363 protein-coding genes, 1 tRNA gene, 5 pseudogenes and 2 riboswitches (2 of these 371 running past the window's edge) are annotated in these 461,373 nt (G+C 51.7%); of the genes and pseudogenes, 90 read left to right on the top strand and 279 right to left on the bottom strand.

Annotated features, from left to right (window positions below; all coding sequences use genetic code 11):
- From NSU14_RS22395 to NSU14_RS22455, 13 genes are all read right to left on the bottom strand, one after another.
- Window positions 1-311, bottom strand: the 5' end (the start) of a protein-coding gene (locus NSU14_RS22395) for an endo-1,4-beta-xylanase (protein ID WP_340947370.1). Its footprint begins 3,730 nt before the window's first position; only the first 311 of its 4,041 coding nucleotides appear in the window; its start codon is at window positions 309-311; its stop codon lies beyond the left edge, outside the window.
- A 647-nt stretch (window positions 312-958) separates the two neighbouring features.
- Window positions 959-2,344 (bottom strand): MATE family efflux transporter, encoded by a 1,386-nt coding sequence (locus NSU14_RS22400; protein WP_042134954.1) that lies wholly within the window; start codon window positions 2,342-2,344, stop codon window positions 959-961.
- Between the two features lie 178 nt (window positions 2,345-2,522).
- On the bottom strand, window positions 2,523-3,944 hold the full coding sequence (locus NSU14_RS22405; RefSeq protein WP_039295561.1) for a flotillin family protein: 1,422 nt from the start codon (window positions 3,942-3,944) through the stop codon (window positions 2,523-2,525).
- A gap of 22 nt (window positions 3,945-3,966) precedes the next feature.
- The gene (locus NSU14_RS22410; protein WP_340947371.1) at window positions 3,967-4,485 is read right to left on the bottom strand and encodes a hypothetical protein; all 519 of its coding nucleotides are present in this window, start codon (window positions 4,483-4,485) and stop codon (window positions 3,967-3,969) included.
- A gap of 184 nt (window positions 4,486-4,669) precedes the next feature.
- A riboswitch (cyclic di-AMP (ydaO/yuaA leader) is annotated at window positions 4,670-4,856 on the bottom strand.
- A 272-nt stretch (window positions 4,857-5,128) separates the two neighbouring features.
- The gene (locus NSU14_RS22415) at window positions 5,129-7,531 is read right to left on the bottom strand and encodes a glycoside hydrolase family 88/105 protein (protein WP_340947372.1); all 2,403 of its coding nucleotides are present in this window, start codon (window positions 7,529-7,531) and stop codon (window positions 5,129-5,131) included.
- On the bottom strand, window positions 7,528-8,724 hold the full coding sequence (locus NSU14_RS22420; RefSeq protein WP_256703765.1) for a hypothetical protein: 1,197 nt from the start codon (window positions 8,722-8,724) through the stop codon (window positions 7,528-7,530). Before NSU14_RS22420 ends, NSU14_RS22415 begins: the two co-directional genes overlap by 4 nt.
- A gap of 107 nt (window positions 8,725-8,831) precedes the next feature.
- Entirely contained in the window at window positions 8,832-9,632 is an 801-nt protein-coding gene (locus NSU14_RS22425; RefSeq protein WP_076242585.1) for a polysaccharide deacetylase family protein, read from the bottom strand.
- A 571-nt stretch (window positions 9,633-10,203) separates the two neighbouring features.
- Window positions 10,204-10,899, bottom strand: coding sequence for a DUF1961 family protein (locus NSU14_RS22430; protein ID WP_179093413.1), 696 nt, complete (start codon window positions 10,897-10,899; stop codon window positions 10,204-10,206).
- Complete coding sequence (locus NSU14_RS22435) at window positions 10,896-13,763, bottom strand: exo-rhamnogalacturonan lyase family protein (RefSeq protein WP_256703740.1); 2,868 nt, start codon at window positions 13,761-13,763, stop codon at window positions 10,896-10,898. Before NSU14_RS22435 ends, NSU14_RS22430 begins: the two co-directional genes overlap by 4 nt.
- Window positions 13,764-13,882: 119 nt before the next feature.
- Complete coding sequence (locus tag NSU14_RS22440; RefSeq protein WP_076242584.1) at window positions 13,883-16,249, bottom strand: helix-turn-helix domain-containing protein; 2,367 nt, start codon at window positions 16,247-16,249, stop codon at window positions 13,883-13,885.
- An 89-nt stretch (window positions 16,250-16,338) separates the two neighbouring features.
- Complete coding sequence (locus NSU14_RS22445) at window positions 16,339-17,946, bottom strand: extracellular solute-binding protein (RefSeq protein ID WP_042134944.1); 1,608 nt, start codon at window positions 17,944-17,946, stop codon at window positions 16,339-16,341.
- 34 nt (window positions 17,947-17,980) lie between these two features.
- The gene (locus tag NSU14_RS22450; RefSeq protein WP_039306771.1) at window positions 17,981-18,865 is read right to left on the bottom strand and encodes a carbohydrate ABC transporter permease; all 885 of its coding nucleotides are present in this window, start codon (window positions 18,863-18,865) and stop codon (window positions 17,981-17,983) included.
- Window positions 18,866-18,881: 16 nt separating this feature from the next.
- Window positions 18,882-19,850, bottom strand: a complete 969-nt coding sequence (locus tag NSU14_RS22455) for an ABC transporter permease (protein WP_039306775.1) — start codon at window positions 19,848-19,850, stop codon at window positions 18,882-18,884.
- A 244-nt stretch (window positions 19,851-20,094) separates the two neighbouring features.
- Between NSU14_RS22455 and NSU14_RS22460 the strand changes: the two genes are divergently transcribed.
- Entirely contained in the window at window positions 20,095-22,083 is a 1,989-nt protein-coding gene (locus tag NSU14_RS22460) for a beta-galactosidase (RefSeq protein WP_340947373.1), read from the top strand.
- 510 nt (window positions 22,084-22,593) lie between these two features.
- Here NSU14_RS22460 and NSU14_RS22465 read toward each other — a convergent pair.
- A complete protein-coding gene (locus NSU14_RS22465; RefSeq protein WP_083705136.1) occupies window positions 22,594-23,709 on the bottom strand; it encodes a methyl-accepting chemotaxis protein in 1,116 nt (371 codons plus the stop codon).
- 17 nt (window positions 23,710-23,726) lie between these two features.
- A complete protein-coding gene (locus tag NSU14_RS22470; RefSeq protein WP_340947374.1) occupies window positions 23,727-24,758 on the bottom strand; it encodes an FIST signal transduction protein in 1,032 nt (343 codons plus the stop codon).
- 297 nt (window positions 24,759-25,055) lie between these two features.
- Between NSU14_RS22470 and NSU14_RS22475 the strand changes: the two genes are divergently transcribed.
- A complete protein-coding gene (locus tag NSU14_RS22475) occupies window positions 25,056-25,241 on the top strand; it encodes a hypothetical protein (protein WP_076242580.1) in 186 nt (61 codons plus the stop codon).
- Window positions 25,242-26,964: 1,723 nt separating this feature from the next.
- On the opposite strand, the gene tyrS is transcribed toward NSU14_RS22475, so the two are convergent.
- The 4 genes from tyrS to licT all read right to left on the bottom strand — a co-directional run bounded on the left by tyrS (window position 26,965) and on the right by licT (window position 33,521).
- Window positions 26,965-28,224: a tyrosine--tRNA ligase gene (tyrS, locus tag NSU14_RS22480; protein WP_039306839.1), complete on the bottom strand. Its 1,260-nt coding sequence runs from the start codon at window positions 28,222-28,224 to the stop codon at window positions 26,965-26,967.
- Window positions 28,225-28,650: 426 nt separating this feature from the next.
- Window positions 28,651-30,105: a 6-phospho-beta-glucosidase gene (gene ascB / locus NSU14_RS22485; RefSeq protein WP_340947375.1), complete on the bottom strand. Its 1,455-nt coding sequence runs from the start codon at window positions 30,103-30,105 to the stop codon at window positions 28,651-28,653.
- A gap of 545 nt (window positions 30,106-30,650) precedes the next feature.
- The gene (locus NSU14_RS22490) at window positions 30,651-32,558 is read right to left on the bottom strand and encodes a beta-glucoside-specific PTS transporter subunit IIABC (RefSeq protein ID WP_042134934.1); all 1,908 of its coding nucleotides are present in this window, start codon (window positions 32,556-32,558) and stop codon (window positions 30,651-30,653) included.
- Window positions 32,559-32,687: 129 nt separating this feature from the next.
- Window positions 32,688-33,521 (bottom strand): BglG family transcription antiterminator LicT, encoded by an 834-nt coding sequence (licT, locus tag NSU14_RS22495; RefSeq protein WP_042134932.1) that lies wholly within the window; start codon window positions 33,519-33,521, stop codon window positions 32,688-32,690.
- Between the two features lie 346 nt (window positions 33,522-33,867).
- Between licT and NSU14_RS22500 the strand changes: the two genes are divergently transcribed.
- Window positions 33,868-34,722 carry a CPBP family intramembrane glutamic endopeptidase gene (locus NSU14_RS22500; protein ID WP_340947376.1) on the top strand — a complete coding sequence of 285 codons (855 nt, stop codon included), beginning with the start codon at window positions 33,868-33,870 and terminating at the stop codon, window positions 34,720-34,722.
- A 67-nt stretch (window positions 34,723-34,789) separates the two neighbouring features.
- On the opposite strand, the gene NSU14_RS22505 is transcribed toward NSU14_RS22500, so the two are convergent.
- Window positions 34,790-35,899 (bottom strand): M14 family zinc carboxypeptidase, encoded by a 1,110-nt coding sequence (locus tag NSU14_RS22505; RefSeq protein ID WP_340947377.1) that lies wholly within the window; start codon window positions 35,897-35,899, stop codon window positions 34,790-34,792.
- A 19-nt stretch (window positions 35,900-35,918) separates the two neighbouring features.
- Entirely contained in the window at window positions 35,919-36,125 is a 207-nt protein-coding gene (locus NSU14_RS22510) for a DUF2278 family protein (RefSeq protein WP_336102535.1), read from the bottom strand.
- A 424-nt stretch (window positions 36,126-36,549) separates the two neighbouring features.
- On the opposite strand from NSU14_RS22510, the gene NSU14_RS22515 reads away from it, so the two are divergent.
- Together NSU14_RS22515 and NSU14_RS22520 are read left to right on the top strand one after the other, a co-directional pair.
- Window positions 36,550-38,418 (top strand): S8 family peptidase, encoded by a 1,869-nt coding sequence (locus NSU14_RS22515; RefSeq protein WP_340947378.1) that lies wholly within the window; start codon window positions 36,550-36,552, stop codon window positions 38,416-38,418.
- Between the two features lie 203 nt (window positions 38,419-38,621).
- The gene (locus NSU14_RS22520; RefSeq protein WP_042134926.1) at window positions 38,622-39,203 is read left to right on the top strand and encodes an LOG family protein; all 582 of its coding nucleotides are present in this window, start codon (window positions 38,622-38,624) and stop codon (window positions 39,201-39,203) included.
- A gap of 141 nt (window positions 39,204-39,344) precedes the next feature.
- Here NSU14_RS22520 and NSU14_RS22525 read toward each other — a convergent pair whose 3' ends face one another.
- Complete coding sequence (locus NSU14_RS22525) at window positions 39,345-40,373, bottom strand: oxidoreductase (protein ID WP_340947379.1); 1,029 nt, start codon at window positions 40,371-40,373, stop codon at window positions 39,345-39,347.
- Window positions 40,374-40,589: 216 nt separating this feature from the next.
- Here NSU14_RS22525 and NSU14_RS22530 point away from each other — a divergent pair, with 216 nt between their 5' ends.
- Both NSU14_RS22530 and NSU14_RS22535 read left to right on the top strand, forming a co-directional pair.
- On the top strand, window positions 40,590-41,555 hold the full coding sequence (locus NSU14_RS22530; protein ID WP_340947380.1) for an AraC family transcriptional regulator: 966 nt from the start codon (window positions 40,590-40,592) through the stop codon (window positions 41,553-41,555).
- A 123-nt stretch (window positions 41,556-41,678) separates the two neighbouring features.
- Entirely contained in the window at window positions 41,679-43,184 is a 1,506-nt protein-coding gene (locus NSU14_RS22535) for an amidase (protein WP_042134919.1), read from the top strand.
- 713 nt (window positions 43,185-43,897) lie between these two features.
- Here NSU14_RS22535 and NSU14_RS22540 read toward each other — a convergent pair.
- Window positions 43,898-44,353, bottom strand: a complete 456-nt coding sequence (locus NSU14_RS22540; protein ID WP_042134916.1) for a GNAT family N-acetyltransferase — start codon at window positions 44,351-44,353, stop codon at window positions 43,898-43,900.
- 215 nt (window positions 44,354-44,568) lie between these two features.
- Here NSU14_RS22540 and NSU14_RS22545 point away from each other — a divergent pair, with 215 nt between their 5' ends.
- Window positions 44,569-44,838 (top strand): NUDIX domain-containing protein, encoded by a 270-nt coding sequence (locus NSU14_RS22545; RefSeq protein WP_081969890.1) that lies wholly within the window; start codon window positions 44,569-44,571, stop codon window positions 44,836-44,838.
- Between the two features lie 96 nt (window positions 44,839-44,934).
- Here NSU14_RS22545 and NSU14_RS22550 read toward each other — a convergent pair whose 3' ends face one another.
- The 10 genes from NSU14_RS22550 to NSU14_RS22595 all read right to left on the bottom strand — a co-directional run bounded on the left by NSU14_RS22550 (window position 44,935) and on the right by NSU14_RS22595 (window position 54,320).
- Entirely contained in the window at window positions 44,935-45,840 is a 906-nt protein-coding gene (locus NSU14_RS22550; RefSeq protein ID WP_256703738.1) for an ABC transporter ATP-binding protein, read from the bottom strand.
- A 29-nt stretch (window positions 45,841-45,869) separates the two neighbouring features.
- A complete protein-coding gene (locus NSU14_RS22555; RefSeq protein WP_042134913.1) occupies window positions 45,870-47,012 on the bottom strand; it encodes a taurine ABC transporter substrate-binding protein in 1,143 nt (380 codons plus the stop codon).
- A 37-nt stretch (window positions 47,013-47,049) separates the two neighbouring features.
- Window positions 47,050-47,949 carry an ABC transporter permease gene (locus NSU14_RS22560; protein ID WP_336102529.1) on the bottom strand — a complete coding sequence of 300 codons (900 nt, stop codon included), beginning with the start codon at window positions 47,947-47,949 and terminating at the stop codon, window positions 47,050-47,052.
- 145 nt (window positions 47,950-48,094) lie between these two features.
- Window positions 48,095-48,409: a DMT family transporter gene (locus NSU14_RS22565; protein ID WP_076242570.1), complete on the bottom strand. Its 315-nt coding sequence runs from the start codon at window positions 48,407-48,409 to the stop codon at window positions 48,095-48,097.
- Window positions 48,409-48,912, bottom strand: a complete 504-nt coding sequence (locus NSU14_RS22570) for a DMT family transporter (protein WP_340947381.1) — start codon at window positions 48,910-48,912, stop codon at window positions 48,409-48,411. Before NSU14_RS22570 ends, NSU14_RS22565 begins: the two co-directional genes overlap by 1 nt.
- A gap of 22 nt (window positions 48,913-48,934) precedes the next feature.
- Window positions 48,935-49,843 carry a LysR family transcriptional regulator gene (locus tag NSU14_RS22575; RefSeq protein WP_340947382.1) on the bottom strand — a complete coding sequence of 303 codons (909 nt, stop codon included), beginning with the start codon at window positions 49,841-49,843 and terminating at the stop codon, window positions 48,935-48,937.
- A gap of 110 nt (window positions 49,844-49,953) precedes the next feature.
- Complete coding sequence (locus NSU14_RS22580; protein WP_052421732.1) at window positions 49,954-50,298, bottom strand: thioredoxin family protein; 345 nt, start codon at window positions 50,296-50,298, stop codon at window positions 49,954-49,956.
- A gap of 2 nt (window positions 50,299-50,300) precedes the next feature.
- Window positions 50,301-52,415 (bottom strand): alkaline phosphatase family protein, encoded by a 2,115-nt coding sequence (locus NSU14_RS22585; RefSeq protein ID WP_340947383.1) that lies wholly within the window; start codon window positions 52,413-52,415, stop codon window positions 50,301-50,303.
- Window positions 52,416-52,695: 280 nt separating this feature from the next.
- Window positions 52,696-53,553 carry an AraC family transcriptional regulator gene (locus NSU14_RS22590; protein WP_340947384.1) on the bottom strand — a complete coding sequence of 286 codons (858 nt, stop codon included), beginning with the start codon at window positions 53,551-53,553 and terminating at the stop codon, window positions 52,696-52,698.
- Window positions 53,554-53,591: 38 nt separating this feature from the next.
- Window positions 53,592-54,320 carry a DsbA family protein gene (locus NSU14_RS22595; RefSeq protein ID WP_340947385.1) on the bottom strand — a complete coding sequence of 243 codons (729 nt, stop codon included), beginning with the start codon at window positions 54,318-54,320 and terminating at the stop codon, window positions 53,592-53,594.
- Window positions 54,321-54,618: 298 nt separating this feature from the next.
- Here NSU14_RS22595 and NSU14_RS22600 point away from each other — a divergent pair, with 298 nt between their 5' ends.
- Window positions 54,619-57,318 carry a glycosyl hydrolase family 95 catalytic domain-containing protein gene (locus tag NSU14_RS22600; protein ID WP_340947386.1) on the top strand — a complete coding sequence of 900 codons (2,700 nt, stop codon included), beginning with the start codon at window positions 54,619-54,621 and terminating at the stop codon, window positions 57,316-57,318.
- 502 nt (window positions 57,319-57,820) lie between these two features.
- Here NSU14_RS22600 and NSU14_RS22605 read toward each other — a convergent pair.
- From NSU14_RS22605 to NSU14_RS22645, 9 genes are all read right to left on the bottom strand, one after another.
- Window positions 57,821-60,160 (bottom strand): glycoside hydrolase family 95 protein, encoded by a 2,340-nt coding sequence (locus NSU14_RS22605; RefSeq protein WP_340947387.1) that lies wholly within the window; start codon window positions 60,158-60,160, stop codon window positions 57,821-57,823.
- A 61-nt stretch (window positions 60,161-60,221) separates the two neighbouring features.
- On the bottom strand, window positions 60,222-62,012 hold the full coding sequence (locus NSU14_RS22610; protein WP_340947388.1) for an alpha-1,3-galactosidase-related protein: 1,791 nt from the start codon (window positions 62,010-62,012) through the stop codon (window positions 60,222-60,224).
- Between the two features lie 67 nt (window positions 62,013-62,079).
- Entirely contained in the window at window positions 62,080-63,366 is a 1,287-nt protein-coding gene (locus NSU14_RS22615; protein ID WP_340947389.1) for an SGNH/GDSL hydrolase family protein, read from the bottom strand.
- A gap of 215 nt (window positions 63,367-63,581) precedes the next feature.
- The gene (locus NSU14_RS22620) at window positions 63,582-65,261 is read right to left on the bottom strand and encodes an extracellular solute-binding protein (protein WP_042134903.1); all 1,680 of its coding nucleotides are present in this window, start codon (window positions 65,259-65,261) and stop codon (window positions 63,582-63,584) included.
- A 94-nt stretch (window positions 65,262-65,355) separates the two neighbouring features.
- Window positions 65,356-66,261, bottom strand: coding sequence for a carbohydrate ABC transporter permease (locus NSU14_RS22625; protein WP_042134901.1), 906 nt, complete (start codon window positions 66,259-66,261; stop codon window positions 65,356-65,358).
- Between the two features lie 15 nt (window positions 66,262-66,276).
- Window positions 66,277-67,161: an ABC transporter permease gene (locus NSU14_RS22630; protein ID WP_039307795.1), complete on the bottom strand. Its 885-nt coding sequence runs from the start codon at window positions 67,159-67,161 to the stop codon at window positions 66,277-66,279.
- Window positions 67,162-68,185: 1,024 nt separating this feature from the next.
- Entirely contained in the window at window positions 68,186-70,477 is a 2,292-nt protein-coding gene (locus NSU14_RS22635) for a helix-turn-helix domain-containing protein (protein ID WP_340947390.1), read from the bottom strand.
- A 257-nt stretch (window positions 70,478-70,734) separates the two neighbouring features.
- Window positions 70,735-74,688 carry a X2-like carbohydrate binding domain-containing protein gene (locus NSU14_RS22640; RefSeq protein ID WP_083705134.1) on the bottom strand — a complete coding sequence of 1,318 codons (3,954 nt, stop codon included), beginning with the start codon at window positions 74,686-74,688 and terminating at the stop codon, window positions 70,735-70,737.
- Between the two features lie 707 nt (window positions 74,689-75,395).
- Entirely contained in the window at window positions 75,396-75,896 is a 501-nt protein-coding gene (locus tag NSU14_RS22645; RefSeq protein WP_076242562.1) for a MarR family winged helix-turn-helix transcriptional regulator, read from the bottom strand.
- Between the two features lie 206 nt (window positions 75,897-76,102).
- On the opposite strand from NSU14_RS22645, the gene NSU14_RS22650 reads away from it, so the two are divergent.
- A complete protein-coding gene (locus tag NSU14_RS22650; protein ID WP_076242561.1) occupies window positions 76,103-77,737 on the top strand; it encodes an MDR family MFS transporter in 1,635 nt (544 codons plus the stop codon).
- A gap of 99 nt (window positions 77,738-77,836) precedes the next feature.
- Here the strand turns inward: NSU14_RS22650 and NSU14_RS22655 are convergent, their stop codons facing one another.
- Window positions 77,837-78,304, bottom strand: a complete 468-nt coding sequence (locus tag NSU14_RS22655; RefSeq protein WP_042134894.1) for a MarR family winged helix-turn-helix transcriptional regulator — start codon at window positions 78,302-78,304, stop codon at window positions 77,837-77,839.
- 82 nt (window positions 78,305-78,386) lie between these two features.
- On the bottom strand, window positions 78,387-78,821 hold the full coding sequence (locus NSU14_RS22660) for a MarR family winged helix-turn-helix transcriptional regulator (protein ID WP_042134892.1): 435 nt from the start codon (window positions 78,819-78,821) through the stop codon (window positions 78,387-78,389).
- Between the two features lie 118 nt (window positions 78,822-78,939).
- Here NSU14_RS22660 and NSU14_RS22665 point away from each other — a divergent pair, with 118 nt between their 5' ends.
- Window positions 78,940-79,395 carry a CBS domain-containing protein gene (locus NSU14_RS22665; protein ID WP_039309990.1) on the top strand — a complete coding sequence of 152 codons (456 nt, stop codon included), beginning with the start codon at window positions 78,940-78,942 and terminating at the stop codon, window positions 79,393-79,395.
- A 74-nt stretch (window positions 79,396-79,469) separates the two neighbouring features.
- Here NSU14_RS22665 and NSU14_RS22670 read toward each other — a convergent pair whose 3' ends face one another.
- Window positions 79,470-80,069, bottom strand: a complete 600-nt coding sequence (locus NSU14_RS22670) for a TetR/AcrR family transcriptional regulator (protein WP_076242560.1) — start codon at window positions 80,067-80,069, stop codon at window positions 79,470-79,472.
- Window positions 80,070-80,244: 175 nt separating this feature from the next.
- On the opposite strand from NSU14_RS22670, the gene NSU14_RS22675 reads away from it, so the two are divergent.
- The 3 genes from NSU14_RS22675 to NSU14_RS22685 all read left to right on the top strand — a co-directional run bounded on the left by NSU14_RS22675 (window position 80,245) and on the right by NSU14_RS22685 (window position 83,273).
- The gene (locus NSU14_RS22675) at window positions 80,245-81,132 is read left to right on the top strand and encodes an ABC transporter ATP-binding protein (RefSeq protein ID WP_042134887.1); all 888 of its coding nucleotides are present in this window, start codon (window positions 80,245-80,247) and stop codon (window positions 81,130-81,132) included.
- Window positions 81,129-81,941, top strand: coding sequence for an ABC transporter permease subunit (locus NSU14_RS22680; RefSeq protein ID WP_042134885.1), 813 nt, complete (start codon window positions 81,129-81,131; stop codon window positions 81,939-81,941). The genes NSU14_RS22675 and NSU14_RS22680 overlap by 4 nt, the downstream gene beginning before the upstream one ends.
- Before the next feature lie 126 nt (window positions 81,942-82,067).
- Entirely contained in the window at window positions 82,068-83,273 is a 1,206-nt protein-coding gene (locus NSU14_RS22685; RefSeq protein WP_340947391.1) for an ROK family protein, read from the top strand.
- Between the two features lie 328 nt (window positions 83,274-83,601).
- Here the strand turns inward: NSU14_RS22685 and NSU14_RS22690 are convergent, their stop codons facing one another.
- On the bottom strand, window positions 83,602-84,369 hold the full coding sequence (locus tag NSU14_RS22690) for a nucleotidyltransferase domain-containing protein (RefSeq protein WP_340947392.1): 768 nt from the start codon (window positions 84,367-84,369) through the stop codon (window positions 83,602-83,604).
- A gap of 361 nt (window positions 84,370-84,730) precedes the next feature.
- Here NSU14_RS22690 and NSU14_RS22695 point away from each other — a divergent pair, with 361 nt between their 5' ends.
- Entirely contained in the window at window positions 84,731-85,939 is a 1,209-nt protein-coding gene (locus tag NSU14_RS22695) for an IS110 family transposase (RefSeq protein WP_042138433.1), read from the top strand.
- An 864-nt stretch (window positions 85,940-86,803) separates the two neighbouring features.
- Here the strand turns inward: NSU14_RS22695 and NSU14_RS22700 are convergent.
- From NSU14_RS22700 to NSU14_RS22730, 7 genes are all read right to left on the bottom strand, one after another.
- Window positions 86,804-87,802, bottom strand: coding sequence for an SGNH/GDSL hydrolase family protein (locus tag NSU14_RS22700; protein ID WP_340947393.1), 999 nt, complete (start codon window positions 87,800-87,802; stop codon window positions 86,804-86,806).
- Window positions 87,799-89,220, bottom strand: coding sequence for an FAD-dependent oxidoreductase (locus NSU14_RS22705; RefSeq protein WP_445670059.1), 1,422 nt, complete (start codon window positions 89,218-89,220; stop codon window positions 87,799-87,801). The genes NSU14_RS22700 and NSU14_RS22705 overlap by 4 nt, the downstream gene beginning before the upstream one ends.
- Window positions 89,221-89,248: 28 nt before the next feature.
- Window positions 89,249-90,259 (bottom strand): glycoside hydrolase family 130 protein, encoded by a 1,011-nt coding sequence (locus NSU14_RS22710; protein ID WP_081969888.1) that lies wholly within the window; start codon window positions 90,257-90,259, stop codon window positions 89,249-89,251.
- Between the two features lie 36 nt (window positions 90,260-90,295).
- A complete protein-coding gene (locus tag NSU14_RS22715) occupies window positions 90,296-91,198 on the bottom strand; it encodes a carbohydrate ABC transporter permease (RefSeq protein WP_340947394.1) in 903 nt (300 codons plus the stop codon).
- Between the two features lie 13 nt (window positions 91,199-91,211).
- Window positions 91,212-92,111 (bottom strand): carbohydrate ABC transporter permease, encoded by a 900-nt coding sequence (locus NSU14_RS22720; RefSeq protein ID WP_042134871.1) that lies wholly within the window; start codon window positions 92,109-92,111, stop codon window positions 91,212-91,214.
- Window positions 92,112-92,180: 69 nt separating this feature from the next.
- Window positions 92,181-93,602 (bottom strand): ABC transporter substrate-binding protein, encoded by a 1,422-nt coding sequence (locus NSU14_RS22725; protein WP_340947395.1) that lies wholly within the window; start codon window positions 93,600-93,602, stop codon window positions 92,181-92,183.
- A gap of 132 nt (window positions 93,603-93,734) precedes the next feature.
- Window positions 93,735-94,970 (bottom strand): glycoside hydrolase family 130 protein, encoded by a 1,236-nt coding sequence (locus NSU14_RS22730; protein ID WP_336103676.1) that lies wholly within the window; start codon window positions 94,968-94,970, stop codon window positions 93,735-93,737.
- A gap of 231 nt (window positions 94,971-95,201) precedes the next feature.
- Here NSU14_RS22730 and NSU14_RS22735 point away from each other — a divergent pair, with 231 nt between their 5' ends.
- Window positions 95,202-96,713: an FAD-dependent oxidoreductase gene (locus tag NSU14_RS22735; protein WP_340947396.1), complete on the top strand. Its 1,512-nt coding sequence runs from the start codon at window positions 95,202-95,204 to the stop codon at window positions 96,711-96,713.
- Here the strand turns inward: NSU14_RS22735 and NSU14_RS22740 are convergent.
- The 7 genes from NSU14_RS22740 to NSU14_RS22770 all read right to left on the bottom strand — a co-directional run bounded on the left by NSU14_RS22740 (window position 96,710) and on the right by NSU14_RS22770 (window position 104,967).
- Entirely contained in the window at window positions 96,710-97,552 is an 843-nt protein-coding gene (locus tag NSU14_RS22740) for an AraC family transcriptional regulator (protein WP_171718779.1), read from the bottom strand. The two genes, NSU14_RS22735 and NSU14_RS22740, sit on opposite strands and share 4 nt — an antisense overlap.
- Window positions 97,549-99,186: a response regulator gene (locus NSU14_RS22745; protein WP_042134864.1), complete on the bottom strand. Its 1,638-nt coding sequence runs from the start codon at window positions 99,184-99,186 to the stop codon at window positions 97,549-97,551. Before NSU14_RS22745 ends, NSU14_RS22740 begins: the two co-directional genes overlap by 4 nt.
- Window positions 99,176-100,930: a cache domain-containing sensor histidine kinase gene (locus NSU14_RS22750; protein WP_336103673.1), complete on the bottom strand. Its 1,755-nt coding sequence runs from the start codon at window positions 100,928-100,930 to the stop codon at window positions 99,176-99,178. The genes NSU14_RS22745 and NSU14_RS22750 overlap by 11 nt, the downstream gene beginning before the upstream one ends.
- An 843-nt stretch (window positions 100,931-101,773) precedes the next feature.
- Complete coding sequence (locus NSU14_RS22755; protein WP_340947397.1) at window positions 101,774-101,965, bottom strand: hypothetical protein; 192 nt, start codon at window positions 101,963-101,965, stop codon at window positions 101,774-101,776.
- A gap of 18 nt (window positions 101,966-101,983) precedes the next feature.
- Window positions 101,984-102,118, bottom strand: coding sequence for a hypothetical protein (locus NSU14_RS22760; RefSeq protein WP_340947398.1), 135 nt, complete (start codon window positions 102,116-102,118; stop codon window positions 101,984-101,986).
- Window positions 102,119-102,632: 514 nt separating this feature from the next.
- Window positions 102,633-103,301: an SGNH/GDSL hydrolase family protein gene (locus tag NSU14_RS22765; protein WP_336103671.1), complete on the bottom strand. Its 669-nt coding sequence runs from the start codon at window positions 103,299-103,301 to the stop codon at window positions 102,633-102,635.
- A gap of 55 nt (window positions 103,302-103,356) precedes the next feature.
- Window positions 103,357-104,967 (bottom strand): GAF domain-containing hybrid sensor histidine kinase/response regulator, encoded by a 1,611-nt coding sequence (locus NSU14_RS22770; protein ID WP_042134855.1) that lies wholly within the window; start codon window positions 104,965-104,967, stop codon window positions 103,357-103,359.
- A gap of 298 nt (window positions 104,968-105,265) precedes the next feature.
- Here NSU14_RS22770 and NSU14_RS22775 point away from each other — a divergent pair.
- Window positions 105,266-105,587: pseudogene (locus NSU14_RS22775) on the top strand (aldo/keto reductase); the annotation flags it as partial.
- 140 nt (window positions 105,588-105,727) lie between these two features.
- Here NSU14_RS22775 and NSU14_RS22780 read toward each other — a convergent pair.
- Both NSU14_RS22780 and NSU14_RS22785 read right to left on the bottom strand, forming a co-directional pair.
- Entirely contained in the window at window positions 105,728-107,065 is a 1,338-nt protein-coding gene (locus NSU14_RS22780; protein ID WP_042140876.1) for a hypothetical protein, read from the bottom strand.
- Window positions 107,066-107,272: 207 nt separating this feature from the next.
- Entirely contained in the window at window positions 107,273-110,026 is a 2,754-nt protein-coding gene (locus NSU14_RS22785; RefSeq protein ID WP_340947399.1) for a YhgE/Pip domain-containing protein, read from the bottom strand.
- Between the two features lie 266 nt (window positions 110,027-110,292).
- Here NSU14_RS22785 and NSU14_RS22790 point away from each other — a divergent pair, with 266 nt between their 5' ends.
- The 3 genes from NSU14_RS22790 (at window position 110,293) to NSU14_RS22800 (ending at window position 114,879) form a co-directional block, all read left to right on the top strand.
- The gene (locus tag NSU14_RS22790; protein WP_042134849.1) at window positions 110,293-110,820 is read left to right on the top strand and encodes a hypothetical protein; all 528 of its coding nucleotides are present in this window, start codon (window positions 110,293-110,295) and stop codon (window positions 110,818-110,820) included.
- A gap of 631 nt (window positions 110,821-111,451) precedes the next feature.
- Window positions 111,452-114,055, top strand: coding sequence for a beta-L-arabinofuranosidase domain-containing protein (locus tag NSU14_RS22795; protein ID WP_340947400.1), 2,604 nt, complete (start codon window positions 111,452-111,454; stop codon window positions 114,053-114,055).
- A 368-nt stretch (window positions 114,056-114,423) separates the two neighbouring features.
- On the top strand, window positions 114,424-114,879 hold the full coding sequence (locus tag NSU14_RS22800; RefSeq protein WP_340947401.1) for a hypothetical protein: 456 nt from the start codon (window positions 114,424-114,426) through the stop codon (window positions 114,877-114,879).
- Window positions 114,880-115,019: 140 nt separating this feature from the next.
- Here NSU14_RS22800 and NSU14_RS22805 read toward each other — a convergent pair whose 3' ends face one another.
- From NSU14_RS22805 to NSU14_RS22820, 4 genes are all read right to left on the bottom strand, one after another.
- Window positions 115,020-116,897, bottom strand: coding sequence for a beta-L-arabinofuranosidase domain-containing protein (locus NSU14_RS22805; protein ID WP_340947402.1), 1,878 nt, complete (start codon window positions 116,895-116,897; stop codon window positions 115,020-115,022).
- 15 nt (window positions 116,898-116,912) lie between these two features.
- Entirely contained in the window at window positions 116,913-117,818 is a 906-nt protein-coding gene (locus NSU14_RS22810; protein WP_340947403.1) for a carbohydrate ABC transporter permease, read from the bottom strand.
- 27 nt (window positions 117,819-117,845) lie between these two features.
- On the bottom strand, window positions 117,846-118,802 hold the full coding sequence (locus tag NSU14_RS22815) for an ABC transporter permease (protein WP_042134843.1): 957 nt from the start codon (window positions 118,800-118,802) through the stop codon (window positions 117,846-117,848).
- Between the two features lie 111 nt (window positions 118,803-118,913).
- Window positions 118,914-120,548 (bottom strand): extracellular solute-binding protein, encoded by a 1,635-nt coding sequence (locus tag NSU14_RS22820; protein ID WP_076242545.1) that lies wholly within the window; start codon window positions 120,546-120,548, stop codon window positions 118,914-118,916.
- Between the two features lie 453 nt (window positions 120,549-121,001).
- Between NSU14_RS22820 and NSU14_RS22825 the strand changes: the two genes are divergently transcribed.
- From NSU14_RS22825 to NSU14_RS22835, 3 genes are all read left to right on the top strand, one after another.
- Window positions 121,002-121,856 (top strand): AraC family transcriptional regulator, encoded by an 855-nt coding sequence (locus NSU14_RS22825; RefSeq protein ID WP_042134839.1) that lies wholly within the window; start codon window positions 121,002-121,004, stop codon window positions 121,854-121,856.
- A gap of 141 nt (window positions 121,857-121,997) precedes the next feature.
- Entirely contained in the window at window positions 121,998-122,594 is a 597-nt protein-coding gene (locus NSU14_RS22830; protein ID WP_340947404.1) for an RNA polymerase sigma factor, read from the top strand.
- Window positions 122,533-123,858 carry a DUF4179 domain-containing protein gene (locus NSU14_RS22835; RefSeq protein ID WP_340947405.1) on the top strand — a complete coding sequence of 442 codons (1,326 nt, stop codon included), beginning with the start codon at window positions 122,533-122,535 and terminating at the stop codon, window positions 123,856-123,858. Before NSU14_RS22830 ends, NSU14_RS22835 begins: the two co-directional genes overlap by 62 nt.
- 744 nt (window positions 123,859-124,602) lie before the next feature.
- Here the strand turns inward: NSU14_RS22835 and NSU14_RS22840 are convergent.
- The 11 genes from NSU14_RS22840 to arfA (NSU14_RS22890) all read right to left on the bottom strand — a co-directional run bounded on the left by NSU14_RS22840 (window position 124,603) and on the right by arfA (NSU14_RS22890) (window position 138,735).
- Window positions 124,603-125,565 (bottom strand): glycoside hydrolase family 43 protein, encoded by a 963-nt coding sequence (locus NSU14_RS22840; protein ID WP_042134833.1) that lies wholly within the window; start codon window positions 125,563-125,565, stop codon window positions 124,603-124,605.
- 65 nt (window positions 125,566-125,630) lie between these two features.
- Window positions 125,631-126,464 carry a carbohydrate ABC transporter permease gene (locus NSU14_RS22845; RefSeq protein ID WP_042134832.1) on the bottom strand — a complete coding sequence of 278 codons (834 nt, stop codon included), beginning with the start codon at window positions 126,462-126,464 and terminating at the stop codon, window positions 125,631-125,633.
- Between the two features lies 1 nt (window position 126,465).
- Window positions 126,466-127,359, bottom strand: coding sequence for a carbohydrate ABC transporter permease (locus tag NSU14_RS22850; RefSeq protein ID WP_039310521.1), 894 nt, complete (start codon window positions 127,357-127,359; stop codon window positions 126,466-126,468).
- 193 nt (window positions 127,360-127,552) lie between these two features.
- A complete protein-coding gene (locus tag NSU14_RS22855; protein WP_042134829.1) occupies window positions 127,553-128,884 on the bottom strand; it encodes an ABC transporter substrate-binding protein in 1,332 nt (443 codons plus the stop codon).
- A gap of 64 nt (window positions 128,885-128,948) precedes the next feature.
- On the bottom strand, window positions 128,949-130,472 hold the full coding sequence (gene arfA / locus NSU14_RS22860) for an arabinosylfuranosidase ArfA (RefSeq protein WP_340947406.1): 1,524 nt from the start codon (window positions 130,470-130,472) through the stop codon (window positions 128,949-128,951).
- Window positions 130,473-131,163: 691 nt separating this feature from the next.
- Complete coding sequence (locus NSU14_RS22865; RefSeq protein WP_340948980.1) at window positions 131,164-132,126, bottom strand: glycoside hydrolase family 43 protein; 963 nt, start codon at window positions 132,124-132,126, stop codon at window positions 131,164-131,166.
- 312 nt (window positions 132,127-132,438) lie between these two features.
- The gene (locus NSU14_RS22870) at window positions 132,439-133,917 is read right to left on the bottom strand and encodes an alpha-N-arabinofuranosidase (RefSeq protein ID WP_340947407.1); all 1,479 of its coding nucleotides are present in this window, start codon (window positions 133,915-133,917) and stop codon (window positions 132,439-132,441) included.
- Window positions 133,918-133,949: 32 nt separating this feature from the next.
- On the bottom strand, window positions 133,950-134,864 hold the full coding sequence (locus NSU14_RS22875; protein WP_340947408.1) for a carbohydrate ABC transporter permease: 915 nt from the start codon (window positions 134,862-134,864) through the stop codon (window positions 133,950-133,952).
- Between the two features lie 54 nt (window positions 134,865-134,918).
- The gene (locus NSU14_RS22880) at window positions 134,919-135,797 is read right to left on the bottom strand and encodes a carbohydrate ABC transporter permease (protein WP_171718997.1); all 879 of its coding nucleotides are present in this window, start codon (window positions 135,795-135,797) and stop codon (window positions 134,919-134,921) included.
- 77 nt (window positions 135,798-135,874) lie between these two features.
- Window positions 135,875-137,122 carry an extracellular solute-binding protein gene (locus NSU14_RS22885; RefSeq protein WP_340947409.1) on the bottom strand — a complete coding sequence of 416 codons (1,248 nt, stop codon included), beginning with the start codon at window positions 137,120-137,122 and terminating at the stop codon, window positions 135,875-135,877.
- Between the two features lie 95 nt (window positions 137,123-137,217).
- Window positions 137,218-138,735, bottom strand: coding sequence for an arabinosylfuranosidase ArfA (arfA, locus tag NSU14_RS22890; protein ID WP_340947410.1), 1,518 nt, complete (start codon window positions 138,733-138,735; stop codon window positions 137,218-137,220).
- Between the two features lie 367 nt (window positions 138,736-139,102).
- Between arfA (NSU14_RS22890) and NSU14_RS22895 the strand changes: the two genes are divergently transcribed.
- Complete coding sequence (locus NSU14_RS22895; protein ID WP_042134824.1) at window positions 139,103-140,062, top strand: ArsR/SmtB family transcription factor; 960 nt, start codon at window positions 139,103-139,105, stop codon at window positions 140,060-140,062.
- Window positions 140,063-140,223: 161 nt separating this feature from the next.
- Window positions 140,224-140,382 (top strand): hypothetical protein, encoded by a 159-nt coding sequence (locus tag NSU14_RS22900; RefSeq protein WP_019912516.1) that lies wholly within the window; start codon window positions 140,224-140,226, stop codon window positions 140,380-140,382.
- A gap of 120 nt (window positions 140,383-140,502) precedes the next feature.
- On the opposite strand, the gene NSU14_RS22905 is transcribed toward NSU14_RS22900, so the two are convergent.
- The 12 genes from NSU14_RS22905 to NSU14_RS22960 form a co-directional block, all read right to left on the bottom strand.
- Window positions 140,503-141,273: a class I SAM-dependent DNA methyltransferase gene (locus tag NSU14_RS22905; protein ID WP_042134823.1), complete on the bottom strand. Its 771-nt coding sequence runs from the start codon at window positions 141,271-141,273 to the stop codon at window positions 140,503-140,505.
- A gap of 22 nt (window positions 141,274-141,295) precedes the next feature.
- Window positions 141,296-142,213 carry a CvfB family protein gene (locus NSU14_RS22910; RefSeq protein WP_039308300.1) on the bottom strand — a complete coding sequence of 306 codons (918 nt, stop codon included), beginning with the start codon at window positions 142,211-142,213 and terminating at the stop codon, window positions 141,296-141,298.
- Window positions 142,210-142,557, bottom strand: coding sequence for a ribosome silencing factor (gene rsfS / locus NSU14_RS22915; RefSeq protein ID WP_340947411.1), 348 nt, complete (start codon window positions 142,555-142,557; stop codon window positions 142,210-142,212). Before rsfS ends, NSU14_RS22910 begins: the two co-directional genes overlap by 4 nt.
- Window positions 142,554-143,132, bottom strand: coding sequence for a bis(5'-nucleosyl)-tetraphosphatase (symmetrical) YqeK (yqeK, locus tag NSU14_RS22920; protein ID WP_340947412.1), 579 nt, complete (start codon window positions 143,130-143,132; stop codon window positions 142,554-142,556). Before yqeK ends, rsfS begins: the two co-directional genes overlap by 4 nt.
- The gene (locus NSU14_RS22925; protein ID WP_042134817.1) at window positions 143,104-143,706 is read right to left on the bottom strand and encodes a nicotinate-nucleotide adenylyltransferase; all 603 of its coding nucleotides are present in this window, start codon (window positions 143,704-143,706) and stop codon (window positions 143,104-143,106) included. Before NSU14_RS22925 ends, yqeK begins: the two co-directional genes overlap by 29 nt.
- An 80-nt stretch (window positions 143,707-143,786) precedes the next feature.
- Complete coding sequence (gene yhbY, locus NSU14_RS22930; RefSeq protein WP_036697934.1) at window positions 143,787-144,080, bottom strand: ribosome assembly RNA-binding protein YhbY; 294 nt, start codon at window positions 144,078-144,080, stop codon at window positions 143,787-143,789.
- A 37-nt stretch (window positions 144,081-144,117) separates the two neighbouring features.
- The gene (aroE, locus tag NSU14_RS22935; protein ID WP_340947413.1) at window positions 144,118-145,014 is read right to left on the bottom strand and encodes a shikimate dehydrogenase; all 897 of its coding nucleotides are present in this window, start codon (window positions 145,012-145,014) and stop codon (window positions 144,118-144,120) included.
- 40 nt (window positions 145,015-145,054) lie between these two features.
- Window positions 145,055-146,185 (bottom strand): ribosome biogenesis GTPase YqeH, encoded by a 1,131-nt coding sequence (gene yqeH / locus NSU14_RS22940; RefSeq protein WP_076242540.1) that lies wholly within the window; start codon window positions 146,183-146,185, stop codon window positions 145,055-145,057.
- Window positions 146,185-146,709, bottom strand: coding sequence for a YqeG family HAD IIIA-type phosphatase (locus NSU14_RS22945; protein WP_042140875.1), 525 nt, complete (start codon window positions 146,707-146,709; stop codon window positions 146,185-146,187). The genes yqeH and NSU14_RS22945 overlap by 1 nt, the downstream gene beginning before the upstream one ends.
- Window positions 146,710-146,804: 95 nt before the next feature.
- Window positions 146,805-149,042, bottom strand: a complete 2,238-nt coding sequence (locus tag NSU14_RS22950; protein WP_340947414.1) for a transglutaminase-like domain-containing protein — start codon at window positions 149,040-149,042, stop codon at window positions 146,805-146,807.
- Entirely contained in the window at window positions 149,039-150,289 is a 1,251-nt protein-coding gene (locus NSU14_RS22955) for a DUF58 domain-containing protein (RefSeq protein WP_340947415.1), read from the bottom strand. Before NSU14_RS22955 ends, NSU14_RS22950 begins: the two co-directional genes overlap by 4 nt.
- Window position 150,290: 1 nt before the next feature.
- A complete protein-coding gene (locus NSU14_RS22960) occupies window positions 150,291-151,247 on the bottom strand; it encodes an AAA family ATPase (RefSeq protein ID WP_042134806.1) in 957 nt (318 codons plus the stop codon).
- Between the two features lie 451 nt (window positions 151,248-151,698).
- Between NSU14_RS22960 and NSU14_RS22965 the strand changes: the two genes are divergently transcribed.
- Window positions 151,699-151,905: a hypothetical protein gene (locus NSU14_RS22965; RefSeq protein WP_340947416.1), complete on the top strand. Its 207-nt coding sequence runs from the start codon at window positions 151,699-151,701 to the stop codon at window positions 151,903-151,905.
- Between the two features lie 634 nt (window positions 151,906-152,539).
- Here NSU14_RS22965 and spoVAE read toward each other — a convergent pair.
- From spoVAE to NSU14_RS22985, 4 genes are all read right to left on the bottom strand, one after another.
- Entirely contained in the window at window positions 152,540-152,890 is a 351-nt protein-coding gene (gene spoVAE, locus NSU14_RS22970) for a stage V sporulation protein AE (RefSeq protein ID WP_042134802.1), read from the bottom strand.
- Window positions 152,887-153,921, bottom strand: coding sequence for a stage V sporulation protein AD (spoVAD, locus tag NSU14_RS22975; RefSeq protein WP_340947417.1), 1,035 nt, complete (start codon window positions 153,919-153,921; stop codon window positions 152,887-152,889). Before spoVAD ends, spoVAE begins: the two co-directional genes overlap by 4 nt.
- Before the next feature lie 3 nt (window positions 153,922-153,924).
- On the bottom strand, window positions 153,925-154,422 hold the full coding sequence (spoVAC, locus tag NSU14_RS22980; RefSeq protein ID WP_042134798.1) for a stage V sporulation protein AC: 498 nt from the start codon (window positions 154,420-154,422) through the stop codon (window positions 153,925-153,927).
- Window positions 154,423-154,555: 133 nt separating this feature from the next.
- Window positions 154,556-154,726: a hypothetical protein gene (locus NSU14_RS22985; protein ID WP_156118565.1), complete on the bottom strand. Its 171-nt coding sequence runs from the start codon at window positions 154,724-154,726 to the stop codon at window positions 154,556-154,558.
- A 334-nt stretch (window positions 154,727-155,060) separates the two neighbouring features.
- On the opposite strand from NSU14_RS22985, the gene NSU14_RS22990 reads away from it, so the two are divergent.
- Window positions 155,061-156,134 (top strand): M42 family metallopeptidase, encoded by a 1,074-nt coding sequence (locus tag NSU14_RS22990; protein WP_340947418.1) that lies wholly within the window; start codon window positions 155,061-155,063, stop codon window positions 156,132-156,134.
- A 157-nt stretch (window positions 156,135-156,291) separates the two neighbouring features.
- On the opposite strand, the gene NSU14_RS22995 is transcribed toward NSU14_RS22990, so the two are convergent.
- The 8 genes from NSU14_RS22995 to NSU14_RS23030 form a co-directional block, all read right to left on the bottom strand.
- On the bottom strand, window positions 156,292-157,437 hold the full coding sequence (locus NSU14_RS22995) for a mannitol-1-phosphate 5-dehydrogenase (RefSeq protein WP_340947419.1): 1,146 nt from the start codon (window positions 157,435-157,437) through the stop codon (window positions 156,292-156,294).
- Window positions 157,437-157,871 (bottom strand): PTS sugar transporter subunit IIA, encoded by a 435-nt coding sequence (locus NSU14_RS23000; RefSeq protein ID WP_042211347.1) that lies wholly within the window; start codon window positions 157,869-157,871, stop codon window positions 157,437-157,439. The genes NSU14_RS22995 and NSU14_RS23000 overlap by 1 nt, the downstream gene beginning before the upstream one ends.
- A gap of 21 nt (window positions 157,872-157,892) precedes the next feature.
- Window positions 157,893-159,959 (bottom strand): BglG family transcription antiterminator, encoded by a 2,067-nt coding sequence (locus tag NSU14_RS23005; protein ID WP_340947420.1) that lies wholly within the window; start codon window positions 159,957-159,959, stop codon window positions 157,893-157,895.
- Between the two features lie 202 nt (window positions 159,960-160,161).
- A complete protein-coding gene (locus NSU14_RS23010; RefSeq protein WP_340947421.1) occupies window positions 160,162-161,604 on the bottom strand; it encodes a PTS mannitol transporter subunit IICB in 1,443 nt (480 codons plus the stop codon).
- Window positions 161,605-162,395: 791 nt separating this feature from the next.
- Entirely contained in the window at window positions 162,396-163,259 is an 864-nt protein-coding gene (locus tag NSU14_RS23015) for an aldo/keto reductase (RefSeq protein WP_042134789.1), read from the bottom strand.
- Window positions 163,260-163,382: 123 nt separating this feature from the next.
- Entirely contained in the window at window positions 163,383-163,697 is a 315-nt protein-coding gene (locus NSU14_RS23020) for a DMT family transporter (RefSeq protein WP_042134787.1), read from the bottom strand.
- Between the two features lies 1 nt (window position 163,698).
- Window positions 163,699-164,064 (bottom strand): DMT family transporter, encoded by a 366-nt coding sequence (locus NSU14_RS23025; protein WP_076242534.1) that lies wholly within the window; start codon window positions 164,062-164,064, stop codon window positions 163,699-163,701.
- Window positions 164,065-164,121: 57 nt separating this feature from the next.
- Window positions 164,122-164,234: riboswitch (guanidine-I (ykkC/yxkD leader) on the bottom strand.
- An 82-nt stretch (window positions 164,235-164,316) separates the two neighbouring features.
- Entirely contained in the window at window positions 164,317-166,599 is a 2,283-nt protein-coding gene (locus NSU14_RS23030; protein WP_340947422.1) for a glycoside hydrolase family 3 C-terminal domain-containing protein, read from the bottom strand.
- Window positions 166,600-166,719: 120 nt separating this feature from the next.
- On the opposite strand from NSU14_RS23030, the gene NSU14_RS23035 reads away from it, so the two are divergent.
- A complete protein-coding gene (locus NSU14_RS23035) occupies window positions 166,720-168,021 on the top strand; it encodes a helix-turn-helix domain-containing protein (RefSeq protein WP_340947423.1) in 1,302 nt (433 codons plus the stop codon).
- A 148-nt stretch (window positions 168,022-168,169) separates the two neighbouring features.
- On the top strand, window positions 168,170-168,565 hold the full coding sequence (locus tag NSU14_RS23040) for a hypothetical protein (protein ID WP_042134780.1): 396 nt from the start codon (window positions 168,170-168,172) through the stop codon (window positions 168,563-168,565).
- Window positions 168,566-168,673: 108 nt separating this feature from the next.
- Here NSU14_RS23040 and NSU14_RS23045 read toward each other — a convergent pair whose 3' ends face one another.
- The 3 genes from NSU14_RS23045 to NSU14_RS23055 all read right to left on the bottom strand — a co-directional run bounded on the left by NSU14_RS23045 (window position 168,674) and on the right by NSU14_RS23055 (window position 173,543).
- Window positions 168,674-169,114, bottom strand: coding sequence for a DUF5680 domain-containing protein (locus tag NSU14_RS23045; protein ID WP_197074341.1), 441 nt, complete (start codon window positions 169,112-169,114; stop codon window positions 168,674-168,676).
- 514 nt (window positions 169,115-169,628) lie between these two features.
- Window positions 169,629-172,451 carry a glycoside hydrolase family 3 protein gene (locus NSU14_RS23050; RefSeq protein WP_340947424.1) on the bottom strand — a complete coding sequence of 941 codons (2,823 nt, stop codon included), beginning with the start codon at window positions 172,449-172,451 and terminating at the stop codon, window positions 169,629-169,631.
- Window positions 172,452-172,631: 180 nt separating this feature from the next.
- Window positions 172,632-173,543, bottom strand: a complete 912-nt coding sequence (locus tag NSU14_RS23055) for a helix-turn-helix domain-containing protein (protein WP_179093411.1) — start codon at window positions 173,541-173,543, stop codon at window positions 172,632-172,634.
- 136 nt (window positions 173,544-173,679) lie between these two features.
- Here NSU14_RS23055 and NSU14_RS23060 point away from each other — a divergent pair, with 136 nt between their 5' ends.
- Both NSU14_RS23060 and NSU14_RS23065 read left to right on the top strand, forming a co-directional pair.
- Window positions 173,680-174,897, top strand: coding sequence for a sugar efflux transporter (locus tag NSU14_RS23060; protein WP_076242529.1), 1,218 nt, complete (start codon window positions 173,680-173,682; stop codon window positions 174,895-174,897).
- 14 nt (window positions 174,898-174,911) lie between these two features.
- Window positions 174,912-175,331 carry a response regulator gene (locus tag NSU14_RS23065; RefSeq protein ID WP_076242528.1) on the top strand — a complete coding sequence of 140 codons (420 nt, stop codon included), beginning with the start codon at window positions 174,912-174,914 and terminating at the stop codon, window positions 175,329-175,331.
- 77 nt (window positions 175,332-175,408) lie between these two features.
- Here NSU14_RS23065 and NSU14_RS23070 read toward each other — a convergent pair whose 3' ends face one another.
- From NSU14_RS23070 to NSU14_RS23090, 5 genes are all read right to left on the bottom strand, one after another.
- A complete protein-coding gene (locus tag NSU14_RS23070; protein ID WP_076242527.1) occupies window positions 175,409-176,107 on the bottom strand; it encodes an SDR family oxidoreductase in 699 nt (232 codons plus the stop codon).
- A 30-nt stretch (window positions 176,108-176,137) separates the two neighbouring features.
- Window positions 176,138-176,593 carry a VOC family protein gene (locus NSU14_RS23075; RefSeq protein ID WP_042140871.1) on the bottom strand — a complete coding sequence of 152 codons (456 nt, stop codon included), beginning with the start codon at window positions 176,591-176,593 and terminating at the stop codon, window positions 176,138-176,140.
- A 489-nt stretch (window positions 176,594-177,082) separates the two neighbouring features.
- Complete coding sequence (locus NSU14_RS23080; RefSeq protein WP_445670060.1) at window positions 177,083-177,274, bottom strand: hypothetical protein; 192 nt, start codon at window positions 177,272-177,274, stop codon at window positions 177,083-177,085.
- 79 nt (window positions 177,275-177,353) lie between these two features.
- A complete protein-coding gene (locus tag NSU14_RS23085; protein WP_231575309.1) occupies window positions 177,354-178,115 on the bottom strand; it encodes a metallophosphoesterase in 762 nt (253 codons plus the stop codon).
- A gap of 162 nt (window positions 178,116-178,277) precedes the next feature.
- Window positions 178,278-178,859 (bottom strand): TetR/AcrR family transcriptional regulator, encoded by a 582-nt coding sequence (locus NSU14_RS23090; RefSeq protein ID WP_076242526.1) that lies wholly within the window; start codon window positions 178,857-178,859, stop codon window positions 178,278-178,280.
- A gap of 234 nt (window positions 178,860-179,093) precedes the next feature.
- Here NSU14_RS23090 and NSU14_RS23095 point away from each other — a divergent pair, with 234 nt between their 5' ends.
- Both NSU14_RS23095 and NSU14_RS23100 read left to right on the top strand, forming a co-directional pair.
- On the top strand, window positions 179,094-180,584 hold the full coding sequence (locus NSU14_RS23095; RefSeq protein WP_042134765.1) for a DHA2 family efflux MFS transporter permease subunit: 1,491 nt from the start codon (window positions 179,094-179,096) through the stop codon (window positions 180,582-180,584).
- A gap of 166 nt (window positions 180,585-180,750) precedes the next feature.
- Window positions 180,751-181,041 carry a hypothetical protein gene (locus NSU14_RS23100; RefSeq protein WP_039308497.1) on the top strand — a complete coding sequence of 97 codons (291 nt, stop codon included), beginning with the start codon at window positions 180,751-180,753 and terminating at the stop codon, window positions 181,039-181,041.
- A 39-nt stretch (window positions 181,042-181,080) separates the two neighbouring features.
- Here the strand turns inward: NSU14_RS23100 and NSU14_RS23105 are convergent, their stop codons facing one another.
- Both NSU14_RS23105 and NSU14_RS23110 read right to left on the bottom strand, forming a co-directional pair.
- On the bottom strand, window positions 181,081-181,422 hold the full coding sequence (locus NSU14_RS23105; RefSeq protein ID WP_039308499.1) for a hypothetical protein: 342 nt from the start codon (window positions 181,420-181,422) through the stop codon (window positions 181,081-181,083).
- A 160-nt stretch (window positions 181,423-181,582) separates the two neighbouring features.
- A complete protein-coding gene (locus NSU14_RS23110) occupies window positions 181,583-183,961 on the bottom strand; it encodes an ABC transporter ATP-binding protein/permease (protein ID WP_340947425.1) in 2,379 nt (792 codons plus the stop codon).
- 249 nt (window positions 183,962-184,210) lie between these two features.
- Between NSU14_RS23110 and NSU14_RS23115 the strand changes: the two genes are divergently transcribed.
- Both NSU14_RS23115 and NSU14_RS23120 read left to right on the top strand, forming a co-directional pair.
- Window positions 184,211-184,885, top strand: a complete 675-nt coding sequence (locus NSU14_RS23115; RefSeq protein ID WP_076242524.1) for a response regulator transcription factor — start codon at window positions 184,211-184,213, stop codon at window positions 184,883-184,885.
- A complete protein-coding gene (locus tag NSU14_RS23120; protein WP_042134756.1) occupies window positions 184,882-185,925 on the top strand; it encodes a HAMP domain-containing sensor histidine kinase in 1,044 nt (347 codons plus the stop codon). Before NSU14_RS23115 ends, NSU14_RS23120 begins: the two co-directional genes overlap by 4 nt.
- A 746-nt stretch (window positions 185,926-186,671) precedes the next feature.
- Here the strand turns inward: NSU14_RS23120 and NSU14_RS23125 are convergent.
- The 15 genes from NSU14_RS23125 to NSU14_RS23195 form a co-directional block, all read right to left on the bottom strand.
- Window positions 186,672-187,352: a hypothetical protein gene (locus NSU14_RS23125; RefSeq protein WP_340947426.1), complete on the bottom strand. Its 681-nt coding sequence runs from the start codon at window positions 187,350-187,352 to the stop codon at window positions 186,672-186,674.
- A gap of 246 nt (window positions 187,353-187,598) precedes the next feature.
- Window positions 187,599-188,801: an S-layer homology domain-containing protein gene (locus NSU14_RS23130; protein WP_076242522.1), complete on the bottom strand. Its 1,203-nt coding sequence runs from the start codon at window positions 188,799-188,801 to the stop codon at window positions 187,599-187,601.
- Window positions 188,802-189,066: 265 nt separating this feature from the next.
- Window positions 189,067-189,459 carry a DUF4073 domain-containing protein gene (locus NSU14_RS23135; RefSeq protein WP_340947427.1) on the bottom strand — a complete coding sequence of 131 codons (393 nt, stop codon included), beginning with the start codon at window positions 189,457-189,459 and terminating at the stop codon, window positions 189,067-189,069.
- 326 nt (window positions 189,460-189,785) lie between these two features.
- The gene (locus tag NSU14_RS23140; RefSeq protein ID WP_340947428.1) at window positions 189,786-190,868 is read right to left on the bottom strand and encodes a Gfo/Idh/MocA family protein; all 1,083 of its coding nucleotides are present in this window, start codon (window positions 190,866-190,868) and stop codon (window positions 189,786-189,788) included.
- Window positions 190,869-190,884: 16 nt separating this feature from the next.
- Window positions 190,885-191,988 carry a Gfo/Idh/MocA family protein gene (locus NSU14_RS23145; RefSeq protein ID WP_340947429.1) on the bottom strand — a complete coding sequence of 368 codons (1,104 nt, stop codon included), beginning with the start codon at window positions 191,986-191,988 and terminating at the stop codon, window positions 190,885-190,887.
- A 46-nt stretch (window positions 191,989-192,034) separates the two neighbouring features.
- The gene (locus NSU14_RS23150; RefSeq protein ID WP_336102923.1) at window positions 192,035-193,639 is read right to left on the bottom strand and encodes a response regulator; all 1,605 of its coding nucleotides are present in this window, start codon (window positions 193,637-193,639) and stop codon (window positions 192,035-192,037) included.
- Between the two features lie 95 nt (window positions 193,640-193,734).
- Window positions 193,735-195,489 carry a sensor histidine kinase gene (locus NSU14_RS23155; RefSeq protein ID WP_340947430.1) on the bottom strand — a complete coding sequence of 585 codons (1,755 nt, stop codon included), beginning with the start codon at window positions 195,487-195,489 and terminating at the stop codon, window positions 193,735-193,737.
- 101 nt (window positions 195,490-195,590) lie between these two features.
- On the bottom strand, window positions 195,591-196,436 hold the full coding sequence (locus NSU14_RS23160; protein WP_042134741.1) for a carbohydrate ABC transporter permease: 846 nt from the start codon (window positions 196,434-196,436) through the stop codon (window positions 195,591-195,593).
- Window positions 196,433-197,395, bottom strand: a complete 963-nt coding sequence (locus NSU14_RS23165; protein ID WP_042134739.1) for a carbohydrate ABC transporter permease — start codon at window positions 197,393-197,395, stop codon at window positions 196,433-196,435. Before NSU14_RS23165 ends, NSU14_RS23160 begins: the two co-directional genes overlap by 4 nt.
- 206 nt (window positions 197,396-197,601) lie before the next feature.
- A complete protein-coding gene (locus NSU14_RS23170; protein WP_336102132.1) occupies window positions 197,602-198,945 on the bottom strand; it encodes an ABC transporter substrate-binding protein in 1,344 nt (447 codons plus the stop codon).
- A 245-nt stretch (window positions 198,946-199,190) separates the two neighbouring features.
- A complete protein-coding gene (locus NSU14_RS23175; RefSeq protein ID WP_336102133.1) occupies window positions 199,191-200,066 on the bottom strand; it encodes a hypothetical protein in 876 nt (291 codons plus the stop codon).
- A gap of 31 nt (window positions 200,067-200,097) precedes the next feature.
- The gene (locus NSU14_RS23180) at window positions 200,098-201,231 is read right to left on the bottom strand and encodes a DUF4367 domain-containing protein (RefSeq protein WP_340947431.1); all 1,134 of its coding nucleotides are present in this window, start codon (window positions 201,229-201,231) and stop codon (window positions 200,098-200,100) included.
- Window positions 201,213-201,770, bottom strand: a complete 558-nt coding sequence (locus NSU14_RS23185; RefSeq protein WP_340947432.1) for an RNA polymerase sigma factor — start codon at window positions 201,768-201,770, stop codon at window positions 201,213-201,215. Before NSU14_RS23185 ends, NSU14_RS23180 begins: the two co-directional genes overlap by 19 nt.
- A 666-nt stretch (window positions 201,771-202,436) precedes the next feature.
- The gene (locus NSU14_RS23190) at window positions 202,437-203,144 is read right to left on the bottom strand and encodes a DNA alkylation repair protein (protein ID WP_042134730.1); all 708 of its coding nucleotides are present in this window, start codon (window positions 203,142-203,144) and stop codon (window positions 202,437-202,439) included.
- A 107-nt stretch (window positions 203,145-203,251) separates the two neighbouring features.
- Window positions 203,252-204,157 (bottom strand): ArsR/SmtB family transcription factor, encoded by a 906-nt coding sequence (locus NSU14_RS23195; protein ID WP_340948981.1) that lies wholly within the window; start codon window positions 204,155-204,157, stop codon window positions 203,252-203,254.
- Window positions 204,158-204,323: 166 nt separating this feature from the next.
- On the opposite strand from NSU14_RS23195, the gene NSU14_RS23200 reads away from it, so the two are divergent.
- The gene (locus NSU14_RS23200) at window positions 204,324-205,814 is read left to right on the top strand and encodes a glycoside hydrolase family 43 protein (protein WP_340947433.1); all 1,491 of its coding nucleotides are present in this window, start codon (window positions 204,324-204,326) and stop codon (window positions 205,812-205,814) included.
- 157 nt (window positions 205,815-205,971) lie between these two features.
- On the opposite strand, the gene NSU14_RS23205 is transcribed toward NSU14_RS23200, so the two are convergent.
- Genes NSU14_RS23205 through mobB form a run of 3 tightly spaced genes read right to left on the bottom strand, consistent with a single transcriptional unit; the run spans window position 205,972 to window position 207,668 of the window.
- On the bottom strand, window positions 205,972-206,457 hold the full coding sequence (locus NSU14_RS23205) for a molybdenum cofactor biosynthesis protein MoaE (RefSeq protein ID WP_042134724.1): 486 nt from the start codon (window positions 206,455-206,457) through the stop codon (window positions 205,972-205,974).
- A 4-nt stretch (window positions 206,458-206,461) separates the two neighbouring features.
- The gene (gene mobA / locus NSU14_RS23210; protein ID WP_052421725.1) at window positions 206,462-207,076 is read right to left on the bottom strand and encodes a molybdenum cofactor guanylyltransferase; all 615 of its coding nucleotides are present in this window, start codon (window positions 207,074-207,076) and stop codon (window positions 206,462-206,464) included.
- A gap of 37 nt (window positions 207,077-207,113) precedes the next feature.
- Complete coding sequence (gene mobB / locus NSU14_RS23215; protein WP_231575403.1) at window positions 207,114-207,668, bottom strand: molybdopterin-guanine dinucleotide biosynthesis protein B; 555 nt, start codon at window positions 207,666-207,668, stop codon at window positions 207,114-207,116.
- Window positions 207,669-207,837: 169 nt separating this feature from the next.
- Between mobB and NSU14_RS23220 the strand changes: the two genes are divergently transcribed.
- Window positions 207,838-208,551: a YwiC-like family protein gene (locus tag NSU14_RS23220; protein ID WP_076242513.1), complete on the top strand. Its 714-nt coding sequence runs from the start codon at window positions 207,838-207,840 to the stop codon at window positions 208,549-208,551.
- 86 nt (window positions 208,552-208,637) lie between these two features.
- Here NSU14_RS23220 and ilvB (NSU14_RS23225) read toward each other — a convergent pair whose 3' ends face one another.
- From ilvB (NSU14_RS23225) to NSU14_RS23280, 12 genes are all read right to left on the bottom strand, one after another.
- Window positions 208,638-210,314 carry a biosynthetic-type acetolactate synthase large subunit gene (gene ilvB, locus NSU14_RS23225; RefSeq protein WP_076242512.1) on the bottom strand — a complete coding sequence of 559 codons (1,677 nt, stop codon included), beginning with the start codon at window positions 210,312-210,314 and terminating at the stop codon, window positions 208,638-208,640.
- 84 nt (window positions 210,315-210,398) lie between these two features.
- The gene (gene moaA, locus NSU14_RS23230) at window positions 210,399-211,415 is read right to left on the bottom strand and encodes a GTP 3',8-cyclase MoaA (protein WP_340947434.1); all 1,017 of its coding nucleotides are present in this window, start codon (window positions 211,413-211,415) and stop codon (window positions 210,399-210,401) included.
- A 24-nt stretch (window positions 211,416-211,439) separates the two neighbouring features.
- Window positions 211,440-212,690, bottom strand: a complete 1,251-nt coding sequence (locus NSU14_RS23235; RefSeq protein WP_340947435.1) for a molybdopterin molybdotransferase MoeA — start codon at window positions 212,688-212,690, stop codon at window positions 211,440-211,442.
- A gap of 94 nt (window positions 212,691-212,784) precedes the next feature.
- A complete protein-coding gene (locus NSU14_RS23240) occupies window positions 212,785-214,275 on the bottom strand; it encodes an MFS transporter (RefSeq protein WP_336102140.1) in 1,491 nt (496 codons plus the stop codon).
- A 579-nt stretch (window positions 214,276-214,854) separates the two neighbouring features.
- Window positions 214,855-215,382 (bottom strand): hemerythrin domain-containing protein, encoded by a 528-nt coding sequence (locus NSU14_RS23245; protein ID WP_340947436.1) that lies wholly within the window; start codon window positions 215,380-215,382, stop codon window positions 214,855-214,857.
- 23 nt (window positions 215,383-215,405) lie between these two features.
- Window positions 215,406-216,053 (bottom strand): response regulator transcription factor, encoded by a 648-nt coding sequence (locus NSU14_RS23250; protein WP_039308190.1) that lies wholly within the window; start codon window positions 216,051-216,053, stop codon window positions 215,406-215,408.
- Between the two features lie 28 nt (window positions 216,054-216,081).
- Window positions 216,082-217,125 (bottom strand): PAS domain-containing sensor histidine kinase, encoded by a 1,044-nt coding sequence (locus NSU14_RS23255; RefSeq protein ID WP_042134710.1) that lies wholly within the window; start codon window positions 217,123-217,125, stop codon window positions 216,082-216,084.
- Window positions 217,125-217,583, bottom strand: a complete 459-nt coding sequence (locus tag NSU14_RS23260; protein ID WP_042134708.1) for a GAF domain-containing protein — start codon at window positions 217,581-217,583, stop codon at window positions 217,125-217,127. Before NSU14_RS23260 ends, NSU14_RS23255 begins: the two co-directional genes overlap by 1 nt.
- A 50-nt stretch (window positions 217,584-217,633) precedes the next feature.
- Entirely contained in the window at window positions 217,634-218,320 is a 687-nt protein-coding gene (gene narI / locus NSU14_RS23265; protein ID WP_340947437.1) for a respiratory nitrate reductase subunit gamma, read from the bottom strand.
- A complete protein-coding gene (gene narJ / locus NSU14_RS23270; RefSeq protein ID WP_039308160.1) occupies window positions 218,317-218,883 on the bottom strand; it encodes a nitrate reductase molybdenum cofactor assembly chaperone in 567 nt (188 codons plus the stop codon). The genes narI and narJ overlap by 4 nt, the downstream gene beginning before the upstream one ends.
- On the bottom strand, window positions 218,876-220,447 hold the full coding sequence (narH, locus tag NSU14_RS23275; protein WP_340947438.1) for a nitrate reductase subunit beta: 1,572 nt from the start codon (window positions 220,445-220,447) through the stop codon (window positions 218,876-218,878). The genes narJ and narH overlap by 8 nt, the downstream gene beginning before the upstream one ends.
- A complete protein-coding gene (locus NSU14_RS23280; RefSeq protein ID WP_340947439.1) occupies window positions 220,437-224,111 on the bottom strand; it encodes a nitrate reductase subunit alpha in 3,675 nt (1,224 codons plus the stop codon). The genes narH and NSU14_RS23280 overlap by 11 nt, the downstream gene beginning before the upstream one ends.
- A 289-nt stretch (window positions 224,112-224,400) precedes the next feature.
- Between NSU14_RS23280 and NSU14_RS23285 the strand changes: the two genes are divergently transcribed.
- Entirely contained in the window at window positions 224,401-224,817 is a 417-nt protein-coding gene (locus NSU14_RS23285) for a hypothetical protein (RefSeq protein WP_340947440.1), read from the top strand.
- On the opposite strand, the gene NSU14_RS23290 is transcribed toward NSU14_RS23285, so the two are convergent.
- Window positions 224,726-225,262, bottom strand: a complete 537-nt coding sequence (locus tag NSU14_RS23290) for an RrF2 family transcriptional regulator (protein WP_336102143.1) — start codon at window positions 225,260-225,262, stop codon at window positions 224,726-224,728. The genes NSU14_RS23285 and NSU14_RS23290 overlap by 92 nt on opposite strands.
- Window positions 225,263-225,684: 422 nt before the next feature.
- Between NSU14_RS23290 and hmpA the strand changes: the two genes are divergently transcribed.
- Window positions 225,685-226,866, top strand: a complete 1,182-nt coding sequence (hmpA, locus tag NSU14_RS23295) for an NO-inducible flavohemoprotein (protein WP_076242833.1) — start codon at window positions 225,685-225,687, stop codon at window positions 226,864-226,866.
- A gap of 93 nt (window positions 226,867-226,959) precedes the next feature.
- Here hmpA and NSU14_RS23300 read toward each other — a convergent pair whose 3' ends face one another.
- The 5 genes from NSU14_RS23300 to NSU14_RS23320 all read right to left on the bottom strand — a co-directional run bounded on the left by NSU14_RS23300 (window position 226,960) and on the right by NSU14_RS23320 (window position 236,582).
- Window positions 226,960-227,358: a DUF488 domain-containing protein gene (locus NSU14_RS23300; protein ID WP_042134697.1), complete on the bottom strand. Its 399-nt coding sequence runs from the start codon at window positions 227,356-227,358 to the stop codon at window positions 226,960-226,962.
- 146 nt (window positions 227,359-227,504) lie between these two features.
- Window positions 227,505-228,791, bottom strand: coding sequence for a cellulase-like family protein (locus NSU14_RS23305; RefSeq protein ID WP_076242503.1), 1,287 nt, complete (start codon window positions 228,789-228,791; stop codon window positions 227,505-227,507).
- Window positions 228,792-228,822: 31 nt separating this feature from the next.
- Window positions 228,823-231,183, bottom strand: coding sequence for a beta-galactosidase (locus NSU14_RS23310; protein WP_340947441.1), 2,361 nt, complete (start codon window positions 231,181-231,183; stop codon window positions 228,823-228,825).
- 16 nt (window positions 231,184-231,199) lie between these two features.
- Complete coding sequence (locus NSU14_RS23315; RefSeq protein WP_340947442.1) at window positions 231,200-233,161, bottom strand: glycoside hydrolase family 2 protein; 1,962 nt, start codon at window positions 233,159-233,161, stop codon at window positions 231,200-231,202.
- Window positions 233,162-233,198: 37 nt separating this feature from the next.
- The gene (locus tag NSU14_RS23320) at window positions 233,199-236,582 is read right to left on the bottom strand and encodes a tetratricopeptide repeat protein (RefSeq protein ID WP_340947443.1); all 3,384 of its coding nucleotides are present in this window, start codon (window positions 236,580-236,582) and stop codon (window positions 233,199-233,201) included.
- A 417-nt stretch (window positions 236,583-236,999) separates the two neighbouring features.
- On the opposite strand from NSU14_RS23320, the gene NSU14_RS23325 reads away from it, so the two are divergent.
- The gene (locus tag NSU14_RS23325) at window positions 237,000-237,902 is read left to right on the top strand and encodes an AraC family transcriptional regulator (protein WP_340947444.1); all 903 of its coding nucleotides are present in this window, start codon (window positions 237,000-237,002) and stop codon (window positions 237,900-237,902) included.
- A 72-nt stretch (window positions 237,903-237,974) separates the two neighbouring features.
- Window positions 237,975-238,991: an alpha/beta hydrolase gene (locus NSU14_RS23330; protein WP_340947445.1), complete on the top strand. Its 1,017-nt coding sequence runs from the start codon at window positions 237,975-237,977 to the stop codon at window positions 238,989-238,991.
- Window positions 238,992-239,077: 86 nt separating this feature from the next.
- Here the strand turns inward: NSU14_RS23330 and NSU14_RS23335 are convergent, their stop codons facing one another.
- Window positions 239,078-240,787: an ABC transporter substrate-binding protein gene (locus NSU14_RS23335; protein WP_340947446.1), complete on the bottom strand. Its 1,710-nt coding sequence runs from the start codon at window positions 240,785-240,787 to the stop codon at window positions 239,078-239,080.
- Window positions 240,788-240,915: 128 nt separating this feature from the next.
- Here NSU14_RS23335 and NSU14_RS23340 point away from each other — a divergent pair, with 128 nt between their 5' ends.
- Window positions 240,916-241,776 carry a helix-turn-helix domain-containing protein gene (locus tag NSU14_RS23340; protein WP_042134682.1) on the top strand — a complete coding sequence of 287 codons (861 nt, stop codon included), beginning with the start codon at window positions 240,916-240,918 and terminating at the stop codon, window positions 241,774-241,776.
- A gap of 57 nt (window positions 241,777-241,833) precedes the next feature.
- Window positions 241,834-242,778, top strand: a complete 945-nt coding sequence (locus NSU14_RS23345; RefSeq protein WP_340947447.1) for an NAD(P)-dependent oxidoreductase — start codon at window positions 241,834-241,836, stop codon at window positions 242,776-242,778.
- A 92-nt stretch (window positions 242,779-242,870) separates the two neighbouring features.
- Here the strand turns inward: NSU14_RS23345 and NSU14_RS23350 are convergent, their stop codons facing one another.
- Window positions 242,871-244,394 (bottom strand): glycoside hydrolase family 43 protein, encoded by a 1,524-nt coding sequence (locus NSU14_RS23350; protein WP_340947448.1) that lies wholly within the window; start codon window positions 244,392-244,394, stop codon window positions 242,871-242,873.
- A 430-nt stretch (window positions 244,395-244,824) separates the two neighbouring features.
- On the opposite strand from NSU14_RS23350, the gene NSU14_RS23355 reads away from it, so the two are divergent.
- Entirely contained in the window at window positions 244,825-245,358 is a 534-nt protein-coding gene (locus NSU14_RS23355; protein WP_340947449.1) for a hypothetical protein, read from the top strand.
- Window positions 245,351-245,824, top strand: coding sequence for a hypothetical protein (locus NSU14_RS23360; protein ID WP_340947450.1), 474 nt, complete (start codon window positions 245,351-245,353; stop codon window positions 245,822-245,824). The genes NSU14_RS23355 and NSU14_RS23360 overlap by 8 nt, the downstream gene beginning before the upstream one ends.
- Before the next feature lie 22 nt (window positions 245,825-245,846).
- Here the strand turns inward: NSU14_RS23360 and NSU14_RS23365 are convergent, their stop codons facing one another.
- From NSU14_RS23365 to NSU14_RS23395, 7 genes are all read right to left on the bottom strand, one after another.
- Window positions 245,847-246,482 carry a serine/threonine-protein kinase gene (locus NSU14_RS23365; RefSeq protein WP_340947451.1) on the bottom strand — a complete coding sequence of 212 codons (636 nt, stop codon included), beginning with the start codon at window positions 246,480-246,482 and terminating at the stop codon, window positions 245,847-245,849.
- Between the two features lie 163 nt (window positions 246,483-246,645).
- Entirely contained in the window at window positions 246,646-247,866 is a 1,221-nt protein-coding gene (locus NSU14_RS23370) for a copper amine oxidase N-terminal domain-containing protein (RefSeq protein ID WP_340947452.1), read from the bottom strand.
- 127 nt (window positions 247,867-247,993) lie between these two features.
- Window positions 247,994-249,205, bottom strand: a complete 1,212-nt coding sequence (locus tag NSU14_RS23375; RefSeq protein ID WP_340947453.1) for a sensor histidine kinase — start codon at window positions 249,203-249,205, stop codon at window positions 247,994-247,996.
- 555 nt (window positions 249,206-249,760) lie between these two features.
- On the bottom strand, window positions 249,761-250,051 hold the full coding sequence (locus tag NSU14_RS23380; protein ID WP_042134669.1) for a hypothetical protein: 291 nt from the start codon (window positions 250,049-250,051) through the stop codon (window positions 249,761-249,763).
- A 407-nt stretch (window positions 250,052-250,458) separates the two neighbouring features.
- Window positions 250,459-256,173 carry a HAMP domain-containing protein gene (locus tag NSU14_RS23385; protein ID WP_340947454.1) on the bottom strand — a complete coding sequence of 1,905 codons (5,715 nt, stop codon included), beginning with the start codon at window positions 256,171-256,173 and terminating at the stop codon, window positions 250,459-250,461.
- Between the two features lie 17 nt (window positions 256,174-256,190).
- Complete coding sequence (locus NSU14_RS23390) at window positions 256,191-257,393, bottom strand: ATP-binding protein (RefSeq protein WP_340947455.1); 1,203 nt, start codon at window positions 257,391-257,393, stop codon at window positions 256,191-256,193.
- A 235-nt stretch (window positions 257,394-257,628) separates the two neighbouring features.
- Window positions 257,629-258,699: an SGNH/GDSL hydrolase family protein gene (locus NSU14_RS23395; RefSeq protein ID WP_042134651.1), complete on the bottom strand. Its 1,071-nt coding sequence runs from the start codon at window positions 258,697-258,699 to the stop codon at window positions 257,629-257,631.
- Between the two features lie 295 nt (window positions 258,700-258,994).
- Here NSU14_RS23395 and NSU14_RS23400 point away from each other — a divergent pair, with 295 nt between their 5' ends.
- Entirely contained in the window at window positions 258,995-260,917 is a 1,923-nt protein-coding gene (locus NSU14_RS23400) for an ATP-dependent DNA helicase (protein WP_340947456.1), read from the top strand.
- A gap of 11 nt (window positions 260,918-260,928) precedes the next feature.
- Here the strand turns inward: NSU14_RS23400 and NSU14_RS23405 are convergent, their stop codons facing one another.
- On the bottom strand, window positions 260,929-262,209 hold the full coding sequence (locus NSU14_RS23405; RefSeq protein WP_336101651.1) for an MFS transporter: 1,281 nt from the start codon (window positions 262,207-262,209) through the stop codon (window positions 260,929-260,931).
- 231 nt (window positions 262,210-262,440) lie between these two features.
- Between NSU14_RS23405 and NSU14_RS23410 the strand changes: the two genes are divergently transcribed.
- Window positions 262,441-262,962, top strand: coding sequence for a DUF3231 family protein (locus NSU14_RS23410; protein WP_042134645.1), 522 nt, complete (start codon window positions 262,441-262,443; stop codon window positions 262,960-262,962).
- A gap of 116 nt (window positions 262,963-263,078) precedes the next feature.
- A complete protein-coding gene (locus tag NSU14_RS23415) occupies window positions 263,079-263,711 on the top strand; it encodes a LysE family transporter (protein ID WP_042140865.1) in 633 nt (210 codons plus the stop codon).
- On the opposite strand, the gene NSU14_RS23420 is transcribed toward NSU14_RS23415, so the two are convergent.
- Complete coding sequence (locus NSU14_RS23420; protein ID WP_340947457.1) at window positions 263,708-265,114, bottom strand: amino acid permease; 1,407 nt, start codon at window positions 265,112-265,114, stop codon at window positions 263,708-263,710. The genes NSU14_RS23415 and NSU14_RS23420 overlap by 4 nt on opposite strands.
- Before the next feature lie 68 nt (window positions 265,115-265,182).
- Entirely contained in the window at window positions 265,183-265,635 is a 453-nt protein-coding gene (locus tag NSU14_RS23425) for a MarR family winged helix-turn-helix transcriptional regulator (protein ID WP_042134644.1), read from the bottom strand.
- Window positions 265,636-265,787: 152 nt separating this feature from the next.
- On the opposite strand from NSU14_RS23425, the gene NSU14_RS23430 reads away from it, so the two are divergent.
- Window positions 265,788-266,243: a GNAT family N-acetyltransferase gene (locus tag NSU14_RS23430; protein WP_042134642.1), complete on the top strand. Its 456-nt coding sequence runs from the start codon at window positions 265,788-265,790 to the stop codon at window positions 266,241-266,243.
- Window positions 266,244-266,502: 259 nt separating this feature from the next.
- Here NSU14_RS23430 and NSU14_RS23435 read toward each other — a convergent pair whose 3' ends face one another.
- The 7 genes from NSU14_RS23435 to NSU14_RS23465 form a co-directional block, all read right to left on the bottom strand.
- Window positions 266,503-268,134 (bottom strand): ABC transporter substrate-binding protein, encoded by a 1,632-nt coding sequence (locus NSU14_RS23435; protein ID WP_340947458.1) that lies wholly within the window; start codon window positions 268,132-268,134, stop codon window positions 266,503-266,505.
- 59 nt (window positions 268,135-268,193) lie between these two features.
- The gene (locus NSU14_RS23440; protein WP_042134639.1) at window positions 268,194-269,093 is read right to left on the bottom strand and encodes a carbohydrate ABC transporter permease; all 900 of its coding nucleotides are present in this window, start codon (window positions 269,091-269,093) and stop codon (window positions 268,194-268,196) included.
- Window positions 269,094-269,107: 14 nt separating this feature from the next.
- Window positions 269,108-270,064, bottom strand: coding sequence for an ABC transporter permease (locus tag NSU14_RS23445; RefSeq protein WP_042134638.1), 957 nt, complete (start codon window positions 270,062-270,064; stop codon window positions 269,108-269,110).
- A gap of 230 nt (window positions 270,065-270,294) precedes the next feature.
- Window positions 270,295-272,562, bottom strand: coding sequence for a helix-turn-helix domain-containing protein (locus NSU14_RS23450; RefSeq protein WP_076242483.1), 2,268 nt, complete (start codon window positions 272,560-272,562; stop codon window positions 270,295-270,297).
- A gap of 211 nt (window positions 272,563-272,773) precedes the next feature.
- Window positions 272,774-273,265: a hypothetical protein gene (locus tag NSU14_RS23455; protein ID WP_231575306.1), complete on the bottom strand. Its 492-nt coding sequence runs from the start codon at window positions 273,263-273,265 to the stop codon at window positions 272,774-272,776.
- Window positions 273,249-273,794 (bottom strand): PadR family transcriptional regulator, encoded by a 546-nt coding sequence (locus NSU14_RS23460; RefSeq protein ID WP_340947459.1) that lies wholly within the window; start codon window positions 273,792-273,794, stop codon window positions 273,249-273,251. Before NSU14_RS23460 ends, NSU14_RS23455 begins: the two co-directional genes overlap by 17 nt.
- Window positions 273,795-274,196: 402 nt before the next feature.
- A complete protein-coding gene (locus NSU14_RS23465) occupies window positions 274,197-275,246 on the bottom strand; it encodes an NAD(P)-dependent alcohol dehydrogenase (protein ID WP_039301254.1) in 1,050 nt (349 codons plus the stop codon).
- Between the two features lie 120 nt (window positions 275,247-275,366).
- On the opposite strand from NSU14_RS23465, the gene NSU14_RS23470 reads away from it, so the two are divergent.
- Window positions 275,367-275,774, top strand: a complete 408-nt coding sequence (locus NSU14_RS23470) for a MerR family transcriptional regulator (RefSeq protein ID WP_042134627.1) — start codon at window positions 275,367-275,369, stop codon at window positions 275,772-275,774.
- A 274-nt stretch (window positions 275,775-276,048) separates the two neighbouring features.
- On the opposite strand, the gene NSU14_RS23475 is transcribed toward NSU14_RS23470, so the two are convergent.
- From NSU14_RS23475 to NSU14_RS23490, 4 genes are all read right to left on the bottom strand, one after another.
- Window positions 276,049-276,714 carry a YczE/YyaS/YitT family protein gene (locus tag NSU14_RS23475; protein WP_042134625.1) on the bottom strand — a complete coding sequence of 222 codons (666 nt, stop codon included), beginning with the start codon at window positions 276,712-276,714 and terminating at the stop codon, window positions 276,049-276,051.
- 5 nt (window positions 276,715-276,719) lie between these two features.
- Window positions 276,720-279,374, bottom strand: a complete 2,655-nt coding sequence (locus NSU14_RS23480; protein ID WP_340947460.1) for a glycoside hydrolase family 28 protein — start codon at window positions 279,372-279,374, stop codon at window positions 276,720-276,722.
- 96 nt (window positions 279,375-279,470) lie between these two features.
- Window positions 279,471-279,887 carry a LytR/AlgR family response regulator transcription factor gene (locus NSU14_RS23485; protein WP_336102361.1) on the bottom strand — a complete coding sequence of 139 codons (417 nt, stop codon included), beginning with the start codon at window positions 279,885-279,887 and terminating at the stop codon, window positions 279,471-279,473.
- A gap of 25 nt (window positions 279,888-279,912) precedes the next feature.
- Window positions 279,913-282,996, bottom strand: coding sequence for an ATP-binding protein (locus NSU14_RS23490; protein ID WP_076242476.1), 3,084 nt, complete (start codon window positions 282,994-282,996; stop codon window positions 279,913-279,915).
- Between the two features lie 297 nt (window positions 282,997-283,293).
- Here NSU14_RS23490 and NSU14_RS36035 point away from each other — a divergent pair, with 297 nt between their 5' ends.
- Window positions 283,294-283,575 carry an S-layer homology domain-containing protein gene (locus NSU14_RS36035; RefSeq protein WP_076242475.1) on the top strand — a complete coding sequence of 94 codons (282 nt, stop codon included), beginning with the start codon at window positions 283,294-283,296 and terminating at the stop codon, window positions 283,573-283,575.
- Window positions 283,576-283,662: 87 nt separating this feature from the next.
- Here the strand turns inward: NSU14_RS36035 and NSU14_RS23495 are convergent, their stop codons facing one another.
- The 16 genes from NSU14_RS23495 to NSU14_RS23570 form a co-directional block, all read right to left on the bottom strand.
- Complete coding sequence (locus tag NSU14_RS23495; RefSeq protein ID WP_076242474.1) at window positions 283,663-284,856, bottom strand: MFS transporter; 1,194 nt, start codon at window positions 284,854-284,856, stop codon at window positions 283,663-283,665.
- A gap of 71 nt (window positions 284,857-284,927) precedes the next feature.
- The gene (locus tag NSU14_RS23500) at window positions 284,928-286,142 is read right to left on the bottom strand and encodes a M24 family metallopeptidase (RefSeq protein ID WP_076242473.1); all 1,215 of its coding nucleotides are present in this window, start codon (window positions 286,140-286,142) and stop codon (window positions 284,928-284,930) included.
- Between the two features lie 5 nt (window positions 286,143-286,147).
- A complete protein-coding gene (locus NSU14_RS23505; RefSeq protein ID WP_076242472.1) occupies window positions 286,148-286,981 on the bottom strand; it encodes an ABC transporter permease in 834 nt (277 codons plus the stop codon).
- Window positions 286,974-287,891, bottom strand: coding sequence for an ABC transporter permease (locus tag NSU14_RS23510; RefSeq protein ID WP_076242471.1), 918 nt, complete (start codon window positions 287,889-287,891; stop codon window positions 286,974-286,976). Before NSU14_RS23510 ends, NSU14_RS23505 begins: the two co-directional genes overlap by 8 nt.
- Window positions 287,888-289,015 carry an ABC transporter ATP-binding protein gene (locus NSU14_RS23515; protein ID WP_076242470.1) on the bottom strand — a complete coding sequence of 376 codons (1,128 nt, stop codon included), beginning with the start codon at window positions 289,013-289,015 and terminating at the stop codon, window positions 287,888-287,890. The genes NSU14_RS23510 and NSU14_RS23515 overlap by 4 nt, the downstream gene beginning before the upstream one ends.
- Window positions 289,016-289,057: 42 nt before the next feature.
- Window positions 289,058-290,212 carry an ABC transporter substrate-binding protein gene (locus NSU14_RS23520; protein WP_076242469.1) on the bottom strand — a complete coding sequence of 385 codons (1,155 nt, stop codon included), beginning with the start codon at window positions 290,210-290,212 and terminating at the stop codon, window positions 289,058-289,060.
- A 73-nt stretch (window positions 290,213-290,285) separates the two neighbouring features.
- Window positions 290,286-292,259, bottom strand: coding sequence for a hydantoinase B/oxoprolinase family protein (locus NSU14_RS23525; RefSeq protein ID WP_076242468.1), 1,974 nt, complete (start codon window positions 292,257-292,259; stop codon window positions 290,286-290,288).
- Window positions 292,259-294,301, bottom strand: a complete 2,043-nt coding sequence (locus NSU14_RS23530; protein WP_340947461.1) for a hydantoinase/oxoprolinase family protein — start codon at window positions 294,299-294,301, stop codon at window positions 292,259-292,261. Before NSU14_RS23530 ends, NSU14_RS23525 begins: the two co-directional genes overlap by 1 nt.
- A 26-nt stretch (window positions 294,302-294,327) precedes the next feature.
- Complete coding sequence (locus NSU14_RS23535; protein ID WP_340947462.1) at window positions 294,328-295,071, bottom strand: FCD domain-containing protein; 744 nt, start codon at window positions 295,069-295,071, stop codon at window positions 294,328-294,330.
- Window positions 295,072-295,263: 192 nt separating this feature from the next.
- On the bottom strand, window positions 295,264-295,572 hold the full coding sequence (locus tag NSU14_RS23540) for a TetR/AcrR family transcriptional regulator (RefSeq protein WP_340947463.1): 309 nt from the start codon (window positions 295,570-295,572) through the stop codon (window positions 295,264-295,266).
- 68 nt (window positions 295,573-295,640) lie between these two features.
- The gene (locus NSU14_RS23545; protein WP_042134618.1) at window positions 295,641-296,720 is read right to left on the bottom strand and encodes an alkene reductase; all 1,080 of its coding nucleotides are present in this window, start codon (window positions 296,718-296,720) and stop codon (window positions 295,641-295,643) included.
- Between the two features lie 42 nt (window positions 296,721-296,762).
- Window positions 296,763-297,461: an SDR family oxidoreductase gene (locus NSU14_RS23550; RefSeq protein WP_042134616.1), complete on the bottom strand. Its 699-nt coding sequence runs from the start codon at window positions 297,459-297,461 to the stop codon at window positions 296,763-296,765.
- Between the two features lie 150 nt (window positions 297,462-297,611).
- A complete protein-coding gene (locus NSU14_RS23555) occupies window positions 297,612-298,190 on the bottom strand; it encodes a TetR/AcrR family transcriptional regulator (protein WP_042134614.1) in 579 nt (192 codons plus the stop codon).
- Window positions 298,191-298,297: 107 nt separating this feature from the next.
- Window positions 298,298-299,074, bottom strand: coding sequence for an SDR family oxidoreductase (locus NSU14_RS23560; protein WP_340947464.1), 777 nt, complete (start codon window positions 299,072-299,074; stop codon window positions 298,298-298,300).
- The gene (locus NSU14_RS23565) at window positions 299,071-300,081 is read right to left on the bottom strand and encodes an NADP-dependent oxidoreductase (RefSeq protein ID WP_076242464.1); all 1,011 of its coding nucleotides are present in this window, start codon (window positions 300,079-300,081) and stop codon (window positions 299,071-299,073) included. The genes NSU14_RS23560 and NSU14_RS23565 overlap by 4 nt, the downstream gene beginning before the upstream one ends.
- A 13-nt stretch (window positions 300,082-300,094) precedes the next feature.
- Window positions 300,095-301,096 (bottom strand): NADP-dependent oxidoreductase, encoded by a 1,002-nt coding sequence (locus NSU14_RS23570; RefSeq protein WP_340947465.1) that lies wholly within the window; start codon window positions 301,094-301,096, stop codon window positions 300,095-300,097.
- A gap of 187 nt (window positions 301,097-301,283) precedes the next feature.
- Here NSU14_RS23570 and NSU14_RS23575 point away from each other — a divergent pair, with 187 nt between their 5' ends.
- Window positions 301,284-301,832: a TetR/AcrR family transcriptional regulator gene (locus NSU14_RS23575; protein WP_340947466.1), complete on the top strand. Its 549-nt coding sequence runs from the start codon at window positions 301,284-301,286 to the stop codon at window positions 301,830-301,832.
- Between the two features lie 135 nt (window positions 301,833-301,967).
- On the opposite strand, the pseudogene NSU14_RS23580 reads toward NSU14_RS23575, so the two are convergent.
- Window positions 301,968-302,234: pseudogene (locus NSU14_RS23580) on the bottom strand (RNA polymerase subunit sigma-70); the annotation flags it as partial.
- A gap of 699 nt (window positions 302,235-302,933) precedes the next feature.
- On the opposite strand from NSU14_RS23580, the gene NSU14_RS23585 reads away from it, so the two are divergent.
- Complete coding sequence (locus NSU14_RS23585; protein WP_340947467.1) at window positions 302,934-305,615, top strand: amidase family protein; 2,682 nt, start codon at window positions 302,934-302,936, stop codon at window positions 305,613-305,615.
- 558 nt (window positions 305,616-306,173) lie between these two features.
- Here NSU14_RS23585 and NSU14_RS23590 read toward each other — a convergent pair.
- Window positions 306,174-308,498, bottom strand: coding sequence for a helix-turn-helix domain-containing protein (locus tag NSU14_RS23590; RefSeq protein ID WP_076242461.1), 2,325 nt, complete (start codon window positions 308,496-308,498; stop codon window positions 306,174-306,176).
- Window positions 308,499-308,721: 223 nt separating this feature from the next.
- On the opposite strand from NSU14_RS23590, the gene NSU14_RS23595 reads away from it, so the two are divergent.
- The 6 genes from NSU14_RS23595 (at window position 308,722) to NSU14_RS23620 (ending at window position 315,571) form a co-directional block, all read left to right on the top strand.
- Window positions 308,722-309,657: an ABC transporter permease gene (locus NSU14_RS23595; RefSeq protein WP_042134593.1), complete on the top strand. Its 936-nt coding sequence runs from the start codon at window positions 308,722-308,724 to the stop codon at window positions 309,655-309,657.
- 16 nt (window positions 309,658-309,673) lie between these two features.
- Window positions 309,674-310,546 (top strand): carbohydrate ABC transporter permease, encoded by an 873-nt coding sequence (locus NSU14_RS23600; protein ID WP_076242460.1) that lies wholly within the window; start codon window positions 309,674-309,676, stop codon window positions 310,544-310,546.
- A gap of 58 nt (window positions 310,547-310,604) precedes the next feature.
- Window positions 310,605-312,164: an extracellular solute-binding protein gene (locus NSU14_RS23605; protein WP_083705122.1), complete on the top strand. Its 1,560-nt coding sequence runs from the start codon at window positions 310,605-310,607 to the stop codon at window positions 312,162-312,164.
- Window positions 312,165-312,194: 30 nt separating this feature from the next.
- Window positions 312,195-313,148 (top strand): MTP-1 family protein, encoded by a 954-nt coding sequence (locus tag NSU14_RS23610; protein ID WP_256703734.1) that lies wholly within the window; start codon window positions 312,195-312,197, stop codon window positions 313,146-313,148.
- Window positions 313,149-313,182: 34 nt separating this feature from the next.
- Window positions 313,183-314,193: a glycoside hydrolase family 130 protein gene (locus NSU14_RS23615; protein WP_076242459.1), complete on the top strand. Its 1,011-nt coding sequence runs from the start codon at window positions 313,183-313,185 to the stop codon at window positions 314,191-314,193.
- Between the two features lie 427 nt (window positions 314,194-314,620).
- Window positions 314,621-315,571: an NAD(P)H-dependent flavin oxidoreductase gene (locus NSU14_RS23620; protein WP_042134586.1), complete on the top strand. Its 951-nt coding sequence runs from the start codon at window positions 314,621-314,623 to the stop codon at window positions 315,569-315,571.
- Between the two features lie 236 nt (window positions 315,572-315,807).
- Here NSU14_RS23620 and NSU14_RS23625 read toward each other — a convergent pair whose 3' ends face one another.
- A complete protein-coding gene (locus NSU14_RS23625; protein ID WP_076242458.1) occupies window positions 315,808-318,891 on the bottom strand; it encodes a glycoside hydrolase family 2 in 3,084 nt (1,027 codons plus the stop codon).
- Window positions 318,892-319,030: 139 nt separating this feature from the next.
- Between NSU14_RS23625 and NSU14_RS23630 the strand changes: the two genes are divergently transcribed.
- Window positions 319,031-319,879: a helix-turn-helix domain-containing protein gene (locus tag NSU14_RS23630; protein ID WP_340947468.1), complete on the top strand. Its 849-nt coding sequence runs from the start codon at window positions 319,031-319,033 to the stop codon at window positions 319,877-319,879.
- An 87-nt stretch (window positions 319,880-319,966) separates the two neighbouring features.
- On the opposite strand, the pseudogene NSU14_RS23635 reads toward NSU14_RS23630, so the two are convergent.
- From NSU14_RS23635 to NSU14_RS23700, 14 genes and pseudogenes are all read right to left on the bottom strand, one after another.
- Window positions 319,967-320,356, bottom strand: a pseudogene (locus tag NSU14_RS23635) (sigma-70 family RNA polymerase sigma factor); the annotation flags it as partial.
- A 496-nt stretch (window positions 320,357-320,852) separates the two neighbouring features.
- Window positions 320,853-323,549, bottom strand: coding sequence for a right-handed parallel beta-helix repeat-containing protein (locus NSU14_RS23640; RefSeq protein WP_340947469.1), 2,697 nt, complete (start codon window positions 323,547-323,549; stop codon window positions 320,853-320,855).
- Window positions 323,550-323,855: 306 nt separating this feature from the next.
- Window positions 323,856-324,050, bottom strand: a pseudogene (locus NSU14_RS23645) (IS200/IS605 family transposase); the annotation flags it as partial.
- Window positions 324,044-324,214, bottom strand: a pseudogene (locus NSU14_RS23650) (IS3 family transposase); the annotation flags it as partial. The pseudogenes NSU14_RS23645 and NSU14_RS23650, both read right to left, overlap by 7 nt.
- A 921-nt stretch (window positions 324,215-325,135) precedes the next feature.
- Window positions 325,136-325,837, bottom strand: coding sequence for an RNA polymerase sporulation sigma factor SigK (gene sigK / locus NSU14_RS23655; RefSeq protein ID WP_038587424.1), 702 nt, complete (start codon window positions 325,835-325,837; stop codon window positions 325,136-325,138).
- Window positions 325,838-325,967: 130 nt separating this feature from the next.
- A complete protein-coding gene (locus NSU14_RS23660; protein ID WP_340947470.1) occupies window positions 325,968-329,201 on the bottom strand; it encodes a DEAD/DEAH box helicase in 3,234 nt (1,077 codons plus the stop codon).
- Window positions 329,202-329,257: 56 nt separating this feature from the next.
- A complete protein-coding gene (locus NSU14_RS23665) occupies window positions 329,258-330,067 on the bottom strand; it encodes a protein phosphatase 2C domain-containing protein (RefSeq protein WP_340947471.1) in 810 nt (269 codons plus the stop codon).
- Between the two features lie 137 nt (window positions 330,068-330,204).
- Complete coding sequence (locus tag NSU14_RS23670; protein ID WP_042134567.1) at window positions 330,205-331,485, bottom strand: glycoside hydrolase family 27 protein; 1,281 nt, start codon at window positions 331,483-331,485, stop codon at window positions 330,205-330,207.
- A 128-nt stretch (window positions 331,486-331,613) separates the two neighbouring features.
- Window positions 331,614-332,219, bottom strand: a complete 606-nt coding sequence (locus NSU14_RS23675) for a pentapeptide repeat-containing protein (protein ID WP_076242455.1) — start codon at window positions 332,217-332,219, stop codon at window positions 331,614-331,616.
- A 150-nt stretch (window positions 332,220-332,369) separates the two neighbouring features.
- A complete protein-coding gene (locus NSU14_RS23680; protein ID WP_340947472.1) occupies window positions 332,370-332,714 on the bottom strand; it encodes a hypothetical protein in 345 nt (114 codons plus the stop codon).
- A complete protein-coding gene (gene uvrA, locus NSU14_RS23685) occupies window positions 332,711-335,578 on the bottom strand; it encodes an excinuclease ABC subunit UvrA (RefSeq protein WP_340947473.1) in 2,868 nt (955 codons plus the stop codon). Before uvrA ends, NSU14_RS23680 begins: the two co-directional genes overlap by 4 nt.
- Before the next feature lie 242 nt (window positions 335,579-335,820).
- Window positions 335,821-336,597, bottom strand: coding sequence for a hypothetical protein (locus NSU14_RS23690; protein WP_156118558.1), 777 nt, complete (start codon window positions 336,595-336,597; stop codon window positions 335,821-335,823).
- Between the two features lie 196 nt (window positions 336,598-336,793).
- Window positions 336,794-337,204 carry a flagellar basal body rod protein FlgB gene (gene flgB, locus NSU14_RS23695; RefSeq protein ID WP_340947474.1) on the bottom strand — a complete coding sequence of 137 codons (411 nt, stop codon included), beginning with the start codon at window positions 337,202-337,204 and terminating at the stop codon, window positions 336,794-336,796.
- Window positions 337,205-337,353: 149 nt separating this feature from the next.
- Window positions 337,354-337,983, bottom strand: a complete 630-nt coding sequence (locus NSU14_RS23700; RefSeq protein WP_039301156.1) for a YfbR-like 5'-deoxynucleotidase — start codon at window positions 337,981-337,983, stop codon at window positions 337,354-337,356.
- Between the two features lie 303 nt (window positions 337,984-338,286).
- On the opposite strand from NSU14_RS23700, the gene NSU14_RS23705 reads away from it, so the two are divergent.
- Both NSU14_RS23705 and NSU14_RS23710 read left to right on the top strand, forming a co-directional pair.
- Window positions 338,287-338,505, top strand: a complete 219-nt coding sequence (locus tag NSU14_RS23705) for a PspC domain-containing protein (protein ID WP_042134555.1) — start codon at window positions 338,287-338,289, stop codon at window positions 338,503-338,505.
- A gap of 48 nt (window positions 338,506-338,553) precedes the next feature.
- Entirely contained in the window at window positions 338,554-339,228 is a 675-nt protein-coding gene (locus NSU14_RS23710) for a PspA/IM30 family protein (protein WP_340947475.1), read from the top strand.
- Between the two features lie 89 nt (window positions 339,229-339,317).
- Here NSU14_RS23710 and NSU14_RS23715 read toward each other — a convergent pair whose 3' ends face one another.
- The 7 genes from NSU14_RS23715 to NSU14_RS23745 form a co-directional block, all read right to left on the bottom strand.
- Window positions 339,318-340,946, bottom strand: a complete 1,629-nt coding sequence (locus NSU14_RS23715) for a glycoside hydrolase family 13 protein (RefSeq protein WP_340947476.1) — start codon at window positions 340,944-340,946, stop codon at window positions 339,318-339,320.
- 5 nt (window positions 340,947-340,951) lie between these two features.
- Window positions 340,952-342,691 (bottom strand): glycoside hydrolase family 66 protein, encoded by a 1,740-nt coding sequence (locus NSU14_RS23720; RefSeq protein ID WP_340947477.1) that lies wholly within the window; start codon window positions 342,689-342,691, stop codon window positions 340,952-340,954.
- 24 nt (window positions 342,692-342,715) lie between these two features.
- On the bottom strand, window positions 342,716-344,290 hold the full coding sequence (locus NSU14_RS23725; protein WP_340947478.1) for an ABC transporter substrate-binding protein: 1,575 nt from the start codon (window positions 344,288-344,290) through the stop codon (window positions 342,716-342,718).
- 83 nt (window positions 344,291-344,373) lie between these two features.
- Window positions 344,374-345,252: a carbohydrate ABC transporter permease gene (locus NSU14_RS23730; protein WP_076242447.1), complete on the bottom strand. Its 879-nt coding sequence runs from the start codon at window positions 345,250-345,252 to the stop codon at window positions 344,374-344,376.
- 12 nt (window positions 345,253-345,264) lie between these two features.
- Window positions 345,265-346,194, bottom strand: a complete 930-nt coding sequence (locus NSU14_RS23735) for an ABC transporter permease (RefSeq protein ID WP_042134547.1) — start codon at window positions 346,192-346,194, stop codon at window positions 345,265-345,267.
- 75 nt (window positions 346,195-346,269) lie between these two features.
- Window positions 346,270-347,898 (bottom strand): response regulator transcription factor, encoded by a 1,629-nt coding sequence (locus tag NSU14_RS23740; protein WP_340947479.1) that lies wholly within the window; start codon window positions 347,896-347,898, stop codon window positions 346,270-346,272.
- Window positions 347,899-347,901: 3 nt separating this feature from the next.
- Window positions 347,902-349,653 carry a cache domain-containing sensor histidine kinase gene (locus tag NSU14_RS23745; protein WP_340947480.1) on the bottom strand — a complete coding sequence of 584 codons (1,752 nt, stop codon included), beginning with the start codon at window positions 349,651-349,653 and terminating at the stop codon, window positions 347,902-347,904.
- Between the two features lie 380 nt (window positions 349,654-350,033).
- Here NSU14_RS23745 and NSU14_RS23750 point away from each other — a divergent pair, with 380 nt between their 5' ends.
- On the top strand, window positions 350,034-351,038 hold the full coding sequence (locus tag NSU14_RS23750; protein ID WP_042134541.1) for a LacI family DNA-binding transcriptional regulator: 1,005 nt from the start codon (window positions 350,034-350,036) through the stop codon (window positions 351,036-351,038).
- 96 nt (window positions 351,039-351,134) lie between these two features.
- Here NSU14_RS23750 and NSU14_RS23755 read toward each other — a convergent pair whose 3' ends face one another.
- From NSU14_RS23755 to NSU14_RS23810, 12 genes are all read right to left on the bottom strand, one after another.
- On the bottom strand, window positions 351,135-352,373 hold the full coding sequence (locus NSU14_RS23755; RefSeq protein ID WP_083705119.1) for a M20 metallopeptidase family protein: 1,239 nt from the start codon (window positions 352,371-352,373) through the stop codon (window positions 351,135-351,137).
- 5 nt (window positions 352,374-352,378) lie between these two features.
- On the bottom strand, window positions 352,379-353,716 hold the full coding sequence (locus tag NSU14_RS23760; protein WP_340947481.1) for an LLM class flavin-dependent oxidoreductase: 1,338 nt from the start codon (window positions 353,714-353,716) through the stop codon (window positions 352,379-352,381).
- 29 nt (window positions 353,717-353,745) lie between these two features.
- A complete protein-coding gene (locus NSU14_RS23765) occupies window positions 353,746-354,237 on the bottom strand; it encodes a DinB family protein (protein WP_340947482.1) in 492 nt (163 codons plus the stop codon).
- Complete coding sequence (solA, locus tag NSU14_RS23770) at window positions 354,238-355,386, bottom strand: N-methyl-L-tryptophan oxidase (RefSeq protein WP_340948982.1); 1,149 nt, start codon at window positions 355,384-355,386, stop codon at window positions 354,238-354,240.
- Between the two features lie 22 nt (window positions 355,387-355,408).
- Entirely contained in the window at window positions 355,409-356,608 is a 1,200-nt protein-coding gene (locus NSU14_RS23775; protein ID WP_340947483.1) for an amidohydrolase, read from the bottom strand.
- Complete coding sequence (locus tag NSU14_RS23780; protein WP_076242443.1) at window positions 356,605-357,627, bottom strand: LLM class flavin-dependent oxidoreductase; 1,023 nt, start codon at window positions 357,625-357,627, stop codon at window positions 356,605-356,607. The genes NSU14_RS23775 and NSU14_RS23780 overlap by 4 nt, the downstream gene beginning before the upstream one ends.
- A gap of 11 nt (window positions 357,628-357,638) precedes the next feature.
- Complete coding sequence (locus tag NSU14_RS23785) at window positions 357,639-358,391, bottom strand: amino acid ABC transporter ATP-binding protein (protein ID WP_039301123.1); 753 nt, start codon at window positions 358,389-358,391, stop codon at window positions 357,639-357,641.
- Window positions 358,388-359,098 carry an amino acid ABC transporter permease gene (locus tag NSU14_RS23790; RefSeq protein ID WP_171716848.1) on the bottom strand — a complete coding sequence of 237 codons (711 nt, stop codon included), beginning with the start codon at window positions 359,096-359,098 and terminating at the stop codon, window positions 358,388-358,390. The genes NSU14_RS23785 and NSU14_RS23790 overlap by 4 nt, the downstream gene beginning before the upstream one ends.
- Complete coding sequence (locus NSU14_RS23795; protein ID WP_039301115.1) at window positions 359,098-359,880, bottom strand: amino acid ABC transporter permease; 783 nt, start codon at window positions 359,878-359,880, stop codon at window positions 359,098-359,100. Before NSU14_RS23795 ends, NSU14_RS23790 begins: the two co-directional genes overlap by 1 nt.
- A 35-nt stretch (window positions 359,881-359,915) precedes the next feature.
- Entirely contained in the window at window positions 359,916-360,797 is an 882-nt protein-coding gene (locus tag NSU14_RS23800; RefSeq protein WP_340947484.1) for a transporter substrate-binding domain-containing protein, read from the bottom strand.
- Window positions 360,794-361,318, bottom strand: a complete 525-nt coding sequence (locus tag NSU14_RS23805) for a GNAT family N-acetyltransferase (RefSeq protein ID WP_336102094.1) — start codon at window positions 361,316-361,318, stop codon at window positions 360,794-360,796. The genes NSU14_RS23800 and NSU14_RS23805 overlap by 4 nt, the downstream gene beginning before the upstream one ends.
- Window positions 361,319-361,429: 111 nt before the next feature.
- Entirely contained in the window at window positions 361,430-362,326 is an 897-nt protein-coding gene (locus NSU14_RS23810; protein WP_340947485.1) for a LysR family transcriptional regulator, read from the bottom strand.
- 280 nt (window positions 362,327-362,606) lie between these two features.
- Here NSU14_RS23810 and NSU14_RS23815 point away from each other — a divergent pair, with 280 nt between their 5' ends.
- Window positions 362,607-363,167 carry a GNAT family N-acetyltransferase gene (locus NSU14_RS23815; protein ID WP_340947486.1) on the top strand — a complete coding sequence of 187 codons (561 nt, stop codon included), beginning with the start codon at window positions 362,607-362,609 and terminating at the stop codon, window positions 363,165-363,167.
- Window positions 363,168-364,014: 847 nt separating this feature from the next.
- Here the strand turns inward: NSU14_RS23815 and NSU14_RS23820 are convergent.
- Entirely contained in the window at window positions 364,015-365,421 is a 1,407-nt protein-coding gene (locus NSU14_RS23820) for a VWA domain-containing protein (RefSeq protein ID WP_081969869.1), read from the bottom strand.
- 142 nt (window positions 365,422-365,563) lie between these two features.
- On the opposite strand from NSU14_RS23820, the gene NSU14_RS23825 reads away from it, so the two are divergent.
- Window positions 365,564-366,961 carry a TerD family protein gene (locus NSU14_RS23825; RefSeq protein WP_081969868.1) on the top strand — a complete coding sequence of 466 codons (1,398 nt, stop codon included), beginning with the start codon at window positions 365,564-365,566 and terminating at the stop codon, window positions 366,959-366,961.
- 92 nt (window positions 366,962-367,053) lie between these two features.
- On the opposite strand, the gene NSU14_RS23830 is transcribed toward NSU14_RS23825, so the two are convergent.
- Both NSU14_RS23830 and NSU14_RS23835 read right to left on the bottom strand, forming a co-directional pair.
- Window positions 367,054-368,010 (bottom strand): 3'-5' exoribonuclease YhaM family protein, encoded by a 957-nt coding sequence (locus NSU14_RS23830; RefSeq protein WP_039301406.1) that lies wholly within the window; start codon window positions 368,008-368,010, stop codon window positions 367,054-367,056.
- A 205-nt stretch (window positions 368,011-368,215) separates the two neighbouring features.
- Window positions 368,216-370,519 carry an FMN-binding protein gene (locus NSU14_RS23835; RefSeq protein ID WP_340947487.1) on the bottom strand — a complete coding sequence of 768 codons (2,304 nt, stop codon included), beginning with the start codon at window positions 370,517-370,519 and terminating at the stop codon, window positions 368,216-368,218.
- Window positions 370,520-371,006: 487 nt separating this feature from the next.
- Here NSU14_RS23835 and hemH point away from each other — a divergent pair, with 487 nt between their 5' ends.
- The gene (gene hemH / locus NSU14_RS23840; protein WP_042134527.1) at window positions 371,007-372,068 is read left to right on the top strand and encodes a ferrochelatase; all 1,062 of its coding nucleotides are present in this window, start codon (window positions 371,007-371,009) and stop codon (window positions 372,066-372,068) included.
- Between the two features lie 599 nt (window positions 372,069-372,667).
- Here the strand turns inward: hemH and NSU14_RS23845 are convergent.
- From NSU14_RS23845 to ggt, 15 genes are all read right to left on the bottom strand, one after another.
- Window positions 372,668-373,120, bottom strand: coding sequence for an IDEAL domain-containing protein (locus tag NSU14_RS23845; protein ID WP_042134526.1), 453 nt, complete (start codon window positions 373,118-373,120; stop codon window positions 372,668-372,670).
- Between the two features lie 343 nt (window positions 373,121-373,463).
- Window positions 373,464-375,272: an adenine deaminase gene (locus tag NSU14_RS23850; RefSeq protein ID WP_340947488.1), complete on the bottom strand. Its 1,809-nt coding sequence runs from the start codon at window positions 375,270-375,272 to the stop codon at window positions 373,464-373,466.
- A 246-nt stretch (window positions 375,273-375,518) separates the two neighbouring features.
- Window positions 375,519-376,751, bottom strand: a complete 1,233-nt coding sequence (locus tag NSU14_RS23855) for a pyridoxal-phosphate-dependent aminotransferase family protein (RefSeq protein ID WP_340947489.1) — start codon at window positions 376,749-376,751, stop codon at window positions 375,519-375,521.
- Window positions 376,752-376,852: 101 nt separating this feature from the next.
- The gene (locus tag NSU14_RS23860; RefSeq protein WP_179093651.1) at window positions 376,853-378,187 is read right to left on the bottom strand and encodes a Zn-dependent hydrolase; all 1,335 of its coding nucleotides are present in this window, start codon (window positions 378,185-378,187) and stop codon (window positions 376,853-376,855) included.
- Window positions 378,151-379,545 (bottom strand): allantoinase, encoded by a 1,395-nt coding sequence (locus NSU14_RS23865; RefSeq protein WP_340947490.1) that lies wholly within the window; start codon window positions 379,543-379,545, stop codon window positions 378,151-378,153. Before NSU14_RS23865 ends, NSU14_RS23860 begins: the two co-directional genes overlap by 37 nt.
- A gap of 72 nt (window positions 379,546-379,617) precedes the next feature.
- On the bottom strand, window positions 379,618-379,995 hold the full coding sequence (gene uraH / locus NSU14_RS23870) for a hydroxyisourate hydrolase (protein WP_336101801.1): 378 nt from the start codon (window positions 379,993-379,995) through the stop codon (window positions 379,618-379,620).
- A gap of 241 nt (window positions 379,996-380,236) precedes the next feature.
- Window positions 380,237-380,755 carry a 2-oxo-4-hydroxy-4-carboxy-5-ureidoimidazoline decarboxylase gene (uraD, locus tag NSU14_RS23875; RefSeq protein ID WP_231575304.1) on the bottom strand — a complete coding sequence of 173 codons (519 nt, stop codon included), beginning with the start codon at window positions 380,753-380,755 and terminating at the stop codon, window positions 380,237-380,239.
- A 259-nt stretch (window positions 380,756-381,014) separates the two neighbouring features.
- The gene (locus tag NSU14_RS23880; protein ID WP_042134515.1) at window positions 381,015-381,944 is read right to left on the bottom strand and encodes an ABC transporter permease; all 930 of its coding nucleotides are present in this window, start codon (window positions 381,942-381,944) and stop codon (window positions 381,015-381,017) included.
- A gap of 30 nt (window positions 381,945-381,974) precedes the next feature.
- Entirely contained in the window at window positions 381,975-383,090 is a 1,116-nt protein-coding gene (locus tag NSU14_RS23885; RefSeq protein WP_144026223.1) for an ABC transporter permease, read from the bottom strand.
- On the bottom strand, window positions 383,087-384,619 hold the full coding sequence (locus NSU14_RS23890) for an ABC transporter ATP-binding protein (protein WP_042134514.1): 1,533 nt from the start codon (window positions 384,617-384,619) through the stop codon (window positions 383,087-383,089). Before NSU14_RS23890 ends, NSU14_RS23885 begins: the two co-directional genes overlap by 4 nt.
- A gap of 107 nt (window positions 384,620-384,726) precedes the next feature.
- Window positions 384,727-385,902, bottom strand: a complete 1,176-nt coding sequence (locus tag NSU14_RS23895) for a BMP family ABC transporter substrate-binding protein (protein WP_076248665.1) — start codon at window positions 385,900-385,902, stop codon at window positions 384,727-384,729.
- Between the two features lie 218 nt (window positions 385,903-386,120).
- Window positions 386,121-386,741 (bottom strand): NTP transferase domain-containing protein, encoded by a 621-nt coding sequence (locus tag NSU14_RS23900; protein WP_076248667.1) that lies wholly within the window; start codon window positions 386,739-386,741, stop codon window positions 386,121-386,123.
- 41 nt (window positions 386,742-386,782) lie between these two features.
- On the bottom strand, window positions 386,783-388,357 hold the full coding sequence (locus tag NSU14_RS23905; RefSeq protein WP_340947491.1) for a PucR family transcriptional regulator: 1,575 nt from the start codon (window positions 388,355-388,357) through the stop codon (window positions 386,783-386,785).
- A gap of 704 nt (window positions 388,358-389,061) precedes the next feature.
- Window positions 389,062-390,402: an amidase family protein gene (locus NSU14_RS23910; RefSeq protein WP_340947492.1), complete on the bottom strand. Its 1,341-nt coding sequence runs from the start codon at window positions 390,400-390,402 to the stop codon at window positions 389,062-389,064.
- A 65-nt stretch (window positions 390,403-390,467) separates the two neighbouring features.
- Complete coding sequence (gene ggt, locus NSU14_RS23915) at window positions 390,468-392,012, bottom strand: gamma-glutamyltransferase (RefSeq protein ID WP_340948983.1); 1,545 nt, start codon at window positions 392,010-392,012, stop codon at window positions 390,468-390,470.
- Between the two features lie 281 nt (window positions 392,013-392,293).
- Between ggt and NSU14_RS23920 the strand changes: the two genes are divergently transcribed.
- Window positions 392,294-392,872 (top strand): chromate transporter, encoded by a 579-nt coding sequence (locus NSU14_RS23920; RefSeq protein ID WP_340947493.1) that lies wholly within the window; start codon window positions 392,294-392,296, stop codon window positions 392,870-392,872.
- On the top strand, window positions 392,872-393,411 hold the full coding sequence (locus NSU14_RS23925; protein ID WP_076248675.1) for a chromate transporter: 540 nt from the start codon (window positions 392,872-392,874) through the stop codon (window positions 393,409-393,411). The genes NSU14_RS23920 and NSU14_RS23925 overlap by 1 nt, the downstream gene beginning before the upstream one ends.
- A gap of 46 nt (window positions 393,412-393,457) precedes the next feature.
- On the opposite strand, the gene NSU14_RS23930 is transcribed toward NSU14_RS23925, so the two are convergent.
- Entirely contained in the window at window positions 393,458-393,835 is a 378-nt protein-coding gene (locus tag NSU14_RS23930) for a PH domain-containing protein (RefSeq protein ID WP_039301572.1), read from the bottom strand.
- Between the two features lie 427 nt (window positions 393,836-394,262).
- Here NSU14_RS23930 and abc-f point away from each other — a divergent pair, with 427 nt between their 5' ends.
- Complete coding sequence (abc-f, locus tag NSU14_RS23935; protein WP_340947494.1) at window positions 394,263-396,200, top strand: ribosomal protection-like ABC-F family protein; 1,938 nt, start codon at window positions 394,263-394,265, stop codon at window positions 396,198-396,200.
- Between the two features lie 70 nt (window positions 396,201-396,270).
- The gene (locus tag NSU14_RS23940) at window positions 396,271-396,744 is read left to right on the top strand and encodes an ASCH domain-containing protein (protein WP_231575303.1); all 474 of its coding nucleotides are present in this window, start codon (window positions 396,271-396,273) and stop codon (window positions 396,742-396,744) included.
- A 98-nt stretch (window positions 396,745-396,842) separates the two neighbouring features.
- On the opposite strand, the gene NSU14_RS23945 is transcribed toward NSU14_RS23940, so the two are convergent.
- The 4 genes from NSU14_RS23945 to NSU14_RS23960 all read right to left on the bottom strand — a co-directional run bounded on the left by NSU14_RS23945 (window position 396,843) and on the right by NSU14_RS23960 (window position 399,378).
- The gene (locus tag NSU14_RS23945) at window positions 396,843-396,998 is read right to left on the bottom strand and encodes a hypothetical protein (protein ID WP_156122990.1); all 156 of its coding nucleotides are present in this window, start codon (window positions 396,996-396,998) and stop codon (window positions 396,843-396,845) included.
- Window positions 396,999-397,198: 200 nt separating this feature from the next.
- Window positions 397,199-397,816, bottom strand: coding sequence for an NUDIX hydrolase (locus NSU14_RS23950; RefSeq protein ID WP_340947495.1), 618 nt, complete (start codon window positions 397,814-397,816; stop codon window positions 397,199-397,201).
- Between the two features lie 84 nt (window positions 397,817-397,900).
- Entirely contained in the window at window positions 397,901-398,851 is a 951-nt protein-coding gene (locus NSU14_RS23955) for a TRM11 family SAM-dependent methyltransferase (RefSeq protein ID WP_340948984.1), read from the bottom strand.
- Between the two features lie 44 nt (window positions 398,852-398,895).
- A complete protein-coding gene (locus tag NSU14_RS23960) occupies window positions 398,896-399,378 on the bottom strand; it encodes a winged helix-turn-helix transcriptional regulator (RefSeq protein ID WP_076248681.1) in 483 nt (160 codons plus the stop codon).
- 114 nt (window positions 399,379-399,492) lie between these two features.
- On the opposite strand from NSU14_RS23960, the gene NSU14_RS23965 reads away from it, so the two are divergent.
- Window positions 399,493-400,173, top strand: coding sequence for an SDR family NAD(P)-dependent oxidoreductase (locus NSU14_RS23965; RefSeq protein WP_042134503.1), 681 nt, complete (start codon window positions 399,493-399,495; stop codon window positions 400,171-400,173).
- A 157-nt stretch (window positions 400,174-400,330) separates the two neighbouring features.
- Window positions 400,331-401,686 carry a dipeptidase gene (locus NSU14_RS23970; RefSeq protein ID WP_042134502.1) on the top strand — a complete coding sequence of 452 codons (1,356 nt, stop codon included), beginning with the start codon at window positions 400,331-400,333 and terminating at the stop codon, window positions 401,684-401,686.
- 196 nt (window positions 401,687-401,882) lie between these two features.
- Here NSU14_RS23970 and NSU14_RS23975 read toward each other — a convergent pair.
- The 3 genes from NSU14_RS23975 to NSU14_RS23985 form a co-directional block, all read right to left on the bottom strand.
- Window positions 401,883-401,956 (bottom strand) — tRNA-Gly (locus NSU14_RS23975).
- A 77-nt stretch (window positions 401,957-402,033) separates the two neighbouring features.
- Window positions 402,034-404,157, bottom strand: coding sequence for a putative bifunctional diguanylate cyclase/phosphodiesterase (locus NSU14_RS23980; RefSeq protein ID WP_340947496.1), 2,124 nt, complete (start codon window positions 404,155-404,157; stop codon window positions 402,034-402,036).
- A gap of 188 nt (window positions 404,158-404,345) precedes the next feature.
- A complete protein-coding gene (locus NSU14_RS23985; protein ID WP_179093653.1) occupies window positions 404,346-405,305 on the bottom strand; it encodes an aldolase catalytic domain-containing protein in 960 nt (319 codons plus the stop codon).
- A 250-nt stretch (window positions 405,306-405,555) separates the two neighbouring features.
- Between NSU14_RS23985 and NSU14_RS23990 the strand changes: the two genes are divergently transcribed.
- The 4 genes from NSU14_RS23990 to NSU14_RS24005 all read left to right on the top strand — a co-directional run bounded on the left by NSU14_RS23990 (window position 405,556) and on the right by NSU14_RS24005 (window position 408,273).
- Window positions 405,556-405,798 carry a FeoA family protein gene (locus NSU14_RS23990; RefSeq protein ID WP_042134498.1) on the top strand — a complete coding sequence of 81 codons (243 nt, stop codon included), beginning with the start codon at window positions 405,556-405,558 and terminating at the stop codon, window positions 405,796-405,798.
- The gene (gene feoB, locus NSU14_RS23995; protein WP_042134496.1) at window positions 405,795-407,807 is read left to right on the top strand and encodes a ferrous iron transport protein B; all 2,013 of its coding nucleotides are present in this window, start codon (window positions 405,795-405,797) and stop codon (window positions 407,805-407,807) included. The genes NSU14_RS23990 and feoB overlap by 4 nt, the downstream gene beginning before the upstream one ends.
- Before the next feature lie 43 nt (window positions 407,808-407,850).
- Window positions 407,851-408,033 (top strand): FeoB-associated Cys-rich membrane protein, encoded by a 183-nt coding sequence (locus NSU14_RS24000; protein WP_039301473.1) that lies wholly within the window; start codon window positions 407,851-407,853, stop codon window positions 408,031-408,033.
- A gap of 108 nt (window positions 408,034-408,141) precedes the next feature.
- Window positions 408,142-408,273, top strand: a complete 132-nt coding sequence (locus NSU14_RS24005) for a hypothetical protein (RefSeq protein WP_256704057.1) — start codon at window positions 408,142-408,144, stop codon at window positions 408,271-408,273.
- Window positions 408,274-408,385: 112 nt separating this feature from the next.
- Here NSU14_RS24005 and NSU14_RS24010 read toward each other — a convergent pair whose 3' ends face one another.
- The 5 genes from NSU14_RS24010 to leuB form a co-directional block, all read right to left on the bottom strand.
- Complete coding sequence (locus NSU14_RS24010) at window positions 408,386-409,930, bottom strand: leucyl aminopeptidase (protein ID WP_340947498.1); 1,545 nt, start codon at window positions 409,928-409,930, stop codon at window positions 408,386-408,388.
- A 145-nt stretch (window positions 409,931-410,075) separates the two neighbouring features.
- Window positions 410,076-411,179 carry an ATP-binding protein gene (locus tag NSU14_RS24015; RefSeq protein WP_042134493.1) on the bottom strand — a complete coding sequence of 368 codons (1,104 nt, stop codon included), beginning with the start codon at window positions 411,177-411,179 and terminating at the stop codon, window positions 410,076-410,078.
- Window positions 411,180-411,511: 332 nt separating this feature from the next.
- Window positions 411,512-411,919, bottom strand: coding sequence for a hypothetical protein (locus NSU14_RS24020; protein WP_039301477.1), 408 nt, complete (start codon window positions 411,917-411,919; stop codon window positions 411,512-411,514).
- 229 nt (window positions 411,920-412,148) lie between these two features.
- Complete coding sequence (locus NSU14_RS24025; protein ID WP_039301479.1) at window positions 412,149-412,688, bottom strand: peroxiredoxin; 540 nt, start codon at window positions 412,686-412,688, stop codon at window positions 412,149-412,151.
- Window positions 412,689-412,926: 238 nt separating this feature from the next.
- Window positions 412,927-414,009: a 3-isopropylmalate dehydrogenase gene (gene leuB, locus NSU14_RS24030; protein ID WP_039301483.1), complete on the bottom strand. Its 1,083-nt coding sequence runs from the start codon at window positions 414,007-414,009 to the stop codon at window positions 412,927-412,929.
- A 255-nt stretch (window positions 414,010-414,264) separates the two neighbouring features.
- Between leuB and NSU14_RS24035 the strand changes: the two genes are divergently transcribed.
- Complete coding sequence (locus NSU14_RS24035) at window positions 414,265-415,245, top strand: aldo/keto reductase (protein ID WP_042134491.1); 981 nt, start codon at window positions 414,265-414,267, stop codon at window positions 415,243-415,245.
- A 102-nt stretch (window positions 415,246-415,347) separates the two neighbouring features.
- Here the strand turns inward: NSU14_RS24035 and NSU14_RS24040 are convergent, their stop codons facing one another.
- The 4 genes from NSU14_RS24040 to NSU14_RS24055 all read right to left on the bottom strand — a co-directional run bounded on the left by NSU14_RS24040 (window position 415,348) and on the right by NSU14_RS24055 (window position 418,151).
- Complete coding sequence (locus tag NSU14_RS24040; protein ID WP_336101810.1) at window positions 415,348-416,436, bottom strand: DUF4097 family beta strand repeat-containing protein; 1,089 nt, start codon at window positions 416,434-416,436, stop codon at window positions 415,348-415,350.
- 19 nt (window positions 416,437-416,455) lie between these two features.
- Complete coding sequence (locus NSU14_RS24045) at window positions 416,456-416,953, bottom strand: hypothetical protein (RefSeq protein WP_039301491.1); 498 nt, start codon at window positions 416,951-416,953, stop codon at window positions 416,456-416,458.
- A gap of 194 nt (window positions 416,954-417,147) precedes the next feature.
- The gene (locus tag NSU14_RS24050) at window positions 417,148-417,612 is read right to left on the bottom strand and encodes a zf-HC2 domain-containing protein (protein WP_042134489.1); all 465 of its coding nucleotides are present in this window, start codon (window positions 417,610-417,612) and stop codon (window positions 417,148-417,150) included.
- Entirely contained in the window at window positions 417,609-418,151 is a 543-nt protein-coding gene (locus NSU14_RS24055; protein WP_076248693.1) for an RNA polymerase sigma factor, read from the bottom strand. The genes NSU14_RS24050 and NSU14_RS24055 overlap by 4 nt, the downstream gene beginning before the upstream one ends.
- A gap of 272 nt (window positions 418,152-418,423) precedes the next feature.
- On the opposite strand from NSU14_RS24055, the gene NSU14_RS24060 reads away from it, so the two are divergent.
- The gene (locus NSU14_RS24060; RefSeq protein WP_081969863.1) at window positions 418,424-419,569 is read left to right on the top strand and encodes a response regulator; all 1,146 of its coding nucleotides are present in this window, start codon (window positions 418,424-418,426) and stop codon (window positions 419,567-419,569) included.
- A gap of 108 nt (window positions 419,570-419,677) precedes the next feature.
- Here the strand turns inward: NSU14_RS24060 and NSU14_RS24065 are convergent, their stop codons facing one another.
- From NSU14_RS24065 to ilvB (NSU14_RS24085), 5 genes are all read right to left on the bottom strand, one after another.
- Window positions 419,678-426,031 carry a SpaA isopeptide-forming pilin-related protein gene (locus tag NSU14_RS24065; protein WP_340947499.1) on the bottom strand — a complete coding sequence of 2,118 codons (6,354 nt, stop codon included), beginning with the start codon at window positions 426,029-426,031 and terminating at the stop codon, window positions 419,678-419,680.
- 357 nt (window positions 426,032-426,388) lie between these two features.
- Window positions 426,389-427,930 carry a 2-isopropylmalate synthase gene (locus NSU14_RS24070; protein ID WP_340947500.1) on the bottom strand — a complete coding sequence of 514 codons (1,542 nt, stop codon included), beginning with the start codon at window positions 427,928-427,930 and terminating at the stop codon, window positions 426,389-426,391.
- Window positions 427,931-428,035: 105 nt separating this feature from the next.
- Window positions 428,036-429,028 carry a ketol-acid reductoisomerase gene (gene ilvC, locus NSU14_RS24075; RefSeq protein ID WP_039301500.1) on the bottom strand — a complete coding sequence of 331 codons (993 nt, stop codon included), beginning with the start codon at window positions 429,026-429,028 and terminating at the stop codon, window positions 428,036-428,038.
- 182 nt (window positions 429,029-429,210) lie between these two features.
- The gene (ilvN, locus tag NSU14_RS24080) at window positions 429,211-429,690 is read right to left on the bottom strand and encodes an acetolactate synthase small subunit (RefSeq protein ID WP_039301592.1); all 480 of its coding nucleotides are present in this window, start codon (window positions 429,688-429,690) and stop codon (window positions 429,211-429,213) included.
- 5 nt (window positions 429,691-429,695) lie between these two features.
- On the bottom strand, window positions 429,696-431,447 hold the full coding sequence (gene ilvB / locus NSU14_RS24085; RefSeq protein ID WP_039301503.1) for a biosynthetic-type acetolactate synthase large subunit: 1,752 nt from the start codon (window positions 431,445-431,447) through the stop codon (window positions 429,696-429,698).
- A gap of 621 nt (window positions 431,448-432,068) precedes the next feature.
- Between ilvB (NSU14_RS24085) and NSU14_RS24090 the strand changes: the two genes are divergently transcribed.
- Window positions 432,069-432,515 carry a GNAT family N-acetyltransferase gene (locus NSU14_RS24090; protein WP_039301506.1) on the top strand — a complete coding sequence of 149 codons (447 nt, stop codon included), beginning with the start codon at window positions 432,069-432,071 and terminating at the stop codon, window positions 432,513-432,515.
- Between the two features lie 22 nt (window positions 432,516-432,537).
- On the opposite strand, the gene NSU14_RS24095 is transcribed toward NSU14_RS24090, so the two are convergent.
- From NSU14_RS24095 to NSU14_RS24115, 5 genes are all read right to left on the bottom strand, one after another.
- Window positions 432,538-432,891: a hypothetical protein gene (locus NSU14_RS24095; RefSeq protein WP_340947501.1), complete on the bottom strand. Its 354-nt coding sequence runs from the start codon at window positions 432,889-432,891 to the stop codon at window positions 432,538-432,540.
- Between the two features lie 175 nt (window positions 432,892-433,066).
- Entirely contained in the window at window positions 433,067-434,017 is a 951-nt protein-coding gene (locus NSU14_RS24100) for an ABC transporter permease (protein WP_042134484.1), read from the bottom strand.
- Window positions 434,018-435,094 carry an ABC transporter permease gene (locus NSU14_RS24105; RefSeq protein WP_039301514.1) on the bottom strand — a complete coding sequence of 359 codons (1,077 nt, stop codon included), beginning with the start codon at window positions 435,092-435,094 and terminating at the stop codon, window positions 434,018-434,020.
- On the bottom strand, window positions 435,087-436,625 hold the full coding sequence (locus NSU14_RS24110) for an ABC transporter ATP-binding protein (RefSeq protein ID WP_076248943.1): 1,539 nt from the start codon (window positions 436,623-436,625) through the stop codon (window positions 435,087-435,089). The genes NSU14_RS24105 and NSU14_RS24110 overlap by 8 nt, the downstream gene beginning before the upstream one ends.
- Window positions 436,626-436,803: 178 nt before the next feature.
- On the bottom strand, window positions 436,804-437,883 hold the full coding sequence (locus NSU14_RS24115; RefSeq protein WP_042134482.1) for a BMP family lipoprotein: 1,080 nt from the start codon (window positions 437,881-437,883) through the stop codon (window positions 436,804-436,806).
- A gap of 305 nt (window positions 437,884-438,188) precedes the next feature.
- Between NSU14_RS24115 and NSU14_RS24120 the strand changes: the two genes are divergently transcribed.
- Complete coding sequence (locus NSU14_RS24120; protein WP_039301523.1) at window positions 438,189-438,731, top strand: acyl-CoA thioesterase; 543 nt, start codon at window positions 438,189-438,191, stop codon at window positions 438,729-438,731.
- A 118-nt stretch (window positions 438,732-438,849) separates the two neighbouring features.
- Here NSU14_RS24120 and rplT read toward each other — a convergent pair whose 3' ends face one another.
- The 4 genes from rplT to NSU14_RS24140 form a co-directional block, all read right to left on the bottom strand.
- Window positions 438,850-439,209, bottom strand: a complete 360-nt coding sequence (rplT, locus tag NSU14_RS24125; protein ID WP_036649386.1) for a 50S ribosomal protein L20 — start codon at window positions 439,207-439,209, stop codon at window positions 438,850-438,852.
- A 31-nt stretch (window positions 439,210-439,240) separates the two neighbouring features.
- On the bottom strand, window positions 439,241-439,441 hold the full coding sequence (rpmI, locus tag NSU14_RS24130; protein WP_036696104.1) for a 50S ribosomal protein L35: 201 nt from the start codon (window positions 439,439-439,441) through the stop codon (window positions 439,241-439,243).
- A gap of 57 nt (window positions 439,442-439,498) precedes the next feature.
- On the bottom strand, window positions 439,499-439,996 hold the full coding sequence (gene infC, locus NSU14_RS24135; protein ID WP_039301536.1) for a translation initiation factor IF-3: 498 nt from the start codon (window positions 439,994-439,996) through the stop codon (window positions 439,499-439,501).
- Window positions 439,997-440,283: 287 nt separating this feature from the next.
- Window positions 440,284-441,522, bottom strand: coding sequence for a glycosyltransferase family 2 protein (locus NSU14_RS24140; protein ID WP_042134481.1), 1,239 nt, complete (start codon window positions 441,520-441,522; stop codon window positions 440,284-440,286).
- Window positions 441,523-441,930: 408 nt separating this feature from the next.
- Between NSU14_RS24140 and NSU14_RS24145 the strand changes: the two genes are divergently transcribed.
- Both NSU14_RS24145 and NSU14_RS24150 read left to right on the top strand, forming a co-directional pair.
- Complete coding sequence (locus tag NSU14_RS24145) at window positions 441,931-442,458, top strand: phosphatase PAP2 family protein (protein WP_340947502.1); 528 nt, start codon at window positions 441,931-441,933, stop codon at window positions 442,456-442,458.
- Between the two features lie 54 nt (window positions 442,459-442,512).
- Window positions 442,513-443,628 (top strand): MGDG synthase family glycosyltransferase, encoded by a 1,116-nt coding sequence (locus tag NSU14_RS24150; RefSeq protein WP_340947503.1) that lies wholly within the window; start codon window positions 442,513-442,515, stop codon window positions 443,626-443,628.
- A 133-nt stretch (window positions 443,629-443,761) separates the two neighbouring features.
- Here NSU14_RS24150 and trmB read toward each other — a convergent pair whose 3' ends face one another.
- Window positions 443,762-444,478, bottom strand: coding sequence for a tRNA (guanosine(46)-N7)-methyltransferase TrmB (gene trmB / locus NSU14_RS24155; protein WP_042134479.1), 717 nt, complete (start codon window positions 444,476-444,478; stop codon window positions 443,762-443,764).
- A 333-nt stretch (window positions 444,479-444,811) separates the two neighbouring features.
- Window positions 444,812-444,994, bottom strand: a complete 183-nt coding sequence (locus NSU14_RS24160) for a hypothetical protein (RefSeq protein ID WP_039301551.1) — start codon at window positions 444,992-444,994, stop codon at window positions 444,812-444,814.
- Window positions 444,995-445,238: 244 nt separating this feature from the next.
- On the opposite strand from NSU14_RS24160, the gene NSU14_RS24165 reads away from it, so the two are divergent.
- The 5 genes from NSU14_RS24165 to NSU14_RS24185 all read left to right on the top strand — a co-directional run bounded on the left by NSU14_RS24165 (window position 445,239) and on the right by NSU14_RS24185 (window position 449,558).
- Window positions 445,239-446,195, top strand: coding sequence for a TIGR01212 family radical SAM protein (locus tag NSU14_RS24165; protein ID WP_039301554.1), 957 nt, complete (start codon window positions 445,239-445,241; stop codon window positions 446,193-446,195).
- On the top strand, window positions 446,195-446,800 hold the full coding sequence (locus NSU14_RS24170; protein ID WP_076248946.1) for a tRNA (mnm(5)s(2)U34)-methyltransferase: 606 nt from the start codon (window positions 446,195-446,197) through the stop codon (window positions 446,798-446,800). The genes NSU14_RS24165 and NSU14_RS24170 overlap by 1 nt, the downstream gene beginning before the upstream one ends.
- Entirely contained in the window at window positions 446,801-447,226 is a 426-nt protein-coding gene (locus NSU14_RS24175; protein ID WP_340947504.1) for a VOC family protein, read from the top strand. It abuts the gene before it with no gap.
- Between the two features lie 312 nt (window positions 447,227-447,538).
- Window positions 447,539-448,507 carry a type I phosphomannose isomerase catalytic subunit gene (locus NSU14_RS24180; RefSeq protein ID WP_336102974.1) on the top strand — a complete coding sequence of 323 codons (969 nt, stop codon included), beginning with the start codon at window positions 447,539-447,541 and terminating at the stop codon, window positions 448,505-448,507.
- 88 nt (window positions 448,508-448,595) lie between these two features.
- The gene (locus NSU14_RS24185; protein WP_076242440.1) at window positions 448,596-449,558 is read left to right on the top strand and encodes an alpha/beta fold hydrolase; all 963 of its coding nucleotides are present in this window, start codon (window positions 448,596-448,598) and stop codon (window positions 449,556-449,558) included.
- A gap of 558 nt (window positions 449,559-450,116) precedes the next feature.
- Here the strand turns inward: NSU14_RS24185 and NSU14_RS24190 are convergent.
- From NSU14_RS24190 to recQ, 6 genes are all read right to left on the bottom strand, one after another.
- A complete protein-coding gene (locus NSU14_RS24190; RefSeq protein WP_340947505.1) occupies window positions 450,117-450,980 on the bottom strand; it encodes a hypothetical protein in 864 nt (287 codons plus the stop codon).
- 291 nt (window positions 450,981-451,271) lie between these two features.
- Window positions 451,272-451,829 (bottom strand): histidine phosphatase family protein, encoded by a 558-nt coding sequence (locus NSU14_RS24195; protein ID WP_340947507.1) that lies wholly within the window; start codon window positions 451,827-451,829, stop codon window positions 451,272-451,274.
- 157 nt (window positions 451,830-451,986) lie between these two features.
- The gene (locus tag NSU14_RS24200) at window positions 451,987-452,610 is read right to left on the bottom strand and encodes a nucleotidyltransferase family protein (RefSeq protein ID WP_256703733.1); all 624 of its coding nucleotides are present in this window, start codon (window positions 452,608-452,610) and stop codon (window positions 451,987-451,989) included.
- Window positions 452,567-453,100: a GNAT family N-acetyltransferase gene (locus NSU14_RS24205; RefSeq protein ID WP_340947508.1), complete on the bottom strand. Its 534-nt coding sequence runs from the start codon at window positions 453,098-453,100 to the stop codon at window positions 452,567-452,569. Before NSU14_RS24205 ends, NSU14_RS24200 begins: the two co-directional genes overlap by 44 nt.
- Window positions 453,101-453,544: 444 nt before the next feature.
- Window positions 453,545-455,563 carry a B12-binding domain-containing radical SAM protein gene (locus NSU14_RS24210; RefSeq protein WP_340947509.1) on the bottom strand — a complete coding sequence of 673 codons (2,019 nt, stop codon included), beginning with the start codon at window positions 455,561-455,563 and terminating at the stop codon, window positions 453,545-453,547.
- Window positions 455,564-455,578: 15 nt separating this feature from the next.
- Window positions 455,579-457,405 carry a DNA helicase RecQ gene (gene recQ, locus NSU14_RS24215; RefSeq protein WP_340947510.1) on the bottom strand — a complete coding sequence of 609 codons (1,827 nt, stop codon included), beginning with the start codon at window positions 457,403-457,405 and terminating at the stop codon, window positions 455,579-455,581.
- 187 nt (window positions 457,406-457,592) lie between these two features.
- Between recQ and NSU14_RS24220 the strand changes: the two genes are divergently transcribed.
- The 3 genes in view from NSU14_RS24220 to NSU14_RS24230 are tightly spaced (each overlapping or abutting the next) and all read left to right on the top strand, a layout consistent with a single transcriptional unit that may run on beyond the window.
- Window positions 457,593-459,242 carry a spore germination protein gene (locus NSU14_RS24220; protein WP_083705118.1) on the top strand — a complete coding sequence of 550 codons (1,650 nt, stop codon included), beginning with the start codon at window positions 457,593-457,595 and terminating at the stop codon, window positions 459,240-459,242.
- Window positions 459,190-460,287 (top strand): GerAB/ArcD/ProY family transporter, encoded by a 1,098-nt coding sequence (locus NSU14_RS24225; protein WP_042134469.1) that lies wholly within the window; start codon window positions 459,190-459,192, stop codon window positions 460,285-460,287. The genes NSU14_RS24220 and NSU14_RS24225 overlap by 53 nt, the downstream gene beginning before the upstream one ends.
- Window positions 460,284-461,373 carry the 5' portion of a Ger(x)C family spore germination protein gene (locus NSU14_RS24230; protein WP_042134468.1) on the top strand. It continues 137 nt past the right edge of the window, so only the first 1,090 of its 1,227 coding nucleotides appear in the window; the start codon lies at window positions 460,284-460,286; its stop codon lies off the right edge, out of view. Before NSU14_RS24225 ends, NSU14_RS24230 begins: the two co-directional genes overlap by 4 nt.

The raw sequence follows: 461,373 nt of genomic DNA on the forward strand, positions 1-461,373 counted from the left end.
GTGACGGTGTATGTGTGCCCGTTCTTGAGGCCGACATCCGAGAATTTGAAATCAACCGCATCCCAGTTATTTACCCGGTTGTTTACGTATAACGCTGCTCCATCGGCATTTCCGTCAAAAGGAACTCCCGTGACTGCACTGAGGCTGGCGCCTCCGGATTGGACTGCCTTGCCTGTGCCGCCCGCAAAGCTTTCGTGGTATACCTTGGCCGGGGCCTCTGCTGCCTGAGCAGCCGGAATATACCCGCCTGCCGGAAGAAGCAGGACGGCTGCAAGTAATACGAGAGAGACTTGCTTGATTATTCGCTTCATGTATTGCACTCCTCTGTATGAATTTGGGTTTCTTTTGAGTTAAGCGCTTACAGTTATGTGAAAGCTGCCCCCCTTCTCAACCCAAATCGTAGCATAATGCAAAAAAAGCGTCTTACCCGAAACTAAAGATTGTACCGTGCTTTTTATAGTTCATTTCACTGGAGTGTCAGAACTAAGAAGCACCTGTCTGCCACTTTATAAGCCGGATGCTATAGAGGCCGGATTAATAGCAGTTGGATTTACTACACTTGCTGATGAGCGAATGTCCCCCTGCTTAATCAGCAGTTGAATAAACAGCACTTAAATCACTCCATTTCATCCAAAGTAGTGAAAACTACCCCTATTAGATGTTGTTTTTCCACTTGCTTCCGCACATCGCTCAGAAATTGACGAATTAAGATACGTTTTTCCACTTGCTGGCCTGAAGAAGCCACTCCTCACTCCTACCGGAGAACACTTGGACAGCCCGACGCGGCTCGACATCATATCGCGCCAGCCTTCACTTCATTACACCACGTGCAGGGAATCTGCACGCGATACAAAAAACGCAGAGCAGCGCCACTTAATAACGGGCAACGCTGCTCTGTTGTCTTACATTTATGGGAAAACTACTTACGGGACAGCCTTTAGATCAGCAGCCACAGCGTTCATATCAGCTTATGCGCAAACCATTTGTCGCCTCTGAAGCGCCATAGAAACACAAATCCCCGGACGGCCCACTCGCAGTTCATCGCCAGCCAGACCCCCAGCACACCGTAGCCTAGGACGATCCCGAGAATGTAACCGAATACGACCCGGAACAGCCACATCGACAGCATGGAGGTGATAGAGGTGAAGCGGGAATCCCCCGCTGCCCGCAGCGCGGACGGCAGAATGAAGCTGACCGCCCACAGCGGAATCTGGGCAATAGCATTCACCAGCAGGACTACAAACAAGTCGTCAATGATCTCAGGAGGCGGAGAGAAGATTGACACCAGCGGATGGAACAGCGGCATCAGGAGCAGGGCGACCAAGGCATACGAGGCTGAACCGATCCAGAGGAAGGACTTGATGAATTTTCTGGCATCTGCCACATCCCCCCGCCCGATGCTTTGGCCGACCACCGTCACGATCGTCAGAGACAACGCACTGGCCGGTATCTGAAACACCATCGCCAGCGAGCCGGCAATAGCATTGGTCGCAATCGCATAGGTGCCCATACTAACAATAAAAATCTGGGTCAGCAGCTTGCCGCCATTGAAGAACATCTGCTCAGCTGCAAATGGAACGCCGATGAACATAATTCTGCGCAGCATAGAGACCGGAACATGGAACAGGTCGCGGACCCGCACACGCAGTACCGTGTCAATCTTGAACAGGTACACCAGGGCAAAGATCATGCCCGCATACCGCGCAATATTGACCGCCAGCGTCATCCCCAGCACACCCATGTGCAGCAGGTTAATGAAGACTACGTTCAGGAGTACGTACAGCAGATTCATGATCAGCGACAGCATCAGCGAAGCCCGCGTCCTGCCGACGCCGCGCAGCGCACCGCACACCGCCTGAACCACGGCGATCCCCAGATAAGAAATACTGCTGCCGATCATGTAGATCCGGGCATTATCCAGCACATCGGCGGAAGCTGTTCCGAACAGCAGGTTCAGTATCGGCGTGTGGAAGCCCATGAGCAGAAGTCCGATTCCCACGGCGATCAGCGATACCGAGGTAACCGAACCCGCCGTAGCCTGGGATACCATCCGGTCGTTGCCGCTGCCTTTGTACTGCGCAACGACCACTGTCCCGCCGGTAGCAATGGCAACGAATACGTTGATCAGGAATATATTCAGTGAATCTACCATATTCACCGCACTGACCGCCGCCATGCCGGATGAGCTGATCATCGCAGTGTTTACCAGATTAAGCCCGATGATGAAAGCCTGGTCAATCAGGATCGGAATAAATAAAGCTACAATTTGCCGGTAATCCATCCCTTCCCCGGAAAGGTACTTCTCCAGCCATTTTTTGGCCGGCAGTCGAGCCTGAAGCTGCATAAATATATCACATTCTTTTCTGTAGAATAATTGCGAGCAGACAGTACATTCCTTCCAGTTTACTACAAATCCAGCTTCACGTCTGTGACCAGTGAGAAAAACCGGCACACAAAAAAGCAATAAATCCGCAATTCTCCATTAACGAAAGAACGGCGGCTTTATTGCTGCTGTATATGAATTACTGCTCTTTATCCCGGCCAAGCAGTCCGCTGAGCGCTTCGGTCACATTCATACCGGTAAGCGTCTGGGTCAACTCAGGAACCTGGGCCATTATTTTGGCAATATCACCGGTAATTTTGTTCACGCCTGAGGTAGCTCCATCCTGGGAAATCACTGTAATCTTATCCACCTTGGCGAGCGGGGAAGCAATTTTCTCAGCCAGCTCCGGCAGGATTTTCAGGAATTCCACGGTAAGCGCAGCTTGTGTGAACTGTTTGTACGCTTCGGCTTTCTTCTCCAAGGCTCCCGCTTCCGCCGCTCCGGCCAGCTGGACAATCTCCGCATTCGCTCTCCCTTTCGCCAGCTCAGCTTCCGCCGTGGCCAGTCCGCGCTTGGTCGTTGTCGCTGCCTCGGCTTCCGCCTCAAGAATCTGCCGCTGCTTGGCGGCTTCCGCTCTCATGACCGTAGCCTGGTTCTCCGCCTGGGCAGGCTTGATCACCGTTGCCTCCAGCTCCCGCTGTCTCAGCTCGACTTCAATTTCCCGGACTGTGCGGTTGGCCTCCGCTTCCATCTGCGTGATTTTGACCTGTTCGGTAACGAGCGATTGCTTAATTTTGTTCTGCTGCAATTCATACGCAAGATCCGCCTGTGCCTTCTTCACTTCTGTCTCCAGCTTGAAATCCGCCTGCTTGATGTTCAGTTCCTTCTCAAACAGGGATTCCTTCGCGCGGGCGGCGGTTCCCGCTTCAATGGTGGCCTGATGCGCATTGGCTTTGGCAATGGAGGATTCCTTCTCCGCCTCGGCCTGCTTGATCTGAATGTCGCGTTCCGCTTCCGCCTTGGCAATGCTGGCATCGCGGCGGATGCGCTCAATTTCCGGAACCCCCATATTGTCGATATACCCTTTGTCATCCGTAATTTTCTTGATGGTGAAGCTGACGACCTCAAGCCCCATCTTGTCGAGGTCCTCCGAGCAGGTCTCCCTCATCTTGCTGTTGATTTCATCAGGCGTCTTTAGGATGGATTCCACCGTCAATTGCCCGATTAAGCCGCGCAGGTGGCCCTCCACCGAATGCAGGATAATCGTCTCGCGGTCTTCTTCCGGCCGGTCGATGAACTGCTCACTGGCCGTCAGAATAGCGGTGGGATCGCTTTTGATTTTTATCTGGGCGACCGCCTCCAGGTTGAGCTTGATGCCCTGCCGGGAGAACATCGCCTGCGCCGGAATGACATCGAAGCTCATCAGCATCATCGAGATGGTCTTATTGTTCTGGAAGCCGGGGATGACGAACGTACCGCCGCCCTGCACCACTCTTTTACCGCCGAGACCGTATACAATCATCGCCTGATTGGGCGGGACTTTTTTATAAGCGGTCACGATACTGAACAAAGCCAGCAGAATAACAACAACAATGCCCGAGATTAAATAAAGAATAACCATTTGGTCCGACACTCCCCGTCATTTATAATTCTCCGAATTCCCTCTCGAAGAGGGTTACTTCCGCCATTCCCTTATCCACCTTCAAAATAATCACCCTGTCGCCCCTCACAAGCTGCTGGCCGCTTGCTGCCCTCACTCCAATGGAGCGCATCGTTCCGTGCAGCACATATTTCATTTCCCCGGCTGTCCCATCTGCTGCAGGTACACTGATGTATCCAAGCTGCCCTGCCTGCTCATAATCCAATTCATTCATGCTGCTGTCATACCGGGTCATCACCCGGGCCAACACTGCATACATCAGACAACCTGTCAGCAAGGCAATCATGGTGCAGATCAGCACTACTGCATGCACGCCCATTCCGCTGAAGCGGATAAGCACATAACCGGAGCCGCCCCAGACTGTGACAAACACCATCAGCGGGAGTATAGGCACAAAGCCCGGCCCCCCGGCGTCACCGCCCCCCGCATGCAGATGACCCGTCAGGCCATGTCCGTGAAGTCCGCCGCTGAGGAGCAGGAGCAGTCCGACCCAGAAGCACACGATAAATATAGTTAAGATAACGATCACCTCCTTAGGCAGTTCAGATCACATTATAAATAGACTTTTACCGTTGTTATATGAATTGTTATTTTTGATTCAGACCGTCTCCCCCTGCTGCCTGCACAGCAAAAAGACCACAGCAGCAGCAGGGCTCTCCGTGGTCGGTTAATCGATCATGGCGCTCATCCTCTCTCTTCGAGGCTTACGGGGTTAGCTGACGGATTCGGGCAGCGAGATTGCCCTACCTTGCCGGAGCACCGTTACAGCATGCAGCAAGGATTCACCCCAGGCGTGCGGCCGCTATCTGTGCAAAAGCCGTAATCACCGTTGGTTCCCCCGTTCCCATTACTGGAATTCAGCCATTTGAGAACAGTTAAATTTCATTCGGTTGTTGATTTGAATCTTACGCCTGCAGCCATTTAATGTAAAACGCTACGGTTGACAAAAGAAGCCAAAAATGCCGTCCCTGCATGAATGAAGGCGCATTCTTTGCTTTCGCTCTTAAGCGGCCGATGATTTACTCCTTCTTGCTCCGATTCTCTGGAGCAGTGCTGTTCCATAGCAAAGAGGCTGTCTAGTAAGCAGTGAATCCGCTTGCTAGACAGCCCCGGCCGGCAAATATTATCAATACAGTATAATTTCATTATCGTTTCTGTGCTTCCAGCTCCCGCATAAGCTCCAGCGCTTCAATACCGGCCAGCAGTACTATGCCAATTCCGTGAGTATCGTTGAGCTGCCAGGTGAGCTGCTCCTTGTAATAGAGCTTATTGAAGGAGTAGCCTGATCCCCGGCAGACGCCGTAGACATTCCCCTGCTTGTCGATGCAGTATTCGGCAAGGGCGTGCCAGCCGCGTATTGCTGCAGCGGCGTAGGGTTGCGGCTTGAGCAGCCAGCCTCTGCGTACCCCTCTCGCGAAGGCATACACGAACATTGAAGAGCAGGATGCCTCCGCATAGGTTTCAGCATCCGTCAGAACTTGATGCCATAGCCCTGCTGCATCCTGTAGCCGCAGATACCCTTCACACAGCTCCCGGAAATAATCCAGCAGCTCCGGCTGCTGCGGGTGCTGCTCCGGCAGAATCTCCAGCAGCTCGGTCAGTGAGAACAGCACCCAGCCGTTGCCTCTGCCCCAAGGCACACCGTTCGGCTTGCCGAATTTATAGTCATAGACATGGTGCATAATGCCAAGCTCCGGCTGGAACAGCCGCGCGCGGTAATGCAGAAACTGGGCCACGGCGTCATCCAGATAGGCAGCATTGCCGGTCAGCTGATAGTACCGGACCAGAAAAGGGGTGCTCATATACAAATCATCACACCACATTGTTCCCTGCATGAAATCGGTCGTGCCCCGGGTGCGGTAGAGCGCACCCGCCTCGTCACGGGACTGTGTCCCTTGAATGTAACGGGCAATGTATTCTGCCGCCCCGGCTGCTCCAGGCAGCGGCTGCACGCTGTGCGCTGCCAGCATCGCCGCACCGAATGAGCCGCAATCATCCAGGGAGTCGATTAGCGCCAGCTGCTGATTAATTCCCGGAGCGCCGTAACGGCCCGTGTCCCAGAGTGAATATTCATGAAGCCGTGTGCACTGCTCAATATGGCCTCTGGTATAAGCGGTGTAATGGGAATCATCCAGCACTGTCCCTGTGCACAGCAGCCCGTATAACGTCACGCCCAGCGGATAATTCCAGCGTCCGTACAGCGTGCTCTCCAGATACGGCCTGACCGCTCCGCCGGGGCGGTCTACCCGCCAGAAGCAGCTCTCCGCCCCTTCCCCAAAGGGAGTATCCATCATAGCCGCCGCAGCAGCCTCCGGTGCAGCCGATGCAAGGAAGGTCCCCAGATACAGCCAGGGTCCTGCCTGCCCTTCCACAGGATGCGGCAAGACCAGGCTCACGGTGTCCGCTTCCGCTTCTCCCCCTGCGTCCGCCGCTTCCAGCCGGAAGCCCCAGTCCGGGCCATCGCAGACGGCCTCGACCAGCAGATCATGGCTGCCGAAGCCCAGCGGCAGCACACATTCAAGCCCGGCACTCCCCCCGGGCTGGATGGCGGCAAGCCTGCCATCCACATAGACCCGGAGTGCCGCCACGTCCCGGCTGCGGAGGCTCAGCCGGGTGTCAGTGAAGCCCGGCGCTGTCACCGCCAGCCGGCTCCAGGCCAGCGCCTTCGCGCCGGGAACCTCGCCGAAGATACGCGCGAGATTCCCGGCGCAAGCCACGGTATCCGGCCATCCGGCCTGCGGATACCAGGCACAGCGGGACGCGAGCGCCGCTTCGGCCGCGCCGCTGCGGAATGCGCTTTGCAGCGGCTCCGCCTGGAGTGCTGCTGTTCCTCCTTGAGGAACGCCGGCGCGCTCGCACTCCGGCTGCAGCATCCATCTGCTCTGCTGCGGCGCGCTGTAAATCCAGCCCTCACAGCCGCTGCGCCCGGCTGTCGGGGCCAGGAAATGCAGCGGTGCGCCTTTCACGCTGCCCGTGCCGAAGATGCCGCCGCAGCCCGTGCCGACTGCGGTAAATTCCAGCAGCACATGGTTCCAGCCCTGGCTTAGCCCGGTCCGGAAGTAGGCCCTGCGGTCCGGAAATACATCGTCGTTCAGATTGGACTGGAACACGGCGGAGCCATTGACATAGACCGTTACCGGACCGAAGCAGCTGACAGCCAGCGGGATATCGCTCTCTGCTTCGCTCCACAGCTTGCCCCAGACATAGACAAATTCCCCGTCCTGCAGCTCCGGCAGCCGTTCCTTCAGATTCATCTCATACCGGCAGTCGGATAGCCGCGGAAAGCTGTCCTCCAGATGCACCCGGTACACCGGAGGCTGCGGCGGATTGGCACCGATATAGCGATTGGCTACGATCGCAAGCACGGATTCGGTATGCTCTCCAGCCGTACGCACGATAGAATTCTGCGGATCAAAATATGCCGGAACACCAGCCTCCACAGTCTTGCTGTTCTTCACAGTCCCGCCAGCCTCCACAGTATGCCCGCTCTTCGCTGCCTCACCACTCTTCACCGTCACCCTTCCATTGCCTGCCTCACCGCCTATCACAACGCCACCTCACCGCCGGGATAGAGGGTGGAGCTGTACAGCCGCTTGGGCTGCGGCAGCTGCCGCCCGGGATGCACCGCCTGCAGCGGGAGCGGTTCGCCGGCATAGACGGCCGCAAGCTCATCCGTATAAATAATGACCTGCTCGGTCCCGCTGCCCAGCAGGTCCCCATGCACGGCGTATCCCTGCTCGGCAAACCGGGCAACGATATTCATATAGCCGTCATAGAGCGCGGGAAGCACAGCTTCGCCCCGGCGGTAAGCCAGAATATAATCCGGCGCATCCTTCCAGAAATGACTTACGGCTTCAACGATCGTCAGCCAGCCGTCCGTGGTGCGCTCTTCCTTCCACAGCTCCTGACCGGACTGGTCCAGCAGAAACATCGCATCTTTACCGCGCAGGCCCTTGCCGTCATCTTCACGGACCATACGGTCGAGACCGGCAATCTGCAGACCCGGCAGGTCGGGACGGAACCGTCCGAGCGCCAGATGCTGCGATTCAATGGAGCCTTCATACCGCCACAGCTCATGCCCGTCACGGTCATACATCACCGTCACACTGCCGCCGATCACCAGCTCCGGCACTCCGTCTCCATTCACATCGCCGACCCACAGACAATCCGCATGATCCTCCAGATCATGGCAGCTCCACAGCCGGTTTCCGTCCGCATCCAGCAGATCATATCCGGCCATGATCTCATCACGCCCGTCTCCGTCAAGATCGAACACCCACGGATAATGCCCCACATTGCCCTGATGGGTCCAGAGCAATTCGAAGCTGGAGTTCAGTGCCCACAGCTGATGATAGCGGTCTTTGAGGATAATGTCGGAAGGATGTCCGCTGCCCTTCAGGTCGGCAATAATGATACAGTCATGGGCTTCCTTGGCCGGTAGCGGATGGACCGACTTGACCTTGCCCGTCGCCCCCTCCAGAATCTGCAGCCGGTCATCCATCACACACAGCACCTCAAGCGCGCCGTCTCCGTCAATATCGAAGATTTGGGCCGGATAATCCGACCCTGAGCTGCCTGCACCATTATCCGGCTTCCCGGTCTGCCACAACAGACGGCCCTCCAGATCATAGGCAGTCAGGCACTGCACCTGATGCGGAATATAACGGACATCCTGGCGGTTATCCGGCTGAACCAGCAGCAGCTCTGCCCTGCCGTCCCCGTCCAGATCACCGAGCAGCATTTTACATCTTGGACCGGCGGCTGAAATATCGATTCCGGCCAGCCGGTGCAGCGATTGATTCGTTTTTTTCACAGTAATTCCTCCTTATCTCTATCCCAGTCCTGTAATCAGCCTAACTCCACAGTCTGTCCTCCAGGCACCCCGACCACAGTTCCGGCAACCTCCAGCCAGACGGCAGCAGCTCCCGGATTGTATACAAAATCCCGTGCGGCAGAAAAAATCAGCCCCCGGCAGGCCTTCATATAATGAACCAGCTCCAGGTTGCTCACATACCAGATGTCGTCCCGGCCGCCGGCCATGGCACAGAAGCGCTCCATCAGCTCCCAGTTGTTATCATTGTCGAATTCGTAGCTATGGCCCCACACATACATCAGATAGAGATACTGGCGCTTATGCAGTCCTATAAAAGTCTCCCCGTGGGCAAGCAAATCCCGGTTATGGTGACAGGTGGCCTGCCACTCCAGCCAGTCCTCCGGGAGGGCGAAACCGCCGCTGCTCTGGACAGTACGGGCATATTCGATGCCCAGATGGGGCAGCAGCCCCTTGATCTCTGCCGTATAGGACCCGTTCGGATAAGACATTCCGCGGACCGGCTGGCGGATTAGCCCTTCCAGTACTTTGCGGTCCTCCATAATATCCTCAACGATATACTCCTGCGGGCAGCGTGCCAGGGTCGGATGGCTCCGCGTATGCGCGCTGACTTCATGACCGCGGTACAAGGCGGCGACTTCCTCTGCCCGAATGCGGTCCCCTTCTCCAAGCAGTCCCGAATTCAGGTGAAAGCTACCCTTGATTCCGTGCATGTTGAACAGGCCGACCAGCCGTTCATCTGCCCGTCTGCCGTCGTCATAGCTCATCGTCAGCGCCTTATGCCGGCCTTGCGGATAGCAGTAATACACTCCAGACATTACGGTTAAGCCTCCTTTACATATGAAAATGAAGATCTATATAAGACACACTTAGGATCTGAACTATATGGCTTGAACTTGTAAAAGACTTCCTCTGCAGAACCTTGCGCTAGCAGGTCTGTTGAGTGTAATAATGAGGAGCAGATAGCAGTTATAGAATGATGGCCAGTTGATGGACGCCCCCCCTTGCGGAGCAAGGATTTCGTCCATGCAGCAAGTCAGATTCTTAAGCTCACTCTATATAGTTGTATTTCCTGCACTTAAAAGACGGCAAAACACGGGTTTTGCCGGGTTAACTGTATTCTGTACAATTAAAAATGGCGAAACGTCTTCTTTTCCAAATATGAGTACTTTTAACTGCATGAAATACAATTAAAGCTCTCGCAGTGCAATAATCGATCGCTTTAGTTGCACAAAATACAGTTAAAGCTTAGGCCCTAAGGGAGCGTCACAGAAAGCCAGCATTTCAAGCAAGGAACCCGGTGCTAATACGAAAGATTACCGGTTCAATCCTCCTGCAGTGCGAAATTTCCCCTATCGCCTCTTTTTTTCTTTTCGTTCCGCCGGGCAATCAAGGAGCATAGACAACCAGATCACTATACTCTGCAATCAGCGGTGCCATTTGCCGGAAGCCGATTCTGCCGCCTGCCAGCAGCGGGCCGAAGGACGAACCGTCATCCACCCAGTGCAGCAGCGGCAATCCGTCCACGGCAAAGGTCACCGCAGGACCCTGCTTCACGACCAGCATGCGGTAGGCTCCGGTCATATCGGCAACATCCGGCAACGGATCAGCGCCTTGCGCGACAAGGTGGAAGCCGTAGCTTTTGCGCAGATTGCAGGTGTGAAAGGACCGCTCCTCTTCCCACATCCGGCGGAAATATGAGATGTGGAAAGCATTCATCTCCCCATGATGGTACTGGTCATACTCCCCCGTGCGGACCGGCAGGGACGGATCAAACAGATCCTTGCCCCCGGCGCCGACAGCAGCGAAGAACAAAATAGCCAGTCCGGGTTCCCGCAGCGGGCGGAACTTCCACGATACCGCAAGCTCCGCCGGACAAACCTCCGGGCACCAGAAGACCACATTCGCCTGCTGCCCTTCTTTTGCATCCCGTTTACTCTCCAGCCTTAAACGTCCCTGCGGAAAGGTAACTATGCCGTCGCCTTCCATCCGGAAACCTTCCACATGCCCGGGTCCTTCCAAAGTATTGCGGTAGATCTCCCGCCAGCCTTCCGGAATCAGCGTCAAGTCCTGCTGCGCAGTCACTCAGCCGCCACCGCCTTTCCGGCATCCGCCTCTGCTCCTGCTCCCCGCTCCGGAAGAGCTTCAGCAATCAGCTCCAGGGCAATGATCGTGTTCAGCGACCACTGCGAAGCTTCATTCGTATTCATCCAGCCGATCTCATGGAGCGGTTCCAGGTAAGTAACCAGCGTCTGCTCTGCCTGAAGGTCAACGGCTCCGAACGGATTCTCCAGCAGGATGTTCCAGCAGCGTTCAGCAGTAGCCCGGTCATCCTTGTACCATGCGCCATAGGCAGCAATAGCCACACTCAGCACCGGATGCTCAAACCGCAGCCTGCCTGTAATCGCTCCTCTGGTAATGACATCCTTCTCTTCCTGAGGCAGGTTGTAGAACACGCCGAATTCCGCGAGCATATCCTCCCACTCCGGGTCCTCCAGCATCATCGCCAGCTCGAACCATACCTGCGGCCCGCCCATGCTGATCGCCAGATGCCGTCCCCAGTTGTCATCACCCATAGCGCTCAGAATTCCCGTCTTAGGGTCGTAGCCATAGGTTGGACCGGAGATCAGCCGCAGATTGGCCGCTTTGATACAGTTGATTCCCATTATGATTTTGTCGCGGTACGCCGTATCTTCATACCGTTCCCAGCGGGTCATCCAGTTGGAGCTGAACGCCGCCCAATCCGGACCTACCCGCACATGGGTCGGAAATTCATCCTTCGGAAAATAAGCCCGCATCGGGTCCAGCGTCACCGTGGAATAATCCGCATCCTTCACACTGTCCATGATGTCGCCGGTCCGCTCATCGCCGGTCAGATAATAGTAGTAGCGGTGCAGTCCGGCCATAGCTATCCGTGCTTCCTTGCAGCCGCAGCCCCAGTGCACGACATTATGCCGTGAGCCAAGGCCCGCATATTCCCCGAAATGATAAACATCCACCTCGCTGGTATGCCGGGTCATCGCTTCCGCCATACGGAATAGATCTGCGCGCCCGGTCCGCAGGAAGCTGAGCCACAGCCACATATTCGGCACCAGCTCGGCATTCTGCCAGGCGCAGCCGCCCAGATCGTAATTCCAGACATGGCGGACCGGATCATAGCTGTGCATGAAGTCGCCATAATCCCAGAAGCCGTACCATTTCCGCTGCCCGATCTCCGACTGGTAAAAGGAGAGGATGCCGTCCAGCCGGTCCTCCAGGCAGGCCTTGGCCGGTGTGCTCCGGTCCGGCAGGCTCCACAGGCCGAACGCCCGGCTGCGGTGATAATACTCCGGAGCGCAGACCAGCAGCGCCGGTTCATCCGCTTCCTGCTGCATCTGCAGCAGCTGTGCAGTTCCCGGCGTTTCCGCGGTGCACCACAAGGTCAGCTCGTTGGTGCCCGCAATACCGTACGGTGTAGCACGCAGTTCATCTGCGCCTTCGTAGGAGGACTCCACATGCGTCTTCGTATCGTAGTGGCGCAGGTCCATGGCCGGAACCTCCGGCGACCAGAACCAGACCGTTAACGCTGCTTCACTGCCGGAGGTGCCGGTAATCTCCAGCCCTGACGGGTGCTTACGCCAGAAGTTCTTCACTCCGGCGGCCAGACCGCCGCATTCCGAGCCGACATAGCTTAGCCCTCCTGCCCGCCGGCCTTCTGCCCCCTTAATCCAGGTGCAGCCCGCCCCTGTCCGCTTATGGATTACATAATGCTCGGACGAATCCTGAACGAGCTTGAAGCTGTCCCATACTGCAGAATCCTGAAGCAGTCCCGTGAAATAAGCATCCTCCCCCGGGTCAAACTGCTGGAGCTTTCCTTCCAGCTGCCCGGCGAACATGACGGCGTATTTGCCTTTGGTCCTGCGGGTATGAAGCGTCTTGGGCGACTCGCTGAAGATTCCTTCACTGCCACCCAGCCGGACATGGCGGTTGTACAACGGACCGCTTAGCGGCACCTTGAACACGATGCCCAGCCCCTTAATGAAATCCTGCTGCGGATTGCCGTCATAATGAAAGGTATGCACCAGCCGGATGGAATCCAGCCCGGCATAGAAGTATAGCCGCAAAGTATAAGGAAGCCATTCTCTGGCTCCCCTCACACTTCTATGCCTGCCTTCCAGCCGAACCACAGCACGCAGCGGTCCGGCTTCTTCCAGGCTTGCCCTGCGGGTCACGCCTGTAAAGCGTTCCTGCCGCAGTGTTAGCTCACCGCTGAGCGTATCGCGCTGCTCGCGGAGGCAGACCAGCTCACTTCCGCTGCACAGGAGCTGCTCTGAGCGGCAACCCTGCTGCTCCAAGCCAGCATCCGCGCCCATACCTGCACCTGCAATCGCACCTGTATCTGCGCCCACATCTGCACCTGCACCCGCACCTGCATCCGCCCCAACATCTGCACCTGCACCCGCACCTGTATCCGCGCCAACATCTGCACCTGCACCCGCAGACAACGCCGCACTTTCAACAGCCTCCGCAGCTCCGGAATATCCATGATCGCTGCCGGAACCTCCGGATTCCTCCGGAGCCCGGCGGATAATCCGGGAGATTGGTCCCGCCCCCCGCTTGCCCACGGTACACAGGATGGTGCCGGTATCGACAATATAGGCTTCTTCTGTTTCTTGAACGGACACCTGCAGGGCTGCCGGCATATCCCCCGGCACTGCAGACCGCTCCAGCGTATAACCCTCCGTACTCCCGTCGGGGCATACGGCCGAATGAAACGACCACTTGATGCTGCCGTCCGGCCAATAGGCGGCAGGGCGGCTCTGCAGCGGCAGACTGGAACCTTCCCCCGTCCCGTTAAGACATAGGGCGGACAGGTCCCCGCGCTTCAGTTCTCCCTTGGACCAGGGTACGCCCCAGGTAACCCCCGCAGCAGCAGCTGGCTGATTCAACCAGCGTAATTGTATTGGCATGGCTGAGGACAAAACGGTCATCTCCTTATGTGACATCACCGATCACAGAGACTAATGATCCGAGCCGGAGAAAGCTGCTTATTCGTGTACGGCAAATGAGAAGCCCTTTGGTACCTGTCTCACCTGATTCCGTTCTCCTTCTCCCCTTCATGCCGGCTCAGTTCACGGTAGCGTGTCGGAGTGATGTCCTCCTGTTTTTTGAATATCCGGTTAAAATAGCTCTGCTGATAGCCGACCTGCTGGGCGACATCGTTCATTTTCAGATCCGTATCGCGCAGCAGCTCCTTGGCTTTGTCCAGCCGCAGCTCTGTTAAATAATCAATAAAATTAATTCCGGTTACCCGTTTAAAGGACTTGCTGAGCAGAAAAGGGCTGGTTCCCGTATAATCCGCACAGCTGTCCAGCGAAATATTGTCCATATAATGCTGCTGAATGTACAGCATGGCCTGTTCAACCGTCCGCCGGATGCCGGCGTCAGAACGTTCGCACAGCTCCTTCAGGAAGGGGGCCACCACATGCCCGCGGAACCACGAGAGGATCAGGCCCGGCTCATGAATCTGTGACAGGCTTGCATACAGGTTCTTGCCCTTGAACAGCTGATTCGGGGCAATCCCTGCCTCAAGCACCGCATGCAGGATCGCGCCGAGCAGATGCAGCATTCCCTGCTGCACGTCAATGACCTTCGCGCCGCCCTCGGACAGCGTCTTCAGGAACTCCTCCAGCAGCCGGTCCGCCTCTTCCGCTTCGCCGGTACGCAGCGCCTGAATCAGGCCGCGCTCCAGCGCGAACGAATACTGCGGCAGCTGCGTGCCTTGCCCTTCCCGTTCCAGCTGCTCCAGGCTGATCACCTGGTTCCCGCCTCCATATCTGCGGTGACTGGCTGCCTGCTTCGCCGCTTCGAACGAGCGCGGAATGCCGGAGATGCTGTTCACCTCTGCACTGTACGCTACAGTTGCCTGCAGCTTAAGCATCCGGTTGATCGTGGCTGCCAGTTCTTCACCGAAAGCCTGAACCCGCTCCGGCTCCGGGCCGCTTCCCTGCTCAATCAGCAGAATGCCCGACGTAAGGTCATGCAGATTAACGGTCTCAGCCCGCCCGAAATGCTCAGCAGCCAGTTCGCCGATAATGTTCACCGCCGCGAAGGACACCAGGCTCTCGTCACCGCTGCGGAACTTGGCCTCCAGGCTGGAGATTCCTGTAAGCTGAATATACAGCACTACAAAAACGCAATTGTCCACTTCCCACTTGTATTGCTTCATCCGGCTAAGCAGATCCTGTTCGGAATAGGCATACAGATAACCCTGGAACAATTGATGCAGAAAGCTCTGCTGCACATGCGGAAGCTGCTCCGAAAGCGTGTATTGGAGGGCATGCCGCTGCCCGTGAAGATTCTGCCAGTGCCGCTCAATCAGCGTCATCTCGTCCACCCGGCCCCCGGAGGCCGCATGCTCGGGAAGCAGCGTCTGCAGCAGGCGGCGGACAGGCGAGTAGATTTTGCGGGAAGCAATCCAGGAGAGGACTGCCGCAAGCAGCAGCGCGCACAAGCTGACCAGGATGATCATCCGGGATAACCCCACCACCGGTGAAGTCACACTGGATATCGGAGAAGCCGACACATACATCCATTCATTCGCAATCCGGGAGAAATCGCCGTAGGTCACCGCGAAAGTAACTCCGTCCCAGTCATACAGGAACGATGTGCTGTCTTTAATGCCTCTGTCTGCTATCGCCTTCTGCAGCGCAGTAACAAACGGTGTGGCTGCATCGATCCCGTTCCCGGAGATGAACAGGCCCCCGGACTTTTGCTGCATGAATACTTCCCCCGTGTTGTACGGGGTCATGGTCCGCAGCATGGCGGATACCTTCTCTGTGTCCATCCGCAGCAGCAGTGCCCCGAAGGGCTCCAGGCTTCCGCCGGGAATATGATGCACCAGTGTCAGCTCCTTCTGCTCCGGCTTGGCCGGATCAAACGCCCATTCCGTCCAATAGGTGCTGCGCTCCTGCTCCAGCAGCTTCCCGTACACTGCATCTTCTTCGGGCGCCAGTGTCCCGTATTCCGTGCCGAACAGCACCGGCTGATCGCCCGCCAGGTACAGCTCCACCTGCCGCGCCATCGAATTCGAGCCCTGCATGACCACCAGGGTTTTGGTAATATCCCAGGCCCGTTCATGATTCAGGGTGAAATCCATGTTGCTCAGGCTGTAGTCGAACTTCGGCTCGAACGCCCAGTGGGCCAGCATCAGCTCCAGATTGGACAGCTGGTCATTAATGTTGTCCGCACGCTGCTCGATCTGGCGGTTATGCATACCCAGCAGCTCCTTCTCCAGATTGCCCCCTGCCATAAAGTACACCAGAGACCCGATGATCAGGCCGGGGATAGACGAAACGATCAGCACAATAATGAGATTATTGCGGTAATACCGGCCCTTCCGGCCGGTACGCCCCCCTGTATATCCCTTTCGTTCCCCTGCCGTTCCATTCTCCATATCATTCACCAGCCGAATCCATAGTTTAGAGTTGCAGCCTTACGGCTATAACGGGTATAAACCGGCTGGTGCCTGGAGCAGTGCCGGACTTACTTGCCCGTCTTCGAGTACAGTTCGTTCATTTCATTCACAAGCTCGTCCCCGCCTGTCTTCCGCCATACCTCAAAAGCTGACTTCAAGCCTGCTTCGTCAATCTGGCCGACAATGAACTTAATGCGCGCATCATTGATTACATTATCCAGCTGCGAGCCTTTTTGCGTATATACTGCAGAGATCAGCGCTTCGGCAGGATTGGTCACAATCGTCGCTTCATTAGCCTTCTGTACCTCTGTCTGCTTCAACCGCAGGGCAGTCTGCTTCACCAGCTTCGCCTTGTCCTCCGGAATGAACGGCAGCATCTGGTTGAGACCTTCCACTTCCGATTCCAGCAGAACCGTATCGCCTGAGCGTTCAATATATCCGTCCACCAGATTATAATGGACACCTTCAATTCCGTAGTTCAGCATCGTCTGCAGATCCTCTTCGTTGAGCCGGTCCAGGAAGGTCAGCACCTGCTTCAGCTCTGCTTCAGTCTTGACCGACGACTTCGGTATAGCCAGCATGCCGGAGAAACCGGAAGTCGGAAGGGTATGCAGTGCTCCGTCCGTTCCTGTCACACCGCCGATGACATCCATATAATGACGGTCAGGCTCATCCGTGCCTTCCTTCTGGAGTGCAGCATGAATCTTGTCATCGAGCCGTGCCCCGTTGTCCACCACATCGACAATGACACCGGCCTTGTTGTTGACCACCGGATCATTCCACTTCGAGCTGTCCATCACCGCGAAGTCGGAGTTGATCAGCTGCTCATCATACAGCTTTTTCATAAACTTAAGCGCTTCCAAGTACTGCGGATATTCATGCTCAGGAACCAGCTTGCCATCCTGTACGCCCCATTTGTTCGGGGAACCGAACCACAGCTTGATTGTATCGAAGCCGCTGGCCCATCCGCCGGTCCACTTCACCAGCACCATGCCGTAGGTATCCGCCTGACCGTTGCCGTCAGGGTCCTGTTCTTTGAACGCTTTTAGCATATTGTAGAAATCATCCACGGTCTGCGGAGCTTCAAGCCCCAGCTTCTCCAGCCAGTCCTTGCGGAAAACCACGCCGTTGCGGCCCAGCGCCCGTCCTCTGTAGATTCCATAGTTCTTGCCGTCGATGGCTGAGTTGCTCAGAATAACTTCCTTCGCTCCGCTCAGATTCGGATAATCCTTCAGGTACGGACCTACCTCCCAGAAAGCGCCCGATCTTGCCGCATTCACGAAACTTGAGGCTTTGACATCGCCCACATAGATAATGTCAGGCAGCTTGCCGGAAGCCAGCGTGATATTAAATTTGTCGGTATAGGAAGCGTTCGGCACCCATTCGAAATGGATCTTGGTGTTCGTCAGCTCCTCGAGCTTAGCGGCAACCGGACTGCCGTCCTTCGGATAATTCGTTTTGAAAATCGGCAGCATCAGCGTCAGATCCAGCGGTTCTGCAGCTTCAGCTCCGCCAGGCGCATTTCCTTCACTTGAGGCAGATTCCTTCTGCCCTGCAGCATTATTCTCCTTATTGCCGGCACAGCCGGTGAATACACTTAAAATCATAATAGCAGCTAGTAACATAAACAACCATCGTTTCAAATGTATGGAACCTTCTTTACGCGCAATCTTCATTACTTAGCCTCCCTTTGTATGTTGGCATACCCTTTTACCCTTTAACCGAACCGAGCATCACCCCTTTGGCAAAGTGTTTTTGCAGAAACGGATAGACGCACATAATCGGCAGTGTGCCGACCACGATAACTGCCATTTTGATCGACTGCTCAGGCGGCTGTACGAAATTCGGGTCCATCGAGCTGAGATCACCAGCTGCCGACTGGGACAGCATAACGATCTGGCGCAGCATCACCTGCAGCGGCCACTTGGACGGATCATTAATGTAGAGCAGCGCCGAGAAGAAGTTATTCCAATGCCCGACCGCATAAAAGAGAGTGAACGTCGCCAGCACGGGCTTGGAGAGCGGCAGTACGATTTTCCACAGCAGCCCCAGCTCGGTACAGCCGTCGATGCGGGCTGCCTCCTCAATCTCGACCGGAAGCTCCTGGAAGAAGTTTTTGACGATAATCAGATTGAAGGCGCTGATCGCACCCGGAAGAATTAACGCATTCAGCGTATCCAGCAGCTGCAGCTCGCGGATCACCAGATAGGTGGGAATCATCCCGCCCCCGAACAGCATGGTGAAAATAACCAGATTGAGGATTACATTGCGGCCCATCAGATAACGTTTGGCCATCGGATACGCCATGGTTACTGTGAAAAACAGATTGACCGCCGTACCGATCACCGTCACATACAGCGATACCCCGATACTTCTTACAATGGTATCCGTGGAGAAAATGAACCGGTAGGCATCAAACGAGATCGTAGTCGGAATCAGAAAGACAGCGCGTTTCGTAATTTCCGCCTCGGTTGCGAATGAACCGGAGACCACGAACAGAAACGGCAGGATTGCGGCAATTCCGATAACTCCCAATACAAAATAATTAAATACGTCAAACGTAATCTCTCCGGGGCTCTTATAATGTTTAGCCACGCACACAGCCTCCCTCTCAATAAAGTCCCGATTCGCCCGATTTCTTGGCGAGCCAGTTGGTGCCGAGCACCAGTACAACCCCTATCACCGATTTGAACAGTCCGACTGCGGTGCTGTAGCTGAACGCCCCCTGTGTGATCCCTAGTGCATATACGTAGGTATCAAACACCTCGGCCACCTCACGGTTCAGCGCATTCATCATCAGATAAATCTGCTCAAACCCATTATCCAGAATGGTTCCCATCCGCAGAATCAGCAGAATGACAATGGTGCTGCGGATCGCCGGCAGCGTAATATGCCAGGTCTGGCGCCAGCGGCTGGCCCCGTCTACTACGGCTGCTTCATATTGCTCAACATCAACACCGGCCAGCGCCGCCAGGAAGATAATCGTCCCCCAGCCGCATTCCTTCCAGATGGTCTGCAGGATGATCAGCGGGCGGAACCAGTCGGGGCTGGCCAGGAAATCGATCTTGCTCCCGGTCACGGAGTACAGGAATTCGTTGACAGCACCGCCCTGTGTAGTCAGGAATACATACGATATACTGGCGACGATGACCATGGATATGAAATGCGGTACATAAATCATCGTCTGAATCGTCCTTTTATAGAAGGACAGCCGGACTTCATTCAGCAGCAGGGCAAGTATGATCGGGGCCGGAAAAAAGAACACCAGATTATACAGCGACAACACGAGTGTATTGCGCAGCAGCATGAAGAAGTCAGGATTCTGGAAAAACGTGCGGAAATGCTCAAGACCGACCCAATCGCTTTTCCAGAAGCCCAGAAAGGGCTGATAATCTTTAAACGCGAGCAGCACTCCCCACATGGGTACATATTTAAATACGAGAAAATACAGGAGTCCCGGGGTCAGCAGGATGTAGAGCCATTTGTCCCGCTTCAGACGTCTGAAGCGCAGCTCCCGCCTGCTGCGGTAGGTTGCAGCAGCATGTATATCTGCTGTCCCTATTGCCGCTCCTTGCTTCATTACATTCACCTCCACATAGATAAGCAGCCTTGCGTTGCCGTGCCTTGGCTGCGCTTCCTATTATGGTTTCAGCAGATTTTTCCGGCAATCGGACTTTTTGGACAGGGGCCTGTCCTGCCCTGATCCGCTCCGCTACAATAAAGTGCAAAGCCGGCAAAACTTTACTATTGCCTGCTGCACGGGGGGCAACTATGATGCCGGGAGACCAAAACGCTCATAATGGGCTCCCCGGGAGGTAAAGCAAGTGAATCATAAGCTATATTACGGCGCTGCATGGTACCCCGAGCTCTGGGGGGAAGCTGAACGGAAGCATGACCTTCAGCTTATGAAGGAAACCGGCATCAATCTCGTCCGGATGGGTGAGTTCATCTGGTCGGAGCTGGAGCCGGAGGAAGGCTCCATTGATATCCGGCCCTTCGCTGAGCATATCCGGCAGCTGCATGCCTACGGCATCGACACCATAATGTGCACCCCGACGGCCACTCCGCCGGTCTGGCTGACACACGGGCACCCGGAACGCCTGGTCATCAGGGCGGACGGGGCGGTTATGGGCCATGGGTCCAGGCAGCATGTCTGCACGAATCACCCTTATTTCCGGCAGCGGGCTGCGATAATCACCGAACAGCTGGCAAAAGAGCTGGGGCAGCTGCCGGGTCTGGTCGCCTGGCAGCTCGATAATGAACTCAAGGCACATGTGTCAGAATGCATGTGCGGGACCTGCAAGTCACTATGGCATGAGTGGCTGAAGAGCCGCTACGGCAATATCGGGAAGCTGAATGAAGCCTGGGGAACGGGAGTCTGGAGCCAGACCTATCAGCAATTTGATCAGGTGCCGCAGCCGGTGGCTACTCCCTTCCTGCATAACTCATCTCTTGTAACCCTGTACCGCCTGTTTCAGATGGAGACAACCGCCGGATTCGCGGCTGAGCAGGCAGCGGTTCTCCGCCGCTATTCGCCAGCTCCCATAACCCATAACAGCAGCGTCGCTTTCCACGTGGACAATGAACAGCTGTTCCGGGAGCTCGATTTCGCCTCGTACGACACCTATGCCTCCCAGACCAATAAGCACGCCTATCTGCTGAACTGTGATCTCTGGCGTAATATCAAGCCCGGACGGGATTTCTGGCTGCTGGAGACCAGCCCGGCCTATGCCGGTTCGCTCATGAGCTACGGCGAACCCCATCCGGACGGCTATCTCACCGCTGAGGCTGTGTCTGCCTATGCGTTGGGGGCAGGAGCCTTCTGCTATTGGCTGTGGCGGCAGCAGCGCACCGGCAGCGAGCAGACGCACAGCTCCATCGTCAGCGCCTGGGGGCAGCCTGCGCTCGGCTATGACAATGTGCGGGAAGCCTCCGCAGCGCGTCTGCTGATCGAGCCGCACCTGCTGGCTACCCGGCCGGTGCAGGCCGAGGTCGCAATTACCTACTCGGACCGGACCAAGGCGTACCTGGCGACGGAGCCGCACCGGAAGCTAAGCTACCGCTCCCTGCTGGGGGACTACTACAAGCGGGTACTCGATATGGGCATACACCGTGACCTGCTGCCCGAAGGCGGAGAGCTTAGCGGCTACAAGCTGCTGTTCACCCCTTTTGTGCATTATCTGTCACCGGAATATATGCAGAAGGCTCTCAGCTTTGCAGAGGCTGGCGGCATCTGGATCGCCGGTCCGCTGAGCGGAGGCCGCACAGCCGACCATACCCTGCATACCGATGCTGCACTGGGCGGGTTGGAGCGCATCGCCGGGGTAAACACCAGATATGTCTACCCGATGGAGGGAACGGGCAGCATTGGCGAGGCCTTCGGCCTCTCCGCACCGCTGTCCCTGTGGAGCGCGGTCTTCGAGCCGCTGCCGGGCGGTGCAACCGTGACCGGCAGGATCACGGCAGGCCGGACGCCGGGCCTGGCCTTCCTGACCGAGCAGCCCTATGGCCGAGGAGCCATCGTAATGCTCGGCTCCCTGCCCTCCGGAGAAGCGGGGGACAAGCTGCTGTGCGCGCTGATCGATCATTATGCAGCCCGGGCCGGTGTGACTCTGCGGAGCGATGTCACCGCGGGGACGGTCGTCTGTCCAAGACACGGAGCGTCCGGTGAACTATGGACGATCGTGAACATGGACGGACTCGGAGGCAGTGTAACCCTGCCGCGGGGCGGACAGGATGTGCTGAGCGGTGAGCACGTGCCAGCCGGTCCGCTGACGGTCGGTGCTTACGGGTACAGACTTATTGCGTTGTAGGCAAGAGGTGCCAAATGGGAGGGGGAGAATTCATCCGGGCTGGAGCTGCTCCTATCTGAAACCGGCAGTAAGCAGCAGAGTTTACTGCCACTCCTCAGCCTCCTCAGCCTCCTCAGCCTCCTCAGGCCCAGGCCCTAATCGCACATCAGCTGCTCTGGCGGACTCACAATCCGCTAATCGGGCCCATCAGGCTGAATTGCGGGATAAGCGGACTCAGATTCCGTTAATGGGCCAGCTGGCCATCATTTTGGGCACGAATGAACAGGATAGGTGATTCTCAGTCCGCTTCGGCCTCAATATTAGGGTTTTCCGGGAAATAAGCGCTTTTCAGTCCACTTCACTCTGCTGACGACCACTTGCTCCAGCACACTGTACCTTATCTTCGCAATCCTCTGCCTGATAACCAAAAAGGCCAGCCAGAAGGTTCTGGCTGACCTAATCATACGAAAGACTACACCACAGCATTCCCTCTGCAGGTTGTAGTCTTTTTTATCGGATACCTGCTTCTGCTTATACGCCCATCTTCTGTGCTTCATCAAGCTGCTGCAGCTGCTCTATCTGGTGCAGATGATTAAGCAGCTGCTGATAGTGATCGGCTTTTTTCTGGACGGTAAGCACCATCTTCTGGAACTGCCCTGCATCCTGTCCCGATTTCTCCAGAATGCGCAGGAGATCGCCATTGATCTGCTCCACATCCTCCATGCTGCTCTCCTGCGACTCCTGAATCTTCTCCAGATGCTGGAACACCTCTTCCTCCGCCTCCACGATCTCGTTCATATATACCGTGGACTGGCTGATCTTCGCATTCGTCTCTGTCATCGCTGTTGTCCCGTCACCGGACTTGCTGTGTAGCTGCTCCATCACCTGGGTCATCCCCGAAAGGGAGCCCATGATCTCCTTCACATGACTGCGCGTGCTGTCGGCCAGCTTGCGGATTTCTGTGGCAACCACCGAGAAGCCCCGTCCGTGCTCTCCGGCCCGCGCCGCCTCGATCGCTGCATTCAGCGACAACAGATTCGTCTGCTCAGCAATATCCGTAATGATCTTCGCCAGCTGCTCGATGCTCCGGAAATGCCCCCGCAGGTCCTCATTCAAGGTGACAAATTCAGTAAATACCGCCGAAGCCTTCTGCATTTCAGCCGAGATCTGGATATTGGACTCTTTGGCGAATTCAATTTTATTGGAGGAAAAAGAGAGGCTGCCATACATTTCATTGATGAGATCTTCGGTCTGCCCGCTGTTGGTCTTCAGATGCTCCAGCAGCTGCTGGGTCCCGCCGATCTGGCTGATCAGCTCACCGCTGCCCGCCCGTAAAGCCGCAAACTCCTCTACCAGCTGTGCCTCTTCCTTGAGAATCTCGTCAGTTTCGCGGCGGATCTGTCCTGCCAGGGTATAGGCGTGCATCCCATAGGATTCAGTGGCCGAAGCGGGGGCAGCGTCAGCTATCCCGCCAGTATTCTCTGGAGGCTCAGGAGCATTTGCCGCTGTTCCAGCTGTCTTTAGCGTCCCGGCTGATGGTCCGGAGCTGTCCGTTTTTTCAAGAACGGCTAGTGTATTATGACTTTGAACACCTCCGGCAGAGGTGCTTTTGCCCCATGAAGTGCGTAATCTGGTTATCCACTGCATAATCAATCTACTCTCCCTTATTCAACCAGCAGCAGAATCATGGTCTGGTTGGCATGCTTTTTATAATATTGCTCTCCGTAGCTGATGAAACCTGTAGTGTTGCCGCAGAATCCGAGCATCGTCCTGTCAAAATCCGCCCACAGACCGTCCCGGATGAAGAGCTGATCCCGCAGCGTACAGTTAATGTTGAGCACAAAGGATGGCTTGTACGGGCTCCCGCCCAGCGTCTCCTCCAGCACAGCAAGCGGATCCGCCGCGCTCAGCACCTCCACATAAGTACTAGACATAACCTGGCTGTAAAATGTGACAGAGCCATCCGGGTTAATTGTCATCGGTGAGGCGATGATCAGATCGTCTTCGTATCTTTTGCCCAGCGGGCTGCTCAGGAAATGCTCTGCCAGGTCCGCCTCCGGGACACCAAGCACGCGCGCATATTCTTCCGCAGCAGGACGTCCGTTGAAGGAATACACCGTTCTGCCGAACACATCGGCTTCTGTCACCAGCAGCGTTGTCCCGGTGGGAACATAAATATTTTCTTTAACCAGTGCGGTACGGCCCGGCATATTGAAAAAAATTCCCAGGTTCCGCACCCGGCGGCTTCCTATGTAAATATAAGTCTCTCCATGCTCATCATCCGCTGCACTTCCCCCGATAATCTTGAATTCCGGGGCAATGAAAAACAGCGAGGAGAGGAGCGTCTCCTCCATCGCGCCTGTACCGTCACATAGCAGCAGCAGAAAGGCATTTGCGTTGCCTTGGACTTTGTGATATGAGGCACGTAGTATATTGCCGCTAAGCACGGGCGGATGCAGGATCTCCACAATATCGGCTATCCCTGATTCGTATTCGAACCCTGTGACTACGCCGCTGCGGTAGCCCTGCGGGGTATATTCACCTTTGGTCGAGCACAATACCGCCCGGGAGGGTGCATACCGGGACAATTCGCTGACTGCCGCAGCGGAAGCGAACAGCACCAAGCCTCTGCTGCTATCGAGTTGTTCCAGATGCCGCCTGGCTTCGCCCGGTGTGTTAAAAGATAAAGCTTTCATTATGTATATCAACCTTCCTTCGCGGGATCTCTCCCTGCAAACGTTACTGAAAAATTAAGCTTTAATTTTCAATACTTCTTATGGTAAAACCAGAACCGGGCCTACTGTCTGTGAATAATGTCGCAATTCCATCGGCAAAGCCTTATTTCCGGCGCAAAAATACTGCTTTCACGGATGACTAAGGTTGAGCCGCTCACAGAAAGGCTGTATCATGAACATACTGTAGATACGATTGAACGATGGATACGATGCCCAGAGCCGGGCATCACATTAGTAATAGAAAGGAAGTGTGAGACCATGACTTATTCACAGCGTTCCAGTCACCCTGCTGCCGCATCGGACTACACCTATCTGGAATACCAGATCGAATTAGCTGCAGAAGAATTGGCGGTGGTATTAAAGGCGCAAGACGAAGCCCGGGCAGAGGCTATCCGCGAGAAAATTGCCAAACTCGAAGACGAGCTGGCGCTGCTTGAGGATTAAACCTGATTACATCTGATTACGCCGATTACACCTGATTACACCTGACTAAGCCTGACTAAGCCGATTATTTTAGTACCGTCACTTCTCGATTCTATCTCTAACAATAGATCATGTGATAATGATTATCAATGACAAAAAGATGTAGATTCCAGCAGCGCCGCAGTAGGCACCTGATTTCTCAAGCAAACCGATAGTCATTCGGTGCCGGGCTTCCGGCTGCTGCGGGGAATATGGGGTTGTTCTGGGTGTGCTAGGGTGTGATGGGTAGGTGCTGGGTACGCTGAGTGAGTGCGGGATGGGTGCTGGGTGAGTGCTGGGTAGGTGCTGGGTGGGTGCTGGGCGTTGTGTGTGTTGGGCGTTGTGTGTGTTGGGCGTTTTGTGTGTTGGGCGTTTTGTGTGTGCTGAGTGCTGGGTGCGTGCTGAACGTTGTGTGTGCTGGGCGTTTTGTGTGTGCTGAGTGCTGGGTGCGTGCTGAACGTTGTGTGTGCTGGGCGTTTTGTGTGTGCTGAGTGCTGGGTGCGTGCTGAACGTTGTGTGTGCTGGGCGTTTTGTGTGTTGGGCGTTTTGTGTGTGCTGAGTGCTGGGTGCGTGCTGAGCGTTGTGTGTGCTGGGCGTTGTGTGTGTTGGGCGTTTTGTGTGTGCTGAGTGCTGGGGGCGTGCTGAGCGTTATTCCGAGCGTTCTGCCCGGCAGCGAATGAGTTTTTGAGCAAAGATTACACTTTACAGCCTTGTCCAGGCAGAAATGTTGTACGTATTACAACTCTGCCCCCTAGTTTCCAAGGAGTTTGAGGAGATTGTTGTATGAAACACAACAATTGTCAGGCTAAGCCGCCGGAAAGAAAGGAAATGTTGCATTTCATACAACAATTCTCAATTTGAGGCAGACATAGGAAGAAAATGTTGTATTTTGTGCAGGATTCTCGTCCAGCAGGCACTGTCCGCCCGGCGAGTCCAACCAATTATCCCCACAAGAGCGGGGCTTTTGCTCGCTGACTACCTCGCTGACTACTGTTCACTTCGCTCACTACCACACTGCTGGTTACCTCCTCACTAGCACGCTAACCACTGGTTACTTGTCCACTACCACACTGACTACTGTTTACTTCGTACCACGCTGACTACTGATTACCTCGCTCACTACACCACGCTAACTATTGATTATCTCGCTCACTACCACACCGAACACTGGTTACCTCATCCCTACCACACTGACTACTGGTTACCTCCTCCTTACCACGCTGACAACTGATTACCTCGCTTACTACCACACTGACTACTGGTTACCATGCTCACTACCACACTGACAACTGATCACCTTCTGATTACCACACTGATCACTGATTACCTCGCTCACTACCACACTGACTACCGGTTACCTCCTCACCACATCGCTGACTACCGGTTACCTCCTCACCACATCGCTGACTACGATTACCTCACTCACTACCACACTGTCTACTGATCATCTCGCTCACCCCACACTCACTTCCTTGCGACTATTGGTTACCTCACTAACTACCACGCTGACAACTCAGGTACTTTGCAGGCACCCTAAAACAAATAAATCACCTTATAAAAAAGAGGCTATCCCCGTCATTGCTGACACAGCGGGATAGCCTCTTATGGTTTACCTATTTACCTATTTGCCGATTTACTATTTACCTGTTTACTTGCTTACCTATTTACCTGTTTACCTAAGGACTTCCCAGCCAGCAGCTAGGGCTTAGCCCAATTTCACCAGGCTGTAGTTCTTCTTGCCTTTGCGGACGATGATGAATTTGCCGCCGATGGCAAGCTCAGCGGTAATCTCTGTCTCCAGCTCGTTGACACGTTCGCCGTTAATGGAGATTGCACCTTTGGTAATATCCTCACGCGCCTGGCGTTTGGATGGCTCAATGCCCAGGTCGACCAGCCAGTCGACAATGTTCTTCGACTCCTTAGTGGCGGTGAAGGTCGGCATTTCCTTGAAGCCTTCTTCGATTTCATCGGCAGTCAGGGAGCTGATATCCCCGCTAAACAGCGCTGCGCTGATGCGTTTAGCCTGCTCCAGCAGCTCTTCGCTGTGGACGAAGCGGGTCATTTCCTCGGCAAGTGTTTTTTGGGCCTCGCGTTTATGCGGCTCCGTCGCCACCTTCTCGGCAAGCGCCTCAATTTCCTCCTTGCTCAGGAAGGTGAAGTATTTCAGGTATTTCACCACGTCGCGGTCATCGGTGTTCGCCCAGAACTGGTAGAACTCGTAAGGTGTGGTCTGCTTCGGATCCAGCCAGATGGCGCCGCCGGCGGATTTGCCGAACTTGGTACCGTCTGCCTTGAGCATCAGCGGGATGGTCAGGCCGAAGGCTTTGGCTTCGTTGCCTTCTTTTTTACGGATCAGATCCAGGCCGCTGGTGATATTGCCCCACTGGTCCGAACCGCCGATCTGCAGCTGCACATCCTCATGCTGGTATAGATGCAGGTAATCCATGGACTGCAGGATCTGGTAGGAGAACTCGGTGAACGAGATTCCGCTGTCCAGGCGGCTGGAGACTACGTCCTTAGCCAGCATCGTATTGATGCTGAAGTTCTTGCCGATGTCGCGCAGGAATTCGATGACGTTCATGTCCTTGGTCCAGTCGTAGTTGTTAACCATCCGCACCTGATTGTCGCCTTCAGTAATGAACAGCTTCTTCATCTGGGCCGTCAGCGCATCCACATTCTCCTGTACCTGCTCCAGCGTCTGCAGGGAGCGCTCGCTCTGGCGTCCGCTCGGATCACCAATCGTTCCGGTAGCCCCGCCGATCAGAATGACCGGACGGTGTCCGGCAAGCTGGAAGCGTCTAAGCATCATAAAAGGAATCAAGTGGCCGATATGCATAGTGTTGCCTGTAGGGTCCACGCCGCAGTACAGCGATACAGCCTTACTATTCGTTAATTCACGCAGCCCGTCCGCATCTGTCTGCTGGTTAATGGCGTCGCGCCACAGCAACTCGTCGATAATGTTCAACATGTACAGCCCCTTTGGTTTGTTTTGTGTGTAATTGGTATGCATTGAAAAGCAGCCAGCTTAACGGGTGACTCCGCAATCTCTGAATTTGGGCAACAAAAAATCGCCCCTTGTCTATTCAGACACAGGGACGATTATCATTAACCGTGTTACCACCCAAATTGCACAGACATCACATTCAAACATGTCCGTACCACTCTTCCGCGAGTTATCGTTCGCTTAGCTCCGCTTGGCATTACCCAAGATACTCCCGAGGTGTAATTCGCAGTCCATTGTATATACCGGGTTCCATCAACCCCCGGCTTTCTGGGAACAGGGACAAGTCTGCTACTGGCTCGTTCAACGTATACCAACTATAAGATTACAGAAAGTATAGCCGCTTCTAAAATTGTTGTCAATGCAGAGGCAGCGCCAGCCAGGAACGGCCTACTCCAAATCCGCTCCATTGCTGGCAATTGCCTTCTGGTACCAGTAGAAGCTCTTCTTCTTCTTCCGGTCAAGCGTTCCGTTTCCGTCATCGTCCTGGTCCACATAGATCACGCCGTAACGCTTGGACATCTCCGAAGTCGACGCGCTGATAATATCAATCGCCCCCCAGGCGGTGTAGCCCATGACTTCGACTCCGTCCAGAACCGCTTCCTTGACCTGGGTAATATGCTTGCGCAAATAATCGATCCGGTAATCATCCTGGATGGAACCATCCTCTTCGACCTTATCCTTTGCACCCAGCCCGTTCTCCACCACAAACAGCGGAAGCTGGTAACGGTCGTACAGCTCTTTGAGCACAATCCGCAGGCCAATCGGGTCCAGCTGCCAGCCCCATTCGGTAATCTTCAGGTTCGGATTCTTCACGGTGCTGAACAGATTGCCGCCGGTAACACCATATTTCTCAGGAGTAACTGTGGAAATAAGCGACGTATAGTAGCTGAAGGAAATGAAGTCCACCGTGTTCTCACGCAGCAGCTGCTCATCGCCATGTTCAGTCACAAGCTGAATATGATTGTCGGCAAAATAACGCTTCATGAACGGAGGATAGCTTCCCCGCGCCTGCACATCGGTATGCATCAGGTTGAGCTGATTATCGATCTGGGCCTGCAGCACATCCTCCGGATCACTGGTCGCCGGATAATGGATCATACGCGCGAGCATGCAGCCGATGCGGAATTCCGGATTAATCTCCCGCCCTTTGCGGGTCGCGAGGCTGCTGGCGACGAATTGATGATGCAGCGCCTGATAGGACGCCTCGCGGATGTTATCCACCGTATCCTCTACTACCCCGCCGCCGGTAAACGGCTCGATGATGGTCGTATTGATCTCATTGAACGTCAGCCAATATTTCACTTTGTCGCGGTATCTGTTCATGACAGTCTCAGCATATTTCTCATAAAACGCAATCACCGCGCGGTTCCTCCAGCCCCCGTAATTCAGCACCAGCGACATCGGCATCTCATAGTGGGAGAGGGTAACCAGCGGCTCAATGCCATATTTGCGCATCTCGTCGAACATGTCATCGTAGAATTGCAGGCCTTTCTCGTTAGGCTCGGCATCGTCCCCATTCGGGAAGATCCGTGACCAGTTGATCGACATGCGGAACACTTTGAAGCCCAGCTCGCCGAACAAGGCGATATCCTCTTTGAACCGGTGATAGAAATCAATCCCATACCGTTTCGGGTAGCCCTCCGCTGAGGCATGCTGCATTCCGCGCTCGATCGTTTCACTGGTGACATGCATCAGCTCTTTGAGGTTGGTGTAATCTTTTTTCTTATAGTATGGCACCATATCTGCCGTGGACAATCCCTTACCGTCTGCGTCAAAAGCACCCTCTGCCTGGTTTGCGGCGATTGCTCCGCCCCATAGGAAGCCGTCTGGAAAAGTGGTCATTTTGTCATCTCCTCATTTTTTGAAAATCGAATGCTAAAAGGCGGGCCGTAACTGCGGGAAAGTTTGGACTTTCGGCCGCTGTTATGTTTGGATTTCCTGAATTATTCCGCTGTCAGCGGTAGAAATCCAAACATAGCTTATGCTTCCGATGCGAGCTTTCCTGCGGAAAGCTTTCAGGCGGACGCTATCGCTCCTACAGTTCCAAACTTCCCTCCGTTACTAATAGCCTTTTGTTAGGATGAAGCGGATTCGGAGGTGACAAAATTCTAAGCCAACCCGATCGCTTCGTTCCGAAATCACTAAGCTCAAACTCAGGCTAAGACCGGAGCTGGCGCCTAGCAAATAACTTAGGCTAAGCTCCAAATCGAAGGTCAAAACTAAGATCCAAAGCAAAGATCAAAATTGAAGACCAAAAACTAAACCCAAAAACTAAGACCAAAAACTAAGACCAAAAACTAAAACCGAAAACTAAAACCAAAATCGAAAGTCCAAATCGAAGATCCAAGCTAAAGATCCAAGCTACGATCAAAGCTAAACCGGCAACCTTACAGCTCAGCCTTCAGCACCGGCTCACCGAAAGCAACCTCGCCCAGCTTAAGCGGCAGAATCTGCTTGTAATCGGCCGTATTAGTCACGACCATAGCGGTCGTAATATCATAATTCTGGGCAATTTGCGCCAGATCGAAGGTAAGCAGCTTGTCGCCGGCCTGAATCGGATCACCGGCCTGCACATGCGCTTCGAAGAATTGGCCGCGCAGCTTCACGGTGTTAATCCCAACGTGGATCAGGAGTTCCATGCCGTCAGTATTGCGGATAACCATAGCATGCTTGGTTTTGAAGACATTCATTACGGTACCGCTGACTGGAGATACGAGCTCGCCGACCGTAGGGACGAAGGCTATGCCTTTACCCATCAGCTCATCGCCGAAGGTAGGGTCATTGACCTCTTTTAACGGAATCGCCTTACCGGTCATTGGTGCATAAGCTGTGCTGTCTGCGGTAGCGGATGCCGGTTCTACCTCAACCTCTACCGGTGCGGGAGCTGCCGGGGTCACATCTGCCGGTTTAGCGGCGATACTGCCGGAAATCTGCTCCGCATCATCAGCCTCTTCCTGGAAGCCAAGTAACACTGTAACAACCGCTGCAACTACAAAGGCAATGACCATCCCGCCGAAAGCGTACCAGAAGGTCTGTCCAACCAATCCCGGCAGACCCGGGATACCGCCGTTACCAGCCAGGGCGTATGCCTTGGCGCCGAACGCCAGCGCGAAGCCGCCGCCTGCCGCACTACCAATCATCGCCGCGATGAACGGCTTTTTGTATTTCATATTGACACCGTACATGGCCGGCTCAGTAACACCCATAAGTGCGGTGAAGCTGGTGGACAGGGCAACGGATTTCAGTTTCTTGTCTTTAGCCCGGAAGAATACGCCCAGAGTAGCGCCCGCCTGACCCATATTGGAAATGAAGGTCAGCGGCAGGAACTTATCGAAGCCGAGTGTAGCCAGATTGCTGATAATAACCGGAACCAGTGCGTAGTGCATACCCGTCATAACAATCAGGGACATCGCCCCGCCAAGCACGATCCCGGAGATCAGGCCGCCTTCATTCAGCAGCCAGTTAATGCCGCCGGACAATCCGTCTCCGACGAAGGTTCCCAGAGGTCCAATCGCAATCAGCGTGACCGGAACCATCACCAGGAGGGAGATCAGCGGAACGAGTAGCAGCTTGAGAGAGGGTATGATGAAGCGGTCCACTGTTTTTTCCACGTAAGAAAGAATCCAGATTGCGAGCAGAATCGGAATTACGGAAGATCCGTAGGAGACCGCTGTTACCGGAATACTGAGGAAGGATACGGGGTTACCGCTGGACAATAGTGCGCCCATATCCGGATACATCAGCGCCGCGCCGACACCAACTGCTATATACGGGTTACTGCCGAATTTACGCGCTGCGCTGAAGGAGATCAGCATCGGCAGGAAGTAGAATACGCCATCGCCAATCGCAGACAGGATACGGTACGTGTCTGTTCCCGCTGACAGCCATTCCAGGGTCACGAATAGAGCGAGCAGCCCCTTCAGGATACCGGCAGCCGTGATTGCGGGCAGCATCGGTGCGAATACACCGGCGATTGTCTCAAAAATCTTCAGAATCACATTCTGTTTCTTCCCGTCCGCCTGCTTATTTCCTTCCGCTGTCTGCTTGAGCGCCGGGTACTCTTTAACCATTTCGTCGTATACCTTAGGCACATCATTGCCGATAATGACCTGGAATTGCTCGCCCGAGATGTTGGTGCCCATTACCATATCCAGCTTTTTGAGCGCGGCCTGATCCGCTTTATTGTTGTCCTTCAGCTCGAAGCGCAGACGCGTTACACAGTGGTACACCGACTTCACATTGGATACTCCGCCCACCGACTTGACGATTTGCTGTGCTGTTTCCTGATGTTTCATTCGTCTTTCCCCCTAAATTGTAGGTCATAAAATCTAATAAAAAAACCCGAATGAACACGTGCATACGTAAAGAAGTGCATGCCGGTTTTCATTCGGGTTTTGCCTGATTGAACAGTAACAAGCCCCTTGTTATTTGGTTTTCATCAGCCTCTCCAGATGCAGTGTCAGATAGAGCTGCTCGGAATGGGTCATGACGTACTCGTAGTTCTTCAGGATAAAAGATTCAATCTTACGGATGCATTTGAAGGTGTCCGGATAATTCTTCTTAACCACCTTGTACAAATACTCCTCGGTATCGTCATGGCTGGTATGGGTGATGACCCGCTGGCAAAAATATTTGAGATGCGTAATGAATCTGAAATAGTTGACGCTGTCCTCGTCCAAATCCACGCCAAAATGATATTTGATAATGTTCATAATCTCCTGCAGCAGCTGCATCAGATGCGTCACATCGTTCATCGAATCATTGACTTCGGCATTGATGAAATGCAGCGCGATATTGCAGATCTCATCCTTGGGAAAATCAATCCCCAGCCGCTCCCGCAGAATCGTCAGCGCTTCCTTCGCCACATCGTACTCGGCTTTGTAGAAATGCTGTACCTCCCAGGATAACGGGTTGCGGACAATCTGCTCCCGCTCCATCCGCTGCACAGCGAAATGGATATGATCCGACAGCGATACATAAATCCCGTCACTGATCTGCTTATTCAGCTGCATGCGCGCCAGACTTACAATATCATCTGTCACCTGCAGGATTTCAACCGGCATTTCCGTAACAATCGCCTTGAAGCGCTCATAGATGGAGGAATCCTGAAGGCGGAAGACTTTCTCAATCCGTGCCTCGTCAATGGGGTCCCCTGCCCGGAACTGGAAACCGATACCCCGGCCGAGGATAAGCAGCTCCTGATCCTTGTCATCTACGGTGCTGACGATATTATTGTTGAAAATCTGTTTGATTATCACTTTCAGCCCACCTGCTTTTGAGGAATAAAAAAGGGCAAAACAACAACGGAAACGAATCAATCATTCCCATTGTGGTTTTGCCCGCATTACCGGTAACAAGCCTCGGAAACAATTTAACATAAGCTGAAAACGGTGTCAACCGTCAGTATCAGAAATCAGCTTTGCTAATTATGCCCATAGCAGCGCTCTTTTTATGACTTGCAGGATTATGGCAGTGCAGCGGTGTGACTTCAATACTTCTGTGACTGTTGTGACTTCTGTGACAGTGAATCCTTTTCATAGCCAATATAGTAATAGTGAGGGATTTACTGGTAAATATTTCTTCATCCAAAGGAGTGTAACTTAGGTGCAGCTTAAGACAGGGGAACATGCAGGGATTTTTACAGGAAAACGTATTTCAGTCAGGTTTATCGTTGGCCTTATTATTCTGGAGATTATTTTCGCGATGACAGTGAACCTCCTTTTCTTTGAAAAGGGGACCTTCGATGACATTAACCGGCTGACCCACGGGTGGATAAATGCCACGTTATGCGCGGGGCTGCTCGGTCTCATGGTAATTGTCATTATTTATTTATGGGCAATGGTCCGGATTCCGCTGCGGGATCTGGGACTGAGACGGGAGAAGCTGCTGGCCGGATGCCTATGGACATTTGTGTTCTGGATGGCTGTCAATGTAATGAGCGCCTGCATCAATCTCATTGCCGGTACAGCACTTACATGGAATCATGACCTTGCCGACTTTCCAAATCTGTTTCTGGGCGCTTTGCTCGGGCAATTGTTCGGCAATGCCTTGCTGGAAGAGATCATCTTCCGCGGCTTCCTTTTTGTGCAGATCCATCATTGGTTGTCTGGAACGGGTAAGCCTTCTTCCCGCATAGTTAAGGCGCTGCTCATCTCGCAAACGGTCTTCGCCCTCATGCATATCCCGAACCGGATTTACGGCGGACTTAGCGGAATGGAATTTGTGTATGATTTTATCCAGCTGGTTATTCTCGGGATGCTGTTTGCACTCCTCTATGTCCTGACCCGGAATCTGTTCATCGTAGTCGGCGTCCACTCGCTGCTGAATGTGAATCTGGTGATCTGGACTAACAGCTACGCCACAACGGCTTCGCTTACCTGTATGGGCTTTGCCATCGGAATTCTTCTGCTGCTGCGGAGAAAGAAGGTACATAACCGGAAATCCGTAATACATTATTGACGGTTTAACTGTAAAAAAAGCAAGACCCTGTTTGCGGACTGAGCCGCAGGGTCTTGCTTAATGGGTTCTAATCACCCGGGCGAACAGGCTCTAGTGCATTTATCTGGGATACCGCGTAAGTCAGCTCCGTCAACGCAGAACTTAAATCAGCAATGATAAGCTGCATCTCCTCATAAGGAGGGACAAACGTGGTACCGAATTCAAAGGTGTAGCTGTAAATCTTAGGCTTGGAAGGGTCGCTTAAATGACGGCTGTAGGCATAATCCTGTGTCGTTCCGCTGGTATAATACAACTGGGCTGACTCTTCAACCTTGTAGGATTTGCCCCGTACGGCTTGTAAAGCTCCGTTCATCCGGTTCCCTAGATCACGCTCCAGCTTCTCATCCTGCGGCGCAATGTATTCTTTGTAGCGGCCCCTCATAAACTCAGTAGTTCCACGCATTCCGTCATACTGATGATTCAAGAAATTCTGGCCGGGGTCAGTGGTTTGGTTATTATCATCCCCCCAGTTGTACATAATTTTCTCTCCAAAGCTGTGAATATCCACATAAAAACGGATTTGTTGGTACGTATCCAGAAGATACTTGATGTTTTGCGATTCCGGCTCGGAGAAGGGGGCTGGACCAAGGTAAATCAGACTGTTTTTATCTGCTGAGGTACCGATTGTACTCCCCCACAAGAAATCAAAATTCCGGTTCAAATCAACGCCCATCGGTCTCCCGTTCTCATCAGGCCGGCGGTTCTTCCGCCACCAGAAGCCATTACCCGCCAGCTGATCATTCAATGAATCCTGACCATGGTTTTCCTGACAATACACCTTGCCATCCGGATTAACCTCCGGAAAGATAATCAGGTCCACAGATTCCAGCGCCTGCTTAATTTGCTCATAGGCAAAGCTTTTGTTGCCATACTGGATGGGCTGTCTGCTTATATAGGCTTGGGTGAGCTTGGTTAACAAGTTAATGCAAATGTCAGAACCACCCCACTCACGCGCATGCACATTGCCAGTAATAAGAATGGCCGGTTTCATTCTGGCTTGTTGTGGAGCGGCACTGAGCATAACCGCACGGCATGTCCGTCCCTCCCACGTCCGGTTAGGAAGAGTGATCAGCGAGACCAGCCCGGGGTTTTGCCGGCTAAGCTGCAGCAATGTGTTATCGATTTCGTCCACAGTCATATAACCGCCCCGCACCGACTCAGCTGTGAAATTCGCGGCATTTATCTCCGACCAGGTATAACAGCTCTGAAGGCTGCTCTCTGGATTGAACGTTGATGGCCAATTTGTATTCTCTGCCGTCAGCCTTGACTACTGCATGATAATGCGGGGTGCTGTCACCTGTGGGTGGTGCAGGTATTCCTCTGATGATCTTTCCTTTTAACACTCCGTATGGATTCAGCGGCATAATAATCGCTCCTTTTTAGTGTGTAGTTTGTGTTGTATGTGCTTGCTTCAACCGCTCAAGTGCCCATTTGGTTATGGACCTATCCTGCTCAAGCAGCAGCTTAGCCTCTTTGAACAGAGTAATGAATTGTTGATGCTTACTGTTTATATTTTCTCTGGTACCTCCAAAAAGGAATGGAGCTGTTATGTGAAAACGTTCACTCAATGATACTTACTTTTATTTACATATTTGTTTGTTTGTCATTATCTACTTATGTATTTAATCAGAATGACCGTGTATAAAGGGCCATAATTTTCATGCTGTACTCATCACACCCTTTATGACGTCTCTGCTTGAATATAATGGATTTTATAAAAATTCAAATTAGTGAAAGTATATGGACGTTGTATTTTCCAGCACACTAGCCAGCTAAAGGAGACATGACATGAAACTCAAAGAAACCACGAATGAAATCCCCGCTAACCTTGATCCAAGACTGCAGCGGGTCATTGCTTTCAATCAAAGTGAACACAAAGAGGCTCATCCGCATTTGTTCAACGCAGAATCAGCGGAGACAGCGGATGCCCGTGAAATCGCGGTTATCGCCAAGGTAAAGGATATTGAGGCGTGGAAAAATCTGTCCGGAGTCCGGCAAATTGCCGACCTGGGCAGCGTGCCTGAGGAGCAGGAGAATGTACGGCTCGTCACCGCCCGGATTGCCGCAGACCAAATTGAGCAGATCCGCAAATCACCGGCCGTAATGAGCTTGAAGGCATCACAATTGTTAAAGCCCCAGCTCTTTAAGACCATTGAAGAAACTAAAGCCCGGGCGGATTTGCTGAATCAAAATACTAAAAGCAACGGCGGGAAAGGTGTCGTCATCGGGATTGTGGATTATGGATGTGACTTTACCCATAAGAACTTCATCCATTCAGACGGGACAAGCCGTATTCTTAGCTACTGGGATCAGACGCTTCCTGATTCCAGTAATAGCGAGTTTGGATACGGCAAAGTCTTTTCTCAAGCGCAATTAAGCCGTGCTCTGCAAACAGATGCTCCGTTCGCGGCGTTACACCTTCCTGACCCTAAAGATGATATTGAAGATTGGCACGGAACCCACGTTATGGATACTGCTGCGGGCAACGGTAACGGAACCAATACACCCGGTCCTGCCCCTCAGGCAGATATCGTATTTGTGCAATTGAATGCCGAGGATGTTCCATGGTCGGGACCGGACGCGGTAAAAGGAGATTTCGGGAGTTCGGCGCATCTGCTGGAGGCTCTGCAATACATCTATAAGCTCGCCGGAAACCGGCCGTGTGTCACCAATATAAGCCTGGGCACCAATGGCGGACCGCATGACGGCACTTCTCTGGTTGAGGTAGGATTCGATACACTCCTTACTGCTGCTAACAATCGGGCCATCGTATTGGCCGCCAGCAACTCTTATACCCATGGTATACACGCCAGTGGCATAATCCGCCAGAATGAGGTGAAGGATCTCCGCTGGATCGTGGAACAGTCAGACCGTACCTCTAATGAAATCGAGCTTTGGTACGATGCAGCAGATGAATTCTCCTGCCAGTTAATTACTCCGGATGGGGAGAACCTCGGTGAGGTTAAGCTCGGCACGACTCACCAGGCGGTCGGGAACCGGAATGAAATCCTGATCTTCATCTCCCACCGGAAACAAGATCCGAACAACGGTGACAACGTCATCAATATCTTCATGGAGAGAGGTTTACCGGCCGGTGCATGGACACTTAGACTGCGCGGAGAGAATATCCGGTCGGGGAAATATCATGCCTGGATTGAACGGGATGATTTTGGCCAGTCCCATTTTGAAAAACCACTGGATAATACCCATACCCTCGGTTCAATCTGCTGCGGCAAAAAAACAATCGTTGTCGGTTCATACAGCGCCAAAGAAGCAGGCACACCACTTTCCTTCTTCTCCAGCGCCGGCCCGACACGGGACGGAAGACAAAAGCCCGAGATCAGCGCACCTGGAGGAAATGAAACCCAAGATGAACCTGTGAAATTCAAAGTTATGGCCGCTAAATCGGGATCAATAGATGGTGTTACTCCTATGATGGGCACCAGCATGGCGGCCCCGGCAGTAACCGGCATTATTGCCCTGATGCTCGCAGAAGCGTTGGCCCACGGCATTTCTTTATCCAGTGAAGAAATTCACGAGATTCTCCGCAAATCCGCAAGACCTATGTCGGGCAGCTGGCATGACCGTTATGGCTTTGGACGCATCGATGCTGCTAAAGCCGTACAATTAGTCGCCGAATTAACGCCCGTCCATTAAGCTCATCCGCAAGGGGGCCAACAACTTCTGTTGGCTCCTGTTGTACATAAGACTCTTATGTAAATTGAATGTAATCCAGAGTTTAAACATTAAGTATATCCTTCTACCACACGACATCGTGTGGTATCTTTGATGTAGATACAGGTGCAATATCATACATGAAGCTATTTCTAGATACTTAGGCAAAGGAGAGTCAGCATAATATGAAGAGTATCGCTGTTTTTTGCGGTTCGAATGACGGCGCTTCGCCCGTATACAAAGAGTATGCTGTTGCTCTGGGCAAAGAGCTGGCTGCACGGGGCATCACGCTGATCTATGGCGGAGCTACTGTCGGCTTAATGGGCGCTATTGCAGATAGCGTCATGCAGGCGGGGGGACGCGTGATCGGGGTTCTGCCCCATTTTCTCAAGAAAAGAGAAATCGAGCATACCCGTCTGACCGAACTGATTATGGTGGACTCCATGCACGAACGGAAGCTGAAGATGTCTGAGCTTGCCGACGGATTCATTGCCATGCCGGGCGGGCCGGGCACGATGGAGGAGTATTTCGAGATCTTCACGTGGGCGCAGCTCGGTCTGCACCAGAAGCCCTGCGGGCTGCTGAACGTCAACGGTTATTACGATCCGCTGATTGCCCTGTTCGGCAACATGGTCCAGGAGAAGTTCATGCAGGAGAAACAGCATTCCATCATGCTGAACGATACGACTGCGGAGGGAATTCTGCAGCAACTCGCTGATTATACCCCGCCTCCGGTGAAGAAATATCTTACGGATGAGCGGACTTGATGGACACATAGTGTTATTGAGCATAGTAAACCCCCTGCGCGAGCCTCTCTGCAGGGGGTTTGTTCTACCGTTCCATATACCGAGATACCGGGTAAGCGCCGCTGTCTGAATCTCAAGCGCCCGGTCAATACCCCGCTGTCATTATTGCTCTCCCTTAATTGTGAAATCCACATTCGTCAGCTGCTCACTCAGACTCCAGAGGCGCTCCGCCGCTTCAGGGTCGACTGCGTGCGGCATCACGCCAAGTGCCAATGAGCCTATACGGCGGGCAGCCTCGTTACGGGTGACAGCTTCGGTATTCTCCACCAGCGGGGCAATATCGCAGTTCTCACAGTAGACGCCGCCCATCCCTTCCAGCTGCGGGCTTACCGCGCACCAGACACTGCTCGCTGCCCCCTGCTGTGCTGTTTTGAGATTCCGCGAAGGATCTAGAATAGGGTTGCCAGCTCCGTCAATCACACCGGCGGCTTGAAGTTCCTGGAAGGACAGATGCTCCCCGAGGCCCGTACCGGCGATGCTGCCCGGATGAACGGAGAAGGCGCGCACACCTTCGTCCCTGCCGCGCTTGTCCAGCGCCAGCGCGAACAGAATATTGGCCGTCTTCGACTGGCCGTAGGCGGACATGCGGTCATAGCTGCGGTGTACGAAGTTCGGATCTTCAAATAAGACCGGGGATTGCCGGTGTCCCCATGAAGATACCGAGACGACTCTAGCCCCCTCGGCCTGACGCAGAGCGGGCCATAGACGGGCCGTCAGCTGAAAGTGTCCCAGATGATTGGTAGAGAAGTGAGACTCGTATCCCCTCTTATCGCGCACCAGGGGAGCAGCCATAATACCCGCACTGTTAATCAGTATATGCAGCGGCTGGCCTGTGGCAAGAAACAGTGCTGCGAAATCATCAATGGAGCACGGGTCCATCAGATCCATCCGCTCAATTCTGACATTGTCTATTCCGGCAAGTGCAGCTCCCGCTCTGGCGGTATCCCGCGCCGGGACAAGGACCTCTGCACCGGCGGAAGCCAGTGCGCGCACCGTTTCGAGCCCAATCCCGGAGTACCCGCCGGTAATAATGGCAGTGACGCCGCTGAGGTTTGTGCCGTGCAGAATCTCCTCGGCAGTTGTGGAGGCTCCAAAACCGGAGCCGATAGGTTGTTGCTGGTTAACTGTCATGATCCATGACCTCCTTGAATAACATCTCAAGGCTATTATCGCTTGCCCGCCATGGACATAATAGACCGTTTCTGCCTAAAACTTGCCTAAAGCTGCAATCGATCTTTTACCACCCCATTCTGCCTATTGCTTCCGTACAAGTTACGGCTATACTGTACACTAACAGTACAGGCTAGAGAGAACTGAACCTATATAAACAGGAAGGCGGGATGTACAATGACAGAGCAACAGCTCGAGACCCGCGCCGCTTCTGGACAGAGTACCGGTAATCATCAGGAGCAGATCGCCGGGATCATCGCGCAGACTGAGAAAATCACCCTTGCGGACGGACGCCATCCCACTGTGATCCCGTATCTTTCGATTTCCCGCAACTGCCGGATAACCCCGCTGATTCCAAGTGTCTTAACGCCTTCCTTTTGTCTGATCCAACAAGGCATGAAGAAGCTGCACTACGGCTCAACCAGTCTTGAATATCTGCCGGGAGACTACATGGTGTCCATGATCCATCTCCCTGCCTTCGCGCAAATTGCCGGGGTCTCCAGGGAAATGCCTTATATCGGTCTTCGCATTGACATCACTACACAGGAAATCGCCTCTGTAATGACGCAGGCTGGAATCAGCATAAAGCCCAGAAACAAGAAGGTGAATAATGCCGCCTTTATTGGCAAAGCCGACTCCAGCCTTCTGGAGGTGTTCAGCCGGCTGCTGAAGCTCACAGGCAACGGCAGTCCCCGGGAAGCCGTCTATCTGTCCGGACTCATCAAGCATGAGCTGATCTTCAATTTGCTGAACGGCGATTACGGGCATTTGTTCCTGCAGGAGGTGCTCTTTGACCAGAAAGCCGGAGGTATCGGCCAGGCCATCGAATGGATTCACCAGAATTACAGCCGCTCCTTCACCGTCCATGAGCTTGCTGATGCCAATAATATGAGCGTGTCCGGCATGCACCATAAGTTCAAAGCCATTACGGCAATGGGACCGTTGCAGTATCAGAAGCAGCTGCGCCTCCAGGAGGCCAGACGGCTCATGCTGAGCGGTTCCATGGGTGCCACGGCTGCTGCCATGGAAGTAGGCTATGAGAGTGCCTCGCAGTTCAGCCGCGAATACCGCAGACTGTTCGGCCTCCCGCCGCTCAAGGATATCCGGGCTGTGCGAAGAAGCATCGACCCAGGTGAATTCTAGCAGCCGATTGGGAAGTCTGACGCTCCCGAAGTATACTAGAGATGCTGGTCCCAACTATTACTATCCGCAGACGCATCTATAGCGATTATAGCCTGCACACCCTGCCAGAAAGAGGTTGTTCAAATGTCGTTGTCTTCTTATTCCGCTCATGATGCTCTGGGGCTTGCCGCCCTTGTCAAGGCACGTGAAGTCTCACCCCGCGAGCTCGTGGAAACCGCCTTTGCCCGGCTCGATGAAATGAATCCGCTGCTGAATGCAGTAGTCCGCACCCGGCGGGAGGCAGCGCTGAAGGAAGCGGATGAGATGCCGGTTCTTGATGATGACACTTCCCGGCCGTTTGCCGGCGTGCCCTACCTGCTGAAGGATATCTCCCAGGCGATCGGCGGAGAACCGCTGACTTCGGGTGCCCTGCTCATGAAGGACAATATTGCCAAGCGGGACTCCAATTACGTAGCCCGTATCCGCCGCGGCGGCTTCATACCGCTGGGACACACGAATACCCCGGAATTCGGCCTCAAAAATATTACCGAGCCCCTGCTCCACGGCCCGGCGCGTAATCCGTGGAACCCCGCCTATTCCCCCGGCGGTTCCAGCGGTGGTGCTGCTGCGGCCGTTGCCGCAGGGATCGTTCCGGCCGCCGGAGCCAGTGACGGCGGCGGCTCCATCCGCATACCGGCCTCGTTCACCGGCCTGTTCGGACTGAAGCCGACGCGCGGGCGCACGCCGGTCGGCCCTGGCGTCGGCCGCCAGTGGCAGGGCGCGTCGATCGACTTCGCCCTGACGCGGACTGTGCGCGACAGTGCCGCGATGCTTGATCTGCTGCAGGTGGTGCAGCCGGAAGCTGCTTTTCAGACCCCGCTGTATCCGGGGGTCTATCTGGATGATCTGCTGAAGCCTGCGCAGCGGAAGCTGCGAATTGCGTACACTACAGCTTCGCCGGTGGGTACACCGGTATCGGAAGAAGCTGTACAAGCTGTGATGAACACTGTAAAGTGGCTGGAATCGGAAGGCTATGCAGTCGAGGAAAAGCTGAGTCCGGTTAACGGGGTCAGACTGATGGATAACTACTATACAATGAATGCCGGAGAGGTATCGGCAATGTTCCTGTCGCTCGAGAGCGGTATGGGCCGTACGATTGCGGCAAGCGAAGTGGATATTGTTACCTGGGTGCTGGCCGAAGCTGGTAAACAGGTCTCAGCTGCAGAATTCGTACACAGTCTGCATGAATGGGATGTGGCCGCCGCGCAGATGGCGGCGCTGATGGACCGGTTCGACCTGTACATCACGCCTGCGAATGCGGATTCCGCACCGAAGATCGGAGAGCTGACCCAGACGCCTGAGGAGATTCAGCAGCTGCTGGAAGTCAGCAGTCTGTCCAAAGACGCTCAGCGGCGGATGATCTACGAGATGTTCGAGCCCAGCCTAGCCTATACGCCTTTCACCCAGCTGGCGAATCTGACCGGTCAGCCGGCGATGAGTGTTCCTGTGCATCTCACACCAGAGGGGCTGCCGATCGGAGTTCAGGTCATGGCCTCCAAAGGCCGCGAGGACCTGCTGCTTCAGCTGGCCGCTTGTCTGGAACAATCACCGCTGTGGGTGGGAATGAAGGGGAACCCGTTGTTTGCCTGATATGTATTTGCTGAGGCTGTGTGTGTAAAGCTGGACGAGATGCAGACTGACTGCGGCTGCGTGCGATGTACGCTGGCGGAACGAGGGCTATACGACTAATAAGTGGAATAACAACACTTAATTCCCTCGAAATTTGCGAATATGAGATTTTAGTTGGATAAACGACACTTAATTCCATGCATATTGGCTGATATGAGCATATTGGGCACAATTAAGTGTCATAAATCCACCTAATTCCGATTCAGCAGATGGCGCGAAAAATTAAGTGTCATAAATCCACTTATTACAGCTTCCGGCTGTAATTTATCATAGTTCTGTCTATGAACGGATTAGCTGAGTATTATGAATATGCAGATTAGCCTAGACGCAGCTTCAGGTTGCTCACTGTGCATATGAATTGAAAGGTTACTCTTAATAGCAAAGGGTGTCCCGGCAGGAATACTTTACATTTCATAATTCACATCATCATGTAGGCTTGCCTGCCGGAACAACCTTATAATTGAAGCACTTAGCGGGGCCGCTGCCTGCGCAGGGGTTACGCCAAAAAGCACATAAGAATAACAAGGAATCCAGCAGGCCATCCCGCTGCTCCCGGACCGCGAAATATGCTTTTTAACATCTGCTTCATTACATATACTTCCTCTCACGCTCATTGTCTTGGTGCCAGCAACGCTCATTCAAAAGAATGACCGGGCAGGCTTCCCTGTTCTCCATCACTTCACCGCCAGCCGCAGACATCTCATATTAGAGTACTCATAGCCCGCCGCTTCATAAAAATGCAGCGCCCGCGCATTCTCCGCATCGGCCAGCAGGGTGATCCGCAGAAATCCGTGCTCTTTGGCGTAAGCCACTATGCCGTCCATGAAGAAGCGGCCGCTGCCCTGCCTCCGCTCTTCAGCTGCTACAATGAAATCCTCCAGCATAATTACCGGCCCGCCTTCAAACGTGCTGAACGCAAACACCAGATTCACCATACCGGTCACCTTATCTCCCTGTTTGAGCAGCAGTAATTGACCGCGTTCCGGATGCGCCAGAATCAGCCGCAGTCCCGCCCTCTGCTTGTCCAGGTTAGCCGCACCGGCGAAGTCCTGCTCCATTTCAAACAGCTCCTGCAGCAGCAGGCACATTTCTTCCAGATGCTCTGTCCCGGCTTTGGCTATTGTCAGCATAGTCCCGTTTCATCTCCATTTCCATTTTATTGGGATTGGCTTAAGGCTCTGATGATGCTGAAAATAGCGTGATGATTAATCGCTTGCCCCTATCATAAATGATTCCTGCCATAATCAACTGTGACTTTTCCCCTGTGAACAAGAAGGCCGCTAAACGATACTGTATGTGAGATTCTTGCAAGAAGCAGCCTACTACGAATAAAAGGACTGAGATCATGACCAGAAGTATTATTGTTACAGGCGGAGCCATTATTAAAGATAAATACGGCCGGATATTATTACAACAACGGTCTGATTACGGGGATTGGGGATTGCCCGGCGGGGGAATGGAGGCCGGAGAAACGATTGAAGAGACCATGATTAGAGAAGTTAAAGAAGAAACCGGACTTGAGGTCAATCACTATAATCTACTCTCCATTTATACAGGAGCAAGAATGATGTACACCTATCCTGATGGAAATGAAGTTGTGTTTGTCATGATCTGAAAGAAAAGGCCATAGGAATTCTAAGAACCTGATCATGTTCTATAAAATAACAGCAGGCGCCATGGACTTTGTTGTGTCCATGGCGCCTGCTGTTTCCTACGGCGCATCCATCCGCGACACCAGATACTCGCGCAGGCTGCTGTACTCCCCGCCGCTGCGGATGTCAGCGAAGGAGCGGCTGACGCTGCCTTCAGTGAGCGGATTGGCGAAGTCCTCGACAATTCTGCCCGGTCCGGGATGCATGACAATCAGGCGGCTGGACAGCAGCAGTGCCTCATCCACATCATGGGTAATGAAGAACATGCATTTCCCGGTCTTGCGCCAGATCTCCCGCAGGTGAATCTGCATATTCTCGCGGGTCAGGGCGTCCAGCGCGCTGAACGGCTCGTCGAGCAGGACGATCTCCGGCTCGGCAGCCAGAGTGCGGGCGATGGCCGCCCGCTGCTTCATGCCTCCGGAGAGCTGGTGGGGATACAGCCTGGCTGAAGCCGTAAGGCCCATCAGCTCCAGGAAATAAGCGACACGCTCCCTCCGCTCAGCCTTGGGCTGGTTCTTCATCCGCAGCCCGAACTCAATGTTACGGGCTAGCGTCAGCCAGGGAAAAAGGTTCGCCTGCTGGAACACCACGCCGACCTCGGAATCCGGCCGGGTATGGCGTTTGCCGTTAATGGCGATGCTGCCCTGCGAAGGCTTCAGGTACCCGGCGATAATGTTCAGCAAGGAGGTTTTGCCGCAGCCCGAAGGTCCAAGGACTACAACGAATTCGCCCGGTGTCAGCTGCAGATTAACCTCCTGCAGCACCTGCCTTGCTGTGGCCCCTCTGCCATAGGTGAGGCCGATGCTCTCCAGCAGGATACCCTGTCCGCTGCCGTTGGAGGTTACCGGTACTGCAGCAGCTCCGGCCATACCGGAAGCCGCCCCCCTGCGTCCGCTCTCCCCGTAATTCCCGGCACTCAGTACACCTGTACCACCGGGACCGTCCAGTTTTTCTTCCAAGATCATCGCGCCATCGCCTCCTTGTCATTGCTGGTCTAATTACCGGTATACAAATCGCTCCGCAAAGCCTGCTGGTAGACCGAGAGGTCCGGTGAATCGGTGATCGACTTCTGCTCTACAAGGAAATCACCCGTGTCCTTCAGCAGCTGTCCGAATGCGCCCGGCTGATCCGGCGTGCCCATATATTCAGGGGCTGATTGCTGCGAGGCATCCAGCACGATAATTTCATTCATCGCCTTAAGGGTGGCTTCGGCGCTAAGTCCAAGCTCAGCAGACATCGCTTCCGCCGACTCCTGCGGGTGATCCCGGTAATATTTCACCGCTTCATCCAGCACAGCGATATAGCCCTTAACGGCATTCGGATACTTCCCGATGAAATCCTTGTGCACCACGCCGAACTCTCCGGTAATGCCGCCTTTGGCCGCCACATCGGCTGAGGTGATGATGACCTTGCCGCCATCCTCCACCAGCTTCGACTGGCTCGGCTGCCAGGTATAAGCGCCGTCGATATCGCCTCTCTGCCAGGCGGCAACGATGTCGGGAGCCTGCATATCAAGTATGGTAATGGATGCAGGATCAATGTTCTCCTGCTTCAGTGCCGACAGCAGGCTGAAATGCGAGGTGGAGCCGAAGGTGGTAGCGATCTTGTGGCCTTTGAGCTCGGCGAGGGAGCTGATTCCGGCAGCACTCTTGACTACCAGCGCCTCACTCTCGCCGATGACATCATGAATATAATAGATTTGATCCGGCAGACCTTGGGCCACACCGGAAGCTCCCGGAGGGGTACCCAGCAGGCCGAAGTCGATTCCGCCGCTGGCAATCGCCACGTTCACGTCGCGGCCGGAATCGAACTTGAGCCAGGATATTTTGATATCGGGATATTTCTTCTCCAGCAGGTCGAGGGACTTGGCCAGCAGCTCTCCGTTCGGTGAGACCTGATAGCCTATGCGGATTTCCGTCGGCAACTCTTCCGCCGCGGCAGGTGCGGGCGTAGCTTCCTCAGCCACCGCCGCAGCTGCCTCCGTAGCGTTGGCGTTCTCTGTGGCAGCCGCCGCTTTCGCTGTATTGCCGCTGTTCCCGCTATTGCTGGCAGAATTGCCGCAGCCGGATATCACCACCAGCAAAGCGAATATTGCCAGAAGGGTCCCTAAGCGAAACTTTGAATGAAGCTGTTTCATATATTTTCTACTCTCCTTTTATGAAAACCATAGTTATTCATTGCTCCGTCCAAGGCGATACACGCCGGATTAAACTGCGGATAATCAGATCAATCACGATGGCGATCAGTGCCATGAGGATAATGCCCAGATACATAATATCGCTGCGCAGGAACTTGCTCGCATCCAGCACCAGCCAGCCGACTCCCGATACTGCAGCCACCATCTCCGCAGCTACCAGCGTGGAATAGCTTACCCCGACTGCGGTCCGCAGTCCGGTTAACAGCTCCGGCAGCACCGAGGGAAAGATCACGAAGGCATACAGCTTCCAGCCCCGTGCGCCCAGCGATCTGGCCCCGTTGATCCGGTCCGGACTCAGCCGCTGCACACTGAACACAGCCGTAATGAAGAGCGGAGCGAAAGCCCCGAGAAACAGCAGCAGCACCTTCGACACATCTGTAATGCCAAACCAGAGAATGAGCAAAGTGTAGTAGGCAAGCGGCGGCAGCGGCCGGTAGAATTCGATAAAAGGATCAATAACCGCACGCAGCACCCGGTAACGGCCGCATAGAATCCCCAGCGGCACAGCCGTAACAAAGGCTGCGGCGAGCGCCAGAAACAGCCTGCGCATGCTGGTGCCGATATGGTTCAGCAGCGTTTGGCCTTTGTACCCTTCATGCAGAACATCGGTGAAGGCTGCCCATACGGTCTGCGGCTCCGGCAGGAACAGCGGATTCACCCACTCTCTGGCACTGACCAGCCACCACAGCAGCAGTACGGCCAGCAGGGAAGCCACCGAAATTCCCCGGTACAGCCATTCTTTGGACCAGCCTGCTGCTGCAGGCGGTAACGCGGATGCCGTTGATTCAGCCGGATTCCGGCCGTTGCCCTTTGGTTCGCTAACGCTGATACTCTGCCCTTCCTCAGGACGCGCTGCCTTCGGTGTATTGCTCTGCATGTTGCGGGTCTCCTCTCTCTTGCCGGCATACAAAAAGGCCTGACTCCGGCAAGCAGGGCAGTTTCCGCCCTTGCTCCGGCTAATCAGGCCTCCGGCTGTCCGGTAGGCTTGTACCTGAATTTATGAATTTATTATTCTGAACCCGTTACGATGTCAGCCTTAAGCCGATCATGCCGATAATAATGATGGCCAGGCATATCAGTTTGGACGGTCTAAGCGATTCTCTATACACCATGGCCCCCAGCACGACCGCTCCGCAGGAGCCGATGCCCGTCCACACGGCATAGGCCGTCCCGACAGGTATCGTCATTACCGAGCGCGACAGGCAATAGAAGCTAAGTGCAAGGGCGGCAACTGCGGCAACAGAGGGCCAGAGATGCCGGAATCCCCGGGAATATTTTAATAGAGGAACACTGGCGACCTCCGACAATCCGGCAATGATCAGGAGCAGCCAGCCCACTAGCGCAGGCCTCCTTGTTCACGGTCTGCCGGGGACGTCGTTGACAATGGCAGGAAGTGCCCTTTCTTCAGTGCCCGGCCAGGCTCACCGCCCCGAAGCGCTGCATCTGCTTCACCGCCGCCTTCCTGCGCCTCACTCTCATCCCCAGCCGTCAGCTTCAGGCCGATCATGCCACAGAGCAGCAGCAGAATGAAGAAGATCCGCCAGAACCCGGCGGGCTCGTTCAGCAGCAGCATTCCGGCAGCGGCAGTGCCTGCCGCCCCGATGCCGGTAAATACGGTATATGCGGTTCCAACAGGCAGCCGCATCATGGCTTTTACATATAAGGTATAGCTTATTCCAATGCAGCACAGGACAAGCAGGCTCGGCCAGAACAAGCGGAAGCCTTGACTGTATTTCAGCCCGGTGGCCCAGAAGATATCCACCAGTCCTCCGGCAACAACATAGAACCAGGCCGACATGCTGCGGTCCTGCAATGCAGAAGTCTGTTTCAGTACATTCATATCTGTGCTTCTCCTTATCCGTCTAGCCGATGAACTGGAGCATGGAGCTGAAGGATTTGATCGTTTCCATCATTTCTTTCTCCATTAAGGAGAGATGGTGCCGCTTCGTCCAGGCCAGGACAATCGACACATCCAGCTCCGTATCGGCAATATCGAGCGGCACAATGCTGCCCTTGTTCAGGAAATAATCACTCATGAATTTCGGGGCAAAAGCGGCGCACAGGTTCTGGCCGATCACATTCTCCAGCATCGGAAAGCTGTCCAGCCGGTAGGCTACGTTGTAGTCTCCGTGCTTCTGCAGCAGCTCGGACACCCAGCAGTCGGTAGCGAACTCCGTATTATACAGAACCAGCGGCTGGGCCAGCGCTTCCTGCAAGGGAACTGCCCCCCGGCCTGCCAATTCTGAATCCTTGCTGACAAGCAGCACCAGCCGGTCGCGGAACAGCTCTTTGATGCAGAGATCCTTCTCCTCTTGTTGTCCGCAGGTCTTCATGACGACACCGAAGTCCGCCTTGCCGGCCGCAATGTCGCGCAGATTATTGTTCGATTCCCCGACCTTCATCAGCACATTGACACCCGGATGCCTATATTTGAACGTAGTTAGCGCATTGACCATGATCGTGTTGCTGATGAACGGCTCCACCGCAAGATGGATACTCCCGGTCATGGCCTGCGTATTCTCCTCAGCCAGTGCCTTGATGTCTTCCAGCAGGTCGATAGCTTCCATCGCCTTCTGGATTACAGCCCGACCGACATCGGTCGGCTGAACCCCCTGGTTAGTCCGCTTAAACAGCAGAATGCCGAGTTCAACCTCAAGCTTGGACACCGATGAGCTCAGCGCAGGCTGGGAAATGTAGGAGCGCTCGGCAGCCGTCGATATGGAGCCCGTTTGGGCTATCGCCACAATATGATAGAGCTGTTCCAGACGCATGGCTTCTCCCTCTTGATTCTTAATAGCCTCATTATATAACTATAAAACCAATGTGACTACTAGGAAAAAAAGTCTGCTTCATCTCCTGATGCGTCCTGCTGCGCCGGTGTTCAAGGCACCCATTGCTCCAGCTGCTCCACCAGTACCGGAAGCGGGTGATACCCGCCGAGACGCAGCTTGACCTCGCCGTCCAGGAACAGCACCAGCTGCGGGATGCCCCGCAGGCGCAGACTCTGAAACAACAGCCGGTATTTGCCGGCATCTACGCCATACACATTCATCCGGCCCTGGAAATCATGGGCTATGGCCTCGGCTACCGGGAACAGCTGCCTGCAGATTTTGCAGCGCCGGGAGCCGAAGAAGACAAGTACAGGACCTTCACTGCCGAAAGCGAGCGCTTCGAATTCACTGTCCGTAATATGGGAGACCGGCCTGCGCGGAATTTCCGGGCGCATGCTTACACTCCGCCCCCCGCACCTGCTGTCACTGGCTCTCCCGCCTCTGCGGGTTTTCCTGCCGCCGGGATCTCTTCCTCCGCAGAACCGGCCAGAATCTGATAGATGATCCCGCCCTCAGCATTCTCCGGTACCGGGGACCCGGTAAGATGGCAGATGGTCGGCACGATATCAACGACTTTGACTTTGCGGCCGATGACTTCCCCGCTCTTCACCCCGGCTCCCAGGGCAATAAACAAAGCTCTCATGGAGTACCCCAGCAGAGTGTGGTTGCTGAGGCCGTTACCGTGGCAGCGGGTGAAGTCAGGCTCAAGGATGTAGAAAATATCGCCGGAGTTCTCTCCGCCAAGACCCACTACTTCCATGTCATTGCGGTTCAGCGCGAAGCTGATGACTCTTCTGCCTGTCTTGGGATCACGGTAACTGTACAGATCATCGATGATCTTCGCTACCGTGCTGTCATAGTCTGCCGGATCAACAATTCCCTGTGGATCACGGCCTTTTACATTGAGATAAATGAAGGTAGCGCGCTGAGCAACAGCTGTCGTCCGGCTCCAGTCAATCTCATAGCTGCCTCCGTTTTCCTTAAGCTGCGTGTACCCGAGGTCACCGAGAATGCCGACGTTGATCCCCCACATGTCGCCGATCAGCGGATGATCAGTCTCGGGGTTCTTCGCGACTCCCGCATGGTCGGAGACAATAAAGGCCGCCGTCCCGCCGTCCAGCCGGTCCAAGAGAGCGCTGATGAAGCGGTCGCTGATCTCATAGATTTTATAGATAATCTCCTGATAACGTTCATACTCCGCAGACGCAGCGGGCAGCGTATGGTCCAGGTAGAAATGATTGAACATATCAATACCGTGCATGTGAGTGTAGAACAAATCCCACTCATTGTTATCCAGCAGATGATTGATCGCATCCACATGCCAGCTGTACATTTCCTCAATCGATTCCAGCAGCACCTGATCCGCCTGCGGATTCAGACGGCTGTAATTGGAGGGCTGTAGCATCGGGCCGACTTTGCTGTATAGCTCCTCCCCGATATTTTGCGGATAAAAGTATTTGCCCGTCTTCAAATCGAGCACATATGAGGCGTAGAACTTAAAGCTGTTACCGGCGGGGTCCAGCTCCAGCACACGGATTTTGTAGGCGACTGGAATGTCCGCGCCCTCAATGCTGTAGGTGTCATAGATCCAGCCGCTCCATTCTCCGGGTCCGGCTTCACCGAGAGGCACCGCTGCCGTTTTGGAGGCATAAATCTGAACCCGGCTGTAATCCCCTTGATCATCGGCAACCAGCAGACCGTACCGTCTGGCCTGCCCGTTATTTACCGGAACCGCGAACTCACGCGCTCCTGCCGGAGCAGAAGTCCAGCCTTCAGCCGGTCTCAGCGGCGTATAAATCTGATCCGCAGTCGGCACATCTGCAGACAACTCTCCATCCTGGGTCGTTGTGACCAGCCCCGGCTGGGTATAGCCATAGCCTTCGTAAGTATCCTTGCTGATCTCGGCCTTCTGCGACGTTTCTTCTCCTTCAAACCGGCAGTTGGCCCCGGTATTATCCACGACATGGGGGATTTCAATTAGCTCGGCATATTCCGCGCGGCCTTCATATACTTTCTCATAGTCAATGTAACCGCGCAGATTGGTGTAGATGCTCGTTCCGTCCACATAGATTGCATCCTCCACCTGCGGCGGCCAGGACGTTGGATAGTTGAAAATAATGCTCTTTTTGCCCGCCCGTGCATAAGCCTGCCAGATCGTCTCCGCCTTCAGCAGCCCCGAGTCAAAGCCATAATCCAGCACATCCAGCTCATTGCCGAGCGTATGGTTCCAGAAGCAGGTAATGCCGTGGGTCGCCGGATACGCGCCCGTAGCAATGGATGCCCAGTTCGGCGGCGTTATCGCCGGAAGCACGCTCTGCATACCCAGATCGCTGGTGGTTACACCGGCATCGAGCGCTCTTTTGAAGCCCGGAAGCTTGCCTTCTGCCACATATTTGCGGATGACTGCCGGATCTGCGCCGTCAAGACCCAGCAGCATTACCTTCTTCGCTTTGCTGTTATTGTTGTTGCTGTTGTTGCTGCTGCCGTGAGCACCGTCTTTGCCGTTTGCCATAACCTCACTCCGTCCAGGGATTTTTAGATATTCCTATGAGATAACTAGGAATTAATCTCTGTGGTCATTATAGACGGCAGCCAGTGCGCTTGTTAAATAGACGTTGCTTATACGGGTATAAGCGGCGCTTATCCCCGCAGAACAAGTGGAAACGGCTTTGCCGACCTTATAAAGGGCGGGATCGTTTCAGCGGGATCGTTTCAAAGCGAAATATCCCGCCCCATTACAGGGGCAGGATATCCTCTGGACTCGCTATTCCGCTTCAGTCCGGAAGCTTAGCTCAGCGCGTGCGGAACTCCCGTGGAGTCTGGCCGGTCTGGCGGTGGAAGAGGCGGGAGAAGTAATGGAGTGAGCTGAAGTGGTATTTCTCGGCAATCTCAGTAATACTCAGCGGGCTATGCAGCAGGTCTTCCTTGGCCCGGTTGACCCGGAAGCGGTTCATATACTCCACAGGTGAGGCCCCGGTAGATTTGCGGAACAGCTCGAAGAAATGCCCCCGGCTCAGCTGAAGACTGCTGTAATATGCCTCCAGCGGCTTCGGTACATCATGCAGCAGATCCTGCTCCATCTGCTCGAGCAGTGAGCTGATCCTCCGGTCCGGTATGGGCTGGCCGCTCAGCAGCAGATGGAGCAGATCATCAATAAACTCCTGGAAATGACGCTGAATCGTCAGATTGCGGATGAAGGTCTGCTCATTATCGAACTCGCCTGCCTTATAGAACTTCTGAAACCGCTCTGTCCACCCGCGCAGCAGCCCCACATCCATGGACAGCGGAAGCGGATACGGGAAAAGAGGTCCCAGCAGCTCCTCCTTCAGTTGCTCCGGCTTATAGCAGATCGGGCAGGACCAGTCGAAGACACCCTCCCGGTCCACATGATGCCAATCGAAATAGCAGCACAGATGAACCATGGGTTCGGCAGCATCAGCACGCCATTCATGAAGCTGCCCGGGCGGGAGATGGATCAGCATTCCCGGACTGACCCGGTGGGCATGTCCCCCTGTTAACAGTGTCCCGTAACCTTCGCTGATCAGGTAAACCGAGCTCATATAGCAGATTCGCGGGGAGCTGGATTGCCCTTTGGCAAAGGGATAGCGGGTAGCCAGATAGACGTAAGGATGTATCGCGGAAAAGTTCATACGCTCCTCCTCCCCTCCTTCCTCCCTTTCGTTGGTGGTTACTCTGTAACGTTCGAAGCCTGCGCGGCTTCAATGGCGGCTGCCAGCTCTTCGTAAGATGAACCCGGCAGCAATTGGCCGTTCACCATAAACTTCGGTGTCCCGTTTACCCCGTAATTCCCTGCGGTTTTGAAATCCTCCTTGACCGGAAGCATGTAAGTACGCGCCTGCAAATCCTTCGCGAAGCGTTCATAATCAATACCGCTGATGTTGTCCTTCACGAAATTAAGCATAAACTGCGGGGTAGCCCAAATCTTCGTCTCATCCCCCTGATGGTCGTACAGCTTGCTCATGAATTCCCAGAATTTATCGTTGTCCTGGGCAAATACCGCTTCACCCGCGCTAGCTGCCATAATCGAATCCCGGTCGATGAAGGCGAAGTTAATGAAGAACAGCTCTGCCTTGCCGGTATCTATGAATTCCTGTTTGAACTGTTCAAAATAGGTCTCCTTCCACTTCTTGCAGGCAGGACACTTGAAATCGGCGAATTCAATCACCTTGGCTTTGGCTGTGGTGCTGCCGAGATGCGGCTGCTTCTCATATTTCAGGCCATTCGCATCGAAGTCTCCGCGGATTTCCGTATAATTGGGCAGTCCGTCCAGCCCGCCCGCCGCCCTGGTCTGGTTAAGGAACGCTACGGATACAGCCAGCACCATCACACAGATTACGATGACCGGAACTGCGAAACCGGAACTTTTCTTTGTTTGTTTTACCTTCGATTTAGCCATTGCTGTTTATCCCCCTAGATAAAATTAACACCGCTTATTGATAGCGCTTTCTATGCTGAATATAAGCTGGAGGATATTTCAGCGTAAAGGTACACTTGCGGCAGCAGGGTACCTTTCCCCCGTTCAGACCGGGCGTGACAGTCCAGCGTTAATTCACCCGCCGATCGTGCAACAACCGGACCCTCCGCTAAATACTTTCCTGCGGGATTCGCCTACGATTTATGTCAGGTAAACCCTATAGACGGTTTAGTACATTTAGAAAAACAGGTCAATACAGCTTGGAGGAGGCATAACTAAGATGAAAAAAACTAAGGTATCATCGGTGACGGAGGGTGCGGAGGCGGCGAAGGCGGAGGTGGAGACGATTGAGGCGGAAGTGATGGTGGAGCTCGAGATGGCTGGGGCGGTAGCTGCGGTGACGGAGATGGTGGAGGCGGTATCATCGGTGATGGAGGCAGACCCTATGGTGGTGGAGGAAACTGTGGAGGTGATTGGAGCGGTGACTGAGATGGCAGAGGCGGTAGCGGCGACGGAACCGGGACCAGCAGCAGGTTATGCAGCGGCAGGTAGTCTGCTTCATGCCCAAGAGCAGGCGGGGCGGCATAATATTACCTTCAGCGGTCCGGCGGCGGATTTCTTCGAAGGGGCGCTGCTGGGCAACGGCGGGCTTGGTGTGGTGGTGACCACCCGGCCGGATGCGGTTATACTGCACTTCGGACACAACAATGTCTGGGATATCCGGATTGCCGAGCATCATGCGGAGGAGATTCTGACCTTCCAGGAAGTGTACGACCGCTTCGCTTCGCTTCCCGCTAATCTCGGCCAGCTTACGGACAACCCGTGGTACCGCGAATACTGCGAAATGGCCGGAGACAACTACAGCAAGCCCTACCCGCGCCCGATGCCCTGCGGCTCGCTGCTGCTCCGGTATGACCGGCGCCGCGCGGAGGTACTCGGCCACACGGTGCATATTGGCGACGGACGCTGCACGGTTGATTTCCTGATCAACGGCAAACCGGCGGTGTTCGAGCTGTTTGTGGAGGCGGAGCAGGACCGGGTGTGGATGTCGGTAACAGATACGGCGACCGGTTCGCAGGTTCCGCTGTTCCATGAGGCCAGGCTCATCCCCGATCCCAAGACACCGCAGGAGTTCCCTCCGGCGTCTTGGGAAAACGATGCTGGTGCTGGCCTGATGTCTTTTACACAAATTCTGCCGCACATGGAGTTCCCCGCTTCGCCTTACCTTCCGCATGAGCGGGACAAGGCGTTCCGGCTGGCGTTTTGGCTGCCTGGAGCAGAATTCATTGGCAGCGGCAGCATTGCCCGTCTGGATAGCTCAGGGAAATCCGGCGGATTTCTGGCCTGCGCAGAATTGCGGGAGGGACCGGCAGCGGAGATAGCGACTTTAGCTGACACAGGAACTGTAATCGGTGCTCAACCTGGACCTAGCGCATCTGCCAGGATGAACGCGCCGACACGCGCCGGTTACGACCACGCGCTGGCGCAGACCCGGGAAGCATGGCGGGAATACTGGGGGCATTCCTTCATCGCCTTGGAGGATGAATTCCTGGAGCAGATCTGGTACCGCAATCTCTACTTCCTGAACTGCTCCGTCAAAGCGGGAATAACCTGCCCCGGCCTGTTCGCCAACTGGAGCTACGGCTCCATCGGAGCGGATTGGCACGGAGATTATCATATGAACTACAACACCCAGCAGCCATTCTGGGTGACGTTCTCCAGCAACCATCTGGAGAAGCATCTGCCCTACGCAGACATGGTGGATCATGTACTGCCGGTCAGCCGCAAATGGGCACGCGAATATTACAGACTGCCCGGCGCCTATTTTCCGCATTCTGCCTACCCTGTAGAAATGAGCATGATGCCTTACCCTGTTCCGCATTGGGGCTGGGAAATATGCGAGACTCCATGGACTGTACAGAGTTTATGGTGGCATTATCAATATTCAATGGATGAGGAATTCCTGCGCAGCCGCGCCTTCATGCCTATGAAGGAAGCCGTCCTGTTCATGACGGCTTATATGAAACGTCCCGAAGCTTATGGTCAGCCCTGGAAGGACGGCTGCTATCATATTTTCCCGACGGTGGTGCCTGAGTTGTATGAGATCACGCCGGGATTCGCCCGCAACAGCGATTGCCTGATCGATCTGACGCTGACCAAATTTATCTTCCGGGCATTCATCAGTGCCTGTACCGTTCTGGGTGAGATTGAAGCAGAAGGAGCCCTGCTGACTGAAGTACAGGATATCCTGAATCACTTTCCGGAGTATCCGGAAGCCGAATCCGCTTCGGGCCGTGTATTTGTATCCGTAGCTGGCGAAAATCCGGACACCATCTACAATGTTCCGGTTCCGCTGACCACTGTCTTCCCCGGCGAAGAACACGGTCTGCATTCTCCTCCGGCAGAGTATCAGACGGCGGTGAATACTTACCGCAATCATCTCAATGAAGGCGGCAATGAGCTGGTGTTCCAGCCCCTGGCCGGGGCACGGCTCGGTATCCTTGATCTGGAGCGGTTCAAGCGGCAGATCCGGTACTGCCTATTGCCTAACGGCACCTGCACAAATAAAGTGCTGATGAGCGGCGGACGCTACTCCGATACGGACGACTTCAGCTTCATGGCGCGCATGGGCATCTGGTTTGAGAATTTCGCACTGCCCGCCGTTATCAACGAATGCCTGCTCCAGAGTTATAACGGCGTGCTGCGCTTTTTCCCCAACTGGCCGGAGCATGACAGCGCAGAATTCCGCAGCCTGCGCGCGGTAGGCGGCTTCCTCGTCAGTGCGTCCATCCGGGCAGGTGAAGTGCAGCAAATCGAGGTGTTCAGTGAAGCAGGAGCTCCGTTATCCTTCTATATTCCTTGGGAGCAAGGGGCCGAATGTACCCGTTCCTCCGGGGAGATGCAGACCTTCACAGGTATGGCCGCGGATATGCAGACTTCTGCCGGGGAAATTATCCGCATCGTTAAAGCGGGGGGATAGCTCCTAAACAAATCAATCGCCAGAGAACAAACTAGGAAAAGCCACTTTGGCAACTTGCTTGCTGAGGATTTGCAATGACTGGATTACGGTATATGCGGCAGGCTTAATCTTAGTTGCACTTTGTACAACTATATTAACTGATTTAGAACGGATTATCCGTTTAGTTGTATTCCGTACAATTAAACTGCCGTACTTAGGTGGTATTTACCGATTCGGACAAATTTAGTTGTACAGACTACAGTTATAAGAGGCGAGCAGCCCTTTTCGCCTTTTTTAGTTGTACATTATACAACTATCACGGAATTCCCCGTTGGAACTGAATACTCAAATTGCTGCATGTATGAAATGTTTGAATGAACTCACTACTCTAGCTCTGATGTAGTACGATTCAGTCGACAGTTCCATAGCGCCATAGTCCCCTAAGGCTTCATTCCCGCCAAGAACACACGGTTATCGTGCAAAAGCAGCAAATAAGCGGGGGCGGATTTCGCCCCCGCCTTCCTTATGCCAACAGCTCCAGCCGGCTGCCCAATTTGTAGCTTCCGCCTGCTTCCGCCTGGAAGTCTGTTCGTACATCACCCCATCGCACCGTCACCGTTCCCGGAGAAAAGGTACGGACCTCGGCTGCAGTCAGCTGGCCGTTATCCCAGGCAACATCCACTTCCGCATTACCCTTGGCCCGCAGGCCGGATACCGCTCCAGTGCTCCATGCCGCAGGAAGAGCAGGCAGCAGATGAATCTCTCCCGCGTGGCTCTGCAGCAGCATCTCAGCAATCAGTGCTGTACCGCCGAAATTCCCGTCGATGACGAAAATATTGCTCTCCGCTCCGGCAATGCCCGATTTGGAGTAGGTAAACAGATTATCAAAGCACAGGCCGCCAATCAGGTGAGAAATATGCTTATAGGCATTCTCCCCGTCATGCAGCCGGGCAAACCCGAGTCCGAACAAAGCCGCCGTAAACTCCACATCCTCCAGCTCGTTCTGTTGCATCCGGTTCTCCAGCGTAACTCTGGCTGCCCTGCTGAGTTCCGGTGTCCGGCCGGGAGTAATCTGATTGCCGGGGTACAGCGCGAACAGATGAGACAGATGCCGGTGCTCCGGCTGGGCTTCCTCATAATCCTCCAGCCACTCCTGCAGCTGCCCCTTCCTACCGATCTGGAGCGGCGGCAACTTAGCGGCAGCCGCCTGAAGCGTCTGCCGGAACGCTTCATCCCGGTCCAGAAGCGCTGCCGCCATCAGGCAGAATTCAAACAGCTCCCGGACCAGAATCTGGTCCATCGCCGGACCCATGGACAGCTGCTGTGCTCCTTCCCCGGCATGACCGGGATAGAAGCTGTTCTCCGGTGAATTCGCCGGTCCGGTAACCAGCCAGCCATGCTTGGGGTGGATACACATGTAATCGAGGAAGAATACGGCCGCCTCTTTGAGCACCGGATAGGCCTGGCGCGCCAGGAACTCACGGTCCAGACTATATTCATAATGCTGTATCAGATGTGTGGCAAGCCATAGTCCGCCTGTAACATTAAGTCCCCATGAAGTCTCCCAGCCGGGAAGCGTAAACCCCCAGATGTTCGAAAATACATGCGCAACCCAGCCCTTGCTGCCGTACAGATGGCCTGCAGTTGATTTTCCCGCCTGTGCCAGCTCTTCAACATAGCGCATCAGCGGAAGATGGCTGTCCCCCAAATTCGTAATCTCCGTAGGGTAATAATTCATCTGGGTGTTGACGTCCAGATGATAGTCACAGCTCCAGCCCATCCGGCAGGCTTCCCCGTCATTCCAGATCCCCTGCAGATGCATAGGCAGCGGCGAATCCGCCCGTGAACCGGCGATCGTCAGGTAACGCCCGTACTGCAGGAACAGCGCGAACAGCTGCGGATCATCCCCGCCACCCCGGGCCAGGGATTGAATACGCTGACCGGTAGGGAGATCCGCCTTATCTGAGCGCCCCAGGTGAATATTCACCTTGTCATACTGGCTGCGGTAATCGGCAATATGCTCTTCTCGCAGCAGTTCATAGCCCTTGCCTGCCGCCTGATCAATGGTGCTGCGGCTTTCTGATTCCCAGTCCGCATCTGTACGGCGGTAATTCGTGCTGACGGCGAAGTAAATCCAGGCTTCATCCGCTCCGCTGACAGTCAATAGGCCGTCACCGCTATGAATCGAACCGCCGGATATCACCACCTTGACCCATCCTTTGGCATAGACTCCGCAAGTGCCGTTGCTGTGTATATTTTCTGTTGCCTGGCTCTTGAATTCCAGCATATCGCCTTCCACGGCTGTCGCTCTAAACTGCCCCGTCCCGTTCACCAGACTGAGCGAAAAGGACACTGTACCCGGCAGTCCGCCCCAGATCCTTGACGCTACCAGATCACCCGCATGCGAGGCAAAAACCTCACGGTGCAGCGTTGAACTCTTACCCTGATGCACCGCTCCGGCCACCGCATTCGTCAGATCCAGCTCCCGCCGGAATTGTCCGCCATCTCCTGATTCCTGCTCCCGGTTCTGCATCTGCTCTGCAAAATCAATCACCACCTCGCATAGTCCGAGGTTCGTGCCGAAATTCTGCTTCTTAGGCTGCAGATGCCGCTTAGCCAGACGGTCGCCCCCTTCGTAATCCCCGCTGAAGAAATGCTGGCGCATTTCTTCCAGCGCAGCCTTACCCCCTCCGGAGGAAGGTACCGGGTCGCTCTGCCCCGACCAGTAGGTGACCTCGCTCATACTCCATACTTCGCGGTGTGGAGCAGCCATCACGACTGCCCCTAATCTGCCGTTCCCCAGAGGCAATCCCTGGGCCCAGCTCACTGCCGGCTCAGAATACCATAATTTGAAATCATTCATACCGCATTCTCCTGTCTGTCATAATCTGCCCGCCTCCAGCAGGTTCAAGGCACGCTTACATTCACTGTTCCTCTATGCAAAAAGAATTCGCTGTCACGTCTACCCCGCTACAGGCTGTAAGCCGGACAGCATTCTCAAGGCTTGAGAACCTTTCCTTGTCCATGCTCTTGTCCTTGTCCTTGTCCATTTTCCTGTTTCGATCTCCCGCATCTGCCGCCGCAACAACCACACGGTTATGTCTGAACGTTAAGCCCTGCGTGCTTCTGGCACCGAGAACGGGGGCATCCCCAGTCTCAAAGTGGTTGTGCTCTATGCATATATTCCGGTGCACAGGTGCCCTGCTGTCCGCTTCCTTATTCTCCGGGGCTATGTGGATGACCGGAGCTTCACTGCTGCCGCAGGCAATAAACTGGTTCCCGGCAATGGTCATGTCCCTGACCACACCGGACTCATACCAGGACTCTACATCGGCAGCAACCAGTATGGCGCTCATCTGCATCCGTTCGAATACGTTATCCCGGATTACTGTTCTGCGCCGCGTAGCCGCCAGAATCCCTCTGGTCGGAATCCGCGAGAAAACATTCCCCCTGATCTCCACCTCAGGAGTCCAGGTGACATTCTCAATGACATCATTTCCGCCGATGCCCGGCGGAACCGGCCTTTCCAGCGTTAACTCCAGTTCGCGCGGATTCAGCTGCCGGACACCGGCAACCCGGCTGGCTGCATAAGCTGTCAGGGATTCCGCACGGACGAACTCAATCTCATCGCCCGGGTGAAAGGCCATGAACCCATACGTTTGCGGATGCATAAAGCGGACCCTCAACGTGTTTCCGGCAGACTGCCCGGCAATCCGCAGATAGGTGCCGTGCACATTGATTGCATCATCATGTGCCCCGCTAAAGCGGCTGTCTTCGATCAGAAGCTGTCCCCTGCAGCCGGACAGATGAATGAAATCGGCGAATCCGGCCACAGTCCGCCCGGTTTCAGGGCGCGGCGACAGATCCAGCTGCCGGAAGAGAAGATCCCGGCTGAACTGGCCCACGATCCCCAGCCCATGCATGAAATGCACACCTGCGTTCTGAAACGTCACGCCGGAGCACTCCGTGATGAAGATTCCGGCCTGATCCCGGATGCCGTCCCGTACCTGCAGGACATTCCCCGGGGTAGCCTCCGGCCGGAAACCGAAACAGAATCGCAGCCTGTGAGGGCCGATCTCTTCGACCTGCCGGGCCTCTGCCAGCCAGTTCTCCGTCCGCCAGGTTATGTTCTGCACGGGATCATAAACCTGCATCGGGCCTTCACGGAACCGCCAACCCTCGCCTGTCCAGTCCAGCCTGCCGCCGATCAGCTCATACCGAGAATCCGGGTGCACGGTGACTTCGCAGAAGTCTGCACCGCATTGCTCCACGGTCATCTCGGCTACTGTAGGCTGGACATAATCCAGATGCAGGTTGCGGATCTCCATGTCCGTGCAGCCGTCCAGAATCAGCATCGTCTGCTTCCCGTGGAAGAGGAACAGCGAGCCGTTCCCGTCCAGTGTCAGCTGACGCCGCCCCTTCAGCAGCAGCCCTGCGGTTTTGGTCACATCGGGAAGCTCTTCCTCGCTGGCCGTGTTGGTAATGTAATAAGGAACCCGGAGCGCGGCGTCCGGGTAGAAATGATAGCAGCCCTGCGGGCAGTCCAGCAGCACCGGTCCTTCCAGCCTGCCTGCGGCTTCTATTGCCCGCCGCATCGCAGGCTGGGCATCCCCGTCCGAATCCGGAACGGCGCCGAAATCAGTCAGCCGTAGCACAGTCCGGTGAACCGGCTGATCATCGTCTACGGGATGAACTTCGTGATGAATATCAAACACCTCCCGGATGAATAGTTATGAAGCAGACGGCTCATGAGTTGCCGGACTGCTCAGTTGCGGTGCTGCATCAGTTGTGCAGTAGCTTAAGTACCCGCAGACCGGTCCCGGTACTCCGGCTGTCCTTGTGCCCTGTATTGCGGACAGTAATCTGCAGAATACCGCGCTCCGCTTGAATCGGGAACAACGCCAGGATTGGACGGTAAGCATTCAGGCACCAGTCATCGAACAGATTGACTTCAGCGTAAGGCCCGCCGTTCAGCGAATATTCCACAATACCCGAGTCCGGCCCGTACAGCAGCACCAGTCCGGCACCTTGTCCCGTCACCGTGAAGCTGAATTCTGCCTGCGGATCATCAGTATAGGCATGCTCTGTAGAGAACCGCCAATTCATCAGCGGCTCCCCGGGCTCCAGCTCCTGGGTGCGGAAGCCTGCGGAATAGGCGGCGGCACTGTAATCCAGCAATCCGCCGTACTCGTAATTCCGGCTATCCAGCGGAGCGGGCAGTGCCGCTTCCTTTATCAGCTGCACCGTCTCTTGCGCTTCTGCTTCCTCTCCAGGTACTCCTGCTTTACGCCCCGTTTCCTTTTTCAGCACCGCCGTCTCTTGCACTTCCGCTTCCTCTCCAGGTACTGCTGCTTCCCGCCCCGCTTCCTTTTTCAGCACCGCCGTCTCTTGCACTCCTGCTTCGTCTCCACGCACCGCCCCCACTTCCGGCCCTGCCTCCTCCAGCCATCCCGGCTGATTGCCGCCTTTCCCAATCGCCTGCTGCAAGTACTCCTGCACCAAGCCGGCATAAAGCGCATGCCCCGCATCGAGCGGATGGTATCCGTCCGGAGCGAACTTCTTCCAATCCAGCTCACCCGTGTGGATCATGGTGTACACCTTTGCCGCACAGTCAATCGACGGGATGCCATAATGATCAGCCACCTCCTCATGCACGGCGATATTGAAAGGCTTGTAGCCGGTCAGATTCTTGTCGGCTGCCGTGTACACGAAGATCAGCTCCGTCTCCGGTGACAGCCGCCGGCACTGGCGGACAATTCCTTCCATACCGCGAATGGACTCCCCGCGGTCCTCCCCGTCATTCACGCTGAATTCAACAAACAGCAGGTCTATCTCCCCGTGGTGCAGCACATGCTCCTGCAGCCTGTGTGCACCGAAGGTGGAGGTAGTCCCGCCGACTCCGGCATTGATGCAGCGCACGGGATGGCCTGCGTATAACCGTTGCAGGTAAGCACCGGTCAACGCGCGCCAGCTGGTCGTATCCGCATCCGAAGCGCCTGCCCCCTCCGTAATCGAGCCGCCCAGAAAAGCGGCTGTAAGCGGGGCATTCCCCGCAAGCTTACTTTTCATCCCTGGCAGCCCCCGGCGCGGCGTAATACTTGGATTTACTCCGCTGTTCTTGCAGCCCATGAGTTCACCTCCAGAAGCCATAAATGGATACGTCCTTATGCCCTTTTATTTGTCCTTTAGTTCAGCTTGCATACCTACAAACAGCAATGCCGGCCAAAGAGGCCGGCATCCGTTTTGCAGCGGTTAGGCCGCCCGCGTTTCCGCGCTATCCGGCTTTATTTCGCTGACACATCATAAGCCTTCTGCAGAATCTCCAGATAGCGGTCCAGCTTCAGGTCTTTAAGACCTTTTACATAAGCATCCCAGTCCTTGTTCAGATCCTTGTTGCCCGTAATGAACTGCAGCTCGTTCTGCTCAATGTAGTTTCTGAGGTTCGTCTGCAGCATGCTGGCTTCGTCGATGTCACTCGGGTCAATCCAGATCGACCAGAGCGGGAACAGGTCCTTCGGTTCATGGCCCTCATACAGCAGCGTAGCATCATAGAGTCTGCGTTCATATCCGTTGGAAGCATAGATATCTGTTCCCTGGACAAAAGTATCGCGGTACTCCTTCGGCATATAGAAGTGGCCCATTCCGCTCCAGCCCGCATTGCGCGGCGCTTCGCCTTCTGCCATCGGAATCTGCTTGATCACCGGCTTCGAATCCTTGCCGAGTGCCACATCGCCTTCACCCGGATCGGTCCAGTCAATGCCTTTCATTCCGCTGGCCGAGTTGGTCTGGCCTTCCGGGGTGAACATATAATCGACCATTTTGATCAAAGCAATCTGTGCTTCTTCACTCGCTTTGTTGGTAATGACAAACTTGGCTCCCGGCGATACACCGCCTGCATCATGGGTGGCGAACGATACGCCGGAAGGACCGGTAAGCGGAGCAAGCGGGTTGTAATGCGCTGAACGCGTGTTGCCCGGGTCAATATTGATGAAGATGGCAGGGTGCATGCCCGCACCGGCGCCAAGAATTTCCGCATCGGCGTTCTCGCCGATTTTTTTGAACGCTTCAGCATTCTGGGTAAAAGCCCCCGGATCAATCAACCCGGCATCGAACAGGGATTTGATATAGGTCAGGCCCTCTTTCCATTCCGGCTTGATGGCTGCCGATTCGACCTTGCCGTCCGGTGTCAGGTTGAGGTAATTGCGGTCATCGTCATAGACGAAGCTGTTCATCAGATAAGGAATAATACGTACACCGAAATCTTCAGTGGAACCGCTCAGTGGCACTTCATCGGCCTTGCCGTTGCCGTTCGGGTCCTGTGTCTTGAAGGCTTCCAGCATCTGCTTGAACTCTTCAGTAGTTTTCGGTTCTTCCAGATTCAGCTTTTTAAGCCATTCGGTGTTGATCCACATTTTATTCGGATAAGAGCAGTGGAAGCATTCCGTGTAAGCACCCAGCCCGTAAATATTGCCGTCCGGCGCTGTGTTCAGCGTCTTCAGTGCAGGTGTTTTTTCCATTGCTGCCTTAATGTTCGGTGCATACTTGTCAATCAGATCATTCAGCGGCACAAGAACGCCCTGCTGGCCGTATTTCAGCACATCGCCCTGCGAGAATTCATCAATATAAGCGGTGAGCAGATAAGCATCGGGATAGTCGCCACTGGCCAGCGAGATCTGTCGTTTCTCTTTGGCCCCGTCGGACGGGTTGATCTGCCAGTCGAACTTAATATTGAATTTGTCCTGAAGGAAGGTGGTGAATTTATTGGTTGGAATATCAATGCCCGATTCCTGGACAGCAAAGACGCTGACTTCAACAGGTGCTGCCGCAGCCGGTGTATTTCCGCTTGCATTCCCGCTGGTGGCCTGGGCGCCCGAAGGGCTGTCTGTATTTTTGCCCGAGCATCCGCTGATCACAACTGTAAGTACCGTTACCAGCATTAACAAACTAATAAGGCTTTTCTTCAAAATCAATCACTCCCTTTTTTTGAGTTGAACAGGGTGGATATTTCTTGCTGCCGGCTGATGAACTCACCCCCTTTGCAGGTGTACATGCCAGGCCTCAGCCCTTAACGGACCCGACCAGCATCCCTTGAACGAAATAACGCTGCACAAAAGGATAAATCACCAGCACAGGCAGCGTAGCCACAACAATCAGCGCATATTTCAGAAGCTCCGCCATCTGCTGCCGTTCCACCATCGCCATTGCATCCATCGCTCCGGAGCTGTTGTTCTGGATAATAATACTGCGCAGCACCAGCTGAAGCGGGAACAGATCCGCCGTCTTCAGATAGATTAGTGCGTCGAAATAGGAGTTCCACTGGCCTACGGCATACATCAGCACCAGCACCGCAAGGATCGGCTTGGATAACGGAAGCACTACACTGCGGATGAACCGCATGTCACTGCAGCCGTCAATCTCGCTGGCTTCAAGGAGCTCCTCTGGAATTGAGGCCTGGAAGAAAGAACGGGCGATGATCACCTGCCACACCCAGATGGCATTTGGAATCAGGAGCGCCCAGCGGGTATCGATCAGGTGCATCTGCCGGACCACCATATAGGTGGGGATCAGCCCGCCGCTGAAGATCATCGTGAACGTAATTACCATCATTAACGCATTCCGTCCAAAAAACGCTTTGCGCGACAAAGGGTAAGCAATCATTACCGTCAGCGTTACGCTGATCAGTGTGCCAGCCGCCGTATAAAAAATTGAATTGGCATAACCGGAAACAATCTCATGCGTGCTGAACAGCACCTTGAACGCCTTGAAGGAAATATCGACGGGCCAGAGCCACACACGGCCGGAGGTTACAGCCGCCGGGCTGCTGATGGAGCTGCTGATAATGAAGATAAGCGGGTACAGGACGGCTATCACCACAAGGATGAGCACCGCATAGACCACAGTGAGGAAGATCCGGTCACCGGTGGATTCTTTGATTTTTTGGGAAACTGCTGCCGAAGCGGCCATACGAGCACTCCTTTCCTACCAGATGCTGTTGTTCGTGATTCGTTTGGCCAAGCCGTTAACCGTAAGCAGCAGGACCAGATTAATTAAGGAATTGAATAAGCCGACGGCGGTGGCGAAGCTGTAATTGGCATTCAGCAGACCGATCCGGTACACATACGTAGCGATGATCTCGGAATTGACGATATTCAGCGGATTCTGCAGCAGATATACCTTTTCGAAACCGATCGCCATCACATTGCCTACATTTAGAATAAGGATAATCACAATTGTCGGCACGATGCCCGGAAGGTCGATGTGGCGGATTTTCTGGAACCGTGAAGCTCCGTCCACCTTGGCTGCCTCGTACAGCGTAGGGTCGATGCCGGCCAGGGCGGCCAGATAGATGACGGCGCTATAGCCTGCGGTCTGCCAAATATCGGACCAGACATAAATCGAGCGGAACATGCCGGGCTCCCCGAGGAAATTCACCGACTCCAGCCCGAAGAAATTCAGGGCAATATTGGCGAAGCCGAGGCGCGGAGCGAGAAACAGCATAATAATCGATACCATGACCACCGTCGAGATAAAATAAGGTGCGAAGGAGACCAGCTGGACAAACCGTTTGAACCGTCCGCCGCGGATTTCGTTGATCATCAGTGCCAGCAGGATGGGAATCGGGAACCCCGCCAGCAGCAGGAAGCCGCTCAGCAGAATGGTATTCTTCACCAGCGTCCAGAACATCGGATTCTCGAAAAAGAGTTCAAAGTTCCTGAAGCCTACCCATGGACTGCCCCATATGCCTTTGATGACGTTATAATCCTTGAACGCCAGAACCGCATTCGCCATCGGATAATACTTGAAGATCAGAAAAAACAGCAGAGGTGGAATGACCAGCAGATGGAGCTGCCAGTGCTTCAGCATGCTTTTTCCGGCGTTTGACAGCCAGCTCTGGCCTTTCCTCCGGGGCGCCGGCTTGTTATTTAATATCAGATTCTTCTCCAGATTAATCCCCCCTAAAGTTGTGCCAGCGTTTATTGCGTTGGTTTGTGCCCATGATTGTACCTCGTGCAAAAATCGCTGCGGAAGCGTGTGATTGGTTTCTGTGTGGCTTCGTTAGTTCATTTTGCGTAAAACTTGCTGCGGAAGCAGGTACTTGGTTGTGCTAAGTTGCTTCACTTGGATTGCTTCAAGCAGAACTTGCTGCGGAAGCAGGTGTTTAAGTTTGACTGGCTAAATTGTGTGATAGCGCTTTCTCCACGACTCGATCATAAGGTCCTGCGGCGGGTCTTGAACAGGTACATTTCCGTATTTTGCGTACAGTTCACCCGGATTCCGGGGTCCATTGCATACGCTTACATCCCGCATTCCGCTTATACCTTGTCCAAATCAGGGGCACTTCTGCCCCTCATTCCCTCATCCCGCCTACTTTTGGCGGATTCAGGGGCACTTCTGCCCCTCAATTCCTCGTCTCGCCCACTTTTGGCGGATTCAGGGGCACTTCTGCCCCTCGTTTCCTCATCCCGCCTACTTTTGGCGGATTTAAAGGGATTTTTCCCTCTCATTCTCCCGTCTCGCCCACTTTCCGGCACATTTAAGGGGATTTATCCCTCTGATTCTCCCGTCTCGCCCACTTTCCGGCGCATTTAAGGGGATTTATCCCTCTGATTCTCCCATCCCGCCTACTTCCGGCGCATTCAAAGGGATTATCCCTCTTACCCTCCCGTCCCGCCCACTTTCCGGCGCATTTAAAGGCAGCTGCTATTTCCGGCTAACTCAACTTGGTACTAATTTAAAATGAGAAAATTTGTTTTATCAACATTTATCTGAATGGTGTTCTTTTCCTAATGGTGTTCTTTTCTAAACGATGTACTTTACCAGACAATAAAAAACGGCCGCGCGTCCGGACCATGGACAGCTGCAGCCGCTTAAGCATGTGAAATCAATACTATTCGCCATGCGATTGTCGGTAGGTGCTCGGCGAAATGCCCGTCAGCCGCTTGAACGCCCGCCGGAAAGAATGTGAGCTGTTGTAGCCGACTCTGGCCGCGATCTCATCCACCGTGTACCGGCTCTCTCTCAGCAGGATTGCCGCCTCATCCATCCGCACCTTAATCAGGTGATCCGAATAATTCACCCCCGTCACTTCCTTGAACAGCTGCGAGATATATTTCTCGGGCCGCTCCACATGCTCGGCGACGCGGTACAGGGTGAGCTCGGTATCGGCGTACATTTCTGCAGTATACTGGTACATCTGCTTGATGATCTGGGTGTGCGCATCCTTCTTTTTGTTGGTGATGAATCCGCATAGCTCTCCGGTCAGCTCAAGGAATTCCGTCTGGATTCTCTCCAGCGGCGCCGAGGTGTCAATGTCGATAATCTGCCGTTTGACGCTCTCCCCCAGCGGGGACTGCATGAATATTTTTTGATCCAGCAGCTTGAGGAAGGTGCCCTTCATCTCCCCGATCAGCTGATGCTTCATTTCCATAGACAGCTCGCGGGGCCCCAGATTCTGTGCAAAAGTAGCCTCCATAATCCGCTCCGCCTCGGCCAGCTCGCCGGCGCGGATCGTACTGATCAGACGCTGCTCCGTCTCCAGAGGATAATAATAGGTCGTATTCTCAATCTGCACCTCCTGATGGCGCAAGACTCCTTTACGGTTCGTATATACGGCATATTCCAGCGCCTGTCTGGCCTGCTCGAAGGACTGGCTAACCTCAGTAACCGACGAGAAATACTCCCCGAAGCCGCCCTGCACCGAAATGCGGTATTCCTCAAACACCCGCTGAACCCCCTGATCCATCAGGCGTTCCATCTCATCTTCCTTGAGTGCCGGCCCCCTGTCAGCTGTGCTGGAGAGGAACAAAATGACTATTTTGTCAGAGCCCATATCCGTCATCGGGAGCGGACCCGCCAGCTCGGCAAATGTCTGCTTCAGCAGGAGCCGGGCCGCATTCAGCTCATTGAGAATTTCAACGCTGTCCATACCGGTATACCCTTTAATCTGCAGAATTCCCGCATACCCGGTTCCTTCACCCAGTCCGATATCCGCCTGCTCTGCTGCCGTGACAATCTCTTCCCTGGATTCGAATTCCCCGGCGATCAGCCGTTTGAGAAAAGCATCCCGGACCAGCGGCAGCTGGCGGTTCAGCTCGGTCTCCAACAGCTTGTTCTTCGTTATCATGTCGGCGATATTCCCGCTCAGGAAGTCGAATTCATTGCGCTCCGGACTGTCCTCCTTGCCGAACTGCTCCTTCATCACGGCCAGCAGACGGTTAATCGGCATACTGTTTCTGTAGGCAAGCACAAGCCCGGCCAGCAGACCGAGGAATAGGGCGCCAGCCGTAATCAGCCAGGTCATATGCTTAATTTTATTGGCGTTCTCCATCAGCACACTGCGGGGAATCCCCGCCTGGTACACCCAGCCATTCGTGCCGGAGCGGGTCGTTATGACGAGATCATCCCTGTAGAACTGGCTTACCTTATCCGCGTCAAAAAAGGGATCAGCAGCCAGCTTATCCACGTAAGCATTATTTTGCCCCTGCAGCACTATGGTATTGCCGTCCGCATCGCTGATATGCACCCAGCCGCCGTCACGCTCGGTCAGCCCGGACAGCAGACTGGCGATAATCTTCTCGTCAATATTAACCACCACGACAGCCGGCGAAGAATTATTGAAGCTATCCAGCGGCAGGGACTGCATATAGGTGATTACCGAGGTAGGTGTACCCTTACTCACAAAAGCGCTCAGCGGCTTAATCTCACTCCGGTGCGTACGGTCCAGAATCTCCTTTTTCCACTCCTCCAGCGGGAGATCCTTGTAGTGATAGATCTCGTAATAATGATCCGGGCGGTAGGAGGAGCCGGCAGTCAGCACCAGATCATAATTGGCCAGATAAATATAATAGTCCTGCAAAAAATCATTCGTCTGTCCGAAGGTCAGGACATTGCGCATCGCTCTCCAGATCCCGAACACATTCGTTTCACGGCCTTGTTCATTCATCAGAACATTCAGTTCCTGATTAATGGCCAGCTGCCGGGTAAGCCCTTCAACCTCAGCCATGCGGCGCTCCAGAATCTCCTGGCTTTTCTCCAGCTGGGTCACGCTGTTCTCAATCGAAATGGACTGGGTTACAGAGATTGAGGTGTGGTACGACATATAGCCCCCAATGCTGGGAATAATTAAGATGACCAGATAGGAGATCAGAAATCTGCGGAACACCTTGGAGTACTTGGGCATGGTAAGATTCTCCCCTCTATTGGTAGCGCTATCATAATATTAGCTTAAAACAATTTGCCGTCCAGTCAAGCTTTTGTCCTGCGCCTCCGCACGGTGGCAATCGGGAATTTAATAAAAAGCAGCGATGCAGGCCGGCATCACTGCTTTTTATTAGTAATTCCGATCTCGCTGCAGACAACTGCCGCCCGGCGCGAGATTCGCGCGAGCGGCAGTGCAAGCGGATGATTAACATTAGTCAGATGTTAGAAATCCAGGAATCAGGAGCCGCTGAACTGCTCACCGCCTCCGTCTGCAGGCTTCCAGGCATGATTCACCGAAGCCTCCATGATATCGGCATAAGCCCAGTGGGTAAGCGGAACATCCCGCCACGGGGTAACTGCCATCCCGCGCAATGGTCCTCTGCCGGTAAGTCTGTTAATCACCGTAACCGCCTCTGCCCGCGTTAACGGATTGCCGGGCTTGAAGCTGCCGTCGCTGTAGCCGCTCAGTATTCCGGCACCCTGCGCCTTCAGGATGGCTGCCTCTGCCCAGTGCCCGGCAATATCCGGGAATCCGCGGCCTGCCGCCGTGTCTGCCGGGTCTGCCGGTATCAGTACGGCTGCAAGACTCGCCATCTCGGCACGGGTAATCAGCTGCCCGGGCCTGAAGCTGCCGTCACTATAGCCGGTCATCACCCCGGCTTCGGCCACAGCAGATATCGCCGCTGCTGCCCAGTAATCTGCGCTTACATCGCTATACGATGCCGCTGATCCGCCGGCCTCCGGTGTGATGGCTGCGAAGAGCAGCGATGCCATCTCGGCGCGGGTAATCTTCTGGTTCGGCTTAAATAAGCCGTCCGGATACCCTTTGGCATATGCAGCATGCTGCCCCTCCACCATGCCCGGCGTAGAATAAGGAGCCACTGCTGGAGACGGTGTAGGCGTCCCGGTCACTGCAGGCGAAGCGGTTGCAGCCGGAGCCGGATTACCTCCGGTTTGCGCAGTGGCTCCAGGCTGTGGTGTGGCTGTAGCTTCCGGCGTTGCAGCAGGTTCCGGTGTTGCACTTGGAGCCGGTGTTGCCGTCGGCTCTTCCCCCGGACCCTCGTCAGCAGCCGGCAAGGTGATTCTTACCTGATCGGCCAGCATAAGACTGCCTGATTTCATCACAGCCTTCAGCACATGCGGTCCTGCCTCCAGTCCCGTAATCACGGCAATACTCTGCAGGATCTGCCGGTTCGCGCTATAGGCGCTGGCAGTCTGCTGCAGTTCACCGTCCACGTACAGCTCAATGTCGCCCAGTTCCGGGCCTGTTGGCCCTACAAGCGAAATCCCGCTACCCGTGAAGGCATATTCGAAATAGTCTCCATCCTTCTCCGTGTAGTGCACATCATTCTGATAATCACCGCTGAATTCAAAGATCAGCGTAAGTGTTCCAGCCGGCTGAGCGGCCAGATAGGACTTCGCAAGCGTGACTGTACTGCCGGAGAGCGTATAATCCGTATCCTCTACCAACGTGTAAGACCCTTGGCGGATGCCGCCGAACAGTCCCGGCTGCCGGAGCAGCGTCACGTCTATATCCGCCTGAGCCGCAGCTGCCTTGTCGAAGACAGCTTCCACAGGATTAACGAGGTCGGGAATTTCCACCTTCAGCATATCCAATAGCATGAACCGGCCTGACTTCTTCACTGCCCGCAATGTATGAATGCCTTCCGGAAGACCGGAAATACTGTACAGATTCTGCTGGGCCAGCCGCCCGTTCCGGTACGCGCTTACGGTTTCTTTGAATTCTCCATCGACATAGATATCCATATCCCCCTGCGAGCTGTCTACTTCGGTATACAGACTGATCCCTGTCCCGTTGAAGGCGTACTCAAAGGAATCACCATTAAGCTCGGTGTACTGCACATCATCCTTGTAGTCTCCCATGTTTCTTCCTGTGCTGCGCGACCAGGAGCCATTATAGGTGATTCCCGGATCATCATTGTTGATCTGTTCGTAGCGCACTGTAGAGGAGCCTGTTATCTGGACAGTGAACAGCTCGCTGCTTCCACCGTCGAAGCTAAGCGCCAGCTCCGTAAGGCCGGATGGCTGGTTGAACAGATACTCCTTTTTCAGGATGACTGTGCTGCCGTCAGCAGTGTAATCGGCGCCCGGCAGCAGGGCAACGCCATTATTCGTGATTGCCAGCAGCGAGTCGCTGCCGGCTGCCAGTGCAAGCTCCAGATCCGCCTGGCTGCCAGGGGCCTTGTCGAAGCTGCCTGCCTGCGGATTAATCAGCTGGCCTGCCGTAATCCGCAGCGCATCAAGCAGCATATATTGGCCGGAGTCCTTGACCACCTTCAGAGTATGCTCACCTTCCGCCAGCCCCGAAGCGCTATATACGATCTGCTGGGCTTCCTTATCCCCGGACGTATACGTGCTCACCCGGTCCGGACTTGTGGCATCGTCCAGATACACCAGTATATCGCCTTGTGCGGGGTCCTTCTCCGTCAGCAGCTCAATTCTCGTACCGCTGAAGGTATACTGGAAATAGTCACCGTTCTGCTCCGTATAGTGCACATCTGCCCTGTGGTCCCCGGCAGATCTGCCGGTCGAGGAAGACCAGGAGCCGCTGTAGGCAATCGCCGGATTGCTGTCATTGACATAGACCGAGCGAGTAACCGATGCTCCGCTGCCTGTTCCCGGATCAATCGGATCTGCTCCAGCACCGCCCCCCTGTTGCCCGCCGTCCCCCGGATCTCCCTCACCCGGAGCCGGAGATGTATCAGTGATGCTGATATTCATATCCTGGCTGCCGGGAACCTGCTCTTTCCCGCCATTACGCTGCCAGGAGCCAGTGTAGCGCAGCCCGGTATCATCATCATTAACAATCGAGGTGCCCTCCTTGGCTGTCACCTTGAACATCCGCGAAGCATGCGGTTCAAGCGCACCTGCACTGTAACCGTCCTCGAAGGTTCCAAGCTCAGTGTGGCTCCAGAGATCGCGGACAGAAGCGGGGCCTTCGAGTCCGATATCGCTCCACTTCACATCCACTGCTGCACTGCGGCTGCCGAGATTAAAAAGGGCCACATTATAGGTACCGTCGCCGTTATTCGCGTACCAGACCTGCTGCTTCGTATCCATCGACACCGGATGAGCAGGACGCCCGGACTGGTTGACGGCAATGACCTCGTCATTCGTCAGCAGCTGCAGGCCATAGTCGTCAAGCCGGGTCATGTCGTTGCCGATATAGAGCTGCGCCGCAGATACGGCCCAGAAGGTCATGGCTGTCTGCCGTTCATCCTTGGTCAGACCGTCCATTGCCCCGTTTCCGACATTGAGCGAATCGAAGTCATTCCATCCGCCGGGACCGGCATCCCGCCACCATACGGCAGCATCCGGGAACAGCCGGGCGATATTGGCCCACTGGGTTAATCCCACATTGCTGTCGTAGGCTTCAACATCCCACTGGATCCGCCAGCCGTTGGCGTATTTCTTCCAGAAGTCCACATAATTATGATCGAGCGCCCAGGAGAGCTCAAACCATATGTCATGCCGGGCCAAAGCCTTGGACCAGGCTTCCACATCACCGCGTGCATCAAGACTCAGATTGTTGATTCCCGACCCCGGAGTCACGCTGTCAAATTTGACGAAGTCGATCCCCCATTCGCCAAGCATATCGGCGATGGAATCAATATACTTTTGCGCGCAGGGGTTGCTGAAATCGATCTTGTAGCTGTAGGCATTCCAGGCATCCACAATCTTGAGCGGCTGCACGGCAATGTCCTGCATCCGGCATTCACCGGCAGTTCCGTAGATTTCCAGATTCTGATTATAGGCATCGATAGACAAGCCGGGGATCAGGTAGATTCCGATTTTCTGCCCGTTGTTGTGGACATAGTCGATGACCTCCTGGAACCCGTTCGGGTAACGCTCAGTACTTGGAATAGGCCTGCCGTATTCATCCATACTTCCGTTCCAGCCAGCGTCAATATTAATATACTCATAGCCGTGCGACTGCAGCTTCTCATGCATGGCATCCGACTGCTTCTTGATGCTGTCCGCCGATATCCAGTTCCCTGAAGGCTCATACACCTGCATACTGAAGCTGCTCCAGCCCATATAAGGCTTCTGTGCCAGCTCCTTGTCAGCTGCCTCCGCCACATTCTGCCTGGTTCCCGCAAGTCCGGTTTGCGCTGCTGTCATGATCAGCATCAGCAGGCACAAGCCGATTTTCTTACCCAAAGACTTCAAATATCCCAGCTCCCCTCGGCAATTTATAAAGCGTTTTCTATTTCTGCCGCAACTTGCCCACTGCATGCTCATTGCATGCTCGTTGCTTACCCATGGTGGAACGGCCAATAATGGCAGCGCTTTCCATACGAGTTGATCATAGAGGGGTTCTGCCCTCCTTGGATAGGTACATCTGCGGTGTTCGGCGTACAGCTTCCCCTGTTCGCGGGGGACAAAACTCAGGCGCGCATCCAGTTTTCCTGCAGTTATTGCTCCTTGTGATGGTAAATGGCGCCCCAGGATTAATTGGATTTCCTCCACTTCCTAAGGCCTCACGGGTAGCCTTACCGATTTTAGCTGGATTTTCTCCACCTAATTTTCCCTCTTCCCTCGTTTTTCTCCGATCCGTGTGGCAGCAAGTGCTATTTTTCCAACTAATCTACCGTATACAGAGGTTTCTGCGTTATTAGATGTCGTTTTTCCACTTAGCATGCTTTCTCTTCTTCTCTTCTTCTCTTCTTCTCTTTGCGTTGGCCAAAACAAAGATTGCCTGCTGTGGAGAGGACATTGGCACAATCTGCGGGACATCAAGCAACAGAAAAACCGCCTGAAATCAGACGGTTAGCAAAAGTGGAATTTATGGTTTAAAGTCTTCATCACTTACAGGTTTACAGGTTTACATCTTCCATGTTTACAGTTTACAGGTTTATAGTTACCCGGATTACGGCTCATTCGGACGCATTCCCCATTACCCGCGGCCGTACCTCGTTCACGGCTTCCATCAGCCGGCCGCAGGTTGAGATCAGCTGATCAATCTCCTCCCGGCCCACCTTATCGATAATCTCGGCCAGCACATCTGAATAACGGTCCATTCTGCTGCCGAATACCTCCTGGCCTTTGGCCGTCAGGCAGATATAGATAACCCTGCGGTCGGTTTCGGACATTACACGTTCAATGTAGCCCTTCTCTTCCAGCGTACTGACCATTTGTGAAGCCGTCGGCCGGCTGACCTGCATCAGCTCACTTAATCTGGAGACCATCAGGCCGCGGCACGGGCCTCCCCGTTCCTGTTCATCCGCCTCCTGTTGCTTCATAGCTGCATGTATGACAAACATCGTTACAAATTCTCCATGCGGGATAGAGTCCATGCTCTGCTGACGGGGGGTTAGGCGTTTTATATTTTCCAGTGTGATAAGCAGCTGCCTTTCCTGACTGTCCTGGATACTCATGAGACACCTCCGTTCTATATCATTAGATTACCTACCTAACATGTGAAAATCAATACAAACCGCTATTATCTTCCGATAAAAAATAAAATTATTGTGATGTTTAAAATAGTTGTGTATTATACATAAAAGGTAGTTTGGCTACCTAATTAGAATATCATAAAAGGCCAAACTATAATACGTACAGGATCAAAGGAGAGTACCCTGCCATGGAGCATCTCACGCAAAAAAAGAAAGTAACCATTATGATCGCCTTAATGGCGGCTATGTTCTTCGCGGCAATCAACCAGACAATTGTCGGCACCGCAATGCCCCGGATTATTGCCATCCTGGGCGGAATTGAGCATTACACCTGGGTCATCACCATCTATATGCTGACCTCCACCATTGCCACGGTGCTGGTCGGTAAGTTATCCGACATTTACGGCCGCAAGCCCTTCCTGCTCGCCGGGATTGTTATTTTTATCATCGGGGCCTTCCTGTCGGGCTTGTCTGACAACATCTATCAGATGATCACCTACCGCGGCATACAGGGTGTCGGCGGCGGAATTCTGATGTCGGCCACCGTCACTGCCGTAGGCGACCTGTTCGCTCCCCGGGAAAGGGCAAAGTGGACGGGAATTATGATGGCCATGTTCGGCTTCTCCAGCGTAATCGGCCCTACCCTCGGCGGATTCATGGTCGATCATATGGATTGGCGCTGGATCTTCTGGATCTTCCTGCCGCTCGGGATTGTAGCGTTCATCATGATCTGGAGAATGTTCCCCAAAGGAACACGCGCCACTTCCGAAACGATTGACTATCCGGGCTCCATCTTCCTGTCCCTCAGCATCGTCGCACTGCTGCTCGGCTTCTCCTGGGCAGGCACCAAATATGCCTGGAGTTCACCTGAGATTCTCGGACTGTTCGCGGCAGCCATTGCCGGTGCAGTCATTCTGATTCTGATTGAGCGCAAGGCCAAGAGCCCAGTGCTGCCGCTCTCCCTGTTCAAGAATTCGATTGTCACCATCTCGATGATTATCGGCTTCCTGATGAATGCGGGCATGATGGGCGCCATGATCTATCTGCCGTTCTTCGTGCAGGGGGTAGAAGGCGTGTCCCCGACCAATTCCGGCTTCATCAACATGCCGATGTCGCTGATGATGATTGTGCTCAGCACACTGGCCGGCCGCTGGATATCCAAGTCCGGTAAATACAAGCGCTACGCCATGATCGGCATGCCGTTTATGGTCGCCGCAATGATAATGATGGCCTTCATGAACAGCATCGTCATGGCTGTGGCCAGCATGATTGTCTTCGGGATCGGCCTCGGGCTGGCGATGCCGGTATTCACGCTGACCGTGCAGAACGCCGTGGCTCCGCAGATGCTGGGCGTAGCTACAGCTACCACAACTCTTTTCCGTAACCTTGGCGGTACTATCGGGATTGCCGTTATGGGTACCGTGATGAACACAACTCTTACGCATAAGCTGGAATCTGCAGTGGCCTCCGGCAAAGGTCCCGACCTGTCCAAGCTTGATCCGGAAGCCGCGGGGCAGCTTACAGCCTTCATGAATCCGCAGCTGCTGCTCGACCAGCCCAAGCTGAAGGAGCTGCATACCACGCTGCCGGAGCAGATCCGGCCGCTTTTCAATCAATTGATTGAGATGCTGCGCGGGGCGCTTAGCGACTCCCTGACGGTAGTGTTCCTGAGCGGTACTGCGCTGCTCGTAATTGCAGCCGTGCTTGTTCTGTTCCTGAAGGAGATTCCGCTGCGTTCCAGCGAATCCAAGACAGAGGCTGCCGCAGAGGAAGCCGGTGCGGGGAGCAAGCTGCGGAAGGAAACTGCGCCAACAGGGCATTAACAGATCCGCAAGTTAATCCTTATAAACAGCAAAGAGATGTCCCGGAACAGCTACAGCTGCGGGACATCTCTTTTTGTATACAATGCCCAATATTACTGTTCAGAAATCATTCTGCTGGCTATTCAGCTGCTCGAAATATTCGTATACCCCGTTCAGCAATTCGCTTAAGGTCTCACTTCGTTCTTTGCCGAGATGGTCAATCATCCCCTGGAAGGTCTCCCGGGATTTCGCCACCGCCATATCGGCAAGATGCGCACCCTTGTCCGTTAGTGTAATGTCGCTGATTCTGCGGTCCTGGCTATCCGGCGTGCGCACAGCGTACCCTTGGGCAATCAGGCTGTTCACCATCTGCGTGACCGTCGGAGAAGTCACCTTGAGGAGCTTGCTGATATCGGAAACCGTCCGCCCCTTGTTGCCTTCCTGCTCCATGCCCTTCTTGATCGAGACCAGCACACGGATTTCACTCGGCTTCAGTCCCCAGAGCGTCGTCTTGCGCCAATTCATCCGGGCAAACTGCTGAAAAGCCTCTATTAAATCATCAATATGTTCATATTTATCTTCGTTCATCGGTACACCCCATAAGCTTTATTAACTTAAGTATAGCCCAAAATAGCCCAAACCCTCCACTCAGGAAACGGCGTTGCCCTGGTTAATCCTCTTCCAGAAAGGTCGCATTGAATTTCCGCAGCAGCTCCCCGAAGGAATCTCCCTCTTCATCCGACCAGTTCGCCAGCAGCTTGCCCATAATTTCCTGCCGCATCTGCCGGTTCTCATCCAGAATTTCTCCGCCCAGCTCCGTAATCTGCAATGTATAGGCCCGTCCATCCACAGGGTCCGGTACACGGATGATATATCCCTTGTTCTCCAGTGCAGCTGCCTGCCTGCTGACGGTGGAGATATCCAGCTGGAATTCATCGGAGAGCATCTTCACTCCGGCAGTTCCGTTATTGAAAGCAATCTGATGCAGCAGCAGATAGGCCGCCCGGTCGAGATTGCCGATTTTTTTGTACGTGGTAAGTGAGGTCAGACGGCGGACAAGAACCGCCATTTCCAGCTCTATCGTCTCTATTGAACGTTTCTCCATGCAGTCCCATCCTCTTCTCTTTCTTCATTGACATCGTTCTTTCCACTTGTATAATACAAGTATATACTTTCATTATGCAACTTATTTGTGCATGAGATACTTTTCAGGGGGAACCTATATGAAAGCCCATGAGTTCATGATCCGCCAGGTCTACAAGGTCAAGCAGGAAGACACTGTACGGACTTTTATTGAGAAATGCATCACCCACCGGATCAGCGGCATGCCTGTAGTCAATGACCGGAACGAGATTGTCGCTTATCTGAGCGACGGAGATATTATGCGCTATATCGGCAGGCATGAGGATCTGATTGTGGATTCTTTTTTCCAGATCAATGTATTCGTCGGGGATAATGATGAGTTCGAAGAACGGACGCGCAAGCTGCTCAATCTGAACGTGATGGCCATCGCCAAGAAGAAGGTGGTCACTGTGCACTACGAAGAGGACATTGAACAGATCGCCACCATACTCGGCAAAAAGCAGATCAAAAAGGTCCCCGTTGAGCGTAACCGTGTGCTGGTCGGCATCATCAGCCGCGGCGATGTAATCCGCCATTCCTTCAAGGCTCTGCTCTAGCCAGATGCTGTGTTCTGCTGTATTCTGCATTCTGCTATGCAAGCTGCCTTACCGGACTGTTGCCGGCGCCGCGTCTATTGCGGCTCCCGGCCGCATAAGCCATAGAAGAAGATGTGAATAAGCTCCTCCAGAAACGCATCCTTATCCTCATGCCCTGCCAGGCTGCCCAGCATCTCTCCCGAGCTCTTAATATATAACTGTATGGTCAGCAGAACCGCCTTCACTGACACTTTATCCGAAATTTCTCCCCGGGCTTTGCCTTCTTCCACCATCTGTACCATTAGCGGTACAATTTGCTCTTCATATTGCCGCTGAATATATACGTACATCTCCTGATCATCAACCATAATCTCCTTGATTGACGCCGGCGGCAGGCTGGAATAGGTCTCCTTCTCTTTAAAAAGGCTATAGGCAATCAGTTCCTTGAGCGATTGCTGCCGCCTCATTTCCTCCCTGAACTCATCAATAGCCTGCTGGATAAAATCCTTGAAAGATTCGCTAATCAGCGCCTCTTTGCTCCCGAAATAATTATAAATCGTTACCTGTGACACGCCGGCTTCCCGGGCAATGTCCGCAATTCTCAGCCGCTTCGGCTCCCAGGTGTTTAGCATGGAGATCGTTGTCTTCATGATTTTGTCCTTGATTAGAGCCGTGCGCTTCTCAAAACCGTTCATTTCCTTCACCCTAACTTGACGTTGTAGCCGGGCTGTTTCCCTACCCGAAAAAATAATGAAATATATGAATGTTTTCATTTCATAATTATATTGACTTAGGCGTAGCCTGGGACTATTATAACATCTGAAATATCCATTCAATACTATTTCATTATTTTCTGTCGGGGGTGGCAGCATGCTGCAAGTGGAAGGTTTAACGAAACAATTTTCAAACGGCAAGGGGATTCGCGATGTCTCATTTACCGTGAATAAAGGTGAGGTATTCGGGTTCCTCGGCCCCAACGGCGCCGGCAAATCCACAACGATCCGGCATATTATGGGCTTCATGCGTCCAGACCGCGGCTCGGTAACGATCAATGGACTCGATGCCTGGAAGGGTCAGGGCCAGGTGCAGCGCCATACCGGTTATCTGCCGGGTGAGATCAGCTTCATCGACGGCATGACCGGAGCAAGCTTCCTGCAGTTTATGGCCTCCATGCAGGGCGTGAAGGACACAGCCAAACGGGAGATGCTAATCCGGCGCCTGCAGTTTGATGCGGCCACCCCGATCCGCAAAATGTCCAAGGGCATGAAGCAGAAGGTCGGCATTGTCGCCGCCTTCATGCACAGCCCCGAAGTAATCATTCTCGATGAGCCTACCTCCGGCCTGGACCCTCTAATGCAGAAGATCTTCACCCAGCTGGTGCTGGAGGAAAAAGCAGCCGGAACCACCTTCCTGATGTCCTCACACAGCTTTCAGGAGATTGAACGGACCTGCGACCGCGCAGCGATTATCAAAGACGGCAGCATCGTCGCTGTGAAGAATATTCATGAGCTGCAATCCATGCAGCGCAAGCTGTTTGAAATCCTATTCGAGACCCCGGAAGACGCACAGCGGTTCGCCGCCTCCGGCCTGATAATAGATTCTATCGCAGGCAACCGGGTGAGGATTGCCGTGCAAGGCAATTATAATCCGTTCACCGCTGAGCTTGCGAAATATCCGGTCCGCAGTATGGATATCTTTACCCAGAACCTGGAGGACATCTTCATGGACTATTATGACCGGGAGGCGAAGGTGCAATGAATCTGGCCCTATATAAGGAAATGATGCGTGTCAACCTGCGGGGGATTATGAATTACGCCGGGGGCTCGGCTTTTTATATTCTGTTCATGATCTGGCTCTACCCCGGCCTGGCAGATAACACGAAGGCGCTGAACGATCTGGTGCAGGCGATGCCGGAAGGCGTAGGCAAGGCCTTCGGGCTGAATAACGGCTTCTCAAGCGCGGAGGGCTTCATCTCGGGCGAATATTACGGGCTGATTCTCGTCCTGATTCTGGCTATAGTCTGCGTACAGATGTCCACACAGCTGGTGGCCAAACTTGTGGACCGCGGCTCGATGGCCTACCTGCTGGCTACACCGACAACACGGAGCAAGGTGGCCATCACCCAGGCGATGGTGCTGGTTACCTCCCTGTTCATCATAATGGCTGTGACCACACTATCCGGCTTCGCAGGCAAAGCCTGGTTCCTCGGCAGCGGCTACGAGTTCGGAATTGCCCGGTTCAGCCAGCTTAACCTGGTGGCATTTCTGCTGTTCTTCGCCATCGGCGGATTCTGCTTCCTGGTCTCCTGTGCCTGCAATGACGAGAAGAAGGCGCTCGGAATCTCCGGGGCGGTCACTTTCGGGTTCTTCACCCTCGATATTCTCGGCAAAATCAGTGATAAGCTGGATGTGCTGCGCTTCTTCACCCTATTCAGCTTCTACCGTCCCGGCGAGATTGTCCAGGGAACAGCAGCCTGGGCAGAGGTCTCCATCTGGCTGCTGATGATTGGGCTGGCCTGTTTCACGATCGGCATACAGCTGTTCAGACGGCGGGATTTACCGCTATAACCGGATGGAACCCTGCAAGTCTATTCTCTCCTTGGGGTAGTTGCGGCACCTTGCTTTTTGTGTCATTGTAAAAGCAGGTCTTGTCTATTCATCAGGTTTAGTATATTCATAAGGAGAGAACCGTCTTTGCTGCTTATTCATGAACTTATCGCCAATCCCAAAGCCAGGGAAATCTATTTCACTGTAAGAAAACACGGCACCGTCTCCAAACAAAGTCTGCTGGACGAAAGCGGACTGACCATAAGCACGTTAACACGCATACTGGATGAATTGCTGTCCCTGGAGCTGCTGGTTGAAGTCGGCTTCGGCGAATCTACCGGAGGCCGCCGCCCCACCCTCTATGAGACTAATCCGGCCTATGCCTATCTGCTGGGACTGGAGATCTCCCGTACCCATGCCAAGCTCGTATTGATGGACTTTCATCTGCTGCTGCTGGGCGAATATACCTGGAACATGGATACCGCCCTTACCCCGGAGCATCTGATGGAATCCTTACATAGTCAGGCACTGCAGATGCTAGCTGCAGCCTCCATTGATCTTGGCCGGGTCGCGGGACTTGGCATCGGCGCAGTCGGCCCGCTGGACCGCCAGGCCGGAGTTATCCTGAATCCGGCACGATTCACTGCGCCGGGCTGGTCTCAGGTACATATTAAGGAGCTGCTGGAACAGCGGCTGGCTGTGCCGGTATATCTGGACAATGGAGCCAATACGGCTCTGCTGGGCGAATACTGGGCCAGCAGTAACCGGATGCAGCATCATCTGCTCTACCTCCATGCCGGAATCGGCCTGCGCTCCGCCATCATGAATGATGGACGGCTGCTCTATGGCATGATTGATACCGAGGGGGCTGTCGGACAGATGATCATCGAAGGCTCCGGGCTGCCGCCGCATATTCCCGGCGGCAACGCCGGTGCGTGGGAGAGCTATGTGTCCATACACACCCTGGAGAGACAGGCGCGTGAAGTCTGGCGACTGGGCAGCAGCGGGCTGCTCCGCAGCCTGGCCGAGAGTGCAGAACAGCTGGAATTCGCCCATCTAATAGAAGCGCTCCATGCCCGTGATCCCGAGGTTGTCCGGTTGTTCCACGAGATGGCTGTCTACTGCGGCATCGGGCTGGCCAATCTGATCAATATCCTCCATCCCGAGGAAGTCATCCTCGGCGGCCCGCTATTCCTCGCGGCCGATGATTTCTATCAGGAGGCGACCCGGATCGCCCTTGAGCGGACCTATTACCGCGAGCAGTATAACGTCCGCTTCACCCGCAGCAGACTGGGTGAACGCTCGGTCGCAGCAGGCGCTTGCGCTATGGTGCTGCACCAGTTGACGAACTAGGTAACAGTGCCGGTATCACTCTAATGCCCCAATATTCACTCTTACGCATCGATAGTCAACGTACCGGTTGTTCGGTGAAAATAAAGTCTTAGACTGATCCATTAATAAAAGCAGCGGCAGTCTAAGACTTGATAAATAAAGTCTTAGACTGCCGCTGTTGTCGTTCGACTAACGTTTCCGGTTAGCTTAATCGTCTTATGTTTTAATTAGAGTCGCTGCTTATAGCTGTGAGGCTTGCCGAACACCTAACGCAGTGACGTCCCGACGGGCTTAGGGGGCTGGATGTGGTCACTCGCTTCTCAGAGTGACCCGGAGCGTCAATATGGTTTTAGCCGAAGGAAGTTCTGGAAGCAGCCATTGCATTTAAGGCGTTCTCAAAATAGCTATATATTTCATCTGCAACTCCCAGAAACTCTTCAACAAGTACATTACTATCCAAGTAACAAGCATACAGATAATCAACTAAAGCGGAGTCAATCTCACAATAGTTTAATATGGCATTCTTCATCTTAAAAATGTCATCTTGCCATACACCTGTATCTTCTATAACCAAAGAGTATAATGCACGAATTAATCTCTTAGAGTAACCTTTAATATATCTAGCTTTCATTGTGTTATCACTAGCATTAGAAAGTGAACTATGTATACGAGCTACTTCCTCCTTGGTCTCTGTATTTAAGTCTAAAATGAACTCTGGAGAAATAATTATCGGTGGCACTTTTTCACCAACGTCATGACCATATATGCAAACACAAATTATCTTTACCCAAAAACCCCACTCATTTGGTTTACTTAATACATCGTCAATCGGGCAAATTATCGTATCAATCTTAGTTACTACTGGATATTCTTCCAAAAGCCTGTCTTTAATATTTGACAATCTTTCGTAATCAATATCTTTGGGATTTACACATACAATAGTAAAGTCTGCATCTGACTTAAAAGGTTTAGCAGTTCCTTTTGGAATCGAACCACACATATAAATGCTATGAATCTTATCTTTAAATTCGGTAAGTATATTATCTATATACTTATCAACAAAATCCTTATATTCACTTTGTATTACAATTCTATTTATAACTTTTTCTAATATCATATAGACTCCTCCTAAACTAAGAACTTCTTTCGGCTAACATCTTTTTGCTAACTTCGTAAATTCGTCATGACTTAAGTTATTCGCGTAATCATTCAACTATCCTGCCCGTTCGTATTATGAGATCAACCAGTTCTTTCTGGTTGATCCTTTTTTCATTTGCATAGAGGATTAAAGTAGCCTGGTCGAACGTACCTGCCCGTGGGACTTGATCCCGAGTGCTATAATGTTCACCCTACTTGTCATGACCATGATTGAGGCTGGTTGGGACGTAAGATCCCGTATAACAAGCGATGCTATGGAGCGACAAGAAGAACCGTAGGGATGCCGGTGAATTTAAACTTACAGGGAGAGATGAGATGAAATGAATCCAGTTGTCGGTCTAGATATTTCAAAAGAAGAAAGTCATGGACAAGCCTTTTTAGCGCGCGGAAAGCTCTTCAGAGGGACATTCCACTTCGAGCACACTCGTGATGGCCTAGCAAATCTACATCAAGTTTTAAAGGACGTTGAATCGGTATCCAAACAACGTCCTTTACTTATTCTAGAAGCAACAGGACATTACCAAAGCCCTGTTGTTCAGTTCTTAGAGGAACATCACTATATTTACATTGTCATTAACCCGCTAATCTCCAATCGGCTTAGAAAGTCTCAGCTTCGTAAAGTAAAGACGGATGCTGCTGACGCTTACCTATTGGGTGAGTTGTACTACAGGGAAGAGTTTGAACCTTTTAAGAAAAGAGGTGTGCAACTTCTCAATCTGCGCTATCTTACAAGGCAATATGAGACTCTTTCAAAGATGTGTGTATCGACTAAACTGCAATTCCAAGCTGTTTTAGATCAGGTTTTCCCGGGTTATAAAGGCGTGTTTGGAGCTATGTATTCCGGTGTTTCACTGCGGTTTTTAAGTGAATTCCCAACCTCATATTTAGTTTTACAGACGGATGAAGATACACTTAGAGCTAAGATGAAAGAACTGCTTTCTTCGAAACGGGGGCGTTCAGAGGACTGGATTAACCAACGGGTTCAACGATTAGTAGATGCGGCAAAACAAAATCCATTTCAGCAAACCATGTATGCAAGTCATTTAATCAATATGAGAGTTCTTATTACCCTTATTCTTCAATACCAAGAGCATCTTGCTGAACTGGAACAGAACATAGATGCTCTGGCTGAAGAAATTGAAGAGTATGAATTAATTCAGTCGATTCCCGGGATTGGGCATAAAATTGCTGCAACAATTTTATCCGAAATAGGAGAAGTCGAACGATTTGATCATCCTAAGAAGTTAGTCGCCTTCGCAGGCATTGACCCGAGTGTCTTTGCTTCCGGTAAGTTTACAGCGACTCGAAACCGAATCACGAAACGTGGTTCCAGGCAGCTGCGTTACGCACTGGTGATGGCTGTTCAGTGTGGACTTATACGCTCCCGAAATATGCGAATCAAAGCGTTCTATGAACGTAAGAGAGCTGAAGGAAAACCACATAAAGTAGCTCTAATCGCATGTGCAAATAAACTCGTCCATTGGCTCTATGCGATCTTAAAAAATAAAAAGGAATTTCGTCCAATTTAAAAAATATTATTGGCATAACCTTCCAAGACACAAAGAAAATTGGAGGGTTTTTTGGCATGCCTCATTTTAACTATACCACATGATTTAGAATCACTTTACTGGTAATGTTGACAAGCTATTAGCTGGTATAGCTTAATGAAGTATTGCCAGTCTAATACTTTATTTTCTCAGTCTAGAACTTTAGCTTCAGCCTCATAAAGTGGCTTTTGGGAGATATAGCGTCCTCTCAGTCCGCTTCATTGGCAGGTGTGAGTGATCAGCAATTGTTCAAGCGACAAATGATGCAATTGCCTTAACAAGGACAATATCTATTCGACTTTTCGCATACATTTGGTCCAGTTACCTTCGCGATAGCTCATTGCGTTCGGTTTTTCGCATACATTTGGTCCGGTTACCTTCGCGATAGCTCATTGTGTTCGGTTTTTCGCATACATTAGGCCTGATTACCTTCGCGATAGCACATTGTGTTCGGTTTTTCGCATACATTGGACCCGGTTACCTTCACAGTAGCTCATTGTATTCGATTTTTCGCATACATTAGGCCTGATTACCTTCGCGATAGCACATTGTGTTCGGTTTTTCGCATACATTTGCTCCGGTTACCTTCACAGTAGCACATTGTGTTCGATTTTTCGCGTACATTAGCCAACCTTTGGCCCGCTTACCAGGAGATTCAATGGGATTACGGATCTGCTCCTAATTCCAAGGGACTTATTTGTCCACAACTGACATATATCAGAATTTCCTATACAACAGGAAAGGCAGCAGCCATCCCTTAACCGGGAAGGCTGCTGCCTTTTATAGTTGTCTTTCACCTGCTGTTATACTCGCCCAATGAATCCGCTCAGGCGCTCCATCGCCTGGCTACACCCGCCCCACCTGAAGCGCTGCCGCCAGCCTGCTGCCGAAACGGCTTCCCAGCAGCTCGTAGCCTTCGGCTCCCGGATGCAGGCCATCCGTCAGCAGCTCCTCATCTTCCGGGCCGAACCATTCCAGGCCATCCAGGTAATGCAGATGGCGGTCTCCCCGCTCCTGCAGCAGCTTCACTGTCTCTACGATCTGCCGCCGCATGAGCGGCAGGGTGAAGCCGAGCTTGTTCTCCTCCGTCTCCCGCTCCGTCCCGTAGATCGGAGAGATGACGGCCAGTGGCGTCTCCTTGTGCTTCTCACGGATCGTCTCGAGCATGCCGATCAGCAGCGGCTTGAACATCCGCGGGCTGGAGGCTGCTGCACCATATATATTGACTCCTACGCACAAGGTAATCAGTTCAGCCGGCAAATCCCGGATCAGCCGGCCCGCCATCGGCTCCATCAGGCAATTGCCCGAGAAGCCGAGATTGGTCAGATGATAGCCGCACTCCCCGGCGGCAATGACCGGCCAGGTGCGCGAAGGGCTGGATGCTGCCACACACTGGGTGATGGAGCTTCCATAGGTGATCCACCTTGGCCGGTGATCCGGCAGCGGTTCAGCAGCCGCCTCATCTTCGATCCGCAAGCCACTCAGTGTAATGCCGGTATTCTGCGGCAGATAGACTTCCAGCTCCTTCATACCGGGCGGAAGCCCGGTGAATAAGGCTTCCGTGCCGCCCGCAGCAAGTCGGAGCTTCTGGAACAGCACGCCGCCAATAAGACAGTCCAGTGCGGCAGCCTCCGCAAGCGGACTGAACGACAAGGCCAGTGCCTTGGAGCCGGTGGCCAGCCGCAGCCGGATACCGGAGCAGATTTCCGCCTTGCCATCGATCCCGTCCGGCGGATATAAGCCATAATCCCGGTAAGGAATACGCCAGGGCTTGATCCCCTCCTCCCGGTGCTCCAGTGAAACTGCGCCGTGGAACCACTCATCCGTCAGAGGAAGGTTCTTCAATGCCCTTCCCCCGCTTCCCTGCTGTCCGCCGCCCCGGTGCCCGGAACGAAACCCTCCCCGAGCCATACATCCTGATCCAGCAGACGCTGCTGAAGCTCAGGGATCGAGATGCTGCGGGAATCCGCGCCATCCCGGAGCGCCAGCGATGCTGCCGTTCCGCAGGCCTGGCCCATCGAGAAGCAGTTCGGCATCACCCGCAGGGAGCCTTGAACCGCCCGGTCCGAGGACACGGAGCGTCCGGCCACCCACAGATTGCGGATGCCTACGGGAAGCATGACCCTGTAAGGCACGCCGTGGGAGACGCCCGGCGGCAGATGATTGAAGGTCATATCACTCTTGCTGGTAGCCAGGTGGATATCAATGTAATAGGCATTGCGGGCAATATCATCCGGGAAGGAACGCGCCGCAATGAAGTCGTCTACGGTCAGCATGTAATCGCCCTGAATCCGCCGCGTCTCCCGGATGCCAAGCTGCTCACCGCTCGCCACCAGATGTGCCGCCCCGAAGCCCGGCACATACTTGCGGAAGAATTCCAGTTGCCGCAGCACGGTCCGGCGGCCTTCGATGGCTCCGCGCGTAAGCTCCTCGGCCTTCGTTCCGTCTACCCCGAACACATGGCCGAAGTTGACCCCGACCAGATAATCACTCACCCAGGCCAGGCCGGAAATGGACTTGCGGCCTTCCGGCAGTGCCCCTTCAGCCATAGCCTGCTCAACCGTCCGGTGCAGCTGCCCCGTATCCCCCGTTTCTTCCAGGAACCGGCTGAACTCCTTGCGGTCCACATTCGCCAGCAGATAACACATGCTGCCCGGCTGAAGCTCCCCTTCCCCGCCGCCTTTCTGGAACGGAACGCCCGACAGGGCAGCGATATCCCCGTCACCCGTGCAGTCGATAATATACCGGCAGCGGATGAAAGACCGACCCGATTTATTGACAATAATCACGCCCTCGATACTCTGTCCATCCGGGGACAGCACAACATCGTAGACAAAGGTATGGAACAGCGGCGTCACACCGCTCTCAAGAATGGCATCGTCATAGACGCGCTTAAGTACCTCAGGATCAATCGGCACCCAGTCCAGCATTTCGCGGTATTCCTCCTGATAGCCAGGATCGCAGGCCTGTTTCATCCGCTCCATCAGCTTCAGGCCGAGGCCGCGGATAATCGGCTTGACCTTGTCCGTGTAGGGACAGAAGGCAGGTACAAGCGCTACAGTCCCCATGCCGCCAAAATAACCCCGCTGCTCCACGATCATGGTGCTTGCACCGCCTTCGGCAGCGGAGATAGCGGCAGCAATGCCCGCCGCCCCGCCGCCGATCACCAGCACATCTACCTCGCGGGAGACCGGCACAGCTGCAGATGGCAGGGTAATCTGTCCGTAATTCATATCTCCGTAATTCATATGTTCCTGATTCATAATCGTCCTCCTTGTAAGGCCGGTTTAGTTATTCAGTCCCCTTCTCCAGACACAGCCGGAGCAGGTCATCTACATGCGCAGTCGCCAGGCATTCCACCGTATCCGCAGCACCGTAATAAATTTTGACCTCCCCGGAATCCTCCAGGATCATCCCGCCGGGAAAAATCACATCGTTGCGGAACCCGCCCGAGGTCTCATACAGCGCCTCCGGTGCCAGCAGCGGCGCTGCCGCCCGGCCGATGATCCGGCCCGGATCTTCAAGATCAAGCAGCATAATCCCGGCGGTATAGCGCTTCTTCCAGCTGTCTTCCCAGCCGTTCTTGCCCCGGCTGCGGTCAAGATCCACGGCATGGAATGTCGTCAGCCAGCCCTTGTCCGTCTTAAGGGGAGGGGCGCCGGGACCCACCTTGTCATTGGCATACGCCACATTCTCGACAGCCAGCAGCAGCTTGTGACTCCCCCAATACTTCAGGTCCGGGGAATCACTCATCCACATGTCAAAGCGGTCCAGTCCTCCCCGGCTGTAGACCGGCAGCGGACGCTCAAGCCTGACATATTTGCCGCCGATCTTCTCCGGGAACAGCACCATATTGCGGTTATCCGGCAGCGACAGGCTCAGCACCTCGAAGGAGCGGAAATCGTCCGTCACGGCGATCCCGCCGCGCAGGCCGTGAAGCGTATCGACCGCGAAGCACAGATAGCAGCGTTCGCCAATCACGGTCAGGCGCGGATCATACACCCGGACCACTTCCTCATCATGCCAGGACCAGCACGGCTCCGGCTGCACCTCCCAGCTTACTCCGTCGTCGCTGAAGGCGAGTCCCAGATTCGTTGTATGGTGGGGAGCGACGATCCCCTTACTCTGATCCCCGTAGTCATTGCGGAATACCATAACATATCTGCCCTTGAATTTCGTCACTCCGGCGTTGAAGACCATGGCCGGCCCGTACGGGACATCCGCAGGCTTCAGAATGGGGTTAAGCGGATGCCGGACCATCACCGGACTTGAGGTAAGTGTTCCTATCGTCAGATCGTTCATTATGGAAGATTCTCCTTTGCACATACAAGATTATAGCTACCCTTTCACCGAACCGGCCGTAACCTGGATGAAGGTTTTATTGGCCAGAATATACGCCAGCAGCATCGGCAGGATGGACAGGCAGGCCCCGGCCATCATCAGATGGATCTGCATCGCGGCCGAGGAGCCGTAGCGGAGATTCGCCAGCCCGACAGTCAGCGTCTGCAGCTTCGGATTGGTCATCGTGAATACCAGCGGCAGGATGTATTCGTTCCAGGAATGGCGGAAAGCGAATAATCCGGCTACACCAAGGCCGGGAGTCAGCAGCGGCAGAATGATGCGGAAGAAGGTGCGGAAGAAGCCGGAGCCGTCGACCATGGCAGCCTCATCCAGCTCTCTCGGAATCGCTTTGAAGAAGCCCTGCAGCATGAAGAAGGTACTGGAATGGGCACTGACCAGAATCAGTATGACTCCCCACAGCGTCGTATTCAAATGCAGCGCAACCATCAGATCGAACTGCGGGCGCAGCACAATCGCACCAACCGAGATGAACATCATGGACGCCTGCACCGTGACATATATCCGTTTGCCGGGGAACTCACGCCGGTCCACCACATAGGCGGCCATTGAGGCTACCAGCAGCGTCCCCACCGTAACCATTACACTCATAAAGGCACTGTTCCAGGTATAGCGGGCGAAGTTGGCCTGTTTCCAGGCTTCCGCATAGTTGGCGAATTGCAGCTTCGCCGGAAGCAGGCTGCCGCCGGTCATCATTTCTGCCCCTGTCTTCAGCGAGCCTGCCAGCGTCATCAGCAGCGGAAACAGGGTCAGGAGCGCTGTTGCCAGCAGGAACAGCCACATCACCGTCCGGACCGCTATTCTTCCGGCATGGCCGCCGGGCTCCCGGGGGACGGACTGCTTCAGCCCGGCCGGCTGCTTGGATATCACATGTTCGTTCATTTGAATCAACCTCCTAATACACCTTGTTCATTTTGCGGCTGAAGAAGAAATACAGTCCGGTAACCGCTCCGACAATCACGGCGGAGGCGAAGCCCACGGCACTGCCGTAGCCCAGCTGCTGCGCTACCGGCGAACCGGTGGATACAGGGAACAACAGCTTGTAGAGATAGAGATACATGACCTCGGTTTTGCCGATCGGTCCGCCTTCTGTAATGACCATGATGCTCTCATAGCCCTTCAGGGAAGCGATAATCGCCAGCATAATGACCATCTGGGCAACCGGAGCCAGCATCGGAAGCGTAATATTCCAGAAGCGTCTTCCGGCGTTCGCCCCGTCAATGGCCGCGCTCTCGTACAGATCCTGCGGAATACTCTGCAGCCCGGCGAGAAAGAGCAGCATATAGTTGCCGACCGCGCCCCAGACCGCCACGATAATTACCGTCAGCATCGCATGCTTCGGACCAAGCCAGTCAATCGGCTGTGAGACCAGGTGCAGCTTCATCAGAACCGTGTTAACCATCCCGTTATATGAATTGAAGATGTTATAAAAAACAACGGAGATCACTGCCGTACTGATCACGGTCGGCATGAAATAGATGCCCCTGAGCAGATTAGACCCGCGCAGTTTGCCATTCAAAATAACCGCCAGCAGCAGGGACAGCGGCAGGGTCAGCAGCAGCTTGCCTCCGGCAAAGACAAAGGTATTGCGGACCGATTCCCAGAACAGGGCGTCCCGCAGCAGCCGGCGGAAATTGTCCAGCCCGATGAACAGTGCCTCGCCATATCCGGCATAATCATAGAACATATAGCGCAGCATCCAGAACAGCGGATAGATGCCAAGGGTAATCGTCAGAATAATGCTTGGCGCAAGGAACAGGGAATTCTCCCCGAGCCTTCTCCATTTGTAAATCATATGTTGTCCTCCTTCGGGGAAAGCAAAGGGGCTGCGCCGGGAATCCCGTACAAGCCCCTTCCTAACCTGTTATTCTCCCTGCGGTTTCAGCGGATCAAAGGCAGGGTCCGGCGTAACGGTAACCTCGCCCTTTTCTACCGCTTTGGTCAAGGCGGCATTGTATCTTGTGTTCAAATCTTCAGTAATGGCCTTGGCGTCTCCGCCTGCAAGGATATATTTGAAGAAAGCATCCGCATAGGTAGAGCCCTCAGGAGTAACACTTGGCACTGCAGGCCAGAGCGAGTCATGCTCGCCGACCAGGAACCCTTCCATGCCGTTAATTTCGGGATTGTTGGCCTGTTCTACAATGGTTGGCACTACGGCAATCCCGAAGCCCTTCTCATGATACGTCTTCAGAATATCGTCACCGTACATGTATTGCATGAATTTCCAGGCCGCCTCCTGATGCGCTGATTTGGCACTGATGCCGAGCCAGGTACCGGCGGATACGATTTCAGAGGTTCCTTTAATCTGTCCATCCAGTGTTGGAGCCAGGGCACCCGCCCAGTTGATTTCAGTCGGGAACTGGTCCTGATACACGCCCGGCTCTGTCGAGAAGGAGAGGTACATCCCGATTTTGCCTGCCGCAAACTGGGCGCGCAGCGGGTCGATGTCCAGCGTCTCTGCACCTGGGAGAATGCTGCCGTCTTCATACATCTGCTTGAAGTACTCGATGGTCTGCGAATAAGGTGCGAAATCAAACTGCCCTGTCTTCAGGTCAAAGCCGAGTCCCTGATAGCCGCTCAAGGACAGAATCTCCCGGATCGAACGGTCAAAAGCCGATTTCGGACTTTTGAAGTTCAGCGCGAAGCCATACACGCCTTCTCCTTTGCCCTGCTCGGTAATCTTCTTGGCATCATCGACCATTTCCTGCTGCGATACCGGAGGATTGTCAATACCCGCTTTAGCAAAAAGGTCCTTGTTATAGATCAGGCGCAAGGTGAGGCCGGTATTAGCTAATGAGTACACCTTGCCGTCAAAACGGTTAACATTGTCGATGATTACGCTGCCGAATTTCGTTTTGATGTCATCGGTAAGATAACCGTCAATCGGTGCCAGATATCCTTTTTTGACAAATTCGGCAGTATTGCCGCTCTTCAGGCGGAGCAGATCCGGTGCCTGATTGCTGGTAAAAGCGATATCGACGCTCTGCGCGTAGTTCTCGGACATCACCGTCAGCTCCACCTGGATATTCTCGCCATTCGTCTCATTGAACCTGTTGATCAGCTCTTTGATATATTCCTGGTCATGACGGTCGTCCGTCCAGTATTTAAGCTGTACAGGCTCGCTTGTGGCAGTATTGCCGCCAGCAGCAGCCGTTGCTGCTGGAGCTGCCGTACCCGCTTCAGGTGCTTCAGTTGCCGCACCCTTGTTGCTGTTCCCGCCGCCGCAACCTGCGATTCCTGCCGCCAGCATAAGGCTCAAGCTGAGACCCAACCATTTTTTCTGCATACGTTCTACCCCTTTGATTAACATTTGTATTGTGAGCTCGTTCTCATTATAAGCCCCCTCCCCCGCAAAAGGAGTGCGGCAGTCTCACTCTCTAGGGACAGAAATCCATGGTTCTTAGCTGCTGAAGCTTCCTTATCCGGTCAGGTTCCCGTTCTCATCGTATTTCCGGATATACGCCAGCAATTCTGCAAAATTAACCCACGATATCCCCGCCTTCTGATCTGCCGCGCCATAAGACATGATTAATTCTTCGCCCAAGACAATGCCTCCGGTCGTAAACAGGCAAGGTGTCGGGTAATCCTCCGGCATTTCCCAATCCCGCTCGGCATACATCAGACGGTCGGAGCACCGGTGAATAACAGCCGGGAAATCATTATCCTGCTCCCTGAGGATCATGAAGGATTGCGTGTACCCGAACTGTACATTTTTCTTCGCGTGATAGGGTACCAGCCACTCTCTATTCCCCAAGGCTATCGGCGGCCAGCTGGCGCCTACCCGGTTCTCCTCCCAATCAAAGACCGGATAAGCCAGGAGTCTGTGCACCGCTTTGGGCGAGGCCAAATCCGCTATGGATTCCGCTGCTGCCATATAAATCGATGGCTTACCCGCCTTCTCTCCCCCTTCAAAGGGGAGGACATTCATCGGCCGGTGCAGCATAAGATATTGCATTTTACCGGCAATCTTCATTTTCCGGGGAAACAAAAACACGTCGCGGTTATCGCTGACCTGTCCCTCAGTGAGCGGACCTACATACTGAAAAGCGCTTTCATATTCACCCTGCTTCAGCTTATCCAGATTAAGCTTGTAGAGCACACTGACGGTGTCATTGGCCCGGGCCGATTGAATGAACGGGTCTGCCTCATCTCCGGCAAAAATCCAATCGGGAACATATTCAAACCGCGTCTGCACCGGAGGCTGCTGGCTGCTGAGCCAATAGGGGCCAGGGGGAAACGGCCGGCAGGCCACCGTGACGTATAACTCCTCTTCGACATAAAAGATACGCGGGTCCTCCACACAGCCATTGGCATAATTCCGCACTTCATTTCCGTAAATATCCGTGATGTACAGCTCGTGCTCCTCATACCCCAGTGCGGGCGCCAGAGCGGGTCTAGAGAAGTCCGCCTCCCAGGTTTCTCCCGCATCCCTGCTGCACGCATAACCCAGAAAAATCGGATACGGATCATGACAGCCCTCTCTTCTTTTGTGCGTCCATGGTCCGGTGGCCCGGAATAGCATATGGATTTCATCAGAATCAGGGTCTTGAATAATAGCCGGATTCAACACCATTTTATCCGCCCAGTCACAGCCTGGTACAGGCTCAAGCGCCGGTTTGTCCAAATAGCGGAATTTCGGTTTCTTCGGTTTCATAGTTTCATAGTTCCTCCTGTTATACATCATAGGATAAGGGCGTTTCCCGTTTTTCAGGAATCACCTTATCATACGAAACCCCTGATTTCAAAAGCCTTTTGCTCTAAAAACAGCTTCCGGATGAAAACAGTAAGATCCGTCAAATCAAAAAGGAAGATCCATCATTCCCGCCTGGCCGGCCAGCGGTTATGATAATTTCTGCAGGTGAAATCAGGCATTAGGAGGCATACTATGAACCGGGAACAAGTGTATGATATTGTCATTTACGGCGGAACCGCTGCAGGGATTACAGCTGCTGTCCAAGCCGCAAAAATGGGCAAAACCGTGGTGGTAATCGAGCAGGGACAGCGTATTGGGGGCTTGACCAGCGGAGGTCTGGGAGATACGGATGTGGGAATGAAGCAGGCGGTCGGCGGCCTGGCCCTGGAATTCTACCGGCGGATAGCCCGGAAATATAATCAGGACGGGGCACGCTGGCTGTTCGAACCCAAGGTGGCGCTCGAAGTATTGCAGGACCTGGTAGCCGAACACCAAATCGAAGTTGTCTGCGGTGATAGGCTTGAGCTTCAGGAGGGGGTGACCAGACAAGGCACGACAATCACTTCTATACGCATGGAATCGGGGAACATCTATAGGGGCAGGATGTTTATTGACGCTACGTATGAAGGCGATCTGATGGGCAAATCGGGTGTATCCTATACTGTCGGCCGGGAGCCGAATTCAGCTTACGGAGAGACGCTAAACGGTATTCAGCCCGGCGACGAGCTGAATGAGCTTCCAGCCGGTATTGATCCCTATATCATTAAAGGAGTACCTTCAAGCGGCTTGCTTCCGCGTGTCAATGCTACCCGCGGCGGCGGCATCGGTGACGGTGACGGTGACAACAAGCTTCAGGCATATAACTTCCGCATGTGCCTGACGGACAATCCCGGCAACCGCCTGGAGATTGGAAAGCCTGAGGGGTATAACGAGGCCGATTATGAAATTCTGTTCCGGGCCATTGAGCAGGGACAGCGCTCCCGTTTCTTCAAATTAAACCGGGTTACTGCAGAGAAGACGGACTCCAATAACAATAGCGGCATTTCAACGGATTACAATGGAATGAACCATAGCTATGCGGAGGCGGATTATCCGGCAAGAGAAGCAATATGGGAGGCCCACCGCATCTATCAGCAAGGTTATGTCTGGACTCTGCAGAATCATCCGCGGGTGCCGGAGGACATCCGGGCGGTCTACAAGCCGTGGGGGCTGCCGCTTGATGAATTCACGGACAGCGGCCACTGGACGCCCCAATTATATATCAGGGAATCCCGCAGAATGATCGGCGATTATGTGGTTACTGAGCATGATGTCAGACTGGACAACCCGGTGCCCGATTCCATCGGAATGGGCTCCTTCGCCATGGACTCGCACCACACCCAATACTATGTGAACGAAGACGGTCATGTAAGCACAGAGGGCGGATTCTATGTGAGGCTGGCTGCGCCTTACCCGATCAGCTACCGGGCGGTTGTGCCGAAACGGACGGAATGCACCAATCTGATCGTACCGGTATGTGTATCTGCTACCCATGCAGCCTACGGCTCGATCCGTATGGAGCCGGTCTTCATGATCCTGGGGCAATCGGCTGCTGCGGCTGCCGCGCTGGCGCTTGATGCGGACGGGATTGTTCAGAATGTAGGGGTGGAGAAGCTGCATTCCATCCTGCTTCAAGAAAATCAGGTTTTGTATACAGACGTCTAATCTGTGCATCCATCCGGATGGAACCGGAACCCGAATTTGCGCCGGTATTCTCCCGGAGAATGTTCAAAGTGTCCCCGAAACATCCGGCAGAAATGGGCATAGCTCTGGAAGCCCGTTTTGTCGGCAATCTGTTCAAGCGTCAGACCACTGTACAGCACCTGCTGCTGCGCAAGCTTCAGTCTGACGCTGATACAGTAGGCGAACATGGATTGGCCAAATGCAGCCTTGAACAGATAGGAGCAGCGAGACACACTTAACCCGGCCGAGGCCGATATCTGCTCCAGGCTAAGCGGTTCATGGGCATGGTTGTCTATGAATAACTTAAGCTTGTACGCGGTATCCACTCCCTTGGTGCGCGGATTGACCCCAATCACATGCTCCAGGGTCAGGCAAAACGTTCTCAGAAGATAGTCCATGATCTCGTCCAGGTTTTGCATCATTTTTTTCTTCTCGCTGATGATATGCTTCCATAGCGTAAGCACCGTATCGTCAAAACCGATATTCGTTTTTACGGGCAGGCTTGTGTTAGCCCACCACGAGTCCAGCCACTCCCCCTTGCCGGCCAGGAAATAGTCCGAAGCAGGCTGAGTCTCACCCGATGCCGTTACGCTTCGGGGCTGAACGTTTAGTCCGTAGGGCTGACCGGGAGGATAAATGAGCAGGTCTCCGGGGATGATGGTCTCGTAATTGCCCGCCACCAGCGCCCGGCAGGTACCTTCCGCCTGAAACCGGAACAGATAGTAGGTCAGCCCCTCTTCGTACTTAACGGAGTGGGGCTTCGTGTGTGCGAAATAATTAGCATAAATGACGCCGGAACGATGCGGATCTGGCTTCGTCATCGGTAAGGTTTCTCCTCCGGACGGTCAGGATGATAGCCTGCCCTGAATTCCGAAGGTGTCTGCCCGGTGATCTTCTTGAACATTTCGCTGAAATACCGCCGCTCCTCGTAACCTGCTGCAAGGGCGACCTCCTGCACCGGCATCCCTTCTACCAGCAGCGCTTTGGCCTTCTGGATCTTCTCCATGGTCACATACTGGGTGACCGTCATACCGGTCACCTTCTTAAAAAGACTGGAGTAGTAGCTCGCGCTGAGATGGACGTGAGCGGCGCAATCCCCTACCGTTATATCCTCAGAGAGATGGCTCTGAATATAATCGAGTGAGGCATAGATGACCTTCTGCCCCTCGGACAGGCTGTTCTTGCGCACCAGTGCGGCCCCTTCCACGCATAACTCCAGCAGCTGCCGCTGGAGAGAAGCCAGCGGCAGTCCGGCTGTTCCCTGAACAGCCCTGAACCTCTGGATCAGCGGCTGGATATCCGCATAAGGAATCAGCTCATAGAAGCTCCGGATCGCCGAGGCAGCCAGCTCATCGTACAGGCTGAGCAGATAGTCCGGATTCTGCCGGGAGACCAGACTCTGGAGGCTTGTCGAGATATCCTCCAGAATAGCCTCTGCCTTGCCGGCATTGCCGGAGCGCAGCGCCAGCAGCAGCTCGTCCTTGTATTCCAGGGACAGCGGCTCCTGGCTGCCGGCCGGGAGAATATCGTCATAGCGGATGGCTGCATTGCCTTCTGTGAACAGATGATAGGCCAGCGCCCGATTGGCCTGCAGATAGGAATCAGGCAACTCACTCGTCTCCTCCACCCTGCCTCCGACCCCGACCGATACGGTGAACTTGGTGTAGCGTTCAATATTCCGGCAGCAGCGTTCCGCAATCTCCACTGCACTGACCGCGCTGCAATCATTCATAACCGCCAGATAGCGGTTATGTCTGGCGCGGAAGACTACGCAGCGCGCATATTCGGCAATCGTCTCCTGCGTGATATTGAGCAGCGAGAAGCGGATCAGCTCCACCTCGCGGATGGACAGCTCGGCTGCCCGCTCCTGAAAGTGATCGATCTCAAGCAGCATTACCACAAACCCCTGCGGGTTCAGATCGATATTCAGGAATTCCCAGCGGGCCGCCGCCTGCTCCCAGGCTGTACGGTGGCTGACCAGCAGGGCGAAATATTCCTGCCGCAGCACCGGCAGACTCTCCCGCAATCTTTTTTCCATCTCCCGCAGGGTAAGCAGCTTCGACCGTTCTTCCATAATCTCCGCCTTCGCCCGCAGCACCGCCGTCATAATATCCTCTTCCGTAAACGGCTTGACGACGAAGTCAAAAGCACCAAGCTGGACAGCCTGCTGCGCATATTCAAAATCGGCATAGCCGCTGATCAGAATCACCTTACAGTCCCGGTGGCGTTCCAGCACGGCCCGCAGCATGGACAGTCCATCCATCCTCGGCATCCGTATATCCGTAATGACAAGATCCGGGCGCAGCTCCGAGATCATGTCCAGCCCATCCTCCCCGTTGGCTGCCGTACCCGTCACCCGGATACCCTGCTGCGCCCAATTCATGCAGGTGAGTCCTGCGACTACGCTTTTGATATCGTCTATAATGCACAAGCTGATCACACCATTATCGTCCATCCTGATGCTCCTCTCTCTTGGGTAAAGAAATGATGACCGCCGTTCCCCTGCCTGGCCCGCTGTCCACCCGGAACACCGCACCGTCCCCGTAATACAGCTGCAGCCTGCGGATCAGATTGGACACGGCATACCCCTTATCGGATTCCCGCCAGAACAGCGCACGGACCTGATCCTCCTCCATGCCTGCTCCATTGTCGCGGACAGTAAGGCACCAGCGTTCTCCCTCATCCAATATCTCTATATCAATCACTCCGCCGCTCTCCAGATCGCAGAAACCATGCAGGATGCTGTTCTCCACCAGCGGCTGCAGCAGAATGCGCGGAATAGGGAGTGTATTCAGCGCTTCATCCTCTACGTGGATTTCATAACGGAACAACCCTTCATAGCAGCTGCACTGCAGCTCCAGATACTGGCGGACATGCTCCAGCTCCTTGGACAGCGTGGTGATTTCCTGCCCCTTATTCAGCCCCAGCTGAAACAGCCGGGACAGTGACACTACCATTCGCTGCGACTGCTCCACCTGCTTCAGATTCAGCTTCCAGTAGATCGTATTCAGCGTGTTGTACAGGAAGTGGGGGTCCATCTGCGCCGACAGCGCCTTGATCTCCGCCGAGCGTTTATTCGTCTCTGCCTCGGTGACTTCACCGATCAGCACCACAATCTGCTCAAGCATCCGGTTGAACCGGATACCGACCTGAGCCAGCTCATCCCCGCTGCTGCTCTCGAACCGGGCGGTCAGATCGTTGCTTTCCACCTTTTTCATCACCTTCATCAGCCCCTGCAGCGGCCTCAGCAGATAACGGGTAAATGCGCCGGATACCATCATTGTGACTGTAAAGGCGGCGAGGGCCACCACCACAAGCATCCACTTGACATAGATCATATCCTTCAGCACGCTGGCTTTGGACTGGATTGTGGTCATCGTCCAATCTGCGATGCCCAGATGGGCATAGTTCAGCAGATAGGATTCACCGCCCAGCCTGAACGTATTGCTGAGATCCCGGCTGCTGCTGATCCTACCGGTCAGATGACTGCCCTCCACCGCCTGCCGGACCAGCGGGTCCTTCACAGAATACACAGGCTCACCTGAAGCGTTCAGCAGGAAGCTGCGCGCCCCGCCCCCGGTACCTCCGCTTACCAGCTTGCGGAAGCCGTCTTCGCGGATATTGACTACGATATAGACACCGCTGACCGGAGTATCGAATATGGGATCCAGAATCAGTGAGATCACCCGGTCCTTGCCGGAGAACAGCATATCCTCATGGCCCTCGACCCACAGGTTCTTCTTCTCCTGTTCAATGCGCTCATATAGAAACGTATCCTTGAATTCCGTCAGCCGGTTGCGGTTCATCGACGACGGGTAGAACTCCCCGATCGGCGTGGACACATAGATGGACTGAATCAGCGGCTCGGCAATCCGCGCCTGCGAGAAAACGTTATCAAGATCATTCAGATGGGTATAATATCTGCCTGTGTCCCCGGAGACGACATCCCTCATCATATCGTGAAAAGGCTGGCTGATCATAAAGGTCATCATAATCAGTGTCAGCTTGTTCAGCTTCTCGTCGATGATCTGTGCCGATTTGACGACGGTATCCTGGGTGAGCTTCAGCGCATTCTTCTCCAGGATCGCCGCCGAGATGGAATAGGACAGTCCACCGGTCATCAGCACAGAGAGGAGAATCACAGCCAGGAATGCGGTTTTTAATTTACTGCGGAACGATTGCTTCCGGAAATAGTCCAAGTTCTTCACGCCTTCCTCTGTACATGCCTGCTCTTCGATTATGTCACCCGGACCCGGGGCCGGGCAATAAGCGGCTTAAGATACAGTGAAATCACCGTATGCGGAGCATGGATTTACCGTATGTACAAGGGGAGGGGAACCAATTTCCCCGCTCCAATCTGATTCGAGGGGATTTCCTCCGCTCCAACCCGATTCGAGGGAATTGTTCCCGCCCATTCCACCAGTTCCCCGTCCCAGCCGGATTCAGAGGGATTTCTCCCTCTCCTTTCGGCAGGCAGCCTCTTTCTGAAAAATAAAGTCGAGTTGGCACCCTAATGTATGAGGTTTTATGGCTGAAGCGGATTTGCATGTTAGCACTTCCGCATGTTCTCTGCAAGTGCTTGGCGGAGCTTATCAAAGCCCATCTGCCCGGACAACCAACTAATCAAACGGACTGAAAATCCGCTATTTGCCCAAATCTGGCAGATTTGCTGGCTAAGCGGACTCAGATTCCATTAATGGGCCCGCCGCCCAATTCATGCCCAAATGAACAAAATAGCTGATTCTCAGTCCGCTTAAACCTCAGAAAAGGGGTTTTCCGGAAAATAGGGTCTTTTCAGTCCGCTTCATCTGCTGACGGTACGCTTACCTGCTCCAGCAACCAACAACCAACAGCCAACAACCAGCAAGCAACAGCCAGCAAATAGCAAACAGCAAACAGCAGCCAGCCAGCAACCAGCAGCCAATAACCAGCAAGCAACAAGCAACAAGTAACAAGTAACAAGTAACTAGCAACTAGCTTATTTCGCCAGCTTCTGCCCGGCAAAGAAAAAAAATCACCCGCAAGGCAAATTGAGCTGGAGCTTATAAAATTATGGAGTTGATGGAGTTGATGGAGCCTGTGCAGCTTAAGTAGATTAAGGCCACCCACGCCACGCCACTCCACTCCAGACAGACTACTTCCGGGCAGCCGCCGGTGAAATCAAGTGTACTTTTGCCCCTCATTTCCTCCTGCTGCCCACTTTCGGCAGATTCAGGGGCACTTTTTCCCTTCATTCCCGCCTGCCGCCCGCTTTAGGCGGATTCAGGGGCACTTTTTCCCTTCATTCCCGCCTGCCGCCCGCTCTCGGCGGATTCAGGGCCACTTTTGCCCCTCATTCCCGCCTGCTGCCCGCTCTCGGCGAATTCAGGGGCACTTTTGCCCCTCATTTCCGTCTGCCTCCAGCTTTCGGCAGATTCAGGGGCACTTTTGCCCCTCATTCCCTCCTGCTGCCCGCTTTAGGCAGATTCAGGGGCACTAATGCCCTCATTCCCGCCTGCCACCCGCTTTCGGCGAATTCAGGGGCACTAATGCCCCTCATTCCTGTCTGCCTCCCGCTTTCGGCGGCTTCAGAAGGATTTATCCCTTTGACTGGCAGATCCGCTCCACATCCCAATGAAACTTATCCGCAACAGGCGAAACTCATGATTCCCTACAGTAACCTAACCAAAAAGCCCGCTTGAATTCCGGTAACATCCCGGCTTCAAACAGGCTCTAGTGCTGCGGTATTTGTATACTTTGCTGCAAATACCCTACAATTGCTTTTACTTTACTTTACTTTTGCTTTTACTGTTACTTTACTTTTACTCTTACTCTTGCCTTTACTGGTGTTACTCTTATTTCTGTTGTCACTGTTGTCACTGTAATCCGAATTTATCTAAGAGGAGCTGAGAACGGGCTGGCTTACCCTTGCAGAATCCCGCTCTGCCCCACAATTCTCAGCCACTCTGCAGCGATCAGATCATGCCCGGCCGCCGTTGGATGCACACCGTCCCAGACCCAGTATACGGCATCCGTTCTTGCTGCGGCCGCCTCAAAAACGTCCTGAAGCGGTACATGCACAGCCTCGAACTCCTCCGCAAGGCTGCGGACAACCTCCTGATAATGAGTCAGGATCTTCAGCCATTCCGGCCAATTCTCTGCCGGTGCCCCTACCTTCAGGAGAAAGGGCTCGCAGAGTACAAGCCGGGTCTGCGGCAGCACTTCGCGTGTCTCTTCCAGTACATGGCGGTAAGCGCGTTGGAAGCGGTCCGTGATGCCGCCCGGGTCGCCCATCATCGTTCTCCAGATATCATTAACCCCGACCAGGATACTGAGCACATCCGGCTGCAGATAGATCGCATCCTCGTTCCAGCGCGCATACAGATCGGAGATCCGGTCTCCGCTCACCCCGCGGTTATGGAATACCGGCCGCTGCTCCGCCAGCTCATTGCCTAATTTGCTGCCGACTATGTATGCATAGCCGTGCCCGAGGATATGGTTAAGATCATTGCCCCGGTCACGGTTGCCATCTGTAATGGAATCCCCTTGAAACAGAAATACCTTGTTAGCTCCGGAAATGGATATAGACATGTATACTCACCTTTCGCCTTATAATTTGATTCAATTATATCAGGAGAATGCGCAATTAGGATTCCGGCTTACTGTGCTTCAGCAAAGCCAATATGTTATTGAGCAAATGCACCTTGCGGATGGGCTTGATAATGATGGAGGCGAACTGCGCTTTGGTCTCCTCGTCCAGATTCGTTCCCAGGGGAGCAAGCAGAATTACGGGCAGCTTCCTGTCCGGAGCAAGCTGACGCATTTGCTTGGCAATCTCTGTAGCCTCTGTGCCCTCAATATCCTTGTCCATAAGGATCAGATCATAATCGTTGTTAGCTGCCAAAAAGTCCATTGCCTGCTTGGCAGTCTCGGCGGAAGTAACTGCCACACTCCAGTCCTCTAGTACCGAAGAGATGACATGCAGACTGGTCTGATTATCATCAACAACCAGGATTTTAATTGCGTCAAGCACATCTTTCTCGAAGGGAATCGAGGGCAGGCTTGTATATTTTTCGAGATACAGAGTGACTTCCAGCTTCGTCCCTACCCCTTCCCGGCTCTCAACGGAGATCTCTCCCCCCATAAGCTCCACCAGTTGTCTGCAGATTGCCAGTCCCAGTCCGGTGCCTCCGTAATGATGAAGCTCGCTGCTCTGGTGAACCTGGGTATATTTGTTGAACAGCAGCTTCAGTTTGTCTTCCGCAATACCTATTCCAGAATCCTGCACCGTAATCCTTATCCCTATTTCTTCACCGCGGACAGGCAACGATTTCAGCTCGATAAGGATTTCCCCGGCGTGGGTGAACTTCAGGGCGTTGCTTACTATATTCATGATGATCTGGCGTACCTTGGGGGCATCACCCAGAACATACAGGGGAATTTCAGAATCCACATTCAGAATAACTTCCAGATTTTTCTCAAAAGCCTTGGTGGAGAACAAATAGACGCTCTCCTCCAGTGCGGTAATAATATCAAACGGTTCCTTTTCAATGACCAGCTTGCCCGCTTCCATTTTGCTGAAATCCAGAACATCATTCAGAAATTGCAGCAGCTTGGCATTGCTCGATTCAATAATCTCCATGTAATACTGCTGCTGCTCGTCCATTTCAGTCGTCATCATCAGATCGGTCATGCCGATAATGCCGTTCATCGGGGTGCGGATTTCATGACTGAGCATGGCAAACAGGTCCAGCTTGGATTGGCTCTGCCGTTCTATGAATTCAACTTTTCGTTCCAAATTCATAATATAGGTGAAAAAATAGGCCATGGCGCTTATTATATCCAGGTCTTCCTTCGTATGCAGGCCGGCTGCAGGGTCCATCAGACAGATCGTCCCCACAGACTCCCCTTGCTCCGTGATCAGAGGAACGCCAATGAACGAGTGTATGCCCCGTGCATGTATAAATTCAAGGGCAGTGGACCCGGGATGATTATGCGTGTCAGCGACCAGTGTCGGCTTATTGTCATTAAGAATAACCAGACTGCGAATAGGATCAAGAAGGGCGAAATTGTCCTCCTCCTTCATGATAGGCGCTTCCCGGTTGAAGGTCCGCAGCAGGGGAACCAAGCCTAAACCGTGAATCGTAATCATAATCGTATTTGACGTAAAAATCTGGCTTAGCAGTTCAATCATCCGGTCTGCAGCATCCTCTAAATTGCAAATGACCGGACTCCGGGTATTCATCTTCTCCATCATCTTTCTAGAACTCCATTCCAAAATCCATATTTACTATTTTACTTATTTTTAATTTCCACAGTGTATGAACTTTGCCCGTTATTCCTATTTGTCACCGTTCATCTTGCACTGCCCGATTGTCCAGTCAGAGCCGGCATTATAAGCCATTGGGATAAGTTAGATAGGAAACTCTCTATGTTCTTACTCTTAATTAAGAGGATATGTTACGATCAACTGGACTGGTCCTCATCATAACAGAAAAAACACAGAGACAACCTAAAAAAGTGCACAAAAAAACTATGAAAGGAATGGGAAGAAGATGAAATACAGAAAACTGGGCAATACAGGACTTAAAGTCAGTGAAATCGGCCTGGGCAGCTGGCTTACTTATGGCACGGCGGCGGAACAGAAGGCGGCAGAATTCCTGTGTTGCCAAAGCTTTTGAATGCGGTATCAATTTCTTTGATACAGCTAATGCCTATAACTGCGGTGAAGGTGAAAAAGCAGTCGGCGCCGCCCTGCGCTCCTATACACGGTCGGATTATGTGCTTAGCACCAAGGTGTTTTTCCCGATGGGCGATGGTGTGAATGACCGCAGGTGGCTGATTTTGCACCTGCAAGATAAGCACCTGCGGGAGGAGAAGATGTCATATTGTGTTCTTATACGGCATAGCCCGCCCTGCAATTCAATTTGCAGCAAATACCTGCACTTAAAAGCACCGTCCGCGAAATGGGACGGTGCTTTTAAGTAGTTGCAAGCCTATAGCGGATAATATTCCTCTTACAATTTGCCTGCCGGCGCGAGGTGTCTGCTGGCATGGGCTGTCTGTACTTTATTGATCAGCTGCTTATAATCCTCTTGCTGCGCAGCCGAAGCCTGCGGCCGATATTGCTCAAACAATCGCACACAGCGGATCACACAGGTCTCGCTGCCCAGTTCCGCCGAAGCCTCCAGGCTTAGGAATAAGTAGCGGAATCCTTGCTCCTGTTCTCCGGCACGCAGGTAATATCCCGCCAGTTCATAGAGCAATTCCGCGTATTTATCCCGCAGGTCCGCTCCCGGCTTGCCATGCCCCGGGGCAGACCACTCCTGCTCTACCTGCGGCAGGAACCGCCCGATCAGCTCATCCACATTCCAGTGAAACCGGTTGGCTGCCTGAACGGCCTTCAGCATTCCGGGGAGCAGGCCGGTGCCGCCCGTGCCGATATACTCCACATAGTTATGAAGCACTTCCAAATCTCCGCACATTAAACGGAACAGATAAGTATTAACTATTGCCTGACTGCTGAAATACTCTTTAATTTGCCGGACTTCCTCTGAATCTTCCACAATCCAGTCCATTTCTGAATATAAAGTTACATAATGCAAAGCACGCTCATATTCGCCCCGCCCGTCACATACCACGGACTGCAACCAGTAGGCGTATAAAATATAGAAGCATAACGGCTTCGGAGGTTCCTTCAGCTCTTTCTGCTTTCTGACTTTGTGATGCTTAATCTCATATTGAATCGCTGTCTTACGGTACAGCTCTTCGGCCAGCAGCCATACCTTATCCCAGTACTGCAATGACAGATAGACATCGGCCAGCTGCTGCAAAGCGCCTAATTGATCGCTCTCATCCAGCCGCTCCACGAAATATTCGAACCGCGTGGCTGCACGGAAATCCGCCTCCCGGTCCTGACCGACCCTAATGGTGAACAGCCGGTACTGGCATAAGGCCAGACGCTCCGAATGCTGGTATTTCTCACTATCGGCAACGCCCTCATAGAGCAGAGCCGCCGCCTGATAGTTGCCTTGCCCGTAGAATTGCTCCGCTGTATCAAACAGCACAGGGGCATATGTAATATTGTCCATTATAATAAGGACGACCTGCCGGATACACTCCAGTTTGTTCAGCTCCGCGCAGCGGTGGAGGAATGGGCCCAGACGCCGCCAGTCGGGAGTGGAATGAATGACACATTCATCTATATAGAGTTCGTAAAACGCCCCTTCAGCCAGCCCCATCCCGGAGGTAATCCGGTCCAACTGCTGCATGGCAATGGGACGGTTGCCGTTAATAATACTGCTCAGTGTTCCGGAGTTAACGCCGGATACCCCTGCGAATTGATTAATCGTCATTCCTTCATTTCTTAGGAAAGCGGCCAGTTCCGCTTGAATTGTAGTCTTATGATGCAAACCAATACCGCCCCTCAAAAAACCATATATTCGAATATTAATCCAGATATTCCTATATAATAAGTCCCCCAATTATACAGGTCAATCCGGTTTGAACGGTTCAAAATAGGTTGACAAAGACGGAATAAATGTTATATATCCCCATTTTATCTACGAAATCAGCTTCGACTCTTCTGCCTGCGCGGCCGCTTTGCGGATGAAGCCCTGCAGCGGCTTTTGCAGCGTAAGACCCAGCAGCAGCGCAAGCACGCCGAACAAGACCAGCAGCAGCGCATCACGGATCGCTACCTCCGGCAGCAGACCGCCTACAGCTTCACGCAGCAGGCTGATCGCATAGGTAAAGGGCATAAACGGATTCAGTACCTGAAAGAAGTGTCCGGTGGTACTAATAGGAAAGGTGCCGCCGGAGCTGGAGAACTGCAGCACCATAAATACGATGGCAATCCCTTTGCCGATACTGCCGAACACCGAGACCAGCGTGAAGACAATCGTCACGAATACCACGCTGATCAGTACGGCAAACAGGACAAACCATACCGGATCAGCAACATAACAGCCTAGCAGGAAGATATTGCCCAGCACTGCCACCAGCGCCTGAAGAATACCGACTGTAAGAAAGGTCAGCAGGCGTCCGAAATAGAGCTGATACCCAAGGTAGCGGATTCCGCCGGTATCTACAGCCGTGCGCAGCAGCGAGATCAGCAGGGTACCGCCTACCCATAGGGACAGCACGACATAAAAAGGCGTCATGGCCGATCCATAGTTGGGAATCGGATATAACGTCTGCTGCTTCAGTACAACCGGATTCGCCAGGAAATCACTCTGGCTCTGGATATCGCCGCCCAGCAGCTGGGCAATCTCCTCCAGATCAACCTCCTCCTTGATATCGCGGAGTGTTGCTGCCGCTTTGCGGACCGATGCCATCAGCGCAGGCAAGTCGCTGCGCACCAGCTCCGCCGCACGTTCCACTCCCTGGTCTGCCCGCGGCAATCCGGCAGTAATGAAATCCGCTGCCTTGCGGAACCTCACCTCCGCCGCAGGCAGTCCGGTTCTGGCAAATTCGGCCGCTTCGTGAATCTGCGCCCCGGCCCCCGGCAGTCCTTCCTTAATACGCGGAAGTACGTTAGTGACCAGATTGCTGAATGCCGCCATCTTCTCTGTCATGCCCCCCGCTGCGTTATGCACCTCTTCGCGGATGGCCGGCAAATCCTGCCGCAGGGCTGCCAGGCCGGATTGTCCATACTGGATGGCGGTCCCCGCCTCCTCCAGTATGGTGTCCAGCGCGGCCAGCCGCTGCGGAATATGCTGCAGCGCTGCCGCAGCATTCCCCGCATCCGCAGTCAGCTGCTGCAGCACCTGCTCCGCTGCGGGCAGAATTCCCGCGTTGTACCGCGGGATGACCCCCTCCAGGGCAGCTCCCGCCTGCCCTGCCGCTAGGCTGAGCTGGTCCAGCTCAGCCTCCGTGGGCTGCGCGCCTGCCTGCGCAGCCTGTGCCAGGGCCGCCGCCTGCGCAGCTGCGGCGGCATAGGGCTTCCGCGCCGCTTCGACGGCGCGGAGATCACTTGCGCCCGCGGTCCCGGGCGCAAGTGTGTTCAGGGCGCCCAGCAGCTGCGCTGTGTGGGCGAGCCCTTCGCTTGCCGCGGCCAGCCGGGCCGAGGCAAGCTGCAGCTGCCGCGCAGCAGAGCGCTGCGCGGGCTCCTGCTGCACCGCACTCTGGTGCAGCGCCTCGCTTGGCTGCGCGGCACCTTGCCGCAGCGCTTCGTTTGGCTGCGCGGCGTCTTGCCGCAGCTGCGCGGTCAACTGCACGGCCGCTTCCCCGGCCTGCTGCAGCAGATACAAGTTCTGCTGCAGGGCCCCGGGGACAGCCGCAAAGGCTGTGCCGTTCCCGGCCAGGAACTGCTGCAGCACAAGCCCGAAGCTGCTGCCGGCAGCGGTGATCCGGTCAGCCTGCGGCAGAACCTTGGCCGCAGTGTCCACTGCGGCTGCGGCCTCTTCCAACCGGGCCTCTGCCCGGTCCAGCACACCATCCACCTTGCTGAAGTTCGAATCCAGCTCGGATACCAGCAGGGCAGCACGCTCAATCCGGGGCAGCTTCTCCTGCAGCTCCTCCAGATGTCCTGCGGCAGCCGTAATCTGCGGCCAATATTCGTCGATCTGCTCCACGGCTTTTCCCGCCTGCTCTACCTCGGGGAGCCTGGAGGCCAGTCCGGCAATCCGCTCCGCAGAAGAGGAGATCTCCGGCCAATCCTGCTGCAGCTTCAGTACCAGCCTGCCGGCTTGCTCAATCTCCGGCAGCTCCGCCTCCAGCTTGAACAGCCCGGCCTCCACTCTGCGGATAGCGGGCAGCTCGGACTGGAATTCCTCATCTACCCCGCGCAGGGCGGTCAGAACCGTACTGCTGATCGTTTCCGTGAAGTGCTCGGTGATCTGCGTGGTGATCGTGGAAGCACCCTTGGCTGTAATTTTTGGAGCAATCGCATTAATTTTTTCATTAACGGTATATTCAATCTCCGGCTTCTCCAGCTTACCTTCAAGAATTCCGGTCATCCGCTCAGAGAAGTCCGCCGGAATCACAATGCTCGCATAGTAATCCCCCCGCCGCACCCCGTCCACCGCAGCCTCCGCATCTGTAAACCTCCAGCCGAGTGACTTATTGCTCCGCAGGCTTTCCAGTACCTCCGCACCGATATTGAAGCTTGTACCCTGCACGGCCGCACCTTCATCCAGACTGGCTACGGCGATTTTGATCCCGGAGGTGTTGCTGTACGGGTCCCATACGGCCGCCACATTCACCCAGTCATAGACTGAGGGCAGCACAACAAGCGCTGCAATCAGCAGCATGGCCACAGGTATCCTGAACAGCCTCAGCCAATCCCTCTTGTATATTTGCCAGATCTCCTTCAATCCCAGTCACCTCTCAGCCGATAGTTGGATAACTTAATATGCCCCGGATTAAGGCTTTATACGACGATAACTGGCAACGCGATGATGCTGGAGGTAAGCAACCCAATAATTGGATCGGCTCCTGCAGGGAGATCTGAAAATATATTTGCAACATTTTTTGAAAATCAACGTTATTAGGGTATGAACACGTTTGAGAACTATACCGAAGGGTAATTAGGTATATAGACTTACACCGTGTCATATTATGCCAAGGGGGAAATTCCACAATGTTAAAAAACAAAAATGTCTATCTGTTTCCTGTATTGGTCCTGTTGTTCCTCTCCCTCGTGACTACGGCCAGCACGACCATGAAGACCGCAGAAGCCCAGAGTAGCGATCATATCCAGCACTTGACGGTTTACATACACGCACTCGACACCAATAAGGGTCAAACCACCCTTACCGGAGACGAAATCACATGGTACGAAGGCGCAGCGGCCGATGCTATCTTCGCTGAACGTGAGCCTGAAGCCGCAGCCGAAATCGGCGGTGTACCCGACGGTTACTATATCGTGAATGACAGCGATTCGCTGACTTCCTACCCGGTAGCCCCTAATGCTAAAGTAACTATGCAGATCTACGACCACACTGGTAATATTGAGGAACTGGACATTAACTGGAACGAGGCGCTCAGCCTGCAGCAGTTCACTCAGGAATTTGCCAAAACTGATGTTTTCGATCTAAGCCAATCTCCTTACCACATCACCATCCAGAACGGACAGATCGTCTCCATCGTGCAGCAGTACACACCTTAAGTAAGACATATGGGTTCAATAAGCTTTATTGTCTATCACACGCAAGCCGCAGTCTGTTGCCCTAAGCAGCAGCTGCGGTTTTTTTGTGTACTTTTTAGCCGGCTAGATCAATCAGCGGCCCTAACGATTCTGCGGAAGGGCTGAACAGAAAGCCTGACCTCCAAAAAGCTTCCGCCCCACGGATTCACGAATCGGCTCCGAAGAGTTGAATCGGCAGGGAAGCGGACTGAGAATCCCTTATTCAGCTGATTTTCGCTGTTTTCACCTCCACGCGGACTGGAGATCGCTTATTTTCTCTGGAAACAGAGATTTGGACGATGATTTGGAGCATAACGGAACTGGAGTCCGCTTCAGGCTGAAAATAGCTAGTTTCAAGAAAATAACGGCTCTGGAGTCCGCATAGGGTTTTGGATGCCCATATTCCAACGATTGATGACAACGCAGTAGCAAACATCAGGGGTTTGGGATTCGGGGGTACTTTTCTCTTGTCCCACTCCCCCTTGAAAATCTAACCTTTTCACACATATTCGAACCTATCACTATTTACCGACAAGCCCTTTAAATATAAGCTTATTCATAGGATACCAGCCTTGCTTTAACATTATAGAATCCATAGGAATGGTGATAAAAAGTGACAATTACACCCCAAACGCAGTCTGCGGCCCAGACTCAGGGCAAACCCATGTATCAGGAGTACCGCATGCATCAGGTTTCCATCGCCGATCCGTATATCGTCAACGCCTTTGCCAAAGAAGTAGCGTACCTCACCAGCTTGGAACCTGACCGTCTGCTGGCCGGCTTCCGTGAGAAGCGGGGACTCCCGAAGAAGAGCGAGAAGTATCCGGGCTGGGAGAATACCGAAATCCGCGGGCATACGCTGGGCCATTATCTCTCTGCCTTGTCCCAGGCTTATGCCACCACCCAGGATGATGCGCTTGCGCTCAGACTGGAATACTTGCTCAGTGAGCTTGCGTTGTGCCAGCATGAGAGCGGTTACCTGTCAGCGTTCGATGAGCAGTTGTTCGATAATATCGAGAATAAACAGCCTGCCTGGGTGCCTTGGTACACAATGCACAAGATTATCGCCGGACTCACCGCCGCCTACTCTGCCACCGGCAGCGCAACAGCGTATAGCGTAGTGAACAAGCTGGGGGATTGGGTGTACAACCGTACGGCTTCCTGGTCTGACGAAATACAGCAGCGCGTATTATCCGTCGAATATGGCGGGATGAACGACTGCCTTTATGAGCTGTACAAAGTCAGCGGCAACTTTAACCACTTAAGCGCCGCTCATAGCTTTGATGAGCTGACTTTGTTCACTCCAGTCCATGAAGGCAAAGATATCCTCAAAGGCAAACATGCCAATACAACCATTCCGAAGTTCCTCGGGGCGCTGAACCGTTACCGGACCCTTGGGGAGAGTGAGGTCTTTTATCTGGAGGCCGCCGGGCAGTTCTGGGATATGGTTGTGCATCATCACAGCTACATTACCGGCGGCAACAGCGAGTGGGAGCATTTCGGCGATCCGGATATGCTGGACCGGGAACGCTCCAATTTCACTGCGGAGACCTGCAACACCTATAATATGCTGAAGCTGACACGAGAGCTGTTCAAAATCACCGGAGACTCCAAATACGCTGAGTTTTACGAGAATACCTACCTGAATGCGATCGTGTCCTCACAGCATCCGCATACCGGGATGACGATGTATTTTCAGCCTATGGCAACGGGTTACTTCAAAGTATACAGCTCACCGTTTGAGCATTTCTGGTGCTGCACCGGAACCGGCATGGAGAGCTTCACCAAGCTGAATGACAGCCTGTATTTCTATGATGCCGCAAGCATTGTGGTCAATCAGTACCTAAGCTCCACCCTCCACTCCAGTGAACACGGGCTGAAGCTGACACAATCGGCCAATTTGCCTTATAGCGATGCTGTACAATTCACAATAAATACCCTGCAGCCTCAGGCCAGCCCCCTTGCGCTCAAGCTGCGCCTGCCGGACTGGCTGGCCGGGGAAGCGGAGCTCCTATTGAACGGGGAACCCGTCAATGTTGTATTCAACGGGAGCGGAACATATGCTGTAGTGGGCAGAGTATGGGAAGACGGCGATACTCTGCAGCTCCGGCTGCCGATGAAGCTTGCTTACTTCAATCTCCCGGATGCCCGGCATGTTGCAGCCTTCAAATACGGGCCGGCAGTGCTCAGCGCCGCACTGGGCCGGAGTGATCTGGCTGTGTCTGCCACAGGTGTGGATGTCAGTGTGCCGACCCGCAATATGCTGGTGAAGGATTTCATCACCACGGTGAACGAGAGTCCGGAGATGTGGCTGGAGAAGTTGGCAGACCGCTGTGTCCGCCTGGAGCAGAATGAACTGGCGTTTGCGCTTCAGGGAACGGATGAAGACAACCGGCTGGTATTTACGCCCCATTATAAGCAGCATAATGAGCGTTACGGCATCTATTGGCGGCTGGTGGAAGCCGATTCGGCGGAGCTGCAGCAGCATATTCTGCAGGGCAAAATCCTGCAGCGTGTGCAGGATGCCACCCTTGACAGTCTGCCTGTCGGCAATGACCAATACGAGCTGGAGCACGGAATTCAAGGGGAGAATACCTCTGTGGCTACATGGGACGGATACAATATCCGCAAGGCGGAGAATGGCGGCTGGTTCAGCTACAGGCTGAAGGTGGCACCACAGAGTGACAACTACCTCTCGGTTACCTATTTCTCCGGCAGCAACGGCAAGGAGCTCGCTATTTATGCGGACGGTGAGCTGATCAGCCGCGAAATTCTGCACACCGATCAGGCGCGCAGCTTCTACAACCGGAGTTATCTTATCCCGGCTGAAGTCATCAGCGGCAAGACCGAAGTGGAGGTCAAATTCGTCATTCCGGGGCAGGAAAATGGTATATTCGATCTGCTGCGCATGATGACCGGCTACAGCCGTAGCGCAGGGCTGCGCCAGCTTGCTTTTAGCGAAGGCACGCTCTCGGCTCCCTTCAGCAGCGGCGTAACCGCTTATACCCTAACCGTTCCGCAAGCGGCCGGCAGTGTACAGCTGAATGTCACACCAGAGCATAAGAATGCCCTGGTCTATGCGGGCGGAATCCTGATCGAGGATTCGCTCCCGCGCCAGGTTAACCTGACTGAGGAACGCACGACGCTGAACCTCACGGTTAAGGCAGAGGATCATACGACGGAGCAGGAATATGTGATTACAATCGTGAAAGAATAAGTACGCTATATAAGCTGCACTTTAGACAACACACCTGCAGGTTACCGGTCAGTCACAGCGAGGCTGGCGGAATACGTCAATGCCCTGTACTTAATTCGTGACCTGCAGAAAAATAGAGACCTCTTCGGAGGGACTGTAGACATAAATGTTGTACGTTGTGCAACTTGGATTGATGGATAGCCGGGTATCCGGGAGGATTGTTGTAGGAAATACAACAATAATCCTCCTAAACCACCGGGAAAAGCTGAAATCCTGCATTTGATACAACAATTTTGGATTTCGGCCGATAAGACGAGGGAAATGTTGTATTATGTGCAGGATTTTATATAAGTCGGTGCAAGTCAGCTGATCTCTGCCACAGAAAGCGGATGAATCAAGGGCTTCCTGCAACAACAGGCGAACCCGTACCCTCACACATACCCATACACATACCCATACCCATACTCATACTCATACTCATACTCATACTCATACTCATACCCATACTCATACTCATACTCATACTCATACTCATACTCATACTCATACTCATACTCATACTCATACTCATACTCATACTCATACTCATACTCATACTCATACTCATACTCATACTCATACTCATACTCATACTCATACCCCTACCCCTACCCATCCCCATACTCGTACTCATACCCCTACCCATCCCCATACTCCTACCCATACTCGTACCCATACTCCTACCCATACTCGTACCCATACTCGTACCCATACTCGTACCCATACCCAGGGAGGTACTTCTACTCTTTCACACAAACCTCTTGACGCTACGCCGGAGGTTCAAATATTCACAAGGTGAAGGTTAGTTTTATGTTAAAATTTCATGTTCAAGTTTTATGTTAAAGTTTTATGTTAAAGTTTTTTCAGGTTTCATGTTAAGGTTTTATGTTCAGCTTATCTAGCAACGCTAGTATTACGGTTCATACCACAACAAACAATCCAGCCGCTAACGCGGCTGGATTTCGTTGTACATATAATACCACTGCATTTCGCCGATCTTGTAATACGGCTGGAAGCTGCGGGTCAGGTGGCTGTATCCTGCCACATGGCCTTTGTCCGTCTCAAAGGTATACGGCTGCCCTTCAGCCGGGTGTATCCAGCCGGACGGGTCGGCGGTGTCGCCGATGAACCGGGTCATCTTATCGGCTACCAGCACCAGCGGGCCGTAGCTCAAGGCGGCAATGCCGGGATTCGCGGCATCCACAGCTCTGAAATAGAGCGGGAACGGCAAGTCGATCTCCATGATGTCCCCATCATTCCACTCCCTGCGGACTGAAGCCCACTCACCGGGCACAACCGCCGTCTCCACCTCTTCCCCGTTGATCTTCAAGCTATTCAGTCCTGTGGCCCAGGCCGGAACGCGCAGCTTCAGCCCGAACTCTGCACTTCCCTCCAGACTGATCCGCAGCTTGACCGCCCCCTCCACTTCCGGATACTGCGAATAGTTTTCCACCGTAATATCCATGCCGTCTTTGGCCCACTTCACCCGGGAGGGCAGATACTGCGTTACATACAGGCTATCCTCGCTGTGATAATAGAGCATATTGCTATACTCCGCTACATCCTGCGGGAAGGTGCCTGTGCAGCATTGCCACTCGAAGTTATGTCCGCCCTCCTGCAGTCTCCGGTCCTCTACCGTCTTCACTGCACCATCCAGAAAGTAGTTGGCATAATACATCACTCTTCCGTCCGGCTTCACCGGGAGCTGCGCGCCCGTTCCGTTATACAACAGCTTCTCCACCCATTCGCCGTACTTGGCTTCCCCGGTATACTGCAGCAGGTAGCTGCTGAATTTGAACACCGCCCAGGCACAGCAGGAGACCTCGCAGCTGCCCCAGGTGTCATTGCGGGTGACTTCCGTCCCGGCGAAATTGGTATAGGTCAGGCTCGACAACGTAGAGTCCCAGGTGGATTTCAGTGAATCCCCCAGGTAGCCCTCCTTCTCCGTGAACAGGCATTCCGCAGGCCCATAGCCGCCGGTGGCAAAGATATGATGGGCCGTAAGCTCATCGTAAGCAACCTTCATCGCTGACAGATAACGTTCATCCCCGGTCACTTCATAGGCGCGCGCCGCGCTGGATAGACTATTCACCTGGCTGTAGGCATGACGCGGGCCGATCGCGAAATCACTGTTGTTCAGCTTATCCCACAAATAATCGTAGTCCCATACCTTGGCGAAGTCCTTGTACTTCTCTTCTCCGGTCAGCTGATACGCACGGTACAGATTCTCCGGCAGCGTGTACCATTCGATCATATGACTGGACCACAGCCCGTGGTCCTGCAGCCCGTCCCTGGCAATATCCTGCTTGAAGCGGGCCATTGCCGCCTCCGTCAGCTTCAGCACATAAGGGAGAATCCGCTCATAGCCCAGATATTCATACAGATCGAGGAAGCCGCCGAGCAGCTTCTCATAGACATAAGTATCATTGTCGAATAATTCAGCGGACTGCTCGGCGCAGGCGATCCACTCATCTGCGAGCAGCTCTGCTTTTTCCTGCAGCCTGAAATCCCCGGTCACCCGGTACAGCTTCGCATACGCCCCCAGCTTCTGGCCGAAGGTGCTTGCCCCCGCCCCGTACCAGCCGGCTAAACCGTCAGCCTCCGAGGGCACACCCGCCTTGACCCGGAAAATATGCAGCAGATCCTCATCCGGAATGCCCAGATACATCTCGATGGTCTCATCCTGCTGCTGTTTCCAGTGGCCGGGCTTAAGCGCGACATGGCTGTAGCCGAAGGCCTGCATAGCAGGGGTTATTTTTACCGTACCCGGCTGGTACAGCATGCCTGAGTTTACTGCCGCATTATTATTCGTATCTGTGTTCATCACTCATCCTCCTCTTTAACCTTTGACCGAGCCGATCATGACCCCTTTATCGAAGTACTTCTGGATGAACGGGTACACAATCAGAATCGGCAGGGTAGATACGATGATGACTCCATACTTCACCTGATCCGCATACTGCTGGGCATAACCTCCGGCAGAACCGCCCGCTCCCGCCCCTTGCGAGAATACCTGGTTGGATAGCAGAATATCTCTCAGCACTATCTGCAGCGGCTGCAGGTTATTGCTGCGGATATAGATCAGTCCGGTGAAGAAGTCATTCCAGTGGGCGACCAGATAATACAGTCCGATAACGGACACCACCGCTTTGGAGAGCGGCAGGGCGACCTTCAGGAAGAATTTGAAATGCGTACACCCGTCCATCGAAGCCGCCTCAAACAGCTCCCGCGGGATCGAATTCTCGAAGAACGAGCGGGCAATAATCAGATTATAGACATTCACGCAGAACGGGATAATGAACACCCACATCGTATTCGTCATGTGCATATCCTTCATCAGCAGGTAGGTTGGAATCAGTCCGCCGTTGAAGAACAGTGTGATTACGAACGTCAGCATCAGAAACCGCCGGGCCCGGAACTCCTGTCTGGACAGCACATACGCCGCAGGCAGGGTGAACAGCAGGTTCACGGCCGTCCCAAGCACCGTATAGAGCAGCGTGTTGCTATACCCTGTCCAGATCCGCGAATCCTTGAAGATTTCACTATAGCCGAAGAAGCTTATATTCTTGGGGAAAATCGTCACCTGACCTGTCGACACCAGCGTGGAGTCACTGACAGAGGCGATAATGACGAAATACAGCGGGTACACAATGCTCAAAAAGATGAGCAGGCAGACCAGATATACGACAGCATCGAAGAGGATGTCGGTTTTATTTTTATCTTTACTGTTAGTGATTAGCTGCATGCTGCTCCACTCCTTCCGTAAGCTCTGCTACCACAGGCTGATATCCGAGGACTTGCGGGCAATCATATTCATCGCGTACAGGAACACAAAGTTGATCACGGTATTAAACAACCCGATGGCGGCGGAATAGCTGAACTGGTTGCTGATAATCCCGATTTTGTAGACATAGGTTGCGATGACCTCGGACACCGGAAGGTTCAGGGCATTCTGCATCAGGAATACCTTCTCGAAGCCTGTACTGAGCACATTCCCCATACTAAGCACGAACAGAATGATAATGGTCGGAATCAGCGCCGGGATATCGACATGCTTGATCGTCTGCCAGCGGCTGGCCCCGTCGATTTTGGAGGAGTCATAGAGCTGCGGGTCCACAGTAGACAGTGCGGCCAGATAGATGATGCTGTTCCACCCGCAATGCTGCCAGATCTCCGAGAGCACATAGACCGGAACGAACGTCCCCGTCGAGCCTAGCAGATTGACATCACCCAATCCGACCGAGCTGAGGATATGTCCGATTACCCCCGAATTCGGGGAGAGCAGTACGTTCAGCAGACCCACCATAACGACGATGGAGATAAAATGCGGCAGATACACGGTCGTCTGAAGTGTTTTTTTGGCGCGTTTCCAGCGCACCTGGTTGATCAGCAGCGCCAGAATGATGGGCGCGGGGAAGCTTAGAATTACAGTGGCGAGACTGATCGCTACCGTGTTTTTCATCAGATCGGCAAACATATAGCTGTCAAAAAACTGCCGGAAATAGAACAGTCCTCTCCACGCGCCCCCGGTGAGCCCTTTGCTGAAATCATAATCACGGAACGCCAGCTGGATACCGTACATCGGGATATAGTTGAAGATAAAAATCACGACAATAGCCGGAAAAATCATAATCCACAGCTGATGATCCCGCTTGAAGGTATTCAGTACGGTGGGCTTCTTATGCGCCCTTGGCTGAGCCGGATGCTCATACAGATTCTTGGATATCATCAGAACCACCCTTCCATTAAGGAGCCGGAACAAGCAGTCTCAGCCAGATTGTCCGCTGACGCTTCTTCCGGTCCCGGTTTCTCTTATAGCACTTACGGTGCTTATCTGCGCTTACTGATTCTTTTTGTAATCGTCATAATATTTCTGGATGATCTCAATATTCTTGTCCACACCGGTCTTCCCGATATTCTTCACGTAGTCATCCCACTCGGCATCAATGCCGCCCTTGGTAATCCATTGCGACCATTTCGACAGGGCGAGTGACATCATACCGGTGTTATTCAAGCTCATCGTGTTGTTATCCGCCGCGCTGTACTTGATGAACATGCTCGGCAGCACATCCGTATCCTTATTGATCCCGTCCAGCGCTGCTTTGAGCGGCTCGGTCTGGCTGCCGACAGACTGCATATCCGTACCCAGCGTCAGCTTAAGGGAATCGGCAATATACATAGCTCCGTTATCCGCCCAGGAGGAGGTCCATTTCCAGGTACCAGGGTCCATCGCGGCATCCGCAGGAGGCAGAATACTGTAGCTGCCGTCTCCGTTGTCACCGATATTCGTTCCGAGGGAGCCGAATAGCACCTGCATACTTACAGTAGGATCATACAATTCATTGATGAACTTCATGGCCGCTTCCTTGTGTTTGGATTGGGCGGACATCTGTACTGCATTCACCCCATAGTTCAGGGAGTTGTAATCATAGCTCCAGGAAATCTTGCTGGTTGAATCAGCCGATACTTTGAGCGGGGACATCGAGGCATACTGCGGAGCCAGCGTATTACCGACTCTGTCCGTGACCTCCCAGCCCCAGGTGAAGCCGACGGCTGCTGTCTCACCGTTGCCGCGGGCAACGGACTGGTATTTGGTATAGTCCTGGGTGAACACTTCAGGATTGATCAGTCCGGCGCTGAAGCATTTGTTCAGGAACGCGACCAGTGTTTTGTAGCGCTCATCCGTGAAGAAGTTCTTCACCTTGCCGTCTTCGACGAAATAACCCAGTCCGCTGTTATCCGTCAGTGTGATCCCTTCGCTGCCCATCAGCACGGTCGGCATAAAGGCTCCGAACGCCACAGTTCCTGTAGGGGCAAAATCCATCGGAATTTCGTCATTCTTATCGCCGTTTCCGTTGGCATCCTCATCCTTGAATGCTTTCAGCACATCGAACAGCTCATCCCAGTTGGTAGGCATCTGCAGGCCGAGATTGTCGAGCCACTTCTGGTTGATGAACTGGCGTGTTGTGGTTTCCGGCCAGAATCTCTGGTATTTGGGCAGGCCGTAGATTTTGCCGTCCAGCTGTGTGGCAATCACTTTGGTCTCCGGTTTGGCATCGAACATCGCCTGCACGTTAGGACCGTAATCCTTGATCAGTCCGGTCATATCCTCGAAGAGGCCCGGGAACTGCGAGAAGTCGGCATCCGTAATGGAATTCACGCCTACAATCAGGTCAGGAATATCGCCGCTGGCAAGCAGTGTGCCCTTCTTCTGATCCCAGTCCGCCGTTACCTCCTGCCACTCAATTTCAACGCCGGCGCGTTCCTCGGCCTCCTGCAGCCATTGCATTTTGGAGAATTCCTGGGTCAGCGGATGTTTGGTCATAATTGCTGTAAGCTTCACCTTCTTGCCCGTATCTCCGCCACCGGCAGCATCTGTATTTGTATTTGTATTTGTATTGTTGCCGCCGGAGCATCCCGATAACGCCGCCGCACCGAGCATAAGCGCGAGCATACCCGTTAGTAACTTCTTCATTTTGTATCCTCCCTTTTTCTGTCCGCCTCTATGGTCAAGCAAGATATATTTCAACATTTGTTAAAATTAACCGAAACCGCTTCTGTTTTTCCGGATTTTTCCTCACACATTTCTGATCCAATTTGTTTCCGGCTTTTTGCCCGCACAAAAATGTATACGCTTACATAAGACTCTAAAAAAATATGCCCTCGCCATTTGTAGCGCAAATGCCATATTTCACAAGCTTTTTGCCTCATCTCCTTTGTTTGAATATGGGTTAAGTTTGTCTGTTTGTCTTATCTACAGCTTACCCTTATTTCAAATTCGGATAAATAGTTTAATGTTCGAATATGTGTAAAAAGGTTAGTCATTACCTAAACTTTTTATTTGGGAAGCGCTTTACTTCATGCCGGGATTAAGGAATAATAAAGGTTAGAAGAAGTGTACTAAAGTCAGAAAAAAGGGGACATGCAAATGACTGCCTTCGAGCTGATTGTGGATAAGCCAGTGAATCTGGAGATTACCGGCAAGTTTGTCGCCCCCTCTGCAGAATGGGTCCATCTGAGCAGGATTTTGCAGGATTATGAGCTTATCGTTATGACCGAAGGGGTGCTCTACCTGGCCGGTGACAACCAGCAATTCGTGGTCTCCAAAGGGGAATATCTGCTCCTCCCTCCGCTCACCAAGCAATACGGGTACAAGCCCTCTGAATGCAGTTTCTACTGGCTGCACTTTCATTCCACCAGCGGAATTCAGGTTACCGATCTCTCCCCGCGCACCTATGACAAGGAAGATAACCGGATTCTATTGCCCCAGTACGGAACCCTCCGGAGCCTGGAGAAAATCATCGTAATGATGAAGCAGCTGCAGGATTCGGTGCGGGGCTACAATCAGACTACACTCAACAACTACATGGCTACTGTGATTCTATGCGAGCTGTACAACCAGACCTGCAATGCCGATGCTGACCCGCTCAAGAAGACGAAGCAGGAGCAGCTCTATAACGATATTGTGGACTACATCAAGTGGAGCCGCAGTGAACACATCAAGGTATCGCAAATCGCCGCCTACTTCGGCTACAATGAGAAATATCTCTCCCATCTGTTCACCGTGATCTCCGGGATCTCCCTGAAGCAATATATTCTGCAGCAGAAGATGGAGCTGGCGAAATTCCTGCTGGCCGACACCAACCAGAATGTCAGTGAAGTCTCGCTGCAGCTCGGCTATAAGGATTGCCATAATTTCATGAAATCGTTCAAAAAGATCGTTGGCCTCACCCCCACCGACTTCCGCAACGCTTATGCCAAACGTCTGCTGTTCTACGAATGAATTAAGAAAGCTCATCATACTAATTCCTCCGCGGCTTCCCAGGGGCTACTCATTCCCCCGAGAACAGGCTGTGGAGATTTTTTTGTGCATAATGAACTTTTAGAACCTCTGCGGACTCTTATCTATGAAAGAGGTGAGAACATGAATGTAAGCCGTCTTGTGAGACAAGCCCAGCGGGGTAACAAAGAAGCCTTATTACAATTAATTTTAGCTGAACAGGACGCTTATTACAGGCTTGCCTACAGCTATATGGGCAATGAGCACGATGCCATGGATGTCATGGAAGATATGATTGTTACGCTTTACGAGAAGCTGGAGCAGTTGAACAATAGGGAGGCCTTCTACAGCTGGAGCAAAACGATACTCGTGAACCGCTGCAAGACCGTCCTCCGCAAGCAGGAGCGTTATCTTCCTCTGGACGGTGAAGACGACCGGGAGCCTTCACTTGCCGCATGGACTGCAGATAACCCCTACCGCTATACGGAGTCTGAGATGGACATGTCGGCGCTGCTTGCTCACCTGAACCCGCGGCAGCGGGAAGCGATTGAACTCCGCTATGTTCATGATCTTCCCTATCAGACAATTGCCGAGATGACCGATTCACCGGTGGGTACAATCAAGTCAAGAATCTCGCAGGGCATACAGAAACTAAAAGCCATGATCGGAGGTGACCGTTATGAGAACGATCGAGGAGAGATTACAGGAGCATCAGCAGACCATGACCCCATCAGAACTTGAGGGCAGACTTCGAACAGCGCTTGAGCGTGTTCCTGTGAAGACAAGAACCCGGAGTAGAGTGAGAACCTGGGTTGCCTCAGCAGCTGCAGCCTTTATTCTGACGGTGGGCATCTATCAATATCCTGCATTTGCTTATTACGGCGGGAAGCTGTTTAGTAAAAGCGAACTGGATACCATGGCCTTCACTGAATTGGCGGATCACGGATACGGTCAAAGCGTCCATAAAAGCAAAACGTTAGATGACGGAACGGTTATTACCATTAACGGGGTAATTGCGGACGACAACGCCCTGACGATGTATTACAGCATTGATCCGGCTTCAGGCAGTGTATATACTGGCAACTTCCCTGCCGGCAACTATTCTCTCCGTTACGGAGTAGATAAACTGGAAGGGTTCCTGACGGATTCAGATCCCCTGGGGGGGAGCGGCGGCAGCAGCAAAGACGGTACCCGTTTCGAGGGAGTATACAAATTTGAGCCGGCCAGCCCCTTCTCCAGAACATTGACCGTTACATTCAGCGAGTGGCTGGAGGATGGAACAGTGGCACACTATCCTGTCTCCTTCAAATTTGAAGCGAACCAAGCCATGAAAAGCCTGCTCACAGCGGATATATCCCAAGCTGTTCCGGTTGATCAGGGAACTGTCCACTATGATTCTATTACAGCTTCTCCGACCTCAACCCTTGTGAAAGGGCATTATGAACTGGAAGATGGGGAGACTCCGAGATTCTCGGCTGTAACCAAGCTCTATGTGAATGGGATTGAAGTGAATTACTGGTCCATGCGTTCGGCACGTTCCGGCAAAACGGGACTCACGGATTTTGAAATCGAATACGATGTGCTCCCGACAGACAAGCTGCAAAGCGTTGAACTGGTACTCGATAATTTCACCGGATATGAGCAAATAGAACAGCCTGTCTCCCTGGCCGCACCCTCTGACCGCTCCATTCTGCTTGGCGAGGAGAAGCTCTGGATCCGCAGTGTTACCCGGACCGGTACCGGCTATGATATCGTGATCGCCGGGAAGCAGTTCACCTTCCTCGACACAGAGACTTTAGCTGTTCAAGCCGGAGGAACCACAGTTCCCGTTGCTTCTATATCCCAGTCCCGTCCGTGGGACTTGAAGAACGGCAACATCCTGTGGGAACGGACCTATTCGTTCAATACGGAGGATGCGCCGCAGTTCCTGCTGCTGGATGGATACCACTACATTAAGACTTATAACAAGACCATTACAGTTCCTATAGATGGCAAGAAACATTAGAAATACACTATTGTCTCCGAAGTGCCGCGCCGGGCAGCAGGAGTGGAGTGAGCTTCCTATGTTCGGTGTTCGGTGTTCGGTGTTCGGTGTTCAATCCACAATTCGCGGCACAGAGCTTCACCTAGGCATAAATGTTGTACGTTTTACAACTTGGCCCCCTGTATATCCGGATGTTTGGGAGGAATGTTGTACGAAATACAAGAATTATCCGGCTAAACCGTCTGGCGGAGAAGAAAAGATGTATTTCATACAACAATCTTGGATTAGGGCCAATATCCTGAGGAAAATGTTGTATTTTGTGCAGGATCTCGCATGAATTCAATAGACCACTCAGAGCACTCACACAAACGTCAGGTTATCAAGAATATCTTAAGAGTAGCTACTCTCACCGATAGTTGTATTCCGTACACTTAAAAGACGGCCCCAAAGCAAATTCGGCCTCTTAATTGTATTCTGTACAACTAAAAGTATAGAAAAGTGCTCCTATGCGGCACAAAGGTCAATATAGTTGCAGAGAATACAACTATAATACTTACCGCGCAATAACTGGTGACTTTAGTTGTACTAAATACAGTTATAACCCATCAACTAAAAGCAAGACGCAAAAAATCCCGCTCCCCTATCAGGGTTGCGGGATTTTTGTGTCTACATAAGCTGAACTTAAGTTCACTCTATATAGCAGAAACTTTCTGCATCCGCAGGCCCGTCATCTGCCATTGCGGCTCCGGGACGGGAACCGGTCCGTTACTTCCCGCCGTCCTTCACAGGCACGCCGAAATCCGGCGTGCCGTCTTCATTCCAGTGCAGGCGCTGGGCCCGGGTGTGGCGGTTCGGATCGTACAGCGGGTCTCCGGTAATCTCCTTATAGTTGCGGGCATGGTAGATCAGCACATCCTCACCGTTCTCATCCACTGTGAAGCTGTTATGCCCCGGGCCGTATTGCCCATTCTCCTCACTGGTCTTGAAGACCGGCTCAGGATGTTTGGTCCAGGAGGCCGCGTCCAGCAGATCGCTGTCCTCATCCGCCGTGAGCAGGCCCATGCAGTAATTGTAGTCAGTGGCGCTCGCGGAGAAGCTCATGAAGATCTTGCCGTTGCGCTTCAGCACTGCTGCGCCTTCATTCACCCGGAAGCCAATAATCTCCCACGGATACTCCGGCGTGGCGATCATGGTCTGCGGACCTGTTAACGTCCAGCCGTTCGCCATGGCCGAGATATACAGGTTGGAATTCCCCTCGATATCGGGGTCTTTTTGCGCCCATACATAGTACCGCACTCCCTTGTGCTCGAACGAAGTGGCATCCAGGGCGAAGGATTCCCAGGCCGTCTTCATCTGGCCTTTCTCTACCCATTCCCCTTCCAGCGGGTTCGCCGAAGCATTCTCCAGCACGAACATGCGGTGGTCGAACAGCCCTTCCTTCGTTTCGGTGGTCCGGGCGGCAGCGAAATAAATATACCATTTGCCGTCAATGTAATGAATTTCGGGAGCCCAGATATTGGCACTGAGCGGACCACTCTCATATTTGCGCCAGGCTACGACTGGTACCGCTTCTCTCAGCCCTTCAATTGTTGCAGCTCTGCGTACTTCAATCCGGTCATACTCCGGTACGGAAGCCGTGAAATAGTAATAGCCGTCTGTATGTTTGTACACCCAAGGGTCCGCCCTCTGCTCTACAAGCGGATTACTGTACTCTCTATTTGTGCTCATCATGGTTTCTCCTTTAATCTGATCTTTTTATCTAAGAATTCATCTAAGAACATTACAGGCAAGCCTTACCCTTTCACCGCTCCTGCGGTCATCCCGTCGATGAAATACTTTTGGAAGGCCAGGAATAAGGCCAGAATGGGAAGAATGGAGAAAAAAGAGCCGACAATAAGTAAATCATAATTGTTGCCATATGGAGTCAGGAGTGTCTTGAGTCCGATAGGCAGGGTATATTTGTGCTCACTGCTAAGCACCATGAACGGCCAGAGGAAGTTGTTCCAGCTGTTCATACCGTTCAGGATCGCCATTGCGGCGAATGAAGGCTTCATAATAGGCAGAATCAGGCGCAAATAAATCCCGTATTCACTGGCCCCGTCCACTCTGCCGGCAGCAATGATTTCCTTCGGAATTCCGCTTAAATATTGTCTGAAGAAGAAGATCGTCGCTGCACCGGCTATCCCCGGCAGAATAATTGCAGAGTAGCTGTTCATCAGCCCCATATTATTGGTCAAGGTATACAGAGGCAGCAGCAGAATCTCAAATGGAACCATCATGATAAGAAGCACACATATAAAAAGGAAGTTCTTCCCTCTGAATTCATATGCCGAGAAACCATAAGCCACTGTGGCACTTACCAGCAAGGTCAACGTTACCTGCACCAGCGTAAGCACCACCGAATTGAAGAACCATGTAAAGTAGGCATGATCGCCTGTAAACAGGTACACGAAGTTATCGAAATTCATTACCGAAAGGTCGAACTTCAGATTCAGCCCATATCGGATCAAATCTTCACCAGGCTTAAAGGAGGCAATCGTTACTGCATAGAACGGTATCAGGATCAGGATGCATACCACCGTAAAGAAGGCAAAGAGGACGATTTTGATTGCAGTTTCTTTTTTCATCTTAATCCTCCTTCTTAAACATGCCGCTAAAGGCCAGTTGTGTCAGGTTGATCACCATAGTAATCAAGAGCAGCACAATACCCACCGCAGCCGCATATCCAAGATTGTTCTTTTCAATTCCCTGGCGGTACAGATACCCGACAATGGTAAGGCCTATATTCTTCGGGGAATTATTGCCGTTCCATAACATCATGCTCTCAATGAACATAGCCAGACCGGCGTAAATACTGATCGTCAGTACATATATGGTGGTAGGCTTCAACAAAGGCATGGTGATTCTTGTGAATTTCTGAAAAGCTGACGCTCCGTCAATCGATGCCGCTTCATAATAATCATCCGGAATATTCTTGAGGCCGGATAGAAAATACAGCATATTGACCCCCATCCATCTCCAGCTGGCCAAGGCGACCAGGGCGATAAATCCCGTGACCTGCCCCTTCAGAAATTTAACCGGCTCTACACCGAATACGCCCAGAAGGCTGTTGATCAGCGAGCCCTCCATTTCACCGAACATTAATCTGAAGATCGTACCGGCTACAACCACTGAGGTCAGTGCCGGAAAGAAGAAGGAGGATTTGAAGAATTCCCGTCCCCACATAAATTTATTGTTGATCAGGACCGCGAACAGCATTGGAAAAGGAATGAGAATAAGCAGGGTCAGGATCATATATACGCCGCTGTTGCGGACGGCCTTGAAGAAGATCGTGTCGCTCATCAGCTTAGTATAATTATCGATTCCTACCCACTGCGCCTCCTGGCCTAGTGTTACCTTTTGAAAACTCATACCGAACGAGCTAAGCAGGGGATATACCCAAAAAATGAGGAACACCAGCACAAAGGGCAGCACGAACACGTAAGGAGCGACCTTTTGCGAGTACAGAAAGTTTTTAAACATTGCTCTACTCCTTTCATGGTGGAACTTAAATAGTGCTTTAGTTCAAGTGGAAACGGCTTTGCTGTCCTCATAAGGACGGTATCGTTTCAGCGAGAAATAGAAGGATAAATTAAGGTGTGAAACATATAAATTCTTATATTTTTAAATAGAGCTACTCTGCCCGCAGAGTAGCTCTCCCAGTTTAACTATCCGGTTATTTCAACTCTTGTTCAATTTGTGCCTGTGCATCATCGAGCGCCTTCTGTACATCCTTGCCGTCCTCGAAGATTTCATTTAGGGTAACTGTGCAAAGAACATTATTGATGGTCGGTGAAGCCGATGTGGATTTGATCAGCTGGATTTCGTCTTTAATTTCATTCAATACATCGAACGGGTTGTTGACAAAATACTTCACGAACTGATTCTCAGGATTATGAGTCACGTCTTTCATATCCCATACGCTCATGTTGATCGGGTCAAAGCCGAGAGTGTTCCAGATTTCGATATTGGCATCCAGGGAAAGCTTCGCATAAGCAATGAAGTCTTTAGCCAGCTGCACATCTTTGGCTGTTTTGGTTACGACAGTACCGGTTCCGCCGCCGCCATACGATCTTGGCATTCCTTTCTCAAACACCGGAAGCGGAGCAATGGCAATCTTGCCCTGCAAGTCCGCCATGTAGTTCGTGTATCTCGACATTTGCCATAGCGGCATGAAGGCTGCTGCATAGTTACCGGAGTTGTATTCACCATAAGCTTCTTCTGTATCCGGCTGCCCTCCGGCGATGGTGGAGATTACATTGTTGTCCTGCAGATCCTTGAGCATAGTAAGGGCTTTCACCAGCTCCGGTGAATTCACCTTTGGATTGCCGGCTTCATCAGTGAGGTCAGAGCCTTGCTGTGCCAAAAGGAGCGATTCTTGCCAGATAGCGCTTGTGTCAGCGGTACCCATGTATTTGCCGGTTTTTTCGTACACTTGCATGCCGGCTTTCTTGAAATCATCCCAGGTTACGATCGTCTTGTAATCGACTCCTGCCTGTTCGAGAATTTCTGTGTTATAAAAGGCAACGGTTGCCCCTACGTGAGTAGACAGGCCGTAGATATTACCTTCTTTGCTGTACAAATCCAGCTGGGATTGCACAACTGTACCCTTGAAAGGCTCAGCTACATCATTAAGCGGTTCCAGCTGTGGTGTTCCGGCCAGGAAGTCAGGAAATTTACCCAATTCAATATCGGCAATATCCGGTGCGCCTACGCCCGTCTGCACGGCAATCGATAACTTGTTGTGCATATCGTCATAAGGCATTACTGTAACATTCAGCTTGATCTGACGATCAGGATTGGCCGCATTCCATTTCTCTAGCATTTTCTCAAAATGCTGGCCGTGTAATTCAACGAATGTCCAGTAGGAGAGTTCAGTCGCACTCTCGCCGGCACCGGCATTAAGTACCGAACTTTCTCCGCCCTCTTCCTTCGATGACCCTCCACAGCCCGCCAGGAATACTACCATAGCCACTACCATTAATGCGAGAAACCCCTTCTTCTTCATCCTTAAACCTCCCTTATTTGTGTACAAAATATCAGTTATATAAGAACTGCTCTTACAGTCCGGCTCACAAGCCTGCGCTTTTCTTCAGCCGGATTACGTTCCACGAAGCTTTGGAGAGAAGTGTGTCTACGTAACCATCCTTGCATACGGTACCGGCAGCCTGCACCGGCTGTACCTTCTGTTCTGCGGGCGTATTCACAGCTTTCAGGTCATCATGCTTCAGAACGATATGCTCAAGCAGGGTATACCCCTCGAAGCCCCGGATATCGGCCTTCAGGTGCAGGCCTTCCTCCAAATGACGGTTCACCGCAAAAATAGTCAGCTCCCCCTGCTCCGCATTATGTACAATCGCGCTGTCCAGGTAAGGAACATCAGTGTAATCCTGTGCATCGTACTTCGGTGAATTCACAATCGGCTGAAGCGAAACACCGCGTCCATATTTGGAAGCATGCAGATAAGGATAGAAGATGGTCTGCTTCCAGGCAGCACCGCCTGCTTCCGTCATTATTGGTGCAATTACATTGACAAGCTGGGCCAGACAAGCCATCTTCACCCGGTCTGCATGTCTCAGGAACGTAATCAGCATGCTGCCGACCAGCAGGGCATCCTCGAAGTTGTAGTGATCTTCAAGCTGCGGCGGACCGATGGTCCATGGATCAATCTTCGTATCTGATTCGTTCGAGTGGTACCATACATTCCATTCATCGAAGCTGAGATACATCGTCTTCTTGCTGCGTTTCTTCGCCTTGATATAGTCACAGGTGGCTGTGACCGTCTCGATGAAATGCTCCAGGTCCATGCTGCGTGCCAGGAAGTTCGCCGAATCGTTATCACGGTTTCCGTAATATTGATGCAGTGAAACATAATCGGCTACGTCGTAGGTATGATCCAGAGTAACCGCTTCCCATTCAGGGAAGGTCGGCATCGCCGAGCTTGAGCTTCCGCAGGAGACAAGCTCAATGTCCGGGTCTACCAGGCGCATCGCCTTTCCTGTCTCATAAGCCAGCCGCCCATATTCCACAGCCGTCTTCTGACCGATCTGCCAGGGTCCATCCATTTCATTGCCCAGACACCAGGTCTTGATCTTATGGGCCTGCTCTACTCCGTGGCTTCTCCGCAGATCACTCCAGTACGTTCCTCCGGGATGATTGCAATATTCCAGCAGGTTACGTGCTGCATCTACTCCGCGTGTTCCGAGATTGACTGCCATCATGACCTCTGAACCCGCTTCTCTGGCCCAGTTCATGAATTCATTGGTACCTACCTCATTAGGCTCAACCGTCCTCCAGGCCAGTTCAAGACGTCTGGGACGCTGTTCTACCGGACCTACACCATCCTCCCAATTGTAACCGGATACAAAATTTCCTCCGGGATATCGGATAATTGGCACATCCAGTTCCTTCACCAGTGATTTCACATCGGCTCTGAAGCCGGAAGCGCCTGAAGTGGGATGTCCGGGCTCGTATATTCCGCCGTAGACCGCCCGCCCCAGATGTTCTATGAATGAGCCGTAGATCCGCTTATCCACTTCAGCAATTACAAAGGATTTGTCTACAATCAGCGTTGCCTTTAATGCACCAGAAGTCATATCATCACCAACCGTTTCATATAATTGTGAAATAATTAGAAAACATTCAAATGTATTCGCTTACAAGTATAAAATAACATATATAAACATCTCTGTAAACATAAAGATATAAACTTATTCATACATATTCAAAGTAAAACCGACAAAAGGTATATCCTCTTAAAATTTACTCATTTTTTGTAACAAAACATCTTTATTAATTTGATAAAACATAAAAAAATTGATATATAACTCATATTTAACTTAATTTCAATTACAACATCCAATTAAAGGGATGTTTTCCTCCTTTTAAGCTAAATTAGTTTATAATTATATAAAATTGTTTTTTTCTAAACGACCTCCCAGGAAGAATGTATCCTAAATATGATTTACATTGCATTATCAAGAAGCTGGAGGCGAGCGGCCTGATCGAGATCAACACCTCGGTAGGCAGGCGCGGCATCCAGAAGGTCTGCTATCTGAAGTGACTTCAACGAGCCGTGTTACTTCGACGAGCCCCACCTAATTCCGCAACGCCTATGCGAAGCGCCTGCTGTTCTATGAGTGAGATCAACAGCGGGTTTCATCGAGATTTCCTGCACAGCATAAAGAGTCCCGCTCCCCTATAAGGGTTGCGGGACTCTTTGCATATTAGCAGATTAGCAGGCCATTCCTTTGCCATTACGGCAGCGGGTTTATATGAACCCGCCCTTTATTTCCCGCCGTCCTTCACCGGGATACCGAAATCCGGTGTGCCGTCTTCATTCCAGTGCAGGCGCTGGGCCCGGGTGTGGCGGTTCGGATCGTACAGCGGGTCTCCGGTAATCTCCTTATAGTTGCGGGCATGGTAGATCAGCACATCCTCACCGTTCTCATCGACCGTGAAGCTGTTGTGCCCCGGGCCGTATTGCCCGTTCTCCTCACTCGTCTTGAAGACCGGCTCAGGATGTTTGGTCCAGGAGGCGGAGTCCAGCAGATCGCTGTCCTCATCCGCCGTGAGCAGGCCCATGCAGTAATTGTAGTCGGTTGCGCTGGCAGAGAAGCTCATGAAGATTTTGCCGTTACGCTTCAGAACAGCTGCGCCTTCATTCACCCGGAAGCCAATAATCTCCCACGGATACTCCGGCGTGGCGATCATCGTCTGCGGACCTGTTAACGTCCAGCCGTTCGCCATGGCCGAGATATACAGGTTGGAATTCCCCTCGATATCGGGGTCTTTTTGCGCCCATACATAGTACCGCACTCCCTTGTGCTCGAACGAAGTGGCATCCAGGGCGAAGGATTCCCAGGCCGTCTTCATCTGGCCTTTCTCTACCCATCCCCCTTCCAGCGGGTTCGCCGAAGCATTCTCCAGCACGAACATGCGGTGGTCGAACAGACCTTCCTTCGTTTCGGTGGTCCGGGCGGCAGCGAAATAAATATACCATTTGCCGTCAATGTAATGGATTTCGGGAGCCCAGATATTGGCACTGAGCGGACCACTCTCATATTTGCGCCAGGCTACGACTGGTACCGCTTCTCTCAGCCCTTCAATTGTTGCAGCTCTGCGCACTTCAATCCGGTCATACTCCGGCACGGAAGCCGTGAAATAGTAATAGCCGTCTGTATGTTTGTACACCCAAGGGTCCGCCCTCTGCTCCACAAGCGGATTGCTGTACTCTCTATTTGTACTCATCATGGTTTCTCCTTTGGTCTGTTCAGAAGTATTAAACGGCTGTGTAACTCAGACCTGAGCATACCGAATGTACCGGGGAAGGAGGAGGATTTGCCGTCATCAGTCCGCGGGCCTCAGTTCCACTACGAAGCGGTGGATAAGGGCACAGCGAATCCTGAAGCCCGTGTGTCTTGTATTGTTCCTCCGTTGCAAGCGGTCTTACCCGGGTGGCAATTTCAATCAGCCGTTCCACTTTTCCGGGCTGACGAAGTTGCTATAGCAGCTCTTGCAGCCTTCCCTGCGGTTCATGTGCGGAATCTCGGGCATAGAGTCTTATTCCAGTGTAATAACGACTACTGAGGCCGGCGGAAGCTCGCAGTCCAAAGTTCCATCGTTTAAAGACACGCCTTCGAAGGCAGCCGGCGCTACAGTATCCGGATTGTTAAATGTATTGTGCGCACCGAGCTCGCCATGTGTCAGAATCTGTCCGCTTACACTGCTTAGTGTGATACCGCAAATGTCGAGGCTTAGACTGGCTGACGCTTCATGGCTGATGTTACACAGGGAGACATAGACCTTGCCTTCTCCATCACGGGATGCAGAGACGCTCAGCTGCGGAATTGTGACCCCGCCGAAGTTGTAATCCGGACTCTGTAAAGAGACCTCCAGCAGCTCATTATCCTGATGCACCTTATACATATCAAACACGTGATATGTAGGTGTAAGCAACATTTGGTCGCCTTCGGTCAGGATCAGTGCCTGCAGCACATTGACCATTTGAGCAATATTGGTCATTTGCACCCGGTCGCTGTGATTGTGGAAAATATTCAGATGAATGCCTGCCACGAGCGCATCTCTGAGTGTGTTCTGCTGATACAGGAATCCCGGATTGGTTCCGGGCTCGTTCAGGAACCATGTACCCCATTCATCTATAATCAATCCTACCCGCTTCTGTGGATCATACTTATCCATAATGGCTGAATGCCGGGTAATGAGCTCGTTCATATGAAGTGATTTCTGCATCGTTTCGAACCATTCGGCTTCATCGAAACCGAGCGACTGGCGTTTCTCTTCCCAGCTGCCGGGGATGGTGTAGGAATGAAGGCTTAGCCCGTCCATGAACCGGCCGGCTTCTCTCATCAGAACTTCAGTCCAGTTGTAATCATCCACGTTCGCTCCACCGGCAATCTTGTAGAGCCGGTTATCCCCGTAGTTCCGGGTATATGTCTGATAACGGCGGTACAGGTCCGCGTAGTATTCAGGACGCATATTTCCCCCGCAGCCCCAGTTCTCGTTGCCGACACCGAAATATTTAAGCTTCCATGGTTGTTCACGGCCGTTCTCCTGCCGCCAGGCCGCCATAGGTGATTCGCCGTCAAAGGTCATATACTCCACCCATTCTGACATCTCCTGGACTGTGCCGCTGCCTACGTTGCCGCAAATGTACGGCTCACATTCCAGCAGTTCGCACAACCGGAAGAATTCATGGGTGCCAAAATGGTTGTTTTCTACTACACCGCCCCAATGGGTGTTGACCATCCGCTTGCGTCCTTCCTTGGGGCCGATTCCGTCTTTCCAGTGATATTCATCGGCAAAACAGCCGCCCGGCCAGCGCAGCACCGGAATGTTCAGCTTTTTGAGCGCTGCAATAACATCATTACGGATACCGTCCGTATTCGGTATTGGCGAATCCTCGCCTACCCACAGGCCTTCATAGATACATCTGCCCAAATGCTCGGCGAAATGCCCGTAAATATTTTTGTTGATGACGTTTTTAGGCAGATCTGCGTTGATAACCAGCTTTGCAGTCATAGTTTCTCTCTCCTTAGAGAATATTTTTGTATTTAGCCCTTAATCCCAGAGTTCAAATTAATCGATTGCACAAAGTATTTCTGGGCAAACAGGAATAGCACCAACGTCGGGATTATCGCTAAGATTGCCGAACCCATCAATTGCCCGATCATACGGTAGTTCCCGTAGATATCCTGCAACAGCAGCAGCCCGGCCGTGACCGGCATTTTGTCTACATCGGTAAATACGATAACTGGCCACAGGAAGTCATTCCATGATCCTGTAAAGGAGAACAGCGCGCATACGATCAGAATCGGTTTAATCAGCGGCACAATGATCGAGAAATAAATTCGGAAGTGGCCCGCACCGTCCACATGGGCCGATTCATCGAGCTCTTTCGGAATGCCGTTCATAAACTGCCTTACCAAAAAGAGATTACCCATGCCCGCAAGCCCGGGGATAATCATGGCCCAGGAGGTGTTCACCCAGCCTAAGGCATCGATGATTTTATAGGAAGGAATCAGGTTCACAACACCCGGGAAAAAGGATATACCGAGGAGGGTAAAGAACAGCGTATCTCTTCCTTTAAATTTCATTCGAGAGTAGCCGTAACCGGTAATGGAAATAACAACAACGACCAATAGGGTATGCATGGACGCAATGAACAATGAGTTCACTAGCCAACGCAAGATTGGAGCCGTAGAAGTATTCTCCAAAATCTTTACATAGTTATCGAATATCCATTCTTTCGGAAACAACCGGAACCCGGAGGTCACAACTTCGGTCTGCGACCGGAAAGAGGTTGTAATTCCGAAGATTATAGGGACGATCCACATCACACACAATATGATCAAAAAGAGATACGAGATATATTTTGAAATGCTGAAGCCCGAACCTTTTCTTTTTGAACCGTTCTGTCCGCTTACAAGCGGACCTTTATCCAATTGTCCAGCCACTTGGTTTGCCATACGGTACACCTGCCTTTTCAATTTCCACTGCCAGATCCCATGTTTTAGAAATACCTACGCTGCGTTCCGGTTCATCACATAATATTGCAGGGCTGAAATAATCAAAATCACCAATCCCAGCAGCACTGCCATTGCTGACGCCATTCCCGCAATGGACTCCCCGTTGCCGAACGCGAGCTGACGGATATACATCATCAGCACATGTGTAGTCTGTCGCGGTCCGCCATCAGTCATCATTAGCGGCTGGCCAAATACGTTGAAGGCACCCGCAGTAGTCATAACAAAGGTAAAGATGAGCGGGAAACGAATCGAAGGCAGGGTGATGCTCGCAAATCTGCGGATCGGACCCGCGCCGTCCATTTCTGCCGATTCATATAAATCCTGGGATACGCCGCTGATCGAAGCACGGTAAATAATCATGTTACCTCCGACACCGCCCCAGATCGTGATGATAATAATCAGAATCCAGGCATACGGCTGGTGCGTTGGCCAGGCGACATTGGAACCGAACACATTGCCGGCCATCCCGAGCTGTTTGTTGAAGAGCAGCAGCCAGATCAGGGCTCCCGCAGAGATGGAAATCAGACCCGGGATATACAGAATAGCCTGAATCAAGCTTTTCCCCTTCACTTTCTTATGCTCAAGCGCAACCGCAATCAGCAATGGAATCACAATTAACAGCGGTACACTAAGCACGACGAAGACCAGGGTGTTCTTCAAACCGTTGTTGAACTGCGTATGAAATGTAGAGCTGTTGTCAAAAAGAATGGTCTTGTAATTGGCAAGACCCACCCAGACAGGCTCATTCATCAGATTCCATTTGGTAAACGATGCATATATCCCGTAGATTGTCGGCAGTAAAATAAAAACAACGAACAAGATGACATGTGGACCTACAAAGAAAACAGGCGCCAAATTTAATTTCTTTTTCATAGGCAATCTTTTCTCCTTTGGCATAAAGCAATGTGCCATTACCGGCACATTGCTCCATACAATCTATTCCGCTCCGTTTACTGCGCCGCGCCGCTTGTTCCTTCGGCGATTTTGTCCTCTACGAATTTCTGCATGGTTTGCAGGGTTTCGTCGATGTCCACGTTGCCGCGGACGATGTCTCCGCAGTACGTATCAACGGCTTCTGCAATGTATGGATAGTACTCATAAGTGTAGATATAGAGGGATTCAATTTCTTTTTCACTGGAGGTGAAGAAGGATTGGATATAGTCTTGATATTCAGGGTTCTCAATAACTTGTTTACTTGCTACGGTTTGTCCGGCTTTGGCCCATTCCATAGAATTCGCACGGATGAACTCAAGGAAACTGCCGATTCCGGCTACTTTCTCTTCGGATCTGTCTTTATTCTTCAGCATAGCGAACAAGTGGGAAGACGATCTGTTCGTGAACTTGTCAGGTGTAGGGGAGTATACGTTAGTTACTCCAAAGTTCAGGCCTTCCACTCCGGCATGTGCCGTAGAGCTCCAGGTACCGTCAGTGGAGAATAACACGTTGCCGGATTGGAACATCAGGTAGCCGTCTTCACCGAATGGTGTCATCAGTCCGGCATCGTTGATTTTCTTAACCTCTTCAAAGGCTTGCTTCATAACCGGCGTATTTACCGCAGGTTTGCCGTTCTCCTGAATGTCCCCGCCGAGGTTTTGAATCTGTGCAAGAATGACCCAGCCGAGCAAGGCATCATTGACAACATAATCGCCTTCATTCAATTTACCCTGCAGGGAGAGCATTTCATCAATAGTTACCACGTTGTCATCAAGGAACGATTCTGCACCGTATTTGGCGAGCAGATCTTTATTGTAGTACATCACATTACTGTGAATATCGAGTGGAACTGTATATTGAGTTCCCTCAATCGTACCTGTTGACCATGCCTGAGGCAGGTAATTTTCCTGCTTAATTTCGGGTTGTGCTGTGGTTACGGCTGTCATCGGCTCAAGCTGCCCCTGCTTAACATATCCAGGAACACGGTCGGCGTGAATAATCGACAAATCAGGCACGCCCTTGCCGGAGTTAAGCACTGTCGAAATCTTTGTATACATATCTGCGGTAATGACATGTTTCACTTTCATTTCCGGATTGGTTGCATTGTAATCTTTAACCAGTTGATCCATGTAGGCACCGTCATCCCCGGTAAGCGGCGTCCAGAACGTTATCGTATTTTTATCGTCCTTCCCGCAGCCCGCCAATACTGTAGATAATGATAGAACAAGTGCCAATGCTGAAAAACCCCACTTTTTGTTCAACACTTTCTCCTCCTAAGTAAATAAAATTTAGCAAATCATCTACAAAAATGTTTTTGCAAACAATGTACTCGTTATCGTTCTGATTCCATGTACATGTGTCAGTTCCTCTTGCCCAGACGAATGACATTCCAGGATGCCTTGGACAGAAGCGTCTCCACGTAACCGTCCTTGCATACCGTACCGGCAGCCAGTTCCGGCTGTACCTTCTGTTCTGACGGCGTATTCACCGCTTTCAGATCATCATGTTTCAGGACAATATGCTCAATCAGCGTATATCCCTCGAAGCCCCGGACATCGGCTTTCAGATGCAGGCCTTCCTCCAAATGACGGTTCACCGCAAAAATAGTCAGCTCATCCTGCTCCTCATTATGTACAATCGCGCTGTCCAGATAAGGAACATCGGTGTAATCCTGTGCATCGTATTTCGGTGAATTCACAATCGGCTGAAGGGAAACCCCGCGGCCGTATTTGGAAGCATGCAGATAGGGATAGAAAATCGTCTGCTTCCAGGCAGCACCGCCTGCTTCCGTCATTATTGGTGCAATTACATTGACAAGCTGGGCAAGACAAGCCATCTTCACCCGGTCTGCATGTCTCAGGAACGTAATCAGCATACTGCCGACCAGCAGGGCATCCTCGAAGTTGTAATGATCCTCAAGCTGCGGCGGGCCGATAGTCCAGGGATCAATCTTCGTATCCGATTCGTTCGAGTGGTACCAGACATTCCATTCATCGAAGCTGAGATACATCGTCTTCTTGCTGCGTTTCTTGGCCTTGATATAGTCACAGGTAGCTGTAACCGTACGGATGAAATGCTCCAGATCCATACTGCGTGCCAGGAAGTTCGCCGAATCATTATCCCGGTTACCGTAATATTGATGCAGTGACACATAATCGGCTACATCGTAGGTATGCTCCAGAGTAACCGCTTCCCATTCAGGGAAGGTCGGCATTGCCGAACTGGAGCTTCCGCAGGAGACAAGCTCAATGTCCGGGTCTATCAGGCGCATCGCCTTACCTGTCTCGTAAGCCAGACGTCCGTACTCCACAGCCGTCTTCTGGCCGATCTGCCAGGGTCCGTCCATTTCATTGCCCAGACACCAGGTCTTAATCTTATGAGGCTGCTCCACCCCGTGACTCCGCCGCAGATCACTCCAGTATGTTCCTCCGGGATGATTGCAATATTCCAGCAGATTACGCGCCGCATCCACTCCGCGTGTTCCGAGATTGACTGCCATCATAACCTCTGAGCCTACTTCCTTAGCCCAGTTCATGAATTCGTTGGTGCCCACCTCATTAGGCTCGACCGTCCGCCAGGCCAGTTCAAGGCGTCTCGGGCGCTGCTCAATTGGACCTACACCATCCTCCCAATTGTATCCGGATACAAAATTGCCCCCGGGATAACGGATGATGGGTACATTAAGCTCCTTAACCAGTGATTTCACGTCGCCTCTGAAGCCGAGGGTTCCTGCTGTGGGATGCCCCGGTTCGTAGATTCCGCCGTAGACCGCCCGTCCCAGATGTTCTATGAATGAGCCGTAGATCCGCTTATCTACTTCGGCAATGACAAATGACTTATCGGCGATAAGCGTTGCTCTTAGTGTACCCGACGACAATGTGATCACCCTTCCATTTCACATATTAGTTAATCAATTAAAAAATATTTGAATGTATTCGCTTACAGGTATAAAATAACATATATAAAGACCTCTGTAAACATAAAAGTATAAATCTATTTATATATATACAAACGAAAATCAATAAATGGCGCGTTTTCTGAAACATAACCTCGTTTTTTGTAATAAAACCGCTTAATTCATTTGAATAAATATAAAGTAAAGGTATATTTCAAATCATATTTAGCTGATTTTTAATTATAAACTACAAATAAAGGAAGAAATCTTTCCTTTTTAACTCAAATGGTTTATAATTTTATAAAATAGTTTGTTCTAAACGACCTCACTGGAAGAAGGTATCCTAAATATGATTTACATTAAAGATCTGATGAGCGGGATTGATATTTTCAAGGCGCTCAGCTCCGAGATCCGGATTCAGATTCTCGAGCTGCTGGCCACCAACCAGGCGCTGAACCTGAATGAAATTGCCAAGAAGCTTAAACTCAGCAATGGTGCAATTACGATGCATATCAAGAAGCTGGAGGAGAGCGGCCTGATCGAGATCAACACCTCGGTAGGCAAGCATGGTATCCAGAAGGTCTGCTATCTGAATAAGGATAAGCTGATGGTGGATCTGCGCAGCAAGGATGTCGACAATCTGTACGAGGTCGAAATCCAGGTTGGCCATTACAGCAATTATCAGGCGGTCCCTACCTGCGGACTGGCCACCAAAGACAGCATTATCGGTGACTTCGACGAGCCGCGTTATTTCGCCGATCCCCAGCGGATTGATTCCGAGATTATCTGGATGGCCGAAGGGTTCCTGGAATACCGGATTCCGAACTATCTCAAAGCCAACCAGACCTTCCGTGAGATTCAATTCTCCATGGAGATTGGCTCTGAGGCTCCCGGATTCAACGACAACTATCCTTCAGACCTGTACTTCTATGTGAATGGAATCGAAATCGGTTTCTGGACCAGCCCCGGCGACTTCGGAGATGCCCGCGGTACCTTCAATCCCGACTGGTGGCCGCCTCATCTTAACCAGTACGGCATGCTGAAGCTGATCCGGATCAACAATGAAGGAAGCTTCATTGACGGCTGCCGCATCTCGGACATCACCCTTGACGATATCAAGCTGGATTACAAAAGCGAGCTGACCTTCCGCATTGCCGTCACCGACAAGCCGGTCAACAAACGCGGCTTGACCATTTACGGCAAGCATTTCGGCAATTACAGCCAGGATCTGCTGGCACGTGTGCTCTATAATGTGCATGAGGTGGACGATCCCTCCCGCCCTGTGACAACGGCGGGGGCCATAGACTGACTGGCTTTGCAATCAGCAAGACTATCCTCCCGGGCGGTGGATGGTCTTTTTTTCATAACAAATGCAGTTTCCCGGCCGGGTAAGGAACTCCCCGTATAATTGTCCCCTCCGTAACCCACACTAACGAATGTCTTTCAAACTACCGTGAGGGAGTGTTTCGAATGCGTGAAGGGTTGATACCCGCCGTTCTTGGAACCGTAGTAACTGCTTCCAGCGCAGCTTTTTTAGGCAGCAGATATAAAATGGCTGCAACAGGCATTCTTGGATTTGGTCTGGCGCATATTGTACTCGGCACCATCGATTTGTTCGAACACAGGTAAGCACATTGGAAGATGCCGGCCCGCACGATGCTGCGGGCCGGTTCCTTTTATCACAATATACGGAAACAACAAAAAAGGCCCCCACCCTCCTACGGGTAAGGACCACTGTATACATAACGTTTATTTCACAGCTACATAAAACAGCCGCTGGGCGGAATCGTCAGCTTCGATCCACTCGAAGTCCGCATAGATCTTAACGTCCTTGAATCCGGCCTTCAGCAGCTCCTGCTTCATCCAGTCCGGATCATAGGCGCGCTGGGTATGCGTCTCTTCAAAACGCCGGTACACATCCTGGCGGCCCTCTTCACGGGCGAAGATAGACAGGTGATGCTCAATCTCACGGCGCGGCACATCGAGCTCACAGGTCCAGATGTAGGATACGTTCGGCTCATCCTGCACGAAGGGCTGTTCTTCCTCGTAGCGCGTCAGCGTATTCGGATGATGTACATCGAACAGGAAGGTTCCACCCGGCTTAAGTCCGGCATAGGTACAGGCAAATACGTCCTTGACATCCTGTTCCTCCAGTACGTAATTGAGGCAATCGCAGAAGGAAATAACCGAATCCACAGGCTCCGGCATCTCCCATTCCTTCATATTCTGTCTAACCCAGCGTACACTGCCTTCCCGCAAAAAACGCCGCCCCTGCGGCTGCTGCTCCAGCTTGCGCTGCGCCACAGCCAGCATGTCCGAAGAGAGATCAATCCCCGTCATATGATAACCTGCCGCGGCCAGCGGAATGGTCAGGCTGCCGGTACCGCAGCCGAGTTCGGCTACTGTACGCGGCTTGCCGTATTTACTCCATGCTGTCTCTGCGAAGGTCAGCCAATCCGGATACGGCATATCCGCCATCAGCTCATCGTATACATAAGCAAATTTCCCATAGGAAGACACTGCGTACACCGCTTTCTATAAACTATTGGTTGTCAGATTCAGGCTCCGAATCGGCCTCTTCCTTGCCGGCCAGATAGGTCCAGTTCTCTTTCTGGGTAACCAGCCCTTCCTTCATCAGCTTGCCCAGCGCACGCTTGAAGGCTGACTTGCTGATGCCGAAGCGCTGCTTGATAATATCCGGAGGCGTTGCATCCGAATACGGCATGCCGCCGCCCGGACGGGTAGCCAGGAAATCCAGCAGTGCCGCTGAATCCACATCACGGCCCACTTCCTTGCGGTGGCCCATGCTGAGGTTGACCCGGCCATCCTCACGGATATGCGCTACCCGTGCTTCAATCACTTCACCCAGACGCAAGAGCCGGCTGCGCTCAGAGGAATGAACCATACCAATGATGCCGAAGCCGAGTACACCAGCATCTACAAGTACAAAGGTACCCATCTGCAGAGGTTTGTATACCCGCGCAGTTACAGTCTGCCCTTGCCATGATTCAGGTGCGGGCAGCGCCAGCGGCGCCAGCTCCTGCTCTCCGGCCAGCTTGGCCCGAAGACGCCCCTGCTTGTCATGCTCCATAATGGCGAATACCTTGTCACCGATCTGCGGACGCAGCTCCACCAGCTCCGGAAGCTCGCCGATCGGCAGCAGCAGCTGTCGTCCAAGCCCCATCTCCAGGAAGCAGCCCAGACGCGGATGAATATCGGCCACTTCGAGCAGCGCCATTTCACCCAGCGTCAGGTAAGGCTTCTTCATTGTAGCTGCAGGACGGTCCTCGGTATCGAAGAAGATGAACACTTCAACCTTGTCACCGATCTTCGGCTTGCTGCCGACCAGCTCGGTGTAGTGAAGCATGATATCCTGGTCACCGGCGCTCAGGAAATATCCGTAAGGGGATACCTCCCGCATCACTTCAAGCGTAACCGTAGTTCCAGCTATCAGACTCATACCGTTTCCACAACCTTGGCATCAGACCACAGACGCTCGATGTTGTAATATTCGCGTTCATCGCGGTGGAAGACATGGACGATAACATCCCCGAGATCCATCAGTACCCAGCGGGCTGCGTCCATACCTTCGACGCCTTTGATCATTCCTCCGGCTTCATGAACTACCTTGCGAACCTCAGTAGCAATCGCTTGCACCTGGGTATCCGAATTACCGTGGCAGATAATGAAATAATCACTGATCGGCGACACGCTGCGCAGATCCAGTGCTACCACGTTCATTGCTTTTTTATCCTGAACGGCATTCAGCGCCAGCTCCAGAAGTTTGTTTGATTGTACACTCATATTTTATCCTCCAGTATTCTTACTAAATCGTTGCGCGCCAGCACCGTAAGCGGGAACACGATCCGGCGCTTCTCCAGCAGCAGGCTGATGGTAGAATCCAGTCCCGCTACCAGCCCTTCCTCCAGGCTGACCTTAGCCAGCCTGCGTATCTCATCCACACCGGGGAAATCCCGTCCAGGCTCAATATAATCGGCCAGACAGACAATTTTTTCCAGCAGGCTCATGTTCTCCCGTCCCGAGGTGTGGTAGCGGATGGCATCCAGTACCTCAGTATCCGTAATTCCATAATCATGCTCAGCGGCAAAAGCGCCCACCTCAGCATGCCATAGCTGCTTGTCGTATTTCAAAAGCTCGGTGGATAACCCGTTCTGTTCAATGATCTCCCGCATCCGCTCTACAGGCCAGTACTTGGCGACATCATGCAGAATTGCCGCTGTCTCGGCCCGTTCGGGATCAGCGCCATAACGCTGCGCCAGCTTCACAGAGGATTCCATTACGCCGAGTGTATGCTTCCAGCGTTTGTCCGGCATCTGGTCAGAGACCGCTTCAATCAGCGCTTCGCGGCTGTACCCCATACAATCCACTCCTTTGAACATAATCAAACACAGCGTCCGGCACCATATAGCGGATGGATTTCCCTTCGGCAGCCCGGGCTCTGAGCATCGTGGAGGAGAGGTCCACCAGCGGCATATCCGCCAGCACTACCCGCTCCGCAATGAAACCGGGCAGCAGCCCAAGATCAAGCGGAGTCCCGGGACGCCCGACACCGATGAAGGTCAACCTCTGCACCAGTTCCTCAATCCCCTGCCACTTGGGCAAATACTGAACCATATCCGCTCCGACAATGAAAAAGAACTCATGCTGCGGATATTCCTCCTGCAGGCTGATCACCGTTTCCAGGGTATAGGACACTCCGCCTCTGACCACTTCCCAGTCGAGAATGCCAAAAGCAGGATGGTCCTTAACCGCTTCCTGCACCATAGACAGCCTGTCCTCGCCGCTTGCTCCGGCCTCATGCTTATGAGGCGGAATATGCGAAGGCATAAACCAGACCTCCTGCAGACCGTAGCTCTCCCGCGCGGTTTCCGCGGCCATCATATGGCCGATATGCAGAGGATCGAAGGTTCCTCCCATTATTCCTACTTTCAAGAGGTCACCTCCCCCTATTATCCGATGAACTTCATCCGGCTGCAACTCTCGCACAGGTGCGGGAGCTGCGGCATCAATCCTTAGCGGGGAAGCTCAATCGTTTTGTTATCACGTGATTCCTTGTACAGAACGATCGTCTTGCCGATTACCTGAACAAGCTCCGAACCGGACTGCTCGGCAAGCGCGGCACCAATTTCCTTAGGATCATCGGCATTGTTGTTCAGCACACTGATCTTCATCAGCTCGCGTTTCTCAATAGCTTCTTCAATGTGACGGATCAGATGATCATTGACGCCGCCTTTGCCGACCTGGAATACAGCATCCAGATGATGGGCCAAAGAGCGGAGATAGCGTTTTTGTTTACCAGTTAACATAAATGAACAAACTCCTTAATTAACATATATTATTACCTTACCTCGCCGAAATCATTTCCCCGGCACTCCCGCCGAGGCAATCCACAATAGTCTGCCGCATGATATCTACGGGTGCAGCGAGTCCTGTCCAGTACTCCAGCGCATAGGCACCCTGGTAGACGAACATTCCCAGCCCTCCGTGAATGATGCAGCCCCGCTGCAGGCTCTCCGTAAGCAGCCGGGTATGCAGCGGATTGTATATCAGATCGCTTACGATCATTCCTTCATGAAGCCAAGCCGGATCTATCGGCATCCCCTCCATGTGGGGGTACATGCCTACTGAGGTCGTATTGATCACAATATCCATGCTGCCAATGACGGAAGGAACGGCTTCCATGCCGGCTCCGGCTACGTTCCCTCTGTTCCGGAAGCCGTCTGCCAGCTGATGGGCCCGCTCCTCATTACGGTTGGCGATGAGGATAGACGCCGGACGCTCCTGGAGCAGTGCCGAGACAATGCCTCTGGCTGCCCCGCCGGCTCCAATCACCAGAATACGGGTGCCTGCGAGTTCGGGTGCAGCCTCCGCCTTGAGCGAACGGACATATCCGATTCCATCCGTATTGAAGCCGGTCAGCACACCGTTGTCGTTAACAATCGTGTTGACCGCACCGACATCCACCGCGCTGGCATCCAGCTTATCCAGATAGTCCATCACCGCAACCTTGTGCGGAATGGTTACATTCACCCCGCGGAAGCCGAGGGTCTTGACCGCCTGCACGGCATCCCCCAGCTTGTCCGGAGTGATATGCAGCGGCACATAAGCGCCGGAGAGCCCGAGCGCCTTCAGCGCCGCACCGTGCATCAGCGGAGATTTGGACTGGGCAATCGGGTCGCCCATTACGCCCAGCAGAAGCTCCGGGTGTCCATCCTTACCATTCAGGCCTGTCTCAGCCATAGTATCGCCCTCCTGCAGGTTCTGTCAGCATCGGCTTAAGTTAGATCAGTGAAGGACGGGTAAGCACCTTAATGCCGCGCGGCACATGTATGGCCACAACCGCACCTGCCGTACCGTTCACCTTGATCCAGCCCAGGCCGGAGATGAACAGGTCCGTCTCACTATTCCTGGCGATGCGGAATTCATGACGCTGCCATTGCGGCAGCTTATCCATATCCGCCGTTCCCGGAGGCGACAAAAGCTCGCCGCGGTGGTCCTGATACAGCGAATCGGCGCGCTCCAGCTTCGTGCGGTGAATCTTCAGCGTACTGCTGATATAGCAGGTGAAGGATTGGCGTTCGCCCTGAACGAAGTCGAAACGTCCCAGTCCGCCGAAGAACAGCGATTGGCCCTCATTCAGCTGATACACTGCAGGCTTGAGCGGATTCTCCGGCATTACAGCGCCCAGATCCTTACGTTCAACCAGTTCACTGTACCGCCAAGGATAGACAATCCCCGGAGTATCAATAATGTAATGGCCGTCATCCAGCGGAATCTTGACCATATCCAGCGTTGTGCCCGGATAACGAGAGGTAGTCAGCTCCTCTTCCAGGTCGCTGTAATCGGAGATCAGCCGGTTGATCAGCGTAGATTTGCCTACATTGGTCGCTCCGACGACATAGACATCACGCTGTCCGCGCAGCTCGGTTACTGCCTCCAGCAGGCGGTCGAAGCCCTGGTTACGCTTCGCGCTGACAAGCACAATCTCCGCCGTGCGCAGTCCCTCTTCCTTGCAGCGCTGCTGCATCCAGTTGCGCATTCTGTTCCAATTGGTCACCTTAGGGAGCAAGTCGCTTTTGTTGACCGCCAGAATAACCTGGTTATTGCCGACAAACCGCTGCAGCCCGGAGATCAGACTGCCTTCGAAATCAAAAATATCCACAATGTGGATTACCAGTGCGTTCTTCTCGCCCACTCCGCTGAGCAGCTTCAGGAATTCGTCCTGGTTCACCGATACGGAAGAAGCTTCGTTGTAATTCTTAATCCGGAAACAGCGCTGGCAAATTACGGGTTCCCGTTCAAAAGCAGTCTCCGGAATATACCCGGGAAGCTCCTTGTTTACAGTCTGAAGCTTGATACCGCAGCCGCTGCATTTCTCAGGCCGTTTCTTGTCGTCGTTCACTACATTCATTAAGATTTATCCTCCTCTTGCCACAATCCTTGCTTGCGCAGACGTGTCAGAGCAATCTGCTCCACCCTGCGGTTGATTCTTGTGCCCACGCCTTCATCTTTGACGGAGATCGGCAGCACGAGCACCGTATACAGGCCGAGCCGGTTGCCGCCGTATACATCTGTAAGCATCTGGTCGCCGACCACCACCGTCTGCTCCGGCTTCAGATCCATCAGCTTCATCGCCTTCAGAAACGGGGCATTGCTCGGCTTACGGGCCTGATGTACAAATTCAATATTTAGCGGCGTTGCAAAGCGCGACACCCGGTCCATATTGTTATTTGAAACAATGATCAGCTTGAAGCCAAGCTCCTTCACCTTCGTGAACCAGAGCAGCAGCTCAGGCGTAGCCAGAGGCGCCTTGGCGCCGACCAGCGTATTATCCAGATCCGTAATAATCCCGCGGTATCCTTGACGGAACAGCTCTTCCAGATCAATATCAAATACCGTATTTACCCGGAGTTTGGGAACTAACCTTTCAAACAATACTTTCACCTCATTTTCATACGGAAAACTTGTATCCAGCGCTATATCCAACTGTCAAAATCCACCTGTTAGCGGTACTTTATGATACTGGAGCATTACTTGCCGGATTTCATGCTTTTTCGCAGCCGCAAAGCTTCAGTATACACGCTGTGCCAGTCTTTGTCTTCAATAACCTCAGGGCTGTAATTCGCCCGCTCGAACATGCCCAGGAGTGTGGACAGATTTGCCGCCGCCGCAGGCCGTTCAAGGCTCCAGCGTTCCACAGATTCGCGCAAAGTTTCATGCTCTTTCTTCAGCATACCCTTACTTCGGACATACCTTACCCAGCGCTGCGTTTCTGCCACAACTTTTTGTACCGGAGTCAGCTGATGGCCGATACGCAGACGCGTGATCAGGAACCGCAGACTCATGCGCCGCTGCCAGAGCAGGGTGCCGCTCCAGAGCAGAAGAACAACCGCCGCTCCTGTTACTACCCAGACACCCGGATGGAATCCTTCACTTCCGGCGGCCGTATTTGCCGCTTCCTGTTCAGGCTCCGCTTGCTCTTCCTCCTGCACTTCAGGTTCTTCTACATTGTCTTCCTCCGTCTGGGTCAGCACCGGAACATTGAAGCCGGGCGTGGCTTCCACTGGAACCCAACCGTAGTCACCGAAATAAATCTCTGCCCAGGAGTGGGCGTCTGCGTTTGTGATCGTATAGTTATTATTCACCAGACCGCCTTGCTGAAGCGCCAGATTATCCGGGATTTCTGCCTGTTCGCCGGGGGCATAGCCCTTGACCCATCTGGCCGGGATATCCAGGGAACGCACCATTGTGACGAGTGCAGTGGAATAATAATCGCAGTAGCCTTCCATAATCTCAAACAGGAAGCTCTCAACCATATCCTTGCTTCTTGCGCGTGAGACATCCGGCTGATTCGTGTACGGAAAGGTTTGCTGGAGATATTGCTGCAGCAGCATGACCTTCTCGTACGGCGTCTGTGCTCCGGCAGTAATCTCCTCCGCGAGCGCACGGACCCGCTCCGGGAAGTTACCCGGCAGCTGGAGATACGGGTCAAGAACAAGATCTCCGTACAGCTGTTCATAAGTCTGTGTGCTCAGCTCCTGAAACGGTACCACTGGCACCTCCGAGGTCACCACATAGGTCTGCGGGTAAGAGCGTGCACTGCCCGCCGCGTTCCACAGCAGCTCGCTGTCTTCACCCCGCCATGACAGCCCGTTGCTCTCCGCCACTCCATCCACAGAATTCACTTTTACAATCGAGTAGCCGCCGAAGAGCACAGGATAGTTGTTGCCGCCCAGCAGCTTAACCGTCTGCGTCAGTGTCCGGGTCTCTGTCTTAGGGGCCGCAACAGGCTCCAGCGGCTCTCCTACCTGGACTGTCCTGAAGGTTCCCCGGCTGAATGTATCATCGTCACTCCAGCCTTTTCCGGAATACGTACTCCGGATCTCTCCGCGCATATAGGTGCGCAAATCGGAGGTGACGGTCATTACGGGCGAATAATCAAAGTTAAAGCCGCCGCCAAGATTATCATCATTCAGACTGTAGCCGGAGGTGGTTGCTCCTCCCGTTCCTTCACCGCTTGAGCTTTCACCGCTGCCGCCGGCGGAAGTTCCGGAGGAAGGTGTATTTCCGCTCCATTCCTGCCAAACCGTATACGGGTCAGTTAGTGTAGGGCGTACATCCGGCATATTTACTCCGGCAATAATGACAAGTGAGAAGATGATCGCTATATTAAGGGCTACTTTGAAAGGATATTGAAGCAGATAGGTCCAGCCCCGCGGATAATGCAATTGGAAGCTTCTTAAATGCCTGGTGACCAGCCAGCCCATTCCGGCAAACACGGTCCAGGCTACTTCCTGCCATAATACAGATATTGTAAAAGAGTCCAGCGCGGCGAACGCCGTAATATTCATCCCGATGAACATCAGAATCCGCGCCTTGCCATTCACCCACCAGGATGACAGCAGCATCAGCGCCCAGGCACCCAGCGCAAACCAGATGTACGGATTCATATGTGTGATGATATCCGGCAGCCGTTCACGAAGTGTGGGCAGCCAGGGATTCGGAACATATTCCCCGTAATGCAGAAGAATACGATACACGAGATACACTATCGCCACACCTTCAAGCATGAGGCGGTAAATCCATTTAACAGGTATAATAATTTCAATTAAGGCTACTGCAACAAGAGTCAGCAATACAGCGGCTGTGGTCTCCTCCAGCCAGAAGGGCTCAGTGTAGGATATCCACTGTAAAGCGATGATCATCAGCCAGAGCAGCGTCAACGCGTGATGCCATGAGGATTTGACTCCGTTCATCCAATGCTTCATCGTATAGGATCACCTCCAAGTACCGCAGGGAGCTCATGAAGCGAGCTGACATTATAGCAGGTGATCCCGCGTGATTTGAGAACATCGGCCCATTCTTCCCCCCGGTTCTTCGCAGCAGGATTGCGGACATGAATATGCGAAGGGGTCAGCCCCCGGCTGTCTGCCCAGCGCAGCGTATCCAGCACCGGCTTGCCGCTCTGCGGGCTGATCAGCACAAAGTATGCGCCTTTGGGGAACATCCGCTGAGCCTTGTCCAGCCTTGTAATCAGCGGCCCCCGGCCCTCCGCATTGATATCAATCAGATACTGGATCATCTTCTGCCGCTCGGCACTGCCTTCTGCCGGACTGAACACCTTCGTATCCTTATCCAGGCAGCACAGGCCGATCCCGATTCGCTCGCGTATGCCGAACCCGAGCAGTGACGCCGCAATCGAAACCGCCAGCTCGAACTGTCCTGAGCTGTAATATGCACCTGCACTGCCATCGAGCACCAGAATGGTCCGGGGGACCGATTCATGCTCGAATTCCTTCGACTTCCAGGCACCTGTCTTCGCGGTAGCATTCCAGTGTATCCGTGTCAGCCGGTCTCCGTAGACATAATCACGGACACCGTTGATTTGCGTGGTCTCACGCCGGGACTGGAGCAGCGAGGCTTGAGGCCCGGCCAGGCGCGCTCTCCGCTCATACAGCTGCCAGCGCGGGACTACGACTGCCCGGGGCAGCACGCGGAACCGTCCTTCGGCCTTGAATGTGCCTTTGTGCTCCATCAGTCCGAAGATATCCTCACTGAGGATATCCGTGCTCTCGAAGGTGTAGCAGCCCCGCTCCAGCACCGGTGTCTGGAACAGCAGCTCTCCCCGCCCTCTCAGGCTGGGGACCAGACTCTCCTCGAACACCCAGGACTCCCCGTTATGGCGCTTCAGAATTTCCCGCACCACCACATACGGCAGAGGCAGAAAACCCGGAATGTTAACATTCAGCTTCACCCGCAGATAACCGCCTGCGTAGAGCAGATCAGGCTTGTCCTGCTCCGAGTAGAGGCTGCGGGTACCCTTGGCCCGCCGGACGCCGCCCAGTCCCCCAATGATTAGATACAGGATCAGAACCGATACCATAATGAACAGCATGAACGAGGTTTTGCCGCCCTGAAACAGCACATAGAGCAGTGTGATGACCCAGATCGCAAGCACGCCCATGAACTTCCTTGGCTGAATGACAGCGGCCGCCCCCGCTAGGATGCTTCTCATCTTATTGCCTCATCGTTACAGGCACATGAATGCTCTGCAGCAGCTTCTGCAGCAGGGAATCCACGCTGACATTATCAAGACGTGATTCCGGCCGCAGCAGAATGCGGTGTCCCAGCGCATAAGGTGTAAGGGTCTTCACATCATCGGGCAGAACATAATCGCGGCCTTGCAGGAAAGCATAAGCCTTGCATGCCATCATGAATGACAGGGATGCCCGGGGGCTTGCGCCTAGAAGTACAAGCGGGTGTTCCCGCGTCTGCCGGACTACATCAAGCAGATAGTTCAGGACCGGATCGCTGATATAAATATCGCGGATCTCCTCCTGAATGGCGGCAATGGTGTCCATACCGGTGACCGGAATCAGCTTGTCCACCGGTTGGCCCTGCTGATGGGTAATCAGCAGATTCTTCTCCGTCTCGGCATCGGGATAACCAAGGCTGATCCGCAGCATGAAGCGGTCCAGCTGGGCCTCGGGAAGGGTATAGGTGCCTTCGAAGTCTATCGGATTCTGTGTTGCGCAGAGCATGAACGGATGCGGCAGAGGATAGGTCTCCCCGTCGACCGTCACATTGCGCTCCTCCATGACCTCAAGCAGTGCGGACTGGGTCTTGGTGGTCGCCCGGTTAATCTCATCGGCAAGCAGAATATTGGTCATGACCGGCCCCGGGCGGAAGTGAAACATCTCATCGCGCGGATGATAGACAGATACACCGGTAATATCACTCGGAAGAATATCGGGATTGCACTGAATCCGGCGGTATTCACCAGACATGGAACGGGATAGCGCCCGGATTAGCTGCGTTTTGCCAGTCCCCGGAACATCTTCAATCAGGACATGTCCGCCGGCAAGGAGTGCCGTGAGCAGCAGTTCGATTTCGAAGCTTTTACCGAGTATACAGGATTCCAGATTAGTGCGGACAGCGTTCATAATTTGCGTAGATTCTTGACGTACGGGCATATATGGTAAACCTCCTATGTCAGAATAAGCAGTAATATATACATTTTACATGATTCGAGTAGTGAAAGTACATGTTAGGGGCCGTGAAATTATAGAGCGGCTTACGAGATTTGTCAAAAAGAAACACTTATGGGGCGCAGCAAAATAATGCACCGCCTGCAACACCTCTTCGCCATGCCTTCTTGTTGAGACTCCCAGTAGCAGGGGCGGGCGCTAATAAATCGCGCTGTGGGGAGCCATCACTGCTGATTAAGCGCTAATCTATCATTTATGTATCATTTATTTGCTTGTGTGGCTTTCATTTGCTTGTATCGCCGTTATGGATCAATTCGTAGGAAGCTACACTTCGTCCAGTGGCAGGAGTATGTAGATAACTGGCGGGGGGAGCTGGGGCGTTGAGGGCCGGGTACGTCGGTGAGTTGATGTGTTTATTCGAACTTGTGGTTAGTGATTGGGTAAGCTGATGTGTTTATTCGAGCTTGTGGTTAGTGTGTTTGGTGAGCTGATGTGTTTATTCGAGCTTGTGGCTGGTGTGTTTGGCCGGGCTGGGGGTGGGCGTATCAGATCAGGAATTGTTGTACTTTTTGCAGGATTTCCGGCGGCTGGGCGGGTCAAATCGGGTATTGTTGTACTTTTTGCAAGATTTCTGTCGGTTTGACCGCTCAGAACCCTGGATTGTTGTATATCCTGCAAGATTTTTGCGTTTCGGCAGATTTGATCTCTGAATTGTTGTAATTTGTGCAGATTTCTGTCGGTTCTTCTTAGCGCTCCGCTAACCTGCCGGTCCAGAGTTACTGCTATATCCACTTTTGCACGCTAAGCTCACTTCATACCCTTTCATTAGCACTTCTCATTCTCGCACTCAGCTAACTTCCAGCCCTTTCATTAGCACTTCTCATTCTCGCACTCAGCCAACTTCCAGCCCTTTCAGTGGCACCTCATTTTCTCTAATAGCCTATTCAATCCAATTCAAAGTTACCTCTACCTCACATTCCAGCATCTAGCCTATACCTCAAGCTCACAGTCAGACGTACTTACACCTCACATACCAACACTTAGCCTATCTCAATTTCTCTCAAAGGTACCTCTACTTCCCGGAATATCAAAGCGACTCTCTCCCTTCCCTTATTCCACCCACTCTCCACCGCAATCGCATACCGCAAATTTATAGTTACTATCTTTAAAATCAGTTGACTTTGTTCAGGTTTACAGGCTAATGCCAAAGTAAAAAGACCGCCAAAGGCGGCCTTCCTATTCTCACTTATCCTCATCCCAAAACCATTCCGTTCACCCTAGCCCTTCGGCCGGACAACAAGAGCAGCCAGGAATGAGAAAACAATCGCGGAGGATATCCCCGCACTGGTTACGTCGAAGATCCCGGTGACTACCCCGACCCACCCGTCCCGCTCCAGCTCTGTCAGCGCGCCATGGACCAGGGAATTCCCGAAGCTGGTAATGGGGACGCTCGCCCCCGCACCGGCGAACTTCACCAGCGGATCATAAATCCCGAACGCATCGGCCACCGCACCGAGTACGACCAGCGTACTCATGGTATGGGCGGGCGTCAGCTTGAGCACATCGAACATCAGCTGCCCGATAACGCAAATGGCTCCCCCGACCAGAAAAGCCCACAAATAAATCATGCTCCTTCACCTCCGCTCTCCAGGGCTACCGCATGGGCTACGCACGGAATACTCTCCCCTTGCTGATAAGACAGCGGTGATAGCAGTGCTCCGGTCGCCACAATCAGCACCCGTTTCAATTCGCCCTTTTTCAACCGGCTCAGAATGTGCCCGTAGGTCACTACCGCAGAACAGCCGCAGCCGCTTCCTCCGGCAATGACATATTTCTGCTTGTCCAGGTCATAGATCATAAGACCACAGTCGTTAAAGACTGTCTGCTCCATGGGAATGCCCTCTTTGGCCAGCAGATCTTTGGCAATCGGCAGACCAACGGAAGCAAGGTCCCCCGTCACGATAAGATCGTAATGGCCGGGCGACAATCCCGTATCCCTGAAATGTGCTGTAATGGTATCAGCAGCGGCCGGTGCCATGGCGGTTCCCATATTGAACGGGTCCTTCAGGCCAAGGTCCATAATACGCCCAAGCGTCGCTGATACCACATGAGGGCCCTTTACAGTACCATCATTAACACCAATTACTGCACAACCTGAGCCTGTAACGGTATATTGGGCCGTTGGGGGCTTCTGGGAGCCGTATTCTGTAGGATAACGGAATTGTTTCTCCACGGTACAGTTATGGCTTGATGTGCCGGCCAATGCATACTTGCCGCCGCCGGAGTCGACAATCATGGAGGCGATAGCCAGACTCTCCATGGAAGTGGAGCAGGCGCCGAAGACGCCAAGATAAGGCACGCCAAGCTTCCGCGCGGCGAAGGAGCTGCTGATGATCTGGTTCATCAGATCACCGCCGACAAAAAACTCCAGCTTCTCCTGCTCCAGATTCGCGTTCATGAGCGCGAGCTTGGAAGCTTTTTCGAACAATGCGCGCTCTGCCTTCTCCCATGTCTTCTCGCCCATTTCCAGTGAGTCGTAGATAAAATCAAAGCTTGAAGCAAGCGGGCCCTCTCCCTCCTCCGGACCTACTACTGCGGAAGAGCCTAGAATGACCGGACGGTTGGTAAATTCCCAGGTCTGACTGCCGAGCTGCTTCATCGTTTAATGTGCACCTCCCCAGCCCATAACGGCATACACTACACCTACAACAAATGCGGCAACCACACCGAACACAATGACTGATCCGGCCAGCTTGAACATATTGCCGCCAACGCCGAGTACGAGCCCTTCAGCCCGGTGTTCAAGAGCAGCGGAGCACATACTGTTGGCGAAACCTGTGACGGGCACCGCTGAACCCGCACCGCACCACTGGGCAAGCTTGTCATATACACCGAAGCTGGTGAGAATGACCGAGAGCAGAATCAGAATAGCAACTGTTGGACTGGCTGCTTCGCGGGAAGTCATATCGAATATTGCCATGAATGCTTCCTGGATGCCTTGTCCAAGCACACAGATCAAGCCGCCGGATAGGAAGGCTCGCATACAATTCTTGAATACAGGACGGGATGGCACATAAGGCTTGGCCAATTCCTGATAATCCTGCGGGGTCAAAGTATCAAGCCGCAGCTTGACGCCTGATTTCTTTGTTTTCGCCGGCAATACAGACACCTCCTGTAGGATACGAAAGGGAGCGGGCAGCGGGATACGCATTTCCCGTCCCTCCGGGTTGTGCTTCAATACAATGTTTTTCCTTATTGTTCACTATAGGCGGCCCCGTTATGTCCCCTTAAGCTCAGGAAAAATAAAGCAGCACAACAATCAGCAGCATAAACAGCACCAGTATCAGCACAGCTTCATTGTCCCGCCGGTACCGGCGGGGGTACCGCTTGTGCAGCCCGCGGGCCTGCACCTTCCTGGGCACTCCCCGATTGCCTGCTGCGGCTACGCTTCCTGATAGCCACATTCTCCTCGCTTCCTTTCCCGGCTCCTGCCTGCAGAGCCCTTACAACATAGTATTCGCTTCCCGGGTCACTGTGTTCATATGCCCTCCTGCCATGGACAATCGGCGTAACAATGTTCATACTGGGTAAGATGAACAAAAGAAAATAACCAAAAGCGAGAAGGAACTGCAATAACACCTGATCCTGACAAGTGGAAACGGCCTTGCCGTCCTTTTTAGGAAGGTACCGTTTCAGCGAGAAAGATAAGGATAATTTATGCGCGGAGCATATAAATTTTTATCTTTTATCGATAACTTAAGTTCATCCTATATAAGTGTAAAAAGGAGCGATATGTGTATGAATCCAGAAACACTCGACTTGTTCAAAACATTGACTGAATTTCCTTCAGCCCCCGGCTTCGAGCGTGAATTACGCGCTTACGTCAAAGAGGCGATGATGCCTTACACCGATGAATTCGTGCAGGACCGCCTGGGCAGCCTGTTCGGCGTACTGCGCGGTGAGGCGAACGGCCCCAAGATCATGGTCGCCGGACATTTGGATGAAGTGGGATTCATGGTTACCGGCATCACGGACAACGGAATGATCCGGTTCACGCCGCTGGGCGGATGGCTTGCTTCGGCTGTGGCTTCGCAGCGGCTGCAGATTGTTACCCCAAAGGGTACATTGAATGGCGTTGTCGGCAGCACACCGATCCACCTGCTGAGCGCTGAAGAGCGGGGCAAGACCGGCGATATCGGCAAAATGTACATAGATATCGGAGCGGACAGCCGCGAGGAAGCTCAGAGCTTCGGCGTTGCCCCGGGGCAGCAGATTGTGCCGGTCTGTCCGTTCACCCCGCTGGCCAATCCGAAGAAGATTATGGCCAAAGCCTGGGACAACCGCTATGGCGTAGGTCTGGCGATTGAATTAATGAAGGAATTGCATGGCAAAAAATTACCGAATACCGTCTATTCCGGCGCCACCGTCCAGGAAGAAGTCGGACTGCGCGGTGCGCGGACCGCGGCCAATCTGCTTCAGCCGGATATTTTCTTCGGCCTGGATGCCAGTGCCGCCGCCGATATGACCGGCGACCGCCAGGCCTTCGGCCACCTGGGACAGGGCGCGCTGCTGCGTATCTTTGATCCTACGATGATTACGCATCGCGGGCTGATTGAGTACGTTCAGGATACGGCGGACACTCACCGGATTAAATACCAGTATTTCGTCGCCCAGGGGGGAACGGACGCTGGTCAGGTGCATGTCAGCGGTATCGGCATTCCTTCAGCGGTTATCGGGATCTGTTCACGCTATATCCATACGGCTACTTCCATTATTCATAGCGACGATTATGCAGCGGCTAAGGAGCTGCTGGTCAAGCTGGTTGAAGGCCTGGACCGCACTACACTGCAGACGATTCTGGAGAACAGCTAAGCAGAGCTTTAATTCGGCGGGTATGGTTATGCCAGCCTTACTTACTACGGTGCCTCTCTTACAAAGGGGGCGCCGTATTTGTTATGCCGTGATTATACGCACCGGAAGCGCAAAAAGCCGAAGGGATAGGTTGCCCCTGCGGCTGTACTTCTATTGATTATTTCAGCTTCGCATAATGCTCCATCGCGGACTTATGAACCGGGTGGTCAGCAGCAATGCCTGTATACTTCGCCAGAGCAGCTTCTGCGCCAAGCTCGGCAATAGCGGCTTGCAGCTCGACCGCTTCCGGGTCATCACTCACATTGAACAGCAGTGCGCCGGCCATAGAGCGAGTCAGGGCAGCATAGCTGAGCCCTCTGTCGTATGCCTGCAGAGCAGGAGACACCAGACGGTCATTCGGCGACAGCTTGCGCAGCGGCGAACGGCCTACACGGGACACTTCATCGGTCAGCGCCGGGTTGCGGAAGCGCTCAAGGATTTTGTCGATATACTTGCTGTGTTCTGCCTGATCGAAGCCATGCTTCTGGATCAGCACTGCGCCGGTTTCTTCCAGCACTTCACGGACCTGTGCAGTCAAAGCTTCATCTGCCATAGCCTGCTGGATGGTTTCGTACCCGCGCAGGAAGCCAAGATACGCTGCGGAGCAATGTCCGGTATTCACGGTGAACAATTTACGCTCGATATAAGGCTCCAGGTTATCCACGTAATGCACACCTTCAACCGATGTATAGCCCGGAATCATCTGGGAGGAATCTACGACCCACTCATAGAATGGCTCTACGACTACCTTCAGAATATCCTCATGCTGCTGCAATGGAACAATCCGGTCCACAGCTGCGTTCGGGAAGGCAACAGAAGCGTCCGCTTTGGCGCGGGCTGCTTCATCAAGCTTGGCATACACCAGCTCTTTGAGCTGGGCACTGCCGCCAATCGCGTTCTCGCAGGCAATCACATGCAGCGGTGCGGAAGAGACCGCTACCCGTCTGCTGATGCCATCAGCCAGAACCCCCGCAATATGCTTCAGAATCGACACGCCGACAGCTGTGGTAACCAGATCGGCTTCAGCAATGGCTGCGGCAACTTCTTCACCGTGAGTTACGCTGCTGAGTGCAGTTACATTTTTGACGACTACCGTTTCCTGACCATCGCTGGCCAGCGTTACCGGATACTCGCCGCGCTCCTGAAGCTGGGATACAAACGCCTCATTTACATCCACGAAAGTTACTTCATACCCTGCCTGCGACAGCAGCAGTCCGATGAAACCTCTGCCGATATTGCCCGCTCCGAAATGGACAGCCTTCATTATTCCATGCCTCCTTCGAAGATCGCGATCACATCAGCAGCCGTTGGAGCATTCATTACGCGCTCAATGGCATCATCTTCTGTGAAAATCATCGCCACGTTGGTCAGGACCTCCATATGCCCGTCGCCTGCGGCGGCAATACCGATCACTACGAATGCCGGCTCATCCCCGCCGAAATCCACACCGTCCGGAAAACGGATTACAGACAGTCCTGTGGATTTGATGAACGGCCGAGCTTCCTTGGTCCCGTGAGGGATCGCCAGCCCTCCGCCCATGTAGGTGGACACCACTTCCTCGCGCTCCAGCATCTTGGGAATATATTCTTCCGTTACGTGTCCTGCATCGACAAGCAGCTTACCCGCCATAGTGATCGCTTCGTATTTATCTTTAGCGGCACCGTGCATAATTACTTTATTTTCTGACAGTATACTCATATGGTTTCTCTCACTTTCAAATTAAATTTTATTTTGGAAAAAATGAAGCAGCTCCGAGGACAGATATCCCCGGATCTCAGGCTCCGTACGCTCCTCCAGCAATTGTACCAGTTCGGAATTAAGCAGCAAAGCGCTGATCTCGCTGAGCACCTCCAGACTCTCCTTGGACAGTCTGCGCGGAGCCAGCATAAGCAGAATCACTCTAACCTCAGTGTCTCCCTCCAGAATCACAGGCTGGCGCAGCCGGTACAACGTAAGCGATGACAGATGAATATGGCTGCTCCGTGTGTGGAAAAGCGCCAGCCCCGTGTCCGGTATTACCTGACTGGTCATCCGCTCCCGCTCCAGCAGGCGCTCCAGCACAATGTCCGCATCCCCAATTACGCCGCTTCCATTCAGCAGTGCCAGCATTTCCACCAGTGTTGCAGACAAATCCATATCCTTGTTGTCAATGGGATGGAACCGGAACCGCTCCAGCAGGCTGACCATTTCATCAAGAATCCCCTTGTAGCTCTTCAGCCGCTCCAGTGAAGCCTCATCCCGCATAGTCCGGTCCTGCTCACCTAATGGGCCTGATTCCCGCTCACGCAGCGTTGTGTTCTGAATATAATTCAGCAGTTTCTCTATCTCTTCCCCTGTGAGCAGGGGGCTGATTTTGATATAACGTTCCTTATCAATCGGCAGATCAATGGTAGATATAATCAGGTCGTAGTCCACATCCGGCAGCCGTGCGGCTTCATACCAGGAAATATTGCCGAGAATCTCAATCTGCGGCATTTCTTTGGACAGCCGGGTAGCCAGCAGACGGGAGGAGCTGAGTCCGCTGGCACAGACCAGAATGGCTCTGACATTACGCCTTAGCTGATTAAGCCGCTCGACGGAAGCCCCGAAATGCATCACCAGAAATCCGATTTCTTCATCCGGAATTTCAAGCTCAAGCTGCATATCCTCTACGGAGGCACGGACGATGTTGAACAGATACTCATAATCCCGGCGGATCGGCCCAAGCAGCGGATTGCGGATGCGTGTGCCTTCCCGAATCCGCTTCAGGGCGGGATCGATATGCTCCAGCAATCCTTCGCGCAGGGAACGGTCACTCTGGAAAGGAAGCCCTGTCCGTTTGACCACACTCTCCGTCAGCTTGTAGACGATCTCCATTAACTCAATATCGCCGTAGGCAAAGCCGGCAGAAGAGAATGAATCCTGCACCCGGTCGAATAATCCAGCGATATACAAGACCTCTGCCCGGGGAATTTCCATCCCAAGCGCCGCTCCGAGCTGCTGGACAAAGTTCTCGGACCCGGCAATGTTGCGGTGATCAGACATTCTGGAATAACCCGCTTCTTCACCGCTGTCAATGCTCCGGCCAATTTCAATCCGCCTGGTCGTCACGGCTAGACCCAGCAGCATTTCCATGTAGACAATTTCCGGAAGCTCAGCGGTCCATTTCCATTCCATATCCCACAGGGTATTCTCTACCTCCATGAGATTGGATTTCCCTACCGTAGACAACAGAACACGGAAGACCGGGTTGCTCTCGGTCTGGGAGCCATGGCCAACCAGATCAGACAGATCCAGATGCTCGGCGGCCAGCCGGCCAATCGCCCGGCGCTTATCGATCTCACTGCCGGTGATTTCAACGCCGTAGCCTCTTCTGCGGACCAGCTCCAGGCCGAATTTACGGACCCATTGCTCCAGTTCATCCAGATCGTAGCTTACAGAAGCGACTGTTACCTTAAGTGAATGCGCGAGCGTGAACAGCTTCACCGGCTCTTCCGCCTCCAGCAGGGCGCAGAGCTCATACACCTTGCGGTCTTCTCCAGAATATTCCGCCGGCTTCTCTTCCCGCAAAAACAGGCGCAGCTCCGCAAGACCGGCCTCCGGACCGTTCAATTGTATGCCTTTCCCCGATTTTTTGATCAGATTCACACCAAAATTCTTCAGCGCAGACTCTATGTCCTCCATCTCCCGGTGAACGGTTCTTACACTCACACCGGTAGCCTCAGCGATTTCAGCAGCCGTAATTTCTCCGCTGACTCCGAGCAGAAGCCATATAATCTGGCGCTGTCTGGCGGTAATTTTCCTCATATTCCGCGAACACCCTCCGCCCTACACCAAGTAGAAACGGCTATGCCGTCCTCTAAGGGACGGCATCCGTTTCAGCAAGAAATATAAGGTAAAGTATAGTGGAACATATACTTTCTTATATTTGGGGACAAACGCTGGCTTTGGCGGCCAGCGTCTCCTTATTTGACATTATGCTTATTAATTTATCTTACACTTCTGCGTCTTACTTCAAACGTTCCACGAGCTCATCATATTTCGGGCTCTTCAGGAAGTTGTCGATCGAGATGTGCTCTGCGTTTGGATTCACGGCAATGGCACGGTCAGTAAGTGTCTTCTGCGTAACTACGATGTCGGCATCCGCAGGAATTTCACTGACAGCAGAGTTCACAACCGTAATGTTAACTCCGGCACCTTGCAGTTTCTTACGCAGTACGGAAGCGCCCATCGCACTGGAGCCCATCCCTGCATCACAAGCGAAGACGATTTTGTTCACACTGCCTTTAGTGCGGACATTAGCAGCTACAGTAGTTGCTGTTGCCGCAGTTTGAGCTGCAGTTCCGGCGGATTTCATGTCTTTAACCTTGGCTGCTGCTTCCTCAATATCCATTTCTTCTTCGTCGTTCTTCTTAACTGTCTTCAGTAACAGGGCCGCAAGAGCGAAGGACACGACGGTTGCAACGATAACCCCGGCCAGCATTGGAAGATATCCGCCCTTAGGTGTCATCGCGAAGTATGCAAAGATACTGCCTGGAGAAGGAGAAGCTACAAGACCTGCACCCAGCATCTGGAAGGTGAATGTACCGGATACACCGCCACCGATAACGGCAAGGATCAGACGCGGGTTCATCAGGATGTAAGGGAAGTAGATTTCATGAATACCGCCCAGGAAGTGAATGATGATTGCGCCCGGTGCGGAAGATTTAGCAGAGCCTTTACCAACCAGCCAGTAAGCAAGCAGGATACCAAGACCTGGACCAGGGTTCGATTCAAGCATGAATAGAATAGATTTACCTACCCGTTGTGATTGTTCAAGCGCGATTGGTCCAAGTACACCATGGTTGATCGCATTGTTCAGGAACAATACTTTGGCTGGCTCAATGATAATATTGATGAGCGGCAGCAGATTATGATTTACCAGGAACTCAACACCATTAGACAATATGTTGGTCAAGCCTTCAACCAGAGGTCCAATACCTTTAAGTGCTCCAACGGATAGTAGGCCACCGATAATACCGAGTGAGAAGTTATTAACGAGCATTTCGAAGCCGGCTTTGATTTTGCCGTCAACCGCTTTGTCAAATTGCTTCAATACCCAGCCAGCCAGCGGACCGACCAGCATAGCTCCAAGGAACATCGGAATAGAGGATCCGACAATAACCCCCATTGTAACTACTGCCCCGATAACACCGCCGCGTTTGCCGTGAACCATCTGACCGCCGGTATATCCGATCAGCAGCGGAAGCAAATATTTGATCATTGGATCAACCAGGGCTGCTAGGCTTTCATTTGGAAGCCAGCCTGTTGGAATAAATAATGCTGTAATTAACCCCCATGCGATGAATGCTCCGATATTCGGCATAACCATACCGCTGAGCATGCGTCCGAATTGCTGGACTCTTACCCGCGCACCACCGGATGAAGTTTGCTGAGTTGCCGTTGTGGCCATTTAAAATGCCCCCCTAATTAATTGAATGAGACCCCTTCGTTTACTTCTTCGTGAAAGGTTATCTCCTATGAACACATCGTAAATCAAAGCGCTTTCTTTGTCACCAAATTGAAAACACGGTTTCGTCATGAATGTTGTTGACATCATTTAAGAGTTCCTGCCAAGGGGCTTAAGTATGGTGTTTTCACTACTACGAATGACCTATGCTGGCCTGTTAACAAGGATACTCCGCTCTGTTGACAAAACCTTCTGTCCGCCGCATTCCCCTTTTAGAATGCACCCAAATACCGTTATTTATCATATCCGCCAGCCTCGCCGCACAAAATAACCGCACAAAGTTGCTGGATTGCCAGTTGCTACTTATGCTCCTCATTTCTTCTAGGGATGCAAATTGTATTCGGTTTTTCGCATACATTTGGCCCGGTTATTCTCGCAGTAGCTCATTGTGTTCGGTTTTTCGCATACATTTGCCCGGTTACCCTCGCAGCGGCTCATTGTATTCGATTTTTTGCATACATTTGGCCCGTTTACCCTCGCAGCAGCACATTGTATTCGGTTTTTCGCATACATTTGCCCGGTTACCCTCGCAGTAGCTCATTGTGTTCGGTTTTTCGCATACATTTGGCCCGGTTACCCTCGCAGTAGCACATTGTGTTCGGTTTTTCGCATACATTTGGCCCGTTTACCCTCGCAGAATATCATGATTTCCAAACAACAAAAAAACTGCCCCCTTTATGAGGACAGCCTTGTCTTGTGATGTTTGTCATGCGTATCATACTTAGTTCTCGTTCTCAAATCATATCCAGCGGAACCTTCCATGACGGCTGCGGAAAAGCATCGTCCAGCTGCCAAAGCTCATCCGACGTAAGCACAAGCTTGCCGGCGGCTGCATTCTCTTCCACATGCTGGCGGGTGCCCGCCTTGGGAATCGCCATCACCTCTGCTTCACGGATGCTCCAGGCGAGCAGAATCTGCAGCGGAGTCGCTTCATGGTCCCGGGCAATCCTCTGCACGGTCTCATTCTCCGTCAATCCTTTTCTCAGGGTTCCTGCCTGGGCCAGCGGAGAATACGCCATTACAGGAATTTTGTGTCCGCTCAGCCATGGCAGCAGCTCATGCTCGATGCCTCTGGAGCCGAGATGGTAGAGCACCTGGTTCACTGCGCAGTGATTGCCGCCGGGAATACGCAGCAGCTCCTGCATGTCGGGCGTATCGAAATTGGAGACGCCCCAGCGCGCGATTTTGCCGGAAGCGACCAGAGCCTCCATTCCCTCTACAGTCTCCTCAAGCGGAAGAGTCCCCCGCCAGTGAAGCAGGTACAGATCCAGATGATCGGTGCCCAGCCGCTTCAGGCTTGCTTCACAGCTGCGGATTAGTGCGGCTCCTGCAGCATTATGCGGATAGACCTTGGAGACCAGGAACACCTTGTCACGGATTCCCCGCACCGCTTCACCGACAAGCTCCTCGGAACGGCCGTCTCCATACATTTCAGCAGTATCAATCAGATTCATTCCCAGCTCAACACCGTGGCGCAATGCAGCAATTTCTTCAGCCCGGTTTGCTGCATGCTCGCCCATGGTCCAGGTTCCCTGGCCCAGTCTGGGCAGCACAGCTCCGTCCGGCATAAGGATAGTATCAGATACAGGTTTGCTCATAATAATGGAAGTCTCCTTATAGGATGAATGGTGTGGCTTGCTACTTACTATACTTACCATATTAACCTTCCCGAAACATCCGGCAAGTGTCCAAATCATAAACTTTCAGCAGAGGCAGCAAAATCAGCCGATCAGCTTTAGCCCGGCTACAGCTCCAAGAATCAGCACAATGCAGAAAATGCGCCGCGGATCGCGGGCCTCACCATAGAACACCATACCCATAATCGCCGCTCCAGACGCGCCAATCCCTGTCCAGATTGCGTAAGCTATCCCCATCGGCAGGCTCTCCATCGCCAGTGAAAGCAGCAAGAAGCTTGCACCAAAACCGAGCACAAGCAGGCCTGCAGACTGCCAGTTGCGGTTCTTATGCAGCTTACCAATCATGGCCACCCCGAACATTTCACATAACCCGGCAGCAATCAACATTACCCATGCCATATTAATTCAGCTCCTTTGCTTGCTTATCCGGCCCATCCGCAGGCGTGGCCAGCTTCAGACCGACGACTCCGGCCAGCAGCACCAGTATCAATATCAGCTTCAGCGGACGCAGCGGCTCACCGAACAGGATTCCTCCGGCCAGAACGGTTCCCGCAGTCCCGAGCCCGACAAATACAGCGTAGACTGTACCGACCGGCAGCCTGCCGCTGGCCCATATGAGGGCGTAGAAGCTGACCAATATTGCTACTATCGTTATCGCCCATTCCCAGGGGGCCACAGCGTGCTTCAGCCCGATTACCCATACCACTTCAAAGCAGGCGGCACCTGCAATCATTGCCCATGACTTGCTGTTGTTATTTTTGCTCATTTCTCTTCTGCCTCCTGAAAATAAAATAAGCCCGGAAGGTTATCGTCGTATGACGATACCTCCCGGGCTTTTATCCCTCCGTGTATACACGGCCATGGTACACTCCGTGCGTTCTCCCTCGGACCAGACCAGCATCGCACAACAGCTGCGGAACCCTAGAGAACAAATAAAGCATTATTAAGTTACATCGTATGTTAGCAAATTGCGCTGCGAAAAGCAACCCCTATATTCTTCCGGCACCGCTGCTGCGTCTTACTCCTGTCCGGCCAACACGTTCAATTCACGCAAATCCTCAGCCAGATCGGCTTCGGTATATTTTCCCTGGCCGAAGCCGATCAGCGCGCGCAGCGGCATGTATTTCATCATGGCCAGGAACATTTCGGGATTATCTCCCATCGCTTCTTCCATCCCGAAGATACTGCCGTAATTCTTGGCTTTGCCCTCAGTGAGCGGATTCGCCAGCAGATCACCAACCGTAGAGTTACGGTGGAACCTTACGGCCAGCTTCGTCGTCGATACTACATCCAGCTCTGCGGTGAGGCGGATATCCCGTGAGGATGAGCCTACGGCGATAGTGAACACTCCGCTCTCCACATGCCAGTCGGCCAGCTTCACATTGTAATAGGCAAAGGAGCGCTTATCCAGTGTAAAGGTTACCTCGCGCTCTTCCCCCGGCTGCAGTTCAATCTTGTCGAAGCCCTTCAGCTCCTGCAGCGGACGGATTACGCTGCTCTCTACATCGCTGACATAGAGCTGCACGGTTTCTTTACCTGTTCTGCTGCCGGTGTTCTTAACAGTGACCGAAACCTGTACGGTGTCCGTATCCCTGATGCTGGTCTGATCCAGCGACAAATTGCTGTACTCGAATTCTGTATAGCTGAGTCCGAAGCCGAACGGGAACAGCGGCTCAATTTCTTTTTTATCATAATAGCGGTAGCCTACAAACAAACCTTCCTTATACTCCACAGTATCGCCTTCCCCGGGGAAGTTCAGGAATGAAGGATTGTCGCTCAGCTTCTGGGGGAACGTCTCCGCCAGCTTGCCGCTTGGGCTTACTTCACCAAAGAGCAGATCGGCCACCGCGCCGCCAAAAGCCTGCCCCCCGAGATATCCTTCCAGCACGGCCTTCGTCTGCGGCAGCCAAGGCATTTCTACAGGAGATCCGTTGCTAAGCACCACGATAATGTTACTCTGAACCTCAGCCACAGCATGGATCAGCGCCAGATGGCTCGCCGGAAGCGACAGATGGCTGCGGTCATATCCTTCCGATTCATAGCGGTCAGGCAATCCGAGGAACAGCACGGCAGCATCCGTCTTCCTTGCTGTATCCCGGGCTTCCTGCAGCAGCTCCTCATTAACCTCATCGCTGGCCAGCTCATACCCCTGTGCGTAGAGGAAGCTTGCCGCATCACCAGCAACCGCCTGCATCTCGATGAAAGCATCATCCAGCTTCGTCGGATTCACATGCGAGCTGCCGCCGCCCTGATAGCGCGGTGTCTTGGCGAATTCACCGATGATTGCAAGTGTGCCGCTCTTCGCGAGGGGCAGAATGCCATCCTCATTCTTCAGCAGCACCATGCTCTCCCGGGCCACCTCACGTGCGAGCGCATGATGTTTGTCCTGATCGAAGACTGCCTCTTCGTCCCGGCTGTCCGCACTCTTGAAGATAAAGGCCAGCATCCGCTCTACCGCAAGATCCAGAGTCTCCACGGACAGCTCCCCGTTGTTCACTGCAGCTACGATCTTGGCGTCGCCGATGCCTCCGCTTGACGGCATTTCCAGCTCCAGACCCGCCTGCAGCGCCTTCACCCGCTCATTGACCGCGCCCCAGTCGGACACAACAAAGCCTTCAAAGCCCCACTCGTCGCGAAGCACTTGCGTCAGCAGCTTGTGGCTCTCTGAAGCATACTCACCGTTCACCTGGTTATAGGAACACATAACGCTCCAAGGCTGGCTCTGCTTCACCGTGCCTTCGAAGCTGGCCAGATAAATCTCGCGCAGGGTCCGCTCATCAATAACGGCATCCACGGACATCCGGCGGTGTTCCTGATTATTGGCGGCAAAATGCTTCAGTGAAGTGCCGACACCCTGGCTCTGCACTCCCTTCACATGATACGCGGCCATCTCCGAAGCCAAATAAGGATCTTCCGAGAAATATTCAAAGTTCCGGCCATTCAGTGGTGAACGCTTGATATTATTGCCCGGCCCGAGCAGAACAGCGACATTCTCGACCTGACATTCCGCCCCCAATGCCTCGCCTACCCGGGCAATCAGCTTACGGTCCCAGGAAGAAGCCAGACCCGCCGCTGACGGAAAACAAGTCGCCGGTACGCTGTTATGCAGGCCCAGATGGTCCGCACTTCCCTGCTGCTTGCGGAGACCATGAGGCCCGTCCGTTACCATCAGTGAAGGAATGCCCAGCCGTTCAATGCCTTTGGTATTCCAGAAATCATGTCCGGAGCAAAGTCCGGCTTTCTCTTCAAGTGTCATTTGTGAAATAAGCTGCCGGATATCCGCCGCTGTTGCCGTTGCCATAATGTAGCCCTCCTAAGAATGCGTTTTCTTTTCTTTATTTTAAACGACTTGTTCCGGAATTTATGGCATTTTAATTGGATTTTTGGTAATTTGGTTATATGAGAAAAGGAAGTGTTAGTTATGCCCGAGGACATGGAAGAACGCGAAGGAATAGAATATATCTGCAAGCTGATATATGAGGCTTACCGGGTTCCGGTCATGTGGCTGGATGCCGCAGACACTCCCCAGCTGACCCTGCCTCCAGCATTCGAATGCCGCCAGGCCGTCCAGGGAGATCACGGCCTGCTTCTCGAGGTCATGGATATGGCACGCAGGAGCAGTCATGCGGCAACGGCTGCCGGGAAGGCTGCCCGCATGACTGCTCCGCCGTATCTGCATACCACCGGCTTCCTGGAGAATTTCATCATTCTCCAGCTGCCTGAAGCAGATCGCACCGGTGGGGCCATCGTCATCGGTCCGGTACTAAGCGCACCGGTCACCGGAGATAACGCGGCCAGTCTGATGCGCGATTACAACATTCCGCCGGGGCAGCAGGATGGCTGGCTGCAGTATTACCGCAGCTTGCCCGTGCTCAGCCGGATGCGCTGGTATCACGCAGCGCTGCTGCTCTACACCCTCTCTACCGGTGAGGCATTGTCCATTACGGAGCTGCTGCTGGCTGCGGGCAAGGCGGATCAGTCTGGCCCGCAGCCGGATGACAGCCCGGATCTGGACCTGTCCTACCGCCGCGAGAACACCTGGCTGCACCATGATCCGATGCTGGAGCGGGAGATGTTCCGCTATATCCGGAACGGGGACAAAGCAGGGCTGCTGCGGACCCAGGCTTCTTTTTCGGAAGAGAGCTACGGACGGTTGTCGAAGAAAAGCCAGCTGCGCAGCAAAAAAAATCTGGCCGTCTCCTCCATTACACTGGCGACACGCGCAGCGATCGAAGGCGGGCTGTTCTGGGAGATTGCCTATACCCTCAGCGACTTTCACATCCAGCATATTGAAGAGCTTCACGATATTCCGGCCGTGGACCGCGCCCAGCTTGCCGCTCTCTGTGACTTCGCCGACCAGGTGCTGGGCAGCCGCAGTTCGAAGCTCTCCCGCATCTCCGCGCTGTGCCAGAATTATATATACAATCATTTATATGAAGAGATTCCGCTCAGCAGGCTGGCCGAATTCACCGGACTGAACGCCAGTTATCTGTCCCAGCTGTTCAAAAAAGAGACCGGAACCGCCATCAGCGATTATATCCAGCAGGAGCGGATCGAAGAAGCCAAACGGCTGATGGAGCTGCCCGGCATTACGCTGTCGGACATCGCCTCCCGTCTGCATTTCAACGACCAGAGTTATTTCACCAAAGTGTTCAAGAAATACACGGGCCTCACTCCCGGACAATACAAGCAGGATTCAGAGCGGTTCTCCCGCTTCACCTAAGCAGACAGCTGAAATAAGCTTCTGATTATTCCGAGTTATTCCGCGCCTGCGCTCTGCCTTGCCGTACAATCACAGCATAGATTTGCAAAATTATGGTATGATCCGGTTAAGGACGCTTTTATACTTTCTTACAAAGGAGCGATTCAGCATGATCGGTAGCATTGTATTTGTTGGAGTAGTTGTATATGTCGCTGTGCTGGGGATTAATCACAGTAATCGTCTTCAACGCAAGAACAGGCATTACGGGAACAGAAATAATTCCGCTGATAATTATTTCTTTCCGGGGCCAGATCTGAACAACTCTGCCGGGGACAGCCGCAGCGATGATCACCGTCACAATGACGGGCACAGCGGAGCCAGCCATCACCACGGGCATCACAACCACAGCCATGGCGGCAGCAGCTGGGATAGCGGCAGCCATCACGGCGGCCACGGCGGCTGGGACAGCGGCGGTCATGGAGGACATGGCGGCGGCGATTTCGGTGGTGGTGGTGGCGATTCCGGCGGTGGTGGCGATTCCGGCGGCGGCGGTGGCGGCGATTGACTGAACAATAGAGTCTCCTCTAGGCCATGAATGGGCTGCTTGGGAGGCTTTTTGTGTATGAGCATGATGGTTCGGGCGGGCGTTTGGCAGGAAAGGACGTTCCGCGTGCTACTCCTTAATTACACCGCCATGAAACATACATTCATAGACCATTATATCTCCGGCCCAAATCACCTCTGACCCGTTGAACCAGGAGAAGTCCCCGTCTACTGAGCATTTATAGATGAGATGGCCATCCGTATAATGCTCCGGACCGCGGAAGGGTTTATCCTCCGGCACCAGGAACAATGCGGCTTTCAGGAAGTCTCCGCTGAAGCCTTCCGCGGTCACACGCCCGGCGTAATTCATCGCCCACAGCGGCTGGTCATCCTCCCACAAGGCTTCCTCTCCGGCAAACTTCTCCGAACCGAGGTAGGTGTCTATGTATTTCAAGTTCCCGCGCACAAATTCCAGATCATGAGACGCCGGACGGGACGGGGTTAACTCCGGACCCTTACCTGCATAGGTTGCTTGCTTGGCCTCCATCAGAAATTTAATCTTGTCCATCATAACTATCATCCTCCCGGAAAGTTAATCCAACCACTCCATAATAGAACATACGTTCCGTACAGACAGTGACTTATCTCCTAATATATGTATCTAAATTGGGGGGACTTAAAAATGTACCGGGCATGAGTGACAGGCCACTGGGAAGCAAGGTGTACTTGAGCTGGCACTGCGGAGTGCATAGCGGATAGTTGTATTTCGTACAGCTAAAAACCGGCGAATAACCGCATGAGCAGGGATAACTGTATTCTGTACAGCTAAAAAACGGAAAAGTGTCCTTTTATGGCATAGGAGAGTTAAATAAGTGTACAGAGTGCAATTAAACCTCCGCCTGCACAAAAATAGCCTACTTTTTGTACAAATTACAGTTATCCCATGAACAGGGGTACGCTAAGGAAGGAATTACTATCCAATCCAATTAAAAAGCCCCCGAACTGCACGAAGGCAATTCAGAAGCTTTTTGGACATCACATATAATAGTTAGCTTAAGCTGTAATAATCTGCTACGCCCTATCTTTTACAAAGTAAACTGAAAGCAGCTGAGCAATACCTCACCAGTAAATACCAGATACACATCGTCGGTTCCGGCATCTACACCCGCAATCGCGGACTGGCTATGCCATTTCTGGGCTTCGCCTGCCGGGATCTCCAGCGTTGCTGCCAGCTTGCCTGAAGGGCTTCCGGTTCTGACTTCAATGCTGCCGCCCTTCACGGAAGATACGAGCACTTCGACGCCAGCTGCGCCCTTGGCAAACTGTACATTATTGAAGGCAATCCAGGCCCCATCCTTCACCGGATGTACTGAAGCTCCGCCTGCCTTGCATTCATCCAGGAATACCGCTTCATAGTCATCGTAGTTCTCGGCTTTGACGGCTGTGTACAGGTTACGCGCCGGTACGGTGTCACCGTGTACTCTAATCTTGGCCGACAGCTTGATATCGCCGGAGGAACGGCCCACGAGAATGTTATATTCTCCATCTTCCACACAGTATTGCTCACGGCTTACATCCCAGAAGGAGAGATCAGACACCGGCAGAGTAAAGGCTACGGTCTGCGATTGTCCTGCGGCCAGATAGACTTTGTCAAAACCCTTCAGCTGCTTGAGCGGACGTCTGATCCGGGTCGACAAGGACTGCACATACACCTGAACCACTTCAGCGCCGTCTACGCTTCCGCTGTTCTCCAGCTCTACCGTCAGGCTGATCGTGCCGTCCTCCTGCACTTCTTCTGCTTCCAGCTTCAGCTTGTTGTAAGACACCTGTGCATAGCTCAGACCATGGCCGAACGGATACAATGGCTCCCCGTCGAAGTACAAGTACGTTCTTTTGCCTTTGATGATGTCGTAGTCCATGAATTCCGGAAGCTGATCCACAGAGCGGTACCAGGTCATATTCAGTCTGCCGGACGGGCTGTAATCGCCGAACAGGACATCTGCCACCGCATTGCCGAGCTCTTGCCCGCTATGGGAGGTGTACAGCACCGCCGGGATATGTTCATCGATCCAGGTGGAAGAGATCGGGTAGCTGCCGACAATCACAACTACTGTATTCGGATTGGCGGCATAGACGGCCTTAACCAGGTTCTCCTGTTCTACGGGCAGCACGATATCCGGCCGGTCGATCTCTTCCTTCCCGTTCAGCAGCGGGTGGTTGCCGACGAATACGACTGCAACCTCGGCGGCTTTGGCCGCTTCTACCGCAGCTTCTACGCCGTTCACTACAACTTTCTTATGGAATAACTCAGCTGCGGCAGATGTTTCTTCTTCAGCTGCGCGAATGGTTCCGTCCTCACCACTAATAAACAGCGGCTTGTTATTCCAGGTCCGCAGCGATACCAAATCTCCCGCTTCCGCCACCAGATTCAGCGATTCCTTCACATACCAGCCGTAGATCTCATCAGCGGAAGCTGTCAGTATACCGGCATCCGTCAGAGTGACATATTGGCCCCGGCTTGTGGCCTCCAGGGTATTAGCGCTCCAGCCCCAAGCGGTATGGCGGAACAATTCTCCGCGCTCCGGCTTGTCATGCAGCACAGCCAATCGTCCATCTTCGCCGGTGATGCCCACCGTCCGGCCGCTGGCCGCAGAGGTTAAGAGGATCCGGTCATCGCCGCTCTCGAAGGAGACCTGCTTGCCTGCCAGCTTCTTGGTCACTCCCTGCAGAGGTGTCACCGCATAAGGCAGTGTGCCGGAATACCAGTCTCTGAAGGCTTCGTCCCCCAGCGGGCCGATTACGGCTACCTTGGACAGGGCGGATGCATTCAGCGGGAGGGCTGCATTGTCATTCTTCAGCAGGACAACGGATTCCTTAGCCGCTTCAAGAGACAAGTCGCTATGCGCTTTACTGAGAATAACGGAATCATCAATCGCCGCATAAGGATTACCTTCCTCTGGATCGAACTCACCGAGCCGGAAGCGGATGCGGAAGGTGTTCGTGAGCGCGCGGTCCAGATCTTCCTCGGTCAGCAGGCCTTCACGGAGCGCCTCATGGATGACTTTAATGGTCTCCTCCGTCTCTTCGGTTACACTGTCAATCCCGTTCTTGATCGACTCGGCCATCGACTGGGCGAATGAATCGTAATACTTATGGTCCTTCACAATCCCGAATAGATCTCCGGCATCGCTTACAATGAACCCGTCCATTTCCCATTCACCCTTCACAATCTCCATCACGGCCGGGTGCAGGATAACCGGCACGCCATTCACGGAGTTGTAGGCGGTCATCATGGATTGTGCTCTGCCTTCCTTGAAGGCCGGCTTGAAGGCTTCCAGATAATATTCACGCATATTCCGCGGATCAATGCTGGATGAAGCCACACCGCGGTCAATTTCATTGTTGTTGCCGAGGAAATGCTTAAGGGTTGCTACCGCTTTCAAATACACCGGATGATCGCCCTGGATGCCTTTGACAAGCGCGGTGCTCAGCTGTCCCGTCAGCTCAGGATCTTCCCCGTAGGCTTCCTCTGTTCTGCCCCAGCGCGGGTCCCGCTCCATGTCCACGGTCGGTGCCCATAGGGTCAGGCCGTTAACGGTTGGATTCTTCCGGTAGAACGCCCGGGCCTCATCACCGATCGCTGAACCGATCCGCTGCAGCAGCTCCGGGTTCCAGGTACAGGCCAGTCCGCTTGGCTGCGGGAATGAGGTTGCTTTGCCCAGCCACGAAATCCCGTGCGCCCCTTCCGTGCCATGCTTGTAACCGCCTACACCAAGACGGTCAATCGCCGCCTGATATTGCGGCATCAGACTTACCTTCTCCTCCAGCGTCAGCCGGGAGAGCAGATCCTGAACACGTTCATTCAGCTGTACTTCAATTTGTCTAAACGGATATGTAGCTGTTTCCATTAATAATCGCTCCTTCAATCTTTATGATAACGGTTTCATCTCATCCAAAGCCAGGCGTTCACAATCCTCCGCACAGCCCGGTTGTTCTATCCTTCCCCATCATAAAAGATTAGCGCTTACAGCAACACCTGAACAATTGACATAAAAATCAGTTCATAATTAGAGAATCACCAGCTGAAATCAGGAGTTGCCGGGCTGCGGGGGATCTCCGTGCGGATAATGAAACTTCAGCGCATCGGCCGACAATCCGGTAAATTTAAGGTCCCCGCTCGTAATTACATAATCCCCTTCCGGCTTGTTCTCCAGCGGCCGCTTGCGGATCTCTTTGGGGGAGATGCCGTACCTGGCCTTGAATACTTTGTGGAAATAGGAATAGGTCGCGAAGCCGCAGGCATTCGCAATATTCTCCAGACTGAAGTCGGTATAACGGATACGCTCCAGGGCGTTCGACAGCCGGATTTCCTGCGTGTATTGAATGATGGTATACCCCGACAGCTCTTTGAAAAGATGCACCGCACGCGACACGCTGAGCCCGGCATGATCCGCAACATCCTCTACCCGCAGCGGACTGAGCGCATGCTCGTTAATGTAGCGGCGCATTCTCATCACCATTTCATTGGACCGCTTCGGCGCATCCTCAACATTGGCGGCTTCCACCGACAAGCGGTCAAGCGACAGGCAGAGCGCGCAGAGCAGATGGCGGATCAGCTCGGGGCTGTCCTGGACGATCCGGTGCTGCTCCATGCTGAGCTGCTGCCACAGGGACAGCATGCCGGCATCCAGATGGATCCGCTGATGCAGCAGACGGGGCCGCGATTCCCACCACTGCTGAATCCACGAGCCTTCACAGAGCAGGTAATAATCGCCGCTCTCAATCCTGCCGTCCATTTCCTCCACCACCAGATGATAAGGCTCTCCGGGCTGATAGATGAGCAAATCGCCGGGTTGAATGGTTGTCATTCTCCCGTTGACCAGCGCCTTGCAGCTGCCTACCACCTGCAGCCGGAAGAGGAAGAACGGCGGGGGAGTGAATGAGGTTTTGAAGGGCAGCGTATGAAAAGAATACGCGCAGGCATGCAGTCTCACGTCCACAATCGTCACCATCCCAGCCAAATAGTATATTTTTATGATCAGATAAAACATTCAATATTCCCAAATAATTAACTATACTATAACCAAATCAAAGATAAGTCCGCAAGCTTATGCCGAAAGGAACTCCACTGCCTCCATGTTGAAAAGAACCTATGCTCTGCTTCTGATTCCAACCTATCCGATATTCATGCTCTGCATGCTGCTTCAGGGAATGGCCATCTCAATCAGTGCCCCATTCCTGGCTGTCTACTTCACGGAAGAGCTTGGCGTATCCGCCGGAACCTTCGGAATCTTCACTGCCGTGACGCTCATCAGCGGTGTCGTTATAAGTATGTTAATTGCCAAACGCTCGGATACCGGCCTGAGCCGCCGCAAGCTTATGGTCATCTGCATGACGTTTAATGCCATCGCTTTTGCCGGATATATATTTATTCATGACTTCTACCCGCTGCTGATCTATATGACTGTGTTCACCGCAGCCGGTGCCCCGGCGATGCCGCAATTATTCGCTAGTAGCAGGGAAGCTGTGAACGCCAGCGCGTCCGCTGACCATGCCTTTGCTAATTCTACCTTACGCTCTATGTTCTCACTCGGATTCATCAGCGGTCCGCTGGCAGGAGCCGTTCTGCTGGGCCATTTCGGTTATCAGGGTGTGTTTCTGTCTACCACCATAATTTTCTTACTCAATGCGCTGCTTGTATTTAGTTTCGTACGTTTATCCGCAGCCGCAGCCGTCAGACAGGCCAGCAAAAGTGTACATAAGCCGGTACGGCTGCACCGGAATACCCGGGTGCTGGTGCCTTTTCTCGTCCTGACCCTGCTCTATGCCGGACACTGGGCCAACAACCTGAACATTTCACTCTTCATCATCAATACGCTTGGAGGCAATACGCAGAATGTGGCTTCGGTTGCAAGTATATGCGCACTGCTGGAAATTCCGTTCATGTTCATGCTTGGCTTGTTATCCGCCAAATATTCTAACAAGCTGCTGATGGGCTGGGGAATCGCGCTCGGTGCAGTCTATTACCTGCTGGTGCTTGGAGCCGGAGAGCTGTGGCAGCTCATTGCCGGACAGGTGCTGCTGGCTTTCTTCGTAGCCGTAATCTCAGCGATTGGAATCAGCTATATCCAGGACCTGCTGCCGGACCTCCCGGGCTACGCATCAACGCTGTATACCAATGCTACAACGATTGGCAGACTGACCGGAAGCCTGGCAGGCGGAGCAGCCGCACAGTGGGTCGGCTACCGGCATTCTTACTGGCTGTGCCTGATCCTTATTGTATGTTCACTGGGACTGCTGCTATGGCCGCAGCGTTCCCCGGAAGAGAAGATTACCCATCAGATGGCATCCTGACAGGAGGAATTCCTATGCAAATACTACTCATTGACGATAACCCTCATGTACGTGATCGCCTGAAGCACATGCTGGAGCTGCTCTTCCCCGAAGCGGCGGATATTCTGGAATCCGGCTGCGAGCCTTCAGCCCTGCGGCTTATTCAGAAGCATAGGCCTGAACTCATTATTACAGATGCCAGGCTGCTGCTGCTTAGCGAAGATATGCCGCTCGACCAGTGGTATGATCAGCATACTCACGGCAGAATCATCGTCACCAGCAGCCATGAATTTGTCCTGAAGGCCTTCTGCCAGGGGGGCATCGATTCTCTGCTAAAGCCCATTGAACTTGGTGCGCTGGAAGAAGTACTGCTTGGATCAGCAGGGATGAGCAGCAGTTATGATCATCCCTATCTCGAACAAGCGGAGCTCCAGCGCTCAGACCAGATGATATGACCTATAATTACGGCAGGACACAAAAAGAGACCGGCGGTGAACGATCCGCTGATCTCTTTTTCAATATATATATAAGTCTAAATCTCCATATCCTTGCCTGTATAATCCACGAACATGAAGTGTCCCTCCGGCGCGGTGCGCTGCTCAATCAGGCTGAGAATACCTTCCGCACTGGTGCGCGGGCTCGTTGGCGCTTTCGCTCCGCCCATATCGGTGGGCATCCAGCCGGGATGCACGCTGAGTACATGTACACCACGCTCTTTCAGGGTAACATGCAGCTTCTGCGAGAACATATTAAGTGCTGTCTTGGAGATGGTGTACGGGTAGCTGCCCGGGTAAGCATTCGTAATGCTGCCCGCCTCGGACGAGATGTTGATGATCGACGCATCCGGCTCTGTAAGCAGCGGCAGGAAGTGCTTGACCACCCGCATCGGTCCATACAGGTTAATATCGAGCGCAAGCTGCATCTCGGCAATATCCAGCTCTTCAAGCGGAGTATCCGAGGCATTCAGCACGGCAGCATTATTAACAATGGAGCCCAGCGTCCGCCCCTCTTCCTTGAGGCTGGCAGCAAGCGCCGCGATCCCCTCTTCGTCCGTAACATCGAGCGCAGCCACCGTCAGCTTGTCTCCATAATCTGCGGCAAGCCCGGACAATGCCTCTTGTCCCCGGCTCAGATCACGCACACCGGCAATGACTGAATGTCCGCGTTCCAGCGCTATTGCAACAAGATCAATCCCCAGTCCGCGTCCGGCTCCTGTAATCAGTATATTCATAAGATCATCCCTCCTCTATGACACTCTTACTTATTTATCGTTCTCCAGCAGCTCCAGGATCACCTTCAACTCTTTGAACGTATCCATATAAGCATAACGTCCTCCGGTGTACTCCCCCTTCTGTTGAAGCGGGAAGCCCTTGCCTTCGAGCAGCATAATCTTCTCCTTCATTCCCTCCACTGCAAAAGCAATGTGGTGAAGCCCTTCCCCGTGCTCATTCAGATAGTCGCGCCAAGTGCTCGGCTGATGATCCGGTTCAATCAGTTCCAGCTGCAGGGAGCCCATATCGAAAAAAGCGAGCTTCGCCCGAGCCTCCGTCGCCCCGCCATTATAGTTAGTCTGAGCAATATCTGCCGTATCTGTAATGCCGATCTCCGGTTTCTCGATACCAAAGAAGTCCGCATATGCCGCGCTTACCTTCTCGATATCATTCACCAGAATTCCAATCTGCGTAATGAAGTGATTCCCAAGCAATCCTGACATCAGGCTATACCTCCTTCTATTCTGACCAGACTACCATACCCAAACCATGAAAGGGCTGTCAAGCCTGGCACAGAGAAGTTTCACGGTAAATGACAACAGACAAGAATCACCGACTTAACCCTCCGGATGTGCCGGAGACCCCGTGACTGCCGACAAAAGTAATGAGCCAATCTGAATTCCTGCATAGAATACAACATTCTGCCCGTCAATACGGCCGTAAGCGGGAATTGTTGTACGAAATGCAGCAATTCTCGCTATCCAAGCTGATTAATGAAACAATTCTTGTATTTCGTACAACAATCTGCTCAAATACTCCGACATCTGCGGACTAGAGTTGCAAAATATACAACAATTCTCCAGTCGTCAACTTGAGAGGGCCTCATTATCAGCAAATTATATAAGGCACACGACTTCTCCCATTACCTATGGATTGGCACTTGGCTGGCTGGTTATAGCCTTAAATGCGATGCACCGGGCCTCTCTTCTGTTGTCTTAATCTTCCGCTCCCGGCTTCATCCGGTACTTGCGGTAGTTCCGCAGCTGGGTCAGGAAATCGACGAATTTCATATCGAATTCCTCTTTGAACAAATGGCTGGCATATTTGCCCGAGATCTGGAACCGGTCGCTTAGATGCTTAAGCGAAAGATCGGGATTATCGAAATTCTCTTCTATATATACCTCCATATACCTTCACATACCTTCATGTCGCTGATCATCGCCCGGTAGCTCTTCGATCTAAATATAACCTGGAGCCGGAACAGACTCAGTGTGCAATATAAGCGTCGACTTTATATCCCGAGCCGCTGCTGGTTAATTTGGCATTATAGTAACCCATGTTTCCATCCGGCTTGCATTTATAATCCCCGGAGCAGCCGCAGACGAAGAATTTCGTCCGTGGGTATCCCGGATTAATATTGCTAAGCTTCCGGTAGAATTTATGTCCATGATGTGTGAAGATAGCCAGGACCCTGTCTCTGGCTTTTACCGGAATCGCCGAGAAGAACCTGGATGTCTCCGCAGCGCTGAGCACATGACTGGATTCAACCGTAATTCCCTGCACTCTTAGCGGCCAGTGGAAATCAATAATATAGAAATAGCGGTCATCCAGATTGCGCAGCAGAGTGATACTTGCCGGAGTGAATTGTCCCAGAGCACAATCAAGCCATACATATTTCACCTTCCCCTGTGTGCCCGGGAAATTCATCTGTCCGGTAACCGCCCCCAAGTATTGCGTAAATAGGGACCGGGTGCTTGCCTCCCAATTTCCTATAGAGGCCTTATACGGGATGCTTCCAAGTGTGCTTGTTACTGAATCTTTGAAGTCTTTGTAATACGCGTTCGCATTGTTCCCGTGATCCGCTCCTGCCTGTGCATTATCTCCGCCAAAGATGAAAAAGCGCTTATTGCCGCTACTCACTGCTTTGGGCAAAAGACTTTTAAAAATACTCAAGCTGTTTCCGTATCCTACATGGCTGTCGCCAAACACCGCAAATTCGACGGTCTGAGCCTTTATTCTGCGTTTCACTCCGGGCACAGCCTGGCGCTTTGCAGGAAGCACCCTTTTCCGTTTTGGACCTGTCTGCCTCTTCACTTGGAACCACCTCATATCAATAGATTCGCGATGCACAGTGATATCTACTATATATATGCGGAATGAATTGGCGGTTCTTGGACCGATGGACCTTCCTTAACTCGAACGCAGCGAAGTGATCTGTTTGGCCAGATACTGCGGCGAATACGGCATATCCTCCCGGAGCCAGGCGATGATCGTACCGATAAGGGCTGCTGAGCCGTACCATACGGCAATATCCTTCTGAACCGTTACTTCCGAAGCGTTGCGGGTAGCCAATCTTCTCTCCACCCGGGTGGAAATGATATCCGCCATCAGCCTGAACAGACGATCGGTGAATATCGTACTCTTCCGCGACGTTAGCACAATTTTATAGAATTTGGCATTCTCCGCAATATGCGTCAGCAGGCGCTCCAGCATCGGCCATTGTTCTCCTTCTGCCGCTTCCGGATTCTCCATATAACCGCTTACCACTTGAAGCACGTCCTCGGCCATATCATCCGCCATCTTCTCCATCATATCGGGGATATCCCGGTAATGCAGATAGAAGGTCACACGGTTAATTTTGGCCCGTTCCGCGATACGGTTGACCGTAATTTTCTCAATGCTCATTTCTTCCATCAGATCAATTACAGCATCTCTCAGCAATTGGCGTGTACGCAGGACACGAGGGTCCGTGTGCGGGGGAGCTTTCGTCATTTTAACCACTCCATTCTTCAACGTTCAAATCGCAGACTACACTTTTTAATAAAATGTCGTTTATCACCTATATAAACTACATTAATGTCTTAATCGTAAACTAATATACAGTTTTTCAGAAATCGTTGCTTGATTACATGAAAATTTCATCTATAATCTACTTTATACATTGTAAACTATACAACACACTGTAAATTTAGTCCATGATTCGGCGATTTGAAAGGATGGAGAATAGTGAGTAACAAGACAGACATTAAAGACAGTTCCATCAAAAAGGGACCTATTCTTTTCGTAATGATTCTCGGTGCCTTTCTGGCCACACTGAATCAGACGATAATGAGCGTTGCCACACCGGAGTTAATGCATGACTTCAACATCACGGCTGCAACGGCCCAGTGGCTGACCACCGGGTATATGCTGGTTAACGGTGTACTGATTCCAATCACAGCTTATCTGATGCAGCGTTTCACTACACGTGAGCTGTTCCAGGCATCTATGTTTATCTTCTTCGCAGGAACGGTCGTTTCCGCTATGGCGACAAGCTTCCCGATTCTGCTTACCGGACGTATGATTCAGGCAGCCGGTGCCGGTATTATTATGCCGCTGCTGACCAATGTCATCTTAACCCTGTTCCCGCGTGAGAAAAGAGGCGCCGCCATGGGTATGGTCGGGCTCGCCATTATCTTCGCCCCGGCGATCGGCCCAACTCTGGCCGGATATATTATGGAACACTATTCTTGGGAGACTATGTTCTACGGCATGCTTCCACTCACAGTCATCGTTATCGTATGCGGATTTATTTATCTGAGAAATGTAGCAGAGCGTTCTTATCCAAAGGTCGACTTAACCAGCGTGGCCTTGTCCACCATCGGATTCGGAACCTTGCTGTACGGCTTCAGCCGGGCGGCCAGCGCAGGCTGGTCGAGCGCAGAGGTGCTGTTGTCGCTTGCTGCAGGTGTGATTTCCCTCGGCTTGTTCGTATGGAGACAGCTGGCTTCGGATAGCCCGCTGCTGGATCTGCGGGCCTTCAAATATAATATGTTCTCCCTGACCACTGTTATCAGTGTCATGGTCACGATTGTGATGTATGCAGATATGATGCTGCTGCCGCTCTACCTGCAGAACGCACGCGGCTTCACGGCGATGGAATCCGGCCTGCTGCTTCTTCCCGGCGCAGTTATTATGGGCTTGCTCATGCCGGTTACCGGCAAGCTGTTTGACCGCTTCGGTGCAAAATGGCTGGCCATTATCGGCCTGCTGATCACGATCCTCGCTACCCTGAGCTTCGTGAATCTGACCGACTCGACAAGCTATGCCTATCTGATGCTCATGTCCACCGGACGCCGGATCGGAATGGCGCTGCTGCTCATGCCGATTCAGACCCTGGGCCTGAACCAGCTGCCATCCAAGCTTAATTCGCATGGTACAGCCATCTCGAATACTGTAAGACAAGTGGCTGGCGCTGTGGGTACTTCCCTGCTGGTTACCGTAATGACCAGCCGTACCACTACCCACATGAAGGATATGATGGTCAGTGGCGTGCAAGACACCAAGGAACACATGATTACAGCAGCTACCATCCAGGGGATCAATGATGCGTATCTGGTCATCGTGGGTATCGGCATCATCGGCCTGCTGCTCTCCTTCTTCATCAAGAAGGTAGGCCAGGCCTCGGAGAAAGAACCCGAAATGAAGCTGAAGACGGTTGTTGCCAAGGAAGTCTAGGTTATGCAAAAGGGGCTATCCCAAAAGCCATGAAATGGCTGCTTGGGATAGCCCCTTTTTTGTTGACGTCACAGTAGGTACTGCCTGCCTCCTCGCATAAACCAAACGCTTGTAGTACAATAATATCTTGGCTGTACAATATAGAAGAAGAGTAAGAGGTGCCCGGATGGCTATTAGCTTCACGAAATCTATGCTTAACCGCTTAAATCAGGAAATTACAGAGATGGAATCGGGTATAGCAGAGCTACAGAAGAAGACCCACAAGACCCGGCTCAAAATTAACCAGATCGAAAAAGACTGCAAATTAAGCACTTCCCCCAGCGCACTTAGCAGCAAAATGAGCCGGATCACCAAATTACAGGCAGAACTCAAAAAAATCTCCCAGCAGCATTTAGAGCTGTCCAAGGAGATTAACAAAAAGAAGTCCACGCGCGCCCAGCTGCCGCCTGCGGAATAGCCCGTTTCCTGGCTGATCGGTTTAACCAGAGCCCGGCAGTTACCCCTTCTGGTCTTGCCGGACACGCAGCCAGGCCAGCAAATAGATCACGCATAAGAAACCCCAAAAGTAATTAGCGAATATACTCTGCCCTAATGCTGCGGAGAGTAGGATATGATACAGACAAGTAAATACAAAAAATGACGCTAATACCACGGTCATGGTTCTGGCGGATACCTGCTTCGGAATGGCGCTTCTTGAAATGAGGTAGGCAGCGGCAACAGCGATGGCTAAAGACAACACTATCCTCAGATTCTGATTCTTGAACATATCATGCATTGTAATCACAGCCGCCAGTCCAACAAAACACGCAATGATTTGGATGATATTTCTCGTTTTCATTCGATCCCTCCTGTGCACTTGAATAACTCTCATTTATGTTATTTTATCCCATACACTTCTTACTTGTCTGTGATTAATGGCAATTAACGCACAAAGAACCAAAGGAACGGATTCCCTTGGTTCTTCATCATTTCATTCAGATGATCAGGACTAAGCGCGGTTATTCACTGCGCAGTGCAGCAACCGGGTCCTTCTTCGCTGCCATCTTGGCCGGAATCGCACCGCCGAGCATAGTCAGCAGGACGCTAATCACGCCTAGAATGAGCGCATGCAGCGGGTTAAGCTGAGCCACATTCTTCAGCTCGGTCAGGTTATACAGAATCGCGTTAACCGGAATGGTCAGCAGGTAGGTAATGCCGATCCCCAGAATCCCCGAGCAAGCCCCGATAATGAAGGTCTCGGCATTGAAGACCCGTGTAATGTCCTTCTTGCGGGCACCCAGCGCACGCAGTACGCCGATCTCCTTCGTCCGCTCCATAACGGAAATGTAAGTGATAATCGCAATCATAATCAGTGAGACCACGAGGGAAATCGCTGCAAAGGCAATCAGCACCATCGTGATTCCGTCCATAATCCCGCCGGAAATGTTGGTGACAATAGCCGCCAGATCGGTATACTGCACCTGATCCTCCGTTGCCTTCCCTTCATTCCATTTGTCCAGATAGGCTGTAACGGATTCTTTGGCACTGAAATCAATCGGGTACAGCGAGACTGCGCTTGGAATTTCAGTTGCCCCCAGAGCGGCAAGTGCATCGTCTTTAGTCAAGAAAGCCATACTGCCTGCTGCTGCCATACCAGCGTTCATGAGGGGGGAACCGCCCATTGCGCCACTCGAACCCATGCCGGCTACCCCTTCTGACAAGGCCTGCCCTGTCAACACATTGATATCTGCGGCTTCCTGTGCAAGCACAATCTCAGATTTCTGTGCATCGGCAATGAACGTTGCGGCCAGCTCATCGGAATAGACAATGCCGGGAGACAGCGTAGAAATGCTGGAACCTTCCTGCCCGCGCAGAACACCAACAATGTTCAGCGTCACGGCATCTGGACTGTTGTAGAGAGCGGTCAGATCAGCAGCTGTTCCATTGACAACAAACTGCTCGCCATTTTTCTTATAATAATCATTGTTCATTACCAGCTTCAATTGAGTTCCGACAAGATCGCTCAGATTGATGCTCTTAGCTTTATAATCCAGACCCAGAGCATCCACTGCTGCATCGGTCAGACGGTTGTATTCATCCACGATGAGCACAAGATCGGTCTTCTCTGTAGGGAATGATCCTTCCAGCAGATCGTAGTACTGCTCCAGATAGCTTCCCGAGGCACTGCCCTGTTTGCTTGGATATGGGGCTACAGTGATATTGCTTTTATCCAGCGTGGTTGCCTTGTCCCCATCCATAACCAGCCAGTTCATATTCACGGTACGGGTATAAGAGACGCCGTCAATCAGCTTAGGATCGATTCCATCCAGATACTCGATATACTCCTTGGTCAATACATTCGTATGCATGGCTGAGTTTACGGTCGGGTCATACGGATAGAGCTTTTTATCTGCCGGATATGAGGTAAGTTCCGTTGACTCTTGACCCGGAGGGCCTGCGTTCTGCAAATTAATCGCCGTCTGGTTAATAGAGATCGGGAAGTTGGACAAGGCCCCGGTTTCATACGAGCTGATCTGTTTATCGAAGCCGTTGGACAAGGACAGGATCAGCGCGATGCCAATAATTCCGATACTTGAGGCAAAAGCGGTCAACCCCGTACGCCATTTCTTGGTGGCGATATTTTTACCGGATAATTTCAGTGCTGTGAAAAAGCTCATGCTCGTTTGTTTCAGCTTATAAGCACTTGAGGTCTTCTGCGTGGCCAGCGGATTGCTGTCCGAGATCGCATGACCGTCCGAGAAGCGGATGACGCGGTCTGCATAGCTCTCTGCCAGCTCCGGATTATGGGTAACCATGATCACCAGCTTATCCTCCGCAATGGTCTTGATCAGCTCCATGATCTGCTCACTGGTCTCTGAATCCAAGGCGCCTGTAGGCTCATCCGCCAGGATAATGTCCGGATTGTTCGCCAGCGCACGGGCAATCGCTACACGCTGCATCTGTCCGCCTGACAGCTGATTCGGCTTTTTGTGCACATGATCCTTCAGTCCAACCTTCTCCAGTACTTCAAGCGCCTTGCGGTGCTTCTCGGCTGAAGCTATCCCGCTGAGCGTCATCCCCATCTCCACGTTGTCTGTAATGCTCAGATGTGAGATCAGATTATAGCTTTGAAAAATAAAGCCGACACTATTATTACGGTACGCATCCCACTCGCTGTCTTTGAAGCGCTCTGTCGATTGGCCGTTGATGATCAGCTCTCCGCTGTCATACTGATCCAGCCCGCCGACGATATTCAGCAGCGTGGTCTTGCCCGAGCCGCTTTGGCCCAGAATCGCAACGAATTCACTTTCCCTGAAATTGAGATTCACTTTATCCAGTGCAACCTGTGTAAATTCGCCGGTCTTGTAGCTCTTGGTGATGTTTTTTAATTGCAGCATTGTCCGATCTCCCTTTCCATCCCTGTAATCATTAGTCTCTCTGAAATCTTCTAGTCTTACTGTACCCCAGTATAGCCGCCCAATATAAACTAAACCTAAACTCCCAGTTGAGACTGGCTTGATCTTGATGAGGTATACTAAAACAAGTACTTTGGCTTCGAGGGTTACTCCGGTACTTTGCGGGGAACCCATAACCATATAAACAAGCTATACGTTGAATAACATGGAACCGTTCCAGGAGGAGACCTTATGTTTAATATTCTTGTGGTTGAGGATGATGCCAAGTTACGCCAGCTCTTCTGTACCGTGCTCACCAGAAATGGATACCAGGCCTTGCCGGCCGTGAATGGCGAGGATGCGCTGGACGTGCTGGATAAGGAATATATTGATCTGATTATCTGCGATATTATGATGCCCCGGATGGATGGCTTCGAGCTGACGCGGACGCTTAGGGACAACAACCAGCAGCTTCCCATTCTTATGGTGACCGCACGGGAGAATTTTGCCGATAAGCAGCAGGGCTTCCTCGTCGGGATCGATGATTATATGGTCAAGCCGATCAATGTGAATGAGATGATCCTGCGTGTCGGGGCGCTGCTGCGCCGGGCCAAAATCATCAGCGAGCGCAAAATCGAATGGGGAGAAACCGTGCTGGATTATGATACGTTAACTGTAATTCAGGGGCCTGAGAGTATCCTGCTTCCGCAGAAGGAATTCTATCTTCTCTACAAAATGATCTCTTATCCGAATAAAATCTTCACCAAGCAGCAGCTGATGGATGAAATATGGGGGATGGATTCCGAATCCGATGAGCATACGGTGGTGGTTCATATTAACCGCCTGCGTGAGCGATTCAGGGATAGCGATGATTTTGAAATCGTCACCGTCCGGGGGCTTGGCTATAAGGCGGTGAAACGGGGATGAGGAGCGGCAAAAACAGCGGCCTGTGGTGGTATTTTGTATCCATGGTATTTATCATCATTCTGTCGTTTGTCTTTATTATGGCTGTGCTGGCCTTCCTGTATTTCCGGGTAGAAAATAACACCTGGGAGCACGGGAACCCCTTTCCGCCTATTCTGACTATGGTGTTATTCAGTCTGGTCATCGGGACCACCATCAGCATTATGGTAGGCCGCAAAATATTGTCCCCGATTACGGACTTCAGCAAAGCGGCCAAGGAGATCGCAGGCGGCAACTTCGATATCTATTTGAATGAGTCGCACCGCGTCAATGAGATCAGTGAGGTGGCACATCACTTTAACCTCATGGTCCAGGAGCTGCGCAGCATCGAGACCCTGCGGAATGATTTCGTTGTCAATGTGTCTCATGAGTTCAAGACCCCTATTGCAGCTATCGAAGGCTACGCCATGCTTCTGCAGGAAGAGAACCTGAGCAAAGAGGAGCATGACGAATACACCGGGATGATCATCGAGAGCTCACGTCAGCTGTCCAATCTGTCCGGCAATATCCTCAAAATATCCAAGCTCGAAAATCAGGAAATGCTTACCGAGCTGGCTGAATACCCTCTGGATGAGCAGCTCCGCCAGGCGCTGTTGCTGCTGGAGTCCCTCTGGTCTGCCAAGCAGCTTAATCTTAATCTCGACCTGGAGGAGCAGCGCTATTATGGAAATGAAGAGCTGATGATGCAGGTGTGGCTCAATGTGCTTGGCAATGCGATCAAATTCACGCCGGAAGGCGGTGAAATTTCGGTCTCCATTCAAGCGGACAGCTCCTGGATCTCCGTAATGATCTCCGACACCGGGATCGGCATGACTCCGAAGGTGCGTAAGCATATCTTCGAGAAATTCTACCAGGGCGACCCCGCCCGCGCCGCCGGAGGCAACGGCCTCGGGCTGCCGCTGACCGCGCGCATCATCAGCTTAAGCAAGGGAACCATTGAGGTGCGCAGCGAGCCGGGGCAAGGCTCGGCGTTTACGATCAAGCTGCCGGTTGCGGGAGAGTGAGCGGGAGCGGCAGACGAAGAGGAGGGGAGAGCGGGGGAAGAGGAGGGTAGCGGCGGAGCAGTTGCTCCTCAGTGTCACCTGACCGCCGCTCTCGGCGGACTCTGGGGCACTTCTGCCCCTCTTTTACGCTATACCGCCCACTTGGAGCGACATTAGTGGGATTTATCCCTCTAATTCCAGCATTTCGCCCAGTCGGGACGGCATTAGTGGGATTTATCCCTCTAATTCCAGCATTCCGCCCGTTTGGGGCAGCATTAGTGGGATTTAGCCCTCTAATTCCAGCATTCCGCCCGTTTGGAGCGGCATTTAGTGGGATTTATCCCTCTAATTCCAGCATTTCGCCCGTTTGGGGCAGCATTAGTGGGATTTATCCCTCTAATTCCAGCATTTCGCCCAGTCGGGACGGCATTAGTGGGATTTATCCCTCTAATTCCAGCATTCCGCCCGTTTGGGGCAGCATTAGTGGGATTTATCCCTCTAATTCCAGCATTTCGCCCGTTTGGGGCAGCATTAGTGGGATTTATCCCTCTAATTCCAGCATTCCGCCCGCTTGGAGCGACATTAGTGGGATTTATCCCTCTAATTCCAGCATTCCGCCCGTTTGGAGCGGCATTAGTGGGATTTCTCCCTCTAATTCCAGCATTCCGCCCGTTTGGAGCGGCATTAGTGGGATTTATCCCTCTAATTCCAGCATTCCGCCCACTTGGAGCGGCATTAGTGGGATTTATCCCTCTAGCGTTAGTACTCTACCATAACTCTAGGTCCATAAAAGATGGAATAAGCTCATACCGGCACACCCTGTTACCCCCCTGCACCAACACAGGTTTAAACTTACCTTTTTCACATAGAGAATTCATATATTTCTTTACTGTACGTTGATCAATCGCAAGTTCGTTCACCACCTCCACTGGCCGGAGGAACCCGTTCTTACGGCTGGCGATCCGCAGAATATCCAACTCTATCCTCGTAAATTGTCGGCTTCCCTCATCCGTATTTTTCAACAAACATGGAGTAAGTAAGGATTTCAGCAGAGAAATTGTCAGCTCCGGCGATGATTCCAAATCATCATAAGGGATCGCAACCACACGGTACCCGGCAATTTGCAGATATGTTTCCCTATTAAGTTCCTGGCGGTATCTGGTCCGGTCTGTGTTCTGAACATGCGGCCCGTATCCTTTCACCTCAATAGCTACCTTAACCTGACCCGGCTTCCATACAAAGTCAACAAAATAAGGTCTTCCCCGCCAATCCGCTACCTCATACTCCGGGTGAAGATCGTCCATATTACCAAAAATCGGCCACCACACCCGCTCCACAAACATTTGCTCACCATGCCGGTGTCCCCGTTCCAGCCGGTCCAGACGTTCCCCGGTTCTCCGTTTCTTGTGATACTCCAGCCATTGGTGATGCTCTTCAGCGAACCCCATTCCTCTATTCCTCCTCTGCAAAAGCCCCCGCCCCCCGCAAAGAGGAGCCTTGTCTTCTTTGATTGCCCGGTTGCTCGGCGTAGACTCCAGAACCTATAGTTTCTGGCGGAGTAATGCACACAAAAAATCCCGCACCCAAAAATCCATGGGTACGGGATGTGCTTCATCCGTTTTATAGATTATAGTTCTTGCTGCTTCCCCGCGTCAATGAACTCGTTGGCCTCCGGTAACAGCCGGAATCGCTGATCAGTTATCGTCAGGGTATATGGCCCGCTGGAGCGTAGATAATTTCATATGTGTTACTTTTAACGTCTCCTCATCGAAGCTAAACGCCATGACATATCCTCTATCGGAATTGACCTTATCGCCTGGAAGCAGGCGCGGGATCAACACCCCGTCCATATTCTCAAATGTGTAGCTTAGAATAACTCCATATGTGTTGCTTACTTCTGCATATGTACCATACGCCTTCAGTACATCCTCCAGCGTACTTACTCCGGGCCGGATATGCTGCAAGGTAGCGGTCAAAGCCGGTTCCCCAGCGTCTTCGTCTGCTTTTACCGACCATGAATCCATCTTGCCTGACGAATCATAATGGACAAATACACCCTTATACATCTCATTGTTAAACACATCTTGTCCGGTGGAGGCTCCATAATATTGTTCAACCAGAGACCTCGGGCTGCTCCATTCCATAATGAGCTTCCCGCCCGGATCACCTATCCCGAAATCCGCCTCAGTAACAGGTACCGCTGTGAAATCCTTTATTCCCGTACCCTTGTCCGGTAATGGGGGTAGCCCCCCTCGGTCTGACAGCTCCTGCGGCCGGGGATTCAATATATTTCCTTTCAGCTTCAACATCCTGATCCACTCCAACGCCTCTGCCCGGGTTAACGTTGCATTCCCATTGAATCCCTCCACAGTAGGCTCTTCCGGAAGCGGAAGCAGCTGATTTCCAAGCAGAAAAATAATGGAATCCCTATCACTATAGTTCTTGCCCAGAGCAGAGGCTATGAACTGCGCAGCTGTCTGTCTGGTTATAGGCGCAGCTTGTGCCTGTGGGTCCTGAAGACCCGGGATGGGATGCTTCCAATTTTTCGCCATTCGATAAGGTCCAGCGGTCCACTCTTCCCCAAAGATCGTTGCCTTCGGATATCCGAAGGAGAGATAGTACACCTTCAGAAATTCAGCTTCCGTAATCGGCTGGTCCGGCCGGAAAGTCAGGTCTGAATAACCGGTTATATACTGATTCCCCAGCGCCCAGCGTACCCACCGCTCCGACCAATGACCTTGAATATCCGGGAAAATAGGAGAGGTGACTCCCGTGTCATTGTCATCCGCTGTTTCCTCATAGCTCACTGAATCCGCTCTAACCGGATAATCCGGTGTGACGGCACCCGCAATCGTACCCGCAATCAGTCCGGCAACCACCAGTTTGATTGTTCTCAATCTGATCTATCCTTTCGTGAATATATTTTAATTTATCCTCTGCTTCCACATTATAGCAACCGCTGCGGATTAGGGATATGGTGCTTGAGGCAGTAATTTCTAAGGCTAAATCCTTGCTTACTCCGCAAAAAAAGAGATCAGCAGATAAAGCCTGCCGATCTCTTTGGGTAGAGCATTATCACCTTATGGCTATGGTATCGCAGAAGTCTGTTCCAATAAGCATTGAACTTGAGGGTCTCGCGTTGAACTAGATGGGGAGCTGATATTAATCCGGCGTAAAGGTCAGCGTTGTGATGAACCCTGCCGGAATGTAATTCACGCTGTCTCCCGCTATCCGCACCAGCACCGTTACCGCACCGTAGAAGACCGGCGGGTTGACTGGATCATAGGCAGTCCAATTCAAGCCCTCATCGGTGGAATACTCCATCTTCTCGTTCGCACCTGTAATGGTGTTCGCAACATCATCCGCAGTTACATTGGGCGGCCATGGCGGCTGAGCGAACAGAGTCACGGACAAGGCAGAGCTATTCCCTGCTGCCAGGGTGAAGTTATCCGCTGCATAGGCCTTCGTAGTACTTACACCCAGACTGGCTGCACCCGCAATAAGGATTCCGATTAAAGAGAGACGGATGCATTTATCGACAGTTCTCCTCATCATTTCAACCTCCACATCTTATTAAATGAGAAATATAACACAGATCATATTATATCTTATTCTGGATAATTATTCCTTTAAAATTGTAAATTTAATATAAAATTTTGGATTAACCGCAGATTCACTCTTTAGTCTTAATCACTTTGCTAAGAAAGAGGCATCTTACCAGTGTCAAAAGTACAATAAAATAGGCCAACCAGAAGTCTCTGGCAGACCTAAAAATACGAAGAGATTCCCGCAGGGCGGAAATTGCTACAACACCCGCGCAAGGAAATCTCTTATTGAATAGGTTAGCTGATACAGACTTTGTGGAATCAAGTTAACTCGTGTTATCTCTCAACCGCCCAGCACTGCCGCTCAGTTCTCACGGTATCACCGGTCTGTATTGCCTGCTCAATCATCAGCCCGAGGTACACGTCCTGTGAAGCCTCGTCCAGTCCATAGAATCCGGAACCTCCGGTGGCATAGGCGGACATCTTGTCCAGGCAAGCCGCAATCGCGATCTCATCATCGTACAGTCTTGCAGGGGTGAACGGATTGTTGTAGAGCCATTGTTCCCCGCAGATTATCCCTTGAAGATAATAGCCTTCGGCATTCTCCTGTTCCCCCTTGTTAATGCGCTTCAGCTCCAGCTGAAGCGGAACCAGGTTATCCTGCTGGATCAGCACACGGTTATCGAAGATTTCTCCCCGTTCTCCGCGCACGGAGAGGTGATTCGAACGCGTCCAGGAGCGGTGCTGATCCTTGGTGAAGTCGTAAATCCCCAGCCGGTCTCCGAAATCCAGCCAGGCCAGATCCCTTTGCAGAGGAATCAGCTTGTCCTCAGCCGGAGGACCGCTGCGGGTAGGGCCGTTAATCCAGCGGGACCCGAACCGCATGGCCCTAATGTTAGCTTCCTCGAAACCGAGCCCAAGCATCCTGCGGATCAGGCTTGCTCCATGATACATATGCGAAACAGACACCGTCGTTTCCGTGATCCGTCCGAGTCTGCCCGAACGGATCAGCGACAGCCGCGCCTCTTGCACCGGATGATACGGATACTGCTCGGCTACCTGAATCCGCGCTCCGTGCATAGTCAGTTCCTTGTGCAGCTGCACAAGCTCCTCCAGACTTGCGGCAGGCGGCGTCTCCGTCAACGCCGGGATGCCTCTCTCTGCCAGGCGGTACAAATAATCCAGAGAGGCCCGGCCGCTGACCGAGACAAGCACGAAATCCGGGGTTTCGCTCATAAGCAACTCTTCAAGAGAACGGTAAGTCTGAACCCCCCATGCTTCTTCCATGGCTCTGCCTTTGGCGGCATCCCTTACCACAAGCCCGCTAATCTGAAAGCGGTCCGGCAAGGAACGGGCGATTCTGAGGAAATATTGGGCGCGGAAGCCCGCTCCGCCGATAATGCTGAATTTCACTGTCATAATCTTACCTCCCTTATCAGATGCCGAGAGGGAACCGCGGGGCATTGGCGAGAATACCGTCCCTCGTATACAGCATACTGTCCTTAGTTATTGGAAGAGTTACCAGCCGCCCGGTTATCGAGGCTTCATAGATGGCGGTGACCAGCTCCAGCGTCTTCCTTCCTTCATGCCCGTCAATCAGAACACGCCGCGCCGGTTCCTCCATCGCCTTCAGCATATCGTCAATTTGTCCGGCATGTCCCGTATATTGCAGAGGGCCTATGCTGCTGTAATACCGCCCGATCTCTTCCTCCAGCCCGGTATTCCGCTCCGGGAATCCATCGTCCCGCGAAGAAGAGGCATACACCTTCCAGGGTGCAGAGATACGCGCCTTCTCCCCCTGGAACACCAGCTGCTGTTCTTCTCCGTGATGAACGATGGAGCTGGTAACCTGGGCCAAGCCGCCTCCCGGATAAGACAGAATGGCGATTGACAGATCCTCCAGCTGCGACTTGTCATGCGAGGTATTCCGGATGACTGCCTGAACCGTCTCCGGCATACCTATCATCCACAGCAGCAGATCCATTTGATGTACTCCATGACCCAACGTCGAGCCTCCCCCTTCTGCCTCCCAGGTTCCCCTCCACCATACATCATAGTAGCTCTGCCCTCTCCACCAGAAGGAATCCGCCTGGGCATGTACAATCCTGCCCAATAATCCGGAGTCCAGTGTAGCCTTCAATCTCCTGTTGGAATCCAGGAAACGGTTCTGTCCGACGACGGACAGGATACGGCCCGATTCAGCCGCCGCAGCCAGCATGCGGTCGCACTCTTCAAGCGACAGTGCCATAGGCTTCTCCACCAGCACATGCTTGCCAGCCCGCAGGAAGTCGGCAGCAATCTGCGCATGGGAATGAGGGGGTGTGCAGATGGACACCATATCCACTTCCTCATCGTTAAGCAATTCGCGGTAATCCTGTACAAACCTGCTCTCCAGCCGGAATCGGTCCCGGAGCACATTAGCCCGCTCTTCCTTGTTGTCCGCCAGCGCAACTACTGTGCAGCGGTCTGCAAACATGGTGAAGGCCTGCAGATGAACAGCCGCTATTGAACCCGTACCGATTATAGCTATGCGAATCATAATCTCTCACGCTCCCGAATTTCCAAATGTTACATTTACTCTTTACTTAGTTGATCAGCTCTGTAGGGTTCATGCCGGTAATTTTCTTGAACAGTGTGCTGAAGTAAGGAATGTTTTTGTAGCCCACCCTTTCCGCCACTTCGTAGACCAGCATCTTCCGTTCCATTAACAGCTCTCTTGCTTTCTCAATCCGCACCCGGGTCAGGTAATTGTTGAAGGTTTCACCCGTAATATTCTTGAATATAATGGACAGATGATTCCGCGAGATGTATACCTTATCTGACAGATCGGCCAGCGTAAGTTCTTCCGCATAGTGCTCATGAATGTAACTGGTCATGAAATCAACAACCTGCCTGTGTTTGCTGCTGCCTTTCCATTGCCGGCTGGCGCAGATCACGGTTATTTTGGCGGACAACCAGCCTGCCAGCTGGTCGGGCACTGCCAGATTGCCGATCTCTTTGGCAATCTGGTCATTGGTGAACAGATCATCCAGCACCAGTCCCGATTCATACAGCGAGTAGGTTATGATCCCCCACAGTTCACTGCCAAGCATCTGCACGTAGCCGGCTGAGACCCCTTGCTGTTTCTGCAGCTCGGTGACATATTCGCTTACAAGCTGCTGCGCTTCGGCTTCCTGTGTAGCCTTCATCGCAGCAGCCAGCTTATAGGAGAACTTGACCGGAAACAACGCCCCCCTCTCCTGCCCGCCGCTGCTGCTCTCCCGGTACTGATACACTTCATAAGCCGGATTCATCCGCAAGGCTCCCTGATCCATCGCACGGAAGGCCTCTTCCGTCGATTCGGGGATCTTGATCCACGTTTCCTTCAGTCCTCCGATTCCGATACGTATTACCAGTCTCAGATACGAGCTGATGCTATCGATCAGCCGGGTTCCAAGCTCTTCCAGCTGCTCCGCACATTCTTCCCCGGGATGAATAATTAATAATGCCCTATAGCTGTTCAGCTCTGTATATTCCATGTCCGTGAAAAACCTGCGCGCAACCTCACAGGCAATATTGCTGACGGCGAAGCGAAACAGATTCCAGTCGGAGACAGAGAAGGAGCTGGCCCGCTCATCGCGGATCAGCTCAATACCGATGGTGGCATGCTTGCGTTCCAGCCAATACTGATAAGAAGGCGGCAGGTGGGTATTGTTCCGGTAAGAGGGGTCCAAGGTGCCGACTGCTGCGGAACGAACCCATTCTTTCTCGACAAAGGGCTCATACAGCAGCATCTTCAGCTCAAGCTCCCCCTGTCTGATCCGCTCCTCCTCCTCCTTGATCAGCTCCTCAATGATCTTGCCCAGTATCGACTTAAGCGTCGGCAGACTGATCGGCTTGGAGACATAGTCACTTACTTGAAGCCTGAGTGCTTGCCTGGCATGCTCAAAGTCTGAATATCCGCTCAAAATAATAATCTTGCCCTTGAAGCCTTCCTTCCTCAGATGCTCCATCATCGTAAGGCCGCTCATCACCGGCATATAGATATCGGTGATCACAATATCCGGACAGGCTGCGCGGATCATCTCCAGGCCATCCTCCCCGTTAAGTGCTTCCCCGGCCCATTCTGCATCCAGCTCATCCCATGGGATCGCCCGCTTCATCCCCTGGAGGACCTGGCGCTCATCATCAACAATGGCGATTTTCCACATCGTCTATGCCTCCTTAAGTTTCCTTGCTATCACTATCCGCTGCAACGTTATCTGCCCTGCACAGCAAGGGAAGCGCTGCCACTTCTGCCTTCCACTTAGCTCTTTCTATGCTCGCTTAGCCGCTGCCCCGGGGCCTCTGCAAGCAGAGGCAGACTCACCTCTACTCTGGTTCCGCCTTCTTCACGTTCCTTCAATTTAACCCCATAGTCATTGCCGAAATATCCGGCAATTCTCTCCCGCACATTGCGAATGCCATAGCCGCCGGTATGGCGGTTACGCGGCCGCTCTTCCGGCTGCTTCAAGCCTGCTCCGTTATCATCAATAATAATCTGCAGCGTCTCCTCTGCTCTGCCTATATAGACAGATACAACACCGCTGCTCTGCTTATTAAAGCCGTGTACGATTGAATTCTCCACGAACGGCTGCAGGGTAAGCTTCGGAATGTACACATCCTGCAGCTCCGGGGCTGCCTCTATCTTGTATTCCAGCCCTCCCCCCCAGCGGAGCTGCTGGATTTCGAGATAACACCGGATGTGCAGCAACTCTTCAGAGATCTTAATGAAGCTCGCCCCGTTGGATAAGCCGATCCGGAACATCTGTCCCATCAGCTCCAGAATCCGGCTGAGCTCCTCCTGCCCGGCATCGATTGCCATCCAGTTCAGCTGATCCAGCATATTATAGAGGAAATGGGGATTGATATTGGCCTGCAGCGCCTCAATCTCGGCTTTCCGCTGCTGCTCATAACGCCGTTCCAGCGAGAGATACAGCTCCTCAATCCGCTCATTCTGCTTGCGGTAGCCGGAGAATAAATAACCGAATTCATTCTCATAATCTGTGGGCAGCTCCTCTTTATGCCCTCCAACAGAGTACATCTTCATAGCGCTTACAAGCTGCTTGATCGGCTTGGTAAACTGCTTGCTCAGATAGTGCGTCAGCAGCAGCACCAGCAGGATCGCAGCGATACCAATCAGGCCAATCCACTCCGCCAGCTTCAGACTGCTTGCCGTAATCTGCTTCCATGACGTGAACTCGATCAGCGTCCAGATGGAGTTATCCATTCGGGAATAGACCAGCAGAGTGTTGCCGGAACCTGCTTTGCCCGGAATATGCACATAGCCCGACTTCTTACTCTTGAGATCGATCCACTTAGACCACTCGTTCTGTTCGAGCGTCTCCCCGATCCTCAGAATCTGCTTCCCTTCGCTGTCGGCCATGATGCGGTTTGACCCGGAGGAATTGCCGGTCAGCAGCTGCCGGATTTCCTTGGCCTTAATATGGACGACCAGCACGCCCAGATAGTCATTCTCATACATGATTTTCCGGGCGAAGCTAAGCACCGGAACGTCCCCCTGAAAGCTGGGAATGGTATATTCCCCGGACCAGGCGAAATCGCTTTTCACCAGACGCTTGGACCATTCCTGCTTATCCAGATCAATAATATTCCTGAACTGGATGTAGCTTTGGCTCTCGCTCGGCATAGGCTCATCCATATACAGATCAATTCCCTGAATTAAAGGAATGGCATAGGTCAGATTGGCGAGCGCACTTTCTACGCCTACACGCCTGCGGTAGCGCTCGAAATCATCCTGCCTGTTCCGGAGAAAAGTGGTCAGTTCGTTGTCCCGTGAGCTGGACAGTGAAATCTGCTCAATCATATCCAGCCGCGTTGTAATTTCATTATTCAGTTCGTCCAGCAGCCGCTGCTGGTAATGGGAGGTCGTCTGCACGAGGGCTTTGGATGAATTGCTGTAGCTTGTCCAAGCTGTAACTGCGATTACTAGAATGAGCACAATAGCAAAGCTGTGGAAAAATAGGCGGTCGATCCTGAATTTTTTAAAAGGATTGGTCAAGTCCTTACCTTCCTTCACTTCCGGTTCACACGAAAGAAACGGTAAAGCTGCGAATGAGGCTCGGGCGCTTTACCGTTATGTGACGGATGTTTTTTTACATCTTATCCCTTTATTCCTGTTGTCGCAATCCCGTCTACGAAATACTTCTGCAGGAACATGAAGACAATAGTAGCCGGTAGAATGGATACAAGCGACATAGCAAGCAGCTGGCCCCACTCCGCCGCGGATTGGGAATCGTTGATCATGCGCAGCGCAAGGCCTACTGTATACTTATCCACCGTGTTGATGTAGAGGAGATGGCCCAGGAAATCATCCCAGTTCCACAGGAAGCAGAAGATGGTCACCGTAACAATCGCCGGGAAAGCCAGCGGCATAACGACTCTCCAGAAGATGCCGAACCAGGAGCATCCGTCGATTTTGGCTGATTCATCAAGCTCTCTTGGAACCCCGCGGATGAACTGGATCAGCAGGAAGACGAAGAAGCTCCCGCCCGCCCCGCCCGCCAGCAGATGGGGAATGATAAACGGCAAATACGTATTGACCCAGCCCAGCTGATAAAACAAGGCATATTGCGGGATGATCAGCACCTGTCCGGGCATCATCAGGGTCAGCATCAGAATGGAGAACCAGAAATTCTTCAGCGGAAAATCCAGTCTCGCGAAACCGAAGGCAACCAGCGTGCAGGATAACAGGGTTGCGATAATCACAGCAATTTCAAGCCCGAAGGTGTTGAGATAAAAGTCCGTAAAGGTATGGCCGGGAACCGAATTCCAGCCCTTGGTGAAGTTGTCCCAATGCGGGACCGCCGGGAAGATCCCCGGTGAGCCAAGCTCGGTGCTGTCTTTCAGCGATGCTCCAATCCACCAGACAATCGGATAGACCATGACGAAGCTGAAGAGAATCATGAACAGATGACGGATTGCCGGCTTCCATTTCAATGTTGTCATTTACGTTGTTTCCCTCCAGTGTCTGTTTCATAGAATACCCAATACTTCGAGGTGTAGGAGATCAGGACGGTTGCAGCAACGATGGCGACCAGCATGATCCAGGCCAGTGCGGAAGCGTAACCCAGCTCGTAACGGCTGAAGGCCCTCTCATACAGATACATTGCATAGACATAGGTGGAGTTCATCGGCCCTCCGTTCGTAATCACAAAAGCGGAAGTGAACATCTGGAAGGCGCCAATAACAGCCATGATAAGATTGAAGTAGAGGATCGGTGACAGCATCGGCAGGGTGATTCTGAAGAATTGCGTTCTCTTGCTGGCCCCGTCAACCGAGGACGCCTCGTAAAGATCATTCGGGATCTGCTTCAGTCCTGCCAGAAAGATTACCATGGTGGAGCCGAATTGCCAGACGGTCAGTAGAATCAATGTGCCAAGAGCTGTGTCGGGATTGGTAATCCAGCTTTTACCCTCTATTCCAAACACAGCAATCAGCTTGTTAAAAATCCCTTCTACCCCGAAAATGTTACGCCAGAGCAGGGAAACTCCGATGCTGCCGCCGATAAGCGACGGAAAATAGATAGCCGTACGGTAAGCACTAATTCCTCTCACTGCTTTGCTGAGAATCATGGCAACGAATAGAGCGGCTGCCAGCTTCAGGGGCACAGATGCAAGCACATACATGACGGTTACTTTGGCAGATTGTATAAATTTCGGGTCCGCTGTAAATATCCGCTCATAATTGCGGGACCCGATCCATTGCATCGGCTGCATCAAAGTGTAGTCGGTAAACGAATAGTACAGCGATAAGAATAACGGATACGCCGTCAGCGCCAGAAACCCGATCAGCCAGGGCGCAATAAACAAATAGCCCGCAAGCGGAGCGTTCCATCTGCTGCGAAAGTAGGAGCTTTTTTTCGGCAATGGAGCCGCTTCGGCTAAAGTCGTTGTGGAACGGTTCATCTGTGGTCACCTCTTGTGGTCAATTTGGATAACTCAAGTATATAATTGGCCCACACCCGGCTAAATGAGGGGAATGCTCGAATTCTTTCAAAATATAACGGTAATTCCAGGGAACAAAATAGTCCGGAATAAAGCCCGGGACAGGGCTGTCCCGGGCTTTTCGTTCAACTATAGAATTTATATGCCTTATGCTATCAATAATCCTTCTATTTCTCGTAGGATTGCGCTGCTTCCTTAAGCTGCTTATAAGCTTCCTCCGGCGTGGATTTCCCGAAGCTGAGCTGGTCACGGACAAGCACCCAGTCTTTATCCACGAAGTTGGTCCAGCCTCCGGCTCCGGCCGACCAGGTCTGGCCATCCGGCTCGGTAGCACGAAGGAGTCCTAACCCTACTTTATCCAGTTCACTCATGTTCGCTTCCAGAAGGGCGGCATTATCCTTATTGGCCGGCAGGCCGCGGAAGGTTTGGGTGACTTGGGCTGCCTCCGGATCATTCACGAACCAGTTGATGAATTTCTTGGCTTCTTCTGCATGCTTAGAATTCTTCGAAACGGCCAGGAACATGGACGGCTTCAGCCAGCCTCCGGCTTCTTCGGCACGCGGCATCGTTACAAGGGCGTAAGCCCCCGGTTTAATACTGTCCCAGGTTCCCAGGTTGTTAGAGAAGCTGTACCGGAACAGGACTTTCCCTGCTGCCAGCAGGTCCATTTGCGGATCATTCTCCTTATCGGATGCATTCACATCCGCCGGAGGAACCAGGCCTTCTTTACGCAGCTCCTCAAATTTCCGGGTCCATTCCAGGTACGTGGCTTCATCCACATTGAAATGACCTTCATCCGTGATAACCTGCCCTTTCCCCCTGGCGTATTGGTAAGCCGAATACATGAAGTAGTTCCCAGCATAGTCCAGGGTGAAATACTGGCCGTCCGGCAGCTTTGCTTGGGATTCCTTGGCTAAGGCAAAGAAATCATCCCAGGTCCAGCCGTTGGCCGGATTGGCAATCCCCAGCTTATCCATAGCGGCTTTATCATAAACCATGCCGAAGGCTACCGAGCCCAGCGGAACGGCATACTGTTTGCCGTCCAGCTGGCCGCCGGCCAGCAGCTTCTCATCGAATTTGCTGACATCCACCTCTGGCGCCAATTCAGTGAGTTGCTTGCGGGCCATCCAGTCCGGCATCCAGCCCGGATCGAGCTGCACGATATCCGGAGCGTTATTGGCCGCAGCCTGGGTAGATAATTTGTCCAGATATCCGTCCATCCCGGAATACTCCGGCTCAAACGTTACATTCGGATTATTCTTCGTGTACAAGTCCAGCGCAGCCAAGGTTGCCTCGTGGCGCGGCTGGGAGCCCCACCACATAATCCGGAGTTTGACAGGTTCACCACTACCGCTGCTAGGAGCTGTAGTTGCCGCAGCATCAGTACTGGCAGGTGCCGCAGTAGAAGCTCCTGCATTGTTTGCTCCATTCCCTCCGCCGCCGCAGGCAGCCAGTGTACCCAATATAGCTGTCATGGCCAACACCGAAAGAGAACGCTTCCATTTCAACATCTTTAACCCTCCTGTATAAATCTGTATTCTCTTACTACATTGTTATAGTAACAATTAGGATTTGAAGTTCATATAAGAGCAATGCACGAATTATTATAAAATCTCCCGGAAATGAAGTCTGCGTGCACACAAAAAAACCTCCAAGGCTGTCCCCCATCCTAGAGATAGGGGGCAATTTTGAAGGTGCTATCCGGCAGGTCTTCACGTAGCGGAGCGGGTGATTGTCAAGCAAGCAGAGCCTGCGGCTATTTCGATGCCTCCATAACCTGTCCCGCCAAAGCCAGCAGTTCCTCCTTGTTCAGATGCCCGCGGTCTTCCCGGAGAATATAATTGACATGTGTTTTTGCATTCATCCATACCACCGACTTGTGCTCCTGCTTATCGTTAGCGGTATATATCACCTCTTGCCCATCGACTTTCAGCTTCTCCGACTGCGGCTGTACCGGCTCCGATTCAACCGCCTTCCCTGCAGCCCCTGCGGGCTCGGCTCTGATAGCGAGGACCCCTGTTATTCCATTGACCGGAGCGGTCATCGTATAGATTAGCTCTATGGAAATACGCTTCTCCTGCAGCTTCTTAACATATATTTTCTTGCCGGATGCCTTCCCTTCAGCAATCACCTGGTTGAACATCTTCTTCTGTTCGGAAGATGTTTGATAGGGGGCAATTCTTGCCAGAGTAAAGTTGTAGCCATGCGGGAGCTCTTTCAGCTCCAGTGGCATTGCGGTCTTGCCGGCTGCATTCTTCTTGGTGTATTCATCATAATTTCTGAATATAAGCGAATAAGAGTTACTCGCATAGGGCGAGCTGCTGGGACTGGCTTGGTATTCCTTGTCATTAATGTACACATACCTGATCTCTCCAGGCTGATAAGTACCACTTAACGCTTTCTTCTGCTGGTCCAGGAGACTCTTGAATTTCTTCAGCTCCTGCTCCGCTTTCGCCTTGGCTTCCTCCTGACTGACTTGCGCCATATATTTAGTGTCCGCCTGGATGGCAGGCAAAGCTGCTGCAGATTGAAGCCTGGAAGGGTCAGCAAATGCCTGTCCGGAAGCCCCGTACCCTATACCCAGCAACAGCGCTGCACTCGTCATAGCCATGATTGTTTTTCTGTAATTCATTAAGATTCCACCTTTCTCTATTTGCAAATACTTAATTCATCATACCGGCAGCAATATGGATAATGTCATCTTTGGTTAATGTGGTATTCTCCGGTGGGGCAGTCACATCATAGATCATCCGCGTTTCCGGATCAGCCCAGATAAGTCTATACTTATAGCCTATTTTGAAATCTTCGTTATTGGAGGGTTCAAGATAAATCAGCTGCTTTCCGTTGACATGAATGGTCTCTACGTTTGTAGTTTTGGTCCACATCAGAGTTTCTACAGGTCCGGTATTCTGCTTCATACGTTTGGCGCTAATTCTTACCTTACTTTCACCATTCTTATACTCCAATGCAGCGGAATCAAAAGTAATGTTATCCGCAGGCTCCCGTCTCCAGGTCACCCGGAAGCCGCCTTCAAGCTCAATTCCGCCGGACAGGGCAAGCAGTTCTTCCTCATTCATCTGTTTGAACGAGGGGGAAACATAGGCCTGGTCAAAAGTATACCCGTCCGCCATATATCCAGGCTGCTTCAAAATCGGAGCTGTGTGCTTCTCTGCACTGGTCACATAACTGGAATAGTCAGTAAATATCATCAGCGGGCTAAATATGCCAATCTGAGAACGTCCGTCCCCGCCTTCATGTCTTAATACGAATGTAGCGTATTCTCCGGGAAGCAATAATTTCCCGATCGCCTCGTAGCCTTCCTTATATTTGGCACTCATCAGCTCATCTTCTTTACTAGGCTCCGCCTGGGGAAGATCAGGCCCGGGGGTTAAAGGCATTTTCATTATTTCTATCGTTCCGCCTTCCTCCGTCGCCTGAAGCGGCTCATAGGGCTGCACTTCATATTGGAATTTGGCTGCCTGCCGGGGAACGGAGGAATACAGGGAATAGCCGCCTCCCAGTAAGACAATCAGGATTAGCGCTGCTGCCCAGCCTCTAACCGGAATCCGTAATATCCGTTTACGGCTGCGCTTTATCCCGGTTACCGTCTCTATCCTCTGCATAATCTCAGGAGCTTCCCCATCATGCAGCGATGCCTGCAGATCGGCAGTAAGGCGTACCTTACCGAACCCGATGGCTTCCATCACAGGGTCATGGACATCAACGGGCGGAAATTCAGCAGAACGATCTCCATCTTTTACAAATTGCTCTTCTGAGGTCAATTCGCCCTTGCCCATAGTTGTTTCTCCCTCCGCTCGATAGCTTTTTTAAGCTTGCCTCTGGTCCGTTCATATCTTTTGCGTACCGTAGCTGTGCTGACACCCAGAATCTCTCCGATTTCCGCAAAGGATTTATCTTCAAAAATACGCAGAATCAATAAATTCCGGTCTTCCATATTAAGCTGCTCCAAAGCGGCTGAGACCGGCTCACTGAACAGGCGTTTCTCTAGTGTTTGTTCGGCGCTTGTCACCGTAACCTCCTGCCTGAGTAATTTCCGCAGCTGATGCTGAAATTTCTGCCGGCGCAGCTGGTTTAAGCAATGATGATAAGCGACCTTGTAGAGCCATGAGACGAAATCCGCCTGCGGCCTGAACTGCCCGATGTTCTGATAAGCCTTGATGAGGACATCCTGCACTGCATCCTCGGCCTCTTCCTTGTTGTTCAGCAAGCGGAAGCAGTATAGGTAAATGCGCTGCTGGTACAGCCTGATAATATCCGAAAAAAGGGAAGCTTCCCCAGCCTGTATCCGCCTGATCTTCTCTTCTATAGAGTCCACGTTTGTCTCCTTTCTGCTATCAATATAGATATAACACTTGAGCAGGGGATTGCGTGACATTTTTTTCCGTTTCAGGCGTTAAAAAAGAGACCAACAGATAAGACTCTGTTGATCTCGTTATGTAAAAACCATGCGTTACAACTAGCGGTCCAGCCATAGCACTACACGGGCGGCTCCCCGGTTCCCGGGGCCATTGGCCGGTTATCCGTCCATTCTTTCGGACAATGGCTGCGGCCGCCGAAGCTTAGCCCGGAAATGTTGTACGTTTTGCAACTCAGACGCCCAAAAACCGGGGAGTTCGGGAGAATTGTTGTACGAAATACAAGAATTTTCCTGAAAAGCCGCTTGGAGGAGGAGCATTATTGTATTCTATACAACAATTCGCGATTATGGCCGGGATTAAGAGGATAATGTTGTATTCTGTGCAAGATTATTAAGGCAACCGGATTCCAGCTGCGCAAAAAACAGGTTAAACGTGGGTTGAGCATGTGCTGAACAGGGTTGACGTGGGTGGAAAAGGGTTAACGTGGTGGAACGTTAGTTAAACTTTAGTGGAATGTATTTTGCAGACGGCATACAATCGTGAGCTTCGCGCCAACAAAAAAAACACCTGCCCACATCAGGAGGCAGATGTTAATTAAAATACCAGAATCAGCGGATACCCGCCTAGCACCGCACATGCTTGCGTTTAAATCCGACGCGGCCTTTTTCGACCGCCTTTTGAATATTGTCGTAGGCATTAATGGATTTGCCTGCAGGTTTGTCCTTGCCCACCTCTACCGGACCTACTTTCTTCGCTGTCTCACTCGCCAAGTCATGCAGCGGCGAATAGGATACGGCTACGGTGTACAGGAAGTTGTTCATTGAATATTTGGTACGCTCCGGGGCGTCATGAATCGTCCTGCTCACCAGCTCCAGCATACCCGCCAGCTTGCTCTCAGAGAATTCCTTATCCGGGCGGCTTCCCAGCAGCCAGCAGTAACAGCTCCAGCCCGCCGACATTCTCAGGTCCTCGCCGCTCGCGATCCATTTATCGGCAACCTGCTGGGCAATATCCGCCTCCGCCAGAGTTACGGCCACCACGAAATCAGACAGCATATAGAAATAAGCCCCGTCCATCCACCGGTCATAATCGGCTTCCGTCATCCCGTTAGGGTCGGCAATGATTCCGGCAAAATACATCGCGTCATAATTCCCCGTCGCATATAGCTTTTCAGCCAGCGGCTGATTAATTTTAGTTTTTTTGAAAATCGGCTTCATCGCCCCGGTAGCTACACCAAAGAGCGGTTCCTGCGCGCCATTCGAGCTGTATATTTTCTTGGTTCGTTCCTTGCCGAGCTCTTCCAGCTCCTGCATGACCATTTCTGCATTCATTATATAACACTCCCTTTATCCGAAGTATTCTCTTCAAAGTAATCCCTTAAGCCTGACCGGCATAACCGGCTACTGAAATTGTACTGTACGGTTCGCGCAGCCGCAACCTACCGGAGATACACCCGAACCACAATATCCTGATCATGATTGCCGAAGCCCGCCCCATACAGCGTCAATCCGCCTACATGTTCTGCCTGCTCGTCCACCGTGAACCGAAGCGTCCAAAACGGCTCCTTCAGCTTCACCTCGTGAATGGTCACCTCCGACATCTGGACTCCATCTATAAAAGTACCCGAAGCGTCAATGCGGATCGTCTTGAGCAGCCCGTACTGATTCACATTCCGGTGCCACCATTCGGGCGTGTATCTGCCGCGTGCCGCTCTGCCGAAATCCGCCGGACTCGTCCAGGCTCCAAGGAACACACCGTTAAACGTGAAGCCGATATCCGACGGCCATTCGTCCCTTAAGCCGGGCGCTTCCGAAGCCAGCTCCATGGAAATTTCAAGGAAGTCCGCCGTCTGTCCGGCGGCCAGATAGTTGGGCATTTTATACTCCACGTATCCTCTGCCAAACCATAGAATAGAGGCGTTAACCCGCTCGGGATCCAGAAAATAACGCGGATCATCCCACACCCCGATCTCCATCTCATGTGTACCCAGCCCGCAGGTTGGATGAACTTCAAACGCCGTATAATGACCCACAGAAATACTCTGCTCGAGCATCTTCGCGTCCTTGCGGGCAGACGGCAGCTGGATATCAATGCTTGCTGCTTTGAGGAAGCACAGCTTATGCGTTCCCCCGTTCAGCCGGACCCTGCGGCTCCCCGTCAGCCCGGCGGCTTCGAGCTTCCGGATGTGCAGGGTGACGATGGACGGGCTGAGCGCAAGCTTATCCGCGATATCCTTCACATTCATTTCACGCTCGGCAATAAGGCTCATAATTCTCCACCTGACTTCACTGGCCAGCGCCTCGTATAAAGGCATGTACTCCGGTTTCCCGTCCGCTTTTATCATCATGATTATCTCCTGATCACTGAATTCATATTTCTATTAATTTAACCGATTTAAATCCCGCAGACAAGCTTAATCTATTGCTATGAATCTCAAGTTGGTGTTTAATTTCCTTAGAAGTGATCATATTGAATTTATATATATATGAATTTATAGAAGAGGTGTATGTATGAAATACAACAATCCGGTAATCAAAGGCTTCTACCCTGACCCCAGCGTATGCAAAGTAGACGGCATCTATTATATGGTCTGCAGCTCCTTTCAGTATTTCCCTGGAGTGCCTATCTTCGAGAGCACAGACCTGCTTAACTGGAAGCAAATCGGCCATTGCCTGACCCGCGAGAGCCAGATCCAGCTGGGTACGGTGAGCAGCTCCGGCGGCGTGTTCGCCCCTACCATCCGCCACAATAACGGCCGTTTCTACATGGTGACTACCAATGACACAACCCGCCAGAACTTCTATGTCTGGACGGACGATATTTACGGCGAATGGTCGGAACCGGTCTATGTCGATCAGGGCGGAATCGATCCGGATTTATATTTTGAAGACGGCAAGGCCTTGTTTATGAGCAACGGGTTGGATGATAACGGCACTGCAGGTGTGATTCAGTGTGAAATTAACATTGGAACGGGCAGCAAGCTGTCGCCAAGCCAGTCTATCTGGCAGGGAACGGGCGGACGTTATCTGGAAAGCCCTCATCTCTATAAAATCAACGGGTATTACTACCTGCTCGCTGCTGAAGGCGGAACCGAATATGGTCATATGGCGACTTATGCGCGGGGGACTTCTCCTTCGGGCCCGTTCGAGGCCTATGCGAATAATCCTGTCCTGACCAACCGTAATCTGGGCGGCTATGAGCTGCAGGGTGTCGGACACAGCGATCTGATCCAGGATGACGCAGGGAACTGGTGGCTCTTGCATCTGGGATTCCGGCAAACCGGACGCTGGCTCACTTACCACCATCTGGGCCGGGAAGTGTTCCTGACTCCGGTGACCTTCGGCGAAGACGGCTGGTTTACAGCCGGTCATAACGGAACGGTGCTTCTGAGCTTCGAGACTGACCGCATTCCGGACACGGTGGTTCAGCAGGAGAAGAAAAGCTATACTTTTGAGAATACCGGCTGGAATCTGGACTGGGCTTATCTCCGCCATCCGGCCACAGAGAATTATCTGCTGGGACAAGACAAGCTGACGCTACAAGGCACAGAAGTAACGCTGGATGTTCCGGCATCCCCGACCTTTATAGGCCTCCGCCAACGGGATTTCGACGCGGTGATTACCTGCAACATAACGCTGACAGGCGGAGAAGCCGGCATCACGCTCTATATGGACGAGAATCATCATTATGATCTGGCAATCCGCCAAGACGAAGCGCAGTACCGGGTGATCGAGCGCCTCAATATTGGAGATGTAAAATCCATCCAGCATGAAGTGGCTCTGGGCAGTAGCAATCAGGCCACGCTGTTGATCAAATCCGGTAAGGAGCGCTACAGCTTCTTCATTAGTAATGAACACGAGGAAATCCCCCTCGGGTCGGCCCAGACCAGATACCTCTCTTCCGAGGTTGCCGGAGGATTCACGGGTGTCCTGATCGGACTGTATGCATGCGGGGAAGGTTCATCGGCGGAGTTCACGGAGTTTAAGTGCGAGTATGTGTAACAAGCAGAAGCAGAGCCTGCGGGTATCCGCGCTCTATCTCTGCACCGCTTTGTGTATATCCGGAATACCCAAAAACAGGGAGCCCCGTTACGGGAGCTCCCTTAATGCATTCAGATCAGCGATCCGATAGTTCATCAGATAGTGAATTGCGGCTTCTTTACTTCCTGTCTTCCACAGGAATATCCGGCAAGAGGGGCCGCCCTTCCGGATAAGCACATTGATTCAGCTGGTCGCCAATCCATGCTTTGCCGTCTTCGCCCGTTTCTTTTTTCCAGATCGGTACAATCTGTTTAATCCGGTCTATCACATATTCATTCGCTTCGTAAGCAGCCTTACGGTGCGGAGAAGATACAGCGATCACCACAGCGATATCCATAATTTCAAGCTTTCCTACCCGATGTGTCACAGCAACCCTGGTATCCGGCCAGCGTTCTCTGACCTCCTGCCCGATGCGTTCCAATTGCGTGAGCGCCATAAGCGGATACGCTTCATATTCAAGATATAATGTCCGCTTACCCTGCGTGAGCTCCCTTACCGTACCTATGAATAAAGTGACCGCTCCCGCTTCTCTCCGCAGAACTTTATCAGAGACCGCCTGCGGCTGAATCGGGTTGTCTGTAATTTCGAATAATGCACTGCCCAAGTGATCACTCCCTTTCCATATCTGCGTGCAGCAAGTCCTTATATTGCTCAGGTGTATCAATATCTGCAGTGAAATCCTCATGTATACCCGCACCAGCAAGATCGTCCTTGTCTACCCCTAACCAGTGCATCGAATCTAATAATCCGGATAGCCGGTACTGCCGTGTATCCAGTCTTTCAATAATATCTGCCAGGATCCGGTGCGGCCAGTATACTCCATGGAGCATCTGATGTTTGCCATTCATCAGGGGAAGAACAGCCTCATAGTCCTCTTCCATGAGCCGGGTAAGCATCCACGAAGCGGCGGGAGCGGAAATCTTAGGGAGATCACAGCCCACAACCCAGGCATATTCCGTCTCCACCCCGGCAAAAGCAGCATGAAACCCGCTCAGCGGTCCAAGCCCCGCACAGATGTCCGGAATATACCGGATATCTCCTTGGGGAGGGTAGTCCATGTACGGAGAAGCATCGTTCGTAACAACAATTATTTTAGAGCAGACGGTTCGCATTTCCTTCAGCTGTCTATCCACGAAACGCTCCCCTTGATAGGTCAGGAGCGCTTTATTCCGGCCCTTCATCCGGGAATTCTGTCCGCCTGCCAGTATGATTCCAGTCAGCAAATCAAGCACCTCCCGTAAGTATTCCGGCTCCATTTGATTAGAGAAGTGAATAAGCCAGAGAAAGAACTTCTTCATCAACAAGCACTTGATCCTGCAGCGGCAGTACAGGGATAGTATTCGGGCTGACCGGAGAGGCTGCACGATGCTCAACCGCGTTCTCCTCCCAGCTCAGCCATAGGCATATATTCGCAGTCTGGTTTCGCAGCAGGCTCATCTCGTCTGCATTGCGGATCAATGCGATTTTGGGATAATCCGCAGACTTGAAGCCTTCTGCAACCAGCAGATCAACCTTACCGTACATAGACGCTGCGATATCTTCCAATGAGGTTTCGGATTTCCGCATGATTCTTGTAGCTTCTGACGAGGTCAGTACAGCTTCAACTGCACCGTGCAGCAGATGCTTGCTGCTGTCAGTGCCCGGATCATCCAATTCAAAGTGGTGGGCATCATGTTTGGCCGACCCGACACGCAGCCCACGGGCGGATAAGGCGCGGATTAAACGGCAGGCCAGGGTTGTTTTTCCGCTATTCTTATAACCGACAATTTGCAGTACAGGAACCGGTCCGCGTACTGCTGCATGATGAGATTCCATAGTCACGTTGCAGCCTCTCCTTCGTCATAATAACGTTCAGTGATAACCCTGGGGAGCAGCGCATATCTTGTGCTTCAAATCACCCGCGTCCCCCATCAAAAAAAGTATAGTTAAGGAGTCTGGCATCCTCACATGCCATGATAGTTCAGGGTAGGAGGTCATGTTTAGTATGAAGAAATATATCCCTAACCAACACGGCGCCTGGGCGATGCTCGTTCTGCCCTTTCTGTTCGGGGTAGCCGCATCCCGGGGGCAGCTTATACATATTCCGCTGTTTGTCTGCTGGCTGCTGATCTATTTGTTCAGCTTTCCTTTGCTGCAGGGGGTGAAGACAAGGAAATTCAAGCGTTATGCCCAGCCCTTGAAGCTGTATGGCATTCTGCTGCTCCCTTTGATCATCTATCTGGTGGCAGCTGAACCTGTGCTGTTATGGTTTGTTCTGCCGCTCGTGCCTTTGTTCGCTGTGAATCTCTATTATGCCAGAACCAAAAATGAACGGGCCCTGCTCAATGACATCTCGGCCATAGTGGCCTTCTGCCTGATCATCTATCCGGTCTTCTATGTCGGTCAGGGCGGGAGCTGGCAGACTGCGACCGAGCTGTTCGTGCTGGCCGTGCTGTACTTCACAGGAACCGCATTATATGTCAAAACCGTCATCCGTGAACGGAACAATAACCGCTTCTATTACGGATCGGTGCTCTATCATCTGCTGGTTGCAGCAGCCGGACTCTTCCTGTTTCCGTCTTTGCTGGTTCCGCTGCTGATCCTGCTCCTGCGGGCGGCCATCCTGCCTAAGACGGGCATCACTGCCAAACGTACCGGAATCATCGAGATCGGCTTCTCCGTTATGTTATATGTGTCTGTGCTTGTGCTCTACTTCTAGCGTATAAAATAACCCCAAACGTATAAAATCAGGAAGCTCTTCTGCCGGTAATCACGGTAGAGGAGCTTCCTTATTGCTGCGTAATGCTATTCCACAATCATATCCTGATTGCTCGATCCCGGCGGCACAATGGGGTATACATTGCTCTCCTCGGTAATATCGAACTCCATAACAACAAGCCCCTCCGTATGCAGCGCAAGTTCAATAATCTGCTCCGCTTCAGCAAGCGTGTGTGCCCGGAACCCGTGGGCGCCGAAGGACTCCGCCAAAGCGACAAAATCCGGCGAGCTGATCCGCACCGAGGAATACCGCCGGCCCAGAAACAGCTGCTGCCACTGTCTTACCATCCCCAGATACCCGTTCTTAAAGATCGCAACCTTGACGTTCAGCCCATGATCAACAGCCGTCATAATCTCCTGCATATTCATCTGAAAGCTTCCGTCGCCTGTAATACAAACCACATGGCGGTCAGGAAAAGCAACAGCGGCGCCGATTGCAGCAGGCAAGCCGTACCCCATGGTGCCCAGTCCGCCGGAGGTCAGGAACGACCGTGCTTCCGAGAACTCGTAATGCGTAGCCGTCCATATCTGATGCTGGCCGACATCTGTGGCTATAATCGCATCGCCCGCTGTAGCCTTTTGAATGCATCTGATAACCTCCTGGGGAGTCATCTTGGCATCCTGGCCCTTGCCTGATTTCACCGGACGCTTCAGCCAGGCCATGATCTGCTGATCCCAGGCGGAATGCTCCGCTGCCTGTACTTGTCCCCGTAATCCGCTAAGGAAATCTGCACAAGAACCGGTGACCGCAAGATCTATGGGAATGTTCTTGTTCAGCTCGGAGGTATCCAGATCTACTTGAATTTTATAGGAACCCGGCGAGAACGCCTTACGGTTGCCCGTTACCCGGTCACTGAACCGCACACCGAGACACAGCACAACGTCAGCACCCTGGAGTGCACGGTTGGCAGCCACTGTTCCATGCATCCCGACCATGCCCAGATGCAGGGAGTGTCCGGACGGGAAAGCTCCGAGGCCCATCAGCGTGCTGGCTACAGGAAGTCCCAGCTGCTCGGCGAATTCCTTCAGGAGTGCCGGGGTCTCCCCTTGAATACAGCCTCCGCCAATAAGCACAAGCGGCCGCTGCGCACGGTTCAGCCGCTCTGCCGCCAGCTGAATATCCGCAGGATCTATGAAATAATCGGTCTGGTACCCCCGGATAACCGGCGGGGAGGACTGAACGGAGAAGTCACCTGCTGCAGTGAATTCCGCATTCATGACATTTTTCGGCAGATCGATCAGAACCGGACCGGGCCGTCCTGTTGTCGCCACATGGAACGCCTCATGTATAATTCTTGGAAGCTCCTTGATCTCCCTAACGATATAATTGTGTTTCGTAACCGGCATCGTCATTCCGTAAATATCCACTTCCTGAAAGCTGTCCAGACCAATAAGCTCGGTGGATACCTGGCCGGTAAGGACAATTAACGGAACCGAATCCATGAAGGCGGTAGCAATTCCGGTGACGGCATTGGTTGCTCCAGGACCGCTGGTAACAAGGGCTACCCCCGGGCGTCCCGTCGCTCTTGCGTATCCGTCCGCAGCATGGACCGCAGCCTGTTCATGTCTGACCAGCACATGCTGAATCCGGTCACAATCATACAGCGCGTCGTATAAAGGCAATACGGCACCGCCGGGGTAGCCGAACAGGGTCTCAATCTTTTTCTCGATCAGCATCTCAATCAGCAGCTGTGCTCCGTTCATAAGTTCAGTTCGTCTCCCGTCATATATAATGTAGTTACAGGCTGCATTCCTGCCCGCTCAACCGCTGAATAATGCGTTCTGTGCTTAACCTCCAATATAGGACATGCCGATCTTGGTTCTGTTCCCCGCGGTCTGTTCTGTCCGCTCATCGGAATAGCGGTCAGCGCGCTTCTCCCAGACGTCTCTAATGGCAGCCAGCAGATGTTGATCATCCGCACCGCTGCGGAGCATTGCCCTGAGATCAAAGCCCTCCGATGCGAACAGGCAGGTATACAGCTTGCCGTCGGAAGACAGCCGGGCCCGCGTGCAGGAGGAGCAGAAGGATTCGGATACGGAAGTGATAAAGCCGATCTGCGCCTGACTGCCTTTGTAGCCATAACGCTGCGCCACCTCGCCGAAATAATCGTGCTCCAGGGCTTCCAGCACAAATGTACCCTGGAGGCGCTCCAGAATTTCTTTTTTGGTAACGACCTTCTCATAGCTCCAGCCGTTGTCGTTGCCGGCATCCATGAATTCGATGAAGCGAAGCGTTATATTTCTATCCTTGAAGTAGGCCGCCATCGGCACAATCTCCGATTCGTTCACCCCTCTTTGTACCACCATGTTTACTTTGACCTCAAAGCCGGCTGCTATGGCATAATCAATATGCCTTAAAATCACTCCAGGCTTGTAACCCCGCCCGTTCATTCTGCCGAACAGCTCAGGCTCCAGAGCATCCAGACTGACATTCAGCCTGCGGAGTCCCGCAGCATAGAGCGGCATTGCCTGCCCGCCCAGCAGTACCCCGTTCGTCGTCAGCCCCATATCTTCGACACCACTTATAGCGCGGATTCCGGCAACAAGCTCGGGCAGGCTCCGCCGCATGAGCGGCTCGCCTCCGGTAAGTCTGATTTTGCTTACGCCAAGGGAGACGAAGAGCTTCGTCAGCCGGAGAATTTCAGCAAAGGTAAGCAGCCCGCTTGCCGGGAGGAAGGCATAATCCTCTCCGAACACTTCCTTCGGCATGCAGTAGGAACAGCGGAAATTACACTGGTCCGTTACCGAGATCCGCAAATCATGGATCGGCCGCCGCAGCTGGTCCTGCAATGGATGAGCAGTCATATGTCTATCCCCCTTCCGGTAAGCTTACAGCACCCATTCGTCCGTACCTTCTTCAACGCCGAGGAGCAGTACATCCACAGGATCGCCTGCAGCATAACCTCTTGTTCCGCCCGGCAGCACAATCAGCGAATTCCCGCGTGCGATGGAGGATACCGCATTTGATTTATTGAAGCCGGCAGGACGCACCGAGGTCCGGTCATGAACAGCCCGGATAAACCGGGTGAACGGATTGGCCTTCGGGAAATCCTCTGCCAGTATTGCTGTCGTACGCGGCAGATAGACTTTATCTGCCCCCATCATCGTTAGCAGGGCGGGTCTGACAAACAGCTCGAAGCCTGTGAAGCACGCAGACGGATTGCCGGACAATCCGAACAGGCACTTCTCCCCGGCAACTGCGACTGTAGTCACGCTGCCCGGACGCATCGCCACCTTGTTGAACAGCACATCGGCCCCGAGGCGCTTGTATATTTCCGGCAAGTAGTCATAGTCGCCGACGGATACACCGCCTGTGGTGATCAGGCAGTCTGTTTCTGTCATCGCCTGCCGGACCGTCAGCAGGCATTCTTCCAGCTGGTCCGCTGCCGTATCGTACATCCGGTAAGGGATACCCATCCGGGCGAGCTGGGCAGCGATCATCGGCCCGTTGCTGTTGCGGATTCTACCGGGTACGAGCGGAGCCGTCACCTCCAGCAGCTCGGTTCCCGTTGACAATATGCCTACAACCGGCCGCTTGCCGACCCGCACCTCTCCGTACCCGAAGGTAGCCAGCAGCGCCACAGTTCCGGGATGAATGAAGCTGCCTGCCGGAACGATCCTTTCGCCTGACCGCATATCTTCACCCTGCAGGGACAGATTCTCCTGCGGGGCAAAGGCTTTGCGGATGGTAAACGTCCGGCCCGCTTCCGAGGCCTGTTCGAACATGACTACCGCATCTGCACCCGCCGGCAGCGCGGCTCCCGTCATCAGACGGACGGCTTCGAATGCCCCAAGCGTAACCTGAGATATCTCCCCTGCGCCGATATGATCTACAACCGTGAAGCTGATCCGGCTGTTGCCGGAAGCACCAACTGAATCTGCCGAAGCAATTGCATACCCGTCATAGGGTGACCGCGTAAAATGCGGAACATCATGGGTTGCCGTCAGCGGCTCCGCCAGGATGCGTCCATAGCTTGCGGCAAGCGGCACTCTTTCTGTACCTGTGCAGCACACTCTTTCGGTTACCCGGAATACAGCCTCCGCCACGGTAACCGGATTTCTGGTCTTTTCCACCTTCATCTGCTCCTAACTTGATGCCGGACCCAGTAGAACCGGCTATGCCGTCCTGTATGGAAAGGGATTGGCTGCAGCGGTTCAACGCCACTTCCTCCGGTTATTTCTGCGTAATATCGCTGAATGTGCCTACATACCGGACATCCTCGCCGGTGTCATCCTTCACAGCGCTGATGTTCAGCCACTGCAGATACTCTTCCCCGTTCTTGCGCCTGTTCCAGATCTCCCCCTGCCACATTCCCTTGTCCCTGACCTCCCCCCACATAACGCGGTAAAATTCTTTGGATTGGCGGCCTGACTTGAGAATGCTGGGCTGTCTGCCGAGAACCTCGTCTTCCGTATAGCCGGTGAGCTTCGTGAAGGCCGGATTGACGGTCTTAATCAAACCGGAAACATCGGTAACCAGAATCCCCTGTCCGGTAGAATTGAACACTTCAGAGGTAAGCGCAAGCCGGTCCTGGAAATAGAGCCACACGACCAGCACCAGACTGGCCAGCGCCACCTGGGAGAGCAGCATGAACCCGATGGAATATTGCCCGGTCGCCGAATAAATCACCGACAGCATGATCGGAGGGAAAAAGCCGCCCAGGCCGCCCATCATCGATACAATTCCGTTCGCGACACCCGCCTGCTTATTGAAGTACAGCGGAACTAATTTGAAAATGACTCCGTTACCGATTCCTGCACTGAACGCAATCGCAAGGCATCCGGCTGTATATAATCCCATATCTGGCATAAAGGCCAGGATAATAGCTGCAATTGTATAGATACTGAATGTGCCGGTAAGCAGGAACAACGGCTGGAACTTGTCGGCAAGCCAGCCGCCTACCGGACGGAAGAAGGTCGCAACGGCGATGAAGCCGGCTGTGCGCATCCCGGCATCCACCTTGTCCAGACCGAAATTCGATACCAGAAAGTTAGGCAGATAAATCGTGAAGGCCACAAAGGAGCCAAAGGTAATGAAATAGAACAAGGAGAACAGCCAGAGCTTCTCATTTTTGGATACGCCTTTGATCTGCTCGATAATCGGTGTTTTGAGCTTAGGCTCATGACGGTCCCCGAAGAAGAAATTCAAGGCGATGAACACCAGCAGCAGAATCAGATACATTTTCACCGCAGGGGCCCAGCCTATCTGTGCTGCCACCATCGGAGCCGAGAAGGTTGTGACCGCCGTGCCGATATTCCCGATCCCGTAGATTCCGTTGATCAGACCATGCTTATCTTTGGGGAAATATTTCGGCAGAGAGGTCACCCCCACCGAGAATACGGCCCCGCCGATTCCAAGGAACAGGCCTCCGATAATCAAGTGAGTAACCGTGGACGCTTCACTGATGAAGTAGACCGGAAACAACAGCAGGATAAAGCTGGACATAAAAATAATGCGTGCTCCCAGAATGTTCGCATAATAGCCCAAAGGAATTCTTAGAATCGAGCCAAGCACCACCGGAATCGCTGTGACCATCGCAAGTCTTCCCGGAGGGATGCTGATGTCCTCGGAAATAAAGGGCATCAGGGAAGAGATGATCACCCACACCATGAATCCGGTAATCAAGTTTAAGGTTTGTAGCGGCAATTGCACTTTTTTAATCATTCGACTCACCTTTTCGCCGTTTATTCTCTTGATTATTCGTATGAATACTTCCTGTACTCATTGTATCCGCCGGTCCCCCGGCTCAGATATAGGGGAGTCCCCTTTCCCTGACAGGGGAAACCCTAAAAAAAATAACCCCCCACAGCGGGGCATTGCTCCAGACCTTATTCACTCCTGCAACTCCTGCCACAAACGAAACATTTCACAATTTCTCTTATCGCCTACTTCGGGCTTCGGCCTCTGTTACATTAGTTGGAAAAACGTATCTTAATTTTATTATTCCGGATCATGTAAAGGAATTAGTTGGATAAACGTCACTTAATTTTATTTATTTCCTCTAATCTGACTGTTTGCAGCATATTAAGTGCCGTTTTTCCAACTGCTGTTTGACAGGGTAGGCTTTGTTCACTAACAAGTGGAGAAAATCCAATTATTTTCGGAAGAAGCTGCATTTAAACCTAACCCATGCTGTTGCAAGTGACTTAATCTGCCTCCCCCGATTTATCCAGATTTCTTGTTGTCTAATTTGCTGTGCACAAAAAAAGCCGCCCCACATAGGAGCAGCCTGTTCATGCATTCTCACGTAATAAGCGTATTCAGCTGTTGGCTTAACCGCTCTTTGTCCTTCGCGCTAAGCTGATGCTCAGCCATCGGAAAGATAACCGCCTCTTCTTTGACAAAGTGTACCGTCAGCACCTCAAAGGCTTCCCCTGCATCCTTCACCGCAGCACGGATATCCTCAAGCGTCATCAGATCGGCATTGCCCTCTGTGTGATGCAGGAAATGTCCTATATACCCGTCAATCTCGCGGTGCTCCTCCTGAATGCCGGCCAGCGGCCCTTGTTCATAACCGATGTAACGGCCCAGCAGCGGAAAAAAATGCGTTTCTTCCTTCACGGTATGCTTCTTCAGCGGGCCCGTAAACTCCAGAACCGCCTTACGCAGCTTATGAAGCTGAGCTCTGGCTTCTTCCGGAGCGGGCTGCTCCCCCTCAAACCAAAGTACGATCTCATGCCATTCTTCCATCAGAAAGGATAAATAGCGGTGTTCATTCTCAAGAATGCGCATGGCGGGCACCGTAAACTTGAGCCCTGCATGTTCCGGCATCAAGGCTTACCTCCATTCGCCGGTCAGAAATCCAGCATTTTTTTCCTCAAAGCATACTCGACCAGCTCCGGCCGGCTCTTAAGGTTTAATTTCTCCATAATTTTCGCCTTGTGGGCTTCCACTGTTTTCACTGAAATGAACAGCTTCTCGGCGATTTCCTTGTTCCCGTATCCCTTGGCGATGAGCGGCAGGATCTCCAGCTCCCGCTTGGATAACAGCTCGAACAGATCCTCTGTGCCTGCCGTTTTATCCTGCTTAATGAACTCACGGACCAGCGAGGTTGCCATCTTGGGATGAATATAGGTGCCGCCTTCATAAATGGTCCGGATGGCCAGCAGCAGCTCCTCGTCCGGCGCACTCTTGAGCACATAACCGGAGGCCCCGTTCTTCAGCACATGGAAGAGGTATTCATCATCATCATGCATCGTCAGAATCAGGATTTTGGTATCGGGGTAATCCTCTTTAATCTTGCCGGTAGCGGTCAGCCCGCTCTCTCCCGGGGGCATGCTTAAATCCATAATCAGAATGTCCGGCCGGAATTTGGCGACCATAGTGTAAGCTTCCCTGCCGTCTGCCGCCGCCCCGATCACTTCAATGTCATTCTGAAAATTGAGAATCATGGAGAATCCGCTGCGTACGATCGCATGGTCGTCTGCAATGACGATCTTCATCAGAAGCTCATTCCTTTCCTCGCGCAAATCATACAGGCACCTGTAAAATAATCACCGTACCCCTGCCTATCTCTGAATCTACGCTGAAGGTGCCGCCCACCAGCTCCGCCCGCTCCTGCATGCCAAACAGGCCAAGTCCGGTTCCATCCGGCTCGTCACCCTGATTAAAGCCGGTTCCCTTATCCTCTACCCGAAGCAGCAGTACGCCGTCCTTTTCGGTAAGGGAAACTTTAACACTGTCAACCTGCGCATACTTCAGGGCGTTCAGCACCGCCTCCTGGCACACACGGTACATGACGGTTTCGATCTCACTCCCATACCGTTTCTCGGAGAGCCGGGACTCATAATCAATCACCAGGCCATAGGTTTGCTCCACCCGCTTGAAGTGTGACCGGAATGCGGCCTCCAGACCGAAATCATCCAGGGCCGCCGGCCTAAGCTCTACCGAAAGGTTGCGGATATCATTCAGAAGCCGGGTCATGGAGACCTCGGTCTGCTTCATCTTCTTCAGCAGCTGCTCATCCGCTGTCATATATTTCAGCACACGCAGATCAATCACGGCACTCATCAGCTCCTGGGCTACGCTGTCATGCAGTTCCCGGGAGATCCGCTTGCGTTCATTCTCCTGCGCCTCAATGATATGCTTCATCATTTTGTTCTGGTAGAACTTCTCTTGCGTCTTGAACTGTCTGGTCAGATCCCTAAGCATAAATACTCTGATACCCTTCTCGTCATCTATGGTGTGAAAGGTGGCGGCATAAGGGACAATCCCCTTATCCTTCGTCTCCAGATATACCTGGTATGAGGTGAACTCCTCGGAGTCCGGTGTATGAAAATAACAATTGAGGCAGGTACGGAGCTCCGTCTCACTCGTGTATCCCCGGCAGGTCCCGCAAAGCGCCTCAGGATTCCCCTGATACAGCTGCTTCAGAATATCCTTGTCCACGATGTTCTCGGCAGCCGGATTCATGGCCAGGGCTTTCCCTTGCCGGTCAAAAAAGAACATCGCCTCCGAGCTGTTCTCAAACAGCTTTGTCATGAGCAGACTCTGCAGATCCGTTCCGGGTGTCATCAACTGAGCAACAATTCCTTTCCGTTCAAGTCTCCAATCCCCTTACGCGCTGCCCTGTCCAGGTCCCCCAGCATGTCAGGGCTTACCTGCCGTTCGCCCCTGAAACCGCCAAGAAGCACGCCTGCAACACGGGCATCATTCCACACCGGCACAGCCCCTATGCTGCTCAGATTCTCCATCTTGGTAATGGGATAGTTAAACAAGGTGTCCGGCTGCACATCTGTCTGCACAGACGGGATTAAGAAAGGCTTGCCGGTCTTGAACACGATGCCGGCAATCCCTCTGCCGGATTGAAGGACAATCCGTTTGTAACGGTCCGTTGTGTTCCCTGAGGCGTATTTCCACCGGATGACATAGTCATATTCCGCCGGTTCAGCAAAAGCCAGCGACATGAAGTCATATCCCAAAGCTATGCGCATCCGGTCAAGCTCGATTTGGTAATCCACCTTATTGTTCATCGTTTCTCTCCTCATTTGAACAGGGAAAGAAATTCACCCGGCTCTTTCCGTTAATTCGATTTATTTCTTCTGTATAGGATATAACTTCTGCCTACATAATTCAACGGAACACTCCATACATGGACGAGCCGGGTGAACGGCCAAAAGGCAAAGATCGCAAACCCTGACAGAATGTGAAGCTTGAAGGAAAACGGCACCTCACCCATCAGCGACGGGTCCGGCCGGAACATGAATAAACCGCGGAACCAGACAGAAATCGTATCACGGTAATCAAACTCAGGCTGTACGGCATTCGTTACAATCGTGGAGTACATCCCCATAAACACGATGAACAGGAGGAGGGAGTTGACGATCAGGTCCGATGCGCTGCTGAGCCGGCGGACGTTCTTCAGCGTAAAGCGCCGCGAGGTCAGGATCAGCATCCCGAGCAGGGTAGCTGCGCCGAAGATTCCCCCGATATATACCGCGCCGATGTGGTAGAGATGATCACTCACACCGACGGCCTCCAGCCAAGTTTTCGGGACAGCGAGCCCGCCGATATGGCCCAAAATAACCGGCATAATGCCGAGATGAAACAGAATGCTGCCGAATTTCAGCTGTTTCTTTTCAATAAATTCACTTGATTTAGCTGTCCAGTTGAATTGATCCTTACGGTAACGGAAGATATGGCCGCCGATAAAGACCACCAGACACATATAGGGGAAAATGACCCATAAAAACTGACCTGACATATTCATTGACTCAGGGCCTCCTGTTCAACACAAGCTTTGAAGGTTTCGCGCAATCCCTTAACCAGATGGTAATAGGGACTTTCATTCCGCTCCAGCGCCTTGAGCAGATGGTAGGTGCCGTCCTCAAGAATCGCCATCAGCATCCTGAAATTCTCCGGCGCTCCCGGGACCTCCAGCCACTGCGCGGCATATATAAATTCACACATCAGCGGTAAATAATCAGGCAGCTCCCCCTCCGGCATGGCAAGGCCGAACATTTCGTACAGAAGCTTCAGCTTGGCGAGCATCTGCCCCCGTTCCTTGGCCTCCTCGAATTTGAAATAGGTCATATACAGCGCGCAGTCCTTCTGAAAATCAAAGGTGGCCGCATAGCTCTCCTGAATCTCATCCAGGCTGAAGCTCTGCATTTGCTTCCAATAGGCATGCACGTGGGCATAACCCGGATGAGTGCTGTCAAACGCCTCTTCCAGAAAAGCCGGATGAAAGTCCAGCTTCTCCGGATACATCAGCTGCAGGGCGAAATAACCGAAGGATTCCTTGTAATCATGCAGTTTGATCAGATCAATCACGCCAAATCCCCCCGTAGAAATTCTCTTCATACATTTCCTTGCCGGTCTTCATGGTGTCGCCGGAAGGGCTGGCCGGTCCGCACCCGTCACAGCCGGAGCCGGAGCCCATGTCTCCCATCCCGCTGCCGTAACCTGCCGAGCCTTGGGCACGGTAAGGATTCATGTGCTGCTCCTTGTGGGAGGTCGGGATGACGAAACGGTCTTCATATTTGGCAATTGCGAGCAGCCGGTACATTTCCTCAGTCTGCTGTGCGGTCATGCCGACACGGTCCAGACGGGTAAGATCAAATTCCCGGCCGGTGGACTGGGCGCGCATATAGGAGCGCATCATCGCCATCCGTTGCAGGGCTTCTTTGACCGTTTCCGTGTCGCAGGCCGTCAGCATGTTCGCCAGATACTGGATCGGCGTGCGCATCTCCTCGATGGCCGGGAAGATCATATCGGGATTCTTCAGCGAATCCTTGCCTTCGAAATAATTCATAATCGGGCTAAGCGGCGGTACATACCACACCATAGGCAGTGTGCGGTATTCCGGGTGAAGCGGGAAGGCCAGCTTGTGCTCAATCGCCAGCTTATAGACCGGCGAGTTCTGGGCGGCTTCCAGCCAATCCTCGGAGATGCCGTCTTTTCTCGCCTGCGCCATAATCTCCGGATCATGCGGGTTCAAGAACAGATCACATTGCGCCTTGTATAAATCCTTCTCGTCCGGCGTGGATGCCGCCTCAAGAACCTTGTCGGCGTCATACAGCAGTACCCCGAGATAGCGGATCCGGCCGGTACAGGTCTCAGAGCATACTGTAGGCAGCCCCGCTTCCACGCGCGGGAAGCAGAAGGTGCACTTCTCTGCTTTGTTCGTCTGCCAGTTGAAATATACTTTTTTGTACGGACAGCCGGTCATGCAGTACCTCCAGCCGCGGCAGGCTTCCTGATCCACGAGGACAATGCCGTCCTCATCCCGCTTGTACATCGCACCGGAAGGACAGGAGGCGACACAGCTTGGATTCAGGCAGTGCTCACAGAGGCGCGGCAGATAGATCATGAACGATTTCTCGAAGTTGAATTTGATTTCTTCTTCGATCTTCTGGATATTCGGGTCCAGCGGGCCGGTTACATGGGCTCCCGCCAGATCATCCTCCCAGTTCGGTCCCCATTCCAGATCCATCTTCTCACCGGTTACAGCGGAATGGGCCCGCGCCACCGGGGAATGCTTTTGTTCCCCCGCATTCGTCAGATGCTCGTAGTTGTACGTCCACGGCTCATAATAATCCTTCATCTCCGGCATGTCGGGGTTGTAGAAGATTTTGCCGAGTGCGATCTTGGACAGCTTATTGCCGGATTTCAGCTCCAGCTTCCCTTTGCGCAGCTGCCAGCCGCCCTTGTAGAGCTCCTGGTCCTCCCAGCGTTTCGGATAACCGATACCGGGCTTCGTTTCCACGTTATTGAACCACATATATTCCGCACCCTTGCGGTTCGTCCAGGTCGTCTTGCAGGTCACGCTGCAGGTGTGGCAGCCGATGCATTTATCCAGATTCATTACCATTGCCACTTGCGCTTTAATTTTCAAGCCAGTTGACCTCCTTCATTTTGCGGACGGCTACGTAGACATCACGCTGGTTGCCGATCGGACCATAGTAGTTGAAGCCGTAGCTGAGCTGTGCATATCCGCCGACCATCTGGGTAGGCTTCAGATGAATCCGGGTAGGCGCATTGTGGCTTCCGCCGCGCGTATCCGTAATTTCAGAACCCGGCACCTGAATGTGCTTGTCCTGGGCGTGGTACATGAACATGGTACCTCTCGGCATCCGGTGGCTGACTACCGCGCGTGCCGTTACGACACCGTTGCGGTTATAGACCTCGAGCCAGTCATTATCAGCAATCTGATGGGCCGCAGCATCCTCATTATTGATCCACACCGTTGGACCGCCCCGGAACAATGTCAGCATGTGCTGGTTATCCTGATAGGTTGAATGGATGTTCCATTTCCCGTGCGGTGTCAGATATCTCAGAACCAGGGCATCGGTTCCGCCCTTCACTGCCTTGTCACGCGGGCCGAAGACCATCGGAGGCAGCGTCGGCTTGTAGACCGGCAGCGCTTCGCCGAACTGCTGGAAGATCTCATGGTCAATGTAGAAATGCTGTCTTCCCGTCAGGGTCCGGAACGGAACGAGACGTTCAATATTCGTGGTGAACGGGGAATAACGCCGTCCCTGCTTGTTCGAGCCGCTGAATACCGGGGTCGGAATCACTTCGCGCGGCTGTGCGGTAATGCTCTGGAACGTAATTTTCTCGGCCGCCCGGTCTGCCGAGATATCCCTCAGCTCTACACCTGAATCCTTCTCCGCTGCAGCATAAGCCTTCTGGGAGACGCGGCCGTTGGTGGCTGAAGACAGATGAAGAATGGTATCTGCGGCCTGACGGGCGGTTAGCAGCTTCGGCAGTCCGTTCTTAATCGATTCATCGTAATGCACGCCGCTGATCTTCTTGAGTTCCTCATATTCTTCAGCGACAGAGAAGCTGATGCCGTGCGCGCCTGCCTTGCCGGTTTCCAGATTCGGTCCAAGTGAAGTGTATTTGTCATGAATCTGGGTGTAATCCCGCTCCACAATGGTGAAGTTCGGCATAGTTTTACCCGGAATGGCCGGCACTTCGCCCTTGGCCCAGTCTTTGACCAGACCCATCGGCTGCGAAATTTCGCTGATGGAGTCATGGCCCAACGGTGACATCACAACATCCTTATAGACGCCGGGCAGCTGCGACTTCGCCATCTCGGAGAATACCTCTGACAATTGGCGGTAGATATCCCAGTCGGAACGGGATTCCCATAGCGGATTCACGGCCGGATTGAACGGATGCACAAACGGATGCATGTCGGTGGACGACAGGTCAGTCTTCTCATACCACGTTGCGGCCGGCAGCACGACATCCGCATAGAGCGGTGTGGTGGTCATCCGGAAATCCAGGGCAACCATCAGGTCGAGCTTGCCCTCCACATCCCCGCGCCAGACAATCTCCTCCGGCTTCTGCTCTTCATTCGGCTCGGCCAGGAGACCATCGGAGGCTCCAAGCAGATGCTTCATGAAGTATTCCTGCCCTTTGGCAGAGCTGGAGATCAGGTTTGAGCGCCAGATGAACAGGGAGCGTGGGAAGTTCTCCGGTGCGCCGGGATCTTCCACGGCAAACCGTGTTTTCCGCGAGGTGATCTCTTCCACGGTGTGGCTGATAATCTCTGCATTCGTCTTCTTGCCCTGCTGCGCAGCCTCCTCGGCGAACAGCAGGCTGTTCTTGTTAAATTGCGGGAAGGAAGGCAGCCAGCCGAGACGTGCAGCCAGCACGTTATAGTCCGCCGGATGCTGGTAAGCTACATCCCCGCCCGTCGGTGATTTCAGCGAATCAGTGCCGCTCTCCTCATAACGCCATTGCTCTGTGGCAAAGTAGAAGAAGGATGTCGCGTTCTGCTGGCGTGCCGGACCCTGCCAGTCCTTGGCAAAGGCAACCGTTGACCAGCCTTCAATCGGGCGGCATTTCTCCTGGCCGACATAATGCGCCCAGCCGCCGCCGTTAACACCCTGGGAAGCGGTCAAAACCACCAGATTCAGAATGGAACGGTAGATGGTATCACTGTTGAACCAGTGGTTGATCCCTGCGCCCATGATGATCATGGAGCGCCCGCCCGTATCCAGCGAATTCTGGGCGAATTCGCGGGCAATCTGCACGACGACACTCGCCTTCACCGTCGTAATCTTCTCTTGCCAGGCCGGAGTATAATGAGATCCGGCGTCCTCATACCCCTTGGCATTCAGCGGACTCTCTCTGCGCGCCACGCCATACTGGCTCATCATCAGATCGTAGACTGTGGCGGCGTAACGTTCTGTGCCGTCGGCGAGCCGTATGGTCCGGGCCGGAATGATCCGTCTGAACGTGCCGTTGCCCGCATTATCGAAGAACGGGAACACGATTTCCGTCCACTCTTCCCCGTGCCCTTCGATGGTCAGCGCGGGCTGCACTTTACGGCCGTCCTCCCGCTCGAGAATCAGGTTCCACTTCTTGCCCTCTTCCCAGCGCTGCCCCATCGTACCGTTCGGAACCATCATCTCACCCGCTGCTTCGTCGAAGATGACCGGCTTCCACTCCGAGTGCGGGGAGGTATCTCCTAGATCACTCGCCCGCAGGAAACGTCCGCCCTTCAGGGCATCCTCATGAGGGTCAAGCAGAATCAGGAACGGCATATCTGTATATTGCTTCGCATAATTCAGGAACATCGGCTCCTGACGTTCCTGGTAGAACTCCTGCAGGATGACATGCGTCATGGCCTGGGCAAGCGCCGCGTCCGAGCCTGGATTCGGAGCCAGCCAGTTGTCGGCGAATTTGACGTTCTCGGCGAGATCCGGCGCGACCGACACGACTTTGGTTCCCTTATAGCGTACTTCCGTCATAAAGTGGGCATCCGGCGTGCGGGTTAGCGGTACATTAGAGCCCCACATCATCAGGTACCCGGCGTTGTACCAGTCCGAAGATTCCGGCACATCCGTCTGCTCCCCCCAGATCTGCGGCGAAGCCGGAGGAAGATCGGCATACCAGTCATAGAAGCTCAGCATTTGACCGCCGAGGAGGGAGATGAACCGCGCCCCCGAGGCGTAGCTGACCATCGACATAGCCGGAATCGGGGTGAAGCCGGCGATCCGGTCGGGGCCGTATTTACGGATTGTATAGATCAGCTGTGCGGAGATAAGCCGCAGCGCGTCGTCCCAGGCCACACGGATATGGCCGCCTTTCCCGCGCGCTTTCTTGTACTGGCTTGCCTTCTCAGGGTCTTCAACAATGCTGGCCCAGGCGTCGACATAATTGTCATGCTCCTGCAGCGCCGTCTGCCACAGCCGCCACAGCTTCCCTCTGATATACGGATATTTCACGCGCAGCGGGCTGTATTCGTACCAGGAGAAGGTAGCTCCGCGGGGACAGCCGCGCGGCTCAAATTCCGGCATGTCCTGCCCGCAGGAAGGATAGTCAATCTGCTGGTTCTCCCAGGTGATGATTCCGTTCTTCACGAACACCTTCCAGCTGCAGGAGCCTGTACAGTTGACTCCGTGAGTGGTGCGCACTACTTTATCGTGAGACCAGCGCTGGCGGTACATATTCTCCCAATCCCTGTTTTTCTCTTCAAGAATGGACCAGTTCCCGGAATAGCTCTCCACCGGTTTAAAAAAGTTAAGGCCGAATTTCTTCTTCATCGCTCAGGAACACTCCCTTCAAAATCTATTCAGTTAAATCCATTATGGATCTCCCCGGCCCGGCTTCCCATTAGGGAAACACCTATTGAACCTCGGGAATTCCCTTGATCTGAATCCAATGCAAATAAGCCTTTCCCGCTGAGGAGAAAAGCTTTGTTCTGGCCGTTTATTGTACCCGTCAAGGGGCCTGTTAGGGACTTCCCTCTTTCTTGTCCGGGGAATGCCTTAGCGGGAATTACACTACAAATCTCTGTGTTATACTGACACAAAAACGGGAGGATGAAGCAACATGCCAGGACCCTCACTGCGCCAATTGCACGCTCACCATGCTATTCATCAGGGCGGGCTCACCGGCGCTATAGCCAAGACGGAAGAAATGGAGGAACTGCTGGAAGCGAAGGAATTCGAAGTGGCGCACCAGGCCGCCGAGCATTTAATCGAGTACTGGGAGACGCGGATCATCAGCCACGCCGATGCGGAGGAAGACGGATTCTATCAGGAGATGGCCGGGAAGAATCCCGGCCTGCAAGACGCAGTTCTCCGGCTTGCACGTGATCATGACTTACTGCGGATTATAGTTCAGGATGTCAAAGCAATGCTGGCAGAAGAAGGGCTCACTCCTGAGGTTGTTCACCAGTTCCACGCACTGCTGGTAGTGAACGCGGTTCATAGCCGGGATGAGGAACGTCTTCTGTTCGCGGAGTAGCACGGCTGCTGCTCTCCTGCAGAATGGCACGCAGATCATCTCTATTCATCAACAGGTCCTCAAGCGTATACTCGCCCAGTACCTGCAGATAAGCTTGCAGGGCTCTGCCCAGCACGCCTTTGAGTCCGCACACCGGGGAGATCGGACAACTGCCGCCTGAAGGATGGAAGCATTCGACTAGATAGAAATCATCCTCCATCCGGCGCACGACCTCCCCGATATTGATCTTCTCCGGCGCAAGCGCAAGCCTGATCCCTCCCCCGCGCCCTCTGACCGTTTCAATATAGCCCGCCTTGCCGAGTTCATGCGAGACCTTCATCAGATGATTCTTGGAGATGCCATATGCGCTGGAGATATCCTGTATAGTTGTCAGCTCTTCCCGCTGCTTCGCTCCGAGATACATGAGGATTCGCAAGGAGTAGTCGGTATATAACGTCAGCCTCATCTCTTCTCTCCATTCTGTTTACAAATGCAATGCAGTCAACGGATTGCTGCCGCGAACAGCGGCTTCCATCAAGCAGAACAGGCTTTGCCGGCCTTTTACAAGGAAATTCGATGTCACACGGACAGATACAACGTCCAAGCAAGAAGGAAGTTTAGCAAGTCCCCTCGGCAACAAAACAAGCAAGTGGAAAAACAGCATCTATATAACGCCGGTTTGGCCTCTTTGGAAGAATTGTGATTATTTAAGTGCTGTTTATCCATAAGCGAAGAAAGAGAATGCGGATTCCGCCTTATGTAAGTGATATTATTTACAGATGATATCATATTTTTTGTCTATTTTGTTAAAGTGGTATTTTAAATATATCTTTTATCTTAAAAAGCGTATATATTAATTTTGTACTATATGGAGAGGGGATGACCGTTATTTTATCACAACAAACCCGTGACATTGTCAAATCCACAGCGCCAGTCCTGGCGGAACACGGCACCACTATTACAACGGTGTTTTACCGGAATCTGTTCGAAGCCCACCCGGAGCTGCTGAATGTATTTAACCATGCCAACCAGGCGCAAGGCCGCCAGCAGGCGGCACTGGCCAATGCGGTCTACGCAGCGGCAGTCCACATAGATAATCTTGAGAATATTCTGCCCGCGGTAGTGCAGATTGCACACAAGCATGTCAGCCTCGGCATCAAGCCGGAGCATTATCCGATTGTCGGGGAATTTCTGCTGAAGGCGATCAAGGAAGTGCTGGGCGAGGCAGCAACGGATGAGATTCTTACAGCCTGGGAAGAAGCATACGGAGTTATTGCAGGCGCTTTTATCGGCGTCGAAGACAGCATGTATAAGGAAGCGCGCGAACAGGACAATGGCTGGAATTTCTTCAAGCCTTTTACCGTTGTGCGTAAAGTTCAGGAAAGCGGCAGTATTACATCGTTCTATCTGAAGCCGGCGGACGGCTTAGGCGTACCGGATTACAAGCCGGGCCAGTACATCTCTATCCGTGTGCTGATTCCCGGAGAGCAATACACCATGATCCGCCAATACAGCCTGTCGCAGGCTCCCCGGGCAGATGAATTCCGTATTTCCGTGAAACGTGAAGAGACGAATGATCCGAATGGTGTGGTATCCGTCTATCTTCATAACCAGGTGAACGAAGGAGACATTGTTGAAGTCAGCGCTCCGGCAGGCGAATTTCTGCTCGATGTTACCAAAACCACACCTGTAGCGTTCATCTCCGGCGGCGTAGGTATTACCCCCATGATGAGCATGTTCGAGGCTGTTGCCGCAGTAACACCGGACCGGCCGGCGGTATTCCTCCATTCCGCGCGGAACGAGGCGCTTGCCGCCTTCCGCCGGGATATCGACAGACATGCGGCTGCCATGAGCAGCGTCAAGACCAGATTCTTCTACTCCGGCGGTCCGGACGGCGTCATTACAGGTGAGATTCTGAAGAGTTATGTGGACATTACCGGCGATGCGTATGTTTGCGGACCTGTACCTTTTATGGAAGCGATGATCGGAGAATTACTCAAGCTCGGAATGGAAGAATCACAGATTCATTACGAGTTCTTCGGACCGGCACTTCAATTGAGCAGCAGATAGATTGCGGGCTAAGTACGCAGCCCATGAACCCGGTATACCAAAAAGCACACGGACCGCCTTCCAAATCATTACGATTCGGGGCGGTCCGTGTGCTTATTGACGGGAAAGCAGCCATTTATATAGTACCTGCGCATGATTGTGTATAGGGTCCTTCGCGGCATATATCAGTGTAACGTCCTGCGCCAGCGCCAATTCTGCGATCTCCGCAGCAAGTCTTCCCCGCGCCGGATCTTCCTCCAGCTCCCGGATATAGCTGTTACTGAATGCCGCAAACCGCTCTGGTATATGGCCGAACCATTGGCGCAGCCCGGGGCTTGGAGCAAGCTCCTTCATCCACTCGTCTATGGCAGCCTGCTGCTTCGTAATTCCCCGCGGCCATAGCCTGTCCACCAGTATCCGGTACCCGTCCCCCGGAGCAGCCGGCTCATAAACGCGCTTAAGATATATAGAGTAAGGAAGGTCAGCTGACCTCCGGCAGGAATGCTCCAACATCTAGTCTCCCTCCTGTTACCCATACTGGAACGAACCGTTGTTTAGTACACTCAATATACCATGGGGCAAATTGCCCTGCCAGTGACAGGCTGTCCGTAAGATTGCAATACCGTAGCAAGCAAGGCAGGGCTGCCCATATGCAGCAGCTATTCCGCCTCAAGAATGAAACGGTTCCACTTCTGCTGCCAGGCGATGTCGTTCCAGAATGGATGATGCGGTGCACAGTTGGAGCATAACGTCATTCCCCAGAAGCCCAGCGCCATACCTTTGCGCAGCGAATACTCGGCAATGAATTTGCCGACCGGTCCTTCCTCGAAACCTGCATGCAGCGGGGTATAACCGACATAACCTTCACCTATAACGACTGGTATGCCGGAATGCGAGGCCCACTCATGGGCTTCTTCCAGGCGCATATCCGCTTTTTGCAGCATAGCCAGCTTATGGGCACCGTAACGGTCATATAAATAGAGGTCCCACCGGTCCGGATCGGCCCAATCATGCAGGTAGATGAGCTTCATCCCGACCGGATTGCCCTCCATCCGCCATTCCTGCCCTGCCGGCAGTGTCCACTTCTCAAAGGGAGGTGCATCCTCTCTTAATAAAGACCGGACAAAGGCGTTCGGAAATGACATTTGTTCATCATTTAATCCGGCTGCATCCATGAGTTCATTTAATACGCCTTTAATATAGAGATGATAATGGGCGACCTGCATATTGCGGGCCACATAAGCCTTCGGATAGGCTTCATTCAGCGTATAGCTGGCCGTTATCAGGATGTCGGGATGCTGTGCCCGGAGATAATCCACCGCTTCTTCTATGTAAGGCTGCATCGCTTCTACCAGCTTAGGCGTATCCGTTTCTCCGATTCCCTGCTCCACGCCGACAGCGGTAAGCTGTCCGAATTCCACCTCGTTATGCAGCTCTGCATAGACGATTTGACTGGCGAAGCCTTCTTCTTTAACCAACCGGATGAGCTGATCCATGGAGCTGGCGATTGCCATAAATCGTTCCTTAGGAGCGATAGCGGCCAGTTCGTCGCGCAGCGCGGGATACGCCAGGAAGCTCGGACTCTGCTGATATTCCCAGGAAGACAGCATGATGTAGACGCCATGTGCCTTGGCCTGCCTGAACAGCTCCAGCAGGTGGGCATGCCCGTCCAGCTCGGCACCGCCCCGGCAATTATACCAGCGTGTCCGCTGCCCTACTTCTCCTAGGCTGCCGAAATGCAGCGGTCCCGGCCGTTTACCTTCCGCCGTGAACAATAAGAACGGCATCGCACAGATCCGGACCGTATTGTAGCCTCTATCCACCGCTTCCTGGAAGCGTGCGGCCAAATCGTGATAAGGCTCGCCGGGCAGGGTCATCGTGTACCAGGAGAAATCCCACATGGTGATGGTCAGTTTGCGCGGTAACTTTTGAATGACTGAATTCATTATTATCACTCCTAATTTGGGGATTCGCGTCTTATTCCGTTCTAATCACAAGCTCATACACAGGAACTGCACGAATGGAAGCAATATAGGCAATCAGCTCAGCAGCGGTCTCATTCCAGCCTGCCATTGTCGTATTACTGTTCACGACAGTCCCTTTGCGGATCGGTGATACATAGAGATACATTCCCTTGTCAACCAGCCGCTCTTCAAACCGCTTGAGTCCGATTTCCCAAGTCGTGTTGTTGCAGAAGTTATCATTAATGAGATCACCGTCAATGAAGGCATAGCCGATATCGCCGGTATAATCTATTTGGAGCAAGGCTTCTTTGACACCGTCCAGAGAGCCGGATGCGAATTCAAGAACCGCCCGTTCTTCCTTGACCTTCGTCCATGTAAAAGCAATATCTTTCTTCGGTGCGAGCAGTTTGTAGGTTGTGAATAAACCGTCCTTTGATGCTTCCACCAGCTCTCCGCCCGATACCGAACCTAAACCAGCTTCAAAATCAGGGAACACACTTAGCGTGACTTCCTCCCGATCCGTGGATTCCAGCTTAATCTCATCCCCCGATACGAGCAGATTCGAGTCCGTGAACAGGACACGCTGCTTGCCGCGGACTTCGGTTTTCCAGAACCCGAGGCTCTGCTTATCCGTCATAGTGTAGATGACAACTTTCTTGCCTGCAGCAGACACAAGACGCACGATGCCCGAAGTCTGCTCTTCCACTTCAATGATCGTCAGATCATCAAGCTGCCTGGTATGACCGACTTCGGTCTCAATACCCGCCACATCGTCCGATTGCAGCGCATAACTGCCCTTCATTCCTTCCGGCACAAAGAAGAAATAATACACTTCTTCTTCCACATCCAGCTTCGTAATCAGCTGCGCGGTTGCATATTTCAGCGTAATACCGGCCAGATCGAAGTTATACGGCAGAATCGCAAAGCTCTCGCTGCCCAGCGTCAGCTCACCTTGAGCGGGAATCGTTATCGTCTCACCGGGAAGCTCAATGCTGACGTTCATATCCTGCAGATCATGATTCTCCACATGATCCTGGAAATTATTCAGGAACAGGAAGCCGGAGCCTTCATGTGAACGGATGGCATAGCGTAATTCACTCACATCGTACGGATCTTGCCCGGAGGTGTCCCCCGGCAGAATCGTCTTGGTCAAAGCGAACTGATTCTGGAACCCGGTGAACAAATAATGCTGCAGCTTCGTCCGCTTGTACGATTCGCGCACTTGTCCGAATTCGCCAATCATCGCATTGAAATCATAGGAAATCTTCGGTGTCGCCAGATCGTTCGTGAACGGATTCACCTTTCCCTTAGGATTGCTACCCCCGTGGTACATATAGTATCCGAGCATATTGCAGCCCTCCGCCGTCTTCATGACAGACATGGCCGGAACGCTGTTATACGGAAATTCGAACCGGTATTTATAGAACTGAACCATCCCGCCGCCCATCTCACAACAGGCATACGGATAGTCTTCCGGCTGGTAGAAGGGCTCGAAATTATAGCTCTTTGGAAGTTCGTTATTATGTTTGTCGCGGAAAATATACTCCGGCGTTGCCGGATGCTCCTTAATCCCGTCAAAGCGGTCCGTTTCATAGTAAATCCACGGCCAATAAGCGTAACCGCCCCATAGCGGCAGCATATCCGGTACTGGTGTCGTAGCGCCGCCCCAGCCAGTACATGTATAAATAGGCGTATCGATTCCCGACTCAATCGCCAGATCTCTTAGCAGCAGCATGTGCTCATTCCCGCCGCTGCCGCCGTTCAGCCACATATTGTTAATGCCGGTGGTAAGGCCCCACTGTGCCGAGGAATGGTTATGCTCATTCTCGATCTGTGTGCCGATAATCGGCCCTCCCTCTTTGTACAACAAGCCCTGCACCTGCAAACCGATTTCCGCATACAGCCTCCTTACATAGGCCAGATACCCTTCATCATTGGAGCGGACCTCAAACGGGCGTCCGAACAGCCAATCCGGCATGCCGCCGCTTCTCATTTCCCCGTGACAGAAGGGGCCGATGCGGATCATGACATAAAGTCCATGCTGATCACACAGCTGAATGAACCGGCGCAAGTCTTTATTGCCCGCCCATTCATATATGCCTTCGATTTCTTCATGCAAATTCCAGAAAATATAAGTCGTGACGATGTTAACGCCACCCATCTTCATCTTAATAATCTCATCTTCCCAGTAGGCTTCATCATACCGGGAGAAATGGAATTCACCGCACACACCAAAAAACGGCTCCCCGTTCTTCTCCATATAATAGTTCGTAAAGCTGATCCGTTCGCCCGAAGGGTTCACGCCGCCAAGCTTAATATGACCTGAGAATATATTCTTTTTATCATCATTTACTTTGATCGGGTAGTTCTTCATAAAGGTCTGACTCTCCTTAGTTCAATTCCCGTTCAACTACACTAAACCCGTTCGGCCGATACACGGTAAGCACTCGCTGCTGTCCGGGCGCTGGTTGCACAGGGAGGTTCAAGGTCAGGAGATCTCCCGGCTGCATAGCTGGAATGACTAATCTGGTTCCTTCCTCGCCTGCTGAGGACACCGTTAAATAATAATCCCGCGCGGCATAGCTGGGAATATCCTTCCGGCATTTCAGGGTCACCTCAAGCTTATCTCCGTGCCATTCAGGAGCTTCTGCCAGCAAGAGCGGTGAAGAGATCTCACGCAAGGCAGCAAACGACGGCTTCACCCGGTTATAAATATCTACAGAACCATGAATCCGCTGCTTCAGCTTCCCTTCACCCTCTTCGCCCATTTGCGTACGGTAATCATTTAGGCTGAAGAAGATTAATGCCGCGAACTGGGGATACTGGCGGTAGATTTCTGTTTTTTCGATAAGCAGCCGGGTTCTTCTGGCGTCCCCGCCTTCAAACACCGGCTCACAAAGCCCATATTCAGCCACAACAATGGGCTTATCAGGATAATCGGCAATAATCTGCCGGATGACCTTATGCTCATCCAAATCGCCATGCCACGTTCCGATATATTCGTTCCACATCAGCAGATCACCCGCACCAGTGGCATCCCTGTCAGGCTGATAAAGAACACTGTTGCTTACATAATTGATCAGCCGGCTCGGGTCCAGCTGCAGAAGCTCCGCCTTCAGCTGCTCCATATAATGCAGGGTCACTGCAGACTGGCCATCCAGCTCATTCCCCATCCCCCAGGCAAAGATACACGGATGATGCGCATGACTATCAATCATCTCCCTGGCTTGAGACAGGGCGAGTGCGAAGGTCTCCTTCCCCGGCTCTGAAGGCTGCTGCCAATGCGGAATTTCCTCCTGAACCAGCAGACCATTGCGGTCACACCAGTCCAGCAAATCATTTCCCTGCTGCCAGTGGAATCGTGTAATGACACAATTCGCTTCCTTCAACCGCTCAAGCATCGCAATCAGATCTGTCTGCTTCTCAGCCATTCCAGTCGCCGGATTCGAGCCAGGCATCCACTCCACACCCATCAGCCGGACCGGTTCGCGGTTCAGCCACAGCTCATGTCCCTTAACAACAATCTCCCGGAAGCCAAACGGGCGGACTACCCGGTCCTGGACCTGATCCCCAGTGCGCAGTACAATCTCAAGCTCATACAAGTCCGGATGGTCAAAATGCCACAAATCAACCTCCGGCAGCAGGATGTCTTTGAAACTCCAGGACAACGCTCCGCCAGTGACCTCTTCGGTTCCCTGCCAAATGCGGATATCCTTGCGGTAGACGGCAATGTCTGCACTGAGTGCAACGGCTGATGGTTCACATAGCTTGATGCGTGCAGATAGCTTGCCGTCCGTATGTCCGCCTTGGTCAGCGAAGATGACCAGCGGTTCCACCTTGAGCTGCTGAATGGACGCCAATCCTGTGACGACAAGCGTTACCGGCCGGATCAGCCCGCCGTCATCGGCCCAGTCAAAGCTGTTGCCTTGGGGCAACGCCACGTCACTGTTGCTGTTGTCCACTCGAATCACAAGCCGGTTCCCGCCTCCCGCATGAATATACGGAGTCAGCTCCGCTTCAAATGGGGTATAGCCGGAATTGTAGTGGCTGCCTGCCTCTACACCATTAACCCAGATATCCGTATCGCGGTAAGCCCCTTCAAAGGAAAGCCGTATCCGGCAGTCCTTCCACTCGTCAGGGACTGTTAACATTTGTTCATACCAGCCTGCCCCGCGGTATTCCTCCAGACCCTCCTGTACATTCCAGGTATGCGGAACGGAGACCGTAACCGGGGACGGCAAGCCTGAAGCCTGCCATCCTTCCTGCTCGCCTCGGGTTACAGGACCGGACTGGAACTTCCAGCCCTCTTCCAGTCTTGCAGTGTAACGCCCTTCATTAATCAGGATACCCACGTCCTTTCACCTGTGTATTCTAACCCGATCTGACCCTTCACTTCTGTACACATAAGCGGCGGTGAATCATCGCACCTTGATGATTAGGCTCCATGGATAGAGCCGTTTCCAGCTCCTCAGCAGCTTCTAGGGTACGTCCGAGTCCAAGCAATCCCAGTCCGCGCATATACCGGCAGTGAATCACATTGCGGCGGTCCAGGTTATCCTCAAATACCAGGAAGTCCGGCAGCGACACCGCAAAGTAGTCCATTTTGATCTCATCAAAAATATGCTTCTCCGCATAATCAATCAGTTTATTGAAGCGGCGTTTGGCTTCCTTCTCATTATGCAGCTTCAGCCACGCCAGCCCCTGGTAGAAAATCATTTCCGGCGGCTGATCGTTGTAGAACATCGCGCTTGCCGGTTCATCCAGTCCCTGTGAAGCTATGGCATAACTGGCGATGGCTTCTTGTATCTGCTGCAGAGCTTCGTAGGCCATACCGAGGTAATAGTAGATATTGTTCTCCCGGGCACCCTCCAGCTTGCCTTCACCCAGATTCAGCGGATAGACTAGAGCCTGCTTGAAGCGGGCAACCGCTTCCCCGTAAAGTCCAGCCTGCAGATGCTGTTTGCCAAGCTCCGTATGGGCGAACTTGTATTGTCCGGTTACTTTGCCTTCCCCGCCTTCCCAAGGGTGGAAATTCCGTGAGCTTAAGGCTGCGAGAGCTTCATCATACCGTTCAAGATTGTTAAGCAGCGTAACATATTCGACGAAAAGATCATCACGCCGCTCCACCTGGCCGCGCTTCGTTTCAAGAATGGCGAGGCGCTCTGCTGAGGTCCAGGCCAGCTTCTTGCGGAGCTGGTCCAGTTCAAACAGTATCCGCACATCTTCCGGTGAGCAGGCGTACGCTTGCTCAAGCGAAGCCATGGCCGCCTGCGGGTTATCCTGCTTGTTGAAATAGGCGAGTCCCAGGTTACGGTGAACTGTAGCGTAATCCCCCCGAAGCTCCCGTGAACGCTCCCAGCTTGCGATAGCCTCCTCCGGGCGTTTTTTATCATAAAAGAAGTTGCCCAGATAGTAATGCGCCTTGTCATCTTCCGGACTGGCCTCAACGGTGCTCTCCAGCAGTGCCAGCTCAAACAAAGTGTTAGGGAAGCAATAGGCTGGATCTGCGGACTGGCCGGCACGGCGCTGCTCTTCCGCCTTCTGAAGCTGCCCAGTACGTGCATACAGCTCTCCAAGAGCGTAATGCAGCACCGGATACACGGAGCTTCCGGCAGGAACAGCTCTTTCGCCAATCTCAATGGCTTCTGGCAGCAGGCCGCTGTCCATATAGTCTGAGATCAGATTAAGATAGTTGTGTGCGTCCCTGCGCATAAGCAGATGCAGTTCGGACAGAACCTTTTCAGCACCAGCAGTGTCTTCCAGTGCACGCAGTGCCAGCGCCAGCTCGTTATAGGCACCGAAATCAGCGATATCCAGACCCATAGTTTCCATAGCGAATGCCTTGGCCTGCTCCAATAATCCAAGCTTGCGGAGCATAGCTGCCTTCAGATTACGGGCTTTGTAATTGCGTGAATTGCGGATCAGCGAACGTTCCGCCTGGTCAAGCGCTTCCGCATACTCTCCCTTGTGACTTGAAATTTGCGCCAGAGAGAAGTAACCTGCATCCTGCCAGGCTGCCGACCAGACTGATTTGTGAAAAGCAGTATAGGCCTCGTCCAAACGGTTCTGGCCGCGAAGTGCGGCACCCAGCTGATAGTAAGCCTCGCTGTCATAAGGGTTAGGGTTCCGCCAGGTCAACCGCTCGATCGCTTTGCGGAAATGCTGCTCACCGTCCTTGTAAAGTCCGCGGCGCAGCAGCAGGATTCCATATGCCACATTCAGCCGGATATCTCCGCTGTCCCGCTTCAAGCCCTCCAGATAGTAGGCTTCCGGCTCGAACGTAGCGTGGCGGTATTGCTCCAGATGCTGGCCTGCCAGATACAGCTCCTCTGCTGAACGCAGCTCTTCCGGCGCCGCGAGCGGCTTGGCAGCATCGGGAATACGCTCAATATCAGGGCGTTTCGGCTGATAGGCGATCAGCAGTCTGCCTTCCGCATTTCGGACGGACAACTTCAAGTCATGCTCCTGCTCACCGCTGCCGAGCGTGACAACCGTTTGGAAAACATCTACAGGAGATAACTTCACCGTTTCCTGCAGATAACGGCCCGCTGCTCCGCTTAGTTCCACAACTGCCTGTTCAAGTACAGAAGTCGCGTACACTTTGATCACTGCCTGTCCGGCATCCGCATCAACCTCCAGATTGACAGCTGCGTCAATTGAAGCATTTTTCACGACCCCAATTTGCTTGTAAGGCATGAAATATTGCGTGAAGGTCTTCTCCTCATAAGGCTGCAGCCAGGTAAAGTCAGGCTGGTTGTCCGTGTATACGCCAGTCATAAGCTCAATGTACGGGCCATCCTCATCGGTCAACTGACGGTCCCACGCCTGGCCGAACTCTCCATTGCCCCAGGTCCATTGCTTCTTGCCGGGCGAAACATGATGATTCGCCACATGCAGCAGCCCAGCTTCTACGCCGTGATCATAGCCGCCGACGAAATTATAATCGGATTTATAAGCCATATAAGAAGTCGGAACCGGGATATTCTTGTAGCGGGAAATATCTACACCTTCCGAATAATCCTGTTTGTAATAGGTGCCGGTCGCGATCGGGAACCGGGATACATCGCGCTTGCCATGGTCGAATACGGCAGTTACATCCGGAGGAAACACCGATTGCGTATGATCATTGACCGCCACCGCCGGATTCGCCCACCACAGGAAGGTCTGCGGCTGAGGTGTCCGGTTGTAAACTTGAGCATTAATCTCCAGGTAAGCTTTGCCCGGATATAGCTTGAAGGCGGCGGTAACCTTGGTGCCGTACATCCGGTCAATTTCACTGACCCATACTGTAGCGCTTCCATCTTCGGTTTGCTCATACCGGTATTCTACCGGACCGAAGGTATTCGGGCGGTGATGCTGCGGCCAGTTGAATTCAATCCCCCCGGAAATCCACGGCCCGGCCAGGCCAACGAGTGCCGGCTTGATGACCCGGTTATAGTAGACGAAGTCGTAATTATTGGTCTTGTCGAGAGCCCGGTAGATTCTGCCGCCAATTTCCGGCATAATTTCAATCCGGACGTATTCATTCTCCAGGATCACCAGCTTGTAGTTTTTATCGGCCTTCACATCCGAGATGGACTCGATTACCGGGTGAGGATACACGCGGCCTGAGCTTCCCTGATAGACTCTTTTCTCCAGAAACATAGGATTGGGGTCAGCTTCTCCCGCCTCATACGTAGGAATCAACACACTTGTCTCCCACACCCGAACTTGGATTTGGCCAGATCCGGCTGGAGACGCCTCCAATGTATGCTCTACAGCTTCTTGCTTCATGCTTTGAACTGCCTCCCTAGTCTTGATAGTTATACTTTAGCGTCTGCCGGGGAAGGTTCCAATTGACGAAATGCGGGAAGTGATGGATTATATTCTTATTCAAATTAATTCGAATAACCCTTTGATGGGTTAGAGTGGGGGATCTGATTACTTTATTGAGAATCCTGCACATAATACAACATTTCGCTCATGATCTCGGCCATAATCCGAAATTGTTGTATCAAAGGCAACAATTCTCCTCTTTCGGGCAGCCTAACGGGGAAATTCTTGTATTTCGTACAACAATTCTCCCTAACCCCCCGGTATCTAGGCATCCAAGTTGCACAACGTACAACATTTCTATGTCAATAGTGGGTTACTTGTTGGGTTGTAGTCTATAATGCAATTTACATATAGCCTTACTTAGGAGGGACTGGAATGAATCATGACCATGACCATATTCGCAAGCCTGAAGGGTTTGTCGAGGAGAAGCTATATGTGCTTCCGGAATACTGGATGAAGGAGCTGGAACAGGAGGAGCTGACTGCTTCCTTGTTTATTACGGACATCGGCTATTTCCCTAACGCCCAGTATCATTTCAGGGAACGCCTGGAAGGCAGCCCGTCGCATATTTTTATCTTTTGCGAAGCCGGAGCGGGCTGGATCGAGCTGAATCATGGAGAACGCATGCACCTGCAGCAGGGAGACATGATGATTATTCCTCCCGAAACCGCACACAGGTATGGGGCAATGCAGGAGAACCCCTGGAGTATCTACTGGTTTCATTTCAAAGGAAGCCACGCGAATAGACTGGTGCAGCTGTTCGGTTTATCTAATGCTCCCCTCTCATTATCACCAAGCGGTAAAGCCCGTTTAATTGAATGGTTCGTCCCTGCCTTTGAGATGCTGGCCGAACGGACTTATGCCCTGACTACACATATACATGTTGCGCAGACCGTAAGGCAGCTGCTCTCCGGAATTGGCCTGAGCGCCGGGAAATCCGCACAAGAGAAGAAACGCGAAACTTATCTGGAGCAGGCGGTTCAATACATGAATGGACACATGGGCGGCTCCATTTCACTCATTGAGCTGGCTATCCATGTAGGAGTATCGAAACAGCATCTGATCTATTTGTTTAATTCCGAAACCGGAGTCTCTCCGATTGAATATTTCCTGCGGCTCAAGATCCAGCGGGCAGGTCATCTTCTGGATCTTACTGAACTGAGCATTAAAGAGGTCAGCTCGGCCGTGGGTATTCATGATCCTTATTATTTCTCCCGGCTCTTTAAGAAGATTTCGGGCTTCTCTCCTTCAAGCTACCGGAAAATACCAAAGGGCTAACATTCCTTCACAACGATTAATGTACCTTTTAAATTCCGGTTCGACCCAAAGAAATCTCATTAGGAGGGCACCATGAACATATCAGTTCAAAAATTCAGGATCGGCAGGAAAACCGGAATCACATTAAGTATTATAGCTATCCTGATCATCGCAATTGTCGTTGTAAACCAGCTAACACCGTGTCCTTTTGTGGCTATTTTTAGAGCATTAATTAGTACCCAGGAGAATGCTGTAAATGTGGGTCCGTACGCTGAACAAATCATAGATGTTGAAGTTAGTGACGTAATCAGTATTCCTGTCGAGGGTTTACCCGATGCGCAGATAACCATGTATACCTTTGGCGTTGAATCAGATAAGCCTAAGCCCCTGATTTTATTCATACATGGCGGCGGCTGGACCGTAGGTACTGCGAAACAAGTGGGTTCCTTCTCGAAACTCTTAACGTCGGAAGGATATGTTGTGGCTTCCCTGGATTATTCGCTCGCTCCTGAGTACAGATATCCGGCTCCCATACAGCAGGCCGCAGCAGCAATCCATTATCTGCAGACTCATGCTGAGGAATACAATGCAGATCCTGCAAAGCTCTTCATCGGCGGTAACTCAGCGGGTGCGCAAATATCAAGTCAGCTGGGAGCGATGATTACTAATCCCACTCTTGAACAGCAAGTCGGGGTAAATTTGGATATACCGGCTGCAAACGTGAAAGGCTTACTGTTATTGAATGGTGTATATGACTTTGATACTGTAGCACGGGATAACTTCCCCGGGTTTAGAAAATATGCCTGGAGTTACACTGGACAGAAAGATTACGAAAACTACTCCAGATTAGACGAGCTTTCAACTGTAAAAAATATCACCTCCGAATATCCGGCAACATTTATAACCGCAGGTGATGCTGATCCTCTGGAACCTCAAACCTACGAAATGGACGCCGTTCTCAGAGCTAAGGGTGTTGACGTTACAAGTGTTTATTGGACAGGCAGCGGAAATAAATTGCCTCATGATTATATCTACCAACTACAGACGGGGCCTGCGCAAATCGCCTATGAAGAGGTTGTCAAATTTCTAAACGATAAATCGCAGCCATAGAAATTGAGCGCGGCAGCTAAATCAAACAGCGGCAATCCGGGACCTTATTTCCCCGTCCCGGATTGCCGCTGTTTCTTCATATGCTCCTACCCAACATCCTTCCCGGTAAACAGCTCCACTCTCGCTTTTACCAGCTCCGTATATTCCTTCTCCATCTTCTCAGCACCGGCTTTGTTCAGCTCTGCAATGAAATCATCGTAGATTGTATCGAACTCGGCTGTGCTGGCGAGGATGGCTTCCGGTATGCGCTTGTGGACGATATCCTGTGTTTTTTGATAGATGACCTGGTAGTCCCCATCGGTTGGCACCGGCATGTTGTACAGCGCGCCCCACTCTTTGACCGGGAATTCATCCTCCGCAGGGAAGAGATCCTTCCAGGTTGTCGCTTTATAAGCGGCCAGGCTTTCCTTCTCTGCATCCGAATATTCGGCAAGGATCTGTTCGGGGAAGTTCGTGGTATAGTAATTATCCGTGGAATCCTTCACCCCGTCACCGTAGCGGACACCCAGGATGGAATATAAGCCAATCCCTGTATTCTTGGTGAAATTTGCGGCATCGTTAACCTTCTGGTCGAGAATATCAGCAGGAATGACACGTTGTCCATTGTCCACATTGTATTGTTTGCCTTCGATGCCCCAGTTTCTCAGCACCTGGCCTTCTTCCGAGGACAGCCAGTCCAGGAATTTAATTGCGCGGACCGGATCCTTGCAGGCAGTGGTGATGCTGATGCCATAGCCGTCCACTCCTACTGACTGCATCGCATGATCCTTATACTTCTCACTCAGCGTCACCGGGAAGTGCGCATACGTATACTCATCTTTGCCAGCCGCTTTGAGGGCATTTTCCGCATCCTGATATTCCCATTCTACAGAAGTGAGACCCAGTACCCGGCCGCTGGCGATTTTGGCTTTGTATTGATCATCCTTTTGGACAAAAGAGTCCTTATCGAGCAGCCCTTCATTATACATATGGTTCAGCCAGCGGAAGTACTCCTTCTCCTCCGGTTTCTTATAATGCAGCATCGTCTCGTACGTTTCCGGATTCACATAATATTCGCCGTCATTGGTTCCGCCTGTAGTGACATCCCCCTGATTGGTGACGGTTATCATAACCTTCCAGCCGTCCGCGTTCACCGTCATCGGGATGGTCGGCTGCCCGTCCGTGGTCGGATGCTTGGCCGCATATTCCTTAAGCACATTCTCATAATCCTGCAACGTTCTGACCTCCGGATAGCCAAGCTCCTTCAATACGCGGTGCTGAATCTGAAAGCCGTTGGTTGCATCAAAATTCTGGTTATCCACACCAACATTGGTAGGGATCGAGTAAATGGCCTGGTTGTCGTTACTGTATTTCATCCGGTTCATGTTATCGCCCATTACTTTTTTGATATTAGGCGCGTATTTGTCGATCAGATCGGTCAGATCAAGGACGGCTTCCGCATCCACCAGCTTGCCCAGCTCGCCTTTGGCATAGATGAGTTCGGGATAATCCCCGCTGGCTGCCATCATGGAGATTTTGTCCTGACCGCCGCCGCTGCCGACATCGAATTCCGCATTCAGGGTAACCCCTGTCTTGGCGGTAATCTCTTTGCCGATATCATCCTGCATCTTGTTCCAGTTCGGACTGGCATCGGCACCAAAAAAAGTAAAGGTGACCGGAGCTGTATCATTTCCGCTGGTATTCCCGTTCGCAGCATTCCCGGCGTTATTGCCCGCATTGCTGCTGCAGCCTGCCGAAATGAGCAGCGTGCCTGCCAGAAGCGCCGTGCCTAGTTTTCTTGAAAGTATTGCCTTCATCTCTCTCATCCCCTTTTGCTGAATGCGTTTACAGTCTCATTTTAGCGCCGATGTTGGCGGATAACCTTGATTTTCAAGTCGCAGACTAGCATTATATAGACAAACACGTATTTCAGAGGTGGGACTTTATGAGCAATGTATATTTGAACTGGTTCACGACCGATGAGCATTTCCCGTTCTTTATTCAATACGGCGGGCACGAGGAAGATATGGATCTGCATATGCATGCGGATTTCTCGGAGCTTGTGATTGTGCTGAAGGGGCATGCTTCGCATATCGTCAATGATGAGGAAGCCTTTATCAAGAAAGGCAATGTATTCGTCATTAACGGCGGTACTCCGCATGCGTATAAGGACCCGTATGATTTCAAGATCTGCAACATTATGTACAAAGCCGATATGCTCAAGCTGGCCGGACCGGACTTAAGAACGCTGAACGGCTATCAGGCGCTGTTTGTCTTAGAACCCTTTTACCGCAGCATTAACACCTATAAAAGCAAAATGAACCTCCCCATCGTCAGCCTGGAATATGTGTCATCGCTTGTGGCCGGCATGATTACCGAATATGAGCAGAAGCACCACGGCTATCAGACCATGCTCGCCTCCAGATTCATGGAGCTTGTCGTCTATCTGTCCAGACATTATGACACTCAGGAGAAGGGCGTGGACAACAGCCTGATGCACCTCGCCAGTGCGATCTCCTATATCGAGGATCACTATCATGAACCGGTTACCCTCGATTCCATTGCCGCCAAATCAGATATCTCTGTCCGGCATTTGAACCGGATCTTCCAGGCGTATTATCAGACTACACCGATTGCTTATATTCAGCGCCTCCGGCTGGAACAGGCCTGCTCTCTGCTCAGGCAAACCAGACACCCCATTACCGAAATCTCCTATAGGTGCGGATTTAATGACAGCAACTACTTCACCCGCCTCTTCAAAAAAACGTACGGCAGGTCCCCGAAGGCTTACCGCAATCAGCAGTAGTATTTGTGTTTTACAAAATTATTCAGTATGTTTAAAAATATGAAAGGTGGTTAAGTAATGAAGATTCTCATCGTTGGCTATTTTAACGAGACCGCAAAATCAAATATTGCAAGGTATTTTCCGCAAGACTGGAACGTGGTTATTGTACCGCCCGGAGAAGAAATGCTGCATCATATTGAAGATTGCCAGGTACTCATCCCTGAACATATTAAAGTGGATCACAGCCTGCTTGCTAACGCCAAAAAACTAAAATTGGTACAGACGGGTGCAGGATTTGATAATGTAGATATCCCTGCCTGTACACAGCTTGGTATTTGGGTGGCCAATGCTGCAGGAGTGAATGCACAGGCAGTGGCCGAGCACGTAATGGCACTGATATTGTCTTATTATAAAAACATACCGTTTCTTGATCATTTCATGAAAAACAAGCTGGATGAACATCAATTGGACTATACAGGGAGTGAATTAAACGGTAAAACGATTGGGATTATCGGTTTGGGCGCTATCGGCAAAAAAGTAGCTGCGTTTTGCGGGGCTTTTGATATGAATGTGCTGGCTTATGCGAGACATGCTGCTCCTCAATCTGACGGTTTGGTGAAAATGACAGATTTCGATACTCTTCTAAGCACATCGGACATAGTCAGTGTACATGTACCCTTGACTCCGCAAACCAAACAGCTGATCAACAAAGCGGCATTGAGCAAAATGAAGAATACCAGTCTTTTCATCAATACAGCCCGGGGCGGGATTGTCAATCAAAGAGATTTGATAGATGCCTTAAAAAACGGGGATATTTCAGGCGCATGCCTGGATGTGTTTGAATCGGAACCGCTTCCCATTGACAGTGAGCTCCGGAATCTGGGTAATGTGATCCTTACTCCTCATACAGCAGGAATGCCTGATGGCCGAAAATTCCATAAAAAAAGATATGATTTCTTCATAAATAATATAAAACGTGTAGGAAATGATGAAGAGCCTGAAAGCAAGCTCAATCAGTTATAGTTTAAACTCCAGCGGGGACGGGTGACCCCGCCGCCAGGGCAGCAGTTGCAGCGGTCCATACAGCAGATATGCATGAACCGCTGCTCCATACTCTATACCGCGGGCTGATCCAGCGGCTCATAATCGAACCAGTCATACGCCGCCGGAGTAGCCAGCCCAGACCCTGACGTTGCATACATCGCAACGAATACGCCTGTGAATCCTCCGGAGATTTCTGTGCTGAGATGATGTGTCTCTCCGCTGCCAAGTTCCGTCACCCCGGACTCCGGGCTTTGAACCGAGGCTTCTATGCTGCCGGGCAGCGCCTTAATCCTCAGAATAACCGGTCCGGCCGGACATTCTTCTACATGCTCCACCCGAAGCGAACCGACCGTCCGCCGGAACACGGCGACTCTCCGGCCGTTCGCAGTGCGGAGGACCAGCTCATAATGATGCCTCTCATTCTTATACACCGTAAGCCCGGCTTCTTCTCCTTCATGCTGCGGCTCATAATCCAGCGCTGCTGCTATATTGGCCGTGAAGTGACTAAGCCGGCGGCCAACAAAAGCAGGCGCAGCCGCTTCATTCAGCGTGGCCTCGTGGCCATGCAGCACCAGATGGCCCGGCCGTTCCTCCAGCGACCAGCTTCCCTCTGCGGGATTGCGCAGAAAAGTCCAGTCCAGGCCAAGCCCGGTGCCGTCAAAGTGGTCCCGCACAGGCTTCTCCGGCCAGCGAACTTCCGGCAGCAGCGGCGAGTCCATAACCGGCTCGATGTGGCCGCCGTTCCCAATCACCGGCCAGCCTTCAGCCGTCCAGGTCACCGGAGCCAGAAAAGTTTCCCTGCCCAAATGATGCCCCATCGGATAAGAGACCGGTCTGATCCCCAGGCAAACCGCCCACCAGCTGCCGTCCTGCGCTTCAATCAGGTCCGCATGACCCGTAGCGTGTATGCTGCTGTGCATACTGCGGTTGGACAGAATCGGGTTATGCGGACAAGCTTCATAAGGCCCGTAAGGCTGGCGGCTTCTTGCGATAGTCTCCATATGCCCGTATTCCGTTCCGCCTTCGGCGATCATCAAATAGTACCAGCCGTTAAACCGGTAGACATGCGGAGCTTCGGGATGAGCGCCGCCGGTTCCCTTCCAGATCAGCATACTCTCTGTCAGCATACACCCGGTTTCGATATCAATCTCACACTGGTAGATCCCGTTCCCCTGCTCACCGTCCCGGGCGGACTGAAAGTAGACGCGTCCGTCCTCATCGAATAACAGGGAAGGATCGATGCCGCTCTGCGCAACCGGGTACGGCTGTGACCAGGGACCTTCCGGGTTCTGTGTCTTGACGAAGAAATTGCCCATTCCGCTAACGTTGGTGGTCACCATATAGAACCAGCCGTTATGATAGCGGAGCGTCGGGGCGAATATTCCGCCGGAGCTCCCTGCATTCTCCAGAGGCAGCTGTCCGGCCGTTGTAAGGCAGTGTCCAATCTGACGCCATTGAACAAGATCCCTGCTGTGAAAAATGGGTACTCCCGGATAATATTCAAATGTGCTGGTCACCAGATAATAATCGTCACCTGCCCGGCAGATGCTGGGATCGGGATGAAATCCGGGTATTACGGGGTTGGTATACTGCATTGGCCGCGCTCCTGTCCATTTTCAATTAGCTGTAACTATCCCTACCATTGTAAATGGAGCCGGCTATATCAAACCTTAATTTTCAAGTCACCCGATTAGGAGAATATAGACATTGCCCGCTTCGAGAGCCTCACCCATTTCGGCAAGGTGTTCAAGATGATCTCCGGCCTCCCGCCCCGGGATTAAGAACTTATAAGACTATTCTGCCATCAGTTAAGATCCCGTTAAGAAGGCAACAAACTAACGTATACGGAAGAAAAACCATGGTGACACCAAGAATAAGCAGGATTATTCTCACTTTCTGCCGGGATATGTGCTATGGCTGACCTTTAAGGCCGGTTGCGCTTTTTACATGGAATAGAACTGCGTGTATGATTCCCATTAACACCTATGCTGAGTTCCTGTGAGCAACTGGAGGGAGTCTTGAAGAGTGTCAGAGATACAGACAGCGAAAACCTATTATTTGGGCATTCATCCGCATATGCTGGATCCGGTAAGTCTGGAGTATACGAGCTTTGGGGTACTGTGGTACGAAGAGGGCAAGCAACGGTATGTTGTAGGTTACGGATTTGGGGCAGACCAGATCGAAACGCTGTTTCACTTTTGCAGAGCCTCAGCCTACTTCACTTGTTCGAATGAACAGGTGCTGTACAATATTTACACTAGCATCAGAGACAAGCAGCAGGAACGTGACTGGCAGATGCGCAAGCGCCTGGCTTTTTGGACAGCCTTCAAGGAACCCTGGAAAAGTATGCCTTATGGCTGGTATGTCCTCCGGTCCCGTGACAAATTCCCCTTGCATCTGTCTGTTGTCCGTAAAACTAAATATAGTATCTGGCTGGAGCATGCGGCCGTTTGCGAGAATGAAGCCCAGCTTACCGGTTATCTGGCCCGGGCGAAACGAACCCATCATTTAACATCAATAGTGCCTATGGAACTTCAGGAGGGCAGTATCCATGAATAGTAACAAGCTATCGCAGATTGAACTCTTTGCATTTGATACCACTCCTTCGTTCGCCGACAGACCGGTCCGGGCCGGTTCATTATATCTGCTGCTGCGGCTCACCTGGGGAGAACAAATTCATTACGGGGCATGCGAGATCGAGATTACACGAAGTGGACAATCCTTTGATTTGACGAAATGGGGGGCTCCTCTGAGATGTATTCACCATTCAACAGTGGAGGAGATAGTGGTAACCTTGCGCCGCAAGGAGCAGGAGTGGGCAACAGGTCAGCTTGGATTGCTGCAATCCGCCTTATCCGGCATTCTTCAGGTCAGGGTTCCTGTTACCGCGGGGCACGGAAGACATGCGCATCAGGTAAACTCTCATGCCGCCTTTACTCCATACCCGGTAAACAGCCGCTTCCGTGAGTTGACGTTATCCCGCTTGATCGACGAATCGGTCGCCTACTACTCCATCCTCCGGTAATAGAAATAAGTGACCGCCCAGCTTATTCCTTCAACCGCCGCCACAACCGGTAGCCCTTGCGGACGATCTCCAGAATGGGCCGGGGAACCGGAAACATCCAGCGGGAGGCAACAGGCCGGTACAGGTGATAATACGCCTTCTTGAAATCCTCCCACATGCTGCAGTCCTCATCCTTCAGGAAATCGGATATATCTACGATCAGGCCGCGGCCGTCCTGAACCATCACATTCTTGGCGTGGACATCATGCGGGTGGAGTCCGCGGGACCGGGCATAACCCAGCGCGCTGTCAATATCTTCTATGGCCTGCGCGGTGATGAGAATTCCCCGTTTCATCGAGTCATAGAAGGTAACTCCTTGCAGCCGTTTCAGGATCAGAAAGTCCGGTCCGCTGTAATAGCATTCGGAGAATGCCGGATGACGGCCGAGGCGGCGGTACACCTCTGCTTCTTCCGTAAGGCCCGGCCTGCCCGGGGCGTACACCTTCACTGCATAATCGGGAGCTTCCGGATGATAGAATACGGCAGCGTAATTCCCGGTTCCCAGCACCTTCCAGGGCTTCGGCACGCTGCGGACCTTCACGGGTTCCAGTGGATCAACACTCTCTATCGTTGCTTGTGCTAATAACTCACCCTTGATCCGTTCTATCAGCTTCTCCATTCCACTCACCCCGCAGCTCAGTTCGATAATTGCTCTATCCTTCCAGTGTACGCCAAAACATACTATTGAGCTAATCCATGCCGGGAGCAGCATAAAAACCGGTCAGCAGCAGCTAACCGGTCTTTCAACCCGGAGAAATCCATTACGCTAATATAAATAATATTTACTGTAAAGTTATAGTCATTTCACTATCCACCAGTTCCAGTAAGCTGTGTACTGTCCAGCGCCCGTCTGCGGTTTTATCCATACGAAACATTACGTCAACCGGTACTTCCACTAGATTATCGTTATCATCCCATTCCTTATGCAGTTCAGCTGCGTACACGACAGCATGATCAGCGCTTAGATAAGGAATATAGGTTCCAGCCACTTTCTGTTTCTCAGAGCCGTATGCTTGCTGGGCCATCTCATCCTCAAATTGCAGGCCAGTCTCGCTTTCAAATTCGCTTATGTAAGCCGGTGATGTTGACTGAATGATTGCAGCTGCATCTCCATTTGCCCATGCCTGATTATATGCATCCAAACCCGACATAACTGCTGCAGCCTCACCGCCCTGTCCGGCATTGACTGTACCTCCTGCAGTTGCCTCCTTGGCCACCTCATATTTGGGGCCTTCCAAATATAAACGGGCTAACTTCCAATCCTCTTTTTCTTTGGTGACGGTGAATATAAAGTCAATCTCCCGTTTAAATGCGGCGGATGCTGATTTATACGCTACTCTGACGACAGCTTTATTATCTGAGAGATATCCAATTTTATCTACTGAGACAGTGGAGTCCTTTAAAGGAAGGAAGTTGAAATCTACACCCATCTCCGAATCAATAGTGGTATAAATATCCCATCCCTGACCGGTAAATATCTCACGCGATGGATTGATCTGACCCTCCTTAAAGAAGCTGTCGAATAAAGGACGGATCTTGTCTCCTTCATCGGTTATTGTCTTCGTTAGAAGAATAGTCTGCTCGTCCACATTGAATTTTACCTGATATCCTAACATTTCACTGATTGAACGGACAGGCATATATGTAAGATTTCCGATTCGCCGCACAGGTGCCGGGAGTGTCACCTCTTTATCCTTATACATTACTTTTTTGCTGCCCAGCCATAAGGTAATCAGCGGTTTGGCCTCTTCCTCCCCACTGTCAAAAACATAAACTCTTCCTAATTCCACATTCATATCCACGGTCATTCCCAGTGACTCAAAGAAAAACCGGTAGTACACAAGCGTGTTCCCCTTCTCCACATACAAAGGCTCTGAACCAGCAAGCGAAACTCCATTAACCGCGATGTTGACATCTGGATATTCTGCAGCAGCAGAACTTTGTTGCGGGGCAACCATAAACAGCAGACAAGCTAGTATAAAGATAATAAATTTTTTATTCATCAAATTCCCCTTTCAAACTAGTAATCTTATCAGCGGCCAAATCACCTTACAAAGAATACCACATGAATGCATAGGAATTTGTCGAATTATGTTATTTTTTAAAAAGCAGCCAACACACCAAAGCTCCCTACTGGGCATTCAACAGACCACCCTCCACACGCTCATTGGATTCGCACACCCACGGCAAAGTTACCCTCACGCTGGTTCCTGCCTGAAGTTCCGAATCCACCCTAATCTGGCCGCCGTACATTTCAATTAATTGTTTACAGATGGACAAGCCGATGCCTGTCCCTTTTTGCTTGGTGGTAAAGAACGGATCGAAGATCTGCTTTAATTTATCCGGCGGTATCCCTTCGCCATTGTCTTTGAAGATCAGCATGATTTCATGGGTCTCATCCGCTGTGGTCACTGTAATATCTATCCTGCCTTGGCATGCGGTGAAGGAATCAATGCTATTCTTCAAAATATTCAGGAAGACCTGCTCCAGCTGTGAGGCATTTCCGAAAGTCAGAATAGTTTCATCCGAATAATCCACTGCCAGAATAATATCGCCGCTAAGTATGAGCTGATTCACAATGTTGTTCACTCTATGTATAACCTCGATTACATTAAACACTACGCCGCTATTCTTCGCATGATCCCCTTTCCGCGACAGCATCAGGAAGTCCGTAACTAAGCCGTTCAGCGTATCGATCTCTTTAATTGTAATATCCATATAGGCACGCAGTTCATTAGCTTTGATCTCAGGCTCATTAAGCCTATTATTCACATGCTGGGCGAAGCCTTTGATTGAAGCCAGCGGATTACGGATTTCATGTGCCATGCCTGCAGCCATCTGTCCCATAACCGCAATTTTTTGTTCATGCAGATTGTCGATCTGCTGGTTTTTATTAGACAAATAACCTTGAGCGAAGCCGGTAAACCGGGTCCAGTTGGATTCCATCAGCCGATTATAGAAAAACAGCCGGTTCGCCGAATCATCCACAAGCGCTTCAATGGTCCGGAACATCATATTCTGGGCGGTTAAGTTCAAATCTTTGCTCATTTCAAGCAGAATATCAAAATGGTCGCCAAATATCTCTGCAGTATAAGCCCCTTGCGCAAACCCCTCTTGCTCCTGTGTATGCAGGTACTGCTCATAATCAGAAGGCCCCAGGAACAATGCTTCTATTATAGACATTAAGGTCATAGTGAAGGTTGCATCCAGCAATTCCTTATGCGTCTCTATGAACCAGGCGGATTGGGGGTTTTTCATGATTACAGAGTGATAATGAGTGTTCAGAATCATTGAAACTGCCGGTGTTAATGACGAGCGCAACTGATTTTCACTGTATCCCATTTCCATCCTCCCTCTTTGCTTGATGTATTCAATATATGTTTATATTTTCCTGCTTAAAAATAAAGCAAATCCATATTTATTTCAATTTTAAAATATATATTTGTATAAATATAGAACACCCCAAGCCTTCCGCTTAGGCGGAGTAGTTTGGGGTGTTGGTAATCATCCTCTGGATACTTTAAAATCTTAATAGACGATCATAATTATACTTTTCCAATTTCAGTTAAAGGAGGATTTACTTGCTTTGATCAGACTCCTCGCTTCTTTACTTTCTGCATTACTTCTGTCGATTGTATTCACAATGATCATATCCTTGTAACTCCTGCTTCATTGTATATAGATAGAGCCATCAAACACCGCAACATGATTACACATGTTTTGTTATATTTCATAATTGGAGCCATACTGGGTGTATTCATCCTCATAATCAATTCTGCGAATAATGTCCAGGCTTCTATACGGCTAGTATTACTTTTTGGAATCAGTGCGTCTGTATTTTCTCTATTTGCGGGCCTCTTTACATTTATAATGAACACATCAAGGCGCTAAAGCTGTTCAAAAATGTATAACCTTATGTTCCTCAGCGCTTCTGTACGTTTCGAATACAAGCTCCAGCGTCTTCAAATTGTCTTCTCCGCTCGTCTGGAATTCCCCGCCCGTATTCAGGCAGTGAATGAAATGTGACTGCAGGCGGTAGTGGCTCTCTTCGAAATCAAGGCCGTTGTTCTCCGAAACTATAGTCTCCACACCCTTGTTATCAATCACGCTGATGGTGCCGCTGCTGTATAGCTTCACTGTGGCCTTATCGCCCTCGATGATCAGCTGCTCCAGATGATTAGGCAGCACAGGTGCCGTTAGCTTGCCGCAGATTCTAAGCTATACCTGGTATAACGTCAGATTTAAATCAATAAAAACCACTTTGACAAATCACTTGCTGAGGGCTTGCAATGAACCGATAAAGGTATATCCCTCCGGTATATTTAGTTGTATTTTGTACAACTAAATCGTCTGATTTTCAACCGATTATCTGTTTAATTGTATTTCGTGCAATTAAATTTCCATTTGCAGATTGTTTCACCCGTTCAGGCAGATTTAGTTGTACAGATTACAGTTATAAGATGCAAGCATACCCTTTCGCTGTTTTTAATTGCACATTATACAACTATCGCTATGTTCCCCCTTGAAACAGGTAAAGGAGCCTGACCCAAGCAGCCTTTTCACGGCTTTGGGGTCGGCTCCTGTTTTTATAAGTCTTAGTTACCGTTATCCAGCCATGTACGCATCATAGATAACAGCTGTGCACTGTTGACTGGTTTGGTAATGTAATCCGAGCAGCCTGCTTCGAGGCACAGCTCCCGGTCTCCCTTCATCGCTTTCGCCGTCAGCGCAAGAATGGGGAGGTCCTTGAATTCCGGCTTGAGCCGGATGGCACGGGTCGTTTCATAGCCGTCCATCCCCGGCATCATGATATCCATCAGGACAATTTCGATGTCCGGTGTCTGTTCCAGAAGAGTGATGGCATCCTGGCCGTTCTCCGCAGGGATGACCTTCATCTGATGACGTTCCAGAATGGAAGTGAGTGCGAAGATGTTCCGGATATCATCATCCACTACAAGCACTTTCTTAGACTCAATCATTTCATCCGAGTGATGCAGCTTAACCAGCTTATCCTTTGAACCGGACGGCAGGTTCTCCGCCTTGCGGTGCAGGAAGAGGGTCGTTTCATCGATCAGCTGGAGATTCGATTTCACCTCTTTGAGCACCGCCATTTTGACCAGCTCATCCCACTCGCTTTCTTCCGCCGGTGTCAGCTTCCTGCTCATGTGAACCAGGACGGGAACCTTTTTGTTCTTCGCGTTCTTGTACATGTCCCGGATAAACCGGATGAGATTCATCTCCGGCAGGCCGCTGTCCAGTACCACACAATCGAATTCTTTGGTATTGATCTGGTTCAACGCTTTGCGTGCCGTGTCCACTGCCGTAAGACTGATATCAGGGTTGCTTAACAGCTCAATGATTTGCTTGCGCTCTTCCTCATTCTGGACCGCCACCAGCAGATTCCTGGTCTTCTTATCCGCAAACTGGTTCAGACGGTCGAGCGCATTCTCCAGCTCTTCATTGGTCACCGGTTTGCGGAAGTAATCATGAGCGCCCCGCTGTAACAGCAGTACCTCATCCTCATCGACCGTCATCACACAGACCGGAATATGCCGCACCTCAATATCGTTCTTCAGCTGCTCGAGTACCAGCCAGCCGTCGGCGTCTCCGCCAAGATGCAGATCGAGTGTTATAGCAATCGGCTGGTACTTATGAACAAGCTCCAGCACATCATAGCCGCTGGATGTAATCACGGCTTTGATTCCTTTTTTGTGGAGCATATCCAGCATAATTTCATTGAACTTCTGGTCATCCTCAATAATCAGGAAGACACGGTCTCCCGGCCCGATCTGATCCCGGTCATCAAGGAACGTATCATCTGCCGGCTTAGCCAGATTACTTCTGCGTTTGGATGGGGTGATATCGATCACCTCCGGAACATGTGCCTTGGGGATCTCCGGTTCGGTGAATTCCGCTTCAGTAGGCAGGTACAGATTAAAGACGCTCCCTTTGCCCGCTTCACTGTACAGGGTGATTTCTCCGCCTAACATCTCGGCAATCTCGCGGGATATGGCAAGACCCAGGCCTGTCCCGCCGTATTCCCGGTTCGTGCTGCCATCCGCCTGCTGGAAGGCTTCGAAGATAATCTGCTGCTTTTCAGGCGGGATACCGATTCCCGTGTCGCTTACAGAGAAGCAGATCACCGTTTTGGCCCGCGTCAGCGATTCATTCTCCGGATGCCAGCCCTCGCCTGCTTTGCGGATCTGCAGCATGATCTGCCCTTGCTCCGTGAACTTGAAGGCGTTGGACAGCAGGTTCTTCAGAATTTGCTGCAGCCGCTTGAAATCCGTTGCTATTCTGGCCGGTACGCCGGAATCAATGATGATCCGGTAGTCCAGCTTCTTGGCATCCACCATATGGCGGAAGGTACGGTCCAGCCCGTCTGTCAGCTCTGCCAGAGAAACCTCGCTGTAATCCGGCGTAATCGTGCCCGATTCGATTTTGGACAGATCCAGAATATCGTTGATAAGGTTAAGCAATTCAAGTCCGGAGTCCTGAATGGTCTTCGCGAACTTCACCTGAATCTCATGAAGATTCTCATCCGGGTTCTCGGCCAGCTGTTCTGCCAGGAGCAGCAGGGAATTCAGCGGGGTTCGCAGCTCATGCGACATGTTGGCCAGAAACTCGGATTTGTACTTGGACGTGAGCGCAAGCTGTTCCGCTTTCTCCTCCAGATAACGCTTGGCTACCTCTACCTCATGATTCTTGCTCTCCACTTCCGCCTTCTGCAGCACCAGCAGCTTTGCTTTATCCTCAAGCTCGTCATTCGTACTCCGCAGCTCCATCTGCTGCTTCTGGAGCTCCTCGGTGAGCGACTGTGATTGGATCAGCAATTCCTCCGTACGCTGGTTCGCCTGCATGGTGTTGATCACTATGCCGATGGATTCTGTAAGCTGATCCAGGAAGGCGATGTCGATATCACTATAAGGGCGGAAGGTGGCCAGCTCCAGTATCGCCAGCACCTGATCTTCGAAAATAATCGGCAGCAAAATAATATTAAGCGGGGTAGCTTCTCCCAATGCGGACGAGATCACAACATAATCACCCGGCACGTTGGTAAGCAGGATCCGCTGCTTCTCAATCAGACACTGGCCGACGAGCCCTTGCCCGGCCCGGAATTCATTCGCCAGATGCTTGCGGCTCTGATAAGCATAGCTGGCGAACAGCTTCAGAACCGCTTCACCGTTAGAAGGCTCATTGATGTAGAAGACCCCATGCTGCATAGATACAAGCGGAGCCAGCTCGGACAGGATCATACGGCTCACCGCATACAGATCTCTTTGCCCTTGCAGCATCCGTGAGAATTTGGCCAGGTTGGTTTTGAGCCAATCCTGCTCTGTATTAATCCGGGTCGTCTCCTTCAGGTTCCGGATCATTTCGTTAATATTATCTTTGAGTGTCGCGACTTCCCCGGAGGCGGATACGTCGATGGCCCGTGACAGATCGCCGTTCGTTACCGCCGTGGCAACATTCGTAATGGCCCGCACCTGCGTGGTAAGCGTACTCGCCATGTAGTTAACGTTGTCGGTCAGGTCACGCCACGTTCCTGCTGCTCCAGGCACACTGGCTTGTCCGCCCAGCTTCCCTTCGGCGCCTACCTCCCGCGCCACCGTGGTCACCTGGTCGGCGAAGGTCGCCAGTGTCTCGATCATATTATTGATGGTATCAGTCAGCTCGGCGATTTCGCCTTTGGCTTCCACGGTCAGCTTCTGCTTCAGATTACCGTTCGCAACGGCAGTCACAACCTTGGCGATCCCGCGCACCTGATCCGTCAGATTGGTCGCCATAATGTTAACGTTGTCGGTCAGATCCTTCCAGATCCCCCCGACGCCGCGCACCTGGGCTTGTCCGCCCAGCTTACCGTCTGTACCGACCTCGCGCGCCACACGCGTAACCTCGGAAGCGAACGAATTCAGCTGGTCCACCATCGTATTAATCGTGTTTTTCAGCTCAAGCAGTTCGCCTTTAACGTCTACCGTAATCTTCTTGGACAGATCGCCGTTCGCTACCGCTGTCGTAACGCCGGCAATGTTGCGCATCTGAATGGTCAGATTGCTGGCCATGTAGTTGACCGTATCGGTCAGATCCTTCCAGGTACCGGAAACATCCTTAACTTCTGCCTGCGCGCCGAGTTTGCCATCCGTACCGACCTCGCGCGCTACACGCGTAACCTCGGAGGCGAAGATCGAGAGCTGGTCCACCATGGTGTTGATCGTATTCTTCAGCTCCAGAATTTCACCTTTGACATCTACGGTAATCTTCTTGGACAGATCCCCTTTGGCTACCGCCGTCGTAACGTCCGCAATATTCCGCACCTGGTCCGTCAGATTCCGGGCCATATTATTTACGCCCTCGGTCAAGTCTTTCCAGGTTCCGCCGACGCCCTTCACCTGCGCCTGTCCGCCCAGTTTGCCGTCTGTACCTACCTCGCGGGCCACACGCGTCACCTCGGAGGAGAACATCGAGAGCTGGTCCACCATCGTATTGATGGTATTTTTGAGCTCCAAGATTTCGCCCTGGACATCGGCAGTGATTTTCTTGGACAGATCTCCGTTCGCTACTGCCGTCGTTACAACAGCAATGTTACGCACCTGATTGGTCAGGTTCGAGGCCATATAGTTTACACTCTCGGTCAAATCCCGCCAGGTCCCGGCAACGCCCTTAACCTGGGCCTGTCCGCCCAGCATGCCCTCGGTACCCACCTCACGCGCCACACGCGTAACCTCGGAAGCGAAGGTAGAGAGCTGCTCCACCATCGTGTTAATGGTGTTCTTGAGCTCAAGGATTTCTCCGGTCGCATTTACCGTGATCTGCTTGGACAGGTCGCCCTTGGCCACCGCCGTCGTCACTTCAGCGATATTACGCACCTGATCGGTCAGGGTACCCGCCATAAAGTTAACGCTGTCCGTTAAATCCTTCCAGGTGCCGGATACGCCCTTCACATCCGCCTGACCGCCGAGAATTCCTTCCGTGGAGACCTCCCGCGCCACCCGTGTCACCTCAGAGGCGAAGTTGCTGAGCTGATCCACCATAATATTGATGGTGCTCTTCAACTGGAGAATTTCGCCTTTCGCATCGACAGTTATCGTCTTGGATAAGTCGCCCTTAGCGACAGCGGTTGTTACTTCGGCAATGTTACGCACCTGATTGGTTAAGTTCGAGGCCATGTAATTTACGCTTTCCGTCAAATCCCGCCAGGTGCCGGATACGCCTTTGACATCTGCCTGTCCGCCAAGGATCCCTTCCGTACCGACCTCACGCGCCATCCGGGTAACCTCGGAAGCGAAGGTCGACAGCTGATCCACCATCGTGTTGATGGTGTTCTTGAGCTCAAGGATTTCGCCCTGGACATCGGCAGTAATCTTCTTCGACAGATCGCCGTTTGCGACCGCAGTGGTCACAACCGCGATGTTACGCACCTGGTTGGTCAGGTTGGAGGCCATGTAGTTTACACTTTCGGTTAGATCGCGCCATGTACCGGACACGTCCTTCACGTCTGCCTGCCCGCCCAGCTTGCCCTCCGTGCCAACCTCACGCGCTACACGGGTAACCTCGGAAGAGAACATGGAGAGCTGATCCACCATGGTGTTGATCGTATTTTTGAGCTCGAGGATTTCTCCCCGAGCATTTACTGTAATTTGCTTTGACAGATCACCGTTCGCCACAGCAGTCGTTACGGCCGCGATATTACGCACCTGATCCGTGAGGTTAGTCGCCATGTAATTTACGCTGTCGGTTAAGTCTTTCCAGGTTCCCGATACCCCTTTGACATCCGCCTGCCCACCCAGAATGCCTTCCGTGCCGACCTCGCGTGCTACCCGGGTAACCTCGGAGGCAAATGTGCTGAGCTGATTCACCATCATGTTAATATTGCTTGCCGTCCGCTGGAATTCCCCAGTGAGCGGCCGCCCTTCGATCTCCAGCTCCACCTTCTGGGACAGGTCGCCTTTGGCTACGGCGTTAATCACCCGGACCATCTCGCTGGTCGGTTGAATCAAGTCAATAACCATCCCGTTCAGCGAATCGGTAATGGTCTCCCAGGAGCCGCCCAGATTCTTCTGCACGAATCTGCGCGACAGATTACCTTCTTTACCGACCACTCTGGCTACTGTCTGGACTTCATTCACCAGACTCTCCTGAATATCCATGATCTCGTTGAAGGTATCTGCTACCTTACCGGCTATTCCCGTGCGGTCATAGGGCATTCTGTGGGAGAAGTTTCCTTTCTTCATCGCCATTAAGGCGTTGAGCAATTCGCCGGCATCAATCTGATCTCCGCTTATCTCTTTGCTTTGGTTCTGATCGCTCATAGTATCAACCCTGCCCCTTATGCATTATTTACTTGGAATTGTTTGACTGCAATTGTAAAAACAAAGGTGGCGCCTGGTTCATTCGACGGCTCTACCCGGATGCTGCCGCCCATTAATTCAACTAAAGATTTGCTGATCGATAATCCAAGCCCTGTGCCTCCGAACCTGCGTGTTGTAGAGGCATCCAGCTGGGAGAAGGGCTGGAACAGCTCGTTTATCTTATCCGGGGGAATTCCGATCCCCGTATCTTTAATTGTAAATTCAAGCGTAAGCGTATTCGCCTCTTCGGACAGCTGGTTAACCATTATGTATATACTGCCTTCATGGGTGAATTTCACTGCATTGCCCACCAGATTATTCAATACCTGGCGGAGGCGGGTCATATCGCCCGTTATATAAGGCGGAACCGAAGGATCTACGGTCACAGCCATCTCCAGATTCCGTTCCCTGGTTTTGGCTGTGAACAAATCAATCGTTTCAGCCAGGCAGTCCTGAAGGGAGAACGGCGCCTCTTCCACTTCCATCTTCCCGGATTCAATTTTGGAATAATCGAGAATAGGATTGATGACCGAAAGCAGTGCATTGCTGCTCGTGTGGATAATTCCTGCCATCTCAGCGTATTCTTCCGGCAGATCGGAGGTGAGCAGCAGATCGGACATGCCTATGATCCCATTCAGCGGAGTCCGGATTTCATGGCTCATCATGGCCAGAAATTCCGATTTCACACGGGAGGCGATTTCCGCCGCTTCCTTAGCCTCTCTGAGCTCCTGATTCGTTTTCTCCATCTGCTTCGCTTGTTTCTTGAGCATGTCGCTTTGGATCTGCAGGGTTTTGTTAGCTTCATACATGCTGACGTACCCCTCGATTTTGGATTTGAACAGCTGCGGGACGAAGGGCTTCGTCATATAATCCATAGCGCCGACCGAATAGCCTGCGAAGATATCCTCCATTGTATTACTGGTCGCTGTCATAAAGATGATAGGCACGTAATTGTTTTTCTCCCGGGTCCGGATGAGGCGTGCCGTCTCCAGCCCGTCCATTCCCGGCATTAGCACATCCATGACGATGACGGCAAATTCTTCTTCCAATAAACAGCGCAAAGCCTCTACCCCGGAATATGCCCGAAACAGATGATATGGTTCTCCGCTTAGAATAGCCTCAATGGCAAGCAAGTTTTCGGGGTGATCGTCTACGAGAAGGATGTTGACTGGGAAATCCATGAGGACCCTCACTTTCCGACTTGTGGCTTGCTGACGTTTATATTTCGAAAATATAGCTTATATACCCATAATTTCAAATAACGAAACTCCCTTTACCCTTATAGCTTTCCCATTGTTCTCTATGTATTCACCAGTGTAGGAAAAACAAAAAAGCGATCGTCCGGAGACGGGCCGCTTTCTTCCTTTAGGCAATATTCAGAGCAGATATTATTCTGCCCAATCAAGCTTCCCTGTATCACCACTCCATAAGCCCCCTGATATGAGCCGTCAGCTTCCGGGCAGCTTTACTGTGCGTAGCTTGGGAAGGGTGGGAGTCGGAGGCGTATCCATCCGCTGCCTCCTGCACGTCAAATTTCATGGCAGAAATATTGCTGTCTCCTGTTTCTTGCATATATCCCTTCACTGCCTGTTCGACATAAGGATACAATCTGTCTCCCATGATGCCCAGCGTACACAGAATGGGTGTGCGGGGGTTATTGCGTCTGACCATTTTGAGGAATTCAGCATACTCCCTGGCATATTCCGTCTGCTTGCCGGTATCGTCTCTGGTGTAGGAATCATCATTCGTTCCGAGATTGATGACAATCAGATCGGGCACAAACCTGTTGAAATCCCAACGAATATCCTGGGGCAGCAGAACGCCGTCAAATTTACCCTCGGACTTGCCTACCCGTTCATAATAATCCGGGAGAAGATGTGTCAGCAGCCGTTGATCGGTTTCCGTGTATCCTGTAATAATGCCATAGCCGCTATACGAAACCATACTATAGTCCGCATCAAGATGGCGGGCCGTCAGATAAGCATAGCTTTTGGTGACATCTTCTGTAGCTGTGGAGAAGGAATGCAGCCCGTCCTCATCATCCACGCCGTAGCCGCAGGTAATGGAATCGCCGATGAATTCGATCTTATGTACTTTTGCCGGAGCGGGTTTGATTCCATCCGCTGCATGGACAGCAATCTCCTGAATCCCTGCCGTGGACATTGCCGCCTCAGACAGCTTGGTGACCTTTACCCTGACCTCCTGCTCCGTCTCGCTCTCAAATATCGTATACGTTCTAAGCAGCGTGTCCAGCTGGTCGTCAATGACCCGTACTCCGTTTACACAGATGCCAATCCTGGCCAGATTATTACCGGTTAAGGCAATAGTATCAGCTTTCAATGTAATCTCCGCTTTGGTGCCATAGAATGAAAATTCGATACCGCTGCCGGAGAGTGCCAGCCACAGCACATCATTGCTGTAATGCGTCCGGCCGGTCAATTTCACATGTGTCTCCGCAGGTTTGAATACTTGCGCGTGTTCTGTCATCTTTAAACCTTCCTTCCCGCTCTATAACAGTAACAGTAGCAGGCGCGCCTTTTGTTTTCAAGAACTGTCTGACAAAGAGACTGGAGCATTCCGCGAATCTGTTACATTCTAACCCTTGACTGTTAGCGCTTCATCTATGATAATAACAACCTCACCCAAATAGATTCGGGACAGGCACATCATTGATTATAGAAAAGGGGCGGTCGTTATCAGCTGGTTAAATGATCTCTATAAATTACAGAAGCGGGAGCTGAAAAAGGACATCGAACCCGCTCTGGTCAATGCCATCTTCCGGATGTACGACCGGTTTCCGAGGATCGGCCTCACAGAGAGGCTCGGCCAGCAGGATATGTCTCTGGATATCGCGGATGCTTATGTACATAGCCGCAATGCGATGATTGAAGCCGGAGTCGGAATCGGCAAGTCTTTTGCCTACCTTATCCCCGGCCTGCTCATTAACCAGATCTCCCGGCAGCCGGTCATTATTGCCACCTCCTCCATCCAGCTCTCCGAACAGATCCATAAAGATCTGCGGTTCATCGGCAGCCGGCTCGGGTTCACTTCAGTCCGCTCCGTAGTCGGGAAAGGTATGGGGCAATATGCCTGCCGGTACAGGGCAGCTGAACTAATCAAGCCGGATGCTGCTGCTTCCCCCCTGTCTGCGCTTGCCGAACGTATTGTGAATTACGGGATCGATGAGCGGGCAGATATTGAGGGCGGTGTTAGTGACGCGGTATGGTCCGGCGTTTGTGTGAATGATTGCAAATTTGAGCAATGCCATTACCGGAGCACCTGCTCGTTCTACGAGATGAGGGCCAAAATTAATGCCGGCCCCGGCGACATGGATTTCATCATCGTTAATCAAGACCTGCTTATCCGTGACCTGATTAAGAAGAAGGAAGGAACCAAGGGCTTAATTGCGGAACGGCCGGCGCTGATCGTAATAGATGAAGCGCATAATCTCGAAGCAAAGGTCAGAGATGCAAGAACGCTCGAATTCACCTTCCGGGGAACCTGCCGCATACTGGAGGACGCCTTACAGATTCTTTTCAGGCAATCCGCAGATAAGGAGCTAATGGCACAATATAAATTCATAAAAAGATGCGCCGGGGATATTTTCAGACAGGTAGAGGCGGATCTGCTGCACACAGCCAAGCAGGACAATGACCGGATCAAAGTATCGGAGATTACAGGAGTCCCGCTGCAGCGGGGAATTCAGGTATTGAGAGAGTTCAGTCTCAGCCTGTCCGTCCTCACTTCCCGGCGTGAGCGGGAGATTGACAATGCTTTTGAAGCCATGAACGGACTTATCGGCCTCTTTGCTGTACTCGCCGGAGCGGAGGACAACTATCTGATCTGGGCAAGCCATACGCGGGGGGAGAGCACGGTCAGCATCTGTCCCAAAGGCATAAGCCAGTTCCTGAAACACAGCTTGTTTAACGGAAAGACCTCTGTCATCTTAACGTCAGCAACCCTGTGCCAGACCGGAGATACGCTGGAGGAACAATATGCTTATCTGACAGAGTCGCTCGGATACCGGGGAGATTATATGGAGCGCCAGGCTTCACCGTTTGATTACGATAACCACACCCTGATGTACATTGCCAGGAACGTTCCCTACTATAACCATAACAACCGGGAAGCTTATCTGGAAGCAGCGTACAAGGAGATGCTGAGACTCTGCAATTTGACGGACGGGCGGACACTGGTGCTTTTCTCGGCCAAAGAGGATATGAAGTACATTCATCAGAAGCTAAGCGCCGAGAAGCTTAACTGGGCGCTGCATGTGCAGAGGGAAGGCTCGTCCCAGGATGGGGTAATCGCTGAATTCCGGGCCAGTAAAGGCGTTCTGCTGAGTACGGGGGTATTCTGGGAGGGCGTAAATATCGCAGGCTCCGATTTATCGCAGTTAATTGTGGTCCGGCTCCCTTTCCCGGTCCCTGCCGATCCGGTCTATGAATATAAGGCCTCTTTGGCTGAGAACCCCTTGAAAGACGTATTCGTCCCGGACATGCTACTCCGGTTGAGGCAGGGCACGGGACGTCTGATCCGCAGTGAAACGGACCTGGGTGTGCTCAGTATCCTCGATTCCCGCCTGTCCGCCGGAGCCCGTAAGGACTACCGGGATAAGGTGCTGGGAGCTTTGCCCTTCAAGCGGGTTACCGAGGATTTCAGGGTGCTGGAGAAGTTTGTACAGGAGAAATTTGATAAGATTTGATATCAACCGCTCTAACGGACACGCTGGCGCATCGGATTTGCTTTTTTATGCTTCATGCTGGTTTGCTTCAGATTGTTCTCGCCTCCAGCCTCTCCTTTGCTTGGAGTAACGGCGAAAAAGGACAGAAGCCCGCCAGCCGCCCCTACGGCTGCCATAGTACCGAATAAAACCCAATGTCCCCGGTTCATTAGAAGTGACACGACCGGCGGGCCCAGTGCAACCCCGATAAATCTCATGCTGCTGTATAAGGAGGTGATTGTACCACGGTTCTCTTTTTCAATCCCCTCCGTGATCAGCGCATCCATGCAGGGCAGAACCACACCAATCCCGACACCGCTTAAACTTAAGAAGCCTACCATGAAGTATATATTCTGGCTAAAGCCTGTTATCAGCATAGCTGCTGTAAGCACCGCCATACCTCCGAAACCGAGCCATTTCATTAACAGCTTGTTTTTGCCGATGATTTTGCCGCTTCCGTAAGAGGCCAGACACAGAAGTGCAAGGGGAATGGCCAGTACAAATCCCTTGGAGGCCCCATGCAGGTTATACTCCGACTCCAGCGTCTCCGATAAATAGAACAGCACGCCGAAGGTTGCGAACATACAGATTCCGCCTATCGCAAATATGGCATACAGCCAGCGGCCCCTTTCATGCAGGATTTCTTTAATGCCGGTTAAGAATTGCCCGATGCTTTTCTTTTCGGCCTTCTCCTCTGACTTTGGTTTCTTGACGAGAAACACAACAAGCACAAAGGAAATCAGACACAAGGCCGGAATCGCGATGAAGGGTGCATACCATAGCAATGTACCGAGATACGCGCCAAGGATCGGACTTAATACTTTGCCGAAGGTGTTGGAGGTTTCAATGATTCCCAATCCTTTACTAACCTCTTTCTCATCCTTGAACAGATCGCCTACGAAGGGAAGGACGATCGGAAAGGCTCCTGCGGCTCCAATCCCCTGGACTAGACGCCCTCCGAGGATGACCCAGTAGGCAGTTACTCCGGTTAAGAACCAGGCAGCGGCAACACAAATAGCTCCGCCTATGGCCGCAAGGATGAGACTGGGCAGGATAACGATTTTACGTCCAAAGCGGTCTGACAGATAACCGGCAACCGGAATCATCAAGATGGCGATCAGGCCATACACCGTGATGATCATACTGACCTGAAAAGCATTGATACCAAGCTTTTTGGAGATCTGCGGCAGAATAGGCAACAGCATGGAATTGCCAAGTGTCATGATTAACGGGATGGAAGCAAGTGCAATTAATGCTCCTTTTGAACCTTTCATGGCGAACCACCTTCTTTGTAATCACATCCTGCTTATTGTGGTTCATACAGCATTATTTATACACCCTGCAGGGAGATATTGATGCTGTTCATTGAACAAAAAAGGGAGGTCCGGCTGAGATTATGTAGCAATATTATGAATTTAGATTGTATCGGTGAAAATGCTGCAACATCCATGTTCTTTGCGGGCATGCTAGTTCTTGTTCAAATCCAACAATAAAGGAGTTTATTTATGACAGGAATTTTAGGCGGTAACCCCAAAGAAGAACCGATGCACTATGGAGAAATCTTCACGGTCTGGCAAGCCTCGATGGTAGCCAAGGGAGCATTGTCGTGTTACAGAGCTTATATGTATCACGCTGGCGATAACGATCTCAAAAAAATATTAGGAACATTAATTGATCAGGCAGAGCTGGAAATCAGTGAGTGCGACACTCTGCTCACCGAGCAGGGTCTTGCCTCTGCACCGGTAATGCCAGACCGGCCGGATGCCAAGCTTGAGGATATCCCTGTGGGGGCACGGTTCACAGATCCTGAAATAGCTGCCAAACTTGCTGCTGATACCGCTACAGGACTGGTAGCATGCAGTCAGGCTATGGGGCAATCCATCCGCGAAGATATCGGGGCCTTATTTGCCAAATACCACCTTACCAAAGCAGCCATAGGCGTTAAAATTCTGCATTTGAATAAGAAGAAGGGCTGGCTGATTCCACCGCCTCTTCTAACTAAAAGACCTGAAACCGTTAGAGTGTAAACTGTTTACACTCAACATCCCATAAAGAGGGCCCGCGATCTTTCGCGGGCCTTCTTTTGGTTGTCCTATATCCGCCTTTACCAGAATATGCTATCTGTATAAAGGGGGAGGACAACATTAACGTATTTATAGGTTATATCTTTCTGGGATTATCTCTTTCCGCACCCTTGGGGCCCATTAATGCTGCACAGCTGGACAAGGGACTCCGCGGAGGATTCATGCCTGCCTGGGCTGTTGGCCTGGGGGCGGTCAGCGCAGATATTATCTATATGCTGCTTGTCTATTTCGGCCTAATTCACCTGCTGGACGATCCGTTTGTGAAAGTATTCTTGTGGCTGTTCGGGTTCTTTGTCCTCGTCTATACAGGGGTGGACAGCATCAAGAATACAGGAGACATTTCAGTGGCCGGCCTAAGGGGAAGCGATGCCTCACTGTCCAGGTCTTATGTGTCGGGATTTCTGATGTCCTTATTCAATCCCCTGTCCATCCTGTTCTGGCTGGGGATATACGGCTCGATATTGGCTGAGGCTGCCAGTAATTATCCGATGCAGCAGCTGCTGATCTACAGCGGGGCAATCGTCCTCGGGATTCTGCTCTGGGACGTAACCATGGCGGCCGCCTCCAGTCTCTTCCGTAAGTTTCTGACGGTCAGGGTATTACAGGTGATCTCCGTACTGTCCGGCCTGTCGCTGATTGGCTTTGGTTTTTATTTTGGTGTACAGGCTGCACGGCTGCTCTTTTTTCATTAAACCTTGTTTTTGCGCAGCCTGATCCCTGTGATCCGGAACTCAGGACCGCCCTGCAGGGAATGGGATTCATGGGTACCGCCTTTTTTGCCGCGATAGTGTTGAACAATCCAGTCACTCAGCGCAATCAGTGAAACAATCAGCAGACTGATGTAGAAGCCCGGACGGCTGAGCGCATGAAACAGTGTCCCTGCTACAGCAGCCGCAATCAGCACCAGGCCCGTCCAGCGTTTCACTCCGCTGAGAAGACTGGGCTTAAGCAGCCGGCCGGCTGAGAGTAAGATAAAGGACCAGTTATACAGGATCATGAGGCCCGCAGCCGTGGTAATGTATTCATATACTTTTCCCGGCAGCCACAAGGACATCATGATAGCACCTATTAGACCGGCAGCAATCAGACATAGTGCGTAGAACGGATATTTATCCTTCCATTTCTTCGAGAATAACTTGGGCGCATCGCCTTCCTGCGCAAGAGTGATCATCATTGAGGTAATGGCATACAGCGAGGCTGTCATCGTGGAGAATCCGGCAATAATCAGCACCCCGTTAAACAAATGCGGCACGAAGGCCAGATGATCGCTGCGGAGTGCAAGAACAAAAGGACTTTCCTTCGGGTTGAAGGCGCTTAACGGCACCATAATCACCGCAAGTCCGATCGACAGGACATACACCCCAGCCAGTCCGAGCAGCATCACCTTCCCCGCTTTTGGAGCCTCCTCAGGTTTCTTGAGCCTGTAGGACATAATCCCCAGCACCTCAATGCCGCCGTAAGCATAAAAAGCAAAAATAAAGGCCGACCAAAGTCCGATGCCCCCTGACGGAAACAACGCCTTATACCCAAGGGGTACCTTCGGTGTGAACTTCCCCCCACCGATCCAGCCAGCCAGAAGCGCAGCAGCAATCACAAGAAACATCAGGATCGCCGCCACTTTGATGACAGCCAGTATATTTTCAACCCGGTCAAATCCCTTATTCCCGAAAAACACAATCAACAGGCTCACTGCGGCAAACCCGGCAGCAAAAACCCACATCGGTACGGCCGGAAACCAAAAACGCGAGAAGATGGATAACGCTGTAAGTTGGCTTCCCATAATCAGCAGCTCCGAGAACCAATATACCCAGCCGCTTCCGAACCCTGCCCAGCTGCCGAACGCTTTCTTGGCATAGGACCGGAAGGAGCCCTGCTCCGGATGTTCTGCCGTCATCCTTGCCAGCGCATCAAATACAACATAGGTTCCGCCAGCCGCCAAAATGTAGGCCAGCAGCACAGCAGGACCGCCCATGGAGATGGCCAGTCCCGAGCCCAAAAAGTATCCGGTTCCTATAGTCCCTGCTATGCCCAATAAACTGAGCTGCCACCATTTAAGCTTCTTGTCCTCTTCGGTTTTACTGGAGGTTTGCTTCATGAATTCCGTCCTCATCCTGATTCGAATTTGAGAGTTCTCATCTCTACAATTCCCCTCGGGCGGACAAATTAGTACTCTCTTTTATTCCCCTTCTTCACATACTCCCATTCAACCTCAATATTTTTCCGGACTCTCTGCAGAAGCTGAAATAATAGTTCTGATTCTTGTCCGGAGAACCCTGCTAAGGCAACCCTGTCCGTATGATCCCCTTCTCTTTTCAGAAAAGAATAAGCCTGATCACCCTTTTCAGTTGTAAACAGCCTGTTGATTTTTTTGTTTGTTTCATCATCCTTCTTCTCAATGAAGCCTTGGACTTCAAGCTTCTGCACTGCACGTGCGGCGGTTGTCCGGTCTACCTTGATCATTTCGGACAGCTTCTCCTGAATAATTCCCGGATTCTCATAGATGCGGACGAGATATAAATATTGCCCCTTAGTCAGATCTAATTCCTTGAACTCTATATTACTTATAGAATCCAGTGCCCTCGCAATCATTCCAACCTCACGAAGTATCTCTTTCACTTGATCACCTGCCCGTCCAATAATGTTGTATTTACAACAATAATAAATCTATATATACTAATGAATATCGTTATTTCATTATGGCGTTTCTGGCACAAAAAACAAATGTAGAAAGGCCCTGGATCGTCATCTTACACTCAGGAGTGAATAACATGGAGATTAGAATCGATAATTTGACTGGAACTGAAATCATAGCATTGATCAGCGAGCATTTACAGAGCATGTTTGAGCAATCCCCGCCGGAAAGTGTACATGCACTGGATTTGGACAAACTACGGTCACCGGAAATCACCTTCTGGAGTGCCTGGGAACACGGCGAATTGTTAGGTTGCGGGGCGCTTAAAGACCTTGGGGACCATCATGGTGAAATCAAATCCATGCGGACTTCTGGCAGGCACCTCAGAAAAGGCGTCGCCTCTGCAATGCTTGCCCACATCCTTAAGGAAGCTATGCAGCAAGGCTATGTGCGGCTGAGTCTGGAAACCGGATCGACGGAAGGCTTCGAGGCGGCCCGGAAATTATACGAACGATTCGGGTTTGAGACCTGCAGCCCGTTTGCGGATTACATTGAAGATCCTTACAGTGTGTTTATGACAAAGGCATTGTGAAATTACAGACACGCTTCCCGCTTAAACAGCGGAGAGGACGGACTGATTGTGGAAAAGCGAATGCGTTCGCCTTGGTCTCCGGATTTTCACCGCTAAGGGGAATGAAAAAAATCTGGAGAGCACAGCGATTGGAACAACAGTCCGTTCGCGGAGCGTCCACCCAAGTGCTCACGTTGATCCTACTCCAAAACAAAGAGCTGTCCCAAGCAGCCATTTCATGGCTTTTGGAACAGCCTCTTTTTGTCGTTATAACTTCAAATTAACGGAACTGGCCCGCATCGATAGCTGCCTGCTTCTCATCAAGGATTTCCTGATATCCAGCATCAAGGAAGCTCTTCTTGGCATCTGCATAGGCTGCATCGAATTCAGCTTCCGGAGCCAGAACGGTCTTCACATACAGATCCTGGAACAGCGAGTTCAGATCCGCTTTGTATTCATTAACCTTTTCGAGCACTACACTGAACATGGCATCAGGTGTACGGAATTCCGCAACCTCGTTGTAGTATTTCACCATATCCTCGGCGAGATATTCATAGCCGGCCGGTGACCAGTTACGCAGATTCGACTGGAGGGTCTTCTCTGCATCCGGATATTGTGCAATTTCAGTCACTAGTCCCCAGTAGTCTTTATTGTTGTTCGTGGAGAGGACAGATTCGCCTTTGTAATCCGGGTTCTTCACAGCAATGCCTTCAGCATCAAGTGTATAGTTCTCGCCTTCAATACCGTTCTGGAATTTGAACAGGTTCTCCGGCTGGCTCAGCCACTCGAGGTACATCCAGACGGCAGCACGCTCTTCATCCGTAGTCTCATAGTTGATGCCCATGATGAAGCCGAACGGCCAGTAAGCGCGTCCTTGAGGCTTGTAACCTTCCGGCACCATTGCATTCGGAGGAATTACCGCAAATTCGGCATCCGGGTTGTTGGCCAGCGTAGCTGCGAAGACATCGGCATTGTTGGTCAGATAGAATGCGTAGTTACCCGTTTTGCCGGCAACGAATTCAGATTTGATCTTGTTATCATCACTGCGCAGATAGAACTCTTTATCCACGAGACCGTTATTGTACTGATAGTTCAGATTGCGCAGGAAACGTTCGGTATCAGCGCTGGTGAAGTCAGCAACACTTACATCCGAATACAGGGCACGATATGCCTGATCCACCGGCCATTCACGAAAAGCATAGTTATAGCTGTAGAAGTCCTTAATCAGATTCCCCGCAGTCACACCAAGTCCGGCTTCTTTCCATTTCGCCAGCATCTCATTATACTTCTCCAGGGAAGTCAAATCCTCCACCTTCATGCCAACCTGCTCCACCCAGTCTTTACGGATGATACTGACGAAGTTATCGGCTTCAGGACGTGCAGCGAAGAAGAAGGTATTCTTATCGTCCACTTTACCGTATTGCTGAATCGTTTCACCCAGGTTTGCCCAGTAAGTTGGAGCATAATTTTCTATTTCTGAATAGTCAAGCTCCTGCATCACATCTTCGCCGTAATAAGTAAGCGCTTGAGGCATATCGTAGTGGAAAATAATGTCCGGCGCCTTATGCGATGCGAGCAGCTGCTCGTAATCAGTTACTTCACTGCTGCGGGAGATAGGTACAAAGTTAACATCGATATTGTATTTGTCACCGAACTCCGCCTGAACCCAGCGGGTGTAATAGTTATCACTTACATTCCAGCCCTCGAAAGCGCGTTCATAGACCGGAATATCAATCGTAACCTTCTCTTTAAAGCCTTGTGAATAATCTGCAAAGCCCTCACTCTGGTTGCTGGAAGCTGCAGGCGTGTCCGTTCCTGCACTCTGTTTATTATTTCCGCCGGAGCATCCGGCAAGCATGCCGGCTGTCATGACAGATGCCATCATTAATGAAGCAAAACCTTTTTTGTTCATCGTAATTCCCCCATTTTTAATTTTCGGGTGCTATTTACTGCTGCTTGCGGAACATACGGCTACTCCTTAACGGCTCCTAGCATAACTCCTTGCACGAAGTATTTCTGAACGAAAGGATACACGCAGAGAATCGGCAGGGTAGCAAACACCACGACGGATGCTTTAAGCACTTCCGGGTTGCTGAGTGATACTGTGGTGGCTTCCAGCTGGAAGCTTTCACTCGCCTGAATGACCAGATAGTACAGCTTGAGCTGCAGCGGCCGCAGGGAGGTCTCATGCTTAATATAGAACAAGGCATCCTGGTAAGCATTCCAGCGTCCAACTGCGTAGAAGAGGGCAAGTGTCGCCATAATCGGCTTGGACAACGGCAGGACGATGCTGAACAGAATCCGGAAATGACCGGCACCGTCGATGCGCGCCGATTCTTCCAGACTTACCGGAATCCCGTGCGTTAGCGATGTCTTCATAATCAGCAAATTGAAGGCACTGAATGACAAGGGCAGAATCAGTGACCAGATCGTATCCATCAGTCCCAGATTATTAATGTTCATGTAATCCGGGATGATCCCCCCGCTAAAGTACATCGTGAACAGGAAAATGAAGGTGATGACCCGGCGGCCCTTGAACTGGGCTCTCGACAACGGATACGCGGCGCATATCGTCAGAATCATTCCCAGAATCGTGAACAGTACGGTGACAATAACCGAGATGTACAGGGAACGGAGGATGCTGGCATCCGCGAAGATTTTCTTATACGCTTCGATGGTGAAGCCCTGCGGCCACAGAAAGACCTTATTGGCAATGACGAAGGAGTCAGAGCTCAGGGACTTCGACACGACATGCAGGAACGGCAGCAGACATATTAGTGAAACAACAATTAAGACGATGCGGATCAGCACATCCCAGATGTCCAAACGTCCTTTACTTAGTGAGGCCGAACGGACTGTTGATGCTCTCATGGTTTCCCTCCTTTCTATAATATTCCATCTTCACCGAGCTTTTTAGCGACGCGATCTGCCGTTATTACAAGAATAATTCCGATAACAGATTGGAATAATCCAAGCGCGGTCGCCCGGCTGAAATTACCGGATTCAATCCCCCAGCGGTATACCAGAACCGGTATGGTTGTTGTGTACTCTGTGGTAGCCTTGTTCTGCAGAGCGAAGATGCGCTCGAACGAGCCCTCCATTACTTTCCCCAGATTCATGATCAGCAGGGTTACGATGGTTGCACGGATAGAAGGTACCGTAATATTCCATACCTTTCTCCAGCGTCCTGCTCCATCGACCGTAGCCGCTTCATACATCTCCGGGTTGATCCCGCTCATCGCCGCCAGATAGATAATCGTGCCCCAGCCCATGCTCTGCCACACACCGATAGCCAGATAGCTGATCAGCCAGTTCGTGTCTTCCTGCAGGAACGGAACGCGGGTACCGCCCATCAGTTCAATCAGATTGTTAATCACACCGCCGCCTTCACTAAGAAGCTGATATGCGATGGCCCCGATAATGACCCAGGACAGGAAATGCGGCAGGTACAGCAGCGTCTGATTGATGCGTTTGAACCGGATACTTTTGACCTCATTCAGCAGCAGCGCCAGCAGAATCGGCATCGTGAAGCTGAAACACAGATCAAGAATATTCAGCAGCAGCGTATTACGGACGGCAGGAGCAAAGTCAGGCTTGGCGAAAATATCCTGGAAGATTTGGAGGCCCACCCATTCACTGCCCCAGAAGCCTTTTGCAATTTTGTAGTCTTTAAAAGCGATTACAAGTCCGGTCATCGGCAGATACTTGAATACGATTACAAAAGACAGTGGAATCAATACCAGGAAATAGAGCTGCCAGTCACGCTTTAAAAAATACCCGGGCCCCTGTTTCTTTCTTAATAGAGCATTTTGATTTGTCTTTGAAGCGTTTGCAACTTTCAAAGTCTCACCTCCTACATCATTTTATCTCTGTGCCAGTTGCATCCACCGGCCTGAGCTCTATGCTATCTCCATTAGCCGGTTTTGAATACGATGAGTAATGCTGCTGGCCATTAAAACTGACAACCGCGCGGTTTATAAGGCCTCCGCAGCAGCAATATGATCAAATATGATAGGCTAAAACGTTTTCATTAAGAGTCATGAATGGAATAATTACGGCCAGAAGCAGGCCTTTAAGAGCTTTTGGTCTTGGCTGTTTTGTAGCTGCTCGGCGGCATGCCCTCGTATTTGCGGAAAAACCGGTTGAAGCTCTGTACATTAAAGTAGCCCACCTCTGCCGCAATCTGTTTGATCGTCAGGTCGGTATCCAGCAGCAATTCCTTGGCCTTCTCGATACGCAGCTGGTTCAGATAATCAATCATACTCTTGCCGGTTAAGTCATACACAATCTTGCGCATATAGGAATAGCTGATGCCAAAATCATGGCTCATATCCTTCAATACAATTTCTTCACGGTAATGATCCTGCAAATATTGAATGATCCGTTCCCCATGATTGGCTTCACGGGTACCCCGGTCCAGGTCCTGCACGATTTCTTGGAAGAACCCGTGCAAATATTCCTCAAGCTCATCCAGCGTATCCATCGATGCCAGAAGAGTGTAGATGTTGCCTTTCCCCATAATCATTCTTCCGGTACTGATATGATTCTCACGGAGATGCTTGATCGTCGCACCCAGCAGCTGGTGATAAATGAACATAATGTTATCGTAGGAAATATTCTCTGCTGAACCGATCTGGCAGCGGATGACCTGGAGCTCCTTAAGTATCCCGTTCAGATCGCCGGCATCCAGGAAGTTGAGAATCCGCCGCTCACTGCTCTCGGAATCCATATATTTACGGCTGTTCTCCTCTTCGTCCTGCCAGTACATCACGCTTCCGGCTCCCTTAATCATCCGCTGCTTAATCAATTCCATCGCCTCGAACAACCGCTGGGCTACCCTTTCGGGTGCATCTGCCAAGCCGCTTACCCCTATGGTGACAGAATGCCCCAACAGCTCTAGCGACTCCTCCCGGATTCTGTCCAGCGCCTGATGGATGCGGTCACAACTCTGCTCATCCCCGCCCGGAGCAAAGTTGATTACAATCACAATACATCCGTCACTATGATAGACAGAACGGGCCAGAACCCCCTCCGGGAACAGGCTCTCGTACTTCGCGTTCAGCAGGTATCCGTGGTAGCTGCGTGTCTCGAGATTCGTATTGCCAACGTACACTCTATACTGGTCGATGGAGACCACAGCTATTCTGTAATACAGCTCAGGGAAGATCTCCGTAATCCGGGGCGGAATCTCTCCGCGCAACAGGCGGTGAACGGCGAAGCTGCGGGTGTCCTGTTCGCGCTCCTGCAGCAGCTGGAACAGGCCTTCCTCCTCCTCCTGCATCCGCTTAAACGCCACATTCAGAAAGGCAAGCTCATTCTTATTGACTACCTCCAGATTACTTTTCGAGCGTATCATCCGGACTAATTGCCGGAGTGGTCTGGACATCCAGGTAGCGAGAAAGACCGCCAGTACCGTTCCCAGCACAATAATAGCTCCGGTAAGCAAAATAATATTCCCCTGCATATCCCGTGATTTGGTCATCAGCTTATCCATCGAGCTCCAGCTTACATTCCACCATCCGGACAATGCCGAGCGGCTCCATGCGTAAACCATCCGGTTGCCGTCCAGCTCGCGGAATGTATAGCCCTCGCTTGAACCCTCATCCAGGATTTCCTGTAGGAAGGGCTGCTCAAAGCCGTCGGTGAGCAGCAGCGACTTGTCACTGTGTGATATTACTTTTCCGTCAGATCCAAGGAGCAGGGAATGGCCGTCCCCGGCCTCTGCCGTATTCAGATATTTGCCGATCTGACTCTCCCGCATATTGACGACAATCAATCCGTCCGTCGTGGAGGAGAGACGATTGAGAGGGTACACATAGGACACCACATGATCGCCCGTGCCCAGCACGCGGGGTACCCACACACCGCTGATTCCTCTCTGGCCTGCCAGAGCTTCGGATGTCCAGCCTACCTGCTCATACCGCTCCAGCTTCGTAACCGCATTGTCTGTAGAAATAACATAATCGGAGTTATTCAGATAAAAGTATGAGGAATAAACACCGTCTACACGGCGGTTCAGGTTCAGCAGTTCATTCATCACAGACAAGGCCTTGGTCACGTTAGTGTAGCTTGCGTTCACCTCGTCATACGTCTCGAAGCTGCGGATGCGTTCAAATACATTGGTTGCAGCCAGACGCGCCGTATCCTGGGCGAGATTGGCCAGTGCATTCTCATTTAACTTGCGGTTGGCATTGAGACCGGCAAGTGCAGATTCACCGATGGCTGTCTCTGAGTTTTCTATGATCTGTGCCCCGCTATACCACGTCAAGATCGCTGCCGGAATGGCCATGATACAGAATAGAATCAATGCCAGCTGTAGCATCATCGGTGTTTTTTTCATGGTGTGCCCCCTGTTCCTACGGTAAATTTATCTAAAATAAAGAAGCCCAGCATACACTGGGCTTCTCTGCTTATACCTTTAGATTGATGAAGAGTAGCTTACCTGCGTAAATACTGTTCTATGATAATACCATAAAATAGGGTTCTCGGTCTGGTCATTTGCTCATAGATTGTCGAACATTGTATGTGTACACATGTACTATCTCCCAAGCTCAGCGTGTACTGGCTTTGTTAAACTTCTTTTCAATATTTTCAGCAAATTTCACGCCCTCACCGGCCAAATGTTGTCTCATAAAGAACCCCCCAAGGCCGTTTATCCAAGCTGCCATAGCCAGCAACCGTGAGGGGAAGTCTGCACCAATCGTACAGCTGAATTCACAAGAGTTACGGTCAATAGGCGTAATCTTCATTTCCCATGGCACTCCGACAATGGCGGGTATCCACCGCATGATATAGGCTTCTGTCCGGTCAGAGTAGAACCGCAAATGATCCTCTGCATGCTCTTTTAACTGATAGTGCTGAACAATCATCTCATTCCCCATATTCTCCACATTAACCATATAGAACTCACCCTCTTCAAAATAACTGCCCATTGCCTTGTGGCCCTTAGAGAATGATTCATATTCACCTGGAGTCATCTCCGTCACCCATTTGTACAAATCCACCTTGTCCGCTGCAATCTGCAATTTAAATTTCTTCGTCATTCTCATTGTTATTCTCCTTCTTTCCTGTAATTTCGCTAATGAGTTCCTCGTGCCAATTCATAATCATCTGATAATATTCTTTGCCAAACCTCAACGTCGCGTGTTCGTATACACCCATCTCTTGAATGTGCTTCTCTTCTATTAAAGTAAGCTTGTTGTATTCACTGGCGACAGTGGTGCGGAAGCTGGCAATCAGCCGGGCAACCTCATGCTCGTCAAGATATTTATAGAAGAACAGCTTATTTAAATACTCATAATTGAACGGGGAAAATGTACAGGGTGTCTGTAGCCATTCCATAAACTCACCCTTCCCCTTTTCCGTGATCCCATAGGCTTTCTTGAATCTGCCCTCCTCTACCCCTTCTTCAGCCTTGACCAGTTCCCCCTTCTCCATTTTCTTGAGCATAGGATAGATGCTGCCGAAGCTGGCATCAATAAAGTTGGAGGTGCTGCGTATCATCTTCTGCTTGATTTCATAGCCTGTCATATCCTTTTCACACAGAAACCCGAGTATTACATATATAAGCATTCATTCCCTCCTTCCTCAGTACGACATATAGCGGGTTTATATATAATATATTGATATATATCGTTTCGATATATTGAATATATGACTTCATGGCCGGTTTGTCAATGGCATTTGCTGTGCATTAGTTCTGAGCATTTCAAAAAAAAATCCAAAAGGATAATATCCCTTTGGATTTCATAAGCAAATATAACCAGATTGGTCTACACTTACACTGTATAGGCCCAAATGTTGTACGTACTGCAACTTAGCTGCCCGGATACCCGGGTGTTCAGACAGATTGTTGTATGAAATACATCAATCGTTTCGCTGAGCTGCTTGAAGGAGAAGAAATGCTGCCTTTTATACAACAATACTGAATTTTAGCCGAGATTATATGGAAAATGTTGTATTATGTGCAGGATTTTATTCCTTACCCATCGTGCTGATATCAATGACAAACCGGTAACGGACATCGGAGGCGAGTACACGTTCCCACGCTTCATCAATCTGGTCGGCAGAGATAACCTCGATCTCAGAGGCAATGTTATGTTCGGCGCAGAAATCAAGCATCTCCTGCGTCTCACGGATTCCGCCAATCATCGATCCGGCAAATGAACGGCGGTGGCCGATCAGCGAGAATACGTTAACGGCCAGCGGGTCAGCAGGCGCACCGACATTGACCAAGGTACCATCCAGCGCCAGGAGCGATAGATAAGCATCGATATTAATCTGCGCGCTTACCGTATTTATGATCAGGTCGAACGAACCGGCAAGCTGCTTGAATGTCTCCGCATCGCTAGTCGCATAATAATGATCCGCCCCTAGTTGCAAACCGTCTTCCTTCTTCTTCAGTGACTGTGACAGAACCGTAACCTCAGCCCCCATAGCATGAGCGATCTTCACAGCCATGTGTCCAAGTCCGCCAAGACCTACTACAGCTACATTTTTGCCTGGAGCGGCTCCCCAATGGCGAAGCGGTGAATAGGTTGTGATTCCGGCACATAACAGCGGGGCAGCAGCGTCTAGCGGAATAGCGTCTGGAATCCGGACCACGAAGTCCTCTGTCACCACAATATGGGTGGAATACCCGCCCTGTGTATAGTGACCGTACCGGTCGGTAGCTCCATAGGTACCCGTATTTCCATGCAGGCAATACTGCTCCTCGCCTTTATGGCAATTACTGCACTCTCCACAGGAGTCGACCATACAGCCCACCCCTACCCTGTCACCAACGGAATACTTTGTAACTCCGGAACCGACCTGGCTGACAATCCCGGCAATCTCATGGCCTGGAACGAGCGGATACTTGACTGGCCCCCACTCCCCGCGGGCGGTATGAATGTCGGAGTGGCAGATCCCGGCGAATTTAATCTCAATCAGAACATCCTGCGGCTGAAGCTCCCGGCGCTCAATGGTCGTTAGCTTGAACGGGCCTTCCTGGCTGAATGTAGCGCGTGCATTAACTTGTATCATGGTGTAACCTCTCTTCTTGTTCATAGTAGAATCCGTAAGGACGACTTTACAAACCATATGATATTACTTAAAGTTAACTCTAAGTCAAGCACAAAATACAATTGAGACTGGAGATTCGTGATGAAGACATACTCTATAACTGAGGCTGCAGAACATTTCAATATGACACCGCATACTCTGCGTTACTATGACAAGGAAGGTCTGATGCCCTTTATCGAAAGGACCTCCAGCGGAAGACGCGTGTTCAAGGAAGCGGATATGGAAGCTCTAAAAATAATTGAATGTCTGAAATCATCCGGGATGCCGATTAAGGAAATCAAACATTTCATTGAGTGGTGCTCTGAGGGAGATTCCACATTGCAGCAGAGATATGACATGTTCCTGGAGCGGAAAGCCTCAGTTGAAGCACAGATGGAGGAGCTGAAGAAAACGATGGAAGTCATCGAACATAAATGCTCATATTATAAGACTGCCTTAGACAGCGGTACGGAAGATATTCATAAAACCAAAAAGGTGACCAGCTTTTAACGGGAGGATGTGAATCGGGAAAAGCAGAATTTGGTGGTTCACCCGGCCGGGCGTTCACCCTATACCTGAAGCCGATTCAAGCCTGAACGATGAAAAAGGGGCCTCTGGCAAGCTGGACGAAATTGTGGGTGCTCTGATGGGTGATGATCCGGAGGTGTCGGCTCCCGGTATTGCACCGGATCACAAGGATAAACGGGAACCCAAGGACTGAGTATACGACAAAAGGGTAGCCGGGCTTGCAATATTTTGCAGAGTCCGCTACCCTTGTTTAATGTTAACTCAGCGAAATAGAATCTTCATTTGCTGGCGGACCTTTTTTTGCCAGAAGCTTGTTCGTAAAACTCACATTAAAGAAATGAATGATCGGGCCAAGGCCCAGTGCGGACACCAGCGTCCCCAAACCGATGATGCCTCCGAACAGGAAGCAGATCAAAGCACAAAAAGCGTCTGTAAACATCCGGTGCCAGAAATAAGAGATTGCCGGAAACTTATTTCTCATAATCAGGGACAGGCTGTCATAGGGAGCGATTCCCACATCCGACGTCTGATACATGGATACCCCGAAGCTGCAGATCACCACACCAATCGCCACTGTAACCACCCGCTGCCACAATAGCTGAGGTTCGCCGAGCAGCTCCAGCCAGGTACTATGAAAGAAGGTAGCGATGTAACCCAGCAAAATGGCGTTTACGAAAGTTCCGGCTCCAATATACTTCCTTCCCGTGATAAACTCGATTACAAACAATACCAGGTTCAGCAGGATTAGAAAATTCGCATAGGCGAGCCCGCTGGAGTCTGCAAGTGCCATCACCATTCCGCTGAAGGGATCATTCCCCATTCCGGACAGCTTAAAAATGCTGATGCCCATCCCTAAGAAAACATTCCCGATAAGCATAATGATCAATCGTTTGGGGTCTACTGAATTCATATATCTTTTCATATAGTTCATCCTACAACCTTAATGCTGACATTCATCTTGACCGGGATTATCCCGTCATCAGCAATAAAAGTGGCAGTGTAAGGTTCATCACGAACCGCAGCAGAAGCAGGAGTCCAGCTAAACATACAAGCCTGGCCTGGTACAAAAGAGGCAGTGTCAAAAGTTGTCCCCTCAGGCAGATTGCCCGTTGTTACAGTCATCGGCTCAGCAATCCCCTGAACTGCCGGGTCCTTATCTGGACTGTATTCGTTATAAATCCTGCCATCGGTCTCCCGGGACGAAGTCTCGAATGCAGGCTGTCTGGCTACAACAGCAAAGGATAGCGTCTCACCTGCCTTCACGCTCTGTGCCGGAACAACTGTGAAGAAGGGCCGGAATACCGTTTGAGGCAAAGGATAATCTTCGGTTGCAGACGGATATGTATAGCCGTTTCCGGGAATTGCAACAGTTTCATACGGATACAAGCTGTCCTTCGGCGTGCCTGGAGCAGGCGCCTCCACTTCTATCCTTTTGACGGACAGATTGCTGTCCATTGTCACATTCTCAACTGCAGTCTGCTGATACGGATAATCCGGCACATATTCCAGGCCTGCGGGCCGTTTGAAGCTGCTGCTTACCAGTACGACTTCTTCTACCCCCTGCGCATGGCTGGCATGGATATGTTCAAGAGCGCCACTTACAACATCATCAAGCACAATGGGATACCGGGTATCTTCCGTCATATAGCGCAGCTGAATCTCCTTCAGATACAGATTGTCCACATGCCTGGCGTACAGACCATAAGCCGGCAGGATTCCCCAGTTGCTGGGTTCAGGATACACCTCCGGCAGCTCTGGTACATTGAACGGCGCATCTTTCCACGCTCCTGCTTCCGGATTCCATTCCACCCGGGGCAATAACCCTTCATTTTTCAGGAAAAAGGTGTTCACCAGCCACGGCAGCAACTGAATGCTGCGCTTCGGACTGCCGTACTGGGTATATTCCCAGTTCGTATTCAGCTGGCGCTGTTCCACCGCATGCTCCAGACTTAGACCACCGCGGTACTCCACTTGAATATTGGAGATCGAGACATTTTTAATCCGGTTGCCTACCAGCCCCATCAGTTCAATGGGATAGCGGGGGTCGACATTCTTAGCGGTAATATTGCGGATGATAATATCGTGAACATTGGCTATACGGCCGCTACCATTGGCATTGCCATACAGCTGCAGCTCGCTTTCCTGTAATTCCTTAGTGTAGTCAGGCACATACTTCTTCGAGTGCTCATCGTAGCGGACAGCAAACCATTTGCCGCCCTCTTCATGATAGTTAGCAGGGTTCAACCGGCAAGGCTGCTCAGGGTCTACAACATTAAAAGCAGACACACCATCCACAGAAACCTTGCGTGTTCTGTTATAGGCTGGCAGATAGCGCCTTGCCGGATACACCTGATACGATTCCTTGGCCGGCAGCACCCAGTTAGGCTGGTCCAATCTTACATTTGGTGCTGCATCCCGTGCCGCTATCAACTCTTCCCCGGTGCTATTCCCCGTGACAGGGAAACGTCCCCGGTCTCCTATTTTGATGAAAATAGGCGAGCTGCTGATATCCTCCATCGTGGAATCCTCAAAAATAATATGGCTTAAGTCCGCCCCGTCGACAGCCTCAAGGGCAAAACCTCTCGACCGTTTAAACGCTACGCGGCGGACCGTGACACAATCATACCCGCAGGTAGATTCCGTACCCAGCTTGACGCGGGCGGTAGGACCGCAGCGGTCTGTTGCAATCAGCTTGTCCTGTGTATACGTTCCCGCATATACGGAGCCTGTGTCGTAGCCGCTAACCACACAGTCTTCAATCAATACATTGCGGAGCGGCATAAAGATTCCGCCGCCATAGGAGGCCTTCAGCACAATAGCATCGTCGGTTAATGAATTGAAGGTGGAATGAACAATGGTCACATTCTCGCAGCAGTCCACATCAAACGCATCCCGGTTCGTATCCACAAGAATATGCCCGACATGCAGATTCTTCACACAGGTTGCTATAATGGCAAAATGGCCGCCGGCCAGGATAGAAAAGTCGCAGAATGCGACATTCTCGCACCGCACCATCGCAATCGCCTTATTGCCGAACCATTCACCGCGGTGACCGGGCTCGTCCCGGCGCAATGGCTCATGCGGGTCCCCGCCCATCAGAACCTGCTCCAGTTCTCCCTCATCATTCAAAGAACTTCCATCCAGCAGCCCGGGCCCATAAATCATCACATTCTGGATATCCGCGCCATAAATCAGGCTGTTGGCAAAGTACGTATGACCGTGATCCTGCAGACCAGCATATAAATTAACCTCAGGCTCTTCATAATTGCCGCCTTCTCCGTTCTGCTGCTCATAGGAATGACGGATATCCGTTCTTGCTGCGGAAAGCACGCTCCCAGCCGACAAGTACAGATTAACGCCGCTCCGCAGTCGAATCGTATATACCCTGAAGCTGCCTTCAGGAATTATCACAGTGCCGCCTTCTACAGATGCTGCCTGAATGGCGCGGTTAATTGCCTTGGTATTCTCCACAGGCGCATTCTCCGGATCCGCCCCATAATTGCGGATATCGAATGTATGCGTTTCCTTCATTAAATAGCCTCTGTCAAAAGGACACCCTGTTGCTTCCGTTACTTGAAACATAATAGCCTCCAATGGATTAGGAACCATCCGAACCGGATCATCCTGGCAGTTTTCTCTTATTATATCTTTTTACTGTTTGATCTGCAGTTTCATAATTTATAAACCTGAGTCCAAGTCAATTGATTTTCCTGCTGCGACCGATGGAAAATCTTTTGTAATATAATTGTTGAGCCGTTGAAGGGTACGTGCCAAAGCATCCTCGTCAACCGGCTTAGGCAGGTAATCGACAGCATTTACGCGGAAGGCCTCCAGTGCATATTGGTCATAAGCCGTAATAAATACAATTTCCAGGTGCTCGTCTAGCTCAATTAAGGAAGCGGCCAATTCGAGACCGTTCATTCCCGGCATATCAATATCCAGAAAGACCGCATCAGGTCTTAGCCGGGTGAATTCATGCAGCAGATCTGTATATTTGGTATATGCCCCAACCACTTCGACATCGTCACGGCACTCCAGGATTTGTACAAGCCGCTGGACCGCCAGCCGTTCATCGTCAACAATTGCAACTCTCATGAATGACCCTTCCCTCTTCTAAGGCTTACGCGTAATGCTGAATTTTGAACTGAAACCGCACGCTTGTCCATTCCCCTTCTTCACTGGATACCTGTAATGCTTCTCCATAGAAATGCTTCAGTCTCCGCTGAATATTTACGAGTCCAACTCCCCTTCTTTCGGAAGAAGCCCTTTCGCTTGTCCATAAGGCTTGGATTCCCGTCTCACTGATACCGCCCCCGTTATCCCACACCTCCACATAAACCGTATCCTTGTCCAGGGAGATGGAGATTCTGACCGTTCCTCCCTCCATTTTCTTCGTTACCCCATGCCGGATAGCGTTCTCTACCAAAGGCTGTATCGTCAGCGGCAAAATCTTTCGCTTCAGTACCTGCGGGTCCACATCATATACAACCGTAAGCCTCTCCTCAAACCGGGCTTCCTCAATTTGCACGTAAGCATCAACCAGCTGTAATTCGTCCTCAATCCGGACAAAGCTGTCAGGCTTCGGGTCAAAGCTTCTTCTTAAGTAATAGCTTAAATGCATAATCAGCTTCTCTGCACGCGCGCCGTCTGTCCGGCATAAGGCAATAATCGAGTTCAAGGAATTGAACAAGAAATGCGGTTTAATCTGCGACTGGAGAAAATCCACCTCTGCCTTCAGAGCTTCTTCCACTGACTTCTTAAGCTTCAGGAGCGTTTCCGTTCTGGCCCTGACCTCTGCAGCATCAAACGGCTTGATGATATAATCATTCGCCCCTGCCTTGAAGCCGGCAGCAATATCGCTATTGCCGTAACGCGCCGTCAGCAATACAACAGGCAGCTCAAATAGGGAATATTGCCCGCGGATCTCTCTGCAGACTTCAACCCCCGACATTTTGGGCATCATTACATCGAGCAGAACCAGGTCGATATCAGAGCGTTTCTTCAACATTTCCAAGGCCTCCAGCCCGTTGGTCGCCCAGATAACCTGATAAGGCTCATTGGCAAAAACCCGGGACAGGACCTGGAGATTGGATGGTTCATCGTCAACGGCCAGCAGCGTGAAGGTGCTCTTGCTCCGGCCTGGTAATTCCGCCATGCCCCATTCTTCGCTTATGGAGGCAGATTCCTTGGCTGCTTCGTAATCCGGGAGTGAATTCCGGGCTGCTTCGGCAACCGGAAGTGTAAAAGCGATGCCCGTCCCCTGCTCCGGCTCTGACCATTCTACCTTGATGGTACCGTCCATCAAATGCAGCAGCTTCCTGCAGATAAACAACCCCAGTCCTGTTCCCCCGTACTCCTCTGGAGAGTGTGCTTGCTCAAAGGGCTGGAATATAGCCTCCCAGTCAGATAAGCTCATCCCCACTCCGGTATCCTCCACCACAACTTTGACCTGACCCTCTATCACCTGAGCATGAATCGTAATCATACCCTCATGAGTAAATTTCACCGCATTGCCGACCAGATTGTGGAGGATTTGCCTGAGCCGGTTCTCATCCGCATAGACGAGGGGCAGATGCTCCGGTACGGCATTGACAAATCTGATTTTTTTACCAGTAATCAAACCCTGGAATAAATCGAATACGAGGGAGACAGACACACGGACATCCACACCGGTTAGTTGAACCTTTAGCTCGTTACGTTTGATTTTCTCCATATCCAGAATGTCATGAACCAGTCCCGAGAGCCTTCTGGAGGTATCTCTGATCAGGGACAGATTCTGGATATGGCTTGCGCTGAGTTCTCCGGCTTCTGCTTCTGCTCCGGCTCCTGTCTCCAGCATGGATTGGGATAAATTAATGATTCCGTGAAGCGGAGTCTGGAATTCGTGAGAGGTATGCAGCAGGAACTCGTCTTTCTGCTTATCCGCCTGCTGTAGCATTACAGCCATTCCTTCTATCGTCTTATACGCTTCCGAATACCGGTAAGACAGGAGGAAGGAGGCCAGAAAACAAAAAATCAATATGGAGCAGTATCCTATGGTGTAAGTGGGTGTCAGGCTGCTCAGATACAACCCGTAATCAAACAGCCCTATTACATATCCGCCTAAGGCCAATATAAAGAGGAGCAGTGTCCGTTTGCTGAATTCTCCATACCTGCCCTTCAGGTATGAATGAAGCATCAATCCCAGAATGATGACATAGATGAATAGCTGCAGATAGCTGAATACCGCATTGAAACGCGAATACCATTGAAACGGCGTGAGCAGCACAAAGCCGATGTACAATGCCGTCACACCGACAACACTATTAATTAACCACTCAGGAATCATGCTTTTACACATAGTCTTAATAAACATGACCATCGTGATCAGGGAGAGATACAGCGATACGGCTTGAATCTTATAATAAATCTCATGCGGCAGATTCACATACTCAACCAGAATCCGGTCACCGTTGCTGGCAAAAGACCAGGCGATAATAATGCAGCTGAGTCCGAAATAAAGAAGTCCTCTTTCCTCTCTCCGTATAATAAACACACTAAGCTGATAACACCCGAGCATAAGGAGAGATACAATCAGAATTAAATTGAGAATGGTGGTATGGGTATTCAGCTTAAGAATTCCCCCGGCGCTCCCGAAATAAAGGCTATAAGGAATCCCGCCCTGCGAATTCTCATAATTCGCTGCATGGATAATGATCTCCGCCGTATCTCCCTGTACCGTAAAAAAGGCATTGTACGGTTTATTCTCATACCTATACAGGCTTTCGGATTCCGCGGGCTTACCGCTGCCGGCAACCCTGTCCCCGTTCACGTAGATCTCGCTGGCCATGCGGATGTTGGATATTCTAAGCCCATACATCGTTGCCGAAGGCTCAAGCTTAACCTTCAGACGGTAGGTAACGGCTCCTTGGCTATTTAGACCCCCGTCTTCATTCGCATGCTTCCAAAAACCGGGTACCTGCATATATCCAGGAGAAACAGAAGGTGCTCCCCCCGGCCTGAGCAGCTGATCCCAATAAAATTCCCATTGTCCATCCAGCGAAACGACCTGTTCTCCCTGAAAATTCCATGCGCTCAAATCCAGTACACCATGCCGGGCGGGAGCGGGGTTCTGGGCTTTATGATCAGAGGCTTTCACTAGGCCGAATAATATAGCAAAACATCCGAGGCCCACTATAATCAGGCCCATCAGCATTTTTCTCATCTTGAGGATCTACTCCGTTTCTCAGCCTTATCTTTATTCATTTCAATACAGCTTTAGTTCCATCATATCATCTGTACCATTTAGCGGCATGTCCTTTTCTTGTGCATGCTCTATTACGATTCTCCTAGAAACAATTCGTAGAGATTGTGAAGATTATGTAGAACCATGTAAAATAATTTCTATAAAATACCAAATAATATTGACCGTCCAAAACTTCTTGATGTAGAATTCTGTTGGAATATCAAACCATTTAAATATTCAGAGGAGACCGCGAGTAGCCAGGTAATACGACTCGGCTTGGCAATAGGTAATGGTGAAGACAGCCGCGCTGAATTTGCCACGATTCTCTGGAGAATTCTCGGCGAACCAGCCCCAACGGCTCCCGCAGCCTTCCCTGATGTACAAGCTGACTGGTCTGCTCAAGCGATTGCCCGGCTCACACAACTTGGAATCATCATTGGCTACGGAGACGGGACCTTCCGTCCTGATGCATCCATCTCGCGAGTAGACATGGTTACATTGCCGTTGACAATGCTTTTAGCCCGATTCATAATGCATACAAATAACCAGCAGGATTGAGACTTCAATCTCTCATTCCTGCTGGTTATCTTTATCCTTCACACATAACTCCCCTGATCCTTCGTAATCTCCCGCTGTGTCTGCTCCTCACCGCCGGTGTCCAAGCCGGCTCTTACGCACCAGGAAACTGCATAGTAACAGGCTTAAAGCCACATAAGCTGCTATCATACTGATGATGCCTCCCCAGCCGAAATTTCCGTACAGCACTCCGCCACCCGTACCGCTGAAGCTGGAGCCCACGTAATAGAAAAAGAGATAAAGTGCGTTGGCCTGCGACTTATGCTCATCGGCCACCAGGCCTACCCAGCTGCTGGCAATGGAGTGTCCACCAAAGAAACCAAAGGCAAACAGCGCCAGACCGATGATTTTGACCCACAGGAAGGGATGCAGGGTGCAAAGTGCCCCCGTTAAGATAATGGCCAGCGCGAGCATGACCACACCGCTGCGGCCATATCGGTCAGCCAGCTGTCCCATCCAAGTGGAACTGAAGGTTCCCATCAGATAAACGACAAAAATGCTGCCGACCAGTGACTGGCTAAGGTTGTACGGTTCACCTGTCAGTTCGAAGCCAATATAATTGAATAAGGTGACAAAGCTGCCCATCAGCAGAAAACCCAGCCCATACAAGCATAAGAGCCGGGGATTGCGGCATTGTGACCAGAGCAGTGGAATAACCTTGCTAAGCTTGCCTGTCTGCTTCACGAAATGGCGCGAAGGCGGAATCACCAGCCAGAATATCATCGCTGCGGCCAGGCCCAGCAAGCCAATCGCACCGACTGCCGCCCGCCAACCGAACCAGTCGGTGAGTAAACCGCTGATGATCCGGCCGGCCATCCCTCCGATGGAATTGCCGCTGATATATAATCCCATCGCATAACCCAGACTGGCAGGATCAATCTCTTCCACCAGATAGGTCATTGCAATAGCCGGCAATCCGGCCAGTGCAATCCCCTGCAGGATGCGCAGCAGCAGTAGCACAGGGAAATACGGGCTGAAAGCGGAGATAATGGCGATCACGGAAGCGGCGACAAGCGATACTGTCATAATAGCTCTGCGGCCAACGGCATCGGATAGAGAACCTATGAACAGCATGGTCAGTGCCATGGATATGGTGGTGACGGACAGTGTTAAACTGGCTTCTGTCGGTGTGATTCCAAACGCACCGGTGATTTCCGGCATCAACGGCTGCAGGGTGTACAGAAGCGCGAAGGTGACGAACCCTCCGGCAAACAGTGCAAGGCTAACGTTGCGGAACGATTTTGAACCCTGCAGAATCTTCATTGCTTCCAACCTTCTTCACTGGAGAAGCTCCGGTTGTCGGAACAGGACCGGTTGACCGGAACCTTCCCTTGTTATTTGCGGAACAGCTTGCGTTCCATATGTGTCAGAAATTCATAACCGTCCGCTGTCACTACAATGGTGTCTTCAATCTGAAACCCTCCAGCACCCAATTCATAATAAGGAACTTCCACACACAGTACCATTCCAGGCTCCAGAACGCGGTGATCCCCGGGTGACAGGGTGATATCATCGTACAATTCCAGGCCGATGGCATGTCCCACATGCTGGCGCCGGTAATGAGGAATCCCTTCCTTCTGAACTCTGGCTACGGCTGCCTGGAAGACATCGGATGCTTTCACACCGGGACGGATCGTTTCAAGTGCCTGCTCCCAGCCGCTGCGTACTGCCTGAAAGTGATGTTCCATCCATTGGGTGGCTTCACCAAGCACAACCGTTCTGCCGGTATCTCCCCAGTAACCTTCCAATTGGAGACACAGATCAAAACGGATCTGATCCCCTGGCTCGATGACGCGGAAATAATTCTCAATCAGGGGAAGAGCACTGCGCGGCCCTGCACCGACCGCCGTCATTGCGGGGGTGCCGCCTGCTCTCATCACGGCAAGCCGGTAATGGTCGGCCAACTCTTTCTCGTGCACACCTGCGGCGATCAGATCGATTAATTGCTGCTCAATGGCCTCATTCAGAACCGCAGACTGCCGCAGACGTTCGATTTCAAACGGTGTTTTGATCTGGCGGATTTGACGGAACAGTTTATACGCAGGCATAGCTTGTCCGCCGGGAAGTCCACCGGCAAATTTGGCAAGCAGATCCGGAGCAATTCTCATCTCATCCACGCCGACCGCTTGTCCTTTGAGGCCAAGATGCTCAAGTGCCGCCTCCAAGGCTTCAATCGGTCCCGCATGGGTTGTCGTATTCTGCAGCAAGGAGTAAAAGAGATCAATATCCGGCGTGGATGGCTTGCCTTCGATAGATCCCTCCACAAAAAAGTCGCTATACACATATAAATCCGCGCCGGTAATCCCCATCTGTGCGATTACACCCAGCCGGTTGGTCGGAATAATGACACAGGGACGGGCTTCCGGTTCCTGTGGCAGTACCGCATAGATTTGCATGGTCCAGTTGCTGGCCCGCAGCTGAGAGCCTAGAATATAGTTAATATTCTCCGGTGTGGTTGCTACAAGAGCAGCCAAGCTGCTGGCAGCCATCAATTCAGCAGCACGTGTCCGGTTCACTCCGGAAACAGGTATCGAAATAGGCTTGTCCATCAGGTTCAAGACCTCCTTTTATTCGTTCTGCTGCCGAGCATGTTTTCCACGCCCGGTGCGGAACGGATGACCAGTTTGATTGCAAAGAACAAAGCGAGCGCAAAGGCAATCAGTACGACGGAAACAACGGCAACCGTAGGATCCTGCCATTTTTCCATATACAGAAAGAGCTGAATAGGCAAGGTGTAATTTCCCTGACGCAGAATAAGCAATGCTGTCTCAACCTGATCGAAGGTGAAGACAAAGGAAATGGAGCCTGCCAGAAGAAGTGAAAGCCGCAGCTGCGGCAACGTAACCGTGAAAAAAATACGAAATGGACCCGCACCCAGATCCGCAGCAGCTTCGCGGTGTGCCGGATTCAGGTTGGCCAGAGCGCTGCCCACAATAGACAGTACAAACGGCAGTACGATGACCGCCTCCCCCAGAATCAGGGCAAACAATCCTCCGGCGATATGCATCTTTGAGAACAGAATCAGATACGCCACGCCCAGTGTAATTTTGGGCATTACCATTGGTGACATAAAAAAGGCCCGCAAAAGCCCTCTGCCCGGAAAAGGATAATGAACAATGGCCAGTGCAGCCAGCGTACCTGTAATGAGAGCCAACAAAACCGCACCCGCTGAAGCGAGAATGCTGTTCCGGAAGGCTTCCATGAACTGCTTCTGATCTCCCAGACGGCTATACCATTCCAGCGTCAGCCCTTCGGGCGGAAACTTGCTGGAGGTTCCGCTGCTTAAGGAAGTCAGCAGGATCATCAACAGCGGAAGCAGCAGATATAGCCCGACCGCGCCGACACCTACATAGAGAACCCACTTGTAATTCCGTGTTTTTTTAGACATGGCTTTGTCCCCCTGCCCGTGTACGCCGGAACATCAGCCAGTCGGCTCCCTTGTTCACAATCATTGAGACGACGATCGACGAAACAAATAAAAAGAGGCTCGCCACGGCTGCCATAGGCCAGTTCGTATCCAATGTACGCTGATAAATCAATACCGGAAGCGTCATGACGCGCCCGCCTCCGATCAGCTGCGGGGTTGTAAATGCGGTCAGGCAAAGTGTGAAGACAATTTGCACTCCGCTGGCAATCCCCCGCGCGGACAAGGGCAGTGTAATGGTGAGAAACGTGCGCCATTTGCCTGCACCCAGATCATGGGCCGCCGCCTTCAGCGTACCGTCAGACTGGGTCAGCACATTCAAGAGCGGGAATACCATAAACGGCAAAAAGATATGTACCAGTGCAACAACCACACCGGTCTCATTGTACATCATCTCAAAACCGTTATCCGTTAGGCCGAGCTCAACAAACAGCCAGTTTATGAAACCCTGTTTGGACAACAGCAGCTGCCATCCGTATGATCTGACAACAGCACTGACCAGAAGCGGAAGAAATGTGAGCAGCAAGAGGGTCTGCTTGAGTACCGCCCGCTTCAGTCCGGCAATACAGTAGGCCAGCGGATAGGCAAGCAGCAGGCTCCATAAGGTAACCTTGGCGGCAACTCTAAAGGTGGTGGCTATCAAGGTCCAATAATAGGGATCTCCAAGGAAAGCACGGTAGGATGCCAAATTCCAATCCCTGATCAGCCGCCCGTTCTCGTAGAGATCAAAACTGTACCGGCCGAAGATCAGCAGACCACCCAGATAGACGACACCCATTAGGACAAGTGCAGGCAGAAGCAACAGCAGTTGTGCAGCCCAGGTACGGTTCCTATGGGAGAACAGCCCTATAAGCTTGCCAGTTGCACGCATCATAAGGAACTCTCCTCGTAGGCAGGTGCCTCTATAGGCAAAAGCAGTCCATCTTCGGGATTGAATCCGATTTGCAGCGAATCTCCTGGTGCATACCGGGCATCTCCCCGCTGATACAGACTGCTGGCCTGCAGTTGGATATGACCGCCCATATCCAGCGTGTACCGGATGCTTGCACCGCCATACACACTCTCGGTGACGGTTCCTTCCAGACGGTTGACGCAGCTATTTGCCTCTGCACCTATCCTTAGATACTCGTACCGGATAGACAGCGAAGCCCCGCTACCGGCAGAAATCGCCGAAAGTCCTTCCTGCGGCCGCACGGCAAGCTTCAAACCGCCTGCTTGAACCCATACCAGGCCTTCTTCAGTACCCACTATCTTAACCTGCAGCAGGTTCGTATCGCCGATGAATTTGGCTACAAAGCTGTCAACCGGCCGTTCGTAAATTTCATCAGGCGTCCCGTATTGAAGCAGCTTGCCGCCACGCATGACACCAATGCGGTCCGACATGTTCATCGCCTCATTCTGATCATGGGTAACGAAAATGAACGTGCCTCCGAATTCGCGCTGTATCCGTTTCAGTTCCCGCTGCATATCCAGACGCAGCTGCATATCCAGTGCTGATAACGGCTCGTCCAGCAGGAGAACTTCCGGCTTGTTAATCAAAGCGCGGGCAATGGCAACACGCTGCGCCTGACCGCCGGACAGCTGGGAAATGGCACGCCGGCTGTAATCACCGAGCTGCACCAGTTCCAGCATCTCCTGAACACGCCGTTTGATTTCGCTTTTCGGCGTTTTTCTGACCTTCAAGCCATAAGCGATATTGTTGAAAACATCCATATGGGGAAACAATGCCAGCTGCTGAAAAATCATATTCGTATTGCGGCCATAAGCCGGAATACCTGAGACATCCTGTCCCGACAGCAGTACTGCACCCTCATCTGGCTGCTCCAAACCGCCGAGAAGCCGGAGCAGCGTGGTTTTCCCGCAGCCGCTGGGCCCGAGGAGAGAGACGAACTCTCCCCGTTTCACCTGTAGCGATACCTGATTAACGGCAGTACTTCCCGCATAACGCTTGACCACGTCCCGCGTCTCGATTGCAATCGGCCCCACTCCGCCGCTCATTGTGCTCATCTCCTATCTATTCGGTTGATGACAGCTGCCGGATTATAGCTCTGTTTTGACCAGACGGTCCCATAGATCCTTCCAGGCAGAGCTGTTCTTGGCCAACGTATCCCAGTCCGGATTAATCCCCTTGCCCTGTTCTTCAACGGAGAAGGATGGATCATCCTTGTATTTATCCGGAATCGCTGCAGCTGTACTTGTAACTGGAGTTCCTGTTACCTCGGCATACCGGGACAGCGCTTCTGCACTAAGAAGCTCATTAATGATCTCGTTGGCCACTTTTTCCTGCTCTGGTGTGGAGCCTTTGACAACCTGCAGGGAATACGGGAAGGAAATCGCACCTTCCTTAGGATAGGCTACAGCCAGCGGGGAGCCGCCTTCGATCCATGTTTGTGCTACCTGTGCACTGAATGGAGCAATCAGCGCGTCGCCTGAGTCAAGCAGACCCTTAAGCTGATCGTTCGAGGTAACCAGCGTTCCGATTTGATCGCTGTTGTCTGCCCAGAATTGGAAGGCTGGTTCAGGATTGTCATAGGATGCGCCGAGTTCTTCCCCTTTTACAGCCAGAAGCGGGGAGAGATAAGAATAGAACATGTAATCCCACAATGCAGTTTTGCCTTTGAACTCTTCGCTTCCCCACAGATCGTTCCAGCTTGTGGGCGGTGTCTTCACCAGATCCTTGTTGTAGACCAGCGCAAAGCTGGATACTCCCCAGACGATACCCTTGTTGTCTGTTGTATGGAAGGATTCGGGAATATCCTTCATATTCGTCACAATGGCCGGATCCAGCGGCTCCCACATATCGTCATTGAGGCCCTTCGCCGAAGCATCCGCATTGAAATACCCGAAGTTTACAATCGGATTGTCAGCATCGGCCTGCTTGCCTGCCAGCATTTTCGGATACATTACAGAATTGGAGGATTCCTCGAAGGTCACCTCAACATTCGGATGGTTTTTTACATATTCGGCTACGACTTCCTTAGGAACCACATCCTGATTGGAGCCGGCCCAGATAAACATGGTCAGCTTTACTTTTTCTCCGCTACCGGCTGCCGGGGAATTGTCCGGGCTTCCTGCAGCATTGTTTCCGGCAGCGTTATCCACATTGGTCCCCCCTCCGCAAGCCGAGAGTGCCAGCATCAGGGCAAGCGACACGGCAGGTAAGATATAAGAACGCTTAGGTTTTTGAATACTCATTGGTTTCTCTCCTCCAGGTTGTTTACTATTTGGTGTAATTTAGTTTTCTTACGATCATCAGCGGTTGTAGTCATCAGCGCAGTCCTATTCCCCCGCGCAATTCTTCCATTATTCCTGGAACTGCTGAAGGTGAGACCGGATGGCCTGAGGCCACCCTACGCTCGGCTTCAGCCATTGTCTGTCGCTTCAAATAATCCCGAAGCGCCAGTGGATAGCTGCTCAGGGCAGCGTTCACGGCGAGCTGCATCTCATCCGTCCACAGGATTTCAAATTCGTTCCGGGCTTCCCCGAAGCTGAAGGCCTCCCCATTATTATGAAGCCCGCCACGCAGCAATCTTGTGAACACTTCATCTATGGTATTGGCATTTATCACTACACCGTAGCATTCACGAGCCTGCTCCACCGACAAAAGCCCTTTCTGCACATCGTTCAGTACGAGTGCCGGGTCCCGTTCATACGGACTTCCATATCCGCCGCCGCCCTGGGAGAGGAAAGTCACGGTATCCCCCGGCTGGAGCAAAAGCTCGTCAATCCGGCCAAGGTTACGTTCATCTGCCCGGCCTTCATTCAAAATCGCTTCTCCATGCTCTCCTACACCGCCTCCCAGACGGCCCCAGGGCTGGAATTCCATCCGTTCCATATTTCTTGCGGTCATTACGGTATCCGGACTGAGGATTCTAACGCGCAAGTCAATGCCGCTGCCGCCTCTGAATTTGCCGGCTCCGGCTGAATCCGCCCGCAGGCCGTAACGTTCAATCAGTACCGGCATCTCCGCCTCAACGGTTTCAGCCGGGATGTTCCGCAAATGGCCTACGGCAAAATCCATCCCGTCAATTCCGTCCTTCATCGGTCTGGCCCCCGATCCGCCACAGACCGGCTGGATCACACCGACTTTGCGCTTGCCGTCGGAAGCATCGGTCATCGCCATCATGACAATACAGGCTTGGCCCGCTCCCGCAGCCGGCACTTTACTGCTCTGCGCCTGGCTCAGCGCACCGGTAATGACATCCATCACCCGGATAAAGGTCGCTGCTCTCGCACCTACCGCCGCCAGCGGTTCCGGATTAAGCACCGATGCCGGGGGCGCGTAGTTGCGCACCATCCTTACCATCCCGGAATTCCAGGGAATCGTCGGATCCAGGGTCCGGAAGTAGCGGATCAGCGCAGGCACAAGCATATAGTGACCCTGCTGGTTATGCGTCGGAATATTAAATGAGGCTCTAACCTGCGGGTCGGTTCCGCTAAAGTCCAGATGGATATCCGTTCCGGTAATTGTCATCCGGCAACGCAGCCGGATCGGATAGCCGCCAGGACCCTTTTCCAGGTAGTCCCAGAAGTCATAGGAGCCGTCGGGTATGTCCTGAATGATCGTCCGAGCTTTAAGCTCAGCATATTCAAGCAGATTCTCGATGCCTTGTTCCACTTGCTGTGCACCATATCTGACGATCAGCTCCTTCAAACGCTGCTCCCCTCTATTCAGCGCAGCCATAAGCGCCTTGAGATCTCCAAGGTTCTGCTCAGGAATCCGGCTGTTGTCCAGCAGCAGCCGGAGCACCTGCTCATTAAGCTGGCCGGCTTCATACAGTTTGACCGGTGCTATCCGGATGCCTTCCATATGAATGTCATACGCGCTTGGCGACACACTTCCCGGAACCTTGCCGCCGACATCCGAGGAATGCACGAAGCAGAGGCCGAAGGCAATAATCCTGCCGTCATGGAAATAGGGTTTAATCAAGTGGATATCCGGAAGATGGGTAACCATCCCCCCCGTGGTATAAGGATCGTTGCAGATGACCATATCACCATCCTGCCAATGGTCGATTGCCCGGATGGTGGTAGCCGCAGGAATTCCCAGCGACAGGTTGTATCCCGTATCCAGCGGGGAACCGAACGTCTCACCTTCCGGGGATAACAGATAAGTACCGAAATCTCCTGTTTCTTTGACAAAGGCGGTAAAGCCGGTTCGCAGCACGACGTTAGCCATTTCCTCTACGGCAGCCTGAATCCGGTTGTTGAAGATCTCCAGGAAGACTTTATCCGTAATCATTAATCTGCCTCCCCGATAATATTTCCGTAAAGATCACCGTGTATCGTGTAACCGGAAGGAATAAAGACCGTCGTATCATATTCCTCAAGGATAGCCGGACCGGAAACCCGGCTATCTGCTGTCAGATGCTCCCGGCTCAGCACCTTGGCCTGATATTCCTGTCCATCAAATGAGATTCTCCGGGCTTCAATAGGTTTCTCACTCGCTTCTGCCTGTGGAAGAATTGCCATGGTCTTGCCCGGCAGAAGCCCGACGATGCTTGCCCGCAAATTGACGAACATGACTTCCGCCTCTGGCTGGCTGATGCCAAAGACAGACTCATACTGTCCGTGGAACTTATTCTTGGCTTCTTCAGGTTCGGAAATCTCAGATTCGGAAAGCATGACCTCCAGATCAAATGCCTGTCCTTCATACCGCATATCGGCACTGTAAATGACATAGGTACCTTCCAGCTTCACTCCGCCCCGGGCCTCTTCTTCGATCCAGCGGCGGCCTTGCTGCTCCAGCGAGGAGAAACGGGTCTTGAGTTCATCCTCAGCCAGTCCACGGCTGCTCTTGTGGAGCGTGAAAACAAAGTCATTACGCAGGTTCGCAACCGTACAGCCCATTGCACAAAGTGTTCCGGGAGATGGTGGAATCAGCACCCGGCGGATGCCAACCTCACGCGCCATCAGAAAAGCGTGCATCGGGCCCGCTCCGCCATAAGCTAGCAAAGTGAAGTCGCGGGGATCGACTCCCTTTCGCGCCATCAGCGGTGAGAATTGGGCATACATATTGGCGGTAGCCACATCCAGAATAGCTTGCGCAGTCTGGGTGGCATTCAGCCCAAGCTGGTTGCCCAAATGTGTAAGCGCCCGTTCAGCCAGTTCCGGGAAGAGGCGCATCTGACCGCCAAGAAAGCGGTCTGCCTGCAAAATGCCCAGATGGAGATAGGCATCAGTGGTTGTTGCCTGCTCACCGCCCCGGTTGTAGCAGGCCGGTCCCGGCTTGGCGCCTGCACTGCGCGGCCCTACCTTCAGTACCCCTACCGAATCAACCCAGGCTATGGAACCTCCGCCCGCACCGATAGCGGTCACGTCTATTGCCGGAATAATGACCGGGAAATCACCCACTTGATTCTCCGTAGAGTAGGCAGGTTCTCCGTCAATCAAGGCGACATCTACGCTTGTCCCACCCATATCGAAGGTAACGACCTGACTGATCCCTGCCTGTTCCGCAATATAGGTTGCACCGATTACGCCGGAGGCGGGTCCAGACAGGAGTGTCCTTACCGGTTCAGCTGCAGCACGGGCGGCAGTCATCATTCCTCCGTTCGACATCGTGGACAGCAGCGTAGCCGATACTCCGTATTGTCCAATTCCGGCTTGCAGACGGTTGAAATAAGAACCCATCCGTTCGCCTACATAAGCATTCATCACCGTGGCGAGTGTACGCTCGTATTCACGCTGCTGCGGCCAGATTGCGCTGCTTCTGCAGATGAACAGCTGCGGATGACGCTCACGGATCAGCTGTTCAGCCAGTTGCTCATGTCCAGAATTGGCATAAGAGTGCAGGAAACTGATTGCCAGAGCTGTAACGCCGTCCTTCACCAATTCGTCCGCCGCCCGAAGCAGTTCCTCCGGGTCCAGCTCCGTCAGCACTCTGCCGTCTGCAAGCTGCCGTTCATTAATTTCTTTTACAAGCTGGCGGGGGACAAGCGGCTGCGTTTTATCCCCATAAAGGTTAGTGGTATTCTCAAGCCGCAAGCGGCGTATTTCGAGCACATCCCGGAAGCCTTTGGTCACCAGCAGCCCTGTTACAGCACCACTGCGTTCGATCAGCGTGTTTACCCCGAGTGTAGTACCGTGCACGAAAAGTTTGATGCTGCGGGTATCTACTCCCTTGGACTGCAGTTGCTCTAATGTATTAAAAATCGCCTGTTCGGGAGCATCGGCTACGGAGGGTGTTTTTAGCGCAGCGACAACCTGTCCATGTCCGTCTGTTACGATGGCATCCGTAAAGGTTCCGCCGATATCGATGCCTAAGCGGTAATTAATTTCCACGAATTCCACTCCTTCATTTAGGGCATTTACAAGCTATGCTGTTCCTGATTTTGTATAGCGTAATAACGTTTGACATCCTCAATCATTTGATTAATATGCATCACCATAGCTGCCTCCGCCTGTTCAGCAGAACCTGCAGCAACGGCATCCAGAATTTTACGGTGATCCACGACAAGCTCGCTGCCCACCTTGCGGCGGATATATGCAGTTTCCAGGAAATCCCTCCCCGTCTGCCACACCAGCTGAGCCGCATGGAGCAGTACCTCATTGCGTGCTGCAAGCGCAAGTAAAGTATGAAATTCACGGTCTTCTTCATACGGAATGATATTCTGAGACAACAGTTCGTGCTGGGTGGCAATAGAAGCTTCAAGCAGCTTTATTTCTTCTTTTGTCGCCCGCTGTGCAGCCAGTGAAGCAATTTCCCGCTCCAGCGCCCTTCTGGCCACAAGCACATCCAGCAGCGCGGATTCTCCCGAATTATTCAATAGCTGCAGGAGCTGAGAATTCACATTTTTCTGCTGCAGCAGCTTTTCCAGATAGGCAACGCGACCGTTTCCCTTGTCCGTCAGAATACGCCCTTTTCGCCCTTCAAGGGCCGTGTAGCCCTCGATATCGAATTCCATCAGCTTGCGTCCGATGGTAGCTTGGCTGAGATTATATTTTTTTCCTAGCGTATGTACCAGGGTACTGGCACCAAGTGGAGCTTCGGCATTCCCCAGAGCCTTTAAGAATTCATACTCAAGCTGTAGAAGCTGCGATTCCAATGCCACTCTATTCATCCTTTCAGTGATACTTGTATTTTCGTTGTTACTCATTGATGATTAATAGGATTATAACTGCAAGAAAGCAAATTATCAACTATTCACACCATTTTAGTATGAATAAATTTTAATATAATAAAAGCAACTCATCCGCAGACAAGTCGCTTTTTGAACTCTTTTTTGGACCTCACTGAGAACTATTCAATCCAAAGTGTTCAGTATGGTATGAATAACACTTGTTAATTTCCTTTGCTCTGTTGCTGTTTTCACCATCGTCCGCAGTCCTAACCAGGCATTCATCAGATAATGAGAAATGGCCTCCGGCTCCAGTGAGGCTTCTTGCCTTTCAACTAATAATCTCAATTTCTTGTTTTGAGTAGACTCATACCGCTTAAGTGCCTTCATATACAAAGCGTGCTTATCGCCAAAAGTATCATAGATACTTCTTCTGTGGATTCCCATAAAATCTACTAGATCCTGCATGGAGGTTTTCTCATAACCTTGCTTCATATTCACCCTTTAAAAGTAATTAATGGCGCACAAATTTAAGTTGTACGCCATTTTTCTTCCATAAAATATTAGCCCTTCTGCAATTCCAATTCTTTCAACGTAGGATAGTCCGTATAACCCTTGCTTCCACTACCATAAAATGTTGCAGGATCTGCTTCATTTAATGGAGCGCCTGCTTTAAGTCGTTCCACAAAATCCGGATTAGCCAATGACCATACCCCAATAGGTGCCAGATCAGCAAGACCACTCTCGATATCAACACCAATATTCTCCAGTCCCCGTCCAGCCCGATTGACTAACAACGGATTCTTCCACAAGGAACGTATATCCTGAAGCAATTCTTCATTGCCGAGGTGCATCACATGAAGATACGCTAAATTCAGTTTCGCTAATTCTTGCGTTAAGTAACGGTAAAGATCAGGACCTTGTTCGCCATCTTGAATCCCGCCAAGAGGGGTCCCTGGCGAAATGCGGAAGCCGGTTCTCTCTGCCCCGATCTCGTCAACGATGGCTTTGGCTACTTCAATCGCGAAGCGAGCTCGATTTTCTATTGATCCACCATATTCATCCGTACGTTTATTGGAATTTTCACCGATAAATTGGTTGATTAGATAACCATTTGCTCCATGAATTTCAACGCCGTCAGCGCCTGCTTCAATAGCAGCGGCCGCAGCTTTACGATAATCTGCAATGGTTATTTGAATCTCTTCTTTACTCAACTCACGTGGTACGGGGATATCCTGCATGCCTGTAGCCGTAAACGTTTCTACTCCTGGTGCAATTGCAGAGGGTGCAACGGGCTGCCGGTGATGAGGCGTATTGTCAGGGTGCGACACACGACCGACATGCATTAATTGAATATAAATATACCCGCCTGCTTCATGCACTGCATCCGTAACTTTCTTCCACCCTTCAATATGCTTCTCCGTATAGATCCCAGGTGTTCTTAAGTAACCTTGACCATCATCGGATGGTTGTGCACCTTCTGTAATAAGAAGTCCCATCGATACTCTTTGAGCATAATACAGGGAGCTTAATTCTCCCGGTGTACCATCTTCCTCTGCTCTGCTGCGTGTCATTGGTGCCATCGCCAAGCGATGCGGTAATTCCAGATTGCCAACTTTTGTTTTAGTCCACAGTTTTTCCATTATTAACACTCCTCTTTAAATTTGTTTAACAAGAAATTATGATTAAGTAAGATGTGGGTATATTGCAGCAACACCACCTGCAAGTCCACCTTGTATCATTCGGCTGTTATCATCAGCAAGAATTTCAAAGCTGCCAGATTCGATGCCATCAATAGCTATTTTTGCGATATCTGAAGGGTTGGATTTGGGAGCATCTATACCGGTTGTCATATCTGTCTCCATAAAGCCTACATGTAATCCAGCTACTCTAATATTACGAGGATACAAGTTTAAACGTAAATCGTTCGTCAATGCCCATGCTGCAGCCTTCGCAGCTGTATACGCACCGGAAGCTCCCATACTAAACCAAGATAGTACGGATAGAATATTCAAAATCGATCCTCCCCCGTTTTTTTCAATGATTGGTGCAAAAGCACGAACCATGGACAGCGTACCGAAGAAATGCGTATCAAATTCCAATTGTATTTTCCCCACATCTCCTTCCAGCAAAGAAGCGCCTGTAGATGATCCTGCATTGTTGATTAAAAGCGTAACATCTTTAGCAAGGATTGCTGCTGCTGCAACCTCATCCGGTTTTGTAACATCAAGCTTTACAGGTGTAACTCCAGGAATATCAATGGTCTCCGGATTTCTTGCACCAGCGTATACTTTAGCCCCTCTGGATAGAAGTTCAAGAGTAAGCTGACGGCCCAGACCCCGGTTTGCTCCAGTGACAAATGCTACTTGTTCAGAAATGTTCATTGTATTAGCTCCTTTTTGTTTTGATTACAATTCTTCATTCAAGGGATAGAACGGCGTTCTCATTCTAGAACGATCATACTAGAATAAACACAGGCAATTATACTAATATCTTTCTAGGCTGAATCTTCAAATTAGCTTAAGTATAAATAATTACTTAGATAAAAGTTTAATCGATAAATTGGCTAGACGGTGTAATTTTTCTTTACGTATGGAGGTCCTTGTCATTACCCTTAACCCTACATAAACTGCATGCAGATGTTCCGCTAGATCGTTGGCATTATAATCTGAGCGAAACTCTCCATCCTGCTGTCCCCACAGAATAATATCTTTGAACAGCTGTTCTGATAATGTAAACAATTCTGTGGTCTTTACATCCACCTCAGCATCACGCATTGCCAATTCCACCGCTGAATTCACCATCAAACAACCTGAAGGTGAATCTTCTTCACCACATATCACGAAACTAAAAATAAGCTGAAGTGCCTCAGTTGCAGTCTTAGAGCGTTTAACTTCTCCTACAAGCTCAGCACTTACTTTATCGCGAAATCGGTCCATTGCTTTTAGAAACAGCGTATGCTTGTCGCCAAAAGTGTCATATAAACTTCTCCGATGGATTCCCATCTGCTTGACCAGATCCGTCATAGATGTCTTCTCGTAACCCTGTTCCCAAAAAAGCTTCATCGCCTTTTCTAATACCACGTTCTCTTCGAATTCTTTGCTTCTTGCCATTCTATTCCCTCCCTGTTAATCAATATAACATATTGAGAACGATCGGTAAAGAATTTTATGAATGGTAAAAACCATTAAGAATCCCTACTAATTCACACTATTCTCGTTTAATTTGATTTAAGAAGCATTTGACCCCAAGTATGCGTAATGAAATCCGGAGCGAACTTCATGGAAAAGCGCATAACCTTAGTAAAACCTGCATTTACGCGTATTTTGTTTTTTTCCATCCCTTTAATACCGACTTTAACAAGCTTCGCTAATGGCAAAGAGATCACCTTATTCATGAAACCTTCGTCAAAAGTGTCCGTGAGATTAGTTTCAGAAATAACAGGTGGACAAAGTTCCATCACATGAATGTTTTTTCCTTTGGCCCGGATTTGCTCACGTAATGCATCACTGAACATGTGGATGCCAGCCTTCGTTGCAGAATAAGTCGGTGCGTTGGCAACTGTAATATTAGCAAGTAGTGAACTAACGTTAACAACCATTGCCTCCTGTTGTTTGGCTAACAGTGGCAACAGAGCCTTGGTGATATAGATTGTCCCATTCAAGTTTGTGGCGATTTCTGCGGTTATGTGCTCGTAGGTAATAGTTTCATCAAACAAGTCAAATTCGTGTATAATACCAGCGTTATTGAAAATAATATCCAGTTTCGGATAGTGAATCGTCAGTTCTTTAGCAAGCTGCTCAACGCTTTTGGGATCACTAACATCTGTCGTCATCCCGATAAGTCCGGGATTGTTCTTTACTATCTGGTCGATGCGTTGTTGTGAACGCCCCGTGATAATCACAGTATTTCCCATGCCGAGAAAACTTTTAGCAAAAGCAAAACCAATCCCGGAGGTCCCACCTGTCACCAATATCGTTCTATTTTTTAATTTCATTCTGCATCATCTACTTTCAATATGACTTTCCCTTGGCTATGCCCTGTCGCAATCTTAGCAATCGCGGCATTCACTTGTTCAAAGGGGTACTCGGAATCAATCACCGGCTTAATGTTTGTTTTTTCAAGATACTGTGTGAAAGCTGCTAATTGCTGACCATTCGACTGCACGTATAAGAAGTCATACCTTTTCTTTTGCCATTTGGCAATTCCATCAAAAGGTGCTCCCAGTAAACTGAAGAGAATCTTCTTCGCCGTTGCCAAGTCTGTGCTTTGATTCGCGAATCGGGCATTGGGACCAGCATTTAACGACAGTAATTTGCCGCCAGGCTTCAGTATCTTAATTTGTTTACTAAATTCGCCGGCGCCCCGCGTATCAATAACATAATCATAGCCTGTCAGTATGTCAGTATAGTCCTGCGTTGCATAGTCGATAAACTCATCTGCCCCGAGTCGCTCCGCCAAGGCACGTGCTGATCCACTACCACTAACGGTCACAAACAGCCCTTGTGACTTCGCGTAAGGAACGGCCATCTGACCAAAGCCTCCCGTACCGCCGGGGATAAATAATTTACCACCTTGACGAGTATCTAAAATAGCTAGCGCCTGAACGATCGTCAAAGCAGACAATGGCACGGCCGCTGCTTCTTTAAAAGAAAGATTAGCTGGCATCTTAGCCACAATCGCCGCATCTACTGCGACATATTCGGCAAACGCCCCCATCTTATCTAACGATGGCATGGTGTACACGTGATCCCCTACCTTAAAATCCATAACACCGGCTCCGACTTCGATCACTACTCCGGCTAGCTCGTTGCCCAGAGTCAATGGAAAGTCGTAATGATCAAACAACTTAACTTTGCCTGTAATCGCCAAGACAAGGTGTGGATCAACACCTGCTGCCTTAGTCTTGATTAAAACCTGTGTTGGTGTGATGGATGGAACAGCGACTGTGTTAATTTGTGCTTCCAGTATCTTGGAATACCGCGAAATTTGTGCAGCCTTCATAAGGTAACACCCCTTAAAATCGGATAATGACTTTTCCTTTAGGATGACCTGTAGCAACAAGCTTTAGTGCTTCATTGATATCATCAATGTGGAATTCTGTGGGGTCCACCGCTGGAACAATCCCGTTATCTTCAATAATCTTCGTAATTTTCTTTAATTGATCGCCATCGCTGCGAACAAAAATGAAATGATATTGAATCTTCTTTTTCTTCGCTTTGTGATCATACTTGGCCCCGGCAATGGTGAAGAGCTTTTGTTTCCAGCCTGGCAAGCCCATATGCTCGGCGAAACGTTTGTTAGGGCCGGTCCGCAGGGAAAGAAGGCGACCGCCTGCTTTGATAACCGAAAGTTCATGATCAAATTCGCTTGGTCCCAAGGTATCCATCACATAATCAACATCACGAAGTTGTTCCCAATAGTTCTCCATCGTGTAATCCATATATTGGTCTGCTCCAGCCGCCATTGTCCGTTCACGTGCTTGCGGATTTCCACTAACGATGACCTTCAGCCCCATGCTTTTGGCGATAGGAATGGCCATTTGGCCAAATGAACCAGAACCCCCGGGAATAAACACGCTTTCTCCAGCTTTGGCAGCCAATTCTTCATGCAAACCTTGATAAGCAGTCAATCCTGTTAATGGAGCAGCAGCACCGGTCACAAAATCCAGATTAGCGGGCAAGTGCCCGATGGCATCCGCATGAATCGCCGCGTATTCCGCAAAGGCACCGATTTTTTGTAGTGGCAGGCGTGAATAAATGGCCTCACCAACTTCAAATCCCCGGACGTTTTTACCGACCTTTTCAATAACACCCGTCAGCTCATTACCGAGTACTAATGGAAACTCATAATCCTGAATCAGCTTGACGCTTCCGGTCCCGATGAGCAATTCCAAATGATTAACCGCCGCTGCTTTCACCTTGACCAAAACCTCGTTTTCACTTATTTCCGGGACTGGAATATCATTGACTTCTACCGTGAACTTTTTTGAATACTTGGTAATCTGCGCCGCTTTCATAATTAATAGCCTCCTATGTGCTGAGTAATAAGTAACATTTTATTGTTTTTGTAACTTATGCATCAAGCATAATATCAAAGGTTACAAAAGTCAACAATTGTTACCTAACATTTTATATGATAAAATAGAGACAGGTGTATAAACGATTGATAAGGAATTTATCGAAGAAAGAAGGGTTGGAAGCGCGGTGGCTAAAATCACACAAGAGCTCATTATTGAAACAGCGGAGGCATTAATTGAACGCACGGAAAAATCCGAAGTGACCCTTTCACAAATTGCGGATGAATTAAGTATCACCCATGCCGCGCTTTATAAACACTTTAAGAATAAGCAAGAGCTCTGGGCAGCCGTGTCTAAAAACTGGTTCAACCGGATGATTTCAGAACAAATAAAACTAGATAATACAAATTTGATGAATGCACAGGACCTGCTCCATGATTGGCTCTGGGCATTTGCTAACGCCAAAAAACGCGCCTATAACGAAAATCCCAAAATGTTCGCCTTGAATACACAATATGTGGATAGCAATCCCCTGGTGTTACGCGATGTTCTATGGGATTCCTATCAAATTATTGACGGCTTCATGGACTATCACGATCCCCGCTTCGAACGGGCAGAGGCAATTCTCTCCGCATTTGCGGTGTTTAGCCTCCCGTCCTTCAAAGAATCCTGGAATCTTCCAGACTACCAAGACAGGTTCGAACGCATTTGGAATTTAATCAAAAAGGGTCTTTGAATCCTCTAGTTGGATTCAAAGACCCTTTTCACCGTGAATCCCTGGCTTTAATTTTTCACAGCTATAATAACTACAAATCCGCTTTCATCTGGTTCACCTAAAAAACCTTCTGCAGACAAATCGCTTTCAGGCTGTAATCTCCCGCTGCGTCCGCTCTCCCCCTCCGGTATCCAAACCAATCCGCCCGGCCACAACCTCCTTCTCCCGTTCATCGAGAATATCGAGATTACGATATATCTTGCTATTCTCAATCTTCAGATCCCCTTCCTTTATCACATCGTCTGCCTCTGAGCCGAGAGTATCAATCAGCGTAATCTCGTTGCCCTCTTTATCGGTCCCAATCGAATCGTGCAGTGACACGTCCTTTCGGGTCTCTTTCAGCGAACGGAGGTACATCGGTATTCAGAACCATACGTATCATATTATGTTAGTTAATATATCTGATAGTTACCATATATATTATAGATTTTAATAAATATAGTATTTAATCTATATCAGAACTCTAAAAATATATTAAATTTTTAATAGTTATTGACTGATAGAAATAATGATGTTATATTTCCTAACATTAATTAATAAATATACATACAGGAAGAGGAGATTACTGAAATGAATAAGCTGAAACGTCTAAGTAAAACTAAAAGAAATCATTCTGGTTCCCCCCGCTCCGAATATTCACCAGCAAAAAATAATTGGAGTAAAAAGCAATTTATAGCTACGTCCATTGCATTATCTGTTATCGCTTCGAGTGTCATTCCGTTTCAGACCGCTGATGCTTTAACTCGGGTTACTTCAGCAAGCGGCACAGTATGGGAGATTCATGATGTCTTTGCGCCTAGCTTAGACACAGGAAGTTTACGTACCGTTGGTACTACACAAGTACAAGGCTTCGGTAATATCTTCGTTAAAGTGTCGTCGCCTACAGCTTCACTGATGAATGGTCAAATGATGCGCGGGTTTGACTTGAAATACGATGGTGTGAATAGATTCACTTCGACTCAATCTGTAAATCTGGGAAATGTAACGGTTACACGTGATGTGTATGTCGATACTATAAATAATCGTACGAGATTCTTTGATACTTTTACTAATAAAAATGATATGAACGTAAAGGTTGATGTCTCTTTCGGCGGCTCTCTGGGGTATGGTACAGCAGCAAATGCTTCAGTAGTCAAGGCAACCTACTCCAATGATCTGGAGGTGACTACGGATGATTCATGGATTGTTGTAGACAGCAGTGCCAAAGACAATAAGCCGCTGGGCGTTGCAGTCGGGTCTCCACATCCATTTGAGAATGGATTAACTAGCCTAGGCAATCAGCAGCAGAATCCATTCACAACACCATTAGCTAAGTCCGGAAATGATGCGAATTTCTACGGGTTCATTAATACATTAAATATTGAGCCGGGTCAGTCGAAATCCCTGGTGCATTATGTACAAGTGGGCGAAGCCGGTGAAGAAGGCCTGAAGAATCTGGTGACGATGCTAAACGGGCTTAATAGCAAGCTGGATATATCCGGATTAACCAACGCACAAATCCGTTCAATCAGTAACTGGGATATCTCTGCTATAGAGGGACTGGATACTGGAGATCCCCTGGTGATTCCTGAGGCTCCTGCTGCTAAAGCATTCATCACTTCTTCCCCCTATGATGTTACGAATAAATCCATTGCACAAATGCAGCAGGATATGATTAGCGGTAAAACTACTTCCGTGCAAATTACTCAGGCTTATTTGGATAGAATCAAGGTATACGATGAAGGCCAGCTTGGCTTCCATGCCTTCCTGCATGTCTCTGAAACTGCGCTTACCCAGGCACAAGCTGCTGACAACGCCCGCGCACAAGGTGCAAAGGGGGATTTGCTCGGTATTCCCATTGCGATAAAAGATATCTATGATACCAAGGATATGCCTACTACCGGCGGCAGCAAAGCGCTTGAAGGCTGGCGGCCTGATTCAGATGCATTCCAGGTGAATAAGCTGCGGGAAGCCGGAGCTGTCATTATTGGTAAAGTAAATACTTCCGAGTTCGCCAACAGCGGAAGCTTTAGCGAGAGCGGCTGGCAGCAGACATGGAATGCCCTGTATCCATCGAAAACCTCCTTTGGCTCAAGCGGCGGCTCGGCAGTATCTGTTGCAGCTGATTTTGCAGCAGCAGCCATGGGATCACAGACAGGGGTATCTCTCTATGCACCAACTACAGGCGCCAGCTTAAAAAGCTTCCGTGGTACAGACGGCATGGCAAGTACTACAGGTGTATTGCCGCTCACTTGGGGACAGGATTATGCAGGTCCCATTGCTAAGACAGTAACTGACCTGGCCATCATGTTGAATGCTACAACGGGTACAGATCCACAGGATATCTTCACAGTGACTGCCGATGCAGACCATAAGCGTCCGGCTGACTGGAAGGAATCTCTGGATACTAATGCATTGAAAGGAAAGAAAATCGGATATATCCCTGCTTCCTTTGTCTCTAGTTATGCCGATGATGATACCGGACAAGCCGTAATGAATAAGTTCTCCGAGCTTAAGGCAGCGGGTGCGACAATGGTTGAAATGTCAAAAATACCGTCAGCGCCTAGCCGTCCTTCAGGCATTAATGGATCTACTGAAGGTTGGGCGCGCTATATTGAGCTTCATAAGAACTTCCCTTACATTGATGGAGCAAGTGTACTGGCTTCAGATAAGGTGCTTATCTATAATCAAAGAGGATATACAGAGCCTACCCGCATGACTGAACAAGCTGTACAAGATTACATCAAATATAGAACGGACTATAAGGAAGTTATTAAAGGCTGGATGGACGAGAATGGCGTGGATGCTGTGGTTTACGCAGGTTTTATCAGTGACGTATATAACAATGACGCAGCAGCCTCTCAATTAAGCTCTGACCGCAACACGGGCGTATTAACGTCTAATGTCGGCCTCCCTACGGTAGTTGTTCCTGTAGGAACGAACGACAGCGGATATTCCATCTCCATGCAGCTTGTTGGCAGAGCATGGGACGATGCCAAAGTTCTAGGTATGGGCTATGCTCTTGAGCAACAAAGTCAAGCCAGACTGCTTACAGCCTATGCTCCAGCACTTCAATACGTCTCTAACCCTACTAATCCTGATCCAGTAGATAATGAACCAAGCAATCCAAGTCCTGGAGGAGGTACCGTAACTCCCCCGGTAACAGCAACGCCCACACCAACACCGGCTCCTACAGCAACACCAGCACCTGCAGAACCAGCAGCACCAACACCTACGCCGGAAGTTGTCAGTTTCGCAGATACCATTAATCACTGGGCAAAAGCAAGCATTGATGTGCTTATAGCCAAGGGATTACTTACGGGTTATTCTGATGGAACCTTCCGTCCGGATTCAGGGTTGACCCGTGCCGAATCCATCAAGGTCATTGCAACGTACATGGGGCTGGAAGGACAGGCTAGCAGCTTTACAGATGTATCTCCAACACATTGGGCTAATACGTATATCGGCGCAGCAGCCGGAGCAGGCCTGATGAATGGATATAGCGATGGAACCTTCCGTCCGAACGGCAAGATAAGCCGCAGTGAATTAGCGGCACTGATCACTAGAGCCTTTAAGCTTACAGGTACTGGAAACACATCCTTCAAAGATGTTAATAGAAATGCATGGTATTATGATTCCATTGATGCACTCGCATCCAATAATATTATTACTGGCTACGAGGATAGTACCTTTAAGCCTGGAAAAGATATTACCAGAGCAGAGTTTGCAACAATGGTCTCCAGATTACTGGAGACTGCGAATTAAGAAGCTCAAGGAATAAAAGACAAGAGGCTGTCCCAAAAGCAGATATTCTACTGACAAGTCAGATTCTCAAATTTCTCAAAAGCTTCAAACGTTAAAAAAGCAGCGATTCTCCCGTTATTGGAGAATCGCTGCTTTCTGTTTTTGGTCCCATTGCTCAAAGAAAACGCTCCTTTTGAAGTGATTGGGTGGTACCTCCATTTTACCAAAGGACAGTTTCTTTTTGTGATTTTAGAAAGATTTGAAGAACCTTTTCCCGCTTAAACAGCGGAGAGGACGGAACGACCCGCGGAAAAGCGGCAGCGGTCGCCTTGGTCTCCGGATTTTAACCGCTAAGGGAACTAATTGACGGAGTGCACAAAAGGTTTGGCGATTATACCGTATTTCCCTTGGACCATCCCGTCGGTATTTCAAAGCACCGGTTCCTTACAGCTCAGCAGTATATTGATACTTGCGTATACAGGGATAATCGGAATAGCCGGAACATTTGCCTGGTGGAGATATGCGGAGCAGCCGTAAACAAGTGAAGAAACATCTGCTGAAGAGCAGATGTTTTTTATATCACTCCTCATCACTCATAGTGCTCTTCATCGCCTCCTGTTCCCGGAACGCCGAAGGTGTCAGCCCGTACTTTTTCTTGAACAAGGTGGAGAAGTAAGTGATGTTGTATATCCCTACCGATTCACTGATCCTGGCCGCTGTCTCAGAGGTAGAAGCAAGCAGATCCTTTGCTTTTTCCAGCCGGGTGTTGTTCAAGTACTCACTGAAGGATTGCCGGGTCGCTCCTTTGAACAATTTCCCCAGATAGCTGGGTGACAGTCCGGCGATGCTCGACACCAGATCGAGGGAGATGTTAGGCTCGGCATAATGTTCATGAATGTAATTCTGTGCTTTTTCGATGAGAATATTATGCTTTTGAGCATTCAGCCAGTGATTCTTGTCTTCAATTAATGTGCAGATGGTACTGCAATAGCGGTTGAATAGGTTACGGATCTCCGTCAGATCTTCAGCCCGTTCAATATCGGTTATTGCTTGCAGGTAATCATTGAAATTAGAATCCGGCACATGCTGTAAATAATCAAAATGTTTAAGCAAAGACAACATGAGTTGAGTGCTAAAGGTGATGACCTGATGAACGGAACCGCTGGATATTTTATCTATAAATTCTTCGATTGCGCTAACCATTGGTTCCGGCTTGCCGTCCTGTACAGCATCAATCAGCTTCTTCTCGTAGGCGCTGGGGTAACTCAAGGCTGTCAACACATGGCGGCGTGTCGCTATAGCATCCAGAATCGCTTCCTTCCCATAGATGAGCCGGTATTTCACATACTGCTGTGCAGAAGTGTACGAGGACGGAATATTCCCCTTTCCACAGGATATATCTCCTATCCCTATAGATACCGTCACCTTGAAGTAGCGATTCAGGAAGCTTTGAATATTGCGCAAGGCAGGCCCCAGTTCTTCCGGGAGCTGATTGTCCGTGTATTGAAGGATGGCAACAGCTTCACTTCCTCCCATAATGAGAACATCACATGGGCCGATATGCTCCAGCATCTCTTTTGCGATATTCCCAAGTGCGAACCGCAGCAAGGACTGCTGTTTCCCCTCTATCCCCTCCCCTAGTGGTTCAAGCTCATTGATTTTGAATACCAGAACGCCAAAATAAGGCCCTGCTACCTCCTCGCCGATATCCTTAATAATTTCGTTCGAAACCGAGTGCTCCAGTGAATGACCCCGCAGCAAGGCATGCAGGTAATGCTCCCGGACGGTCCGGGACGAGTGGGTAATTACAAACTGCATCGACTTCTCACGTTCATGATAGGACTGGAACACCTCGGTCATCAGCTTGTATTCATCAATAGGCGCCAAACCGGATGCCGGATTGGCCGGGTTAGGCATGACTTTTTCGAGCAGTGCCGATAAGGGTCTATTCATGTTGGAGGTCAAAAGGACAGAGAGCAATAGACCTGCGAGTACAATTCCGGCTGTAACCAGCAGCGTAATCCCCCGGAGCTGGTCAATGTTAGAGATGAGCTCGGAATACGGTGAAACGCTTACAAAATACCAGTCCAGTTCCTCTGACTTCACATAAGTGACCAGATTCCTTTGGTCTGAAATCGTTGTGGTGAAGCTGCTCTCCTTATGGTTCTCGATTAATATCTTCCGCACATACTCCTCTTCGGATAAATCCTCCAGAAACAGGTTGGAATCGGTATGAGACAGCACCTTACCTTCATTATTGATTACAAAAACATTATTAGCGGCGTCCGCGTTGCTAATCTTGCGGATGGTCGTCAAAATCGACTGCTCCTCCACATTGATATAGATCAGCGGATTGCCTGTGGTCCGGGGTGAGAAATTCGGGTACAGCAAGAAGGTCAGGAACTGTAATGACTTCCCGTTGTTGCGGCCCGGGGCTTTCAGACTGCGCGGATTGAACTCCATATACTGCTTCGCGCTAAGGGTGGTAAGAGAAGAATCAAACGGAAGCCCGGCTGTATCAATGGTAGTTCCTGTAGAAGGCCGATGTATTCCGATACTGTGTATATATGGGTTCACATTTGTAATTTGTTCGATCTGCTGAAAAATATGATAATTGCTTACCTTGTCCTCCACCGTCTCATTCAGAAATGACAGGATTTCCGGTTGAATAAGCAGTGTATTTCCTATAGTGATGACCTGATTATAGACTACATCGGAGGCGTAGGTAACCTGGGATAACATCGCCCGGGAATTACGTTCTATCTCCTTTATGGCACTTCTGGAGAACAGGGAGAAAAGTACACCGGATAGCAGGCTTACGGTCAGAAGAACGAGAAGGAAATATGAGATGGTGAGCTTTTGAAATGCCTTGTATCGAACAAGCCGGTTGATGGTTGTCCGCATGCTGAATTCCTCCCAACACTGCTCGTTATCATTTCTAAACTATAGTACATTTTGGGCCGAAAAGGTACTGAATCAGGCCAAAATGAAAGCCATTCCGTTTTTTTGAAAGCCTTGAATTTGAATTTGAAAGCGTTATCCTGGTTTTGAAATAGACACTTTGTGATGCGATGGCTAATCTGGAATCAAGGCAATCGTCATTTATAACAAATGGGGGGAACAGGAATTGAGAAAAAAACGGCGTCCGGGATTAGGCATTCTTTCTGACATCCGCAGGAATGGTACATCCTATTTGTTGGTTTTGCCGGCAATGGCCTACACGTTTATTTTCGGCTATATGACGTATCCTTATATGGTCATTGCTTTCCAGCGTTTCAATTATACCAAGGGAATATTTCATAGCGAATGGGTGGGATTCAAAAACTTTGAGTTTTTCTTCCGGTCCAACAAAGCGCTTACGGTCACCTTTAACACCATTTACCTCAATTTACTCTTTATTATTTTTGGTACGCTGATGGCACTGGCCATTTCACTGGTTCTAAACGAACTGCGCAAGAAGCTGTTTGTGAAGATCAGTCAATCCCTGATGTTATTCCCGAATTTCATCTCATGGATCGTCATTAGCTATGTGCTGTATGCGCTCTTCTCAATGGATATGGGAATTGTGAACAAAACGCTGAACCAGCTCGGCATGTCCTCAGTGAACTGGTATACCGAGGCACAGTCCTGGCCGGCGATTCTTACCGTCATGCATGTGTGGAAGGGGGCCGGAATGAGTGCCATTATCTACTTGGCGACCATTACCGGTATCGACGAGACGTTGTATGAAGCAGCCGAGATTGACGGGGCTAACCGCCTGCAGATGTGTTTTCGGATTACGCTTCCGCTGATGATGCCCACGGTTATTATCCTGACGATGCTCTCTGTCGGCAAAATTATGTACGGCGATTTCGGGATGATCTATGCGCTCATTGGTGACAACGGCACCCTATATTCGACCACGGATATCATTGATACGTATGTATTCCGGTCCCTGCGGCAGATTGGCGACCCCTCCGAAGCCATGGCTGTTGGACTTTTCCAGTCGGTCATCGGATTCATCCTTGTCTTTGGGACAAATGCCATTACCCGCAGGTTCTTCAAAGATGGCGCATTATACTAAATCCGGAGGAGTAACTATGAAAAAATTGTCAATCAGCAAGACGGTCATGTACACGCTGACTGCGGTGTATTCGGCGCTTTGCCTGCTTCCGATGCTGCTCGTGCTGATGATCTCCATCACGGATGAGGATGCTATTCTTAAGAACGGCTACAGCCTCTTTCCGGAGAAATTCTCTCTCTATGCCTATAAGCTGATCTTCACGGGCGGCTCCCAAGTCATTCAGAGCTACGGAATTTCTATCTTTGTCACGATCGTCGGTACCACGCTGGCTATTCTGATTACTTCTATGGCAGGCTATACTCTAGCGAACAAAAATGTGAAGAACCGCAATCTGCTGGCTCTTTACTTCTTTATCACCATGATTTTCACAGCCGGGATTGTGCCCTGGTATCTGATGAACCGGTCACTCGGATTAACCAATAATATCTTGGCTCTGATTATTCCATCGCTCCTGTTCAGCCCGTTCAACCTCTTCCTTGTACGTAACTTCATGAACGGAATTCCCGACTCGCTGCGGGAATCAGCCACCATAGACGGAGCGAGTGATATTGTGATTGCTTTTAGGATTTACCTTCCGTTATGTAAGCCGGTACTCGCGACGATTGCCCTCTTCTATGGACTGGATTATTGGAACAACTGGTGGAATGCGATCATGCTGATTGACACCAAAGATTTGTATCCGCTGCAATTTATGCTTCTGCAGATGCAATCGGAGATCAGTATGCTGAACGAGATGGCCATGCTGGCCGGAACAAGCGACGTTACGCTTCCTTCGGAGTCGGTCAAGATGGCGACAGCCATCGTGACGATCGGACCGATCATCTTCCTCTACCCGTATCTGCAAAAGTACTTCGTGAAAGGTCTGGTTATAGGTTCAGTTAAAGGCTGATGTCATCCCTTAGGGGTTAACATAAATAAGGCATAAAAAGAGGAGGTCTATATTATTCATGAAAAAACATTACGCCATTCTATGTGCTGTGGTGCTTGCCCTTTCTACACTGATCGGGTGCGGCAAGGCGTCCGACAGCCCTGCCGCAAACGGGGAGAATAATGCTTCATCCCCGAAGTCGGACAATAATAATACTTCTGAGGTCGTCCGGATCAAATACGTGGTTCCCGGCACCGAGCCCAAAGATTACCAAAAGGTGTTCGAAAAAGTCAATGAGAAGCTGGCTGCAGATGGTGTCGGCGTTGAAGTGGAGAAAATCTTCATCCCCTGGGATGCGTGGGACCAGAAGCTGAACCTGATGCTGTCCACCGGTGAAGATTTTGATTTGTTTCATGTCATGCAGGACCGCACTCCGTTCTCTAACTACTATACCCGGGGTGCGCTGGCAGATATCTCAGAGGAAATTGAAAAGGTTGGAGCAAACCTCAAAAAGCATATTCCAGAGGATATATTCAACGGGGCAACCATCGGCGGAAAATATTATATCGTCCCCTCCTACTGGGTTGAAATGGCTAGCGAGGGGCAATTCAATATCCGCCGCGACATTCTCCGCGAGAACAATCTGAAAGAGCCGACAACTCCGGCTGAATTGATTAGCACCTGGGAGATTGTGATGAAGAACTGGAAGGGCAAAAACAAGCCTTATCTCGGCACCCGGGCCGATTTTGACCCGATATCCCTGCATACCTCTATCTTACACCGGAGTTATGACAGCTTCCCGTTCACCGTTAAGGATAAGTTTTTTTATGTCAATCAGAACGGTGAGGTCAAATCCTGGATTGAGACGGAAGAATTCAAGAAGGATGCCGCCTTCATGCGCGAGCTGTACACCAAGGAAATTACGAATCCTGATATCTTAGTTATGAAGCAGGAGCAGGTAGATGCTCAGCTCGACAGCGGGGAGTGGTTCGTACGCCTGGGAACCGGCGGAAGCTTGAACGGGCTCCAGAAATACAATCCCAAAGCTACAGTAGACGATATCGGAGTGGTATGGTTTAACCCGGAGAAAGAATATCTGCGTCCCCTCTCCTTCAAGAACGGAAATGCCGTACCGGCGAACAGCAAACATCCGGAGGCAGCCGTTAAATTCATGGATTGGATGCTGGCCAGTCAGGACAATTATGATCTGGTTCAATATGGCATAGAGGGTGAGCACTACACCAAAGATGGCGAAAAGGGCCTCAAGCCGATCAAAGATCCGAATAACAATAACAATCCAAGGTACAGGGGCTCCGATTCGCAGAACGGGAATGTGAACTTTATGCGCTTTGACCTGGAAAATAGTATTCCTGACAATAACAAAGTCTTATTTGAGCCAAATCCCAAAGCGGTCAATAGTATTGCGGCCAACTTTATTTTTGATCCAACGAATGTGAGAACCGAATATACTAATATTCTCTCGGAGGCTTCAGCCAGCATTACTCCGATCTATATGGGGGTTCTGGACTACGACACAGCCTTCACCGAAGCACTGGACAAAATGAAGAAAGCGGGTCTGGACAAGGTAGTTGCGGAATACCAAAAACAGTTTCAGGAGTATCAATCTTCTCTTCAATAAAAAGAGCTGATACAATAAAGGAGTGGGGAAATGTTGAGCCTGCATCAGCAAAAAAAAGAATTTGAAGCGTCAAAAACCATTTATGAAAGCGCAACCTTATCATTTAAAAACGTGGAAGGGTTTGATGTCTATAATATTTCGATTCCTTTTGAACGGGATGGCAAACGTTACTTGTTCGGCCGGGTAGAACGCCGCGAAGAATGGGCCCGCTCCTGGGTCCGCCTCTTCGAGGAGACCGGTCACGATGAGTGGACCGTGGTAGATAATAGCATGATTTATACGCTGGAGGACCCGTTTATCAGTGAAATCGGTGATGAGCTTGTCCTGGGCGGAACGCATGTGCAGTATCAAAGCGGCAAATACAGCACGTTTTTCGGGTATTTTTACCGGGGGACTGACCTCCACGATTTGTACTACTTCACTACCGGTCCTAACAAAATGAAAGATATTCGCCTTGTTGCTCTGGCGGACGGCAGGATTGGTGTCTTCTCGCGCCCGCGGGGCAGCGAGATGAGAGGCCAATACGGCAGCGAATCCATGATAGGCTTCACCGTTATTGACAAGCTGGAAGAGTTGACTGCAGACGTCATTGAGAATGCACCTTACATTCATGGTATTTTTGGTGCAGGCGAATGGGGAGGCGTCAATCAGGCTTATCTGCTGGACAGCGGCAAGATCGGGATTATCGGCCATATTTGTTATCAGCATAAGGATGAGGATGGCAAGCTTCTAAAGGTATATTTGAATATGGCTTTTATCTTCGATCCCATCACCCGGGAATCCCATGACCTGCATTTGATTGGAAGCCGTTCCTGCTACCCGCCGGGGCCCGCCAAGTTCCCATATTTGACGGACTGCGTCTTTTCTTCGGGGATCGTGATGCGGGGGGACGGCAAGGCTGATCTGTACAGCGGTGTTGGTGATTGCCAGGCCGGGCGTATTACGATCGACTATCCGTTCGCACCCTATGGAAGCATTGTCTAGCACGCAGTTCATAATCCAAGGAGGATATTCTACGATGACTAATACAAATACATCCATCATAGGAGCTTTGGCATCCAGTCCGCTCATTCACCGTCATCCGGCCAACCCTGTGCTGGATGCGGCCCGGGTCCCTTATCCCACCGCACTTGTGTTCAATGCAGGAGTGGTTAAGTTCGGCGGCCGGTATGTGATGGTATTCCGCAATGACTATGGCTCACTCGACAAGCAGACCCTTGAACCGACTAATACAACGGATCTGGGTATCGCCTTCAGTGAAGACGGCATTCACTGGACGGCAGGGCCCAAGCCGGTATTCAAGCTGCATGACGAAGAGGTTGTGCGCGCTTACGATCCGCGTCTGACGGTAATCGACGGCCGTTGCTACATGTGCTTCGCTGTAGATACACGTCATGGTATCCGGGGAGGGGTCGCAGTCACGGATGACTTCGAATCCTTTGAAATATTGAGCTTGTCTACGCCGGACCTGCGGAATATGGTACTGTTCCCGGAGAAGATCAACGGTAACTATGTGCGGCTGGAACGGCCGTTCACCGTATACAGCCGCGGAGGCAAGGACCGGTTCGACACCTGGATCTCGGAGTCGCCGGATCTGATCTATTGGGGACGTTCGGATCTGCTGCTGTCGGTGGAGCAGGTACCGTTCGCCAATGACAAGATCGGTCCGGCAGCGCCGCCAGTGAAGACGGATCGAGGCTGGCTCACCACCTTCCATGCGGTGGATATCGATCCCGCCAGAGGGAAGCACGGCTGGGAGCCGTCCTGGAAGAAACGGTATACCGCAGGTATTATGCTGCTTGACCTGGACAATCCGAAGAAGATTCTCGGTATGAGTGCCTCGCCGCTGCTTGCACCTGAAGCCCCCTACGAAATAGACGGAGGCTTCCGCAATAATGTCATCTTCCCCGGCGGCATGATCCTGGAGGACGATGGCGAAGTCAAAATCTATTACGGCGCCGCCGACACCGTAGAATGTCTGGCTACCGCCCATGTCGATGATCTGATCCGGCTTTGTTTGGGACAGTGAGACTGGCATCCTAACTAACAGAAGCGGGTAGCATCCTGAATGAGGATGATACCCGTTTTTTCAAACTATGCTTCAACAGCTTGCGGTAACGTTCGTTCGTATTCCTTATGTAACACATAACGTTGGACGCCTCTCGAAGCGCTTACTGCTTCCCTGGCATGAGTGATAGCAGTTTCGCTATTACCTGCTTGGAGTTCAATTTCTGCGAGCAGCCGAAATAAACTGCAATGCTCCAGCGAAAGCGTTTCATTCTAAATCTCCTTTGAATATCATCATTAACAAGCAATACTTCAATTTAAAATATTGTATCACAAGTGGAAAGACATGATATTTAACATAGTTTGAGCATGTTTACAGTCACATCCAGGAAAGACTTAACTGTGTTACGATATATCGTATTCCTTCAACTTGCGAAAGAGGTGTGTAATTGAAACTTCCAACAATCCAATTCGGACATATTAAATCGAGAGTTCCTGTTATTCAAGGTGGAATGGGTGTAGGCATATCCTTAAGTGGACTAGCCGCTGCTGTAGCCAATGCGGGTGGGATCGGCACCATCTCTGGTACAGGGATCACTGCTGAAGAGCTGAGAATGCATATTCGCAAAACAAGAGAACTCTCTAAAGGAATTGGCTATATCGGTGTGAATGTACTATTCGCAGTGAAGGACTTTGCCGAGAAAATGAAGGTTGCTTTAGAAGAAAAGGTTGACTTTATTATTTCCGGAGCCGGAATTTCTAGAGATATTTATGCTTGGGGTAGAGAATATGGTACTCCTGTCGTAACTATTGTTTCATCCGCCAAATTAGCCCGAATTTCCGAAAGACTTGGTGCCTCCGCAGTCGTTGTGGAAGGGTTCGAAGCTGGGGGACATTTAGGTACAGACAGACCCATGTTTGATATCCTTCCTGAAGTCTTAGAGGCCGTTTCGATTCCGGTTATTGCTGCGGGTGGAATTCTGACAGGGGATGATATCGCAAAAGCCCTTCGGATGGGCGCATCTGGTGTTCAAATGGGTACCCGTTTTGTGGCAAGCCATGAGTGTGATGCTCCCTTAGCCTTCAAGCAAAGGTATGTAGATGCTCAGCAAGGAGATACTGTCCTAATCAAGTCTACTGTGGGTCTGGAAGGAAGAGCGATTCGAAATGAATTTACGGACCGGATCAGTAATGATGCCAAATTAAAGATAGCCAAATGCTATGATTGTCTAAAGGTTTGTTCACATCGCTTCTGTACAATGGAATCCCTGCTTACTTCCCTTAGAGGAGATGTTAAGAACGGATTGGTTTTTGCCGGGTCCAGAGTTCATGAGATTAAAGAGATTTTGTCCGTACAGCAGATTATCGACAATTTAATGAATGAGTATCAAAGAGCATAAATATTACCTCTATCTTATAAGTCCTTATATTTATCTCATTTTCCTCTAAGCTATGTCGTTTTGAGAAATTCCACGTTGCTCCCTTAAGCTTAAGTAAAAGCACAGAAACCGGAATTCGGCTTCTGCGCTTTTTTTGCCTACATAGTTAGAATACCGGTTATTTGAGATAAGCCTGTGGATCTTTCATTCTAGTCTGGTTTATACAATGGTTTCAGCGGATGCTTCTATTTCGATTTTTAAGAAATGATTTCTATAGTTACCGTATAAACATAGATACCTTTCTTAATTTTATATGGATCGTGAATATTTTTGGTCCAGCCGGTATCTCCACCAAGACCTGCATGTTTGTAATCAATATTAAGATAAACAGAATCTGAATTTCCCAGCTCGTCTTCATAGGCGGCGTTGTCATATTGCTCAATACTGTGCCCATGAATATCAAAATGGAAATGTCCCGCTGCCGATACTTTTACTGCTTGTTCTTGGGATGACAAATATAAATACCGGACATCCTCCTTACCACCGCATTCTACCGGTAAGATATAGGGTACGTGCTGCTGTTCTACAGTGCTTTCATATACTCCAACGAATGCGGCAGATTTACGATCCGCGTAGTTTTCCCATGGCCCGCGGCCGTACCATTTCATATTCTTCCAAGCATCAGAGAACTTAAAGCTAAGCCCAATTCTCGGGAGGGTGTCGACCTTGGCATTGTTCACAACTGTATTTGTGATTTCTATACCTTTGCCGCCGACGGTATAATTGGTTTTGGTTTCAATGCATCCATGATATACACCATGAACTTGAATGATAACAGCAGCCGGTGCTGCAAATACCCGAATCTTTTTGATTTCTTTCTCATTGGAATGGAGCCCGAGAGCTTTCCATTCATCTGCATAATTGGACGATTCAAGATGAATACCTCCATCAATTCCTGTTGGAGGGCGATAGAAGTTATTGGTTCCTCCCGTGAAATAATTCTTGTGATTGTATTTTACAGAAATGAACTCTGCCGTTTCTTTCGAGAAAAGAACCGTTGTATTTTCATTATATATACGAATTTCATTTGTTGTTTCATCATACTTCAAGCTATCCTTTTCAATATCTCCGGTATGCACTTTATTAACAGAATCTTTAATCTCTATCTGGCAGGCATAAATACAGGTTCCCTTCTTAGAATAAAAGGTGTCCTCGTCCAAATAAGCATAGAAATTAAGAAAAGCTTCCCCGGAGACTTTAGACGAATCGTATGGCGCTTGAAGCTTATCAACGGATCCGGGTGCTGTGTGATATCTAGGCAAACTACCGCTTTCCATCACATTGCCATCGCAAACCAGCTCCCAAGTCATATTCAAATGGCTTAAATCCCGATGCGTGTAATGATTATAAATTCGATAGCCATCATTCCCAGGCATGTAATCCATTTGGATAGGTGATTGTACATTTTTTATTTCATTCGCAGCCGGCTTGAGAGTGAGATCAGGGAAAACAATACCATTCAGGCACATATCAGGAGCAGGATCAGTGACTTCTTCCTGGAATGCCCCGCCATAGACATACTTTTTATTTCCGTCTTTATCATGCTTAACCAGCGCTTTATCCTGAAAATCCCAAATGAATCCTCCTTGAAACCGCGGGAATTTATGAATGAGATCCCAAAATTCCTTAAAGTTTCCGTTACTGTTACTTTTCGCGTACGCATATTCACACATAATAAAAGGACGCAAATCTTCGCTTTCAGCCATGACATCCAGGATCCAATCTTTCTGAGGATACATAGGCGCCATAATATCGGAGATGTTTGCCGGAGGATTCAGAGACTCATACTGAACGTACCTTGTTTTGTCATACTCCTTAATCCAGCCGTACATCGCAGCATGATTCGCTCCATAACCGGATTCATTACCCAGAGACCAGAGAATAATGGATGGATGATTCTTATCTCTCAGAACCATCCGTGTAGCCCGTTCCATATACGCATGTGTCCATTCGGGGGATGCGCTTAACTGGCCGCCAAGACCGTGTGTTTCAATATTGGCTTCATCCACCAGGTAAATGCCCAGTTCATCACACAGGTCATACCATTCGATTGCGTGCGGATAGTGACTTGTTCTTACCGCATTGATATTCAGCGATTTCATGACCTTGATTTGCTCGCGCATATATTCTGTTGTTACGACTCGTCCTGATTCAGGACAAAAGGCGTGAAGATTGGTTCCCCGTATAATGAGACGCTTCCCGTTAATTCTCAGGATCCCTTTTCGATCGATATTCACTTCACGGAAGCCGACATTCGCACTCTCAATATCAACTACATTTCCAGACAAATCAATCATTTCTAATACTAATTTATAGAGATAAGGGCTCTCATCGCTCCACAATTGAGGATTTGAAATGGTTTTCGTAACCTTTGCTACATATTTTTCTCGCAGGTAGAAATCACAATCCGCAAACTTTGGCGTTTCAAACTCAGTAACCAATTTCTGTTCGCTATCATACAGGGACAACCGCACATGGGCTTCACCATAACCATTCGCTTGATTATTAGGTGCAACCGTCACTTTTAATTCGGCATTGTTGTAATTCCCTGAAAAGAGGGTTTCGATCTTATAATCATGAATGCGCATACGTGGTTTTGCATAAATGAGAACATCTCGGTAGATCCCCGAGAGATGCCAGTAATCCTGATCCTCCAGATAAGTACCAGCTCCAAACCGCATAACCTGAACAGCTATACGGTTTTGTCCCTTTTGAATGTAATCCGTGATATCAAAAGAAGCGTTAAGCTTACTGTCCTGAGAATAACCAACCATTTTTCCGTTTAACCAAAGATAAAAACATGATTCTACACCTCCAAAATCGATAAATATATCCCTTTCGTTAAACTGTTCGTCAACTTCAAACGTAAGGACGTAACAACCGGTAAGGTTACTCTCTGGCACATGAGGCGGATTCAAAATGTATTCATTATTCTTGAGTTGAATTTCGTGACGTGAGCCCTCCCCTTTTTGAACAAAGGGATACAACATATTGGTGTATACAGGTTTTCCATACCCCGAAAGCTCCCAATTGGAAGGAACTGGAATATTATCCCAATGGGACACATCATGTTCAGGACTATAGAATTCATCCGTTACTTCATCGGGAGATCCGAACAATTTAAACTTCCACATTCCATTCAGGCTTTTTACGTATTTAGACTTTCTCCGGTCTCCGCTTAAAGCCTGTTCAACGGTTTCGTATACTCCGTAGGGCTCATGCATGGGATAACGGTTTTTTTGAGTAACATATTGATTTTCCCAATCTCTGCTTAGCTTCATCGGCTTAAATAACACTCCCGTCCATTGTTCTAATTGGTTGATCTTTCAATGTAGACACCCCTATAATATAAGGAAAATCCCTTATATTAAATGTTGATTCTGGTATTACATTTATCCATTTTGGTAGGAGTGTGAATACATGAATTTTGAAGACATTAATGAAAATGATGTAATCTACCGATGTATCGGCAAAGATTTTAATCAGGGTATTGTATCTTGCGGCTTTATGCGGAAAAGATCAGCAGAGCGTTCTCAATATGATTTTAAGATAGGATATTACAGCTGTTTTGTAGTATTGCAAGGCAGTGGAACGTTTATTTCTACGGACGGTACCGTTACTCCTATGCAAGCAGGTGATCTTGTTCAACGTTTACCTGAACGTTTGCACTCTACTGCAATTGAACCAGATGGTAATTGGATCGAGTTTTATATCAGTGTCGGGTATCCTGTCTATTCATACTTAAAGACACTTGGAATTATTAATTCCGATAAGGAAGTCCAATCGACACTGTATACGAATGATTTTTTCTTTGATTTTGTTTCCTTGCTGAAAGCCTTGAAAAGTGCAACAGATGAAAGTCTTCCCTCCCTGCTAATGAAGTCTCAGGATTTGATTATCAGATTACACAGTAGCATTCATAATGCTCATAGCAATGAAAATGATAGTAAAATAACAAAAGCCTGCGAGCTGATTAGTGTCTCCAATGATATTCACTTTGATATTCAGGAAGTGGCTGCTGCCGTGAATATGGGCTACGAGAACTTCCGGAAATTTTTCAAAGAGACTACGGGGATTTCCCCTAAGCGATATCACACTGAACATTTAATGAGACAGGCAAAAATGATGCTGCTATCCGGACTTCCCATCAAACACGTAGCCGTTAGTCTTGGTTACGGGGATATATATTCATTCACCAAACAATTTACGAAGTCAGAAGGGGTTTCTCCAGGACGATATATCCGTAAAACAAAACCTGTTCAAAATTAAGTTAGAAAAACAAAAAGCAACTCATCCGCAGACAAGTTGCTTTATAAATGCTCTATTGTTAACGGATATTACCTTGTGATTATGAGTTTACCTTTTCGCCTTATAAAACTCATGATACAGCTTCTTGAGTGCTCTCTTCTCTATCCGCTGCACATAACTCCGCGAGATCCCCAGGTCCTTCGCAATCTCCCGCTGCGTCCGCTCTTCTCCGCCAGTATCCAGCCCGAAGCGGCCAACTACGACTTCCTTCTCGCGTTCATCCAATATATCCAGGTTCCGATAGATCTTGCTTTTCTCGATTTTAAGGTCAACTTCCTTAATCACATCATCCGCCTCGGAGCCGAGGATATCGATCAGCGTGATCTCGTTGCCTTCCTTGTCTGTCCCAATCGGGTCGTGCAGGGACACATCTTTACGGTTTTTTTTCAGCGAACGAAGGTGCATCAGGATTTCGTTTTCAATACAGCGGGCAGCAAAGTTAATATCTCTTCTTCTTCATCAATCATCTGTTTAAATCGATATGTGATTGTATCAAATGTCTTATAACTTTTTGTAAATCCACACTTAATACTCAGATTTCTTAGAATCAACGATTCTTTTTCTAATTTGCTATATCGGGTCAATATTTCAGGAGAAATGTTCACTACGTTTAAACTCAAATAGCTAAGTCTTATATTCATTATCCTTTTATGCTCATATAAAAGATGCAGCGTTCTCACATCCAAATATTCCAGGTCAAAATTATTCCATTCTCATCAATACTCATTTCATAATCACAAGTTCTAAACGAAATAATGTCAACGTCCTTATTTGTTCAATACATAGGATTCAGATATATTTTTTGAATAATAATGGTCCGCCCCTAATTGCATACGAACGGTTGCGGGCAAAGCTAAACGGCCTCAGTCTCATTGAATTCAGGACCAAGGCCGCTTAAAAAACTTTTATTATTTGTACTGTCTACTTCCGAAGTCTACCAGTTGTTCCCCGTACCCGAAACGGTAAAACTGCTCGAAGTATTCAGGAATTTGCCTGAAGGTGCGCCTGTAACCGTGTTGCTGTTAAACACCGAGCTTCCGGCTGCGGAGCTCTGGATATATACGCCGTAAGTTCCGGCATTCAGGATCGTATTGGATGCATAGGTCACTGAAATATTCGGGGCCGGTTCTTCAATGAAAATCCCGGAATACGTGCTGTCCTGAATCGTATTGCCGGACACGGTGACCGCGAGATTCTGCGCCTTACCGCTGTTGTTCAGCCAGTAGGCCCAGATCGCGCCGATCTGATAGCCATAGTCACGGTGGGCGGAGCCTGTGCGCAGCAGCTTGTTATTCTGAACCGTTAACGTTCCGGTCATGGACGGCGGGCTGAAGTTAGTGCCGAAGGAGATTCCTCCGCCTGTCCGCACGGTATCTGTGAGCAAATTGCCGATAACCTTGTTGTCCTTGCCGCCGTAAATAGCGATGTTGTTCGCCAGTGTAGGAATTTGTACGGTATTATAGCTGAACGTATTGTTGGTATCCAGGTAGGTATCCGACCACATGGCCATGCCATCATCGCCGCTGTTACGGATCGAGTTATTCGTAACGGTAGAATTCGAAGTCCCTCTATGCAGGTTGATGCCGTCAGCCCAGACGTTTCTGACCCTGGAATTGGAAATGGTAACGCCATCTGTCTGATTGAACCAGAAGCCTACTTTTCCGTGTTCAATCCACAGATTGTTCATGGTGGAATTCGTACCGTTTCCCTCAACTCCGGTCACACCGTTGTAGTCGTCACGGATAAGGTCATTGCTGCTAATTTTAAAGTCGGACAGGGTAACATTGCCGCCTCTCAAGTAGAAGCCCGCATAAATGCCTGACAGGGTGGAATACCAGACCCCAGACCCTTTGACGGACACGCCGCTATCGAGGTAGAGTCTTGTGCCGCTTTCGTTATAGCCGGCGCCTCTGGTGCCGTTGTTCAAGGTAAAGGTTCCTGCGGGAATCCACACGCCCTTGTAGGTACCGCCGGAGTTTTTAACGGCAGTAATCGCGTTATTGATAGCAGTAGTATCATCGATGTCATCGTTAGCTATTGCACCATACGAGGTGACCGGGACGTAATTTGACGGCATCGTAAGTGCTGCCGGGACCGCTTCCGTTTCGAGCAGATCGACGGTTACGTAGGCGGTAGTGCTGAAGTTCAGGTTAGAGGCATTTCGCTGCAGCTTAATAACCGTTCCGGCTGGATACGATTTATCCAGTACAACGGATACTTCATCAAACATATGTGCAGGTGTAGTTGAAGCCGCATTGGGATTGTTGGACCAGCGGATCTCGCCGCCTTCAGTCCCCCATTCCCCGTAGTTCCAGCTGTATTTGGAGGTCAGGCTGATATCCTTGAACAGCGTTCCGCCAATATACATACTGATCGCGGAATCAATGCCCGTTCCGGCTGCATTATCCGGGATTGCATAACGGATCGTGACACCCTGTACAGCTTTGGCAAGGGTAATTTGCATATACAGGCCTGCGGAGGTCAGCTTCACCGCTTTTCGGCCAGATGCTTCGGAAGCAAGCTCGCCGGCTGTAGTGGGCGGGCCGATGAGCGCTCCGGTGTACGAGGCATTCTCCGCTTCGTAGGTGTCATAAGGCATAGTCGCCCCATAGGTTCCAGCGGACGGGGTTGGTGTAGCTGTTGACGTCGGTGTAGGTGTAGAAGTTGGAGTTGGAGTTGGTGTAGCGGTTGCTGTTGGTGTGGCTGTCGGTGTAACTGCGCCAGAGCCGTACACTTCGAATTCCGCCACCTGGCCCGCAGTTGAGCCGGTATTGGCTGTGAAATTCAGCCGGACATATCTCGTAGAAGCCGCTGTAAAGGAGATAGATACCGTATTGTTCGAGACCGGATTGAAAGAGTAGGTCTGTGAAGCAGCCAGCGTGCTGTAAGATGTGTTGTTGGTGCTGCCCAGTATGGACAGCGTTTGGGTTCTTGTCCCCCAGGTGGAGGGGAACTTAAGCACGACTGTATTCACACTCTGCACACTTCCGAGGTCTACAGTTAATGTATTCGGATAGCTGTTAGCCGCGCCTTCATAGTAAGTAGCTGCATTTCCGTCCACTGCATTTCCGGCAGGATAACCGGAATACGTGTTGTTCGCAGTTATAGTTTTGTTCAGGGCCAGATTGGTGCCCAGGGAGATGTCCACCATGAGATTATCCAGATTTACGTTGCCGCTGTCTGTTGAATCAAATTTGACCATAAGGGTATTGCTGCCTGAATTCAGGGAAACCGTTTCGGCAGCCGCTCCCCAAGTATTCCAGTCCGCAGTTGCCGGCAGCGTAATTTGCTTCAGCCTAGTGCCGTTAATATACAGACTCAAGGTCTGCGCGAAACCGGTACCGTTGGCATATCTTAGAGCTGCTGTGTAATTGCCCGCTGAGGAAACGCTTACAGTAAACTTCACGGAAGCATTACTTTTATTGTTGTCCGTATAGCCGCCGACAAATCCCGTCCCGGTGTAACCGGTATGATCGGAAGCTGCCGCTGTCCCTCCTGATAGTGTTGCGGATTCCGCTTCATAGGTCTGTGCTGCTGCCGAGACCCTCGGGGCGCCCGGTAACTGCAGTGCCACGAGGGCCAGGACAAGCACATACACCAGTAACTTACGGATGCTTAATTTTTTCAACATTTCATTCCCTCCAGTGTGTAAGAATCTGAGCCGTTACCTGTATTGCATGAAGACAAAAAGTATCTTTTTGGAAAGCATTTTTATTATAAATCGTTTTGCCCGTGTTATCCGGACCTCTTGGGGATGCTATCCGGACGTTTGTGCAGACTCTTTCCTCGCAAGACAATCAGGACCACCCGACCAACGGGTGGTTTGCTCTTGGGGTATAACCCCCTGTTGCGCTACTGCGCCTAAAGACGTTAGCCTGACCACAAATTTGTTCAGGCTCAGTGTAATTTGTAATTTTCACTTAACCGTTAAACAGGCTTATTTCTTTTTGTTCCTTTTGTCACAGAATGAATCTTCGTACTCTTTTACATTCGGTTTATCTATCGCCTGGTCATGTGCTTCTTGTTCACGAATGTACTTAGCTACGGTGACTTCATTTAAACCTACGGTGCTCACATATTACCCCTCCACCCAAAACTTTCGATTCCCATATTTATACTTTAGCCGGGCGTTCCCTTGCGGGACATGCTCATGGTAATGCCTTTTCCTTTGACTGCAGTCTGGTACATCTGAGACGTGTATACGCTGCCTTGGTCACAATGAAGCAGCATATTTGCCCATTTTGGAAGTTGATTCAGCGTATCCAAACCTAAAGATGTGTCTTGCTTGTCCGCTATACTGTAAGCCACTCACTCTAGTTGCCAACGCAAAAACACCTCCAAGATTATCTCCCTATCTTACGACAGGGTTCCGTTTTCTTGAAAGGTGTTCTGATATTGTCTCACGTTATGGGGTCAGTCCCCCAGGAATAAGGTTTTTAATTATTGTCATATATTTAATTCCTTTCGCCGCATAATGGTTTATTGGGATTAGTCGGTTTTTTTATAGCGTCTCCCATTTTAAGACTTTTTTTATCCTTGATAAAAACAGTCTTAATTCCCTAATTAGCACATTATGAATACTATAATACATACGTATCGCTAAACTATCATTAACGCAATACCGAAAGCGTTTCTTGTTGGCTAGTGCCCCTTCAGAGATCATAGTTGGGAAAAAAGGTATACGTAAAGCCAACTCTCTCGAGGTGAGCGGCATGACTTATGGCATTATAGGTAATTAAAGTTCCTTGTAGCAAATTAATCTGAATCAACAGGCTGACTTTTTCCGTTAGTATCCTGGCAATGCATTCCGACAAAGGCACAGGTTAAAAAAGAATTATTCCTTAGTTCAAGAAAGCCCACTTGTACTTCTCTAATATTTATTCTCATTTGAAGTAATTCTCTGAACCATTTCACTATCTCCGCCCTTCCCTTCTCATGTATCTTTACAAGTTGATTTAACACAAAATTTTTTTGAAGCACATCCTCCGTCAGGAAAAACTGTCTTTATGAAATGATTTATTTCTCTCTGATATGGACCTTGATGCTTTTCGTGTTTTTCATACGTATGTAAAAATTGAACATGGAGATCATATATTTCTTTGTAGCTCATTGTAGTAAAACTCTCCTTCGTATTGTATTTTTCATGATTTAATCAAAATCATAACCTGCGTATTTAGAATAAAAGCGACTCATCCGAAGATAAGTCGCTTTCAATATTCACCGCTTCGCCTTATAAAACTCATGATACAGCTTCATCAGCGCCCTCTTCTCAATCCGCGACACATAACTACGGCTGATCCCTAGGTCCTTAGCGATTTCCCGTTGCGTCCGTTCTTCTCCTCCGGTATCCAGGCCGAAGCGACCGACGACTACCTCTTTCTCCCTCTCGTCCAAAATGTCGAGGTTACGGTATATCTTGCTCTTCTCAATCTTGAGATCTACTTCCTTAATCACATCATCCGCCTCGGAACCGAGGATATCGATCAGCGTAATCTCGTTGCCTTCCTTGTCTGTCCCAATCGGATCGTGCAGGGACACGTCCTTACGTGTCTTTTTCAACGAACGCAAGTGCATCAGGATTTCGTTTTCAATACAGCGGGCAGCAAAGGTAGCCAGCTTTGTCCCCTTATTAGGGCGGTAGCTTTCAATTGCTTTAATCAATCCAATCGTACCGATGGAGATAAGATCCTCCATGTCTTCGCCGGTGTTGTCGAATTTTTTGACTATATGGGCAACGAGCCGCAGATTATGCTCAATTAGCAAATTTCGTGCTTTGGCGTCCCCCTCGGCCATCATCCCTAAGTATTTGCTCTCATCCTGCTCCGATAGAGGCTGGGGAAAAGCATTGTTCCTTACGTAAGATACCAGCAGCGTCAGTTCTTTGATCAGCAGCGCAATCGTGCTTATGATTCCAGGCAACTTGGCGACACCTCCCGCACATGTACAATGAAACCGATCTGCAAGCGAGAACTACGGGTTCATGGTCCTTTTATTGTATGTGGGTAGATGCCTAGAAGTGCATGTACGGGTAAAATAGGTACGGGCTTCCTTACATTCTGAGCAGCTCACGGATATCCTCTTCCGACAGCCGGGTGGTCTTGTTCTCTCCAGCTTCGATGACTTCTTCGATGAGATCCTTTTTGCGCTGCTGCAGCTCTAGAATCTTCTCCTCGATGGAGCCTTCTGTGATAAGCCTGATCACCTGCACCACATTCCGTTGCCCCATCCGGTGCGCTCTTCCGATGGCCTGCTCTTCTACTGCCGGATTCCACCACAGGTCATATAAAATAACGGTGTCCGCGCCGGTCAAATTAAGGCCCGTTCCGCCTGCTTTGAGCGAGATTAGGAACACTTCTCCTTCTCCTTCATTGAAACGCCGGCAAAGCTCTACCCGTTCCCTGGCCGGAGTCGAGCCGTCGAGATAAAAGGGCTCCACCCCCGCATCCACCAGGCTCTGCCGGATTAGCTCCAGCATGCTGGAGAACTGCGAGAACACCAGCATTCTTTTGCCCGAATCGCGGCATTCCTGCACAGTTTCCAGCAATTGCGCAAGCTTGCCTGAGCCGCCCGTATAATTCTCGATGAACAATGAAGGATGGCAGCAGATCTGCCGCAGACGGGTGATCCCCGCCAGAATCTTCATCCGGCTCTTTTGGTAGCCTTCAGTTAGCAAATCCTGTTCGGTATCGTCACGGAGCCTGGATAAGTATGCGAGATACACTTGCTTCTGCTCATCCAGCAGTTCTGTGCGCTGCACGGTATCGATGCGGTCCGGCAGCTCCTCCAGCACATCTTTTTTGAGCCGCCGCAAAATAAAGGGAGATACGATACTGGCGATGCGTCCGGCAGGCAGCTCCTTAAAGGTCGAACGTCCAGCAAACAACGACGGGAATACTGTACTGAAGATAGCCTCCAGCTCATCCACCGAATTCTCAATCGGTGTTCCAGTCAGGGCGAATTTCCGGCCAGCCATAATAGATTTAACGGCCTGCGCCGTTTGGGACGCTGAATTTTTGATCGCCTGGGCTTCATCCAGAATTAACGCATGAAAGTTGGTGCCGGAATACAGGTCAATATCTCTCCGGAGCAGCGGGTACGAAGTAATAATCACATCCGCTTCCTCCATGGCTGTACTCTCCAGCAGTCCGCTGCGCTCCTCCTTCTGCCCTGCCGCTACCAGCACTTTAACCTCTGGAGCAAACTTGGCAAATTCATTCCCCCAGTTATAGGTCAAGGAGGCCGGACAGAGAATCAGCACCGGTGCTTTCACCTGCACCTCAGTCTCCAGCTCAGCCAGCTCGGAGCAGATATAAGCGATACTCTGAATGGTTTTACCCAGTCCCATATCATCCGCCAGAATCCCGCCGAATCTGAACTTCGACAACGTCTTCATCCACTGGAAGCCTCTGGCCTGATAGTCACGGAGCACAGGCTTAAGCGCTGCCGGCAGCTCGAACTCCATACTGTCCGGTTCCCGCAGCTGCTCCAGGAATACCCGGAGAGACTTGCCCCACTTCGTATGCTTGAACCCCTGCCCCCGCTCCGGAAGCTGCAGCGCCTGAACGGAAGGCAAGCGTATCACGGATTGCTTCAGCTCTTTCCGCTTTAGATTCAGCCGCTCGGCCACATTACCGAATTCGCTGAAGCTTTCATCTGCAAGGGACAGAAAGGCCCCGCTGCTAAGCCGGACATATTTCTTTTTCTCCACAATAGCCTGCATGACGCGAACCGTCTCCTGTTCATCCAATCCCTCCAGCTCAAACGAGATATCCAGCCAGTCCAGGCCCTCATTTAAATTCGCTTTGACTTTGGGATAAGATTTACGCGCCAGCACAAGTCCCTGAACAGCCGGGGTAACCAATAGTTCTGCATAGTCTTCCAGCACTGGAATAACCTCATATAGCGCCTCATAAAGAACCGGTTCACTTATTGAAACCCAGTGCTGCCGCTCCCGCCTGAGTGGAGAATTATCCAGAACCGCAATGATCTTATTTTCCTGCTGAACATTCCTGATCAGGATCTTCTGCTCGCGGACTGCGTCATCAGGTTTCTCTTCCAGCGGGTTGATAATAATCTCCTCATAATGGAATTCCAGCCGAAACGTCAATATGCCATCCGCATAATCCAGATACAGCTTTGCCTGCATGTCCGGTTCCACAATCCGCTCGCTTACTGCCTGCTCCACCCTTACTTTCCCTAGCTTTCTTAAGGTTGGCAGTACCTGCTGAACGACCGATTCGATTTGTCCGGGAGCGATCTCAATATTCTGCGATGCCGCAAACTGCTGTTTTAATAGTGAAAGCATGCTTATAACATCACTGTTCATTGAATATATCTTCCCGTTAATGATCACAGTGGAGTAGTCCGGAAACAGCATCAGATGATCCAGTGCTGAAGCTGACAGAACATAGTCCTGTCTCTTCCCTGGTCCAATCGTAAATTCAAGCGGAGGCGCCTCTTCTGCAAGCTCAGCCCGAATTCCCGGGTTCCCCGGTCCCCCCATAATGACATTCACCTCCGGAAAAAGCAGTTTAAGCTTGTCCCAGGCCAGCGGGGTAACGACAATTGTTTTCCCGTCCTTTAAGGAGTTATTATAATAGCTGGGGAGATCATTTCTATAAATTTTCTCAGTGTTTTTCATTAGAATCAGCAGTTCAAGGAATTTCATATCCGCAGGATTAATGTGCTGGTTTTCAGCATCAAAGGTAAATATACTCTTGAAGTATAACGGCTTACGCTGCTCGAGATGCTCTAGAAACTCGTTTATTTTGGACACTACATACAGGCGTTTGATTCCCACACGCATTTCAACGGAGAATCGCGGACTGCTGCTGTAACCATTAACGTTAAGCGTGAACTCAAACTGCAGCGCCCCTGCAAGACCGAATAGCACAGGCTCACTCTCACGGTTAAGAACCGATTTCTGAAAAGAAGAAATAAGCTGCTCCGTCTGGTTGTATTTGGACTTGTTTACGCGTCTGGATGGAGCAGCTTGTGCATCGGCAGGCTCCTTAATCTGCTGCATGTGTATAGCAATAAGTGTTGCCGCTACATGTTTACAGCAGCTATAGTTCTCATAGGCAGGACAAGAACAGTCTGCTTTGAAGGTGTCGGTACGATCATGAATATCAATATTCACCTCGTATACTTTCCTTCCCTTCACCTGTGCTTCATAGCTGCTATCGTCCGGGTAAAAGGTAAGGCTGCGGACACACCCCTGTTCATAATAAGACTTCCCCCGGTTATAAAAGTCAGTCCCGCAGAAGTCTCTAATTGCTCTCATAGTAATCTTCATAATAATCACCTTCTCAGTATAAAATTCACCTTCATCATTTATAGCTAATCACTAGGCATCGCACCCTTCCTGCCATTATCATAAATCCAGGCAACAACTGTGGCGCTGTCCCGGCCTAACTGCTGATGCACATCTGCCAATACATCTTGTACACACTTCTCCAGCTCCTCTTCCCCTGCAAAAGCAACATAAAGCCTGCGCGGGTCCTCAAGTACTCTTGCTCCCAACTCCAACAGACCGTCCGTAGTCATCACGATTACGTTGTGGCCCTGCCGCAGCTCACGGATTCCTGAAGAGTAGCAGGCAACCGGCTGGTCGAAGGTATTCACGAATCCGATCCATTCATAGTAATTGCGCTGGTTCAAAGCATATTGCCCGCGGGCGGCCAGATCCGGATGAAGCAGGAATAGCGAATTATCTCCTACAGAGAACCACCAGATGTAATTCTCCATACGCACGCTAATCAGACACGCGGTCTCCCCTGTAACCTGCCTGCACTTCCTTATGAAATCCTCCGACTTAAAAATAGACAATAGAAATTCCTCCAGCGCATGAAACGCCTGATGAACCGGCAGCGAGAGCAGCCTTATGATTTCACCAGCTCCACTGTCGATTGTGCGGATCAGTAGTTCCGCGCTTTCTGCAGTGTTATGGGCATCCAGGAGCATGACAAATTCCCAGCCGCCGCCTGGTTCATTTAATACGTAAGCACCATCCTCATTCTTATCAGCGCCTGCTGCCGTGTTCCCGCCGTAACGGCCGATGACCGTACTCTTATATGTAACTGTTACCGGATTATCAAGATGCATCTCATTACTGCCGACCCAGCTGAAATTAAATATCTCTTGTTCCATCGTGACCTTCCCGCCCTTCCTAGCAGATTCTATGTTTATATGATTATACACTTTCTCTATCTAACCCGGTCACGCAAAAAAAGAGACCAGCATCCTGCTGCGTCTCTTCGTAATGTGAAACCTTTTGCTATATACGCTTACTCTGCGGCAACACGGAACAACGCTGCTCCATGGGGCGGAATGGCTGCACTCAGTGTATCTGCAAGCAGGCCGGTTTGCTTCCCGGTCCACAGCTCCTTGGCCTTAACCCCGCTGCCCACTCCCAGATCGGCAATAGCTACAGACACTTCCGCCAGTAGCTCGCCTGTGTTGAACAAAGCTACAAACCGCTCGCCTTCAGGACCTTCGGCTAGCCACACAACCTGATCCCCGCGACGGCTGATCTGCCGGGCGCCATAACTGTGACGGTGCATGTTCAGCACATCCTGGTTCGTCAGAAGAGACAGCGTCCATTCATCGTTATCGCGCATCTCACCGCCGAACATGAGCGGGGAACGGAAGAGGGTCCATAAGGTCATCATCGTTACTTGCTCGTCCTTCGTAAAGTTCGTCCAGCGGTCATGCTGCACACCGCGTATTCCGATACGCCCAAGCGGCAGCATATCGCAATCCGGCCAGCAGCCGGGTTTAGGCCGGCCTTCCCAAGTGGAACAGCGGTCGAACATATCCAGGAGGAGCGGCCAGCGGTCCCAGAAATCATCCGTCATTCTCCATACATTCGCATGGTTCTCCAAGAAGTCAGCATGCTTCACAGGTGCAGGTCCCGGCGACAGGCTCAGCACAATGCTGCGGCCGGTATGGTCAATGGCTTTGCGGATCAGCTCGATCTCGGCCAGATGGGGGCCGCCATGCAACCAGGAATCTGCGATATCATCCACCTTGATGTAATCGACATCCCATGACGCGTACAGCTCGAACAAAGAATTGTAATATTCCTGGGCACCTTCCTTGGAAGCATCTACACCATACATATCCGTATTCCAGCCGCAGAAGGAACAGGTATGTGCGATATCGCGTGCAGTCACCGCCGTTCCCTTGATGGGTGTATTGTCGTGAACCGCCTGACGGGGAATACCGCGCATAATATGAATTCCGAACTTCAGGCCAAGACTATGTACATAATCAGCAAGCGGTTTAAACCCAAGACCGCCTTCTGCCGAGGGGAAACGGTTCACCGCAGGAATCAGCCGGGAATATGCGTCTGTCTCCAGCCGGACAAAAGGACGATACTGGTCCGACACGGCCCCGGGCTCATACCACTGAATATCAACCACTATATATTCCCAGCCATGCTCCTTCAGGTTGCGGGCCATGTATTCAGCATTCCCCCGTACCTCTGCCTCCGTCACCGAAGCACCATAGCAATCCCAGCTGTTCCAGCCCATTGGCGGTGTAGGGGCGAATTCCCAATGATTCATAAGTTATGTGACCTCCATTTGTGAATGAATTGTATTTTATTGTGGATACAGAATCATTGTATCGGCTATTCCTGTCTGTTTCCACCGTAAAATTGATTCACAAATAGCACAAAATTGCTGTCCGAGCTTCAATCCACCTTCGCCCCGTAGGAACGCATAAACAGAGCAGCCTGCTCCAGATCCATCCGCGCGCCTTTCACATCCAGTGCCTTCAGGTCAACACCCTGTAGATTCGCTCCCCGCAGGTCGGCCCCTGCAAGCTTGGCCCGGCTCAGTGATACCCGTTCCAGATTGCAGTCCCTTAGATCCGCCTTCGTCAGATCGGTATCGGTAAAGTCAGCCTCGAAGAAGCGCACTCCGCGCAGGTCCTGCTTGCTCAGATTGGCATGCCGCAGATTCGTGTACGACCAGTCTCCCCCGTCAATCGTAATGCCGTCCACCTGGGCGCCGGAGAAGTCCGAGCCGGTCATTTTGCAGGAGATAAATTTGGAGACGAAGAGATTCGCGCCGTTAAACTTGCAATTCTCAAACGCGGACTCGTTATGAATCGAGGAGTTCAGGCTGACACCCTTGAAGTCGCATTCAATGAACCGGCAGTAGCTGGTATCAATCTCCTCCATAGAAGTGTTCATAAACGTGCATTTCTCAAAAGTGCAGCTGATCAGCTCGCCATAACGCAAATCCTGCCCGTCAAAATGGACACGGGTAAATTCGCGGTCTTTATATTGATACATGGGTTAACCCTCCAGTATATAGTATTTATTGTGTACAAAAAACTTGGCGGCCCTCACCAGAGAACTCCCCGGAAAAGACCGCCGACACTTATTAAGCTTATGTTCCATCTCTATTATAGTACGCTTTTAGCCTTCCTGGTCAGTCTGGCCCTATCCCTTGTTCTTCGCCTGAGCAGCCTTCCGCCGCGATTTGCTCTTATCATTCTTTAATTGAAGCTTCTCTTCAGCAAGCCTTGCATGCTCTGCCTCCCGCTGCTGTTCCCGCAGGAGCTGATCTGCTGCCCGCTGCGCTGCTTTTAACTGCACTTCCTTGCCGATCTGAGCCTGCAGCACCGGATCAAGAAGGCGCAGATACTGCTCAAAAGCCTCCGGGTACAAGAAGCTTTTCTCGCCCGTATCTCCGGAGAAATCAATGATAATCCGCTCTTCCACATGACCTACGACAGTTCCCGCTCCATATTTGCTATGCTCAACCTGCATCTGGATTAAGTTCATCTTCTCCCCATCTCTTGGTTCAGATATTTGCCCGTATAGCTCGTCTCATGCACCGCAACCTCTTCAGGAGTTCCTGTACAGACGATCTCTCCCCCGTCCGCGCCGCCCTCCGGGCCGAGATCAATAATGTAATCAGCATTCTTGATCAGCTCCAGATTATGTTCAATGACCACTACGGTGTTGCCGGCATCGGTCAGGGAATGCAGGACATCAATTAACTGGTGCACATCGGCAAAATGCAGTCCGGTCGTTGGCTCATCCATCACATATAGCGTGGAACCGGTAGCGGGCTTAAGCAGCTCTGCCGCCAGCTTCACCCGCTGCGCCTCGCCGCCTGACAAGGTCGTGGAGGATTGGCCCAGCTTGATATAACCGAGGCCAACGATGCAAAGAGCCTCAAGCTTTTTACGGATTTTCGGAATATTGCCAAAGAATTGGACGGCTTCCTGAGCGGTCAAGTCCAGCACATCCGCGATGCTTTTACCTTTATAATGCACCTCAAGCGTCTCCCGGCTGTATCTCCGTCCTTTGCAAATGCTGCACTGCACATACACGTCCGGCAGAAAATGCATCTCCACCTTGATCAGTCCGTCTCCCGCACAGGCTTCACACCGGCCGCCCTTGATATTGAAGGAGAACCGCCCCGGGCCGTAGGCACGAACCTTGGCCTCATTCGTCAGCGAGAACAAGGTGCGGATATTATCGAACACCCCGGTATAGGTGGCCGGATTAGAACGCGGAGTACGCCCGATTGGCTTCTGATCAATATTAATAACTTTGTCGAGATGCTCTATCCCATCGATACTCTGGTGCTCTCCGGGAATCGTATGAGCCCGATTCAGTGTAGAAGCCAGCTTCTTGTAGAGGATTTCGTTGACCAGACTGGATTTGCCTGAGCCGGAAACCCCGGTCACACAGGTTAACGTGCCTAAGGGAATAGACACCGTGATCCCCTTCAGATTGTTGCCGGCAGCTCCGGTAATGGTCAGCTGTTTGCCGTTTCCGCTCCGCCGCTCTTCCGGGACGGATATTTGTTTACTGCGGGACAGGTACTGGCCGGTGATCGAGCGGGATTCAGCCAGTATATCTTCAAGGGTACCCTGCGCCACAACCTCCCCGCCGTGTATTCCGGCATTTGGACCTATATCGACAATCCAGTCCGCCTGACGGATCGTATCTTCATCATGCTCCACTACAATTAACGTATTGCCGAGGTCGCGCATCTTCTTCAGAGCCAGCAGCAGTCGGTCATTATCCCGTTGATGCAGGCCGATCGACGGCTCGTCAAGAATATAGAGGACGCCCATAAGACCGGAACCCAGCTGTGTGGCCAGACGAATGCGCTGGCTTTCACCGCCTGATAACGTTCCGGCAGCTCTCGAGAGCGTCAGATAATTTAGTCCGACATTATTCAGGAACCGGAACCGGGCATCAATCTCCTGCAGGATGGTACCGGCAATCTCCGCATTCGCCGCAGTCAGGCTAAGCCCGGCAATAAAGTCTGCTGCAGCCTCCACCGGTAAATGGCAGAACTCTGCAATGCTTTTACCGCCGACCTTCACACCAAGCACAACAGGCGACAGACGGTCACCGTGACAATGGGGGCAAGGCAGAACGGACATGTATTCCTCCAGTTCCTTCTTCATCGCTTCGGATGGAGTTTCCCGGTAACGCCGCTCCAGATTATTGACGATTCCTTCGAAGGCTTCTTTGACATATTTCCGGAGCGCATCACCGGGATGGTGCACTTCAAGCTTCTCGCCGTTAGTCCCGTACAGCAGCACGTTCATGGCCTCTGATGATAGCTCCTGCAGTGGTGTGCTGAAGTCGAAGCCGTACTTTTCACCCAAGGCCTCATAGTACATTTTGCAAAAAGAGTTGGTCTTCACATTACTCCAGCCGTTCGCGATAATCCCGCCGGATTGGATGGAGCGGCTGGTGTCCGGCATGATTTTATCCGGATCAACCTTCAGATGTGAACCCAGACCTGTACAGGCCGGGCAAGCCCCTTCATGGTTATTGAAAGAGAACATGCGGGGGGATAGCTCCGGCAAAGACACTTCACAATGCGGGCAGGCGTAGCTCTGCGAATACGTTACCTCTTCACCGCTGGCACTCTGGTGAATGATCACCAAATCCCCGGACAGGGCAAACGCATGCTCCAGAGAATCGGCCAGCCGCTGAACATCCATGTCTTTCACGATCAGCCGGTCGATAACAATTTCGATGGAGTGCTTTTTATTCTTGTCCAGGGAAATGGGGTCTGTTACATGATGGACCACGCCGTTCACCCGGACACGGACATATCCGCCCAGCTTAGCCTGCTCGAATATATGCTGATGCGCACCTTTTTTGTTCCGGACCATGGGCGCCAGCACCTCATATTTGGTTCCTTCCGGCAGCCCCGCAATCTGTTCTACAATCTGGTCCACGGATTGCCGCTGTATGATCCGCCCGCAGGACGGACAATGCGGGGTTCCGATCTTAGACCATAACAACCGCAAATAGTCATAAATCTCAGTTACCGTTCCTACGGTGGAACGCGGATTGCTCGAGGTAGTTTTCTGTTCAATGGCGATGGCAGGTGACAGCCCGTCAATGGCATCCACATCCGGCTTGCCCATCAGTCCCAGGAATTGCCGGGCGTAGGATGATAAAGATTCCACATAACGCATCTGTCCTTCGGCGTAGAGCGTATCAAAAGCCAGGCTTGATTTACCCGAGCCGCTCACTCCGGTGAACACTACTAACTGATTACGCGGAATGTTAAGGCTGATATTCTTCAGGTTATTTTCTCTTGCTCCGCTTACCGTTATATATTGATGCAATAGTAGTCCTCCAGTATTGACCGGAAACCCGGCCATTTCAGTTCATCTGCGGCTCCCAGGCCATTTGATTATAATCACCTATAAATAAATTGTAGCATATGCCTGTCAAGTCTTTTTACCATATAATGTTATAAAATCAATAATTATTTCCCCCTTTTTTCTCCATGCTCTGTAATTCCATTGTAATCCAGCACTCGCTTATAAACAGATATGACCACAGCAAAGCGGCCCCCGGCCGTCATTACGGTCCAGGGGCCACTTTATGTTAGTAGATTGAGTCAACGTTCACTGCCGTCTCTCTCCATGTACTCTATTTTCTCCCGGCTGATTCTGTAGAGCTTATCGTCCGGGCCCGGATTGAGGCTGTCACTCGCTGCCACGAACCTTCTATCCGTATCCCGCAGCATATACACTCCGGTTAGAACCTCTCCCCCGGTCAGCTTAATGTTCATTCTGGAGGCCTGGTAATAATTCGCGGCATACCAGCTGTACAGCGGCCGCATCAGCAGTTTGCCGATTATGAAATAGAGTGTAACCATGACCAGCAGCAGGGCATACACTACTGCCCGGTCCTGCCCGTAGACGAAATAGAGGATATCGAACTGATCCGTCATATTCAGGTTATAGGTAACAATGAGCTTACCCATCAGCAGCATGCCGAACAGCAGATAGAAGCCTATGCCAAGCAGCACATGTATCAGCAGAATCCAAGGCCGGTAAGGCGAACTCTGCTTGCGCATACCGGATGTCAGACAATACGTAACGAGCAGTCCTGCGGCAGCCAGCGAAATAAGCAGGGGATTCCTCAGCGGATGAAGAACGTACAGAAGCAAGCCGTTAATTCCGGCAAAGATAAGAATATCCGCCAGTATGGATTTGGTACGCTCTCTGAGGCTGCCCGCCGGAAGCTGAACCGGGGAGCCGCCCTGCAGGAAGTCTACCGTCCACACGATCAGGAGCAGCAAGCTAAACCAGGTTAGTGTAATTGAAAATGGTATCAGATTGAAATACTGCAAGAACGAAACACCATCCTTATTTTTCCTTAACCATAGCATTCCGGCCGTTCTCCCTGCCGTAACATTCGTCTCCTTCATTATTGTTCTGAACACACTTTCACTACTACCGGAGGGTAACCATTTATGCTGTTGCTGGAATCATGCGTTATTGCGTTATTGCTGTCTTTTTCATACAAAATGCAAAAAAAGAGTACAACCGCATCTCGCGCAGCTGACTCTTTTTTTGAATTAACATTTATTTAAGATCCTGCATGAGCGTTCTTATCTTGGAATAATGACCGCTTACCCGATCGGCCAGGTAATTGTACATTAGCTGATTTTCCGCAAGCTTCGCCATCTCCATATCCATGTCCACATTATTGCCGTTATTATTCATCGCAGTATGGCTGTTCGTAATCATGCGGTAAGGGATTAAGGGGGCATCAGCATCCTTGATCTGCAGATGTTTGTGATGGGTCTGCTTTATTTCCAGCTCATCCTGAGTGTCATTCTGGATAGCACGCCTGAGTTCCTCCTGGAACTCAACGGTTTTCTTCTTGTAGTTGGGGGTGTCTGCATTGGCTATATTCTCGGCTATCGCTCTGTGCCTTACATTGAGTACATTTAATAGGGATTCGTTAATTTTTGAAGAGTTGCTCTGAATCAAAGTTGAACCTCCTTCTCCGTCCATCAAGCTGTATAGTTTAAATTTTAAATAATACCCTTTTATCTTACAATACCATGACCCAAATATAAAGCAGCATCCAGCCTGGCACATATTCATTTATGTATAAGAAAAAAAGAGCCACAGCTCATCTACAGAGCCAGCGCCTCTTCCGTAATTCTTTTAATATCAATGGATGACAGTGTTTCTTCATTCACCATATCCGGCAGGATTTCTGCCAGGAAGTAATCCACACATCTCAGCTCAATATTCTTGATCTTGATCAGGGCATTGCGGTACATCACCACAAATTCCTTCTCCGTGTTCCCTCTTTGCAGCTCGGCAAAAGCTTCATATACCTGATCCATCTTGTCGGCAACCTCCAGAATCAAGCCTTCAATCGACTCGTCCTTGCCCTCGCGCAGCTGATGGTAGAAGATGCTTTTGAACTCATCCGGGATATGCTCCTTGATGAAGTTGTCGATCATGCCCTCCTCGACCTGCTGAATCAGCGACCTTAGCTGGAGTGAGGAGTGCTTCACCGGCGTTTTGATGTCCCCGATAAAAATCTCTCCGTAATCATGGCTGCTCGTAATCTCGTACAGCTTCTTCCAGTCGATCACCGCACCGTGTTTCTCTTCAATATCTGCCAGTGTTTTGGCGTATTGTACGACCTTCCAGGAATGGGCCGCTACGCTATGCTCCTCGAATTTGAATTTGCCCGGACAGCGGATAATGCGTTCCAGTTCATTCAGTGAGCGAAAATACTTGTGAATTCCCATGAGGCCAGTCCTCCCGTATGTTTATGATAGGCTCCGCTAGAGTACAGTTTAATCCTCTAGTATTAACCCCGAATGAACAACAAGACCTCTTTGTGTAAAAAGTCCGTGTATTCCACGATTCATCCGTGATTTCCCGGTCCCTCCCCGTCCTATTGCGGTCAGCATCCCCGACTAAGGTCGGGAACAAAGAACAGTCTGCAGGCTGTTTTGCTGCGCAGGATAAATTCGTACAATACATACATAGACAACGCAGTGAACACGCCGCGAACCGGCGCTCACCATAGAAGAGAGGAAGATATCACTATGACAAAAAAATTAACCCGCTCCGTAACAGACAAGAAGCTCACAGGTTTATGCGGAGGACTGGCACGCTATTTCAACGTTGATACGACCCTTGTAAGATTGCTTGTTGTTGCCGCTACGTTTTTCAGCTTCGGTACTGTTATTTTTCTCTATATCATCGGCAGTCTCATTATCCCTCAGGAATCCTACGGCGGCTTCACTGACGGTTTCGACTACTAATCACTCGTTCCAGAATACCCAACCCTAACTAAAAAGGAGATTATAACCATGAGTATATTCCAAAGAATCACAACGTTAACCAAAGCAGCTATCCACGAGGGACTGAACAAACTGGAAGATCCGATGCTGCTTACCGGACAATATCTGCGGGATCTGGAGGATAAAATCACCGATGCCGAGAGCAAACAGCGTGAATTCAAAGCCGCTGCCAGTGTGCTGGAGCGCCGCATCTATGAATATCAGGTGCTTGCGGAGCGCAGCGAAGCGGAAGCCGTTCAAGCCATGAGCGAAGGCAATGAGCCGGCAGCCCGCGCTGCAGTAATGGCTAAACTGCGCTATACGGAGAGCGGACAGGAATGCACAGCCGGACTGCAGGAGACTCAGGCCACACTCGCCTCGCTTGAGGTTCAACTGGCGAATGTGAAGGAAGAACATAAACGCCTCAAGGCCAAAAGAGCCGAGCTGGCGGAACGTGCCCGCAAAGCTGCTGAAATCAAACATTCGGCTCAAGCCAACGCCTCCAGCACCCCCGGTGGATGCCGCGGCCAGGTCTTGAACGCCGGCAGCGCATCCCGCGGCTTCGAACGGATGGAGGACAAGATTGCTATGCAGGAAGCCCTTGCTGAGCAATCCGGACTGGCAGCAGCTGCTGCTGCCGCTCCTGAATCTCCGCTGAATAGCGCGGTTGAGGCTGAGCTTGAGCGCCTGCGTAACCACAAATAAGCTGACGGTGTGAGGTCAGCAAGACAACAAAGACAACAAAGACAACAAGGATGCCTCCCTTTTCATAAGGGCGCATCCTTGTTTGGTGTCTATGCGAGTATGACAGCAAAAGCTTCGTAAGGCTGTAATTGCAATTGTTTAAAGTCCACATCATCTCTGGGATAGTTGCCGATGATGAACCCGGCCTGACCCAGCTCCGGCAATTCCAGCGTGATTGGCTCCCCGCTGAAGTTGGCCGTCACCAGCCAGGTCTGTCCTTCATAGCGGCGGAAGTACATGAACACTTGATCCGGCACGCCGGTCACCAGTTCGAAATCACCCCATACCACAATCGGGTTGTTCTTCCGCAGTTCAATCAGCTTACGGTAGCAATGGAACACAGAATCCGGGTCCTTCAGATTTGCCTCCATATTAATTTCCTTATAATTCGGATGTACAGGCAGCCATGGCTCTCCGGCTGTAAATCCTGCATTACGGGTAACATCCCATTGCATCGGGGTCCGGGCATTATCTCTTCCCTTCGCATTAATGGAATGAATGATAGCTTCCTTGGCATAGCCTTGACCGATCCGTTCATGATACATATTGATAGCCTCAATATCCTGCGCTTCGCTGATATCCTGAATCGGATAATTAGTCATTCCGAGCTCCTCGCCCTGATAAATGTAAGGCGTGCCCTTCATCAAATGCAGAAGAATGGCGAACATTTTGGCGCTCTGCACACGGTACTGTTTATCATTGCCCCAGCGCGATACAATTCTCGGCAAATCATGATTGTTCCAGAATAGACTGTTCCAGCCCTCGTTCCCCAGCTCGGTCTGCCATTTCGCCAGCACCTGCTTCAATTCGCTTACATCCAGAGGCTTCAGATCCCACTTCTCTCCCCCGTCCTGCTGATCCAGACCGATGTGCTCGAACTGGAACACCATCGACAGCTCCTTGCGGTCCGGATTGGAATAGAGCTTGGCTACTTCCGGAGTCGCCCCCCAGGTCTCTCCCACCGTCAGAACATCATGCGCTCCGAAGGTCTCCCGGTTCATCGCCTGCAGATATTCATGAAGCTTAGGACCATTTCCTGTGATCTCCTGATCGGGAATTTTGCCGACCAGATCAATCACGTCCATGCGGAATCCGCCGACGCCCCTATCCAGCCAGAAATTCATCATGTCCCATACCTCTTGACGGACCTTGCTGTTCTCCCAGTTCAGATCCGGCTGCCTGCGGCTGAATAAGTGCAGAAAGTACTGGCCGCTGACTTCGTCGAGCTCCCAAGCCGATCCGCTGAAGGTTGAACGCAGGGCGTTGGGAACGCCGCCGTTGACCGGGTCACGCCAGATATAATAGTCACGGTACGGGTTATCCCTTCCTTTACGGGCCTCAATGAACCATGGGTGCTCATCCGAGGTATGGTTGACGACCAGATCCATAATAATCCGGATATTGCGCTGCCTGGCCTTCTCGATTAATTCATCCATGTCATCCATGGTTCCGAATTCGGTCATAATATTCTGGTAATCGCTGATATCATAGCCGTTATCGTCATTGGGTGATTTGTATACGGGACTAAGCCAGATTGCGGTAATGCCAAGCTGCTCCAGATAGTCCAGCCTGCTCATAATCCCCCGGAGATCGCCGATTCCATCCCCGTCGCTGTCTTGAAAGCTTCGGGGATATATCTGATAAATTACAGCGGTCTGCCACCATTTCGTATTGTTCAACCCATTCACTCCTGTATGCTAAATTTAACTACAACCATGGACCAGATGCGCAGGGACGGCAAAGTGAATCTGGCCGCAAGTCCTTGCCCGTGCGGAACCACCTCGTAATCCAGGACAATCACTTCCTGGGCCTGATCATCCGGGCTGGCCGTGTAAATGCATTCAATCGGCTGTTCGATTAATAGTGTGCACACTACACCATTTTGAGCTTCAGGCCGCTGTTTCTTGCCATGCTCCCAATAATCATCTTCAAGCCCGGCAAGATTAATCAGCTGCAGGATCTGATAACCCGGCTTGCGCTTAATGATCGTCCAGACAGAATCAATATCTCCGTTCGGTGCAAAAGGCACATTGCCTTCGAAGGTAATCTCGGTGTTAACCCCGGCGGTATAGGTATAAGACACATCTTCCAATTGCGCATCATGTATCAGCACTCCAAAACGCACGATGAAATCATAGTAACGTCTGACCTCAATGGCAAATTCAGGCCGCATCACTGCATAATCGGGATAGTAGGGCATGGTCAGCATTCCATGATCCTCACCCAGCAAGAGGTGATATCCCCCGCTGGCGAATATGGAGGCCATCGTCAGCAGCGCTCCGTTCTCAGCCCATTCCTTGTCATGTCCGGCTTCCGGGTAGAAGGAGGGCAGATAGGCGGAGAGGATCACCGGCTTGTGCGGGTCCAGTGAGCGCGCATTATCTATCAGTCCTTTGAGCTCACGCAACCGGACTACAGGCGGCCATACTTCAATATAAAGCGCCTCCTGATCCGCCGAAGCCGTCTTGTTGATAGGGTAATTGCCCACATTATTGAAAATAACCCCGGCCTCTGCCTTGATTTCCTTTACGGCCGCATGGGTCCGGTTGATCAGTGCCGGATAACATTCCGCCAAATCGACCTGTTCTTCTTTCCCCCCGATCCGGCGCACAGCTTTCTTCGGAAAACCGTATTGATCCATATGAATTCCGTCGAATCCGGCCTGTACGGCCTGACGGAACTGTTCAACAATATGATCGGTCCAAGGCGAATCCGGTGTAATATCCATAATATAGAACAGATCTATTAATTGAAACGGTTCTCCCTGGCGGTTATACAGTCCCCATTCCGGACGCGCCTGCAAGAAGTCCTTAAGACTTGCATATACCGCTCCATAGGCCAGGGCCGCCATCCCTTTATCGTGTACGGCTGTGACCTTTTCACGGACCACCTTATAGGACATCGTCCGGCCCATCGGATCAATAAATTCATCCTCTTTTGGAACCAGATCATCATGCCGGTACATCCAGTCATAGAACTGTATGACATTCAAGTGGAATTTGTTCATGCTGTCGACGTCACGGGTGTCTCCGGATTCTTCACTCCGGAAATCGCTCAGAAATCCATACCGCGGCGCCCGGCCCCAATGATCGGCAATATCGTATGAGGTATAGGCGGTTGAGACTACAGCTTCATTGCAGAGAACTGCAGCCTTGACCCCATAACCCGCCCACTCTGTAGCTTCAGTGAACAAGGGAACAGGCACTTTTTGTCTCAAGCCTGGTTCCGTACTGATGCTAAGTCTTTCTTCAGCAACCTGCTGCTCCAGCTTGTAGAAGCCGACAACCAGCTGCAGAGTCGCCTTCTCCCGGGTCTCCACTTCAATGATAATGCTGCCGGATTGACCGGTTTTGTACTGGGCCTGATCGGGATATATATCTATATGCGTCAATACGCCATTGTCCATATGAATACTCCATTCCATGTAGATTGAGCTTAGCCATTCCGCTTATTTCTTGCCGTTTTCAGCCAGCCAGGCATCCAGCTGCTTTTGCACTTCCGCGAGTACTTTGTCTGCTCCCGCCGCTTTTTGTTTTTCCAGCATTTTAGGAAGAGACTCTTCCGGATCGAGCTGGCCGGATTTCAAACCGTCAACAAAGGTTTTGTTGGCGTTGTCGATCGAGATCAATTCATTTTTTACCGGCTCCGGATCGAAGACAAATCCAAAGATCCGCGAAGGATTAGAAGAAACCTGTTCGTTGAACTTCTCGTAGTTCTGGTATTTATTCGGATCCTCGCCTACACGGGTATAGTTGAGCATTTGATTGCCGAGCTGCCACATAATATCGTGATAGTAGCCGACATTATCTGTAGTTTTGCCTTCCGGCAGCGCAATTTGTCCGTCTTTGAGCACATAATGTGTTCCTTCAATCCCGAAGTTAAAGAGGGTCAGCAATTCCTTGTCCTTATAGAAAAGGTTAAGCAGCATCATGGCACGTTCCGGATCTTCAGAGCTTTTTGCAATCGAATACATGGTTGCTGTCATCTTGCCTGTCTGCAAACGGTCAATATTGAGCGGAATTTGCAGCATCTCACGGCCCGCTTTAATCGAACCATTCGGTGATACGGCTGCTTTGCCGATCTCCATATCCGCGATAATATCCATATCAGAGACAAAGGCGAAGCCTTTCCCCGCTTGAATCTTCTTCCAGGCGTCCAGACCAGGTGTCAGTGCATCCTTGTTAATGTATCCTGCCTTGTACCATTTGTTGGTAAGCTTGGCAAGCTCCAGATACCGCGGAGTCGTGTAGGAGTTGATGACTGTATAATCATCTGCCGCTGTTCCCACGGTGTTAATCGCTGCAATACTCACTATAGAATCCAAATTCGTGGATGAATAGTAAGCTTCGAGAGGAAAGCTCGGTGCCACTAAAGGCGTAATCCCCGGTTCGTTCTCCTTGATGGTTTGAAGCATAGGCTCCAGATCCTCAACTTTACCAGACTTCAGTGCAGTCAGATCAAAGTTATATTTGTCCACAAGCTCTTTGTTCAAGTAGACCCCTTGTGCACCGCCCAGCTCCTGGTGGGTATGAATACCGTATAGCTTGCCGCCGCGTTTAGCCGGCCCGTGATAGTCCTTCTCTACAGCTTCGATGTCCGGGCCGTATTTAGCGAGCAGCTCATCCAGCGGCAGCAAGCCTCCCTTGGTCACCTGTTGCTGGAACCCGAGCCAATCCGCCGTAAACAGCAGGTCCATTTTGTCGCCGGAGGCCATCATCAGGTTCGTTTTATCACTCCAGGCACCCCAGTCGATAGGATTCAGCTTGACCTTCATGTTCATTTCCGGATAAGTCTTCTTCAGATAATCATTCATCGCATCCTGTACCCGCTGATTATCATTTTGCGGCGCATCGGGGAATACCATTACAACTTCGTAAGGCTTCAATCCGGAGCTGGCCTCGCTTCCCGGCTGGACTGTGCCCGCCGGTGAATTCGCACCATTATTCCCGCCGCAGCCGGTTACTACAACTGAAGTCAGCACAAGCGATGTCAATACAACAGAACTCTTTTTCAACCACTTCATAAATAGTAGACCTCCCTGGAATCCTTCTGTATTCTTCCTCATCATTCTGAACTTGCTTATACTAATCCGGTCATATACCGGGATCAGCCTTTCACAGCGCCTACGGTAAGTCCTTTGACGAAATACTTCTGCAGAAAAGGGAATACCAGCACCAGCGGTCCGATTGCAATCATCGCCATCGCCATCCGGATGGATTCAAGCGGCGTTGTGACCTGTGCGGTTGAGCTGTAAGCCTTATTGGCAATCGTCTGCAGGAACGAAGCGTTCATTAAGGTTTTGGTCAAAAGATATTGCAGCGAGAACAGCTTCTCATTCTGGATGAAGACCAGGCTTGTAAACCAGTCGTTCCAGTAGGATACGGTGGTGAATAACCCGATTGTGGCCATTACAGGCAAGGACAGCGGCAGAATAATGCTAAAGTATGTCCGGAATTCACCTGCCCCGTCGATCTGAGAGGAATCAATCAGGGAAGGCGGTATGCTGTTCGTGAAGAAGGTCCGCATGATGATAACGTTGAAGCCGCCGATCAGACCCGGAATGATAAGCGCCATCAGCGTATCCTGAACATGCAGGAACCGGGTGTAGACAAGATACCAGGGCAGCAAGCCGCCCGAGAACAGCATCGTGATCAGGATGTAGAAGCTCAGGGCACCTCTAAGCGGAAACTCTTTCCGTGACAATGCATAAGCCATGGCCGAAGTCACAAACAGACTGATGACAACTCCAATGAGCGTTACCGAGGCAGACACACCGTAAGCCCGCAATATTTTCCCGGCATCTTCAAACAGATACTGATATGCGACAAGACTGAATTTGCCGGGCCAGAAGCTGTATCCATTCGCAGTCACCCAGTCTTCATCAGCAACCGAGATCATAAATACAAGCCAGAACGGGATCAGGCAGGCAAGACTGAACAATGACAGGACGATAAGGATAAAGGGATTGGTTCGTTTTTTCTCCATGGTGTTCTCCTTTTAGAACAAAGCATTTTCTTTGCTGAATTTACGGACGGCCAGGTTGACAGTAATGACAAGTGTAAAGCCAACCACCGATTGCAGCAGCCCTGCCGAGGAGGCGAGTCCCGTATCACCGGTAACCATTAACGCCCTGTATACATAGGTATCGATAACATCCGTTGTCTCTTTGATCATGCCGGAGGCCATGGTTGCCTGATAGAACAGACCGAAGTCAGCGTTAAATATCCGGCCGATCGCCAGCAGTGTCATGATGATAATGATCGGTGCAATCAGCGGAATTGTAATTTTCGTCATTTGCTTCAAGCGTGTGGCCCCGTCAATGACGGCTGCTTCATAATATTCAGAATCTATTCCGACAATGGCTGCCAGATAGACGACGGCCGAGTAACCCACACCCTTCCAGGTGTTAACAAGGGTCAGGATATAAGGCCAATGCTCTGCTTCCGCATACCAGTTTCTAGGATCTATCCCGAAGGGCTCCAGAATGAATCTGTTGATGAATCCCAGCTCCGGATTCAGAAATCCATAGACGATATAGCCGACAATGACCATGGAAATGAAATTGGGCAGGATTACTGTGCTCTGAAAGAACTTGGAGGCGAACTTATTTTTGACCTCGTTAAGGAGAAGTGCCAGCATCACAGCGAGTATCGTATTGATGATCAGGAAGCTAAGGTTGTACAGCAAGGTATTCCTGATGATCAGCCAAGCGTCGTTCGAAGCAAACAGAAACTTAAAGTTGTCCAGTCCGATCCATTTGCTGCCCCATATTCCTGCCGTATAATTCAGGTCCTTGAAGGCCAGGAAAATACCGAACATGGGCAGGTAGTTATTGATCAGCATCAGCAGCACACCAGGCAGAGCCAGCACGACCAAGGCCCTGTACTTCCATATGCTTTTCCATTTTGAGTTGCTTTCCGAAGCCATAGTTCCACACCTTCTTATTGGGTTATGGCTTCATTATAAGGAGTTGCCTGCAGCTGCTCTGCCGTTTTTATAACCTTAGTCTATTCGTTTTGTGACCTTGCGGTATTCCTGTGGATTGACGTTGAACTGCTTGCGGAACATTTTGGTGAAATGAGAGAAATTGCTGTAGCCCACCTGCTGCGCGATTGCGCTGACCGGCATATCTGTGGTGTCCAAAAGCTCGCGGGTGCGGTTCAGCTTCACTGAAATCAGGAAATCGATAAGGATCTGGCCGGTCTCTTTCTTGAACAGCCTGGAGAGGTAAGCCGGGTTCAAGCCCACATAATCAGCGACACTGGCCCTGGAGATCTCTTCCTCCACATGCTGCTGAATGTAGCGGATGGACCGCTCAATCACACCGCCCTTCTCCTGCCGCTCGAATTCCGCCTCCATGACCGCCGATACGATCCCTTCCGCCCAATGCCTGTATTGAAGCAGTCCCCGTATCCTAGCGGTTGTCCAGTCTGTAAACAGGACTATGCTTCCCGCATTGATTCCTCTTACCTTCAGGAAGTGGTAGATAATCTGCAAGGTATCCTGATGCAGGGCGTCCAGATGTCTTCCCTGAAAGCAAGGATTGGCTTCCAGCTTCGCTGTCAGATTATGAATGAACTGCACAGCGGACTCACGTTTGCCGTTCAGCATATAAGAGATCAGATCATCCAGCAGGATATCCTCCGAATTAGAATCAGGTGATAATAATATCTGGTCCTGCGGTAAGTATAAGAGTACGGATTGGGTCCGGGAGATATTGTCACGCTCCATGATCTTTAGACTTTCGCACATTCCCGGCAGCTCCTGCAGGGGTTTGAACGAGCCGACATAGCAGGTTACGATGCTGTAGAACAACTCCTGGCAAGCTTTGATAAAACGTTTACCTATGGCCGTGAGCTGCTGAATGCTAACCTTCTTAGCTGCATGCTCTCCCTCCACACCTCCGGCATACAGCAGAATGAACAAAACTCCGCTTTTATCGGTGACGGCCTCCCCCGGATGCTCTTCTGTGAAACATTCCTCCGCCGCTTTCTTCACCGCATATTCCATGATTTCCTGATCACGCGGGCTGAGCGGTTTGGACCACTCCTCAATACTGATCAGAATCGGGAGCACCTGATCCTCAGGATTTAGCCCTACCCCCGCACCCGCCAGCTCCCTATCAAAGAAATCCCCGAACGACAGGATGCTGCGGGACAACAAATCCTGCCAGAAACGTTCCACACGCTTCGGCTTTTCATGTTGCCACAGATTCAGATACTTATGATACATTTGGTTGTAGGACTCATACTCTTCCTTCTCGCGGATAGCAGCCATCATTCCCGATACGGCAGACAACAGCTCATCCGTGTCAACAGGCTTCAGCAAGTAATCAAAGCTCCCAAGGTTAACAGCTTTCTTGGCATAGGAGAATTCGGAATGGCAGGTCAGAAAAATCGATTCCGTCCAGGGAGAGTGCTCCCTCACCCAGCCAACCAGGGAAAGTCCGTCTTCATCCGGCATTTCAATATCGCAAACCAGCAATTCTATTCTGTGATTATTCAGCAGCTCCCTTGCCTTGTCGGCCCTGTTCGCCGTCAAGACCTCTTCAATCCCATACGCCTTCCAGTCGCAGCAGTAGAGCAGCCCCTCGACAGCGAATTGTTCATCATCTACAATCAATAATCGCATTGCTCATCGTTCTCCTTCTGTATATTCAATAGGCAGGCTAAGCCGCACACGAAATCCGGATGGCTCATTGTCGCTGAAGTGAATTTCAGCTCTTCCCTGATAGATCATCGCCAGCCTTTGTTTCACATTCCAGATCCCGATATGCACTTCATCTGTAGCCGGGTTGTAATCCTTTGAATTCAGCTCCCGCAGCTTCTCTGCACTGCTGCCTTTTCCGTTATCCGCGATTTCAATGATCATGGTACCGGCTGCTTCTGCTGAGAGACCAGCCGAAATCTCCAGATGAAAGATCCCGGCTTTCAGGCTTATGCCGTGAAGCATGGCATTTTCTACAAAGGGCTGTACCATCAAGGAGGGTATGGAGGCACGGCTAAGCTCTTCGGCTATGGTGATCTGAAACTCAAACGACTGCTGGTAGCGCAACTTTTGAATTTCCAGGTAATTGCGGAGATGTTCAAGCTCTTGACCCAAAGTAATGCGGTTATCCTTGACCTGAAGCATAAAGCGGAAATACTGCACCAGATGCCGTACTGTCTTTTTGACCAATTCGAAACGTTTCAGATCGGCAAGCTGAAAAATAATATTGAGCGTGTTCAAGAAGAAGTGCGGATTAATTTGCATTTGCAAATGCTTCATTTCAGCTTTTTGCGCATTGATCCGTTCCTCATAGATATCAATTCTCAGATCTTGAATTTCTACAACCATATTATTAAAGGCCTGATTCAGCGCCTGGAACTCCACCAGGTTAGAATCGGGAAGCTTGGTTTCCATGGCGCCGTTGCGAATCCGGTGAATGCCGCTCAGCAGATCCAGAATCGGGCGGATGACCATACGGCGGAAATAATATAAGTAAACCAGTAAAATGAGCAAAATAATAAAGGGCAGTACATTAATAATCGTCTGGAAGGTATTGAGTCCCTGGAGCAGCTCGGAAGCGGGGATGACCACAGACAGATTGATTCCCAGGGCGGATGACTGGCTGGACACCACAAACCACTTCAGGCCATCATGTGTAAAAGAAAAGGAAGAATTCAGATTCATCTTCTCACCCGGCAGCTTGAAGTCGTAGCCCATGGATGCCGAAGGACGGGTTAAGATATTCCCTGCATTATCCACAATAAGCACATCACCGCCCGATTGCAGGTTCAGATTGCCCAGCGGTGAACGCATAGAGTCGATTCGGATCAGAGCGCCAATGCAGGCGGTATTGCCCAGATTATTGCTGACGGTCCGGTTTAAATAGTAATCTCCGGCAATTTTAACGATCGTCCATTTGTACTGAAGCGGCTCCAGATGATCTTCATTTTGAACGTTTCTCGTAATCCAATCTCTTATCCGGTCCATATCATCCTCTGTCGTTCCTAATACATTGGATAGTGTCAAGGTATCATTAACGCCGGAGTACAGATAAAACATGTCCACACTATGGTAATAGGCCTGGTAGGCCTGATTTCTCTGCATAATCCCCATACGGGCAAAATAATATTCGGATTCTGTCAGCCCCGGCTGGTTCAATTGAAGAAAATTCACATCATGATCAACAATATCGACCAGATTAATTGTTATGTCCTCCAGACTGCTCTCCATCATCTCAAGATTGGAGTTGACCAGATTCTGATATGATCTGGATACCTGGTCGAGCACAATTCCCTTGGCATAATATCCCCCGGCAAAAAGAACGGCGAGGAGCGGAATCGTTATTGCAGCAGACAGCTGAATCAGTTTTACACCCAGTGAGTTTTTCCTGTTTTTCATAATGCTCCTTTCTATAACTTAACATAAGAAAGAGTCACCTCAGTGACCCTTATCCTATGAATTTTTTTCACAAGAATTGTTTTTCTTTTAACGTAAACGTTTACTCAAATATGCAAAAAACATACCTTTATAAGATCTTCCCCACCTCCTCCAAAAAAATCTATGGTGTGAATTTATACGTTCACTTGAATGTAAGTTATGTATTTTTGTACCTACAATCCTAAATCCCCATTACGTAAACGCTTACTATAAAAGTTATCTCGTTTATTTTTCCTTGTCAATGCTTATTTTACATAATGTTTAATTCCGGTTGACAAAGAAAAAGCAAGAACTTATATTTTCAGTAAGCGTTTACTGCTAAACGACAGGTAGGAGAGTCTATGAATCCCACAATTAAAGATGTTGCCCAAAAGGCGAACGTATCCATTGCCACCGTCTCAAGGGTTCTGCATAACTTAGGCGGATATTCAGATAAAACGAAGCAAAAGGTAGATCAGACCATCAAAGAGCTTAAATATCAGCCAAACGCTATCGCCCGCGGACTGATTAACAAGCGTACCCAAACCATCGGCGTGTTATTTCCTGATGTGTCGAGCACCTTCTCCTCCGATCTGCTCCACGGAATCGACGAATTCGTCCATGACCGCAATTACAGTGTGATGGTCTGTAACACCGATCAGGACGGCAAACGTACGCTGAAGTATTTGCAGCTGCTGCGCGAGAAGCAGGTTGACGGGATTATTTTTTCCAGTGAAGTGCTCAAGAAAGAATATTATGACATGCTGGAGAGCATGAAAGTTCCAGTGGTGCTGGTCTCTTCCCAAACGGATTTTGCCAACGTACCTTATGTGAAGGTCGATGATTATCAGGCGGCCTATGACGCTGTCCATTATCTGATCACCAAAGGCCACCGCAGAATCGGCATGATCAGCGGAACCAAGGGCGATCCCATCGCCGGAACTCCACGGATCGAAGGATACCGCAAAGCGCTGGAAGCACAAGGTATCGCCTTTGATAGCCGTTACCTCGTATATGGAGACTTTTCATACGAAAGCGGCTGTAGAGCCATGGAAGCCATATTACGGAGAACACCGGAGGTTACTGCTGTCTTCGCGGCCAGTGACGAAATGGCGATTGGTGCCCTTTCCACCGTTACGAAGCATGGAATGAATGTGCCTGAAGATATCTCCATCATGGGATACGACGATCTCCGGTTAGCCCGGATGGTCAATCCGCCATTGACTACCGTGCGCCAGCCGCTATATGACATTGGAATGATCGCTTCCGAGAAGCTGATCGGCATGATTGAAACAGGGGAGCCTGCGAAGAGTCAAATCTGTACCCACTCCATTGTGGAAAGGCAATCCGTTCGGGCAATTACCTGACCAAGGACATGTAACCCGTTCTTTCGGAAAAATAAAAAGGCTGCCCCTAACGCCGTATTGGCGAAAGGAGCAGCCTTTTTCCTGTATATACCTGATTTAATCTCTCTCGACAGCAAGCCTCACCAATACTCTGGCGCCCTGTACCAGCACAGCCTCATCAATGTTGAACCGGGGCTGGTGTAGCGCATGGGTTATCCCCCGTTCCGCATTGCCGCAGCCGATAAAGGCAAACGCCCCGGGCACCTGATCGAGATACCAGCCGAAATCTTCCCCGGCCAGGCTCGGCTGCTCCAGCAGATACGCCTGCTCATCTCCCAGCACCTTGCGCGCTGCGCCGAGCATCTGCTGAACGGCCAAGCCGTCGTTCACCACGGCAATGCCTTCGCGCAGCTCCAGGCTGCTGCTGCCGCCATAAGCCGAGGCTATCGCTGCAGCGTGGCGCTTCAGTCCTTCCGTAATCCGGCTGACGGTTGATTTCGTGAAGGCTCTGAAGGTGCCGGTCAGCTCACTGTGCTCAGCAATGACATTGATTGCTGTTCCAGCACGCAGTGTGCCGAAGGCCAGCACCGCCGCTTCCGACGGATTGATCCCACTCGCCATCAGCCCGTTCACCTCGGTAACAAACCGTGCCGCCATCTGTATAGCATCTACCGCTTCATGCGGCGCACTGTGATGTCCGGCGGTGCCCCGGAATTTCACGGTGAAATGGCTGGAGGCCGCCATGGCATACCGGGGATGAATGCCCAGCGTACCAACGGCAAGCTCCGGCATCACATGCAGCGCATAACACTGGTCCACACCTTCCAGAATGCCGTCTTCGATCATATCCCTGCCGCCGGAGAGCAGGCGCCCGTCCAGCGAACTGCGGCTTGCGCCTTCCTCCGCCGGCTGAAAGACAAAGACCACCGTGCCGCTCAGCTGATGGCGGAATGCCGCCAGGGTCTGCGCGGCCCCGAGCAGCATCGCCGTATGGGCGTCATGCCCGCAGGCATGCATAACACCAGGATTCCTGGACTTATAGTCCACCTCATTCAGCTCAGCAACCGGCAGCGCGTCCATATCCGCCCGCAGCAGAATTACCGGTCCGCTCCCTGCCGTTCCCCGCAGCGTCCCGGTGACTCCCATCCCGAAATGCCGGCCCACATTCCGCCGCACCTCAATGCCCCATGATTCGAGGAGTTCGGCAACCTTGCCGGAAGTGCGGGCCACATCGTAGAGCAGCTCCGGATGGCTGTGCAGATCACGGCGGATCGCGATCAGCTCCGCCTCCAGCCCGCCGGCATACTTCATCATGGCTTCAAGATCCGGTTTCAGACGGTCTGCACCGGACTGCATTTGCGTCACACCTGCCCTGCCGGTTCAGAAGCCTTAGAATAACGGTTCGCCGGAACTGGCAGTCCGAGATTACCCCGCAGCGTATCGCTTTCGTATTCGGTGCGGAACAGTCCGCGTTCCTGCAGAATCGGAACGACCTGATCCACAAATTCCTCCAGTCCGTTCGGCACGGCGGCTGCCAGCATGAAGCCGTCGGCTGCTCCGGCCTCGAACCAGGTCTGAATCTGATCAGCCACCTGCTCCGGCGTGCCGATGAAGCTGCTGCGAGGCGTAGCAGACTGCAAGGCTACCTGCCGCAGAGTTAAGCCCTGTTCTTTGGCATCCTTTTTGATTTTGTCCGTACCGCTCTGGAAGCTGTTCCGGCCCAGATCACCGACATCCGGGAAGGGCTCATCCAGCGGATACTGCGAGAAATCATGATGCTCGAAGAATCTGCCCAGATAGTTCAGCGCATTCTCGATCGTCACCAGACCGGCAACCTCCTGGTATTTGCGTTCCGCCTCCTCAGGGGTAGCTCCCAGAATCGGTGCTATTCCAGGGAAGATCAGCACTTCTTCGGGATTGCGCCCAAACGAAGCTACGCGGGTTTTCACATCCTTATAGAATTCCTGGGCAGACTCCAGCGTGTCATGACCCGTGAAGACGGCATCCGCTACGCCCGAGGCATAATCCTTGCCGACCTCTGAGGACCCTGCCTGGAAAATAACCGGCTGCCCCTGCTTCGAGCGGGCGATATTCAGCGGCCCCTTCACAGAGAAGAATTCACCCTGGTGATCCAGCGTATGCACTTTCTCCGGATCGAAGAAGACGCCCGTCTCCTTATTGCGGACAAACGCATCATCCTCCCAGGAATCCCACAGCCCGCGCGCCACCTCCAGATATTCGGCGGCAATGCGGTACCGCTTGCCATGATCGGGATGCTCCTTCTTGCTGTAGTTAAGGGCAGAGCCTTCAAGCGGTGAGGTTACCACATTCCAGCCGGCCCGTCCGCCGCTGATGACATCCAGCGAGCCAAATTGCCGGGCTACAGTAAACGGTTCGCTGTAGGAGGTGGACAAGGTACCCACTAGACCAATGCGGCTGCTGACCGCTGCCAGCGCACTAAGAATTGTCAGCGGCTCGAAACGGTTGAGGAAATGAGGGATCGACTTCTCATTGATGAACAGACCATCTGCAATGAAGATCAGATCCAGCTTGCCTTCCTCTGCTTTGCGCACCCATTCCTTGTATAGCTCAAAGTTCACACTGGCATCAGGCTTCGCATCGGGATGACGCCACATGGAGGTGCTTCCTCCAACCCCGTGCAGCAGTGCCCCCAGCTTCAATTGTCTCGGTGTAGTCATGTTCATTCCTCCTCAAGGTTGTGTATTTATTACAAAATGGGTTGCCGTGCAGAGAGACCGGCTTCCGCTCCCCGCTTGATCCGCTCGATCTGGGCCAGATGGGTCTGCACATGGGCGATGAAGCTGCGGACGATATCGGCAATCCGGATGGTGTCTCCCTTGACATTAATCCCGCTTTTCTCCCAATCACCGGCACTCAGCCTTCCGAGCAGAAGACTATTGTAATGCAGCAGGCTGCGGAACAGCTCCAGGCTGTCTGTCGCCTTACCCTGATTGCTGTGCTGCCCGCTGACCCAGGCATCCTGATTGAATGCCGGAAGCTGCACCTTCGTATCCGCCAGAATATCACGAATGCGGAAGGAGACCACGATGCTGTGATCAGCCAGATGTGCCAGCACCTCGGTTACGCTCCAGCTGGCCGGTTCTGCCTTCCACTTCAGCTGCTCATCGGATAAGCCTTCCAGTGCCTGCACCAATTGCCCGTGCGTATTCAAGTACTCTGTTAGCTCCACACTGCTCATTTAGATTCCCTCCAATGTAAGTTTCGATGGCGGCTGGTCAGGCCCGGTATTGAAGCGTGACAGCGCAAAAGGCGCAATATTCTGCCTCGTATTTCCCTGCACAGCCAAATCTGCGAGGATCTCTCCGACTACGCTGGAGAATTTGAAGCCATGTCCAGAGAAGCCTCCGGCCAGCAGCACATTGCTGTAGGCCGGGTGGCGGTCAATAATGAAATCCTCATCCGGTGTATGCTCATATTTACAGACGGACCCTCTAAGGAGCTTCCCTGCTGCGCCGGGCATGTAAGCCTCCAGCACACGGCGAAGGTCGCCTTCATCGCTCTCCAGACTGCCGAACGGTGCCAGCGGTTCGCCAGACCTCCATTCCTCGCCTGTATCATGGCGGCCGATCTTCAGTCCCGCCCCGCCGATGCCGGGGAAGCCGTAGAACCCGCCTTCCTCAGCACCCAGCGTGAAGCCGGGGAACCTCCCGGCCTCGAAGTCCGGCGTACTCCCAAACCAGCCCACTACCTTGCGGATGGCTTTAATCGGCAGGCTGACAAAGGGTGATAATGACTTAAACCAGGCACCGGCGCTGAGAACAGCAGCCGCTCCATGGTAATCACCGTTCTTTGTATGAACCGTGACACTCCCTTCGCGGGCCGTCACATTCAGGACGGGGGTATTCGTCAGCAGCTCCGCACCGTGAGCCAGCGCCCGCTGCCGGTAAGCTGTTATGCACCGCTCGCTATAGAGGTAACCCGCATCCGGCTCATACATCGCCTCGAAGGATTCTGGAACGTTCAGCACCGGCCAGCGGCGGCGGATTTCGTCCGCATCCAGCTGCTCGGCCCGGACCTTCCGCTTCCGGGCTTCCACCAGGCGGCCGGCGAAGGAATAGACGCCGCTGTCTGCCAGATTGAGCACGCCCGAAGGGACAAGCAGCTCCGTCCCGCTCTCCGCTTCAGCCTCTTCCCATAGCACCTGGGCACGGAGTGCCAGGTCAATATAGGCCGGATCTCCGCTATAGGCATGCCGGATCAGCCGGGTCTCTCCGTGATGGCTGCCTTCGGTATGCGGCGGATCAAAGGCATCGATCAGCAGCGTCTTCACGCCGCGCCGGGCCAGATGATAACCCGCGCTCATTCCCATCGAGCCTGCGCCAACAATGATCACGTCATATAAGGGATGGTCAGCTATGATCCGCACCCCCTTCAGCCGCGAAATGCTCCAGCACCCGTACCGCCAGGCTGCTGAAGAATCCGGCACCTACAGGCAGAGCCGCTTCGTCCAGATCGAACGCCGGGTGATGCCATTCCCGGCTTCCGGCCGTGCCGGTGAAGACAAATAAACCGGGAACCGCCTGCTGGTAGAAGGCGAAATCCTCCCCGGCCGGTGAGGGCACCGGCTTCACGGAGGTGTAGCCCAGGTTCGCAGCCGTTTCTTCTCCCAGCCGGGCCAGCAGCACATCATTGATAACCGGCGGCGGTCCGCCGATCCAGCGCACGCTGGCTTCCGCCCCCAGTGCGGCCGCAACACCTGCCACCACCTCTTCGAACCGTTTCAGCACTCTGCTGCGCACCGCTTCATCGAAAGAACGGATCGTCCCTTCCAGCACCGCCGTCTCCGGGATGATATTCCACGAGTTCCCGCTGTGAATCTGCGTAACGCTGATGACAGCACTGTTCAGGCTGCTCACATTCCGGCTGACGATGGATTGCAGCGCCGTTACGATATGCGAGGCCGCCACGATGGGATCTATACCGGCCTCCGGCACTGCCGCATGGGTTCCGAACCCGCGGACCTCCGCGATGAAACCGTCAGCGGCTGCCATCAGCGGACCTTCCTTAATACCGATGGTCCCTACCGGCAGATCCGGCTTATTATGCATCCCGATGACCGCGCGGACATTATCCAGCGCTCCGGCAGCGATAATCTGCTGCGCGCCTTTGGCTTTCTCCTCGGCAGGCTGGAACAAGAAGCGGACCGTTCCCTTGAGGCTGTCTTCCTGCGCCTTCAACTGATATACCGCCCCCAGCAGCGCAGCCGTATGAAAGTCATGCCCGCAGGCATGCATTTTGCCCGGAACCTGTGAGGCATAAGGCAGCCCGGTTTCTTCCTGAATCGGCAATGCATCAATGTCGGCCCGCAGGGCAATCACCGGACCGCCCTGCAAGCCACCGATCTCGGCAATCACTCCGGTCTTCAGCCCGTAATCCACTATTCTCACTCCTGCCTGCTTGAGCAGGGAGGTGATATATTTCGTAGTTTCATATTCTTCATTAGAGAGTTCAGGATGCCGGTGCAGATGACGGCGGATCTGGGCCAGCCGCTCATTGAACGGTAATGTATTTATTGCCTGTGCAGCGGATTCTGCAGCTGTGCTTGTCATGATGAGGCCTCCGCCGGAACCCCGGCGAGCGCTTCAGCCAGCAGTTCGAAAGAACGCAGCCGCTTATCGAAGGGCTGCACGTTGGTCGTTACAATGAACTCCTCTACCCCGGACGCCTCAGCCAACGCCTGCAGCTGTCCGCGGACCGATTCCTTCGTTCCTTTGGTAACCTCAGGCTCCCGCTCTTCCAGGGTGTAGGGCTCCGTGCTCTGGCGGGTGAACTCCTCCGCCTGCTCGCGGGTAGCCACCGTCAGCTTCTTCCCGCTGGCGAGGTGAATGCGGATCAGCTTATGCGCTCCGCCCAGCTCTTTGGCCTCCTCTTCCGTATCGGCCACGATTACAGCCAGCGCGATGATCACTTGCGGCTCCTTCCCGCTGCTGATATTGAAGCCGCTGCGGTAAGCACGCACCGCTTCCAGGGCAACGGCCTGATCGCCGCCGATGAACAAAGAGAATACATACGGCAGCCCCAATTCCGCAGCGATTTCGGCGCTGGCGACACTTGCACCCAGTACATACAGCTGCGGCGGAGTTCCCGGCAGCGGGCCAGCCTTCAGCCCGGTGAGCGGATGATCCTCCTCCAGCCGGTTATGTACATATTTCTCCAGCTCTATGATTTTATCGGTCAATGAAGGAGCCTCGCCGCCCCCCTGCTGCAGCGCCTGCGTACTGCGCGGCAGCCCGCCGGGAGCGCGCCCGACGCCCAGGTCTACACGGCCCGGGGCCAGCGCAGCCAGCACGTTGAAATTCTCCGCCACCTTGTACGGGCTATAATGCTGCAACATAATCCCTCCGGAGCCTATGCGGATGCTCTCCGTCTTGGCCAGCAGATGCGAGATCAGCACCTCCGGTGAAGATCCGGCCACCTGCTCGGAATCATGATGCTCGGATACCCAGAACCGGCGGAAGCCGAGACGCTCCGACAGCTGCGCCAGCTGGACTGTATGCTGGAAGGCCTCCTCCGGCGTCTCTCCCGGATAAATCGGGCTTTGATCCAAAACGCTGATTGTAATCGCCATAGTTATGCCTCCTAGATGGAATAGTTCAGCTCCGGCGTAATCCGCTTCAGGAACTGCTTGGTTCTTTCTTCACGCGGATGGTTGAACACCTCGGTGGGTGTGCCTTCTTCGACAATCACGCCGCCGTCCATGAACACCACATGGTTCGCCACATCGCGGGCAAAACCCATCTCATGCGTCACCACAATCATCGTTATCCCTTCCTTGGCAATCTTGCGGATCACCGCAAGCACTTCGCCTACCAGCTCCGGGTCGAGTGCAGAGGTCGGCTCGTCGAACAGAATCACTTCCGGCTCCAGCGCCAGTGCCCGGGCTATGCCGACCCGCTGCTGCTGCCCGCCGGACAGCTGGCTTGGATAGGCATCCAGCTTGCTTCCTAAGCCGACCTTTTCCAGCAGTGCGATGCTTCTCTTCCGTGCTTCCTCCTTCGGAAGCTTCTTGACGATCAGCAGCCCTTCCATCACATTCTCCAGCGCCGTTTTGTGGCGGAACAGATTGTACTGCTGGAAGACCATGGCCGTTTTTTGCCGCAGCTGGTGAATATCCTTTTTGCGGGCATGCCGGCAGTCCAGCTTGAACTCACCGATCGAGATTTCGCCGCCGCTTGGCTTCTCCAGATAATTCACACAGCGCAGCAGGGTTGTTTTGCCGGAGCCGCTGGGGCCGAGAATGACGACAACTTCCCCTTTGGACACCTTCAGATCAATATTGTTCAGCACCTGATGGCGCCCGAAAGACTTCGATATACGTTCCAGCTTAATCATGCGACTCCACCCCGGTTATACAGATTTATCCGTTTTTCGATCAAGGCGGTGGCCCGCTCAATGAGGAAGGTCAGCCCCCAGAAGATCAGCGCCGCCGCCAGATACGCCTCGAAGAATTTCCAGTTTGTCGAAGCTACGATTTGCGCCTGGGCATTGATATCCACGACCGATACGGTAAAAGCAAGCGTAGACCCGTGCAGCATTCCGATCACGGAATTCGACAGATTGGGCAGGCTCGCCGCCAGCGCCTGGGGGAATACGATCCGCCGGAGCGCCTGGGGAGTGCTCATCCCTATGGAATGGGCGGCTTCGATCTGACCGCGGTCCACCGCCAGCAGGCCGGAACGGACGACCTCGGACATATAGGCTCCTGCTGTAATGGAGAAAGAAATGTAGGCGAAGCCGATCATCGGAATCGACACCGAGCGGAAGCTCCAGCCGAAATATGCGCCAAGCCCGTCGATAATCATCGGTAGCCCGAAATAGATCAGCAGCAGATGCGTCAGCATCGGGGTACCGCGGATGAAGGTGACATACCCCACCGCCAGCGGATACAGGACAGGTACTTTATAAATCCGGACCAGTGCCACCACAATTCCAATCGCGAAACCGGCCAGTACCGAGACCACCGTGATATACAGCGTTGTAGGAATGGCTCCCAGAATCTGCAGGAACGCCGTCCAGATAAACGATGGGTCCAGCTTCATTACGCGCCGCCTCCTTTACCCGGTCCCATGTCCGCAATGATATGGCGGTAGGACGCTTTTTTCTGCAGGCTGAATTTCCGCTTCACCGGACTGCCCTGGTCTTCATGCCGGAGTAACCGGCGTTCCGCCACCAGCAGCAGCTTCTCGATCGTAAAGCTGATCACGAGATAGATGAGTGCAAGTGCAATATAAGTTTCAATAAAATGCTGGGTCACGCTGCCCAAAGTCTGCGCCTTACCCGTCATCTCCATCACGCCCAGCGTGAACGCAAGCGAAGTATCCTTCAGCAGCGCAATGACCAGGTTCGAGAACACCGGAATGGCAATCCCCAGCGCCTGGGGTAATACGATCCGGGTAAAAGCCTGATAAGAGGTCATCCCCGTAGCATAAGCCGCTTCCACCTGGCCTTTATCGACAGCCGTTACCGAGGCGCGGATCATCTCCGACATGAAAGCCCCCGTATGCAGCCCGTAGGTCAGAATTACGAATACCAGCACCGGCGTCCGCGTCATATCGAGATTGACCAGCTTCAGCACCTCGGGCAGACCGTAATAGAACAGGAACAATTGGATCAGAATCGGCGTTCCCCGGAAGAATGAGATGTACACCTCGGCTAAGGTCTTCAGGACCGGCACCTTGTACAGGCGGGGAAGGGCAATGATAAATCCGACAATCACACCTGCCAGCAGCGAACAGGCTACGATCAGCAGTGTTGTGCTCAGCGTAGTCAGCAGCTTAGGCAGAAAAGAGAATACAAAACTAAGATCAAACGGTGCACCCATCCTGCCCCTCCTTCTCCGCTATAACGGCAGCCTCATCATTGAACCGCGGATGTGGTGACGTCAGCCCCCAGCCACTGCGTACTTATTTTGCCCAGCGTGCCGTCTGCCTTCAGCTCTGCGACCACTCCGTCGATGGCATCCGACAGCTTCTGCGACGGGGCATCATCCTTGCGGTACACATACAGAATGTCAGCGGAGGACAGCTCAGCACCTACTGCCTGCAGCTTGCTCTGCGGATCAATAATCGGCAGTACGAAATCCGCAGCGAGCGTGGCATCCACACGGCCCGAGTCGATCTGGCTCACCGTATCGTTGGCTGCACCGTTCTGATAGACAATTTTGATCGAATCCGCGCCGTGCTCCTTGTTGTAATTCTCGAGAATTTGCGCTTGTGCGCTGGTTGCGCCTGTCAGCACCTTTTTACCTTGCAGATCGTCCAGCGTCTGGATCGAATCATTGCCTTTGGCTACAATAATGCGGTTTCTCCAGTGGGCATAAGCTTCTTTGTTAAAAGAATACTTCTGCTCCCGCTCCGGGTTCTTCTCCATAACATGGGCTACCAGATCAATCTTCTTGGTCTCCAGGCTCAGCAGCAGATTGCTGAAGTCCATCGTCTGGAATTCGAACTCATACTCCGGCAGACGGCTGTCAATTTCCTTCAATAGCTCTACATCAAACCCGGTCAGTTTGCCGTTCTCGTCAATGAAGCAGACATTCGGAAAAGCGGTGCCTGTGCCCACCACGATCTTGGTCACCTCTGCCGGTTCTGCGGCTGCAGTCGTTGCCTCCGCACTGGTCTGCGGTGCTGCTTCCGCCACATTCCCGCTGCTACTGCTGTTCGCACTGTTATTGCTGCCGCAGCCGGCGATCACCAGCGTTAATGCCAATGCAGTTGTGAGCGAAATGGTCTTTTTCATCTCTCTATCCCCTTTAGGTTGTAGTATGGTTGAGCGGTAAGTGTCTTTCTCATCAAATACATAATGCCGTCGCCATTCTGCGCATCCAGCTCCAGAATCCGTTCATACCCCCGGCGTTCATACATGGGAACCAGCCAGGGATGCTTCTGTGCCGTAGCCAGGGTTACAGCGGAAGCCCCCAGCTTGCCGTGAATAATATGCTCCTCCACCCAGTCGAGCAGCTTCCCGCCGTAACCTTTGCCGCTGCGCTCGGGATTCACTGCGAACCATTTCACAAAAGGCAGATCAGTTACCGCCTTGACCTCTCCGCTCTTCGAGAGGGTGATCGTCGCCTCCACGTTGCCGTCGATCTCCAGCACATAACACTCATTGGTGGCGATGTTATCCTGAATTAGAGCCAAATCGGCGTTTGCCGCCGGCCAGTGCAGTCCAAGCTCGCGGATCAGCTGATAGGCACGATAGGTCACATCCAGCAGCTGTTGGGCATCCTTCTCTCCGGCCTGCCGGTATACCTCGCTCATTTCATGCCCCCGTTTCTCAATTTAGATAATCCCTATCTGTTTAGTGGTGATTATATGCAATTAACTTTATCACTGCATGTAGCCATGCGCTAATAGAGTTTTTTAATACTGTTATACAAGAAGTCGATCCGGCTTACTGCGGCCCACCGCCAGTTCCAGCAGCGACTCAATGAATTCCGCATTCTCCCCGTTCAGCGAGATCAGGCTGGTCCGCAGGGAAATCCCTTCCGTCTCAGCGATATCCACCCTGATCAGCGTTCCCGCCTCCACTTCCTCCTGTACACTGAGGGCCGGAAGGAAGCAAATCCCCGCTTGCCTCAGCACGAGCTTCTTGGCTGTCTCCAGATTATCCACCTGATACACAATGTCCGGCGGCTGCTCCATGCTCTCGAATACCCGGTGCAGGCGCATCCAGTCCAGCGAGCCGCACTCGAAGAATACAAGAGTCTCCTCCCGGATCTCCTGGATGGAGGCACGGCCCTGGCGGGCCAGCGGATGACCGGCATATACATACAGCGAGATTGGATCCTCACAGAAGGGGAACGACTGAATGGCCGGATTGACCACTTTGCGGATAAAAGCGAGATCAATCTCCTTCGCCTTCAGCTTCTCAATTAATGAATCGGTGGATGAGGTTGTCAGTTTGAAGCGGATATGCGGATATTGCCGCTTCAGATGCTGCAGGAGCTGCGGCATCAGATAATTGGAGACCGATACCGTGCTGCCGATTCTCAATTCATCCGGAATCTGGCCCTTCGACTGGATCTGATGTTTGCCGTTCTGGTAGACCTGCAGAATTTGCTGCGCATAGGGGAGGAACTGGCGGCCTTTATCCGTAAGGTTAATCTGCTTGCCCAGCCGGTCGAACACTCTGCAATCCAGCTCCCGTTCAAGCGACTGGATGCGGGCCGTCACGGTCGGCTGGGAGATGTAGAGTACATCTGCCGCTTTGTTGAAGCTTCCGTAATGGTTGATGTAGACAAAGGCTTCAATATTCTCGATGTTCAAGCGTAGTCCTCCTCCACAACTTTATTTAAATTTACTATTCCAATTGATTAACAAGGAATTGATGCCGTACGGGTGTATAGATTTTGTTTATATCTTAGTCACCGGCCCTTTTTTTGTCAACTGACTTATCGTGTAATATACAGCAAAAACCATTACATAGATCACAAAACCAGATAGAACTTTTCTATCTGTTAATCGGTTTTGTTAAATTCCTCTTATATTCATCGGAATTATGAATTATAATAAGCGTCACATCCCATTTCTGAACAGGAGGTACCCGATGAATCATTCAGCAGAAATTGTAATCCGTGAAGCCGCAGAGGCTGACCGCGAGGCTATCGCAGGAGTTCTGCTTGAGGCTTACAGCGAATATTCAGCCGTGCTGCCCGAACCTTTTTGGGTGGAGTACCGCGACTCCATTCTTGATTCCGTCCATGGCAATGCTCCGGTCTCGCGGATTGTAGCGGAGCTGGATGGGCAGATCATAGGCAGTGTGCTGCTGTTCACCTCTTCAGAGGCCGCTTACGGCAGACCGGAGCTCGGTATCCACACGCCGATCATCCGTCTGCTCGCTGTTTCTCCGGCTGTCCGTGGACGCGGGGTTGCCAGGCTGCTGATCAGCGAGGCCGCCAGACAATCTGCGCTGCTTGGAGCAGCCAGCCTGAATCTCCACACTTCGGACATGATGGCATCCGCAATCAGGCTGTACGAGAAGCTCGGCTTCCAGCGGGCTTATGAAACGGATATTAAGAACGGGGACACGCTGGTCAAAGGATACCGCCTGGAGCTTCCCGTCTCCGCCGGCCTGCAGACGCAACAAACCTCCACCTCCACAGCCTGAGCAGAAACGTCCCGCCGTCCTTTAGGGGACGGTAACCGTTCCAGCAGGAATATAAGGATAAAGTATGCTGGTGGCTGCTGAAAGAAACCCGCTTGCAGGTTAAAACCCGCGCAGGAGTGTGTAGGTGCGCTGATTGGCGGCGAGGCTGATTGGCGGCGGGGCTGATAGGCGGCCTAACTGACGGGCGGCGGGGCTGATAGGCGGCCTAACTGACGGGCGGCGGGGCTGACAGGCGGCAGAGCTGACAAGCAGACTTTTATTTTGAACAGGAGCCTATACCACCGCGCAGCCCCGGGGGTTGGTTTATTTTAGCTGCTAATATTTAACCGCTGATAGTAGTGGAGTCCGGTGATGATGGTGGGGATCAAATTATGATGCAAGTCCGCTAATTATGATGGAAATCCGGGATATTTAAAAAATCCTGCACAAAATACAACATTTTCCTCATAATCTCGGCCCTAATCCAAAATTGTTGTATAAAATACAGCATTCCTCCTCCTCTAAGCCGCTTAGCGGGAAAGATTGTTGTATTTCATACAACAATCTTCCCGAACGCCCACCTATCTGCGAGATAAAGTTGTAAAAAGTACAACAATAATGCCTATACAGTGTGAAGGTAATATTGGTGAGCGCTAAGTGGTATATACGGCTAAAATAAACGCTATCCAGCGTAAGCGCCATACGGGTGAATAGCTATGAATGAACGCTATCCAGCGTGAGCGCCATACGGGTAAATAGCTATGAATAAACGCTATCCAGTGTGAGCTCCATACAGGTGAGGACGGCTATAGATAAACACTATACTGCGTAAACACCATACAGGCGTACGCCATACTGGTGTTCGCTGCTAGAGAATCCGCTTCGCCTTCGCCGCCTTCAGCCACTGCGGGAATTCATTCAACAGCTGATCATAGAGCTGCTCGTCGTTCACTTCTTCTATGCGGTCCAGATGGATGAAGTTTGCGTTATCCACCAGCCTTCCGCCCATCGTGTCGAGCTGCTTCAGTACCTCGAAATCAGAATCACCGATCCCCACAAACTGCCAGAAGATCGGCAGCGAGGAAGACGCCATAATTACTTTTTTGGTTGGCTTCACTACGCCCCCGTCATTAATAAAGATAATGAAAACCGGGGTTGTATCCTTCTCCTCGCGGGTGTATTTCCGAATCACATCCTCCATCACCGGCGGCTCATTGTTGCGTCCGAACTTATGGATTGAATCGTTGTTCATAATATGAGTGAAGACATAGCTCCCGAGATCCCGTTCCGTTACCGGCGGCAGCCTGCTGAATTCCGTATCATACACCCACACATCCAGCGAACCGTTGTCATCCAATTGACAGGCTACGGCCAGAATACGTTCCACTACTTCCTGCACGATACCGCTGGAATAGAGGTTTCTCATGGAGCCGGTGATGTCCAGCACAATTCCCACTCTGGCTTTTACATCGGTCAGCTGTTTTTTGACCAGGGTGAACCCGACAATTTTCTTGCGCAAATCTATGGATGACAGGACGTTGACATCGGCGGCCGGTGCAGTCTGCGGAAGGATGGTCTCCGACTTTTCTACATTCTCTACTTTCTCTACTTTCTCCGCCTTCTCTACTTCATCTACCTCCCCCTCCGCCTTCTCCAATACCTTCTCGATCGTCTCCGTCTTCTCCACCAGTTCGGCTGTAGCTGCTGCTTCGTTGCCTGCCTCCGGTTCAACCTCAAGCCCATAGCTCTTGCAGAGCGCAGCTAATCCTCCGTTAAAACCGCTGCCGACCGCGCTGAATTTCCACTCTCCCTGATGACGGTACAGCTCCCCGGCCACCACTGCTGTCTCGTCGGACAGATCCGTTCCATAATCGAACCGGTATAATTCCTCACCGTTCTTGTGGTCCATCAGTGACAGCTGCAGTCCGGACAGCTCCTTCATCCGCAGATTCTGCTGCTCCCCCTCGTAGATCGTCAACGTCACCGCAATCCGGGCATATTGCTCCGGAATTCCGGATAATGAAATCAAGAGGCTCTCCTCGTTCTCCCCCTCTGCCGTATGACTTACCGTTCCATCCCTTGATACCGGATTACCGTAAAATATAAAATCCTCGTCCCGTTCACACCGGTTCTGCCCCGACAACAAAAAGGCTGCTGCATCCACACTGATTCCGGCATGCTCCGTATTCCAGCGCAACCGGATAGTTAGATCACGGACGCCCTTTCCCTTGGTGATATCTACTTTTTGGCCTTTTAACAGCTGCAAGTCTCTCATCTCCCCGTTATAGCAGCATATTCCAGCAGTTCATAGATAAGGCATACCATATCCGCTGCGTTTTGTACATTCTGCTGGATTGTAATTCTCTCTGCGCTCCTTTAATATGAACCTTATACATGATAGATAAGGGGCTTTACCTATGGATTTTACAGCAATAGACTTTGAAACAGCCAATTCCAGCCGCTCCAGCGCTTGCGCATTGGGGCTTGTTCAGGTTAGAAATGGTGTGGTCACCGCAGAATATGACTGGCTGATTGACCCGCGGCAGAGGTTCGACGGAATGAATATCGCGATACACGGAATTACGCCCTCAATGGTTAAAGGCAAACCTACCTTCGCAGAGCTGTGGCCCACGATTGAACCGCTGCTGCAAGGCGAGATTGTGATTGCGCATAATGCTTCCTTCGATATGAGTGTTCTGCGTTATTGCCTGGATGATTCGTTATTCAGCTATCCGGATTTCAAATATATGTGTACCTACCTGCTGGGCAAAAAAATGCTTCAGGAGCTGCCCTCCCATAAACTGAATGTAGTCTCCGAGCATTTCGGCATTAGGCTGAAGCACCATGATGCGCTGGATGATGCCAGAGCTTCGGCACTCATTCTATTGAAATTGATGGAGCAATGGCAGCAGTTCGATCCCCTCCTCTTAGCCGGCAGCCAGGGCTACCAGGCAGGCACGATGTATGCGGGCGGTTATACTGCCTTCAAGGCATCCCCCAAGAAAGCCGCCAAGAAACCGGCGGCCCCGAAGACTGCTGCAGCAAAGACGGAAATTCCCGTAAGCGCGGCTGTACCGGATCGCGGAGCTCCCCTCGTACCCACTCAGCGTCTGACTTCTTCTGCAAGTCTCCCGGCTGCAACACCGTCTGCCCCTGAAGTTCAAGCTGTACCCGTGCTGGTGAGAGGCCAGCGGGTGGATATCGGCGGTAAGCTCAGTGCTTCGAGAATTCTCATGTCTGTGGAGTGGGATTCAACGCTTTCCGCCATGGAGCCGGACACCTCTGCTTTCCTGCTTCGAGAGACAGGACGCTGCGGACAGGATCAGGATTTTGTCTTCTATGGAAACATGGAAGACCCCAGCGGTTCTGTATTCTACTCGAAGCCTGCTCCAAACGCGGGACATCTGCATCTTCAACTGGCGAAGCTGCCTGCGTCCATTACGCGGATCGCTTTGACCTTCACACTCTATGGGGAGGCTTCCGGCCAGAACCCGGGCCAGATCAATAACGCCTCCGCTTCACTAATTGATTCCCAGACGGGAACCAGGCTGGCCTCTTTTCCCTTTGGCCTGGGCTTAAACCTTGAGACGGCAGTAGTCATAGGCGAGTTCTACAGGCACAAGGACAAATGGAGATTTGTTGCCATTGGAGAGGGATTCCCGGGCGGACTCCGTGCCCTGTGTAATCATTATGGTCTTGAGGTGGAACCTCCTGAAGCTGCGGCTGAGTCTGCTGCTGAATCAGCCGCAACAATAGAAACAGCAGAAATAGTACGAACAGCCGGCAGCATTCCTCCGTCTGCCCGCAAATCATAGAATTCATGCCCCTTATGGCATGAACAAACACCCCCAAGCCGCAATGGTGGCTTGGGGGTGTTTGTTATTCTCTTATGCGTTACAGCACAGCCTCAAATTTTCATCCGGTATACTGCCTTATTCTCCAGCCCGCGGATGAACGGTGTCCATTCCTCAGTTTCCGGAGTGGTATCAAGAGCATCCTCCACCATCTGTAGCTTGGCGTCCATGGCATCTATATGATGCAAAGCGACTGCTTCTGCGGTCTGCGGCTGCACCGGACTTCCCCATTCACCCAGATTATGATGTGATAGGACCAGATGCTGCAGGGCCAATACCTTCTCCGACTCCAGATCAATGCCGGTGCGGATTGCTGCCTCTGTAATCCAGCTTGACGCCATCGATATATGCCCGATCAGCTTGCCCTGCACACTATAATCCGACACTATGCCGAATTGTGAGATCATTTCCTCCGGTTTGGCAATATCGTGGAGGATAATTCCCGCTCTCATAAGATCAGGATTCAGGAACGGGCGCTGCTTGCACAGGAAATCCCCGATCTCCAGCATCCGCACCATATGATAAGCCAGTCCGGCGAAATAAGCATGATGATGCGTTTTGGCCGCAGGATAGTGCATCAGCTTCTCTTCAACCTTGCCTACACAGAAGGATACGATCGATGCGACCTCCTGGTCGGTTATACTGGCCATTGCATTCTTAATCGTGTGGATCAGATCCACAGGACGCACAGGGGCTGAACGGATGAACTCGGTAAGCGACACGCCATCGGACTCATCCGCCAGTCTGATTTTGGTTATTTTGACCTGCAGCTTCTCCCGGTAAGTATGGGCAATCCCGCGGACCTTCACCAGGGCCATCGGGAAAAAAGTTTCTTTATCCGTTACACTTACATCCCAATATTTAGCCGACAGCTGGCCGCTGGAATCACCAAGTACAATATCAAAATAATCCTTTGGAGGAGTACCGTTTGTCTGTTTGAGCACCAGTTCCCTAAGCAGATAGAAGCCGGTGAATTCATCCTGTGGGGATAGCTGTTTAATTAATGTCATGAAGAGCCTCCTATTACTTACAGGCTTTGAACCTGCGGTGTATATTAAAGTTTAGACATTCACATCCGAAATCCCTTTAAATTACTATACGATATCCATTCTTAATTATGTCCATCCCCCCTTGCAGCCCGTTCGTGCAAAAATAAAAAAGGGATGCCCCCAACCATTTGCATGGTCGAGGACGCCCCTTTGTGGTTAGATTCAATTATTTGCCAGCTGCTTCAAGTGCTGCTTTGATAGCTTCAATAGCTTTGGCAGAGATTGCTTTCTGAGTATCATTCGTTCCGAATGCTGCAGCACGGTATCCGTACTTGTGCAGTCCTTTGCCGTTAGAAGTATTCTCGATTTCGTATTTCACGAGCAATTCGTCTTCCGTCAGGTTGTATCTTACTTTACCTTTATCATCAAGGTAGTAAACAACCATAGTTACTGGAACATTGAACTTAGTAGTAACCATTACATTTACGGATTTGTCAGCACTGGCACCGATGAAGATCCCGTCGAAATATGCGGCCTTTTCGGTTTCAACAACTTCAGCTTTACCGTAAGCTCTGTCAACGGCAGCTTTAAGTGCATTGCTGCTGCTGGTAGCGCCGGATACAGCATCTACTTGTGCTACACCTTCTCTTGTGCCTGCAGCCAGGAAGTTAGCTGTCAGCACCGGAATTGCTTTTTGAACTTCAGCGTAAGCGGCTTTACCCAGGTCTACCATGTTCATTCCTACACGGGAAAGAGCAACATTTACGATCTTGCCGTTACGCAGGGTAACGTCAGCTTTGTTTGTACCCTTGTCATAAGCGTCACCGTAAGCGGTGAACGTGCCGTCTTTATAAGTGCCTTGTACTTTGGAAGCATTGGTCAGGGCATCAGTCAGGGCTGCCTTTGCTGCAGCAGATACAGCTTCCTGGCCAGCGATATCAGCAGTGTCCACGCCGTTTGCAAGCAATCCGGCTGTCAGTTGATCCACAAGGGATTTCTGTGCATCCGTACGCTTATCGTCAGCAATAATCTTGCCGTCTGTACCGAACATGCTCAGTTTGATAGCAGTTACTTGATCGTCAGCAACATCTACCAGCAGAAGAACTTTAGACTGGTTATCCACTCCGGCAAATTTTCCGTCGAAGTATTTACCTTCTGGCGAAACCTTCAGAGCCTTCTCGAAAGCTCTTTCTACTGCCTGGTTCCAGCCGTGGCTGCTCTCAGTAGCGCCGGAAATTCCGTCTACCTTCTCATCATAATTAGCGATATAAGAACCGTTAGCAAGCAATTTAGCAGTCATAGGAGCATTAGCTTTCACTACTTCAGCATAAGCAGTTGCGCCTCTGTCAATCAGGTTAGTGCCAAGTCTGAACAATTTCACATCAACCAGCTTGCCGTTACGGATTACAACATCAGCTCTCTCAACGCCTACGCTTCTTGCTGTACCGTAGGAAGAGTAGAATCCGTCCACATAAGCGGAAGTGTTGTTGATGCTGGCATTTTGTTCAGCATCCCAGAATGCGTTGATGGCAGCTTTGGATTCAGCTTCGAAGCCGGCTACAGGCTTAGCCGCAGAACCATTGGCCAACAGCACTGGTGTAATTGCTGCAATCGCTGCAGTTTGTTCAGCAGTATAAGTCTTCTCATCTGCGAAATCTCCAGTTGCAGTCAGCGGATACAGCTTAACTGCAGTCAGCTTGTTCGCATCATAGCTTGCGAATACAGCGTATTTGGCTTCAGGGTCTACACCCATGTGGTCGCCGGCGAAATAAGTAGCATCAGCCGGTTTATCCTGCAGCGATCTTTCGAACGCTCTGTCAACCGACAATTTCCAGCCGTTGCTGGAGCGGGTTGCTCCAGATACAGCATCAACAGCTGCTGCGCCGTCTCTTGTTTTGCCGATCAGTCTGTCTTTCATCAGACCGTATGCCACCCATACGCCGCTGTAATTATCACGGGCGTTGCGGTCGATAATTTTCGGGCTGGTTCTCAGCAGCTCGATGTCGGCAATTTTGCCGTCTTTGATTGTAACTTTAGCGCCTTCAGTACCTTTGGAGTAAGCATCGCCATAGGCTACATAGACTCCGTCTTGATACACGGCTTCTTTAACAGTAACCGGTGCTGCTGTTGCAACAGGCTTAGCTGTAGCAGCTGGCTTAACTGTTGCTGCTGGTTTAGCAGATGCTTTGGCGGATGCTGCAGGTGCAGCGGTTGCTGCCGGTTTAGCAGTTGCTTTAGGTGTTGCTGCAGGCTTTGCGGTTGCTTTAGGTGTTGCTGCAGGCTTTGCGGTTGCTTTAGGTGTTGCTGCCGGTTTAGCAGTAGCTTTAGGTGTTGCTGCAGGCTTTGCAGTCGGTTTAGGAGCTGGTTTGGCAGTCGGTTTAGGAGCTGGTTTAGCAGTAGCTGCCGGAGCTTCTTCCGAAGCTGCTGAAACCGCATCCACCTTCAGGTTCAAGGCCGGTGCGTTAATCGTGTAGGCGATTGGCGCGAGCAGCAAGGCTGCGCTTACAGTCAAAGCAATTAGTTTTTTCAAATGCGTATTCTCCTTTATTATATCCCCAGTAGTATGTAGCTCTTGTAAACCGTTTTTCCCGTTCATTCCATTCCTTCTTACAAAGAGTACCCTGACTCTTCATAAGAGGTCATCCCCCCTTTCCCGTTCCTGCGCGACCCATCCCGTGTGCAAAAAAGATGCATCCATTTATACAATCTTTTAAAAGGTGAAACAATTCACATAAAAAGGTGAATAAATTCACATAAGATGATTTCAGGCTGCTATCGGTAATTTCTGGCTTGATGGTATCAAAATTGAAACACTTTTCTCTGTATATAAAATCACACACCCTATAAGAAACATCACTATTTCGCAATTAACTTCAAAACTACAATTCTTCTAACTCTCAAATTCTCCCATTTACACCGTCATATGATAATAATGTGATACAACACATAGTAACTCTGCCTCTATATGTGATATTTTTAAACGATGTCATGTTCATGGAAAGGAGCCGCTGCTGCTCATGAATCAGCCTCCCGTAGGAGTTATTCTTGCTCAGATCGGAACACCTGACGCGCCAAGCGCCAAGGCGGTTCGTCCATATCTTAAGCGCTTTTTGTCTGACCGCAGAATCATTGATTATCATCCGCTGCTCTGGCAGCCTCTGCTGCGCGGCATCATCCTTCGCACCCGGCCGCGCCGGTCTGCGAAGCTGTATCAGGAGATCTGGATGAAGGAAGGTTCCCCGCTGCTCGTCCACTCCAGGGCTCAGCAGACTGCGCTGCAGTCACTGCTTGGCAGCCGCTACCAAGTGGAATTAGGTCTTGCCTATAGTGAGCCAAGCATGCAGCAAGCCTTCCGCAAGCTGGAGGCTGCAGGTATTACACGGATCATTGTACTGCCGCTGTTCCCGCAGTATTCCTCGACCACAACTGCGTCGGTCTATGAAGCTGCAAGCTATGCCGCACTGGGGCGGCATAGCCGCTCAGGGCAGGTCTCCAAACGTTTCGTGCCGGCTCTGCGCTTCATAGAAGCCTATCATGATGCGCCGGACTATATCTCGGCGATGAAGTCGCTGCTGCTCCGGAAGCTTGGCGAGCTGGACGAAGAACCGGATTACTATATTCTGTCCTTCCATGGAATTCCCCGCCGTTATGCCGAGACTGGGGATCCGTATCCGCAGCAATGCCATGAGACCGGCCGCCTGCTTGCAGAGGCTATGAATTGGGCACCGGAACGCTGGCAGATTTCCTTCCAATCCCGCTTCGGACCCGAGAAATGGGTCGGCCCTTCTACTGCTGATACGCTCAAAGAGCTCAGCGGACGCGGAATCCGGAGGCCTATGATTTTCTCCCCGGGGCTTGTAACCGACTGCCTGGAAACGCTGCATGAGCTGGCTGTAGAAGGCCGGGAACTCTTCGCTTCAGGCGGTGGAACAGCTGAGAATTTAACTGTCGCCCCCTGCTTGAATGACCACCCGGAATGGATAGACTTCCTCGCCCGGATGGTGAACCGCACAGCGTTAGGCTGGTTCCCAGCTGCAGAAGCTGCGGAATCATCCACTCCGGAGACGTTCATTACCTAAGAGGAAGCGGCTATGCCGTCCTTTGAGGGAAGGCTTCCGTTCCAGCGGGAAATATAAGGATAAAGTATGGCGTAAACATACTTCCTTCTATATTTAAAGAAAAAACCACCCTAACGGGTGAATCAAGCCGGAGCTTATGCGGCCTGTGCAAGTTTATACGGCTAGAGCAGCTTATGCAGATTAAGCGCCGCTTCGCATTACTCCATTCAGACTACCTCTTGGACAGCATCCGGCGGATTCAGAGGCACTTATGCTCCTCATTTCCTCCTTTGGGCAGCATCCGGCGGAGTCAGGGGCACTTTTGCTCCTCATTTCTTCCTTTGGGCAGCATCCGGTGGAATCAGAGGGATTTATCCCTTTAATTTCCCCCAACCGCCTACTTTCGGTGGAATCAGAGGGATTTATCCCTTTAATTTCACCCAACCGCCCACTTTCGGCGGAATCAGAGGGATTTATCCCTTTAAGTCCCCCCAACAGACGAATATCATCATTTCCTATACAACAGAAAAGCCGCCTGGTCCGCAGGCTGACTTCCCCTGCGGCCCGGACGGCTTCATCATATGAATTGTATTCAGGCAGCTTATCCTTCCGCATAATATTTAAGCGGTCAGCTGTTTATATTTGGCAGTCAGTTCCTCGAACCACTGTTTATCCTGCAATGTCAACGCAAAATCAATCAATTCGGCAATCTCTCCCGGCTGCAGCTCCGGCGAATCATTGAAGCTGATTTCAGCAGTAGCAACCGCTGACCCATCTGCCCCATCCGCAAAGTCATATGAAAACTTCAGCTTGATATCACTCTCCAGAAACTCATTCCGCAGGAAGTAGAGCACCTCGCACATCAATACAGGTCTGACATGACTGTCGAAGACACAATCCATTACTTTGGCCCAATAATGCTGGTTGCTGAGATGCAGCTTATCATTGGTCAAGAGATACTGCTCACCCTGAAAGTCGTTGACAAATCTCAGTTCCACCGGCTCCATTTTAAAAATACCGGTAATTTGCTTCTTGGTGATATTCACGATGTCCTGTGTTTCTAATCTCATCATCTCATACACCCCGTTCCTTATATTTGGACTTTCAGTATTTTTCCGCAAATACACGATTCGACAATAATTTTAACTAATTTAAAAGTATTATCGACTATTTCTCACAATTTGTTAATGTTTTTCATTAAAATTTTAAAAAAACATGTTTCTAATTGTGATGAAATGGTTAATTATATCCCCCGCACCGGATTAATGTCATTATTTTAGCAGTAAAGACTATTCTGACAGGAGAAATCACATGCAAAAAAGGATGCTACCCAGGCTCTGTAATGAGCGGGCAGCATCCCTTTTCGGTGATGTCTGTATGATCCGGCAAGACTTTTGCCGGCTTCTGATCGGGGATTTAGCTCACAAACAATTGAACCAGCTGAATCCCCTCTTCCGGCGAAATCCGCACCAGCCCTTTATCCGAGATCCGCAACGTCGGAATGACAGCCAGTGCAAGCAGCGACAAGGTCATAAAAGCATAATTCAATGTGCAGCCTGCATCATACAGCGCTTTGCTGATGGCCGCAGACTGGGCTGCCGCAATCTCGAACGGCTCTGCCGACATCAGTCCGGCAATTGCCAGCGGGAACAGAGTTGTTCCGGAAGCGGTAATAACCGCAACACCGCCCTGAGCTTCAGCTACTGCACCCGCAGCTTTAGCCATGAGGTTATCATCATTGCCGATGACCAGCACATTATGGCTGTCATGGGCTACAGTCATGGCAATCGCAGCAGGCTCATGGAAGCCGATCCCCTCAACCACACCAACCGATTTGTTGCCGGTTCCCTTATGCCGCTCCAGGACGGCGATTTTGCACAAGCCCTCCTGAACCAGCAGCCTGGACTCAGCCACCGGCAGATTAATGATCAATTCCCCGGTCTCCACATGATTCTCGATCACTTTGATGACCCGTGTGGCCAGAGTACCTTCAGCAATTGGCGCATGGATCACGAAGTCCTCCGGAGCCGGAGGCTGCAGCAGATGCACGGAAGCCAGCACTTCCTCCGGGTAGGTGTACGGACTCAGCTCAGCGGTCATGATCCCGTTCTCCGCTACGACCACTCCGGCCGCAATCGTCATGACAACATGAACATCAGCCAGATTTCCGTCCAGCAGAATGATATCTGCACAGGAGCCCGGAGTAATTGAGCCGATATCACGGGCTACCCCGAACCGTTCGGCGGTATTGATCGTTGCCATTTGAAAAGCCGTGACCGGCTTAAGGCCCTGGGAGATGGCGTGCCGCACCACAAAATCCATATGACCTTCATCCCGCAGCGATTCTGAGCTGCGGTCGTCGGTCACCAGCATCATCCGGCGCGGGTCGAGCCCATGCTCGGTGTGCGCGGTGATGGTCTTCGCCACATCATGCCAGGCGGAGCCGCGGCGCATTTTGGCATACATCCCAAGACGGACGCGTTCGATTACATCCTCCGCCGTCACACACTCATGATCGCCGGTTACTCCTGCGGCGGCATAGACCGGGAGTCTCCAGTCATCCGCCGGCCAGGTGAAATGACCGTCCACATAACGACCCGCACGCAGGGTCGCCTGAATTTCCCCGAGCATTTTCTCATCGCCGTACACCACGCCTGGGAAATTCATCACTTCGCCCAGCGCAATGACATCCTCGCCCCAGGTAAAAGCCTCGGCTACTTCCTCCGGTCCGATCGATGCGCCGGTCGTTTCGAAATCCGCTCCTGCTGAAGGTACGCAGGAGGCAACCTGCATATAAGCCGCCAGCGGAGTTTCACGCATCTCATCCAGCATCAGCTTAATGCCCTTCAGCCCGAATACATTGGCGATCTCATGGGCATCAAAGAATCCGCCGGTCGTGCCCATAGGCAGCACTGCACGGGCAAACTCAGTCGCCGTCAGCTGTGTACTCTCGATGTGACAGTGCCCGTCAAGCAGACCCGGGGCAATGTATTTGCCCGCCGCATCAATGATCTGTGTCCCCTCACCGATCGTATGCGAGACATCCTTGCCAACGTAGGCAATGCGTCCACCCTGTACTGCTACAGACATACCCTCCAGAATCTCTCCGGAGCATACATTGACCAGTTTGCCGCCAGTAATCACCAGTGTCGCCAGCTGGTCGCCGCGGGCTGTAGCCACAAGCCCGGGCACGCAGTCCGCGAGTGGTTTTCTTGTATAAGTCATAATACACACTCCCTTCCGGTTAATGATTTCCTATATTTATATTCTATTTAGCAAAAACGGCCCTGACGCCCCTCACGGGTCGCAAGCCGTTGTTTGAACTACCGCCAGGAGGATAGACCTGACTGCTAATCTAAGCGGAGCTTAACGATGCTTATACAGAGGTACTTAGCTAAAATACAAGCCGTCCGGCTGCTCCGGATCGCAACTTGTGCTGCTTACCTTTCACCACTTAGCGCATTTTTATGATTATCTTACTTTTGACTCGTATACGTCAAGTGCCGCCTGAACGCCCTGGCCGGCCGGAACGGAGAATCCGTGGCGTACAAGCGCCGCCTCCAGTGCTCCAAGCAGACGCAGCACATTATTCTCCCGGCAGCTGAAGCCCATCGTGCCGATGCGCCAGATCTGGCCTTTTAACGGACCGAACGAGCTGGCAATCTCTATCCCGAAATGGTTCAGCAGCATGGAACGCACCGCTTCCCCGTCCACTCCCTCCGGAATCAGCACACAGGTGACTACCGTCAGCTTGCTCTCCGGATCACCGTACAGCTCCAGACCCATTGCGGTCAGGCCGGCCACAAGGGCTCGCTCATGATGCTTATGACGGGCATGACGGGCCTCCAGCCCTTCTTCCAGCACCAGCCGCAGCCCCTCACGCAATGCGTACAGCATGGAGGTCATCTCCGTGTGGTGATTCAACCGCTGGGGACTCCAGTAGTCCTGCAGCATGCCGAGGTCAAGGTAGTTGCTGCGGACAACCGGCAGCTCGCTTGCCTCATCGCCGCCGGTTCTAAGGCCCCGCTCCACCTGTTTGCGCTTCAGCAGCTTTGCTTCGGCACGCTCGTTATAGGTGACCGGGGACATGCCCGAAGGGACAGACAGACATTTCTGCGTTCCACCGACCACGGCATCAAGCATCCAGGCATCCGTCTCCACAGGCACCCCGCCAATGGTCGCCACCGCGTCCACAATCAGCAGGGCATCCTGCTCACGGCACGCCCGCCCGATCTCGGCCAGCGGCTGCACACGTCCCGTAGAGGTCTCCCCGTGGACAATCGCCACCACATCCGGCTTGAAGCTGCGGATCGCCGCGATCACATCCTCCGGCGGAAACACGCTGCCCCAGGTCTGCTCTATAGTGAACACCTCAGCACCGCAGCGCTCGGCAATCTCATGCAGCAGATGTCCAAACCGTCCGAAGACCGGAATCAGCACCCGGTCTCCCGGAGCAATCAGACTGACCATTACCGCTTCAATCCCGGAGCGTGATGTACCGTCCACCGGATAGGCCCACTTATTGCCTGTGGCAAACAGCTCCCGGAGCATCTCCATCGTCTCGTTCATAATATCTGTAAACTCGGGATCGAATTGACCCAGTACCGGATAAGACATGGCCCGCAGCACACGCGGATCAACCTCTACCGGTCCCGGAGTCATAATACACCGCAAGGACGGCGACAAATCTTCGTAGCGCTTCATCACTCTCTCCCCCTCTCGTCTCTCTGAATCTCCTGAATCTTTAAAATCTCTTGAATTCCTTGAATTTATGGAAGCTCTTTAAGCTCAAGAACCCCTGAGCTTCAGTTCTCTGTATAAGCCAATTTATATAAGATTGCCGTCAGTACTTCGAGTCCCGCAGCCAGCTCTTCCGGTGAAGTATATTCATCAGGAGAATGGCTGACCCCTCCCCGGCTGGGCACGAATATCATTGCCGACGGGCAGCGCGGCGCGAACAGCTGGGCATCATGCCCCGCCCCGCTGACCATTCTCCGGTACGACCGCCCCTGCTCCACACAAATTTGTTCCAGCGACAGGCATAGCTCCGTATCCATAGGTGCAGGAGTTGTAGCCAGCAGAGGCAGCACCTCCAGAATCAGACCGCGCCTGCCGGCAATCGCTGTGAACTTATCAAGCATACCTAAGCAAAAACGCTCCAGTGTCGCAGCTTCGCTATGCCGGATATCCAGCGTGAACTGCACTTCGCCCGGAATGACATTCGGTGTCCCCGGATAGACTTCCAGCCTGCCCGTTGTTGCCACCAGCGGGTCCCCTTCTGCCACAGCGGAACGCTCCAGTGCCAGCAGCATTTCTGCGCTGCCTGCCAGCGCATCCTTCCTCAGTCCCATCGGCGTTGTTCCGGCATGATTGGCTGTGCCGCACACCTTGACCTTGTATCTCCGCTGACCGGCGATCGCCTGCACCACCCCGATCTCCTGGAACGACCGTTCCAGAATAATCCCCTGTTCAATATGCAGTTCAACGTAGGCGGCAATATCACTGCGGACCGGACTGTGCCCGAAGGCAGTGCCGCCACTCTCTGAAGTATTATAATGGCTAGCTCCGGAGGCTTCAATGCTGCCGCCAAGACCGCAGGCAGCCATAGCCGCCCCAAGCGTTACCCCTTCGCCGTCTGCACAATTCTCGCGCTCACTCCCGTCGTAGAGCCCTGTAACATTGCCGGAACCCCAGAACGTCAGCGGAAAGCGGCTGCCCTCCTCTTCACAAAAGGACACCACCTCCAGCGTCCGCAGCGGCTGGCCAAAGGTCATCTGCAGATAATGCAGTGCAGTTACAGCAGCAGCTACTCCGTAAGCACCGTCATAACGTCCGCCGTTCACCACCGTATCGATATGTGAGCCGGTTAGAATTACTTTATCCGTTACCACTGATCCGGCCAGCTTGCCGTATACATTTCCGACCTCATCCGTTCTGACCTCAAGTCCGAATCCAGACATTCTCTCCTGCAAAAAATGCTGGACCCGGTACCACTCCGGCGTGTACAGTAGCCGGGTAACCCCCGGGCCGGGAGCACTGAAGGCTGCGAGTTCATCCAGCAGCTTCAGCATCTCTCCGGCCGGGACATGCCGGACCGGCAGCTTCACCGGGCCGGCTGGCGGCTGGAGATCCGCAGCCATTCACCGCCATCCGCTGCAACAATGCCTTCTCCGGCGGTATAAACCACATTGCCGCGGGAGAGGGTTGCCGTTACCTTGCAGGATAAGGTCATACCGGCATAAGGACTATGCTTGTGGCGGTAATATAAATCCTCCGCCTGCAGGGTATAATTCGCATTCGGGTCAAGCAGCACCAGATCGGCATCCAGCCCCGGAGTGATGGAGCCTTTGCGCTGCTCCAGCCCGAAACGCCGGGCTGGCAGCTCCGACAATAGCGCAGAGATCTGAGTGACCGGCAGGCCGCGCACCCGCACACCCTCATGGAACATCAGCTCCAGACTGCTCTGCGCCCCCGATATTCCGCCCCAGGCTTCAAAAAAAGACAAGCCGGGCGCCAGCTTCAATTCTGCCGGACAAGGGGAATGATCCGAAGCAATCAGATCCACCAGGCCCGCTGCCACCGCATGCCACAGCCGTTCCCGCTCCCCGCTGCTGCGCAGCGGAGGAGCACATTTCGCCAGCGGCCCCAGCTCCTCCATGCTGTCCTCGTTCAGAATCAGATAATGAGGGCAGGTCTCCGCTGTCACATCCAGCCCCCGCTGCTTGGCCTCGTGAATCAGCTCCAAGGCTGCGGAGGTGCTGATGTGCACGAAATGCAGCCGGCAGCCGGTCCGTTCACTATATAGGAGTGCCCGGGCAACAGCCTCAAGCTCCGCTTCGGGCGGGCGGGAGGCGGCAAAATCACGCGCAGTGCTCCGCCCCTCGCGGAGTGCAGCTGCTCCGAGCGCCGAGGTCATCTCTTCACTCTCCGCATGCAGGGCGAGAATGCCGCCGATTGCGGCGATGCGGACCATTCCCTGATACAGGGTATTGTCATCCACCTCGCGGAACCGGCCTTCGCCTTCACCGCCGGGATTCGAGATAAACGCCTTGAAGCCGGTAACACCTGCCGCCGCCAGCTCCTCCAGGTCCTCCAGATTGCCGGGCACGAGTCCGCCCCACAGCACATAATCCACCGCCGAATTCCCGGCTGCAGCTTCTGTCTTCAAGCGGAGTGCTTCTATATTTACAGTCGGCGGATTACCATTCAGCGGCATATCCGCATAACAGGTACAGCCTCCAGCGGCAAGGGAAGCCGATCCGCTGCGGAAGCCTTCCCAATGGCCGAACGCCGGCTCATTGAAATGAACGTGCATATCAATCATGCCGGGGAGCACATATTGTCCTGCTGCATCAATAATTGTAGTGGCAGGTGAGCCGTGCAGCGCTTCGCCCAGGGCAGCGATTCTGCCGTCCTTCACACCGACATCCAGCTTACGGACTTCTCCGGGGAGTACAACATCCCCATTCCTGATAATAAGCTCATAGGCTTCCTCCATGTAACGGCCACCTCCGGTCTATTGGTATTCGTAATGGTATTCGTATTCGTATTCGTATTTGTATCGGTACGTTTAACTGCCGCGGTATGTGCTGTATCCCCCCGGCGCAACCAGCAGCGGCACATGATAATGCTCTGCCGGGTCCGCAATGTTGAAGCGGATCGGGATGTGTTCAAGGAACATGCTGCCGGTCCCGCTTGCCGGTTCACAACCAGCACCCGCCTGAGCACTCCTGAAGTAGTCACCGGCCATGAAGACCAGCTCGTAGCTTCCGGCCAGCAGCTCTTCCCCTGCCAGCAGGGGAGCATCCAATCTGCCGTCACTGTTCGTGACAGCCTCACATATCAGCGCGGGCATTACCTCACCGAATCTCCATAGCTGAAGCGACATGCCCGCTGCAGGCTTCCCTAGCGACAGGTCCAGCACATGAGTCGTTAACCGCCCGCTCATGACAGGTATCCTCCAAGCCTGCATCTATTGATGCAGCGGACTTCCGATTCCGGCAGAAGCATTTCTGCGTTTTTTCCCGCATACTGACTGCTGTGCCTTTTGCTTATTTTTTTGTTCATTCTTCTCTCCATACTAAGGATTAAGCCGCTGGTTCCGGTCATGAACGACACCTCCTGCTGATTTGTTAGAAGCAAGTATGCTGTAGAGTGCGGATCGGATATGAGGCCTCTTGCACTATGTCCTATGCCTCCGCCAGCAGATCCTCCAGCCGGAAACGGGTAATCTTGCCGATCTCCTGCAGCGCCTGATCCCATTCTTCCTGCAGGCTGCGGTCCACCCGATCACGGATGGCGTTAATGATGTCATCTTTATTTTTGCCGCGCACAGCCAGAATGAACGGGAACTGGAATTTCTCGGTATAGGCGGCATTCAGCTCCGTAAGCTGCTTGAATTCCTCCGGTGTCAGCCGGTCCAGACCGGCCCCCTGCTGCTCTGCCGCCGATAGCGGAGTGACCTGCAGCCTTGTTGCCAGATCAGGGTGGGCTCTAAGCAGCGCAAGTACCTGGCTACGATCCGCCTTACGCACCGTTTCAACCATAGTGTCATGCAGCTGCTGCACGGATTCAAACGGACGCTCACTATAGGCGCCTTCCGCAACCCAGGGCGAATGTTCGAATATACCTCCAAGGCTCTCTACAAATTCCGGTTGTCCCATGCTGTTGATCTGTTCCAGTGTCACAATATCCGCAGGTGTATTCAATGGCTCATCCTCCATCCATCTAATTTGCATAGTTTAAATTCAAACATTCTTTAGGGTAAAAAAAGCCCATTTCCGCATTCAAGCCATCTACTTTGCCATCAGCACCTGAAGTACCGATCTCTCAGTGATTTAAGATGTTCGAACTGCATGAAATGGACCATACCTGTGTTACTCCATAAATCCGCGTGATAGTTATAGTACTTCCTGCTCGCGTAAACTTACTATCTTATATTGTACCTTCTATGCAGCATTCAGCAACTCAGAACCGCTGTTCACGGACATAAGGTGTTCCCAGCGATTCCGGCGTGCCGGAAGGCTTGTTGCGGTTGCGGTATCCCAGATACATCAGAACCAGAATCGTAACGACATAAGGAATCATTTTGAGGAAATAAGACGGCACCACACTGCCCAGCAGCTGTATCCGGAAGCCCAGGGAATCGAGTGCCCCGAAGAAATATGCGCAGAAGAGCGCACGCAGCGGATTCCATCTGGCAAAAATCACCAGCCCGACGGCGATCCAGCCCCGGCCGGCCGTAAGGCCTTCATTCCAGGTCGGTGCATAGGCCAGCACCATGTCTGCCCCGGCAAGACCAATCAGTGCAGCTCCGGCTGTAACGTAGCCATAGCGGATCAGCTGTACACGGATGCCCATGACATCCGCTGTAGCCGGATTGTCTCCGACTGCCCGCAGATGCAGCCCCCATGAGGTATGGTGGATCAGCAGATGCAGGACCAGCACAAGCAGCAGGCTGAACCAGGTCAGATAATCCATCCGGCCGAAAATATCCCCGATCACCGGAACCGACTTCAACGCCCCCAGATCCAGCTTGGGTGAAGTGCCCGGAAGCGGAATACCGCTGATAGACTTGCCGAGATAGGCGCTGAGTCCGCTGCCGAACAGCGTCATGGCAAGACCTGACATTGTCTGGTTCGCCCGGAGGGTAACTGTAAGGAAGGAATGTACCATACCCAGAAGCGCAGTAATGGCCACAGCTGCGAGCAGGGCAAGGATCAGATTCCCGCTGCGTATGTAGACGATACAGGTCGTCACCGCCCCCATCAGCATCAGCCCTTCCGCACCGAGCTGAATGATTCCGGCCCGTTCGGTCAGAATGCCTCCCAGTGTAGCCAGCAGCAGCGGTGTTCCGGCGGATATGGCGGCTATTAATAACTGTGTAGTGAAATCCATGGGTAAACTCCCTTCTCTAAGCAAATGCTGTTATGCGCTCCGGCGGATGCGGAAACGGTGAATCATGTCGCCGGCAATCAGGAAGAACAGGATCGCACCCTGCAGCATTTCCGATATGGACGAAGGCAGTCCGATGGTCTGTACACTATACCCGCCGACGATCAGGCCGCCGAACAGAACGGAGGTGACAATCAGACCCAGCGGGTTCAGCTTGGCAAGCCAAGCCACGATGATTGCCGTATAGCCATAACCGGGTGATATCCCCTGCATCAGCTTATGTGTAACCCCCGAGACCTCAGCCATGCCGGCAATACCGGCCAGGCCGCCGCTGATCAGCATGACGATAATGATATGCTTCTTGATATGAATCCCCGCGTAGCGGGCAGCTGTTGGGTTGGCACCGATCAGGCGCAGCTCATAACCCCAGCGGGTGAATTTGATCATCAGATAATAGATAAGGACGGCCACCAGCCCGAAGATCAGCCCGATATGCAGCCGCGTGCTTCCCAGAACCGGCAGCGACTGTGCAGCGGTGAACATAGGTGAACCCGGGAAGTTGAAGCCCTTCGGGTCCTTCCACGGTCCGAAGACCACATAGTCCAGAGCCAGCAGAGCCACATAGTTCAGCATCAGCGACGTAATCAGCTCGTTGACACCGAAATGCGTCCGCGGAACGGCGGTCATCAGACCCCACAATGCCCCGGCCGCCGTACCGAAGACCAGCATTAGTGTGATTGACCAGAACGAAGACAGATCAGGGAAATAAATCGTTACCGCTGTAGCCGCCATAGCACCTACAGTCAGCTGGCCTTCCGCCCCGATATTCCAGACGGAAATCCGGTAAGCCACCGCGATACCAAGTCCGCATAGCAATAGCGGAATGGCTTTTACCATGGTTTCTGTGAAGCCGTAGGAGGTTCCGAAGGCTCCGCGGAACATTTTTTCGTATACCACAAGCGGGCTCATGCCATTGGCGGCAATGAACACCGCACAGAGCAGCAGCGCCAGAATAACTGACAGAACAGGCGTCCACCACGGTGAACGGGTACGGCTTGAATCGTATTCCAGCCTGAGGGAGTACCATTTCCCGCTTTTCCCCGGTGAGGGCTCCAGCACTGCAGTATTGCTTCCAGTATCCGGACTCATACGGCGCTCCCCTCCATGTTCCGGATTCCGGCCATCATCAGTCCGATTTGTTCCCGGTCCGCATGCTCATGATCGCTTTCACCTATAATTGAACCGTTGTATATGACCAGAATGCGGTCAGACAATTGCAGCAGCTCATCGAGATCCTCAGAGATCAGCAGCACGCCGCTGCCGGAGCTCCGCAGCTCCATCAGCAGCTCGTGGACACCGGCTGTAGCGCCGACATCCAGCCCCTGGGTCGGATGAACGGCAACCATCAGCTTCGGCTGGTGGCTGACCTCGCGGGCGAACAGCAGCTTCTGCTGGTTTCCGCCCGACATCTGCTGCACCGGGGTATCCAGCTCCGGTGTCTTCACGTTGAAGCGGCGGACTAGCTCCTGCGACCAGGAACGGTTCTTCGCAGCCTTCAGGAAGCCGAATTTCGAATGCTCATTACTGCGGTAGGACTTGAACAGCAGATTATCGACGGAGCCCAGGCGTCCGGCCAGACCGCTCTTCATCCGGTTCTCCGGCACATGCGAGATTCCCGAATCGATGGCGCCTCTTACCGAGGCTGTTTTTACAGGACTGCCGTCAAAAATAATCTCGCCCGTCTTCCACGTTCTAAGCCCGGTCAGCACCTCGGCCAGCTCCTTCTGCCCGTTGCCGGCGACACCGGCCACCCCTACGATCTCGCCTTCACGTACGGTGAGCGACAGAGCATCCAGCGCTTTGCGCCCGTGATCGGCAGCAACATCCAGGTCCTTAACAACCAGCAACGGTTCCCCTGCTGTAGCCTCGCGCTCCTGACGGCTGATCGTCACTTCTCTGCCCACCATCAGCCGGGCCAGCTCCAGCTCATCCGTCTTGGCCGTCTCCAGAGTAGCAATCATTTTCCCTTTGCGCATCACCGAGATCCGGTCGGAGGAAGCCATGACTTCCTTCATTTTATGGGTCGTCATGATTACCGTCTTCCCCGTCTGCTTCATCACCTTGAGGGTTTCAAACAGCTGCTCCGCCTCTCCCGGTGTCAGCACCGAGGTCGGCTCATCAAGAATAATAATATCTGCACCCCGGTACAGGGTTTTGACGATTTCAACACGCTGCTGTTCACCGACAGACAACTGCCAGATCGGCCGGTCAACCGGAAATTTGAGGCCAAACCGTTCTCCAAGCGCCTCAATCTCTTCATGTTTATGCTTGATCCACTTGCTGCCACGCCAGAAAGACGACTTTTCGCCAAGCACGATGTTCTCCGCTGCCGTGAGACTTTGCACCAGTCTGAAGTTCTGAAATACCATGCCTACCCCGAGGAGTGCCGCATCTTTCGGAGAACGGATTTTGGCTGGTTTGCCGTGAATGAGGATCTCCCCCGCATCCGCCCTGTACACACCTGACAGCATACTCATGACTGTGCTTTTTCCTGCTCCGTTCTCACCAAGCAGCGCGTGAATCTCACCCGCATTTGCCGAAAAATCGACTTGATCGCTGGCCGTTACAGAACCGAACTTCTTCACTATCCCGCGCATTTCAACCGAATGGTCCTGCATTGTGGGAAGCTCCTTTCCTTTATAGTTGTAGTACGGGTGGGGAAGATTCCGACATACGGAACCCGCCCCACCCATAAGGCCGTGCTGTATTCAATTCAAAGCTGCTGTTATTGCGGGATGGTACCTTCTACACCCTTAACCAGCCAGTTCATGGAAAGCACTTCTTCAAGCGTCAGCTTTTGGCCGTCTTGAACCACTACATTTCCTTTGTTGTCCGAGATCGGGCCGGTGAATACATCCAGCTCTCCGCTGATGATTTTGGCTTTGGCATCTTCCACCAGTTGCTTCACATCATCCGGAACCTTGCTGCCGAACGGCGCAAGCTCAACCATACCATCGGCCATATCGCCGGAGTACTGCTCGCTCTTCCAGGTTCCATCCATAACGGATTGAACGGCTTTTACGTAATAAGGGCCCCAGTTCCATACAGGGTTGGTCAAATAGTTGTCCGGTGCATATTTGCTCATGTCAGAGTCATTTCCTCCGGCAAAAGCTCCGCGTTCTGCAGCAGCCTGCAGCGTAGCCGGTGAATCCTGGTAAGCCAGCAGAACATCTGCGCCTTTATCCAGCAGGCTGATTGCCGCCTGACGTTCAGTAGCAGGGTCATACCAGGTGTTGGTCCATACTACATCCACTTTGACATCAGGGTTTACACTTTGTGCTCCCAGGGTAAAAGCATTTAGGTTATAAATAACTTCGCTGATCGGGAAGGCTCCAACATAACCAAGATGATTTTTTGTCGTCATTTTGCCTGCCGCGATACCGGACAGATAACTAGCCTGATAGTTTTTGCCGAAGTAAGTACCCATGTTATCGGCTGTTTTGTAACCGGAGGCATGAAGGAACTTCACGTTAGGGAATTTACCGGCTACGTTCAAGGTGAAATCCATATATCCGAAGCTTGTGGTGAAGACAATGTCATGGTTCTGGGCAAGTTCAGTGATGATGCGTTCAGCATCGGCGCTTTCCGGTACATTTTCCACGAAATCGGCTTTGATGCCCAGTTCCTTCTCCATGTATAGGCGGCCTTGATCATGCTGATACGTATACCCGCCGTCACCCGGAGGCCCGATGTATACAAAAGCAACCGTCGGCTTCTCTGCTGCCGGCTCTGTTGTTGCTGCTGCCTCGGTGGCTGCTGCCGCATTCGTTACCGCAGGCGCCTCTGTGGCCGCCCCATTCGTATTCGACGCCGTATTGTTGTTGCCGCACCCCGTCAGAACCACCGCTAACAGGAACATGGTTACCAGGCTGAATTTAAATCCCTGACCCCTTCTTTTCATAATTCTCCTCCTCCAGGATATCTCTCCTAATGGCTCCAGCCATTAATGTATCTCTACTATACTGAGACACAGCAGTTACGTAAATTTATATAACATAGCTTTGTGTCATTTTATAAGAATCGCTGTCGTTTTTGTGTTTTGTGCACTAGGATACCTTGAATTATGCTTAAAATATGTGATATTCCCTAACATAATTTTGGAAAATGGCGATTTTGCTGTCAGTTGTCCCTTGGCACACTCCATTCTCTGCGAATCTCCCCAAAGCTGACCGGCAGCTCCGCATCCGTGAAATCCCGTTCGGAATCACTCTGCAGCATCATTCCCTTGTAGCCGGGAGAATGAAAAATAGCCGATAACCCCCTATCGCTGTCCAGTGCCTGAAGCTCCGGAAACACAGATTGTGCGAACAACACAGGGGGATTCACCACACCTTCATTTATGCTTGCCACATAGTCGAGTCCGGGATTCTGCTCAAAGGCATCCGTCAGCCGGTTCACCAGCGCCGCAGGAATAAACGGCTGATCCGCATGAGCGATGACAACGGCATCAGGCTGCAGCGATGAAATGGCATTCAGGCCGCAACGGAGAGAGAAGGACAGCCCTAAATGAGCCGTCAGGCAGGTCTCCGTACGTCTGCTGCTCCGGGAACTGGCGGGAGGCATCCATTTCAGAGGATCATCTGCCCGGACCACCACAATCAGCGGATCAAGACCGCACCGCTCCAGCTCACTTAGCGTGGCTGCTCCAAGCGTTATTCCACCCGGCTGCTTCAGAGAACCACTCCCGGCAACTGCTTCCTTGCTCCGGCTTGCCGCCAGATAGATTCCGGCTACTTTCAAGTGCACTCCACTCCTTCCGTTAATTTGTAGGCATACTACAGCTATTCACGTTCCAGCATTCTGCGGAACAGGAATACCAGTTTCAGCCTCATGAGATCATTGATTTTTTTGAAATCGACATCCAGCAGCTCACTAAGCTTCTCAATCCGGTAAGTGGCGGTATTGCGGTGGATAAACAGCTTCTTCGCAGTTTCATTCACATGGCCGTCATTATCCAGATAGACCTCCAGCGTATGGAGCATTTCCTTGACGTATTCCGGTTCACGGCTGAGCAGACCGCGCAGACTGCCGCTGCAGTATCTCTCCATCGTCTCCGCCGGGATCTGGTTCAGCAACAGATGGAGCTCAAGCTGCCGGTAATGCACCACATTTCCGTGTGCCCCCCACTGCTGGACCACCCCCATACATTCCTTAATCTCGGCAAAAGCTTCCTTCAGCCCTTCCGGCTTCACCTTCACCCCGCTGACGGCAGCCCGCGGATAATAGCCTTTATCAAACTTCAGATTGTGAAAACATTCATTAATCAGCTCCCGGAACTGCTCCGGGGTTAGCGGGCCTGCCGGATAGAGGGAGAGCAATCCCTCTTCCATTATCAAATGAACCGCCTGCAGCCCATGCAGCACCGGATGCTCCAGATACTCCTCTTTCAGCCGCAGCAGCTCCGCCTGCCTCGCTTCCCCAGCAGCGGCCACGTCGGTCAGCAGAAGCTGGAACGGGGCTTGCAGCAGCTGCACATCCAGCTTAAGCGCCGCCTGGGACAGCTCCGCACACGACAGCCCGCCGTTCAGACAACGCCGCAGCAGCCCGCTGAATTCCCGGTGCTCGGCATGCTCGAAATAATCCTCAAACCCGGAATGGATAAGATATGAAATAAGTTCAGCACCCTGGATGAACAGGCTTTCCTCGACCGGCAGCAGCAATGGATCAATCCTGCAGTACAGAAGATAACCCGAGCATTTCTCGCCTTGCATCAGAGGAATCCGGTATCCCGAGCATTCGCCGATGCGGAAGCGCTGATTCCGGTTCTGCCAGGGCCAACCCTCCAGCAGCTGGCTGTCGGAATAACCTGAGTTATTGAAGACCGCTGCGCCCCGGGCGCTGATCACCGCCAGCGGATAGCCGATAACCTCAGAGACCGATTCGAGCAGCGGACGGCTACGTCCGGAACGCAGGGCGAAGCGCATAAGCTTGCGCTGCTTCTCCATAATGCTCTGCAGCACACTTGTGCTGCGCGAGAGTTCGGCACGGAACAAGCCGTTCATCTGATCGGAGAAGGTGAACTGGAACGGCAGCTCAATCAGCGGGAAATTCAGCGTTTCCGCTTCGGCAATCAGCTTCTCCGGCACCGCATCCCAGAAACGGCCCAGCTTGATGCCAAGACCCGCCGATCCGCGGCGGTTCAGCGTCTGCAGCAGTGCCGAGGCATCCTCGAGACTGTCTTTGATCAGATAGGCGGTAGTCAGCAGCATTTCCCCCTCTTTGATCCAATCCGAGATATCCGGGGCATCCATCACGTTGATGGATTTGACAATCCTGTGTTTCCCCTTGGAGCCTGCAATGAGTTTAGCTTCAGATAAAGGATAAATGGACAACGCTTCTTCAACCGTAAGATGCATGCCATCCCTCCTTCTATAGGTTCATCTTCTTTAATTCTTCTTTATGTTACTTTATGTAACATTATAGATAAAATGACCCTTCATGGAAAGAGGAAAGTGAAAATATAAACCATGAATGTCAGGTAATATCACGTAAGTCACAGAATTTTAACGATTGGGTTGCTGGTAAAAAACCAAATTATCGGTGAATGGCCATCTGTAAGGCCTCAGTAAAGATTTTGATAGGATGTTCAATATGAAAAAAGCCCTGATTCTCCGTCAGGGAGAACTAGAGCTTGCTCTATGTGTAGTGCCATATTAATATGGCTTATGTTTGGGCTGTACGCAGCCGCTGGCGCTGCCTCCAGGATGATCCGGCGGCAATAACACCGGTTTGGCCAATTAGCTAAAGGTCTGAAACCGATAGCCGTGAAGCGTTCCGGACTGGAGGGCCCTTATTGGGGCGAATTATAGCCTTCCACAGGTTATGCGGACACAGATTCCGTTAATAAGCTCATTTCCCCTCATTCCCGGCTTCAATGAACAAGATAACGGCTCCTGAGTCCGCAACCGGCAGAATAACAGGTTTTTGGGCAAAATAGGGTCCTCTGAGTCCGGTTCACTCTGCGGCTGCCCGTTTGCTTAAGTATCGTCCACATGGTCAGCACATTCTTCTTATTCCTCTATTACTCTCTTACTCTCTTACTCTCCCAGTACTCAGAGTATCACCGCTCCCATACCTCCTGCACCCATGACAGGAGTTCGAGATCCTGCCCATACCCGCCGATAATGGACAGTCCAAGCGGCAGGCCGCCGGGTCCCGCCACCGGCAGTGTAACCTGCGGCAGCCCGGCCAGTCCGGCAATGCAGCTGAGCATCATGGCGCCGCTGCGGTTCAGCTCCAGCTGCGCGGGATCTCCGCCGCGCAGCGGCGCCGGGCCGGGCACGGTCGGAATGACGAGGCAGCCGTCATTCCCGAGCAGCCCCCGCAGCCGCTCCGCGAACCCCCTCTGCAAGGAACGGGCCGCGCTGTGGTCCGCTCCGGCAAGTCCTGCCGCCCAAGTGAACCGGGCGGCAATATCCGGTCCGAAGACCGGCCGCTCCCGCTCAATCCACGCGCCATGCGTTGCCCATATCTCGGCGCCCTGAAGTTCACGGAAGACATCCATCCATGTCTTCAAGCCTTCCGGGGCAATCTCCATCACGGCAGTCTGCAATGCGGAGCCCGTCTGAAGCCTATTCAGTCCCAGCTTCAGATAGCCGCCGCACTCCTGACCGGCTAATGACCAGCATTCCGGCGGGATGAACATCCGGGACAGCCTGTGCGCATTGGTTTGCTTGCCAGTTTGCTTGCCGGTTTGCGTACCGCTTGGCTTAATGTTGTGCGGCTTGGCTTTATCGTTCCTCATATCGTTCCTCATATCGGCTGGCTCACCGTTTTGAGCATCCGTTTGCTTGTCCTTTTGAATCTCACCAGGCTGATCCGTCACCCTCACGGGCTGTCCCAAGAGCACCTCGCCAGCCTTCAGCAGCAGCTCCGCGCTGCCTGCAATCCAGCCTACCGTATCAAACCCCGGGGCCAGCGGGATTACACCCTCTATATCAACCGCTCCATGCGTTGGCCGAAAGCCGTATACACCGCAATAGGCAGAAGGGACACGGACAGAGCCTCCGGTATCTGTGCCTAAGGCAAAATCCACACTGCCGGAGGCCACCGCCACCGCTGAACCGCTGGACGAGCCGCCGGGTATCCGGCCCTCCCCGTGCGGATTCACCGGGGTGCCGTAGTGATAATTCTCCCCGCCCAGGCTGTACATCAGCTCATCCGTATGGGCCGCCCCGCGCAGCGCAGCTCCGGCTTGCAGCAGCCTGCTCACAGCCGGAGCATGGGCAGCCGCCGGTTCATGGGTGCGCAGCCAGTCCGGGTTGCCGGCGGATGAACGGTGTCCGGCTACCGCGAATACATCTTTAACAGTGAAGCTTAAGCCATACAGAGTTCCGTGTCCGCTGCCGGGAACCGCAAGCTCCGGAACTCTGAACGCACCATGATGATTATGTAGAGCCATGCTGTTCCCACCTTTCTTCCCGACGGACCGGGCGCCTCTGTTTCCTTACAGCTACCGTTAATCCGCTACCACCCGATGGCTGCACCGTCACAACGCGGGTCCGTACCGCCGCTGCGGTAGCCGTTGCCGTCAATCGAGATGGCGTGGGCATGGCCCATAACACCATCATAGCTTCCGACCGCACGGACCAGATGCCCCGCTTCTGCCAATTCGGCCTGCACGCCTGCTGCCACCCGGCTCTCTATCTTCAGCTCCTGGGTGGGCTCTCCCCAGGTTCTGCCCCAGACGAAGCGGGGTTCATTCACTGCCGTCTGCGGGTCCATACCGTAATGAAGCATCCGGGTCAGCAGCAGGGTCTGGGTCTGGGGCTGACCCTCGCCGCCCTGCGTGCCATACAGATAGGCGGGCTTGCCGTCCCGGCAGGCCATCGCCGGCATCAGCGTATGGAACGTGCGCTTATGCGGCTCCAGCGTATTAATATGGCTGGGATCAAGCGAGAAGAATGAGCCTCTGTTCTGCAGCAGAATCCCTGTATCTCCGGCCACAACCCCGGAGCCGAATTCGAAATACAGGCTCTGGATGAACGAAACCGCGTTGCCTTCCCCGTCCACGACCGCAGCATAGGCCGTATCCCGGCCTACCGGCTCACTGCCGATAGCCAACGCCTGCTGCGGGGAGATGGATGCCGCCAGCTGTGCTGCATACCCCTTATCCAGCAGCTGATCCAGCGGAATCCTGCTGAAGGCCGGATCGGTCAGCACCCGGTCCCGGTCACGGAAGCTCAGCTTCAGCGCCTCCGCCAGCAGATGATAATACTCATACGAGCCGTGCCCGATGTCGGCAAAGTTATAACGCTCCAGTATATTGAGTGCCATAAGTGCTGTGAAGCCCTGCGAGTTGGGCGGAACCTGATAGACCTTGTGCCCGTGGTAGTCCGTAGACAGCGGCTCTTCCCAGTTCCCCCGGTGATCGGCGAAATCATCCCGGGTGAGATATCCGCCCGACGCCTGCATATACTCACTTATCTCTTCCGCGATCTTTCCCTTATAAAAAGCATCTCGGCCTCCGGCGGCCAAGGCCCGCAGCGTCCCGGCCAGCTGCCGCTGCACAAACCTCCCGCCCGCCGCCGGAATCCGGCCGCCGGGAAGATAGATCGCCGCTGCCTCAGGAGACAGCGCGGCTCCGGCCAGAACGCTGCCACCGTGCTGGTCCGGTGACAGCGGAAATCCATCGGTGCAGTAGCCGATTGCCGGCTCCAGCACCTCAGCCAGGGTCAGCCGTCCATACTCACGCTGGACGGCCTCCCAGCTGTCCGCCATTCCGGGTACCGTAATGGCGCTGCGTACACCCCGCCGCGGGATGGCCATCTCCCCCGCGTAACAGTCCCTGCGGACGGCGTAGCCGGATCGTCCGCTGCCGTTGTAGGCCCGGACGCGCCCTTCACCGGCGCTGTAGCCCAGCCAGAAGGCGTCGCCGCCGAGCCCGGTCATATGCGGATAGACTACAGCCAGCGCAGCGCTGACTGCAACCGCCGCATCATAGGCGTTGCCGCCTTTGACCAGCATGCGCGCTCCGGCGGCGGATGCCAGATAATGGGGACTGACCACCATCGTTTTCGTGCCGATTACAGGTCCTGTCGTCAAGCTGACCATCTCCCATTCCGGTGTCGTTCAAGTTAGTGTCATTTAACAGTACGCCCGAAACCTTTGTCAATCGGTTCCGGGAAACCGTAAATTCACGCTGTTATTTTTGTGAGCCATGCACAAACTTTACGTCCATAAGAGCCTGTAATATAGAACCGGGCATATGAATTGTATAGAATAAGCTGATCAAGCGGCCAAGCACCATTCCGCGCTGCGGAATCCACTTACGAAATGGGGCCTATCCTCTAATGAAAACCACCGGTAACGAATACATCCAGATTGCTATGGCTATGTCCAGAACAGGCATCCTCGGCTATGGCGGCGGACCGTCCGTCATCCCGCTGATCCGGCATGATGCCGTAACCCGCTATGGCTGGCTGAGCGATGAAGAGTTCGGCGAGACGCTTGCCATTGCCAATGCGCTGCCGGGTCCGATCGCTACCAAAATGGCCGCTTACCTTGGCTATAAGCTAAAAGGCGTCCGGGGAGCCATCCTCTCCGTGCTGGCACATATTTTCCCCAGCGGAATTGCGATGATCGCGTTGTTATCTGCCGTAAAGTACTTAAGCGGTTCCAAGGTTGTAGCCGGAATGATCGCTGCGGTTTCCCCTGTGATTGCGGTAATGCTGGGAATGATGGCTTATGAGTTTGCCCGGAAGGCTTTTAAGGGCCTTGGTGTAATGATCGGGGCTGGCTTCCTGCTGCTTGCACTGGTGCTGCTTGAAGTGCTGCATCTGCATCCGGCCATAGTCATCGTGCTATACCTCGGCTATGGAACGGTCCATTACCGGATACTCGCGAAACAGAACAAAGGGGGAACCGCCTAATGGAATGGCTCAAGCTGATCTACGGGTTTTTCATGGCTAATCTGCTCGGCTATGGCGGCGGCCCCTCCTCCATTCCGCTAATGTACGAAGAGATCGTGCCGCATTACGGCTGGCTGACTGATGTAGAATTCTCCAATATGCTGGCGCTCGGCAATGCGCTGCCCGGACCGATTGCCACCAAAATCGCCGCTTATGTAGGCTACGATGTCTACGGCTGGCCCGGACTGGCCGCTGCACTGCTGGCGACGATTGTCCCCTCCGCTGCTGCGCTGATCATCCTGCTGAACGTGATGCAGAAATACAAGCAGTCGCCTGTCGTCAAAGGCATGACGCTGCTTGTCCAGCCGGTTATCGCCATTATGATGGTTGTGCTTACCTTCAAAATGGCCAAAGGCCCGGCAGACTCCATCGGCATCTGGCAGACCCTGATCATTGCCGCAATAGCCTTCTGGGCACTGAAGCACTTAAAGCTCCACCCCGCGCTGGTTATTCTCGCTGCTTTTGCCTATGGAGGGCTGGTTCTTCAGTACACGGTCTAGCCGGCCCTCACGTTCCCTTAGCTGATAACCTTCTCCGGGACCACGCTCACTTCAGAATATATTGCGACAGCACCGCCTGCACCTCATAGATATTGACGGACTTGTTGAAGGTTTTCTTCAGCGGGACCGCCGCACCGGACACATAGAGGCACAGCTCCGCATCGAGATCGAAATGCCCGGCCGTTTCCACCGAGTAATGAGTGATGCTCTTGTAGGGAATCGAATGATATTCCGTTTTCTTGCCGGTCACCCCTTGCTTATCTACGAGGATCAGGCGTTTGTCCGTAAAAATAAACATATCCCGGATCAGCTTGTAGGCGCGTTCGATCGTTTCCTGCGGGGCCAGAATCTGCGCATATTCCCGCTTCACATCTTCCAGCGGGACCTGGGAAGCATTGCCCAGCAATCCGTTAAAAATCGCCATCATAATCCCCTTTTCCTATAATAGATTGGCAGCAATTCCTCCTCCGCCATAGTCCATACTACTTGCGGATTTATGGATTTATACCAGAGCAAGGGGATTTCCCCCTTGCTTATTCCCGGCTTATTGGTTAAAATGACTTTAAATTTAGAAAAGGAGGTGTAGGAGAATGGATCACAATCGGACCAATAGTGTTAGCAGCCGGCTGATTAATATTATGGCTGGCATCGTTCATGTAAATGCCCACAACGGGAGAACTCTGTCCATTTACACGAACTTAATAACACTACAACATTGTGAAATGCCTTTCTCGCCTACACTTCAACGGATCTCATAAACCGGAGAATACTCAGGCCGCGGGGAAATTTCCCTGCGGCCTTTTTATGTTGTTTTGTAGTAGTCAGGGCGTTCCTATAAAAGGAGAATATCTATGATCATCTCATGCCAAAATGTCCAAAAATACCACGGTGCCCAGCTTGTTCTGGAGAACATCACCTTCGATATCCGCCAAGGCGAAAAAATCGGCCTGATCGGCCGCAACGGCTGCGGTAAGACCACCCTTTTCCATCTGCTGAGCGGGGAAGAACGTCCCGATCAGGGACAGATCTCCATCCGCCGGAACAGCGTCATCGGACTGCTCGCGCAGATCCAGGAGGCGAGTGACGATGAAACCGTATATGCGGTTCTGCAGCGCAGCTTCGCGGAGCCCTTGCAGTGGCAGCGCCGCCTGCGGGAGCTGGAGCAGACAATGTCCGCTTCCGGTGCAAGTGACGATGAACAGGCCTGGAACCGGCTGCTTAAGGAATACGGCAACCTGCAGGAGAAATTCGAAGCCGCTGGCGGATATGAAATTGAATCCTCCATCAGCCGTATTGCCACCGGCCTTGGCATTGGAAGCGGCCAATATGACCGCCGGTTCTCTTCCCTCTCCGGCGGGGAGAAAACCAAGGTCGGCCTCGCCGAGCTTCTGCTGCGCCGTCCAGATATTCTGCTGCTCGATGAGCCGACCAACCACCTCGATATGGATGCTATCGAATGGCTGGAGCAGTTCCTGCAGAGCTATGACGGCACTGTGCTGGCCATTTCCCATGACCGCTATTTCCTCGATGCCGTCGTTAAAAAGGTCATTGAGATCGAAGACGGGGAAGCTTTCACCTTCCATACGAATTACAGCGGCTATCAGGTCGAGAAGGAGGCCAGACTCCTGCAGCAGTTCGCTGACTATCAGGAGCAGCAGAAGAAGATTAAGCAGATGCAGGAGAGCATCAAGCGGCTGATTGAATGGGGAAAGCTGAATCCGCAGAACGTTTCGTTCCCCCGCCGCGCAGCCTCCATGCAGAAGGCGCTGGACCGGATGGTCAGAGTCAAACGTCCGGTTCTGGAGCGCAAGTCCATGGATCTGCAGCTGGAGCAGGATGACCGGACCGGCAATCAGGTCGTAATCCTTGACCAGATTAGCAAAGCCTTCGGAGAGCGCAAGCTCTTCTCGGCAGCCAGTGACATTCTCAGATATGGAGAGACTACGGCACTGATCGGCGGCAACGGCGCAGGCAAAAGCACGCTGCTGCGGATTATTCTCGGGCAGGAAGCCCCGGACAGCGGCAGCTGTACGCTGGCTTCCAGAGCCGTTGTCGGCTACCTGGCCCAGGAAGCTGTACCGGAGGAGAACGGCCAATCCGTGCTCCGTTATTTCCGCGAGGAAGCAGGACTTGAAGAAGGCGAGGCCCGCGGGCAGCTGGCCCGGTTTCTCTTCTACGGCAGTGATGTATTCAAGAACATCACCAATCTCTCCGGCGGAGAATGGACACGGCTGCGCTTCGCGGTGCTGATGCACCGCCGTCCGAATCTGCTCATTCTGGATGAGCCGACCAACCATCTCGATATCGATTCCCGCGAAGCGCTGGAAGAGGCGCTGGAGGAGTTCCCCGGGACCGTGCTGGCTGTATCGCATGACCGTTATTTCATTAACCGCTGCTTCGGAAAGCTATGGAATATTGATGGCGGACAATTCTCATCCTTCTCCGGGAATTATGAATATTACAAGGAGAAGCAGGCTGAGAAAGCCGCGGCTGCCGAACGGCAGGCTGCAGCTGCAGCAGGTAGTATGGCTGCTGCCGTCATTAAGCCCCGCCCATCCGGTGGTGCCGCATCCGCCGCTCCTTACCGCAAGCCCCGTCCAGCCATCTCCTGGGAACAGGACATTGCTGCTGCAGAGGCTCAGCTCAGTGTTATCGACGGCGAGATGCTGAACCCGCAGTTTGCCAGCGATTCCGGGAAGCTGGCTGAGCTTATGACGGCACGGGATGCCGCGCAGCAGAAGCTGGATGACTTGTACAGCAGCTGGTTAAGCGAAGCGGATAACTCTTAATTCGTTTAAGTTAATTCTTTTGCATTTATTCTTTAGACTGATTTCTAATCCCATAACAGAGGTGAGCAAGGTGACATTAACCCCGGCGATAGCAAAGTACTGGGAGTCTTATCTGCAAGACCATCCTGAGGCAGCGGAGAATTTCGACAGCGCCTGGGCTTTTGGCGACAACCCCCGGCTGGCCGATGAACTGCTTGAGCTGGTCCTGGCTGGAATCAAGACCGGAACGGCACAAAATTATGAGTTAAATGAAGCACGCGGTACGCCTCTGCCCTTTGCGGGCGGGCTATCCGTGCTGCTGGACAGTACGGGGCAGCCGCGCGGAATCATCGAGACTACGAAGGTTGAGATTGTTCCGTTTGCGGATGTAACGGCTGAGTTCGCGTATTCTGAAGGGGAGGATGACCGCAGCCTCGAATCGTGGCGCTATAACCATGAAGTGTTTTTCACCAGAGAGCTTGAGGGTGAAGGTAAGCCATTCGACCCGGGTATGCGGGTCATCTGCGAGACCTTTCGACTGGTGCATATCAATAAAGAACTGTAAATCCTAGCACTTAAAAAGGCTGCTTCTTCGTAACCGAAGAGGCAGCCTTCATTGTATAGTTGCAAGTTAGTATAAGGTTAGAGCTTCAGCGATGAATCTTAAAATTTCCAGATGCCCGTAATCCAGCCGATAACCGAGATCCATAATGGAATACTGATTAGGACGCCCCATACCAGGCCGGTGGCAATATTACCTTCTGCAGGACGTGTTACACCTTCCTGCGTCAGCGGAAGTCTTAACTCTTCTTGTTCCATGCGATCCCCTCCTAAAATTGTTATCGACACAGCAGAGGAAAAAATGTAGACCGCCTGGCCCAAAAAGTTGTGTTTCTGATAAATTTTTAGATATAAAGGCTCAGCGGTTGATTAATGCAAAGGCTTACATAAATAATATTAACCAATTTTTGTCTACTTTAAAACTTATATACTCCTGGTCATCTATTATATGCAGTACTTTAGTCCAATATTACTGCCTTTTCAGGATTATGTAAATATTGGAACAGTGTGTGCAGCTGCTCCGCCGTATTGCGCTCCTCAGACAGTTCAGGCAAGGCATCCTCGGCAAAAAAGCCTACCCCGCTTGTCTCCACACCCGCTTCCGCTGCCCCGCCGGTAATCCGGCACAGGATGAACATTTTGTAGACATGATAAGGCTCCGGGGGATGCTGGTGAAACTTCTTGTCCAGCACAGCGAGCAGACGCACGGCCTCTGCTTGATAGCCGGATTCCTCGGCAATCTCTTTAACAACTACCTCGCTTGGAGACAAGCCGATGTCCGCCCAGCCCCCGGGCAATGCCCATTTCCCGTCCAGCTTCTCGTGTACCAGCAGAATCCGGTTATCCTGAAAAATCACTCCGCGGATATCCACTTTCGGTGTGCTGTATCCGCCCTCTCCCGCGAAGGAGAGCCGGATACGTTCCTTGCTCTCATACGTATAGTTAGCCAGAATATCTACGCTCAGCTCCCGCAGCGCCTGGTAACGTTCGATATCATATACATCCTTGGCATAGGTCAGACCGGTCTGGGCAATCCCCTGTATTTCTTTGGCCCAGGTTAACCATTTCTGTTCCATAAGTACACCGCCTTTAATCAGATATGGGATAGAACATACTTTTACAGAACTCCAGCAGTTCCATTCATTATATTAATATTAGAGCTACTCACACAGCATCAGATGACGGGAGAACGCGCCCTTCTTCGCAATACAACGGTCGATGATCGTGAAGCCGGCGGAGTGAATCATTTCATCCATCGCTTCAATCGCCACAATCACAACCCGGTCAGCAATCCGGCGGGTATGGGTGAGAATGGCAAACTGCTCCTCAGGGGTAATCCGCGAATACAGATTATAAGGCATATCCACAATAGCAACATCGTAATGCTCCGTAATGTCGGCAATATCCCCGAGCGTGACTTCACTCTCGAAGCCGAAATGGGCGATATTCGTCCGGGCTCCGGCAGCAATAAGCGGGTTAATATCACGTCCTACAATATCGATTCCCATAGACAGTGCCTCAACCATTACTGTACCAATCCCGCAGCAGGGATCTATCATCTTCACTCCGGCTATGCGGGGAACCGCCATATTGACCGCCGCCCGTGCCACCCGCGTGCTGAGTGCAATGGAGTAGCTGCGGGGCTTTTTCATCTGCCGGAACCAGGTTGCCTTATTCTTATGATAAGCGCCGAAGTACCAGCGTCCGCCCAGCGTTACAATTCCATACACCAGCTCCGGATGATTCACATCCGCCTCGCCTTCAATCCGCAGGCCGATTTCCCGTTCAATCACTCTGCGCTCATCGTATTCAATTTTATGCTCAGGTGCCAGATCATTCGTCTTCACAAAAATAACCTTAAAGGTCTTCCCCTCCAGCTCCACCTGCTCCGTCTGCCGGTAGATTTCCGGGAGCGTGTCCCCTTCATACATCACATCAATCCGCTCTTTGATAAAAGGGCTGCGGCTGACGTCCACCCGGGTCCCGCTTGAGAATATAGCCGGCGGGATCTCCCGTCCAAACAGGCAGCGCAGCTCCATACCGCATAGGGATGTCTCATCCTCAGAATGGGCGTACGTATAGATATAAGACCTGTTTCCGGACTGGGGCATTTGTGCTTCATATTCAAGACTTGCTGGTACATTCGCTGACACTGTTATTCCGCTCCTATCGCTTCCGCCGCTGGCGGCGCTTCTGTTTCTGATTCTATACTCAACTTTTCCGGGCTATCGGCCGGTTCAACATCCTCATGCCCGCTATCATAGTTGATCCTTGCCTTGGCGATTTCGCCACGGTTTCCATTCACCCATTCTACCAGTAAAGTCAGCGGGCCAAGAAGAGATTCACCTAGCGCTGTAAGACCGTACTCTACAGTTAAAGGGACTGTGGGTGTGGCCTTGCGCCAGACCAGCCCATCACGTTCCAGATGGCGGAGCGTCTGGGTCAGCATACGCTGAGAGATACCGCTCGAACGGCGCTGCAGTTCCTTGAAACGCAAAGACTGCACACCAAGGTTCACAATAATCAGCATACTCCATTTATCGCCAACACGGTCCAGGATCTGCCGGGTAACCGTGCAATCCTCCAGCATAGTCAGTTGAGAGACTGCTTGTAATCCATCATTCGATTGATTGTTCAAGGTAGTTACCTCCATGTAACCTAAGCAGCTAATAGTGCCTTCTTGCCGCTTAAGCTAACTAAGTCTATCATGGTTACTGTTAGTAATCAACAACCTGAAAGGAACTGGTGAACCATGAAAACAATCGCTATCGTAGGCGCAGGACCGGGTCTGGGGTTATCCATTGCCAAGAAGTTTGGCGCACACGGCTTCCGTGCCGCTTTGATCGCCCGCAACGCGGACAAATTAAATAATTTAGTAGAGAAACTCGCAGCACTGGGCATTGAAGCTGCTGCCTTTCCGGCGGACATCTACAATAAAGAGCAGCTGACTGCTGCCTTCCAGGACATCAAAGACAACTACGGCTTCATTGATGTCCTGGAGTTCAGTCCAACCAGCGGCAGCTATCCGCCGACTCCGGCAACGCAGGTTACGGAACAAATTGCCCTTGACGCGTTCCAGTCACAAGTCATCGGCGCGATCCGCAGTGTGGAGCAGGTACTGCCGGAGATGCTGGAGAAGAAAACCGGCGCTCTTTTATTCACAACCGGCCTGTCTTCCCTGTACCCGATCCCTATGATGGGCAATATGGGAATCGCACTCAGCGGGCTGCGCAACTATGCGATGAATTTGCACTCGGATCTGGCCCCGCAGGGCATTTATGTAGCCCATCTGGCTATCGGCGCATTTATCAGGCCGGGAACTGCGGCCGATCCGGATCTGATTGCCGATGCATGGTACAATCTGTACGCTGCCGGAACCGAGGCCGAAGGTACATTCCCCCAAGGTGTTACACCGGCCACCATCCTCTGGTAAGGGGCTTGAACAATCCTTTTTGATCCCATTTGATATCTCCAGTATAATGGATGCATTACACTGCCGAACCTAAGCCGTCCGGACCTGTTATCTTGCCCTGGCATGATACGGGTCTTGGCGGCATTATGCAGCGATTCCAAGGAGGTACATAATTACTATGTCTTACGAAACTTATTTTCAGACTGAGCGCGAGGCTCAGCTAACCGAACTCAAGCAATGGCTGGCAATTCCCAGCATCTCGGCTATCTCTACCCACAAGGAAGATGTGAACGCCGCCGCAGGCTGGCTGGTAGAGACCCTGAAGCGTGCCGGACTGGACAATATTGAGCTGCATCCCACTGCAGGCCATCCTGTTATATATGCAGACTATCTTCATGCCCCGGGCAAGCCGACGATTCTGGTGTACGGACATTACGATGTACAGCCGGTTGATCCGCTGAATCTGTGGACTACCCCTCCGTTTGAACCGGAGATCCGTGACGGCAAGCTGTACGCGCGCGGAGCCACTGATGACAAAGGCCAGGTGTTTATGCACATCAAAGCCATCGAAGCCATCCTCAAGCAGGAGGGCACACTTCCGGTCAACATCAAGCTGTGCATCGAAGGCGAGGAAGAGATCGGCAGCGTGAACCTGCCTCCATTCCTGGAAGCCAACCAGGACAAGCTTGCGGCAGATGCCGTACTTGTCTCGGATACCTCCCTGCTGGAACGCGGACGCCCTGCAATCTGCACCGGACTGCGCGGACTGTGCTCACTTGAAGTCACTGTGAATACCGCACTGACAGATCTTCACTCCGGCTCTTACGGCGGCGGCGTTCCTAATGCGCTGCATGCCCTGGTGTCGCTGCTCAGCTCGCTTCATGATGACAAGGGCCGTGTGTCCGTTGAAGGCTTCTATGAAGGCGTGCCTACGCTCTCTCCGCTGCTGCGTGAGGAATTCGCCAAGCAGGGCGTAGATGAAGACAAAATCAGAGCAGGCCTTGGCCTGGAGCAATTATACGGCGAGGAAGGCTACAGCTTCGTAGAACGGGTTGGCGCACGTCCGACGCTTGAATTGAACGGCGTCTACGGCGGCTTCCAGGGCGAAGGCAGCAAGACCGTTATTCCGAAGGAAGCCCATGCCAAAATTACCTGCCGTCTTGTCGGCGACCAGGACCCGCAGCATATCCTGGATGCTGTAGAAGCGCATCTGCAGGCTAATATCCAGAGCGGCGCGAAAGTGCATGTGAAGCAGATGGAGAAAGCCCGCGCCTTCAACATCGATCCTTCTCATCCAATTCTGCAGACTGCTGCAGATGCTTACGGCAAAGTGTACGGCACCCGCGCCCTCTTCACCAAAGACGGCGGCTCGATCCCGATCATGGAGAGCTTCTCCCGCATCCTGAAGGCTCCGGTGGTTCTGATGGGCTTTGGCCTCGACGACGAGAACCTGCATGCTCCGGATGAGCATTTCAATCTGGAGAATTTCGATAAAGGCCTGCTGACGATTGTGGAGTTCCTGAAGACCGTATAATCCGGCACAGCATTTTCCAAGCTGATTCACAATAGCTGCAACAGCAAAGCCAGGCTCCCGGAGAATCGGGACCCTGGCTTTTTGAGGATCATAATACGTGATACGTATGACTGCCCTATAATCCTATTCTCGCCTGTTGTATAACGAAAACAAACAACAAAAAAACCCTTGCGGACAAGGATTTGAAATATAAATATGGAGCGGGTGATGGGAATCGAACCCACGCTATCAGCTTGGAAGGCTGAAGTTCTACCATTGAACTACACCCGCAACTCAAATTGAGTACAAGAAACATTGTAGCATTACTACGAATAAATTGCAACCCTAGCAGGATCTCCAAGATCACATTACGATGGCATTTCCAGCAGCGGCTTCAGAAAAGACAGTTCGAACTCCTCTGCCTTGACCGGCTTGCTGAACAGAAACCCCTGGGCTTCATGGCAATGCTGCTGGCGCAGGAATTGCAGCTGTTCCTTATTCTCAACGCCTTCCGCAGTTACCTTAAGCTTCAGGTGGTGAGCCATGGACGTTATCGTGGAGACAATCGCCGCATTGTTGCTGTCCTCCATCACTTCCGAGACAAAGGAGCGGTCAATCTTGAGCCGGTCAATCGGCATGTTCTTGAGATAATGCAATGAGCTGTAGCCTGTGCCGAAGTCATCAATACTGATGCATACGCCAAGTCTCTTCAGGCGGTTCAACTGGTCAAAGGCAGTCTCCTTATCCAGTGTCATGCTCTCTGTAATCTCCAGATCAACATAGCTGGGATCGAGACCGATCTCCTGCAGAATTGCCCCAATCTTACCAGCCAGATTCGGCTGCAGGAACTGACGCATCGATAGATTAATAGAGACACAAATGGGCCGATAACCGGCATTTTGCCATGTTTTATTCTGCTGGCAGGCCGTTCTGAGCACCCATTCCCCGATTGGAACAATCAGCCCGCTCTCTTCTGCGATTGGAATGAAATCAACGGGAGAGACGAGTCCGCGTTTGGGATGATTCCAGCGCAGCAGCGCCTCCATGCCGACAATCTCTTCAGTCTCGAGCAGTACTTGAGGCTGATAGACGAGATAGAATTCGTTACGCTCCAGGGCTCTGCGCAGATCATTCTCCAGCTTGAGGCGTTCCTTCGCCTTCATCTGCATAGCCGGAATATAGCGGCGGATATCCACCCCTTGCTCCTTGGCATTGTGCACAGCAGTATCCGCGTTCTGAATTAGCTGCTCTGCCGTATCACCGTCTCCGGGGAAGATGCTCATCCCCAGACTAAGCGAAATGTGATATTCTCCGGACTCGAGGCTTACGGGTGTCTCGAACAGCCGCAGCAGCTCATTCGCCCGGACCAGACAGTTCTCAAGACCGGTCCGTTCTGTCATCAGAAAAGCAAACTCATCCGCTCCCATACTATAGAGCTCTTCATTCACTCTAACCTGATTCCCGATCCGCTGGGCGACCAGCTGCAGCAGCAAATCTCCTGCATAATGTCCGAGGGAGTCATTAATATTCTTGAAATGATTGATGTTCATGATGACCAGGCCCGAGAATCCGCGGCTTTTGTCCTTCTCACTCTGGATCACGATCTCTTCCATACGCTGCATCAGGCGGCGTCTGTTCGGAAGACCTGTAAGATCATCGTGGAAGGCCAGATAATTAATCCGGGCCTCTGCCTGCTGGTTCTCCTCAAAGGGCTCCTCTATCGTCAACCTGTAGACACCTGTGAGCAGAAGATAATAAGCCACTCCGCTGCTGAGCATCCCGAACAGATAATCCATATCTCCGACACTGAACAGATTCATGAAGAAGACCTGGCCTAGTGCAAAGAATACAAGGGAGCGGATAATAATCAGCAACGAAGCCGACTTCTCAATTTTGCCCGGATATACAATAATTCCCACTCCAAGCAGATAAACGAAAAGCACGGCCATATTCACCAGATCTCTTACTGTCTCCACCCACGGATAACCCGCCAGTCCAGGGATAATCAGGTTGCCGGCGCCAAACGCTGCCGCAGATAGCAGAATTAACATAAATGAATTCCGGAATACCTTGTGCTTGCTGTCAAGCGACACCGGCTGATCTGCCCTGCAGAAGATAAGTACGATCCCCAGCGCACTGGCAAGCCGCGAGAAGGTCAGCAGCCATAGGGACTGTCCGGGACTAATATAAGAGGCAACTCCGGGAATGCCTACAAAACTGAGAACATGCAGGAAATCAAAGATGCTTACACCCAAAAACAGCGCGGATGTATAAAGTCTTGCTTTGGATAATTTATTGGAGAATAACAACCTGCCCTGGGCAAAAATCGCAAAGCCGAAAGCCACAGTGCAGCAGCCCGAAATAAGATAGAATGCCAGCAGTAAATCTTTATCCTCTATATGGCCCAGCGGTGTACGAAAAATCTGGATCAGAAGGAACAGCGCAGCCCCTATAACCGCCGCATGAATGGTCTTTCTCTCTTCTTGTCTCATAAGTCCCTCGCGTCTAAAAATGATATCTATAATAACTAGTCGATGTGTATTATGTCCTATGTATAAATATCGGTTGAATACCCCCGTAAAGTTACATCGTTCATCCTACAATATTAAAAGAAGCCATCTCTGGCAGAAAAAAAGCACCTTCCTCTAAATAGAGGTCAGTGCTTTCTTCTTCCGGACGTTTATTTATCCCCGAAATTAACCTCAGGTGTAGTCAGCTTGTCATAGAAGTCAACCGCCTTGTCTTTATCGGCTGAAGAACGCAGCGCCATCGCCGAGCGTGGATGCTCGTCCAGTGTTCCCGTAATCATGTATGGGATGATATATCCCCACTCTTCCTTCTCGCGCAACGGAATCATCAGGTTCTCAACGATATCCAGAACGGGACGGAGGGTGTATCTGGTGTTCTTCAAATGGGTAACCAGCAGCTCTGTAGGACAATTGCCGGCAGCACGGCCCATGCCGTAGCAGGAAGCGTCCAGCAGTTCGACACCTTTTTCCGCTGCAATCAGTGTGTTGGAGAAGGCCAGCTGCAAATTGTTATGCGTATGTACACCCAGGCGCTTATCCGGCAAATGTGTTCTGAACTTCTCTACCAGGTAATGGATGTCATTGTGATCCAGACTGCCGTAGGAATCTACGATATATACAACATCAACAACGCTTTCGCGGATTTGTTCGAACGCTTCCAGCAGTTCATTCTCCATGACATTGGATAGAGCCATAATATTAATCGTAGTCTCATACCCCAGATCGTGGAAGGTCTGCACCAGCTCAAGCGCCTTGTCCACATCTTTGCTGTAGCAGGCTACACGAATCAGATCCAGCATACTCTCACTGCGGGGCAGGATATCATTCACGTCTACACGGCCGATATCGACCAGTGCCGACAGCTTGGTGTGGCCTTTTTGCGGAATAACCTTGCGCAGGAAATCATCATTCAGAAAACGCCACGGACCGGCACCCTCCGATCCTTTCAGCAGCTTCGGTGAGTTTTTATATCCGATTTCCATATAATCAACACCGGCTTCATTCAAACCAGCGTATAATTTCTGAACAAATTCAATACTGAAATCCCAGTTATTCACCAATCCCCCGTCACGGATGGTACAATCGACAATTTTGCTATGATTAGTCTTCACAATCTGTTCTCCCTTCGGGCTTAGCTTCATAATATATCCTCATAATAAACAAGGCCACAAACTTACTATGCTTACATTATCGTTCAATCATACTTTAATGAAGAATAAATTGTAAAGAAAATTTCAGTAATTTCCATATAGATTTCAGGAGATCAATACAATGATATTAGTCACAGTAAAGTTCCTAACAAAATGCTACAGTACAAGAAATAATTGAGATTGATTATCAATCTCTCTCGGAGGGATTACAATGGCTTCTGCATCCTGCTCCTTGCTGCGTTTACAACCGGGCACTACCGGCTCTATTTATAGAATCGAAGGCATGAACCCCATCTTGCGCCGCCGCCTTGCCGATCTGGGAGTATCCGAAGGTGTAATGATCCGCCTGAAGGGTAAAGGTCCTTTTATGGGCCCCATTACGCTGGAATGCAACGGTCAATTATTCGCTATCCGCCGGAAGGAAGCTTCGATGATTGAGGTGAAAGTTTCATGAGCTCCATCGCCCTTGTAGGGAACCCAAACACCGGAAAGACCTCGCTTTTCAATACACTCACATCTTCGTATGAATATGTCGGGAACTGGGCAGGCGTTACTGTTGAGAAGAAGGTCGGCAGCCTGAAGAACGGAGCCGGCAAGCTGATCGATTTGCCCGGAATCTATTCACTTCATCCGCTCTCCCGCGATGAGGGCGTAGCCGCCCAATATCTGATCGAAGAATCACCCGAAGCACTCATCAATATTGTCGATGCATCACAATTGGAACGAAATCTGCTGCTTACCCTGCAGTTGCTCGAATACGGCAAGCCGATTGTACTCGGATTGAACATGATCGATGTTGCCAATGCCCGCGGAATTCAGGTCAACCCTGAAGTACTGCAGGCACAGCTTGGGATAACCGTGTTACCGCTGATTGCCAGAACAGGCAAAGGCAGCAGCCAGGTGCTCAGCGTTCTGGAGAAGCCGGCTAATATTCCGCCTGTGAGCTTCCATCTGAATTATGGTGAACTCGTTGAAGCGACGATAGCTTCTATTTCAAATCAACTGCAGCAGATCTCCGGGCTGCCTAACCTGCGCTGGGTTTCCCTGCAGCTGATGGAGCAGAATCCGGTAGTACTGGAGCTGCTCAAGAAACGTATGGATACTTCTGAGCTGATGCTCCTCTGCGATGCCTGCCAGACCCAGCTGCAAAAGCAGAAGCTGGCGCTTACCCTCCCGCAATGGATCCGCTCCATCCGCATGGACTACATCCGCAGTGTATGCGCGGCGGCCATCGATGCGACGAAGCAGAAGCCGCATAATCTGACGGAGCGGCTGGATTCCATCCTGACTCACCGTTTTCTGGGATTGCCTCTGTTTATCGTCTTTATGTATGCTATGTTCAAAACGACCTTTGACTGGGCAGGCGGACCTTTATCGGATCTTCTGGACGGCTTCATTGGGGGCCCTCTCAGTGACGGAGCCAACTCATTGCTGCAGGCGATCGGTGCATCAGGCTTTACTCATGCTTTGATTGTCGATGGTATTATCGGCGGTGTCGGCGGCGTGCTTGTCTTCGTTCCCCAGATTTTCATTCTGTTCCTGATGATCTCCTTCCTGGAGGATTCCGGTTACATGGCACGCGTCTGCCTGCTGATGGACAGCACGATGGAACGGATGGGCCTGAACGGCAAAGCCTTTATCCCTTTCATTATCGGCTTCGGCTGTAACGTGCCGGCGATTATGGCTGCGCGCAGTATCGAACAGCCCAAAGACCGGATGCTGACAACACTGCTTATGCCGCTGATGTCCTGTTCAGCCCGGCTGCCGGTGTACCTGCTGTTTGCAGCGGTCTTCTTCCCGGCCCGGCAAGCAACGGCGGTGCTGGCGATGTATGTGATGGGAGTAGTCTTCGCCCTGATTCTGTGTAAATTATTCTCCAAACATCTGTTCAAGAATGAATCCTCCATCTTCATCATCGAGCTGCCGCCTTACCGGATGCCGCAGTTCAAGACACTAGGCCGCAGCACCTGGGAGAAGGGCAAAGGCTTCCTGCGTAAAGCAGGAACCATCATTCTTGCCGGTTCGGTCATTATCTGGCTAATGTCCTACGCGGGTCCTGCCGGATTCAATGTGGAGATGGACCACTCGTTCCTGGCCAAATTCGGAGGGTTGATCGCACCGCTGCTGCAGCCGCTCGGCTTCGGCACCTGGCAGGCCGGTTCCACACTGGTTCCCGGCTTCCTCGCCAAAGAGGTTGTGGTCTCCACCATGAATATCATCTACCATGCGCCGGATAGCGCAGGGCTGGAAGGACAAATTGCTTCAGTCTTCACACCGCTTAGTTCGATCAGCTTCATGGCCTTCATCCTGCTCTATATTCCTTGCCTGGCCACGGTCGGAGTAATCAGGAAAGAGACGGCATCCTGGAAATGGACCTTCTTCTCCATGGGATATTCACTGGTACTGGCGTATGCCGTGTCACTGGTTATTTTCCAGGGCGGCCGGCTGTTGGGATGGTCGTAGAGGCAGCAAGTCCAAGATTTACTGAGAGGAAGCGAGAGCAGCAATGATAGTCAATATTCTGATTGTAGCGCTTATCTTCGGGTACTCCGGCTGGATGCTGTACCGTCATGTTCAAAAGGGCAAAGAAGGCGCCTGTGCCGGCTGTGACAAAAGCAAAACCTGTTCGGCCGCATCGCTGGATTCACCTTTGTCCTGCTGCGGAACTACAGCCGATCCCAAACACTAGATCCGTCTGCGTCTCTAGAGAAAAGAATACAATTCGTTTAGAATCCTTGGCATGCGGGTATGTTAGTTATAAGCAATTACAGCCAGACCATACCAAGGAGGAATTACCATGAACACCAAAAAGACATTGTTTACTACGGTAGCATTGGGAGCAGCCTACTTGCTGAAGAATAAGAATACGCGGGACAAGATCATGAATGGGGTCCAGTCCTTTACTGCACAGATGAAAGCCAGAAAATAGGATGTAACTCAAACCAAACTCGCTTCTTTCAATAATAGTCCAAGCTTAAACAGCCGCAGTCCCGGGAATCCGGAGACTGCGGCTGTTTAGCTACATACGGGTCATAACAAGTTTATGAAGAGAACTGTGCAGTATCTGCCTCGAATCCAGAGCCAGGAGCTAAGCGGAGCAGATATTCCAGCAGCGTACGCACCATCACACCCGTTGCCCCCTTGGGGTTCACTCCCCGCTCTTTCGACAAAAATGCCGTTCCGGCAATGTCCAGATGAATCCATGGCAGACCTTCGGCAAATTCGCCGATGAATAATCCGGCTGTAGTAGCTCCGCCGTATCTTCCGGCAGCATTGCGGATATCGGCGACCTCGCTTTTTAGCATCTCGCGGAACTCCGGATAGACGGGCAGGGCCCATATCTGCTCGCCTGACAGCCTTGAGGCCTCCAGGAGCTCCGCCAGGAACTCTTCATCATTCGTTACAGCGCCCGTAGCCACATCGCCCAGAATGGACAAGACGGCCCCGGTTAGCGTGGCGACATCAATAATCCGTTCCGCCCCCCACTCCCGCGCGTACGTGATTGCATCTCCCAGAACCACTCTGCCTTCCGCATCGGTATTCAGCACTTCAATCGTTCTTCCGCTGAGGGAGGTTATAATATCACCAGGTTTAAAAGCATTGCCTGCCGGCATATTCTCCGCCGACGGAATAAGCATGACCACGTTGATCCGGGGGCGCAAACGCCCCAAGGCCTCCATGACTCCGAGTACTGCGGCTGCACCGCCCATGTCACTGATCATATCCTCCATCCCAGGAGCTCTTTTGAGCGAAATACCTCCAGTGTCGAAGGTGATGCCCTTGCCGACAATCCCCACCACATTCTCCCACTGATTGGTTCCCTGATAGCGAATGGCTATCATACGCGGCGGATTCACACTGCCTTTGCCTACGGCCTGTAATCCGCCCATTCCCTTAAGCTCAATCTCACGTTCATCCAGCACCTCAGCAGGAAGGCCGTGGCGTTCTGCTACTTCGATGGCTGCTGCCGCAAGCTCTGAAGGGGTCAGCAGATTACCCGGGAGATTGGTTAAGTCCCGGGCCAGATTCGTCGCTTCCCCAAAAGCCTGCCCCCGCAACACGCCTGATTTCCAGCGCTCATCCTCTGACTCTTCGGTCTGACGCTCCATATGCAGCCTTACGGCGCTTAAGCCGGCGTAGCCCGGCTGCTCCAGCTTGTATTGTCTGCGGCGGTAGGCCCCAAGGACCAGGCCTTCTGCAAGGACCTGGCCTGCTGTCTCTGCCTTCAGGGCCTCAGGCAGCTGGTTCAGCTGATCGGGGATCTGCACGATCAGGGTAGCAGCCTTCAGTCTGTGAGCCGCCCTGGCGGCCTGTGCCATCAGCAGCCGCAGGTCATGGGCTGATGCGCTGCCATTGCCGCTTCCGGCCAGAATGACAACCGGCAGCTCCGGACGGCCAGTCACCGGCAGCAGGTAAATTTGCCCCAGCTTGCCGCTAAACAGCCCTGCCCTGGACAACAGGCTGATCCTCTCCGCCCATTCCGCCGAAAGTCCTTCTCCCTGCGCCTGTGCCTCCGAGACTATGAAACATAAGGCATCGCCTTGCAGCGAAGCTGCCTCTGAACCGCTGCTCCATTCAATATTCATGCTGCACCCCTCCACTGACTCACTGTATTATTCCAAATAACGCAGACAGGGCCGATCTCCCGCACATGACCGTGCACTGCAGGAATCAGCCCTTAATATATTGATTATAACCCGGAAGCCTGAAAATACCGAGTCTATTGTGAGATTAATGAATGAGCGGAAGCGAAATCACGAACCGGGTTCCCTCATTCAGCCGGCTGCTGACAGAGATGCAGCCTCCATGATTCTTGATGATACGGTCACTGACCGAGAGTCCTAATCCCGTACCATTCTCCTTCGTGGTAAAGAAAGGATTGAACAGCCTATCCAGTGTGCAGATATCCATGCCCTTGCCATTGTCAGAGATAAAAATCCGCACCTCTGTTCCTTCTTTGCGCGCTCCGACCTCTATTCTGCCCATGGAATCATCCGCTCTCTCCGAGATCGCTTCCATAGCATTCCGAATCATGTTTAAGACGACCTGCTTCATTTGTTTCGTGTCTCCGGAGATGAACAGATCTTCCTGAAGCACCTGCAGATTAATCTGGCAGCCCTTCATCAGAGCTTCACTCTCCGTAAGCAGAACGACTTCCTTAAGGAGCGCCGAGACAGGAATCATACTGACCTGTGGCACCGAAGGCTTGGAGGAAGTCAGAAATTCATGAATAATGTCATTGGCACGATCAATCTCAGCCAATATAATCTTCGCATACTCCTCCTTGCCGAGCAGGTGAAGATGGGGATGCAGCAATTGAATAAAACCCCGGATCGCAGTCAGCGGGTTGCGGATCTCATGAGCAATTGAAGCCGATAATCTGCCGAGCATCGCCAGACTGTCGTTCTGGTATGCTGTCTGTTCAATCAGCTTGAAGTCTGAGATCTCTTTGAGCGTGAACAGGTAGCAGCCCTTCATCTGCTCACCGCTGCAGAGAGAGGCGCGCCAGTAACGGCCATATTCATCTACAAATTCATAGCTTGGCTTACCTTTGACCACCATTTCACGGTAGCTCCGCAAAACGAGCTTCTTCTTAAAACGGCTTAGTTGAATATGGCTTATCAAATGAGTCAGGGTGCAGCCAAGCAGAGAATGACGGCCCAGCTCCAATATGCCGTACATCTGCTTGTTTACAAACGTCAGAACTCCCTCTTCATCAAAAAGCAGAATCCCGCTGTCGATATGCTCCAGTACATCCTCATATGTAGTATCCATCGGTCCGGATTGAAACGTTCTTGCCGGTAAAAGCAAGCTTTCCTGATATTGGCTTATCACGATACGAAGTTCCCCCTTTTACTGCAATTGACGAAGACGCTTAAGCGACATCAAATTACTATGTATATGAGTATATGACGAAGCCGCCAGAACATTCGGAAATCGTATTATATTATCCAACCGTTTCAACTATATTCCAATCATATCCAAGAGAAGAAGACAACGCAATCGGAGAAACTGTCGAATGATAAAAATATTCTTAAAATGATTCTTAAGACACATTAAATATCGTTAGAATGTTTCGTTTCCTGCAAATACAATGAAAAGAGCCTCCGCATTTCGCGAAGACTCTCCTCTTTTATGACATTCCGTGGAAGCATTAAGCTTGGTATTCAGGCTTTCTGCTGCAGCCGGTGACGCCGCTGACTCATAACCGCCAGACGCTTCTTCAGTTCACGTTCCCATTTGGTATCGCCAATTTGTTTGGCTACGGCCAGCAGGTCAAGCGACATGTCGATTTGGCTGCGCACAATAGCGAGCGGATCCTCGCTCTCCATATTTATCACATTCTCGAAGATTGCTTCCTCATCTTCCATTACATAATCCTGGAAATCAACATCCGTAACTCCGTCGCCATGGGCATATTCTGCCAGGATTTCATATTCATTTTCGACTTTATAATGTACCTCTACCCGGTGGCATACCGGACAAAAAAGCAGGGGAACATTATGGACTTGCGTGCGATAATGCTTTAGGGTCCCCTTAGTTCCAACCATACTCGCTCCACAGCAAAAGCTCATTTTTGTTCACCCTCCTTGATTTTTTCCGTTGAATTCCTATTATTATATTACACAATGGCAGGAGAGATTCCTCTCCTTGAAGCTATATATTAACCTTTACGCCCATTTTCAAACGGCTTGTCCGCTAAGGATGGGCCGTTTTGGTGCAAAAAACCCCCTTGACGGGAAATACTCCCGCAAGGAGGTTCTCTTCGTATATCAAAGATCGCAGCTGATGAGGACCGGCAGCTTACAGATTCTTGTCGCCCGGTTTCCAGTTCATAGCGCACAGCCCGCCGGATTGCAGGGCCTGCAGTACACGCAGAGTTTCTTCCACACTGCGGCCTACATCATTGTGGTTAACCACTTGATATTTCAGTTCGCCGTCAGGATCGATAATGAACAATCCGCGGAGTGCGATACCTTCTTCTTCGATCAGGACGCCGTAATCGCTGGCAACCTTCTTCGTGATATCAGACGCCAGCGGGAAGTTAACCGGACCAAGGCCATTCATATCCTTAGGGGTTGTCAACCAGGCTTTGTGGCTGTGGATGGAGTCGATGCTCACACCAAGAATTTCTGTATCGAGTTCTGCGAAATCAGCCGCAGCATCACTCAGTGCTGTAATTTCGGTCGGACATACAAATGTGAAATCAAGCGGATAAAAGAAGAATACAAGCCATTTGCCGCGATAGTCGGACAAGCTAACCTTACCGAAATCCTTACCGTCGCCCGTTACTGTCTCCATGAAGAAATCAGGGGCTGGTTTACCTACCAAACGTTCTGCCATTGCTTAAATCCTCCTTTGATTATGTAAGAAAAACAACTACGGTGCCGTTAGCCGGTGCAATATGCTTTTCTTGATTTTGATGGGATGGTTACATTGTTGCTGCTACAGAACAAATGTTATCATCGTACAAAATCAAAGTCAATATTACATTGATTACTTTTTTATAATTATTATAAATAAGCAACATTTTGTGAAGTTTTTCTTCTTTCTGCGTCAAAGGAGGGCATATGTGGTAGAACTAGGCTTTGCGGATAGCGGCAACAATCAGATCGCCCATCTCTGTAGTACTGATTGCCTTGCTCTTGTCTACAGCGATATCGCTGGTCCGGTGACCGGCATCGAGTACCTCTGCGACAGCTGCTTCTATGGCAGCCGCTGCCTCTTCGTAGCCGAAGGTCATCCGGAACATCAGCGCAAGCGACAGAATCGTTGCGATCGGATTCGCGAGCCCCTGGCCGGCAATATCAGGCGCAGAGCCGTGTACCGGCTCGTAGAGGCCATAGCTGCCTTCTCCCAGTGAAGCCGAAGCCAGCATACCGATGGAACCGGTCAGCATCGCTGCTTCATCACTCAGGATATCTCCGAACATGTTCTCAGTAACGATGACATCGAAGCTTGAAGGACGGCGCAGCAGCTGCATTGCACAGTTATCCACCAGTACATGCTCCAGCTCTACCTGCGGATATTCCGGCGCCAGTCTGTTCACTACCTCACGCCAGAGGCGCGAGGTCTCCAGGACATTGGCTTTATCGACACTGGCCAGCTTATTGCGGCGTTTGCCGGCAATCTCGAACGCCTGGCGTACAATGCGCTCTACTTCTGTTACGTTGTATACGCAGGTATCCACAGCTTCTTCCCCGTGTTCACCCTGACGGCGCAGCTTCTCACCGAAATAAATACCGCCTGTCAGCTCACGCACCACCATCAGGTCCGTGCCTTCCAGTACTTCCGGTTTCAGCGTTGAAGCATCCTTCAGGCAGTCGAAGACAACTGCAGGACGCAGATTGGAGAACAGACCCAGTGCTTTGCGGATGCCCAGCAGTCCCGTTTCCGGACGCAGCTCCTTCGGATTGTTGTCCCACTTCGGTCCGCCAACGGCTCCCAGGAGTACGGCATCTGCACTGCGGCAGATTTCCAGCGTATCCTCCGGCAGGGGTGTTCCCCGCTCGTCAATGGCAATCCCGCCGAAGAGGGCATGCTCCGTTTCAAAAGCAAAGCCGAACACTTCTTCCGTTCTTTTCAATACTTTTTCCGCTTCTGCCACAACTTCAGGTCCGATACCGTCCCCGGCAATTACGGCGATTTTCTTAACCTCGCTCATTCCTGTCACTCCTTAGGTAGTCCTGCTGCTCGCAGACATAGTTCTTCTGTATATTGTTGTATCATAACAACAGACAAAGGACAAAGATATAGATTCTATTGAACTGATAGGCGAAGCCTATAGGAGTACGGTTACCGTAGCTGGCACTGATAAAAACTGCACCGCAGTTTGCTCTTGATTCTTAAGTTGTTTACAATTAGTATGCAATTGTTGTATATAACCGTTAGTCCATCTTAATGAGGGAGTGATACTAAGGTGCAATATACTAAGCTTGGCAAGTCCGGTATGAAGGTTAGCCGCCTCTGTCTGGGAACGATGAATTTCGGGCCGATTACCGACGAGAAGGAAGCCTTCCGCATCATGGATGCTGCGCTGGACGCCGGAGTCAACTTTTTTGATACTGCTAACGTGTATGGTTGGGGTGAGAATTCCGGCCTGACCGAGACCATTATCGGGCGTTGGTTCAAGCAGGGCGGCGGACGCCGTGAAAAGGTTGTGCTCGCCACTAAGGTCTATGGCGCAATGAGTGACAAGCTGGATGGTCCAAACGATGAGGCCGGCCTCTCTTCCTATATTATCCGCAGGCACCTGGAAGCCTCTCTGCAGCGTCTGCAGACCGATCATGTTGAACTCTACCAGATGCACCATATCGACCGCAACGTGTCGTGGGACGAGCTGTGGGGTGCCTTTGAGCTTGCTGTCAGCCAGGGCAAGATCGGTTATGTCGGCTCCAGTAACTTTGCCGGCTGGGATATTGCCGTAGCCCAGCAGGAAGCGAAGGCCCGCGGGTTCCTGGGTCTGGTATCGGAGCAGCATAAATACAGCCTCACCTGCCGTCTGCCGGAGCTGGAGGTTCTGCCTGCTGCCCAGCATCTCGGTCTTGGAATTATCCCGTGGAGCCCGCTTGACGGGGGACTCCTCGGCCGCAATGCCTTGAAGAAGATCGAAGGCAGCCGGAGCGGGGGCAATTCAGAACGTGTAGAGCAGCATAAGAGCCAGCTGGAAGCCTTTGCGGAGCTGAGTCTGGAGCTGGGCGAACCGCAGGATAATATCGCACTGGCCTGGCTGCTGGCCAATCCTGCGGTGACGGCTCCGATTATAGGACCGCGTACGCTGGAGCAATTCGAAAGCGCGCTGCGCAGCCTGGAGATCGTCCTGGACGAGTCCGTGCTGAAACGTCTGGATGAGATTTTCCCGGGACCCGGCGGTGCTGCTCCGAAGGCTTATGCCTGGTAAGCAGAGTTTAAGAAGCCATATCTGATTCGTATTCTGTTCTATACCAGGTCATAGAAAGAGCTGTTCACCGGCAATTATCCGGTAAACAGCTCTTTGTGCAATTTATTGTGCGGTGTCCACCGTCACAGAACCATTGCTGGTGGACAATGTAACTTCATGGGTTCCGCTGCCAAGCACGGCTGTTCCATTGTCATCATCGCCGTCCCAGGTAACATTCCCTTTAAGCGAACCATTGCTCGTATCCGCATGGATTGTCGCATCCGTAACAGCCGGCAGGCCCACTACAATCTTGCCATTGCTGGATTTCAGCTCCCAGTCGCCTGTCACCGCAGAATTGACCGTAATCTTGCCGTTGCTGCTCTTGGCAGATAAGGAACCGTCGATATTGCCCAGTGTAATCGCCCCGTTCGAGCTGACCAGCTCCACTTTACCCTGTATATTCTGCACGGTTACTGTACCATTGCTGGTGTGAGCCTCCACGCCTCCGGTAATATCATGGATATCCATTGTCCCGTTGCTGGTGTCCACATCCATGCCTGCCGTCAGACCGGCAGCTTCGATGGATCCGTCGCTGGTCTCTACCTGGGCGGCTAAATTCTGCGGAACGCTGACATTCAGGTAAGGAGCTTTGACATTGATCCCGAACTGGATGTTCGCGAGCCAGCCGGAATCTCCTTCCAGCTCCATGACAATCGTGTCGCCTTCGGTCGTCACTTTCCATTTACGCTCTAGTGCGCTTGCTGCTTCACTGTCCGTATTGCCCGGCAGCTCCAGCTTTCCTTCATATTCCAGGGTGTTTCCTTGCACGCCTTCAATCTTAACCTTGCCGTCAGGTAATTCAATCCTCACATTCTTAATTTCCTGATTCACTTCTACCGTCCCGCTTACCGGGACAAGCGTTGTATTGCCCAAGATACTGCTCAGCGAACCGCCGGCCAGCACCGTCTGTGCCCCGCTTGCCGCGACAAGCACGATAATCAGCACAATCGCCCAGCCGCTCACACGGCTCTTGACATCCGATTTAATGAAGAGCCTAAGCAGCATCTCCAGCCCGAACAGAATAAGCAGTGCCGGCCAGATATAGCCCAGCGCCTCGTAAGTGATTACATCGTACTGGGCAAGTACTACAATGACCCCAATCACAATGCAGCCTATTGCGGCGGTAAAGCTGCCGATTTTCCATCTCCCCATAATTCATTTCCCCATTTCACTATACTTTAGAATTGTTCTTCAGCATTCTCAGTCCATATCCGATCAAGGCAAGAGACAGCACGATCGCCCCGATGTTCATGTCATTGAGTATTCTCCAGAGGGTTGGAAATACCGTAATGAGCATTAGCATAATACCCGCTATGACACAGCCTATGCCTACCCATACCGGATTAACATCATCATGCGGATACACCGGAGGTGCCGGCATTCCCATAGTCCAAGGTGCCCCGAAGCTGTCCGGATGGAACATCATCCGCTCATGCTCAGCCGCAGAGAGCTTCATCCAGGCCGCTTTTTGCAGCGCATCGAATAGTTGATAGAACCAGAGTGCTGCCAGCGCGAACGGAAATACGGTGGGCATCGACGGAATGAACATAATACACAGCGATGCTCCAAGCATATACTCAAGACCCAGTTTTTTAAAGCCTAAATACATATGGCCCAGTCCCGGAACCATCGCCAGGAGAAATGTGAGCCAGCGTCTTTTCTTAATCATATAATACCCTCCTAAAAGTTTTGCGGAACATCCGCTTCTCAGAACTCTCTTTACAGCAAAGCTGCTTCGAAAGCATATGCTGAGTTTTGCGGAACATCCGCTTCTTCGAAATCTTCTTGCAGCAAAGCTGCTTCTATCGTACGCAGGTTTTAATTAGTATGAATTAGCCGGAATAGCCCCTGCGGATTGTTGGATTATTTGCCTTGAGGGCCGAACCAGGCGCTGACTGAAGTGGACATTTGCCCATTAATTTCGGTAATGCCATAGGCAAGGTGTTCGAACACACCGAACTGCAGCAGGAGAAAAGTCAGCCCCACGGCAACGCCATAATGCATCCAGGAGGTTCCCGGGGCGGTACGCCGTCTGGACATCGTTGCTTTAATCACCCGTTCCCTGCGGCCATTCTCCATACGGTCAATCTTAGCCATCACATCCGCTGTAAGATCAGGGAAGTCCATAGGCTGCATTGCTTCCTGGCCAAGGCCGTCCAGCCCGGCTTCCATCTCATTCCACAGCGCCGCGAGACCGCGTGCCTCTTCCAGCCATTGCGCGCAGTCGGGACAGGACTCGGCATGCAGGCGGATTGTCTGCTGCGCCTCAGGCGGCAGCTGGCCATCGATATAATGCGGCATCCATTCTTTTACTGTTGCACAATTCATCGCCATTCCTCCCCGCTTTTGCGCATCATCTGTCTGGCCCGATACAGCTGCGATTCAACCGTTTTGACCGAAATCCCTTTCTGATCGGCAATCTCCTGATACGAGTGTCGCTGAAAATAGTACAGCTGCACAACCGACCGGTACGGCTCTGTCAGACTGTTCAAATTCTCATCGAGCTCCTGGGAGGCTTCCTTGCGGAGCGCCGCCTGCTCAGGCGTTTGCGAAGTCACCCAATCATTCTCCGTGTAGTCCGCAGTGCTCCGGTGCCGCCATTCCCGGTCATTGGCCCGTTTCCAGTCCAGACAGGTCCGGTAAGCAATCCGGTACAGCCATGTGGAGAATGAAGACTGTCCTCTGAAGGAGGGAAGAGCCTTATAGGCCTTGATGAAGACTTCCTGGGCCATATCCTTGGCCGACTCGGCTTCTCCTGTGATTTTGATGCATACACTGTATACCATGCCCTGATAGCGTGTCACCAGGTGCCCGAAGGCCTGATGCTCTCCGCTGAGCACAGCAGTAATCCACTCCGTCTCTTCCAAGTAATTCTTCCCTCCTTCAGTTACATAACGTTAGACGCCGGGCAGGCTGATCCCCCTGCAGGACATGCGAAATTTTTAAAAAATAATTTTTGCAGTCTATTTTACTTTACTATATCCTACATGGGGCTTATCCTCTACAGAAAGGGAATTCCTTTTTCTTGTCGAATTCATTTATCATCATGGCTAGGCAGCATACAAATAGAAACGGCTGCTCCTCCTTAAGAGGATGGTATGCGTTTCAGTGATAAAGATAAGGAAAGCGGTGGACAGAAATGATTCGAGCTATGCTAGTGGATGATGAACGTCTTGCACTTATAAAACTTCAGCTCATGCTTGAAGAATTAACGTCAGTACAGATCCTTGCCGCCTTTACAGACCCTTATGAAGCGGTAAAAGCAGCACCGGAGCTGGACCCGGAAGTTATTTTCCTGGATATTGATATGCCCGAGATGAATGGAGTTCAAGCTGGTGAAATCCTGCAGAATCTTTGCCCCCGTGCCAAAATCATATTTGTGACTGCATACAATAACTACGCTGTAGATGCTTTTGAGCTAAACGCACTTGATTATGTATTGAAGCCGGTAAGCAGAAGCAGGCTGGTGAAGACTATTCAGCGTCTGGAGGAACGGATCGAGCTGGAGCCCGACAATAAAATTACAGATCATCAAATCATGATCCGCAGCCTCCAGTCCCTGCGTTTCGAGCGCGGCGGACAGCCGCTAAGCAATATTCGCTGGCGTACCTCGAAAGCCCAGGAGCTGTTTGCTTATCTTTTTCATAACCGTAACCGGTTTGTCAGCAAGGACAGCCTGATCGATCTCCTGTGGCCTGATTTCAATCTCAAAAAAGCCTCAACCCACCTGTACACTACCATTTATCAGGTAAGGCAGTGCTTGAAGCAGGGAGAAATCGATCTCCCCATCAATAATGTCAGCGGCGGAGAAGGCTATACCCTGGAGACCGGGGGCGCTTTAATTGACAGCTACGAATGGGAGAAAGGCCTTCTTACTCTGGAGCCGGTCAGCGCAGGCAATATTCAAGAGCATCAGCGTCTGCTGGATTTCTACACTGGTGATTATTTGGCCGACTACGATTATTTGTGGGCTGAGAGTGAACGTCAGCGGCTCCGGACGATCTGGCTGCATCATGCGCTGAGTCTGGCAGCGTTCTATATAGAGACCAGCAAACTCCCGGAGGCTGTTACGATATATCAGCGTATTGTCCGTCTTCAGCCTTACTTCGAACAGGGATATTTCGGACTTATGAAAACGTATGATATCATCGGTGAACGCTCCGGGGTCGAGGAGCAATATAACACGATGACAGCTCTTTGGAACGGGGAACTGGGAATCGGCCTGCCGGCAAATATAACCCGCTGGTACGAGGAATGGAAGCAGCATAATTTCAGAAGTCTGTGAATCAATCTTATTCTTCTGCTGAATATAAGAACAAGACAACCCGCCCGTAGCATTTGCTTCGGGCGGGTTGTCTGTATACCAGTATAACCTTATTTATGCTATCTCTGATTACTCCGGTTTATTGCGTGTCTTGAATCTGCGTGCGAGGATAATCCCCAGAACGATCAGTCCCCCACCCATCAGATACAATGGGAGCGGGCTTTCTTCCCCGGTCTTAGGGAGATCTCCAGGCAGGCCATCTTCACCGGAGGTTGTATCAGTTACCGTACCTGTCGGCACCTCGTCAACACCCACCTCAATAATGATATCCTGATCATTGCCGTCTTCATCCGTTACAGTGATGGTGAATTTATCCTTGCCGGTATATCCCGGATCAGGAGTATAAGTCCATTTGCCGTCTGGTGTAACGACTACTGTACCATGTGACGGTTCCACACTAATGCGTGGAATGCCGCCCAGCGGAATTTCCCCATCGATTGGAATATCCTCAACAGTCGTTGCTGACGTAGCCTGTGGCGTCGGTGCGCTGCTTACTGCAGGTGCAGTAGGACTTAAGGTCGCTATTGGTGTAGGTCCCGGTGTAAACGTCACGCCAGGTACTCCTGTTGCGGAAGGACCTGGTGTACTAGTTACACCTGGCGTTACCGTACTAACCGGAGTAGGTGTTGGAGTAACCACCGGGTTCGTTCCGGGTGCTCCTGTCGGTGCCGGTATGTCTTTATTCGTAATTGGGGCCAGCACCTTTTGTACCTTCGAATCAATGATGATGCTGCGCTCCGTTGAATCCAAATAATAGCTGGTTGGAGCCACGGTTTCCTGCAATGTGTATACTCCAAGCTTCAAATCCTTAAATTCAATCTCACCATTCACGTTGGTAATCCTAGTTGCCACTACGCTCTTGCTGGAATCATAAAGCTTAAACTCAGCCCCGGCGAGCTTTCTCGCTGCGTTACCTTCGGCGATCTTAACGAGCTTGATTGAACCCAAGGTCTCTTGGTTTGTGATTGGTGCCAGCACCTGCTGTACCTTTGAATTAATCGTAATAGTGCGCTCCGTTGGATCTAGATCATATCCCGCTGGAGCCTTTGTTTCCTCCAGCGTGTACGTACCCAGCTTCAAATCATCGAATACAATTTCACCGTTCGCATTGGTAGTTTTCGTTGCTACAACAATCTTGCTGGAATTCGTGAGCTTGAACTCTGCTCCGGCAAGCTTTTTCGTCGCGTCAGCAGCGTCTACCTTGATGAGCTTGAGCGAACCCAGGGTTTCCACATTCTTAATTGGAGCCAGCACCTGCTGGGCCTTCCCGCTGATTGTGACATCCTTCGGCGTTGAATCCAATTCATATCCGGCCGGAGCCTTTGTTTCCTCCAGAGTATACGTTCCAAGCTTCAAATCATCGAATACAATTTCACCGTTCGCATTGGTAGTTTTCGTTGCTACAACAATCTTGCTGGAATTTGTGAGCTTGAACTCTGCTCCGGCAAGCTTTTTCGTCGCGTCAGCAGCGTCTACCTTGATGAGCTTAAGTGAACCCAGGGTTTCCACGTTCTTAATCGGTGCCAGCACCTGCTGGGCCTTCACAGTGATTGTGACGTCCTTCGGCGTTGAATCCAATTCATACCCGGCCGGAGCCTTTGTTTCTTCCAGCGTGTACGTACCCAGCTTCAAATCATCGAACACAATTTCACCGTTCGCATTGGTAGTTTTCGTTGCTACCACAATCTTGCTGGAATTCGTGAGCTTGAATACAGCTCCTTCAAGCTTCTTCGTCCCGTCAGTTGCATCGACCTTAACAAACTTAATCGAGCCGATGGTTTCTATATTCGTAATCGGGGTCAGAACAAGCTGATCCTTCGAAGTAATTTTGACATTGCGTACCCTTGCATCCAAATCATATCCGTAGGGGGCCTTGGTTTCCACCAGGGTATAGTCCCCAAGATTCAGATCTGTGAATTCAATTTCACCATCGTTATTCGTAACACGCGTTACCGCCACATTTGTGCTGGTACTCGTGAGTCTGAACTCTGCTCCGGCAAGCCTCTTATTCACATTATTATAATCTACCTTACTTATCTTGAGTGAGCCCAAGGTTTTGGTGTTCTTGATTGGGTCCAGCACCAGCTGATCCTTTGAATCAATCTTGATAGTACGCACCGCTCCATCCAGATCATATCCGGCCGGAGCCTTGACTTCCTCCAGTGTGTACGTTCCAAGCTTCAAATCATCGAATACAATTTCACCATTGGCATTGGTAGTCCCTGCCGCAACCACAGCATTGCTGGAATTGTATAATTCGAACTTTGCTCCTGAGAGCTTCTTCGTTCCGTCCGCTGCATCCACCTTTATAAGCTTAAGTGAGCCTGTGGTTGCTTTATTGGGGATTGACGGCAGAATCTGCTGTACTTTCGAATCAATCTTGACATTACGCACCGTTTCATCCAATTCATACCCGGTTGGAGCTCCGGTCTCCTTCAGTGTATAGTCTCCGAGCTTCAAATCATTGAATACTATTTCACCATTGGCACTGGTAGTCGCCGTTGCCACCAGAGCATCGCTGGAATCGTACAGCTCGAACTTCGCTCCGGCCAGCTTCTTCGTTCCGTCCGCCGCATCTACCTTAACAAGCTTGAGCGAACCCAAGGTTTCTTTATTCGTAATTGGAGCCAGCACCTGCTGTACTTTCGAACTAATTGTGATGTTGCGCACCGTGGAATCCAAATCATATCCGGCCGGAGCCTTGGTTTCCTCCAGGGTATATGCTCCAACCTTTAGATTATCGAATATAATTTCACCACTGGCGTTAGTAGTTGCCGCTGCCACCATGGCATTGCTGGAATTGTACAACTCGAACTTCGCTCCGGCAAGCTTCTTCGTACTGTCAGCTGCATCTACCTTAACGAGCTTGAGCGAGCCCAGAGTTGCTGTGTTCTTGATCGGTTCCAGAACCTTCTGCACATCCGAGTCGATCGTAACGCTCTGCTTTGTTGAATCCAGTTCATATCCGGCCGGAGCAGCAGTTTCCTGATAGGAGTAGGTTCCGAACTTCAAATTACTGAATACAATTTCCCCGCTGGCATTGGTAGTAGATGTTGCCACTAGAGTATTGCTGGAATTGTATAACTCAAACTTTGCTCCTGCAAGCTTCTTCGTTGCATCATCTTTATCTACCTTTATTAGTTTAAGCGAACCTTGAAGTGCTTCATTAGTAACCGTCACAGCATTTTGTTGAGCCGGATCAATAGTTACGGGAACACTATTACCATTAAGCTTATATCCAGCCGGTGCTTTAGTTTCTTTGTATGTGTAGCTTCCTCCCATTAATTTCGTAAAAATCACTACGCCGTTTGCATCGGTAGTTCCCGTTCCTACCAATTTATTTGCTGCATCATACAGTTCAAACTCTGCACCTGCAAGTTTTTTGGACGAATCATCCTGGGCAACCTTAGTCAGCTTGAGCGAGCCGTTATAATCATTCGTAACGGTCAGCAGAACAGGTGTAGAAGAATTAATGGTTACTGTCCGCGCTGTAGTATCCAGTGCATATCCGGTGGGTGCCTTTGTTTCCTTTAGAACATATTTACCGGCCCGCAAATTAGTGAACTCCAGATTGCCAGCTGAATCACTGGTTGCTTTCACTGTATCCTTCAGTTCTGTACCTACAATACGACCCAGGGAGAACTCAGCACCCTGGAGATTTTTAGTTTGGTCTGCATTTGTTTTCAGCACCTTAAGCGAGCCTTTCACACCGCTGCCCGTACCTCCGGTATCAACAATGGTGAAGCTTTGGGTGAATGGAAAAGGTTTACTTACCTGCTTGGCACCCATTCCGCTAAATGCAACATTATTGGTTACAGCTACAGTTCCTACTGCTGTAATAACAGACTGATACTTGAGAATATAGGGTTTGGTAATGGGGTTCGTAAACGCCAGCTTAAAGATGTCTACCCCGCTTGGGTTTGTGGTGAATTGGAGCGTATAATCTGTACCCTGAACTAATTTCGTGCCAGTCTCAGCAACTGTTCCAGCCGCGTTAACTGTAGTATTAAAGACCTGAAAACTTGCAGGCAATAACACCTGATTGATACTCGGAGTATCTACAATCTCTGCATTGCTCACTGCGGATTGGTTAGCGTTAATGGTCATCGTCCAATTTATTAACGTTTGATCTGAACTATCAACCACACCTGTTTTAGTTACATATTGTCCACCATTCGGTATAGTGAGGGGGGAATTCTGGAGCACTCCCGAGACTGCCGTGCCCTGCGCATTATACAAGGTGGCTTTATTGGTGAGAGTCCCCTCGCTAACATCTCCTGCTATAAATTCTGTTTTGAAAACTACATAAAAGGCATAATTAATAGCTTTCTTAAATTTAACCTTCAGCTGAAGTCCATCGGCAGTTACACTTGCATCATAATCAGCAGGACTCACAGGATCTCCCTGTTCAGGATTTCCACTTGCATTGTAATTTAACTCATATACCTCTACAGTCCCAGTATCTCCTCCAGCCATCTGTTGGCTTGCCGGAAACGTGTCAACTAGTTCTGCACCTGCAGCCAGTTCTCTTTTGTTATAATTGGCTCCAACTTTCCAGGTGGTTCTCTTGCTGGCTGTATCGTACGAGCCTTCCTTGAATCCATTATTCTTGACTTTAACGTTCGGATCAAAAGTAGCTGAGGACGTCTGTGCTGGTGTGCCAACAGCCTTTTCTTGCCATACAACCGAGGCAGTGTTAGTGAAGGTAGTTGCGTTAGTTTTCAGCTTGTAATAATCGAAATTGGTACTGTAAGTAATCGTATAAGCCTGAGTGATGGGTTTTAAAAATTTAATTTCGAAACCATCATTTGTTTTAAAGTCGCTATTTCCCAGAATGGTAATCTCATAATCGGTACCCTCAACCAGCGCAGGAGAAATAACCGGCTTCCCGATCAGCTGCAATCCGGCATTTCCGAATTTATCAGTCAATACCAGATTGGTCATTGTTTTTTTGTCTTCATTAATTTTAATCGTCCATTTAACGGTTTTGTTCCAATAATCTATGTTTGACGGTGATTGCTTAGTTAAAACACGTTGGGTAAGCGAAGTCGTAGCTGTTACGGGCACCCCGTTATAGGTGACTGTATTCGTAACATTCCCGGTAGTATAGACGCGGTCTGCTACCTTTGTTTTGTATACAATCCGGTAGGCAGACTGTATGTCGTTAATGAATTTAAGCTCAAACCCAGCTTTGGAAGTAGTGTCAGCCAGTTGGGTTACGGTATAGTCCGTACCTAATATCAACTTTGCGCCATCAACCGTACCGTTTCCGTTTTGATCCAGCTTTACTTTATAAATTTCCATTGATCCGGCAACATAATCCTGAGTGATGTCGAAAGTATCGGTTAGAACAGCTTTATCCGCTGTTATTACCTTTTCATTATAGTTATATTTGATTTGCCAAGTAATTTCCTCTGAAGATGAATTATAACCCAAAGATGATTTTTCCAGCGTTTTGCCCAAGTTAATATTAACCTCTGCAGAGGCAGTTTGAGGTGAGCCATTAGCAGTCAGTGTAGCTGTATTATTAAACTTTGTTTGCTCTGTAGTACTTATGTTCTTGGTAGTAAACTTTATCCGGTAGGCTTCATTTATTGAATTATTGAATCTCAGATCCAATTTGGTCAGATCGCTTGCGGTCGTGTCATAGAGTGCAGAACTGACCTGCCCGCCAAGGGTTAAGTTTCCTTTAACATCCACCGTCAAGGCATATACAGCAATAGAAGCCGGGTCCAGCTCCAATCCTGTCTGCATGGGGTCCGTAATTACAGCATTATCAAGTTTGTTCAAAAGCGTATTTACATCAACCGTCCAGTCAATACTGCTGGCATTATATTTTTGCGGCATGGGTGTTCCGGTTTTGGTGATAGCTTTGCCGTTACTGGGTTGAACCTGGAGTGTAATTGAGTTATTGGCATTTCCCGCTATCGGAAAATGGAGCACCTGCGTTGTGCTGCCGGTAACTGTAGTTGAGCTTAGGGTGGATTCAACCCAAAAAGTGCCTTTTATATCCAATAGCCCTTCAATATTTTCATTAAAAACAAATACGACTTTATTATCTGCACCTACAGTATAAGTACCAATTCCATTAGCGAATTCACTATTAACCAGCGTACCGGAGTACGTTTGATTAATTTTTAATTGGGAAGGAAGGGTGTACGTGTACGTAGCGCCTTCGTCATACTTTGCATCCGGAAGCTCATAAGTCAAATTCAGCTTAACCATAGAATCCAGCTTGTACACACTATCCGTAACCTGCGTCCCATTTTCGTATACCGAGAGTGTTACAGTTTTAACAATATCTTCGGTAATTTCTGTGTTCATTGCATCCGCATTGACATTGGTGAAGAAACCCATTGCATTAGCGAATGATGTTACGAACAGTATTATTCCAAGCCCCAGTGCCCATTTTTTCTTTTTCATTAATCTCAAGACCTCTCCCTCTTTCATATGTATAATTTGTTCTTACATCAGTCGTGGAATGATCAGATAAGACATTAGAGCAGTGACATGAACAATTTCTGAACAGCTAAGTAATTTCTCCATTTCTCACTCCAATTTCCTATAAACCGCTTAGTATTGACAAAGAAAGTGCCAAAAGGTGTGATTATGACAAGATAAATTGTAACTAAAGTCACTGATAAATCACTGACAAACGGCTGATAAACTCATAAATCCCCCTAAGAAAAACAAAAAAGCCATTGGGCCAGCAGAATGTTCTGCTGGCCCAATGGCTTAAACTCAGGTTTTAATTTAGTGGAAAGCTTCTATATATACCGTTTACAGGCTGGCTTGGTCGGCCGGGAGCAGCGTCTTACGCTTCTCAATCAGCTTGTTCAGTGCATCCAGATAGGCTCTGGCACTCGCTTCCAGGATATCGGTACTGAGTCCGCGGCCCTGCGCTGCGATCTCGCCTTGGGACAGCACAACATGAACCTCACCCTGTGCGTCTTTACCTCTGCTGACTGCCTTAATCGAATAGTCGCCCAAGGTGACTTCCTCACCAGTAGCCTGATCAATGGCGTTATAGATCGCGTCTACGGAACCATTACCCTCGGCAACTGCCACAATCGGCTGCGGCTCCTGCCCGTTAATAATAACTTTGGCCGTTGGCGTAGCTTCATTACCATAAGTCACATATATTGTCTGCAGGCTGAAGGTCTCCGGTGTATCGATCAGCTTCTCTTCCAGAAGAGCCAGAATATCCTCATCCGAGACTTCCTTCTTCTTGTCCGCCAGATCCTTGAACTTGGCAAAAGCGGCATTCAGCTCTTCCTCCGGGACGTCATAGCCCAGATCACTGAGCTTGTCGCGGAAGGCATGGCGTCCGGAGTGCTTGCCCAGCACCAGCTTACTTTCTTTGAGGCCGATCGTTTCAGGTGTCATGATCTCGTAGGTGGTCTTCTCCTTCAGCATGCCATCCTGATGAATACCAGATTCATGCGCGAAGGCGTTGGCCCCGACGATGGCCTTATTCCCGGGCACTACCATCCCGGTCAGCTTGCTGACCAAGCGGCTGGTACGGGATATTTCCGACAGGACCAGTGAAGTTTTGGCGTCAAAAAATTCGCTGCGGGTCTCCAGCGCCAGCGCTACCTCTTCAATAGCCGTATTTCCTGCCCGCTCACCAATGCCGTTAATGGTCCCTTCGATCTGATCCGCGCCATTCTGAATGGCAGCAAGCGTATTGGCGGTAGCCATCCCCAGATCATTATGACAATGTGCACTGAGCTGTACCCGTTCGATATCCGTCACCGTATCCTTCAGGAATTTGAAAATCGCTCCGTATTCCGAAGGATTCAGATAGCCCACAGTATCAGGGATGTTCACCACATTGGCTCCTTCACGGATCGCCATCGACACCATTTCAGCCATGAAATCACGTTCTGTCCGGCCGGCATCCTCCAAAGAGAACTCCAGCTTGGGGAAATATTTCTTGGCATAACGGATAGCCGACTGCGCAGTTTCCAGTACCTGTGCTTTATCCATACGGAGCTTGTGCTGGCGGTGAATCGGTGATGTAGCAAGGAAAATATGAATACAAGGATCCTGTGCTCCCTGCAGCGCTTCCTTAACCGCATCGATATCACTCTCTCTGGAACGGGAGAGGCCAATCAAAGTGACGTTCTTCACGGCTCTGGCCACTGCGTTAACCGCAGCCAGATCTCCGGGCGATGCCGCAGGGAATCCGGCTTCCATCCGGTCAATTCCCAGCTTCTCCAGCTGATAGGCGATTTCCACCTTCTCGCGCGTGTTGAGGTTCACACCCGGTGACTGCTCTCCGTCACGCAGCGTCGTGTCGAACACATATATTTTCCGCATGCTGAGCACCTCCTGCAAATTGTCCATAAATCCCCAAATGCGGCTCGCAAAATTACGGCCGCATCTGAGAATCACCTATGGTTCATGTAGTCTTAAGTATATGTCCTATTTCTTAATCCAGTGCATCATTTCACGCAGCTGGCTTCCTACCACTTCTACCGGATGAGCGGCTTCGTTGCGGCGGGTAGCTGTCAGGAAGGCACGGCCGGATTGGTTCTCAAGGATAAAGTCGCGGGCGAATTTACCTTGTTGAATATCGGACAGCACTTCTTTCATTGCTTTTTTGGTTTCATCCGTGATGATGCGTGGTCCGGTTACATAATCACCGTATTCAGCTGTGTTACTGATGGAATCGCGCATAGTGGCAAGTCCGCCTTCATACACCAGGTCCACGATCAATTTCATTTCATGCAGACACTCGAAGTAAGCCATCTCAGGAGCATAACCGGCTTCTGTCAGTGTTTCGAATCCGGCTTTGATCAGTGCAGATACACCGCCGCAGAGTACAGCTTGTTCACCGAACAAATCTGTTTCTGTTTCTTCGCGGAAGGAAGTTTCGATAACTCCTGCACGGGTACAGCCGATACCTTTGGCATATGCTAGTCCGATCGCCTTGGCATTACCGGTTGCGTCCTGTTCAATGGCGATCAGGCCGGGAACTCCGAAGCCTTCAACATAAGTACGGCGAACCATGTGACCCGGGGACTTAGGTGCTACCAGCAGCACGTCTGCATCCTTAGGAGCAACGATTTGACCAAAATGTACGTTAAAGCCATGGGAGAACATCAGAGCCGCGCCGTTCTTCAGGTTCGGTTCAATTTCATTCTTATATACGGATGCCTGTGTTTCGTCCGGCATGAGAATCTGCACTACATCTGCACGGGATACTGCTTCTGCTACAGACAATACTTCAAAACCGTCATTCTTGGCAGTTTCAAAAGATTTGCCTTCACGCAGGCCGATGACAACCTGAAGTCCACTGTCACGCAAGTTTTGTGCCTGAGCATGCCCTTGGCTTCCGTACCCGATTACTGCAATTGTCTTTCCTTTTAATACGCTAAGCTCTGCATCCTGTTCATAGTACGTTGTAACTGCCATTGTCAATATCCTCCTTTAATTTGGACCCATCGTAAAGAGCGGGTGCTTCAAGAGCGCGGTGTTTCCTTACCTATGCATTGCCGTGCTCCTCAAGCCCCCGCTCTTTCGCGGGAAAGCCTAACCATATCTTAATAAATTAATGCAAGCAAGCAGTAATCCGTTAAAGCTGTAAATTGTGACGATCACGCATTACCGCGGATCATCGCCGTTACACCTGTTCGTGACAGTTCCTTAATGCCATAAGGCTTCAGCAGCTCAATCATAGCATCAATTTTCTGGGTCTCTCCAACCACCTGTACTAGTAAGCTTGTTGTTCCGATATCCACTACCGAGGCCCGGAAGGTTTCGACAACACCCATAATCTCAGGCCGTTCAGCCGGATCAGCCTTGACCTTAATCAACGCCAGCTCACGGGCAACCATGGGCTTGGAGCCAAGATCAATAACCTTGATGACATCGATCAGCTTGTAGAGCTGCTTCTCAATCTGCTCAAGCGTATGCTGGTCTCCAAGAGTAACGATAACCATCCGGGACAGCCCAATCTCTTCAGACTGGCCTACAGTTATACTCTCAATATTGAACCCCCGGCGGCCGAACAGTCCGGATACCCGCTGCAGCACACCTGGCTGGTCATTTACAAGCACGGAAATCGTATGTCTCATCACCGCTATTCATCCCCCATCAGCATTTGATCAATGGTTGACCCTTGGGTTACCATCGGGTAGACATTCTCGTCTTTAGGGACAACGAATTCTACCAGGACGGGTCCAGGTGTTTCCAGGGCTTCTTTCCACGCAGCTCCGGCTTCCTCTTTATTCGTAGCCCGCAGACCCTTAACTCCGTAAGCTTCAGCCAATTTCACAAAATCCGGACTGCCGGCAAGATCGGTATAGCTGTAACGCTTCTCATAGATGAGATTTTGCCATTGCCGGACCATTCCCAGTACCTGATTGTTGATTACAACGATTTTGACCGGAATCTTATTAATCGCACAAATCGCAAGTTCCTGTGAACACATCTGCATGCCGCCGTCACCATTAATGGAGACTACCAGCCGCTCCGGATGTGCCATTTGCGCTCCGATTGCCGCAGGGAAGCCGAAGCCCATTGTACCAAGACCACCTGAAGTAATCCATGCGCGCGGGTGATTGAATTTGTAATATTGTGCAGCCCACATCTGGTGCTGTCCTACGTCAGTAGTAACAATTGCCTCGCCTTTAGTGGTGTCATTAATCATTTGAATTACCCATTGCGGTTTCAGCTCTGACTCTGAATCTTTATAACGCAGCGGCTGATCCAGCTTCCACTGGGCGATTTGCGTTCTCCAGGCATCCGCATTCGCGGCCCGCTTAACATCAGGAATCAGCATTTCCAGCACGGTTTTGACATCGCCAACGATTGGAATATCAGGCGATACATTCTTGCCGATCTCCGCCGGATCGATGTCGATATGAACAATCTTGGCTTTGGGAGCGAAACCATCCAGCTTACCGGTTACACGGTCATCAAACCGGGCACCAATATTAATTAGCAGATCGCATTGTTGAATCGCATTGTTCGCTGTATAGGTACCGTGCATGCCCGGCATTCCCATCCACAGATCCTCCGCACTCGGATAACAGCCCAGACCCAGCAGTGTTGTAGTAATAGGAATTTCTGTACGCTTCACGAATTCATACATCGCTTCATGCGCTCCGGAGTAAATGACCCCGCCGCCTGCAATAATGATCGGACGCTCTGCAGCAGCAATGGCCTTCACCAGCTTATCAAGCTGAAGCTTGTTAGGCACAGTGCGCGGGTTGTAGCCGCGAAGGTTAACGCCTTGCTGCTGAACCGGCGTGAACAATGTCTTAGCAGCAGATACATCCTTCGGAATATCAATCAGTACCGGACCCTTGCGTCCCGTATTCGCGATATGGAAGGCCTCATGAATAATTCGCGGCAGGTCTTCAACATCCCGTACCAGATAGCTGTGCTTCGTAATCGGCATCGTTATACCGGTAATATCCGCTTCCTGAAAAGCATCTGTGCCGATCAGGCTGGAGAATACGTTCCCGGTGATTACCACCAGCGGAACAGAGTCCATGAATGCAGTAGCAATTCCTGTTACCAGATTAGTTGCCCCCGGGCCTGAAGTGGCGATACATACGCCTGCTTTGCCGCTCGCTCTGGCATATCCGTCAGCTGCATGAATCGCTCCCTGCTCATGGCGTGTCAGAATATGTTTGAAATCATCGAATCCATAAAGAGCATCATAGATATAGAGTACAGCCCCGCCCGGATATCCGAATACAGTATCCACACCTTCCAGTACTAGACTGCGCAGCAGGACTTCGGAACCTGTAATCACCTCAGGATTTTTCCATTTCTCACGTAACTGCTCTATAGACCGCACTTCTTCCGGTAATTGCGCGCTCATCAGTATTCCTCCCTTCGATTGTTCACATTCATTATTCAAATGACAGGACGTCTTTTATACAACATTTAATATTGACGAACAGGCTGTAAATCCTCCCTATTCAACAAAAAAACCTCTCGCCTCCCACGCGCAGAATAAGCGCGTGAGGGACGAAAGGTTTAGCTTCCGTGGTACCACCCATGTTTGCATTACATCTCACGATGAAATGCCTTATCAGGATACAAAAATCCATCGATGTAGGCAGGGCCCAAATCTCTGTAACCTGAAGTCCCTAACGCGGACCAAACGATTCCCCCTAATAATTCCACCGCTCTTGCTGATGGACCTTTCAGGGAAACAGCTCCGAGGTGAGCTCGTATATAAGGGATTTTGGTGGAGGTTGCAGCAGTTCCTCTCACTCTCTGAACAAAAGAGCCCTTAAAACTTCGTCCTCTTCATCGCCGATACATGTATGTTCGTTAAAATGTTTAGACACATTATATGATTTCCTCACACGGTAAGTCAATACCCATCTTGCGGATATATATTAAATTCTTCACAAAATGTTGTTCTACCCTTACCGGAACGCCCACACCAGGCAGGGCATATGATGTACGACAATGCGTGGAAAGGGGGCATTTTATGATTCGTTACCGCAGACCCAAGCAGGATGACACCGTCATTTTTGACTTGATTGAAAAGCAGCTTGTCCCGCTATCCCATCTTCCACAGACGATTATCAATCAGGTCAGAAAAGATCTGCCCCGCCGTCTGGGGCAAGGCGTTACTCTCGTGGCTTGTCCTGACTATGAGAGTGATCCGCTGGGGTTCGTACACTTTATGCTGCATGGAGATTTGTTATATATCGATATGCTCGCCATTGCGCCTAATGCAAGGCGTAGGCGTTACGGGAATATGCTGATGGACAGAGCGGAGCGGTTTGCACTATCACGTGCATGCCGGCGGGCCAAGGTTTCTGTGGATACCGGGAATACAGCCGGTCTTGCCTTTTATGAAAAACTGGGCTACAGCGTAGCCCGTTATCAACCGCAAAACTACTGTTATGAGCTTGAAAAACAGTTCATCTGATGAACTCAGGCTGTTCTACAGCTTAAAAGAATCCAATAGGTGGGACACCATAACCGGGACCTGGACCATAACCGCCGTAAGGACCGGGAACAGGCCCTGGGCCATAGCCATAACCGCCTCCATATGTGGCACCGCCATAGCCATAGCCTCCACCGCCATAGCCATATGGAGCCGTACCTATAGCCAGCAAATCAAACAATACAAGCGGAATCAATGCTTTGGTTTGTACTTTTTTACCACTGATACGCTGTAGAACAAGACGGTTGCCCGAAACACGGAGTAACTTGCCCATCACCTTGGAGCCGTCTTTTTTTACTGCAACGATATTTTTACCCACCAGCTTCATGACTTGTTTTTTCGTAACCGGCTGTGCCATAATATCCCTCCTAATGAGTTTCTTAAGCAGTCTATTCGCCTCGGCCGGTATTTGCCTGTACATCTGTCCTGCCCGAATCATGAAGGAGCAGCATCACCGCTAACAAAAAAACGCATTTCCGGATAACCGGAAATGCGCTCTGCAACGAAAAAGAATTAAACAGGAGATACCGACCCTAGCGTTTGCCCGGATCGTATGGTTCCCCCAAAGCCTTAGGTGCCGAAGAACGTCCGACTGCACTGACCAGGACGATGATGGTTAGTACATAAGGAATCATGAAAATGAATTCCTGCGGGATACTCTTGGACCATTCAAACAATTGCACATAGTTACGGATGGCCTGGGACAGACCGAAGAATACGGCTGCTCCGAAAGCACCGAGCGGATTCCATTTACCGAAGATCATCGCCGCAATGGCAATGAAGCCTTGTCCGGAGATGGTATTGTGTGCAAACGTACCGGTAGTTGTCAAAGTAATCGTAGCTCCGCCGATACCAGCCAGCAGGCCGCTAAGCATTACACCAATATATCTCATCTTGTTTACATTTACACCAAGTGTATCTGCTGCACTCGGATGTTCACCGACTGCACGCAGACGGAGTCCAAACGGAGTTTTGAACAGGACGAAATAAATAACAACTACCAATATAATCGCTAAGTAGGTCGTTGGATAGGAATTAAAAATCCCTTCTCCGATCACTGGTATCTTGGAAAGTCCGGGAATGGCTACTTTGCTAAAACCGTCGATCAGCGGAGTTTCACCGGATCCGTCGAAGATTAGCTTAACCATGTACAGTGTACTGCCTGCGGCAAGGAAGTTGATGACCGTACCACTTATCGTCTGATCGGCCTTGAAGGTTATCGAAGCCACCGCATGAATCAGTGAACCAATCACACCCACAGCCATGGCACTAAGCACACCAACCCATGGCGCCCATTCACCCATTCCTGCTTCCTGAGCATAGTACCCGCCTACTGCTGCAGCAAATGCACCAAACATCATCAAGCCTTCAAGTCCGATGTTGACGACACCGGATCGTTCAGAGAAGATGCCGCCAAGGGCGGCAAATATAAGCGCCGTGGAAAAAACAAGCGTTGTATTGAGCAGTTGGCCTAAGACTTCCATCTATAACACCTTCTCTTTCTTGCGCTTGAAGTAAAACGGTTTGAGCACCCAGCGTACAATGCCTTGCGCAGCAATGAAGAAAATAATTGAACCGATGACAATACGGATCAGCTCCGGAGGTACATCAGCACCAAAGCTCATCCCTGCAGAACCATACGTAAGCGTACCGTATAGAATAGCAGCGAGAATGACGCCGAGCGGATGAGTCAGCCCGAGCAGAGCCACAGCGATACCATCGAATCCATAACCAGGTGATGCCGCGAATACCGATTGATAATGGAAGACACCCAGTACCTCACCAGCTCCCGCCAATCCGGCGAACACACCACTGATGAACATCGCTTTGATCACATTGCGTCCTACATTCATACCTGCATATTCTGCAGCATGCGGGTTTAAACCTACCGCACGCATTTCGTAACCTTGCTTGGTTTTCCACAAATAGACGTAGAAGAATGTAGCTGCTGCAAGGGCAATAACCGTTCCCCAGTGCAGACGGGCATTGTCGAATGTGGAGAACAGGAAGGTCATCGACAGCGATGCCGGGTTATCTTCCGAACGGTTCTGTCCCTGTAAGAGCAGGAAGGTCCGGACAATATAGTTCGACAGGAAGAGCGCAATCCAGTTCAACATGATCGTAGTAATAACTTCGTTGATTCCGCGTTTGGCCTTCAGGTAACCGGCAATCCCCGCCCAAAGTCCGCCGCATACACCCGCTGCAATCACCGCAAGAGGTACAAGCAGGAATGCAGGCAATACGCCGCCAAGCTTGATGCCGACTACTGAGGCAGCCGTCATGCCGATCATCACCTGGCCATCCGCGCCAATGTTGAACATCCCTGAACGGAAAGCAAAGGCTACCGCGAGACCTGTGAACATTAGCGGAGTCATCTCGCGCACAGCTTCACCGAAATCGTATGGACTGCCGAATACACGTTTGAATAACGCTGAGTAGGCTGCAACCGGATCGTATCCGCCAATCAGCATAACGATAGCGCCGACCAGGAAACCCAACAGAATCGCAATAAGCGGAATAATGTAGGTGTCTGTAGCGAATATTTTTTTGATTCTAGACATCCGCGTGGCCTCCCCGCTTCAAGCTGCCCGCCATCATCAGACCCAGTTCCTGGTCATTCGTATCCTGCGGGAATACTTCTCCGACAATCTGCCCTTCATAAATAACGGCAATTCTGTCGGATACATTCATAATTTCGTCCAGTTCAAAAGAGATCAGCAATACGGCTTTGCCCTGGTCACGCTGGGCAATCAGCTGCTTCTGAACAAATTCAATGGCTCCGACATCAAGGCCGCGTGTAGGCTGTGCTGCAATCAGGAGCGTCGGATTTTTGTCTATTTCCCGCGCAATAATCGCTTTCTGTTGATTACCGCCGGATAATGACCGGGCCTTGTTCTCAATTGAAGGCGTACGCACATCGAATTGCTTCACCAGATCTTCTGCATGCTTGTTGATAACATCCTTATTCAAGAATCCGTTCTGATTGTACGGGCTCTTATAATACGTTTCCAGCACCATATTCTCACTCACGGTGAAATCAAGTACCAGTCCATGCTTGTGTCGGTCTTCCGGGATATGGGAGACATTCATTTCAGACACCTTACGCGGAGAGAGGTTGGTAATTTCCTTGCCCGAAACTGTAATTGAACCGGAATCGATCTTGCGCAAACCGGTAATCGCCTGAATAAGCTCACTTTGTCCGTTGCCGTCGACGCCTGCAATCCCCAGAATCTCGCCCGCTTTCACTTCAAAGCTGAGGCCATTCAGCACAGGGATCCCATCCTTGCTTTTACTTCTGACATCAGACAGCTTCAGGATGCCTTCACCAATATGTGCCGGCTGCTTGTCTACTTTGAAGGTAACACCGCGTCCGACCATTTTTTCGGCCAGCTCGTTCGGATTTGTGCCGGAGGTCTTAACGGTATCAATTACCTTGCCCCGCCGGATAATGGTTACACGGTCGGAAATCTGCATAATTTCTTTCAGCTTATGGGTAATAAGTATAATGGACTTGCCTTCGGCAACGAGCCGCTTCATAATCGCCATCAGTTCAGTAATTTCCTGGGGCGTAAGTACAGCGGTAGGCTCGTCGAATATAAGTATATCCGCTCCGCGGTACAGGGTTTTCATAATCTCTACCCGTTGCTGCATGCCTACCGAAATGTCATGAATTTTGGCATTTGGATTGACTTGAAGACCGTACTGCTCCGATAGCTTACGAACCTGCTCCGCAGCGGATTTATAGTCGATTTTAAGACCTTTTTTCGGTTCCATGCCAAGAACAATGTTCTCGGTTACCGTAAAAGGCTCTACTAGCTTGAAATGTTGGTGAACCATACCAATGCCAAGCTCAATAGCCTTATTGGGGTTATCGATAATAACCGGTTTCCCGTCGATTTCGATGCTGCCTTCATCGGGCTGGTACAGTCCGAATACGATATTCATCAAGGTTGATTTGCCTGCCCCATTCTCACCAAGCAGTGCATGTATCTCGCCTTTTTCCAGCGTCAGACTGATAGAGTCATTCGCGACAATACCGGGAAAGCGTTTTGTGATTTGCTTCAACTCTACGACAGGAGCCGCAGCACTCATGGTATCACCCTCATCACAGAATATATAATACTGCCTTATAGACACGGCTGTACCGCCCTATGCAGGACGGTACCGCTGTGTATACCTATAACAAATGTTGTAACAGAGAACAAGGCCAGCTCAAGTAACCGGCCTTGTTTCTTGATATGGTTAAATCCAGTAAAGGTGATGCAAAGAATTACTCGGAAGGAACAGTGATTGTTCCATCGATGATTTGTTTGCTGTACTCGTCAACTTTAGCCAGGATTTCTGCAGAAACGTTAGCCTTGGATGTTTCAGGAAGGCCTACGCCGTTGTCTTTCAGACTAAGAACAGTTGTAGTGCCGCCTTTGAATGTTCCGTCAACCACTTGTTGGGAAACCTTCTTAACCGCTTCATCAACACGTTTGATCATGGAAGTCAAAGTTACGTCGTCGCCAAATTCCAGGGATTGGTCTTTGTCTACGCCGATAACCCATACTTTAGTACCGCCAGCTTTGTTGCGGGATTTAGCTTCATTGAATACGCCGTTACCTGTAGCGCCGGCAGCCGGGAAGATGATGTCATTGCCTGCATCATACAGGGTTGCAGCCAGGGATTTACCAGTATCAGGCTTGTCATAAGCACCTGCATAAGTAATCTTCACTTCTGCCTTAGGGTTTACAGCTTCTACGCCGGCTTTGAAGCCAACTTCGAAACGCTTGATAACCGGGCTTTCCATACCGCCGATGAAGCCTACTTTGTTAGTTTTGGTTGTCAGACCTGCAACAACACCTACCAGGAAGGATCCTTCGTTCTCAGCAAACGTAACAGATTCAACGTTAGGAGCTTCCACTACGCTGTCAATGATTGCCAGGTTAGCAGTCGGGTTCTCATTAGCAACCTTCAACACTGCATCGCCAAGGTCAAAACCGATACCCCAAGTCAGATCATAGCCGCCTTTAACGAATTGGTTAAGGTTTGGCTCATAGTCTGCATTGGATTTACTTTGCAGGTATTTGATTTCAGCGCCAGATTCTGTTTCCAGAGCCTGCAGGGCTTCCCAAGCGGATTGGTTAAAGGATTTGTCATTAACGCCGCCCACGTCAGTTACGAGACCGAGTTTGACAGCCTTAGGAGCCTCAGTTGCTGCTGGTGCTTCTGTTGCTGCTGCATCTGTGGTTGGTGCAGTAGTTGCTGCTCCAGCATTGGTGTTTGCGTTGTTATTGTTTCCGCATCCTGCCAAAATAACAGTGAATGCCATAACCATAACTAAAGATAGTTGGTAAAACTTCTTCATCGAATGTGATCCCCCTTAGAAAATTGGATGTCTTCTGTGTTCTGCTTGGACATACCATTAGAACAAATTATACCTGCAAAAAAAGCTAAAATCCAGTCTATTAATGACCTCAGGTCAATAATAATTTGCATTTTTCAACAAGAAACCGCTTACCATGACATGGCATGTAACCGCTATGTATGGTAGGTGTCAGGAAACCTCGAAATTCATCTTGTGATACCCGCGCATTAACGTTATTATTGCACAGTGATGGCTTTTCTATTATCATGAATGTTTACATATTGTTCGCAAAGGGAGTTACTGAAATGGATCAAGAAAACAAACCTCAAGTTGTACCGGCCTCTAAATACTGCCACGAATCCCGCGTATTCAAAACTGGCCGTGTCTTCCCGAATGATGTTAACAACCACAAAACATTGTTCGGCGGCAAACTGATGAGCACAATTGATGAAGTTGCCTCTATCTCGGCCATGCGCCACTGCCGTACGAATGTGGTAACCGCCTCCGCTGATTCTGTAGACTTCCTTCTGCCGATCAGGCCAACTGATTCTGTCTGCTTCGAATCCTTCGTCTCCTGGACGGGACGCACCAGCATCGAGGTATTCGTCAAAATCATCTCGGAGAACCTCTATACAGGTGAACGTGCTGTTGCAGCTACATCGTTCCTTACCTTCGTTGCAGTCCATGAAGATGGCACTCCATCCCCCGTTCCGGCCATCATTGCCGAGACTGAGGAAGAGAAGCTGATCTGCCAATCGGCCAACGAGCGTTCGGAGCTGCGCAAGATCAGACGCGCCAGCAGCAAGAAGCTGGCTTCACAGCTTAGCACAACAAAGTACTGGGAATAGCACTCTCCGGAATTCTGTTCCTTCAATATAGCAGGGAGCAGCAGCTCAGCCTTACGGCACAAAAAAGCACCGTCACGCGGGACATCCCGCAGGCGGTGCTTTTCGGTTTATATCATTCTTACGCGTTGATCTTCTCTTTGGCAACTACAGCCAGGGAGTTGAATGCGTTCAGATCATTCACTGCCAGATCAGCCAGCATCTTACGGTTCACTTCTACGCCAGCCAATTTCAGGCCGTATACAAGCTTGCTATAGGAAAGACCGTTCAAACGCGCTGCAGCGTTGATACGAACGATCCACAGTCTGCGGAAGTTACGTTTAGTCTGACGACGGTCACGGTAAGCATAAACCATCGATTTCATTACTTGCTCTTTAGCTGTTTTGAAAATGCGGTGCTTGGAACCGAAGTAACCTTTTGCCAGTTTCAATACTTTTTTATGTCTACGACGAACTACAAATCCGCCTTTAACTCTTGCCATATTAATAAACCTCCCAAAAATGTGTAATTAACTATTTCAAGTTAGCAAGTCCTTGTTTCAAACGTCTTACATCCCCAGGGGCCATTACTGGATTGCCGTTCAATACGCGTTTTGCGCGTTTCGATTTGTGGGACAGCAAGTGGTTCTTGTGAGCTTTGTAACGCAATACTTTACCAGTTCCAGTGATCTTAAAGCGGCCTTTCAGGCTGCTATGTGTTTTCATTTTAGGCATGGTGTTTCCTCCTTGAATATTATGCGGCGCCAAATTGCTGTGCAAGTGACTCCAGGATTATTGGGCTTTAGGAGCCAAAATCATAATCATGCTGCGGCCTTCCAGCTTAGGCTGGCGCTCAACAACAGAAATATCTTCCACTTCGTTCTTCACACGCTCCAGGATCTTCTGGCCGATACTCGCATGGGTAATCTCACGTCCGCGGAAACGAACGGAGCACTTCACTTTATCGCCTTCGCCCAGGAACTTGATAACATTGCGGAACTTGGTCTGATAATCATGTTCTTCAATGTTAGCACGGAACCAGACTTCCTTGATATCCACGATCTTCTGGTTCTTGCGCGCTTCCTTCTCTTTCTTCTGCGTTTCATAACGGAACTTGCCGTAATCCATGATGCGGCATACCGGCGGTTTCGCCTGCGGTGCTACATTGACTAAATCAAGATTAAGATCGATCGCCATCTGCAACGCCTCGCGGATCGGTTTGATCCCGATTTGTTCACCTTCTGCTCCAACCAGCCGGACCTCTTTGGCCCGAATTTCATCATTGATCATATGTTCCTTACTGATAATACTCCACCTCCGGATCTTCTTGTAATGCGGTTCTCCATAAAAAAGGGATGCCGGTAACTCCCCGACACCCCGTTTGATCAACGTTCATGAATTATAACCATTCATAAAGCATTGAGATCAAAACCAGTCGGCAATTTAGCCGTTCAGGTGAGAAGCCGGTGCTTCTGCTTGCAATCCCTATGTTTTGCATACTTGAATACTATACAACACTGAGCGAACGGTGTCAATATCTTCCCCAAAAAATACTTAGATAACAATCAGGCATTATACTACACTTGCTTGCTCTGCACTTCCTCAAGCCGCACCACACGCGTGTGCTTGGTATGGCTCCATTGCTTGTTGTTCTGCGTGAAGAACGCGTAGAACGTAATGGGGTACCACGAGAGCAGATAAACCGGGAAGGCCAGGAGGTACAGATATACCTTCTTGAACTTCACCTTCTCCAGCGCCATGGCCAGCAGGAAGGTCAGAATATTGGCGCCAATGGCAAAGTAGCTCAGCCAGAGCGGCAAATGACCGTAAATATTAGCAATGTGCGGACCATCGAACATGGAGTTGTCGATCCACATTACCGCCGTCATCAGGAACGTCAGCAGCACAATGTAGACGTTCGCTCCATAGAGCGCCAAGTCAAACTTCGTCAGGCTGCGTTCTTTGATGCTCTGCCACAGCAAAGGGAAGAAATAACGGCGGGCGACTGTGAAATGCCCCTGCATCCACCGCAGACGCTGTCTGGAGGAAGCCTTGAACGTAAGCGGCTTCTCATCGAAGACTTTGGCATCATAGTTGAATCTTGGATACACACCCTTAGAAGCGCTGCGCATGGTGAATTCCAAATCCTCCACCAGACTTGTGGCCCCCCAGCCCATCTCTTTGAGCAGGTTCGTCTCGAAGCACATGCCTGTTCCGCCGAGGAAGTTGGCCATATTCAGATTATGGCGCGACAGCTGCCAGAGCCGGTTGATGTACCAGTAGGATACGCCGTAAGCAGCGGTAATCCATGAATCCTCCGGATTCTTGGTATCGATATAACCTTGAATTACACGGCCGCCTGAGCATAGATCATTATTCATTTCGGTCAGGAATTCGGTATGCGCGAGGTTGTCGGCATCAAACATCACGACAGCATCATACTGGCGGGGCAGCGCCCACAGCTCCTTGAGCATCCACTCGATAGCATAACCTTTTCCGCGAAGATTCGTGTTGGTACGTACACAGGCATTCATGCCGTGCTCCCGTACGATGGCTGCTGTATTATCCGTACAGTTATCGCAGATGACAAATACATCGTACAGTTCCTGGGGATAATTAAGCTGCTTCAGATTTTCCATTAACGCGCCGACTACTTCTTCCTCGTTGTGCGCGGCAACCAGTACGGCAAATGACTTTTGCGGCGCATACTTAACCTTGTTCTTTTTCTTGTGCAGCCCAAACAGTGAGAATGCAAACTGATAAACTGCAATTGCCGCCAAGATCACTTGGAGCGTAACAAACAATGCGTCTGTCATGATCTTTTGATGCCCCCTTTTCCAAGTCTAGATGTTCTCTTTCTCTCTCAGGCTTGTTAACGTTCTTTCTGACCCTTTTGTTGCATCCCTTACAGCAGACAAGAATTATCCCTTTTTCTCGGGCAGGCTTCCGAATTGTATATAGCCCCGTTCCTAAGATATGAACATGGTATCCGGATCATGGCCGAATCCTTATTTCTCTGTTACCTTATAAACGGGATCTTCCTGCTTGAATCATTGTAGACGCATTGGGGTACACAAGTCAAAACTGGCATTTTTCGAGTGATTCCGAGCTTTTTCTTGAAATGGACTGCCTTAAAAAAGTATGATAAAGACAGCTTCAGGTCTTGGAACCTGCTGCTTAAGCTGCGCCAAATATCTTTAGCCGGACTAACGGAGGGACAAGATATGAGACCTTTTTTCAAGAAACTGCATCTCTTGGAGCGGCTTCTCTTTCAATGGATTAACGGACGGCTGCACAACCGTTTTCTGAACTTCTGGCTCTGGTACCTCACTCATCTCGGAGGAGCTACGAGCTCCATCGGTATCAATATTCTGATCTGGGCACTGTGTCCACAGCCATGGAGAACTACAGGACTGCAGGCACTGACAGCACTGGCTGTAAGCCATCTGCCCGTTGCCGTTGCCAAAAAGCTCTATCCGCGCATGCGGCCTTATCTGGCGCTGCCGGGCACCAATACGTTTCATAATCCGCTTAAGGATCATTCTTTTCCTTCAGGCCATACTACAGCTATCTTCGCCTCTACGGTTCCTTATATGATGGCCTACCCTGCCCTGACCTATATCTTGCTTCCGCTCGCCTGCACGGTCGGCTTCTCCCGGATCTATCTCGGGCTGCATTATCCGTCCGATGTCATCGCTGGTGCGGTAATCGGCTCCGGCGTTGCCGCAGGCACGCTTGCGCTATGGGCCTGACGCCCTCCCGGCTGCGGACCCCTGAATACCACTAAAGAACAGGTGAACTATACATTGCGCAAAAAAAGAGTATTATTGCTGTCCGAAGGTTTCGGCGCAGGGCATACCCAGGCAGCATACGCGCTGTCGAGCAGCCTGCGCAAATTGTCGCCTGATGTGCAGACGAAGGTGCTGGAGCTCGGAAGCTTCCTCAATCCCAAGATGGCGCCGATCATTGTCTCTGCCTACCGCAAGACGGTGATCTCCCAGCCCCGGCTGATGGGCTATGTCTACCGGCACCAGAAATCATTCAATCGTCTTACCACACTTGCCCTGCACCGCATATTTTATACGCATACGCAAAATATTGTGAAGCAGCTGAAGCCGGACATCATCGTCTGCACTCATTTCATTCCCGGCGCTGTGGTTTCCCGGCTGAAACGGCTGGACCCGTCGCTGAAAGCGCCGCTGATCACAGTCATCACGGATTACGACGCCCATGCCAGCTGGATCAGTCCTGAAGTAGACCGTTATCTGGTCTCTACACCGGAGGTCAAGGCCAAGCTCCGCCGCCGCAGTGTTGCTGTCGCCAAAATCCGGGTAACCGGTATGCCGGTACATCCCGATTTCTGGGAGCATCCCGGCCGGGAAGAGATCCAGAAGCAGTTCAGCCTCCGGAACATGCCTACGGTCATGGTCATGGGCGGCGGCTGGGGCATGATGAACGATGAGGTGGTGAACGAAGCCCTCGCCGGCTGGCGGGAGAAGGTGCAGCTTGTGTTCTGCCTCGGACAGAATGACAAGCTGCTGCGCGGAATGCAGGAAGACCCGCGCTACAGCCACCCCAACATCAAGCTGCTGGGCTTCACCCGTGAAGTCGATAAGCTCATGGAGGTCTCGGACCTGCTGGTCACCAAGCCCGGCGGAATGACCTGCAGCGAAGGATTGGCCAAGGGCATCCCTATGCTCTTCCATTCACCGCTGCCGGGGCAGGAAGAAGAAAACTGCCGTTATTTCACGGCCGCCGGCTTCGGGGAACCGATAAGCTCCCTCGATGTGGTCGACCGTTGGATGGAACGGCTGCTGGGCGACTACGGGGATGTGCGGGCCAAACGCCAAGCCCATCTGGAGGAGATTTCCCGGTTCAACCCGCTGCAAAGCGCCCAGAGCATCATTGACATGCTGGAATAGCCCCCGCATTCTTATAGAACAATGGGACCTAAGGCATACACCTCCTTATATTGGATGATAAACGGCAAATGGCAGCCCAGGGAGAATTCCCCGGACTGCCATTTGCACTATACAGCTAATAATGTCGAAAGGACTACAGGCGGTATTTGTCCAGCCGGGAGGCCTGATACTGCTTCAGCGCCTCTTCCCCGACAATGGCCTCGCAGCGCTGAATGTTCACACCGCGTCCGTAAAATTTGGTTTCATATTCCGTCATGACATGCTCTTCATTGATCACGCCGCCTTCATGCAGATCAAGGGAAATGTTCTTCATCTGCAGACCATAGTCGGCAAAAGCATTCAGGGAGAATTCAAACAGGCTGCGGGAATCCGTCTTCAGGTGGATTTCGCCAAGCGGACTAAGCAGCCCGCGGTATTTGTCGAGAAAACGCGGATGCGTCAGACGCCGGCGGGCATGCTTGCTCTTCGGCCACGGATCGCTGAAATTCAGGTAGATCCGCTCCAGTTCACCCGGAGCAAATACTTCCTCCGCATAATCGATATTGGCCAGTGCCACTCTGACGTTCGGCGGCGTCTCTTCCCCTGCCGGCTCCCACACATTTCTGGCCTTCTCGGCTGCACGCCGGACCAGTTCATCGTACATATCAACGCCGATAAAATTGATACCGGGATATTTGAAGCTCATCTGGCTGATGAACTGCCCCTTGCCCATTCCGAACTCCACATGAATCGGATGATCATTGCCGAAAAGCTCCGACCAACGGCCCTTCAGGCTGCGTGGATCAAGGATGACCAGGTCAGTCTGCTCCTCAAGGCTTTCACGTATTCCTTTTCTTCCGCGTAAACGCATTAGGTATTCCTCCGCTTATCTCTTATTGCATTATCTGTGAATAGGGAGCTGCGAGGAAATTAGTACCCGCTTTTGTTGACAAAATCTCCACGGTTTTGGGAGTTTTGTCAACAAATTAGCGGTACTTTATTTCGTCGCAGTCTCTAGGATAACTGCCACTTGCAATATTGTGCCGAACTTGCCGTCAAAAGTAAAGGGATTTAAGCAGGAAGCTGAAAATATCCCTGCAAAAATTCAAAAAAAAGGATTCCCCGTCCAGCCTGAAAAAGGCCGGTTGGAAAATCCCTTTTTGTTGTATTTGGAATTGGGGTCCACTTTTCAACAGTACATAGTCTACCTTGCCGGAGCGTTAAAATCAAATGTCTTCTCGAAGGCACTGCGGATCTTGCGCTGCGCTTCGGTCTTAATCTTGTGGTTGCCGTTAAATTCCACGCCTGTCAGGGCAAGGGCCTCATCGGGAGTCAGCTGCACATCAATCGAACCTTTATTATCGGGAAACACCGTTGGAGAATTCATCGTTATCACCTCTATGGTTTATTATGGACCGGACGACACGAAATTATGAATTCAAAAATGTGATTGTGGTTGCTGCAGCGGCTTTTTTACACTTTAAATATAACATATTGTGTAAGCATTTACAAGCGAAATCCCGGCTGTTTCCTGCCTATTTCTAGCTCTTTTCCGCCGGATTTCCGGGAGTAATTGTTACGCTCTTCTTTGATTTTTGATACAATGGGAAGGTTAATGAAAGGAGCTGCACATGTCTAATCTTCTACAGACCTCCTCTCCGCTTCTGTGGGGGGATAAACGGTTCCATACCTGGAACTATGAAATGCGTGATCAGATGGATACCAAGGTGTTCAAGGTCATGCTGGATGCCGGCTTCACCTGTCCAAACCGTGACGGTTCCATCGCCAAAGGAGGCTGCACTTTCTGCAGCGCCAGAGGGTCTGGTGATTTCGCCGGAAGCCGCCGCGATGATCTGGTTACCCAGTTCAACAATGTACGTGACCGCCAGCACTTGAAATGGCCAAACGCCAAATATATCGGCTATTTCCAGGCCTACACTAATACGTACGCTCCCGTTGAGGAGCTAAGGGAATATTATGAGGTTATCCTGCAGCAGCCGGGTGTGGTCGGTCTCGCCATTGCTACCCGGCCGGACTGCCTGCCCGATGATGTGGTCGAATACCTTGCCGATCTGAACAAGCGCACCTATCTGTGGGTGGAGATGGGTCTTCAGACCATCCACCAGTCCACCTCCGATCTGATTAACCGGGCGCATGATACAGCCTGTTATACCGAAGCCGTTGCGAAGCTCCGCCGTCACGGTATCCGGGTCTGCACCCATATCATTCACGGGCTTCCGCAGGAAACGCATGAGATGATGCTGGAGACTGTATCTGCTGTTGCCAACATGGGCGTGCAGGGGATCAAAATCCACCTGCTTCACCTCATGCGCAAAACGCCGATGGTGAAGCAGTACGAAGCCGGCCTGCTGCGATTCCTGGAGCAGGATGAGTATGTGAAGCTGATTGCCGACTCGCTGGAGATTCTGCCGCCGGACATGATTGTCCACCGCCTGACCGGCGATGCTCCGCGTGATTCCCTGGTTGGCCCGATGTGGAGCCTGAAGAAGTGGGAAGTTCTGAATGCCATTGACCACGAGCTGATTGCCCGTGATACCTGGCAGGGTAAGTACTGGAGGAAGGGCTAATGGGCTTCATGTCCGTCCTTAGCTTTGCTCATAAATTAACCGCCGAGCGGCTCGCCCCCGGCGGACGGGCCATTGACGCCACCGTGGGCGCAGGTAGCGACACCCTGTTCCTCGCCAAGGCGGCGGGGCCGCGCGGCGGGGTCTACGGCTTCGACATCCAGCACGCGGCGCTGGCTCTTGCCGGAGAGCGCCTGCGGCTGGCCCGGGAGGAAGCGCCTGCTGCGCTGTCTCCCGTAACGCTGCTGCAGCGGAGCCATGCAGCAATGGCTGAAGCCGTTCCGCCCGATTGGCGCGGAACGGTCTCGACGGTGATGTTCAACCTCGGCTATCTGCCTGCAGGCGATGCCGACAAGACCATCATCACCGAGCCGGAGAGCACGCTGGCCGCGCTGGAGGCGGCGCTGCTGCTGCTGCGCCCGGGCGGGATCATCACGGCCGTGCTGTATCCCGGCCACGAAGGCGGCGGCCGTGAAGCTGCCGCCGTGGAAGCCTGGGCCGCCGGACTGGCCCAGCCGGACGCGCAATCCATCGTGTACCGCCAGCTGCAGCGCGATTCCGCCCCGTATGTTGTAGCTGTAGAGAAGAAAAAAGGAGCTGATCACTAAATGGCAGTAACCAAAATGGAGCATGTCGGCATTAAAGTGGACATTCTTGAGCGTTCACTGCAATTTTACCAGGAGGTCATCGGCTTGACGCTTCAGGGTATTCTGGGCCAGCCTGGAGATGAAGTGCGTCTCGCCTTTCTCAGCTTCCCCGGACAGGCCAGTGTTGAGATTGAACTGATTGAACGGGCATTCGAGGGTCTGCCGCAGGAAGGACGGGTAAGCCATACCGCCTTCACAGTCGATGACATTGAGGAAGAGCACAGAAGACTTGCCGGACTCGGCATCCCGGCACTGACCGGTATTTCAGAGCTCGCGAACGGCAGCCGCTATTTCTTCTTCGAGGGACCGGACAGTGAGAAGCTTGAGTTCTTCCAACCGGCGCATAGTCCTACAAATTCTGCACGAAATACAACATTTTCTTCATAAATAGCGATTCCCATCCAAATTGTTGTACAAAAGGCAGCATTTCTCCTCCTGCAAGTATTTTAGCGGCAAAATTCTTGTATTTTGTACAACAATGCTGCCAATCACCCTGGTATCGCTCAATCAATGTTGTAATAAGTACAACATAACCATGATGCTGCCAATAATGTGTGAGCTTAAGCGTGTCACATATGATCCAGCTTGGTTGACCAGGGTCTGACCAGCGTTTGACCGGTTACTTATTGGGTTATAGTCCGATGTACCGTTTAAATATTAAGTCTTAAACATTCTATAATCAGGAAGGAAGATGTTGTAATGACAAAACCATATCCTCTGAAATTTCAGCCGGAGTTCAAAGAACGTGTCTGGGGAGGCCGTGCGCTGGAGAAATTCGGCCTGGAGCTGCCGGAAGGCCATATCGGCGAAGGCTGGATGATCGCTGACCACCCGAACGGAACCTCTTCTGTTGTGAACGGCGAGCTCGCCGGACTAGGTCTGGATGCCATCCGTGAGCAGTTCGGACATGAATGGTTCGGCAGCAAGGGCATTACGGAAGACGGCGGAAGATTCCCGCTGCTGATCAAGCTGCTCGATTGCAATGACAATCTTTCCGTACAGGTACACCCTACTGATGATTATGCCGGATTACCCAAGGGCGAACTGGGCAAAACAGAAATGTGGTACGTGCTGGATGCCAAGCCGGGCGCCAAAATCATCTACGGTCTGAAAGAAGGCGTAACCCGCGAGGTTCTGCAGGATGCACTTGAGAACGGGACCGTTATGGACAGCCTGCAGGAAGTGACTGTAGCGGCAGGAGATTCTTTCTATATTCCCGCAGGCACCGTTCACGCCTTGTGCGCAGGTGTCGTTGTAGCCGAAATCCAGCAGAACTCCGACACTACATACCGGATTTATGATTACGACCGTCCCGGCCTGGACGGCAAACCGCGTGAGCTGCATATTGAGGATTCCCTGAATGTTACTGCCTATGAAGGTGCAGGCGCGACCTCGATGAAGACAGACGGTGCAGTGGCCTGTGAATGGCTGCAAATCGCCTCCTCCCCTTATTTCATCGTTGAAAAAGGTGTGGTTTCCGGTGAATGGCAGCTTGCCACCACGGACGACAGCTTCACTATTCTGGTGATCTGTGAAGGCAGCGGCCACCTGATCTGGGAAGGCGGCTCCCAGCCTTATGCAGCAGGCGAATGCTACCTGCTCCCGTCCAGCCTCGGCGCCTACAGCATCGAAGGCATGTCCACGGTTCTCCGCTCTTATCTGCCGTAAGCAACCATAACTGGTATACCGGGCAGATTTAGTTTAACGAAGTACTCTTACGCTAGGATTGCTGAATTTAACTTTCAGGAGGACGGCGATGACAGAGAACACTTTTACGATGACCGATCCACTAGGTGTCAAAATCCATGTCTATGAATGGTTGCCGGAAGCTGGAGCTGACGTCAGAGGGATCGTGCAGATCTCTCACGGCATGTGTGAAACGGCTGCGCGTTATGCCCGTTTTGCGTCCGCGCTCACCGCAGCCGGTTATGCGGTGTATGCCAATGACCACCGGGGCCATGGCCTCACCGCCGGCCAAGTCAATCTGCTAGGCGATACCGGGGAGAACGGTTTCTACTGGATGCGCCGCAATCTGCTGCAGCTTGCGGGAATCGCCTGCTCCCGGCATCAGCATGTGCCGATTTACCTGTTCGCCCATAGCATGGGCTCCTTCCTGGCCCAGAAGCTGATGTGCGAAGAAGGTAATGAAATTTACAGCGGCTTCATTCTCAGCGGTACCAACGGTCCGCGGAGCATGCTGCGGCTGGCAGAATCGCTGTCGGCAATGCAGCTAAGGCTGCAGGGAGACCACCATCGCAGCGTATTGTTGAACGGCATTGTCTTTGGCGCTTATAACCGTGCCTTCTCTCCTGTCAGGACCGCCTTTGACTGGCTTAGCAGAGACCCGGTGGAGGTGGACCACTTCATCTCCGACCCGTTCTGCGGGGCGATCTGCACTACCCGCTTCTTCCGGGATTTCTTCCATATGCTGCGGGAGCTTCATACCAGGGCCACCCTGCGAACCTTGTGCAGAGATAAACCTGTCTATCTGTTCGCCGGGGAGAAAGACCCCGTGGGGATGAACGGTCAAGGGGTGAAGCGTCTGGCCGAACTGTACCGCAGGCAGGGAATACAGGACGTAGAGTGCAAGCTGTACCCTGAAGGCAGGCATGAGATGCTGAACGAGGTCAACCGGGATGAGGTCACCGCCGATGTGCTGGACTGGCTTGCCCGCCACCTCCCTGCCGGCTCCATGCGGCTTCAGCCTACGGCGAATTAGCTTCAATGGCGCTTTGACTCTGGCGCCCGGGCTGACCATTCGTGTAATCTGCAGGGGGAAATGCTGAGAAATGTCAGTAGCTTAAATCGAATGTATCCAAAATAAAACGAGGCACCCCGTACCTGACGGAGTGCCTCGTTTTCGGTTATGCTGCCAAAGTTCTGCTGCTACCCAGGGTGTCTCCACCTGATTGACATTGCAGCAGCAACTATTGCTGTATTTTCTGCAGGATCCCCGCGGAATTGCGCATCCCGGTATGAGACTCCCCCTCAAGCTTTAACTGTAAAATGTACAACTAAAACGATCTTTTTCTGCGCAGAAGGAGTTTTAATTGCACTCTATACACTTATAAAATGCTCCTATGCCATAAAAGCGCATTATTCTCTAATTTAATTGTACAGAATACAGTTATCCCTGCTCATCCGGCTTTTCGCCGTATTTTAACTGCACGAAATACAATTATTTGCTAGGCTCTCTGCTTGAGAACGGTATCGGTCATCCCTGATTGGACTTTCTGCAATAGATTCACGAGTCTGATGGCTCTTAAGTTAAGCCGTACTAAACAGATTCTTTTTCCAGGCCAAAATGTTCTGATAATATCTTCACTAAAACCTCTCTGTACACATCTAAATCATATGAAGAATTGTTCACTTTTGTCTTAGCTATATTTACGCCGTTAAAGATCCTTTCTTCCAGTCCCCTTCTTGCCTTAAGCACCTTCAGAGTTCCTTCAAACCCGATATACCCCTGTTTTTTGCCAAACCCTTGTTTGGTGTAATAGTCAATAAACCCGTCTGACCATTCCCGGGGTCTTTCTTCAACAGCCTTGCCGAAGGAGTAATCAAGATCGTTCTGGTCAACGTATATCAGAAGCGGATTCAGCGTTTCTACAATGGCTGCCAGTTCAATAACATAACTTGTGACGTCTTCCTTGGCGGCATCATGTTTGATCATTCCCATGGTTACAGGATTCTGTATGAAGCAACAATCAAAAATATAAAGGTCAGCGCCATTTAAGGCACTCTCCGCAAACTGCTTCCATTTTGCCGTAATCAGTTCCCTATTTCGGGGTAGCGGCAATTCATACACATCGTGCTTCACCAAAGTATCCAGCATTTCATTTGGAATACTTGAACCGTGTGCATTGATTAGTTTCCGGTATTCCACGAAATAACTATTCCCTTGATTCCATGTATATGGGCTTAATAAATCCCTAAACTCCTCATAGGCGCTCAATAGATCATCGTATTCAACTTCATCTAGACAAGCGACTCCATCATAATCAGCAGGATGATCCAAATTTCCTTCAAGGAATAGCCTGGCCTTAAGATTTCTCTCTGTAAGAATTTCATGTACCAGCTGAGCCGCGGTTGATTTCCCGGAGCCTGGTAAGCCCTCGATTAAGATCAATTTAGTTTGCATATAGTAGTTCCTCCATTCATTTTTAGGAGGATAGGCAGGTAAGAATCAAGGGAGATGCGTTATTCCCGTAAAAATAAAGCGGATACCCAAAGGTATCCGCAGAAGTGGCTTTATGACACACCTTATCCTGCATACCCTGTAAGATTAAAAAAAGACATGCCTAATACAATAGTGCGTTCGCTATTAAAGGCATTCTTTAGACTTGTTAATCTTTACAGAGTCATCCACATGATACGGTTTATGCTCCTTTATAGGCATCTCATTCCTGATATTAACACCGGATACCACCAATTACAATTGCGTTGTTTCTATTACAGCCTGCGTTTTATTATATCCGGTAATCGAAGCATGCGGAATTTCTCCCACCTCTCCTACCAGGGTACGAAAAGCCATGCCGTGTCCGGTAATGATCACTTTTTTAAATCCGAGATATTGATCGATCACCTTCTCCACGCGGTTCTTCAGCAGTTCTTTGGACTCCCAAAGCTTGGTTACCCCGGGAGGATACACTCCATGATTAGTATCATAATCGTTCCCCAGCTCTGCAAGCCGCTCCAGGGAATCATATTCGAAGGTTAAGTCAGGCTGCCATTCCCTTAAATCCAATTCAACCTTTATGTCTAAACCGAGTTCCTTGGATAAAATAGCGGCCGTTTGAAGTGCTCTCGTGTAGGGAGAAGAGACAATCACTTCTGCTTCTTTTAAACGCTCATCCTTTGCTGTCCAATATACCTGGTTCACTCCTGCTTCCGTAAGAGGTACCAGATCCCGGCCATGGCCCTTTAATTTGTACTGCTCATTGATGTTCCACTCGGGTTCACCATGCCGAATGAGATAAAACTGTGTCATTGAAATCCCCCTGCATCTTTTTTTGGTACTAAATCTATTCGCTCCTCCTGCTACACAATCCTACCCGGTCGTATTTCTTAATGGAAGCCTGCCACGCTCTTCATATCGCATCTGCTGATGTAGTAGAACGTCATGAACACAGCAAAAAGCCGAAGCTTCACTGCCCCCATGGGACAACCGTAAGCTCCGGCCATTTCGACTTCCATTTCCGTGTCTTATTCAAGTAGACGTCCTCGCTGATTAACGCCTTGTTCGGCCTCAGGACTAATTGAAACAGATCTTCCAGACCGAACGGTGCGTATACCTGCCACTCCCCCTCGCTGCTGAGTCTCGCCCCCAGCGATGTGACCGTTGTCGGCCAGCTGTTAATTGCATCTTCCAGGGAAGCGTAGGGTGCCAGCTCTACACCGAACTTATCACGGTACCACAGATGAACCCGGGCCTGGTTCTTGAGATCCACCGGAATAGAAATACCTGCAAACAGCTCACGTCCGTTGGCGATCATCCGGTCCTCCGCAGCATAGCTCAAATCATGCCCATCGTAGTAGATTATATCAATATCACCAATTCCGTAATCCGGATCCCGCCCGGTAAGCTCGTTCCACACCGACTGAACCAGACACCCTGCTCCAATATAATAAGGAAAAGGTGCCAGCCCTTGCGCACGCTTGAAAATATCCATCAGCAGCGCACTGCGGGAGAACAGCTCCGTCAGACGATTGTGAAGGATCTCCCCCTCATCCATGGGCAGCCGGAGCCACGGGCTCAGTAGCCAGCTCATATTGTAAAATCAGCTGCGGCCCTTTGCTCCCGCTGCGCCGCAGCCCGTAATCCTGAAACCCTGCCCGGGCGTATAGCTGTCCGGCAGGGATGTTGCGCTCATTAACGGCCAGCACAATCTGCTGTGCTTCCGGGTAATGGCGGCGGACGAAATCAGGCAGCAGGGCCATCGCTGCTTTGGCGAAGCCCTGTCCCTGGCAGGCAAAATCCATCAGAAAGGCGCGCAGAAGCACTGCGCCGGAGTAGTCTTGGAAGAAGTCTGCGATACCTTCGCCTGTATGAAGAACGAAGAAGCCTACCGCCCGGTCTCCCTGGGCAATGACGACTCCCATTTTGCCGGCATCCGTGCAGGCATCCTGCAGCGTCTGCTCCGGCAGTCCGGTAAATTCCGCCTGCTCCGGAGGAAGCTGAAAGCTCAGCAACTGGTCCTTGAATGTCTCCTCATGCTTCTCTTCATACCTGAACAATGTAATGCGCTGATCCAGCCTCATCCTTACATCCCTCCCCCAAACAGCATCTTTCCCATGAGCCAAACTTAAGCTGTTTACTATTACTTTTCTTGAAATGCTGCCCAAAATACAACATTTCCCTGATAATACTGGCCTCAATCCAGAATTGTTGTATAGAATGCAGCATTTCTCCTCTTCCAGAGCACTTACGGGGAAAATTCTTGTATTTCATACAACAATCCGCCTGAACACCCTGGTATTTAGGAATCCGAGTTGCAAAACGTACAACATTTATGCCGATACAAGCGCGAACTTAAAAAGTTTAATTCTGCCAGCAACGAATCTGGGAATCAGTATGAGGAGTCGGGCAATTCCGGCTTGTCCCATAGCCGAAGCGATTGATCAGTTACTTGTTTGATTGGGTTGTAGTCCCCAGTGCGGGTTATATAGCCGCAAGTTTATGCTGATTCAGCATCTGGCTTCCCGCTATATAGGCAGCGTGTAATACTGCGCCCGCTGGCTCTCGTCCTGCTGATAGAGCACGATCAGCAGCGTATTGCCGCCACTGGAACCGGGATGCGCATTCGTCACAGCCGGCACTATGTCCCCGGCCACAGCTACCGCCGCATTCTCTGCCGCTTCTGCTACGGCCGTACTGCCCGCCCCTTTATCCGCATGGCTGCCTGCTATGTCCGTTGCAGCTCCCGCCCGTTTATCCGCGAGGCCACCTGCTGTTTCTGTTGCAGCTCCCGCTCCCGGCTTGCTATCCGCGCTGTCCGCTGAACTCTCAAGCGTGCCAGCGTTTTCGCCTTCAGCACCAGCCAAGCCGTCAAATCGCAGCCCGCTGATCGAATCCAGCACCGGCTCCAGCCGGAACGGCAGGACATCCAGTACGATGTACTTCTGCAGCTCACGCTCACTTAAGCCCGCCTCGGCCAGCTTGGCCGAAATCAGCTCCGGCTGCCCGGCAATCTGTTTCAGGTATTTGGCCCACTCTGACTTGCCCATCACCTCATCCCACCAGATTTTGCGCGGCTTGTACTTGTGGCCGAGGAAATAATCCAGCTTCATCAGTCCGGTGATGATGTCCATGGACGCCGTCCCCCGGTCCGTGAGGAAATTATGCAGCCGGGTGAACAGATCCTCGAGCTGATGCCCGATCTTCTGCCAGCCCCTCGCTTCCCAGTAGTCGCCGAATTCCTGGAAGAAATCGAATGGTGACGGGAAGACATGGCGGATCAGATATTTGACCGAATGAGCCAGGCGCTGGCTGTTCCAGTACTTCTCCAGCACGTCCTCCAGCCGCTTCAGCCGGATAATGTCCGAGAACGGCATGACATGGCTGCTGAGAATTTCGTACGGCGCATGCTCCATGTACGTATAGTCATATTTGGCTGCCTGGGCGCGCAGCCCGGTGCCGCGGAGCATTTTGAGGAAACCCAGTTGCAGCTCCTCCGGCTCCATGGCGAATACATCATTGAAGGTCTTGCGGAAGGTCGAGTAATCCTCCATCGGCAGTCCGGCAATCAAATCGAGATGCTGGTCAATATTGCCGCTGGCCTTGATCTTCATTACCGTGCGGGACAGCTTCGTGAAGTTCTGGCGGCGTTTGACCAGTTCGTTGGTCTCGTCATTGGTCGACTGCACACCGATCTCGAAGCGGAAAACTCCGGGCGGCGCATTCTGCGCCAGGAAATCCAGCACCTCCGGACGCATAATATCTGCTGTAATCTCGAATTGGAACACACAGCCCTGATGATTGTCGATCAGGAACTGGAACATTTCCAACGCGTAATTGCGGTTAATATTGAAGGTGCGGTCGAGGAATTTGATCACCTTGGCCCCGCCTTCAATCAGATAGAGCAGATCGGATTTCACCCGTTCAATATCGTAATAACGCACGCCTACCTCGATGCTGGACAGGCAGAACTGGCAATTGAAGGGACAACCCCGGCTTGTCTCAAAATACACAATCCGCTTGCTGAGCTCCGGCAGATCCTCCGCGAAACGGTGGGGCGTCGGCAGGGTATTAAGGTCGCTTTTGGGACGCGGCGGGTTGACGATCAGTTCCTCCCCCTTGCGGTAGGCAGCGCCGTATACGAAATGATACTTGTGTTCATCCCGGATCTCCTGCAGCAGATGATGGAAGGTCTCTTCCCCGTCCCCATTGACTACGAAGTCGATTCCGGCTTCCCGCTTCATCCAGTACAGCGGCTCATAAGACACCTCCGGCCCGCCAAGTACGATCTTCACCTCCGGCATCACCTGCTTGAGGATCGCGACCAGCTTGACCGTTTCTTCAATGTTCCAGATATAACAGGAGAAGCCGATCACATCCGGCTGCTTCTGGAAAAGGTCCGACACGATATTCATCAAGGGATCTTTGATGGTGTATTCCGCCAAAAGGATATCTTCGAATTCATGCTCGCTGTACGCCTTCAGAAGCCGGATCGCCAGCGACGTATGAATATATTTGGCATTTAATGTGGCCAGGATGATTCTCATGCCTTATAACCTTCTTTACATTTCATTTTGAAAAAACTCCAGGAATGCCTTGCCGTATTTACGGTACTTCACTTCGCCGACACCCTTCACCCTCAGCATCTCCGCTTCCGTCTGCGGACAAACCACGCTCATCTCGCGCAGCGTCGCATCATTGAAGATGATGTAGGACGGCACATGCTCGCGCCCCGCCAGCTCGCGGCGGATCAGGCGCAGCTGCTCGAAGACCGTCTCGTTGACGGCCGACGGCGAATGGTCGCGCGTACGGCTGCGGTCCCGCGTGCCGGAGGTGACAAGCGTGCGGGCCACGCGCTGGTGGACCTCACGCTGGCCGCGCAGCACCTCGGCTGCCAGCGGCTGCAGCCGCACGACCGGATACTGGCCTTCGGACAAGGCCAGATAACCCTCCGAGATCAGCACATTGATGCTCTCGGTAATTTCCTTCTCGCTGCGGCCGGACATCGCCCCGTGGGTCGGCAGCTTCTCGAAGCCGTACTGTAGCACCTTCTGATTGCGTGAGCCCTTCAGCACTGAGGATACCAGCGCCACCCCGTAGCGTTCACGCATGCGGTGGATGCAGGAGAAGATCTTCTGCGCATCCACCGTCATGTCTACCAGCTGCCGTTCATCGGTGCAGGAGCTGCAGATGCCGCACGGATCATCGTCATGATTCTCGCCGAAATAATCCAGCTGTGCACTGCGCAGGCAACGGGTGGTGTAGCAGTAATCAATCATCTGCTGCAGCTTGCGGTATTCGTTGGCTTTGCGCTCTGTGTCCTGCGGATTCTGCTCAATCAGGAACTTCTGCGTCATAATATCCTGCGCACTGAAGAGCAGAATACAGTCACTCGGCTCCCCGTCGCGGCCGGCACGTCCGGCCTCCTGGACATAAGCCTCCATATTCTTCGGCATATTGTAGTGAATGACATAACGAACGTTAGATTTGTCGATCCCCATCCCAAAAGCATTCGTGGCAACCATGACGCGGATATCGTCATACAGGAACCCTTCCTGGTTCTCGGCCCGTTCCTGGTCGCTCATCCCGGCATGGTAGCGGCCGGCGGCGACTCCCGTCGCCTGCAGCCGCTGATAGAGATCATCAACCTCTTTGCGGGTGGCGGCATAGACGATACCCGGCTGATGCGAATGCTGCGCCGTGTAGTCCAGTACGAATTCACGCTTATTCTCTCCGCGCAGCACTTGCATGGCCAGATTATCACGGCCAAGTCCTGTCATGAAGACGCCCGGATCGCGCAGACGCAGCAGCCGGACCATATCCTCCATAACCTCAGGTGTAGCGGTAGCGGTAAAAGCAGCCAGAATCGGCCGCTGCGGCAGCTCCTCTACAAACGGCGACACCGCCAGATAGCTGGTACGGAAATCATGGCCCCACTGCGATACGCAGTGCGCTTCATCGACAGCCACGCAGGAGATCGACAGCCCTGCCATCTCCAGGCGGAACCAGTCCAGCTCCAGACGTTCCGGCGCCACATAGAGCAGCTTCAGCTCGCCCCGGCGGGCGGCGCGGATCCGGTCATTCACTTCCTTGCCGCTTAAGGTGCTGTTGATATAGGCAGCCGGAATCCCGGCAGTAGTAAGGGCGTCCACCTGATCCTTCATCAGCGAGATCAGCGGGGATACAACAAGTGTAAGTCCCGGCAGCAGCAGTGCCGGAACCTGATAGCAGATCGATTTACCGCCTCCGGTAGGCAGGATGCCCAGCGTATCGCGGCCTTCGAGCAGATTGTTCACAATTTTCTTCTGGCCTTCCCGGAAATCGGGATACCCGTAATATTTTTGCAGTTCAGCCTGCGCTTGCTCCATTAGTGATCCTTGCATCTTCATATCTCTTCTGACTCCTTAAGACTTTCTACCTTTAGTTTACCGGGCAACAGGGTACTTAGGCAACCGCTTGAAGCAGATATCCTAGCACTCCTTTTGGGCCTGTTACATAAAATTTACATAAAAATCACGCGATCAAGCAACACTTTATAGAAATACATTCGAATTGTACTGCTGAGGAGGCCGCCATTTGCAAGCCTGGAAAGATAAATATACCGCTTATGTGCATAAGCAGCAGCAAGCTTCTCCTCCGGAGCCTGACAAAAGTCCGCTTACAGGAAATCTGCAGGCCGATTTACAAGCGCTGCAGGCACGGCTTGGTGACAACGGCGACCTCGTAGTCCGCGACTTCCAGCTCTTCGGAGCCCACCAGGCCGTAATGCTCTTCTTCTCTTCACTGGTTAATACGGAGCAGGTGCGCGAGCATGTCCTTAAACCTTTAATGGCCGGGCCCACCGGGCATAAGGAAATTCCGGAGCATATGGCCGGTATGATCCATTATATCTGGAGCACAGCCGTCCAGGTAACTCAGGGAACAACCACTACAGACATTTCTGTGCTGCCGGACGCTGCCGTGAAGGGTGAGCTGATTCTGCTGATAGAGGGAGTGCCCGAAGCCCTTGTGCTCGATATGCGCCAGATTGATATGCGCGGTGTGGAGCAGCCGCAGACCGAGCAGGTCATCCGCGGACCCCGTGAAGGGTACGTAGAGAAGCTGGAGAACAACCTGTCCCTGCTGCGCTACCGGCTTCAGAGCACAGATTTCCGGATTGAAATCAGCCCGATCGGAACCCGTACCCAGTCGAGGGTGGCCTTATGCTATATCGAGAGCATTGCCGACAGCGGGCTCGTTGCTGAAGCGATGCGCAGAATCTCAATGATTGATACCGACGGAATTCTTGATGCCGGATACATTGAGCAGTTCATTGAAGACCAGCCGCTGTCCCCGTTCCCTCAGGTGCAATGCACAGAGCGGCCCGACAAGACGGTTGCCGCTCTGCTGGAAGGGCGGGTTGCCATGCTTGTCGACGGTTCTCCCTTTGCTGTAATCGTCCCTGCTCTATTCAACCAGTTCTTTCAGACGGTAGATGATTACACAGAGCGTTTCATTATGGGCAGCCTGATCCGTATAATCCGTCTCATCGCGCTGTCTTTCTCACTTTTTTTCCCTGCGTTATATGTTTCTGTGATCTCGTTTAATCCCGAATTAATGCCGACGGATTTCGCTGTGGCTATCTCGGGCGGAAGAGCAGGTGTGCCGTTTCCTGCCGTTCTGGAGGTGCTGATCATGGAGGTCTCCATGGAGGTGCTGCGTGAAGCTACGATCCGTCTGCCGCAGATGATCGGCGGCGCCTTATCCATCGTGGGCGTTCTCGTGATTGGACAGGCAGCAGTAGGTGCCGGACTCGCCAGTCCGATTACCGTGGTGATTGTGGCGCTGACGACCATCGGTTCTTTTGCCACTCCAGCCTATAATGCCGCTATTGCCTTGCGGATGCTAAGATTTCCGCTGATTATACTGGCCGGAATGTTCGGCCTCTACGGTGTGATGATCGGTACGATTCTCATTCTGAACCATCTTCTGTTCCTGGAATCCTTCGGCGTCCCGTATATGTCCCCTTTCATTCCCGGCAAATGGCGTGACCTGAAGGATACGCTGGTACGTGTGCCGCTGTGGTGGATGCGCCGCCGTCCGAGCTTCCTGCATGCCCAGAATAATGACAGGCTGTCCCGCAATGTTCCCGCAGTACATGTAGATCAGATCCTCAGGCAGGAAGGTGAACCCAGTGAACAGTCTCCGGCAGATCACAACGCTACGCGCAGCCGCCGTCATCAGTAGCACCATTATCGGTGTCGGGATTCTCAGTTTCCCCCGTTACATGGCTTTAGCCGGGAACAGCAGCGCGCCCTTCATCGCATTCAGCGGCGTCATCCTGTCTTTCCTCAGCTATTGGCTGCTCGCCTCCCTGTGCCAGCGTTTCCCCAAAGAGTCCCTCTTTGTGTTCAGCCGCAGGCTGATCGGACGTCCGCTAGCCACCGTCTTCACCGCCGTAATTCTGATATTGTTTATTACGCTGACAGGGATCACTACACGCCAGTTCGGAGATGTCGCCACAACCGTGCTGTATAAAAAAACACCAATTGAAGCCACCATTTTTCTGATGCTGCTCGTTAGCCTGCTCTCCTCCAGACGCAATGTTGTGAAGTTCTCGTATATCCATTTTTTCTACCTGCCGCTGATTGTCGGCTCCATCGTACTCACGATCCTCATCTCCCTGAAAAGCGTTGATCTGCTTAATCTGCAGCCCATTCTAATGTCACCTACCCTCGAATTCTGGAATGGTGCACGGGAGGCAAGCTATCTGTTCCAGAGCTCCTTCGTGATTACACTGCTGATTCCTTTCATGGAAAAGCCGAAGCACGCATTCCGTGCTGGCGCGCTGGCCATAATCATGTCGGGTGCCATCTATGTACTGATCGTGATTGCCTCTGTGGGAATGTTTGGTGCGGAGGAGACCAAGCTGCTGATCTATCCCACGCTGGAAATGGCGCGTTCCGCAGCATTTGGTGAGGGTTTTCTTGAACGGCTGGATGCCATCTTCATCATTATCTGGGTCATTTCGGTCTATACAACGGTGTACACTACGTATTACATATCCGCTTACCTGATGCAGAACCTGTTCGCTCTCCGTGATCAGAGTATGGCCGCAAGTATACTGCTGCCGCTGATCTTTGCTCTGGCGATGCTGCCCCCCAATGTCTTCGAGGCCTATGAATGGATTCTTCACCTGGGCAATGCCGGAATGGTACTGATGATTGGATATCCGCTGCTGCTATGGATGGCCTACTTCATCCGGCGCGCCGGGAAGGAGGCCTCCTCATGATCAGAAGGCTTCCGCGCTCATTCGCCCTAATCCTAATGCTGGCTATGGCTGCCCCTGTTCTAAGCGGTTGCTGGGATCAGGTAGAAATTGAAGACCGGGCGCTTGTACTCGGGTTGTCCATCGATAAGATCTCGGCCGAAGAGGCAGAGAAAGGAGACGAAGTCACCCATATTAACCATGATAATCTGCCTGCAGAAATGATCAGTGTGACCGCACAGATTGCGGTTCCCGGCAGAGTTCCCCTGGGTCCCGGAAGCGGAGGAGGCAACCCGGGTGACGCCAAGACCAGCCCGGTCTGGGTAGTTAGCGTGCGCGGCATTTCACTCGACGATGCCATGAACAATCTGCAGCAGCAGATTGCCGACCCGCGTTATCTGGTTCACCTGCGGATCATTATCATCAGCGAGGATATCGCCCGGGGCAATCTCGAAGAACTCAACGACTATCTCCGGCGCAATCCGGAAATCCGGCGCAGGACCTGGCTGCTGGTATCCGAAGGCAAAGCTTCTGATTTCATGGATGTGAATCCGCCGCTTCAGCGTGTGCCCACACTTTATATTTTGTCCATGATGGAAAAGTCGGTGTCCTCCGGGAAGTTCCCTCGGGATTATATCGGCACATTCTGGTCGGCGGATACCAAGTGGGGCCAGAGCGCGTACTTGCCTTATGTCGCACTGCGCAATAGAGATAATATCCTGATCAAAGGATTGGCTTATTTCAGCGGCGGAAGAATGGTCAACAAGACCGCTCCGATTGAAATCGGCGGCTTCATGGCACTCCAGGGAATCGACCCGGGAGGTTATTCTACCCTCTTTCATACCAATAAGATGGGTATCGTCATGACCAAAATCAATGAGCGGTTCACCCGGACGCGGAGCTACATCAAGGACGGCAAACCGGTTCTGTCGTATCAGGTCTTCCTGGAGGCCGATCTCGATGAGCAATATGGCAGCAATATCCCTGTCGACTCATCCGCCAAGCTGCAGGAAATTGAACGGGATTTCGAGGAACAGGTCCGAAGCATACTGACCGGACTGGTTAAGCAGACCCAGAAGGATCACTCCGATATTTTTGGCATGGGCGAAA

Source organism: Paenibacillus sp. FSL R10-2771 (genome assembly GCF_038000205.1).
GTDB classification, from domain to species: Bacteria; Bacillota; Bacilli; order Paenibacillales; family Paenibacillaceae; genus Paenibacillus_AQ; species Paenibacillus_AQ phytohabitans.

Excerpts from the sequence above, each read along its gene's own strand:
- NSU14_RS24165 (WP_039301554.1), top strand. The coding sequence starts at position 445,239 with ATGTCTAATCTTCTACAGACCTCCTCTCCGCTTCTGTGGGGGGATAAA.
- NSU14_RS24140 (WP_042134481.1), bottom strand. The coding sequence starts at position 441,522 with ATGACAGACGCATTGTTTGTTACGCTCCAAGTGATCTTGGCGGCAATT.
- NSU14_RS23630 (WP_340947468.1), top strand. The coding sequence starts at position 319,031 with ATGAATTTTGAAGACATTAATGAAAATGATGTAATCTACCGATGTATC.
- NSU14_RS22720 (WP_042134871.1), bottom strand. The coding sequence starts at position 92,111 with ATGATTTACAAATGGAGAAGGCTCGGGGAGAATTCCCTGTTCCTTGCG.
- yhbY (WP_036697934.1), bottom strand. The coding sequence starts at position 144,080 with ATGTTAACTGGTAAACAAAAACGCTATCTCCGCTCTTTGGCCCATCAT.
- NSU14_RS23385 (WP_340947454.1), bottom strand. The coding sequence starts at position 256,173 with ATGAGCGATCAGAACCAAAGCAAAGAGATAAGCGGAGATCAGATTGAT.
- NSU14_RS23955 (WP_340948984.1), bottom strand. The coding sequence starts at position 398,851 with ATGCCCCAGTCCGGAAACAGGTCTTATATCTATACGTACGCCCATTCT.
- NSU14_RS24090 (WP_039301506.1), top strand. The coding sequence starts at position 432,069 with ATGATTCGTTACCGCAGACCCAAGCAGGATGACACCGTCATTTTTGAC.
- NSU14_RS23115 (WP_076242524.1), top strand. The coding sequence starts at position 184,211 with ATGTTTAATATTCTTGTGGTTGAGGATGATGCCAAGTTACGCCAGCTC.
- NSU14_RS22715 (WP_340947394.1), bottom strand. The coding sequence starts at position 91,198 with ATGAACGAACATGTGATATCCAAGCAGCCGGCCGGGCTGAAGCAGTCC.
- NSU14_RS22505 (WP_340947377.1), bottom strand. The coding sequence starts at position 35,899 with ATGACTGTGGACGAAATCGATAACACATTGCTGCAGCTTAGCCGGCAA.
- NSU14_RS23400 (WP_340947456.1), top strand. The coding sequence starts at position 258,995 with ATGTACGACCGGTTTCCGAGGATCGGCCTCACAGAGAGGCTCGGCCAG.
- NSU14_RS22445 (WP_042134944.1), bottom strand. The coding sequence starts at position 17,946 with ATGAAGATTGCGCGTAAAGAAGGTTCCATACATTTGAAACGATGGTTG.
- NSU14_RS22805 (WP_340947402.1), bottom strand. The coding sequence starts at position 116,897 with ATGAACACAGATACGAATAATAATGCGGCAGTAAACTCAGGCATGCTG.
- NSU14_RS24010 (WP_340947498.1), bottom strand. The coding sequence starts at position 409,930 with ATGAATATTGAATGGAGCAGCGGTTCAGAGGCAGCTTCGCTGCAAGGC.
- NSU14_RS23740 (WP_340947479.1), bottom strand. The coding sequence starts at position 347,898 with ATGCGATTATTGATTGTAGATGATGAACAATTCGCTGTCGAGGGGCTG.
- NSU14_RS23245 (WP_340947436.1), bottom strand. The coding sequence starts at position 215,382 with ATGCCGGAACATGCAGGGCTCAAGTTTACGGTGCCCGCCATGCGCATT.
- NSU14_RS22655 (WP_042134894.1), bottom strand. The coding sequence starts at position 78,304 with ATGAACGAAGATAAATATGAACATATTGATGATTTAATAGAGGCTTTT.
- NSU14_RS24205 (WP_340947508.1), bottom strand. The coding sequence starts at position 453,100 with ATGAGGCTGGATCAGCGCATTACATTGTTCAGGTATGAAGAGAAGCAT.
- NSU14_RS22850 (WP_039310521.1), bottom strand. The coding sequence starts at position 127,359 with ATGTTTAAAAACTTTCTGTACTCGCAAAAGGTCGCTCCTTACGTGTTC.
- NSU14_RS23240 (WP_336102140.1), bottom strand. The coding sequence starts at position 214,275 with ATGATTAAAAAAGTGCAATTGCCGCTACAAACCTTAAACTTGATTACC.
- mobB (WP_231575403.1), bottom strand. The coding sequence starts at position 207,668 with ATGGAATCTCATCATGCAGCAGTACGCGGACCGGTTCCTGTACTGCAA.
- NSU14_RS22440 (WP_076242584.1), bottom strand. The coding sequence starts at position 16,249 with ATGGAGAATGGAACGGCAGGGGAACGAAAGGGATATACAGGGGGGCGT.
- NSU14_RS23060 (WP_076242529.1), top strand. The coding sequence starts at position 173,680 with ATGTTGAAAAGAACCTATGCTCTGCTTCTGATTCCAACCTATCCGATA.
- NSU14_RS24070 (WP_340947500.1), bottom strand. The coding sequence starts at position 427,930 with ATGCGGAAAATATATGTGTTCGACACGACGCTGCGTGACGGAGAGCAG.
- NSU14_RS24110 (WP_076248943.1), bottom strand. The coding sequence starts at position 436,625 with ATGAGTGCTGCGGCTCCTGTCGTAGAGTTGAAGCAAATCACAAAACGC.
- NSU14_RS23890 (WP_042134514.1), bottom strand. The coding sequence starts at position 384,619 with ATGCAGGACCATTCGGTTGAAATGCGCGGGATAGTGAAGAAGTTCGGT.
- NSU14_RS23105 (WP_039308499.1), bottom strand. The coding sequence starts at position 181,422 with ATGAAAACGAGAAATATCATCCAAATCATTGCGTGTTTTGTTGGACTG.
- NSU14_RS24145 (WP_340947502.1), top strand. The coding sequence starts at position 441,931 with ATGAGACCTTTTTTCAAGAAACTGCATCTCTTGGAGCGGCTTCTCTTT.
- leuB (WP_039301483.1), bottom strand. The coding sequence starts at position 414,009 with ATGAGCGAGGTTAAGAAAATCGCCGTAATTGCCGGGGACGGTATCGGA.
- NSU14_RS23450 (WP_076242483.1), bottom strand. The coding sequence starts at position 272,562 with ATGAAAAAAACACCGATGATGCTACAGCTGGCATTGATTCTATTCTGT.
- NSU14_RS22895 (WP_042134824.1), top strand. The coding sequence starts at position 139,103 with ATGATTTACATTAAAGATCTGATGAGCGGGATTGATATTTTCAAGGCG.
- NSU14_RS23135 (WP_340947427.1), bottom strand. The coding sequence starts at position 189,459 with ATGATGAGGAGAACTGTCGATAAATGCATCCGTCTCTCTTTAATCGGA.
- NSU14_RS22420 (WP_256703765.1), bottom strand. The coding sequence starts at position 8,724 with ATGCTGCTCGGTGATCTGGACGGGGACGGCAGGGCAGAGCTGCTGCTG.
- NSU14_RS22875 (WP_340947408.1), bottom strand. The coding sequence starts at position 134,864 with ATGGCAAACCAAGTGGCTGGACAATTGGATAAAGGTCCGCTTGTAAGC.
- NSU14_RS23730 (WP_076242447.1), bottom strand. The coding sequence starts at position 345,252 with ATGGAGAAAAAACGAACCAATCCCTTTATCCTTATCGTCCTGTCATTG.
- hemH (WP_042134527.1), top strand. The coding sequence starts at position 371,007 with ATGAATCAGCCTCCCGTAGGAGTTATTCTTGCTCAGATCGGAACACCT.
- NSU14_RS22555 (WP_042134913.1), bottom strand. The coding sequence starts at position 47,012 with ATGAAACAGCTTCATTCAAAGTTTCGCTTAGGGACCCTTCTGGCAATA.
- NSU14_RS22845 (WP_042134832.1), bottom strand. The coding sequence starts at position 126,464 with ATGAAAAAAGAAACTGCAATCAAAATCGTCCTCTTTGCCTTCTTTACG.
- NSU14_RS23360 (WP_340947450.1), top strand. The coding sequence starts at position 245,351 with ATGAATAGTAACAAGCTATCGCAGATTGAACTCTTTGCATTTGATACC.
- NSU14_RS23615 (WP_076242459.1), top strand. The coding sequence starts at position 313,183 with ATGACTAATACAAATACATCCATCATAGGAGCTTTGGCATCCAGTCCG.
- NSU14_RS22550 (WP_256703738.1), bottom strand. The coding sequence starts at position 45,840 with ATGATCTTGGAAGAAAAACTGGACGGTCCCGGTGGTACAGGTGTACTG.
- NSU14_RS23170 (WP_336102132.1), bottom strand. The coding sequence starts at position 198,945 with ATGTTGAAATGGAAGCGTTCTCTTTCGGTGTTGGCCATGACAGCTATA.
- NSU14_RS23640 (WP_340947469.1), bottom strand. The coding sequence starts at position 323,549 with ATGTTGAAAAAATTAAGCATCCGTAAGTTACTGGTGTATGTGCTTGTC.
- infC (WP_039301536.1), bottom strand. The coding sequence starts at position 439,996 with ATGATCAATGATGAAATTCGGGCCAAAGAGGTCCGGCTGGTTGGAGCA.
- NSU14_RS23290 (WP_336102143.1), bottom strand. The coding sequence starts at position 225,262 with ATGAGGCTGACGTTATATACCGACTACTCCTTGCGAATCCTCATGTAT.
- NSU14_RS23340 (WP_042134682.1), top strand. The coding sequence starts at position 240,916 with ATGAGCAATGTATATTTGAACTGGTTCACGACCGATGAGCATTTCCCG.
- ilvN (WP_039301592.1), bottom strand. The coding sequence starts at position 429,690 with ATGAGACATACGATTTCCGTGCTTGTAAATGACCAGCCAGGTGTGCTG.
- NSU14_RS23220 (WP_076242513.1), top strand. The coding sequence starts at position 207,838 with ATGAAGAAATATATCCCTAACCAACACGGCGCCTGGGCGATGCTCGTT.
- NSU14_RS23040 (WP_042134780.1), top strand. The coding sequence starts at position 168,170 with ATGATCGGTAGCATTGTATTTGTTGGAGTAGTTGTATATGTCGCTGTG.
- NSU14_RS23035 (WP_340947423.1), top strand. The coding sequence starts at position 166,720 with ATGCCCGAGGACATGGAAGAACGCGAAGGAATAGAATATATCTGCAAG.
- NSU14_RS23790 (WP_171716848.1), bottom strand. The coding sequence starts at position 359,098 with ATGAAGCTGGACCCATCGTTTATCTGGACGGCGTTCCTGCAGATTCTG.
- narI (WP_340947437.1), bottom strand. The coding sequence starts at position 218,320 with ATGAATATGTCAGGTCAGTTTTTATGGGTCATTTTCCCCTATATGTGT.
- NSU14_RS22735 (WP_340947396.1), top strand. The coding sequence starts at position 95,202 with ATGAACCGGGAACAAGTGTATGATATTGTCATTTACGGCGGAACCGCT.
- NSU14_RS23555 (WP_042134614.1), bottom strand. The coding sequence starts at position 298,190 with ATGGCAAGAAGCAAAGAATTCGAAGAGAACGTGGTATTAGAAAAGGCG.
- NSU14_RS23110 (WP_340947425.1), bottom strand. The coding sequence starts at position 183,961 with ATGCTGCAATTAAAAAACATCACCAAGAGCTACAAGACCGGCGAATTT.
- NSU14_RS22580 (WP_052421732.1), bottom strand. The coding sequence starts at position 50,298 with ATGCGCCCGGAAATTCCGCGCAGGCCGGTCTCCCATATTACGGACAGT.
- NSU14_RS23795 (WP_039301115.1), bottom strand. The coding sequence starts at position 359,880 with ATGGGTGCACCGTTTGATCTTAGTTTTGTATTCTCTTTTCTGCCTAAG.
- NSU14_RS22400 (WP_042134954.1), bottom strand. The coding sequence starts at position 2,344 with ATGCAGCTTCAGGCTCGACTGCCGGCCAAAAAATGGCTGGAGAAGTAC.
- NSU14_RS23370 (WP_340947452.1), bottom strand. The coding sequence starts at position 247,866 with ATGAATAAAAAATTTATTATCTTTATACTAGCTTGTCTGCTGTTTATG.
- NSU14_RS22600 (WP_340947386.1), top strand. The coding sequence starts at position 54,619 with ATGAAAAAAACTAAGGTATCATCGGTGACGGAGGGTGCGGAGGCGGCG.
- NSU14_RS23325 (WP_340947444.1), top strand. The coding sequence starts at position 237,000 with ATGAATCATGACCATGACCATATTCGCAAGCCTGAAGGGTTTGTCGAG.
- NSU14_RS24065 (WP_340947499.1), bottom strand. The coding sequence starts at position 426,031 with ATGAAAAAGAAAAAATGGGCACTGGGGCTTGGAATAATACTGTTCGTA.
- NSU14_RS23455 (WP_231575306.1), bottom strand. The coding sequence starts at position 273,265 with ATGACGAAGAAATTTAAATTGCAGATTGCAGCGGACAAGGTGGATTTG.
- yqeK (WP_340947412.1), bottom strand. The coding sequence starts at position 143,132 with ATGGGGTACAGCCGCGAAGCGCTGATTGAAGCGGTCTCTGACCAGATG.
- NSU14_RS23175 (WP_336102133.1), bottom strand. The coding sequence starts at position 200,066 with ATGAATTACAGAAAAACAATCATGGCTATGACGAGTGCAGCGCTGTTG.
- NSU14_RS23300 (WP_042134697.1), bottom strand. The coding sequence starts at position 227,358 with ATGTTGGAGCATTCCTGCCGGAGGTCAGCTGACCTTCCTTACTCTATA.
- NSU14_RS23820 (WP_081969869.1), bottom strand. The coding sequence starts at position 365,421 with ATGAGAGACTTGCAGCTGTTAAAAGGCCAAAAAGTAGATATCACCAAG.
- NSU14_RS24175 (WP_340947504.1), top strand. The coding sequence starts at position 446,801 with ATGGCAGTAACCAAAATGGAGCATGTCGGCATTAAAGTGGACATTCTT.
- NSU14_RS23375 (WP_340947453.1), bottom strand. The coding sequence starts at position 249,205 with ATGGGATACAGTGAAAATCAGTTGCGCTCGTCATTAACACCGGCAGTT.
- arfA (WP_340947406.1), bottom strand. The coding sequence starts at position 130,472 with ATGACTTCTGGTGCATTAAAGGCAACGCTGATTGTAGACAAATCCTTT.
- NSU14_RS22790 (WP_042134849.1), top strand. The coding sequence starts at position 110,293 with ATGTTAAAAAACAAAAATGTCTATCTGTTTCCTGTATTGGTCCTGTTG.
- uraH (WP_336101801.1), bottom strand. The coding sequence starts at position 379,995 with ATGAGCGGGCGGTTAACGACTCATGTGCTGGACCTGTCGCTAGGGAAG.
- abc-f (WP_340947494.1), top strand. The coding sequence starts at position 394,263 with ATGATCATCTCATGCCAAAATGTCCAAAAATACCACGGTGCCCAGCTT.
- NSU14_RS22490 (WP_042134934.1), bottom strand. The coding sequence starts at position 32,558 with ATGAAACATCAGGAAACAGCACAGCAAATCGTCAAGTCGGTGGGCGGA.
- NSU14_RS23735 (WP_042134547.1), bottom strand. The coding sequence starts at position 346,194 with ATGGCTTCGGAAAGCAACTCAAAATGGAAAAGCATATGGAAGTACAGG.
- NSU14_RS24170 (WP_076248946.1), top strand. The coding sequence starts at position 446,195 with ATGGGCTTCATGTCCGTCCTTAGCTTTGCTCATAAATTAACCGCCGAG.
- NSU14_RS23065 (WP_076242528.1), top strand. The coding sequence starts at position 174,912 with ATGCAAATACTACTCATTGACGATAACCCTCATGTACGTGATCGCCTG.
- NSU14_RS23460 (WP_340947459.1), bottom strand. The coding sequence starts at position 273,794 with ATGCTTATATATGTAATACTCGGGTTTCTGTGTGAAAAGGATATGACA.
- NSU14_RS24200 (WP_256703733.1), bottom strand. The coding sequence starts at position 452,610 with ATGAGCTGGCTACTGAGCCCGTGGCTCCGGCTGCCCATGGATGAGGGG.
- spoVAD (WP_340947417.1), bottom strand. The coding sequence starts at position 153,921 with ATGAAGCAGCTCGGCAGTCAGACCTGGGAATTTACCAACCGTCCGGTC.
- NSU14_RS22645 (WP_076242562.1), bottom strand. The coding sequence starts at position 75,896 with ATGAGTATCCAGGACAGTCAGGAAAGGCAGCTGCTTATCACACTGGAA.
- NSU14_RS24020 (WP_039301477.1), bottom strand. The coding sequence starts at position 411,919 with ATGAGCTTTTGCTGTGGAGCGAGTATGGTTGGAACTAAGGGGACCCTA.
- ascB (WP_340947375.1), bottom strand. The coding sequence starts at position 30,105 with ATGACCACTTTTCCAGACGGCTTCCTATGGGGCGGAGCAATCGCCGCA.
- NSU14_RS23895 (WP_076248665.1), bottom strand. The coding sequence starts at position 385,902 with ATGAAAAGAAGGGGTCAGGGATTTAAATTCAGCCTGGTAACCATGTTC.
- NSU14_RS24180 (WP_336102974.1), top strand. The coding sequence starts at position 447,539 with ATGACAAAACCATATCCTCTGAAATTTCAGCCGGAGTTCAAAGAACGT.
- feoB (WP_042134496.1), top strand. The coding sequence starts at position 405,795 with ATGAGCTCCATCGCCCTTGTAGGGAACCCAAACACCGGAAAGACCTCG.
- NSU14_RS22635 (WP_340947390.1), bottom strand. The coding sequence starts at position 70,477 with ATGCCCAAGTACTCCAAGGTGTTCCGCAGATTTCTGATCTCCTATCTG.
- NSU14_RS24100 (WP_042134484.1), bottom strand. The coding sequence starts at position 434,017 with ATGGAAGTCTTAGGCCAACTGCTCAATACAACGCTTGTTTTTTCCACG.
- NSU14_RS23755 (WP_083705119.1), bottom strand. The coding sequence starts at position 352,373 with ATGCAGTCCGGTGCAGACCGTCTGAAACCGGATCTTGAAGCCATGATG.
- NSU14_RS23785 (WP_039301123.1), bottom strand. The coding sequence starts at position 358,391 with ATGATTAAGCTGGAACGTATATCGAAGTCTTTCGGGCGCCATCAGGTG.
- NSU14_RS23150 (WP_336102923.1), bottom strand. The coding sequence starts at position 193,639 with ATGTGGAAAATCGCCATTGTTGATGATGAGCGCCAGGTCCTCCAGGGG.
- NSU14_RS22810 (WP_340947403.1), bottom strand. The coding sequence starts at position 117,818 with ATGCAGCTAATCACTAACAGTAAAGATAAAAATAAAACCGACATCCTC.
- NSU14_RS24040 (WP_336101810.1), bottom strand. The coding sequence starts at position 416,436 with ATGGGGAGATGGAAAATCGGCAGCTTTACCGCCGCAATAGGCTGCATT.
- NSU14_RS23750 (WP_042134541.1), top strand. The coding sequence starts at position 350,034 with ATGAATCCCACAATTAAAGATGTTGCCCAAAAGGCGAACGTATCCATT.
- NSU14_RS23970 (WP_042134502.1), top strand. The coding sequence starts at position 400,331 with ATGTCTTACGAAACTTATTTTCAGACTGAGCGCGAGGCTCAGCTAACC.
- NSU14_RS23980 (WP_340947496.1), bottom strand. The coding sequence starts at position 404,157 with ATGAGACAAGAAGAGAGAAAGACCATTCATGCGGCGGTTATAGGGGCT.
- NSU14_RS23440 (WP_042134639.1), bottom strand. The coding sequence starts at position 269,093 with ATGAGAGCATCAACAGTCCGTTCGGCCTCACTAAGTAAAGGACGTTTG.
- NSU14_RS22630 (WP_039307795.1), bottom strand. The coding sequence starts at position 67,161 with ATGCTGAAGCACTGGCAGCTCCATCTGCTGGTCATTCCACCTCTGCTG.
- NSU14_RS23080 (WP_445670060.1), bottom strand. The coding sequence starts at position 177,274 with ATGGAGGTATATATAGAAGAGAATTTCGATAATCCCGATCTTTCGCTT.
- NSU14_RS23710 (WP_340947475.1), top strand. The coding sequence starts at position 338,554 with ATGAGTATATTCCAAAGAATCACAACGTTAACCAAAGCAGCTATCCAC.
- NSU14_RS23405 (WP_336101651.1), bottom strand. The coding sequence starts at position 262,209 with ATGAAAGGTTCAAAAGGAGCATTAATTGCACTTGCTTCCATCCCGTTA.
- NSU14_RS23500 (WP_076242473.1), bottom strand. The coding sequence starts at position 286,142 with ATGGACAAGCCTATTTCGATACCTGTTTCCGGAGTGAACCGGACACGT.
- NSU14_RS22690 (WP_340947392.1), bottom strand. The coding sequence starts at position 84,369 with ATGATATTAGAAAAAGTTATAAATAGAATTGTAATACAAAGTGAATAT.
- NSU14_RS22855 (WP_042134829.1), bottom strand. The coding sequence starts at position 128,884 with ATGAAGAAGAAGGGGTTTCTCGCATTAATGGTAGTGGCTATGGTAGTA.
- NSU14_RS23285 (WP_340947440.1), top strand. The coding sequence starts at position 224,401 with ATGCCAGGACCCTCACTGCGCCAATTGCACGCTCACCATGCTATTCAT.
- NSU14_RS24025 (WP_039301479.1), bottom strand. The coding sequence starts at position 412,688 with ATGGCAGAACGTTTGGTAGGTAAACCAGCCCCTGATTTCTTCATGGAG.
- NSU14_RS23865 (WP_340947490.1), bottom strand. The coding sequence starts at position 379,545 with ATGGAGGAAGCCTATGAGCTTATTATCAGGAATGGGGATGTTGTACTC.
- NSU14_RS23125 (WP_340947426.1), bottom strand. The coding sequence starts at position 187,352 with ATGGGGTTCGCTGAAGAGCATCACCAATGGCTGGAGTATCACAAGAAA.
- NSU14_RS23345 (WP_340947447.1), top strand. The coding sequence starts at position 241,834 with ATGAAGATTCTCATCGTTGGCTATTTTAACGAGACCGCAAAATCAAAT.
- NSU14_RS24045 (WP_039301491.1), bottom strand. The coding sequence starts at position 416,953 with ATGATTAAGAAAAGACGCTGGCTCACATTTCTCCTGGCGATGGTTCCG.
- NSU14_RS22535 (WP_042134919.1), top strand. The coding sequence starts at position 41,679 with ATGTCGTTGTCTTCTTATTCCGCTCATGATGCTCTGGGGCTTGCCGCC.
- NSU14_RS22425 (WP_076242585.1), bottom strand. The coding sequence starts at position 9,632 with ATGTCTGGAGTGTATTACTGCTATCCGCAAGGCCGGCATAAGGCGCTG.
- NSU14_RS22950 (WP_340947414.1), bottom strand. The coding sequence starts at position 149,042 with ATGAAGCATTGGATGAACGGAGTCAAATCCTCATGGCATCACGCGTTG.
- NSU14_RS22590 (WP_340947384.1), bottom strand. The coding sequence starts at position 53,553 with ATGAACTTTTCCGCGATACATCCTTACGTCTATCTGGCTACCCGCTAT.
- NSU14_RS24190 (WP_340947505.1), bottom strand. The coding sequence starts at position 450,980 with ATGCAAACTAAATTGATCTTAATCGAGGGCTTACCAGGCTCCGGGAAA.
- NSU14_RS22745 (WP_042134864.1), bottom strand. The coding sequence starts at position 99,186 with ATGGACGATAATGGTGTGATCAGCTTGTGCATTATAGACGATATCAAA.
- NSU14_RS22680 (WP_042134885.1), top strand. The coding sequence starts at position 81,129 with ATGAATCTGGCCCTATATAAGGAAATGATGCGTGTCAACCTGCGGGGG.
- NSU14_RS23410 (WP_042134645.1), top strand. The coding sequence starts at position 262,441 with ATGACAGGAATTTTAGGCGGTAACCCCAAAGAAGAACCGATGCACTAT.
- NSU14_RS23120 (WP_042134756.1), top strand. The coding sequence starts at position 184,882 with ATGAGGAGCGGCAAAAACAGCGGCCTGTGGTGGTATTTTGTATCCATG.
- rsfS (WP_340947411.1), bottom strand. The coding sequence starts at position 142,557 with ATGAGTGTACAATCAAACAAACTTCTGGAGCTGGCGCTGAATGCCGTT.
- NSU14_RS23600 (WP_076242460.1), top strand. The coding sequence starts at position 309,674 with ATGAAAAAATTGTCAATCAGCAAGACGGTCATGTACACGCTGACTGCG.
- NSU14_RS23690 (WP_156118558.1), bottom strand. The coding sequence starts at position 336,597 with ATGCTATGGTTAAGGAAAAATAAGGATGGTGTTTCGTTCTTGCAGTAT.
- NSU14_RS23880 (WP_042134515.1), bottom strand. The coding sequence starts at position 381,944 with ATGGATTTCACTACACAGTTATTAATAGCCGCCATATCCGCCGGAACA.
- NSU14_RS22405 (WP_039295561.1), bottom strand. The coding sequence starts at position 3,944 with ATGGTTATTCTTTATTTAATCTCGGGCATTGTTGTTGTTATTCTGCTG.
- NSU14_RS22990 (WP_340947418.1), top strand. The coding sequence starts at position 155,061 with ATGAATCCAGAAACACTCGACTTGTTCAAAACATTGACTGAATTTCCT.
- NSU14_RS23465 (WP_039301254.1), bottom strand. The coding sequence starts at position 275,246 with ATGATACAAGTTAATGCACGCGCTACATTCAGCCAGGAAGGCCCGTTC.
- NSU14_RS23855 (WP_340947489.1), bottom strand. The coding sequence starts at position 376,751 with ATGAAGCGCTACGAAGATTTGTCGCCGTCCTTGCGGTGTATTATGACT.
- NSU14_RS23365 (WP_340947451.1), bottom strand. The coding sequence starts at position 246,482 with ATGGAGAAGCTGATAGAACGGATCAAGGGTGAGTTATTAGCACAAGCA.
- NSU14_RS22755 (WP_340947397.1), bottom strand. The coding sequence starts at position 101,965 with ATGAAGGGAAAAAGTGCCCCTGAATCTGCCGAAAGTGGGCAGCAGGAG.
- NSU14_RS23190 (WP_042134730.1), bottom strand. The coding sequence starts at position 203,144 with ATGAATGCAGAAATGGTCATGCAGGAGCTGGAAGAGCTCGGCAAGGAA.
- NSU14_RS22595 (WP_340947385.1), bottom strand. The coding sequence starts at position 54,320 with ATGGCTAAATCGAAGGTAAAACAAACAAAGAAAAGTTCCGGTTTCGCA.
- NSU14_RS23605 (WP_083705122.1), top strand. The coding sequence starts at position 310,605 with ATGAAAAAACATTACGCCATTCTATGTGCTGTGGTGCTTGCCCTTTCT.
- NSU14_RS22995 (WP_340947419.1), bottom strand. The coding sequence starts at position 157,437 with ATGAAGGCTGTCCATTTCGGAGCGGGCAATATCGGCAGAGGTTTCATC.
- NSU14_RS23045 (WP_197074341.1), bottom strand. The coding sequence starts at position 169,114 with ATGATGGACAAGATTAAATTTCTGATGGAGGCCAAGCAAGCAACCTAT.
- rpmI (WP_036696104.1), bottom strand. The coding sequence starts at position 439,441 with ATGCCTAAAATGAAAACACATAGCAGCCTGAAAGGCCGCTTTAAGATC.
- NSU14_RS23660 (WP_340947470.1), bottom strand. The coding sequence starts at position 329,201 with ATGAGAGCAATTAGAGACTTCTGCGGGACTGACTTTTATAACCGGGGG.
- NSU14_RS22525 (WP_340947379.1), bottom strand. The coding sequence starts at position 40,373 with ATGACAGTTAACCAGCAACAACCTATCGGCTCCGGTTTTGGAGCCTCC.
- NSU14_RS24210 (WP_340947509.1), bottom strand. The coding sequence starts at position 455,563 with ATGAGAATCATCCTGGCCACATTAAATGCCAAATATATTCATACGTCG.
- NSU14_RS23910 (WP_340947492.1), bottom strand. The coding sequence starts at position 390,402 with ATGGCTCTACATAATCATCATGGTGCGTTCAGAGTTCCGGAGCTTGCG.
- NSU14_RS23905 (WP_340947491.1), bottom strand. The coding sequence starts at position 388,357 with ATGCATCTTACGGTTGAAGAAGCGTTGTCCATTTATCCTTTATCTGAA.
- NSU14_RS23160 (WP_042134741.1), bottom strand. The coding sequence starts at position 196,436 with ATGACAACATTGAAATGGAAGCCGGCAATCCGTCATCTGTTCATGATT.
- NSU14_RS24115 (WP_042134482.1), bottom strand. The coding sequence starts at position 437,883 with ATGAAGAAGTTTTACCAACTATCTTTAGTTATGGTTATGGCATTCACT.
- NSU14_RS22660 (WP_042134892.1), bottom strand. The coding sequence starts at position 78,821 with ATGGAGAAACGTTCAATAGAGACGATAGAGCTGGAAATGGCGGTTCTT.
- NSU14_RS22710 (WP_081969888.1), bottom strand. The coding sequence starts at position 90,259 with ATGAACGATCTGACGATAGGAACACTTACCTCAAGTCCGGTGATGGTC.
- NSU14_RS23335 (WP_340947446.1), bottom strand. The coding sequence starts at position 240,787 with ATGAAGGCAATACTTTCAAGAAAACTAGGCACGGCGCTTCTGGCAGGC.
- NSU14_RS23000 (WP_042211347.1), bottom strand. The coding sequence starts at position 157,871 with ATGAGTATACTGTCAGAAAATAAAGTAATTATGCACGGTGCCGCTAAA.
- NSU14_RS23070 (WP_076242527.1), bottom strand. The coding sequence starts at position 176,107 with ATGAATATACTGATTACAGGAGCCGGACGCGGACTGGGGATTGATCTT.
- NSU14_RS24000 (WP_039301473.1), top strand. The coding sequence starts at position 407,851 with ATGATAGTCAATATTCTGATTGTAGCGCTTATCTTCGGGTACTCCGGC.
- NSU14_RS24005 (WP_256704057.1), top strand. The coding sequence starts at position 408,142 with ATGAACACCAAAAAGACATTGTTTACTACGGTAGCATTGGGAGCAGCC.
- NSU14_RS23760 (WP_340947481.1), bottom strand. The coding sequence starts at position 353,716 with ATGACTACACCGAGACAATTGAAGCTGGGGGCACTGCTGCACGGGGTT.
- NSU14_RS23195 (WP_340948981.1), bottom strand. The coding sequence starts at position 204,157 with ATGATAAAAGCGGACGGGAAACCGGAGTACATGCCTTTATACGAGGCG.
- NSU14_RS22615 (WP_340947389.1), bottom strand. The coding sequence starts at position 63,366 with ATGAAAAGTAAGCTTGCGGGGAATGCCCCGCTTACAGCCGCTTTTCTG.
- NSU14_RS22955 (WP_340947415.1), bottom strand. The coding sequence starts at position 150,289 with ATGAGAAGCATCCTAGCGGGGGCGGCCGCTGTCATTCAGCCAAGGAAG.
- NSU14_RS24185 (WP_076242440.1), top strand. The coding sequence starts at position 448,596 with ATGACAGAGAACACTTTTACGATGACCGATCCACTAGGTGTCAAAATC.
- NSU14_RS22510 (WP_336102535.1), bottom strand. The coding sequence starts at position 36,125 with ATGCCGCTGAATCCATACGGAGTGTTAAAAGGAAAGATCATCAGAGGA.
- NSU14_RS22650 (WP_076242561.1), top strand. The coding sequence starts at position 76,103 with ATGGAGCATCTCACGCAAAAAAAGAAAGTAACCATTATGATCGCCTTA.
- NSU14_RS23010 (WP_340947421.1), bottom strand. The coding sequence starts at position 161,604 with ATGGCCACAACGGCAACTCAGCAAACTTCATCCGGTGGTGCGCGGGTA.
- NSU14_RS23260 (WP_042134708.1), bottom strand. The coding sequence starts at position 217,583 with ATGAACAATAAGGTGGATTACCAAATCGAGCTTGACCGGATGCGCATA.
- moaA (WP_340947434.1), bottom strand. The coding sequence starts at position 211,415 with ATGACTGCTCATCCATTGCAGGACCAGCTGCGGCGGCCGATCCATGAT.
- NSU14_RS23090 (WP_076242526.1), bottom strand. The coding sequence starts at position 178,859 with ATGACGAAAGCTCCCCCGCACACGGACCCTCGTGTCCTGCGTACACGC.
- NSU14_RS22815 (WP_042134843.1), bottom strand. The coding sequence starts at position 118,802 with ATGATATCCAAGAATCTGTATGAGCATCCGGCTCAGCCAAGGGCGCAT.
- NSU14_RS22960 (WP_042134806.1), bottom strand. The coding sequence starts at position 151,247 with ATGCCCGTACGTCAAGAATCTACGCAAATTATGAACGCTGTCCGCACT.
- NSU14_RS23320 (WP_340947443.1), bottom strand. The coding sequence starts at position 236,582 with ATGAAGCAAGAAGCTGTAGAGCATACATTGGAGGCGTCTCCAGCCGGA.
- NSU14_RS22670 (WP_076242560.1), bottom strand. The coding sequence starts at position 80,069 with ATGAACGGTTTTGAGAAGCGCACGGCTCTAATCAAGGACAAAATCATG.
- NSU14_RS24160 (WP_039301551.1), bottom strand. The coding sequence starts at position 444,994 with ATGAATTCTCCAACGGTGTTTCCCGATAATAAAGGTTCGATTGATGTG.
- NSU14_RS23350 (WP_340947448.1), bottom strand. The coding sequence starts at position 244,394 with ATGCAGTATACCAACCCCGTAATACCCGGATTTCATCCCGATCCCAGC.
- NSU14_RS22870 (WP_340947407.1), bottom strand. The coding sequence starts at position 133,917 with ATGACTGCAAAGCTGGTTATCAACGCAGATCTGCCTAAAAACGTCATC.
- NSU14_RS23100 (WP_039308497.1), top strand. The coding sequence starts at position 180,751 with ATGGCTATTAGCTTCACGAAATCTATGCTTAACCGCTTAAATCAGGAA.
- NSU14_RS23510 (WP_076242471.1), bottom strand. The coding sequence starts at position 287,891 with ATGATGCGTGCAACTGGCAAGCTTATAGGGCTGTTCTCCCATAGGAAC.
- NSU14_RS23700 (WP_039301156.1), bottom strand. The coding sequence starts at position 337,983 with ATGGGAATTCACAAGTATTTTCGCTCACTGAATGAACTGGAACGCATT.
- NSU14_RS23565 (WP_076242464.1), bottom strand. The coding sequence starts at position 300,081 with ATGAAGGCTGCACAAATTTCGCGGTATTCCAAGATACTGGAAGCACAA.
- NSU14_RS22545 (WP_081969890.1), top strand. The coding sequence starts at position 44,569 with ATGACCAGAAGTATTATTGTTACAGGCGGAGCCATTATTAAAGATAAA.
- NSU14_RS22515 (WP_340947378.1), top strand. The coding sequence starts at position 36,550 with ATGAAACTCAAAGAAACCACGAATGAAATCCCCGCTAACCTTGATCCA.
- NSU14_RS23005 (WP_340947420.1), bottom strand. The coding sequence starts at position 159,959 with ATGAGGAAAATTACCGCCAGACAGCGCCAGATTATATGGCTTCTGCTC.
- NSU14_RS23420 (WP_340947457.1), bottom strand. The coding sequence starts at position 265,114 with ATGAAGCAAACCTCCAGTAAAACCGAAGAGGACAAGAAGCTTAAATGG.
- NSU14_RS23745 (WP_340947480.1), bottom strand. The coding sequence starts at position 349,653 with ATGAAAAACAGGAAAAACTCACTGGGTGTAAAACTGATTCAGCTGTCT.
- NSU14_RS22625 (WP_042134901.1), bottom strand. The coding sequence starts at position 66,261 with ATGGCCGCTTCGGCAGCAGTTTCCCAAAAAATCAAAGAATCCACCGGT.
- NSU14_RS23930 (WP_039301572.1), bottom strand. The coding sequence starts at position 393,835 with ATGGCGATTTTTAACGGATTGCTGGGCAATGCTTCCCAGGTCCCGCTG.
- NSU14_RS22800 (WP_340947401.1), top strand. The coding sequence starts at position 114,424 with ATGAATCAAGGGCTTCCTGCAACAACAGGCGAACCCGTACCCTCACAC.
- NSU14_RS23180 (WP_340947431.1), bottom strand. The coding sequence starts at position 201,231 with ATGGGCAAGGGCGAATTGACCTCAGAAGAGCAATTTGTAAAAGATGGA.
- NSU14_RS23800 (WP_340947484.1), bottom strand. The coding sequence starts at position 360,797 with ATGAAAAAGACCATTTCGCTCACAACTGCATTGGCATTAACGCTGGTG.
- NSU14_RS22725 (WP_340947395.1), bottom strand. The coding sequence starts at position 93,602 with ATGCAGAAAAAATGGTTGGGTCTCAGCTTGAGCCTTATGCTGGCGGCA.
- NSU14_RS23990 (WP_042134498.1), top strand. The coding sequence starts at position 405,556 with ATGGCTTCTGCATCCTGCTCCTTGCTGCGTTTACAACCGGGCACTACC.
- NSU14_RS23885 (WP_144026223.1), bottom strand. The coding sequence starts at position 383,090 with ATGAGTCCGGATACTGGAAGCAATACTGCAGTGCTGGAGCCCTCACCG.
- NSU14_RS22840 (WP_042134833.1), bottom strand. The coding sequence starts at position 125,565 with ATGAGCACAAATAGAGAGTACAGTAATCCGCTTGTAGAGCAGAGGGCG.
- NSU14_RS22455 (WP_039306775.1), bottom strand. The coding sequence starts at position 19,850 with ATGAAGCAAGGAGCGGCAATAGGGACAGCAGATATACATGCTGCTGCA.
- NSU14_RS23020 (WP_042134787.1), bottom strand. The coding sequence starts at position 163,697 with ATGGCATGGGTAATGTTGATTGCTGCCGGGTTATGTGAAATGTTCGGG.
- NSU14_RS23845 (WP_042134526.1), bottom strand. The coding sequence starts at position 373,120 with ATGATGAGATTAGAAACACAGGACATCGTGAATATCACCAAGAAGCAA.
- NSU14_RS22865 (WP_340948980.1), bottom strand. The coding sequence starts at position 132,126 with ATGAGTACAAATAGAGAGTACAGCAATCCGCTTGTGGAGCAGAGGGCG.
- NSU14_RS23775 (WP_340947483.1), bottom strand. The coding sequence starts at position 356,608 with ATGACAAGCACAGCTGCAGAATCCGCTGCACAGGCAATAAATACATTA.
- NSU14_RS23395 (WP_042134651.1), bottom strand. The coding sequence starts at position 258,699 with ATGACAGAACACGCGCAAGTATTCAAACCTGCGGAGACACATGTGAAA.
- NSU14_RS23590 (WP_076242461.1), bottom strand. The coding sequence starts at position 308,498 with ATGCGGACAACCATCAACCGGCTTGTTCGATACAAGGCATTTCAAAAG.
- NSU14_RS23435 (WP_340947458.1), bottom strand. The coding sequence starts at position 268,134 with ATGAACAAAAAAGGTTTTGCTTCATTAATGATGGCATCTGTCATGACA.
- NSU14_RS23430 (WP_042134642.1), top strand. The coding sequence starts at position 265,788 with ATGGAGATTAGAATCGATAATTTGACTGGAACTGAAATCATAGCATTG.
- NSU14_RS22820 (WP_076242545.1), bottom strand. The coding sequence starts at position 120,548 with ATGAAGAAGTTACTAACGGGTATGCTCGCGCTTATGCTCGGTGCGGCG.
- NSU14_RS23030 (WP_340947422.1), bottom strand. The coding sequence starts at position 166,599 with ATGGCAACGGCAACAGCGGCGGATATCCGGCAGCTTATTTCACAAATG.
- NSU14_RS23540 (WP_340947463.1), bottom strand. The coding sequence starts at position 295,572 with ATGAAGCAAGGTTATGAGAAAACCTCCATGCAGGATCTAGTAGATTTT.
- NSU14_RS23945 (WP_156122990.1), bottom strand. The coding sequence starts at position 396,998 with ATGGAACAAGAAGAGTTAAGACTTCCGCTGACGCAGGAAGGTGTAACA.
- NSU14_RS22570 (WP_340947381.1), bottom strand. The coding sequence starts at position 48,912 with ATGAATGTACTGAAACAGACTTCTGCATTGCAGGACCGCAGCATGTCG.
- recQ (WP_340947510.1), bottom strand. The coding sequence starts at position 457,405 with ATGAAGATGCAAGGATCACTAATGGAGCAAGCGCAGGCTGAACTGCAA.
- aroE (WP_340947413.1), bottom strand. The coding sequence starts at position 145,014 with ATGGCTGAGACAGGCCTGAATGGTAAGGATGGACACCCGGAGCTTCTG.
- NSU14_RS22825 (WP_042134839.1), top strand. The coding sequence starts at position 121,002 with ATGACTGCCTTCGAGCTGATTGTGGATAAGCCAGTGAATCTGGAGATT.
- NSU14_RS22695 (WP_042138433.1), top strand. The coding sequence starts at position 84,731 with ATGAATCCAGTTGTCGGTCTAGATATTTCAAAAGAAGAAAGTCATGGA.
- NSU14_RS23390 (WP_340947455.1), bottom strand. The coding sequence starts at position 257,393 with ATGGATTTCCCAGTCAACATCCTTCTCGTAGACGATCACCCCGAAAAC.
- rplT (WP_036649386.1), bottom strand. The coding sequence starts at position 439,209 with ATGGCAAGAGTTAAAGGCGGATTTGTAGTTCGTCGTAGACATAAAAAA.
- NSU14_RS23140 (WP_340947428.1), bottom strand. The coding sequence starts at position 190,868 with ATGACAGTGAAATTCAGCATTATCGGCGGAGCGGGCTTCCGCGCCCAA.
- NSU14_RS23490 (WP_076242476.1), bottom strand. The coding sequence starts at position 282,996 with ATGAGAAAAATGCTGATGGGCCTGATTATAGTGGGCCTCGGATGTTTT.
- NSU14_RS22835 (WP_340947405.1), top strand. The coding sequence starts at position 122,533 with ATGAGAACGATCGAGGAGAGATTACAGGAGCATCAGCAGACCATGACC.
- NSU14_RS23670 (WP_042134567.1), bottom strand. The coding sequence starts at position 331,485 with ATGAATCATTGGGAATTCGCCCCTACACCGCCAATGGGCTGGAACAGC.
- NSU14_RS23280 (WP_340947439.1), bottom strand. The coding sequence starts at position 224,111 with ATGAAGAAGAAATTCGGCCTTAACTTTTTTAAACCGGTGGAGAGCTAT.
- NSU14_RS22665 (WP_039309990.1), top strand. The coding sequence starts at position 78,940 with ATGAAAGCCCATGAGTTCATGATCCGCCAGGTCTACAAGGTCAAGCAG.
- NSU14_RS23165 (WP_042134739.1), bottom strand. The coding sequence starts at position 197,395 with ATGAACCGTTCCACAACGACTTTAGCCGAAGCGGCTCCATTGCCGAAA.
- NSU14_RS22900 (WP_019912516.1), top strand. The coding sequence starts at position 140,224 with ATGCGTGAAGGGTTGATACCCGCCGTTCTTGGAACCGTAGTAACTGCT.
- yqeH (WP_076242540.1), bottom strand. The coding sequence starts at position 146,185 with ATGAATGTAGTGAACGACGACAAGAAACGGCCTGAGAAATGCAGCGGC.
- NSU14_RS24195 (WP_340947507.1), bottom strand. The coding sequence starts at position 451,829 with ATGACACAGTTTTATCTCATTCGGCATGGTGAACCCGAGTGGAACATC.
- NSU14_RS23485 (WP_336102361.1), bottom strand. The coding sequence starts at position 279,887 with ATGAGAGTTGCAATTGTTGACGATGAACGGCTGGCGGTCCAGCGGCTT.
- spoVAE (WP_042134802.1), bottom strand. The coding sequence starts at position 152,890 with ATGATTTATTTGTGGGCTTTTCTGGTCGGGGGAGCCATTTGCGTTATC.
- NSU14_RS23610 (WP_256703734.1), top strand. The coding sequence starts at position 312,195 with ATGTTGAGCCTGCATCAGCAAAAAAAAGAATTTGAAGCGTCAAAAACC.
- NSU14_RS22465 (WP_083705136.1), bottom strand. The coding sequence starts at position 23,709 with ATGCAGTGGATAACCAGATTACGCACTTCATGGGGCAAAAGCACCTCT.
- NSU14_RS23480 (WP_340947460.1), bottom strand. The coding sequence starts at position 279,374 with ATGTTTCAAGTAACGGAAGCAACAGGGTGTCCTTTTGACAGAGGCTAT.
- NSU14_RS23860 (WP_179093651.1), bottom strand. The coding sequence starts at position 378,187 with ATGGCTGCGGATCTCCAGCCGCCAGCCGGCCCGGTGAAGCTGCCGGTC.
- NSU14_RS23235 (WP_340947435.1), bottom strand. The coding sequence starts at position 212,690 with ATGAAGGTGGAAAAGACCAGAAATCCGGTTACCGTGGCGGAGGCTGTA.
- NSU14_RS23720 (WP_340947477.1), bottom strand. The coding sequence starts at position 342,691 with ATGGAATGGAGTATTCATATGGACAATGGCGTATTGACGCATATAGAT.
- NSU14_RS23965 (WP_042134503.1), top strand. The coding sequence starts at position 399,493 with ATGAAAACAATCGCTATCGTAGGCGCAGGACCGGGTCTGGGGTTATCC.
- NSU14_RS23520 (WP_076242469.1), bottom strand. The coding sequence starts at position 290,212 with ATGAGTATTCAAAAACCTAAGCGTTCTTATATCTTACCTGCCGTGTCG.
- NSU14_RS23705 (WP_042134555.1), top strand. The coding sequence starts at position 338,287 with ATGACAAAAAAATTAACCCGCTCCGTAACAGACAAGAAGCTCACAGGT.
- NSU14_RS23625 (WP_076242458.1), bottom strand. The coding sequence starts at position 318,891 with ATGAAGCTAAGCAGAGATTGGGAAAATCAATATGTTACTCAAAAAAAC.
- NSU14_RS23550 (WP_042134616.1), bottom strand. The coding sequence starts at position 297,461 with ATGAACATTTCTGAACAAGTAGCATTTGTCACTGGAGCAAACCGGGGT.
- NSU14_RS23585 (WP_340947467.1), top strand. The coding sequence starts at position 302,934 with ATGAACGTAAAGGTTGATGTCTCTTTCGGCGGCTCTCTGGGGTATGGT.
- NSU14_RS22605 (WP_340947387.1), bottom strand. The coding sequence starts at position 60,160 with ATGAATGATTTCAAATTATGGTATTCTGAGCCGGCAGTGAGCTGGGCC.
- NSU14_RS22730 (WP_336103676.1), bottom strand. The coding sequence starts at position 94,970 with ATGAAACCGAAGAAACCGAAATTCCGCTATTTGGACAAACCGGCGCTT.
- NSU14_RS24120 (WP_039301523.1), top strand. The coding sequence starts at position 438,189 with ATGGATCAAGAAAACAAACCTCAAGTTGTACCGGCCTCTAAATACTGC.
- ilvB (WP_076242512.1), bottom strand. The coding sequence starts at position 210,314 with ATGAACGGAGCACAGCTGCTGATTGAGATGCTGATCGAGAAAAAGATT.
- NSU14_RS23015 (WP_042134789.1), bottom strand. The coding sequence starts at position 163,259 with ATGAGCAAACCTGTATCTGATACTATCCTTATGCCGGACGGAGCTGTG.
- NSU14_RS23570 (WP_340947465.1), bottom strand. The coding sequence starts at position 301,096 with ATGAAAGCGGCGCAGATTACCAAGTATTCAAAAAAGTTCACGGTAGAA.
- ggt (WP_340948983.1), bottom strand. The coding sequence starts at position 392,012 with ATGGTGGTCAGTCCCCATTATCTGGCATCCGCCGCCGGAGCGCGCATG.
- NSU14_RS23495 (WP_076242474.1), bottom strand. The coding sequence starts at position 284,856 with ATGAAGATTCTGCAGGGTTCAAAATCGTTCCGCAACGTTAGCCTTGCA.
- NSU14_RS23665 (WP_340947471.1), bottom strand. The coding sequence starts at position 330,067 with ATGGAACAAGAGATATTTAATTTCAGCTGGGTCGGCAGTAATGAGATG.
- NSU14_RS23525 (WP_076242468.1), bottom strand. The coding sequence starts at position 292,259 with ATGATTACGGATAAAGTCTTCCTGGAGATCTTCAACAACCGGATTCAG.
- NSU14_RS22830 (WP_340947404.1), top strand. The coding sequence starts at position 121,998 with ATGAATGTAAGCCGTCTTGTGAGACAAGCCCAGCGGGGTAACAAAGAA.
- NSU14_RS22470 (WP_340947374.1), bottom strand. The coding sequence starts at position 24,758 with ATGAAAGCTTTATCTTTTAACACACCGGGCGAAGCCAGGCGGCATCTG.
- NSU14_RS22575 (WP_340947382.1), bottom strand. The coding sequence starts at position 49,843 with ATGCGTCTGGAACAGCTCTATCATATTGTGGCGATAGCCCAAACGGGC.
- NSU14_RS23025 (WP_076242534.1), bottom strand. The coding sequence starts at position 164,064 with ATGAGCAAAAATAACAACAGCAAGTCATGGGCAATGATTGCAGGTGCC.
- NSU14_RS23850 (WP_340947488.1), bottom strand. The coding sequence starts at position 375,272 with ATGACTTATACAAGAAAACCACTCGCGGACTGCGTGCCCGGGCTTGTG.
- NSU14_RS23805 (WP_336102094.1), bottom strand. The coding sequence starts at position 361,318 with ATGAGCGAGGTATACCGGCAGGCCGGAGAGAAGGATGCCCAACAGCTG.
- NSU14_RS23765 (WP_340947482.1), bottom strand. The coding sequence starts at position 354,237 with ATGAGCAGTGTGGAGCTAACAGAGTACTTGAATACGCACGGGCAATTG.
- NSU14_RS23145 (WP_340947429.1), bottom strand. The coding sequence starts at position 191,988 with ATGATTCGCATAGCTATAATCGGTACGGGTTCAATAGCGGCTGTTCAT.
- NSU14_RS23475 (WP_042134625.1), bottom strand. The coding sequence starts at position 276,714 with ATGAAAAGATATATGAATTCAGTAGACCCCAAACGATTGATCATTATG.
- NSU14_RS22705 (WP_445670059.1), bottom strand. The coding sequence starts at position 89,220 with ATGAATCAGGAACATATGAATTACGGAGATATGAATTACGGACAGATT.
- NSU14_RS22585 (WP_340947383.1), bottom strand. The coding sequence starts at position 52,415 with ATGGCAAACGGCAAAGACGGTGCTCACGGCAGCAGCAACAACAGCAAC.
- ilvB (WP_039301503.1), bottom strand. The coding sequence starts at position 431,447 with ATGAGCGCGCAATTACCGGAAGAAGTGCGGTCTATAGAGCAGTTACGT.
- NSU14_RS22530 (WP_340947380.1), top strand. The coding sequence starts at position 40,590 with ATGACAGAGCAACAGCTCGAGACCCGCGCCGCTTCTGGACAGAGTACC.
- NSU14_RS22910 (WP_039308300.1), bottom strand. The coding sequence starts at position 142,213 with ATGAGTCTGATAGCTGGAACTACGGTTACGCTTGAAGTGATGCGGGAG.
- NSU14_RS22435 (WP_256703740.1), bottom strand. The coding sequence starts at position 13,763 with ATGCCAATACAATTACGCTGGTTGAATCAGCCAGCTGCTGCTGCGGGG.
- NSU14_RS23560 (WP_340947464.1), bottom strand. The coding sequence starts at position 299,074 with ATGAAATTAAAAAATAGAACGATATTGGTGACAGGTGGGACCTCCGGG.
- NSU14_RS22475 (WP_076242580.1), top strand. The coding sequence starts at position 25,056 with ATGACTTATTCACAGCGTTCCAGTCACCCTGCTGCCGCATCGGACTAC.
- NSU14_RS22770 (WP_042134855.1), bottom strand. The coding sequence starts at position 104,967 with ATGATGGAGAAGATGAATACCCGGAGTCCGGTCATTTGCAATTTAGAG.
- NSU14_RS23250 (WP_039308190.1), bottom strand. The coding sequence starts at position 216,053 with ATGAAGATCGTCATTGCAGACGACCATGCGATCGTACGCAGCGGATTC.
- NSU14_RS22740 (WP_171718779.1), bottom strand. The coding sequence starts at position 97,552 with ATGACGAAGCCAGATCCGCATCGTTCCGGCGTCATTTATGCTAATTAT.
- NSU14_RS22765 (WP_336103671.1), bottom strand. The coding sequence starts at position 103,301 with ATGTCTATATCCATTTCCGGAGCTAACAAGGTATTTCTGTTTCAAGGG.
- NSU14_RS23680 (WP_340947472.1), bottom strand. The coding sequence starts at position 332,714 with ATGAACTTAATCCAGATGCAGGTTGAGCATAGCAAATATGGAGCGGGA.
- NSU14_RS23255 (WP_042134710.1), bottom strand. The coding sequence starts at position 217,125 with ATGACACCCGGAACGGATCTGCAGAGTCTGCTCATGACAAAGCTGTTT.
- NSU14_RS22985 (WP_156118565.1), bottom strand. The coding sequence starts at position 154,726 with ATGTGGCTATCAGGAAGCGTAGCCGCAGCAGGCAATCGGGGAGTGCCC.
- NSU14_RS24105 (WP_039301514.1), bottom strand. The coding sequence starts at position 435,094 with ATGTCTAGAATCAAAAAAATATTCGCTACAGACACCTACATTATTCCG.
- ilvC (WP_039301500.1), bottom strand. The coding sequence starts at position 429,028 with ATGGCAGTTACAACGTACTATGAACAGGATGCAGAGCTTAGCGTATTA.
- NSU14_RS22675 (WP_042134887.1), top strand. The coding sequence starts at position 80,245 with ATGCTGCAAGTGGAAGGTTTAACGAAACAATTTTCAAACGGCAAGGGG.
- NSU14_RS23815 (WP_340947486.1), top strand. The coding sequence starts at position 362,607 with ATGAATCATTCAGCAGAAATTGTAATCCGTGAAGCCGCAGAGGCTGAC.
- NSU14_RS22520 (WP_042134926.1), top strand. The coding sequence starts at position 38,622 with ATGAAGAGTATCGCTGTTTTTTGCGGTTCGAATGACGGCGCTTCGCCC.
- NSU14_RS23505 (WP_076242472.1), bottom strand. The coding sequence starts at position 286,981 with ATGTCTAAAAAAACACGGAATTACAAGTGGGTTCTCTATGTAGGTGTC.
- NSU14_RS24060 (WP_081969863.1), top strand. The coding sequence starts at position 418,424 with ATGATTCGAGCTATGCTAGTGGATGATGAACGTCTTGCACTTATAAAA.
- NSU14_RS23925 (WP_076248675.1), top strand. The coding sequence starts at position 392,872 with ATGGAATGGCTCAAGCTGATCTACGGGTTTTTCATGGCTAATCTGCTC.
- NSU14_RS23200 (WP_340947433.1), top strand. The coding sequence starts at position 204,324 with ATGAAATACAACAATCCGGTAATCAAAGGCTTCTACCCTGACCCCAGC.
- NSU14_RS22560 (WP_336102529.1), bottom strand. The coding sequence starts at position 47,949 with ATGCAGAGCAATACACCGAAGGCAGCGCGTCCTGAGGAAGGGCAGAGT.
- NSU14_RS23515 (WP_076242470.1), bottom strand. The coding sequence starts at position 289,015 with ATGAGCGGCGGAGTGGGGCCGATTGCAATCGAGACGCGGGACGTGGTC.
- NSU14_RS22540 (WP_042134916.1), bottom strand. The coding sequence starts at position 44,353 with ATGCTGACAATAGCCAAAGCCGGGACAGAGCATCTGGAAGAAATGTGC.
- NSU14_RS23675 (WP_076242455.1), bottom strand. The coding sequence starts at position 332,219 with ATGTATCAATATAAAGACCGCGAATTTACCCGTGTCCATTTTGACGGG.
- NSU14_RS22780 (WP_042140876.1), bottom strand. The coding sequence starts at position 107,065 with ATGACGATTAATCAATTCGCAGGGGTATCCGGCGTTAACTCCGGAACA.
- NSU14_RS23330 (WP_340947445.1), top strand. The coding sequence starts at position 237,975 with ATGAACATATCAGTTCAAAAATTCAGGATCGGCAGGAAAACCGGAATC.
- NSU14_RS23725 (WP_340947478.1), bottom strand. The coding sequence starts at position 344,290 with ATGAAGTGGTTGAAAAAGAGTTCTGTTGTATTGACATCGCTTGTGCTG.
- NSU14_RS23305 (WP_076242503.1), bottom strand. The coding sequence starts at position 228,791 with ATGAATTCAGTCATTCAAAAGTTACCGCGCAAACTGACCATCACCATG.
- NSU14_RS23470 (WP_042134627.1), top strand. The coding sequence starts at position 275,367 with ATGAAGACATACTCTATAACTGAGGCTGCAGAACATTTCAATATGACA.
- NSU14_RS23920 (WP_340947493.1), top strand. The coding sequence starts at position 392,294 with ATGAAAACCACCGGTAACGAATACATCCAGATTGCTATGGCTATGTCC.
- NSU14_RS23830 (WP_039301406.1), bottom strand. The coding sequence starts at position 368,010 with ATGACATTAATTAAACAGCTATCCCCACAGGATGAATTCACCGGCTTC.
- NSU14_RS23825 (WP_081969868.1), top strand. The coding sequence starts at position 365,564 with ATGGATTTTACAGCAATAGACTTTGAAACAGCCAATTCCAGCCGCTCC.
- NSU14_RS23050 (WP_340947424.1), bottom strand. The coding sequence starts at position 172,451 with ATGGAAACAGCTACATATCCGTTTAGACAAATTGAAGTACAGCTGAAT.
- uvrA (WP_340947473.1), bottom strand. The coding sequence starts at position 335,578 with ATGGCCGGGTTTCCGGTCAATACTGGAGGACTACTATTGCATCAATAT.
- NSU14_RS24095 (WP_340947501.1), bottom strand. The coding sequence starts at position 432,891 with ATGGCACAGCCGGTTACGAAAAAACAAGTCATGAAGCTGGTGGGTAAA.
- NSU14_RS23950 (WP_340947495.1), bottom strand. The coding sequence starts at position 397,816 with ATGGAACAGAAATGGTTAACCTGGGCCAAAGAAATACAGGGGATTGCC.
- NSU14_RS22880 (WP_171718997.1), bottom strand. The coding sequence starts at position 135,797 with ATGAAAAAGAAATTAAATTTGGCGCCTGTTTTCTTTGTAGGTCCACAT.
- NSU14_RS22760 (WP_340947398.1), bottom strand. The coding sequence starts at position 102,118 with ATGAGGGGCAAAAGTGCCCCTGAATTCGCCGAGAGCGGGCAGCAGGCG.
- trmB (WP_042134479.1), bottom strand. The coding sequence starts at position 444,478 with ATGCGTTTACGCGGAAGAAAAGGAATACGTGAAAGCCTTGAGGAGCAG.
- NSU14_RS23545 (WP_042134618.1), bottom strand. The coding sequence starts at position 296,720 with ATGGAAAAACTGTGGACTAAAACAAAAGTTGGCAATCTGGAATTACCG.
- NSU14_RS23310 (WP_340947441.1), bottom strand. The coding sequence starts at position 231,183 with ATGAAGAACTACCCGATCAAAGTAAATGATGATAAAAAGAATATATTC.
- NSU14_RS23780 (WP_076242443.1), bottom strand. The coding sequence starts at position 357,627 with ATGGCGATTACAATCAGCGTTTTGGATCAAAGCCCGATTTATCCGGGA.
- NSU14_RS24050 (WP_042134489.1), bottom strand. The coding sequence starts at position 417,612 with ATGAATTGTGCAACAGTAAAAGAATGGATGCCGCATTATATCGATGGC.